Consider the following 461,373-nt stretch of genomic DNA (forward strand, 5'->3'; position numbering starts at 1 on the left):
TCAGCACGTCAGTCAAAACGTACGACGGCTGCGGCTGCTCGCACAGCTCAGTCAAAGCGCGCTGGCGGAGTCGTCCGGAGTCAGTCGCCGCATGCTGGTTGCGATAGAGGCAGGGGAAAAAAATGTCAGCCTGAGCACGCTTGATCGGGTAGCCGAAGCCCTGAATGCCGCCTTCAGTGACTTGATTCAGGCCCCCGGATCCCCGGATCCCGGACGTATTAATGAAGTGGCCTGGAGCGGCTCCGTTGCGGGTAGCAAGGCCGTGCTACTGGCCAAGGCTGCCGCTACAAAAGAGGTCGAATTGTGGGAGTGGCGTTTGGAGCCGGGAGAGGAATACGTATCAGAGGCTGATGCAGAAGGGTGGAGCGAGCAGTTGTACATTATTGAGGGCTGCTTGACCTTGGTGCTGGATGACCAGGAGCTGTACTTTAATGCCAGTGATTTTTATACCTATGCCAGTAACAGGCCGCATACCTACCGAAATGCAGGCGATGCTGTTCTGCGTTTTATACGAAATGTTGTGATTTGAGGCAGGTGGCGGGACTTACGTCCCGCCGAACCAGGCGGCTTGATAGGCAGTTGCTCGCAGCAGTGCCAGTTCATTAGGTTGTGCTGTCACAGCCGAGTATGTGCTGAATGGGGGTCAGCCCGAGCTACTGCCCACTTGATGCTGCCTGGAACATTTCGGTTTAGCGGATGTTCTTGATACTGCCTTTGTTGCCAGTCACAGTGACATTCACTTTTTTGAAAATGAAATAGTCTTCAACTGACACCGCATAGCGTGGTGCAACAATCAGATCAGAGCCTGAGCTTTTAACTGCTTTGTAAGCGGCAGCGGCTTTTGTCGCAGAAACAGGATCAGGCAGGCTAAATGCAGGCGCCTGGCCGCCGTAAGTGACGCCATCGGCGAATTCGCTGTCACCACTGATTTTCAACACGCCGAACAGAACGTTCGATGTGGATTGGCCTGTAATTTCGGCACCCACTTCAATTTTCGCTTTCAGGTCAGCTGTAACAGTACCGGCAATAGGAGCGTTGGGCTGGCTCACGTTATGGCTCATGCAACCGCTAGTGGCCAAAACTGCTGCGGCAATAGCCACGGGCATCCATATTTTTTTCATCGTAAAGCTCCAGTAAAGGTGTCGGTCCGTTCGTTAACGGCGGCGAGACTTTACGTGAGAGGCTCTTGCAATAAAGTCGGGCAAATCCTGCTAGGTTGAGGGCAGTCGTGACTCTATTGGGTAGGATTTGTGCCGTGCCCTGTAACAGCACCCTCATGGCGACAGGTGAATAGATGTATGAAAGTGCAGGTCTCGGATGTGTGATCGTAGATGCGGGGATTTACTACCTGCTCTCTATCCCCGGCGGCGTAGCTTCAGGTAGAAACAGCACCGGATTGAGGAGCTAAAAATTATTAGAATTCAGGGGGTTGCCAGCTTCTTTCTTCTAGTACATAATGCGCGCCATCAGCACGGCACACAGCCTTAACAGCTGAAGAATCATAGGTTTACAGCATTACGATTTATTTTGTACCTGACGTTTTAAATGTCATGTACAAATGGCCGAGTAGCAAAATGGTTATGCAGCGGATTGCAAATCCGCCCACGCCGGTTCGATTCCGGCCTCGGCCTCCATATTGAAAACCCCGCAGAGCACGGTCTGCGGGGTTTTTTATGCTTGCAAGAAAGAGGTAATGAGTTCCGCATTTTTGGCAGGTGTTCCGCATGTTGGTTTGAATGAGTCCCTGCAGTTGCATCGATGCAGCGCGATGCACTCGCAGCTGTTTTCTGGAAATTCCGGGTGTGTGCCAAAGTCCGCGCACTGGATCTACTGCCTGTCTGGGCTGGCGGACGGATCGACGCAGACGAACAGGAAGTAGGCGAGGTTTCACTGAAGAACCATCTGACAGAACCGGCTGGCATACAGCAAAAAAGGTAGGTGCTAAGTTCAGCGCTTTCCTTTGAGAGCATGAACGTGCGGCCTATCTATATAAAAACGTTGAGTGCATGTGTCGTCGTAGCGGGCCTTGGCCTGTTGGTCGCATTGTTTAGCTATTACCGTTTTGGCAGCAATCCCCGGTTGGCTTTCGGGGTTCTGGAGAATTGCGAAGCAGCGGTTCTGAATCTGGTGCGCGCACCTTTAGACATGAGGTTACTCAGCGCGAGGATCTTCCCGGAGGGCTTCGATACGTTGCCCAAGACGGACACGGATGCATTTGAGGTCAAGTCTCGCTACAAAACCTTGGTTCAGCGGGGCATGGCGACCTTTGTTTACCCTGCAGTCAAGCTTGCGTTCAAGGTGGGCAATAACGTGGGGGCTCCACCGATCGAAGACGTGACTTGCCAATACGCAGGTGTCAGGTACATGGATGGAACGCCCCTGAACATGCGTCTGATGTACGTTGATCTGGGCCCCATTTCCATCAAAAACCCGTTTGTGTACGCAGACAGTTTTGACGGATGGCTCAGACAAGGCCTGGAGGAGTGGGTTGAGTTGGACGACATGACCCCGACCGCCCATTGGAAGCACTTTCTGGATCAACGAATCAAAGTGCTGGAATGGGACGATAGCGCTGGCAAAGAGGTCGCAGCCTTGCGGCCTTGAACTTCGTTAAGGCGGCCAAGATGGCTGGGTGGGTTACCACGTTCTGAATCCAACCTCTGCATGAGCCTGATGAAGTGCTCTTACCGGGCGCGCCGCAATTATCCAGACCAGGTTTATAGATCATTCAGATCAACGCGCATGGCGTGCAGGTTGTAAGGATCATCGCGACTGGCAGTACCCGAAGCCTGAATTGGCTGGCTTTAGAGCCCATTTGTCATCAGACGCTGCCAGCCACGCTGTGTTTCACTGCCCACAACCTTCTACCTAAAAGCCCGACTTGCAGCGGCAAAGAGCGGAAGTCGTTTGGCGAGCTTCGTTTTTTTCTCTTGAGTGGGCCTTGTTCACTCTGGAGCAGCGGCGGTCAAGTCACTGCTGGATTCAGCGGCCATTTTCAAGCGATCCGCTTTGCAGATGTATTTAGGCTTATTTTTGGGAGCCAGTTTGGCGCTGGCTTTTTTGGCGTTAGCTTTCAAGATTTGGTTGATTTTTTTACGACGATTCATAGGTTTTGCTCAGTGTGTCAGTGTTGAATAAGTCAGTCTTAAAGGCTCAGGTACTTCCCTCTACAGGATGGATGTACCCACTGCCCAAGCAGAGGCGAGCCTTGCTGCCATGGTTTGGCCGTTACGCGTGAGGGATCTCGAACCAGGTTGCTGTGTCGCTGGTGTAAATATGCTTCTGTTTGCCGGGCTTGAAAGGTGTGTCCAGTGTGCCTAATGCCACGCTAATCCACCCGGCGCGATCCCCTTGGGAGCACGACCAGAACAACGTCGATCCGCACTGCATGCAAAACTCCCGGCTTACCGATTCTGATGACCGGTAGGCCTTGAGGTCTTCGGCGCCGCTGAGCAAGCTGAAGGCGCTGCGCGGCACGCTGCCATAGGACGCAAACGCTGCGCCATGGCCCTTGCGGCATTGGCTGCAATAGCAGTGACTGACTGCTTTAGGTTCGCTCAGCAGCTCGTAGCGGACGCAACCACACAGGCAGCTACCCAGATAGACCTTGTTCACGTGCATAGGGCCTCAAAAAACGCCAGCTTAACGACCTGCGTCGTGAGAGTCGACTGGCCCTTACGGCTGCGCAGGTTTTATCATGTGCCGCCATTTTCATCACAGGACCTGAACCCATGGATAAAGCTTTTCGCAACCCGCTCTTTCTGGTGGGGTTCGCCTTGGTCATCTGCGGCGGCACGTTTGCCCTTAATGGGCTGCTGACCGAGCGTACATTTCTCTACATGGCACCCGGACTGTTGATCCCGGGTGTCACGTTCATGCTGACGGGCTGGAAGCGGCGTAATCCGTGAGTGGGCTTGATTGTGGAGTGCCAGACGTCTTTATGATGCGCCCGCTTCTTTGATCTGCCCCCACAGCGCTGCCACCTGTTCTGCATTGGCGGCTTTGACCCGCGCCAAATCCACAGGGTAATCAACGCCAGGGTTCTCAGCGAATCGGGTGGCGGTGAACTGGCCATTACTGGCCCGCAGGATGTAACCCGTGTCCTGACACGCTGGCGACGCGAGGTAAACCACGCCGGGTGCCACCCACTCGGGTTTCAGGTTTTCCGGTGTTTGGGTCACACCCCACATTCTGGTTTTGGCCACGAGCGATACCGCGTTGACCAAAATGCCGTCCGGTGCGCCTTCCATGCTCAGGGCATTCATGATGCCCAATTGCGCCATTTTGCCTGCGGCGTACGCCACCAGACCGGTCTGCGCATAGCACTGATACATGGCGCGGTCCGACGTTGTCAGCACTATACGTGCAGCCGATGAGTGTTTGAGGTGAGGCCAGGCGTATTTACAGAGCCAGACCGGCGTATAGAGGTTGATGTCCAGTGCGCGGGCAATGAATGCCGCATCGGCCTGTTCAATGGGTTGGTAACCCACCCAACCGGCGTTGTGAATCACGATATCCAGTTGCCCAAACGCGTCGACAGCGGCGTCAATCAAGCCTCGGCAACCTTGCTCGCTGGAGAGGTCACTGGAATCACCGATCACGTGATATCCCTCAGCTTGAAGGGCTTGAGCTGCCTCTCGTGCGATGCTGGCGTCAGCCCCGTCACCCACATTGTCGGCGCCGATATCACTGATCACGACATTTGCGCCCAATTTCGCCAGTTCCCGGGCATAGACCCAGCCCAAACCACGGCCGGCACCTGTGACAATTGCGGTTTTCCCTGTGAAGTCCATAAACACATCCTCTTGATGACGCCTGCACCTTAACAATGCGGATGGGGCGGATCCACCCCGTCTCCGATGCTTTACCCGGCGCGACTGTGTATGCATGATGGCGCCCTTTGATAAATGCCGCGCAGGTCTGGCACTGGTTTTGGAAGGAACAACTGTTGAACCCCCACACATTGTCCATGCGCCTGGAGCGCGTCGCCGCACATGTTCCGGTAAACGCCCGGTTGGCTGATATCGGGTCGGACCATGCCTATTTGCCGGTGGCGCTGATGCGTCGGGGCGTAATCACAGGCGCAGTAGCCGGTGAGGTGGCGCTGACGCCTTTCACTGCGGCCCGGCGTACGGTTCAAGCAAATGATCTGGCCGACGCCATTACGGTGCGCAGGGCTGATGGCCTGATGGCGATTGAACCCGAAGACGCGATCACTGCCATTACCCTGTGCGGGATGGGAGGGGAGACTATCCGGGACATCCTTGAGCAGGGTAAGTCGCGCTTGAGCGGTGAGGAGCGCCTGATCCTGCAGCCCAATGGCGGTGAACACCCCCTGCGCCAATGGTTGATGGAAAATGGCTACCGCATCCTCTGTGAAGAAGTGCTACGGGAAAACCGTTTTGATTACGAAATTATCGTCGCTGCCCGTTCCGGCACGGTGAAGTACAGCGCGCAGGAGCTGTACTTTGGTCCGCTGCACATGCAAGCACGCAGCCCGGCTTTTCTTGCAAAATGGCAGCGTCAGCTGTGTCAAAAGCACAAGACTCTGCTCAGCTTGAGCCGGGCCCGTCTGACTGTCCCGGAAGAAAAAGTACAGGACACCGCACGCCAGGTGCGCTGGATCACTGACCTGCTGGCACAGGCGCAGAGCGCAGGCTAAAAAAAATCCCGCCGGTTGTTCACTACACCCGGCGGGATTTTTACGTCAGTGCCCGTTTCAGTCGTTGATACGGGGATGTTGCTGCACCAGGTTTTTGCGTTTGGCTTCCAGCTCGGCAATTTCGGCGTCGATGTCTTCGATTTTATGTTCGATGTTGTCGTGGTGCTCCTGAAGCAGCTCCTTGGCTTCTTCAATATCCGAAGCCGCCGGTGCGGCCCCGCGCAACGGTTTGTTGGCGGTTTCTTTCATGGTGACCCCGGTAACCAGCCCCACGATCGCGATCACCATCAGGTAGTAGGCAGGCATGTACAAGTTATTGGTGCTTTCCACCAGCCAGGCCACCGCCGTCGGCGTCAGGCCCGCGATCAGTACCGAGACGTTGAACGCACTGGCCAGCGCGCTGTAGCGGATGTGCGTGGGGAACATCGCCGGCAGGGTCGAGGCCATGACACCGATGAAGAAGTTCAACAACACGGCCAGCATCAATAACCCGGCGAAGATCAGCCCCAGCTTGCCGCTGTTGATCAGGTAAAACGCCGGGACGGCGAGGAAAAAAAGACCGACACTGCCGCAGATGATGAAAGGACGGCGGCCGATCTTGTCACTGACAAAACCGATCAGGGGCTGAACGAACAGCATCCCGACCATGATTGCAATGATGATCAGCACCCCATGGTTTTCACTGTAATGCAGGTTGTGCGACAGGTAACTGGGCATGTACGTGAGCAGCATGTAGTAGGTCACGTTGGTGACTGCTACCACGCCGATGCAGGTCATCAGACTGCGCCAGTGCTTGGTGGCCACTTCCTTGAAAGAAACCCGGGGGCCCCGTGCGAGACCTTCGCGATCCCCTTGTTCAAGTTTTTCCACGTGCTGCTGGAAGGCGGGTGTCTCTTCCAGAGCGTGCCGCAGATACAGCCCGATCATCCCCAGCGGCAAGGCCAGGAAAAACGGCACGCGCCATCCCCATTCCAGAAACTGCTCTTCGCCCAGAAGTGTGGAGATCAGCACCACCACACCGGCCCCCAGCACGAAACCGGCTATGGAGCCGAAGTCCAGCCAACTGCCGAGAAACCCGCGCTTGCGGTCAGGCGCGTACTCGGCCACGAAAATCGACGCGCCGGTGTACTCACCACCCACCGAAAAGCCTTGGGCCATCTTGGCCAGCAACAGCAGGATCGGCGCCCAGATACCAATCGTGGCATACGAGGGGATCAAGCCAATGGCGAACGTGCTGAGGGACATGATGACGATGGTCGCGGCCAGGACTTTCTGTCGTCCGTATTTGTCACCCAGCGCACCGAAGAACAGTCCGCCCAGGGGGCGGATCAGGAAGGGAACCGAGAACGTGGCCAGCGCTGCGATCATTTGCACGCTGGGAGACACATCGGGAAAGAACACCTTCCCGAGCACATAGGCAACAAAGCCGTACACGCCGAAGTCAAACCACTCCATTGCGTTGCCCAGTGCCGCAGCGGTAATCGCTTTACGCATCTTGGCGTCATCGACAATAGTGATGTCCTGCAATCCGATTGGATTGACCTTTTTCTTACGAGATCTCATGCAAGCCCCTTTATTAGCTGATCTATCCTTTTAAAACCGCTAAACCCCAGTCGTATGAAGGGTAGACGCGTTTTGCCAGCGCCGAATGCTATCGTTCTGCTGGCACGCGCTCTTGGGGATGAGATACATGCAGATACGAAAAAATTCACCGAGTGGCGGATTTTCTTTTGCAATCAGCGTTATGCGCAGGGGGCTGCTAAAGGAAATGAACGTGAATGGTTTTTCAGGCGTACAGAAGCGGCCTGCATCAGCGGCCGCTTCCATCACCGACAGGGACTCAGTATTAGCCTTTGGCTGCCATGGCGGTGACTTCAACACGCATGCCTTCGACGGCCAACGACGCGACCCCTACAGCAGCACGCACCGGCCATGGCTGGCTGAAGAAACGTTTGTACACCTCATTGAATGCCGCACGGTCTGCCATATCGGTCAGGTAGATGGTCAAGTGCATGACACGGTCCATAGAGCTGCCCGCACGTTCCAGGGCCACTTTCAGCGCTTGCAACGTGCATTCGCTTTGCTCAGTGATGCCGCCCAGTTCGAGGCTGCCATCGGCACGTGTAGGGATTTGCGTCGAAACCATTACGCCACCAAAGCTGGCGACGTCAGACGAAATGGATTCAGGATCAGGATCAGGGGTAAAAGTCAGTTCGTTATGGGCCATGAACACCTCTGCTTGAACGGGTAAGGGTGGCGGCATTGATCGCAGCCACGGCGAAGGCGTGCAGTGTACAGACCTGCGCGTTTCCTAAAAACCTGATCGGGCACACCTGTTAATCCTTAACTATGCTCGCCAGAGCTTGTTTAAACACACCACAGGTTATTTGCGGGAAGGGACTGAATGATTTCTGATTGGGAAATGTGCATACGGCTGCTGTCGGCGGCTTTTCTCGGCAGTTTGATTGGCGTTCAGCGCGAACACCTGTTTTGGACGGCAGGCCTGCGTACGCACATGTTGGTGTGTGCGGGGGCGTGTTTGGTGATGATTGTGTCGGCGTTTGGATTTCAACAGGCGCTGACCATGCCAGGCACGCAGCTGGACCCTTCGCGAATTGCCGCACAGGTGGTCTCGGGGATCGGCTTTCTGGGGGCCGGTTCGATTCTGATGCGCGGTGAGGTCATCAAGGGCCTGACCACGGCCGCCAGTTTGTGGGCGGTTGCTGCCATCGGCCTGGCCGTGGGCGGCGGACTGTATGTGTTGGGCACTGCGGCAACCTTTTTGATTCTGATCATCCTGATCGCCATTCGGCCCATGGAACGCGTGCTCAGGGATATCGTGCAAATCCAGGTGGTCAAGCTGGTGGCGCCGTCCAATACGCTGTCGTTAAGTCAGCTGGAGCAGCTACTGGGTGAGCGGCCCAAAAAAATCAGACAATTCATCGTTGAGCAAGGCCCGGTCAAGGACACCGAAACAGTGACCATCGAGTTCCGGGGCGTCACCCGTGTGGTCGCGGACCAAATGATCAAAGAGATCCTTGGCGTTACAGGTGTGCGCGAAGTTCTGGCGCCGCATTGAGGGTTTTCCGGCGACAGACAGGGAAGGACGGGGTAGCGCGGGCAGGGTGAGCTGCTGGAGAATGCCGGGCTTTCGCGCACCGTTGTTTTCTTTTGATCCGTACAAGGCCTCGACTTCTCATGGACAAGCTTGACAGGGCAATTCTGCACATCCTGCAGACCGATTGCACACGTGCGGTAGGAGATATCGCCGAGCAGATCGGTCTTGGCACGACGGCCTGTTGGCGGCGCATTCAAAAACTTGAAGAGGCCGGAATCATTCGCGGTCGGGTCGCGTTGCTGGATGGCAAAAAGCTGAACGTGGGGGTGATTGTTTTCGTGTCGATCAAAACCACTCAGCACAATGCCCAATGGCTCGACAGCTTTCGCGCTGCCGTGGCTTCGATCGAAGAGGTGGTCGAGGTTTACCGCATGGCCGGGGACACGGACTATTTGTTGCGCGTTGCAGTGCCTGATGTGGCCGCCTATGACGCCGTCTACAAACAGCTTATTAAGGTCCCCGGACTGTCGGATATCAGTTCCAGTTTCTCCATGGAGCAAATCAAGTATTCAACCAGCCTGCCTCTGCGCTACGCGCCATGAGCGCCTAAAACCCATAGCTCAGTCCCGGTTTACGCCACAGCGACACACGGTTTTTGCACGGCAATGTCCAGCGCTCGCTGGAAGTCCAGCACCAGGTCGTCCACATGCTCAAGCCCGGCATGCACACGGATCAGATACCCCAGCGGTGCGGGGGTGTGCTGACGGACCGGGTGCCCGACGGGCACAACAAGACTTTCGAAACCGCCCCACGACAGGCCAATCCCGAACAGCTTGAGGTTATCGAACAGGCGCGCCAATACCGTCGGGTCTTGCGTGTTGACCTCTATCCCGAACAAGCCGCTGGCCCCCAGAAAATCGCGCGTCCACAGATCATGGCCGGGATCGTTGGGCAGTGCGGGGTGCATGACGCGGGTGACGAGCGGGTGCTGTTCAAGGCTGCGCGCCAGCGTGACTCCATTGCTCCAGTGGCGTTGCAGGCGCACGGGCAATGTGCGCAGCCCGCGCAACGCGAGGAACAGATCATCAGGACTGGCGGTCTGGCCAAAATCATGCGCCCCGGCTTTCAAGAGTGGCCAGGCCCGTTCATTGGCGGTGGCCACGCCGAGCAAGGCGTCCGAATGCCCCACGATGTATTTGGTCGCCGCCTGTATGGACACATCCACGCCATGCTCAAAGGGCTTGAAGTACAGCGGCGAGGCCCACGTGTTATCCAGCAGTACGAAGGCACCCACGCTATGGGCCGCCTGGCAAATGGCCGGCAGGTCGCAGACTTCAAACGTCAGTGACCCCGGCGACTCTGTAAACACGACGCGGGTAGTGGGGCGCAGTTGGCGGGCAATACCCGCTCCGGCAGCGGGGGCGAAGAACTCCACCTCTACGCCAAGACGGGTCAGTACCGTGCTGACAAACGTGCGCGTCGGGCCGTAAATGTTGTCGGTGATCAGCACATGGTCACCGGCGCTGACAAACGCCAACAGGGCATGAACGCAGGCTGCCAGGCCTGAGGGGAATACCAGGCTGGCATGACCGCCTTCCAGCCCGGCCATTGCATCTTCAAAGGCGCGGGTGGTCGGTGTGCCAAAACGGCCATAGTTGGCGTACGGATTACCGTCCTTCTTGCTCGCCTCCCAACTGTTGAAGTCTTTGGCCAGAACGGTAGACCCCCGAAACACCGGCGTATTGATGAGTCCGCCGTACGCTTCGGAATCTCGACCGCAATGCAGGTAGTGGGTGGCGTCATGCATGGGCGTCTCTCCTCAATGAACGTAGAGGAATGATACGGACGCTCAGTGTGTTTCATTTTGCTTTTATTTCTGTTTTTTGGGCGGTTATTAGATTTTATTTCTATCAGTTGGTGGATTAAAGGATTTTATTTTGATGGATTATTTTCCAGGCGAAATATTGCCCGCTTACGCTCGCAGGAGCAGTAAACGGGCGATCCCTTACGAGGTGTGAGCGAGCGCTTGTCTTAATCGGTTGGCTCTGCCTGGTAATGCAGCAAGCCTCCCGGCTGGCAATTCAACGCGCAGCAAATGGCTTCCAGCGTCCCGAGCCGAATACCTTTGACCTTGCCTTGCTTGAGCAGTGAGAGGTTCTGTTCGGTGATGCCGATGATCTGCGCCAAATCCTTGGACTTGACCTTGCGCGTCGCCAGCATCACATCGAGTTTGATTTCTATGGGCATCTTGACCTCTTAAACAAACGGCTGATTTTCACGTGCCAACATGCACGCACGATGCAGGCTACGGGCCACAATCCTGACACTTGCCCAACACGTCTGCTGATTGGTGTTCGAAGTATTCCCCGTTGGCGTAAAACTTGAACAATGCACTCAACGCCACCAGCCCCTTGGCCAGAATCAAAAGCGGAATACTGGACAGGACAATGTCGCCTGTAATCTGCCACCAGGGCATCTGATGGATATTGGCGTCCAGCGTTTCGGTCAGGGCCGTGAGATTGAAACCAGGTCCATACAGATTCATCACGTCCGGAAACAGCCAGTAGGCAATATTGGAAAGCAACATGAGGGCGACCAGGCCCAGCGTCGCCGTTGCAAGGACTTTGCTGTATTTCGCCAAACGAACTGTGTTCATTCAGCAATCCTTCTTGTGTGGGAAATCTTGTCGGGGGAGTAGAGGTGTATCGGGTAGCGGCCAGTGGGCGACGGCGGCATCATGAACGGAGAAAAAACCTGTTATTTCAGGGCGGATTTACATGGCCTCTCGTCGTAATTTCCTACAGATAAATTGACCTTCGGCCCGCGGCGCAGTTAACTGTATGAACATACAGCTAACAGAAAGGCGAGCGTCATGGGTTTCACGGTTTTGGGTCCTCTGGCTGAAGGTGGTGTTCGCCGTCCGTGGTGTTCGTTCAAGGTGCCGGCCGGTTTTCCCTCGCCTGCGGCTGACCATGTCGAGAAACATATCTCGCTCGATCAGGCACTTAATATTCGAGCGGCACACGTGTACCTGGTCACCATTGACGGCGACAGCATGCAGGACGCGGGGATTTTTTCCGGGGATCTGGCCGTGGTGGATCGTGCCATTGAAGCGGCCCACGGCCATGTGGTGGTGGCGCTGCTAAATAATGATCCGATTTGTAAACGCCTGTGGTTGAAAGGCAGCACGGTCATGCTGGTCTCTGACAACCCCAAATACCCCAATCGCTACATCATGGAAGGTGATGAGCTGTCGATTTGGGGCGTGATCACCCACACGGTGCGCAACCATGGCCACTGAACCCCGGCCGGTCTTTGCCCTGATTGACTGCAACAGCTTTTATGCAAGCTGTGAGCGCGTGTTTCGGCCGGACCTGGCAAAGGTGCCGATCGTGGTGCTGAGCAACAATGACGGTTGCGTCATTGCCCGCAGTTATGACGCCAAACCGTATATCAAAATGGGCGCGCCTTATTTCCAGATCAAACAGCAACTGGAGCAGCAGGGGATCATGGCGTTCTCTTCGAACTACGCGTTGTACGGCGACATGAGTGAGCGGGTGATGAGCCTGATCGAAGCTCAAGTCCCTGCCGTCGAGGTGTACAGCATCGATGAAGCCTTTGCTGACATGACCGGCATTGCGGATGTCACGCAGGTCAGTCGCCAGTTGCGAAAGCGCATCCTGCAATGCACCGGTATCCCGGTGGGGGTCGGTATTGGTCCTACCAAGACCTTGGCCAAACTGGCCAACCACACGGCCAAACGCTTGCAGGCGCACACCGGAGGCGTGGTCAATCTGTGCCCGGATCACGAACGGGCCTGGACGCTGCGCAATACCTCAGTGTCGGATGTCTGGGGGATCGGACGGCGCATGACGGCGCATCTGGAGGGCATGGGCATTGTGTCGGCGATGGACCTGGCGCGGGCCGACCCGTGGACGTTGCGTAAAAAATTTAGCGTGGTCATCGAAAAAACGGCCCGCGAGCTGGCGGGCACCCCGTGCCTGGAGCTGGACGAACCCGATCCGCCGAAGCAGGAAATCTGCTGCAGCCGAATGTTCGGCCGGCGTCTGACAGCCATCGAGCCGATCAAAGAAGCGGTCGCGACCTACATGATGCGCGCCTCGGAAAAACTGCGGGCGCAACAGTCTTACTGCCACAAGGTGCGGGTCAGTATCCGTACCGGCATGTTCAACCCGCACGAAGCCAAATACGCCAAAGGCATCGTCGTGACGTTACCCTATCCCTCCGATGACGTGCGTCTGCTGACAAAAACCGCCGTCGACGCCGTGGAGCATGTTTTTCAACCCGGATTCAACTACAGCAAGGCTGAAGTCATGCTGTTGGACTTGCGTCAGCCCGGCGAGTTTTCCGATGACCTGTTTGCCCTCAATCAGCCCGCCGAAGCCTCACGGGTGATGGCCGTGCTGGACCAGATCAACAACCGCTGGGGCCGGGGAACACTGCGTGCGGCAAGCGTACCGGCCCATCCTGACTGGGGCATGCGCCGGGATTTGATGAGCCAGAGTTACACCACGCGGCTGGATCAGTTGTGGAGAATCTCCTGTCACTGAGCCCATAGCCAGCCCGTTACATACAATCCAATGCCGAACGAGAGGTGCGTGGCCAGGCTCCTGAGTCGCGCCAGTCGTGGGTGCGGCGTGTTTGAGGCGGCAACCCCCATCCCCAGCGCCGGCTGCATGATCAGCCACGGTGCTGCAACACTGAGTACGCCCACCAGCAGTGCCGGCACCAGCGTTGGCTGATAAAGCCAGCGCTCGCCTGCGCCCGCCAGCAGCACCGCCGCGAAGGCGACGCCCGTCAGGTAATGAAACAGCCAGCCGGTCAGTCGCTCATGCCGTACCGGTTGAGCGCGGCTTATTGAATCATGGCGAAATCGGCCCGAAGGCATATGCCCCAGCCAGCGGCCAACGAACCGATAGTCAAGCGATGGCACGTTGAATAAGCGCCGGCGAAGCAGGGCGACGAGATCCATGAAAAGCGTGGCCCCCAGGCCAAGCCCCGTGGCGTTTGCAATCCACTGCGCAGTGTCCATGTCACGTTCCCCTTGTCGGCCAGGTAGCGAGTTGTTTGAATGGCCAGTGTGCAAGTTCAAGTCGACTTGAGGTCAAGCATGAAAGAGTTCGGCATTAGGGAAGTCGCGAGGCGTTCGGGGGTTCCGGCTTCGACGTTGCGCTACTACGAAGAAAAAGGGCTGATCCGTTCCGCGGGACGACGGGGGTTGAGCCGGGTATTCAAGGCAGATGTACTGGATCAGCTCGCGTTAATCACCTTCGCGCAGTCGCTGACGTTTTCATTGGAAGAAATTGCCCCCATGCTGGCAGCCAATGGCCATGTCACCCTTGACCGGCAGTTACTCACCCGCAAAGCCGATGAGCTGGACCGTCTAATGGCCAAGCTCGCCGCAGTACGCGATGAGCTGCGCAGTGCAGCGGCCTGCCCAGCGGGCAGTCACGGGCAATGCCCCAGCTTTCAGCAGCGGTTAAAAGACGTTTCCCGTGAAGATGTATGGCAGGTCCCGTTTGGCTTTTGAAGGCAATGAAGCTATCTGGCAAGGAGCGCAACCTTATGAACCCACGCGTCACCCCCTGTGCAGTGCCGCCGGGTACGCTGATCAGCGCCCACGTTGAAGGCGCGCAATTCGTTAACAGTCAGCGCACGTTCACCCGGGAGGCAGAACGCGCAGCGTTAAGCCACCTGTTGCATCTTATGGCGGCCACGCCGGGCTGGATCGACGCACTGATGACGACGCGCAATCGTGTGGTCAAGCTGTTGGGGCTCAAAGACCTCGGCCGATTGGGGCATATCGATTTGAACCGGGAAGAAAGCACCTATCAGGTGCATGACCGGCTTGGCATCTTCACCTTGCTGGCCAACACCCCCAATGAGGTGTTGGTCGCAGACAAAGACAAACATCTTGATGTGTACGTGTCATTGAGCCGCTCTGACGTTCAAGTCGACGGCACGCGAGAAATCGTAGTGGCCACCGTGGTGCATACCCATAACCGTCTTGGCCGCCTGTACATGCTGCCGGTCGCTCCGGTTCACCGGTATATCGCACCTTTGATGCTGGCGCGTATACCGGGTTGATCCGGGGGTGGGGCTGTTCAGGCGGGTGTCGGGTTGAAGGCAGGCAATTCGCGCCACGGCAGAGCAGCCCATGCGCCAGTACGGGGCGCGAGCAGTTGATTTAATAAGGTTTCATTGAAGCGCTGACCCAGCGGATCGGCCCGGAAAGCGGCTATCCATTGCTGACGACCGTCAATGAAGGCCTTGCCCAAGTCTTCCCAGCCCGAAAAACACTCCTGGGCGCGTTGCGCATTGAGCAACAACACACGCCAGGCCGTGTCCTGCGGTACCCAGTTCAACAGCATGATGCAACGCATTAAAAACGCCGTGCGGATACAGGCAAATGCCATGGCCGCGCGAGGATCGTCAGTGGGTGATAAGTGCTCAAGATCCAGGCCAAACCAATGGCGCTCCAAGGTTGCATCCAAATGGGCACGCACTTCGTCATCCGTTGCGTGGCTGCGAAAACCCAGTTGATGCAAAAGTGGCGCTCTGAGCGCAGCCTGAATCTGTTCGACAAAGCCGGTAGTGCCAGCGTCATAAAACCTTGTCAAGCCCACCGCATCCACCATGGGCTGTGACAGCATCAGCGCCCAGTGTTTGCGTTGAGTGAAAGCCTTTTCAGGCAAGGCTGGCGGGCGTCTTATACGCCACACGATCAGGCACACGCACGCAATAATCAAAAGAGTAGTCATGTGAAATTTCTCACCTTATGGATGCCTGCCAGTCAATGATGGCCGCTGCGTGCCCGGAGGACAGGCCGACCCAAGGTACTCCTTCGGTGGTGAAGTGCCGGTTATCCGACAGATCGGGTGGGCTGAGGGGATCGAGTACGTGGCGTGCGGCGTACCTGACCGACGGAGCACCGGGCGCGGCTCGCTGCAACATCTCGACCTGTCGGGCAGCGACCAGCCATTGCGTCATGGCCGATGGCGATTCGAGCCGAGAGAACAACTGCGGGTAGCGCGCCACCAGTTGCGTTTGGGCGGTCGGGTCGTTTACCTGTTCGAGGCGTAACCAGCCCGCCTGGGTGCGTACCACACCGATGGCAATACAGTCTGGTGGTGACTGTTGATCAGTGCCCAGCGCGTTCAGACACATTAACAAGGGTTGCAGGTAGCGCTCCACGGGCGGGCGATTCTGTTTCCCCTTGACTTGATCAACCGTCAAATCGCCATTGGCCTGTACCGTCAAACTGACGGTGATGTGCGGCTGGCCTTGAGCATCACGCAAACTGAACAGGCGCATATGACCTTGTTCGACAGCATCGGCGTAATGCCCGCCATAGCCGCCAGTCAGCGCTTTACGATCGGCGAACTGCCCGAGGCAATGGCGCATGACATAGCTTTCAAACGCCATTTCGGTGCGAAGTGCATGGCTGTCGGGCAGCAGCTCAACCCAGGCATGGTCTGTACACGTCACGATACGACCCAGCGCATCGAGCTGACTGGTGCGCCAACCTTGTGCCGTGCGGGTTGTCATTTGCGCGTGCTCTTTTTCCCATAGCATCAGCGCTTGAGGGCAGTTGATACGCTCCAGTTTTCCTTCAAGGGGTGTTCCTTTGCGTGCCGTCAGAAACTCGACCAGCAGGGCTTCCTGTTGCAGCAGTAACGGATCTGCAGGGGCAACCCAGACCAGTGGAACGTTATTGCCGGACGCATTGAAAAACCGGCTCAGCCAGGGCGGAGCAGGGGTTGAGCCCAATACTGCCATGCTCTCTTCCAAAGAGTGGAGGCGACGCGCCGGCTCAAAATTACTCACTAAATGGCGATAAAAGTGGTTCTGCAGCCAGGCGCGAATCGAAGCGGTGTCCCCCCGTTCGCCACTTCGTTGAGTAATACCCTGTTTGAGTTGATCTGCATTAAGGGCGTTACGTGCAGCGTACGGCCCGCGAGAGCCAGGTGGCACTATTTCCATACTTGCCACCACCGTTTGTGTGAGGCTTTTTCTGCGCGTTGCAAGCTGGCGAGGGTGTTTTCAATCGCTGGCCAGTCCGGATCTACCCAGTCTGCCTCGGTGGGTGGCGTGACTTGAATGCGCAAGTAATACTCAATGGCCTCGGCATTGCGACCCAAGTATTCAAACATTTTGGCCACTTCGAGCATCAGCGTGATCATGTTCGCGGCCTCGACGCAGCGCGCATAACGCAACCACAAGCCATAGGCGTTGTCGGGGTAGGTCTGGGCCAGGAAACGAGCCAATGCGACGCGGGTATGCAATTGGGACACAGACAGTTGTTGATCACTAATGCCCTGTTCTTGCTGGCATTTAAGCAGGCGTTCTACCCAGATCAGAATTTCGCCACTGCGATTCAACATAAGCAGGGCGTAGGCAACGTCACAACTATAATCGTCGAGGTCGTGGCGGCTGTAGCCGTAGTCCTGGGCGTAATGCCAAAGCTGTTCGGCAGCGTCTATGAGGGCCAGGTAGTCATCCTGTGCGCGGTAAACATTCAGAACTCCCTGGTAGTGCTCCGCGAACGGGCTGGACTGAATACCGCGCCGGTGCAGGTCGAGGCACAGGTCATGCGTGGCTGGGTTGCGCGTGCATCTGTATAGAATCGCCAGGTTGTTGCAGAGCATGGAGTACAGGTGCGCGCAAGCATCGTACGGGTGCCCGGTGCCGCAGGCGAAGTACTGCTCCATGCGCGTACGCCCTTGTTCATAAGCGTTGATCTGAGCGCTGGCCAACAAATCTGACGCTTCTTGACGCTCTGTTGAAGTCAACGTTTCAGCCTTTTCTTCGACCAGGCGATCGATGGTCAAGGCGTAGTTATAGGCATGCCAACCACTGGCCAGAACAGGCGTCGGCTGACGCAGTGCTGCAATGACGCCTTCAACCTGCACGTGGGCGCTAAAAAGGCTGAAGGCGGTGCGGTTGTCTTGCAACGAGCCATCGCGTACAGCCTCCTGCAACAGCCTGACTTGTGTGGATGCTTCAATAACCCCCGCGGCGTAATCATGCACAGAGGCCAGCCGCTTGATCCAGTGATGATCGGGTGCGCGACGCTGTGCCTCAGCCCGGGCATGCGCAAACACGTCGCTCAGCAAGTCTGGCTCGCGAGCGGCCCGGTACAACAGGGCGAGGAGGGTAGAGGGCTCGACGGTGCAGTGTTCAACAGAGGGCAACGCGGCCGAAAAAGCCTGCAATGTTTCGGGGCTATCACAAGCCCGCATCACACACAAAGGCCACCACACGCGTTGGTCGTCCGGATCTTGAAGGCGATCGTGAACCAAGCGCACCGTACCGGGCCATACCTCGGTGCGCTGGTCATACACATCGATAAATGCGCGATACCCTGCGGCATCGATTTGCCCGCTCTCCACCAACCAAGGCAAGTGACACTCGATAAAATTATTGCTGGCGTCAGAGTTCAGGCTTAATGACGCAGTGGCGCAAAGGCGCAGGGCTTGATCCAGCTCGCCCTGGGCGTATTTCGAACGCGCGGCCAGGCGCGCCATGCGTACTTCCCATTCGCGTTGTTGAGGCGCAGGCAAATGTGCAATCAGGCGGCTGATGGGCTGTTCGAACATGGCCAGTCGTAAAGGGATGATGGAAATCAGCGCATTGCCCAGCCACAGCCAGTCAGTGGCATCCACGCTCTGTTCGGGGCCGGCCGTGCGCAGCGCAGCAACCGCTTCCAGTGCGGCCTCACGGGCTGGCTCATCGTCATTAAAGGAAGCCAGCACCCGCGCTCGGCGTTGCAGACGATCCGCCATATCCCAGGCCTGTACGGTAGCGCGATCGGGATTGGACGTGGCCAGGCTGTAACGCACCTCGATAGCTTTGAGCGCCACTTCAAGGCTGCCGCATTCAAGTGCTTCAAACATGTGATGGTGACGATAGTGTTCCACATCGAAATTCAGAGAGCGTTCAGCCATTGCCGCCAGTGTTTCAAGCTGCTCAAGAATAGCGCTGTCGTCATTCAGATAATTGGCCAGCCGCAAGCGCAGCATGATCAGGTTCATCGCCAACTCAGGCTGTTGTGAATCCGGCACGCTGCTCAATAGCGCGGCAGCGTCATGTTCCAACACGGCTTTAGCGGCATTCGAGTCCCCGGCGTTAACCCAAAGCACATGCAGACGCTCTATCGCGTCCAATGAGTCTGCTTTTAGCGGCTGAGCCCGCAATGAGGTCAAAAGGGAACAGCTATCGCAATCTTGATATTGCGTGTCCAGCCGGTCCATGAATTGATCCAGCTCGATACCGCTCAGTGCATTTAAATTGGTCACACTCAACTCCATTTGAAAGTTACGGGTGCACTTGGCGCCCCTTGGCGCACTCCAAGGGGCGCAGGGGGCAATAGTTTCAGCCCTGCTGTTGGGTCTCGGTTGCGTCGTCTGACTCGCCGCACAGGTGTTCTGGATCGGTAGGCCATAACACCTTGCCGCTGCCATCGATCACTTGTTGCACGTCGCATCCTACCGTTCGGGTTTCAAAACCGGGGGTCCCGTCCAGGCTGTACAGGGCGCGTAAGCTGCGGGTCTCATCAGATGGCGTACCCTCCAGCTCATAGGCGAAGAGGGCGCCACGCTGTTCATCGATAACCACTTCTTGCCAGTGGGCGGGTACCAACAATTTGCCATTGAGGTCATACAACGCGGTCGTTGCCAGGCGGGATGTATCAGTCCATGCACGGATGAAACGGCCACTTTTATCCAGCGTAAGCGCGACGTATTGCCCGGGTTCAATCAGCACTTTGCCTTTGGCGTCCATGAGCCCCAGCGTTGCCAATTGATTGGCCGAACCCAGGAAAGTAATGGTCTTTTTCGGCGAATCAGGTTTTGCGAAAACAAACCGATCAGGGGTCAAAACACCGATCTGTGCATATTCAGGCTTGAACAGCTCAACCCCTTTATCGGTGTCGAACAGGCCGAAGTAGACGGTGAACATGTTCTGTAAGTTACCGGTCTGGGTAAAGCCCGGAACAGACGTGAGCATCCCCAACGGTGAGTGCACTGCCGGTTCTGCCGAATCGAAGCTTGGCTGAATGAGCCACTCTCCTGAACGTGCGAGAAAGCCATATTTGCCCTTGTTTCCATCGTCGCCCACGGCCTTGACCAGTGCGCCTTTGTGACCAAACACCTCGCAAGCGTCGTAGCTCGGCGCGATGGCAACCTGACCTTTGAAGTCCAGATAGCCGCAGAGGCTGTCGAAGTTCTCCTTGAAGGCCACCAAACCGTCGCCAGGTACGCCCATCCAGTCATACTTGAGCTCGGTCAGTAGCGTATTCGACGCGTCTGCCAAGCCTTTTTTTCTGCCCTGTGAAACGACGAAATGCTCATTGGCGTATTCAACGAACTTGTCGAAGCCGACAGACTTGAGCTCGCGTGTTTGCAGGTTGATTGCCCAGTTCTGGCCGTCACGTTCAGCACTCACCCAACCGCCCGCCAGGGCACTGTCTTTATGGGTCAAGAGCGAGTCGAAGAGCGGGGCTGTGATCACATGCCCCTCAGCGCTGAGCAGACCGTATTTATCGTCCAGCCCGTAGACGATGTACTGGCCTTGCGCAGTCCCGCCGCCGGGATAGATATCATCATAAGCTGGCGGTTGCACTTCATTGCCTTGCTGGTCCATGACACCCCACTTGCCGTCACGCTCAAATCCGAAAAAACCGGGTGTCAGCAAGCGCAGCCCCTCGGTGAACGCGGGTTTTATAACCTGTGTACCGTCGGCATTGGCCACGTTCCATTGACCGTCTTCGGCATAAATGAACGTGCTATTCAACGGCACTGAGAGGGCGACGGCATAGGTGTTGTCGCCGTTGACTAACACGGAGCCCTTTTGGTCCAGCACCAGACACTCACCGTTCACACACACGGGGATCACCATGGCAGCCAAAGGGACAGCTAAGGGCGGGGCAGTGGAGTGGGGCGCAGCGTCTTCATGACAACCCGCCAGAAATAACGCCGATAACGAAAGCGCCACAGGCATAAGGCGAGCAATGAATAGTTTTTCCATGACAACACAAGTCCTTGTGAGGGTAAATCAGATGCCTACTGACTGATAAATAAGAAAGTGCGCATCTATTCGCATTGAATCCAACTGACATTCATCGCGTCGACAGCCCAACAATCAATAGGCTGTCGAAACGATTAACCACTTTTAAACAGCGTGGTTAAAGGATCAGGTTCATTTATTGCTGAATGGATTTCAGACCTAGACGCAGGCCTTCATCGGCACTTTTGCACCACGCCTCGAGACCTTGAGGGGCATCGCTGATATTCACCAGTTGGCCATCACTGCCCGGAATCTTGCCTTGGCGCCCGGCTTTCTCTATCGCGTCACCTGAGCTTTTATCGAAAGTAGCAGGCATGTTGCTGACGTAATCCACCATCTTCTCGGCTTGCACAAGACTGTCTTTCTTCAAGTGGCTCTGATCGACACAGTAGGCGATCAATCCCGACATGGAACGACTGGTGTCATAAATTTGTTTGAGGGTTGCGGCATCAGGCATAGCCGGGGCAGGGGCCGCTTGAATCACAGAGCAGAACGAAGCGGAGGCAGCCAATAACACGGTCGAAAGTTTGATGTGCATGTTTAGTCCATTAATGTTGATGCAAGTTTAAACTTGCAGGGGTTAAGTCTGCCCAGTTCCAGAAAAGCCCGGGCAGATAAAAAGCACCACAGCGTCAAACTGGTTCAATGCTGAAGTGCCGTGTCACTATCGTGAGATGAACAGGCTGTTCAACGGCTTACAGCACCTTTCGGGCCGCTGGCAATGAGCGCGGCCCCACAGGCCGTCTTCATCCCGTCGAGCGCAACTGCGATGCCGTCTACGGAGTCAGTTGCGCTGCCCTCGACAATCGGAAAAATCCCTTTGCATAAAGGGCAACTAACCTTATGCCCGACCCCCGCAATCGGCTTGCCGTTGAGATCAGTCCGGGAAAATGCTTCAAGAACGACGCCCCCATGGGTGGTGGTATCGCCTAGGCGAATGATGTCTTTCATTACACTCAATTCCTTCTGGTTTTTACACATCGAAAATACAAAATACTCAATGCATCCTCTGGATAACGTTACGGTGCTCCCATTTTTCTGCACTGTCACGCCAGGTATTTACGCCATTCATTTTAGGCGTGCCGTTTTCCAGATTTAACACGTATTGGTAACGCTGTTTAATACCATGAAATTTAATTGCTTCAACCGTCCCCTCTGTGCCGGAGCAAGTCTCGGTATCGACTAAAACAGCCTGATCATACTCAGGATGCCGCCCAATACCTAAGGTTTTGAGTCGAGCAGCGCCAGGAATATTCAAGCTTTCTGCACTGGTTTCTTCAGAAAAACATTAATCAACTGTGCCTTCGTACCAGCGTTAGCATGACGGCTGTATTTAGTATTGTGTGTGTAATGTAAGATTTTTCTTTCGGCATGAAAGGCTGCTTCCCGCACGATTATCTGATTTTTAAATGTTTTAACCCTCTCTGCAGGTGACATTGTTTTTATCTCAGTTTCAGCAGCTACTAGAGCGTGGGTTGAGACACATTACAGACGCCAATCTGGCTTGATACAGAGCCGAGTGGGGAGGGGTAGAGTTCTCATCATTGATCGGGGCCTTACTGACAAACCGCCTGTTCCGTGGATCATAGTACCTATACCGGTTGTAGTGCAGTCGTGTTTCGTGCCTCTAGTACTCTCCTATTTACAAAGTCGAGCGATAGAATTTGTGGGTTAGCATATATCAGCAAGAAAGGCTAACGCATGAATTCAGATATTGCTTTCTCAATGTCCGATAATAAACTTTCTTTTTGAATCAGCTCTCCCAGTTTTTCTGATTTTTCAATCATTAGATCAAGGCAGTTCAGTACGCCTATCACAATATTTTTTTTGATCTCATCCAAGTCCGTACTCGACCATTGCGACTCAGAAAACACAAGATCAACTGTCAATGCATTAGTTTTTTTCAAATACCTCAAGCGCTCCGCTCCTTGAGACTTAAAGTTGCACAATTTACCGGACACTCGAAATCCTATTGCGAATTTTGAAATGGTTTTAAGATGCCCTTCCTGAATATTTCTATCAAAGCACTCATTCAGTTTTTTTTGCATGGGCCAAAAAATATCACTCGCCCTAGGTTCCCCATACTGCCCACTTATTAGAATCTTCATGCCTACTTAATTCCTTGATGTTTTTGAACTAGCCCATGGTTCTTTATTAAGTGGACCGGGAAAACGCTCTACTAGCCGTCGCTCTTGTTTGAGTATTTCAGAACGAGCACCAGTCCGGTATATTTTGAGCCGACCACCATCTAAGACTGTAGTGGAGTACCTAATATTTGGATTTTGGGATATCCCCCATTTTTCAAAATTCCCATCCGCATCAAATCGACCATAAAGTGCTGCTGTCGCCTCGCTGTCTTTACTATTGCCATGCAATTTTTTAGTCGGATCTGGCGCTTCCGGGCAGCGTCTGGCTGGATTGGCTCCCGGCGTATTCGCGCAGCAGGTTGTCCATCAGGGTGTTGCGCTTGGGGTCGTGGTCGAGTGGACGTTGGACCTGTTGGTTTTTTTCATCCAGCAGGTTGCTGGCCGGGTAGAAGGCGAAGGTTTCAACGCCCAGGCGGCTGGTGGCGTTGAGCAGTCGGCCGACCGGGTCCCATTGTTGGGTCTGCAGCAGGTGGTTGCCTTGGTGGCGGGCGACTTCGCGGTGCAGGTCGTCGCATACGGTGTTCATGCAGCAGGTCGCCAGCCGGATCATGGAACCATGCAGGCGGCTGTCGACGTTGGTGACCATGATCAGGTGGACGTTGCCGTCGCCGGCACAGGTTTCGCGTTGTGAGGCGGCGCACACCCGCGATGCTATTGCTATACAACAAATACTTCACCTTAGATGACAACCCACGGATCCTATATCTCATTTTTTAGCCAGCAACAACTCAAGGCCACGAGACAAATTATGCACTACATGAAACACTACCCTCCTGAAATCAACAGTTTTTCACGCACCTTACTCACAACACCTCTTAGTGTTTCTTGATCATGCTTAGTAATTTTATACTTAGCCATCATTTCGATTGAGCGCTCGATAGCATCTAGTATCATTGCGATCTGCCCGCTTTCATTCGCGCATTTAAACCTCTCATGTTCAATGCGCAACCTACAATCAAATTCTTTATCCTTCTTATTGAATTTTATTAGTTCTGGAGACCACCCGGCAAACTTGTCAGACAGTATTATAGATATAAAGCTCCAGGTTTTTAATTCAGAATCCAGTATAACCCCACTCAAAAAATCTATCAGTAATGGTTCAATTTTTTTTCTCGCCGAACGCTCATGCTGACCTACATCTGCTTCTATTTCAGCTGACATAAAAAATTCCACAAATAACTCCTCAATAGTCACTTTTATTAAGGCGCGGGCGCTGACCGTCGTGATGAGCCTTATGCTCTACAATTTTTTCGTGCTGCCACCGATGCATTTCGCGTTTAGTGCCTGTTTCTTCATAATGCATTGTCACCCCTTCAGACTTCAAATATTTAGTGGGATAACGTTTTTTCGCCATAGTAGTTTCGCCATACTTCATAACTTCAAGAGTATCTTCATCTCTCAAGGTATATCCAATAGCTGGCGCATCACTATCCAAATCATTCCCATGAACCTTTTTAGTCGGATCTGGCGCATCCGGGCAGCGTCTGGCTGGATTGGCTCCCGGCCCGAAGGTTCCGTTAGGCTTTCTCGGCTGCCCTTTCCAAAGCCCCAGCGGATCAACCCACTCCACCGGATTCGGCGCATACGCATAAAGATTCAACCCACCCGCATAGCTGATCGGGTCTTTGCTAACAAACCGTCCGGCCCGTGGATCATAGTACCTGTACCGATTGTAGTGCAGCCCTGTTTCGTGATCGTGGTACTGCCCCTGAAACCTGATTGGGTTGGTCAGGCCTTTCTGCTGTGCTCATTCCGAGCGTTGTTCTTTGACTTCTCCCCACGCCCTGTACTGGGCGCTTCAGGCGATTTGGCCGGTGTGGTCGGCTATGGGTCCATAGCGGGTCCTGGTCGATGTCATAGGCGCCGGTGTAACTTCGCTGAGCCAATAACTAACTCGTCAGCAAATTTCGTCCACTGCCTAACTCTCCAATCAAAGCCAACTTAAATTATCTTTACCGCTGACCAAACTACATTTTCCGAAGGGCAAAATTCCACGCCCTTAAATCACTCTTCTGATGCCTAAAATACCTCAGAACAAATAAGCGTATCGCTACCAGACAATATCTTTTTATGTTTAAAAAGATCTAGAACCCACTCACCAAGAAGAACAAATCTCTTAAACCTAAAAGGCCTACCACTATCTTCCACAAAAAAATACAATAGATCCGCACTCCCTCTTTAATCCAACTTTTAAAATAAAACGGCATTGTACTTTTTCGAAGACATGCATTCACCCCACCTGAAACAACTTTAACTCTTGAGGTATCAATAATCAATACACCAAGCTTACAACACAAAGCAAAAAAATAATGACTTACAATATAGAAACACCTTAAAATACCACGCATATCGAATTCATAATTTCTATCTTTAAAAATAAGCACCCTCCCACCAAAAAAAGGAATGCGCGAACTGACTCTACCTCTTTCTACATACCATGGAAAAACCCATACTCGACATTATCAGCCGCGCAATAGTATTTATCATACAAAGCGGAATTTAAAACTCCAAGCGAACAGCCTGAATCTTCGTTTTGTGAAAGCCAGTGAAAATTTATACAAACCTCAAAAGATCAACCATCTAACTCGACGCGAAGTCATACTTTTCGCCAATAGAGCCTCTTTTTGATCAAGATTGAATAATTGATATTTTAACCCACGCCAAAGCCTCATCAAGGTCCGCTTTCCAAGGTAACTCTAAAAGGGAGTTGCAGGTACTAAAAAGAGGCACATGAAATCACTATTGAAGTGACAGCCATCTTGCTCATCTCGGATTTCGATATTTAATTTCTAAGCAAGGCATCCGTAAAATAGAGGAATATTATTTTTGGCACCGACCGGATTGTAGCGACTCAATAGTTACATCGACCCGGTCAACTGCTCTGCATGGACAGGAGCTACGTTGAGCTCCTTGTAGCGCCATCAGCCATCAGGGTACGTATTTTAATCAGTTCTTTTTCAAGAATTTTCATGTCGGGAGGTATTTTTTTTGCTGCTTTAGATCTCAACCATGCGGCTTCTTTATGCTTGAGAAGCTCTATCCCCTCAACAGTAAAATCATTTCTATAGTAATGGCGATCGATTAAATTACCATCATTATCAAAAGCTGTTACTGTAAGCAATCCATTGTCGAAAAAAAAACGTCTAAGAGCCGTAAGCATGCGCCTCACAATAACTTGCGACTCAAGATCAGGAACTATATTTCCGTTCTCATCCATTATTTTATAAGCCGCCACTATGGACTCTACAGTCCCCCATACTGAATAATTGTGGTTCATTTCAAGGTATCCTCACGATTTCAGAAACGCCATTAACTGGAATTAAATCTCGAGTTGTTCTATCACGTATAAATACCCCGCCCTCTGTGTGAATGTTGATTTCCTTCTCTATTTGTTTCGTTTTATCGGCGGTCGGACTGGTCACCTCAAAGGTCTGCGCCTTACCATCCTCGATAACGACTGTATCAACACGACGCCTTTCTTCTGAAATAGGATCCTTAACAGACTTCCCAGATGCGTCACGTAGATAACACTCACATTGGATCGTCGCGTCAGGGTATTTCTCCTTGATCTTTGCATTAAATTCTTGGTGGCGACGATCCCCCTCAACTGCGTTTTTGATTCGCGCCAACCCCAGCGGATCAACCCACTCCACCGGATTCGGCGCATACGCATACAGGTTCAACCCACCCGCATAGCTGATCGGGTCTTTGCTAACAAACCGTCCGACCCGTGGATCATAGTACCTATACCGATTGTAGTGCAGCCCTGTTTCGTGATCGTGGTATTGCCCCTGAAACCTGATTGGGTTGGTCAGGCTTTTCTGCTGTGCCCATTCCGAGCGTTGTTCTTTGACTTCTCCCCACGCGCTGTACTGCGCGCTCCAGGCGATTTGGCCGGTGGGGTCGGTCAGTTCTTGTGGCGTGCCCAGGTGGTCGCACTGGTACCACGCCAGTACGTCAATCGGTAGCGCTTGCGGGGTGTGGGTCCATAGCGGGTCTTGGTCGATGTCGTAGGCGCCGGTGTAACTCGGTTGGGCCAGCAGGCGCATCGGTTGGTGGCGCAGGGCCTGGGCCACGGGGACGAAGGTGCCGGGTTCGTAGAGGTAGTGGACGGTTTTGCCACTGGCGCCGTCGGCCTGCGCGGGGCTGCTTTCCCAGGCGAGGGTGTCGCCGTCCCAGCCGAATAAGGTGAAGCCGCACCCCAGTTCGCGCTGTTTGCGCGCCTGTTCGTTGCGGTTCCACTGCGAGCCGGCTTCGCTTCGGTTTAGGTGGTGGGCGTTGGAGTGTTTGTAGAGACGTCTTCCCAGCGGGTCGTAGGCGTAGTCGACGCGCAGTTGGCTGTTTTCAAAGCGTACCAGGCGGTCAAACAGGTCCCAGTGCAGGCGGCTTTGCTGGCCGTTGTGCCAGCGGCGGATCTGGTTGCCGCGTTCGTCGTAGTCGTAGTGGCTGCCGGCGTATTCGCGCAGCAGGTTGTCCATCAGTTTGTTGCGCTTGGGGTTTTGCTCCAGCGGTCGTTGCACCTGTTGATTTTGTTCGTCCAGCAGGTTGCTGGCCGGGTCGAAGGCGAAGGTTTCGACGCCCAGGCGGCTAGTGGCGTTGAGCAGTCGGCCAACCGGGTCGTAGCGGTAGGACAGCGGCCCACGGCGGCTGTCGTGGATGTCGGTCAGTTGGCTGGCTGCGTCGTACTGATAGGTGCGTTTGAGCAGGGTGGTTTTGTCGTCGCTGCGGCCTAAAAGCTGTTCTTGCAGGCGCCCGGCCGGGTCCCATTGTTGGGTTTGTAGAAGACAGTTGCCCTGATGACGGGCGACTTCGCGGTGCAGGTCGTCGCGTTCGTAGCCGATCAGTTCGTGTTCGTCGAGGCGCAGGCCCAGCAGGTGGCCGCTGCCGTAGGTCAGCCAGCTCACTCTGTGGCCGTCCGGGCGGGTGGTGGCGATGCGTTGGTTGAGCACGTCGTATTCGTGCTGCCACACGGCAACTACCGGGGTTTGCAAACTCAGGTAGTGCTGGTGTTCGCGCAGCAGGTTGCCCGCCGGGTCGTGGAACCATTGCAGGCGGCTGTCGGCGTTGCTGGCCATGACCAAATTGCCGTTGCCGTCGTAGGCGAAGGTTTCGGTTTGGGTGGTGCCGCCCAGGCGTGCGGTGCGTTCGATGAGGCGGCCGGTGGGGTCGAACTCGACCTGGGTGGTGCGCTGGCCGTCGACGGTGCTGGCCAGGCGCCCGGTTGATTCGTCGTACGCGTACAGGGTGCTGCGTCCGTCAAAACCGGTCTCTTTGAGCAAGCGACCAACCGGGTCGTAATGAAAAGTCGCCTGTTGCCGGTTTTCGTTTTCCAGCGCGAGCAGTTGCCCGAGGCGGTCCCAGCGGTAGCGCAGGGTCTGTTCGGCGGCGTCGATACGTTCGTCGATCAAACCGGCGGCGGTGTAGCTCCAGGTGGTGCAGCGGTTGAGGCCATCGGTGTGGGCCAGCAGTCGGCCTTCGGCGTCGCGGCTGAAGCGTTCTTCGGTGTTATCGGGATGCTTGATATGGATCAGTTGACCGGCTTTATAGAGGTACTCGGTTGTGTTGCCCGCGGCATCGGTGAAGCGGACCATCTGGCCGAGGTCGTTGTACTCCCAAACGCTGGTTTTGCCGGAGCAGTCGGTGTACTCGATAAGTTGCCCGGCATCGTTGTAAGCAAGGGTCTTTTCGTTGCCGTTGGCGTCTTTGATGGCGCTCGGCAAGCCCGCTGCGGTGTAGGTGTACTCGGTTTTGTTGCCCAGCGGGTCGATGGTTTCGATCAGGTTGCCCTGATCGTCGTAGTCACGCAGCCACAGGCCACCTTCGGCGTCGCTGATTTTGATCAGCTGGTCGTGATCGTCGTAGGCGTAGTGCATGACGCTGTGGTCGGCGCGGGTATGTTCGAGCAGGTTGCTGCGATCGTCGTAGGCGTAGCGGTCGGTGCTGCCGTCGGGATGCACGTGGCGCACGATGTTTTTCGCGTCGTCGCGGAACAGCCATTCCGAGCGCCCGTCGGCATGGCGGATGCGGTAGGTGTAGCCGAGGATGTCGTAGTAGTGCCAGGTCTCGTGGCCGTGGGCGTCGGTGACGTAGGTCAGGCGGATGTTTTCGTCCCACTCCAGGCGCGTGTCGAAGCTTCCGTCGTCGGCCCATTCACGGACTGCTTTCGCGTCGGGGCCGGTGCCTTGCCATTGCAAGTTCATGCCGCGATTCGTGCGGTCGGTGTAGCGGGTGATCAGGTGGTGCTGGTATTGGTACGTCCAGGCGGCGCCGTTTTCGTCCTGGGCGTTGATCAGGTCGCCGTGGGCATCGTAGTAGTAGGCCGCCAGTTGGCGCACCGGCGCGCTGTCGCGGATTTCCCACAGGCCTGTGAGGCGCCCGTGGTCGTCGATCATCGTACCCAGATGTAAATGGACGTTGTCGAGGTCGCCCTGATAGGTGATGAGGTCGGACAACACCGGTTGGTCGTTGTGGCGGTATTCGTGGTGCAGCATGACGCCTGCGCCGTTGCGCAGTTCGATTTGCGCGAGCAGGAAGCGGTCGCCGTGACGCACATAGGTTTCCCTGCGTTCGAAACCGCGGCAGAGGAGTAAGGAATTTTCAGTGACGCGCACCAGCGTCAGGTTTTCAATGGCGTCGTAGTGCGCCTGGCCGACGGGTTTGAGTGCGTATTTATGCTCACGGCCGTCAGAATCGTGGAACACCAGCCCCTTGTCGTGCAGGTCAAAGCGGGTGGTGAATTCGGTGATCCAGCGCGCGCCCAGGGCGCCTTGATCGTAGGCACTCAGGCGTGAGTAATAGGTGCGTGTCCAGTCAATCGGGAACGGGCCGGGCAAGCTGAAGTCGGTGTGGCTCAGGGATTCGGAGCCCAGCGCGAAATTTATGCTGCGCGGTGTACGGTCACAGGCGCAGTTTTTTGCGGGATTGGCCATCCCTGTTGCAGACGCTTGTTTACCGGTGGAGTCGATCTGTCCCTCAGCCGCCGTTTGCTTGGCCTTGTTGGTTTCCGTGGGTTTGACGTTGGTGCTTTGCCCATGGACATTGCGCTTGCGCCACAAGGCCGTGGCGCTGGACAGGATCAACAACAACCAGCCAATCGAGTACTCAACGTCTTCGGCGGTGAGCGCGCTCAGTTGCGTGCGCAGCTCTGGCCCCATCGCCCGCAGTTGAGCCGCGTGGGCGGTGACGGAACGTTTGATATCGTCGGGCAGCAGGTGCTGCGTGGCGCTGTTGGCCATGCCTTTGCCAGCGGCTTTGTAGGCGCTGAACAAGCCGCCGAAGATGTTGCTGATGGCCGCTTTGGGGTCATGCAGCAACTGATCGCCCGCCGCACTGATCTGCGCACTTGCTGCCTCCAGATCCCCACCGGCATCGAGGGTGCCGTTGACGGCGGCTTCCAGCCCCTTGGCGATTTCGTTGAGCATGTCTTCGCCGAGCTTGCCGGCGTCGGCGAGGATCTGCGGCAGCTTGGCCCGGGCTTGCTCGACGAAGTCATCGAGACTGCCGACGATGGACGCGTTCAGGTGGCCCACCAGAATCTCGATGACCGAGGCACTGAGCATCAGTTTGGTGGTAGAGCGCATCTCCTGACGCACCAGGTGCAAGGTCGGGCGCAGGGTCATGCGCGCAGCGGCCATGGTCGGTGGCAAGGGCAAGACGCCGATCAGGTTAATCGCCAGGCTCGCCCACAGCAGCAGGTCGCGTTTTTCAGTCTTGCTCAGCGTGACGACGTCGCCCAACGCGTCTACCAGCGCCATGATGTTACCGACCACGGGCAAAGCCCCGGCCACCCCCTGGATCCGTTCGAGGGTGACGATCCCGCCACTCATCTCCTGCAACCAGGCATCGAACACGGCGGCGCCACTGGCCACGTCTTTGACGTCGATGGCACTGAGCGGAACGATGGCGACCTGTGGGCCGCGTTTTTCTACAGCCGTATTTTCAGGGGTCATGAAAGCATCTCACCCGCCAACAGGCCGGGGGTCTTGAAGGAAAGCGAAGGGGGGGTGAAGGTCGGCAGCGCCGGCAGGCTCGGCATTGCGCCGCTGTTATTGGCCAGACTCAGCAAACTTGACGCGCTGGGCAGCGCGGCACTGGCCAGTTGCGGGATACCCGCTACGCCTGCTTGCAGCGCGGTTTTAACGGTCTGCGCCGATTGCATCGCGCCTTGGGCGGTCTGGATCACGCTCATGCCGCGCTGCACTGTGGCCATACCGGTCTTGGCCATGTCCCTGCCGCTTTTGCCCAGGCTTTTTCCTTGCTCTAGCAGGTCGGCACTTTTGCCCTGACGCGGCAACAGGTCGGCGACCATGCTCTGGATTGGCCCGGGAAGGCTGTCTGCCGCGGATGCGCCGGGTGTTTGAAGGGGCCATTCGGGCTTGCCGATGTAACTGCCGTCGCTCCAGGTGTCTGCCGGGTCAGGCCCAAACGTGACCCGCGCAGGGCCGGGTGCCGCACCGGCCACGGCCGCAAAACCTTTGGGGTCGAGTGCGCCCTTGATGCGCTTGCCCAGCGCGTCGATCACTTCGTAATCACCCCCCTTGATGCCCTGGCGGTTGGCGTACTGGTTGAACAGTTCGAGATTGCCTTTGCCGGGCTTGAGCGGTTCGGGGAATACACCGGCCAGGCTTTTGGCGCCGGTGTACGCAAAGTTGGACGCGTGAGCGGTATACGGGCCGGTGGTGACGTGGGTGATGCCACCAGCGTTATAGGTGGTGGCACTGCCGCCGCCCTGAATCACCAGCTCGGTTTTGGCCGTCAGGGTGATGCGGTCGGCGTTGGCGGTGATGTTCAGTTTGGCCAGCAGGTTGATGCTGTCCTTGAGCGCTCGCACATCAATGTCGCCGGACGCGGCCACCAGTCGCCAGCCCAGGTTTTGCACAAACAGGCGCATACCCTGACTGGCACTGGCGAGCAATTTCTTGCCGATGGACAAACTCGTGTGCCCGGTGCTGCTCAAGCCCAAGTGCTCGCCCGTGGCGATGTGGGTCGATTGCGGCGTGCTCAGCGCGATCCCCGCCGGGCTCGCCAATACCAGATGCGGTTCGCTGAACTCCGGAAATTCATTGGCACTGGCGTTGGCCGGGCCGCTGCCGATAATCCCTTGATGCTGGGCGTGCAGGGCCTTGGCCACGGCATCCTGGTCACCGGCTTCCTGCGCCTTGTTTTCCATGGCCTGCATCGACAAGCCGTCCTGCTGGTCACTGGCGGTGGCCAACCGCTCGGCGGTTTCGGGCAGGTCTTTGTGATGCCTGGACTCATTGGGGCGCGGTTCGGTGGTAATCAGCAAACCGGCGGCGGCGCGCACGGCCCCGTGCCGGTCTGTGCGCAATTCAAACCCTTCACCGCGAGGCTGCCCGCCCGAAGGCCGGGGATGGGTCAAATAGCCCAGGTTGATCGCACTGGCGCCGTGATCACTGCGCAGCGCGATGCTGATTTCGCTGGTGGTGTCGTCAATGCGCAGTTCGTTGGCGCGGCTGCCTTTGTATTCCTTGCTTTTGACAGTGGCGAGGGTTTTGAGCTCGGGCAATTTGTACGGCGGCAAATTCACACCGTGGTACAGGCAACCCGTGATCAGTGGCTGGTCGGGGTCGCCCTCAAGGAAGGTAATCAGCACTTCCATGCCGATGCGCGGCAGGTTGATTGACCCGAAACTCTGGCTCGCCCAGTTCGAGGCCACACGCATCCAGCAACTGGTTTTATCGTCGAACGCGCCTTCGCGGTCCCAATAAAACTGCACTTTGACCCGCCCGTACTCGTCGCAGTAAATCTCTTCGCCGGCCGGGCCGGTGACGATGGCGCTCTGGCTGCCGAGCACTTTGGGTTTGGGGTTTTTCAGCGGGGGACGGTAGGGCACGTCCCACGGGATGGCGCTAAAGGTGTTGCGATAGCCCTGATGAAAGTCGTCTTTTGAATCGGTGACATCACTGGTCACGGACTCTTCCAGCACCTGCGGCTGTTTGCCGTGGTGGGTGATTTCAGTCAGCAGCCACAGGTCGTTCCACGTTGCATTGGCGTGACCGGTCAGCGGCAGAAAATGCCCGCTGACTAGCAGCGGCTGGTCGCTTTTGCCCTTGGCCAGTTGATAGTCAGTGCGATGGCGTTCCAGATTGCGGTTGGCCAAGTGAGTGCCGCGCTCGCGATCGACAAACCGTCCAGGGTAGTCGTAGTCCTCCAGGTCCGGCAACGCCTTGCTCTTGGCGTCACTTTGCAGCTCGATGCGTGGTTTGGTGAAGTCGTAATCGCGGCGCGTGACACGGGTGGTGCGGGTGGCCAGGCGCATACCAAACCGTTTGACCACGGGGGTGTCCGCCACCAGCCCGGTGTCCTGCTGATAGGGCACCGGCGCCAGTTTCGGGAAGATCGTCTGGTCGTCGCCGAACACCAGCAAGTGCGCATCCGGGCGGTGCTCAAAGTGAAAGTGGATGCCTTCTTCTTCGCACAAGCGCTGGATAAACGTCAGGTCCGACTCGTCGTACTGCACGCAATACACGCGTTCGGGGTAGGTCGCGCTGAGCTGGAATTTATAATCGCAGGCCAGAATGCCGTGCTCTTCCAGCACCTGCGAGATGATCTGGCGGACTGTTTTTTGTTGGAAAATTCGTTGATTGACCCGGTGCGCCAAGTACGACAAATGCGGGCGCAACGACAGGTGGTAGCGGGTCAGGCGTCTGCCGGCTTCGCCTCGGGAGATGCTGTACACCTGCCCGTGAATACCCGTCCCTGACGCAGAAATGCGCAGGAACGCTTGCGTGTGTAGCAGTTTTTCGAGGTCAAGGAAGGCCCGTTCACTGACCAGCTCCAGATCAAAAACAAACGGCATGTTCAAGGCCTCGCGGCCCTTGAAGGCCAATACCTGAAAGTCCGCTCCCGCAAGGGTTAGCGTGAAATGGGGTTGATCCGCCGGTGAAAACATCCTTGACTCCTCATGCAGTGCTGCAGGCGTGCGTCGCGAAAAAAGAGGCGACGAAAACACATCATTCCGGGGTTAAACCTGCGCACCGACCCTCAAGGCGCCCGTGCGCAGAAACACTCAGCCAGCCTTAGCCAGCCACCGGCGAGCGCCAGTCATCGGAACCGGAAGTGCCCGACACTTCGTGGGTCCAGGTGATTTTTCGGTAGGTGAACTCCACGTCTTCAAGGTGCGTGAAGTGCGAATTCGACGGGTCCTGGCAGTTGTGCATGTAGTCCTTGATGTCGACGATGATGGCGTCTTCAAGTTTGGTGGTGAAGTAATGCTCTTGCGTGCCGGCAGCCGAGGTGCGGAACCACTGGATTTCGATTTCGGTCAGGCGCTCGCCCGAGGTCAGTGCGGCCAGCAGCAGCGGCGAGGACTTGTCGAACACCTTGGTGATCTTCACCGGCTTGTGAACACGCTGGCCGGTCGGTTGGCCCGATTGCGGGTCGCGAGGGATGATCACTTCGTGGCTAAAACCCTGGACCATGACCTGATCTTCATGACCTTCCTGATACGTGTTGCCCACCGAATCTGCGGTGAATGCACCGGCTGTAATCAGACCCTGTTTGGTGCCGGTGATGGACATGTAAGCTGGCGTCGCCATTGAGGCTCTCCTTGCTGAAAAATGAGACTTGAAAGGCCCAAATGCCGCTCAAGTGCTGAACTGGGTAATCAAAGTTCGTGCCAGCTTTTATCAAGTCATTTAAAAACAAGGAGTTACGCGAAGTAAGGAATTTTGCTGGTTATTTTTTAAACAAAAACCTCTCAAAAGTGCGCAAGAAGTTGCGCAGTACTGTGCAACTTCTTGCGCACTCGTCTGTAGGCCACGGTTTATATGCAGCGTGGCCATGTATCCACACAGTTATCCACATTTGAGTGCGCAACTTCTTGCGCAGTTGGTGTTTTTTGCCGGAAGAGTGTCGAGGGGATTTCAGGGTGTCAATTGAAGTGAAAAGAGCCCTTGCCGGAAGGGTATTCGCAGAGCAAAAAAATGACGACTGCGGAGGGGGTTTGGTTGTATGTCGCCTGCCATTCTTCTCTGGTTAATACACAGTGTGTTAATGCCGGTGATGAGTGAGTTTTAGGAGCGCTTGAATTATTTTCGAATTATCAGAATTTTCTGATAGATATCCTGTTTGAGTGCAACGAATATTGTCAGACAAATTTTGCCACATTGATTAATGGATTCAGGTCTTCATATTAAGAGCGCAACCTATTGATTTATAAGTGATAAAGCAAAAAATAGGCGCTATTCCTTCAGCGTCTGTAGGCTTGATTTCAAGTCTTGTCAAGCAAGTCGGCGTAACCGGTTCTGATATGCAAAAGTGTCGGTCAGTTGTTTTGAAAATATGAAAGGCATAATCCCTTGTGATGAGTCGGTGGCGATTTTTTGGTAACGACTCGTTAATTTTTTGTGTATCCTCTCGGCCCGCATCAAATGTCAAAGTGCCATAAAGGTGTTGACGACGCTTGATATAAAGCCAGTTTGGCCCCGTGTTCAGAGCATGGGGCGAAAGTTGCTTAAGGGATGTGCCAGGAGGCACGAACGCTGTGGCGTTCAATCATCAAGGAGGTATAGATGACGTATTCAAATACGCTAATGGTCCGCTATGCCGACTTGGTCCGGCAGCCCATTTCCAGTGACAGTTTTGCCGGTGATGAAGTTCGCTACTCCAGTGAGTTTGAAGCGCTGGAAGCGGAGCTGGAAAAGGCCCAATCACTGCACGCCAGCGGCCCGATCGACTGGCTGAAAATTCAGGAAAACAGCGAGCACATTCTTCGACATTCTTCCAAGGATTTGCGTGTTGCAGCGTGGCTGACGTGGGCGTTGCATCTGCGTGAATCGTTTGCCGGCTTGCACGCCGGATTGGGCCTGCTGGTGTACCTGTGTGAGCACCACTGGGAACAATTCCACCCGGCCAAGGCGCGCACTCGCGCGGCTGCCATTGCATGGTTGGTGCCACGCCTTGAAGGTGCGTTAAAAGACGACGTGCCGATCAAGGAGCAACTGCCGCTCTTTCGCAGTCTGGTCAAACAGTTGCAAGCGCTGGACGCGGTGCTGACCCGGCACCTGGATGATGCCGCACCGTTGCTGCTGCCCATTCACCGGCGACTGGCCAATATGGTCCAGCGCGCTGCCAATAATGAGCCCGAACCTGGCGTCGTCGGGGCGGTGGTCGCTCAGGTCAAGCAGGCCGCCAACCAGCTGTTTACGCCTGGCACTCCCATCGATAACGAAAAAGATGCGCAAAAAGCCCTGCGTGGCCAGCAGGACAGTGCGCGTGCGCTGTGCGGCTGGTGGCTCAAACACAAAGCCACGGATGTGCGGGCGTTGCGCCTCAATCGAACGTTGATGTGGATGGCTATCGATGCCGTGCCTGAGCGCAACGCGGAGCACATTACCGCGCTGCGCGGGCTGCCTGCCGACAAGCTCAAGGCCTATGAAGATCGTTTCGCCCAGGGGCAGTACGCCGACTTGTTGGTCGAGGTAGAAGCAAGCCTGGGCAAGGCCCCGTTCTGGTTCGATGGTCACCGGATTGTGTGGGAATGCTTGCAGGCCCTGAACGCCGACCTCGCCATGCGCGAAGTGGAGATTCACTTCAGCCTGCTGGTTCAGCGACTGCCGGGCATCATTGAATTGCGCTTCCATGACGGTGCGCCGTTTGCTGACCCCGCGACGCGCGCATGGATCAGTGCCAGCGTCATGCCGCACCTGCAAAGCGCCAGTGCGCCGCGCAAGGTCGAAGTGGCCGCAACTCAGCCTGCCTGGGAGCTTGCCCTTGAAGAGGTGCTGCCGATCTTGCGCAAGGACGGCCTCAAACCCGCCGTGCAGATCCTCAAGCAAGGTTTGCAAAACGCTCAGGGCGGGCGCGTGCGATTTTTTTGGCAGTTCGCCCTCGCGCGACTGTGTTTCATGGCCAAGAAGTACGAGCTGGCCAAGACCCAGCTTGAAACCCTGGACCAAACCTTACAGGACTCAGGCCTGAATGCCTGGGAACCCGATCTTGCGCTGCAAGTGCTGCATTTATTGCATAGCTGCTGCGAGTTATTGCCGCAGAACCATGCCGTACGCGAACGCAGGGATGAGATATATCGCAGGTTGTGCCACCTCGATCTTGAAGTGGTACTCGAATAGGCCCCAGGGTCACACAAGCAAGGAAAAAAACCATGGCCAAAGAAGGCTCGGTAGCCCCCAAGGAACGCATCAACGTCACCTTCAAACCCGCCACCGGTGGCGCGCAGGAGGAAATCGAACTGCCGTTGAAGCTGCTTTCGATCGGTGATTACACCCACCGCAAGGATGAACGCAAAGTCGAAGATCGCAAGCCGATCAGCATCGACAAAATGACGTTCGATGAAGTGCTGGCCAAACAAGAGCTGAGCCTGACCTTGAGCGTTCCCAACCGTCTTCAGGAACAAAGCGACACTGAAGAGTTGGCCGTCGAACTGCGCGTTAACTCGATGAAAGACTTCAACCCGGCCAGCCTTGTTGAGCAAGTCCCCGAGTTGAAAAAGCTGATGGAGCTGCGCGACGCATTGATGGCCCTAAAAGGACCACTGGGCAATGCGCCGGCCTTTCGCAAAGCCATTGAAGGCGTTTTGGCCGACGATGAATCCCGTGGTCGCGTATTGGGTGAGCTGGGCTTGAACGCCGCCGCCCAGGACGCTTGAGCCCCCATCAGCCAAGGAAGACAACGCTATGAGCACCCATGCAGCGCAGCAAAGCAGTACGGAAAACGGCGAATACAGCATTCTCGACACTATCATCGCGCAGACGCGACTGACGCCGGACGATGAGGCCTATGACATTGCCAAGCGAGGCGTGTCGGCCTTTATCGAGGAGTTGCTCAAGCCGCAGAACAATGGCGAGCCGGTCAAGAAGGCCATGGTTGACCGCATGATCGCCGAGATCGATGCCAAGCTCAGCCGTCAGATGGACGAAATCCTGCACCACCCTGATTTCCAGTCGCTGGAGTCGTCGTGGCGTGGCCTGCAATTGCTGGTTGATCGCACGGACTTCCGTGAAAACATCAAGATCGAAATCCTCAATGTGTCCAAGGAAGACTTGCTGGACGATTTCGAGGATTCGCCGGAAGTCATGCAGGCCGGCCTCTATAAGCACATCTACACCGCTGAGTACGGCCAGTTCGGTGGGCAGCCGGTGGGCGCGATCATCGCCAACTATTACCTGTCGCCCAGCTCGCCCGACGTGAAGCTGATGCAGTACGTGTCCAGTGTCGCGTGCATGTCCCATGCGCCGTTCATTGCGGCGGCCGGTCCCAAATTCTTTGGCCTGGAAAGCTTCACCGGCTTGCCGGACCTCAAGGACCTGAAAGATCACTTTGAAGGCCCGCAGTTCGCCAAGTGGCAGAGCTTCCGCCAATCGGAAGACTCGCGTTACGTTGGCCTGACGGTGCCGCGCTTCTTGCTGCGCAACCCGTATGACCCGGAAGAAAACCCGGTCAAATCGTTCGTCTACAAAGAAACCGTTGCCAACAGCCACGAGCACTACCTGTGGGGCAACACGGCCTACGCCTTCGGCACCAAACTGACGGACAGCTTCGCCAAATTCCGCTGGTGCCCGAACATCATCGGCCCGCAAAGCGGTGGGGCAGTCGAAGACTTGCCGTTGCACCATTTCGAAAGCATGGGCGAGATCGAGACCAAGATTCCGACCGAAGTGCTGGTGTCCGACCGCCGTGAGTACGAATTGGCCGAAGAAGGTTTCATTTCCCTGACCATGCGTAAAGGCAGCGACAACGCTGCCTTCTTCTCGGCCAGCTCGGTGCAGAAGCCCAAATTCTTTGGCATCAGTGCCGAAGGCAAAGCCGCCGAATTGAACTACAAGCTGGGCACCCAGCTGCCGTACATGATGATCGTCAACCGCCTTGCCCACTACTTGAAAGTGCTGCAGCGCGAGCAACTTGGATCGTGGAAAGAGCGTACCGACCTTGAGTTGGAACTGAACAAGTGGATCCGTCAATACGTGGCCGATCAGGAGAACCCGAGCGCGGAAGTACGGGGTCGTCGTCCGCTGCGTGCGGCGCAAATCATCGTCAGTGACGTTGAAGGGGAGCCGGGCTGGTACCGCGTCAGCCTCAATGTGCGCCCGCACTTCAAGTACATGGGCGCTGATTTCACGTTGTCCCTGGTGGGCAAGCTGGACAAAGAGTAAGCGGAGCGACTCATGACGGGATACGGCAGCCTTTTCGAACGCCTGAACGGCGATGCGGATAAACGCATCGGCTGGAGCCGGGAAGTCTCGGCCATGGCGTCAGTGGCTGCCCATCTCGGCAAGATGCTCAGCACCCGGGCGGGCAGCGTGCAAACGTTGTCCGATTACGGGTTGCCCGATCTCAATGACATGCGCTTGAGCCTGCATGACGCGTTGAGTCAGGCCCGCGAGGCGATCGAAGGTTTCATTGAAGCCTACGAGCCACGCTTGAGCCGTGTGTGTGTCGTTTCCTTGCCCCGTGATCACGATCAACTGCGCCTGACCTTCAGTATCGAAGGGCTGCTGGAAGTTGAAGGCATCAAGCGGCACGTGGCTTTTTCCGCCTGCCTGGACGGCAGCGGCCAAGTCAAGGTGACCTGACGCTACATCACGCGGGTCTAGCGACCGCAAGCAAGCAGTTCCTTACTCGCCGCACAGGGCACTCTGACGCGGCGGGCAAGGCAGATTTTTCATGAGTTTTAATGCCAGGAAGGTATTTCGTGTCCTTTAACCACTACTACCAAAGCGAGCTCACCGCACTTCGCCAGTTAGGTCGACGATTCGCCGAGCGCAGCCCGGCATTGGCACCTTTTCTGGGGCAAGCCGGGCGGGATCCAGATGTGGAGCGGTTGCTGGAGGGGTTTGCCTTTCTAACCGGCCGTTTGCGCCAAAAGCTGGATGACGAGTTGCCCGAACTGAGCCACTCGTTGATGCAGCTGCTGTGGCCCAATTACATGCGCCCGTTGCCAGCCTTCAGCATTTTGCAGTTTGACCCGCTCAGCGTGCCGGGCCCCGGCCTTAAGGTGAAGCGCGATACGCCGGTCGAAAGCGAGCCGATTGATGAGGTGCAGTGCCGTTTTCGCACCTGTTACCCGACCGACGTAATGGCACTCGATCTGAAGGCTTTGAATTATTCGGTCAAGGGCGACGGATCGCTGCTTAGCCTGCGTCTGGAAATGAGCGCCGACGGGCATCTGGGGGAGCTGGAACTGAGCCGTTTGCGTTTGCACTTTGCCGGCGAGCGTTACATCAGCCAGATGTTGTACCTGAGCGTGCTGCGCAATCTGGAAAGCATCGAGCTGGTCCCGCTGGACGCCTCGGGCAATCCGCTGGAAGGGGCGGGCGGGCGCACGATGGCATTCAAGATGCCCGGCGACCGGGTGAAACCGGTAGGTTTTGCCGAAGAGGAAGCCCTGATTCCGTACCCGCTTAATACGTTTCGCGGTTATCGCTATTTGCAGGAATATTTCGCGTTTCAGGACAAATTTCTGTTTGTCGATGTCAACGGCCTGGACATCCTCAAATCCCTGCCCCAAGACACCCTCAAGCAAATGCGCGGTCTGGAGCTGCGCTTTGAGATCCGCAAGAGTGGCATTCAGCGGTTACGCCCGACGCTGGAAAACGTGAAGCTCCATTGCACACCGATTGTGAACCTGTTCAAGCACGACGCGTCGCCGATCCGTCTTGACGGCAAGCAGGACGAGTACCTGCTGCTGCCCGCCAGGTACGATCAGGCGCACTGCGGCGTGTTTTCAGTCGAAAGCGTCATCGGCTGGAAGCCCGGAGGCCTGGGTTATCAGGACTATGTGCCGTTCGAGTCGTTCGAGCACGACCCCAGCTTTGACGTGCCCACGGCCCGTTCCCATTACAGTCTTCGTCAGCGCTCCTCGCTGTTGCACGATGGCCTCGACACCTACCTGAGCTTCAGCCTGCGTGACATCGAGGCCCACGAAACCCTGTCGATTGAGCTGACCTGCACCAATCAAAACCTGCCGCGCAGGCTCAAACTCGGGGACATCTGTCGCTCCTGTGAAAAAACCCCGGAGTTCCTGACCTTTCGCAACATTACCCCGGCGACCTCCAGTTATGCGCCGCCGATCAACCGTGACTTTCTGTGGAAGCTGATCAGCAACATGTCGCTGAACTACCTGTCGCTGGCCGATGTGAATGCCTTGAAGGTCATCCTCGAAACCTACGACCTACCGCGCTACTACGACCAACACGCAGAGAAAGTCAGCCAGCGGCTGCTGGGCGGACTCAAGTCGATCCGCCACGAACACGTTGACCGCTTGCACCGCGGCCTGCCCGTGCGCGGGCTACGCACCGAACTGACCGTCGACACCCAGGGGTATATCGGTGAAGGCGACCTGTTCGTTTTTGCGTCGGTGCTCAATGAGTTTTTCGCCCTTTACGCCAGCCTTAACTCGTACCACGAGTTGCGCGTAAAGAGCACACAGGGAGAGGTGTACCAATGGACACCACGTATGGGCCTACAGCCACTTCTTTGAATGGGCTGAGCCAGGTGATACGCGAGTACTCGCTGTTTCAGGCGGTATTGCTGGTGATAGAGCGGTTGCGTGACGCGCACCCGCTGCTGAGTGAAGACGACCTTTACGACCACGTGGAGTTTCAGGCCAACCCGAGCCTGGGCTTCCCGGGTAGCGATGTGGACCGCGTGGAGTTTTTTAATGAGCACGGGCAACTGCGGGCACGTTTGCGCTTCAACCTGATCGGGTTGGTCGGGGCCAGTTCGCCCTTGCCGGCGTTCTATGGCGAGCAGGCGCTGGGTGACGGTGAAGACGGCAATCCGACGCGTCACTTTCTGGATGTGTTCCACCACCGCCTGCAACGGCTGATGTTGCCAATCTGGAAAAAGTACCGTTATCGCGCGAGTTTCCAGAGCGGTGCGCTGGACCCGTTTTCAGCGCAACTGTTTGCGTTGATCGGTCTGGGGGGCGAAGACATTCGTCAGGCCAAAGAGCTGAACTGGAAGCGCTTGTTGCCGTATCTGGGGTTGCTCAGCTTGAGGGCGCACTCGGCGGCCCTGATTGAAGCGGTGTTGCGTTACTACTTCAAGCACGCCGAGCTGACCATCGAGCAGTGCATTGAACGGCGGGTCGAGATTCTTGAGGAACAGCGAAATCGCCTCGGCCGGGCCAACAGCTTGCTGGGGGAAGACCTGGTGCTGGGGGAACGGGTGCGGGACCGCAGCGGCAAGTTCCGCATTTATATCCGTCAACTGAACTGGGAGCGCTTTCACGAGTTTTTGCCGATCGGTTTTGGCTATCAGCCGCTGTGTGCACTGGTGCGTTTTACCTTGCGCGACCCGCTGGACTACGACATCCGGCTGGTGTTGCGTCAGGAAGAAATCCGCGAACTGCGCATTGGCGAACAGAACGCCTGCCGATTGGGCTGGACCAGTTGGCTGGGCCGCGAGCGGGCTGATGGTGTGGTGACGCTGGGCAGCAAAATTCATTAAGGGCTGATGACTCATGATCAATGTAGACCTGCAACAACTGATTCAGGCGTTGGACGCCGAGACCCGGCGCGACCTCGAAGGCTCGGCTGAGCGCTGCGTGGCCCGTGGCGGTCATAAAGTGCTGGTAGAAGACTTGCTGCTGGGCCTGCTCGAACGCCCGCAAGGCTTACTGACCCGCGCGCTGCAAGACGCCGACGTGGAGCCCGGCGAGCTGAGCGCGGCACTGCAACCGCGGGCTGAGCACAACGCTTCACGCAATCCGGTGTTTGCCCCGGAACTGGTGCAATGGCTACAAGACGCGCTGTTGGTGGCCAACCTTGAGTTGGGTCAAAGCCAGGTTGAGCAGGCGGCATTGATTCTTGCGCTGCTACGCAATCCGATGCGTTACGCCGGCAGCCATTATTTACCTTTGCTCAGCCAGTTGAACATCGAACGCCTCAAAGGGTTTGCGCTGTCGCATACCCCGCAGGATGACGCCGCCAAGCCCACGGTGCAGGGCGAGTCGCTGCTGGCGCGCTTCACTCACAACTTGACCCAGCAGGCCCGCGACGGCCAGCTGGATCCCGTGTTGTGCCGCGATGACGCGATTCGCCAGATGGTCGACATTCTGGCCCGTCGCCGTAAAAACAACCCGATCGTGGTGGGCGAAGCAGGCGTGGGCAAAACCGCGATTGTGGAGGGGCTGGCGTCGCGCATCGCCGCCGGTGAGGTTCCGCAGGCGCTCAAAGGCGTCGAGTTGCTGGTTCTGGACATGGGGTTGTTGCAAGCCGGAGCCAGCGTCAAGGGTGAGTTCGAGCGCCGCCTCAAAGGGGTGATTGATGAGGTCAAGGCATCGCCCCGGCCGATCATCCTGTTCATTGACGAGGCCCACACCCTGATCGGCGCTGGGGGCACGGCGGGCGGTTCGGATGCCGCCAACTTGCTCAAGCCTGCATTGGCTCGCGGAGAGCTGCGTACCATCGCGGCCACCACTTGGTCCGAATACAAGAAGTACTTTGAAAAAGACCCGGCGCTGGCCCGGCGTTTCCAGCCTGTTCAGTTACACGAGCCCACGGTCAGCGAAGCCGTGACCATTCTGCGTGGCCTGGCGCACGTCTATGAAAAAAGCCACGGCATCTACCTGCGTGATGACGCGGTCGTGGCAGCCGCCGAACTGTCGGCCCGTTACCTGGCCGGGCGTCAGCTTCCAGACAAAGCCGTGGATGTGTTGGACACCGCGTGTGCGCGGGTGCGCATCAGCCTGGCGGCGGCCCCGCAGCGTCTGGAACAACTGCGCGGCGAGCTGGCGCAAGGCGAGCGGCAACGCCGGGCCTTGCGTCGCGATGCCGAAGCCGGCCTGATGATCGATCTTGACGCCTTGACGTTGCTGGAAACTCGTTTGACCGCCGCCGAGCGCGAACGCGAAGCGCTTGAAACATCATGGACTGAACAAAAGGCCCTGGCCGAAACGGTGCTCGAACAACGCAAGCAGTTGGCCACGGCGCGGACGATGGCGGCCGCTGCGCCGGACACTGCCATGGTCGAAGATCCGCAGGCGGGCATCGAAACGCTCGAAGCGGCCCTGGGTGAAACTCACCGCGCATTGACCCAGGCCCAAGCGACTGAGCGTCTGGTCAGTTTTGAGGTGTGCCCGCGGCTGGTGGCAGAGGTCATCAGTGCCTGGACGGGCGTTCCTCTGGCGCAATTGGCGCAGGAGCACAATGCCAAGGTCGCACGCTTTGCCACCGACTTACGCACCCGTATTCGTGGTCAGGAGCAGGCCGTGCATGCCCTCGACCGCTCCATGCGTGCCACTGCTGCGGGCCTGAACAAACCGGACGCACCGGTGGGCGTGTTTTTGCTGGTGGGGCCCAGTGGTGTCGGCAAGACCGAAACCGCTCTGGCACTGGCCGATCTGCTGTATGGCGGCGAGCGCTTTATGACCACCATCAACATGTCCGAATTCCAGGAGAAGCACACCGTTTCGCGACTGATCGGCGCACCGCCCGGCTATGTCGGGTATGGCGAGGGCGGCATGCTCACCGAAGCCGTGCGGCAAAAGCCGTACTCGGTGCTGCTGCTCGATGAAGTCGAAAAAGCTGACCCGGACGTGCTGAACCTGTTCTATCAAATCTTCGACAAAGGCGTGGCCAATGACGGGGAAGGGCGCGAAATCGATTTTCGCAACACCCTGATCCTGATGACGTCCAACTTGGGCAGCGAGCGCATTTCGCAACTCTGCGAACACGGCGCACGTCCAACGGCCGAGGTGCTGGAAGCGACCATCCGCCCGGTGCTCAGCCAACACTTCAAACCGGCACTGCTGGCCCGTATGCGCGTCGTGCCTTACTACCCGGTCGGCGGCCCGGTACTGCGCGAGCTGATTGAAATCAAGCTGGGCCGATTGGGCGAGCGCCTGGCGCGTCGTCAGTTGGCGTTCAGCTTCTGCCAGGCCCTGGTAGACGAGTTGGCCGAGCGCTGCACCCAGAGTGACAGTGGCGCGCGCCTGATCGACCACTTGCTGGAGCAACATGTGTTGCCGCTGGTGGCCGACCGTTTGCTGGACGCCATGGCGCAGGGAGAGAGTCTGCAGCGGGTGCACGCCACGCTTGACGCCCATGCCGGTGTCATCTGTGAGTTCGCTTGAGGTGGGCGTGATGTTTACCCATGTCGATCAGCCATTGGTGTATGCGCAGACCTTGCTCACCCACTTCATGCACCTGGCCCAGGCCCCGGACCACGAGGCATTGGTCGGCGGTTTTGTGCAGGGTGTGGCCGGGCTCAGTGGCTGCGAGCTGGTGCAACTCTACGTACTGGACGCCACCCACACCCGTTTGGGCCTGAGCGCGCAATACCTGAACGGGCATGCACACACCCGCGAAGGGCAGAGTGTTTCGGCCGACTACAACGGCGAACAGTTGTTGCAGTTTGCGTTATGCCAAAACCGCGTGGTGTGCCTCAGCGACCTGAATACCCGTTTGCATGAGCTGAGTTTTCTGCCCGCCGGGGTGGTGTGGAACGCGCTGCTGTGCGTGCCGCTGCTCAATCAGAAACAGGCTGTGGAAGGGGTATTGCTGTGCGCCAGTCAACGCCAGCAAGACCTGAACGGTTTTGCCGAATCGTTGGCCCAGCTCGGTTCGTTCGTACTCGGGCAATTGCATGTGCAGCACGCCTTGCGCCTCTCGTCGGGTGACGTGCCCGCGCCCTTGGTGAGTGAGCCAAGGGTCAGCGGTTACGGGCTGATCGGTGAAAGCCCGGTCATGCGTGAGACCTACTCGTTGATCAGCAAAGTGCTGCACAGCCCGTACACGGTCTTGCTGTTGGGTGAAACCGGCAGCGGAAAAGAAGTGGTGGCGCGGGCCATTCACGATTACGGCCCACGCCGCTCGAAGCCGTTTATTGTGCAGAACTGTGCGGCGTTCCCGGAAAACCTGCTCGAAAGTGAATTGTTTGGCTTTCGCAAAGGCGCCTTCACCGGGGCAGACTGCGACCGTCGCGGCCTGTTCGATGCCGCCAATGGTGGCACTTTGTTGCTCGATGAAATCGGCGACATGCCGCTTTCGTTGCAAGCCAAGTTGCTGCGGGTGTTGCAGGAAGGCGAGATCCGCCCGTTGGGCAGCAACGACACCCACACCATTGATGTGAGAATTATTGCAGCCACCCACCGTGACCTCGCGGTGCTGGTCAGTGAAGGCAAGTTCCGCGAGGACTTGTACTACCGGCTGGCGCAATTCCCGATTGAATTGCCGCCCCTGCGGCTGCGTGAGGGCGACATCCTGGTGCTGGCCCGGCATTTCGCCAAAAAGGCCTGCGCCTTCCTGCGCCGCGACGTCCTGCACTGGTCGCAGGCAGCGCTGGACCATCTGGCGGCTTATCCCTTCCCGGGCAACGTGCGCGAACTCAAAGGGCTGGTCGAACGCGCGGTGCTGCTGTGCGAAGGCCGTGAGCTGATGCCCGAACATTTTGCCCGACGTGCCGACTTGGCCCTGGAAGGCAGCAGCTTGAGCCTGCGTGAGCGTCTGGAGCAAGTGGAGCGCAGTTGGGTGCTCGACTGCCTGCGCAAAAATGATGGCAACCAGACGCTGGCCGCACGGGAACTGGGATTGCCACGCCGCACGTTGCTGTACCGCATGGAGCGCCTAAATGTTCAGGTCGGTGAGCGTGATGGTTAGCGTGTGCCGTTACCACCCGTGATGCGTGTTTATGAATGGCCACTGTGCCTGCGCAGGCCATTGAATGTTGTTTACGTCTGGAGACACCCCTGATGCCTGTTCGTCACTGGCAAGCCGTGCTGTTGGCCCTCGTCGTTGTATGCGGCGTGAGCGGTTGCAACAGCAATTACAAATTCAACGACAACGTCTATCGCCCCTTGGGTGATCGGCAGGCGGTCAATCGCGGCAAGTGACCGCAAGGAGCAAGATCATGGAACTGGTTTTCGAAATGCTGAACACCAAGCAGTTCGTGCCTGCGCAGTTGTGCCAGAAAACATTCACCCGTGCGGGCGGCGTGATCGGCCGCGCAGCGGACTGTGACTGGGTGATCCCGGATGAAAAGCGGCATCTGTCCAATCACCATGCATTGATCACGTACCGCGACGGTGTGTTTTACCTGACCGACACCAGCACTAACGGCATGCAGGACCGTGAGACCGGCGCACGCCTGCCCAGGGGCGAACCCCTGCGCATTGAAAGCGGCTCCGGCTATGTGCTGGGCGACTTTGAGATTCGTGCGCGGTTGATCCGTGACCCGGCAGGCCCGGACATTGAATTCGGGCTGCCCCAGCCCGCGGGCAGTGTGATACCGGACGATGCCTTCTTTGATCTTGATCCGCTCAAGGCCCTGACTCAGCTCGACCCGGATGAGGCCAGGATCAACGAACTGCTCAACCCGAAAACGGCCGAGGCGCCACCCCGTCAACGGGCTGATTACGCCCAAATCGATCAGGAACGGCTGATCGTGCCGCACTTGGTCAAAGCCCCTGAACACGTTGAACCGGTTGCCCCCGCGCCTGCTGTTGAGGAGCAAAGTGATGGCTTTTGGGCGCATTTCGGGGCAGCCCTGGGGGTTGATCTTACGGGCATGGACCACGAGGCCCGCGAAGCCCTCGCACTGAATGCCGCGCGCTTGCTCAAACAAAGCGTCAGCGGGTTGCAGCAGAGTCTGCGCACCCGCAGCGAGTTGAAAAACGAATTGCGTCTGGCGCAAACCACGGTGCAAACCACGCAAAAAAACCCGTTGAAAGTGGCCATCGATCCGGGTGAAGCCCTTTCGATCCTGCTTCAGCCTGGGCGCCCGGGGCAGCTCACGGCCGAACAGGCGGTTGCCCGTGCCTTTCGTGATGTGCAAGCCCATCAGGTGGCGTTGCTGACCGCCAGCCGGGCGGCACTGCGGGGCACCCTGGAACATTTTTCGCCAGAGCGCATGACCCTGCGTTTCGAGCGGGACAACAAACCGTTGCTGGCCACTTCGGGCAGCCGCTGGAGAGCCTTTACCCGTTATCACCAGGCCTTGCAGCAAGACGATGACTGGAGCGAACGCCTGCTGGCCCGCGATTTCGCCCAAGCCTACGAAGAACAGGTGCGCCTGATCGGCTCCCTACACCACGACTACCAAGGATGAAGCGTATGTCTTGCAGCCCGACCCGTGTATTGAAATCGCTGTGTGTAGTTGCCGCGTGGGGACTGATGGCAGGGTGCTCGACCCTGTCGCCGTATTCGACCCTGACCAAGGTCAACCTCACGCTGCAAGCCAGCGACCAGGTGAACCCGGACCTCAATGGCCGCCCGTCGCCGGTGGTGGTGAGCCTGTTCGAGCTCAAGCACCCGGTGGCGTTCGAGAACGCAGACTTTTTCAGCCTGTATGAACACCCTAAAGAGGCGCTGAGCCCGGACATGGTGACCAGCGAGCAATTGGAGCTGCGTCCCGGTGAAACCCTGGAGCTCAAACTCAGTGTCGAGGAGGGCAGCCGCTTCATCGGCGTGCTGGCCGCTTATCGCGACCTGCCAGATACGCAGTGGCGCTACACGGTGCATGTCACGCCGCAGGAGATGACGGACGTTTCGCTGATTCTGGACAAGACCGGCATCCTCAATGCCCAAAAAATGCTCGCCAAGGCGGATGACTGATCATGAATGCACACAAAGTCATTTGGCAGGAAGGCATGCTGCTGCGCCCGCAGCACTTTCAACACAACGACCGCTATTACGATCACCAGATGAAAACCCGCACCCAGTTGCTGGGCAGTTACATCTGGGGCTTTCTGAGCCTGGAAATCGATTTGCAGTTCCTCAGCATGGGCAAAGTGGTCGTCAGCCAGGCGTCAGGAATTCTCCCCGACGGCAGCCTGTTCGAGCTGGGGGGCAACACCGATCCACTGGCCCTCGACGTGCCGCCCAACACCGGCAATACCCCGGTTTATCTGGCGTTGCCGCTGGTCACGGGGAACCACATCGAAGCGCGTCGCCCGGAGCAGTCCGACGTTCTGGCGCGCTACACCGCGTACGAAGCCGAAGTCACTGACTCCAACGCGGGGGATGACTCGGCCAGTCAGGTCAGTTGTGCGCGCCCGGATTTCCGCCTGCTGCTGGGCGAACAGCAGAGCGATCAGGCGTACGTCAAACTGAAACTCTGCGATGTGCTCGACACCACCCCGGACGGGGTTATCAGCCTCAACCAGGACTTTGTGCCCACGTTTATTCAGGCTCATTCCTCCAGTTACCTGCTGTCGTGCCTCAAAGAAATCATCAGCATGCTCGGTCACCGCGGCGACACCATCGCTGAGCGCATTCGCTCCAATGGCAAGGTGGGCGGGGCGGAGGTGGGTGATTTCATGATGTTGCAATTGATTAACCGCACCGAGCTGCTGTTGCGCCACTACTTGGGGCTTAAACAGGTACACCCGGAAGAGTTGTACCGCACGCTGTTGACCATGCTGGGCGAGTTGGCGACCTTCTCCAGTGACACCAAACGTCCGCGGATGGAAACCGGTTATCAGCACAGCGACCAGGGCGGGAGCTTTCGCAGGCTGATGGACGCGATCCGCCAAGTGTTGTCGATGGTCCTTGAACAACACGCCATCGAGCTGATCCTGCAAGCGCGCCAGTACGGCATTCTGGTGTCGCCGCTGCACGACCACAAATTGCTGACCTCGGCCTCGTTTGTACTGGCGGCCAGCGCCCATTGCGACAACGAAGAGTTGCGCCATCGCTTGCCTGCGCACTTGAAAGTAGGCCCCGTGGAGCAGATCCGCCAATTGGTGAACCTGCACTTGCCGGGCATCAAGGTCAAACCGTTACCGGTGGCGCCTCGCCAGATTGCCTTTCACGCCAACAAAACCTATTTCATCCTCGAACTCAGTCCTGATGACGTGGCACAACTGGAGCGTTCCGGAGGCTTTGCATTCCACGTTTCCGGGGAGTTCTCCGAGCTTGAACTGAAATTCTGGGCCATCAGGAACTGACCGACATGATCAAGGACATGGAACACAGCCAGGACGAGAAAACTGTCCTGCTTGACCGCAAGGGCAAAGGCCCGGTTGCGGGGCCGCTGACTGACTTTTCTTCGCCGCCGCGTTTTGAGCAACTGGAGCAGCGCATGATTTACGCCGCCCGCATGCGCCCGGCGCAGACCTTCAGCATCAGCCTCAATTCGCTGGTGGCAGCGGCCTCTGAAGTGTTGAGTGAAGTGGTACGGCTCAAACACGCCAAAACCCGTGAGGACCTGGCGCCATTGAACAGGCGCCTGACCAATGCCGTGCGGGAGTTTGAAGTGCGCGCCGCGCAAAACGGCGCAGAAAGCAGCGAGGTCATGACGGCCCGTTACGTGCTGTGCACGGTGGTTGACGAAGCGGTGGTCACCACCGTGTGGGGCAGCGAAAGCGAATGGTCGAAGATCAGCCTGTTGAGCAGTTTTCACAGCGAAACCTTTGGCGGCGAAAAAGTCTTCAGCTTGCTTGAGCAACTGTCCAAAAACCCGGTCAGGCACTTGCCGATGCTGGAGTTGTTGTACCTCTGCCTGGCGCTGGGTTTTGAAGGGAAATACCGGGTGCAACCGCGCGGCATGCTGGAACTTGAAGGCATCCGCGATGCACTGTATCGCCAGATCCGCCAATTGCGCGGCGACGTGCCACGCGAACTGTCGCCGCAGTGGCAGGGCTTGAGCCAACAGCGCCGTCACCTGGTGCGCATCGTGCCCGCCTGGATGGTGGTGCTGTTTACCCTGGTGTGCCTGGGGGTGATGTATTCCGGTTTTGCCTGGGTGCTAGGCGAGCAACGCCAGACAGTTCTGCAACCTTACCAGCAGCTTGATCCGGCCCCGGTTCAGCCCAAGCCGCAGCCGTAAACAAGGACGTGTGATGAAAATTTTTTTCAAAAATATCGGCGCATTCTTGTGCAAGACCTGGGTCTGGACCCTGCTCCTGCTGCTGTTCGCCGCGCTGTTGGTGTGGTTTGTCGGGCCGCTGTTGGCCGTCAACGATTACAAGTTCTGGGAAAGCCCGATTTCGCGTTTGCTGACCATCAGCGGGCTGATCCTGATGTGGGGCCTGTTCATGGTCTATGCCAACTGGCGGGCCGGGGTGCGCAAGCAGGCCTTAGAGGACAGTACCGACGGTCAGGAACGGCTGCGTCAGACCGAGAAGGCCGAGCAAGAGCGCAAGGCGCTCAGAGAGCGCTTCAAGGACGCCCTTAACACGCTTAAAACCTCCAGCGTCTATCGTGGGCGCAGCGAACGTTGGCGCAATGATTTGCCGTGGTACTTGCTGATCGGCCCCCAGGGCAGCGGTAAAACCAGTTTGCTGGCGTACTCGGGGCTGGAATTTCCGATCAACACGCTGGAGCGCAAACTGACCCGTGACACCCAGGGCACCCCACTGTGCGACTGGTACTTTGCCGATCACGGCGTCCTGATCGACACCGCCGGGCGCTACATGGCCCAGCCGGATGCCGAAGTGGATGGCGGCGGCTGGAAGACCTTGCTCGGCCTGCTGCGGCAACGTCGTCGCAACCGCCCCCTGAACGGTGTGTTGGTCACTATTGAGGTGCAGGACCTGATGGAGGGCACCGCTGAGACGGTGGAAGCACTGGCACGCCTGGTGCGTGCGCGGTTGCAGGACATCCATCAACAGTTGCACGCGAATGTGCCGGTGTATCTGGTGCTGAGCAAGGCCGATCAATTGCTCGGTTTCGACGCCTTTTTCGACCAGTTGAGCCGTGAAGAAAGCGATCAGGTGCTTGGCACCACGCTGCGTAAAGACCAGAGCGGGACCGACGCGACGGTCCTGCGCGCCGAGTTCGAAGAACTCCTGCGTCGCCTGAACAGCCAGGTCATCATGCGCATGCATCAGGAGCGTGACCCTCAGCGTCGGGCGCGAATCCTCGACTTCCCGCACCAACTGGGGCAAATCGGCACTAACCTGTGCGCGTTTGTGGACATCGCCTTCAACGGCAACCGTTATCACCGGGTCAGCCAACTGCGCGGGTTCTACCTGACCAGCGCCCCGCACGCGTCCCCGGTTCAGACCCCGGCCGAGACTGCCGATCATGCCGAACATCTCGACAGCCTGGGCGTTGATGGGTTGCCCGGTATGCACCGCGGGCGCGCCTCCTTTATCCACCACCTGTTCAGCCGGGTGATTTTCCCGGAAGCGGATCTGGCGGGGCTCGACAAGCGCGAGCGGCGTCGCATTCATTGGGGCCAGCGGGCATTGTATGTGGGTGCGCTGGCGGCACTGGCGTTGTTTGGCGTGCTCTGGGCAGGCGGTTTTTCGGCCAACTCTGAGCGTCTTGAGCGGGTGCGTGCCCTGGCTCAGGAGTGGGTGCAGCAACGCACGGCCCTGACGGCCAACCTGGATGCGCGGGCGGTGCTCAAGCCGCTGGACACGTTATACGCGGCCACCCAGGTATTCCCGACACCCGGCGAGGCGTCGTACCTGGAGCGCGGCGGCCTGTATCAGGGCGAAGCCACTAACCCGGTGGTCACCACGGCGTATGATCAGCAGCTTGAAAAGCAGCTGTTGCCGCACGTGGCCACACTGCTTGAAGGGCAGATCCGGAGCAATCTGAAAAACCGTGAACGCCTGCTCAATAGCCTGCGCGCTTACCTGATGCTGAACATGCAAGAGCGTCGGGACACCGCTTGGCTTAAAGAGTGGGTGGCCGCCGACTGGTCGGTGCGTTATGCCGGCAATGCCGAGGTGCAGAACGGCCTGAACACACACTTTGAACGTTTGCTCAAGCAGCCGTTCGCGTACTCGCTCGACGATCAGTTGGTGGCGCAGGCGCGTCAGGTGCTGCGCAGCGAATCGCTGGCCAACGTGGTGTATCGGATGTTACGCGAGCAGGCGCGCAGCTTGCCCGAGTACCGCCTGAGCCAACACATGGGGCCTCAAGGCAATCTGTTTCTCGGCACGGAGTATGTGATCCCGGGTTTCTACACCCAAAGCGGCTATCAGCAGTATTTCTCGGTGCAAAGCACCACGCTGGTGACCGATATCCTGGAAGACAACTGGGTGCTGGGCGAAGGCCCCGGTATGAGCGGGATGGACTTGCGTCGTCTGATGGTGGAACTGGAGCAGCTGTATTTCCGCGACTACGCCAACTATTGGGGAGAAGCGGTCGGTCGGGTGGCCTTGCAGCCCATCAATGATGCCGCTGGAGGGGCTGAACTACTGGCCGGTTTGACCTCAGCCAACTCGCCCATGCTGCAACTGTTGGTCGAAGTGCGGGATAACACCCGCTTCCAGGCCATCGCCGACGGTCTGGAGGCGGCGGGAGAAGCCACGCAAGCGCTGGCGCAAAAAACCGGCAAGGCAGGCAAGGCGCTCCAGGCGGTGGCCGGTAAAGCGTCGCAGGCTGTGGCGGCCAAACTGCCCGACACCGCCAAAAAGTCACTGCAGCGCCGCTTTGAACCGTTGCACCGCTTGCTTGATGACAATAACGGCCCTGCGGCTGATTTGACCCCAGCCCTTCAGGCGCTCAATGACGTGCAGTTGCAACTGACCAGCCTGGCCCGGGCCAGTGCGCCGCAACAAGCCGCCTACGAGATGACCAAAGTGCGCATGGGTGGCCAGCGCGATGCGTTGAGCAGCTTGCGCACGGCCTCGACACGCTTGCCGCGCCCGGTGGGTGCATGGTTGAACGTGCTGGCTGAAGACACCTGGCGGTTGTTGCTCGACGATACGTATGACTACCTGAACCAGCGTTATCAAAGCGAGTTGTACAGCTATTACGGCAAAGCCATCAGCAAGCGCTACCCGTTCTATGCCCACAGCACCAGCGATGTGGCCTTGAGCGATTTCCGTGATTTTTTCAAGGCCCAGGGGATTGCCGACAAGTTTTTCGACAACTACCTGCGCGCCTTCGTCAGTGGCGATCCGGGCAATTACCGGCTGCGCAGTGTGGAGGGTCACAGCGTGCCGATTTCGAAGGCCTATCTGGACCAAATGGGCTCGGCACAGGTGATTCGCCAGAGTTTCTTCGCTGAGAACCCGGCCGAGCCGCGTGTGCAGTTCAAGCTGGAGCCTTACACGCTGGACGCCGCCGTCAGCCGCTCGGCGTTTACCTTTGGCGACAAGGTGATTGAATACCGCCACGGCCCGATTGTGCCGGTGGCCTTCACATGGCCCACCGATACAGCCGACGGCAGGACCAGCCTGGTGCTGGACAAAATGGTCGGGCGCCCGGTGGGCATCGAAAAAAATACCGGAGCGTGGTCGCTGTTCCGCCTGTTTGACTTGATGCAAACCGAGTCACTGAGCGGGCGTGACGTGTTGGTGCTCAAAGCTGATCTCGGCGGGTTGCGGGCCAACTACCTGTTGACCACTGCGCGTGCGCCGAACCCGTTCGACATGGGGGTTATGCGCACCTTCCGTCTGCCGGTGCAGCTCTGATGCGCCCGACCGGGCTCTGGCACAGCGCTGCGCGCACTGACCCCGGCAAGGTCCGGGCGCGCAACGAGGATGCGTTTCTGGAGTGTCCGCAACACGGCTTATGGGTAGTGGCCGATGGCATGGGCGGGCATCAGGGCGGCGATATCGCCAGCCAGTTGATCGTTGCCAGCCTGGCGGATTTGCCGGTGGAGGTGGATTTCGACGCACGTCTGAAAAACGTTCGTCAGTGCCTGCACTGGCTCAACCGTCGACTGGGCCAGGAACTGACCGTGACCGCCGGGCGTTCCGACAGCATCATGGGCAGCACGGTGGTGGCGGTGTTGATGGAGGGCAACCGCGCCGCGTGTGTCTGGGCGGGGGACAGTCGGTGCTACTTATGGCGAGGCCAACGCTTGTACCAACTGTCGAGGGACCATTCCCTGCAGCAGCAATTGATTGACGAGCAGCAAATGAGTGCCGAGCAGGCCAAGGCGCATCCGTCTGCCCATGCACTGACCCGTGCAGTGGGCGCCAGTGAGCAGTTGACGCTGGATGTCCTGGAGCTGGAAACCTGTCCGGGTGATGCCTTTCTGTTGTGCAGCGACGGTTTGTATCAAAGTTTGAGCACCGATGCCCTTGGCCATGCGCTGAATCTGCCCGCGCCGCAATTGGCGCTGGAGCGTTTGTTTGCCGGGGCGCTGCGCGGCGAGGCGCGGGACAACCTGACCGCCGTGGTGATTCGCCAATGAGCGAGCCCGATGCCTCAACCGATGATCTGCTGGAAATGGCCGAGCAGGCCCCTAACCTGACGTACTTCGCCTTTGCCAAGGACGCGGTGCGCCAACCCGCACCGGCCCCCACGCAGGCCAGTGTCGGGCAACTGCCGCAGGTACTTGCCGGACGCTATCAACTCGAAGGCTTGCTGGGCGCTGGCGGCATGGGGACGGTGTACCGGGCGCGGGATCTGCTGCATGAACAGTACGGCGAACCGTCGCCGTATCTGGCCATCAAGGTGTTGGGTGAAAACATTGCCGGCGCCCCGGATGCCAGCGCGTTGCTGTACAGCGAATTTGCACTGACGCGGCATGTGCGCCATGACAACGTGCTTCGGCTGTACACCTTCGAGGTCGACCAGGACAGTCAGCTGGCCTTTATCAGCATGGAGCTGATGCGCGGGCTGACGCTGGACAAATTGCTGTGCGAACGACCCGGTGGGTTGCCGTGGGACCAATTGCGTGAGATCGCCTTGCCGCTGCTGGACGCGCTGGTCTGTGCCCATGACTGCGGGGTTCTGCACGGTGACATCAAGCCCAGCAACGTGATGCTCTGTGACGAGGGGGTACGCCTGTTCGATTTTGGCCTCGGACAGAGCGAGGAGGGCGTGCTCGACGGTTTGCCGCAGTTGAGCCGCAGCCGCTTCAATGCCTGGACGCCGGGTTATGCGGCGCCCGAGTTGCTGGACGGGCAGCCGCTGACCTCGCGCGCCGATCTCTTTGCCTTGGCCTGCGTGCTGTATGAACTGGCCGAAGGCAAGCACCCGTTTCAGCGTGTGCCGTCAAATCTGGCGCAGGCGCAAGGCTTGCACTTAAGGTTGCGTGCACCTCGTCATCTGCCTTGGTATTGCTGGCCTGCCTTGCGGGCTGCGCTCAGCCTCGACCCGCAGGCGCGCAGCATCACGGCGCACCAGTTGCGCCAGGCGTGGCATTCCCGGTGGGCCGGGGCGCGGCACTGGCTGGGGCATGTTCAGGTGCGCCGGGGTTGAGTGTCGTCAGCCACGTCGTCCGGGTCGCCAACCGGGTCGGTTGCTGAAGGCATGTGCGCAGCGTGTTCCAGCTCAATGCAGGCACGCTGCAGGTAGCGGCGAATGCGGCTGTCACGGGTTTGTGTGACGCGAAAACCGTCGAGCCCCAAGGAGAGCACGAAGGTCAAACCCAGCGCGGTGGCGATGTATTCCAGCGCTTGAGTCGACCAGCCCGGTGTTTTTTGCAGGTAGGCGCTGAGCAGGCTGACCAGAATCGACACCATGATCACCGTCGTAAAGTGCTGGTTGATCAAAAACGGTTTGGGCGGCGGGCCAAGGGTTTGCGAATAGTCACTGATCGCTTGCAGGGTACGCGGGCTATGGCCCATGGCGATGACCCGTTGAAAAAACAGCGCATACGCCAGGTAATCGCAGCGCTCAGACATCCGTTGCCGGGCAATGCCGTACTGTTCGTACTCCTGCGGGTAGAGCCGCCCCAACAGCCGGTCCAGCGTCCTGAAAAACACCATCATGCAGAGTGCGACACCTGTGACGCAGGCAATGGGCCACAGCGGGTTTGCCCACACAAACAGCGTGCCGGACAAGGCAATGAGTAAGCCGGCGGCGACCAGGGTCGGCCACACCGCACGCCACCGGCCCTGTAACCGCAGTTGGGCATAGTTGAAGATCCGATTGCTTTGAATGTAGGCCTGCTCAATCTGCAACCACTGTTTGTGCATGCTGAGTCTCCTTATCGGTCCAGACCATGGTTTGCACCTGAATGTGCGGGTGGCTGGCCAACGGTTCCCACTGAAACAGGGTGGGCATCCAGAGGTTGATCCCAAAAAAACGGGGTGGGGCTGAAGGTGCTGCCCGCCTCGGCATAGGCTTCGGACATGACGTTCCAGGTATGCGCATCGGCCGGTATCAGGTGTTCGATCCGCAGTGAAGTCACCGTGATATCCAGGGGCATGCCAAAGGTTGTAAACGTGGACATGAAATTCAGCAGCCCCCGGTGTGAGTTCACCCGCGTCATGATCAAGGGCGGCGGTTCACTGTTCAACGGCTGAGCAGCGGGCGGTGCAGGCCATTGCGCGAGTAAGCGCGCCAGTGCCGGATTCTCCAACGCCTCGCGCGCGGCCCTTTGCCAGGCCACATGCCGGATCTCTTCGGCGTTAGCCAGGCAATCACCCAGGCCGCCGGGTTGCAAGAGCGTGCTGAGCAGGTTCAACCCCTGCGCCGCGCCAGGGTCCAGTCCCGCCAGGCCAAACAACACGAAGGTACTGGTATTGGAGGCCAGTACGTCCCATTGGCTGCCCAATACGATTGCCGGCGCAGGGTTGTTGACCTGCAGCACATGGCTGATCGCTTCCCGAATGGCCGTCATCGAAGGGGATGCCAGGGGCGTCGCTTCATAGCGCGGCGCATAACCGGCCGCTAAAAATAAAGCGTTGCAGCGTTCCAGAGGCACCTGCAAGGCCATCAGTAAATGGTGCAACGTGGCGGGGCCGGGGCGGGCGCGTCCCGTTTCAATGCAACTCAGATGACGTTGAGATATCCCGGTGATCAGGGCCAGTTCCATTTGACTCAGGCGCGCCTGTTTGCGCAGCTGGCGCAGTTGGTTGCCTGCCTGTTCGCAGGTTGATCGAGGAAACGGATGCTGGCTCATGCAGGCACTCTGGCAGGGCAAACGGGGGGCGTCCATGACCTCAGAGGTCATTGCCCGAGGGCAGACGTTATCACTAACGTCAGTCCGGTAGACACCCTCTAACGTCTCACGGACCGACATCATGAAAAAGCCCTGTTTCGCCTTGATCGTGCTGGTGCTGTTCACGCTGTACACGGCATTTACCCTATGGCATGCAGACCAGTCCCTGCTGGAGTTTGGCCTGCAACTGATGTCCAGCCCTGACACCGCCCAGGTTGTCATCGACTTGTACGTGATGGCTGGCCTGGCCTGCGTCTGGATGTACCGGGATGCACGTACCCGGGGTCAATCGATGGCGTCCGTGTGGCCGTATTTTTTGCTGACGGCGCTATTCGTGTCCGCCGGGCCGCTGCTGTACCTGGTGGTCAAGGGTTTTTCACGGTCTTCACCTAAACCCACAGCGCGTTGAAGGGGAAGGGGGGTAGCCCATGGCATCGACACGCGCAGTGGGGTATATAAGCCAGCTCCCCCCACGATCGAGCCTGCTTGATGCAAAGACGTCAGTTCAGCGGTGGCATGAAAAAAAACAATCTGCACGCCTCTGCGGGCTCCACAGATACCCCGGTTCGTGCCGGTTTCTTGTTGCTGGAGCACTTTTCGCTGCCCGCCTTTACCCAGGCCCTGGATGCGCTGGTGACCGCCAACTTGCTGCGCGCCGGGTTGTTTTCCTCGCGCACCTTTGGTTTGGACGACGCTCAGGTGCAGAGCGATCTGGGGCTGGTGATTCGTCCGGATGCGGTGTTTGAAAAGAGTTGCCTTGACGGTCTGGACATACTGTTTGTGTGCGGGGGCTACAGAACCGAACTGAAGGCCGGTGAACCACTGGTTGAATTGCTGCGTGCCGCAGGCCAGACCGGCATGACCTTGGCGGGACTGTGGAACGGGGCCTGGTTTCTGGGCAGCGCCGGCTTGCTGCAAGGCTATCGCTGCGCCATCCACCCCGAGCATCGACCCGCGTTGGCGGAGATGGCCCGCTCAGCACAGGTCACCAGCGAGCCCTTTGTCATTGATCGCGACCGGTTGACCGCTTCAAGCCCAGCGGGGGCGTTTCAGATGGCGCTGGAGTGGATCAAAGCACTGCACGACAAGGCGCTGGTCGAAGGCATCGAGGACATTCTGGCGTTTGAAGCCTCGCGCTATCGGCGTATCAAGCCGGCCGAAAACATCTGCGTCAGCGCACCTTTGCGTGAAGTGATCACGTTGATGGATGCCAACCTGGAAGAGCCGCTGGCGCTTGAGCAGTTGGCGACCTACGCCGCCAGATCGCGCCGCCAGTTGGAACGCCTGTTCAAGGAGCAATTGGGCACCACCCCGCAGCGTTATTACCTGGAGTTGCGCCTCACAGAGGCACGGCGTCTGCTGCAACACACCGAGCTGTCACACGTGGAAGTCCTGGTGGCATGCGGCTTTGTGTCACCCAGCCATTTCAGCAAATGCTACAGCGCCTTTTTTGGTTACAGACCTTCCAGGGAAGTCCGGCGGGTTAAATGAGGTTTGACAGGCTGCTGCGCCGGGCAGGGCGGCGGCATTCGTTGTACCGGTCAGGTGGTTTTGGTATCTTCCGCGACCTTTCTGCGCGTAAGCCCTGACACAGGGCAGGTCTGCAGAGCGCCGTCTTTCTTCACACGCACACATTCCCGGCAACACGCTTTGAGCGTTGCAAGGGCCTGTGCCTGCTGTGTAGTACAGGCGCGCACGGCATGCCCATGAAGCGTTCGATTGCATGTAACACCCCGTTTTCCTTAAAGGAGTATTCAGTGAAAACAGTCGTTAAAACCCTGTTGGCCAGCACCGTCGTGGTGGGTTTCTTCGCATTGGCCGGTTGCGCCACGGAAAGCTCGCGCGCGCTACCGATTGAAAAAGTGGCCAGCGCTAACGTGGCCTATCAAGGCGTACGTGTCCCCATTGCTGTTGGCAAGTTCGATAACCGTTCCAGCTACATGCGCGGCATCTTTTCCGATGGGGTTGACCGTTTGGGCGGCCAGGCCAAGACCATCCTGATCACCCATTTGCAACAGACCAACCGCTTCAGCGTGCTGGACCGCGACAACATGGGCGAAATCTCCCAGGAAGCGGCGATCAAGGGCCAGGCGCAAAAACTCAAAGGCGCTGATTACGTGGTCACCGGTGACGTCACCGAATTCGGCCGTAAAGAGACGGGTGACCGTCAACTGTTCGGTCTGTTGGGCCGCGGCAAAACACAGGTGGCCTACGCCAAGGTCAACCTGAACATCGTCAACATCAACACCTCGGAAGTCGTGTATTCCACGCAGGGTGCGGGTGAATACGCACTGTCCAACCGCGAAATCATCGGGTTCGGTGGCACTGCCAGCTACGACTCGACGCTGAATGGCAAGGTGCTGGATCTGGCGATGCGCGAAGCGATCAATCACCTGGTAGACGGTATCAATGCCGGTGCCTGGAATCCGCGCAACCACTGATCACGGCACTCAAGGAGCAGTACAAGGATGAGCAAGGCAGTCAAGTTGTCGCTGGTGCTGGCAGGACTCGGGCTACTGACCGGGTGTCAACCGGCCCCCAAGCCTCTCTATCAGTGGGAGAGCTATCAGCCGCAGGTGTACGAGTATTTCAAAGGTGAGCCCAAGGAGGCGCAAATCGAGGCACTGGAGCGCGATCTGCAAAAGATCAATGCCAGCGGCCGTTCTGCGCCACCGGGGTACCACGCCCATTTGGGCATGCTTTACCTGTCGATGGGCAAGGATGATCAGATGGTTCAGCAGTTTCGCACCGAGAAAGCCCTGTTCCCGGAGTCGGGGCCTTACATGGACTTTTTATTGAAGAACGCTAAAGCCGGAGATGCCAAATGATGCCGCGTTTTATGGCGCTGTCGGCGGCTTTTCTGAGCCTGGCCTTGCTCGGTGGGTGCGCCGCGCCCAAGACCATCGACTACGCCGCGTTCAAGCAAAGCCGTCCTAAAAGCATTCTGGTGCTGCCGCCCATCAATGAGTCGCCGGAAGTCCAGGCCTCGTACAGCCTGGTGTCCCAAGTGACTTACCCGCTGGCCGAAGCCGGTTACTACGTGTTGCCCATTGCGCTGGTGGATGAAACCTTCCGCCAGAACGGCCTGACCACTGCCAATGATATTCAGGCTGTGGCTCCGGCCAAGTTGCAGCAAATCTTTGGCGCGGACGCCGGTTTGTACATCACCATCACCGAATACGGCACGCAGTACATGCTGATCTCCAGTGATACAGCTGTGACAGCCACAGCCAAGCTGGTGGATCTGAAAACGGGCACCACCCTGTGGACCGGTGTGGCACGCGCTTCCAGCGAGGAGGGCAACAGCAACGCGGGCGGGATTGTGGGTATGTTGATCACCGCGGCGGTCAAGCAGGTCATCAACAGCTCCACCGATGCAGCGCATCCGATTGCCGGGGTAGCCAGTGCCCGCTTGCTCTCGGCCGGCCAGCGCACCGGCATCCTCTACGGGCCACGTTCGCCCAAGTACGGTTCGGACTGACCCGCACCGCGTCGGTGGCAGGCTTGGGTGCCACCGACGCGGGAGCGGCCAGCACCTCAACCGGGGTTCAGTGGGCCACCGCCGACATCAGTAACGTGCGAATCTCCCCGGTCATCGCACTTTGGTGCCTTGTACCAATATCCCCACGCCCCTGCACAGGCAGCTCTTGGAACATGGGTTCCCTGCACGTGCCGTGACGGCTAACAAAAAGTGCGGTTGATTGTTTTAGGTCATCACAATGATCTTGTATGTCTATATGATTTTTCCTACGCGTTGCATCAACTAACAGGCGTATTACTTGTGTGGCTTCGAGACGGGTTTAAACAACTTTATAAAAGTAATGGAGCGCTGATAAAAACCCCTGTTTCAGATCGTGTTTTTTGGTCAGCTGCGCAACTTCTTGCGCAGTGAAATGTGAATAAACCTGTGGACACATCGCTGTATGTATCGATTTAAAGAGCGTGCTGACCAGTGCGCAACTTCTTGCACAGCACTGCGCAAGAAGTTGCGCACTTTTTGGCTGTTTTTTACGCTTATTGCCCTTGTATTTATTAAGTGATTTAGCTAACTGATTGATATCTATAAGTTAGAAAAAAGTTGGCATGAAGATTGATTGCCTACTTGTTGCCCGGCAAGCGATTTTGCCTGTCGGCATTCATTTTTTAAACAAGGAAAGTATCAATGGCTACTCCAGCGTATATGTCCGTGACGGGCACTAAACAAGGTCTTATCACTGCCGGTGCATTCACCGCGGATTCAGTCGGCAACACCTACCAGGAAGGTCATGAAGACCAAGTCATGGTTCAAGGCTTCAACCACGAAGTGATCATCCCTCGCGACCCGCAATCGGGCCAACCGACCGGCCAGCGCGTTCACAAACCGGTGAAGATCACCAAGGTGTTCGACAAGTCGTCGCCGTTGCTGCTGGCCGCACTGACCTCGGGTGAGCGTCTGACCGAGATCACGATCCAGTGGTACCGCACTTCGGCTGCGGGCACGCAAGAGCATTACTTCACCACCAAACTTGAAGACGCCATCATCGTCGACATCAAGGACTACATGCACAACTGCCAGGACCCGTCGAACTCGCACTTCACGCACTTGGAAGACGTGGAATTCACCTACCGAAAAATCACTTGGACCCATGAAGTATCGGGCACTTCCGGTTCCGATGACTGGCGTACGCCAGTCGCTGGTTAACGCTGGCCGATGAATGAAATACCCCGGTCACTGAGTGGCCGGGGTGTTGCATAACCTCCATGTCCAAACGTAAGGAAAACCATATGTTCGCGCCCGCCAACACTGCGCATTTCACGTTGTTGATCCCCTATGTTCCCAATGACTTCAAGGTGCTTGCCTTTGATGGAGTTGAAGCGATCAGTGTGTTGTATGCGATCCAGGTGGAGTTGGTCAGTGAGCGCTCTGATTTTGATGTGGAGCGTTTGCTCAGCCAGCCTGCCTTTCTTCAGTTCGGCCTCAAAGGTGAGGGTATTCATGGCCGTATTGAAGAAGTGCGAGTGGGTGAATCCGGTAAGCGATTGACGCGTTACTCCCTGACGTTGGTGCCTGCGCTGCATTACTTGCAGTACAGCTTTAACCAACGCATCTTCCAGCACCTTACGGTGCCGCAGATTATCGAACAGGTGCTCAAAGGGAATGGCATTCAAGCCCATGCTTATACATTTCATGTGAGCAAAAGCCCTGAACGCGACTATTGCACGCAATACGGTGAAAGCGATTTCGATTTCATCCAGCGATTGTGCAGTGAAGACGGGATTGCCTGGCATCACCAACACAGTGCGCAAGACCACTTGTTGGTGTTCACCGAGGACCAGACCTTTTTTCCAACACTCGGGACGACTCCCTACCAGCAAACCAGCGGACAAGTGGCCGATTATCCGGTTGTCAGCCACTTTTCCCTGCGTTTGAGCACCCGGGCTAGCACCGTCACCCGCCGAAGTTACGACTTTAAACGGCCCAGTGCATTGCTGCAGAGCCACTTCACGGCCGAGTTCACCCCTGCGCTGGAGGACTACAGCTCACCTGCACCTCTGGACAATGAGCAGCAGGGGCGGCAGATCGCCCGGCACGCGTTAGAGCGTCATCGTGCCGATTACAAATTGGCACAGGGGCAGAGTGACCAACCGACCTTGCGCAGCGGTCACTTTTTCAACCTGAGCGACCATCCCCGCAAGCGTTACAACGATTTGTGGTTATTGCTGAAGGTTCATCACGTTGGCAAACAGCCACAAGTGCTGGAAGAGGCGATGAACAGCGACGTGACGTCGGACGATGCGTTCACCCAAGGCTATTGCAATACCTTTAGCGCGATACCGTGGGATGTGTTTTACCGACCTGCACTGGTGAAGCGTCCAACGGTCGTGGCGAGCCAGACCGCCCGTGTCACCGGGCCTGCTGGCGAAGAAATATTTTGCGACGAATATGGGCGCGTCAAGGTGGAGTTCCATTGGGACCGTGCCGAACGGGGAAACGACAAGAGCAGTTGCTGGCTCCGGGTGTCGTCGAGCTGGGCAGGGCAAGGATACGGCGCGGTGACCGTCCCGCGGGTCGGCATGGAAGTGGTCGTGACCTACCTGGAAGGCAACCCCGACAACCCCCTGATTACCGGCTGCGTACCCAACAAGGTCACCCGTGTGCCTTACCCGTTGCCTGCGCATAACACTAAAACCGTGATGCGCAGTGCCAGCTCGCCGGCCAGTGGCGGCTTCAACGAGCTGTCGATTGAAGATCGAAGCGGACAGGAGCTGATTTATGTTCGCGCACAGCGCGACATGGAGCAGCGGGTCGAGAACGACAGCCGACTGGAGGTCGGCAACGAGCGCCGCGAAACCATCAAGGGCAATAGCGTTGCCGTGCTCGAAGCGCAAGAGCAGCGCACGGTCACGGACGACCGCAAGGTCCAGCTCAAGGCCAACGATTATTTACAGGTTGCGAGCAGCAGCCATACCCGTGTCGGGCAAACGGTCGTGATTGAGGCCGGTCAACAAGTCCACCTCAAGGCCGGGGCCCACCTGATTCTGGATGCAGGGGCCAGCATCACGTTGAAAGGTGGCGGGCAACACCTCGTGATTGGCCCGGGAGGGATTTTCAGCAGCACCGACATTCAGCTCGGCGGCACACCTGTGAGCGGGACTGCTGCGGCACCGGTGCTGCCAGGGATGCTTGAAGGCGTGTCGGTACCTTCGGCACTGGCGCTGCCGGACCTGGCCTTTTACCAACTGCAAGCCTTCGCGGGCGCGCTGTTGCCTTTGCCGGGCTGTGCGCTCGACGCATCGGGCAACTGCCCCATCCACCAACAGGGGCAGACAGCATGATCACTTCGATTGCCTCGCCTTTTCAGGCGACTGTGGCGCCGGGAATGGTGTGCGTGATTCTGGATGCCAGTTTCGACCCGGCCCTGCCAGAACAGCTCGAACAGCGCATGGGCCATGGCCTGGAGCGCTGTGTGCCGTTGTTTGACACAACGCCCTATGTCGGCCTGCAATCCGCCGGGCCGTTCGCCGTGCTGTGCGCGCTGAACGGGGCATTGTTGGCCTATGCCAGTGCGTTACTGGCGCGGGTCGATGCCGGGTGTGTGTTCTATCTGAAGCATGAGCAACAGGTCGATCTGGCGGTAGAGCATTGGCGCAGTCTGTTGACCGTCAGCAGCGAAGACACCCCGGCCCGGCTGATGCGTTTTTATGATCCGCGCTGGTTGGAACCGTTGCTGCGAAGCCTCAACGACGTTGAGCGTGCGCAGTTTATGGGGCCGCTCACCGATATCGCCTGGCGCAACGAGCTGGGCTGGCGTCACCTGTCCCTTCCCCAGCCTGAGGCCGACGTTCACAGGCTCCCACCTGGCTGGCTGCACCTGAGTGCTGAGCGTCAGCGCCTGATGCAACAGCGCCGGCTGCACCTGTTCGCCGTTCGATTGGCCCGCGATTATCAGACCGTACTCACGATGCCTGAGCCAGAGACGTTCGTGTATCGGCAACTGCACGGCGCCCGACATGCCGGCTACCTGCAACTGGCCGACCTGGAGCGTTGGTTGAGGCTGGCTCTGCGTCAGGGTGATGGCTTCTGGAGTCGCGTCCCTTTTAGCGAATTACTGGCGCGTGAAGACCTGAGCCTTGGCGACACACTCAATGCGCTAGAGCGCCTCTGACATACAAGGACAACCACAGATGAGCACGACGTACATCGTTAAATACGGCGATACATTGAGCGAGATTGCCCAGCAGCTCGGGGTCAAGATGGCAGACCTGCAAGCCCTTAACCCGTTTATTGCGGACCCGGACTTTCTCAGGGAAGGGTGGGCGTTGAGGCTCCCGGATACGCCTTCTCAACCGTCACTGCCGCCACCCGCGCATGACGAGAGCGCCACCTGCATCGCACTCATGGGGCAAACCGAGTGCGATGAAGAGCTGGTGGAAGTGGTGCACATCACTGGGGATCCTTACTTTTATGTACTGACTGAAACACAGTGCAAAGCGTTGAAACAAGAAACCACCAAGGTTCAGGCCCTGATGGATGAACTGCATCAGAACCTGGCGAACAGCCTGCCCGTGACGCAGTGTAAAAAGCCGCAGGCACCGAGTGCCGAATGCACCTGCACGCGCTGCGTGAAAGACGTGTGGAGCGCCAAGGCACAATTGGCCGGTTTGCTGATGCGTGAGCCCGCCCCTCAGGCAAACAACGCCGCACCGCTGACCTCCGAGAACGATCTCGAAGGCGAACTGGCGACGTTACAGAAGGCCCGTGACTGGTATCAGCACTATTGGCCAACCAGGGCCTTGCAGACGCGGGTTGAAAGCAACTGGGAGACATTGCGGGCGAAAAAAACCCAGGCGCTCGACCAGCAGATCAGCAAACTGCAAGCCCAACGGGCAACGCAGCCAACGGCCGTACCGGCTTCAGGCGCGTTCAATTCCGGCAGCTCAGACAGCGAGACGAATGCGAACGACGCGGCCCCTGACTTGAAGCATGGCAAGGGCCGCAGCAGCAGGCGTGAAGGTGGCATACAGAGCAGATCGGGGATACTCGTCCTGGAAATCAGTGTGTTTGGCGATCCTGCCCGGCGTTACTACATCCCTTATCGGCTGATCACCGCATGGCATGTTCGAGTGTCGACCCGTGTCATGGCAGGAAAACCGTTCAACAAGCAGTTGGCCAAAGACTTGATAAAAGACATCAAAGAAGCCATCAGCGATGGCCGCAAGGCAGGGCCGCTGGGCAACCTGGAACTCAAGATCGGACTGTGGAACAGCCAGACCGACAACTTGCTCAACGCCTTGCACAAAGAGGTGGCATGGACAACCGATCAGAGCGGTGCCATGCCCTATGCCGTCTCTGCGCAGGCCCACGCCCTGCGATTTGCCGCCAGTGCGAGCGCTGGCGTCAATAGCTGGGAGCCCGAGGAAGGCAATATTGATGTCGGCGTCAAAGGCAGCGCCGCGTTCTCGCTGGGAGAAGGGTCTGTGTCGTTCGACAGGTATTTCCCTGATAAAGGTGGCTACGTTGCCACCATGGCCTACCGCAATGCGCTGGGCGAAGAAGTCCTTCACCCGATGGGCGTGTTTCGCCTGGGCGGCAAGTTGGAACTGTCGTGTTTTGTCGGCGCCAAGTCACAGGTCGAAACGGGGGTCAACATCCAGTACAAACCGAGCGAAACACCGGCAGGTGCTACCGCGCTGTTAGGGCCTCCGACCATGGAGGTCGGGCGCAGTGGTTACGTCGGGGTCAAATGCGATGCCTTTGCCGGTGCTCAGACCGGAGGTGCCTTGAGTGGGTTTTTTGAATGGATTGAACCTGACGAAGGGGGCAAAGCGATTAGAGATCCGGCGAGAGGCAATTGGGTCAAATTGGCCGAGGTGAAGGGGGAAGGGAATATTGCGGTGGGTGCGGGCATCGCCGGTGAATTTGGTATCAGTATCTCGAATGATCGGTTGGCGTTTAATTGCAAGGGTTCACTGGTTTTTGGACCCGGTGCCGGAGGCGGGTTTGGCACCGTGGTGGAACTTGATCAAGTCGGCAAGTTGGCATTGCTGTTTTGTAATGCGTTGGCAGATATGGATTACAGGTATCTTATTGGGGTGACAGAGGAGGCTTTCAGTTATATAGCTTCAGGGCTTTATCAGGCTGCCACTTTTCGGGCAAAGGAGTTCAGACAGGGGTTTGAACAGCCGGTTTTAGCCATGTCCACTTGGTGGAAAAAGAGAAAGGCAACGAAGATAGAGGCGGATAATTTGGCTAGTTTTTTAATTTCGCATAAAAACGATAGAATCCTGCGCATTCGTCAACAGGATATTCCTTTAAGCATGCTACCTCCGGAAACTCTTGGTCCCATGGTTTATCTATTAACCGAAGGGGTCATTGCCGCTGGCATTGGTAGTTTTAATGAAAAACAGGAACAGGCCTTGGTCATTCTTCTCTCCGAGGTGCGTCGCTGGCGGCAATTCATCAAAGTGCTGGAGCATTGCTCCCGCGACGCGTCAAAGGTCAATGCCATGAACAGTCTAGAACGAATCAACGCTTTACTTGATGGATACGAGCAAAATGAGTTTAACCGTTTTATTGATAGCCTAGCGATGAACCAGAATTCAGACAACGCTGTTCGGATGGTTTGGACTCCAAGCAATGCATGGCGTAAAGAGAAAGTATTGGTTGCTGCCCAGCGGAGTGGTCGATTTGAAGGGTTGGCTTGAGATGTGAAGCCAATCATGAGGGCGCTCTAAATGCGCCCCTCACTAAGTACATGCTAGAGCGGTTTATCAGATTGCACTGCGCAACGAAAGCTATGGCCTTGTAGATGTTGTTTTCCGACGGGCTCCTTTGCCCATCGTCGTACGGTACTAGCGCTGAGCAACGGGTTTTCTGGGTAGCTTGAGCCTCTTAAAATCCGAAGTTTGCCGATAGCAGGACCGGTAGGATTTATCAGCGGCGATACCTTGTAATAATCTTTATCGTACCAGTCATTGACCCAGTCAGTGGCATTGCCTGCGAGATTGTAAATTCCCAGCGGGTTAGGAACCAAACTATCGACTGCAAAGGTCAGACGTTTCTTTTCATCTGCTATAGGGAAATTACGGCCATAGTCCAAACTGCCGTTATCAGTGGGAAATACGACATGCTGGCCCCGATTGCGGGCGGCGTATTCCCACTGGGCTTCCGTTGGAAGGTCTACAGGATAGCCACTTAATTGTCCCAGCCAACCGCAATAGTTTTTAGCTTCTTGCCAGCTTTTTACCGGTGCAGGAAGTTTGGGCGCGTAAAACATTTCTTGTAAATCTTCCCGCTTTCGGTCTTCTGCATCAAATAACGGTTTGCCCTGCGCGATAAAGAACAGATCGAAATCGGCCAAAGTTGTCTGGTATTTGGAGAAGGAGTAACTGCTCAGTTTGACGGGGTGAACAAAATCATCATCGCCATGCATGCTGATATTACCCATGCGCTCGGGGTCAACGCCGCAAGGCCAGTCACAAAGATTTTTAGGGTCATCGTCATATGGCCAACCGAAATCTCCCATCTGAAATTCACCACCTTCGACAAACACCATATTGTCCAGAGATTTCACCACGGTATTCAACAGTTGACCGCGAATTTCAGTGGACAGCTTTGGGTAAGTCCGCTCGATAGTTGCTGCTATTTCAGCGACTTTGTCGGCTGACAGTTTCTGGCTTTTTGGTAGAACGGAAGTCTGTGCCTGGCAACCCATCAGCATGAGCGATGTAAACAGAGGTAATAACGTTTTGTTTATCACGGGCATGTCCCATATGCGCCTGGAAATGGGGGCGATCTTAGCACTTATAATGCGAGGAAGTTATCGTCAAGAGCAGTTTCTTGTCATGTGTGCGACGAGGTAATGTGTAGGCTATTGATGTACTTGAATAAAAAGTTTGGCCACTTTTTAGATGATGCGTGGGTGTTCAAGGTAAGAGTAAGTAATTGTCTGATTCCACTGTAAGAATTACCTTATATAGTAATTGCCATTCAAACAATGGGGTATGCTTAATGCCTTCCTGTGTTTGTTTAAAGAACTGATCTGTTAAGTGTGATTTGGGGTCTTGGTTGCACGTGTCACGATGATTTGTAGCGCTCGTTTACCGTGTGTAGCCACCGAGACACGATTTCTAACTCGCTGTCAGTAAACCCTTGGGTCAGTTTGACATTCAACGGGGCCAATTCGGCCATCGCTTGTTGGGCCGCTTCTCGTCCGGCTTCGGTTAACCAGAGCCGGTAGCTGCGTTTATCTTGTTCATCCACCCGGCGAAGAATGAGCCCCGATCTGACCATGCGATCTGCCAGTCCGGTCATGGCCGAGGGCGCGATATCCAGGGCGCAAGCGACTTCTCCACTCAACGCTCCGTCCTGCGCACGGATCGCAAACAACGCGCCAGCTTGGGTGGCGCTGATGCCGGCTGAGTTCGATACATGCCGTTTTATGTACCTGGACAGGTTTTTTTGAGCAGCATTAAGTAAATAGAGGTAACGACGGTCATGTTCCATGGGGTGCGCTCGGTAATTGATGAGTCATCCAACTGACCACGGTCGGCCATAACGTATTGGCATGCCTGGGGCGGAAAAACCCCATGTGGCCAATCGGTGAGCCGTCACTGTCGGCCGGGCTTAACTGGCGTCGCTCAACCGCACACGACGTTAAATGCCCCATCATCAAGTCGATGGCGGGTGCCGGCGCCCACGGATCATCCTCGAAACCTATCGCCAGCACGGGCAGTGAAGGGCGGGCAAAACGCTCGCTCGCATGGACGGCGGGGTCATCAAAAAAGTAATGGGTAAGACTCGTCCAGCGTGACCATTGCAGCATGACATTTGCCGGTAAATTTTCGCCGATGCCTAAGCTGCGTCCCGGCACGTAACCGAGCACCTTTGCGCAGAGGGGGCCAATGACCTTCAGCAAGAGGGTCACTTTCCAGCGTTCAACACCCGGTTTTATAAATCTCAGGCACCCGGCCTGCGAGCAGAGGGTCACTGCCGCCGTCAATGTGCTGCTGCTGGCGCACAGTCCGATGGCATGACCTCCAAAACTGTGGCCTACGGCCATATGGGCAAGCCCCGGATAGTGCGTGCTGACCCAGCGAATGACGGCCTCCACATCGTTATCGGCCCATGAGGTAAAACCCGATGTGACATCCCTGGGGTGAGGCCCATGTCGGCTGACGCCGCGGTAGTTGTAAGTGATGACCTCAAAGCCCTGTTCGGTCAGGAACCTAGCAAACGGAAAGTACAGTCGTTCGGTGACAGCCGTCGCCGGATTGATTTGAATCACGGCTTTCGCAGGGCCTATTGCGTGATGGACAGTCAGCTCTACAGGCTGCCCATCGGGGCAAATGGCGACGTGGGTAGTCAGGTTCATAAAATTTAGTTCGTATGTGAAGCAATAGACTTAACATGCGAAATAACCTGCCTTCAAGCGTCATGATGTGTAGAAGGTCAGGTCTGGAAGCGGTATGCCGTTAAAGGGCAAGTCGAGGTGCAGTGACATCACGTAAAACCACCCCCTGGGTCAGGGCATTGCTGACCTCCCTGTGACTGGCTTGCCGCACGAGTTCAACCTGCGTTCTGTGCCAGGGTTTCGCACAATTCCACCAGTGCTTGTTTCAACAGATTGCCCGCGTGGCTGAGGCCATTTTGGCCGTAGAGCGCCAGAAATACGCCTTGTATATCCGGCAAGCCACTGTGGGCGTCCAACACTTTATGCTCGGCACTGATGACCCGCACAGGCAGCAGACTGATGCCCACCCCCGCAGCCACGGCCGCGCAAACACTGGCCAGGCTTGCACTGGAGTAGTGGATGCGCCAGCGCCACCCGGTGACTTCCAGGTGATGCAGCATCTCGTTGCGGTACAAACCGCCGACCGGAAATGCCACCAGCGGCAAGGGATCGCGCCCGAGGGCGGGCATGGCGCGGCTGTCGACCCAGCACATGGGTTCAGGCCAGCACGCCAGGCAATCGACCCCTTGCCCCATCTGCTTGACCAAAAGCAGGTCGAACTCCCCCTCACGATAAAGGCGCATCAGCTCCGGGCCCAGGCCACTGGTGACTTCCAGGCGAACGCCAGAATGCTCTCGGCCGAACCGCGAAAGAATCGGCATCAGGCGTTCAGCCGCAAAATCTTCCGGCACCCCTAGGCGCAAAACGCCTTCGCTTTTCAGGTTGCACAGCACGTCGCGTGCTTCTTCCTGTAGCGCGAGGATGCGGCGGGCATAGGCCAACAGGCGTTCACCTTCAGGGGTGGCCCTCACGTGGCGCTGTTCGCGGTCCAGCAACGGGCAGCCGAGGGTGTTTTCAAGGCGACGGATTTGCTGGCTGACCGTGGACTGGGTCAGGTGCAGACGTTGGGCGGCCCGGGTGAAATTGGCGCAGTCCACGACCGCCACAAAGCTGCGTAACAGAATCGGATCGAACATCACTACCGCCATTCACATCGCCACTGGAAGGCATGCTTATATTTAATTTCAGAATGCCAAGTGCGCTGACCATACTGGTTTTCCCTGCGATTGATAAGAGGGGGTGAGCATGCGTGTGCAGGCATGTAAATCCGGTTTGTGGGCTGTGGGATTGCTGATGATGCGGGTGGTGATGGCAAATGAGAATGAGCTGTTGGATGCCGTGCGGGACGGTGAGCTGGGCAGGGTGCAGCAACTGATCACGGCGGGGGTTGACCTTCAGGCGGCTACAGAGGATGGCAGCAGCGCGCTCCTGCTGGCCACTCACTCAAACCGGATCGAGATCGCCAGGGCGTTAATCGATGCCGGGGCCAGCGTTAATCAGAAGAACCTGAGCCAGGACAGCCCCTACCTGTTGGCGGGTGCAAGCGGGCATAACGAGATCCTGCAATTGGCGTTGGAGCACGGAGCGGATTTGAAAAGCACCAACCGCTATGGTGGCACCGCATTGATCCCGGCGTGTGAGCGCGGGCATGTCGAAACGGTGGGCCTGCTGATTGCGGCGGGTGTCGACCTCAACCATGTCAACCGTTTGGGCTGGACCTGTTTGCTCGAAGCCATTGTGCTGTCTGACGGCGGGCCGGCGCATCAGCACATTGTCAGTCAACTGATCGATGCCGGCGCCGACTTGAACCTCCCGGACAAACAAGGCGTCACCCCGTTACACCATGCCCAACAACGCGGCCAGCGCGTTATTGCCCAATTACTGCGTGCCGCGGGCGCGCACTGACTCAGGTCGAGGTGTTTTCATGTGTGACGATGATGTGTACCTGCAACGCGCCGTGCAATTAGCCGCTCATAACGTTGCCGCCGGGGGCAGACCGTTTGGCGCCGTGTTGGTTAAAGACGGTCACGTGATTGCCGAAGCGGCCAATGCCATCCACCTCAGTCAGGACCCCACCGCGCACGCTGAATTGCTGGCAATACGCGCCGCCAGTCAACAACTGGGGCCACACCTTCACGGGTGTGTGGTCTACGCCAGTGGCCAGCCTTGCCCTATGTGTTTGAGCGCGATGCATCTGTGTGGCGTCTCAAGGGTGGTGTATGCCGCGAGCAATGCGCAGGCGCAGCCTTTTGGTTTGTCCACTGCCGGTGTCTATGCGCAGATGGCGTTGCCTTTGTCGGCGCAGGTATTACCGGTTGAGCACCTGGAGCAGCCGGCCATGATCGGCCTTTACCGTGACTGGCAGGCGCGCCATGCAGCGGGATAAAACCGCGTTGCGGGTGTTTGCCCAGTGGGCTTTGTTGATTGTGCTGGGCCTCAATCTGCGCCCGATCCTCAGTTCCGTCAGCCCGCTGTTGATGGAGATTCGCGCTGCCACCGGCATGAGTTTTCAAAGCAGTGCCTGGTTGACCAGTCTGCCAGTGGTTTGCATGGGCCTGGTGGCCCTGCTCGGAACGCGTCTGCACGCCGGTTTGGGCGAGCGCCATGGCGTTGCCCTGGGGCTGGCGATGATCCTCGGGGCTTGCGGCTGGCGTTTCTATGGCCAGCACGCTGAGGTCTTGATCGCCACCGCCTTATTGGGCGGGTTGGGTGTGGCGCTGATTCAAGTACTGGTGCCAGCACTGATCAAACGCCAATTCCAGCACCGCGTCTCGCTGGCGTTGGGCGTGTACAGCGCATCGCTGATGGCCGGTGGCGGGTTGGCCGCACTGGTCAGTCCGCTGGTGGCGGGCCACTTCGCGCATTGGCAGAGCGGTCTGGGCATCTGGCTGATTCCGGCAGCGGTGGCGTTGACCTTGTGGTGGCGGCTGCCCTTTGCGCAGACCGACCAGCCCGCAGTCTCGGCGCCAACACGCGTATGGCATAAGCGCCGGGCGTGGTGGCTGGCGTTGTATTTCGGTCTGGTGAACTGCGGTTACATGAGCATGGTCGCCTGGCTGCCCGCGTACTACCTGGAAATGGACTGGAGCGCGACCCGCAGCGGCTCGTTGCTGGCGTTCATGACCATATTCCAGGTCATTGCTGCCTTGGTGATGCCCGCCCTGGCGCACCGCAGCCTTGACCGGCGGCCGTTGTTGATGATCAGCCTCGCGGCCCAATTGGCGGGTTATGCCGGGCTGGTGTTGTGGCCGCTGGGGGCACCGCACCTTTGGGTGGCCTTGATCGGGTTCGGCTTGGGTGCCTGTTTTGCATTGAGCCTGATTTTGACCCTTGATCATTGCCGCAAACCGCGCGAAGCCGGGCAACTCGGAGGCTTTGTTCAAGGCGTTGGTTTTCTGATCAATGCGCTATCGCCCTGGATGACGGGCTGGCTTCGGCAGCTTACGGGGGAATTTGCCAGTGCCTGGTGGGTGCTGGTGATGGCTGTGCTTTCGATGATGCTGCTGACACGCCTTTTCAGGCCGACCAACATCAATCAAACGGTGTTTCCTGCAGCGCAAGCCCTCGAACAGCCCACGTGAGGCCGCAAACGAAAGGGGCGAGCACTGACACGGTGCGCGAGGCGGCAATCGATGCCGCCCCGGCGTGTCCCTTAGAGTTTTTGCAATTGCCCGATACGGCCCATCATTTCGGTCACGATTTGCAGGTCCAGCATGAACTGCTCGACCGTCTTGAACTCGTTGTCGGTGTGACCGGTGTATTTCACATTGGGCATGGCCAGGCCGAACTGCACGCCGTTTGGTAGCTCATGCACCGACGTGGCGCCTGCGGAGGATTCAAATGCATGCGCCATGCCCAGGTTCTCTGTGGCCACTGCCAGCAACGCTTGCACCCACTCACCCTTAGGGTTTCGGTACATCGGCTCGGCAATGGCGTAGTCGAATGCCACAGGGGTGTGCGTGCTTTTGCTCCAGGCACTGAGTTTGCCCGCGATTTCGTCCTGCAGCACCTCGGGGGATTTACCTTTCGGTACACGCAAGTTCACGGCCAGTTTCAAGCCCTTGTCGTCCAGGCCGACGTAAGTCGGTGACGTGGTCAGCGGGCCCATGAACGCATCCGAGAAGCCGACGCCGAGCTTTTTGCCTGTGTAATCGAGCCCCCAGTTATCAGCGCCATAGCGCGCAGCATCGGTGATAGCGTTGGACTTCAGCGCAACGGTGCCATGCAGCCCATTAATGAATTCGAGCATTCGGGCCACCGGGTTAACCCCGGTTTCAGGCTCCGAGGAGTGGGCTGACACGCCTGTCACTGTCAGTTGTACATCGTTGCCCACCACAGCGCTGTTGATTGCAAAATCGCCACCGTTGCGCTTGGCATACTCGGCTCCGGCCTTGTTCAACGCCGCCGCCAACTGCTCAGGCTGATCGGTGACCAGTGTGGCCACCGAGGTGGACGGGATCTGGTTGGTGGCCATGCCGCCCGTGAGCGACACAATCTCTGCACCATTGCCCTGCGCAGCGCGCCGAGCAAAGTTGGCCATCACCGTGCCGTAGCCTTTTTCGGCAATGACGACCGGATAACCGCCGTCCAGTGCCAGGTTGTACTGAGGCGTCGGGTTGTGCTCGAAGTAATATGGAATGGCATCGCCCGAGGTTTCTTCGGTGGTATCGACCAGCAGTTTGAAATTGCGGGCCAAGGGCAGCTTTTCTTCCTTGATGACTTTCATCGCATACAGCGTGACCACGATGCCGTTTTTGTCATCTTCGGTACCGCGCCCATACATGCGGTCGCCGATCAGCGTGACCTTGAAGGGGTCCAGTCGCGTACCGTCCTTGAGTACCCAGTTTTCAGGCGTGACCGGCACCACGTCGGCGTGCGCATGGATACCGACCACTTCGTCGCCCTGACCGTCGAGGGTAATTTCATACACGCGGTTATCGATGTTGCGAAATGTCAGGCCGAACCCTTGCGCCAGGGTTTTGATTTTGTCGGCGATCTTCAGAAATTCAGGGTTCTCATGCTGGGGAACGCCTTCGACCGTCACGGTCGGTATGGCCACCAGTTCACGCAAGGTTTGAGTGGCGGCCTCCCCGTACTTGACGCGTGTATACACGCCAAGCAGGCGATGGATCTCATTCTGCTGCTCAGCAGTGAGCGGTCTGTTATTGAGAAACGTGTCGAGGGTTGCGTTCAGGTTGTCTGTTTTGGCCAGATCAGTTTTGCCCAAGCGGGTGAGGAACGCCCTGAAATCAGTGACTGTGCTGTCACTGAAGTGTTTCACAATGGCAGCACTTTGCTGCGGGGTGATGTTGGCCTGAGCGAGGGGGGCGACGGTGCACAGGCTGGCAAGCACGCAGGTGGCCGCAGCCATTTTTTTCAGCGGGAAATCCATTGCAGGGGCATTCCTTTGCAAGTAAGGCGAGAGTAGGCGGTTGAGTCGCGACACAACTTTTCCAAACTACCACTGCATCACCCGTTCAGGGAGCCCCTCACGTGCGATCTGTCGCACAGAAACGTTAAATAATGCCTGCACCTCTTAACGTCAGGAGGCTATGGAGCACGGCCATGAACGCCCCCTGACACTGTTCTTGCCTAAGTTTCATCCTGGGCATCGAGTGTTATGGAATTTGCCATGAATGCTCGCTTCCCGTGTCGATTTCAAATTTATGGGCGAATGGAAAGTAATGATCGAAGGCTGCTTGAAGACTTTGCGCATAAGGCATGTCAGCAATGCTTGACGTTTCAAGCACTGTCTGACCTTTCACCACTTGAAATACCGTGTTGTAGCAGTCAGGGCGTTCCATGAGGAGCACATCATTGAGTAGCGTGGGCCCTGTCAGTCGAAAGTATTCTTTGTAATAGGCTTTGTGGCGCTCACGCGCTTGGGCTAACGCTACGGGAGGGAGTTGCTCGTCAACCACCGGTCGTGGCTGGAGGTAATAATCTTTGTTGGCGAGGTAACGTTTATGCATTTCTGTTGAAATGGCGCTCAACACTGGATTGTTGGGCTGGCTGGCGTAATGACTGCTGTTGTACCCATAGAAATCGATGTCTTCTTTTTTCACCAGGCTACCCAACAATAAGTCGTTAGCGGCTGCTTTTAGATCAGCGCTTTTTAAGGCCACCTTCAGAACATCATCCAGATCCAGATAGAGGCCCCCGTAGTAATGGGTCAAGGGGAACCGGATGACATCGCACGCCGCAGCATACATTTTATGCGGTGCATTTTTGATGGCCGAATATTGTTCGGCATTCTGGCTTTTCAGGAACGTGTCAAAAAAAGGTTCGTTGGACAGTTTGGAGACAACCAGTTGCGGAACTTTTTCGCGGCAGAGCGACTTAATGGTGTTAAAGAGCTCGTCGCTGACATCCAGGTGCAAGGTTGATATGAATTCGGTCGAACGATTAATGTTAGTGGCCATGTTATTAATCAAGTGCAGGGGCGGGGCTTGAGTGCCGATCCAGATGTAATGAATGTGGTTGGGTATTGCTAACGCATTCTCTGGCACTTGAGGTAACGCCGGGAAGTCAAAGGTTTTCAGGCGCGTCGGGGTCGGCGTCAACGATTTATTGGCATTGAACTGATCGATTGAACCTTTTTGCCATTGGCCCTTTGAATCTCGCCAAACAGGCGAACCCAGCTCGGTGCCAATGAGTTGGCGCCATGTGCCCAACTGCGTGTCATAACCGATAAATTCGACGTAATTGCCGATCTTGGCCATGTAGGTGCCTGCCTCCCCCAAGACGTCGTCCATGGGCAGGCTTATCTGCCGGGTCAAGCGTGTGGGGCGCGGCGGAGCTCCTCCCGTGAGGCCTGCGATGTCGAGTTCCCAGTGCTGCGCTTTTGTGTTGAATCGCACCGCAGGGCCTTGTATGTCTGCGGTATGAAGATGAAAAGCTCTGGTGTTCGGGGGATGATGAATGGCGAAAATATTGTTTTGCATTTTTATGTAGTTTTTATCGCCCACGGTATAGATGTTATTGCGCAACGTGGCCGTTGAGAGATCCACATCAGGTTGATGGAACAGTTGTTGCTGACGTATATCGAGTTTTCTGTTGCCCCACGAAAAGTCAGGTTGGAAAAGGTTAAGGGGCGTGTGCGCAGTGCCAAATTTTTTTGGCTCGATGGAGGCTTCAGGGACTGCAACCTTTGAGGCAGACTGCGGATCCATGCGGGTTTGCAGTTGGGTGAGCGGGGTAACGTGCTTGAGCTTCTGGCGCAAAAAGTGTGTACGTTGCAGGTAGGCGAACCCTTTAATTGCTCCCCGAAAGAGCAAACCCACCAGAGCAAATGGATTCGCGGCACTCGTCCACCCTTTTGCCAGAGAAACAGTAAATGCCCTGGAGGCGTACGCTGTCCGCATGGCCAGCACTGCAGCCTTGGAGGCGCCGAATGTCGTGCTTCTGACGACGATGTTGCCCAGTAATATCGAGGCTTTGTAACCGCTGTAAACGGCTTTAGCAAACGGCAATATAAAGGTCCACGCTTCCAGCAGCGTAGTGAGAACGGTGCCGGCGGTCACATCATCCTCTTCAATATCTCGATAGAGAGCATAAAACGGGATGAATATTTTAAAAATCGCCTGGGTTTTGGCGACCAGTGCATCCCTGTACTCTTCGTAAGGTGTCGGGTGGGCATACTGCGGCCGAAGAGTTTTCATGGCTTGGCTAAACCAGTGGTCCACCATTAATTGACTGAGTTGTTCGACGCGAAGCGCTTCGGGAACATCGACAGGGTTACTCCACGAAAAACTGAAGGCCAGGCTTGCATGGCTTCTGTCCGAACCGGGTGTTGCGCGTGTATAGGCGTGCGTGTCAAACGCTGGAAGGCCCTTGATGTAGTGATCAGAGCGGAATAACCCAGAGGCGTCCCACGTTGCATAATGCGATATGAGTTCGCCTTCATGCGCCAGTTTTTTGATTGTTCCCGAGGGGCAAAAGATTTCATAGGCGTCTGCCAGTGAAAAGGCTGCTGAAGGCGCATTCCTCATCGCCAACAAGCCAAAATATCCGGGCACTGAAGTGCCTTCAATGTCAAAGCTCAGCTTTAAGAAATGGTGGGTATTTAAAAGTTGATGGCGCTGGGCCACGGGTAAATCATTGATTGCATAAACCAGTCGCGCCACCAAGGCTTTATTGTAGCGAGCCTCAAAGTTGTCGTAGGCGGTGTTGAATGCGCTGTTGAGTGTGCACCCGGCGAGCCCTTTGCTATCGAACCCCAGTGTCTGATCATCAAAGGATCTGTCATGACCGCAGGTCATGTACATCTCCAATAACGAGAGCGACATGTTTCTACCGCGGCTTTTGAATCGTGAGACAAAATACTGATTTATTTCGCTGTCGGTAAAACGCCTTTTTTTATGGATGGCGATGTCAGGGTGTTGCGCTGCGAGTTGTTTGCGGGCCATTTTTTTTCGATCAGGCGGATCTTGCAACAAAACAGTCAGTGTCTTGGCGTACTCTTCTTCACGTTCTGTCGTGTAGGTGAAGGCCTTTAAAGCGTCTTCATGGGAGACGTCTCCAATGTCCGTAAAGGGGATGATCTGTCTGCACATTGCGAAATGCAGTACGGGTATTTTTCTCAGTACGCTGACAGCAAGCTCTTGATCCGGTGTCAGCGTTTGCGAAAGGGTGGACTCCAGCAACGCCATTAAAGGTTGATAGCCCAGTCGTGGCGCGGCACCGGGCAGTGTGATTTCGGCCAGTGCAACAGCGTGTCTGAAATCCATCGCTCGTTTGCTATTGCCATAACGCAGGTCTTGCGGAGCATCGAAGATGAGCAATTCGGGGCAATACCGCTGAGCCAATATGCCAAATGCCAGGTCGCGTTCTTGACGTGACGTGCATTTAAGTGAGCGGCTCAAATGCTCCATTGCCTGCTCGCGGACCTGATGAACAGGCGAGTCACCCCGCAGTGGCGTGTTCAGGTTGAAACCGCCCACATAGCCTTGCCGATGGTTGGCGGGCGCTAAGAGGTAGTCCGTGATGACTGATACAGCGAGAGCTTTGATCTGACCGGGGCTTGCCTTTTTTTGCTCTTCGACAGTCCAGGGACTGGCGCTCAACAGCGCTTTTTCTAATTGATGAAACTCGGTTGAGTCCATCATTAGCGCTAATCGTGTGTTGATCGATGCGTCCTTAAGGCCCGCGTCAGCAATGCTCGGATCCGCAAACAGCAGGTTGATATTCAGGTAGCCTGCCAGCGCGAACATATCGGGTGAGAGAGCCGTACCGCCAATCAAACGATGCAGAACCGGCGACAAGACCGCCGAAATTTGCCTCGCTTTATGAAAGTCATCGTGGGTGACGACGAGTTCGGGTTGCTCGCTGGCTGTGGGGTTGGCGCCTAACGTGAGGAGGCTGGACGTCAGGTAGTGGTAGTCACTGGAAAAAAATCGATAGTTGCGCAAGGCGTGCTGGATGGCGAAAAACGCGCTGTATTGGTGGCTGTCTACATCAGGCGCCGTCCGGTTATGGCTGATGTATTTGTGGGTGAGCCTCAAGGCTGTTTCGGTCGTAACTTTCAAATGCGCTGGAATAAACTCTATGAGCTCTTCAAGGACTGTCTTGAGTACAGACTGCGCTGCCTCTGAGGCGAACATCTCGACGGCCAGGGCGCGAAATTCGCTGTCCTTGGTCAGTGTCTTCAGACGGGCAGGTGCGTGGAAAACTGCCGATACGTCCGTAATGGGCAAAGCAGTATTTAAAGGGAGTGCCTGATCAGGGTGTTGCTGGATATAAAACGCCCGGGCGACCTCTTCGGGTGTCATGCGCGTGATCAATTTACGGGCGCGTGCGGCCAACAGTTGGCTGGCAGGGGCCTTTATGCTGCGGCGCGTCGCTTCATCGAGGCGCTGGCTCAGCGCTCCCGGGAGGGTGTAAAGGCCGAGCGTCGTGGCATGTTCAAACACGTACTGGACATCGCTGTAGTGTTTTTGGAGTTGATCGGCAACGCTCTCCATGAACACGTCAATGTCAATCCCTTTGGTTCGGCATCGCTTTCTAACGTCGTTGCTGAAGAAAGCGGTCTCGGCGTAGTGGTCATCTGGCACATACGTCAGCCAGTCATTAAGGTCGGTACGCTGATTGAATCGTCGGTTCATTTCCTCTTTCAGCGCCCGGGTTGTTTCGAATACCTCAAGGCCATTGGCGGGCGAATACAAAATGGCAGTCATTGATTCGGGGCCAGATGATTCAGTCATGAACGCCATGACCGAAGACAGCCTGCGTGGCTCTTTAGAACGGTCATTCTGGATACCGACGCGCACCACTTTAGCGGGCGTCAGGGTCCCTGTTGCCTCACGGTTAGCTGCCACAGGGTTACTGATGACTTGACGAAGCAGCTCAGCGCTTTGGGGAGGCAGCGTGCCATCGACCGATAACAGGCGGATTTCGGTTTCCAGCTGTAGTTTGAACTGCTGCACCCAGCTTTGTTCTTTTGAGGGTGCAGCCTCATCGTTGCCGTGAGCAGGACTGGCCCAAAACGTTTTCAGGGCCTGGGTATAAACCTGCGCCAACTGCTTGAGTTGCCCGGTAAATTGATGATATTGGCCGGCACTGATCGTTATTTGTGCATAAAGCGCAGTTGGGTCATTGACTGCGTATCGCAGGTGAAGGTTTTGATTCAGGGCATCGGCTTGATGTGGCCCCGACAATGACTGCTTAATCAGCGAGGCAAGGGTTTGTTGGGGCAGTGAAGGATCTGAAGGGTCGAAAAACCAGACACTCTCCAGGTTATGCAGGGTGAAGGTGGGCGGTAAGGCGGGAAAGGCGGCGCTAAGTTCCTGCTGTATGCAGTCATTGAGCGAGGGCTGAGCCGCCAGCAATGTCTCGATAGCATTGAAAGTGCCCAAGGAATCAATCAGCTGTTTCTGGGTGCTGCGGGTGCAGTGCCTGTCCAGCAGGTTGGCAATGAAACTGAGCGTGTGTGAAAGGGTTCGTGGCAAGGCTGTCAGTCGGGTGATCAGTGCCTGTTTGAATGCCAGACGTGACGCGGGGTCGGGGTGGGCGCCGGGGTAGTGGATATCCCCAGCATGGGTTGCCCACACCAGGTTGGCCAGTTTCAGCACCAATGTGTTGACGTCACGGTGTTTAACAGCCTGAGGCGAGACGTCCAGTAGCGTGGCCACGTTTTCCCTGATGACATCTTGAGTGGCAAACGTCATCGGAAACAGCGGGGCGGCACATTGCTCGTTTGTCAGTGGGTTGGACTGCAACCGGTCCAACATGGCGTTGAGAAGGTCCATGGCCAGGCTGGCGGCCACCGTTTCGCTGCGCTGGACATAAATAAAACCATTGTTATCGGCGAGTGCATAAACGCTCATGCTCTCTATTTTTTCCTGGACCTGATTCTTCACAGTTGGCCTCTTACCGTCGATTTTAAAAGTTCGAACGTAAGAGATTCAGGGCCAGAACAAGCGGTAGTTAATTATTTAAACAGAGTGCTTTCACCCACCTCTCCTCACACCGGTGACGGGGGGGAGAGGAAATCGGTGCAAGCCTCAAAAATGAAGGGAGGCGCTCAACCGGGCCGTTAGCGGTGCGCCCTGAAACACGTAGTTATCGCCCATGTAATCGCCGACGTCGCGCCAGTAACGTTTGTCGAACAGGTTGTCGACGGTCAGGCGCCACACGGTGTCATAACCCTCGATACGCGTGCTGTAGCGGCTACCGATGTTAAACACCGCATAGCTGGCGGCCTCGACGTTACCCTGTGGGTCGGCGTATTTCTTAGCGCTGTACTGCACACCGCCGAGCAGCGCCAGGCCATCGAGCCAAGGCAGGGCGTAGTCACCATAGAGGCTGGCACGCAGGGTGGGGACGTTAAGGGTTTGATGCCCTTCGTAGGCCGACGTGCCGCTGCCTGATACCCGCGCGCGGATCGCCGCGACACTGGCAGACACCTGTAAACGCGGGGTCACGTGGCCATTGGCTGCCAGCTCCAGCCCGGTGTTTTTTTGCTCGCCCCGTTGCACGTAAGTGAACTGCCCGGCGCCGTCCGGTTGCGCGTACTGGTACGCCTGGCGCAACTGAAACAGCGTCGCGCTGAGGCTCAGGCGTTGCCAGTCGTACTTGATCCCGGCTTCGATTTGCCGCGACACGCTGGGGGGCAGGATGTCGTAAGCATTGGTGGCAAACCAGGGCGCCGTGCCGCCCAGCGACAAGCCTTTGCTGTAACGGGTGTACAGCGACAGGTTATTCAGCGGTTTATAGATCAACGCTGCCTGTGGCAAGAACGCATAGCGTTGGGTGTGGCGGGTGGTGACGCCGGTGCTGTCGAAGGATTTTTCGTCCAGACGCACTTCGCGCGCGCCCAGCACGGTGTGCCACTGTTCGTTGAAGCGGATGCGGTCGTTGAAAAACACCCCGTACTGGCGGCTGTCGAGGCGACGGTGGCTGTCGTTCAGGGCGCCGGTGTAGCGGGGAAACTGCTCAGGTTCGACCTCGATGTTGCCGCTGCCGATCCATTCCATGATTTGCTCGCGATTATTAACGACGCGCCGCAATGCGCTGCTGCCCACTGTCAGCTCATGGCCTAATGCCCCGGTGTTGAAGGCGCCGCTCAGGGTGGCTTGGGCTTCGTCATTGCGCCGGGTGTCGTCGGGGCTGCGGAAGTCGTAAATGTCGTACCCGCCTTGCGGGGTGAAATAGTTGCCTTGCGAGCACACTGCGCCTTGGGTACAGCCACCCCAAGCAAAGGCGCTGTAGTCATCGATCACCACCTTGCTGCGCGACGCACTGAGGTTGCCTTTCCAGTTGTCACTGAAGCGGTACTCAAAACGGCCATTGAGGTTCAGCGAGTCGAGGGTGACGGGCTTGGAGCCGCTTTGATGGCCCAGCAGTTTTTTGGGGGACGCGCCGTGGGGCAGTTGTGTGCCGCCCAGCAGTTGGTAGCCGGGCACCGAGCGCTGTTCCTGGGCCTGGTACTCGGCATCCAGTTGTAACAGCGCATCGGGGCTGATGTCCCAATCGAACGCCAAGGACATGAAGTCACGCTGGCCGTTGGCGTGTTCAACGTGAGAATGAATGTCTTCATGGGCCACATTGGCCCGCAAGCCAAATTGTTGTTCGCTGCCGAACCAGCCGCCGACGTCGGTGGCGATGTATCCGCTGCCCCGGTCATCGGTGGACACCGTCACCGAGCGCACATCGGCGGCCCGCTTGGTCACGTAGTTGACCAGTCCGCCGGGCTCCGACACCCCGCTTTGCAGGCCGGACAGGCCTTTGAGCAATTCCACTTGCTGCTTGTTTTCAAGGCCGACGTTTTGCTCGCCGGTAATGGTGCGCCCATTGATCGTGTAGCTGCTGGCCGCGTTCAGGGAGAAACCGCGTACCACGAAGTTCTGGTAATAGCCGACGGGAGCGTAGCTTTCGCCCACGGAGGCGTCATTTTTCAACACATCGCTGAGCAGGCGAGCCTGCTGATCCTGGATCAGCGCGTCAGTGAAGACGGAAACAGCCGCCGGGGTGTCGAGCAAGGGCGCCGCGTCGAACCCGGCCACCGACGCCGTTTCTGCCTGATACCCGAGGCTGTCTTCGCCGGTCACTGATATGGCGGGCAGCTCGGTTTCGTTGGCCTGCGCCGTCTGAAAAGCGCTGGCAAGCAGCAGGCTGACACTCAAGGTCGTGAACGCAAAACGCGGCAAAGGCTTACCCATGAAAACTCCTGAACGTCCCGCCCTGGCACACAAATACGCAGGCTCGGGAAGACGCCAGCCTGCGTGTGTGTGCACAGGTCGATAGGTGTCTGGCTGATGGCCAGATCTTTGAGGCGCGCAGGGTAGCACCTCCGGGGCGCTGAATCCGGCACTTCCTGCGCCAGCTGGGTGGCGCCGTAATCTGCTGAAACGATGCAACTGCAGCAGGTGTAGTGTGACAAAATGCCTCGCCGCCCGGATCCAAGTGCACGAACGGCGCTGTAAGGAGCCTATAGAATGCCGCCCTGTTTTGCTTCGGGCCGCAATCGCGTGCATGGCACGTGTTGTGTATGCAAAACGTGCGTGCCGGGGCGCCCGAGTCAGGGCCTTGTCAGACCTTCGATAGCGAGTCATACATCCTTTAAATGAACACTCCCAACGTTACACCCTCTGCCAATTGGCAACCGGTCATCGCACTGGCGCTGGCCGCATTTGTGTTCAACACCACGGAATTCGTGCCTGTGGGGCTGTTGAGCGCCATTGGCGCCAGTTTTGACATGACCACGGCCAGTGTCGGGCTGATGCTGACGATCTACGCCTGGATTGTCTCGTTGACGTCACTGCCGATCATGCTGCTGACACGCAACGTCGAGCGCCGCAAGTTGCTGTTGATCCTGTTTGCCATGTTCATCGCCAGTCACGTGCTGTCCAGTGTGGCGTCCAACTTTGGCATTCTGTTGCTCAGCCGGATCGGGGTAGCCTTGTCCCATGCGCTGTTCTGGTCGATCACGGCCTCGCTGGCGGTACGCCTGGCGCCAGAAGGCAAGCAAGTGCAGGCGCTGGGGTTGTTGGCCACGGGAACGTCGCTGGCCATGGTCTTGGGGATTCCCCTTGGTCGGTTGCTGGGCGAGGCGATGGGCTGGCGCACGACCTTTCTGGTGATTGCCGGTCTGGCGGTGGCGCTGGTGTTTTGGCTGGCCCGCAGTCTGCCATTGCTGCCCAGCCAGAACTCCGGTTCGCTGCGCAGTTTGCCAGTGTTGTTCAAACGTCCGGCGTTGGTGGCGGTGTACATCCTGACCGCGCTGGTGGTCACGGCGCAATTCACTGCGTACAGCTACATCGAGCCGTTTATTCAGACCGTGGCCGGGCTGAGTGGCAATGTGGTGACCCTCATCCTGCTGTTGTTCGGGGGTGCCGGGATCATCGGTTCGCTGCTGTTCAGCGTGCTGCATCGCCACAGCCCGCAGCGCTTCCTGATCGTGGCGGTGTCGGTGCTGGCGGTGTGCCTGGCACTGCTGTTGCCGCTGAGCGGCAACGAGGCGTATTTGGCAACCCTCAGCCTGTTTTGGGGCATGGCCATCATGTGTTTCGGCCTGGCCTTGCAGTCACGGGTGCTGTCGCTGGCGCCGGACGCCACGGACGTGGCCATGGCCATGTTCTCCGGCATCTACAACATCGGCATCGGCGGTGGCGCACTGTTGGGTAGCTGGGTGGGCGTGCACGCGGGCTTTTCTTACATCGGCGTCACGGGCGGCGGATTGGCAGGCGTGGCCTTGCTCATTTATTGCGTGAGCATGTACCGCATCAGCCGTTCGCCCGAGCATACCCCGCCAGCCGAGTAACCGTGCGAGCCGCAGAAGCCCCTGTATCGGGGCTTCACGCCTGACGCTCGCCAACCATGGGCGTGGGGGAGCGGCGCGGTTCGGCCCGGCCGGGCTCCGCACGCCGGGGCCGGGCGGGCAAAACCGCAGCTTGCAGCTGGGCCGCCGCCGGGTGTTCAAAATACAGGTGCGGCGTCACTTCGCGGTCTTCCACTAACGTGCCTTCTGCCAGCACCACCACGCGTTGGCAGAAATGCTTGATCAGGCTCAAGTCATGGGTAATCAGCAAAAAGCCGGTGCCCGATTCGCGGCGGATGTCCGCCAGCAGTTCCAGGATTTGCACCTGTAAGACGCGGTCGAGATTGGACAGGGCTTCGTCAAGGATGATCAGTTTGGGCGCCACTGACAGCGCCCGGGCAATCCCGGCGCGCTGCAACTGGCCACCACTGAGTTGCGCGGGGATTTTGTCGCTGTCACAAGGCAGCAGTTTGACCTGAAGCAGCAACTGTTCTACCCGTGCCTTGCACGCCGCTTCACCCATGCCCGCCAAATGCCGCAATGGCTCGGCAATGCTCCAGCCGATGCTGCGCTGCGGGTTGAAGGCACTGAGGGCGTCCTGAAACACCATTTGCACCTGTTGCAGAAACGCTTTGCCGGGGCCGGTGAGCGGCGCTGAACGGAATGTGACAGTGCCCTGGTCAGGGCTTTCCAGCCCCATGAGCAGGCGGGCGAGGGTGCTTTTGCCGCTGCCACTGCTGCCCAACAAACCGAGGTTCTGCCCTTCAATCAACTCAAGGTTCAGCCCGCGTAACACGTCGACCCGATGCCGTTTGCTGAACAGGCCGCCCGCGGTATAGCCGTGGCTGACGTCGCGTATCTGGAGAAAACTCATGGCGCGTAGGCCTCCTGGGTTAAGGTGCGGTGCGCGGCCAGCAACGTCTGCGCTTCAGGGCTGTGGGGGGACTCGAACAAGCGGTGCACATCGACCTGTTCGACGATTCGTCCGTGAGCCATGACGCTGACCTGATCGCAGCTGCGCGCCACCACGCCCATGTCGTGGGTGACCAGCAACACGCCGAGGTTGCGATCGACTACCAGCCGCTCCAGCAGGTCGAGAAAACGTGCCTGCGCCACCACGTCCAGATCGCTGGTGGGCTCGTCGGCCAGCAAGAAACGGCTGTCGGCCAGCAGCGCCAGGGCAATCATCATGCGTTGCAACATGCCGCCGCTGAGCTGAAAGGCAAACGAATCGAGCACACGATCCGCGTCTTCGAGCCCCACTTCGCGCACGGTGTCGAGGATCAGGCGGTGCGCTTCGCTGCCGCGTATATGGCGGGTGTCGAGGGTCTCCAGAGCATGGTGGCGTAATGAACGCACCGGGTTGAACGCACTGCGCGGGTTCTGCACCACCAGCGCCACGTCCCGCCCGCGCAGTCGGGCCGGTTCTACGCGGTGGCCGTCCAGGTGCAATATGCCCGCGCTGCGCTGCACGCCGGGTGGCAGCAGGTCGAGGATACCGGCACAGGTCAGCGACTTGCCCGAGCCGCTGCCTCCTACCAGCCCATGAATACTGCCTGCGCTGAGGGTCAGGTCGATCCCGTCCACCAGCGTGCGCTGCTGATGACGGAGGGTCAGCCCTTGCAGTGTCAATGTGTCCTTCATTCCTTGATCTCCGCCAGCACGCCGGGGTCGAGGCGATCGCGCAAGGCATCGCCCAACAGGTTGAACGCCATCACCGCGAGAAAAATCATCAGCCCCGGCCACAGCAGCAGTTGTGGGTGAGTCCAGATGAACTCCTTGGAATCATTGATCATGACGCCCCATTCAGGGGTCGGCGGGCTCACCCCCAGGCCAAGGAAGGACAATCCGGACACGTGCAGCATCATGTGCCCGATGTCCATTGAGGCCAGTACCAGCAATTGCCCGACCACGTTGGGCATGATGTGCTGGCGCAAGCGGGTCAGGCGCGAGGCACCGGCCAGCCGCGAGGCCAGGACGTAGTCGCGATTGCGCTGAGCGATCACCATGCCGCGCACCATTCGCGCATACCACGCCCAGTGCGACAGGGCGATAGCAATGATGACGTTGGTCAGCCCGGTGCCAAGTACAGCGATCAGAAAGAACGCCAGCACCAGTGTCGGAAAGGTCAGGAACATGTCGCACAGGCGCATGAGGAACATGTCCAGCTTGCCGCCGATCACCCCCGCAATGCCACCGATCACCACCCCTAGAATCAACACCAGCCCGAGGGTCAGCACCACGCTGCCCAACGACAGCCGGGTGCCGACGATCAAGCGCGACAACACATCGCGACCCAGATGATCGGTGCCCAGCCAGTGAGCCGAGCTGGCAGGCAGCAGGCGGTCGTCGAGGTTGACCAGCGTCGGGTCGTAAGGCGACAGCCAGGGACCGAGCAGCGCCATGAGCAACAGCAGCGCGACCAGTGCCAGCCCCACGTGCAGCCCGCGCCGGGGGCGGGGCAGGGTTGTTGCCGCTATCGCCGTCATGCCATCACCCCCGCTAAGCGTGTGCGCGGGTCGAGCCACGCATAACAGATATCCACCACCAGATTGCACAGCACCAACAACGTGGTCAGCAGCAAGGTGAAGCACTGCATCACCGGGAAGTCGCGGTTAAGCAAGGCGCTCACGGCGAAGCGGCCGACGCCGGGCCAGGCAAAGATCGTTTCAATCACCAGTGCGCCACCCAGCAGTTCGCCGATGTGCATACCGGTGGCGGTGACCAGCGGCATCCACGCGTTGCGCAGTATGTGATCGCGCCACACCCGGCGCTCATTCAGGCCGCGGGCACGGGCATAAAACACATGGCGGTGTTGCCGCACGTCCAGCAGGCTGGCGCGCAACAGACGGGCGTTGATTGACATCGACATCAGCGCAATCGCCAGTACCGGCATGACAAGGTGCGCCGGGCCGCCGCGGCCCATGGGCGGTAGCCAGCCGAGCCACAGCGAGAGCAGGGCAATCAGCAAGAATGCCAGCCAGAAATTGGGCATCGACACGCCGATAAAGGTCACGAAGCGCACCACGTGATCGGGCCATTTGCCCTGCCAGCGGGCGGCGGCCAGACCCAAAGGGATGCTCAGCGCCAGTGTGACCAGCAGCGCCAGAGCGCCCAATTGCAGAGTGGCGGGCAGGTAGTAGAGCACGTCATCCAGCACCGGGCGGCCGGTGATATACGACACGCCGAAGTCCAGATGCAGCGCGTTCCATACCCAGCTCAGGTATTGCTCAGGCAACGGGCGATCCAGCCCGAGCGCCTGCCGCGCTTCGGCCAGTGCGCTATCCGTGGGCGGGATTTGTGACAGGCGCAGGTAGTCCAGCGCCGGATCGCCGTTGCCCATGTGCAAGAGGAGGAACACAATCAGCGACACCCCCAGCAGCACCGGAACCAGCAAGATCAGACGTAACGCGATATATCGCAACATGGCTCAAGGCTTCCCGCTGGCTGGACGCATGACATCGAACGGCACATCAAACAGCGTGCTGCCAAACTGCACATTGTCGACCGTGGGGCGGCTCACACTGATGGCCGTGAGGTAGGAAATCGGCAAATACACCGCCTGCTCGTGGAGCGTGGTGAGGATGTCGCGATAACCTTCGGCACGTTGTTTTTCGCGGGTCTCACCCAGTACCTGAGCAATTTTTCGGTCGATGGCGTCTTTCATCGGCAAGCCGCGCTGGGCCATGTAATCGGCATGGCCGGCATAGCGCATCGAACTGACAAACGAATGCGGGTCATACGGCGCGCCCCAGGTGTCGGCGAAGATCATGCCGAAGCGGCCTTCACGTTGCCGCTGCACCAATGCGCCGTCTTCTTCGGCGCGTAATTGCACCTGCATCCCGACCTTGGCCAGTTCACCCTGAATGATCTCGGCCAGGCTTTTTTGCAACGCGCTGGTGCCCAGAAATACCAACTCCACGCTCAGCGGCTGGCCGGCTTTTTCCCGGATGGTTTTGCCTGGCGGTAGCGTCCAGCCTGCGGTTTGCAAACGCTCGCGGGCTTGTTGCCGGTCGAAACCCAGCGCTTTAAGGCCCAGGTCGGTGTACGGCAGGTTGTTGGAAAACAGCGCATCGGCACGCGGTTCAAGCCCGTACAGCACCTTGGCGATCAGGGTGTCCTTGTCCACGGCCTGGTTGATCGCCTGGCGCACGGCCAACTCGTTGGTCGGCACGCGCGCGGTGTTCATCGCGACCAGCCGGGTTGCCAAAGGCGCCGAGAGCGCTGTCTTGAACCCGGCGTCTCGCAAACGCACGAAGGTGCCGGACGAAATCTCGCCATCGGCGCCTTGGATCAGGTCGATGACACCGGTTTGCAGGGCGATGCCGCGGCTGTCGGGGTCAGAAATGACGTTCACCAACACCGAGCCGTACGCAGGTTTATCACCCCAATACTGGTCATTACGGGCAAACCGGTCGTATTCGCCGCGTCGGGTCTCGACCAGTTTCCACGGGCCGGTGCCCACAGGAGCCCCTTTTTGGGCGTTGGGCGCACCAAAACGAAGCGGACGCACCTGGGCCAGTTCCATCAAGGTCGGGTAATAAGGGTGCTTGAGGACCAGCACCAACGTGCGCGCGTCCGGGGCCTCGACGCGATCAAGGGTGCTCACCAGTTCCATCCACTGATGGCGTTTGGCGTTGGCCAGCACTGCGTCGACGTTGGCTTTGGCGGCCGCGGCAGTGAACGGGCTGCCATCACTGAAGGTCACGCCTTCGCGCAGGGTAAAGGTGTACGTCTTGCCGTCGGCAGACACCGTCCAGTGCGTGGCAAGCCACGGTTCCAGCTGCCCCGACCGGGTGTAACGCACCAGCGGCTCATAGACCATGGCCTGAGCGTACATCTGATTGGGCGAGTACCCTCGTGGGTCAAGCGGCCCTGCATTGGTGGGCCAGGAGTAAGTCAGCGTCGGCGCATCGTCCGCAGCGTAGCTGGGTGCGATGCTGCTTGAGAGGCAGCATCCGAGTAGCCACAGGCCAAGCTTCTTTTTCATCGACGGCTGCTTCAAACTGGCGCTCCCTCTAATGATGGCATTTTGGATTTCATGCAATGGGTATGAAGTCTATGTGAAAAGTTCATAAACGCGAGGCAAGATCCATGCAAAGAGTCACCATCTCCCTGGACGACGCCTTGTTGGCGGTCATTGATGAGCGCGTCACCACCCATGGTTATCAAGGGCGATCGGAGGCGATTAGGGATTTATTGCGCGCCGGACTGCTGGAGCCGGAGGCGGCAAACCCCGACGACACCTGCGTGGCGACCCTGAGTTACGTGTACGACCATGGCACCCGCGAGCTGTCCAAACGATTGAACAGTGCCTTTCACGAACATCACGACCTGACCTTGTCGACCCTGCACGTGCACCTCGATCAGGGCAAATGCATGGAAGTGTCGGTACTCAAGGGCTCGATCAAACACGTCACCGCACTGACGCGCCAGGTGATGGCCGAGCGCGGTGTGCGGCATGGCGCTGCACAGATCATCCCGTTGCCCACGGACGAAGGCGGGCATTCGCATTAAAACTTCGGGTTGATTGGAGGTAGGTACACCTCTACAAGGTCGGAGATACCTGAGCTCGTCCAAAAACCTGCGTTTCACAGGCAAGTGGCGGTGCACTTAAAAATAAACAACCGAGGTAGACCATGAGTCAGCAGGAGGGTTTCGTGTCCGACTGCGCTTGCGCTCCCATTCCGTGGGAAGCGTAAGGGTATAGACAAATACCATCACAAGGGATAGCCAGCCCATAACGTCGTTATCGGTGTGGCCTATGAAAGGCAGTGTGCTGTAGTTCACAAAAAATACGTGAATAGCGCCGCAGAGCAAGTTGTAAAGACCGACTGCAAAGAGTTTTAAGGGAGAAAAACGACGCCCTGAAAATGCTTGAGACGCCCGATAAGATGGCCAGTAGAGAAGCACTGTTATCAGTACAAATAAAAGATAAAAGACAGTGTCATTCATGAGGAGGGTGACACGCTTCATATATGTTTTTGGCTGTTACAGTGTCCATCAGCCTGTCGAAGAAAAAACCTCCTCGTGTGGCTGTTTTATAACCTCTCACTTTCCGATATTGAGCATGTTGTGGGTGTAAGACAGCACCATGATTTCGTCGATATGTGCAGTCTGACATTTATTGCCAATTGATTGTTGGGTAGAACACCCCGCAGCTATCAGGCCTTGAATATTCCCTGTCATCCTCATGTCACCATGGTTAGCCATCTCTGCCCCTCTTGTCAGGTGTAGTCAATACCGTAGTTCAAGTGATTTCAGGCTGGCTGTAGGGTTTTCTGAAAAATTTAAAAATGGAACATCTGCAGCGCTGTGGCTTTCAAACAGGTCTATTGACAGGCGCACGGTCTTTTGTGGACTGAGCTTAAAGGGATGGGAGCGCCTGCTCTGTAAACCGCGGCGGCCATGAGCGCCAAAGCGGGGGTGGTCTAAAGTATCGCGATCGCACACTGAAATTTGACAAGGAATAACGCATGTTTCATGGGGTTACGGCACTGATCGCGTTGTATGTCATCGCACGTTTCATCGGGCCAATGCGGGTCAGCACGCCAAGCAAATGCGTGTTGGGCGTGTTGCTGTTACTGGTGGCCGAGCATCATCTGATCACCCGAATCAGGTTTGGCAGCATGGCGTCGCCTGAGATACCCGGCGAGGTGCTGATGGCATTGGGTTGGGCCTTTGGCAGCCTGATCGTGCTGGCGCTGCTGCTCTTGGTGCGCGACGGGATTGGCCTGTTGATGTGGCTGGTGTCACGTGCGCAGGGGCGCGCGCTGTGGCGCAATCGACGCCTGAATGCCGCGTTGGGCATCGTTAGCGTCGGCTTGGCACTGCTGGGCGTGTGGCAAGCGATCCGCGTGCCGGATGTGAAAACGATGGACATCACCCTGGCGCATCTGCCCCCGGAAATGGATGGCTTGCGCCTGGTGCAATTGACCGACCTGCACGCCAGCCGACTGTTGCAAGCGCCCTGGATGCAGGCAGTGGTCGATAAAACCAATGCCTTGCAACCGGATGTGACCCTGATCACCGGCGACCTGGTGGACGGCACCCCGTATGCCCGCGCCGATGATGTGAAACCGCTGCAACAGTTGCATGCCCGCTATGGGGTGTTCGCCATCCCGGGCAACCACGAGTATTACGTCGACTATGTGCACTGGTTGCCGGTGTTCGAGCAGTTGGGGGTGCAGATGTTGCTCAACCGTCACGTGCTGGTGAGCCATAACGGTCGCCAACTGGTGCTTGCCGGTATCACTGACAAGGCGGCTTCACCGCTGCGCCTGCCGCTGCCCGACGTGGCTGGGGCGTTGCGCGATGCTCCCGAGCAGGCGCCGGTGATACTGCTGAGCCATCGCCCGATTGGTGCCGTGGCCAACGCCCGGCAGGGCGTTGACCTGCAACTGTCGGGTCACACCCATGGGGGGCAAATCTGGGGACCGCACCTGCTGGCGCAATGGGCCAATCAGGGGTTTGTCTCGGGGCTTTATGACGTGGAAGGCATGCAGCTTTATGTCAGTAATGGCACCGGGTTGTGGAACGGCTTCCCGATTCGCCTGGGTCGCCCGGCCGAAATCACGCTGATTACCTTGCGTTCGCCTCACGTCAAGCGTTGATCCACCCCAGCGTGAAGGCGGTTAACAGTGCATAGCGCGCCCCTTTGGCCAGCGTCACAATCAGCACAAAGCGCCACAACGGTTCGCGCATCACCCCGGCGATCAGCGTCAAGGGATCGCCAATGACCGGCACCCAGCTCAACAACAGCGACCAGTGCCCATAGCGCAAGTAAAACCGCTGCGCTCGCTCCAGTTTGGCCGCGCTCACAGGAAACCAGCGTTTGTCACGAAAGCGCTCGACCGAGCGCCCCAACAGCCAATTCAAGACCGAGCCCAATACATTGCCAGCGGTGGCCACGAGCAACAGCAACGTCACACTGTACGGGGCAGACAGCAGCATCCCCACCAGCACCGCTTCAGATTGCAGGGGCAATAACGATGCCGCGCCCAATGCGGCGAGGAACAGCCCGATGTAACTGGTGATTTCAAACACGTGAGCGTGGCTCTGGACGCTATGCACGGGATAGCGGAGGGCGGCTTTTTAGCATCAATCGCCACGCGGTGCCTACAAAAAAGGCGCTGCCTGCGCAGCGCCCCGGTCTCGCCACACTCAGCGAAACTCGAACAGTTCCACGTGCAGGTTCTGCGCAGGCACACCGTGTTCGCGCATCAGTTCACGCACCCGTTGCAGCAGCCCCTTAGGTCCGCAGAAGCTGATGTGCACAGACTCAGGTGCGGTATGGGTCAACAGCTGACGCAAGTGATCTGCCAATTGCGCAGTCCCGCCGCTATTGGCCATGAACTGCACACCCCGTTGTTCGGCCACGCCCTGCAATTGCTCGGCCGGCGGGAAGGCACGGGCGGGGTTGAAGCAGTAGATCAGGGTCGCTTTGTCGAACCGCTCGCCCAAGGGGTCTTGCAGCCAGGCGATAAAAGGCGAAATGCCGACCCCAGCGCCAATCCAGATCTCTTTTGCCGCGCCGCTCGGGCGTTTGAAGTGGCCGTAGGGCGCGTAGATGTCGGCCACCATGCCGACCTTGACGCGCTCACGCAGTGTTTTGGTGTAGTCCCCCAAGGCCCGGATCACAAATTCAAGCTGTCCGTTTTCGCGGTGGGCGCAGGCAATGGTGAACGGGTGGGGCTCACGCAGGCCCTTTTCCTTGAAGGACAAAAACGCAAACTGACCGGCCTTGAAGTCAAAGCCTTTGCCTATCGGAGCGAAGGTCAGGTGCAACGCCGCTTTCTCGCTGCTCACCTCGATGACCCGGTATTCACCGGCACGGGCGACAAAGGGGTAGAGCAGTAGTTTGTAGAGCGCCGCCACCACGCCAAGGGCGCAGAGTACGCTGAGCCAGATGCCTGCCGGGCTGAACAGGGTAATGGGGGATTTGAAGCTCAGCCAGTGCAGGATGACAATCAGAAACAGCGGGCCGGACAACTTGTGCCACCAGCGCCAAACGCTGTAGGGGATGTTGCGGTTCAGGGCGAGCAGCACAATCATGCCCAGTGCCACGTAGCTCAACTGGCGCACCATGCGTGTCCAGTATTTGGACAACTCCATGATGGGCACGCTGTTCCACACATCGAGGTTGGCCTTGAACACCAAGTGGTAGGAGGCGAACACCAGCGCCCAGATCCCCAGCCATTTGTGGGTGTCATAGACGCGGTCGAGGCCGCCGAACAGGCGTTCAACGACTCGCCAGCGGCTGGCTAACAGGCAGGAAACAGCCATGTAGGCCAGCGCCGTGGTGCCGAGAATCAAGCTCAGGGTGGCGGAAGTGAGCCAGGTGTCAGCGGGGATTTCAAGCAGCAGTGTCAGTGTTGTAATCAGCAAGATACCGACGAGGCAGTGCCAGTTCTTCACGGGTTTACTCCATTCATCAATCCGTTGAGGGTGAGACTGAAGACCGGCCCTCCTTGGGGTTTCAGGGGGGCCGGAGTTTATCGGGAATCGCGAAAACACCCTGTGATCCCGGTCAGGTCGCCAGCGATTACTCGATATACAACCGGTGCATCACATAGCGCAGCGAGGCTGGCAGGGTCTGGCCGTGGCTCATGCCGGTGAACGGGTGATAGTCCACACTCAGCCCTGCAACGCCCTGCATATCCGTGGTCAACTGCTGCATCAGCCGGTCCGGCGGGCCAACGACCGGCCCTCGCGGATTGCCGGGTTCATCCGTGCCGCGCATCAACAGCAACCGGGTTTTAGGGTCCGTTTTGCGGGTTTTCAAGTCGTTCAGTTGTTTGGCCACGATGCCGTCCCCCCACCAGAGTGAAGGGCTGGCCGCCGCATAGTCAGCAAACTCGCCAGGGCGGGTGCGCAGGGCGTGCAACACCAGCAAGCCGCCGTAGGAGTGGCCCCATAAGGCTTGTTGTTCACGGTTGATCAGCGCCTTGGCAGCCACCGCAGGCAGTAGACGATCACGTAACAGATCGAGGAATACATCGGCACCGCCACTGGGCTGTCCGGTCAGCGGGTCGGTCTGGTCTGTGAGCCCTGGGCGCGGCGGTGTGTAGTCATAGGTACGGGCGGTGCGCTCGATGCGCAACGGCGTGTCGTAACCCACGGCCACCAGCAGTGGCGCTTTGCCATGAGCCAATTGGCTCAGCAGTTCGGCATCCAGCGCACCGACCGCAGCGTTACCGTCGAGCATCCACAGCACCGGGAAACCGCCCTTGGGCGCCGGTCTCACAGGGCGACCGATCCACAACTGGTAATGCCGCTGACCGTCCGCCGAGTCGATCAGCAAGCGACTGAAGCGATATGCCAGGTCCGTGCGTTGCAGCAGTCGGGTGTCCATGGGCTGGTCAGGCGCTGGCCGTGCGTGCGCCGCGTACCCCGGCAAGACGAGGGCAAGCAGCAGCACCAGAGGGCGTATGAGGTGTTTCATCGTGCTGTCTCGTCAGGGTCAGAACGAAGCGGTCAGGCTGGTGTAGAGCGTGCGCCCCGGCTCGTTGTAGGTGGCTGCGCCTGCGCCTTCGATGTTGTTGACGCCCTGGGCGTTGCCTTCGCGGTACAGGCGCTTGTCAAACAGGTTCTCCACGCCCGCGGTCACACTCAGGTTGCGCGTAATCGCGTAGGTGCCACTTAAACCGGCGATGGCGTAGGGCGAGAGCTGGTTGTTGGCGGTGCCGGTGAGGCGGTCGCCGTGATAATCATATTTTTTCGGCGTTTGTTTGCCGTACCAGGCCACGCTCAGTTGCAGCGACAGGTCCTCAGTGGTTTGCCAGTCCAGCATCGAATTCAAGGTGTAGCGGGGGGTGACGGACAGGTAGTCACCGGTCTGTTTGTTCTTCGATTGCAGCATGTAGGTGAAGTTATTGGTCCACGTCAGTTGTTCGGCCAGTGGCAGCGTCAGCGTGCCTTCGAGGCCTTCGACCAGTGCCTTGGGCACGTTTTCCCACTGGTAGATGGCGGCATTGGCGTACGAACCGGTGCCGCCTGTGGCCTGGCCAATAGGGCTCAGGCCTGACTCGATCTTGTTTTTGTAGTCATTGCGAAAATACGTCAGCCCCGCGACCACACCGTTGTCGGTGTACTCGATGCCCAGTTCCTTGTTGACGCTGGTTTCGGCCTTGAGGTCGGCGTTGCCCTGCAAGTAGCAACTGGTGCTTTGGCCGTAGCAACCCTGGCCACGGCTGTACAGCAAGTAATCGGGATTGAGCTGGTACAGGTTCGGTGCTTTGTAGGCGCGGGCGATACCGGCCTTGAGCGTCAGGGTGTCGGTCAGCGCGTGGGACAGGTTCAGCGACGGGCTCCAGTTGTCCCCCACGACGTTATGGTGATCCAGCCGCAGCCCAGGGGTGAGCATGGTGCCGGGGAACAGCTCGATATTGTCTTCGGCAAACAGCGAGAAAATCCGCGCCGACGACGCGGTACTGCGGTTGCTGCTGCTCAGGCCGCCCACCGAACCGCCTTCATTGGTGGTTTGAGTCGTGGCACTCGGGTCATCGAGCTTTTGTTCGGTCCACTCCGTGCCCAGGGTCAGGGTCTGGTCCAGCCCGGCCTGCAACGGCAGGTTGACCTCGGCGTGAGCCGTCAGGTCACGCAGCACCGCAGTGTAGAAATGGGTGTCGCTGAAAATCCCTTCAGTCCCCCCGGCCAGCCCTTCATTGAGGCGCGAGTTTCGGGTTTTTTCGTACTGGATGAACGCCATGCTGCTGCCAAAATCCCACTCGCCGCGATGGGTCAAGGCATAGGTTTCGCGGTAGGTGCGATTGGTCTCATGACCGAGCATCTTCTTCACCGTGGCGTTGCTGTTGGTGTTCTGCGTATCGCCGGTGTAGAGGTTGCCCTGGCGGCTGAAGCCCGCTTCGACATCGAGGGTCTGCTCGGGGGTCATGCGCCAACTCAACAGACCGTTGACGTCTTTGTTGCGCACGCCTTCGCGGCCTGCGGGCAACGTGCCGACCTGATTGCCAGTACGCACAGATTCGTGGCCGGCGTTGATGTCCCAGTCATCCGGATCGGTCTTGGCGATGTTGCCGTACACGCGGTAACTGAGGTTCTCGGTCAGCGGGCCATTGAGGCCGAAGTTCATGCGCTTTGTGGCGCCTTCATCCTTGTGTTGGGGGAAGCTGCTGTACACCGTCACATCACCATGGGTTTGGGCCCCGGCTTGTTTGGTGATGATATTCACCACGCCACCGGCAGCGCCGTTGCCATACCGGGCCGCCGCCGGGCCGCGCAACACCTCGATGCGTTCCACTTGATCGGCAGGCACCCAGTTAGTATCGCCACGACTGTCCCGCTCACCACGCCAGCCATAGCGAACGGAATTGCGGCTGTTGACTGGCTTGCCGTCCACCAGAATCAGCGTGTTCTCCGGGCCCATGCCGCGAATGTCGATCTGCCGGTTATTGCCGCGCTGGCCGCTGGTTGAATTCCCCGTGAGGTTGACGCCGGGCATCGTGCGGATGATCTGCGACAGGTCGTTGGCCGGGGGCCGCTTCTTGATGTCTTCAGCCGTGATCACTGACACGCCGGGGGCCTGCCTGGTTTCTTCCTGCGCTGTGGCCACCACATGGGTATTGCCCAGCTCCAGCGCGGGCGCGGAGGTGACTTCATCCTCATTGGCAGCCTGCACCGCGGCGCTCAACAACCAGCAACCGGACAACACAAAAGGGGCGATAGGGCGCAACACACGTAACGACATCAGCGATCTCCGAGACGGCCTGATACAAGAAGATCACGAATGATAATGACTGCTAATTGATAGTAAAGCGCATTAACTTTCTAAACACTTGCGCGCCATGGGGGCAGGCTGCTGCTCTTGCACCCTGCGTACCATCCGATGTCCGAGGCATTTGACTGATGAGTCCACTCTGACAACGGGTCACTCATTCAGCGCAGCCGGCAGCAACAGGTGCATGCACAAACCGGGATGGCCATTGGTGGCCCACAACCGGCCTTGTTGCAGTTCGATGGCCCGCTGGGCAATGGCCAGCCCCAGCCCGAACCCTTCGCCTATGCTGCCGGGCAGGCGCTGATAGGGCACGAACAGGGTGTCGAGGTCTTCAGGGGCCACGCCGGGGCCTTCGTCTTTCAGGCACAAATGCCACGCATCGCCTTCACGCCAACCGCTCAGCGTCACCGTGCCTTGCAACGGTGAATAGCGAATGGCGTTGCGCAGCAGGTTTTCCAGCGCTTGGGCCAAGCTGTCGAGGTTAACGTTGACGCAACAGTCAGTGCCCAGCAGGCAGGGCAGGCGTTCAGCGGGCCACTGGCTTTCAAAACAGGCGTCTTCGCGCAGGGCTTCCCACACCGACAGCACCAACACGGGTTCTCGGGCCAGCTGCGGGCGTTCGGTGTCGAGCCAGGCGAGGTTGAGGGTGTCTTCGAGCAACCGCTGCATGTCGTCGATTTCGCGGTCCAGCCGTTGGCGCAATTGCAGGGGCGGCAGTTGGCTGTCATGGGCGATGCGCAAGCGTGCCAGCGGGGTACGCAGTTCGTGCGACAAGGTGCGCAGCAACAAGCGTTGCTGGTTGAGGCTGTTGCGCAAGCGGCTGGCCATGTGTTCAAAGGCGTGTGCCAATTCGCCCAGTTCGTCGCGGCGGTGGATCAGGGGCAGCGGCGCTTCGCTGTCCAGGTCGTCGGCGCGCAATGCGTCGGCGCGATCACGCAGTCGATTGAGTGGCACCACTAAATGTCGATACAGCACCAGGCCAAGCAGGGCCGCGAGCAGGGTCGGCATGACGCCGTGGCTGAAGACGTGGGTCCAGGCGGTCAAGCCGTTGGGCAACAGACGCTCGGGCAATTGAAGCACCAGTTGCCCCTGTTCCGGATGGTCCGGGAACGGGATGCTCACGTAAGGCAACTCGTCCATCAGGCGTCGACTCATGGGCCAGTCGAGTTTGCGCATGAACGTCAGTTGCTGGTAATGCGCGGGCGTGATGGGCGTGCGGCCGAGGCTTTCGAGCTGCGGACCGAGCACCGCGACCCACGTCTGTTCACGGGCGGACAAGCGTTCGGTGAAGCGTTCGAGTCCCTCGCTGCCGTGCTCGCGCCAAGTGTCCTGCGCCTGCCGGGCATACGCCTGCAAATACGCGCGCTCTTGGGGCGACAGGAAATACGTGCTGCGTTCGGCCGACAGACCCCAGATCCAGATGAACCAGGTCAACAACAGGCAAAAGCTGACTTGTAACAGCGCCAACTTCCACAGCAGCGGGTGACGACGCATCAGGCGGGGTCCGACTCGACCAGAATGTAGCCCTGGCTGCGCACCGATTGTATCTGCACATGGTGCACGCCAATGGCCGCCAGTTTGCGCCGCAGGTTGCACACATGAACATCCAGACCGCGGTCCAGTCGCGTGTAGATGCGGTGCAATACGTGCTGGTACAAAAAGGCTTTGCTCAAAGCCTGCCCGCCCTGTTCGCGCAAGGTCACCAGCAGGCGGAACTCCGACCCCGTGAGCCCGGCCCGGAGACCGTCGTGCAGTACATCTTGCGCGGCGTCATCGTAGGTCAGGGCACTGTGGCGAGTCGGCACGGGCGCTTGCGCCAGCATGGACATGCGCCGCAGCAGGGCGTCGGTGCGTGCATCAAGCTCTGCCAGGCTGAAAGGCTTGGGCAGGTAATCATCGGCCCCCCGGGTAAACCCGCTGATGCGGTCTTGCTCGTTGCCCAGCGCCGACATCAGCATCACCGGCACCGTTTGTTGCAGGCGCAGGGCTTCGAGCAGGCTCAGGCCATCCATGCCGGGCAACAAGATGTCCAGCAGCACCAGATCAAATGATTGAGCGCACAGGGCCTCAAGCCCTTGGGTGCCATCGACACAGGTGGTGACGGTAAATCCTCGTTGCACCAAGTGCCGTTCAAGGTCGTGGCGTAAGCGGAAATCGTCTTCGACAAGCAACAGGTGAGGGGAGGTTCGCATAAGGCACTGATTGAGAACGTTTAACATTCGCGACTATCCCACCAACGGGGATGCTGTGCAATTGCTATCTGGTTCGAGCGCCTGCGACACGGCACCGCGTTACAGCGGATCTGGCCAAGTACAGGTCGGATTCGCGCAAAAACAACGCGGCGGCTTCTGTTCGAATGATCCTCAACGACCCGCCCGCTGGCGGCTTCTGATCATCGACGCAGACACAGGTAAATGCCATGCACATGCCCAAGACCCTTCAGATCAAGAACGGCGAAAAAGTCACACCGACTTTCTCCGCTCAGGAGTATGCCAACCGTCAGGTCAAGCTGCGGGCCTACATGGCTAGCCACGGCATCGATGCGGCGGTGTTTACCTCGTACCACAACATCAATTACTACAGCGACTTTCTGTATTGCGCTTTCGGCCGTCATTATGGGCTGGTGGTAACCCAGGACAAGGTGGTGACCATCAGCGCCAACATTGACGGTGGCCAGCCATGGCGGCGTACCGTGGGCACCGAAAACATCGTGTACACCGATTGGCAGCGCGACAACTTCTTCGTTGCGATCCAGCAGGCGCTGCCACGGGCGGCGCGCGTCGGCATCGAGTTCGATCACCTCAATGTGCTTAGCCGCGACAAGCTGGCGAGCCGCTACCCGGACGCCGAACTGGTGGACATTGCCGCGCCCTGCATGCGGATGCGCATGATCAAGTCGGCCGAAGAACACGCGATCATCCGTCAGGGCGCACGCATTGCCGACATCGGTGGCGCCGCGGTGGTCGAAGCGCTACGCGATCAGGTACCGGAGTACGAAGTGGCGTTGCACGCGACCCAGGCCATGGTGCGCGAAATCGCCCGCACGTTCCCGGACGCCGAGCTGATGGACACCTGGACCTGGTTCCAGTCCGGCCTCAACACCGACGGCGCACACAACCCGGTCACTGCTCGCAAGGTCAATCGGGGCGACATCCTGAGCCTCAATTGCTTTCCGATGATTGCCGGGTATTACACGGCGCTGGAGCGCACGTTGTTGCTCCTGGGCACTGCGGGCCCGATCACACAGCAGCAACTCTGCGGCGTGGGCGGCAATCTCACGGCCGCCGGGTTCGCGGGCGATCAATTGCAGGGTCATGTCCATCGACGCGACACCCCCCGAGCAGGTGTAGCGGTCGCGATCCAGTTCGAACAATTGATGGGAGATGATGATCCCCGGGAAGTGGTCCTTGAGGGTTTCAATGTCTTCCCAATGAATGGTGCAGCGAAACCCCTTGAGCAACCCCGCGCGGGCCAGCCAGTAACTGCCCGTGCAAATGCCGCCCAACGCCACCCGCTCATGCGCCAGTTTGCGCAGCCAGTTGAGCAGCGGGCGGCTGCTGAGGTGCGAGACGATCGGGTTGGCGCCCACCACCAGCAGGATGTCCAGCTTGGGGGCGTCTTGCATGGCGCAGTCCGGCAGAATGCGCATGCCATTGCTGGCGGTCACCGGCTCCAGACTGGGGCCAATGATGAGGGTTCGAAACATCTCCCGGCGCGCGGCCATGTTGGCCATGCGCAGGGTTTCGATCGTGGACGCAAAACCAATGGTGGTGAAGTTTGGTATCACCAGTAAACCCACGGTTTTGACGGGCGCATGACTGACCGCCGGAGCTGCTGCAGACCTTGCCATCTGGCGTTTCCTCTTCACGATCCAGGACGCGTCTAGCGTCGGGGTTAACGCGCGCCGGGCAGCACATTGGCCAGGGTCGGGGGCCAGATGACGCTGCAAGCAGGGCGCAGTGACCAGCAACGAAGCAATGCTCATGCCAGGGCGCCTGCATGATCCGGGTCAAGGGCGCCAGGGGCAAAAGCGGTTACAAGATCAGTGTGAGGAGTTCATAACAAAAAACGAGCACGGCCCGCGCCGAGGGGACCACCCCAGGCCGGTGCCTTAAAGGAATATCGCCATGACTTTCAAGTTTGCGCGTCTGGCCACTGTCGGCCTGACGTTTCTTTACGCCTGTCACACCTGGGCCAGCGAGCCGGAAACGGCAACTGATCCTGGTCAGCAACCCGACGCCGATGTGGTGCAGCGCGGCCTGTACGTGGCGCAGCTCGGTGACTGTATTGCCTGCCACACCGCCAAGGGCGGGGCCGTCATGGCTGGCGGGCTGGAATTGAACACGCCTATGGGCACGATCTATTCCAGCAACATCACGCCGGACCCCGAGACCGGAATCGGTCAGTACAGCTTTGAACAGTTCGACAAAGTGATGCGTGAAGGCGTGACCCCGGCAGGCGAGAATCTCTACCCGGCCATGCCGTACCCGTCCTACGCCAAGATGACTGATGACGACATGCGCGCGCTGTACGCGTACCTGATGCAGGGCGTGACACCGGTCAAGCACGTGAATCTGGAGGCTGAAATGAGCTTCCCGTTCAACCAGCGCTGGGGCCTGACGCTGTGGAACTGGATGTTCGTCGACAGCCAACCATTCACGCCTGACTCGTCCAGAAGCGAGGTTCTCAATCGCGGTGCCTACCTGGTGCAAGGGTTGGGGCATTGCGGTTCGTGTCACACGCCGCGCGGGCTGGCCTTTCAGGAAAAAGCCCTCAGCGATGCGGGCAGCAGTGGCAAGCATTACCTGGCGGGAGAGACGGTTGAAGCGTGGCGAGCCTTGAGCTTGCGTAATCTGTGGACCGTGGAAGACACCGTTCAACTGCTCAAGACCGGGCAAAACCGTTTTGCCACGGTGTCGGGCAACATGGCCGACGTGATCCACCACAGCACCCAGCATTTCACCGATGCGGACCTGACAGCGATCGCCAGTTACTTCAAGTCGTTGCCCGCCGGCAAGGATGATCTGCCCATGCCGGCCGTGGCCATCGAGCCCGCCAAAGCACCCGATACGTTGTTCACCACCCGTGGCGGCCTCGGTTACACGCAGTTTTGCGCGGACTGCCATCGCCCGGACGGCGGCGGGGTCAAAGGCATGTTCCCGCCCCTCAACGGCAACCCCGGCATCACCGCCGCCAACCCGACCACCTTGTTGCACATCACCCTGACCGGCTGGCAAACCGCAGAGACCGCAACGCATCCAAGGGTCTGGACCATGCCCGGTTTTGCCCGGCTGGCCGATGATGAAATCGCCGAGATCCTGAGTTTTGTTCGCAGCAGCTGGGGCAACGACGCACTGCCGATCAATCCGGCGCAAGTGGCCAGCCTGCGCAAGCAGCTGAACCCTGACACCACGGACTCCTCGGCCTTCGTCACGCCGCGTCTGGCCAATCTGCTGAAGGCCTCGAATGCCGATCAGGTGGTGCGCGGCATGCGCCTGCACCTGCAAACCAAAGCCTTGCTGCCGGACAACGTGGGCAATGCGCTGAACTGCACCAGCTGCCATTTGAACGCGGGCACGGTGGCAGACGGCTCACCGTTTATTGGCGTTTCAGCGTTCTTCCCCAGTTATGCGCCCCGGGCGGGGAAACAGATCACCCTTGAAGACCGCATCAATGGCTGTTTCCGTCGCTCCATGGACGGCAAGCCGCTGCCCGTGGCATCGCCCGACATGCAGGCGATGGTGGCGTACTTTGACTGGATGAAAATGAACACGGTGCCCGGCGATAAAGTGGCAGGGCGAGGGGTGGGCAAGGTGGATCCGGCCATCAAGCCTGATTCAGCCAACGGCCAGGCGGTCTACGCCCAACAATGCGCGGTGTGCCACGGCGATCAGGGGCAAGGTTTGAAACACGCTGACGGTCACTTCATCTTCCCGCCGTTGTGGGGCGAAGAATCGTTCAACATCGGCGCAGGCATGGCGCGCACGTACACCGCCGCGGCGTTCGTCAAACGCAACATGCCGATCGGGTTCCATGAGCGCTTCCCGTTGGGGCAAGGCGGGTTGTCGGATCAAGATGCGGTGGATGTGGCTGAGTACTTCTCGCACCAGCCGCGGCCGGATTTTCCGGACAAGGTCAAAGATTGGCCGAACGGTGGCAAGCCGGCGGATGCGCGGTATTAAACCCTTAGACCCCTCTCCCGAAAGGAGTGGGGCCTCTGCGTGACATAGGTAATCGCTCATTCAAACAGCACGGCGGGTTTATCCCTTGAACCCGCCGTTCGCTAACCACGTTGTCAGCGCTTTATCCTCCAGCGGCCGGGCAATCAGAAAGCCCTGCGCCTGCGAACAGCCCCATTCGGTGATCAAACGCAGGATTTCGTTGTTTTCCACACCTTCGGCGACCACGTGATAGTTCAAGCCTTTGGCTAACTCGATCAGGGTTTTCACCAGCCGTCGGTCTTGCGCGCTGGTTTCCAGGGTGCGCACCAGCGATTGATCCAGTTTGACGGTCTGGGCGGGCATTTTTCGCAGATAAGCCCAATTACTGTAGCCCGTCCCAAAGTCATCAATGGCGATGTGCAGGCCTAAACGCCGGGCGCGTTCCAGTTCTTGCAGAACGGACACGGGCTTGGACATCAAGATGCTTTCAGTCAGTTCCAGTTCGAGCATTTGAGGATCAAGGCGCCGGGCCTGGATGTGGGCCTCAATCGCGTCGACCAACCGCGAATCCTGTAAGTCGTTGACCGTCACGTTCATGGCGATGCGCAGGTGCAGGCCTTGCGCAGCCCATGCCCGGGCCTGTTCGATCAGGGCATCCAGAACCCAAAACGTTATGGACTGCATCAGTGCGGTTTTTTCGGCCAGAGGAATGAACTCCGCAGGGCTGACGACGCCCAGGGTCGGGTGATTCCAGCGAATCAGTGCTTCGACGCTTTCACAGGTCAATTCCGGCAGTTGGATTTTCGGTTGATACACCAGGCTCAGTTGATTCCCGCGGGTGAGGGCGTCATGGAGCGCGCTCAGGAGCATGAAGGCCCGCTGTTGGGCTGCGTCGAGTTGAGGCTCATAGCGGGCCCAGCCCACATTCTGGTCCCGGGCAGCGTCAGCGGCACTGACCACCAGGCGCAACCAGTCCTGATCTTTCTGCGAAGCCTCTAGCACGGGCAGTACGCCCACGCCGATTTGCATCGGGATGGGGATGTGCTGGCATTCCACAGGGGTTTTGAAGTCGTCGATTATTTTTTGACACACGCAGTCAATCGCATCATGTTCGTCAAGGATAAAACCGAATCGCGTCGGACTGACTTTGTACAGCAAGCGGCCGCTGGGAATCAGGGTCTGCAGCCGGGCCTTGATGGCGAGAATCAGGTCTTGGGCAAAGCTATAACCCAGCGCTTTGACCACATCATTCAGGGCTTGAGGCGCAATGACATCGACGCAGTAAACCAGGCTCTTTTTGCCATTGAGCAGGATGATTCGAATGTCCTCTTCAAAACGCAGCCTGTTGAAGAGCCCTGTGGGTTGGTCCACGAAGTTGCGTGAGCGAACGCCCGAGATGCGCATCATGGCGAGTTCAGCAAAATTCACCAGCATCGCACCGTCACGCGCGCTCATGCGGGGGCGGGGGTGGGTATCAATAATGCAAAGGCTGCCCAGGTTGAACCCGTCAGCGGTTCTCAATGGCGCACTGGCGTAATAACGGATGTAAGGGCTGTCACGCACAAGCTCACTGTCTTTGAAGCGCGGATCCTGAGCGGCGTCGAGTACTTCGAACAGGCCATTCTCTGTCAGCGTGTGGGCGCAGAACGACAGGTCGCGCGGGGTTTCACGGGTGTCGAGCCCGACCTGTGCTCGGAACCATTGCCGTTGCGCTTCGACAATTGAGATTAAGGCGATGGGCGCCTCGAAATACGCGGCAGTCATGGCGACTATTTTTTCGAACGCTTCATCGCCCTCCTGGTCAGGGGGACAGAATTCAGCGACCCGTTCGAGCCGCTTGGTTTCATACGCCTGCGGGGCCGCATTCTCATCCATTTTTTCACCCTGTCCTACGTTCTCCTGACACAGCTCACAAATTACCGCCCACGCTGAGAAAATGCGATGGCTTTGCGTGCGAAGCCGATGCGCTAAAAACGAGGGGTGGCTGTTTTTTATCCAGGGATGTATACAGGCCACACAGTCAACCCTGTCCAATGATGGCCAGAGATAAGGCCCCGGGCCATTTCAAGGAGTGAATATGCAGGTCAAACATCGCATCGCCCTTTTTAGCTGTGCTGTAGTGGCGGCCGCCTTAACCGGCTGCGCCCATCACCCTCAATTTGCCGGGCAATCGGTCACCGATCCGCTGTTGCGACAGGACGTGATGAAAAACGTCCAGATGTTGTTCGCCGCGATGACCCAATGCCGCACCATCGATTCCGTGAGTACGTCAATTGCCGGAATCAGTCAGCTGCCCTCCGGGGCAGTGGAGCGCGCCAATGAAATCTGGAACGTGACCGGTTGCGGCGTCTCCAAGGCCTTCACCGTCGACCTGCGCGCCGATGCCAAGGGCGAAACAGACTTCTCGGTTTCGGCCAAACCCTGATCCTGGGCTCGCCACACGGTTATTTGACCTGTGGCAAGGGCATTTACGCCAAACACTGCTTTACTGGACCGCATGACATGTGAGTGGCCGGTCAGGGTATCAGCCATGACCGGCCCGGCAGATTTCAATCCGGATAAAGGAAAGCCACCATGAAAGCGCTCACCTACCAAGGGCCCGGCGAAAAAGCATGGGCCGACATCCCCAAGCCCGTCATCGATAAACCCACCGACGCCATCGTGCGAATCCTGCACACCACCATTTGCGGCACCGACCTGCACATCCTCAAAGGCGATGTGCCGGCCGTCACGCCCGGTCGCGTGCTCGGGCATGAAGGGGTCGGGGTGGTAGAAGCCGTCGGCCCGGCGATCCGTAATTTCAAACCCGGCGACCATGTGTTGATTTCCTGTGTGACGTCCTGCGGCAGTTGCCCCAACTGCCGGCGCCAGATGTATTCCCACTGCGCCGACGGTGGCTGGATCCTCGGGCACCTGATCGACGGCACGCAGGCTGAATACGTGCGAATCCCCCATGCCGATAACAGCCTGTATCCCGTACCCGCGGGCGCGGATGAACAAGCGCTGGTGATGTTGAGTGACATCCTGCCGACCGGCTTTGAAATCGGCGTGCTCGCTGGCAAGGTCAAACCGGGCGACAGTGTGGTGATTGTCGGGGCGGGCCCAGTGGGCATGGCAGCGTTATTAACGGCTCAGTTCTACTCCCCAGGGCAACTGATCATGGTCGACGGCGACAGCAACCGCCTGGAAGTGGCCAAGCGGTTCGGTGCGACGCATATCATCGACATCAAGACCGAAAATGCCGTTGAGCGGATTTTTGAATTGACCGGCGGGGTGGGGGTGGATGTCGCCATTGAGGCGGTGGGCATCCCGGCCTCGTTCGACACATGCCAGTCAGTGATCGCACCAGGCGGCAATATCGCCAACGTCGGTGTGCATGGCAAGAGTGTCGAGTTGCACCTTGAGAAATTGTGGATTCAGAACATCAATATTTCAACGGGGCTGGTCAATACCAACACCACGCCGATGCTGATGAAGACCGTGCAATCGGGAAAAGTGGACGCGGGGAAATTGATTACGCACCGCTTTGCACTTAATGACATTCTTCAGGCCTATGAAGTGTTCGGCAACGCCGCCAAGGAAAAAGCCATGAAAGTGATCCTTTCGCAATAAAAGATCTGTTAAACATCTGCAACCGTTATAGAGCCGTACGGTTGATTTGCAGGCGACAAGGGTGTGAGTGTGTATAAAGCAGGCTCACACCCGGGGTTGTGCGCGTATATAAAAAATAAGTGTTCTCGGGGCGGGCGCCTGATGAAGGCTGTAAATTTTATTTACGCAAGCCATTGATTTGATTGGGTTATATTTTTCTTTCTAGCGTTATTTCTTATTCGTCATGTCTTGGCTGTTTTGACAGGTTCGCCAACCGCAACTATGTTCCTTGCGGCGGAACTCACGTCATTGCCATTTTTGATAATAGGGAAATCTTCATATGAAAAAGCACCTTCTGATTCTGGGTACTGCAAGTTTGGTTGCACTTTCTACACTCGCGCAGGCTGCGGATACCAAGCAACCTGTATCTCAGTGGACATGTGAAAGTTTCCTGGCCGTTGATGATAGCTTCCGACCTACAGCCGTGGGGTTGGGCGAAGCGGTCAACAAGTCGGGCAAAGTTGAAGATGCTGTACTGGACGTCGCAGGGGTGGAGAAAATTACACCGCTGATCGTCACCGCCTGCGAGAAGGATAAAAAGGCCAGCTTCGTGCAAAAACTGAAGCAAGAATGGGACAAAGTTAAAAAAGACGTCTGACCCTCTGGCCTGTACTTGCTGCGAGTACAGGCCTTCCCTGACCCCATGTCCACGTGCAAGCGCTCCCTCGCGCTAAATCTTCTTTGAATTTCTCTGACTGCGTACGCTCTACATCCTTGCAGCCGGTCTTCAGCGCTTCAGGCCGTAGTAAACTGCCCGCGTTGTGTCTTTATTTGTCAGGGGAATCTTATGTTAATCAGGTCATTGGCCGAGCTTGATCGCATTCGAGACGAGTGCAAATCCATGGTGACCAAACGGTCAGCGGTCTCTGCGGGTGCGGCGGCCGTACCGATCCCCGGACTCGACATCGGCACCGATGTGGCCTTGCTGGTGGAGATGCTACCTGCCATCAACAGTAAGTTCGGGCTCACCCCGCAGCAGATCGAACAACTGGACACACGCTCCAAACGCCTGATCGTGGTGGCGGCGTCTGGGATCGGCAGCGAGATCATCGGCAAGTTTGTCAGCCGCACGCTGGTCATGTCATTGCTGCGCAAGATGGGCGTTAAAGTGGCCACCAAGTCCATCACCCGTTTCATTCCGCTGGTCGGGCAAGCCGTGGCGGCCACCATCAGCTTTGGCGTCATGAAAATGGTCGGCAACGATCACATCGAGGACTGCTACCAAGTCTGCCGTCAGGCGTTGCTGGATGAAGCCAAGCAGTCCACGGTCATCGAGATCGGCCCCGAAGATTACCGCCACGTTGACTCACCAACTCACCCGTAAACCCAGGGTGCCGCTGAGTCCTTCCTGGTTACGGCTGTCAATGTTGCTGCTGTAATCCGTACTCGCATAGACACTGACTGCAGGGTGAAGGCGGGCGACAAGGCCCGCGCCGATGTCCACGGTGCTGGCGGTGTGGTCCGTGCGGGTTACGGGCTGGCCGTCATAAAGGGTGGCGTCACGGCCGTCGAAGCTGTGCCACAGGTTACTGCGCAGATAAGGCTCAACCGGGATGTTGGCGACTTCATAAGCGCCTGTCAGGCGTGCACCCACACGACCTTTCAGGTAGTCCTGGGTGTCGAAACCCACCCGCGAAATGCCATCATTGGCGCTGTCCATCGACACCCGCTGGCCAATGAGTTGCGCTTGCGGCTCGATTTGCCAGCGGTCTGACAAGGCAAGCGGGTAGCCCGCTTCAACGGACAGGCTGACACCATGCCCGTCAAGATCCAGCCTGGCCCCGCGTTCTGAACGGCTGCGACCATCAAACCGGGTGCCCATCGCCACAACGTCAAGGTAGGCCGATTGCGGGGTGATCAAGGTCCAGTAAGCCCCCAGGCTATCGCCATCGAGCCGAATATCACCGGCCTTGTTGTCCTTGAACCCCAGATTGAAGCCGCGCACGTCACCGTCCAGGCGCGCGTGGCTGACGAACACCCCGACGCGTTGCCGATAACCTTTGGCCTGCTCATGCCCATACAGGTCGTGACCGACTTGATAGCCGTTGATCGAGCCATCGAAACTCGGTGCAACCGTGCCCGACCAGCTCTGGCGCACCGCATTGCCGAAGGCACGGACCCAGCCTGCGGGCACCGCGCCTTTTTCTGTCAGCAGATGCTGATTGCCCTGACGCTCATGAAACGTTCCCAAGGTGGTCTGTGCCAGAAGCGCTGCGGCAGGTGGCACCACGGCATACAGCGGCACCTCCTGGCGGTACAGCACAATGCTTTCACCCGGCGCCGCCACCGGCAGCGGCGGGGTGCCTGCCGCCGGTGTTGGCGCCACAGGCGGTAAAGGGGGTTGTGGGGTCGGTTGACCAGGCACCGGTTGCTCCGGCACGGCGGCCACAGCAGGCGGAGTGACCACTGAAGAACGCAAGAACCAGCTGTTTTCACTGCCCGCCGTAACCCCACCCTTGAACAGGTAGTACTGATAGGCGCCTGCCGACAGGGGTTGGCCCAAGGTGAACGCCCCCGCACTGCTCACAGCGCCTTGATTAGCTTCTACAACCTGAATGCCATTGGCTGCCGTCAACGCGCCCGTACCGCCCACATTGGTCACGTTGATCGAGGTGGTGCCGCTAAGGGTGCCTGAGGAGACGACCAGTGCGTCCGAGGCTGCGTTGTCGCCGGCCAACACGCTGTGCAGATTGAGTCGCGCGCCGTTGCCGGTGTAGTTGCCTACAATCGTCAAACGGTCCGATGTCGATGTGCCATTGGTTGTCAGGTCAATCAGTCCGGCGTTGTTCACCGTGACGTTTTGCCCGCTGGCAAACGCTTTTATCACGCCCTGGCTGGACTCCACCCGGCTGGAGGCATCAAGGTTGAACACGCCCGTGCCACTCGTGCTGTCGCCCAGCGTCAGGGTGTCGTTGAGTGTCAGGCGCGAAGCGCCGGTGAGGTTGATGGTTTCCCAGTTGATATAACGGGCGCCGGTCTCAGGGGCGCTGTTCTCGAAACTCAGGCTGTCGGTGCCGAGCCCGCCATCAAGGGCGGGGGTGGAAGACAGGAGCGTTTCGCTGAGGTTAGCCAGTAACGCCGTGTCGTTATCCTCGCCCATCAAGACGGCGCCCTTGATCAGGCCTGCGTCACGCCAGACGAAGCGGTCATTGCCGAAGCTCAGGCGAATTTCCCCGCCGACTGTGCCGCCCGTCACGGTGACGTCATCGTCGCCACCGCTGACGCTGATATTGCCCCCGATGCTGCCCCCCGACAGGATGATCGAATCCCGGCCAAACCCGGTGACCAGGTTGCCGATGATTTGACCACCTGACATGTCGAAAATGTTGTTGTCGAGCTTCATGTCGACCCGGCCGATACTGCCGCCGGTCATTTTGGCCACATCCCCATCTTCAAACGCCCCCACGATGGTGCCGCCGGTCATCAGGAAGGTATCCCGGCCGTCGCCCTGGGCAAGCGACTGGATCTGTCCGCCGCTCATCACAAAGTCATCAATACCATCGCCTTGATTGACGACGCCGGTGATCAGCCCGCCATGCACCGTGATGCTGTCAGCCCCCGGCCCGAAGGTCACCGGGCCATTGATGCTGCCCGTGCTGTTGACGGGCAGCACCAGCGCGTTGTTACCCGACAAATCGATCAGCGAAGGCGCCGTGCCACTGTCACAGACGAAGCTGTCGTCACCGGCCGTGGGGCTGAACGTGCAGGCGGCATGGGCGTCATGCACAGCAAGGCTGAGCAGTGAGAGGGTGAAAAGCTGGCATTTTAGGCTGCGGGTCATGGGCACCGTCCTGAAGCGATTCAAGGTTCCATCGAAACGCACCCTCTCTGCGGAGGGTCGATTTGAATGAGGTTATAAACCCAATGAAATGCCTGGATAAGCTGTCAAAAGTGACAGCTTGTGGTGCTCATGTTTGCGCTGTTTACTGGCAGGCTCGATCAACCTGCTCAACCATTAGCGATAGCAGGCCAGATTGACGGGGCTATCGGGCTGCGTTAAAGCGTTTAAAACGAACCCTATTGCTCGGGGATGATCCAAGTGTCATCGGTTCACGGCTAAAGGAGCGCATCATGAAACCCCTCGTCTACGGTCTTTTGCTGTTGTTGACCAGCTGTGGCGTCACCGCACAGGCCGACTCTGGCAGCCACGCCCCTGTATTGGCGCAGAATACGGTCCAGACCACTCCGGCGCCCCCTGACAACACCTTGCGGCGTATCAACCCCAATAGCCGCCAGGGCAGCACCTCCAGCGCTCCCCCCGTGCGCGGAGCCACTACCTTGCCAACGCCCCCTGTGCCAAGCCTCGAAAATGGCCAGATCCGCAACGGTTATCCGCGCCCCACAACACCGCCCGCGACACTCAAGCCCACGGCGCCGTCACTGCAACGGCAAAACGCACGTTAATCACACAAGGATTGGCAGATGCTGAAGAAAACCCTGCTGGCAACGCTGTGCGCCACGTCATTGTTTACGGCAGCCCTCACGGCCCATGCGCAGAACTTTTCGTCTGAACAGGGCGCACTGACGGTGGATACGGTCATCGGTGGCCTCAACCATCCTTGGGCACTGGCCTTTTTGCCGCAAAGGCAAGGCATTCTGGTGACCGAGCGGCCGGGCAATCTGCGGGTTGTCAGCCCCGACGGCAAACTTTCAGCCCCCCTCGGTGGCGTGCCGCAGGTCTGGGCCAAGGGCCAGGGCGGGTTGTTGGACGTCGTGCTATCGCCCAACTTCCCTAGCGATCGATGGGTGTATTTATCCTGGGCCGAAGGTGGCAAACAAGGTAGCGAAGAAGAGGGTAAGGCGGGCACCGTGGTAGGACGTGGGCGGCTGTCAGACGACCTCACCAAGCTGAGCAATTTTGAAGTCATTTTTACGCAGGCGCCCAAGCTCTCTACCGGCAACCACTTCGGCTCACGCCTGGTGTTTGACCGTGACGGATATTTGTTTATTGCGCTGGGTGAAAACAACCAACGCCCGACCGCGCAGGCTCTCGACACACTTCAAGGCAAAGTCGTGCGGATTTTCCCTGACCGGCGCGTGCCGAATGACAACCCCTTTGTCGGTCAAGCCAAGGTGCGCCCCGAGATCTGGTCCTACGGCCATCGCAACCCGCAGGGGGCAGCTCTCAACCCCTGGACCGGGGCTTTGTGGGCCAGTGAGCATGGGCCAAAAGGTGGGGACGAAATCAACCTGATCGAACGCGGCAGCAACTATGGCTGGCCCATCGCAACCCATGGCATGGATTACTCCTCCACACCTATTCAGGAAGCCCAGGGTTCAGCGGTCGAAGGCATGAAAGGCCCGATTCATGTTTGGGAAAAGTCACCCGGCATCAGTGGCATGGCGTTTTATGACGCCACGCGTTTCAAACCCTGGCAGCACAATGTGTTCATTGGCGCATTGGCTGACCGAACCCTGATCCGCCTGCAACTGGACGGGAGCAAAGTCGTGCATGAAGAGCGTCTGCTGGGCGAATTGAAGTCACGGATTCGCGACGTCCGGCAAGGTCCGGACGGTTATCTGTATGTGCTGACGGATGAAAAAGACGGTGCGCTTTATCGCGTGGGTCTGCAGTAGCGTGAATACAGCTGCGGGCGCCACCCCGTATGGCCGTGGCGCCTCATAAGCCGTTACTCGGCAACGGCCTGCTTGATTTGCTTGGAGGCCGACCAAATGCGATAGCGCACTTCAATGTCCTTGGGCACGTACAGCACGATCGGTAACTTGCTGTTGTAACGCAGCATGAAACCATCCCCCACGACCGGCACGAACTCAGCGTGGGTTTTGCCTTCAGGGCAGGCCATCAGCGTTGTTGCCGGGCCGCTGACCTTGTTCAGGCGATACATAGGGTAGCCCCAGCCTTTGAGCGTCTTCTCTTCCAGCTTGCCGCCCAGGCGTTGCTTGTTGCAGTCCACTTGCAGGGTCTTGCCGGCAATGATCTGGACTTTGTAATCGTCTTCATTTTTCTGCGTCGGCAAATGAATGACTTGTCGGCTAAAGCCCTTATCGGCTTTAGGGTAGGGCGCCACGTCTTCCAGTTTGGCGGCGTTGGCAACGCCGCTCAGCGTACTCAACGAAAACAACAGTGCCGCGCTGATGACCAGTGGTTTCATGATGTGTCCTTAAATTCAGTGCAGAAAGAAAGCGTCCGGTTGGATCACGAAAACACCGGAAAGTGCCATAGTTTTGCCATGAGCCCGGTTTTGTTGCAAACCGGGTCATCGTCACGTGCCGCCATCGGGCCTGCGATCATCAAAAACGCAGGCAATTGCGCAGGCCCGGGATAGATCGCTTCTCGCCAGTGTCGAAGTGCCAGTAAACTGCGTTTTTTCCTCCGAATCATTTATTTCCCGAGGTTTTGCATGACACTCAGTCCTCTTGCGGGCAAACCGGCTCCAGCCCACTTGCTGGTCGATATTGCGCGACTGGTGACCGCTTATTACACCGGTCAGCCCGATGCCAGCATTGCGACCCAGCGCGTGGCATTCGGAACGTCCGGTCATCGCGGCAGCTCGTTTGAGTTGAGTTTCAATGAGTGGCATGTATTGGCCATCAGCCAGGCCATTTGCCTGTACCGTCAAGCGAAGGGCATCAATGGCCCGCTGTTCGTCGGCATCGACACCCACGCACTGTCCACTCCGGCCGGGGCGAGCGCGCTGGAGGTTTTTGCCGCCAATGGTGTCGAGACCATGATTGCCGCCGCAGACGAATACACCCCGACCCCCGCCATTTCCCACGCCATCCTTTGCTATAACCGCGGGCGGACGTCTGGCCTGGCGGATGGCGTGGTGATTACGCCTTCGCATAACCCGCCTGAAAGTGGCGGCTTCAAATACAACCCGCCCAACGGCGGCCCGGCGGACACTGACGTCACTAAGTGGATCGAAGCAAAAGCCAATGAATTACTGGCTGCCAGGCTGTCGGGGGTCAAACGGATCAGCTATGAGCAAGCGCTCAAAGCCAGTACCACGCACCGTCACGATTACGTGAACACCTATGTGGCTGACCTGAAAAACGTCATCGACATGGATACCCTGCGCAACGCCAACCTGCGCCTGGGGGTTGACCCGCTGGGCGGCGCAGGCGTGCGCTACTGGTCAGCAATCGGCGAGCATTACGGCTTGAACCTGGAGGTCGTGAACACCGCCGTCGACCCGACGTTCCGATTTATGTGCGTCGACTGGGACGGGCGAATCCGCATGGACCCGTCCTCCAGCTATGCCATGCAAGGCCTGATCGGCCTGAAAGAGCGCTTTGATGTGGCCTTTGCCTGTGACCCGGATCATGACCGCCATGGCATCGTGACCCCGTCGGGTGGGCTGTTGGCGCCGAACAATTACCTTGCCGTCTCCATCGACTACCTGTTCCGCAATCGCCCGCAATGGCGCGCCGATGCGGCAGTGGGCAAAACCGTGGTCAGCAGTGGCTTGATTGATCGGGTGGCCGCGCGCCTTGGGCGTCGTCTGTACGAAGTCCCCGTGGGCTTCAAGTGGTTTGCCGATGGCCTGTTTGAAGGCTCGCTCGGCTTTGGTGGCGAAGAAAGTGCCGGGGCATCGTTCTTGCGGCGCGATGGCAGCGTCTGGTCGACCGACAAGGACGGCTTGATTCCGTCTTTGCTGGCTGCAGAAATGACGGCGCGCACAGGCCGTGATCCGTCGCAGTTGTACCAGCAGATGACTGACGATCTGGGCCAGCCGTTCTCAACCCGCGTAGACGCCAAGGCGACGCCCGCGCAAAAGGCGCTGTTGGGCAAGTTGTCCCCGGAACAGGTCAAGTCGACGACCTTAGCCGGAGAAGCCATTACCCAAATCCTCAGCCATGCCCCCGGCAATCAGCAGGCCATTGGTGGCTTGAAGGTCATGACCGAAAACGGCTGGTTCGCGGCGCGTCCTTCGGGCACTGAAGACATCTACAAGATTTACGCTGAAAGCTTTATCGGCGACGCACATCTGAGCCGGTTGGTTGAAGAAGCTCAACTGCTGGTCGATGCCGCTATCGCCTGACCTCACTGCAAAAAAAGCCTGATCCCTTTGCGCGGACCAGGCTTTTTAGAAGGACAGGTATCAGCCCTTGGGGTTGAGTTGCACCACTTGCTGCATCTGCTCGTTGCACGCACGTGCTTGTTTAAGCATCGCCTCGAAGGGCGCGCTTATGATTGCGTCATGGCTCAACCAACTGTGTTTTTGCGTCACTGAATACAGGTAACGGTACTCACCTTTATTGCGCTGGCTGCTCAGCTCCAAATCAAACCAGGGGGAGTTGACCTTGCACGTGTCGATGACCTTGGCCACCTTGGCACCTGACAGGGTGACGTCGTAGGTCATCTTTTCCGGATCGGCCATATACAAATCTGCCAATTGCCCCGTGCGGCGATAGTTCATCAGGCTGTCCCAGCGCTCGGTCATAAATGCAGGCCGATAGATGAGTTGCCCGGAGAGGTTTTCGAGCGGGCGCAGGTTGGTCAGGCTGGCGTGTATGGTGTAACGCTCAGGGACCACAAAGCCGGTTTTTTCACGGGTGATGTTGCAATCACTGACCTCTTTGCCAATCCTGTTACACAGATTAAGGTCTGTGGCCGATACCCCGGAGTCGGTGTCGGCATAGCTGAGTTGCATCAGCATCATTTGCCCCATCTGTACCTGCGCCGTGGTGCGCGCCTGCCCATCGTGATTGAAGTGTTCAAACTTCTTGACGTCCATGCTCAGTGTGGCCGGCGCTTCGGGGATGTGCTCCTGACGCACCGTGCCCTGATCATCGATGACCAGGGCCCAGCGATCCTGAATGTCCGGCATGCTGCGGCCCGGCATGAACACCGGATTGGTCGGATCCAGCCACCAGACCTGATCGTTGATCTCGGCCCGCACGATGGCATGGTTGGCCGCGCCGGTGCCAGGCAGCAACAGACCGAGCGGGTTTGTGCCCCGGCTGACCCAGGTCGTGTTCGCGTTGATACCGCTGGCTTTCAACATGGCCGTCAGCAGTACCGACAAATCCTTGCAGTCGCCGTAGCCACGCGCCTCGATCTCACTCAGGCTGAAGGGCACATACCCACGGTCGGTGGCGCGCCAGTCGCCCATGTAACGGTATTGATCATGGATGTATTGCATCAAGCCCGAGACTTGCTGTTCAGGCGCCAACCCCTTGAGTCCGGAGACGGTTTTGGCTGCCTCGGCAGGCAGGCGTGCCGCGAGGATTTCGTTGTAGCGTTTGGCGAAACTGCCGAAGTAATCCTGTAATTGGCTGGAGCTGCCGATTTCAACCCGTGGCACCTGGCGGATGTAGCCATTGCCTGCTTCGTTGATGTAGTTCACAAAGCGCGGTTTCTTTTGCTCAATCACCAGCGTTTTGTTGTCGGCCGAGGGGGTGAAATTGAAGTCTTCCATCAGCTCGCTGCGCCAGACAATGGGCTGCTCGGCCGTGAACGTGCCTTTAAACACATCCGTGCGAACCGGGTTGGGGCCGAAGATCAACTGGTAATGAAAGTGCTCCATCAGCGGTTTGGCTGAGGTGTGCTCGCGCACGGTGTAGGTGATCTGAGTGCCGACGCGCAGGTTTGGAAACGCAATGGACGTTTGTTTGGCCCGCAAAAAGCCTTGATCCGGATTGGGTGCCATGCGCGTGTCGATTTGTGATTCGGCCAATGGCTGCGGTTTGCCACCGGGCTGGGTTGAGTGAGCGTCGATGATGTCCAGCCGGTCCGTTTCAGGGAAGCTGAAATCAATACGCGACAGCATCTCTCGCCCATTGTTGGTCAGGATGGTGTAGCGGTAGGTGGTGCTGCAGTCGCTGCTGGTGTCTTTGTTGAAATGGCAAGCGCGTTGTATTTCACCGGCCAGTGCTGCGTCTGACTCGGGTTGCAATGCCGCGATAGACGGCAGGCTGACGATCCCCAATGTTGCGCAAATCAATGATTTGCTAAAAGTAAAGCGGTGCATGAGCGCCTCAGGTTATTCCCTTAAAACAGCACCCTGCGACGTTTTATAGATAGTGGAATGACGATAGAGGGTGCTGCGCGAGCGGCGGATGATAATCGATCTCAACTGTTATTTCTATATTGTCGGACAATTAAATTCGCTGAGAGGCCCGAGATAGAGCCTTCGCTCTATTTTTAGGCCGCGGGTAGGGGTTGGCACACGTCGACCCACTGCGCGTTAACCAGCGCCGCGAGCCGGGTGGGGCATATCTTCACGGCCGTGTGCGTGGCCCCGGCGGCGGGCATGACTTCGGTATAGCTTTTCAGGGAAATGTCGCAGTACACAGGCAGCGCTGTCGCCAGCCCGAAAGGGCACACACCACCGACGGGATGACTGGTGAGTGCCACCACGGTTTCGGCATCCAGCATTTTGGCTTTACTGCCCAGTGCCTCTTTGATTTTTTTGTTATCGATCCGCGCATCACCCCGGGCGACCAGCAGCACATTGCGCTCACCGACGCGAAAGGCCAGGGTCTTGGCGATCTGACCAGGCTCGACCCCGTGGGCTTCGGCGGCCAATGCGACCGTCGCCGTACTGGTGGCCAATTCGATGATGTGCAGGTCGGGGGCGTTGGTGCTGAAGAATGCACGGACGGATTCAAGGCTCATCGGGCTTCGCTCTTTAAGATAAAAGCCTGAATCTAGGGTCTGTTCCCGTTTCATTGCAAGCGATGAAACGGAAACAGACCCTTGTGAGGCCGCAAGCGCACGGTCAATGCGCCTTGCGGCGGTGTCGCGTTTAGATGTCCAGGCAGATTTTGCCGAAATGTTGGTTGGTTTCCTGATATTTAAAGGCTTCGACGATATCGGTCAGCGGGAAGTGACGGTCAATGACCGGGCGCATGCCGTTGGCATTGATGGCGCGGATCATGTCTTGCTGCTGGCTGCGGCTACCGACCAGCACGCCTTGCAGACGCACTTGTTTGACCAGCGCAGGCACGAAGTCCATGGCGCCGCTGACGCCGCTCAAAATACCAATGATCGAGATGTGACCGGCAACGCGCACGGCAATCATCGACTGTTCGAGGGTCGCGGGGCCGCCCACTTCAATGATGTGATCGACGCCACGGCCACCGGTCAGTGCCCGGGCTGTCTCACCCCAACGGGTGTCTTTGCGGTAGTTGATGACGTGGTCGGCGCCCAGCGCTTTGAGGCGCTCCAGCTTCTCGTCGCTGGAGGAGGTGGCAATCACCGTGGCACCGGCCATTTTCGCGAATTGCAAGGCAAAGATTGAAACCCCGCCCGTGCCCTGTACCAGCACAGTATCGCCAGGCTTGAGCGAATCGTCGGCCATCAGCGCGCGCCAGGCCGTGAGGCCAGCGGTGGTCAGGGTCGAGGCTTCAGCGTGGCTATAACCGGTCGGTGCCAGCGTGAACGCGGTAGCTTTGGCTGTCACTTGCTCACGGGCGTAGCCGTCAATGCCATCCCCCGGCACGCTGACGAACCCCTCCACCTGCGGCGTGCCGTCAATCCACTCGGGGAAGAAGGTGCTGACCACCGAATCGCCGACCTTGAACTCGGTCACGTCCGGGCCAACCGCGATCACTTCACCGGCGCCATCGGCCATCGGGATACGCTTTTCAGTCGGCCCCCACATGCCGCTGACCACGGCGAAATCGTGGTAGTTCAGGGAGTTGGCATGCAGGCGCACCGTGATTTCGCCGCCTGCGGGCGCGCGCACTTCGCTGCTGCCGACCACCACGTTGTCATAGCCACCACCGGGTTGGACGAAAATGGTTTTAGTGCTCATGGACAGTCCTCATATTTTTACATTACGCAAAACGACGAAATGTATAGGTAAAAATTACAACTCGATTTTCAGCCTAGCTGCAAAGTCATCAATCGCCTGCTCGTTGCGCCGGTAATAGGTCCACTTGCCGATGCGCGTGGTCAACACAAAGCCGGCACGCTGCAAGATGGCCAGATGCGCCGAGGCGGTAGAAGGTGAAAGCCCTGCCTTGTGCTGCAAGTGCGTCACGCACACACCGATCGCAGGATCGCCGTGATCCTGGGGCGGAAAATGGGTCAGTGGGTCTTTGAGCCACTCCATCATTTGCATGCGAGTGTCATTGCCCAGCGCTTTGAGCTGTTCGAGAATCATGGGCGGCAATATTACGCCTTTTAACGAAATGTTCAACCCGTTGTCCTGATCGGCGGGGCGCGGCAATGGCGCGCAGGCGGGCCGGATGTTTTGCAATTCAAAGGTCAATCCTGTATTTGTTGCGCCATTGAGCCTTGGCCAAGGCTCGCCTGTCTTATGAACCTGCCCCTCAGGAACCATGATGCCTAACCAGTTCCCCGCTGTTCGCCCGCGTCGTTTGCGGCGCTCCCAAACCCTTCGCGACATGTTCCAGGAAACCGAATTCAGCCTTAATGACCTGGTGTTGCCGATTTTCGTCGAAGAAGAGATTGACGACTTCGTGCCGATCACCAGCATGCCGGGCGTCATGCGCATCCCTGAGTCGAAACTGGCGGGTGAGATCGAGCGGTACGCGCGGGCCGGTATCAAGTCGGTGATGCTGTTTGGCGTTTCACACCATCTGGACGCCACCGGCAGCGATGCCATGCGTGAAGACGGGCTGGTGTCGCGCATGGTGCGCATCAGCAAAGACGCGGCGCCGGACATGGTGGTCATGAGCGACACCTGCTTCTGCGAATACACCTCCCATGGCCATTGCGGTGTGATGCACGACCATGGCGTGGACAACGACGCCACCCTGATCAATCTCGGCAAGCAAGCCGTGGCCGCGGCGGCGGCGGGCGCTGACTTCATCTCGCCTTCGGCCGCGATGGATGGCCAGGTGCAAGCGATCCGCCGTGCGCTGGACGGCGCCGGTTTCCTGGACACCTCGATCATGGCGTATTCCACCAAGTTCGCCTCGGCCCTGTACGGCCCGTTCCGCGAAGCCGGCGGCAGCGCGTTGAAAGGCGACCGCAAGTCATACCAGATGAACCCGATGAACCGCCGTGAGGCGATTCGCGAATCCTTGCTGGACGAGCAGGAGGGCGCTGACGTGTTGATGGTCAAGCCGGCCGGGGCGTACCTGGACATTATTCGCGACATCCGTGAAGCCTCGCGTTTGCCTCTGGCGGCGTATCAGGTCAGCGGCGAGTACGCGATGATCAAGTTCGGCGCCCAGGCGGGGGCCATCGATGAAGCCCGTGTGGTGCGTGAAAGCCTGGGCTCGATCAAGCGCGCCGGCGCCGACATGATCCTCACCTACTTTGCGATGGACCTTGCCCTGCAGGGCATTTAAATCGCCAGCGGCAAACCGCGCACCCGCGCAGTTTGCCGCTATTTACACCTTTCTTGACGTCCATCAATAACGTTGCGGCGCTTTTTGTCATATTCCTTAGGGTTGATTTTTCCTCGCGTGCGAGCGGAAGTTGGCTATGGTCATTAGATAAAAAAGCCTGAGCGTATCCTGTCACCGTGAGGCGGGAACGACTCTGTATCCGGCATAGCGCACGGATGTTGAGGAGATTTATGGACGTCGGCAGAAGACAGTTCGTCAAACTTTGTACGGCCGGTGTAGCCACGGCCACCGTTGCATCACTCGGGTTTTCCCCCGGACTTGCTCAAGCAGATCCCTCCCGCCAATACAAACTGCTACGCGCCAAAGAAACCCGTAACAACTGCACCTATTGCTCAGTGGGTTGCGGGATTTTGATGTACAGCCTGGGCGACGGTGCCAAGAACGCCAAAGCACGTATTTTCCATATTGAAGGCGACCCGGATCACCCGGTCAGCCGTGGCTCACTGTGCCCCAAAGGCGCAGGCCTGATTGACTTCATCTACAGCGAACAGCGTCTTAAATACCCGGAATATCGCGCCCCCGGCTCCAACGAGTGGCAGCGCATCAGTTGGGACGACGCCATTACCCGCATCACCCGGTTGATGAAAGACGACCGGGACGCCAACTTCATTGAAAAGAACGCTGACGGTGTGACGGTTAACCGCTGGTTGACCACAGGCATGTTGTGCTCGTCGGCGGCCAGTAATGAAACCGGCTTTCTCGATCAGCGTTTCACCCGTGCGCTGGGCATGCTCGGTATCGATTGCCAGGCGCGGCTGTGTCACGCACCGACTGTATCGGCCCTGGCGCCGACGTTGGGCCGTGGCGCGATGACCAACAACTGGGTCGATATCAAAAACGCCAACGTGGTGCTGATCATGGGCGGCAACCCCGCCGAAGCGCACCCGGTGGGGTTCAAGTGGGTGGTCGAAGCCAAGATCCGCAATGGCGCCAAAGTCATCGTGGTCGATCCGCGCTTTAACCGCAGCGCTGCGGTGGCGGATCTCTATTCGCCGATCCGCGCCGGGTCTGACATTGCCTTTCTGATGGGCATGATCAATTACCTGATCACTCATGACCGTATCCACCACGAGTACGTGCGGGCCTACACCAACGCGCCGTTGATCGTGCGGGACAGTTACACCTTCGAGGAAGGTCTGTTCAGCGGTTTTGATCCGGCCAAAAAGCAATACGACCGCAGCCAATGGATGTATGAAGTCGATGAAAACGGCTTCGCCCGCCGTGACGAAACGTACAGCCACCCGCGTTGTGTGTGGAATCTGCTTAAAGCGCACGTCAGCCGTTACACGCCAGAGGTCGTGACCGATATTTGCGGCACCCCTAAAGAAGACTTTCTGGAAATTTGCCGCATCATCGGTGAAACCAGTGTCCCGAACCGCACCACCACCTTCCTCTATGCGTTGGGCTGGACTCACCACTCCAGTGGCGTGCAGATGATTCGCGGCGCCGGGATGATTCAATTGCTGCTGGGTAACATCGGCATGGCGGGCGGCGGGGTCAACGCCTTGCGCGGCCACTCCAACATTCAGGGCTACACCGACATCGGCCTGCTGTCATTGCGGTTGCCGGGCTACATGAACCTGCCCAGTGACCAACAAACCGACCTGGCCACCTACCTCAAGCAAACCACCCCCAAAACCCTGTTGCCCGAGCAGGTCAACTACTACCAGAACACGCCCAAGTTTTTCACCAGCATGATGAAAACCTTCTGGGGCGATAACGCCACGGCGGCCAACGACTGGGGGTTTGACTGGCTGCCCAAATGGGACAAAAGTTACGACGTGTTGCGCTATCTGGAGATGATGTACGACGGGCAGGTCAACGGGTACATCGCCCAAGGCTTTAACCCGATCGCGGCCTTCCCGGACAAAAACAAGGCCAGCGCTGCGCTGTCCAGGCTCAAGTACTTGGTGATCATTGACCCGCTGGTCACTGAAACGTCCAGTTTCTGGAAGAACTACGGCGACGAGAACGACGTCGACACCGCCAGCATCCAGACCGAAGTCTTCCGCTTGCCGTCCTCCTGTTTTGCGGAAGAAAACGGCTCCATCGTCAACTCGGGCCGATGGCTGCAATGGCACTGGGCAGGCGCGGCACCGCCCAATGAAGCGTGGCATGACGGCAAGATTCTGGGGCATCTGTTCGTCAAGCTGCGTCAGATGTATGAGCAGGAAGGCGGCGCCAACCCTGCGCCGCTGTTGAACATGGCATGGAATTACCGTGACCCGCTGGACCCTGCGCCCGAAGAAGTGGCGCAAGAGGCCAACGGTTTTGCGCTGGAAGATCTCAAAGACGCGCAAGGCAATGTCACCGTGCGCAAAGGCGAATTGCTCAGCGACTTCTCGCAATTGCGCGACGACGGCACCACCGCCAGTTTCAACTGGATTTTTGCCGGGTCCTGGACCCCGCAAGGCAACCAGATGGCACGCCGCGACAACGCCGACCCCTCTGGCTTGGGCAGCACGCTGGGCTGGGCCTGGGCGTGGCCACAAAACCGCCGCATTCTGTACAACCGCGCGTCGGCCGATCCGCAAGGCAAGGCCTGGGACCCTGAGCGCAAAATCATCGAATGGAACGGCCAGCGCTGGACCGGTATCGATGTCCCGGACTTCCCGGCCACTTTGCCACCGAGCAGCAAGGCCAGCCCCTTCATCATGCTGCCCGAGGGGGTAGGGCGCTTGTACGCCATTGACGCACTGGTAGACGGGCCATTCCCGGAACATTACGAGCCGACAGAATCCCCGACCGGGCGCAATCCGTTGCACCCGAGCACGGTGTACAACCCGACCGTCCGTATTTTTCCTTACGACCAGACACGACTGGGGACGGCCGAGCAATTCCCTTACGTTGCCACCACGTACTCGATCACAGAACTGTTCCGCCACTGGACCAAACACTCGCGTATCAACGCTGTGTTGCAGCCGGAACAGTTCATTGAGATCGGCGAAAACCTGGCGAAGAAAAAAGGCATTGTCCAGGGTGACTGGGTCAAGGTCAGCACCAAGCGCGGCTACATCAAAGCCAAAGCCGTGGTGACCAAACGTATCCGCACCCTGCAGGTGGGCGGGCAGGAGGTCGACACCATCGGCATCCCGTGCCATTGGGGGTACGAAGGGGAGACCCGCAAGGGCTACCTGGCCAACACCCTGACCCCGGCCGTGGGCGATGCGAATGCGCAGACGCCTGAGTACAAGGCTTTCCTTGTCAACGTGGAAAAGGCGTAAGGGAGAAAGCTCATGTCCATGCAATCCCAAGACATTATCAAGCGCTCTGCCACCAACAGCCTGACGCCAGCCCCGCAGGTGCGTGACAGTGAAGTGCAAGTGGCCAAGCTGATCGACGTCACCATCTGCATCGGCTGCAAGGCCTGCCAGGTGGCGTGCGGTGAGTGGAACGACCTGCGCGACGAGGTGGGCCATAACGTGGGGGTTTATGACAACCCGGCGGACTTGTCGGCCGAAACCTGGACCCTCATGCGTTTCGACGAAGTGGAAGACGAAAGCGGCAAACTCGAATGGCTGATCCGCAAGGACGGCTGCATGCACTGTGCGGATCCCGGCTGCCTCAAGGCGTGTCCTGCGCCGGGGGCGATCGTGCAATACGCCAACGGCATCGTCGATTTTCGCTCCGATCACTGCATCGGTTGTGGCTATTGCATCGCAGGCTGCCCGTTCGATGTGCCGCGCATCAGCAAGAAAGACAACAAGGCCTACAAGTGCACGTTGTGCATTGACCGCGTGAGCGTCGGGCAGGAGCCAGCCTGCGTTAAGACGTGCCCGACCGGTGCCATCAACTTCGGCAGCAAAGCCGACATGAAACACCTGGGCAATGAACGGGTGGCCGAACTCAACACCCGCGGCTTCGCGCATGCCGGGGTCTATGACCCGCAAGGCGTGGGCGGCACCCACGTGATGTACGTGTTGCAACATGCCGATAAGCCGCAGCTGTACCACAACCTGCCGGCCGATCCACGGATCAGCAATGTGGTCGAAGGCTGGAAAGGCTGGCTCAAACCTGTCGCCGCCGTGGCGTTTTTTGCCACCCTGGCGGGCACGCTGTTCCACTACGTTGGCGTAGGACCGTTGACCACCGATGAGTCGGACGACGAGCTGGACGCTGACAAAAAAGCGCCCGCGTCCACGGAACAGGAGAAGCACCCATGAATCCGAAAAACATGATCCTGCGTACCCCGTTTGCCGAGCGCCTGTGCCATTGGCTCATGGTCATTTGTTTCATGCTGGTGGCGCTGTCGGGGTTGTCGTGGTTTTTCCCGTCGATGAGCTGGCTGAGTCATGTGTTGGGCACCCCGCAACTGGCGCGCATCCTGCACCCGTTCCTGGGGGTGGTGGTTTTTTTGGCGCTCATGTTCCTGTTCGTACGGCTGGTGAAGTACAACCTGCCAGAACCGCAAGACCGGCTGTGGTTCGCCAACGTTAAGGATGTGCTCAAGGGACGCCACATCAAGTCGTTGCAGGTGGGCAAATACAACGCGGGGCAAAAGCTGTTGTTCTGGGGAATCATGAGCCTGATCACGCTGCTGTTGATCAGCGGCGTGTTGATCTGGCGTCCTTACTTTGCGCCGTTCTTCCCGATTCCGGTGATCCGCGTCGGGGCGCTCCTGCATTCGTTGACCGGCATTTGCCTGATTCTGCTGATTATTGGCCACGCCTACATGGGGTTCTGGGTCAAAGGCTCGATTGGCGGCATGGTCACCGGTTACGTCTCGCGCAAGTGGGCTAAAACCCACCACGACCGCTGGTTTAAACAGATTGATTCCAAGAAGGACCACCCATGAGCAGCATCAAGCTGACGCCGATAGAAACCCCCACCGGTGGCATCGGCCGGATTACGCCCTTGTTGCTGCCCACGCTCAAACAGCACTATCAGCGACGCGCCGCGCGTTTGCAAGTGCTGGCCATTGACCATCCAATGGCCGATTACCTGACATTTGTGGCGCGCCTGGTTCAGGCTCAGCAACAGGTGTTGGAACAGCACCCGTTGCCCAAGTCGCTGGTCGAGGCAGCCACGGCGCGCATGGGGCAACTGTTGGCACCGCTGGATTACGTCAGCCTGCCGCGCGACCACTACTGGCAACAGGCATTGCGGGCATTGCTCGATCAGTTGCCTCAGGCCACTGATGCCGTGCAAGAGGTGATTGCGGGCTTACGCGATACCTCGGCCGAGCAACTGGAGCGACACGCCAGCGCACTGCTAAGTGGCCATCACAGCGAAGTTGGCAGTGGCCGGGCCCTGTTTATCTGGGCGGCACTGTCCTTGTATTGGACGCAGTTGGCCGCGCGATTGCCCGCCAGCGGCCATGCAGACTATGGTGAACATCGTCAGTTTTGCCCGGTCTGTAACAGCGAGCCCTCGACCAGCGTGGTGTTAGGCGGCGCGCAAAATGGGTTGCGGTATTTGCATTGCCGATTGTGCGAGAGCCGCTGGCACATGGTCAGGGCCAAGTGCAGCAATTGCGAACAGACCGGCCAGCTCGACTATTGGTCGCTGGACAGTAAAGAAGCCAGCATCAAGGCTGAAAGCTGCCTGGACTGTCACAGTTACCTCAAGGTCCTGTATCTGGACCGGGACTCTACCCTCGAAACCTTCGCTGACGACCTGGCCTCACTGATGCTCGATGCCAAAATTGAAGAGCAAGGGTTTTCCCGCAGCGGGTTGAACCCATTTTTGTTCCCCGGTTAACCAATGACACTGGAGGCATTGATGCCGTGTGTACGCTTGCAACGCATCCTGATCACCAACGACGACGGGATTGACGCTCCCGGCCTTGCGGCACTGGAAGCCGTGGCGCATCAATTGGCTGACGAGGTCTGGGTGGTCGCCCCCGATCACGACCAGAGCGGCATATCGACAGCCATCAGCATTCACCATCCATTGCGGATCACGCCGCGCGGGGAGCGACGGTTTTCGGTCTCCGGCACCCCCGCAGATTGTGTCGCTGTGGCTTTGCGCCAGTTAATGGCGAACCCGCCACAGCTCATGCTTTCGGGGATCAACAAAGGCGCGAACCTGGGGGTTGAAACGCTCTATTCCGGCACAGTGGGTGCGGTTATGACCGGCCTGTTGATGGGCGTGCCTTCTATTGCCTTGAGCCAGTATTTCACCCGTCGGGATTCGGTGCGCTGGGACACTGCCCGCACCCTGGCGCCCGCGGTCATACGTCAGTTGCTGGGCAAAGGCTGGGAACAGTCCGCGTGCTTGAACATTAACTTCCCGGATGTCCCGGCAGATGAGGCGGGCCCGGTGTGCATCACCCGGCAGGGGGCAGGGCGGATGGAAGGCATCGCCGTCCACGAGCGCACGGATTTTCGTGAGGCCACTTACTATTGGCTCAACATCACGCGGCATGCCCAAGCCGAAGCGGCTGACACCGAGACTCAAGTGGTCACCCAAGGCGGTATATCGGTGACACCGCTGGCGTTTGACCGTACGGCGCTGGCATTGCGTGATCAGTTACAACGTGCCGTGGACGCTTAAGCCCAATTCGCCGGGTCATTCACCGTGGCCTGGTGTGCTTGCAGCATGCCGGGGATTTCCTGCTTGAGAAATTCGACCCAGGTTTTGACTTTGGCATCCAGAAAACGGCGAGAAGGGTAAAGCGCGTAGATGCTTTTCTCGTGCAGCCGGTAATGCGGCAACAGGCGCACCAGGCCTTTGCGTTTGTAGGAGTCCACCGCGACGTAATCGGGCAACAGGCAGACGCCGAGGCCCGCTTCAGCCGCCTGGGCCATGGCTTCTGCGACATTCACCTGAAACACCTCCCCGGGCCGCACCGACTGCTCGCCCTGTTCGTCGCGAAATACCCAGCTATCGGTAAACATCGGATCGACCAAGTGCAGGCAACGGTGCTCTGCAAGGTCGTCCGGTTTTTGCGGAATGCCATATTGAGCGAGGTAGGAGGGCGCTGCGCTGATGACGCTGGAGATGGTGCCCAAAGCCTGGCCCACCAGCTCGGAATCCGGCAGGTGTGAAGACAGGGTGATGACCACGTCATGCCCTTCTTCGAGCAAGTCGGGCTGACGTTGCGAAAGGGTTAAATCCACATTGACCAGTGGATACAGCTGCGCGTAGCGCGCCACCAGCGGAGCCAGCAATTGAATGCCTATGCCGGTGGTTGATTGCACACGCAAATGACCACGAGGCGTTAAATGCGCGCCTCCGGCTTCAGCATTGGCGTCTTCAACTTCGCTCAAAATCAGGCGGCACCGTTCCAGGTAGCGGGTTCCGACTTCAGTCAGCGCCAGACGACGTGTGCTGCGTTGCAGCAGTCGGGCTTGCAGTGAGGCTTCAAGCTCAGACAGCAGGCGAGAGGTCTGCGCGGTGGAATAGCCCAACGCCTGAGCGGCAGCCGTGAAGCTGCCGGTATCGACCACTCGCACGAAAACACGCATCGCCTGAAAAATGTCCATCCTGATGATTACTCCACACGTCAGCGTGTTTTTTTGTGGCGCAGATGATTACACAGGCTGGGGAAATATGCCGCTTTGACATCACGGGCCGTGTTTATTCACGCGCCGGACCGGAGGCCCTCATGCAGGCCTCACGGATTTACGGGTGAGGAAGTGACTGAAGAACTTGCCTGTTCAGCCATTGTTTTGGATCCATTGTTTATATAAAGGGGAGGCCCGCCTTTTTTCGTTGATTGAAAGCAATCGTAGGAAGTTTCTGTGATTCGGGTAATAACTGTTCTTTCTGAATGAGAACTGATCTTTGCTTGTAAGAAAAATACTAGATATCACTTTGGCATCACTTGCTTTTGTCACGGTATGTGCTTGATTCTAAATGCAGGGATCTTTTTCTAAGATGATCTGTCAGACATAGCCTAAGAAAGACCTAGCCAATAGGTGCTTAAACAGTCAAGCGGTGAACTTGCCAAGAAGTTCTACTCACAAGGTGCATTTTTTTGAAAACTATTCAGCATCCGCTAGCAGAAACTTCGACTGACGAAATCGATCTATTTGCGCTGATTCAATCGCTTTGGCAACAAAAAAAGCTCATTGCAGGCACCACGCTTGTCGTGGGTGCCATGGCCTTGACCTATGCCATGCTTGCGCCTCGGGTGTACCAGGCCAGTACAGTGCTCAGGCCAGCGGCGATCAATGAGCTCGATGCCCTGAACCGCTCGGAGGTCTACAAGTTGCCCCCGACCGAGGCCTTGCTTAAGGTAGGCGCTGCGCTGGATTCCTACGAAACACGCTTCAGATTTTTTCAATCGAATCAGGACCTGTTCAAGCCATTGCAAAAAAAAGGCGTATCGCTGGAGCAGAGTTTTGAAATCTTTAACCGCGATGCCATTAACCTCATACAACCGGATCCAAAAAAGCAGGATTCCCTCAGTCCTTTCCTCAAACTGGAGATGACCTATCCAGAGGATGTTGATGGGGTAAAAATTCTCAACGGTTTTGTTGACTACGCGATCAATAATCAGCGCGCCCAAATTGGCGCCGATCTCAAAGTCATCATTAATAACCGACTCAGAGAGCTGGAAGAAAAGATTGATGCCGCGCGCTCCGGTTACAAGTCGGACAAAGAAGGCAAGATTGCGACACTGGTCGAATCCGATACGCTTGAGCGGGCAAAACTCAAAGACGAACTTCAGGCCCTGCGCCTGCAACTCAAGACCGAACGCGAATCGCGGATCGCTCAGCTCTCGGAGGCGATCTCCATTGCGCGCTCGCTGGGCATTACCCGTCCCACTACGCCTTCGGCCATGTCTGATGCGGCCAAAGGCTCGTCGCAAGTGATGCGCACTGAAATCACCTCGCAAAGTATTCCGCTGTACTTCATGGGGACGCAGGCCCTTGAAGCCGAGCGTGCCGCCTTGCTCAAACGCACCTCGGACGATTTCACCGACAAGCGCATCTCAACTATTGGCAAAAAGTTGCAGTTGCTGGAAGTCAACCGTCAGGTGGAGCAACTCGGCAAGCGTTCGAATGAAGATTTGTTCCTGAAAAACATCGAACCGCTGCGGGCTGAAGTCGTGCGCCTGGGCAATTTGAATACCGACATGAGCACGCTGGGAATCGTCAGTATTGACCGCAAGGCGCAGACGCCGATCAGCCCGATCAAGCCTAAAAAAGCGCTGATTGTCGGGCTTGGACTGATTTTCGGGTGTTTACTCGGGATCGGCATTGCCACCGGGCGTTTCTTGATCGCGCGGCGCCGGGAAGCCTTGTAAGGACGTCAGACCAGAACCGCGACAGACTTGATTTGCGCCCAGATGACCTGGCCTGGCACGAGCTGTAGTTGATCTCGCGAGTACCGCGTGATCCGTGCCAGCAGTGCGGTCCCTCCCGCATCCAGGCGTATGAGCATATGCGCCTGGTTATCGGCCGGCATTTCACTGACAACCGTGGCCTGCAAGCCGTTAAGAATGCTGCTGTGTGTGCCCGGATCACGGTTCAGGCTGATATCACGGGCCTGCACCTTGATCCGCAGTGACTGCCCGACTGCCAGAGGCCCGTGAGCGACCTTCAGACTCTGGTTGCTGCCCGGCAGTTGCAGGGTCAGCAATTGGTACTGCGCATCGTAATGCGTGACGACGCCTTCAATCAGCACCCCTGCATCATCCCCTTGAGCCAACGGCAGATCGAGCCTTGCCAGTGTGTCTGCAATCGGTCCGCTGGCCAGTACCTTGCCCTCACTGAGCAACACGAGATGATCAGCCAGCCGGGCGACTTCCTCTTGTGAGTGGCTGACATACAGCACCGCAATGTTCAGTTGCGCATGCAGGCGCTCTAGGTAGGGCAGGATTTCGCGCTTGCGCTGGCTGTCCAGCGCGGCCAGCGGTTCATCCATCAATAAGAGTTTGGGGCTGGTGAGCAAGGCACGCGCAATCCCCACGCGCTGACGTTCGCCCCCCGACAAATGAGCGGGCATGCGTTCTAGCAGGTGGCTGATGCCCAACAGGTGCGTGGCCTGTACCAACTCCACACGCCGCTCGCTGCGCGGAATGCGCCGCAACCCGAACTCAAGGTTGGCGCGCACCGAAAGGTGAGGGAACAGGCTGGCTTCCTGGAAGATATAGCCCAGCGAACGCTGATGGACCGGCACAAACACCTTGCGCACGCTGTCCTGCCAGACTTGGCCGTTGACCTCGACATATGCCTCGTGAGCGCGCTCAAGGCCCGCGATACAGCGCAAGCAGGTGGTTTTACCCGAGCCCGAGTGACCAAACAGCGCAGTGACGCCTTGCCCCGGCAGTTGCAGGTCAACGTCCAGGGAGAAGTCGCTGTAACTCAGCTTGAGTCGCACATTAAGCTGCGCGCGCATGTTCAGCTCCATTGGGTGGGGCTTCTGCGACTGGAGTACAACGCCAGCAGCACGAGGAAGGAAAACACCAACATGGCCCCGGCCAGCCAATGCGCTTGGGCATACTCCAACGCTTCGACGTGATCGTAGATTTGCACAGACACCACCCGGGTTTTTTCGGGGATGTTGCCACCGATCATCAGCACCACGCCAAACTCGCCTACTGTGTGGGCAAACCCGAGGATCGCCGCGGTCACAAACCCCGGCCGGGCCAGCGGCAGCATCACGCAGAAAAAGGTGTCCAGGGGATTGGCGCGCAGTGTGGCAGCCACCTCAAGCGGTCGTTTCCCGATCGCAGTGAAGGCATTCTGCAAAGGCTGCACAACAAAGGGCATGGAGTAGATCACGGAGCCGATCACCAGACCGGAAAAGCTGAAGGTCAAGGTGCCAAGCCCCAGAGACTGGGTGAACTGCCCCAAAAAACCATGGGGGCCCATGGCCAGTAGCAAGTAAAAACCGATCACCGTGGGCGGCAATACCAGTGGCAAAGCCACCACTGCGCCCACGGGGCCACGCCACTTCGACGGTGTATGCGCCAGCCACAGCGCGATTGGAGTCCCCACCACCAACAAAATGGCGGTGGTCAGTGACGCCAGTTTCAGGGTCAGCCAAATGGCGGCGAAATCGGCACTTGAAAGCGGCATTTAACGTTGGTAGCCATAGGATTTGATGATGGCCGCCGCTTTGGGACCTTTCAGGTAGTCGACCAGGGCGTGTGCAGCGCGATTGTGTTCACCGGTTTTAAGGATCACGGCATCTTGTTTGATGGGGGCGTGCATCGCGTCCGGCACGATCCAGGCTGAACCGCTGGTGACGTTGCCGTCTTTGTAGATCTGCGACAGAGCGACAAAACCCAGTTCGGCATTGCCCGTCGAAACGAATTGGTAGGCCTGGGTGATGTTCTGCCCTTCTACAATTTTGTCTTTGACCTTGTCCGTCAGGCCCAGCCCGGCCAGCACTTGCGTAGCGGCCAGCCCGTAGGGTGCAGCCTTGGGGTTGGCGATGGCCAGATGCCGGTACTGGTTGGCAAGCAAAGCCTTGTCGGTGCCGTCAATGAACGCTTTATCGGCTGACCACAGCGCCAGCGTGCCAACGGCATAGGTAAACCGGGAGCCCGGCACGATGTCGCCTTCTGTTTCGAGCTTCTCGGGTGTCGTGTCGTCGGCCGCCAGAAACACTTCAAACGGCGCGCCATTTTTGATTTGGGTATAGAACTGCCCTGTCGCCCCGTAGGCTGCGATCACGGTATGGCCCGTGTCCTTTTCAAAATCTTTGGCAATGGCCTGAATAGGGGCGGTGAAGTTGGCGGCAACGGCGACTTGAACTTCGTCAGCCTGCACACCCATCGTCAGGCCGCCGCCCAGAAAGGCAACGATTGCCAAGGGGGCAAAACGCACTGCATGCGCAGTCATCGGGAAACTCCATTTATTGGCGAGGGTCATCCGAACCTGTCGAGTAAGGCCGGGCAACGTGAAGATAATCGCTATAACAAAAAGTTTATAGCGCTTTATTTTCAAATGGCCATCATGGCTCCCCGCAGGGACCGTTTCAGCCTGCTTTGCGCAGGGTGATATTGATGCGCTGTTCGCCCAGCAATGAATGGGTTCCGGGTTTGATAGGCAAAATGCCGTGGTAACGCAACCGATCCACGCCGCCCCAGACCACGACATCACCATGAAACAGCGACAGACGTTGCACAGGGTCGCTGCGTTCAAACCCGCCAAACTGGAACATAGCCGGCAAGCCGAGGGAGATCGACACAATAGGCGCGGTGTAGGCGCGTTCGTTTTTGTCCTGATGCAGTGACATCTTGGCGCCAGGCGCATACGCATTGATCAGGCAGGCATCGGGCACAAAATGCTCGAAGCCTGCTGTCGCCGCAGCGGAGTGTGCGAGTTCAAGCAACGCTTGGGGAATCGCTGGCCAAGGCATGCCGCTTAATGGGTCGACGGGGCTGTAACGGTAGCCGTGAGCACTGGACGTCCATCCCAGCGCGCCGCAACTACTCAAGCGCGCTGACATGGTGAAACCGCCGGGGGTTTGCATATGACGAAACGGCGATTCATGCAACACGCGCTCAAGCGCTGTCAACAACGCCTCGACCCAGGGCAGGGCATATCCGCGCAAGACAAACGCCTGCGTACTGAATTGCTGAATGCGGGCGGGCTGTTGCAGGTCGTCTTCGTCGAACAGGTCCAGAGACATGGCGGATCAGAGCGCCTTGCTCACTTTGATGTCGGTAATGGTTTGTTCTTTGCCGTTAATTTTTTCAAGCGCTGCGCGGGCTTCTTCCTCTGACCCGGACGTGAGCTGTGCGAATTCAAAACGGCGCTCGCCGTCGAGCTTGTACTTGATGACGTATTTAGTGGTTGGCACGGGAATTCCTGTCGCTAAGAGACGGTGTCAGGTTTAACGGAGCTTGGAGCTGGAGCGGCGAACGATCTTGATCGAATGCTTCAAGGTCGGCTTGCGCGTCACGCTGATCGCCCGGCTGCTGACCGTATCGATGGTGATGTTCCAGAAGCCGGTGCTTGGCGCGGTGATTCTGGCCGGAAATTTGTCGAATGCCCCGCCGTGGTACGAGTGTCGGCCACCATTTTTGAAGCTGCGAAAGTGCGCATCGCTCATCAGGCGAATGTTGCAGGGATGGGAGCACTCGATGACGACGATGTCATCTTCGTTGAGGTGCTCACGCTGGTGAATGAATTTCATGGGGGCTCCGAAGGGCGCTTTTGCTAAAAAAACAGGACGATAACATGTGCTTTAGTCCAAGTTGGAGGCTAAACCAGCTTATTATGCTGCCGCGCAGACGAATCTGACGCTTGGCAAATTTAAATTGCTACTTTTTGAGTATTAATTCCCTGCCCGCAGGGAGAAATTTTAAAGATCGATGGTCGTAGGATCTTTAACGGAGGATTTGTATGAAGTGGGGCGTATTGGTGGCAATGCTAGCTTTGGGAGGCTGTGCATCGGTCACGGACATTGAGCAGACATTGCCGACGATGAGTGTGATTTCTGGCAAGAAGCCGGAGGCTTACGCTCAGTGCCTGGTGCAACAGCTATCACGCACACGCAAAGCCCCGCAAATTGAGCCGCACAAGGATGGTTTGCGGGTAATCGTTCCGCAAAAGCTGACCTCGGGGCCCACGGCGGTGATTGATATCGAAGAGCGTTCGGCGGGTAGCAGCATCAAGGTGTACGAAAGCATGTCTAACGTGCCGATTCGCCCAGGAGACATTCGCGCGGCAGCGACGCACTGCATTTCCGGTCAATAACGCGACCGTTCGTTCTTCCTGCGGCCTACACAAAAACCTGACAGTTGCTTCTTGCAGCGGTCGGGTTTTTTTCTTACAGGCGCTTATCGGTGAGGACTACGCGTTGCAGGCAAATAGCCATTAGCTTACTATTTTTGTGCTTATAGGTTTTTCGCCTATGCATATAACAAAAATGGAGCGGCCCAAGATGCCTCTTAAGCGAACACTGGCCAGTGGTTTGGCGTTGCTTGCCATAAGCAGCGTTCAGGCCGGGGAACCTCGCGACGTCTTCCTGCAAGGTGGCAGCCAGCCCGGCGCGACAGCCTGCATGGCGTGCCACGGCATGGATGGCCTGGGCGTAGCCCCGGCAGGTTTTCCACGACTGGCCGGGCTTTCGGCCCAATACCTGAGCAAACAACTGAGCGACTTTAAAGAAGGCAAGCGGGTGAGTCCGGTGATGCAGCCTTTGGCCAGCGCATTGACGCCGGACGAGATCACCTCAGTGACCACAGCATTGGCCGCGATGCCTGCGCCATCCGCCCCGTCCATCAATCGCAGCCACGCGGCCAAAGGTGTGGGGCAGACGCTGGCCCTGCGCGGCGCCTGGGAGCGCAACATTCCTGAGTGTGTGAGCTGCCATGGCCCAGGCGGCGCAGGGGTGGGCAGCGCGTTTCCGCCACTGGCCAATCAACCCGCCCTTTACCTTGCCGGACAGCTAAATGCATGGCGTGCGGGCCTGCGCCGCAATGACCCGAGTGACCTGATGGGGCACATCGCCAAGGCCATGACGGAAGAAGAAGTGACGGCGGTCGCCGAATATTTCGCCACTGTGGCGCCTCAGGAGGCTGCGCAATGACACGTCTGTTAGCCGGTTATGCGCTTTGTGTGCTGGTTGCACCGATGGCGAGTGCAGCCCCCATTGCCATGGAAGATCAGTCGCAACTGAAAATCCCGCCTGCGGCTCAGCACGCGAAAGCCTATTTTCGTCCTCCGCAGCAAAGCGAACTTCCCGACAATGCCTATGGAAAGATGGTCATGGACGGGTACGCACTGTTTGTGGACACCAAACGTCAAGCGCCACAGTTTGTCGGCAATGGCCTCAATTGCACCAATTGCCACCTGGATCAGGGCAGGCTGGCCAACTCCGCTCCCCTGTGGGGCGCATACACGATGTATCCCGCCTATCGCCAGAAGAATGACAAGGTCAATACCTTTGCCGAACGCCTGCAGGGCTGTTTTCAGTTCAGCATGAATGGCGGCACGCCACCGGCCGCCGACAGTCGAGAAATCACCGCGCTGTCGGTGTATGCCTATTGGTTGTCGACAACAGCGCCGGTTGGGGTCGAGTTGCCAGGGCGCGGCTATCCGCAAGTGCCGCAGCCCGCAGGTGGCTACGATCTTGAGCGCGGCGCGGCTGTTTATGAGGCGCAGTGTGCGTTATGCCATGGCAATCAGGGGCAAGGTCAGAAAGTCGGGACCGATTACGTAATGCCACCTTTGTGGGGTAAAGACTCCTACAACTGGGGGGCAGGCATGCACCGCATCAACACAGCGGCGTCGTTCATCAAACACAATATGCCGTTGGGTAAACCCGGCAGCTTGAGCGACCAGCAAGCATGGGATGTGGCGGCGTTCATCAATACGCACGAACGACCACAGGACCCACGCCTGGTGGAAGGTTCGATTGAGAAAACCCGCGTGAAATTTCACGCCAATGACGGGGTCAATGCGTACGGGCAAATCATTAATGGCATTTTGATCGGGCAGGGGATCCAGTAAACTTCGCGCCTTGAACCTCGCTGCCGTTAAAGGCGTGTACAGCCACGGCAGTTTTTCAGGAGAACGCGATGAAACGAGCGCTCGTGCAGCAGCGTCATGCCGACGGCAGCATTACCGCCACCCATGCCATCCCTAACCCGGCAGCGACCGAGGAGTGGATTGTATTTTTCAAGAAGAGTGCAGGGCGCAGCTTCTTTTTAGTGGATGACAACGACGAAGTTGAATCCTTTGAGCGTCTGGATGCGCTGGTAGAAACCTTGCGTTCCCTGGGTATCAAATTCGTCGAAGTCCACCTGTGAAGAGTGTGCTATTTGCACATCACCACGATGGTGCGGCTAGTGAAATTTCCTACATCAACACCCATGGTTTTTTCACTATCCTTCACGGCTGAGGAGCCATCGGTGCCGACAATGGTGTAGCCGGTGCCCGCGCAAGAGGCGTCTGCCTTTTCATAGCATTTGCCCCAGGACATGGCCTCGCCCGAGCAGTCGATGCTCAGCCCCTGTTGTCCGTCGGGCAAATAGGTGTTGGACGCCGTGGCGCAGCCTCCAAGGGACAGCAGTACACATATCAGGATCTTTTTCATTGAGTGCCAATTATCGCGAAGGAGAGGATCAGGAATTGTTCTTGCGCTTGCGCACGGGTGCCGATGGCTGATCCTGGAGCACGTTAGCCACTTCAATCGCAGCGGCCTCACTTCCAAAAGGGCCTGCAATCGGCTCATCGGTGCTCTCCAGAACCCACCAGGCATCGGTCTGAAGTTGTTTGATCAGATACCCGTTAACTTTTTTTACATCCGACATGACACGCTGAACTCACTGAGTGGAAAAGAGCGCCATGTTACCGCCATTCGGGGCTTTAGCGCTGTCAAGGATGCGTAAGTGCCACTCGCCACAAAGAGACCCTGGTGCGGTTTCAGAGGTTCCATGAAAGGCATCCGCACATGAAAAAAAAGTTAAAAAGGAACTAAGTGGCACATATTTTCTCTATGTTGGTATCAGTATGCTATCGGGGGCATTGTAAGCTAGCTGCCGCCTGATTAGACTGCGCCAAATCCGTACGCACAGCCCTTTTAAGGACTCATATGATCAAGAAATGCTTGTTCCCAGCAGCCGGCTACGGCACTCGCTTTTTGCCAGCGACCAAAGCCATGCCTAAAGAAATGCTGCCGGTGGTGAACAAGCCACTGATCCAGTACGGCGTTGAAGAAGCACTCGACGCAGGACTGAACGAAATCTCCATCGTGACGGGTCGTGGCAAGCGCGCCCTTGAAGACCATTTCGACATCAGCTATGAGCTGGAAAACCAGATCAAGGGCACTGATAAAGAGAAATACCTGGTAGGTATCCGTCGCCTGCTGAGCGAATGCTCGTTCTCTTACACCCGTCAGACCGAAATGAAAGGGCTGGGTCACGCTATCCTGACCGGCCGCCCACTGATCGGCGACGAACCTTTTGCCGTGGTGCTGGCGGACGACCTGTGCGTCAACCTGGAAGGTGACGGCGTCTTGACCCAGATGGTCAAACTGTACAACCAGTACCGCTGCACCATCATTGCCATCCAGGAAGTTGACCCGCAGGAAACCAACAAGTACGGCGTCATCGCCGGTGACCTGATTGGTGATGACCTGTACCGCGTACGCAACATGGTTGAGAAACCAGCCCCTGAAGATGCACCTTCGAACCTGGCGATTATCGGTCGTTACATCCTGACCCCGGACATCTTTGATCTGATCAAGCAAACCGAGCCAGGCAAAGGTGGCGAAATTCAGATTACCGATGCGCTGATGAAGCAGGCGCAAAACGGCTGCGTGATTGCGTACAAATTCAAAGGCAAGCGTTTCGATTGCGGCGGTGCGGAAGGCTACATTGAAGCGACCAATTTCTGCTTCGAAAACTTCTACAAAACCGGCAAGGCTTACTAAGAAATACGAGCGTGCTGACTGCTTCAAGGGAAAGCCACCTACGGGTGGCTTTCTCGTTTTCCCATTTCAGTCATCCTCGGCGCTGGTCAATCGCGCCGCAGGGATTATGCTGATGGACTGCTCAGGAGATAGTGATGTCCTACGAATTTGATTTGTTTGTGATTGGGGCCGGTTCAGGCGGTGTACGCGCTGCCCGTTTTGCAGCCGGGTTTGGTGCCAAGGTGGCCGTGGCGGAAAGCCGCTATTTGGGCGGTACGTGCGTCAATGTGGGGTGTGTGCCTAAAAAGCTGCTGGTCTACGGCGCCCACTTTGCCGAAGAGTTCGAGCAGGCGTCAGGCTTTGGCTGGACGCTGGGTGCTTCCAGCTTCGACTGGTCCACGCTGATTGCCAACAAAGACCGTGAAATCAATCGTCTCAATGGTATCTACCGCAACTTGCTGGTTAACAGTGGTGTTACGTTGCTGGAGGGGCACGCCACCTTGACCGGGCCAAACGAGGTGCTGGTCAATGGTCGGCGGCACACGGCAAAACACATCCTCATCGCCACCGGTGGCTGGCCGCAGATCCCCGAGATCCCGGGGCATGAACACGCCATCAGTTCGAACGAAGCGTTCTTTCTCAAGGCGCTGCCAAAGCGCGTGCTGGTTGTGGGCGGAGGCTACATTGCCGTCGAGTTCGCGGGGATTTTCCAGGGGTTGGGCGCCGAGACCTCTCTGCTGTATCGCGGTGAGATGTTCCTGCGAGGTTTTGATGGCTCCGTGCGCAAACATTTGCATGAAGAGCTCCTCAAGCGCGGCATGGACGTGCAGTTCAACGCCGATATTGCGCGAATCGACAAGCAGCCCGATGGCAGCCTGAAAGCCACGCTAAAAGACGGTCGTGTGCTTGAAGCTGATTGCGTGTTCTATGCGACGGGTCGCCGGCCGATGCTTGACAACCTTGGTCTGGAAACCACGGGCGTCAAACTCGACAAGCGCGGCTTCATTAACGTCAATGACCTGTACCAGACCGATGAACCTTCGATTCTGGCCATTGGCGACGTCATTGGCCGTGTGCAATTGACGCCTGTTGCACTCGCAGAAGGCATGGCCGTGGCGCGCCGTTTGTTCAAGCCTGAGCAATACCGCCCGGTGGATTACAACATGATCCCGACGGCCGTATTCAGCCAGCCCGCTATCGGGACCGTCGGCTTGAGTGAGGAGCAAGCCCTCGAGGATGGACATCAGGTGCAGATCTTCGAAAGCAGTTTCAGGCCGATGAAACTGACGATGACCGATTGCCAGGAACGCACGCTCATGAAGCTGGTGGTTGATGCCGAAACGGACAAAGTGTTGGGTTGCCATACGGTCGGCCCCGAAGCGGGGGAAATTGTGCAGGGCTTAGCCATTGCCATGAAGGCTGGCGCAACCAAACAGCACTTTGACGAAACCATTGGCGTCCATCCCACGGCGGCCGAAGAATTTGTCACCATGCGCACGCCCGTCAAGCGCTAATCGAATGCGTGGAGAGACTGCTGCGGGCGTCGCGCCATGCTTGCCGCAGTCACTCAACACGATGCGCATCCCGCGCGCCGTACATATCAACCACCGCTGCGTGCATGCACTCATGAACTATCCGTCAGCTACTGAGGCAAAACTCAATCATTGACGGAAACTCCCATGAAACCCTTACCCAATCGAGTGCTGCGCCAACGACTGACCCTGCCGGCCCCGGGAGTTCTGTGCCAGCGATACCTGAATAACCGGGCTCAATCAACTCAGCCCTCTTAAAAAGAGCGCTGAGCGTCTTCGGCAGGGCTTTGCCGGGTGATTACTCGTCGGTCGGGGCTGGCGTCTCGGCGTCTTTGAGTGCCTTGAGCGTCTCCAGTGTCGCCTCTGCTTTCATTGCGCGCATGGTCAATGTTGTCACGGCCAGTTGAGTGTCGGTCTGGGCTTTTTTGAGCGCTTCACCTTCATGGGTCGCCACGCGCAGCCGTTCCTGGAGCAGGGTGCGTTCGCCCTCCAGTTGGCTCACCTGATGACTCAGTTGTTGGTTGTGCGCCCCCAGCTTTTTCTGTTGTTCGTTGACCTGATGGATTTCCTTGGCCAGTGCACGGTTCTCACTGAGCACGCGTTCGTTATCGCGGTGCAGTTGTGTGATTTCATCCTGTCGTACAAGGGCGCTTTGCTGTGCCTGACGCAGTTCCATTTGCACCTGTTGCAATTGGCCTTCATGACGCCGCTGGTCTTGCTCGCGCTGCTCTTTGGCAGCGCTGCGGTAATGCTCAAGCGCATCGCGCGCATGGAGGTGTTTTTCTTCCAGCGAACGGATCTGCTCGTCACGGTCTTTGAGGCGCAATTCAAAATCGCTGCAGGCTTGATTGAGGGCTGCATTGCGCGTCTGTTCGGTCTGCAGCATAGAGCGTGTGGACTCAAGGTTGGCGCTTTCCTGTTGCAAGGCCGTCGTTTGAATCTCCAGATCCTGCTGTAGTCCGGACAGCGCCTGCTGAGCTTCAGACAATTGGGCCTGCAGCTGTGTTTTTAGCTGTTCGTACTGCGCCTGGGCGCGATCAATCGGTTCCTGAGCTTGCTCTTGCAGCCGATGAGCGAGGCGGGTGACCAGTTCTGCAAGCTCATCGCCCAGCGCTTCATGGGATACCCCGCGACGGTTATCACTGTCATCCAGCTCCTTTAAATACCGGTGAATGGTGGTTTTGGAACCGGTATTACCCATCTCGATTCGTACGGCATCAATGCTCGGGTGTTCACCACGGGCCAGGATTGCCGCGCGTGCAATTTGCACCACTGCTTTGTTTACGCCGCCGCGAGCCATGACTCTCTCCTACGATTATGTACTGTGGTATGTATCATGTAATTACATACTATATAAGTTCTGTTTTTCTGTCATTTTTTATGATTTATCAGGCGGGATATACTGGTATTATCCCGTGCTAGAGGCTGTTTTGTGATATTTGGGCCTGTTTCCAGTACGCCAACGTGAGAGATACCCCCCATGAGCGATCTGGATCGCTATCTGAACGCGGCCACCCGCGACAACACCCGACGCAGTTACCGCGCCGCCATCGAGCACTTTGAAGTGACCTGGGGCGGTTTCCTGCCAGCCACCAGCGACAGCGTGGCGCGCTACCTGGTCGCGCATGCCGGTCAGCTCTCGATCAACACTTTGAAACTACGCCTGTCGGCCATCGCTCAGTGGCACAACAGCCAGGGCTTTGCCGACCCGACCAAAGCGCCAGTGGTGCGTAAAGTGTTCAAAGGCATACGCGCACTACACCCGGCGCAGGAAAAACAGGCAGAACCCCTGCAATTGCAGCACTTGGAGACAGTGATTGATTGGCTCGAAAGCGAGGCGCAAACCGCACAGGCCAATGCTGACCAGCCCGGTTGGCTGCGGGCGCGACGCGATACCGCGCTGATATTGCTAGGGTTTTGGCGGGGCTTTCGCAGTGACGAACTATGCCGCTTACAGGTTGAGCACGTGCAAGCGGTAGCAGGTTCGGGGATCACCCTGTATCTGCCGCGCAGTAAAGGAGACCGGGACAACCTCGGCAAAACCTTCCAGACCCCGGCATTGCTGCGACTGTGCCCGGTGCGGGCCTACATCGAGTGGCTCAACGCTTCGGCGCTGGTGCGCGGCCCGGTCTTCAGGGGCATTGATCGCTGGGGCAATCTGGGCGAAGCGGGCTTGCACGCCAACAGTGTGATTCCCTTGCTGCGCCAAGCCTTGGAGCGTGCGGGGATTCCCGCCGAGCAGTACACCAGCCATTCATTGCGTCGCGGTTTTGCAACCTGGGCGCATCACAGTGGCTGGGACCTTAAGTCCCTGATGAATTACGTCGGATGGAAGGACGTTAAGTCAGCGATGCGCTATGTTGAAGCGACCCCGTTTACCGGGATGAGCATTGCGGCAGAAAAACGTATCGGGCCTTGATCGGGATCAAGGTGCGGGTGAGCGGGCTGGCAGAGAGTGGTATTCGGGTTTCTTCTATTAATAGAGCAACCTGATAGCCAAAACTAATCACCAGCATCAGCTTTCCCAATGAGCCAGATACAAAATGTGTTGTTAGGATTCACCCCATCAACTTTTCAACCCTGACGGAGAGTCAACGATGCCTATCATCAATAGCCAAGTAAAACCGTTCAAAGCCACCGCTTACAAAAACGGCAGCTTCGTAGAAGTGTCGGACGCCGACCTGAAAGGCAAATGGTCCGTTGTGTTCTTCTACCCGGCTGACTTCACCTTCGTTTGCCCAACCGAGCTGGAAGACCTGGCTGACAACTACGAAGAGTTCAAGAAACTCGGCGTGGAAATCTACAGCGTGTCTACTGACACCCATTTCGCTCACGCGGCATGGCACAACACCTCGCCAGCCATCGGTAAAATCCAGTACACCATGATCGGCGACCCGACGCTGACCATCTCTCGCAACTTCGACGTACTGATCGAAGAAGCGGGCCTGGCGGATCGCGGCACGTTCGTGATCAACCCTGAAGGTCAGATCAAGATCGTTGAACTGAACGACGGCGGCGTTGGCCGTGATGCTTCCGAACTGCTGCGCAAAATCAAAGCGGCTCAGTACGTGGCTGCCCACCCGGGTGAAGTGTGCCCGGCCAAATGGAAAGAAGGTGAGTCCACCCTCGCGCCATCGCTCGACCTGGTCGGCAAGATCTAAGCCTGTGAGCCAGCCAAGGGCGGTGATCCGCACCTGAGTTGTCAGCAGCATCGCCCTCAAAACGCCCGGGCGAGATTCGCTCGGGCGTTTTTTTTACACAGTCTTAAACCGTTAAGGAGATCGCCCGTATGTTGGACGCCAATTTAAAAGCTCAGTTGAAGTCATACCTGGAGCGGGTCACCCAGCCGATCGAGATCGTTGCTTCCCTCGACGACGGTGCGAAATCCCGTGAAATGCATGACTTGTTGAAAGAAATCGCCAGCCTTTCCAGCCAGATCACCTTGCTGGACAACGGCACCGATGCGCGCAAACCATCGTTCTCGTTGAATCGCCCGGGCGGTGATATCAGCCTGCGTTTTGCAGGCATCCCCATGGGCCACGAATTTACATCGCTGGTGCTGGCATTGCTGCAAGTAGGCGGCCACCCATCGAAAGCCAGTCCCGAAGTGATCGAACAAATCCGCTCATTGAAAGGTGAGTTCAACTTCGAGACGTACTTCTCGCTGTCGTGCCAGAACTGCCCGGACGTGGTCCAGGCGCTGAACCTGATGGCCGTGCTCAACCCTAATATTCGCCACGTGGCGATTGACGGCGCCCTGTTTCAGGACGAGGTCAATGACCGTCAGGTCATGGCGGTTCCCAGCGTCTACCTGAACGGTGTCAACTTTGGTCAGGGCCGCATGGGCCTGGAAGAGATTCTCGGCAAGCTGGACACCGGCGCCATAGAACGCCAGGCCGAGAAAATCAGCGCCAAAGACGCCTTTGATGTGCTGGTGATCGGTGGCGGCCCGGCCGGTGCGGCAGCGGCCATTTATGCCGCCCGTAAAGGCATTCGTACCGGCGTGGCAGCAGAGCGTTTCGGCGGCCAGGTGCTCGACACCATGGCCATCGAAAACTTTATCTCGGTGCAGGAAACCGAAGGGCCGAAACTGGCCATGGCGCTTGAAGAGCACGTCAAGCAATACGACGTGGACATCATGAACCTGCAACGCGCCGATCAATTGATTCCCGGCAAAGCTGGCGAGCTGCACGAAGTGAAATTCACCAGTGGAGCGTCTTTGAAGGCCAAGACACTGATTCTGGCGACCGGTGCGCGCTGGCGTGAAATGAACGTGCCCGGCGAGCAGGAATACCGCAGCCGTGGCGTCGCCTACTGCCCGCACTGCGACGGGCCGCTGTTCAAGGGCAAGCGCGTGGCCGTCATTGGTGGCGGTAACTCAGGGGTTGAAGCCGCCATCGACCTGGCCGGTATCGTTGCCCACGTCACGTTGCTTGAGTTTGACACCAAGCTGCGTGCTGATGCCGTCTTGCAACGCAAGCTCAACAGCTTGCCGAACGTCACAGTGATAACTAGCGCGCAAACCACAGAAGTGACCGGCGACGGGCAGAAAGTGAATGGCCTGCGTTACAAAGATCGTCAATCCGGCGAGATCCACAACGTCGAGCTGGAAGGCATTTTTGTACAGATTGGTTTGCTGCCCAACACGGATTGGCTCAAAGGCACTGTCGAATTGACACCGCGGGGCGAAATCGTAGTGGATGCTCGCGGCGAGACGTCAATTCCAGGTATTTTTGCAGCCGGTGACGTGACCACCGTGCCGTACAAGCAGATCGTGATCGCGGTAGGAGAGGGCGCCAAGGCGTCGCTGAGTGCCTTCGATCATTTGATCCGCACGTCTGCCCCTGATTAAAGGCCCGGACAGAAAAAAACCCATGAGCGATCATGGGTTTTTTTTGCGTTGCTTGTTACAGCGGTGTGGGCTGAATGATCTCGACCCAGTAGCCATCAGGGTCTTTGATGAAGGCCAGGGACTTCATGCGGCCGTCGCTCAAACGCTTCTGGAAGTCGACATTTAGTGTCTCGAAACGCTCGCAGGCGGCAACGATGTCTGGCACTGAAACGCAGATGTGACCAAACCCGCGCGGGTCGGTATTGCCGTTGTGGTACACAACGCTGTCGTCTGTTTCCGAACCGTGGTTGTGGGTCAGTTCCAGAATGCCGGGGATCGACTTCATCCACACCGTACGCGCGGCGTCATCGGCCGGGATCTGTGCTTTGTCAACCAGCGCCAGGAAGTACAGGCTGAACGCTGCTTCAGGGAAATCACGTTTTTCCACCAAGGAGAAACCGAGGACGCGGGTGTAAAAATCCAGGGACTTCTCGATGTCCTTGACGCGCAACATGGTGTGGTTGAACACAAAATTTTGGGTAGCGCTGTCTGGCGTAGCGGTAACGCCGGGCATGCTGTTCAGTTCTTGCAGGCTCATGAACCCTCCGAAGGTGATGCTTGGATGATTGGTCGCTACGGTGAGCGTGATGAGGGGAATGATACGGAATGTGACGCCATGCGCCAAACCGGATTCAGGGTCGGGAGGCAGATAGCCGTGATGATTGATAGCGCGCACTCGATAAATCCGAGGCAAAAAGAAGCCCGCCGAAGCGGGCATGGGGCGCTAGTCCTTTAGCAGCCTTCATCCTGAAACCTGCGGTGTGAAAAAAATGTGAATATTGAGGCGCCTGCGACTATCGGACCGTTCTGCCGGCTGAACGGTCTGCGCACGATCGGCTCTCGGTCGAATACGCTGTGTAGAAGCAGGCGCTGAATAAATCGCCAAAAAAGCCCTGACGAACAGGGCTTTTTGGATGCAAGGTCAGGTTCTCACCCAGCTTTCTACCGTTGATGCGCCGTACTGTTCTTTCCAGGCTTTCAGCCCGCGATGGTTACCGCCTTTGGTTTCAATCAGTTCACCGGTATGCGGGTTGTGATAGACCTTTACGACACGGGCTTTGCGCTGTTTAGGGGCCGTCGAAACCTTTGATGTCACCGGGTGAGGATCAAGAATCGCAATGATGTCGCGCAAATTCTTATTGTAGGACTTCATCAATCCTTGAAGTTTTTGCTCAAATTCAATCTCCTTTTTTAAACCGGCATCATTTTTCAAGGCCTCCAACTGCGCCATTTGTTCTTGCAGCGCCTTTTCAGCGGCGCGAAACTCGGCAAGTCTGCTCAAAGTCATTACTCCGATCGTGGGTTCGGTATGTACCTAACCGATAGGTAGAAAGAAAGACGGGCAACATAAGGTAGACAGGGCAGTACTTCAGCCGTTCATTGAAAATGACTGCCCAGTAACACAACTATTCGGACGACCTGGATTCGGTCAAAAAAATTGTAGTTGTTAATCTGCAAACTGCCACACACCAAACGCAGATAGCACAAGGGTTCAATGAAGGCTGATGAACGATCGCCCCTCTAAGTTTTTCGGGCTGGTCGTTTGCGTAAAGACACGATGAACTGGTCTGCCGGTAACGGACGTGCAAACAAATAACCCTGTAAAAACTCGACCCCCCGGGCCGCCAGATACTGGCTTTGCTCTTCAGTTTCAACCCCTTCTGCGACTACGGCCAAGCCCAGTTTTGCGCTGAGTTCAATAATGGCGTCAAGAATATGGATGGACAGCGCATCGGCACCAATCATGGCGACGAAACTTTGATCTATCTTCAGGTAATCGACATTGAATTCGTGCAGGTAGCCCAGACTGGAATGTCCGGTACCAAAATCATCAATGGCAATCATCACCCCTAATTCATGAAGTTGGGCGAATAAGCGGTGCGTCAATTCGCTGGGCACGATTAATTCGCGCTCCGTTAACTCCAGTACCAGTTTGATATGCCCTGGCGCAAACGCTTTAAGGAACGTCCTGCAATCTTCAACCAGTTCCAGATCCTGGCAGTGACGCGCCGTGATATTGAACCCGATATGAAACCCCGGCTCCATGCTAGTGGCCTGTGGCGCCAGTAACTTTGCTGTTTGCTGCATCAAAGATCGCGTCATGGGCACGATAAGCCCGGAGTGTTCGGCAAACGGTATAAACAAATCAGGGCGCACCAGACCTTCACGGGGGTGTTGCCAGCGCATCAATACTTCCGCGCCCGCCCACTGTCGGTCATCAGCCCGCACGATGGGCTGAAAGAAGGGAATGAATTCTCCGGCCTCCAGTCCACGCTGAAGTTCATGGCTGGGAGACGACGCGCGCTTTTGCAACCAGCGAACGGTGCCCGCCGAGACCACGCCCAAAAAGATCATTAAGGCGATCAGTCCGGGGGATTCCATAAACGCAAAACGCCACACCTCGCCGTCGCTGAAACCGGCCACGACGCGGTAGGGGTATTGCGCAGAGGGCAAGCTGACCTGCGCCACCGGATAGTCAGGCACAGGCGTGTTGCGAGCGACCCCATAGCGATCTATCCAGGCGTCTCCCACTTGCAGCAATAACAGGGTTTTATGATTGATCAGCCCCAGCACATTGACCAGGTGAAAACCATAAAGGCTGACCAGCACGCCTTGATGGTCTTTCTGTTTGCGCAAGATCAACAGCGGTTCATGCGGGGTGACCGGGTTGCCCGACATCAACCACAATCGACCTGCCACGTAATTTTCCGGGTTGACGGTTTCTTTGAAATTGCCAAACAAGGAAGAGCAATACAGCTGGTTGTCCCACACCAGATTGACTGAGCGCACAAAGGGACGACGAGTGACTTGATCGCGCAGGGCCAGTTCGACCTGCGTGCATTCCTGGCCGGATAAGGGCAACACCACGTCGGTGGCCAGTGCCGCATTATCGAGCATCTGGTCGAATTGCCTGACCGATTCGGTGACGGTCTGCTTAGCCACCAGCTTGAGTGAGCGGTCAGCCTGCCAGGCGATGATGAACAAGCCCAGCACCACGGGCAGTAAACCACTGAGCACAACCAACGCGTAACGCTCTGTCCATCTGCGGGTCAACTTCAGCGTCAAAGGCATTCAGGTTCCTGCACAGACAAAGGGCTATAAATAGAAAGAAGGTGGGCCGTAATAGGAAAAGGCTAGCATTGGTACGCCACAAATTCACGCGTGGCGGGGACAAACCTGATTACGCCATGTAGAATCCGCTTACGCATACAAGAATAATGACTTCTGCAAGCAGAAGCCCCGCCCGCACGAGATGGGTCGACATGAAGATATTCGGGTTCCAACTGATTCACGGTGATTTCCTTGCGCGCAGTGTGCGTGGCATCTCCTGTGCGCCGCCTGACAGCCTCTGCATTCTTAGCAAATAACCCTACGTTAATTCTAAAAATGACCATGATGAGGCGCCAAAATGGCTGATCTATACGAAAACCCAATGGGTCTGATGGGCTTTGAATTCATCGAGTTCGCATCCCCTGTACCGAATACCCTCGAACCCATTTTTGAAATCATGGGTTTTACCAAAGTCGCTACCCATCGCTCCAAAGCTGTGCACCTGTACCGTCAGGGCGACATCAACCTGATCCTCAATAATGAGCCTCACAGCGTAGCCTCCTACTTTGCTGCCGAACACGGCCCATCCGTGTGCGGCATGGCCTTTCGCGTGCGCAATGCGCAGCAGGCGTATGCCCGTGCCCTTGAGCTGGGCGCACAACCGATTGAAATCCCGACCGGCCCAATGGAGCTGAACCTGCCCGCGATCAAGGGCATCGGCGGTGCGCCGCTGTACCTGATCGACCGCTATGGCGAAGGCAGCTCGATCTATGACATCGACTTCGTGTTCATTGAAGGCGTGGACCGTCATCCAGTGGGGGCGGGCCTGAAAATCATCGATCACCTGACCCACAACGTGTACCGCGGCCGCATGGCGTACTGGGCCAACTTCTACGAAAAACTGTTCAACTTCCGTGAGATTCGTTACTTCGACATCAAGGGTGAGTACACCGGCCTGACTTCCAAGGCCATGACCGCCCCGGACGGCATGATCCGCATCCCGTTGAACGAAGAGTCGTCCAAGGGCGCAGGGCAGATCGAAGAGTTCCTGATGCAGTTCAACGGCGAAGGCATTCAGCACGTGGCATTCCTCAGTGATGACCTGGTCAAGACCTGGGACGCACTGAAGAAAATCGGCATGCGTTTCATGACCGCGCCACCGGACACCTACTACGAAATGCTAGAGGGCCGCTTGCCCAACCATGGCGAGTCGGTAGAGGCCCTGCAATCTCGCGGGATCTTGCTCGATGGCTCCTCCGACAAGGGCGACAAGCGCTTGCTGCTGCAAATCTTCTCCGAAACCCTGATGGGCCCGGTGTTCTTCGAGTTCATCCAGCGCAAGGGCGACGACGGTTTTGGCGAAGGCAACTTCAAAGCCCTGTTCGAATCCATCGAACGAGATCAGGTGCGTCGCGGTGTTTTGACCGCAGACTGATCCTGACACCTAAAGAAACGCCCGCCCGATCATTCGGCCGGGCGTTTTTTTTGAGACTAAAACAATCCGGCAGCGATGTTGATCGAGAACCCCAACACAGCGGTATTGAACAAAAAACCCAGCAGCGAATGCCCCAGCACGGCTTTACGCATCTCGCGCGTGGCAATCGCAACGTCGGCGGTTTGTACCGCCACGCTCAGCGTGAAAGAAAAGTACAAAAAGTCCCAGTAGTCGGGGTCCAATTCACCCTCAGGAAAGCGCAGGGCAGGCTCCGGTCCTTCGTTGTTATAGAACAGCCGGGCGTAGTGCAAGCTGAAAATAACCCCGATCATCAACCACGAACCAACGATGGTCATGCCGGTGAAGGCGTAGTGCATCACCTGGTCGGCGTTGCTGAGTTTGCTATTGCCGGAGAGCTCAAGGGTGATCGCCGCCAGGCTGGCCAATGCCGCCACACAGACCGTGAACAGCACCATGCTGGCATTTTCGTCTTCGACCTCTGCCGTACGTTTGACATCGCAGGCTTTAGCGCGAATGACCAGCCAAAACGTCAACGCCAGGTACAGCCAGACACAGGCATTCCAGCCCAGTAGAAATTTTGTGGTCAGGGTCGCGGCGGGAGCGAAAATCCCGACCGCCACCCCCAGAACAGTGGCAGCGGTCAGGCGAGGGTGAGTGCGTGCAAGGTGCGGCATAAACAATCCCTGTAACGAGGTATTGCTGAACCTTAGCACGTGCCGTCGACGCTTAATGCGTTCGCGGTTTTCTACTCACCCATTTCATCACCACCACAAAGAACACCGGCACGAAAACCACGGCCAATGTGGCCACGATCATGCCGCCAATGACGCCCGTACCAATGGCCTGTTGACTGGCGGAACTCGCACCGGTGGCGATGGCCAGCGGTACGACGCCGAGAATGAAGGCCAGCGAGGTCATCACAATCGGGCGCAGACGCAAGCGCGCGGCCTGAACAGTTGCATCCACCAGATCGTGGCCTTCGTCATACAAGGTCTTGGCGAACTCGATGATCAAGATCGCGTTCTTGGCTGACAGGCCAATGATCGTGATCAACCCTACCTTGAAGAACACGTCATTGGGCATCCCCCGCAACGTCACTGCCAGCACCGCGCCCAATACGCCCAGGGGCACAACCAGCAGGACTGCCGTGGGAATCGACCAGCTTTCATACAGGGCTGCCAGACACAAGAACACCACCAGCAAGGACAGCCCCAGCAGGATCGGCGCCTGTGCGCCGGAGATTTTTTCTTCCAGCGACAGACCGGTCCATTCCATGCCCATGCCAGCAGGCAGCTGTGCGACCAGGCGCTGGATCTCGATCATCGCTTCGCCGGTGCTGTAGCCAGGGGCCGCTTCGCCGGAAATGCTGATGGCCGGGTAGCCGTTGTAGCGCGTCAACTGCGAGGCACCCTGAATCCAGCGGGCTTGGACAAAGGCCGACAACGGCACCATCTTGTCGAGGTTGTTGCGCACATTGATCTTGAGCAGGTCTTCAACCTGACTGCGTTGATCACCCTCGGCCTGCACCACAACGCGCTGCATGCGCCCCTGATTCGGGAAGTCATTGACATAAGCCGAGCCCACTGCCGTGGACAGCACGTTCCCGATGTCGGCAAAGGATACGCCCAATGCATTGGCGCGCTTGCGGTCCACCTCCAATTGCACCTGGGGGCTTTCGGCCAGCGCGCTTTCACGCACATTGGTCAGCACAGGGCTTTTCTCGGCCAAGGCCAGCAGTTCAGTGCGCGCTTGCATCAGCACGTCGTATCCGACGCCACCACGGTCTTGCAGACGGAACTCAAAACCGCTCGAGGTGCCCAGCCCGCTGACGGGCGGCGGCAGGATGGCAAATGCCACGGCATCCTTGAGGTCACTGAACGCCGCATTGGCACGGTCCGCGATCGCTGATGCCGAATCTTTGGCGCCGCGCTCGGACCAATCTTTCATGGTCGTGAATGCCAGCGCGGCGTTCTGGCCGTTACCGGAGAAGCTGAAGCCCAGAATCATCGTGGTGTTGCCCACGCCCGGTTCACGGGCGTTATGTGCCTCGATCTGTTCGGCCACCTTGATCGTGCGCATCTGGCTGGCACCCGGCGGCAATTGGATGTCGGTGATGGTGTAGCCCTGATCCTCGACCGGCAAAAACGAAGAGGGCAGACGCGCAAAGCACACCACCAAGATCACCAGCAGTACACCGTACACCAGCAAGTAGCGCCCGCTGCGCTTGATCACGTGCACCACCCAGTGCTCATAACCTTGGGACATCCGCTCAAAGCGCGCGTTGAACCAGCCAAAGAAGCCGCCCTTGGCATGGTGCTCGCCCTTGGCGATGGGCTTGAGCAGGGTTGCGCACAACGCTGGGGTCAGCGACAGCGCCAGGAACGCCGAGAACAGGATCGAGGTGGCCATCGACAGCGAGAACTGTTGGTAAATCACCCCCACAGAGCCCGGCATGAACGCCATCGGGATAAACACCGCCACCAACACCAGAGTGATACCGATGATTGCACCGCTGATCTGGGTCATGGCCTTGCGTGTGGCTTCGCGCGGGGACAGCCCCTCGGTCACCATGATCCGCTCGACGTTTTCCACCACCACAATAGCGTCGTCCACCAGAATCCCGATGGCCAGCACCATGCCAAACATGGTCAGGACGTTGATCGAGAAACCAAGCACCAACATCGTGGCAAACGTGCCCATCAGGGCGACCGGTACCACGAGTGTCGGGATCAGCGTGTATCGGATGTTCTGCAAAAACAGGAACATCACGGCAAACACCAGCACCATCGCCTCGACCAGGGTGTACATCACCTTGGTAATCGAGACTTTGACGAAGGGCGACGTGTCGTACGGGATGGTGTATTCAACGCCTGCCGGGAAGTAGCGACTCAATTCGTCCATCTTGGCGCGAATCAGGGTGGCAGTGCTCAGGGCGTTGGCTTCGGGCGCCAGTTGCACGCTGAAGGCGGTGGCGGTCTTGCCATTGAGGCGAGTGCCGTACTGGTATTCCTGACTGCCGATTTCAACCCGCGCCACGTCGCGCACACGCACGGTAGACCCGTCCGGGTTCGCCCGCAGCACGATGTCGCCAAACTCTTCAGGGGTCGAGAGTTGGCCTTTGACCAGCACTGTGGCAGTGATCTCCTGGGTCGGACGGCCCGGCAAATCACCGATGCTGCCCGCCGAGACCTGCGCGTTCTGATTGGCAATCGCCTGATTGACGTCTGCCGGGGTCAGGTGAAAGCCGATCAGCTTCTGCGGATCGATCCAGATGCGCATGGCCCGTTCGGCGCCATAGAGCTGGGCCTTGCCCACGCCTTCTATGCGCTTGATTTCGTTCATCACGTTGCGGGCGAGGTAATCACTGAGCGCGACCTCGTCCAGCGGACTGTTATTGGCCGTGAGCGTCACCAACATCAAAAAGCCGGACGACACTTTCTCGACCTGTAACCCTTGCTGCATCACCGCTTGGGGCAAGCGTGACTCGACGGCCTTAAGGCGGTTTTGCACGTCGACCTGCGCCATCTCCGGATCGATGCCGGGTTTGAACGTGGCGGTGATGGTGGCACTGCCCAGGCTGCTCTGGGATTCGAAATACATCAGGCCATCCGTGCCGTTGAGCTCTTGCTCAATCAGGCTGACCACGCTTTCGTCCAGCGTCTGGGCAGACGTGCCGGGGTAAACCGCATAGACCTCAACCTTGGGCGGTGCGACGTTGGGGTATTTCGCGACAGGCAATTGCGGGATGGCCAACGCCCCCGCCAGCAGAATGAACAACGCGACGACCCACGCAAAAATGGGCCGATCGATAAAGAACTGCGGCATGCTCACCGATCCGTGGACTGTACGAGGGGAAGTGCGGGGTCATCGATTTGCACCTGTTCGCCCGCTCGGGCATGTTGCAGGCCTTCGATGACAATGCGGTCGCCGGCTTTCAGGCCACCGTTGACGATCCAGCGATCGTTCTGTGCGTTACCCAACTGAACGGGTTGTTGCTTGATGCGATTGTCCGCTTCCACCAGCAGCACCTGCGCCACTCCGGCGCTGTCACGCAAGATGGCGCGCTGCGGCACGCTGATGCCTTGTTGGTTAAAGGCCTGCTCCAGGCGCACGCGCACAAAGCTGCCGGGCAACAGGTCGTTATCCGGGTTCGGAAACTCGCTGCGCAAAATCACCTGCCCCGTGCTGGGATCAACATTGACGTCGGTGAACAGCAATTTGCCCGGCAACGGGTACAGGCTGCCGTTATCGCGGATCAGGGTTGCGCGGGCCTGATTGCTGCCGACCTGCTGCAGTTCGCCAGCGCGGAAAGACGCACGCAGGTTGTCCAGGTCACGGGTGGATTGGGTCAGGTCAACGTGCACCGGATTGAGTTGCTGAATGCGTGCCAAAGGCGTGACTTCACCCTGACCGACCAACGCCCCTTCCGTGACCAGTGCACGGCCGATGCGGCCGGAAATCGGCGCGGTCACGGTGGCATAGCCCAGGTTCAAGCGGGCACGCTGCACCGCTGCCTTATTGGCCGCGACATCGGCTTGCGCCTGCTGCGCCTGCGCGCGGGCGTTGTCGTATTCCTGAGCGCTGATGGCGTTGCTGTCGATCAGCGCGGCGTATCGCTCGCTTTGCAGCCTGGCTTGCAAGGCCAGCGCTTCGGATTTGCGCAGGGCGGCCAGTGCGCTGTCCAGATCGGCTTTGAAAGGCGCGGGGTCAATCAGGAACAAGACATCGCCCTGTTTGACCTCGCTGCCTTCTTCATACACACGCTTGAGAACAACGCCGGCCACCCGGGCGCGCACCTCGGCCACGCGCGGGGCCACGATGCGTCCGCTCAATTCGTTATTGATCGACAGCGGGGCGGTGGCGATGACTTCGGTTCGCACCTTGACCAGGGGCGTTTTCTCTTCAGCGTCGGGGGGCTTGCCACACCCCGCGAGGGCCAGTGCCAGCGCTGAAAGGCATAGCGGGGCAAAGAGCTTTTTCAATGAGCGTGCCTTCTTATAAATGCAGGATAGTTCTGTAAGTGCTTGCGCATGCTAAGTGCAGCACGCAAGAGGCGTTGTGAAGCTGTGTAGGAGGTGTGTGAAAAAGTGTGAAGGTTATGCTCCTATCCGTGTGAGGTTGTATATCCTTTGGCTTTCCCCGAGTTGTAAGCATTTATTATGCCCACTATTTTGCTGGTCGAAGACGACGCCGCGCTCTCGGAGCTGATAGCCAGTTACCTGGAACGCAATGGCTACGAGGTCAGCGTGATTGCCCGTGGCGACCTGGTGCGTGACCGAGCCAAAAGCAATCCCCCGGACCTGGTGATTCTTGACCTGATGTTGCCAGGCCTTGATGGCTTGCAAGTCTGCCGCTTGTTGCGCGCTGATTCGGCCAGCCTGCCGATCCTGATGTTGACGGCCCGCGACGATAGTCATGATCAGGTGCTAGGGCTAGAGATGGGCGCCGACGATTATGTGACAAAACCTTGCGAGCCGCGGGTATTACTGGCTCGCGTGCGCACGTTACTACGGCGCAGCAGCCTGATCGAGCCGCACGTGGCCAATGACCGGATCGTCATTGGCAACTTGTGCATTGACCTGTCAGAACGCAGCGTCACCTGGCGCGAGCAAGACATTGAGCTGTCCAGCGGTGAATACAACCTGTTGGTGGTCCTGGCCCGGCATGCCGGAGAAGTGCTCAGCCGCGACCAGATCCTCCAGCGTTTGCGCGGCATCGAGTTCAACGGCACCGACCGCTCGGTGGACGTGGCCATTTCCAAGTTGCGGCGCAAATTCGACGACTGTGCGGGGGAAGCGCGCAAGATCAAAACCGTGTGGGGCAAGGGCTACCTGTTCAGCCGTTCCGAGTGGGAATGTTGAAACCATGTTCAAGGTCCTGCTCAGGCTGTATCTGGTCACCATGGTCACGTTCGGCGCCGCCATTTACCTGGTGCCCGAGTTGATCGTCACGCTGTTTCATGATCGGTTCATGAGTTACAACGTCGACATGTCGCGCGGTATGCAAACCCTGCTGGTCAAACAATTTCATCAATTACCCGCCGAACAATGGCCCGCGCTGGCCAAAGAGCTGGACAGCCAGTTCGCGCCACTGCGGGTCAATCTGTTGTCGGTCAACGACCCCGCCTTCGATGCCGATGAACAGCGCCAATTGCAGCAAGGGCAGGGCGTGTTGCGCATTGGCGAATGGGGCTGGCGTACGCGGGTGGTGTCGCCTCTGGGCCGACAACAGGCGATTGAATTGGTGATGCCCCCCGATCCCTTCGACATGAACGTGTTGTACTGGAGCATCAACGTGCTGATCGGCGCGGCGTTGCTCGGCTGTTTACTGCTGTGGCTGCGTCCTCACTGGCGCGACCTGGAACGCCTCAAGCGCACGGCGGCCCTGATTGGTCAGGGGCAATTGGGCGAGCGCACCCAGATCTCCCCCCGGTCTAACATTCACGGGCTGGCCAGCGCGTTTGACACCATGGCCCAGGACATCGAAAGCCTGCTCAACCAGCAACGCGACCTGCTCAACGCGGTGTCCCACGAACTGCGCACACCCTTGACACGGCTGGATTTCGGTCTGGCGCTGGTGTTGTGCGACGACCTGCCGCCCGCCAGCCGCGAGCGCTTGCAGCTGTTGGTCGGGCATATTCGCGAGCTGGATGAGCTGGTGCTGGAGTTGCTGTCGTTCAGCCGCCTGCAAAACCCGGCGCTGGTGCCGGAACGCGTCGAGGTGTCGCTCGATGAGTTTGTGGACAGCATTCTCGGCAGCTTCGACGAAGAACTGGAAACCCCCGACATCGTACTGGACGTGCTGCTGCACGGCTCGCAGGAGCGCTTTGCGCTGGACCCGCGGCTGACCGCACGCGCGTTGCAGAACTTGCTACGCAACGCCATGCGCTACTGCGACCGGCGTATTCAGGTGGGGGTGAATGTCACTGCGCAAGGCTGTGAATTGTGGGTGGACGATGATGGCATCGGCATTCCTGAAGCGGACCGCGAGCGCGTGTTTGAGCCGTTTTATCGACTGGACCGCAGCCGCGATCGCGCCACAGGAGGCTTCGGTCTGGGGCTGGCGATCAGTCGCCGTGCCCTTGAAGCCCAAGGCGGAACACTGAGCAGCGAAGCGTCCCCCTTGGGCGGTGCGCGTTTTCGGTTGTGGTTGCCGGTGTAAGTCAGATCAAGCGTCGCTGTCGGCTCACGTGCTTGACACCCTCAAGCACCAGCACGGCCACCGCCAGCCAGATCGGGCCGTAAGTCAGCCATTGACCCGCCTCAAGGCTGTCGCCGAGCAGCAGGGCGACAGCCACCAGCAACACCGGTTCGACATAGCTGAGCAACCCGAACAGGCTGAAGGGCAGCAACCGGCTGGCCACTATGTAAGCGAAGCCCGCCGCTGCACTGATAATGCCCATCAGCGGCACAAGCGCGTAGAGCGCTGGCCGTTGCGCGTCCAGATCGACATGCTCGCCGGCCAGCACAAACCACAGCGCCACGGGCACCATCAACAGCATGTCCCATGTCCAGCCATAAGCCGCCCAAGTTGTCGATGCCAATTTTCTTACGCAACACGAAGTACATCGGGTAGCCGATGGCCACTACCAGTGTGGTCCAGGAGAACCCGCCGGTGCGGTAAAGCTCATTAGCCACCCCCAGCACTGCCAATCCGGTGGCGATTTTTTGGAGGTGGGAGAGGTGTTCGCCGTAGACGATGCGCCCTGTCAGGATCATGGTCAGCGGCAGCAAGAAATACCCCAGCGATACATCCAGCCCATGGCCATTCAACGGCCCCCACATGAACATCCAGAGCTGAACCCCCACCAGAAAACTGGTGAGCGCAACGCAGGGAATCAAAGCGGGTCGGGCGCGCAAACGCTCAAAGATGAGCGGGACCCATTTCCAGTCGCCGCTCAGGCAAATCAACACGGTCATGAAGGGCAGCGAGATCAGGATCCGCCAGCCGAAGATTTCTTGACCGTCCAGCGGTCGCAGAAGGGATGTGAAGTAGTACAGAACGCCAAACAAACATGAAGCCAGAATCGATAAAACAATACCTTTGGACACAACGACGTCGATGAATCTACTGCGTGACTCGTGTGAGTGAGCGCGTAGCTTGAGGCCGTGCAACACCCGGGGCAGATACCTTTTAAACCAACCAGTTGGCTCGCAAAGTTAGCCAACTGGTTGATTCGTGTAACAAGTAAGCAAATACTGGGCCAAAACCGTTTAAAGCACACGTTCGTGTTGTCGATAAAAAAGATTAACGGTAGGCGCCGGTGACCCTCCGATGGGGCCTGAAAGCTGTCATGAGCTGAAAATTCAGCTCATGAGCTGCGCTTTATACGGATTTACGCTGACGCACCATATGCTTGAACCCTTCAAAAACCAGCACCATCACGGCCAGCCAGATCGGCAAATAAGTCAGCCATTGCCCGGCGCTGATGCTCTCGCCCAGCAGCAACGCCACGCACACCAACAACACCGGCTCAACGTAGCTAAGCAGGCCGAACAGGCTGAAGGCCAGCATCCGGCTGGCCATGATGTAGCTGATCAAGGCCAGGGCGCTGATCAAACCCAGTAGCGGGATCAGCGTGTACAGAGCCTCGCGCTGGCTGGCCACATCGAAGCCGTGCTCGCCTGTTTGCACGAACAAAAACGCCGCTGGCATCAACAACAGCATGTCCATCCACAGGCCGCCCAGGTTGTCGGTGCCGATCCGCTTGCGCAGCACGAAATACAACGGGTAGCCGATGGCAACCACCAGGGTGGTCCAGGAAAACCCGCCCACCCGGTACACCTCGTTGGCGACCCCGAACGTCGCGAGCGCGGCGGCAATTTTTTGCAGATGAGAAAGGTGTTCGCCGTACACCACACGGCCGGTGAGGATCATGGTCAGCGGCAGCAAAAAGTACCCCAGAGACACGTCCAGGCTGTGCCCGTTGAGGGGCGCCCACAAAAACAGCCACAGTTGCAGGCCCACCAGCGCACTGGAGGCCAACAGTGCAATCCACAGCCGGGGATGTTGCCGCAGGCGGGTGACGATCGTCGGCACCAGCCGCCAATCCCCCGAAAAACACATGAACACGGTCATGCAGGGCAGGGTCAGGAGCATCCGCCAGCCGAAGATTTCGGCGCCGCTCAATGGGTAGAGCAAGGATGTGTAGTAATACATGACACCGAACAGGCTCGATGCCAGAACCGATAAAACAATACCTTTAGACACAACAGCCTCGTTGAAACGCGCATTTTGATTATTAGAAGCGCGTAGCTTGAGGCTCCAAGGGCTGTAGGGCAAATCTTGCTGAGCCGATAGCCTGCGCAGGGGGCAGCAAAACGCCCCCTGCGCAGCAAAACCGATGGCGTCAGGCGTGACGCATGCCGCGGGTCATGCGCAAGGCCAGCACACTGCCCCCGACAATCACCGCCGCCAACAGGTACAGCGCAGCGTCTGTCGAGCCCGTGGCGTCTTTGACAAAACCCACCAAATACGGGCTCAGGAACCCCGCCATTTGCCCCATGGAGTTGATCAAGGCCAGGCCGCCAGCGGCCGCGCCTGCACTGAGCATGGCAGTGGGCACAGGCCAAAACATCGGCAGGCCGGTGAGGGCACCCATGGTGGCGATGGTCAGCCCCAAGATGGCAATGGCCGGTTGAGTGGCGAAGTTGACTGCAATCACCAACCCCAGTGCGCCCATCAGCATGGGCACCACCAAATGCCAGCGCCGTTCTTTGCGCAAGTCGGCCGAACGGCCCACCAGCAACATGAACACGGCGGCCAGCAAGTAAGGAATCGCACTCAGCCAGCCAATCACCAGGGTGTCGCTGAAGCCCAGGTTTTTGATGATCGACGGCAGCCAGAAGTTGATCGCATACACGCCACTCTGGATGCAGAAGTAGATCAGGCCAAAGGCCCAGATCGCCGGATTCTTGAACACCGCCAGCAGCGAGTCTGAGGCCGTGGACGGCTTGTTGGCGGCGTCCAGCTGGTGGTCAGCGTCGAGCACGGCGCGCTCGTGAGGCGTGAGCCACTTGGCATTGGCAAAACTGTCGCTGAGCAGGAAGATCGCCAGCCCACCCAACACGACAGTGGGGATACCTTGCAACAGGAACATCCACTGCCAACCGGCCAGCCCGCCCTGACCCGCAGCAAAATGGCTGAGGATCCAGCCCGAGAATGGCCCGCCGATCAAGCCGGAAACCGGAATGGCGGACATGAACAGCGCCATGATCCGGCCACGACGGAACGTCGGGAACCATTGCGAGAGGTACAGCACAACGCCCGGGAAGAACCCGGCTTCGGCGGCACCGGTGAACAGGCGCAGGGTATAGAACTGGGTAGGTGTGGTGACAAACATCAGGCAGGTCGACAACATGCCCCAAGTCATCATCATCACCGCGATCCAGCGCCGCGGGCCGAACCGGGTCAATGCCAGATTGCTGGGTACGCCACACAACACGTAACCAATGAAGAAAATCCCGGCACCCAGGCCGTACACAGTTTCGCTGAACTTCAGCGCGTCGAGCATTTGTAATTTGGCGAAGCCAACGTTTACCCGGTCGAGGTAATTGAACAGATAGCAGATAAAAATGAAGGGGATCAAACGCAGGGTGATGCGTTTGTAGATGGCGTTTTTATCGTCATCGCCGGTCAGCGAAGCGGGGGCGCTCTGTGACATCTCTTGTCTCTCTTTATTATGTTTTTTCGCGATCCGAGGTTAACGTTGGTCGCTGCGTGAGTCTCGGTCACCCAAACGTTGCTGTCTTTGTGCTGCCGCACAGCGTTTTCTCGCTGGGGCTGTGCGCACGAACAAATGTTTCCAAGGATTGTCACCCTATGTTCGAACTGGATCATGATTTGGCGCAGGACATCGTGGATCGCGCGATGGCCATCTTGCCGTACAACGTTAACGTGATGGACAGCCAGGGGCTGATCCTTGGCAGCGGCGAACCCGAGCGTATCAACACCCGTCATGAGGGCGCGCAACTGGTGCTGGCCAACGGACGGGTGGTGGAAATCGATGCGCAAACCGCCAAATGCCTGAAAGGCGTGCAGCCGGGCATCAATCTGCCCCTGTTGCTCGATCAGCGCCTGATCGGGGTGCTGGGGCTTACCGGGGAACCCGAGCAGTTGCGCACCTACGCCGAACTGGTGCGCATGACGGCCGAAATGCTGGTAGGCCAACGCCATCAGCAGGCCGAACAGCAATGGCGGCGTCAACGCTGCGACGACCTGGTGGCGCTGTTGTTGAGTGAAAGCGGCGACTCACCGCGCCTGATCGACGAGGCTCAGCAACTGGGGCTCAAGCCGCAGCTGTCGCGCATTCCTTATTTGTTTGAACTGGGCAAGGGCCAGAGTGCCGAGGCCCTGAGCGTATGGTTGCAATCGCGCTACCCGGACAGTTGGTGTGTGTGCCCGGCCGACGCCTCGCTGCTGTGGTGCCGTCCGGCCACCACCACGCTGGACGACATGCGTCTGCTGGAGCGCCTCGATGGCCACGGCTGGAATGTGTTACGCATCGCCGCCGGCGGGCAAGCGGATGCGCTCAAAGGGCTGCGCCGGTGTTATCGCCGCGTGGGGGATTTACTGGCCTATGGCCGTGATGTGTTGCCCGACACCCGTCTACTGAGTCTCGACCGCTACCGGTTGCCGGTGATGCTGTGGCGACATCGCAATGACGATGCACTGGAAGAGCTGCTCAATCCGCTGCACAAGGTGGTGGCCAAGGACAGCAACGGCCAGTTGATCGCGACCCTGCGCAGTTGGTGCGAGCATGACGGTCAGAGCCAGGCGTGCGCCGATGCGCTGGGCATCCACCGCAACAGCTTGCGCTACCGGATGGAACGGATTGCCGAGCTGAGCGGAGTGGACCCCCTGAGCCTCAACGGGATGCTGGCGTTGTACCTCGGGGTGCAACTGTTGCCCCACGCGCCTCTTGTGCACGCACGGCCAACCGCCTGAACTGCAGGCAAAAAAAGCCCCGCGACCGAATGAACGCGGGGCTAAACGGTTGGATGCGACCAACCAAAGGAGCCGTTAAATCAGGTCAACATCAGTGCGCGCTGGCCACCGTTTCAGCTTGCCAGCCGCCGCCCAGCGCTTTGTAAATCGCCACCACGCCGCGGTACAACTCGACTTCGGCTTGCGCCTGGCTGTCTTCAGCCGCCAATCGTTCGCGCTGGGCATCGAGCAACACCAGAAAGTCCACCGTGCCTTCGCGGTAACGGATCGCCGCCAGGTCGGCAGCGGTGCGGCTTGACTCGCTCTGACGAATCAGCGACACCAACCGTTGCTGACGCTTGCCGTAATCACTGAACGCGTTTTGCGATTCTTCCAGTGCCAACAACACCTGTTGCTCGTAGCTGGCCAGTGCGCCCTCGGCTTGAGCATCCGCGCCACGCAAACGGGCGCGCACACTGCCCAAATCAAAGGCTGGCCAGGTGATGCTAGGGCCCAGTGCCCAGGCATTGGCGGCCGCTGAGCCGATCTGCGAACCACGGCCTGCGGTAAACCCCAGGAAGCCGCTGAGACTGACCCGTGGGAACAGATCGGCCTTGGCCACGCCAATGCGCGCCGTCGCCGCTGCCAGCTTGCGTTCCGCACTGAGGATGTCCGGCCGACGCTGCAACAAATCGCCGGGGTTGCCGATGTTCAGGGCCTTGGCAATGGCCGGCAGTTTGGCCGGGCTTAAATCCACGCTCAGTTGCTCCGGGCGTTCGCCCAGCAAGGTGGCAATCCGATTGCGTTCACGCACCTGTTGCGCCTGCAACTGCGGCACGCTGGCTTCAACGGCGGCCAGACGTGCGTCAGCGCGCATCACGTCCAGCTGATCGCCCACCCCCGCATCACGCAGGCTTTCAGTGATGGTTTTGGATTCCTGCTGGTTTTTCAGGTTGTCCAGAGCAATGCGCTCACGCAGTTGCGAACCGCGCAGCTCACCATAGGCATCCACCAGTTCTGCGATCAGGGTCACTTGCAACTGATACAAATCCGCAGCGGCGACTTGTTCGTCTGCGTCGCTGGCTTCCAGTTGACGCTGGATACGGCCAAACAGGTCGAGTTCCCACGCCATGTCCAGCCCCAGGTCGTAGCGCTCGCTGTTGACGCGTTGATCGGTCTGCCCCGGAATCTGACCCTTGCCCAGATCGCTGCTGGCGCGGCTGGTAATGGTCGGCATCGCGTCATTGCTGACGTCATCGCGGATGGCCCGTGCAGCCCGCAGACGGGCAAACGCCACCCGCAGCTCCCGGTTGCCCGCCAGCGACTGCGTCACCAACTGGTTGAGGGTCGGGTCGTCGAACTGTTGCCACCAGATCCCTTCAAAATGCGCACGGTCGAAGCCCTTGAGGTACTCGGCACTGATCTGCGCAGGCTCGGTCTTGGGCGTGTGATAGTCCGGCCCCACGGCGCACGCGCTTAACGCCAGCAGCAACAGGCTCGGAAGAAATAGGTTGCGGCTCATTGTTGGGACTCCAGCTTCATGTGCCGGGCGGCTTTGCGCGCTTGACTGCGCTCCACGTAGCGGCGGATCAACACGTAGAACACCGGGGTCAGGAGCAAGCCGAAGAAGGTCACGCCCAGCATCCCGGAGAACACCGCGACGCCCATGGCATGGCGCATTTCCGCACCCGCGCCGCTCGACAGCACCAAGGGCACCACGCCCATGATGAACGCGAACGAGGTCATCAGAATCGGCCGCAGACGCAGGCGGCAGGCTTCCAGTACCGCCGCCAGCGGGTCGAGGCCTTCTTCCTGTTTGTCCTTGGCGAACTCGACAATCAGAATCGCGTTTTTGCACGCCAGTCCGACCAGTACGATCAAGCCGATCTGGGTAAAGATGTTGTTGTCACCGCCGGACATAATCACCCCGGTAATCGCCGACAGCAGGGTCATGGGCACGATCAGGATCACCGCCAGCGGCAGGCTCCAGCTTTCGTACTGCGCGGCGAGTACCAAAAACGCCAGCAGTACGCAGAGCGGGAATACAAACAACGCAGTATTGCCTGACAGAATTTGCTGATAAGTCAGCTCGGTCCACTCGTAGGTCATGCCATTAGGCAGTTCTTCCTTGAGCAATTTTTCAATCGCGGCTTCAGCCTGACCCGAGCTGTAGCCCGGTGCTGCTGCTCCGTTGATCTCGGCGGTGACAAAACCGTTGTAGTGCATGACACGGTCGGGACCGGCGGTGTCGCTGACCTTGATAAAGGTCGCCAGCGGGATCATGTCGCCCTTGTTATTACGCACTTTCAACTGACCGATCTGCTCAGGTGCCAGGCGGAACTGCTGCTCAGCCTGCACGTTGACTTGATAAGTACGGCCAAAGCGGTTGAAGTCGTTGGCATACAGCGAACCCAGATAGATCTGTAGCGTGTCGAAGATGTCACTGATGGCCACACCGTGAGTCTTGGCTTTTTCGCGGTCGATGGCGGCGTCCACTTGCGGCACGTTCACTTGATAACTGGTGAACAAACCCGCCAGTTCAGGCACGTTCTGGCTCTTGGTGATGATGTTCTGCACTTCTTTGTACAGCTCGTCATAGCCCAGGTTGCCGCGGTCTTCGACTTGCAGGCGGAAACCGCCAATGGTGCCCAACCCCTGTACTGGCGGCGGCGGGAAGATTGCGATGTAGGCATCCTGAATGTCAGCGAATTGCGCATTCAAGGCTGCGGCAATCGCTGCTGCCGACTGGCTCGGGTCCTTGCGCTCATCAAAGGGCTTGAGCGGGGTGAACACGATGCCGCTGTTGGGGCTGTTGGTGAAGCCGTTGATCGACAGGCCCGGGAATGCCACGGAGTTCGCCACGCCGGGTTGCTTGAGGGCGATTTCGGACATGCGCTTGATCACCGCTTCCGTGCGATCCAGGCTTGCAGCATCCGGCAGTTGCGCAAAGGCCACCAGGTACTGTTTGTCTTGCGGGGGAACGAAACCGGTCGGCGTGTGAGCAAAACCGACCCACGTCAGAACCATCAAGCCTGCATACAGCAACATCGCGATACCGCTGCCACGGATGATCCGGCGTACCGCCCCGACATAGCCATGACTGGCTTTGACGAAGAAACGGTTGAATGGACCAAACAGCCAGCCGCCGAACAGGCGATCGAGCAGGCGGGTAAAACGGTCTTTCGGCGCATGATGACCTTTGAGAAGCACGGCGGCCAGCGCCGGAGACAGGGTCAGCGAGTTGAACGCCGAGATCACCGTGGAGATGGCGATGGTCAGCGCGAACTGTTTATAGAACTGGCCGGTCAGGCCAGAAATAAAGGCGGCGGGCACAAACACGGCGCACAGCACCAACGCCGTGGCGATGATCGGGCCGGTCACTTCGCGCATGGCACGCTTGGTGGCGTCGACCGGATTAAGCCCCAGCTCGATGTTACGTTCGACGTTTTCCACCACCACGATCGCGTCGTCGACCACGATACCGATGGCCAACACCAACCCGAACAGCGACAACGCGTTGAGCGAGAAGCCGAACAGGTGCATCACGGCAAAGGTGCCGATCAACGAAACAGGCACGGCCACCAGCGGGATGATCGAGGCGCGCCAGGTCTGCAGGAACAGAATGACCACCAGCACCACGAGGATCAGGGCTTCGAACAGGGTGTGAACCACGGCCTCGATGGAGCCGCGAACAAAGATGGTCGGGTCGTAGACGATGTCGAAGTCCATGCCTTCGGGGAAGCTCTGCTTGAGCTCGGCCATCTTCGCCCGCACGTCGTTCGAGATATCAATGGCGTTGGAGCCCGGCCGCTGGAAGATCGGCAGCGCCACTGCGGGCTGGTTGTTGAGCAACGAACGCAAGGCGTATTGACTGGAGCCCAGCTCCACCCGGGCGATGTCTTTGAGGCGAGTGATCTGACCATCGTCACCGGAGCGAATGATGATGTTCTGGAATTCTTCTTCAGTGACCAGCCGTCCCTGGGTGTTGACCGACAACTGAAAGCTGGTGGCATTCGGGGCAGGGGGCGCGCCCAGGGCACCGGCCGCGACCTGACGGTTCTGTTCGCGAATGGCGGTGACCACATCGGTCGCGGTCAGATTGCGTGACGCGGTTTTGTTCGGGTCCAGCCAGACACGCAGCGAGTAATCGCCCATGCCGAACATTTGCACGTCGCCAATACCATTGAGGCGCGCCAGTTCGTCCTTGATGTTAAGGATGGCGTAATTGGACAAGTACAGCATGTCGTAGCGCTGATCCGGCGAGGTCAAATGCACCACCATCGTCAAGTCAGGCGAGGCCTTGTCGACAGTAATACCAATGCGCGTGACTTCTTCGGGCAACTTGGGCTGGGTGCGGGTCACACGGTTTTGCACCTGCACCTGCGCGTTGTCCAGGTCAGTGCCCAGAGCGAAGGTAATGGTCAGCGTGATTTTGCCGTCGGCCGTGGACTGGGAAGACATGTACAACATGTTTTCCACGCCGGTGATGGCCTGTTCCAGCGGCGCAGCCACGGTTTCACCGATCACTTTCGGGTTGGCACCCGGAAAGTTGGCGTGCACGACAACCGTAGGCGGCACGACTTCGGGGTATTCACTGATCGGCAACTGGAACAGCGAAATGCCGCCTGCAATCAGGATCAGCAGGGAAAGCACAGCGGCGAAAATCGGCCGCTGAATGAAAAACTGGGAAAAATTCATCGGAGTTATCGTCCCTTAACCACGAGGAGTCGCGACACCGGCCAGCTTTGGCGCGCCGTTGGCGGGCTTGACTGGGGGCAGGTTGCTGGCTTCCAGGGCTTGTCGTTGAAGTGCCAGTGCGGCGAGGGTTTGTTCGGTGGCCATCGGGATCATTTCAGGGGTGACCGGCGAGCCGGGACGCACCCGCTGTAAACCTTTGACGACGATAGTGTCGTCCTTGTGCAGGCCGTTACGCACGATGCGCAACCCTTCGATTTTCGGGCCCAACTCCACAGCGCGGTAGATCGACTTGTTGTCGCCATCCACGACCAGCACGAACTTCTTGCCCAAGTCAGTGCCGACCGCTTCGTCGTTGATCAGCACGGCCGAGTAGGTGCCGCTGCCCACCAGCTTCAGGCGCGCGTACAGCCCCGGCGTGAAGCTGCCGTCGGCGTTGTCAAACACCGCACGGCCACGGATGGTGCCGGTTTTGGGGTTGACCTGATTATCGACGAAGTTCATGTGGCCCAAGTGCGGGTTGCCGTCCTCATTGGACAGGCCCAGGTACACCGGCGTGGTCTGGCCGCGCTGGCCTTCGCGGGCCAGTTGTGTGTACTTGAGGAATACGCGCTCATCGGCATCAAAGTAGGCGTACACCTTGTCGGTTGAAACCACGCTGGTCAGCGGCGTGACATCCGCCGTCACGATATTGCCCGCCGTGATTTGCGCGCGGCTCGCACGCCCGCTTATCGGGGAGGTGACGCGGGTAAAGCTCAGGTTCAGCTTGGCCAGGTCCAGCTCGGCCTGCACAGCCGCGACGGCGGCGCGCGCTTGCTGTGACGCGGTGCTGCGCGAATCTGCCAGCTCTGCCGAAATGGCATTGCTTTGGCGCAGGCGTTCGCCGCGCTGGGCTTCATTTTCGCTGCGGGTGGCGTTGGCGCGGGCTTGTTGGAGCTGGGCTTCGAGGCGGCGAACATGTGCCTGAAACGGACGCGGGTCGATCTGGAAGAGAACGTCGCCTTTCTTCACCAACGCACCTTCTGTGAAGGCGACCTGATCGATCTGACCTGACACGCGAGGGCGAATCTCGACCGTTTCCGGCGCCTCAAGACGCCCGGTGAACTCGTCCCATTCATTAACGGGTTGCTCAAGCACCTTGGCCACACTGACTTTCGCAGCGGGCGCGGGGGCAGTCGCTTGAGGGGTTTTGCCGCATGCACTCATCACCACGATGGCCAAAGCGGCCAGTGGGAAGCGCAAATGTTTAAGTGACCGTTCCATGAGGGGGAGTCCGCCAATCTGTTGAGATGGGGCGGATAATGCTGGCGCATGTGCTGGCGCACGAATCGAACCCAGCGAAGGTCATTATCATCCGGAATGATATAAACCCGAGCCAAGCCCTCTAGCCTGCGCTTTTTGTTAGGGGGCTATCAATTAAATTTTCTGTCATGGCTGGGGTTGGCGGAGCATTGCAACCGAACACCCCTGCTAGCACCTTCTTGAGCCAGGGAACCGCAGAGCCATGCCCGACTCTGCGGGTTTTATCGAAATCCGCGCGCCAACCGAGGTGTTTGACGTAAAGACCTATCAGAAGAAGACGTCGCCCTGGCACTCTTTCTTGAAAGCGCCAATAAAAGTCCAGGACTCAATACACTTCAAATAATAAGGGTGTGAGTACGGAAACTGTAACAATTTGAGTTCATTCATTCGATTTAACGTGCGCAGGCATTGTTCACCTGACATTGAAACAGTCGGGATCAATCCACAATAGCCACTAATCTGACAGCAACTTGAAACATACAGCACTATTTTGAATTACCCCGTAAATCTTGGGCGAATGAAATTTCATATCCCTCGACTGCACACTGTCGCCGCTTTGGGTTGCACCGACATCACTCGAATTCACTATGAATAACTCGCGCACGTCGTGACTGACTGCGTATTTCACTGGCAATGCCGTAAGGTTTTAATGATTTATGAAAGCACTGAGCTTGGTGGGCGCGAACACAATAGGGCTGATTGAATATTCGTTGACGCATAGCTTACCCGCCGAGGGTGTTGAAATCGACATCGTCATGTCCGGTATTTGCGGAACAGATCTGGCCGTTTTAGCAGGCAGAGAAGAAGGGCAAACAGGTATTGTTCGCGGTCATGAAGCGGTCGGAATCATTGTCAGGGTAGGTGAGGGTGTTAAAACACTGCGTCCAGGCATGCGCGTAGTGATAGATCCCAATGAATATTGCGGCAGTTGCTCCCCTTGTATCAGCGCTCAAACCCATTTGTGCACCGGTGGCGCTCAGCAGGGGCTCGATATTGCCGGGGTGAATAAGCACGGTACGTTTGCCAATCGCTTTATCACCCGCGAACGGTTTGTCCATTGCCTGCCCGATGACATGACGTGGGAGACAGGTGTATTGATTGAACCGGTCGCCTGTATTTTGAACAACATCGATCAGGCCGCGATCAAGCCGGGGGAGCGCGTTTTATTACTGGGTTCTGGCCCTATGAGCCTGGTGGCGCAGTTGCTGCTTCGTGCCATGGGGGTTGAGACAGTTGCGACAGACCTGAACACTTTCCGTGTCGCGTTTGGCAGCGCATTGGGACTAACCGTCATTCACCCTGAGTCCCTTGAATTAAATAGGCCAGAGCACGAAAAATTTGATGCCGTGATAGACACGGTCGGCAATCAGCTTGACGCTGCCGCTCAGGTTGTCCGCCGCGCAGGCAGAATCCTGTTGTTTGGGTTTAACGGTAATTATCAATTCTCGCTGCCGGTTAAGCACTTTCTTGTGAATGCCATCAGCGTTATTGCTGCTGGCGAGTACAACCAGCATTTTCCCCGAGCGATTCGGTTAGCTCATAAACTTCCAGAGCTGGGGAAGCTGGTCACCCATCGCTATTCACTGGAGGCGTATTCAATAGCGTTTGACGCGCTGTTAAATGACCCTTCTGCACCCATGGTGAAATGCGTATTCACCCCGAATCCAGACGACTTGTAATACTCAGCCGTCATTCACGTAAAGGACTTATGATGAAAGTTACTGTATTTAGCCAAATTTCAATTGATGGAAAACTCACGCTGGGCAGTCAAGCATCAAGTAAACCCTTGTTTAAGCACTTCGACGATGAAGACATGCGCTTCATTCATAAGTTTCGAGGCGAGGTGGATGCCATCATGGTGGGGCGCAACACCATTGTGACGGATGACCCTCAGTTAAATAATCGCTTTGGGAGTGGTCGTCATCCGATCCGAATCATTCCCACCGCCTCACTGGATTTCTCTTTATCGTCTAAAGTCTTAAGCTCTCCTGAGCACACGATTATTGTGACGACTGAACAGGCGCGTGATCACGCGATGGTTGATCAGATCCGCGCGCAAGGGAAAGAAGTCATATTTTCCGGTGTTGACCGCGTTGATTTCAAACAGCTCTTCCCTCTGTTGGAAGCGCGCGGCATCAAACACATCATGGTTGAAGGCGGCGGCCATCTGAATTGGCAAGTGTTCAATCTAGATTTGGTCGATGAAATCATGCTTATGCAACTGCCCATTATTATTGGTGGTTCAGAGACAACCACCCTCACTGACGGCGAGGGCTATCAAGATATTGACATGACCAATGCGTTCAAACTTCACGCATTTGAAGCGCGTACGCACTATAACTTCCTGCATTTCAAGCGTGAAAATGAACGGTGCAGTGCGCACTGATGCTGAACGTTCAAGCCGTTATTTTTGATATGGACGGGGTACTGATCGACAGTGAACCGTTGTACATGGAACAGGAACAGCGCTCTTATGCGCGTTATGGCGTTACGCTCGATCCAACCGAACTCTCAAAGTTTGTCGGTACCACGCAACGTTATATGTGGAGTGTCATCAAGCAGGACTACGCACTGACAGAATCTCTTGAGGTGTTGATGGCTCAACATCAGGCGCAACTGTTGAGCCGTCTGGCCAAGGAGCCGTTGTCGGCAATGCCGGGGGTCTCAGCACTTCTGACCCTGTTAAACAATGCCGGCATACCGTGCGCTGTGGCGTCTTCTTCACCCCGTGAACTGGTTGACATTATTTTGCGTAAAACGCAATTGCTGACGTTCTTCAAGACGGTGGTGTGTGGCGATGATGTCACGCACAGCAAACCTGATCCCGACATATTCCTGCTGGCCGCAAAGCGGCTTGGCATAGCGCCTGAGCAATGCCTGGTGATTGAAGACTCGCATCACGGTGTGACCGCTGCCAAGGCAGCGGCAATGCGGTGTGTGGGTTATCAGAATGCCAACTCAGGGCAGCAAAACCTAAGCGCGGCAGACATTCGTGTTGAACACCATGATCAAATTAAACAATGGCTGTGTGGGCAATAATTAATGAAGCATTTTGATATTTCAGCATTGAAATGGATAAACAAACCGGCTCAATTTTCACTTTCCGACAGTGAAATAGTCATTCACACCTCACCGGACACCGATTTTTGGCGAGGTACGTATTACGGTTTGGAATACAACAATGCACCCGGCATTGTACTGGCCAGTGATGAGCAGTTCTGGACGTTAAAAGCCAAGGTGGCCTTTACCTCGACAACCTACTTTGATCAGTGCGGCCTGTTTATCTATCAGGACGAAAACAACTGGATGAAAAGTGGCATTGAGTACCAGAGTAATGGCTACCAGCAGCTGTTCTCTGTGGTGACGAATAACGGCTTCTCGGATTGGTCCATGGCCAACTTTGATCGTGTGACGCAAACCATGCACTACCGTTTAAGCCGACGTGACAGTGACTTTCTTCTCGAATATTCAGTTGACGGTGTCGACTTTATGATGATGCGTATGTTTCATCTGTTTCATGCGCAGGAGAGTGTTCAATTCGGCTTTTTTGCCAGCAGCCCGGGGGACTCGTCGTTTGCTGCACATTTCTCTCAGATCGAGTGGTCAGAGTGCTCGTGGAACGCGCACGGCTCCTCACGTTTTTAAACTCTAGAGTTCCTTTCTTCATGATGTCTTTATGCAGACCTGAGCGTCGCGCGCTGTATGCGTGTTATGCCGCCATGATGTGTTTGGCGATGGCGCTCAACTTCTTACCGGTCTTCCTGACTACGTTCAGTCATACGTTCGGAGCCGCATCAGGGCTGACAACCGAGCAGCTTGGGCGCATCCCGGCGGTGATGTTTCTCAGTTTCATCGTTGCCATCCTGATCACGGGGCCGTTGGCGGACAGAGTACGTATTGCGCTGATCATCAGGTTTGCCTTGGGCACCACCTTGGTGGGGCTAGGGTGGGTGGCGATGGCTCCGTCCTATACGTTGCTGTTGTGTGCCGTTGCCGTCATGGGGTTTGGTGCCGGGATGCTGGACATGATACTCAGCCCCATCGTCGCCGCGTTGCAACCGGAACGGCGCAGCGCGGCGATGAACTGGCTGCACGCGTATTTCTGTATTGGGGCTGTAGCGGCTGTGCTGATTGCCAGCGTTGCGCTGCAATGGGACATTTCGTGGCGAACGGTTGCGCTGATTCTGATGGTTGCTCCCCTGGCTACACTGCTCTTGTTCTTGGGCTTAACCTTACCCCCTTTGATTGAAGACGGCGGCCAACGTGAATCGATGCCCACGCTGATCAAACAGCCTTATTTCATCGCGTGCCTGCTTGCGATTTTTCTTGGGGGGGCCACCGAAGTGGGGTTGTCCCAATGGCTGCCGGCTTTTGCCGAACAAAGTTTGGGGTACTCAAGAGAAGTGGGCGGTTATACGCTCGCCGCTTTTTCTGTCGGCATGGCGCTGGGTCGCATAGGCGCCGCATTGTTGCAAGAGCGCGTACCGGCCATTTCACTGATGTTGGGGTGCTGTGCCGTCACCGTGGTGCTGTTCTTCGTGATCAGCTTTTCATCCAGTCCGGCCCTCGCTTTGGCCGCTGCCATTGCTGCAGGATTCTCGGGAAGTTGCCTATGGCCGACAATGCTCGCCATCACGTCAGAGGCTTACCCACAAGGCGGGGCTACGATGTTTTCTGTACTGACCGCTTCCGGCAATGCTGGGTGTAGCCTGGTGCCGTGGATCGTCGGGATTATTGCTGCGTACTCTGATTTGCACATCGGGCTATTGGCCGTCACGTTTTGCCCGGCGGCCATGATGGTGTTGCTGGTGTGGATGTCTCGTTGTTCACCCCCCAAAAAAACCACCGTCCTCAACGCTTGATAGATCACGCAATCCTCCATCAAAAAGGGTGTCCGGTTCAGCCTTACTCCTGAACCGGACGCAGGCAGTGCGCGCTTGCTGCTACTGCCAGGTGTAATCCTTAGGGCCCCGTAGCGCGGTGTCATGTCGGTGGTTGGCGTATGCCCTCACGTTATGGCTGAGGCGTTGAGCGAAGGGGCAATCACGTTCAACGGCACGTGTTCAATCTCCCCGAACGGCAGTCAAACCCCACCCGGCAACGTGCAGGACGCTCTCGACTTTGCGTAACGGCCTGCAATGCCCGCAGATGGGCGCGATTAAAGTCAGCAATGATCTGAATTTTTGCGGAGCAAAAACAAAGGGCCTGCATGAAGAATCTCATGCAAGCCCTTGATTTGTTTGGTGCCCGAAGCCGGAATCGAACCGGCACGTCCTTTCGAACGGGGGATTTTAAGTCCGAGAATAAATCTATAAATATCAGTAGGTTAGTAGAAAATGCGTTGCGCAGGCCGACAGCTATAACTGGCCTGAAAGCCTTTGTTTTCAAGGGGTATTTTTGTTGCGGAACGAAATTTCTACTTGGTCGGCATCACTTTCAGGCCCTTGCGGCGCCGAATGTACTGCTCTGTCATGCCAACAGTTGTGTGCCCAAGTTGATCCCTGGCATCGCCGAACAACTGGAGTCCATCGAGGACAGCGAAGAAGTCCCAGGCACTGAGCGCGAATGGCGTGACTATCGCATTCAGGTGCGGGCCTGGAAACAGGGCGCGGAAGGCTTTCCCGATTCAGATAAAAGACCTGAACGGCCAGGCTGATAACCAACATTTCTGAGAAGGCCCTTATCATGCGGGGGGGGCAGTATTTTGTGTGTTTTGTGCTCGAGGGAAAGCTCAAGGAAAGACGTCTAGTGCAGAACTGCTTGCTTTTTACGAGCTGTGATTGGTTGAATGCCCGACTTTTAGGTATGGATGTGGCGAGCATGAAAGTAAAAAATTTGAAAGTCCGGTGAAACGACTTGGATTCGTCATTTTTTGTTTGTCTTCGGCCCTTTGCCTAGTCGCCTTCCTGATTACCTATAAAACCTATTACGACATCGGGTTTTATTGGCTTGCGCATTTGATTTTCGATGGCTCCGATCAGTGGCAGCAGACAGCTTTCAAGCTTGGTCTGGTGGGTGCGATCGTGGGCGCGGCGTTGGCTTGGGATTATGCGTCAGTCGTTAAACGCCTTTACAAGTGGGTCAGCAATGGCTGATGAGGTCGAGCCAGTATTTCCCGCTTCACCCGGTGCACCTTTAGAAAATCAACGGCGTTGACACGTTGTGATAAAGGCTTCATCTAAAGAGAACCCGCCCTGTGCGGGTTTTTTCATATCTGGAGATTGAGAATGCCCATCACCACGCAGCAACTGCTGCAGATCCTCCCGAACGCCGGCCACGTTGCCGGCGTTCTTGCACCTGTACTGAACACCGCCATGCACCGCTATCAGATCGTCGGCGCCAAGCGCGTTGCGGCGTTTATGGCACAGATCGGTCATGAGTCCGGCCAACTCAAATACGCGAAAGAGATTTGGGGGCCGACTAAAGCGCAGCTCGTTACGAAGGCCGCGCTGAGCTCGGCAACACCTACCCGGGCGACGGCTCCAAGTTTCGCGGCCGTGGCCTGATCCAGATCACGGGCCGCGCCAACTACAAAAGCGTGCGGCGAAGCACTGGGCCTCGACCTGATAAATCAACCTCAGCTGCTGGAGAAGCGGCAGCATGCGTGCATGTCGGCAGCGTGGTTTGGGGCAAGCAGGGGGCTCAACACCATGGCCGATGCTGGCCAGTTCGACAAGATCACGCAACGCATCAACGGTGGCCAAAACGACGCGGCAGATCGTCAGGCGCTGTACGCCCGTGCCCTCAAGGTGTTGGCGTGAAGCTCGATGCGGTGAAGTGGGGCGGGGCACTGCTCTTGATGCTCTGCCTCATGGCTGGCAGCGCTTGGGCCGCATGGGAGCGCTTGTCCGGCACTTACGTTGAAAACCTGCCGTGGCTCGAGTGTGCGGAGCGATACGACCGAGCGCACACCTTCCACTACATGGACCCGCCTTACTGGCAGACCGCAGGCTACGGCGTGGACTTCTCGTTTGATAACTACGAGCGCATGGCCGATTTCATGCGCCGCTGCAAAGGCAAGGTGATGGTCAGCATCAATGACCACCCGGACATTCGACGGGTATTTGAAGGGTTTCACTTTGAGACGACTGAAATTCGCTACACGACCACCAATCAGCGACAGGGGAAGGCTGAAGTCACTGGCGAGCTAATCATTATGAATTGGGAGCCCGAGGCTTTGGGTGGATTGTTTTAGGTTTCATCCCTTCGCATGTCTGAGGTGTTATGAGGTTTTGAATCCAGTCAGCCCATTGACTTGGCGCCAGGCCTTAACTGTTTTCAAAATGCCTTCGGGGCTATCGTCAGCCCCGTGTTCAGGGTAGTAAATGAGGTCTGAGCCTTCAGGGTGGCCAGTAACTTCGATGAAGTTTTCAAGCAGGTCGTCCTGATAGGCTTCAGTCCCCTGAGCTGTACAGATATCTTTTAGAATGGCTAAGAATTCATCTTCGGTGTATTCAGCGAGTTGTTTCTTCAGAATGATCATTCTTACTTCCTGTGCGAATCAATATGCTTTTTGGGGGTCATAGCACATAGATTGTCAACATCATAGACCTCGCCACCTTCGGCGATTGGGTGCTTATGATGAAGCTCGAAAGAGCGGCGCTTACCCACGGTATTGACATAAGGGGCTCTGGGCGCAAGGCCGTCGAGCATTCGAGCCTTATTGCTGTTGTTAAACTGTGCTTTCAGCTCAGCATCATTACCAACAGTGATCCAAAATGCTTTTCGAAAGTCATCAAACGAGTTGAAGCGCTTTCCTCTGAGTTGGTCAGCAATTCTTGAGGGGATTGGGGAGCCAAGGTCATTGTTTGCTGAGGAAAGCCAGATTCCAGTAGCATCCTGACCACTACCGGTTACCACGCCTGGCTTATCTCGCAGACTAAATACAATGTATAGAGGCGGTACTCCCGAATCTGCCGGAAACACTAAGATGAAGTCTTTGTAATCCGGAGGGTAGATCGGGTCGACGATGATGCTATCTGCCATCGGGGTAGGTGGATAGATCCAGATTTTCGGCGCTTGTGGCGCACCCTGTAATGCAGGGATACCTAATGTGTCTTTAGGGTCAACGGCAGGTGTCCAGATTAGTTCTACTCCACCGCCAAAGTCAGCCACTTGCTGGGAGCCACGCTGGTTAAACTGAACGACATCAATCATTTCCCATTCAGGATTTTTACCTGTGTGGAAGCCGTATCCTTTAAGTGAGCCATCCGCTTGGGGCTCGATATGTAGGCGTAGTCGCGTGCGTGCCTTTGTAAGTGAGCGCAGCTGGTCTTCGGTATACAGCGCACCGTCTGCAATATCTGACGGCCAGAGCATGGCGACAAATCCCAGAATCGTGCTGAGCCCTAGGGTAGTACCGCCCCCCACGGCAGCAGATGAGGCAGCACGGCTAGCAACGCCCCTCAAAGCCAAAGATCCGACCCCGGCAGGCACGGATCCGCTGATCTTCTTTAGAGGAACCAGCCCCGAGCTATCAACCTCGCGGGCGCCTAAAATTCCCCAATTGCCATAATCGTCCAGCCTATCAACCGGAACAAACCCATTTGGTTCGTTGTAGTTGATTACCTGGTCAGGCAATTTGGAGCATTTGGCAAATACACAGCCTTTACGCTCTGTTTGAAGTCGGTTCTGTTGGGCCGTCAAATCAGCCAAACGCTTTTCCATGTGGACAGATTGGCGTTCCAGCATGGCGTTGTAATTATTTATACGTTCCTGATACGCCTTCAGCTCAGTGGAGTCCATGTCCTCGTAGTAGGTGTGACTATGCCAAGCGTCACCTCTTGATTTTCGCTGTACTTGAGGTAATCCCTTGGTACTGGCCATAAGACGCTTCCTTATCGAGAGCGCCGAAAATTAGCGAGATAAGGCTTGCAGATAAATCAGGCTAATCCCTGTTGTTTGTAGGTAAAGTCGCTAATTTCAAATGTTTTTTATAGGTTTGTGCTTTGTACTGCATCGAGGTTTCAAGTCTGAAAATTCAAAGTATCCGACCGGCATATCGTGGAAGGGAATGAGTTCCCAGTCTGGGGTGTGACCACGTACACAGTACGAAGTCATATTCGATAGGATTGGTTTGGTGGTTCGGCAGGACGCCAAGGGAGGGAAAATAGCCTGCGTGACTTTTGCGTGACTCTCTCACGCACCTATGGGCATCTATGGCTATTCGATTGCAGCGAGCACCAGAGATAGCGGCCATGTTTAAGGGGTTTGCAATGCCATTGCGGGCATGGGGTGCTAGAGGTTTGGCTGTGGCTGGGATGTCTTGAATTTTAGTGCTTTGGCAGTACGCAAGGGGAGGGGCAAAAATGAAAAATTGCGGAACAAAAAACAAAGGGCCTGCATGAAGAATCTCATGCAGGCCCTTGATTTGTTTGGTGCCCGAAGCCGGAATCGAACCGGCACGTCCTTTCGAACGGGGGATTTTAAGTCCCATGCGTCTACCAATTTCGCCATTCGGGCGGTAGCGCGGTGTAGCGCGTCAAACCGGCGGGTCTTGCTGAATCGAAGTACCCAGGCCTGCGTGACAGGTGGATGAATATATAGAGGCTTACGGGATGAAGCAAGTTGGAGAGGGCAGATTTTTTATCCTCAGACTCAACAAAACCTTCGAAAAATCAGGTGCCTAGGGTTTCGGGGAGTTTGTTCGAAGGGGATTATCCTGATCGATGCATGAAAGTTTCAGGTTGATGCGTAAGTTTTTTGGGAGGTCTAGGCTAGGGTGTCTGTAGGTCTGAGACAGAAGTGGGTGAAATGAATTCAAGTGTGCTCTATGCGCTCTCGGCGGCAGCCTTGTTCGGCGCCAGCACGCCGCTGGCCAAGTTGCTGGGGGCCGACATGTCGCCCGTGCTGCTGGCAGGCTTGTTGTATTTGGGCAGCGGGGCGGGCGTGCTGTGTGTGCGCTGCCTGCGGGATCGCGGGTGGAAGGCTTCAGGCCTGAGTGCAGGTGAATGGCCATGGCTGGCGGGAGCGATTGCCTTCGGTGGCGTATTAGGCCCTGTGGCGCTCATGTACGGGTTGACACTGACTTCAGGCGCCACGGCATCGCTCATGCTGAATCTGGAGCCCGTACTGACCGCACTGTTGGCGTGGGTGGTGTTCAGGGAGAACGCCGATCGCCGTATCGTGGCGGGAATGCTGGCCATTATTGCGGGGGGCGTGGTGTTGTCCTTGCCGTCAGGGCAGGGGGCCAGCGGCACGGGCTCGTGGCTGGGCCCGCTGGCGGTGGCGTTTGCCTGTTTGTGCTGGGCGGTGGACAACAACCTTACGCGCAAAGTGTCAGCGTCTGATGCGCTCTACATTGCCGGGGCAAAAGGTGGGGTTGCCGGGCTGGTGAACTGCGCACTGGCCACATCACTGGGCGCCCGATGGCCCTCGGTGGAGGTGCTGTTCCCGACGCTATTGATTGGCTTTTTGGGCTATGGCGTGAGCCTGGTGTTATTCGTGTTGGCCTTGCGCGGGCTGGGGGCGGCGCGAACGGGGGCGTATTTTTCGACCGCGCCGTTTTTGGGGGCTGTGATTTCAATCGTGATACTGGGTGAATCGGTCTCGTGGTTGTTTTGGCTTGCGGCAGCGTTCATGGGCCTGGGTGTATGGCTGCACCTGACTGAGGTGCATGCACATGACCACCAGCATGCGCGTCTGGAGCACACTCATCGCCATCGCCATGATGAGCACCACCAACACGTTCATGACGCCGATGATCCGGCTCTGGAACCCCATACCCATGCACATGTCCATTTGCCTGTACGCCACAGTCATCCTCACTTCCCGGACATTCATCACAGGCACCGGCACTGACCCTGAAGTACCCGGCCTTAAACGGAGCACATGAGCGCGCATGTTTGAACACGTCGACGTTAACTACCTGCTGGCCACCTACGGTTACTGGGCCATCTTTATCGGCTGCCTGCTCGAAGGCGAGACCATCCTGATCTTAGGCGGCATGGCGGCCCATCAGCATGTCCTGAAGCTGCTGCCCGTCATCGGCTACGCCAGTCTGGCGGGGATGTTGGGTGATCAACTGTTGTTCTGGGCGGGTCGCTACTTTGGCGAGCGCCTGCTGCCGCGCTTGCATAAACAACAGGCGGCCATCGACAAGGTCACGTCATTGATTCAACACCATCCCACGGTATCGATTTTTTCGGTGCGCTTTCTGTACGGCATGCGCCTGGTAGGCCCCATGGTGATCGGCGCGAGCAAGGTGTCCCCCCTCAAGTTTGCGTGCATCAACCTGGTCGGCGCGGTGGTGTGGGCCACGCTGTTTGCCAGCGCAGGGTATTGGGCAGGGGAGTTCTTGCAACGAGTACTGGGTGATTTGAAACCTTATCGTCTGCCGATTGCGCTGGGCGTGGTCGCCTTGGTGGTGGCCGTGGGGTTGATCCGTCATTTCAGAGCAAAGCGCAAAGCTGCTTAGTCAAATGCGATGCACAGTGTGCAGCGCCCATGGCGGGTACGCGGTTGCAAAAAATAATCCTGAAAGGCAAAGTCCGGCTACCCGGTTGCGTGACGCCCCCCTTGACCTAGACTCTTGTTCAGCAGGTCGAAGGGCAGGTTTCATGTGGTGTTGGCGAGGGTTGCGCGCCGGTCCGATGACAAGAAAGGAGGTCCGCATGTTGATACGCTCAATGATCCTCGCCAGTGTGCTGGTCACGGGAATAGCACACGCCGTTGAAGTTCCTAACCCCCTTGATCAGGAGCGCGCAAAGGCAAGGCCACTGGTAATTGTGGCGCGCACAGAGCGTGACCCCACCTTATCCACCCTGAAAAAATCCCTTGAAGACCCGGCTCAAAAAAAGGCCTTCGATGAACGCAACATGGTGCTCTACACCATTGTTGGCATCACCGGTCAGCGTGACGGCAAAGACCTTGAGCCGCAGTCCACCATGTCGCTGATCCGGGGGCTCAAACCGGGCATGATCATTGATAAAGCCAAGGTGTTTCTGATCGGGAAGGACGGCGAGATCAAATATAAGTCAGAGGGGGAAGCGGACCTCAGCACGCTGTTCAAAACAGTCGATGCCTTGCCGCCTGCTGAAAAGACCCTACAAGCGCAAGCTCAGCCCGAGCCAGCAGGCACACCGGGCACCCCGAACAAATCCGGCAAGCCCGCAAAACCTGCAAAACCGGTCAAAGCCCTGGAGGATTAAATCCGCGACAAAAAAAGGCCCGCTGGGGGAAGCGGGCCAAGAGGGATTCACTAAAGGAGTGAGTTCAATCTAGCCCCCTGAATGTGAATGCCATGTGAAATGCATGTATTCAAAACAGTAAAGGCCCGCAAAGTGTTCGGTTGAAATACAGCTCAGCTGTAGCGCAAGGTGCAGCAGGCAATCCGTTAGGGTGTAGATCATCAACCCTTGCCAGCCGGATGTCGTTATGCCGCTTTCCCCCGAATTGATCTCTGCTTTCATGTTGTTTGCTTTTGTGTCGTCCATCACCCCCGGCCCCAATAACACCATGCTGTTGGCCTCAGGGGTCAACTTCGGCTTTCGCCGCACCATTCCCCATGCACTGGGGATCAGTGCCGGTTTCATGGTTTTGGTTCTGGCCGTGGGGCTCGGGCTGGGGGGCGTCTTCAAGGCGGTGCCCATGGCCTACACGGTCTTGCGTTACCTCGGCGCTGCCTACTTGCTGTACTTGGCCTGGAAAGTCGCCACGTCGGGGCCACTGTCCACTGCAGACAACGATCACCGTCAGCCATTAGGCTTTTGGGGAGCCGCCGCCTTTCAGTGGGTCAACCCCAAGGCTTGGGTGATGGCCGTTGGCGCAATCACCACGTACACCCCGTCTCAGGGCTACCTCACCAATGTGTGCGTGATTGCGCTGGTGTTCGCCCTCATCAACTTGCCGAGCGTCTGCCTCTGGGCCGGTTGTGGCAGCGCATTACGCAACGTATTGACTCAACCGAAGTGGTTGCTGGTGTTTAACGTGACGATGGCGCTTTTGCTGGTGGTGTCGCTGTACCCGATTCTGTTCGATCAGTGATCCTGTTCATCCGGGTCATTGAGCCATTCCTGACTCAGCGTGTCGGTATCCCCCAGGTACTCCAGTAGCCAGCTCATGGCGGGCGAGTGATTGTTCTGGACCCAGGCAATACAGGACGGGCTGGCCGGGAAGGGCCGCTGCAAGTGCAAGGCCACCAGCCGGCCTTGCTCAATAAGCGGGCGCGCCAGATGGGCGGGCACCATGCCGACACACAGGCCCTCACTCAAGCAGGCCAGGGCCGATGACCAGTCGGGCACCATCATTCGCCGCTGGTTGTCGAGCGTCCAGGTGTCTCGCTTGGGCAAGCTGCGCGAGGTATCGTCCATACACAGGGATGGATAAGGCCGTAACTGCTCATCACTGAGCAACCCCTCGAAGTCCGTCAACGGGTGATCCGGACTTGCCACGCACAACCAGTGCAGCAACCCCATGTCCCGGAACGCAAAACTGCCCGCCACCGGTATGGCGCGCGTGGCACCGATGACCATGTCGGTACGGCCGTCCACCAGTGCGTCCCACACACCGTTATACACCTCGTAGTGGACGATCAATTCGACGTCGGGAAAGTGCCGGTAAAAGTCGATGACCATTTGCTGGCAACGCGGCTGTTTGGTGATGCAGTCCACCGCCACCCGCAACTGACCGCTCCAACCATTGGCCACCTGCTGGCACAGACGCCGGGTGCCGAGCATTTTTTTCATCACATCGCGGGCCTCTTTGACAAACAGCTGCCCGGCGGCAGTCAGCTCCACATCGCGATGGCGACGCACGAACAACGGCACCGCCAGCCACATTTCCAGTTGGCGCACGGTATAGCTCACGGCCGAAGGTACGCGATGCAGTTCTTGAGCCGCGCCGCTGAAGCTGCCATGGCGGGCCACGGCATCGATGACATCCAGGGAGTATTCAGACCACACAATGCTGCCTTCAAATTAATTGATATCACACAGAAAATATTATCGCTTCACAAGCCAATGCTCAGCCGGATAATGCGCGCCAGTCAACAAATTGTTTGATGGGAAGCTATAGGTGCACATGAAAAACTCGTTTGGATTCACGCTGTATCTGGCTGGGCTCAGCATGCTGGGTTATCTGGCCATGGACATGTACCTGCCGGCATTCGGCACATTGCGCACAGACTTGCAGTTGTCGGCAGGCGCTGTGGGCGCCAGCTTGAGTATCTTTCTCGCCGGTTTTGCGGTGGGTCAATTGCTGTGGGGACCTTTGTCGGACCGCCTGGGCCGAAAGCCGGTGCTGCTGGCCGGGCTGTCGATGTTTGCTCTGGGGTGCCTGGGCATGCTGTGGGTCGACAGCGCACTGTGGCTATTAAGCCTGCGCTTCATTCAAGCCATCGGCATTTGCGCCGCGGCCGTGACCTGGCAAGCTCTGGTGATCGACCGTTACCCGGCAGACAAAGCCAATCGCGTATTCGCCGGCATCATGCCGTTGATGGGCCTGTCTCCCGCCTTAGCGCCGTTGCTGGGCGCGGTGGTGCTCAATCACCTGGGGTGGCAAGCCATCTTCACGGTGCTGTTTGGCATTGCCGTGCTGCTGCTGCTGCCCACACTGTTGCTTAAAGAAAAAGCCCGGCCGCGCATTCAACAGCACGTGGCACGCGTGAGTTATTGGCAACTGCTGCGTTCGGCGACGTTCAGTGGCAACGTCATGATCTTTGCCGCGTGCTCGGCGAGTTTCTTTGCCTGGCTGACGGCATCGCCCTTCATATTGGGCGACATGGGGTACAGCCCGAATGACATCGGCTTGAGCTACGCCTTTCCGACGCTGGCGTTTTTGATCGGCGGTTACAGCTGTCGCAGTGCGTTGCAGCACATCAAAGGTCACACATTACTGCCCTGGTTGCTGCTGGCGTACTGCATCAGCATGGTGGCTCTGTATGCAGTGGCGACACAGACCGAGCCGACGCTGACCACGTTGCTGATTCCGTTTTGCCTGATGGCACTGGTGAACGGTGCGAGTTATCCGATCGTGGTCGCTCACGCGCTGCTGCCGTTTTCAGAGAATTCCGGCAAAGCCGCTGCCTTGCAAAACACGCTGCAGTTGGGCCTGTGCTTTCTCGGTAGCCTGGTGGTGTCAGCTTATATCTCGCATCCGCTGGAGATCACGGTGGACGTCATGCTGGCTTCGGCACCCGTGGCTGTACTTGGTTATTTGATCCAACGTCGCACGGCCACCGCCGAACGTCTTGCAACGCGCTGAACTTTGTCGTGAACGGGTGCATCCAAGGTTCATCGAGTCACACTGTGAGCCTGTTGGATGACCCAGATCATTACCCCCCAGAGCCCTGAACAGGTGCATTCCGAACATGATGCAAAAATGTTCGGATCACCCAAGGACCGCCTGGACTTTTACCGGCGCGAAATTCAGTACGAGACCAGCATTCTGTCCCACCGCACTGACGCCTACCTGGCGGCCCAGTCGTTTCTGGTGATTGCCTTCGCCTCGTGCATGGCCAACCTGAACCCGGAGTGGGGTAAGTTTTTCACCCTGACCGTGCCGCCGATGCTGGCCGTGCTGGGGCTGATGATTTCATTGAATGCCTGGCCGGGCATTCGCGCGGCGTACGACATCATTGACCACTGGCACTTCAAGCAAAGTGAGTTGCTGAGCAGCGAACCTCAAATGGGCATGGCGTACGACGAGTCGCCGTTGTTCTGCGAGATGGAGTCCACCCACAAGGGGTACAAGAAGTCGTTAATGTTTTCAGTGCGCTCCCCGTGGTTGTTTGCCATTTTCTGGATGGTGCTGGGAGCATTCTCGTTGTATATCCAGATCGACAACCCTTTGTCGTGATACGCGGCGCAGCCCAAAGGCCGGACTTCCTCAGGGGAGTCCGGCCTTTGGCTGACGGCCTTCAGGCGACCTCTACCAGCACGATTTCGCTGTCTTGCAGCGCCGTTACACGCAGCACCTGTTCATCGACAATCGCCACGCCATCCCGCGCGTTGGCGCGCACACCGTTGACCTCGATCGCTCCGCTGGCGGGCACCAGATAAGCGCGGCGTCTCTCACCCAGCCGATAATCGGCGGTTTCACCGGCTTTCAGCGTGGCCGCCATCACCCGGGCGTCGGCGCGGATGCGCAAACTGCCGTGATCTTCCTCCTTACCGCTGGCCAGCGTCACAAAGCCTTCGCGTTGGCCCTTCGGAAACGGCTTGGCACCCCAAGAAGGCGGATCCCCGGCCTGATTTGGCAAAATCCAGATCTGGAAAATCTTCGTTGCCGTGGATTCCAGGTTGTATTCGCTGTGGGCAATGCCGGTGCCAGCACTCATCACCTGCACGTCGCCCGCTTCGGTACGGCCTTTATTGCCCAAGTTGTCTTCGTGGCTAATAGCCCCTTCACGCACGTAAGTGATGATTTCCATGTCGCGATGGGGGTGCTTCGGGAAGCCGGTGCCAGGCGCGATGATGTCGTCATTCCACACCCGCAGATTGCCCCAGCCCATGCGCTGCGGGTCGTAGTACTCGGCGAACGAAAAGTGGTGATGGGCATCCAACCAACCGTGATGGGCGCCGCCCAAGGTGTTGAAGGGTCTGAGTTCAAGCATGATGCATCTCCTGTTCTGGTCAGTCGGGGGCAATGAACAGTGACCCGAATGAGAATGGAGCCAGTGTGCCCGTGGCAATCATCTATAAAAAGGTTAAAAAACGCTTAAAAACGATCGATTAAATCGATCTTTCAGCCGATATTTTGTTAACCATCAGGTTCTACATCCATTGCTAAACCTCTGACGTTAAAGCAATAACTAGAACTCCCGACGCAATGGAGCGACCATAGCCCATCCGCCCGGACAGCCTCACACCCTGGAGTCAGCGTGCCGCAACACAAAAACGATTTGCCCGAAACCCTATCCCCGGTCACTCAACTGCCGTTGCTCAAGCGTCTGGCAGCCCGTCTGTTTGGCAGCGGCTTAAGTCGCTTGCGCGCGCAACACGCTGCGTCCTGGTTGCAGGGGCAGGCGGACGGTTTTCGCAGCGGGCACAGCGCGGGGGTGGATTACGGCTATGAAGAGGGGCATGCGGACGGGATGGAAGAGGGCCGTCAAGTGCTGTTTATCAATGACACCCGCTCACAGGAGCTGCGTGCGCCGGGCATTGACGACAACCTGTTCGATGACTGGCGCCTGCCGTTGACCGCCGAACTGAAAAAGCAGATCAAGGCGGATGTCGCCGCTTTGCTGCCGGCAACGGCGCAGCCCAGCGCGGCACAGTGGAAGATGATCTTCAGCGACACGCCGTCCACCTCCGTGGTGGCGGGCGCCGGCGCGGGCAAGTCGACGTCGCTGGTGCTACGGATCTTACTGCTCAGTCACTACCTCGGTTTTGAGTTGAGCTCGATGACGGTCGTGACCTTCACCCGCGAGTCGCGGAAGGATTTCATCGCCAAGCTGCAGGAAATCTTCGCTTTATGGGGGCACATGCTGAGCCTCAAGGAAGCCCGGGAAGTGGTGCGCACCTTCCACTCGCGGATTTTGCCGATGGTGCGCAGCCTGCCGGGTTACGCGCAACTGCAAGCCTTCGAAACCCTCAGCCATCGGGGCGCTAGCGACGATGACGCTGACAGCAACCCGTTTGACTTGCGCATCAACGATGCGCAACGCCAGCAACTGAATGCCTGTTATCACCGCCTATACAGCGACACCCCGCGTTTTCGCGAGGCGATCGGCGTGTTGTGCCGGCATGCCTTGCAACTCAAGGCGCTGGAACACGATCACCCGGACGTGCAAAAACGCATGGCCGTGACCGAATTGGCCGCCAAGCGTGACGAAGAGTTGTGCGACACCCTCGAAGACTTGTGGTTTGCCGCCGGTGCCTGGCCGATTCAAGGCATTGAGCCGAGCCGGGAAACAGTGAACATCAACGGCTCGACCTTTCATTGCCACGGCTACATTGAACAACTGGATGCGTGGGTGGTGCTCGGCTTCGACCCCCGCGAAAACCCGCAGATCTGCAGGCCCAACGCCAAATTAAGCGTGCGGGCGGAGTGTGCGGTCAAGCGCACGCTGTTTCGAGCCTTCTGTGATAAGCCATTGATATGGCTAGAGTCTTACGAGCAATCCGAGCGTGTTCTGACCACCCTGGCCGGTGATGCGAGTGCCGGGCCGGGCTTCGATTACAAACTCAAGGGTGAGCTCAGCTCCGCGCCACTGCTGGACTGTTTCGTGGCCGCGGCCAGCTTTATCGAGAACCTGGGACTGGATGTCGGGTCTGCGGTAGGCGACCTACGTTTCGCCAGCGACGACCCGGACCGATTCTTCTTCGAGGCACTGAGCCTGTTCTGGCGCGCGCTCGAAAGCCATCTGCTGGCGCAAACGCCTCCCGTCATGACCTACAACCGCATGTTTTCCCTGTTCGGGGAGCACACCGCACAGAACTTCAAACTGCTCAGCGACGCGCAATTGCGCCCGCTCTCGCACCTGATGATCGACGAGTTTCAAGACGTCTCGCCCCAGATTGTTTCGTGGCTACGCGCCAGCCTGCGCGAGATTCGCAGCCGAGGCCCGGCCATGCACGTGGGACGAGGCGCGCAACGCTCTTCCTTGCTGTGTGTCGGCGATGACTGGCAATCGATCTACGGCTGGCGGGGCAGTTCACCCAAATATTTCATGGCGTTCAACAAAGAATTTGTCTCGCCGTCCACCACGCGGGTGATGCTCAGCGACAATTTCCGCAGCCAGCAGCATGTCATTGACGCAGCGGAACACATCGTACGCGCCGCGCCTTCCATCCCGGGCAAACGGGCCAAGGCCTGCGGCGAGCCCAAACCGCTGGTGCCGGTCCAGGTACTGGATCGGGACGATACCGGGCTGGTCGCAAAACTGACCGAGCATTACAACGCAGGCGATCGCGTATTAATGCTGTTTCGAAAAGGTAGCGATAAGGCGCTGATTGAAAAAGAAATACAGGCCGTTGTTAATGTGGATTCTAGCTTGCCACCCGCCTTGCGTCGGCTCAAACAACTCACCTTTCACAGTGCCAAAGGCTTACAGGCAGACGCTGTATTTCTGCTCGGGGACTGTCAGCACCTGACCTCATCGCCCTATAAGAACCAGGTCTACCGCATGGCTGGCCTGGGCAATGAAGGCGACCCGGAGCCCTACGACAGCGCACAAAAAGATGAAGTACTACGGCTGGCCTACGTCGGCATCACCCGGGCGATCACGCATTGCTATTGGTACGTGGAACGTCAAGACGCCCAAGGCCCGAATATCCCCAAAGCCTCGGACCGGGTGCCCAAAGGCAAGCCGTTTTTTGAGGATGTGCGCGGGGGAGCAGTCGACGGTTCGGATAAGCGCTGAACAGCGATCGGTTCACGGGTGCCGCCTGGCGGCACATGCCAGAGCGTTTCGGCCCGTGGTCAACGGTGTATCAACGATTTCGTGACTGGCGCAATTGCGGCGCTTTCGATCAGATGCTCAAGCGCCTGCACATCCGTTTGAACGAACAAGGCTTGATCGATCTGGAAACTTGGATGATTGATTTCACTGCTGTTCGCGCAACCCGAGCCTCATCAGGCGCCGGGGAAAAGGGGATCTAACGAACCGCAAAACCCTGCGCTCGGGCGCAGCCGGGGCGGCCTGACGACTAAGATCCACATGCTGTGTGACGCCAATGGAGCGCCTTTACGTTTCCTGCTTTCGGGCGGGCAAGCTAGCGATATGGCTTATGCTCAACCGCTGCTGGATGAGGCTTACATCCCGATTCTGCGTGGCCGTCCACGCAAACGCTGCCGATGGTTGTTGGCCGACAAGGGGTATGACGCTGAAGCTTTGCGCCGCTACTGTGATCGCTATCGGATGCAGCCAGTAATTGCGTTGCTCGACATGAAACGCAAACCCAAGCCCGGCTTGGCCAGACTGTTTGATCGTCCCAAATACCGACAGCGCAACATCATCGAGCGCATGTTCGGCTGGCTGAAGGAAAGTCGCCGCATCGTTACGCGCTCCGACAAGCTCGCAACACGTTTTGCGGCGATGGTCTCATTGGCCTGTGCCATGAGGCGTTTGCGACAATACTTTTCGTACAGAACCTAAGACTTCCTAATGGGGAGAGCGCCACCGTAAACGTGGGCTGCTCGCGACCTCAACGTTTACCTGCTGCCATACCTGCATTGCATCGGCGTAGCCCTGCGATGAATCACTGTCGTGCCGTTTCTGACTGCTGGAACGATCAGTATCCATAAGCAGTGCCAACTGCAACATTGATTAGCGATAGAAATTTTCAGTCATCGTTCTGAACAGGGTTTGACGTTATATCGCATAGGCCAAGGGAATAAGAGAATTGTTTAGTCATATTTTTCAGCAAAAGGGCAGGGCTTGGAGTGCGGGTTTAAATATTTCAAGCTTTTTTCTGGCGCGCGTTATTGATATTGCTAAGTTGTGGAAAATGACTACGGTAATTATATTTATTTCATGGAGTGATTGTCAGTTCTTCTGATTGACATGGGTATTCTCTAGGGATTTCTGCCTTGTGATCCAGGAGGGGTGAAAGTTTCAGATTTTTTCAGGTGAACTATCCTTCTTCATGCAAAACATTAAAGAGTTTAATGGGCAGTGGTTGTGCCGTTCTATTCTGGCACTGGCATAGGATGCTTTAATCTTGATTTAATTAAATGACAGAGAAACCAATATGGATTTTGAGAACGAATTTGAGAAGGTTCTTGCTTCTCAGGATGTGCAAGAGTCGGATGTAGCCCCTACCGTTCAAGAACCGACGTGGACCCGAATAAAAGATTTTAAAATTTACTCCGTTGAAGGTGGAACTACGCTGTATGCCAATGGTAGGCAACAAGTACAAATACGGGTGTCCATTCGCGTCAGTGATGACTTTGCGAAGAGTATGGAACTGGAGGGTAGAGCTCAATGGTCTCTACATTTAGTGAAGGCTGATGGCCTTGAGCCCCTACCCTACGGCCTCTTTGACTCGAATACTCCCCAGGGATGGAGGTATACGACTCACCGGGATGAGCTCTTTAAGCCCTTGCCATATCAAGGTATAGTCAAAGGAGGGCTGGAAGGAGATAAAGTTTATAGTCGAGACTTCTATGTCACAACAACGGCATCATCTTCTATTTCTTTAATGGCAGCTGTCGTAAGGTCTGACGGCACCATTTTCTATACGGACATGAAAACGGCAGATGGAATCCTGACGCTCAATACTCTGCCTCCGGCAGTGTATGGGAACAATCATTTTCGTCTCAAGATGATGGACAGACTTTATTATAAAAACGAAAAAGCTTCCCATTCCGATATTTTTAAGCTTGAGTTAGTGGTGGATAATCATCAGATTGAGTTTGTGAAGTTTGTGGATGTCTCTCCGGGTACGTTTGTCGTTTGGTATGTGCTTGAAAAAAATAATTTAGGCTTTCTCTCAAGCGCCTACATAAATGGAAAACTCAATTATTTTGAACAAAGCTATAACCTGGAGGCTCCGCAGCGGGAGGCCACGCGTCGTACTTACCCGGGTGCGGTCACTATTTTTATGAGCACCGTGGAAGTGGACAGCAGACTCACTATTCGTGAGTCTCAGCTGAAATGGAGAGTGTGGAAGTTAGCGCTGCTTGATATGTACGGTAATGAACACGTTGTCACGCTCACGTATTCGCGTGAATGGCCTATAGCGTTGAGATTGTACTAAATAACTAAGGAAGGTGGTGCATGAGTGAGTCTGCCCAAGCAGGAAGTCAGTTACGTTCAGGCGCGTTTAATTTTTCAAGTTTTATTCAGTCTGGGGTGGATCCGCGTACAGGATCTTATAGTTGCAGTCTGTCGCTGAGTGAGTTGCTCGCTAATTATTTGTGTGGTCCTTCTTTACCCTTGATTCTGAGTTTCAATTCTTTTGAAAATCGCAACATTGGTTTTGGGGCTGGCTGGTCCATGCGAATGAGTTCATACACGAGCACGACTCACACGCTCTCCTTATCATCCGGTGTGACGTATCGAGCCTATACCAATGGTAGCGAAGTCACTCTGGCTGACAAGAAGCTAGAAACGATAAATGTTTACGTTGATAACGATGTGTGGGTTATTCAACATAAAGACGGTACGGTAGAAGAACTGTCGCGCTCAGACAGCGATGATAATGAATGGCTTCCCTCACGTATTTATTCTACAGAGGGGCGTTACATTTCTTTCTTGTACAGCAGGATTCAGGGGCGACGCGTAGTGCGTGAAGTACGCGATGCGCATCATTGCCTAATCAAGTTTGAGTACGAAAGTGATAACAATTGGAGCAGTCAGCCAGGTTTTACTTTATGGCCGGACAGTGCTCATCATAAGCGAAAATTTATCTTTATCATCCGAGATAGTTGGTTGCGACAGATTCGCATGCTGTCACGTGATGGGTTTGAAGATGCTCATTGGATGTTCGATTATCAGCCCAGTGAAAACGGGGGCCCACTGATCACTCACATGCAAACGCCATTGGGTGCAGTCGAAACGCTACGGTATGCCGTGAATGGCCATGCGTTACCCATTGGAGCACCGGTTGACTTCGTGCCTGTCGTATTGTCTTTGACGGTGGCCCCTGGTCTCGGCCTGCGGCCAACCACTCGGGTTTACGATTTCTCCTCCACTAATTATTTTGGCTACGGGGCGGGTTATATTTGGAGTGAGGGTGGAGATCCTCTTAATAAAAGCTCCAGTGATTATACGTACTCCTCCAGAGAAACAAGTACAAAGGAGGGGCAGTCAAGATCCACAGAGAGGGTTTACAATCGCTTCCATTTGATGATTTCCGAAACAACGGTTGTGGGGACCAAGGTTCAGCGTAAGAAAATTAAATATCACGATGTAGATGGTCTTAACTTTTATGCTCAGCCCGCTATATTTCAACAGCCGAAACAAGTGGTTATCTCTTATTTTGACAGTGAGACACCTGACACCCTCTACTCAGAGATAACCACGACGACTTACGACAATTTTGGAAATGTACTGGAGTTGCATAGCCCGGCAGGAGGGCGCGAGGTGAATGTCTATTACTCGGCTTCTGGAGAAGACGGCTGCCCGGCAAGTCCTTCTGGGTTGGTAAGTTATTTGAAAAGTAAACGTATTCTACCTGCGCCTGATTTTTTAGAAGCCAGTACGACGGAATTCAAATACCGTTATGTGGGTTTACCGTCTCTTCGTGATCATCAAAAAACCTTTCTTGTCTTGCTCAGTGATGAGTTGTATGAAGGGGGCGTTACAGAGCCTGTTTTGCGCACAACCTACAGTTATGTGACTGACCCTAGGGATGATTGCTACGGTAAAGTCAGTGCTAAAACGGATTACATGGGCGGCGCCTCCACCTGTTATAAGCATCATTATTCGGTTGATCAAAGGGTGGTTAGATCAACGCAGTCGATAGCCGTTGGAGAACAGTTATTTAGCCAGTTTGTAGAGTGCGATAGATTCACAGGACAAGAAGTAAGAGTCTGTGATCATTCGGGCCACGTGGTCGAGTCACTCTACGATGGCGTAGGTCGTTTGCAATGTGAAACGGTCGCAGTGGGTGCGCTACCGGTTAGCCAGCGTCATACCTATCAATTGCCTACAGAAGGTGAGGGTCAAGTACGGCATGTTCTTATAGATTCGCGAGGCGCTCAGCACGTGACTCTGTTTGATGGTTTGGGAAGAAAAGTGCAAGCGTTTGTTGAAGACCTTGATCATTCTGAAGCTGAAAAACCACTGCGTGAGGTTTACCTAGCGTCCTATGATGCGTGGGGACAGTTGAGTGAGGAAATCACCACTGATTGGTTCGAGGGTGTAGCCAAGTCGCTGGCAGTTACCTACATCTATGACGACTGGGGAAATGCGACTCAGGTCAAACGTTCTGACGGTAGCGTGACACACGAAATATCTGATCCTGTGAGTCGAACCCAGATTCAATGGCTCAACGAAGGCGGGCAGACTGTAACCGTCAATAATATTTTCGGTAAGCCGAGCAGTATTGAGCGTATTGACACTGAAGGTCTGTCGCTTGGAAAAACGTTGTTTCTATATGACGGGTTAGGTCGCTGTCGTCAAAGGGTCACCCCAGAGGGGGCAATCACTCAATACCGATACGATTTATTCGGAAGAGTCATTGAAACTGTATTGCCGGACAGCACGGTCATTTCAAAACAGTACGATCCTCGAAGCATAGGGGATTACCCTGTTCTCATAAAGGCCAATGATTATGTTGTGGGAACCCGTGATTATGACCCTCTTATGCGAATCAGCAGAACGACGGTTGGAGGTAGAACCGAACATTTCAGGTATGAACAAGCACAAACAGTACCTTCGAGTAAGGTCACGCCCAGTGGGGTTGCTGTCAATTTTACGCTCGATCCGTTATTTCAGAGTGAGGTGGCAGAGCGTCATGTCACCCGTAACGGCAATCTTAGGACCCGTTTCTCAAGGGATACGTTGAGTGGGCAACTTCTACAAGCCTCCAGCCCCTTAAGCCATGAAGGTTTTCATTACTCCGATTCAGGCAAGCTCAAGCGTAAAGAATATCTCATCGGTGACCAGAAATTTGAGTCGACGTATACCTATTCATTAATGGGTATTCCTATAAAAATAATCGATGTCATGGGCAATGAACGTCGGTACTATTATAATTCTATTGGGCGGATTGAACGTATCGAGCAAGGTGCCATATTAACGGTTTATAGTTATGATTCTGAGGGCGTACTAAAGACTGTTCGCGTTAGCGATACCAAGGTTGGTCGCTCATTATTGACAACGCTGAGTTACGACGCCTTCGGGAGAGAAGTTCAGCGTGTGTTTAAGTTAAATGATGATCCCGAGCAGGTGCTAGAACAAACGTTTACCGCAGAGGACAAACTTCAGCGCAGACGCTTGTTATTAGAGTCTGTTATTTTACGTGATGAAAAATTTCAGTATGACGTGCGGGGGCGTTTGAGCCGTTATCAATGCAGTGGGTCGCAATCGCCGGTCGATGCTTGGGGGAAAGCCATACTCTCACAAGACTATGAGCATGATTATCTAGACAACATCCTTACGCTGAAGACACGCTTCAGTGACGGAGAAAATATTGCTACGTACACCTATGCCTATGCGGACCGTACTCAATTAAGCTCGTTAACCCACAGCCATGCAGATTACCACCCAAGCGCCCGCTCATTTGAGTACGATGCTGACGGCTGTCAATTGACCGATGAGGTGGGTCGATTACTGAAATACGATGAGCTTGGAAGTTTGTGTTCGGTGGCAGTTGATGCATCCCCCCTCTCGCCAACACTGGTCGAATATACTTATAACGCAATGGACGAGCTACAGAGCAGTCGTTCAGATAAAGGTGCACCCAGAGCGTTTTTTTATCATGAAGGCGTACTGGTTAATCAGCGTCAAGGTCTGCAAAATCAAAGTTATCTTCAGCACGGCACGCAGGCGTTAGCACAAACAGACGGTACAGAGATTTCATTACTAAGCACTGATCAGCAAGGTAGTATTTTGCATGTGGTGTCGCCGCAAGGAGAAAGTCGATGTGCCTATACACCTTACGGCAGCCGCCCCTTTGACGATGGTTTGAACTCATTGCTGGGGTTTAATGGAGAGCTGTTGGATCCCCATACCGGATGTTATCTCTTGGGTAACGGATACCGAGCTTACAACCCCATATTGATGCGCTTTCACTCCCCTGACAGTTTGAGTGTTTTTGATGGCGGAGGGTTAAATGCGTACGGCTACTGTTTGGGCGACCCTATAAATTACCGTGATCCTACTGGGCACATTACGGTTTTCCAAGGTGTGAGGATGGCGCTGAGCATTGGATTCGTAGTGGCCTCTTTGGCGCTTACTATTTTTACCTTTGGTGCGGCGGCTCCTTCTGTAGGATTGTCACTGACTTCAGTTATTACTTTAGCTTATGAAATAGTCTCTGCGGTCGTTTCAATTACATCGGCGATACTGGACGAGTTGGCACCCGACTGTATAGTCACCCACGTATTTTCTTATACAAGTATTGCGTTGGGAGGGGTTGGAGCTGTTAATTATGTCACCGGAAAAATGGCTAAAAAAGGGCTTAGTTTAGCGTTGCAAAAAACAGTTGGCAGGGTAGGTAAAGCGGCTGTTGCACAATCGACGTTCACAGGCAATATAGCCCAAACTGCTTCAAGACCACTTTCCAATAGCAGTGCGCTTATGCGCGGCAATGATGGCTATAACAGCTTGAGCAAGCTGCACAAAAGACTGCTGACCACTTCTAAAATTAGAGACAGGGTTGATTACGTAAAGTATGCATTTACAGGATTAAAGTTGGGTGAAAAGCACTACGATAAGATGATTGACTTTGTTAACAGTGAGGGGTTTCAGAATACGACAAGCCATTTTCGTTATTGGCAGCCTGGCATGGATACCAGCCCTTATTTTGAAACGGGCTCAAGGACGATGGAAAAACTACCGATGCAAACGTTTTTCGATGGAGTAGAAGACCGAGAAATGCAAATCAGGAATGGGTAGGCGCATCAATCAACATTCCATTTATAGGACTGAGCTTGATCATAGACGGATGCCAGCGAAGTGCGGCTGTATCCGTCTGCTTAAATTACAAAGCGATTGGCACGCACGCTTTGGGCGTATCCGGGCTAAGGCCGATCAGGCTGATTAAGCCACACGCCAGTGAGCCTCGCCATTGCAGGTAGTCATGGCCACTGGCGTATTCGACGTGTTCTACCGGGTAGCCTTTGGCCTGCAAGACGTTGCGCAGTTGGCGGTTGCTGTCCAAAATTCCGGCGCTCGAGGCACCGAGCTTGCCTTCGTATAACCCGGCTTGCAGATAGAAGCGTAAGGGCAGGCGTGGGCTGCTCACGTATTGTCGGGTGAGCCACTGATCTTCAGTACCGGGCGGACTCCACCCATACGAACCGGACAAACTCAGCACATTGCCAAATAGCTCAGGATGTTTAAGCCCCAGCCAGGCAGACGCCAAACCGCCATAACTGGAACCCGCCGCCACCGGGGGGGGGCAGGCGGGGTCTAAGATCGATTCTATGCACGTCGCCGCCGTTTAAATGACCAACGTAACGTGCCCCAACGCGCTGAGAGTGGTAAATTCTGCCCCCATGAAATGCGTCACACCGTTAACGATCCTCTGTTGTAACGCCAAAACGCCGAATGTCACCGGTTCGTGGTTTGAATCGGTGATCTGTCGTGCGCCAAAGGAACTTTCACATGAATGATTTACTGACTCGCCGCCGTGTCGTTCAGGGCCTGGGCCTGCTCAGTCTGGGCGTGCTTGCCGGATGCGACCCCGGCAGTGGCCTGTCGTACAAGTACGGTAAAGATTTGAGCAACGAGATTCTGGGGCGCAAGTTCAAGCTCCACGACGCTCAAGGCAATGACGTCATGCTGGGCAGCTTTCGCGGCATGATGCCAATGATTTTCTTCGGCTTCACCCAGTGCCCGGCGGTATGCCCCACGGCGCTGGCACGGGCTGCGCAAATCAAGAAGATGATGGGCCCGGACGGCGACCGGCTGCAGGTGGTGTTCATCACCCTGGACCCCGAGCGCGATACGCCGGCAATGCTCGACGCCTACGTCAAGGCCTTCGACCCTACGTTCATGGCGTTGTCCGGCACGCTTGAAGAAACAGCGGCCACGGCCAAAGAGTTCAAGGTGTTCTACGAGAAGATCCCGAGTGGCTCCACGTATACGCTGTCGCACACCGCCACCAGTTTTGTCTTTGACTCACGGGGCGTGCTGCGCCTGGGGCTTTCACCTTCGTTGTCGGCCAAGCAGTGCACCGAAGATTTGCTCACCGTGATGTCCGTCTGCTGATTTAACGCCTCTTTGAGAGCCACACTATGAAACCCGTCAAATACCTGATGTTGTCGTTGCTGGGCATGAGCCTGCATGTTTCGGCCCAAACCACCGTGGATGACGCGTGGGTTCGCGCCACCGTACCGGAACAGCCCTCCAGCGGTGCCTTCATGCGCATCACCTCGACCACCGACAGCAAGCTGCTGAGCGTCACGTCGCCGGTGGCCAAAAACGTGCAGATCCACCAGATGAAGATGGAAAACGACGTGATGAGCATGGGTCCGGTGCAAGCCGTTACCTTACCAGCGGGCAAGACCGTGGTGCTCCAGCCCGAGGGCTATCACGTCATGCTGATTGACCTGAACGGCCAGATAAAAGAAGGCGACACCGTGCCACTCACCCTGACGGTTGAAGACGCCACGGGCACAAAAGAGACCCTTGATGTGCAGGCCACAGCCCGGTCTTTGAACGGCATGCCGATGCACCACAAGGATAAGCACGGCAATGACGCCATGCACGACCATGGCGTCATGCACGACCATGGCGTCATGCACTGAACGACACCCTGACCGGACGTTTTATAGTACGGTCAGGGCCTGAGGGGACACCCAGCGCTGGAGGGCGTTAAAACCGCCCGCTGAGCGGGTATTCGACCGCCAGGCGCAGTTGATCGGTATCCAGTTCGGCTTGAGCGGTGTTACCCCTGTGTACGTTGTGGCGCAGTGACAGCACTGCGCCTTTGGCGACGCCGCTCTGCACCACATAGCGCGCCTCAAGATCCCGCTCCCAGTGTTTCCCGCCTTTGCCATACCCCAGATAGGCATAACCGCCTTGTGGATCGACGTGGGTGCCATCAATGTCATTGCCCCGTACATACGCGGCGCTGAACATCAGGCCCGGCAGGTGCCAGGGCGACATGTCCAGGTCGTAGCGCAGTTGCCAGGACTGTTCGTTCGGCGCGTTGAAATCTGACAGTTGCACGGCATTGGTGATGAAAATTGCGCCGCGGGTCACGTAGTCAAACGGCGTATCGCCATGCACTTTTTGATACCCGAGGCTGAAACTGTGTGGCCCCTGCGCGTAGGTGGACAACACGCTCCAGGTGGTGTTGTTGATGCTGCCGGACAGGGCTTGGCCTTCGTCGGTGGTGCGATAGAGGTTGAAGTTGAACGCCAGCGAGCGAGTTTCATCGATCGGCTGGCTAAACATCGCCCCCAGATACTGCTGGTTCCAGGTGTCCTCATACCGAGAGGTATACAGGCTGGCGCTCAACTGCTTGCCTGGGCTATAGACAAGGCCCGCCAGGTCGAAGGTATTGCCCTTGATCGCGTTGGCGTAATTGACCACGAAGCCCTGGTCGTGGCTGCTGGCATTGCGGTCGGTGCTTTCGGTGAAGTGCCCGCCGACCACGCGCAGGTTTTCGAGCTCATGGCTGGTGACAAACACACCGGTGGCCGTTTCAGGCAGCAGGCGACTGTCGGATGAGCTGAACACCGGGGTTTTGACCCGCTGTTCGCCGTATGACAGCACCGTGTTGGACAGGCGCAGCTTCAAGGCAGCCCCTGCGCGACTGAAGTCGTTTTTCGGATAACCGTCATTGTCCAGGCCCAGTAAGCGGGCTTTACCTGCACGTCCGCCGCCACTGTCCAGCTTGACCCCGAGGTAGGCATGGGCATCGACACCGACACCGATCAGCCCTTGGGTGAAGCCCGATTGCAGCGAGCCCATCAGCCCATAGGCCCATTCCTCGGCAGCCCCGTTCCGCTCGTTCTTTGGCTTGTAGGCATTACGCGCACCGCTGTTGCGTGCGCCATGCCGATACTCACGACTGTCATAAACCGTACGGTTAAGCACGCTCCAGGTACTGTCTTCGATGAATCCATGACTCTGGGACTGAGCGGAGTCGGCCACCGCCATCGGGCTGACCAGTGCCATCAGCAAGGCCGACCAGCTACGCAGTGTGCTAATGGGGTGGCCTGCTGGAGAAGTGCGGTGCTCATTCGTACACCATCGCATGTCATTTATCCATCAACGGTTCAAGGGGGTATGCACGCGCAAAATCTGCGCGCCATCAAACGGGCCGCTTGGCCATTAACGCGGGCTCAGAAGTACTTGAGCCAGCGGATGTCCCGGCGCCGGCCTTTGAGCGCGGCAAACCAGCGCACGGGGTTGTACAGCGCGACGGCCAGAGCGATAGCGGTCACCCAGACGGCGCTGATGTGATCGAACCCAAAATAGGCGCCGTGGTTAAGCCCGAACAGGGCAACGCCCATCAGGTACAGCAGTTTCAGCACATAAAGGTGCAGCAGATACACGAACATCGGTGCGGCACCAAAGACAGCCAGCGCGCTGATCCAGCGGCGTTGTTGCGCACGTTCGAAGGCCAGTAACAGCAACAGTCCGATCCCCAGCGTCAGCATCAGGAACAACAACGAAGGCGGGTATTTGGTGATATTGAAAAAGCTCATCAGCGTCTGCTGCACGTGTTCGTGCGATGTCCAGGGGGCTTCGCCGTAGCCATTGAACACGCGCAAGACCACAAACCCCAGCAATGCCCCGACGCCCGCGTAGCACAGATTGCGTTGACGCACGCGGGGCGAGGCGCCACGCCCAAACCACGGCCCTATGCCGTAACCCAGCGCAATCACACCGATCCACGGCAACACGGGATACGAGGTGCGCAGGCGCAGGTTGTCAGACAACTCGATCCAGCCGCGATCATGCAGGATCGCCCACGGCACGTGCAGAAACGCTTGCGGGGCGAAGTGAAGGCCGTCCAGCAGGTTGTGTCCGGCCACGATGGCCACCCCGACGATCAACAGCGCAGCGCGAGGCAGCCAGACCAGCGCCGCGAGCGCAATCATGCTCAGGCCAATGGCCCAGATCACTTGCAGGTAAATCACGCTCGGCGGGAACTGGAAGGTCCAGGCGAGGTTGACCAGCGTCAATTCCAGCACCACCAGAAACAGGCCGCGCGTGAACAGGAACGACGACACAGCGGCCTTGCCCTGATATTTCTCGCCGTACAGGTACGCGGACAGCCCGGTCAGCAATACAAACACCGGGGCGCAGAGGTGGGCGAGGGTGCGACTGACAAAGAGGGCAGGCTCTGTGCTGTCAATCGACATCGGATCTGTCACCTGCCGGTGCAGGAAAAACGTTTCCCGCACGTGGTCCAGCAACATGAACAGAATGACCAGACCCCGCAGGGCGTCGATGGACAACAAACGTTGATGAAGCGGCGGTGCAGCAGTCAAGGAAGGGGGCATTGGCAAGGTCACACACAAGGGTTAATCGCAGACACGGGCGAGAGGGCACGCTCAAGAATGGTTATCTTATAACATCCCTATTTAGTTCCACCACCCTCGCGTCGCCTGCATTCCATCGGCACGTCTGCCAGCGCCTGCGGTCAATGGCTATAACGGCCCATTTCTCCAGGATCGCTGCCATGCCAGACACCTCGTTACCCGATGTGTTGCCCCCTGACCTGCATTACGTCGATGACACGCTACCGGGCATTACCCGCAAGCGGTTGCGCGGCACGTTTCGTTACTTCGCCCCGGACGGCAAACGCATCGTCGATCAGGATGAAATCCAGCGCATCAATGCCCTCGCTGTGCCGCCGGCGTATGTGGATGTGTGGATTTGCGCTGACCCGCGCGGGCATTTGCAAGCCACCGGCCGCGATGCGCGGGGCCGCAAGCAATACCGTTATCACGCACGCTGGCGCGAAGTGCGCGATGCCAGTAAATACTCGCGCCTGCGGGCGTTCGGGCTGGCGCTGCCCAAATTGCGCAAACAGCTAGAAACCCGCCTCGCAGCACCGGGTTTCAGCCGGGACAAAGTGATGGCCACGGTCATCACGCTGCTGGATGCCACCCTGATCCGCGTCGGCAACACTCAGTACGCCAAGGACAACCGCTCCTATGGGCTGACCACGCTGCGCAGCCGTCATGTCGACGTCAGCGGCACCACCATCACGTTTCAGTTCCGCGGCAAAAGCGGGGTCGAACATCAAATCTCAGTCAAGGATCGACGGCTGGCGCGCATCATCAAACGTTGCCTGGAGATCCCGGGGCAGAATTTGTTCCAGTACCTGGATGAAGACGGCGTGCGTCACAGCATCACGTCGTCCGACGTCAATGCCTACCTCAAAACCCTCACGGGCGCAGATTTCACCGCCAAGGACTACCGCACCTGGGCTGGTAGCGCATTAGCACTGGCGGTATTGCGTGAGTTGCACTGGGAGCCGGAATCAGACGCCAAACGCCACGTAGTGGACATGGTTAAAAATGTGGCCAAGCAGTTGGGCAATACCCCAGCCGTTTGCCGCAAGTGCTACATCCACCCGGCGGTGCTCGAAGGCTTCATGCTCGGCGCCTTGGCCCAGCTGCCCAAACCCCGAGTACGCAAAGGCCTGAAAGCGGAAGAGGTGGGGTTGGCGATGTTCCTCGACAGCATGACCCGGGCCCGGCAAGCCATAAGCGAATGCTGAATCGCAGCACGTCGATGGCACTCTTGGACGAACACAAGGTCTATCCACACAGCCCGGGTGCTCAATTGAGCGCTCAGGTTTCAAAATCGGTCCATTGCGTCTTAAAGAGGTCAATCATGCGAAACATCATTTCTGCATCACTCATTGCCGGCGTTCTGTGCGCAATGCCCTATGCAGCGCAGGCCGCAGATGACAATGCCAGTGATTGCAAGCACAACGCGATACTGGCCAAGTCCATGGATCACCACACCTGCTACACCAGCGGTGACAAAGCACCGGATCAGTACACCCGTGAAGAAAGCGCCATCAAGAACTGGAAAGCCAAAGGCTTGCCGCAGCCAAGCGCCGATTCGCAATGGGTGCAATTCAGTGGCCATTACGTGCTGGTTAACCGCACCAACGCCGTGATCGAGCAGATCCGCACACTAAAAGGCACTGTTGTCAGTCAGTAATCCCTCTCTCGAACGCGGGCCGCTGCAACAGCGGCCCAGCCAATACACGGGAATGATGGCTTTGCCTGCACCTTGGTAGGGGAAGTCGTTGATACGCCAAGGAACTGGCTGAAAACGTCGTGAATCCGTATTTTGCATCCCGCGCGAGACCCGGCTATGGCATGCGGTTGAGGCCTGCTTCATAGACTGCTTTTTCAATGTGCAGTCAGGACGTGAACCATGCCTCAACGCTTGCATCACCACACACCAACACTTGGCGCTCAAGATCCACGGGGGTTGACGGTACGCGAAGTGGCTTACCATCGGCGCACCGCCGAACAGGCCCTTGAGCCGCGCATCACCCGACACGTCTACGGCTCCTGCGGTCATTTACGGGAGCAATGGGACCCGCGCCTGGGCGCATTGCGAAAAACCGAACCCGCCACAGCCCCCAATCAACGCACCCGCTACTCCCTTAGCGGGCGGGTGGTGCAGAGTGACAACGTCGATAGCGGGCGCTGCATCACTTGGCGAGGCCCGGCCGATCAGGTACTGGACACGTGGGACGCCGCACAAACACGCCACACCCATGAATATGACCCCTTGCTGCGCCTGACTGCCGTCTACGAACAGCAGACGGGTGAGCCGGGCCGCCGGTGTACGGAGCGCTTCAGTTATGCCGGTGCCCACAACCGTCAGGCCCTGCTCAATCGCTGCGGACGTTTGCGACGACACGACGATGCGGCCGGGACGGTGCTGTTCGAGCGCTACGACCTGTGCGCAAACAGCACCGTTCAGACACGCCGGTTTGTGCAGGATCTGGCAGAGGCTCCAATGCTGACAGCGCTGCCCCATGTCGCTGTCGATACGCACAGCTACACCACCCACTGGCAATACGGGCCGTTGGGGCAACTGGTTGCGCAGAAGGATGCGGTGGGCAACCAGCAACAGCCTCGTTATGGTGTCGATGGGCTGCTGGGATCACTGGCCATCCTCTTTAATAACGGTCAGCAACGCATTCTGGTGCAAGAACGTCGCTACAGCGCTGGCGGCAAGGTCGAGACTGAACATGCCGGCAATGGCGTACGAAGTACGTGGACCTATGACCCGGTCGACGAGCGTTTGCAACGGCTCTTGACCCAACGCACCCGTCAGCCGCGTACGATCCTGCAAAACCTGACGTATACCTACGACCCTACAGGCCAGGTGCTCAACGTGCAGGACACGGCACAACCCGTCCAGTGGTCGGATAACACACGCATTGCGGCCTTGAGCACCTACACCTACGACACACTTAACCAACTGATTGAGGCCACTGGCCGGGAACACGCCCATCAGGCGGGCGGGGCGGCCTTGCCACCGAGGGTCGATTTTGCAACTCGTGGTGCACCGCGCTGCCGGGGCTGGCGGCAACACTACGCGTACGACGCGTCCGGCAACTTAATGACATTGCGCCATGTGCCGACCCAAGGCAGTGGCTATACACGCCAGCTGACGGTATCGGGCACCAGCAATCATGGGTGGGCGGCGACTTCTAACATGACCTCGATGCCCGGTCGGGTCAGCGGCTTTGATCCCAACGGCAATCAACGGGTCTTGGGGCCGGGGCAGTCATTGCGCTGGAATGCCCGCGACCAATTGCAGGGCGTCACACATATCGAGCGCGATGATGCCGCCAGCGATGAAGAACTCTACCGGTACGACGGTGATGGCCAGCGGGTGTACAAGGCCCGTCGTTCAAGCGCACACACGCGCACCCACTTGAGTGACACGCGGTATTTGCCGGGGCTGGAAATCCGCCGCAATACGGCCACTGGCGAACAACTGAATGTGTCGGTCATTAACAGTGCGTTTGCCAATGTGCGCATCCTGCAATGGGCGCAAGGTCGCCCGACGGGCATACCGGACGGGCAAGTGCGGTACGCCCTGTCGGACTATCAGGGCAACCATTCGCTGGAACTGGATCAGGATGAGCGCTTGCTCAGCCAGGAGCATTACTACCCCTACGGCGGGACGGCCTGGTGGGCGACCGCCAGCGCCATCGAGGCGGACTACAAAACCCTGCGTTTTTCGGGCAAGGAGCGCGATGCCAGCGGCCTTTACTATTTTGGTTACCGTTACTACGCCCCCTGGCTGATGCGCTGGCTCAGTGCCGACCCGGCCGGCAACGTGGAGGGCTTGAACCTGTATGGGCTGGCACGGGGCAACCCGATCAATCGCGTGGACGATCAGGGCTTGCAAAGCCGCGAACTGGACCTGCCTGCAAGCCGGCTCGCGACGTTGCGCGGCGTGGCGACTCATGTCGCCAACAGAGTGAGGTCGCGCCTGCAATTGGCGGCCTCGGCGGCGATTCGGGATGCATTGGCGACCTACGTCAGCAATGCCTTGAGCGCAGGGCTGGACGTCGCGCTTTTTGAAGGGCGTCAACCGACCGTGGCTCTGAACAACGCCTTGAGAAATACGGTGGCGGCGCTGGACGCATTGGCCATGATGCACATGAGCAGTGGCCTGGTAGGCACGGTCATGCGCTGGAGTCCATTCATCGGCTTTGCCGTTGCGGTAGCCGCCGACAGAGGTTTCATGATGCGTGCCATCGCTGAAGGTGGTGATACGGAACTGGAGTGGGACCCGGTCGCCCGTCAACGCCTGGGCGGGCATATCCGCGCTTTTACCAGGGAGATCGTGCAGCAGGCGCTGCGGGGGCTGGGGGACACGGCTTCCTGGGGAGCAACCCCGCTGATGGACCGGGTGCCCAGAACCTTGCTGGCCTCGGCGGCCTATAGTGTGGCAACCATTCCCAATGCGGTGTATGGCCAGTCAGTGCCGGGCCCGCTTTTGCCCAACGTGACGCCGCTGATTGAAGCCTACGATGCCGCCATGGGGACGGTGCTGCGCAGCGGTCATCGCACGGCTCGCCATGAAGTGCATCAACACACGCTGCAACTGCCCCCGCTGACGGACACGCTGCATGGCGGCATGAGCCGCATGTTTAACCAGGCCTGGACGTATTGGGCCGGGGTCGGGATTGAAGCGCTAGCCGCAGCAATCACCGGGGCGCCGGCCGCAGCGCAAAGTGCCAGCGCCCGCACTTGGGTGGGGGTCGTGCGCGGCGTGGTGTCGGCGCTCACGGAAGTGCGGGGGTTGTTGCTGCAAACCGCACGGGTCGGTTTCAGGCACATCTCAACGCTTTGGCGCGCCTCAACCGGTTGAAAGGCGCGAGCCTGTTGCACCGCGTCACTACTATGTGACCACCTTTACCCCCGACCTGAGTCATAGGCTCTTGGCTTTATGGCGTTTTACAGGTCGGTAACCATGACTTCACTGCATCACTACACACCGTCACTGACGGCGATTGACCCCCGGGGCTTGAGCGTGCGCAGGGTCAACTATCATCGACTTAGCGTGCACGAGCCCCCGCAGGCACGCATTCATCAATCGCGCTATGACACTCGCGGGTCTCTGGTCCAGCAATGGGACCCGCGCTTGCTGGCCCGGCAAGCCATCACGCCTGAGGTGCAACCCAATCTGCGCTACCTCAGCAGTTTGTCAGGCCAGATCGTCAAGACCGACAGTGTCGACAGCGGGTGGCACGTCACCCTCTGCGGCACAGGGCTGCAAACACTCGCCACCTGGGATGCCCGTGGCAACCATCAGCGCTTTGAATACGATACCCACGCCCGGCTGATGGCCATTCACGAACAACTCAGCAACGATCCGCAACCGCGCTGTATCGAGCGCTTTACGTATGGCAAGCCCCAACCCCGGATAAACAGCACAAACCAGTGCGGCCGTCTGATTCGCCATGACGACCCGGCAGGCGCTGTGCTGTTTGAAGCTTACGCGCTGTCGGGGGCCTCGCAGCGTCAGGCGCGCCGCTTTGCACGCCAACCCGAAGCGCTTAATTGGCCGTCAGCGCAGGAACAACGGGACGCGCTGCTGGAAAGCCAGTCTTACACCACGCAATGGCACTACAACGCCGTGGGCGATCTGCTCGAACTGCACGACGCCAAGGGCAACCGCCAGCGTTTTCAGTACGGCATCACCGGGCAACAGGCGCAGGTCGACATGGTGATGGCCAGTGGTAAACGCGCGGTCTTGATGGATCAACGCACCTACAACGCGGCGGGGCAAGTCACCTCCGAACGCTCCGGCAATGGCGTACTGACGGTCGCGTCTTACGCGCAAGCGGATGGCTATTTGCAGCGCTTGACGGCGCACCGTGTGGGGTCGCATCGGACCCCGATACAGGACCTGGCGTATACCCATGACCGAGTGGGTAACGTCGTGAGTATCCTGGACAGCGCCCAACCGACCACCTGGGGCCACAATTCAAGCAGCGAGGCCTTTAACACGTACACCTACGACACCCTGTACCAACTGATCAAAGCCACCGGCCGGGAAAACGCTCGCCACCGTGGCGGGCGTCTGTTATCTGCGCCCATGCTCATGGGCACGGATACCCATCGCTGGCGCAATTACACCCGGCACTATCAATACGATGCGGGCGCCAACCTGGTGCAGATGCAACACGTCCCAGCATCCGGGCAGGGTTATACCCAACGCATGGCGGTGTCTGAGACTGGCAACCGCAGCCAATTGCCCGGCCCCGCAAACACGGAAGACGGGTTTGACCCCTGCGGAAACCTCATAATGCTGGCGCGCGGGCAAGTGATGGCGTGGAATGGGCGCAATCAGTTGCAGAAGGTCACGCATGTCAAGCGGGGCGCCGGGGAGGACGACGGCGAATTTTACGTCTACGACGGTCAGGGTGTGCGCGTGCTCAAGCGCCGAACGTATCGCACCAAAGGACTGACCCGCCGCTATGAGGTGCGCTATCTGCCGGGACTGGAACTTCGCGTGAATGAAGCCTCCGGGGTGAATGTGTCGCTGATGACCTTGCAAGCCGGGCACATGAATGTCAGGACGCTCACCTGGGAGCAGGGTTTGCCCGATGGGGTGCAGAACGCGCAAATCCGGTTCACGTTGTCAGATCATCTGGAGAGCGGGGTCATTGAGCTGGACGAACAGGGCGCACTGCTGAGTCAGGAAGGGTTCTACCCCTTTGGCGCGACAGCCTGGTGGGCGGCCAAAAGTGCGGTGCAAGCGCGCTTCAAAACCGTGCGCTACAGCGGCAAGGAACGCGATGCCACGGGTTTGTACTATTACGGCCTGCGCTATTACGCACCCTGGATGCAACGCTGGATCAGCCCTGACCCGGCAGGGGTGATCGATGGCCTGAATGTGTATGCCATGGTGGGCAACAACCCCATGAGCCGTGTTGATCAGCGCGGTCTGCAGGCGGGCGATTACCCGGCCAATCGATTCGTTGCGTTCACCTTTTGGATTTTTGTCGCAACCTTGTTGGGCGCCGCGTTGGGCGCGCTGCTGGAGGCGCCATTTATAGGGGCAAGCATCGGGGCCGCGCTGATGACAGGCCTGGCGTTCGAGGCCGAGCGACGCTCAAAACTCCCGCCCACCGAACAAGACAATTACGCGTTCATGCAAGCGATTACAGCCAAGGTGCTGGAGTTTTCATCCCTGCAAAAACTGAGTCCTGCAGAAAGCGTCAAGATGTTCAACTTTGTCTTTGACAACCTTGCCGCTATCCATGAGGAAGTCGGCGTTTCTCTGGGGATTATTACCACCAAAAGTGGCGAAATCTATGGCCTGGCGGGACCTTCTCACCTGCACAACGTGCTCGGTGATCTCTCGAGCAACCCCAGACCCCCGACGCGTGAAGCAAGAAAGCAGGGCGTGCTGAGCGTCTTGCTTCGCGCTCGCCCCCACACTTCAGCCCCAACACCCAGGCAGCAAGGCGAGTCGACGGTGCATGAAGTCGCAACCACCAGCGCCGTGGCACGACAACGCACAGCCCGAGCCTCTTCATCGGCCCCTCAGCCACAACGGTCGGTTATCAGCGCACCTGCCCAGCCAGTTCAGGCCATCAGCATCGATGAAAGCGCAGTAGCCGACCAACTGCTGGGCCCAGAAGGTCACAGCATTGCGTTGACCATCAGCCATGTGCAACAGGGACGGTTCCGGGCCGTGCATTGGCATCAGCACGCTGACTTGTTGTGGTCTGCCGACTTGCATGGCTACCAGGGCAGCCGCCGCCGCGGGGCATACCGCCTGATGTTTGAACACCTGGGCGATCGTCGTTATCGGGTTGTCGGTATCAGAGACCCCCACTAATCGCCGCTGCTACCGAGCCTAAGCACACCTCGCAGTCCCCTGCGAGGTGTGCCCTGACGCCTATCAAAGAGTGGGAATGTCAGGGTCCAGCCCGTGGGTATCGTTTTCATCCTCGCTGATGGTGTACCAGGTGCAATAGGTGTGGCGGCTCAGATCCCCCCGCGCATTGAGGGTGTGGGTGGGCCGCCCCAGTGCGTCATAGAACACCTGATCGCTGTAGGCACTTAAACGCAGGGACGCATCATTGATGTAACGATGATGATTGGCGAAATAAGGACGGTAGTTGCGAATGGCCAGCCCCTGGTTGTTGTACTCGACCCGGCTACTGACACGCCAACGGGTTTCGCTGTAGTGGCTGATCGGCTTGCCGTCCGGGTCCAGGTTCAGCGTGCCGTCGCTCCCAATCGTGTAGGCCATCCCGCCTGGCGCCAGTTGTTTGCTCTGCAACGTGCGTCCAAACCCGTCACTGCACGTCAGGCTGATGCGGATCAGGGGTTGGTATTCATCGGTGGGGGAAGGGTAGCGGTCAGCTTGTAACACCACGGCGTGTACAGGCTCACGGTGCGCTGCCTGCATCAACTGGCTCAATTGCAATTGGTGCGGGTCTTCAAGGTCCAGCGTGGCCGCCTGTGCGCTGGCGCGAATATACCCGTTGGGCAGGACGTAACCTTGAGCGATCCACTCGGGGCGAAGTGCGGCCTGTGCAATCTGCCCCATCCAGCTGAAGGGTGTGTAGAAGCTGGCGCTGGCGGCCTGTTGCAGTGCCTGTTGAGGATGCCCGATGGCGTACGCCGGGCTGTCGTCAGCCGGTCGGCGGTAGTCCGACAATGGGTTAAACCCCACGGGTTGGCCCAACTCCCGGCCAAAATAGCTGTTGACCTGCAACTGCCCGAACGCATCGTACCGGGCTTGCTGTTGAGTGCCTTGCGGGTCGGTAATCAGGACAGGCAGTTGCAGTCGGTAATCGTACTGGGCTGTGGTGCGGCAGCCATCGGGCGACTTGACCGAGACAATCTGGCAAGCGTACCGATCATGCTCAAGTGTGGTGACCCCGTGACTCTCGGTCGGACGTACCCCGTAGGCACGGTAAAAGCCGTGGGCCGGGTGGTACACCGTGAAATTTTTTTTGATCGACCACAGCGTTACCGCGCTGTTGCTGTCCGGCAAGAACAGTTCGGCGCGATGGTAGTGCGCCTCGGTGAGCGCTTGTGTCAGATCAAAAGCACCGGCACCCGGCAACTGCGCAAGCTGCTCGTACGCCTTGAGTGCCTCGTCGTCCAACTCGGCGGTTTCAACATGATCCATCAGGGCCAGATAATCAGCCGTGCCCTCAGGGTACGGCAAGTCCGTGTGCACGTTGTGGTAATGCTGAACCGACAAACCGCCCAGTGTTCGTTGCGCCTGCGGGTTCAAAGGCCCGTCACTGCCTTGATCGATAAACGTCTCGTAACTGATTCGGTCCGAAGACAGCCTGTTCGAGGCACGGCCTTTGGCCAACACCAGGGCGTTGGTGCGCTGGCGATAAGGCAGGCGCAGGCGCAACCGTTGGGGTAGATCGTCAAGGTGTATGAACTGCGCCAGTGACTCTGTCAGGTAATACGACTGCTGCGATGCATCATGGGTGTCTTGCCACCACTGGGCCTGATACGGATCAGCGTACGGGGAGGGATCGCCCGGGTTTTTTCGGCGCGCGTAATAAACCGTCACGCCATGGGTCAGGCTGCCATACGCGTCCCAACGTAAATGGATGCTGTGTTGGCAGGCCGGATCGTCCCGTTCGCGCTCATAACGATAACTGATGGACTCCACGGGCAAGGGCAACATGGAGGCCTGCCCGTTAACCTGGCGTACCAGATAACGTTGCTGGCTGACTGAATAAGGCACCGCGCTGGCCGCCGTATCCCGTGCCGCGTAGACCTCCTGGCGCACCTGCGTACCCGTCAGCGCATGGTTGAGATCCTTGAGCATATCCGCAATTTCGGTAGCGACCAGCAGCGTGTCATCTGTCTGGCCGGGCAGCAGGCGGCTGACAAGCGTATAGCCCAGAGGCTGAGCGAGCGGATCGCGGTCGAAGTAGTCGCGGCGCACCATGTCGGTGGCCTTACCGGTGTGGAACCATGTTTTGCGCAGCACGTTTTGAGTGTGGGACGTAGTGGCCGTGTCACTGCCTGAAATCTGCGAGTCTGTTTCAAGCAAGAACCCGAACCCCTGAAATTTACGCTCATGACCGTTGTAGAACCCTTCGCGGTACTTAAAGCGGCGTGTCAGACGATTGCCAGTGATGGCGTCAATGTGCTGTTGCTCAGTCACAAGATGCAGGGGGATCGGCACACCGCAAATGGCCGGCCTGCCCTCACTGGCGCGCTGTTGTTTCTCATCCAGCCATTGCTGGGCACTGCTGCGGTATGTCAGCGTCCCCTTGGCGCCCATATTGTTGTCCGTACCGATGAGCAGATACGGCTTGGCACTGACAAAGTCATAACGCCAATGCTGAGGCGTGGCATGGGGCATCGACACGATTAGGCTGGTACAACCCAACCCCTGAAGGTCCGCAATACTGACCGTGCAAGCATTGTCGTACTTCAGGTGCTGTGGCCAGGGCAAGCGAACGGGTGAAGCCACTAGCCCCGTACCGAACAGATTCATGAAAATCAGCGCATGGGCAGCCTCCAGGTACACCAGGTCGGTGGCCCCGGACCCGTCAATGTCCGCGAGCAGTACCCGTGCAGCATCGAACTCGGCATAACTGAAGGGCAGGGCCGCAAAGACAAACCCTTTGCCGAAGCGTCCATGGCCCAGATTCGGCCAGCATTTGATTTCATTGTGGCGAATGCGGACCAGATGCTGCTGACCACTGCCCAGCATATCGCTGAAGGCCACCAGTTCTGTGCGGCTGGAACTGCTCAATAATGGCAAGGCATCATCATCTTGCGCATGCGCAACATCGCGTCCGGATTCAAAGCCATCTTCGGCCTGATTCATGTAGAGCCGGACACTGCGCGGGCCGATCAATGCCAGATCCGGAACGCCATTGCCGATCAAATCGGCCAGTTGCCCCTGAGGATGGAAAAACTCAGTGGGCAGAGCTGCAAATGTGGCGAAGCTGGACCAGCGTCGCCGTGCGTTCAGGGTGAAAAAACCGCTCATGGCGGGCTGGGCGATGATCCATTCCAGCTGCCCGTCTCCATTGAGATCCGCCAATGTCTGGCGCAATGACTCGCGGTCCGTGGCAATCGGCATCTGCGGCAACATGCGCAAGGGGCCGTACTGAACCCCGTTCGGCTGAGTACTTTCGGGGTCTCTGACAGGCTCCCGGTAATGCCATGAGCGGTTCTGGCTATACAACACCCCGGGCATACCGTCGCTGTAGAGGTCCACCAACTGATAATCCTTGCCATCGCCGGGGCCTTGCAACGCGGCAAACGGCGCGTACTGAGACGTTTGCGGGGCAAGGGTGAACGCGCTGTAGGTGAACTCGACCGGTGGCCAGTAACGGGCGCTGCCTGACGGCTCGAAAGCCTGACTGTGGACAGCATTGAGGAAACGCCCACGGTGCTCAGTGGTGGCATATTCGAGGAGCAATCGACGAACCGCTACCGGCTCAGGCCCCAAGGCCGCCTCATCAGGGAAGTAATGAAACATCAGGATCTGCTGGCACAGGCGTTGACTGCCCCATTCAAAACCATAGGCATAGGTAAAAAACGGATCGGGCCGCGCGTCCCATTCCTGCTGGGGCGTATAAGACGGGGCCTGACTGAAATCAAGAGGGCGTTCGCCATAATCAAATACCAGCTCGAAATGCCATTGCTTAACCGGTGGCGATGTCGTTGTCCATAAGGCCAACTGGGGCTGATGCTGGCGATTGCCATAACAAACACGTTGCAGATAACGTTGCGCACGGCAGTCGCGAGCGGGCGAAACGGGTGGTTCTGGCCGCTCTTGCGTGTACTGGTAGTAAATCTGCTCGCCCAGCGGGGCGAGGCTTTCCTCCAGCAGCCACTGCGCGACATGCTGTTCAACCTCAGGGTCCGTGCAACGTGCTGCCTGTGTTTTACCGTAGACATGCAAGGTGCCGTCTGCGCCCTGGATCAACCAGAAACCACCCGGATCATGACTCGACGTCCAGTGCTCATAACGGTCAAAGGATGACTCAACTCGCGCAACGTAACGGGTCACCGTGTACGTCGTGTCGAGTTGAACGTCATTGAACCGAGCCGTGGTCGTGGTCTCGATCAACCCTTGTGGGTTTCTGCGGGGCCGCAGCTCCACACCCGACGGGCCGATAAACCCGTCTGCGTCGGTGTAGAGGGGAACGCCATTTTGGGTGTCGCGCCGGATACTGCCGGGGGCAGCTGTCCAGCCGATGCCGAAAGGTCCGTTACCCAGCGTGCTGCTGTAATTCAGACTCAACGAGGGTGTGAAACCGCGTCCCGCTGAAATCGGCAGTGGAATGCTAAAAGAAGCCTCACCCGTCATCCCGATGGCCCCCCATCCGGTGCCAATGCTGTGGATGGCACCGCCGCCTTTGGGCAGGGACGGCGTGAAGACTTCAGCAGCGTTTTGTTGGGGCTGCGTCATCCTGCATGCCCCCCTAACTGTTTAGCGGTATAGCGCACATGAATGATGATGTCAGACAGGCTGCTCAGCATGGCCGACTGCGCAGCGGGGTTGGGGAATGACAACTTCCAGCCAGACACTGCGCCTGTGTACTCAAAGGGCAAGTAGCGATCATCCCCTTCGAAATTCAACGTAAATAACCCATTGTCATTGAGTCCGGTTGAGAGCGCGATATGCTCGTTGACACGGTGGCTCGAATAGTCGAACTCCCCCTTATCTGCGGTATGGGTGGTGTGATTGGTTTGCGTCAGGGTGGCGCGAATGTCTTCATAAGGGCCGAGCGTAGCTGGCAAGGTGACACTAATGCTTTTAATCCGGCGCAAATAATGGTCGGGGTAGTCAGCGTCAAACAGGGCTTTGGTGAGTTCAAACTCAACAGAACCTGTGCGCTGGAGTGTGGCGCTCATCTCGTCCCATGACGTGTTTCGAGTGGCATCCGGGTCTTTAGCCTTGAGGTTTCTGAGCGACACCGTTTTGGTGATTTCCATAGGCCGCCCATTGTGTTGCAGGTAAGACACTTGCATGTTCATCAGGCTGAGCTTGAGACCTTCACCGGCTGTCAGGCCCTGGCGATAACTGCTCCATTGGCTGGCGTGGACAAAGGTGCGATCGGAGTCTGCGCGCTCATAGTGCCAACACGCCTGTGCGTCGAGGCACAACGCAAGGGCCATGTCATAGGCTTGCAGATAAAACGCAGAAAGCTGGGTACTTAACCATTGGTACAGCTGGGGCGTGGTGAAGCGCTTCTCCAGCAAATCAAACATCAATCTGGCCTGACTGAGCGCGGTTTCGGCGGACTGATGTTGCAAGCGCGTGTTATTGGCCTGTTCGCGCAAGGCCAGAACTTGCGTCTTGACCTGCTCCAGTTCTAGGCGCGATTGCCTCAGTGCATGCTCCCACTCCTGATTGCGTCGATTGAACGCCTCGTTGCGGTCCAGATGATTGGCATTGGAGCGCTTTTCATTGGCAAGCATCTGAATGCCCGCCTGGGTGGCATAGAACCCTCCCTCAAGTCTCCAGCCGCCGGTGGACGTGCCGAAAATATTGGGAACCAGCATGGCCAACCCGGCAGCGGCTTGCAGCCCATAAGCCACGGTATCCAGGGCGGTACTGCGCTGAAGCTCCTGGCTGGCCTGTTGCTCATTGGCGTTTACGCCCTCTTTGATCAAATGCTCCAGGTGTGCGATACGGCCCTCGACAATACGCTGACCTGCCTTCAAGGCCTCCTGGTTTTTCTCATCGATAATCCGACTCTGGGCCTGTTGCTCAAGCGACAACCCCGCGAGTTGCCACACCTGTTGCTGCTGCAATTGCAGGTGCTCACTCTGATCCTGACGCTCAATGATCGACAACAAGACGTTACCGAACTGCACAACGTTTTCGACCGCCACCATTGCTAGCGAGTGAACCGTCTGGAACCGGTAATGCCCTACATGAACAGGTTGACGCCGCACCGAGGAAGCGTCTCCTGCCATGCGCGGGCTGGCATAGAGGTTAAGCAATTGGCGAGGGGAGGCGGGTGGGGCATATAACGGGATACGCAGGGGTTTACCGGTGATGTCCAAATGATTTCGCAGATTAAATAACCTTGATTGTACTTTTTCCCAACGGGCCAACATGCCCTTGTCCTGGGGGACACAGAGCAACGGCGAGTCGCTGACCCGATGGATGGCCCGCGCCAGTTTTGAATGATCAGCCGATAACAGTTTTTCAAAATCAGATCGCCCCATTTTGCGTTCGGTGGCGCGCAGTGAGTCGTCGATTTGACGGCTCAGGTCTCCCAGTGTGGTAGAAGCCCACGGATCAACGACCTGAACAGAAGGTTCAGGGCCCAATAATGACTGAGCACGCACGTACCACAACTTGGCTTGATTAAGGCTCTCTGAGGTGGTTTGACGGTAAGCAGCATCCCCTCGATTGAGCAAAATATCGACATACAGGGCATAGAGCGCACGCTTGAAATGCACCGGGGCACTGAGTGCAATCTGATTGGGATCATCAGGGTTATCGTGCAGGTAGCCCATATGCACACTGTCTGAGTTCAGTGCACTGAGCCCCCAATAGGGTTGATCGAGAGATACGTGCGATTGTTTTCGGGCAGGGTCGAACACATACTTGAGCCAAGCTTCGGCATCGCCGTAGCGTTGCTCCAGATTGAACCGATGGGCAATCAGCCACGGCATGTACAAAAACAACTCCCACAGGTATTTCCCGTACGCCCCCTGAAAGTCGATGGGGTCAGACCCGGCATTTGACGTCAGTGGCGGTTCACGGTGGGTGTGAGATAACGCAAAGAGCGCGGACATATCGGTGGATGCCGCTTGGGTCAGTTTCTCACCCAGTGTCGTATTGAGTCGTATCGGCGCGCGCAGTGTGAGAGGGGAGGATTTTAATTGAGCAATGGATGAGTCGCTAAAATCAATGAACTCCACCGTACCGGCAGGCGCTGTTGAGAGGCGCGTAATGCAAGGCCCCTTGGGGATGTCAGCAATATTGTTTTCGTTAAATACAATCTCAAAAGCCTTGAGTGCATAACCGAGTATATTGAACTTCATGTCATCAATATTTTGTTCTCGAATCAGCACACCATGAATAATGGGAAGCTTCTTTTTCTGACTGATGTAATCTGGAAGTTGTTCGGCGGTGATACCGAGTGATGTGACGAACGTTCGGCCTGCGGGAAGTTCGAATTTGCCGCCCACCAGATTTCGACGCATGACATGGCTTTCGCCAATCAAGTGGGTATTTGTGATATGAACATGCAAGGGGTATTTGACATCTTCGTTCTTGTCCGGCGGTAGCAGGGTCATCACCACCTGTTTGTAGATACGCTGAAAACGGGTGGCCTTTATATTTTCCAGTTGAAGTTCATCTCTACGGACTGACGGATCAGCCGTATGGCTATCATCCACCACCTTGAGTTTCGCGGAATAGGTCGTGTTTTGCGTATGAAACAAATAATTGAACAGCTCTGTAGACACTGAGGCACCGTCAAGGACGTAATTTTCAGAATATTGAGTCTGTCCAAAATTCTGGAACACCACTGGCTGCTCTTGATTCTGAACGGCCGTGACGGTCTTTAAAAAATCCTTAAACACCGTGTTCGTTTTATTGCAGGTCAACTCAATACTTGAGTAGTCCTTGAGCAGGCGTGTGGCGCGCGGGTGTTTCATATTCAAGTAGGAGTCACTCTTGAGTACGATACTCTCACTGCGGGTATTCTCAGGCGCTTCAACCGTCAATCGCATGAACAACCAAAAACCGTTTTGCTGAACAACCAGTTCTACACTTTTGAATGATGGGAAGTTCAGCGCAGTGGTCGTTGAAAGCTCAAGGCTGGAAGTTGTTTTATTAAACTTGGCACTGCCTGGCTTAGCCTCTTCAATATAACCTTGGGTGCCCTGATAATCCCACCGGTCAGACCCTGCATGTAGCGTATCCATATTGGATATTTCAACATCCACTGCATTGATACTGGGCGCTACAAAGTTAAACTTGTACCGGTTGTGACCTGCAAAGATATTCAGGTGGCGACTGGCTTGAGTGGGGGCATTACCCTGAACAATTGAGAAAAAGCTGTTCAAGGAATCTTTTGACAGGAGCAACGTGACATTGAGCTTACTGTCAAGACGCACGGCGTGAGAAAAATCAAAGGTTTTCCCTTTCATCAAAGGAAAGGTGTGCGTGTAAGGTTCGATATTTGCCACCAGGCCAAAGAACAGCGAAGGCGGAGAGGTATGAGGGTCCACCATTGCGACTGTACTTACCGTGGACTTTATGTCTTCCGTCGACAGTTTCTGCAACCATCGGCTGGTCGCGTACTCATCGATACAGATCTGCGGGCAACTCCAGCTGCCGTCCAGTTTCAAGAACGAATAATACAAGCGAAGACGCGGGTAGCGTTTAATGAGGTGCTGCATATGCTCGGGATTAAAAATATCCAGTCCTTCGGCGGGTGTGCCGGCCCCATCAAGAGCAGACAGGGGTTGACTGCATTGCGCCCAGACCACGAACAAACGATCGTGGAAATACACCGGACGAATGCTCTGGTCCGGAATGTCATAGGAGGCGGGGATGGGGAGTTTTCGCCAATCTGACCACGCGGTGGGCGAAGAGGCGTCCATCGTGGAATCGCTAGAGCCGGCTCCGTACTGTTTAGCCAGGTCCAGAACGCGCCAATAAAAAGCGTTTTCTCCATTGGATTTTCCAACCAGATAATAGCGACTCTTAGCCATACTGCTGGCGTCACCGTCCACATAACCATTGACCGTACGAATCTGTGCCAACTCCTCAAATCGACCCAGATAGCGGTTGAGCGCAGCATCAATATGCCCGGGTTGCAAATTGGTTTGGCTAATATCACTTTCTAACTGTTGAAAGCTGTCGGTCTTGTCAATACGCAGGTGAGGGCTGATGTAATTAGCAGGATAGTGTCGTAACTGCTGATGCGCGTGCCAAAGGGAGTAGGAATGAAGACTGTTATCCCAGAGGGACGTCTGCGCATCGTTCATTCCGACGTGTTCGTACCCTGGTTCGAAGCCCAATGCGATGTTGTTGATGTATTGCTGCAAGCTGCTGATTGCACTGGAAACGCGACTGGTCATAACAGCCTGACTGACTTGTACATCCAGTAACCAATAGCTGTATAAGTCGTCTGGGGTGGAACGTGGCGCCGACTCGATGCCGACCTTATCTGTTTTAAGAGGGTTGAAAGTGTACAAATAAAATGCCAAAAGCGCATCGCGTAACTTTTCGTTTAAATGCTGACTGAGTAATGACGACATGATAATTCCTTGTACAAAATACAGTTAAACACGACTGCCTGGAGAAGCCGCTATCAGGGCTTCACCGACCTGTTTCCATTGAGGCCCCGAGATATCAGAATTCAGGTTGGTTGCCGCCAATATCAGCGATGCCGAAAAACCTGTCTGCTGTGCTGTTTGATGGCAGCGTATAACCCATTCAAGTTGAGCCATGGACCTCACACGCGTGAAAGGTACATTGTCCAGCAGCACTTTTATTTCAACGCAATCCCAGCCCAATAATCGCCCAAGCAGCTGGGTCGTGTGTTCATCAGTGACGGGCTCGACACCATTAACCTGCGCCAAGTAACTAAAAAGACTGGCTTCACTTACACGGTAAGCGACAAGCACCTGCTGAAACTGACTCATTAAATAAAGCGTGTTCAGCGATAATTTTATAAAGCTATCAGGCTGGCTGCGTGAGTCGAGCCAGTGCGGATTGCTTATAAAGGTCTGCAGTGCAGACTGGCTAATGGGCAGTTTCAACGATGCGGCGGCATTGGGCGCAATCAGGATATTATTTTTTAATAAACGCTTGCTGTCGTGATTCCCTAGCGCAACTGTTATGCCGTGAACAATATGCTTGATTCTCTTTTCCTGGATCGCGACAGGTTCAGCCGCTGTGCCACCTTGGGGAAAAACATCCAGCAAGGCTGCTTTCCAAGGCAACAGTCGTTTATAAGCGGTATCCAAATAGGGTTCCAGTAACGACGCCATCTCAGAAACCGTCGCCTCTTGAATTTTTTCAAGCGCAGAAGGGCTGATGTAGGACTTGACCAACTTCTTGAGCGTGCTGTTCAGCTTGGGTAAATCAGGTGTTTCGGGAAGTAGCGGATGCACCTTTAAAATTGTTTTAATCAGTACGTGACCTTTGGTAAATTTCAAAAAATCCAGCTGATTTACATCTTCCGCTTTCAGTTGAGAAAAATCAGAGCCCACCAGAACATAACGTTCAACATCAGCGAGCAGCTTTTCAAACGTGCTCAACATCTCTTGCAACTCGCCATTCGGATCCGTGTCATCCAGCATGAGCTGACGTCGAACGGTGGAAAGTTGAGTGGCGGCGCTGCTAAACCAATGGACAGCCCACTCCATTTGCATCAACACATCCAGAAAGTCAGGCGGTGTGTTACTGCCGTTCAATCTTAATGAAGGGAGAATCAACTGCTTGCAGTAATCCTTGCCCCCCAACAACTCTGCAAGTTGGTACATCTCTGACAACGATAGATTGAACAGACGGGCAATACGTACTTGCCGATAAAAAGTGCTAAAGGTGGCCACGTCCCTTTTCGTTTCTTGCCCGTATTTTTTTAGCTGAGCAACCATGACCCCAAAAGAATCATGCGTGTTAGACACCCCCAAACTCACACATAATTGATAGACCACCGCCAACGTTGCATCATCTTTCGCATCAGGAGTGAAAGGGCTTCCATCCAGTTTAAATGAAGCGCTTAATGCCTCTTCACGATTATAAACCCGGTCATACAATGAGCGCGTTGTGCCCGATTGATGAACGGGGAGGTGATGCAGGAGTGCCGAAAACTCTTCAATCGACAGTGTGTAATGTTGCTCAAGGTAGCGATATACGCCCAAGGCTCGCATTGTGTTGTCATTGAATACAACCTTGTTATTATCCTGACCTGCCTTTTTGACGCTGTAGACAAAATGCTTGGTGTCGTTGAATGTGTATTTCATCCAGCGCTGCAATCGGATGAGGCGCTGCACCCGGTCGAGTTGTTCAGGGTCGACAAAGTTTACAGTGACTGTTTTCCCTTCTGTTTTAATCGTGGGCAGGTTCAACGCCATGTGAACGTCTCGCTGCTTTACCGGTAATTGCGTTGATTGAACCGGAAGGTATCTACCCAGCGAGAAAAGCGCTTGCATGTGATCTTCATCAAGCTCGGTCCTCTCCATAAACCGCGAGGGTGTTTTTAAAGACTCATACGAACCCCCAAGGATTTTTTTTGCGAACGCATCTTTTTCTGTGGCTGTCGATCCGAGCGTTTTATTCTCCGTAATCAATATCTGTTGATCAGGTCCGAGGTGAGCCAGCAACCGCTGCGCTTCATAACTTTCCTGTTGAACCTTGCCATAGGCCGTACTGGGTTGTTGAGTGATCGGCAGCGTCAGACTGATTTTATAATTCAACTCCCCAAGCTTTAGTTGCTGAGCAGCGAGCCCTAAAACACATTGTTCATAAGGGAGATAGAAGGGTAGTTGTAAAGGGAAGCAGTGCGTTTTTAGTACATGTTCAATATTCGCGTTGGCGTACACGTCTTTATGTTCAGCCAAACCCTGTGTGATGCCCTCATGCAACAATTCATTAATGATATTTAGCAGGGGGATTTGCTCATGCACAGCATTCGCATCGATATGCATACTTGCTAAAGAGGCACGACGTGTAGAAAGTTTTTTTTGGGGTTGATTTCCTGCACCGGTCTTTTCCAATTGCAGAGCAAACAGGTACAAGGCTCGTAGATAAGCCACGGGCGAATCCATGGCTGCCAAAGAATCCGGGGCACATACCTGGTTCGAATCCTGAGGAAACAGTGCGCGGTAAGTAGCACCATTGGCGGATTGGGCAGACATTTGGCGTTTGACACGCTGATCTTCAGACAGCGAATCGTTTTGCTGGCGGTGAAGAAATTCAAGTTGCACCGCATAACTCAGCGCTTGATCGTGGATATTTCCAGCAATTTCCTCAGTCGTGAACTCGGTCAGAATATTGCAAAACTCTTTTTTGGAAAGTCGAGCAATGTCGAAGACAGAGATCAGATGGGCATCGACCATCTTTTTATTGAAGCTCTCCATACCAGTCGCAGATGAATCTGCAATAGCCGCCAGTGAGAGCACTAAATCAGTTGGCGGGTTGTTTAGCGCAGGAGCAAGTACGTGCGACATATCAATAAATTCCAGAACGCCACGCAGGGAATCTGCAGGGCGTTCCGAAGCTAACATCAGCAATTGCTGGCATCGGTCAGACCGTACCGTTTAAACGGTTAGGACCGATCGTTGATTGAGTAAGGGAATAGGCAGGATAAACAGAGCCGTGTAAGGCCGCGCAGAAGGACATTGACACGCGAAGCACGCATACCAGCAGGAAATGGTAAGTCGACCTTGATACCACTCTACGTGATTTAACATAATATACATTATGCGAACCTAGGTGTTGGGGCGTCAGGGTCAGTGGAGACAGCTTTTCACCAGGCAGACAGGCATGATGAGTCGTTGGCCATCGAGGGGTAAAAAGAATGAACGCAACACCTGGTACTGCTGTGACCCACCCGTAAAAATGGCGCTTTAGGTGGCGGATACCGTCCCAAGGCTGAAAGCTTTACATACCGGGGCTTTGCGAGTCGTCAGGCCCTCACGGAACGCCATACCAGCGCTTTTTAATTTTGGCGGCATCGGTCAAGAACCCATGGTGAGGCCATTTTCTATCGGAGCGCGACGCCCAACGCTGCGTAAAATGGCCGACATGCGCCCTTATATGCGTACATTCAGACAAGGTTCATCCAACGCGATAGACCTTTAAGATGTCAGACCTTTTTAAAAAATGACCGAACCCTTTGAAAGTGACCACGCCCGCGGCCCAATGAATATGGCGGTTTCGGATTTCCGGAGGGCTCAGTTGCATCGGAGTTCTTCGTCAAACCTAGAAGGCACAGCTGAACCCCTCCGATACGCGGTAGGTTATTTGAAGCTTATCCTGCGCCGTGCAAGCAGAACCTGGTTGAGGGGCACCGCTCCTATTGTAGGTAGCGTGGATAAGCGTTGGGCTGGCGATTTATTGGACGATTTAGAAGAGATTGAGTCGCTATGATATGAGTAGCGCTAAATATGAGGAGTGAAGCTTCAAAGAAGCTTCATTATAAACCACCAATGATTCTTAATTTCAAGAGCCTTTTTTATGAGCTGATGCCTGGTTATGGCGAATATATTTGCGCCAAACAAATTTTTAAAAATGGTTGAAACTTTTAAAGGTGGCCGCTCCCGTTAATTCTGGCCTTTTACTGCCGTGCGCCGTATTTGCAGGGCGGTACGGGTCATGACTTTCAAAAACGATTGAATCTTTTAAAAATGACCTTGAGTCGCGCGTCTGCGGCACACGCAGCCACTGAATCTAAACAGCTGAGGGTTCTGCCGAAATCAGAGCAATTAACGCCTTAATCCACGCAGTACGGGGGGGCAGCCATTCGACTGCCATTTCCTGAGTCGGTGAAAAGGACAACTAGCAATATATAAATAATTCGTCGTTAGTTGCGTAGGTAGTGGTAATAGTTTGCTTGGCGGCACTTGCAAACCCAAGCTTGCTGTGTATAACCTAGATGGCATCGATCTAATGGTTAGGGCTAGGTGATGAGTGATTCATCCAAGCAGACGGGCGCGCTCGCCTCGAAGAAACAGAAGGGTAAGTCCCCTACTTCCGATAACTCCCAGAATCGGAAGTCTGCAATGAAGATTACGGCGAATGATAACGGCGCGCAGATCCCACATCCGCTGTTCAACACCTATAAGGAATTCATCAACCACACTAACGATGAACCCGACCCTTGCCTGCCGCTTGTGATGAACTATCTGGCTAACTTCGATACTCAGCTGAAACCCTTGGAGGGCTTCGAAGCTGTCAGCGGATTTCTGCGTTCGTACTCCAATGTAGAGGCGACATTCGTTTCGTATCGCACCCATGCCGAGCGCCTGCTGCTATGGGCATTGTTGATCAGACGGAAGCCTCTCATGGAGCTACGTCGCGCAGACGCCGAAGCGTACTTGGCATTCTGCATGAGTCCACCGACGGATTGGTTTGGCCCTGTGACACGCAGCAGGTTTCTGATCGTGGCGCCCGACAAAGACTTGCAGTTGTGTCCGAATCCTCACTGGCACCCATTCTCTGTAAAGACAGGGAGTCGCGAGCCGGATACCGCTGCCGGCGATGCTTCGTACCAACCATCTCGAGGAAGCATTTCTCAGGCGTTCTCGGTGTGCAGCAGCTTGTACGAGTACGCTCTCGATGAGTGCTTGAGCTCTGTGAATCCCTTCAGGGCGATCAAACAAAAATCGCGGTTCAAAGCGTCGCGCGTTATGGAGCAAACCGGACGCGCACTTACGCCTCTTCAGTGGGACTACGCGCTGACTACCGCTGAAAAAATGGCCGAAACTAATCCCGAGCGCCATGAACGCACGCTGTTCATCGCCGCAACGTTGTTCTCAATGTACCTACGGGTTTCAGATGTCTGTGGGCGGATCAATTGGCAACCCACGATGGGGTCATTCAAGGCGGATCACGATGGCAACTGGTGGTTTCACCTCGTTGGTAAAGGCGACAAGGCCGCCAAGGTCGCAGTCAGGCCGGAATACATTGATAGGTATCTGAAGCGCTATCGGCGGTTCATGGGGTTGTCCGAACTGCCACGCCCTAATGAGCAGACTCCTCTGATTGCGACCCTGAATGGTCGACCAGGCTTGTCCACTCGAATGGTTCAGTCGATCGTTCAGGAGCTGTTCGACCGAGCGGTTGATGAGATGAAGAGCGAGGGTCGCCAGCCGGGTGAAATCGAATCACTGCAACTGGCCTCCACGCACTGGTTAAGGCATACGGCCGCAACGCTTGATGCCCCTTGGCGAGACCCCAAGGACTTGCAGATGGATCTACGTCACAACAATTTGGCCACTACGCAGGATATCTACTACAGCAGCTACGAAGAGAAACGCTCCTACTCGCTCAAGAAACTGGGATTGAAAAACCGCGACTAACGTTCAGAGACTACCGGTAGATAAATTATGGAATTAATACCCCGTCCTTGCTTTGGGACGCTGCAAGAGTTCGCGTTTCTAAAGCCAGAAACGCTTGATGGTGAGCTACCTATCGTCATGGATTTCCTTAACCGATGCCCCGTCAGCAGCCTGCCAATCAAAAGCTACATCTTAGTCAAGCAGTTTTTGACTCGGCATGCCGAACCTACTCGCTATGCCAACTATCGGGTTTATGTAGAGCGTCTATTACTATGGTGTATTTTGGAGGCAAAAAAACCTTTGACGGACTTGAGCGAGGCTGATGTTCAAGGATTTATGGGGTTCTGCGCAGCTCCTCCGGATTCATGGGTGGCAAATAGTTCTGGCCGAAGATTCACTCCCGCCAAATTAAGAAGTGCGGTGAGGTTTAATCCTAATTGGCGCCCGTTCTGCCATAACAAGGCCTCTGGCGATGAGGTTAGCATGGCGTATGTCGCCGGTAGAGGCGGGCTTGGGATGCAGATGTCGGTAGTTGCGTCTTTCTTTCAAGAACTATATTGCGATGACTTGATAACAATAAATCCTGCACAAAGGCTTCACGCTGCGGGCTTTTATGCTCAGAGTCTTCCTGCACACACTGGTGCAAACATTTTCAATGATGAAGAATTTGCTGCGTTGATGTTGACCCTTCAGGATATGGCTGATCAGAACATTAAGTATGAACGTACCCTGCTCATGCTCGCGACAGTTTATTACCTGAGGCTGCAATCATCGGAGATTGACAGTCTAGGGGGCGATCTCACGATCAGTGCGCTAGGTCTCATGAGAGATGGAACTTATGACTTGGTGGAGGATAAATTCCCTGGCCGATGGGCGTGGAAAATCCATCCTGAATTTGTGACTACCTACGTAAATCGTTATCGCCAAAGGCTTGGGCGGCAATTCATTCCGTACGAGCGGGATCAAACATTGTTGCTAGGGAAAGTTCGTGGGAATGGATCGATTTGCTCAGGGCAAGCGAGGCTGATATTTAGGGCCGTATGCAGGACTGTAATTGAAAGGCTTACCTCGAGTGGGTACGTAGTCTCGCCTAACTCAGCTCTTCGCACGGCCAGTCTTTTATGGCTGCGCGAAACAAGCCTGCACCATGCTGCGAGGACAATGGGAATGGATGAGGTCATAAGGCTTGTACGGAAATCGAATGCTGAAACCGCGTTTCAACGCTACTTTGCTTGGCGCGACTAAGGGTTAGTATACTCGCCCTGCACTTTCACAGATCTATCTCAGCGTGGACATTTAACTCAACTAAATGACTATTTAGTTGAGTTAAGTTTAAATGTCAGGTAGCATATCCTGAATGTGCGTCTGACAGTTAAATCGGCACCCGCAGTAGACAACTATACCTGAGCACCCCTACCCGCACGCAAAACCCAAATTCCGGGCCTTAACGCTCAGTGGCTGGTTTTCATCAGACCTGGAAACTTGGTGCAAGATGTGTTCGGCAAGCTTGATGACGAACTGATGCCTGCACCACGGATTTCGGTGTCCAGACCCTCGGTTTAGACCCCAGCATGTCTATTAATGACTCCCCGAGATATTCTGGAATGCAGATCCAATGCCCTCCTCGCCCCATGAGGGGCATACAGTTGCCCCTGCCGCGGTTACCGCTAATCCACGCCAACAGCCGCCCTATGGTCGAGCAATAGCATCGCGTTCTGATCAGGCTCGACATCTGACACGCCTCTAGAGCGCTGTTCGCGGACAATCAGGCTACAAACCCATGCTCCAAGCATCTTATAAACTCGATGACCGTGTCCGTCTCCAGCCTGGTCGTGACCATAGCGGCAGGAGCTTTGCCGCTAAATGCTTTTACCGGACGTGACATCCAATTCATCGCTGCGTCGATATCGCCGCCATACAAGCGCTTCGCGGCGTCGAGCACTTCCAAATAACGGGCCTGTTGATCGGGGGGCAAAGTGCTCATGAGTACGCTCCTTCTGCGGTCTGATCCTAGACTACACCATCGCCAACCGCTCACTGCCTCCCCCTTATAGGCGCGCCCGGTGCCAGTTTCAGGCGTGCCTATTACTACGATCCCGGCGGGTGGTTACGTTGGCCTGAGGCTGGCGTCTCAGGGAAGGTGTAAACCAGTTTTTTGACGTGTAAAGCTCAGTGGTTTACACATCAAGAAATTGGTTAACACACCGGGTCGAGGGCTGTTTGAAGCTAAATCTTCACTTCTCTCCCGGATTCCCTCCCCGTACCCCACTGCGTATGAGCACGCATTGACTCAAGCCCACAGCACCATGGTTCTGTCATTCGCACGCTCGCTGCAATTGCTCAGCTAACAGAGGCAGATAAAGCTCAGACTCGGCTCTTTGCCACCAAACCTTGTTCTCATCCTTGTCGGTGAAGGCCAGCAGATCGTGCGCCAGAAAGGCCTCAAAGCCCGCCCTCGCGACCTTATCTTCGGCGGTGAACTCGTAAAGACCGGATTGGGCAAGTAGCTTTTTGACGATCAGCGGCAGCAACCAGGCGGAGAAAATGAGGTGGTTATGGCGAGGCCAGATGCTTCCCCTCTCACCATTTGCGGGGCCATGAGCTGCGGCGTTACGAGCGGCACAGAAATCGTGAACCCAGGCATCGAGCGGGCGATTTACATGCTTGTCCCAGTGCTTGCACCACCACTGTTCGTCCAGGCTCCCTTTATGCCAGATGGGCGGGTTCGGTAGCTCGTCGAAGTGTTCGTTGATGGCTCTGCGGAAGGCAGCTTTGTCATGAGGAACGTCAAGCAGCGTGTCTATGGCGACCCGCATCAGGATCAGTTCGGATCGTTCATCTATGGATGACGCATCGGTATTGGCTCTGAGAAAGGAAACGACCGCCTCGTCGATACGTTCCTTAAGTTCCCCAGCAGGTAGCTTGAGTAGTGCTTCAAGCAGTGGGATGTCGAGCGTAATCCGCGAGCTGTTGTCGACGTGGTACGGCCGAATGAACTTGAGCCCTGCCCTGCCCGCCAGCATGTTTTGTGTTCCACCGTCACGCCGGCGCGTGGTCACACAGGAATGAGCCGGTGACGCGACATCAAACCGCTGCGCAACGACCTGGAGTGTGTCGGCGTTGCAATAGTCGGAAGTTGAGCACAACGACCGACCTACCAGGGCAGAGAATGCGAGATACGAACACTGAACCAGTCGCTGCTGGATCTGGGCATCCGAGGCTTCAAGGCCCGGTGTGTCTTCGTCCCAAATGATGACCGCGGCTTGCTGGATCGGCTGTGAAGGCTGAGCGCCGAAACCTCTGTCGCCGTAGTTGCCTAGTACGCCGTCGAAAGCTTCCTGCGGTATGCCCAGCAACTCACCCGGAAGTCGACCTCGCTCATAAGGGATCAAGCGTAGGTCTGCGATCCGCAGCTCTTTGGCAGCAGATACCCACGGTAGAAAGAACACAACTGCCATAGCCCCTCGCTTCACTTGGTCATAAGAATGAAGAATCTTAGCTCAGTGATGAGTGATCAAATGGGACTGATTTCTTCCGCAGGGCTGAGTGACTAATCCCATGTCGAAGGCGAAAAATTCTAAAACGAAAAAAGCCCCGAAAGGGGCTTTTCTGTGCGTGCAAAAATCATCCTGATAGTTACACGAGTCCGAGAAGGCACGTCAGAGAGTCAGTACCACACCTATTAGATTGGAGCACTCCCCGGACTTTTATACTGTATGTAAATACAGTATAAAAGTCAACCCCTGTTACAAGCCACGACCGACCCTACTGTCGAGGCGGATCAATTCACGTGGCAGCCTCGTTCTGCACACTCTCCAGCTTTCGCGTGAACGTAATGAGGGGAGCGAAACACAACCAGGGCGGCACCTTGAGATACCAGGACGCCAGCTTTACCGCGGGAAACCGTGATACAAGGTGTGCTGCCAACCCTACTAGGATTCGCTAATCATGAAAGAGCTACGGACAGCCGCTGAAGTCCTTGAGCGCCTCAGCCATAACCAGGATGCATTACGCGCCGCCGTCGAAGAGCTAGCCAAATGGGTTGGTGATCGAGGAGCAAGCAGTGTGGTGGGAAATGTGAATGGAGCTCTGACGACTCTCGACGACAACATCGATGCTGTACGGCAAGGCATCGCCGAACTAGTAGCGGCGAGCGTCAAGCAATAGGTGGGCTCAAAATCTGTGTCTCTGCGCGCATGATCGCTACGGCTCGGGCAGTGAGCGGTACCACTCAGCATAGGGCGTGTTAACAGCCTTGTGGCGGTTGTAGTCCGGGCTGCCGTAGCTCCACCATACCGGGCCCCTCTCCCCTAGTGCCCTCTTCGCCTGATCTACTTCTGCTCGAGCTGTGCGCAACTGATCTGCATGATTTGTTGCCTTCGCTACTTTGACGGCTCTCCGCGCCTCCATCAGCATCTGCACCAACTGCTGTCGCTGGTCATCAGATAGTGCGGGATTGCTGCAGCGCCATAACTGACCCTTGACTACGAAGTAGCGACCGTCTGGTGTCGTATGGCGCATCAAGCAGATCTCGTGAGCTGATACTTCAAAGACATCACAGACGACTCACAAGCTGCACCGGCGAGATACACGGATCGCTACATGGCGTTAATCGTCAATCGATAAAGTGCTTGAAGTCACGTTGACTCAGTGAACAAGACGGGGGTGGTGAGTCCTCATCCGTCCTTTGGAGCACATTTGTACTCCATCACTATTCCGGTCACTAAGTCCCGAACAACCTCCACTCGTGACTGGGGCGAGCATGCACGTGGGCGCTTTGTTCGCGATCACGTATCGCGGTGAAGCCAGACCCAGGAACACCTGAGGGCTGGACACGGCCTGCAGCACGGCTGTTGTGAACCATGCCCTGACTGCGTCTAGGTCTTGGCCCTCCGGGCTTACATCCTCGTGCTGGCGCACTCCGTTTGGCTCATGGCTTCGATTCATGAGTGCCCGAGCAGACATCATGCGACGTGTTGCGGCGACACTTGCTCCATGGGCATCATGAAATAAAACAACAACAATAAAGGCAGCACCTATGACCTCCCCGATCGCCACCGTATTCGCCTTCATCCCGCAGCAGACTCTTGCCTCGAAAGCTCCCCAATGTAGCGACAAGCTGGACAGCCAAGTGGTATCGATCTTCCAGGCGATTGGTATTTCCTATTCGATCCTGGACAGGATGATCGCCCACGACGCCGGCTGTGCAAATGCGGCTGCAGAATTCTTCGTTACAACGCTTATGAATGATGGCTGGTCATCGAACACATCGCACCAGTTGGTGACAGAGACCGACTGGCAGCACCGGATGTATCGAGCATGGAGCGTTTTGAACGCCGAGAACCGCGGGATCGCAACGGCGCTCGACTATGAGGTGTACCAGAACTATTGGCCAAATCTGGACTTTTGCGCGGATGGATTTGAAGGGAAGATGGAGCGTTGGATCGCCTGGGCTTGAAGGCGACGCACTGTAGATCGCTTGCTCGGTCATCTGTCACTGACAAGGCACTTTGAAAAATACGAGCCTTCTACTCTCCTGAGCGCTCAAGCCTCGGTCGAGCAAGCTCATGACCGGGGGCGTGCTCGATCCAGGTGATCCCCCCGGTTTGAAATGATCGGATAGCAGTCACGGAAAGCCTGCACGCACGATCACATTCAACACTAGGCAGGCCACCTGGGAAATTGCACCTGACTTGACCAAGCGTTTTCATCCCACTTGACCACCTGGTTGCATTCGACTTGACCAGCCATTTGCATCGGGCATGAACAGCGCACGGGTACGCCTGGCAGGTATCGACCCGCTGCGGACGCTCATTCCCGGTCGCTAGCTGGCGGCGCGCGCCTTCATCAATCGCGCCGGTTAGCCCCACACGACCGTAGCTGGAACTCAGGGTCTAAAGGCATAAACCTCGCAAACGATCCTCGCTCACTCTCCAGACATTTCAATGAACGCCTGGACGAGCGGCTTAGAAATCGTGAACCCAGGCGACGCTGTATGGTGGTTGCTAAGCTGCTACCTTCAACGGTCAGGCTAGAGCCATCCGTTCTCAGATGTCATGGATGAAGGCCTGGTGGTCGCGATGATGACGCCGTCCTCTGAGGTCACCGTTGCCAAGTACCCCTCAGACTTCATAGCGTTGACCAACCTCCGGTTTGAATCGGTGTTTCTTACCTTGATCTTCTTGACCTTCGCGCTCACGGTTTTGAAGTCCTCGTCATCGAGCAACGCCAGAGCTGCTGAAACGTCCGGCCACTTCATCCCTGGAAGACATTGTGTCAGCATTTCAGAGCGTTGCTCCGGGGTGAGGCTTGCATTGCGAACCAGATGTCGCAGCACAGGCATCAGCGAGTCAGCAAACCTTTCGCCAGCTTGGTTGGCAAGCATAGATACACGGCCGAGCTCTGAAACCGCGTCCGGCTTGCTTTCAATCGTCTCCAGGCTAAGCCCTGACCACATCTGAATTTTCTGTGTGAGTGGCAACGCTTTGCTTTTGCTCAGCGTGAGCATCGAGTCGAGTTGGAGCGAGCCGATATCGATCTCGGCTTTTGCTAGATCCCACCGTTCAACCAGGTACTGGCCTTCGAGGTGTGGGCAAGTACTCAATACGATTTCCCTGACCTCCGCGCTGTATGGAAGGAATGTTGAGGCCACCAGCATGACCCAGCGCCCCGCAGGTAAGACCGCTTTGATCATTGATAGATCTTGGAGCACGACTCCATCGAGCAGTACCTTGAGCACGTCATTACTGATGCTGGGTGAGCTCAGAAGATACTGTTGCAGCGCCCAGTCTGCGCTCGTTGACTGCCACAGCGTTCCCTTGAGAGCCGATGCATTCCGAGCGATGAAGGCGGTGAACACCGTTGTGGGTTCCGATCCGACTTCTTCGCCCGAAACGTGGCCGTCTGGCGCAATGAGTTTCTCAAAAAAGATCCACACAGCGTCGGCTTTGGCCACCAGGCGATCACTTTCAAGTGCCTTTGCCCAAAGATGTCTCGGGGCGTCATTGAGTGTGTGCAGGTCACAGGTCGTGTGATCGAAGAGTCGATTTGTCAGGTCGTCATCTGTGTCCAGTTCTGCAAGTAAACTGGCCAAGGAATCGCTTGATTCATCCAAGACAGCAGACTGACCTAGCAATGCGCTACCGAGCTCATCGGCGTGTGATAGCAGATAATCACCGAGCCCATTGATGCCCAAAGCCTGCAGTCTACGCAGAGACACGATGCCCACATCTGCAGGTTCGGATTTGGCGCCTGTGGAATGCTGTCCAGCTTCCGACTTCGCGCAGATCAGCGATAGCATTGGCAGGTTGATCTTGATGCAGCGCCAGTCGATCAGTCTTTCGAGGTCTGCGAGACTCATCATATGGCCCAGTGAGGCAAACTGGACTGGGTAAGCCCTGAGCCACGCCCAAGCTCCCACATTGCTCTCTAATCCTGGCATCAGTCGTGATACATCTTCCAGCGAATCGATCGTAGGAACCAGATCCGTTGATGCGCCATCGGCAAGGGTCTTGAAGTCGGATTCTGACAGGTTGTCGGCGATGACTTTGACGAGGGACTGGCGAGCCTCGCTTCCTTCAAACACCCCGCCAGCGTCCCCCGTGTCCCTGGCGTCGAAAAGGCTCTGAAACAGTTTGGGTTCTAGGCGGTACACGGCGCGGATAAATTCAGCCGCTTCTGTTCGGTTCAAAAGATCGCCTACAGCGACGGCCATTCGTTCGGGGTGTTCGTTGAGGCCGCTCTTAAGTATGTGGCTTAGCTGGGCATCTGCTGAGTTAGTTGCGAACGAGGTTGGTCGGGCGCTGAGACAGGCGATCAAGTCGACGATGATCCCCCTGCCTTCGTCGAGCTCGTCGCTCTTAAGCTTCTCCAGCACGGTACTCGGGCTATCGACAGGCGTGGATACGTCAGGCAGCACACCACGTCTCAGCGAAAGGATCAGATCTTTGTCACCAGGTGTCAGCGAACCTTGATAGAAATAACCAAGGTAGTCCGTGTAGTCGGCGTCGAGGAAACCGTGCAGCATCAGATAGCTCACGACGTTCAAGCCTGGAAGTTTGTTTCTTGCGACCTCCCCATAGCCTTTTTTGACGGCAGTACTGAAGGACATCCGGATGACCTGATCCGATTCCCTCTGCACCGCTGCAATTTCGTCCGCGATTGTGCCAAGTCGCCGCCCAAGCAAAGCATGGCGCCGTTCATAGGATGTGGCGGTGAGCAGCTCAGCCTTCGAGACATTTCCAGATTGGTTTCTGGCCCGCCCGTATTGATCCAAGACAACCATTGAGAGGGGCCCGGCGTGATTCATGAATACGTCGAACACCTCGTCGGTCACGAACTGCTTTGGCGTGTACTGGGTGCCAGTGATTAGGACATGGGTCGCCGTGTCCATTTCGGTCAGTCGAAGAAGCGTGAACCACACGTAGGCCCTCAACTCACTGACATTGTTGGCCAGTTCGAAGACCCGGTCGTCTCGCTCACGCCGCAATTCATCAAGTCGCTTGGCATTGGCACTGTTTTGTTGAGTTTTCCAGGCAGCCAGTCCCTTGATGACGCCATAAATCGTCCCTCGGCGTTTGACCAGGTCGGCGAACGCGCCGGGATGCAGATTTCGAATGGCGACAATCGCAAACAGCTTGTCTGGCTCTAGGCGTAGGCCGCTGGCAAGGATATTTGAAAACATATCGAATTCATTGACGATATTTTTCACCAGCCGGAGGTCATCGATGTAGTAGCAGACCGTCTCCACCAGTCGACGGTCAAGATGTTCGCCCAAGGGTTTCGATTTGAAGGTTCGATGGTTCAGCAGCTCCATCATCTTTTCTTGGGAGTTTTCCGAGTTGATGACGGGGATCACTGGGACGATGAGGTCAAAAAACTTGGTCTTCTCGCCGACGACGAACATTTCATCGCGCAGCGCATAGACGAAATAGACGGGGCGTTTCACCTGAGGTGATTGCTTGATGATGAAATTGATTTCTCGCAATCGAGTGAACACGTCATGGATGCCGAACCGGTCGAGATCCTCAATGATCACCACGTCAATGCTGCTGCGCTCAAAGCAGTAAATGATCTCATCGATATTTTTGTGCAGGACGGAGCCATGGTGGGTGGTCTCCAGTTTGCCGCCTTTGAGCGTCAACCCATCGATACTGAAGAGCGAGCCCAGCTTCAGGCATGTGTGCAGCAGGTGTATGCACCCCAGCGCGACAACTCCGACGGCGAATGAACTTGGGATCCACAGAAGCCAGTCCAGAAGCCAAGTCGGCTCGATCTTAGGTAGCTTTTCTGCAACGGGAACGTACAGTCTCAGCGCTGCCAGAATGAGGGCGCCATAGCAGAGCGTTTTCCACCAGATCTTCAGGCCGGAAGCCTGATCGATTCTCTTAAGGCGGGTCTTGGGAAGCGTCTTTGCTGGGACGGCGTACAGGAGCTGCTGGACGATCGTCTCTTCGATCCGAGCAACTAGATCGGACTCTGCCTTGTTTGCCTCGGATTTAGATTCCTGCCCTGCCTTGGTGGAGGATTCGGAGGGCCGCGGAGAATCCGAGGCCGCATCGGTATCGCTAACAAGCTCAGACGCCCCGGAGATTTCGTTATCCTTGCCGAAGGTAGCCAACGAAACAAACGCGTAGACAAACTCTGGGTGGCGGTGGACGAAGGTGCGAAGCACGCTGCTCTTCCCTGCCCCGTACTCCCCCGTAATAGCGATGTTCCTGACTTGATCGTTCCTCAGACCGTTCAATAACTCACGCTCATACCGCTTTATCTTCCCAGGCTCAATGAGCACAGGGGTTAGCGGCTGGAACAGATTTTCATGAGTAGGTGTGGCCAAGAACGCATATGCGGCCTTACAAGCAGCGACGACCGCGCAAGGGTATCGCTTCAGGGAGGCCAGCTTGCGGCGAGTCTCGTTGTTCCAGACGATATAGGCATGTAATGCCCGGTGATAAATGGCGCGCAAGCAAATGAACATCCGTGTCTCCAAGCAGGCTGGCGGCTACCAGGCATTCATCTGCCGAAGACTGAATGATCGATCTTGGGTCTGAGCGGGAAGGTGAACTTCCGGTGAGCCTGATACGAGGATTGGGATGATAGCTCACGGCCATCTTCGCCTGCGAACCCTTTGTTCACTAGGCAAGAGCTAGGCGCGAGCTTACCTCTACACGATCCGCACGCATGACCAGGCGGGGAAAGGATTAATCAGGCTGAGAAGAACGTTATTTGGGCCGGCCTAGGTGGTGCTGCCGGATCGAGAATCTTGGGAGCTTGGACGTTGTGCGCATATGGAGTGCCGGTGAGCAGCTAGTCGTCAACAGAATATTCCCATAAGCATGCGCGGTGAATGACTTATTGCCCGCGCATACCCTCGCCTGCAAAATATCCGAGCTCATGGTGGAGACTTACGACTGACGTCCTTACATGCGTTTTTTCGGCGGCTTGTATTTGCACCTGGGAAAGGTTGAGCAGGATTGGAATTCTCCGTACGGCCCTCGTCGCCATATCAGCTCCCCTACCTTACAGCCTGGACAGACAGGCCCCATGGCCTTGTCGGGAGCTTGCGCAGCGGCCGCCACGGCAGAGGGCCTATCGGACTTGAGCTCAGCGGATGCCGGCTGTGTTATCGCTCGTCCGCTGTCATCACAGGGAGCTACGACACCTTCGTCGATCAACTCTTGCAGGAAAGATGAGCGACGCCCTGCGACTGTGAACATCGCAACGCTGCGTCTTGCCCTTGTGAGTGCGACGTAGAACAGCCGGCGTTCCTCACTGGATGGAAAGGTGTCGCCCTGCGGCATAACCAGGGAGAACAGTGGATCGTCAACTTTAACGTTTGGAAACCCACGCATGACCATGCCTGGGAGAATCACATAGTCGGCCTCGTCACCCTTCGAGGTATGCACGGTCTTGAACCTGAACGCCATACGATCGCCAAAACGTTGCTGCCAATCGTGACTCAGGAATTTGGCATCAAGCTTGTAGCGCCCCAATACGAAGACATTCACTTTGCCGCCACGTCCCAATGGCACGCTCCCATCGCAGATTTGCTGGTAAAGGCGCTCGACATATTTATCAACCGCTTGGGCTACCTTGTTCCGGTGCTCGACTTGTATAGCCTGGAAGGCCGGCCCGATGGCCGCCGTCACAGAGTTCACGTTCTTCTTGAATTGCGCTGGGTTCTTCGACACGAATCGGCTGGAGACGTCACAAATGGCCTGAGGACATCTAAATGTCGTTTCTAGCCGAAGCACCTGGCCATGGCCGTACCAGGGTTTGAAACCTGTCATTACGGAAACGTCGGCACCCGCGAATCGGTTGATCGACTGCCAGTCGTCCCCCACGGCGAACAGAAACCGATTAGGCTGCCGAACGAGGGCCTTGCAAAGTCGGGCTCGTGCTCGCGATGCGTCCTGATACTCATCGGCCATAACCAGGTCGTACGGTGACCGGTGCCCTGCCTCCAAATAACCTGCAGCCTTGTTAATCATGTCCTCGAAGTCGATTCCGTTCTCTGCGGCCAAGGCTCCGTTCCATTTCTTGACTACAGGAATCAACAGGTCAACGAACATCTCGAACCGGTACTTGAAGGCCCCACTGTCCATCTCAGCCACGCGAGCTTTCAAGTCCTGTTCCGTATAGCAGTTGCTTTTGAAATGGTTGATGAACGTACGGATCAGTCCAAGCAGGTCGGCATGTTTGATGGGTTCCAAACCATTAAATGGGATTGGCCGATCAGGGTTGGGATCGAGCTTGATGCCCCTGTCGGTGAGCTCTTTAGCCAGATGGGTGAACGCTTCCCCACTGCGGACTTGGTGAGAAAGCGTCTCGATCAGGTGCGTTCCCTTGTGCTTGTGGATCTGACGTTTCCAAGCCACCCCTTCCAGGTATTTCTTGAACTGCTCAGGGGGCTGGCCCTCTGCGTCCAGAGCAAAATGCTCATGGTAGAGATTTAGACCTGGGTAGAAAAAATCCGGGAAGTACTGGCGATGCTCCGCCGTTGCGGTCGGGTGCTCGTACTCACGTTCGTACTGGTACTCGACCCCGTTGTAAAAAAGCCAGTTGGCAATAATGCACTCCTCCTGGCTGGCCACCTCCTCGCCTTTTAGAGTGACCAACTTCCCCTCGCCGTCCGAGCTTGTCGTATCGAAGAGCTTGTCATTGCGTGAAAGAGGTAGGTGTCGACCAAACACCAAGCGGAAAATATCCCAGCGCGTACGGAACGCTGGAGACTTATCTTTGAGGTCATCAACAATGTCGGCTAGCTTGGCCAACGCGAGACGCTCTTTGCGTGCCCAAGCAGGTACATGCGGTGTGCTTCCGGTAGCCAAACCTATGATCTTCAGCCCTAATGAATGGAACGTCATGGCTGCGATCTCGATGCTAGGCATGCCCAGCCGTTCAAGAGAGGCTTTGGCCCGCGCTTGAAGCTCTGCAGCCGCATCCTTGTTGTAAGCCAGCATGACGATAGATTTGGGGCTGACAATCTCCCGATGCATGGCATAGATAGCCTTTGCGATCATCGTGGAGGTCTTACCAGAGCCCGCGGATGCGACAACCTGAACCCGGTTGTCAAAGCACACTACCGCCTTTGCCTGCTCGTCAGTCAAAGGCTTACTTTCTACCTTGTCGAAAATCTGCCGGCAGTGACGAAGCTCTCGCTTAGTGTGCAGCTTGTTTCGCTCTTCCCATGTGCCCGTCCAATCAGACGTCCACCGTTCGATATCGAGCTCAGCTTGGGCATAACCATCATTCAGATGGGCCCTCACCTCTGGGGTGTCAAGTAGCTCTCTTAGGGCCGCTACGCTCAACTCCAGGCTTGGTTTGCTACCCAGTAACGCTTGCTGGTTTTCATGGGTAAGCCAGCGGTGCTTTTGATCAGCGGTTGCTAAGGCATGGTCAACTTCTGAGAGCCACTGGGACAGCTTGGCATAGTAGGAATCGAAGCGTTGGCATCGGGATCGTTTGAGGAGATCGCTCACTGCGCGGTGCAGAGACGGAGCTCGTAGGTTCGAGAGTCCACCAAAGCGCACGCCCGTGCGTGCGGGCCACACGAGCTCCGACCAGAGCATGCGGCGTTTGATTTCAAAGCTTGGGAGCGTTTCAGGTGCTATGTGGTATTGCTGCCCACCTACGGCCACAACAAGACGATCGCTCTCGACGAGGAGACGCCAGTTGGCTGATCTAGTCAGTAAGCGCCCTAACCTGGATGGCGTCCATTCCAAAAACATACACGATTCCTACACCAAAATAGGCGCAATTCTATCCCAATCTTCATGGCCTTCGGACGTGTGCATCGATTGGTTCAGATCACGGGTCTACGGGCATTAGGAATGCGGATCCTTTGAAGGACTAACTAGCGTCGCGCGACCCTACGGGAGCGGCTGTCGTGAATCAACGACTTTGCGGTGTCGTGACCCTGTGGAACGCCTCCCCATCGCGATTAACGCTAGGGTCGCCCCTACCTAAACATCTACGGGATCTCGAATCCCAGGCCCTCAAGCACCAGCCGATCTTCAGCCTTCAATTTTTTCACTGCCCAAATAAGCACATGCTTCGGTCGTGAGCTCGCCACGTAGGCAAATCTCGCAGGTTCGGAAGCCCGGTCACGCAGCCAGTCCTTCCAGTGCGACTGATGCACGCCTGGCTTCTGTGACGATACAACCACGGTCACGTCGTGTGTTTCACCTTTGACCCCGTGAATCGTCTCGAAACGCAGGCAGTCACGTTGGGCGGCTACATCGGGTACCCCGGTCAACCTTTCGGAGATCAGCATCTTCCCCTGCCCAGAACGGGCTCGCAAATTAAGGCCTCTCAGCCCGTCTAAATGCTCACGCACCTCTACCGGTACGAATTTTTGATCTGGCAGCTTTCCAAGCGTAATTTTTGCTGCCCGGGCCCAGTCCGACCAGGTCTGATTACCATCTCCTACGCCGTGCTCTAACAAGAACTGGAGACCGTCGTGAAGGAATATGCGCCAGGCCAGTTTTGATTCAATATCCATAGGGCAGTAAGGGCCTGCTTTCGTCACCTGCAGTTTTAGCCGGGCCGCCAGCCACTTACCGAATGTTTCCAGGCATTGCGCAATGTCCGTCAACCTGCCTGCTTTGAGGTTTATGCAGGCCAGCGCCAGCAGCTCGATGCCCTCGAAAGCTCTACCAGTACTTAAGCGCTGGAGTGTTGTATGTCCGCGCGCGACCACCACCACCTTGTCATGTATCAGGCTCATTTCTCGAATGGCTGGAAGCACCTCCGACGGGCAGTTCTGATACTCGACGACCCTTGGCTTTACTGAAGCAATATTAGGATTTCCCACTACACGGTCGGATTGAAGAATGTTGGAACACACATCTACGATGGCTTGGCCGCTTCGCCAATTCTCGTTGAGGACGTACTCCTCAAAGCCAAGCTCCTCCATGCGCCGACGCACGTTTGCGGGATTCGATTTCCTGAAACCATAAATTGACTGGTTAAGGTCACCTACAAAATGGAATTTCACGCCTAGTAGGATCAGCCTTTTGACGATCAAAAGCTGCTCTGCCGACAAGTCTTGGCACTCATCGACGATCACCAACGGGAATCGGCGTGCAATACGCGAGAAGTAATCTTTGAATTTTTCTTCCTGCATGCCTACCAAAGCGAGAATATCGACGTCACCGTAGGTCGCAAAGCCAGCGGCCCAAAGCCGCTTTTTGTTCGACAGCAGTGCCTTTTGGTCGGCCTCGTCCTGTTGGGCGAGGTTGGCTTCGTTATCCCACTTTCGATCGTTGGTGGAAAAGACGTAGCGTTTGGATGTTTTATCGTAGTTGTATCGACAGGCTGATACGGTGCGTCCACAGATCTTGATGCGCGTGTGGTAGATATCAGCTGACTTGTCGATGATCCGAATGCGGAAGTCGCCGTCCCGGCCTTGAAAGCCCGTGATCTCGCTGGCGATACTCGATAGCAGGTGTGTGAGCACGAAACTGTCGAAGGTGGAGATGTAGTGCGGCAAGCCCAATGGCTCACGCAGGTACTTATAAACCCTGCTCTGGAGCTCTTCGGTGGCGCTATTGAGAAAGGTGAGCAAAGCGATCCCAGAAGGGTGGTGGTTCCACTCCTGGATAATCTTGCATACCTTGGCAGCCACTACCTCGGTTTTGCCGCTACCGGGGCAGGCTCTTAAGTAGACATGCCGATCCAAAGGTGCATCAATGTATCTCTGCTGCTGGTCGGTGAACTTGATGTCGGCTGCACCCGCTTGGGCTGGTTCATCCTGTGCCGCCATCAGGCTGTACCCTCTTCCAGACCGCATGCCCAGAGGATGGCCTGGCGGATGTATACCGGCACCACGAAGCCGGCCCCATTTGCCTCTAATACATCTGCGAAGGCTTGGGCGTAAACACCCTTGCCAATGTCATCGGAGTCAATACGATCCAGTAGTGCGCAGGCATAGGGCGCCCGCTGGGCGGAGGTCATAGAGGCAAAATCGAGTTCCGCGTCTGCTTTCAGACCCTTTACCACCGGCCCATCTTGGGCCTGCCAGAGTCCAGCAGCGACGATCAGCATTATCTTGAGGTTGTCGCCTTCCATTGCGATGTCGTACTCGAACGTTTTGTATTTTCCCGCGAATAGGCGACCGAACTCAGACAGGCCGATGTGCTTCTGCAATCCCAGCGCCGGGTTGTTGCCGACGATGCAGTTGTCTGCATGGGGCAGAAATGCAGCGCTCTTTTGACCGCCCTCTCCATCGTCCTCCATCGCTGACTTTGGAGGATCGTTGTCGGTCAGTCCTGAGCACCTGACAGGTATATTTTCACCTTGAAGCTCAACTTTGACGTCGCAGAACAGCTGCATGAAGTGGTTGAAATAGATTCCACCCAGATTGATGACCGACACACCGTAGTCGTCCAGGGAATCTCGCCCATCGCCGAAGCGCTGCAGTACGATCTTGGCGAGCGCCGGCAAGACCATGGCCTCCGCTATGCCCTCGACTAGGATTGTGCCCTTGGCGAACAGCAGGTTCGACTTCGTCGCATCAAGCCATCTGTCCACAAATTGTCGGCTCTGCGTGGGCAGGCCGCAGTTCCTGAGGGGCACTGCCTTGGGGTGGCTCAGGTTGGACAGGTGGATAACGTGATCAACCGATACGGCAGCGGTGATCACAGTCGAGTGGGTGGTTATGATCACCTGCATTCCGCGAGCCTCAGCAGCCTTCTTTAGGTGCCGAAGGAGCCGGAGCTGAAGCTGGGGGTGAAGGTGCGCCTCCGGCTCCTCGATCAACAGCAGGCGCAGGTACGTTTTCTCGCCCTGCCCTGCATCAGCCTCATAGGCAAGCTCTGCCAGAATGGAAGCGATGTACAGCAGGTTGTTGTAGCCCAGGCTGTTTTCTTCCAACGCCCGAAATTGTGCTGCGTCAGCGTTGCTCAAGTCTGGAAAGTACAGGAGCCTCAGGCCTTCCACGATTCGGGAGAAGCTCACTTCCGAAAACTGGATCATCGTGCCCTGAGAGAGATGAGCACCCAGGGCAGCTTTTAGGCTGTCGCCAATTCGCTGGTTGGCCGCTTTGATAGCAAATTGGTCGCTCTCTGATAGCTGGCGATTGAAGTCCCCAACATGCTGCTCCAAGGGATGCAGCACACGAGCCTTTCTGGCGGCTTCTATGTCCTTGCGGCAGAGCGCTTTGAGTAGGCGCGCGAGGCGGGACTGGCGCCCCTCTCTCAGCTTAGTTTCAGCGTCGCGTAACGGCGGTAGGTAGACACAGTGGACATAGTCCAATTTCTCGGTTTCAAACGCTTTGTTGTACTCGTGACCACCGTAAGTATGATGTTTGAACCTGCCACGAGATTCCTGGTTTAGGGCCGTGAAGGTGAGTTTCGCCTCAGCATGGTTGCCGCACCAGGTGTCAAATGCAATGACATCGTTCTCGTCGAGACCCGAGAAGGTCGCCTGAATTTTGATCTCTTCAGCCGCGACATCATCCTTGCCAAACCCCCTATGGAAATCGCGCTCGCTGATAATCCGCTTGCCCGACTCAGAGTCGTTGAACAGCTGACGTATCGCACTGACGACTCCAGTCTTACCGGCCCCGTTTTCGCCGACCAGGACGTTTAGGCCGTCATGGAGCTCGATCGAGAACGGCTCCCCAAAACACTTGAAGCCCTGAACGTCCAGCGTACGTAAATACATGAGCATCCCTTCTTCATAAATTGTCTGCGCAAACAAGATTGCTAGGTGCGCTCGTTTTCGTCCCGGCCAGCTACGTCGTGCAGACAACACTGCGCCTATGGTGGCAATACGTTACCACCCCTTCCGAACATGATGCCACGGAGGGTGCACCAGTCCCTATCACGATGGCGCTGAAGCGCTTAAGAATGGACTTAAACTTTAGGCGCAGTCATCCAAACCATAGAAAGGGCCAATACCGTAAGCTTGGTAAGGACTCTCGTTGGCCGGTCTAGTAGAGACTGCGCGTGATGATTATTTACTGCTGTAATTTGTGTGTTTTGACGTCCGCTGAGGCCTGTTATGCTACAGGCGAAGATCAGCCCTTTGTTAATAAATCGCTGAGCTAGCTGTGGTTAAAGTTTCCGGATTCGGTGCGAAAACATCCTTTGTTAAGCGAAGCGAGGTAGTACCTCAAGCACTCGGCGTGATTGAAGTCCGGGGGCACATGAGAATATCTCAATGAGGCCTGGGGAATCTAAAGGCCTGCTATCAAAGGGAATAGTCAAACCATGTTGATTGTTGGCACGGCGCTATTGGACTGTTCCCAATCTTTGCAAACGTAGAAAATACGAAACTTGCTCGAAATCGGAGATGCCATCAACAAAAAATGTACCATAACCTCAATCACTGTGGAGCCAATGGTAACCGTATGAAAGATGAGATATACGCTTGTGCTAATGAGGCCCTGGAAGGCGGAGTAATGGATGAGGATATTTATAGTGGAGAGACAATTGCCGCGTTTGCGACTCAAAACGTCGTTTACGGCCCTTTTTATGTCGATCTTCCCATCGGGGATCTTGTGGCACTTCAATCTAGGGAATTTTATCCTCAGGGATCGACTTGGCGCGAGGCCGCTAAGCGATTGAAATGTGAAGGGTGGGATGAGCAGCGAAAAGCTATCGTAAAATATTTTGAGTCCGACTTAGAGCAGAATAAATTTCCAGCGCCGGGAGCTCGTGATCATCTGAAAATTAACTTCACCGGAGGGGCTGCTTACTGCACTATAGGGAATCATCGTGTGGTCGCAATGAAAGCTTGGCTGGCACGATTTCATGGTGAACTCTCTGTTTTCAAGAGGGTCAGCTGCCAGTACCAAGATGTTTATCCTCCGCTTAAACAGCTTATGATGATCTGCCAGGAAAAGGGATATATCATGGAGCATGCTTTTGTATCGAATGACCGCGATGATATCAGGATGAAGACAAGTGCGCACGACTTGATTTTAGTTAGGAGAAGCTGGTGGCGAAGAGAGATTTATGCCTTGGACAGCCAGCGAGATGTTTTTTACCGAATGTCTCCAAGCGGCAACTTAATCCTTCGGTTGCTAAGGCAAGATAATCGCTCGAAATGTTTACGATTTAAGTTTGAAAGATTGTCGCCGTTACTTGTCGATAGGATACTCGACAAGTCTAAGGCTAAAGCACTTATGCCTGGTATCCCATAGGCCCATATTCAAATCATCACGAGACATGCTGTGGGCAAGATAATCCTGCCCTTAATTGTGTCTTCTAGGGCAGGACTTTTGATTAACGGCACACTCCAATACGGCCCATATTAACGGTGGGCACACTTTGTTCTGCTCGGTAGGTGTAATGGGTCACGAAAGGCACATCATTAGCGGTCGTCTCACCTCGGGTGCCATGAGCTTGAAAATCTCTTCTACCACCCATGTCGCGCAAGGCCACAGCGCCTGTACAGCCAACAGCACGGTGAAAACGAAAAACGCCCGCAAGAGGTAGTCATGCGCCAGCTTGATATAGCTCACCTTGGCGTTGTTGCCCGGGTAGTTTTCGATGACTTTGATGGCGATTGACTTGGCCAAGCTCGCGGCGGGCTGTTGCGTGCTCCAGCAGCGTGAAATGTCTCCGGCCCCCACCATGTGGGCATTGCTCACGCGCAGTACGCAAAACGCGCTGTACCCTGCTCGAAGGACATACGCCACTGCAAGCGCAAACACCGCTAGCGACAGGGCGCCAAGGGCTTTATTGGACTTGTCGCTCCAAAGGGTCGGCAGTAACGACACCAACACCGGGATGAGTGCGGTTACTGCCGCAAGATAGACCCCTGCTTTCGTGTCAGCACCTTTACGACGCTCCTGCTCGGCGTCGTACATCCGGCGCGCCTCTTCCAACGCTATCTCACTCTGCAGATCCCAATTGCCGTCGTTGACTGAGGCCTTCCACCCGGCACGCATTTGGTCATTTGCCGCAACCTGTTCAGGCGTAGGTGGAACCAGGGTCGGCCAAAACAACTGCCTATCAAACCGGGCCATTTTGGATCATCTCCAGCTCATCAACGATTGCCGCGGCAATTGGGTATCCGGTTTGATTTTCGATCCAGGCCCACTGACCGTTTGGATTGATCTCCAAAAACCACAGCTTTTCATCCCGGTCGCACACGAGATCAATAGCGCCATACCGTAAATTCAGGCAGCGCACCAGTTCACGACATTGAGCAACTACTTCATCGGGCAAGCTAATGACCTCGTGTCGCAAGTCAGGGCGACTACCGCGTCGCCAGTCAACCTCGGTTTCTTCGTTATCCTGAGACCAGATGGCGGTAGCGAACACCTGCGCGCCAACGACAGTGACGCGGACATCATATTTTTTCGGCACCTCCGCTTGGATGATCAACGGCGCAAGGCCCAGGGCAGGCGCGTCTGCTTCGGTCAATGGTTGCAGCCGTGAGGTGAACATCACCTTCTCCAGCGCGCCCGGCAATACTGCTTGCCGCAGAGGCTTCCCAATAGCCCTTCCGTGTGCCGTCAGTAACTCGGCGGCCTTCAGCTGGTTCGTGATGGCGGTATCCGGGATATTGAAACCGAGCTGGCGCGCAATCAGGAGCTGTCGCGGTTTATCTTCAGCCAGAAAGATCTGAGTTGGGTCACTGAACCAGCAACCGTCCAATCTGAAATAGAGACTCTTCAGGAAGCTGCTCCATTCCGCCTCAATGTAGGCACGCTCACCCGCATCTAGGACTGCCTCAGGTGCTTGTGGCGCGCCAGGCCTTCGAAAATAGGCAGCGGTCACGTCATGCCCCGTGATTCGTTTCCCTTCCAGCTCAATTGTCCAATCGTTCATGGCGCTGACGCCCAGCGTGCTTTGGGACAGAGGGAGCAGTTCAGTGTTCAGCCTGAAGTAAGGCAAGCCTCGGCGTTGGAGCTCTGCGACGACGAAGTCCATCGTTATGTCGCGGCGATTAGTGACCAGCAGAAACATAGTGGAAAGCCTCAATCCAGGTAAAAGCGCTCATCGAGGCCGAATTGCATATCCCCTGGATCATCATGCTCAAGCTCCGCCTCGGTTTTGGTCATTAGTTCCAGCATGGCGTAGCTGTCACCCGGGTCATCCTCTTCGATCACCGTATCGGTCTTGGTCATCAGTTGGAGCAGATGAGAGGCCTGTCCCTTGGAAGTGAGATCGTCGTCACTTTCGGGCTTGGAGTATGTTTTTGTGAGCGTTTCGAGCGTCACGAACGAGTCGTCATCCTCTTCACTATTGACCTTCGTCTTGGTGAGAAGCTCGTCTAGCGCTCCACGAGCAATGACTGGCTGAATACCACTAGGTGTCTCAACAACCCACATATCGTGCTGACTCGAGTAGTAGCCTGGCAGATTGTCGGTACCTGTTCTCGGCACAGCGTTTCTTGCGAGCAGTGGTGAAAGTGCCTTGTATGCGGGGAGAGAGACCGTAGGCATTACGCTGAAACTCCTGTATGGCGATATGCCAACATATTACGGAGAACTGAGTGATTCGTCATGTTCGTTGCTGAGCCCCCCCTAGGCCAGTGTGTTGCGCTCCTTCGCAGCCCCAATACTCCATAAAACCCTACATGCCCCGTGCTTTATGTCATTGCGGCGCTGAGGATCGTGCACAGGTCTTTCCACGGCAGTTGCGCTTCAGGCACCTCCGCTTCGCGTACGGCGAGTTGTTCAAATGCATTCCGCGCCTTGCCGAGAGGTACGCTCCCAATTTAACGGGGGCCTATCAGCTCGTTTGATAGCGATGCTCAACGCTTACTCAGCCTGATCGTCAAAGCCGCGCAGCTCAGGCTCATGAGCATGCCGCGCGGCACGAACTCTTGCGCAAGGTCAGCGCGCTGCTCAAGGGAAACCTGGCCCCCTCTCTCCATGATCGCAAGCTTAATGACGTACCTACCCTCTAGCTTGGCCTCACGCTGCGGCTTGAGTCTGAGCATTGATGGCCTGCAACCCCACGCCTATACTCGACGCACTACATATAGGGGTAACAAATGTCCAGACTCGCAGAATTCCGTGCGTTGGAGCAACAACTTGCAGCACAGTTGGCCGAACTCGAGGCCCTCAAAAACCATGATGGCCTGAAGCGCGAAATCGAGTTTGAAAAAAAGCTCCGCGCCCTTCTTTCTGAGTACGGATATAGCTTGCGTAATGTTGTGGCCATTCTTGACCCGCAATCTGCTACTCGACGCGCGCCAGCCGTTGTGGCTGAAAAAAGTACCCGCAAACCTCGCCAGGCTAAGGTTTACAAGAACCCCCACTCAGGTGAGCTCGTGGAGACCAAGGGTGGTAACCACAAGACCCTTAAAGAGTGGAAAAGCCAGTACGGTGCTGACGAGGTCGAAAGCTGGTTAGCTAAGTAAATCTTCCCGCGCAAAAATAAGGGGCCTTGCAAGGGCTCCTTTTTTCTTACCAAGAAAATTGGATGTCTCTCCAAGCTGCTCCCGACTACCCCGCGTCCCCGCCCTGCCCTCCCTAAGGCCACCGCACCAACTCCAGCTCCTTGAGCCGGATGGCCATCGCCGAATCCGAGACACCAAATTGCTGGGCCAGCGAAACTAGGTGCTGGTTGTTGAACCGGGTGCATCGCGCCAGCGCCAGCTCACGTTCTCCCGACTCTTTCGGGGAGTAGAGAAGCCGATCCGGATTGTTGGGGTCGAGGTGATAGGCAATCACGTCGCTGAAGCGCAATTGGCCCTTACAGCAGAACATGAACTCGAACCGTTCCCTCACCAGTTTTTGAGGCATGAGGAAGCAGGCGGCGAAGCGATCGGCTTGTCGTTCTGCAGGTGCACGTGGTGCCTGCAGAATACTGCCGTCAAAAGCGCGGTCGCGGTGCATGACAGTGTCTTCGTGGAGCACAAGATGGCCGATCTCATGCGCGCCGGTGAAGAGCTGGACTTTGTCACCAAACTCAGTCGCGACGGCGATCTTGTTCGATTGACGGTCAATCAGGCCCGCGATACGAGTACCGGTGTTGTGCCGATTGAAATGGGTGTCTCCCAGGGTGGGATGCTCATGGTAGTCGTAGCCGCAGACCATGGCAGCGATCCGGGGGCTGCGCATCATCATCGGCGGAACATCTTGATCTGGCCACAGGTAACGGCGATCACGGTAAATCTGCATGAGAAGATCGGTCGCTGCTTTCTCGATATGGGCTTCGTTCATGGCAAAACACCAGATGTAGGCTCTCAAGCACAATTTAGCCCAATATGTAGTGCTTTCAATATGTGCCTAACCCAATATATAGGTTTTGCCGATGAACGGTACGGCTGGTACTGGCCCGCTAAACTCCGATGGGTTCCGAGATCCCTTATAAGATCCGAGCTCTCGTTAGGAACCAGCCACGCTATCGAAACCCATGGTATTTCCTGTCCTGCGACCAAGGAACATAGTGGACTGGGTCGATCTCGGTGCTGAAGCGGACTCCCTGGATTTTGTGAATCACAATGCCGTCTCGAGCTAGACGTAGGCTTGGCTCCGGCGGAGGTACCAGAGGGACGTACCGGGAGGATTGATCTGAGTCTTTAGGTTCCGCTTCCCAGTACTCTGGGTAATACACCAACCTATCTTCATCCGGTTCCCAGAGACTCACATACTCAGCCTTTTGTGTGTCCTCGAGCCTTTCTACCCCACTGGCCTTGTTGAAAAGAATGACGTTCTGCCCCGGTGACGTATCCTGTTGCACCTGCACAGAGGGAAATAAGATACCGTCGAGATTCAGCTTTTCATGGGTTGCAAGGAAATCGGCAATAGCTTGCGTGATCAGATACCCGCTTTCCGCCGAGTCCGGCATAACTGGCATCGTCAGCTGGCGCTGTAAGTCTTTCAGAAACGCGCAGCGTTCGGTGAGGCTCCTGCGAATTGGATTGAAGTAGCTCAACCCCCGATGCGGACGCATTGAAGCCAGGTCGTTCAGGTTGAGAAGCCTCAGAGGCCGGATTACGTCGAACCGCGCGGTAACTACCATGCTGCCAACCGGAGGGCGCACCTCCGCAATTGCCGTGTGGTCATCTGTTGCGCCGTAAAAAACCGAAATTCCCTTGGCGTTCATTCGGCCAGGAGATCCCTTGCCTCCTGGTACCGGGCCGAGATGCTTTTCAGGGTGAGTCAGCGCTTCCTCCATGCTCTACTCATCCTGAAACACCCTACCCCGTTGGAATGACGAGATTGGATAACCTTGGCCTGCGATCACAATGGCTGACCGGTCGTCCACCGAGCGCAGATCTTCTATGCCGTCGAAGACCATTGTCAGGATTGACCCCACCAAGGGATTTGCCAGCCGCGATTCGAACTTCAAGCTGTGCTCCATTTTCCGCCAACCGATAGTCAACTCGGACGAAGCCTCTGTTTCCTCTTCGAAACAAGGATCGTCATCATCTGGACAACTCCAAGAGTCGAGCAAGCGCTCATGGATGTCAGAAAGCAGGGTCTCATCGGAACCCAGCATGCGCTCCAGCACGTCATACAGACTTTCACCGATCGGTGGGTAACCATGATGAATCACTGAATTCGGTTGCTGAACCTCACGGAACGAGGCGTGGATTGCCGTTTCGCAGAGTTCCACCAGCTCATCCATGTCCATGACTGGGAGCTCTCGGTCGCAGTAGTCACACTCGCTGATATCGTTCTCCGAAGCATGATCCTGCAGGAAGGTTTCGGTAAGGCAATCGGTACACACCACTTGACGCATCACTTGCTCCTTTGCTGCATTACACGGCGCCTATCTACGTCTAGGCGAAGGCCTCTCGCTGATTTAAGCATTTACCCATCGGGTGCCGCCCTTGCCAATGGTTAGGAGCTGCCATCTCTACTGAAGCTCAGTTCCTCAACGGCCCCAAGTCAATCGCCAGGCAGCGAAGGTCAGTAACCTGTGCAACCATGGTGTCGCTGGCCTCGTGATAGGTGAAGGTGCCGAGGAAATAGAACGTGAAGTACCTTACCAGCCGTGCCTGATCGAGAATTTCATTCACATAGCGCCTTGATCGGTGCTGAGTCATGACCTCATCAGAGATCTGGAGAGAGGCATCTTTGTCCGTAACCTTGTCATAGAAGTTGAATACGAAGCCGGCCCCTTCACGCGGCTCAATCCGGCCACCGCCGTTGTAGACGTATCCTGCAGTGTCAGGTCTGGCCCAAGCCACCTTCTTGAAGTACGAACGCAACGGTATTTCACCACGCCCTGTCACGTTGATCGTTACCTCGGGAAAGAGGTCTTTCAAGGCTTCGCGTGTGTCGTGGTAGTAATCCACTAGCTCACGCAGGTCACCGCTTCGGTGCTTCCGATCGGATCGGGTGCCTTCTGCGCCGCCACCGCCCCGTCGACGAATAGCTCCTGCCTCGTCCTCGTCGCCTGGTGCGGCTCGAGGTGGACGTACCACGGGTTGTTCTGGCTGTGTCGGGGGAACAAAGATATCGATTACCGAAGTGAGTTGGCGTTTTGCCAAGCGTGTGCGGGTCTGTAACTCAGTCTCTCCGGGCAACGGCGCATCGCTACCTTCGTCCTCATCTGGCAGCATCCACTCGCAGTCCGCATGATGGTCATAGTGCTCGTTGTCTTTGTAATGCGGAGATTTGACGCGCGCTTTTTCGGTCGGGTGGATGTAGTAATTGACGGCTGTGATTTTTGGCACCACCTTGAGCGCCCTGCATTCCGGTGATGAGCACTGGAACAGAAAACGGCTACGTGGCTGGTTTTGGTTGAAATAGGCCTGATGAGCACCGCCAATGGTTAATTCTTTGGCCAAATCCACACAGTATGCCCGGGTGATCCTTCGCTTCGTTCGCATCTGCAGCCTCAACGCAAAAGCTTGAGACTAACGCGCGGTGTTTGGAGCGCCAAGGCCTGACCTAGAGCTGTTAGCTAATACCTTGGTCGAACATGGTGTCATCGGAAAGGTGAAGTTGGTAGAGGGTTTGGTCTGTTTCCTGACCAAACCCTCGCCTGGGGTTCGCAGATATTAAGAAGCATCTGTCTCAGGTTCGCCAGTAACTGCCGGCGCGCCTTCTACCGTAGAGAGTAGATCCTCGGCAACGGCTTGACGGTTTGACGCAGACTGGGCCCAGTACGCCATGGCTACCCATCTCAACATGAACCACCAAGCGTAAACGGCGTCCGCCGAGTAAAAATCGTCATCATCCATCAGGCCGTGAGCGAACGCGTTTCGCAGGTTCGGCCCGAACGCGCTGCAGAACAAAGCTTTCATCTCGAACACGATGTCGCCACCGAATACTGCATCGACGCCATCTACGTCTAGAAGCGTGCTCAGGCCGTTCTCGTTCTCGATACCCTCCAAGTCAGTGTTGGAGGTTTTCAGCCTCGCTCCTTTCATATGAAACCGGACGATATTCTCCAGTTGGGGGATTAGGAAGTGCACTGCCATGCCGAAATCACCCGTCATTCCCCAATACAGCCCCTTGCCGACCATGTGCGCCCGATCAGGCGGTACTAAGGCCGACGCTTTGGCAAGTTCAACCAGATCCTGCTCTTTATAGCAGTGTTCCCGCTGTATAACGCCCAGTGCTGGAATCACGCCGCCTTGCACGGTTAGGTTGCGTGTGAGCGCGTGGTTTTTGACCATTTCTGCCCAAACGCGCTCCTCATTATCCTGCGAGGGCTCAGCGCCTAATGACATAGGTTTGGTCTTAGCGATCACACGCCCACCCTTGTCGAGATATGTCGCTTCACTTAGCGCACCGATCAACCCTACGCGCAGCGTGTTCAAGGCTGCTTGGCGAGCGGCCTCTTTCTGGGCAAATGGATAAAGCGCAGCTAATGCACGGAGAGCTTCAACCGGGGACTTGCCCGAAACCTTCTCCAACGCATCACTAACCAAGCCTGAGATATCTGTAGGCGGCGTCGAGATCACGCGCATCATCCCCACCGCACGATTGCCTGCATCTGCGATGCGTTGAGGCAATCGAATCAATAGCTCGGTGATGCCAAGCTGACCCCTGAATCGCTGCGGTACCTTTCTGTAGATCTGTAATGCCTTCTCGAGGTTGTTCAGCGCGATCAGCGGCTGCGCGCCCTCTCCATCACCAAGCACCTCCGCTTCTGCCACCCACGTATTGGCCAGGGCTGCTGTCATGCGTGCCGATGAAACAGGGTCTTTAGCTGCGCGGTACGCGTCCATGCTCAACTCATAGCAACGTCGAGCCCGTAGGATATGGCCACTGCGCTCTGAATCCCGGCCGACTTTTTCCAATCTGGACGGCAGATCTGCTGCTTGGCTGTGCACCACGCGATGCTCAAGTATCAAGGTAGCGATTGGCGCCAGCATGGGGGACGGGGCGTCAAATTCTTGGTCGAGTGCCTCGAACAAACGATTCGACAGTTGTTCTGCGATTTCCTTGCCGGCCTTCCCCAGCCTTGGCGCCAGCATTAGTGCACGACCCCAGCAATCTTCGCCGCCGCGCCACCAAGTGTCGTCATCCAGCGGCACTGTCTGGTATCCCGCAAGCGCCGCCTGGGCATGCTTGATGTGACGCCGTCCCGGTATGATCCAGAGGACTTCTGCAACGCGAGTTTTCACGAGGCCAGTACTGAGCTCATCGGTCACGGCTTCGAGGAAGTCGAGCTCATCGCCCGTTACATCGGTAATGTCCAGTGACCGCTTGTCCTTCAGGATCGCGAAGGGACTGAGGGGCTCATTCGGATTTGAGGGGTTTAGCATCATGGAGCAGAGGTCAGACAGGAGCCAAAGCACCCGGGCCTGGGCGAACTCCTCGCTAGCCAACTTTGCTCTCGCGGCGTCAGCTAGTGCACGCCATATATCCTCGTAACGAGCTGCCACACCCTCGAGTGCGGTGGCGAGGTCGACTGCGTGTAGTGCCTCTAGGGTCAGTGGCGTGCTTTCAGGATAACGATAGAACTCTAGCGACACAGCTAATCCTCATGAGGGGGGCGACTTAGAGCGGCACACGCGCTCGGAGCGTGATCATATCCGCTATCCATGGCTGTTGATTACGAGTAGCTCATTCGGCGGTTAAGCCAATAATTGCCATTTGCCATTACGCAGATCAGAATAGCCCAGCGAAAAACTTCGACGATCACGAACGATCTGGGATGGGAATGACAGTTTCAGGAAGAAACAGCGGCGAAGCACGGCGGGCACTCCCCTCGCGTACCGTAGTCCAGTGCCCGCGAATCTACCTACCTAAGAGTTCGCCCGGCATCACTTGCCGTCACCTCGTCAGTTACGACGTTCGGCGCCACCACGCTCCCCGCCAGCACCTCTCACTGATGGCATGTTTCTGCACACCATTCGATTCGAAACGGCTGATCGATGACTCGTCAGCACGTCGTTCTACGCTGGCGGACTTTCCAGCGCATTTTCCCGAGATTGTGGGGTTCACGGTGACCCGCATGGAGGGACGGACGCTGCTCCACCCTCTCCTTCCCATTACTGCTCACCAACCATGGGCCGCATCATGAGTTCTGCGATACCTGATCCTCAGCAAGGCCAGAAGGCTGCCGCTGACCGCTACAGTGCTCGAGAACAAGGCGTGGGCTACATTTTTCAGCCCCGCTTTGCGTTATATCAAGCGCTGGATCTGCTAGAAGACACTGCGATTCTCATCGAAAAAGAAGATGACCTGGATTTCGAAGACGCCTCGGGCATAAAAACCCTAGCATCCCTGAAACATAAGGCAGTAGGTGACCGGCTGAATGACCTGTCCATCGACTTCTGGAAGTCCGTCAATATCTGGCTTACTCGATACAACGCCAATGGGCGCATCGAGTCGAACTTCCAGTTTTTTCTTTTCACCACCTCAACTGTGGCACCCGGATCGTTCCTGGAATTTTTTCTCCATGGCGCCTACACGACCAACGCTCTACCCAGCTTATGGGAAGTGACTGATGCCACGCTGCACACCAGTGAATCCAAAACACTTGGGAATGTGAAGGTGCTGTTCTCGAGCCTGTCCGACGCCGAGAAAGAAGACTTTGTCTCCAGGATCTCCATCGTCGACGACGTTCCGCGGATTCAAGACCTTCCGGCGCTAATCAAAGGCCAAAAAATGCGCGCAATCCGCCCTGAGCATCGAGACGCGGTTTTCGAGCGCCTGGAGGGATGGTGGAACGACTTGATCATCCAAATGCTGTGTGACCCTGACTTTAATCCGATCTGCGGTTCTGACGTATCAGAGAGGCTCCATGCGTTCAGCGAGGAGTATCGCGCCGATAACCTGCCCATCACCTTTGAAGACGCTGAGCCCGAAGCGCCAATTGAAGTGGCAGCCGATAACCGCCTGTTTGTCGTCCAGCTACGGCACCTGCAGCTCAGTCAAGGCCGGGTTAGGAGCGCAATACTCGATTACTACCAGGCTTTCGAACAGCGATCGGTTTGGGCGCGCCAGCGCTTAACAGGGGCCGGAGAAATCGAAGCCTACGAGGAGCGGCTAACCAAGGAGTGGAAGCGACACCGGGACATCATCTTTGATGACGCATTGGAAGTGGTTGAAGAAGACCGATCTGAGTCCGGTCTCGTGGCTGCTGGGAAGAAGCTATACACTTGGGCAGAGGTCGAGGCTCAAAAACTGGAGCACCTTAAGATTCGAGCCCGTGTTACGGCCCCTTACGTGGTGCGAGGTAGCTACCAAATCCTCGCCAATAAACGCCCGACGCCTCCCGTGTACTGGCATCCACAACTCTTGGATCGCCTTACTGACGGCTCAGGAGAGTCGGAATGAATCGATGGGATCAGCGTCCGTTTGAAACCAAAAACCTTTTCAACCCGGCCTTCTGCGCGGTGGTTCTGATGCGCTCGATCAAGGCGTACACAACTATAGATCCGCGGGGTATGCCGTTTTCACTGTCACTTCTGATACTGCCACTGGCGCTTCATGAAGAATCGCGAACGGTAATTCTTGAATATGCCAGAAGCTACTTGCTCAAGGCGGTCTCGGTACACCCGCAATTGCTAATTGGTTTCCCAGAGCGTGTCACAGAGATGATGCCCTACGCATTCGAGGCCTTTGGGGTTGCGCACCAATCGGACTGTTTTGAAGCCACTGCAGAGGGACGTCTGCTGCCCAAGGCCCGCCGGCTTAAGGCAACCGTCGACGGCACAAAAGAATCAATGGAATGTCAGCAGACGGCCATTTTGCTCGGCAAAGAGTTTGCCCGAATCGCGGACAGAGTAACGGTCTACACGGCATTTGGAATACGACCATGAAAATAAGCTCCATCCACATCTACAGCCATGATGGCCAACGCCGCGACGTGAATTTCGAGATCGATGGTCTCAATGTGATCACTGGGCGCTCTTCGACTGGTAAATCGGCGCTGTCCGACATCATCGAATATTGCATGGGCCGCTCTGAATTTAACGTGGCCGAAGGTGTGATTCGGGACAAGGTGTCCTGGTTCGCGGTGATCTACCAATTCGAAGATGTACAAGTGCTGGTGGCAAAGCCTGCGCCTCCGAGGGGCGGTGACAGCTGCCGGATGGCAATGACGCGCACGGGAGAATTTGTTGCCCCGCCCGATTTTGCCGAATTGATCGCCAATACCGATGACATCGCAGTCACCTCTCTGCTTTCCCGCCAGCTAGGTATCCCAGAGAACCGCACAGAGGTGGCTGAGCAACACACCCGGGTCAGCTACGAAGCGTCTATCAAGCATTCTTATTACTACCTCTTCCAAAAGCAGGGCCTGGTCACCAGTAAAGATCAGCTTTTTTACCGTCAGAGCGAGGCGTTTCAACCTCAGGCCATCAAGGACACGTTGCCTATATTACTGGGTGCTTCAACCAATGAGCGGTATGAGCTGCAGACGAAACTGCGAACCGCACAGCGTGACCTGAGAGCCCATGCGAAGCTAGTCGATCAGTCTAAGCAGGTGATCGGCAACAGCCGCAATATGGCCGTTGGCTTGTTGGCCGAAGCCAAAGCCGTCGGTATTCTGCCAGCCGATCATGATGCCGGTGAGATTGAAGAGATTCTAGTGGCGCTCCGCATGGCTGGACAGTGGGTGCCTGCCGCGATGCAGCCTCAAGCCGAAGATAAAGCACCGAAGTTAGAGCTGGAGTTGGCGAAACTTCGCAAGGGTCGGCGCGAGATCAAGTCGAAGATCGAAGCAGCGCAAAACTTTGAGCGCAGAGCAGGTGGGTTCGAGCGCGAGGCTGTTGAGCAAATTGACCGCTTGGCATCTATCAAAGCCTTGCCCAAGAACACTGCAACCGGTGAATGGCAGTGGCCTTTCGCAGAAAAAAACCTGGGTATGGACACACCCATTGCCAAGGCTTTGATCAGTGAGCTCAAATCCCTTGAAGTAGAAATGCAGACGGTGCTGGGCCAGCGTCCTCACCTACAGGATTACCTCGCAGAGGAAACGCAACGGCTGCGAGACACGAACCAGCTCATCACGGAACGAGAAGCTGAGTTAGCAGCTGTGATCGCTGCGAATACGCTGCTGGCTCAAGCCCAGAAGCAAAGCGACGCGGCCAAATACGTGGTCGGCCGCGTTAGCCTCTTCTTGGAAGGCTACGTTCCGGATAACTCCTTGAAGCAGCAACAAGCTGAACATCGGCGTAAAGAACTTCGGGTCAAGGAGCTCGAGAAAGCATTGGGAGGCATCGATGTCGATGATCGCCTGGCCTCGATCCTGAACAGCATTTCTGCCCAGATGGGCGTCTACAACAAACGTTTCAAGTCCGAATTTTGCAATCTTCCCGCGCGACTTGATTTGAAGCGTCTCACGGTAGTGTTTGACCGGCCCGAGCGACAGGTGCCGATGTCCAAAACGGGAGGTGCTGAAAACCATCTCGCCTACCATCTATCTGCGCTGCTGGCCCTTCACTGGTACTGCGCCGAGAGCAAGAGCCCCATGCCTCGGTTCCTTATGATCGACCAGCCCACACAAGTGTACTTTCCATCTGAGGAGGTCTACAAAGCCGTGGATGGGTCAGTCGAAACGACTGAACAGTCGGATGCCGACATGGACTCGGTGCGCAAGCTCTTCAACCTGCTCTACAAGTTCGCGGTTGAGGACGTGCCTGGGTTCCAGATTATCGTGACTGAGCACGCCAACCTGCGCGACGACTGGTTCCAGAAGTCGCTCGTGGAAGAACCCTGGAGCAAGCCACCAGCACTGGTACCTGAGGACTGGACGCTCAAGAGCCCAGCGGGCGAGTGAGCCCCGGCTGTCTCTCTTGGCCAATAAAGGGAGGCAGGTTTCACCAATCAACCCCTTCATTTTTCGATAATGGATTAATCATGACCCTTTCAGCAGAACAGTTGTTTGATGAGTTGAAGCAAGCGATTGACCGCTCAGTCGCGGGAGAGTCTTTCGCGATAGTCAAATCTGCAGCGGAAGCTGGCGGGATGGTTGGAGGCGAAAAGGACGGAAACGTCACGACGCTGGAGTACCAATACGGGTACACCGACTCCACCCGGGCCCAAGTCACCCTCGCGATAAAATCCTGGGATACCAGTTCCCCTGGCCAGATGAAGCCTGACCGCAACAAGATGACCATAGAACTGATCCGCGATGGTCGGATTGAGCAGAGTCATACGGATTCGTACGAAGACTGATCGAGGTTTGCTTATGCGCCGATGCCTGACCTCGTAGTACATGGCTAGCTGAGGATCAGGCATCATGAATGAGTGTGTTCGGACTCCACGTGCTGGAAACTCTGGAGCCGCTCAGTTTTTTTAAAAAAACAGCGCGTTTGTTTGTATTCAAAGCATAAGCGCAGCCAAAGGCTGCGAAGAAGGCGATCTCCCCTCAGCCCCTACGGGGCAATGCAGATGCGAGCCTGGCAACCGAGACCAAATCTGGAAACCGTCAAAAGCAAAAACCGAACCGGCAAAACCGCGTGTGAACCTTGCAGATCACCTGCGGCTGCACACCACTCGCTTTTTTCTTGTCCTCAAATATAGAACTCCGTCTCGCGAAAAAAATTTCAAGGGGGCATGCAGGGAAATAGTTGAAATACAGAGAAAGTCACTGATTCCATAAGGTTAATCAGTGAAAACAACTAGATTGCGGTGCGCGATGGTCACGGGCACTCCGCGCCGGGAAAGCTGCAGGCTTATCCCGATGCCGGCCTGAACAGGTTCTTCGTTGAGACTGGCGGGAAGGTCTCTGTGGTACTGTCAGATGCTCTACGTCGGGTACTTCCGCTGAAAATAGTTTGCGGGCCTTTCTCGCCTGACATTGGCCAGGAGAATCTATGTCGCTGAAAGCAGCTTTCGCCACTGTACTGAAAGCGATGCGCATTAGCCGCGGGTTGACGCATAAAGATATGGCCTTAGCGAGCAGCCGTGGCTACATGCTGAAGCTGGAACACGGCCGATCAAGCCCTACGGTAGAGAAGCTGACTGCGATAGGTGATGCGATGGGGCTCAGCCCTTTGACCCTTCTCACACTGACGTTGAGCGTAGAGAGCGGTCAATCAATTGATACCCTGGTACAGCAGCTGAAAGCTGAAGTTGCAGATCTGGAGACCAATGGCGCGTTCAGCGGCCTGGTAGTCTCATCAGCGACTCCGATCTGCATAACAAAGCCCTCATCGGCACGCCGGCACAAGGCTATTTACCCGTCATCGCAAGCTGAACTGTGCTTTGCCGAGTAGCAGAGGTTGCGATCGCCGAGTGTCAGAGTCCAAGGTCAATCGAAAACAGGATATCCGTAAGCTCAACTGGAACGGCCTTCTCTTCTACAAGGCGTTTTAGCACCTGATAAATCACATGTGACCGTAACTGTTCCCGGGCAGGGACGTAGCTGCTGTCGGTGCGCGGCAAATCCGCGCTGGGCAGGACGCGCTCAAGCACTGCAAACGCTACGGCGCCAACGTCTTGCTTGTAGATGCGAGTCAAACTGTCCAGGCCCGGTTTACGGCGGTAGCTGGCGACTGCATCAACCACTATCGCCATGAGAGAATCACGATAGTGCTCAGCGGCGCACAACCACACCTGCGCTTCCTGCTCAACCTTCAATGCCCTGTCCTCCTCGCTTCCAATCGGCGCGCAATATTCGACCAAAGCGCGCTTGAGCGCTAGGGGTCGGGTGCAGTTCTACCATCTAGGGATTTCCGAACATGCACATTCAGCTTGATCTGAACCGTAACGACCGCGACGCACTGCTACGACACTGCCAAGAGTTTGTTCCTGACAGCGGAGATACCCGTGAAGACGCCCGCCTGGCTGAGGCTTTGGAGGCGCTAATCGCTGCATTGGAAGACGCTATTTGAAGTGCAGAAGAGACGTCGTCGAAAGCCGCCTTAATCGACCAGTTGAGGCGCCCGAGATGCGAAGGAGTACATATGTACTCTTGGGTTTAATCACCCATCGCGAGACGCTACCAAGATTATGGTCTCACTGAGAATTAGGCGTATGAAGAGCAGCGCCACGATCCATTCACCTCCGCAACACAGCCCTGACATAGCCTTGTAAGCAGATGGCTTTGTTGGGGATCCGTTTAAGTAATCTCGCCCCAGCGCTCCCTTCGTCTGTTCCGCTTGGCCCGCCTCGTGAAATCCGTAAGAATGTCATCTGGCCATTACCAACTGTACGGAATACTCATATGCCACGGAAGCGCAAAGGGAGCGGCGGCGGGCCGATCGCTCTGTACGCCTTGTTATTCGTTGTTGCCCTTTTGGCGCAAGTTCCAAAGCAAGCGTGGATCGCCCTTGGAGTTATCTTGGGCGTAAGTGCGTTGGTATGGGCCGTCAGACGCGCCACCCAGGCAAAGCGTTACGCGCCTGAAGATGACATTGTTGCGGAGATCGCCGCTGAATCTCGACAGGCAACCTCCCCCAGTCTCACCGTCCAGTTCGGCACCAGTACCCTCGAGCGAGACTTCCATACTGTCCAAGTCGGTTCGTCCAGCGATAGTCAGAACTACGCCATCCCAAAGCCAAGTGCAAAGCCCATGGGCGTTCGCTGGCTTGCAGAAGGTGAGTCCATCACCGTGGCCGGATTGGCTATCCCGGGTGGAATGCTCTACATCACCGAGCGGGCAACCCAGTTCGGTCAGACTGAACCGTCCCTGATTGATGCAACGCTTCGAGTCGCACGCTCACCCATAAGCCTTACCGAGCGGCAGATGCCCTATTGGCCAAGTTACCGAAGCATCACGCCTGAGGCGCGGCGAGCGTATCTGCAATGGTTGGCAGGAGGTCGCCGCCAGCCTGCGGATGCGGGATACGTGTTCCTGTTTTTTTTCGGGCTGGAACGCCGCGCGCTGATCGATGCACCGAGCGATCCTCAGGCTAAGGTAGAGATTGCTGCCATCAAGGCCGAGGTCGAACGCTTGCTTGGTCTCTACGGCGACAACCATTCTTTCCGCGGCTACGCTACCCGCTTTCTCGCCCATATCGACGCGGGTTCTGTTCAGCCTCAGAGCTATATGAGTGAACCGATTGCCAGTGCCGCAGATGGGTACGAGCTGCCCATGTCACTGAGAGTCGCGCTGGGTCAGATGGCCGTGGATAAATACCCTCTCAATCCGAGCTGGGCATTGGCCTGGGCGCTCGCAGAGCCCAACATTTCCAGACGCACACCTGTGACCCGTTGTCCTGAGCAATTCGCAGCGCTCTTCAAAAACCAATTCGCAAAACGTTATCCCAACGGCATTGTGCTTCCTCAGAACAAGACCAAGCTGAAGATTGCCTATCGCCCCGCTTCTTCCGGATTGAGCATCCCGGCAGCAGCCGTGGACGACCTCCCCGATGTCGCCGCAACCTCAGGAACGCGCAACAAGCTGCAGGTTATAGTGGAAGAATGCACCACCGTTCTAGACGCTTACAGTCGATATCTGGGGCGCAACCCAGACGCTGGATATAGTCTGGAAGCCATCCTGCAGTTGCCAACAGAACTCTGGCCTGCTGAAGCAAAAGCCGAACTCGAACAGTTGGCACAACGCGTCGGCGGCGAAACTATCTGCATGAGTTTCGCTGAGCTGGCAGGCCGTTTCAAATCCGCCGGCGCGCTTTCCCGCGACAAAGTCGTGGCACTCGCACGGGCCTTGGAAAGCAAGCGGATCGGATTAGAGCCCGATGTGCTTTCTGGCAGCCGTACGCCCAAGGCAGAAGACACCATCGCACTGTTCGCAGCGGACTCTGATGAAGGTACTCTTCGTTCGACCGATGCTTACAGCGCTGCAGCAGTTACTTTAGACCTGGCCAGTGCAGTGGCTGCGGCAGACGGTGACACCTCGCTAGAAGAGGTGAGTCTGCTGTCCGGCCACATTGACTCATGGGATCACCTCTGCGTCGCGCATCGAAAACGCTTGAAGGCGCACCTCCAGATTCAACTGAAGCAACCGCCGACACTGGCAAGCCTCAAGAAGAAGCTTGAGCCGCTGACGATCGAGGCCAAGCGGAAAATTGCCAGCTTCCTGGCCCACCTGGCACAAGCGGATGGCGAGGTGACGCCACAGGAAGTTAAGCTCCTTGAGCGCGTATACAAGTCGCTCGCCCTCGATCCGCAGTTCGTCTACAGCGACCTCCACAGTGCAGCTGTTCGTCCCTCCCATGGAGTGGAGGCACTGACTGCGAATGCCGCGCTGGCCACTGCGACACAGACATCAGAAAGCACTGGCTCTGGCTTTGCACTGGACATGGACAAGGTCGCTCGCTTGCAACAAGAAACGGCAGAAGTGTCGGCGCTCCTGGCCAGCGTCTTCAATGAAGAATCGCTGACTGAGACGCCTAGCGCCTTGGAGCCCGAGGCGCCCCAACGGCAGGAAGAAAGTACCGCCGAACAGCTTGCTACCGTACATGGCCTGGACGTCGAGCATTCAGCGTTCCTTCGGCTTCTGGTGTCACGGGCTGAGTGGAATCGTGCCGAGCTGGAAGACGCAGCCAGTGATATGGAACTGATGCTGGATGGCGCCTTGGAGCGGATCAACGAGACAGCGTTCGAGCTGTTCGACATGCCCGTGACCGAAGGTGATGATCCCATCGAAATCAACCCCGACATTCTGGATGAGCTAGCCCTATGAGTAAGATACGAGCCAAGGATCGCGACGCGGTCATTCAATCGCTGCGTGCGGGCGTAGTGCCCCGTGTTGGGCAGCATCTCATCCAGGTAGGTCGAGCGGGTGAACTCGATTCGCTGCTCAAAGATGTGGATCGTCTCGCGGATGGCGGCTCGGCTTTTCGCGTCGTCGTTGGCGAGTACGGCGCGGGCAAAACCTTCTTCCTGAACCTAGTACGCGGCATCGCCATGGAGCGCAAGCTTGTCACCATGCACGCCGATTTGAATCCAGACCGCCGGCTTCACGCTTCAGGTGGCCAAGCGCGCTCACTTTACTCGGAGCTGGCCAAAAACATGGCCACCCGCACCAAGCCAGAAGGCGGCGCTCTGCAGGGTATCGTTGAGAAGTTCATCTCCCAAGCTAAAACGGAAGCCAAGACCAAAGGTGTCGAGAGTGAGGCGGTCATTCGTGAGTACCTGGCAGAGCTCACCGAGATGGTCAATGGGTATGATTTTGCCGACGTCATTGCCGCCTACTGCCGCGGCTTCGAGGAAGGTAACGAGCAGCTCAAGGCTGACGCCATTCGTTGGCTACGCGGGGAATTCTCCACCAAGACTGACGCCCGCGCTGCTCTGGGCGTGCGGACGATCGTCGATGATGCTTCTGTCTACGACCAGCTGAAATTGCTGTCACGATTCGTACGCCTGGCTGGTTTCGGCGGCTTGATGGTATGCCTGGATGAACTGGTCAACCTGTACAAACTGGCAAACACCCAGGCCCGTAACGCCAATTACGAACAGATTCTGCGCATCCTCAACGATTCGTTGCAGGGTTCCGCTGAAGGCCTGGGTTTTGTATTGGGCGGCACACCAGAGTTTCTGATGGACACTCGTCGGGGGCTCTACAGCTACCCTGCCCTGCAATCCCGCCTCGCTGAAAACAGCTTTGCTAAGTCTGGCCTGGTCGACCTTTCTGGGCCTGTCATTCGACTCAGCAGCCTGACACCTGAAGACTTCTACGTGCTTTTGCAGAAGCTGCGCAATGTTTACGCCTACGGTGAGCCTGAGAAGTTTTTGCTGCCGGATGAAGCCATCCCCGCTTTCATGGCGCACTGTAATCAGCGCTTGGGCGAGGCATATTTCCGGACGCCGCGCACGACCATTACGGCTTTCATCAACTTGCTCGCGGTGATCGAGCAAAACCCTACCGCGGATTGGCGAACCTTATTGGGCGCCGTGGAGCTGACCAAGGATGAGGCCGGGCAGCAAGATCTAGAAGTTGAGGCCGACGATGAGCTCGCCAGCTTCAAGCTCTGACTCTTCTTCGTTCGAGCGTTTACACCCGGAGGTTCAGCAATGGATCTGGTCACAGGGGTGGACGTCCCTGCGTGATGCGCAGGAGTGGGCGGTACCGGCATTGGTGGGCGCCGATCGCGATGTGATCATTGCAGCGTCCACTGCCGCAGGTAAAACAGAGGCCGCATTCCTGCCGATCCTGACCAACCTGCTCAACAACAGTGATCCAGCCGGCGCGGTGCTGTATATCAGCCCGCTCAAGGCGCTGATCAACGACCAGTGGGACAGGCTTAGCCGGTTATGTGAGAGGCTCGAACTGCCCGTCGTTGCTTGGCATGGCGATGTGGCAGCAAGCAAGAAACAACGGTTTTTGAAATCGCCTGAGGGCATCTTGCTGATCACTCCGGAGTCCCTAGAAGCCCTGTTCGTAAACAGAGGCTCAGGCTTACCAGGGGCTTTTCAGAACCTTCGCTACATCGTCGTCGATGAGCTTCATGCCTTCATCGGAAGTGAGCGTGGAAAGCAGCTGCAATCGCTAATGCAACGGGTTGAAATCGTCGTGGGTAGAACGCTGCCCCGTGTAGGGCTTTCGGCGACGCTTGGGGAGATGTCGCTGGCCCGCAAGTTCCTGAGGCCGGCGTGCCCGGATGGCATCACGGTTATTGAGTCAAAGTCCTCTGGCCAAGAGCTCCAGGTACAGGTGCGTGGCTACATTGAGCAGCCCATGCAGCAGCTGGTGGTGGAACACCCGGGGAATGCGTCAACAGATGAAGGCGCAGAGAAGGAAGACACCTCAGGTACCAAAGTGGCTATCGCAGGTCACCTGTACAAGGTGCTGAGGGGGCATAACAACCTGATCTTCCCCAACAGGCGCCAAGAGGTTGAATGGTTTGCCGACCGTCTGCGCTCACTGTGCGAGAACGATGGTGTTCCGAACGAGTTCTGGCCGCATCACGGTAGCTTGTCCAAGGAGCTACGCCAGGATGCCGAGCGGGCGTTGAAAGCGGGAGATCCTCCAGCTTCTGCCGTATGCACTACCACCCTGGAACTGGGTATAGACATCGGTAGCATCAGGACGGTCGCACAGATCGGCTGTCCTCCCTCTGTGGCAAGTCTCAGGCAAAGGCTTGGCCGCTCGGGTCGCCGCGCCGGTGAGCCTGCGATGCTCAGGACGTACTGCCGGGAGCGCCCTTTAACAGATAAGTCGGATCTCTCCGATCAGTTACGTGAGGGCCTTGTCCAAACAGTCGCCATGATCCGATTGCTGATCAGTGGATGGTTTGAGCCGCCTCGATCGGGAGGCCTACACGCTTCGACACTGGTGCAACAGTGCCTATCCTCAATTGCTCAGCTCGGCGGTGCTTCTGCGGCGCAATTATGGGGAAATCTCATCGCAAGCGGCAGTTTTGCGAGCGTCACCAAGCCTGATTTCCTGGGTTTGCTCAAGGGTATGGGTGAGAAGGAATTGATCGTCCAGGACAGCTCAGGACTTCTGCTACCAGGCGAACTCGGGGAGCGGTTGATCAACCACTATGAGTTCTACACCGCCTTCACAAGCGATGAAGAGTTTCGTTTGCTCCGGGATGGGAAGCCACTTGGCTCGCTGCCCGTCAGCAAACCCCTGACCAAGGGACAACGCATCATCTTCGGCGGAAGGCGTTGGCAGGTTCAGGATGTCGACCTCGAAGCAAAGGTGATCGTGGTCACACCGGCGCGGGGCGGCGAGCCCCCTCAGTTTGATGGGCTTGGTGCCCAGGTGGATGATCGTGTCAGGCTTGAAATGCGAAACGTGTTGATGGAGACCACATCCTGCCCCTTCCTGGACAAACACGCTCAAGCGCTCCTAGACGAGGCTCGGAATAACTTCCGCGCTCTCGGGTTGGGTGACGCGGCGATAATTGGCTCTGCCAGCGTAAGCCATGTGGCAACCTGGCGAGGGGATTACACCAACGATGCGCTGGCCTTGTTGCTCAGGCATGTGGGTATTCAGTGTGAAAACACCGGGCTATTCCTGGAAGTTGCATTCGGCGCGGAGGACACATTGCGAGCGTTGCGCGTGGTCGGTCAAATGGACATCTCGAACGTAGAACCGATCTTGGAAAATGTCGAAAACATGATCCGAGAGAAATGGGATTGGGCCCTTCCCCGCCCGCTTCTTATGAAGTCGTTCGCCTCAAGCCATCTTGATCTCCAAGCCGCGGTCACCACAGCTCGACTCCTTACACTGGAGTCGCAGGTTGGCAACGAATAGTACTTCGCTCTTCTCCACGCCCATGATTTCGGCCGCTTATGTGTAGGTGGCTGCATGGGCTTTGAGCGAGCTGGCTTCGGCTATACAGATACTGGTAAGCCTGAAGTTAGAGGGTATGGCAGGCGCTGGTTCGCATGGGGACTACCTGGCTCGGATCGCGAGCTGCGAATTCTGGCAGGAGTACAAATATACTCAGCGATGTGCTAATGGGTTCAAGGTTCTCTGGACTACGCCTGGCGTTGCGCGTGATCTCAGTCTGCAGTGTGGACTGAGTGGTCTTAAGCTCTTCAGTTTGAGCAGCCAAGACATCTCCTTGCGCCCTGAAATGGAGCTTGACTTCATCTAGCTCGCTCTCAAGTGCCTCGGCTCGTGAGACCAATAGCTTACGTTCGTGCTCGAACTCTGCTCGTGCCTCAAGAAAGGCCTGGCTGCCCTCTTCCTGGACTTGATCCAACAAGCTTTCGACGACCCCGCGCAGCGCGCCGCTCATGCGTTCACGAGGGTTCGCTTCTGATCCTGGTGATTCCAGCTGCTTTAGATACCGAGCGATCGTGGTCTTTGAGCCCGTATTTCCAATCTCCACTCGGACTGCATCAATGCTGGGATAAACACCACGCATTAGCAGGCTGTTCCGCGCCTTTTGCACCACCGCTAGGTTAACGCCGCCTCGCGCCATACCCCCTCCAGACGATTTCGTGTCATGTCACATGTCATGCAATTACATAATACGAAAATGCCAAACCTTGCTGTGAACTTGCCGACAACTGGCAAGATATAATCGAGGTTTATGGCTTGCCAGGCGAATGGTCGGGCGTAAAATGGCTTGTCAAGGTAACAAACGGCAGAGACGGGCCACCAAGGGCTCGAGTGGGGAATGTGTGTGGTCGAGGTGCCCAGCAAAGCCGATCGCTATCTAGAAGCGAGCGTGCGAGAGAACACATCGAAGAGCTATGCCGCTGCCCTCACCCACTTCGAGGTGGCGTGGGGCGGCTATATCCCCACCACCACTGAGTCGGTGGTACGGTACATCGCTGAGTACGCAGACCAGCTAGCGCTCAGCACTCTTAAGCAACGCTTAGCCGCGCTTGCCAACTGGCACCAAAGCAACGGCTTCCCCGACCCCACCAAAGCCCCTAAGGTCAGGCAGTTGCTGAAGGGCATTCGGGCGGTACACCCCGTGCAACAGAAGCAAGCAGCTCCTCTGGCGCTACTGCACCTCGAAAAAGCGGTAGCGCACTTGGAGAATGAAGTTGCTCAGGCCAGAGCCGTCGGCAACATGGCCGCACTTCTGAAGGGGACGCGGGACATCGCCCTGCTGACTATTGGTTTTTGGAGGGGCTTTCGCGGGGATGAGCTAGCCAGACTCACGATCGAGAATACCCATGCCGAGCGCTACGTCGGGATTCGGTTTTACCTGGGATCGACTAAAGGAGACCGGCAGAACATCGGTAGTGAGTACAAGACACCATCGTTGAGCAAGCTGTGCCCGGTCGAGGCCTATCTGACCTGGATTGAAGCAGCCGGCTTAACCCGCGGCGGTGTCTTCAGGGCGATTAATCGCTGGGGCAACATCAGTGATCGCCCGATTGCGGCCCATAGTCTTATTCCCCTGCTTCGCGACACACTGGACAGGTGCGGCTTACCGTCGGAAATCTACAGTGCTCATTCAATCCGACGTGGATTTGCCACTTGGGCCGCGAGCTCAGGCTGGGACATCAAAACGCTTATGGAGTACGTTGGCTGGAGCGATATGAAGTCCGCGCTACGCTATGTTGAGCCTGCGCACCAATTTGGTGGGCTTATCAGAAAGCTCGAAGGCTGATCACGATAGAGCAACCATGTGGTCGTGATCGCCCTAGCGCCACTAAACTCTTTTGCCTCGAGCAATTGGTTGCCTGAGGAGGTTGCATGGTGAGGCTCGCGACTGAAAACCGTAAAATGCTTCGTGAATTGTTGAAAGCTTACGATCAAAGGATGTGGTTTCTCGTTTCGTATGCTCGAGAAGCTGAACTACTGAAATATGATCCAGAGTATGCGACCACCAACGAAAGCATTCGGCACCTTGGTGCCACAGCTCTGAGAGAGCTTCAAGCTCAGATACTGGCCAACGATCTTGAGATCCCAGCCCTTGCAAAAGCAATTGAGGCAGGCGAGTTGAATCTTAAAAAGATAATAGCCCACCAACCCAGGGGTGATGTCCGGTGGCATCTCAACAACGCGCGCCACGAAGTGCTGAATGAGATGAGGAAGGATTGGGCGAATGTACGTATCACCATCCGATACATCCACCCCGATGCATGATTAAGCGTTCGCATGCTGGTATGCGAGATGGTCAGTGGCGATGGCGGTCATTGGATTAGAGAAAATCAGGCTTCTCTTGGAGATCCGAGTGTCAGCCCCCCTGCTTGGGGTCATGACGAGAGAGTTTGCGATGAGAGAGGTAGGCTCGGGTTGGTGAGGATCGCTCTGGCAGTCATCCTCAGGTGAAAGGCATGCCTGTCGCCCTTGACCTGTCACAGGCATACCGTGCGAAAGCTAGAGCCCCAGGACGGGGTGATGCCTGCGACCTATGAAAGCGTCGGAAAGAGCTGTTCACTCACTCTCATCGCCCCCTTCATCTCGATCAAGCTCAACATTGTTGGTGTAGAGAAAGTGCTTTGCGCGTCCGCGTTCGAGCCACTTGTTCACCGCGCGTTCGACGAGATTGTGCAGCTGATCCAGTTTCAACGTGAGATCACTGATGCGAACATAAGTCGCCTGATGCCAAGGGCTGCCATCGATCGATATCTCGAATTCGAACAGTTGGAGATCTCCACTGCGGGCTTTGTCGAGCCCAAGGCGCGAGTTAGCTAGCCTCCAGATCTCTCGCCCCTGAACGCACATGAACGAATTCAACACCACGATTCGGTGTGCTCGGATAAAGCCAAGAAGTTGGTCTACCTCCACAGAGGTGTCATCGCTGATGAAAACGCTGTGCATGGCTGTCCATCCGTGGCTGTGGAAAAAGATCTGAAACTTACTCAACGACCATCGATATGTCATTCCCGAGACGCTTGGGCGCAGGGGCTGCCGGGAGTTGCAGATAGCTTGGCGGTCATCTGGGTCGTGTATGATTCTACTCCGTTAGCGGGTCTGTCCACCCTGAGGGGGAAACCTGGTCTAGCGAGCGGTGCTTACAACTTGGCGAACCTCAGAAAGCCTGGACTCTTATTCCAGCGAACGTATGCGCGGTGCTTGCAACGCTGGACGAGCATTCGAATTCCACCACCCATTTCTTACAGGAAGTAACGATGAAAATCAGCCCGTCATATCTAGCTGACTTCATGCTGATAAAGCTGCCGCCGAATCTGTCTCATATGGTCAGCATTGATGATGGATTAGACCTAAGCAACTCCTTTGAAACAAGTCTATTTTTACATGAGTGGGCTCATTATATTCACAATATCTCAACGCTTAATGGAATGTATCTATTTAGTAGTATGCTGACTCTTTGGAGTGATTTTCGCTGGAAGCTGGATCAAAGTGGTTATGCATCCGCCGATGAAAAGCTTAATAGAGGACGGATATTCAACGTGCTTCGAGCGCACGGTCACATCAAGAAAAGCCGATTAACTCACCCGACGTCGGCTCTCTTGGACGCGCGGAGATTTGACGCAAAAGTACTAAGTATCGAAGTTTTTACAGCGCCTCTGATACCCAGACTTCCTCGCTTCCAAGAGCGCAGCACTACAATCAAGCTGGAACTTGATGTTGGTGGCGAGAAAGTCAATGCCGCAATCGGCGTTGTTGAAATATTAGAGTGTTTAGCATACTCACTGGAGGAAAGATATCTGCGTGATCAGGGAGAGCTCCCTACTGCACCTAAGATCGCGCCATACCAATTGGTGAGTAAGTTGGCACAGTATATAGCACCGAACATACTGCCTGACGATATTATCAGAGTATGCATTTGTAGTCTTCAGACTGCGGATCCGGCTCTATACTTGTATCAGTTTCTGCTTGCATGCAAGACAAAGCCGTTATCTGAAATTCGGGTATATCTGGAAGAGCAATCTCACTCGGTACTAGAAGCAAATACTAAAAATATAGAAACCATGCTTGAGATGGTTCAGGATCTGTTCCCGCTAGCTGAGCCGATGGCGATCAGTGTTTGGCGACTTACCTTGCTTATGCAAGCATACCTAAAGCGACGGCAAATTCATCCATTTTTTGAGTTGGAACTTCTGGATGACGCGAAAGCATTTGATGAGGAGGTTCGATCGAAGGCCTTAGGTGTGATGCTCGCCAAGTCCTCTGTTTGCAGGATGTATCTCACTCGGAACGGGGATCCTGATCAGGTGTTGAGGGATGACATCGTCAGCTTCAAATACCACAAAGATTTATTTCGCGAGCTAGAATTTGGCTATAATAAGCTACACGCATCATTTCACTATACCATGCTACATCTAGATGGGAAGGCGTTTCGAAATGAAGACTCATTGGCCAAATTAAAACCCGATGCAAGAGTTTGCCCGTTCTATTCGGCCTGCCCTTACGACTTGCGAAAGAATGAGCCATCGATTTGCAAGAGCACTCCTTGGAAGTCGTTATCCCGAACTGTGTCTGTTGGTGACTCATGCTGGTATAGGGAGGGAGTGCGAGCGACTAGACGGCCTGATGATGAGGGATAATTCAAAAAATGGCCTCTGAAACAGCATTTGTGAATTCCATCAGATTGCGAAACTGCCCTGTCCCATGGCGATCCAGATGATGCCCCAGAATCCCATAAGAGCGCGGCCCCAGCTGGTCGCACCTTTTGGAGTCGCCGATCATCAGCACTTTTGAGCCTTCAGATCCTGGGGCCTTTCCAGGATGAGCGTTGAGCATGCTGCAAATGATCCGGTACATTTCCGGGTCTGGCTTGAGCACACCAGTTTCAGCGCTCAGCGCATAAGCATTCATCCCAGGAAGCAGGCTCCTGACTTTTGAGCAATAAGGCCCGGCCAGGTTGGAGCACACCCCTACTTTGATCCCATGCTCTTGGAGACGCTCAATGGCAGGCAGAGCGTCATCAAAGCACTTGATCGACTCAAGCTCACGATCGAGCGTGCTCTGCAGCTCGATCAACTGGGTCGGCTCGAGTTTGATTCCAAATGCCGATGCTGTCTCCTCGAGCCCATGGGAGTGCGCCATAATCCAGCGTATGTCATCGGGTGACGCGGTGCGCCCCTGCTGAGAGCCTAACCGGAGAAGCCGTCGGAAGGGATTCTGCCGGTTCCGAATCTCAAGAAGCGTACCGAAGGCATCGAAAATCACCCCATCTACCATCTGGCTCTCCTCATTGATATACATTAGCCGAGGCCGCCAGGGGCTCTACCCCGCTAACGAACCACAATACCATGGCTTGCAAGATCGTTTACCAGAGTTTTGCGTCGAAGCATTCCAGGAATTTTAAACATACTTCTATATCCGTAAAACAGGCCTACGGGGATAACTAGAAGGCCGAGACCGTATGTGGCTGTTGCGATGATTAGCCCAGCAGGAACTGCCGCCAAAGTGAATACAATCCCTTTCAGCACACTGGATTTTGCCACGAGTTTCATATGATCAAGATCATACTCAATCTTTCCGTTACTCTTCTCACAAGCTACAAGAACGATTGATTTCTTACCAAGATGCTTGTAATACCAGACTCTGGGGCTGTCAGTCGTAATAGCACCATGTCTTTGCAGGTAGTTCAGCATAACAACTTCTTTGAATTGGAATGTATTACCCTCGCTGTCTTCACACCTTACCTGAGTATAAAGGGCATCTAGGTCTCCACTGGCTTGGAGATGATAATTCTTTACAGTGAGTGTAATTTTCTTCAGATCAGACATGCATTTTCCTTAGTGCATTCAATCTTGGGGCCGGCGGTAGCCTGAGGCCGCCTGAACACACGCACACGAACAGCCCAGCAGGTGATGTTAACGGGACACATAAAACTCGCCCCGCCTGTGTAGAGAAGCTTGAAAACGCGTTCATAATGGATGGCGAGTCAACCAAGCGCAGACGCTCACCGCGGTTCACTTAGCTCGCTAGTAATCACAAAGTGGTCTTGACCACTTAGGCTGCGCATTAGCTTGAAGCCCTCCCTCACCTCGACCAGCACTAACGGAGGGGTGGCCACAGTCATTCCGTTCGAGCTCAGGCTTGACTGATCGTTGTAAACGAGCGCCGCGTAGGTCAGCCCTACCCTGGCAGCTTTGATCAGGTAGGCATCGACCATAACCCCCCAATCAATGCGCTGTGCCTGGATAACCTCTGTAGGAACATTCTGCTCAAGCGATCCGGAGGCGACGGCTAGCTCGAAAAAGGATTTCATCAACGAATTGGCCATCAGATTTGAATCTCGAAGTAAGGGTCGAACCCGGTGTTCTCGTTGGGGTAGCCGCGAGGGTTGGAGATAACCCGGCAGCCGGCCAAGTCCATATCAACGGCTTCATGTGTGTGACCAAAGACCCATGCGTCCGCCAGCGGTACCAAGCTGTGCCAGTTGTTCGTGTAGGCTGCTGTTAGGTGCCCCACATGATCGCTCCCAATCGCAAGCGGAGATGGAGAGTGGTGGGTTACTACGACCGTTTTTCCGCCAAACGGTCGAGCAAGTTCTTGGGTGAGCCAGTCCCTGGCTATGTGGTTCCGGGCAACCAGGTCGTCCGGTCTCAACCGTCTATAGTTCGAGTCCGCCCTGATGTATTTGAAGTCGTTCATGCCGTGCCTCGCAGCGCTGCTAGCTGCGACCTGATTCCCTGTTGAAGTGAAGTCAGTCCATGCTGTGCTACCGAGGACTCTGACATCTCCCAGTATCAACGATTCGTTTTCCAGAACATGCACGTGGCCGGCCGCGGCGCCCTTCATCTTCTGCAAGGTGCGACTAAAGTGCCCGTCGTAATATTCGTGGTTCCCTGCGACGTACGCGACCTGGCAGGTAAAGGTCTCGTTAGCCCACTGGACGCCCCTGGCCTTTTTGTTGATGTCGCCGGCAAGGATCACTAGCTCAACCCCGGCATCGAGGGTCGGCGGGTCGAAACGATGGAACTCGGCGTGTAGGTCTGAGTAAATTCTGATTCGCAAACGCTGGCTCTTGAGGATTTAGCAGTAAATTGACGCGCACCGGATCTGTCAGCGCGGCGAGCGCATGGGTATGCCGATGCGATGGATTGAGGCTTCCCAGCGCGCCATAAAAACTCAGAAACGGCGCCTTAATATTCACTGCGCGCACTATATTGCATGGAGCGGAAGCTTGCAATATGGCTTTATCCTCAGCTTTGGATGCTCCAAATGTCGCTGAGAGAACCACTCGCTGCTGTCCTGAGGCTGTCGCGCGCAGCCCAGAATCTCTCCCAGGAAGACTTCCATGGTCGGGTAGAGCCTCGTCAGCTCAGCAATATCGAACACGGTAAAAGCAGTCCTACCCTCTCCACCCTCGAGGACATATCTGCAGTGCTCGACATCAATCTAGTCGCCCTCCTCGCAGCGGCCTCCTCCCATGCGCGCCGTCAGACACCCAAGGAGTTTTTAAAAGACTTGGCCAGCGAGCTTGGCACGCTGGAAAAGCTAGGTGTCCTGGACAACCTCGACGGCGAGTTCAGGAATGGGAAGCTTCACTCGGTGCATCCCCGTATTCGATCAAAAGAGGTGAACAGAGCGGCAGTACTCAAGTGCAAGGCTGAGGGGAAGACGCAGGTTGAGACTGCCGGGCTGCTGGGACTAGGGCAGTCGACGGTTAGCAGACTGTGGAAAGATGACCATTGAGCGTCTACATACTCTTGGTTTACGCACACACGATCACTTCAGCAAAAGTAGCACCCGAATTTTAGAGCCCGTTTAGCCTCGGCTACACTGCCAGCTAACTGGTTCAGCACGATCCGCCCGCGATCGGGTGCAAGGAGATTGGTGATGTGCCCTATCACTTTTTGCGGCGGTACGAACACTGAGCACCTTGAGTCTTACGACCCTGTCCAGAGCAGACGGACAAAATCCGACCGAAGGCGCGCTTGTGCCTCGTAGCTAAGTAACATTCCGACCAGAATCGAAACCAATCTCTCCGGCCTAACTCGACCTCTCTAGCCGACGCTCGAACCAGCGCAATCTCTTTTTCCACTCGAACGACGTATCGAATCAAATTCAACGCGTTGGCCGCCGTGTGCGCAGCGAGCGCAGCACTGCTCCATCGAGCGCGTCCAAAAAACTCGACATTGAGGTGGAAGATACCATCTCGAGCTTGGCCAATTTCTTTCGAAGAAAATCCATTTCCTCTGCGGTAAGCAGCATGGTCATCAAGTGCGCCAACTGCTGTGGTGAGGATGGTAGGGTTCTGCGGACGCAATGGTCGTATTGCCCCAAGTAGGCTATTTCAGCCTGGGATACAATACCGCTCAACCATCCGACCACGAGCAACGCACCCATTCGCTGGTAGGGATGACTGTCATTCAATCCGTACCCAATACGCTCACACAGATCCAGCTTGAATCTGCACAGAACCTGTTGGGAGCGAGAAAATCCTGCCGAAGCGACACCACCTGGTGCGAATGCCGTTCGCTTCGCAAGCAACAACCCATACAGCGTTTCCACTCCTTCGGCGAGTGCATGCCCAGGTACCAGGGACTCCATCCATTGCTGCACGCGGATTGTGACTCCTGCAATCCGACGGTCGAACAAAGAGTCCCTCGTTGGTCGCACACCAGTTGAGTAGAGATAGGCATCCCAGATTCGTCTCTCAGGTGCAAACGTATCACGGGGCCTCATCAGCGCGCGTTTGTGAGCGACACAATATGCGCTGGTCGTGTAGCACCAAGATTGGTGCCATATGGGAAATCCAATGCTTACCATGCTTTCGATCAGACACTCGTAGCAGTATGCGTGCCGGAAGTGGATGTGAAGCAATGCGGACTGCCGTGGCGCAAATATTCTCGTTAGGGAATCTATATCAGTACCGTAGGTGGCACTCATAACCTTGAATAGCTCACAGTTACAATCAAATTCAATGTCCTCGAATGCAGGAAAGGGCCACGAATTTACGACGCCGGGCACCACCTGCTTGGCGTTGGAAAACCCCCGATTGATGGCCTGTCGGAATAGATGAGGACTCTGGAGTCTGTTTCGAGCGAGACCCCGCATCACCCAGGAAAATAACGTTTCTCCCAGAATGAAACGGGGGGCTGACCCCGAAGAAAATTCGTCAAACAAATTAGAAATTCCACAGATTACGCAGGCATTCAGCAGGCAAATAAGGGTAACTCTTATAACGGGAGTGTCGCGCTAATGCCTGAAAAATTTTAATGATCGCGCCACTGGCGCCATCCGATTTCTCCAGAAGACGGTCGATAAAGTAATCGTCCGTCAATTGGGAAGATTTGAAGCCACATGCTTCACCAATTTGAGTTATGAAGGCCCGCGACGCTTGACCAGATTGCCACGCATCTATGGTGACATAGCGTGGCTGATTGGGAACGACCTCTTTAAGTCCGCCATTGAAAATATCGATCCTGCCCACAAATAATATCTTTACACTCGGAAAGCTTCTGACCAAAGCTCGCATTAGACTTATGGAAGCATTGCGTTGCTCCGCACCGCCACCAAAGTGCACACTGGCATCGTCAAAAACCAGCCAAAACTCTCGACCACCAATCAAATCTTTAAGCGTACGCTCGATATTATGAAAGGACATAAAATCACTGGTCACAGGCAATCCCAAAGCTGCCGAGAATGCCAATTCGACGTTGCCATATGCTTTGGTAAAGCTCCCAGACACATAGGCCGTATAGATGCGTGTCCGATCTGCATTTTTGATTAGTCTTTTCGCAACTGTGGTCTTCCCCGCTTGTGAGTTACCACCTAGGATTGCAGATACGTTATCGGAAAAGCTATTTTCAATGCAACGTTCAGCCCGATACTGTTTTGGACATAATAGATACCTCATTCGATAATACTTGGCCGCGATACGCGGGTATTCCATTTGGATTTAGTAGCGGCCTGCAGAGATTCAAGAGTAATTTTCTCGTCCCCCCATGTGACAGCCAAGCATCCAGCCGCGCGAAGCAGTGAGCAAATATTACCAATCACGCCGGAGGTTTTACCATAAATGTAATCCGCAATGGCCTTGGAGGACAGCTGTGATTTTTTAGCTAAGGGAGCGATTTCCTCCCATGTGTCTAGGAAGTTAAGATACTCCGCATCTGCCCTAGCCCATGGAGAAAGCTCGTAAAGCTCAAACCGGCGAACATATTGAGGATCGATTGCGAGAGCGTTGTAAGCTTCATCAATGCCGAATACGAAAAAGCTCAGATACGCAGGGGCCCCACACAAACCACGCAGCAAAGAAAGAAAAGTATCCTGTTCTCCCTTGGAAAGCCCCTTGAGAGCGTCGTGGAACTCATCCATAAACACAGCGCGAATATCATTGGCGATACAATACTCCGCCACCATACTAATAGGAATTCCTGCCCTACCAGCCTCCATCCCCAAAGCCGCCAAAAGCTTCATCATAGGTTTTGTTTTTTCAGTGTCCTTTACGAAGCTCACATACCTGATTTTATGGCTCCAAGATTCATCCATACCCCTTATCGCATTACAAATTGTTGTTTTTCCGTGATTGGAACCAGCTGATACCAATAGGCACGGTGCTTCCGTACTACCGCGGACGATACTAAGCATGTTGTGAACAATATTTGAAACGGTCAGGAGATGTTCCGTGTTGATTTTTATGTCCTGCCGAATGATCTGGCAACGCTCCTCGTCTGACAAAGCCAATGCATAACGTCGGCTCTCATGCAAATGTTCACCTACCATGGTCAACCCTCCCAGTTCAATTTTTTGCGCGTTTGGTCGGCGCTTGGTTCTTTGGTGGATAGCTGAAGCGAACTGCCTTCCCCGCTGTAGGTCAGAAAAGACATAGTTTCAGCGGCCGTAATTTTTTTGGCGACATTCTGCCGAAGCCGCTTCGTCGCTGCTTTGGAACTCTCAACTAGCTCATAGTTGTCTAGGCGAACCTGGTGCAATTCTTCGTCCACCAGCATGCCGGGGCGACGGTCGCGCGGTCGCGCAAAAGCCCAGTACTCGCTGTAGGAGATAGGTGTTTTCGTAAGATCTGAATAGGGAACTTCATGATACCGACCATCTTGGCGCAACCATATCTTTGACAGATTCAGCGGATTGTATTTAAACGAGAGACGTTGACCAACAAGCCTTTTCAATATTGCCGAAGAGTAGAAAGACCGGCTGAACTCGACCCCTTTTGGTTGAACTGTTCGAATCACGCTAGGGAAGAAATCGAGAGCAAAGGTTCTGAAATTCCCCGGCATAGGCTGGATATAATCCTTGCCCTTCTTGGCCATCTCTGCATCCCAGACTTCAAACGGCGCAAGCCTGTTCAGTCCCTCATGGGAACGGCCATGATAGATGGCGACTTCGCCTGCGAACCACTCACAAAATGCTGAGAACGTCATGGCTGAATGTTTGGCGGCGTCATAATCCGCCTTTTTAAGCACATTCGAATAGGTGGTACCTGGCAGAAGATGCACCTTTCCCATGAGCGTGCCGATAATCCGTTCAACGTGCCCCCCATAATGTTTTTTACCAATGGGACGTAGCAAAGGCTCTATGTTGTAATACTGCAAATTCGCTTCTAGCTCTGGGCTAGTGAATTCTGCAGCGTTATCCATGCCCAATGCTCTTGGAACACCCCAGAACCTATGGCGGGTATTCAGACCGCCACCGAGCGCGATCGGAAAATCTTGCTTTGGGAAACAAGCTGAAAGCATGGCCATGGCAACGCTAACTGCACTGGGGGGATGAAGAGCAAGATAGTAACCAAGAATGACCCGACTCTTAAGATCGATTACTACAGTCAGCCAAGGCCGCATAAGGGGTCGACCATGCTCATCGCGGATAATGACATCCACCCGCGTGTGGTCGATTTGCACCATGGTAAGAATGGTATCTACATCGATCATTCCTGGTTTGAGATCAAACTTCTGAAGCATCGCCTCCCTGCCATTCCGAAGGGAGTAGATCGCTTTCTCTCCGAACGAATCAAGCCTTTTCTTCAGCGCATTGATACTTGGGGTTTTGACTCCCATGGTGTGGCAAAGGGAATCGACATATTCCCAAAGGGATGTGAACGCCTCTAGTTTTTTCGTCTTGTCCTTGAGTCGTTTCGAAATTGCTTTCTCCATGATTTTTTCTTGGATGTCAGAGAGCAATCGCGAATTCTTCTTGCGCCCTCTAATACTCCTAACAAGAGAAACGGCTCCGAGCTCCGGATCAAATCGCTTCAATAGACGTCGAGTCGTTGTTTCCGAGGCGCCGATCTTTTCGACCAGTTGCTGTCTGGAAATCGTACCCTGCAGGTATTCGTTAATATTTTTCGATCTCTCCGAAGCAATTGCCAGTTCTTTGGGATTTACATCGGTTTGCTCCATCCAGATCAACCGGCGATCATTGTGTATCCGATACTTGTCTTCATCAATCTCGACCAAAGTCACCTGAGTGAAGGGCACATCGAACGAGTGTTCGGTCTCCAAGCTTTTCAGGGTGACAGTGCCGTCAGCTCCACAAGCTGATACGCGATACACCTTCTCTTCAAAGCTAACTAAATTCCCTTCAACGATGAGTTGCAGCATAAGGCCTCAGCACCTGGCAAATTTCCGAAAAGTGCAAAAGCATAACGGCGATACCGGTGAGCTTGTCAACGGTCATATAATTGGCGCTACATTTAGCCTAATATTGAATTATTGATTTATCAGTATAGTGAGATATCGCATATATTGATGGCATTCCCTAAAGCAATAAGCGCGCCATCAACTTGAAAGCACCACAGTTTCTAGCCTGTGAATTTTCTTCAAAATTGTTTGTTGTTGACTGTGCAGCAAATCAATTATTGATAAAAGTCAATCACATTCAGATAAGCTCAAGTTTGCGCACTGATGCATGAATCGCGCTCAATTTGAGAGGATGTGATTTTGCGCGACAGTTCCACGGTTTTTTACCATTCATTTATCGTTAGCCCGCCAATACGAACGACTGCCAAAAAAATGACTCAGCACTACGATTGGGGCTCGCAGGCCCCATATTTTCCGTTACATCAGGCGACTGTAATGCGGAAAAACTACCTAAACGAAATATTGATGCGTGCAGTTTTGCCTAGGCTCTGTATGAAAAGCCTTGAGACGAAGGTCAGGCAAGGCTGTTTTCAACGCAGCATCACCGAGTATCAAGGCTTTTCATACAGAGCCTAGTGTGGTGTTTCGCAAATAACACTCATATTCTGATCTAGACTTTTGAGCATCCAAAAGCACTGGGGCAACGATATGAAAACTGGCCGACCTGCTGCTCCCATCGAGTTGAGTGACGAAGAGCGCTCTGAGCTGCTTCGTCGCTCTCGGCAACGCAAGGGGTCTGCCGAATCACGAATTCGAGCCGAAATCATTTTGGCGTGCGCAAGCGGTGAGTCAGGTACTTCTATAGCCAACAGATTCGGTATTGGCGTGCACACGGTTTCGCGCTGGCGAGTGCGATTCAGTCGGCTGCGGCTCGATGGCCTGAATGACGAACAGCGCTCAGGCCGACCTCGCAGCATCACTGATGAGCAAGTGCAGGCTGTCGTCAATCAAGTGCTGAAGTCCAAACCGGAAGATGCCAGCCATTGGAGCACTCGCTCGATGAGTCAGGCGACGGGCATCTCTCCTGCCAGCGTGATGCGGATATGGCACGCTTTCGGGCTCAAACCTCATCTGGAAAAGACCTTCAAACTCTCGACCGACCCGTTGTTCGTGGATAAGGCCCACGACATCGTGGGGCTCTACCTAAATCCGCCCGACAAGGCTCTGGTGCTGTGTATAGGCGAGAAAAGCCAGATTCAGGCGTTAAACCGCACCCAGCCAGGGTTGCCTCTGGCGCCGGGGAAACCCGTAACTCGCACTCATGATTACAAGCGGCACGGAACTACATCTCTATTCGCAGCGCTGGACATTGCCACGGGTGAAGTTATTGGGCGATTGAAGCGCCGCCATCGAAGCACAGAGTTTCTCGCTTTCCTCAAGGAGGTAGACGCCAACGTACCGGGCGACATCCCCGTTCATTTGGTGATGGACAACTATGCGACACACAAGACCGACAAGATAAAAGCTTGGCTTGCAGCACACCCGCGCTACCAGGTCCATTTCACACCGACGTCGGCGTCTTGGTTGAATATGGTTGAGCGCTTTTTCTCGACGTTGAGTGAGAAGTGGATCAAGCGCCAGGCACACACCAGCGTGAAAGATCTGGAAGAGTCTATCGAGTACTACCTGACCACCCACAATGCCAACCCTCGACCCTTCCGCTGGTATCGAAAGGCCGAGGACATATTGGCGAGTGTTGGCCGGGCGGCCGAGGTATTGAATAGAAAAATATGAGCGTTATTTCTGAAACAACACACTAGGAGAGCAATGTGCGTGTTCTTGAACCCATCGTTAAGAATGGATTTTTCTTTTCGCCCGCCGACTCCGACAAGCGCTACCCCGGGATACTGAAAATACTTGACGGAGGGCGGATTGAGCTTCATCTCACTGCCGACGAAAGCGCATTCGTCTCCATGGACGAAATGTATGTCGGCCGGCTGATTGGGAAGATCGAGGGCGGGTTTATGACCCTTGAGGATTGCTCTTACGAGAAAATGAGTCTTTCCCCGGGCGGCGGTGCTTCCACATCGCTGATTTCTGCACGGATCGCTTTCATCGGGGTGGGTATGCCTGAGGAATGCCATTTTGATGAGCTTGAATTTGCCATGGATGAGCTCAGTGAGTGGTATGGAAAATCGGTGTTCAAGCCCCGGATTAGCACCGACTTTTCCGACTGGGCTATAGATTTCAGCCCAGCTCAGCCTGTCAATTACAGACTGGATGACGACACATCCCTTGAAATAGGGATGAAATCTACTTTTCCTGGCAGAATAAACTATCCGGTGACCGAGCTGCGACAGCAGGCTTTCCTGACTATCAAGGTTAGTTCGCCCAAACCGCTAAAGTTCTTTACTGGCCTTTCCCATAAAATCACTCGATTCCTATCTCTGTGCATTGGCAACCCTGTCGCTATCCACTCGTTGCGTGTCAGCTCACTGGAGGATGACGGCACAAGGGAGTGGCAAGAGGTCTACTTTCAGAGCCTGAACAATGGGCGGGCCAAGAAACGACCTGGTCAGCTCATGCTTCTCCCGTATGCAGGAATCGCCGACCGCTTCTCCACCATGCTGCAGGCATGGCTGATGGGCTACGACACGCTAACGCCGGCGCTTCACCATTTTTTCGCTGTGCAAGACGAAACCCTGGCGTACAGCGATACGAAATTTTTAGCGATAGCCCAAGCTTTGGAGGCATTTCACCGCAGAACCAGACCTGGCAATCGCTGGCCAAAGAATGAGTTTCGCAGCAAGCTGGACGCCATTGTGGCTAGAGCTCCCGAAGCTGATCAGGAGTGGGTCAAGCAGCGACTGTGCTTCGCTAATGAGCTGACTCTAGGTGATCGCCTAAGCAGCCTGCTGGAGCCTTTCGTTGATGTCTTCGGTGGAGTCGCGGCTGTCGAGCAAATGGTGAAAGACACCAGAAACACTCGTAATTATCACGCTCACTATGATGAGAAAGGTGAGAAAAAGGCGTTGAGGGGGGCTCCGCTGGTGGCTCTGACACTTCAGCTACGAGTGCTGTTCACACTCTGTTTGCTGACACGCTTGAGCATGTCAACTGAGGAGGCAACCCGTTTAGTGAGTAAATCCAGCCTGGCTCGGCTTTTACGCACCGCGAAGCACTTGATTGATAATAACTAATCACATGCAGCTTCGTTAGAACGCATAAAGGCCGGGGCCCGAAGGGGCTCTGGCCTTTGCTTGCCCCTCCCTGGACATACGCCTGAACGGCCCTGCCCTCGCCAACACTGCGCCAAACGAGGGGCTGACCCTGTGACGTGACAGCTATCAAGAAGAGAACCCACATGAGGATCCTCTTGTCCTTGTGGCTTGGCATAAGGCCGTAATGGAGCGCGTTAATCGCCCGGTTGACTGAGCTCCCTTGAGATCGCCCAAGCATTTCCACAGGCGCAAGGCGGCATATCCAACAGACTCAGCTGGAGATACAGGATCTTCAGAATTGGCTTTGCACTTGCAGTCCCAGTATCCAGGCGTCGTCCACCTCGCGAACGCCGTCCGGATTCTTGATGTACTGGAGGTTAGGCATCACGCTCAGCCAGCCGGTGACATGAACCCGATAATTCAACTCTGCCTGATACTGCGAGGTTAGCTGGGTAACGACAGCTTCAACTCCAGCTACGAGCATGCCAAAGAGCGCTCCTGGCAGTTGCGACACGATTTCGATTTCGCCGCCCTGGGAGTGCCCGGATTGCGGATGATGAATCGCTACCTCAACGGTAAACACATTCAGGAAGAAGGAATTGTCGATGGCAAGGAATGGGAACGCGAGTCGGAACTCGCCTATGTGATACAGACCGGAACCTTCCGGGATCTTGATGTCCGGCTTCGCAATTCAAGCATTCGTCGCAGCTTTGGTAGTGGCTCGTTCGATGAGAATGCGCTGGTAATAAACTATCCGCTGGACTTGCTGTGAGTATGAAAGCGGCGAGTGTTCTCATTTAAAGCAGTAGCCGCTCCGGCGCAATGCCTGGGGCGGCTTCATTTCCACAGGCTGCAGTTCAATGTACCGCGCCACGAATCGCGTCGAGCGTGGTGAGAAAGGCCGGGTTGTCGTTGTCATCTCGCCAGATCAGTTTGGCACCAAATGGGTGATGAAATCCTCAACCCAAAATACTGCAGTGGTCACTCATCATTTTCTTAATGCCGAATCACGTGGAGCGGCTGACATTTGCGCTGTGCGAAGATAATCTCCCGCTATCCAAGCAGGCCACCTCACACCTTACGGAAATCTACGTGGGTGGCCGCTTTCCCGAATCCAACCTCAGCTCAGCGCTAAACGATGTCACTGGCACCGTAGATTTTTTGGTAAGACGATGAAACGCATACGATTGGTTCGTCACGGTGAGAGTGCGGCAAATGCTGGGGCCGCTTCTCATGACCATGCAAGCATTCCTCTGACAGAGAAAGGGCTACTGCAGGCTCAGCGGGTCGCGAATTCCATCACGCAGCAGCCGAGCTTGATCGTCGCGTCGCCCTTTTCGCGGGCGCAAGCAACCGCGGCTAAAAGCGCATCGTTGTTCCCTTCAGTTCCCGTCGAGATTTGGCCCATCGAAGAATTCACCTACCTGGAGCCTTCTAAGTGCGCAAATACCACTGTGATAGAACGCAAGGCCTGGGTCGACCGATACTGGGCTAACGCGGATCCGGGCTATGTCGACGGATTTGGTGCAGAGTCGTTTCTGGAGTTTGTCGGTCGCGCTCGATCGTTCCTGGATCAGCTAGCTGTGAACCCAGCAGCGGACATTCTGATTTTCTCTCACGGGCAATTTCTCAACCTGGTGGCGTGGCTCATAGAGCGAGAGCCAGTCCCGATAGATGGCCAAGCGATGGCCGAGTGGCGCAGGTACGAGATCGATCACCATGTCCCAAATGGCTGTGGGTACATGATTTCGCGCGGTCATGGTAACTCACCCTGGGTGCTGGGTGATTCAATCGACTTGGACGGTTCCGTTAGGCCCAGTGGTCTCGCCAGCTCCATCTCACCAGCCCGGGTAACAATATGACCCTGTCGCATGCAGTCCTGGTGCTCCTGCTAGCGGAGCGCATCCACGGAACCGACGCGGCCATCCGTAAAGCCGCGAAAAACATCGTCAAAAAGCTGCCCCGCAGCAAGCGTGATGTCATCTGGGACACCATTGATAGCCAGAGCCCTCGAGAAATCGTGCGGCACATCGCCGAGAATCTCGACAGCTAACTGTCCTGCAGGCACATACCAGCAGAACTGGCTCTTAGCCTTTGCTTTACCTGCACATAAGGAAGCGATGATTTGTCCACGCCTCCCCTTACACCACGCGAGGTTTACCAGGTGCTCCGAGATCTCGCCATTGGTGTTCGCACAATGCGCCGGATTGGCGAACACCCCTGGGTAAAGATTTATTGCGGCCTCATGACCGTGGAGACGGACGGCTGGGTACTCACCTTCTACAACGACTGCGACACCCTCGATTACTGCAATAGCTGCTATGCGCCGGATGGCCGGGCTTACATCTTCGACTCAAGCCAACTCTACGGCACCGATCCTGTCGAGCTAATGAGCACATGGGAACTTCAGAAGCTGGAAAAACTGCTCGCCGAGACTTGATTGCCAGCGCCCGATGGTGATTCCTGAAGCGAGCCTCCCGCTTGCCTCGCGGTGCTTTGCACGATCATCATGGAGCGTCCACTAGCCATGGTATTGATGGAGGGCCTATGAGAGCGAACGATGTCTGCGAATGCAGCCCCGACTACGTGGCTAATGGTCAATGTTTAGCGTGCGCCAACACGAAGGTGAGAGATCTCAATAGAGAGAGGGCCTTGAAGAGCAATCTCAGTCGACGAATTCCGACGTGGGAAGAATATCTCGCGTTCGATGGGGCACACTGCAGGCAGCTGTACGCCAAGGTTGGTGCTCTCTGGCGGTGCCCGAGTTGCAATCGCTCAAGATTCGAGTTGCTTCGCTGGACGATGCTCTACCCGAAAAGGCCAACCAGACACGAAGGGTGGGCAGTAGGCCTTCATACCCACCACGATCATGGACGAGATGTGCGCCCAAGGCAGATCGGCCTCGGTGCTATTCGACGCATCAGCAGCTTTGAACCAGTCGTGATATGTGAGCAGTGCAACAGCGCCGACGGCACTGCGAAGAAACGCCTATGCCTGCCGGCCAATTTCACGTTTTCTCCGTCCGAAATTCGTGAATTTGTGTATGCCACACCACATGGCAAGCACCTGATCCGCTATGACGTAGCCCAATCGATTTTTGTACGGGGCACGACCCGCGCGCCACTGTTTTTCGGCTGACCTAGCTCGTTCAACGCCGAAGACCTCAAGCAGAAAAGACCCATACATTCTGATACGATTTTTCGCTCCGACGGCCCTACGAAGCCATTTTTAGCCTGGTACAGACTCCATATAATTAGCGAGCCGGTGCTCCCACGAGGGAAGCGTCTGACGGCGCAATCCAGCAGTTAGCCGAGGTGTTTATGGGTAGTGACGTTCATTTGCAGGATCAGATGGATGAGTTCGAAGAGCAACAGCGGCAGAGAATGGCGCTTGAAGCAGCAGTATTGGTTCTAGGTGGCGAGAGTCGTGACTCTGCAGTGCACGCCATCAAAAATGCCTACATGGCTCAAGCCGATGCGACGGAAAACGAGATCATTCGCGACGAACATGGTTTCCCAGAATATCTCCTGGAAGAGGCTCAGACACCCGAGCTGCCCAAAGACCCCAAAACCCTCAGGCAGGCCCAAGCGATCGCGAATGAGCTTGTTGAGAAATTTGAATGAGTGAGCAGGCCGGCAGAGTCTATAACCTATCGCTGCCGGCCTCCCTTCCTCCAAGGTTACCTCTGTAGGGTGAGACTCAAAGCCGCGTTTCGTGGAAGCGCATCGCTCACAGCTTCAGTGACCGTTTTACTTTGCTAGTGCATAGAATTTTCAATGTGACAAACCCTGTACGTCGTTGCTGGGCAGGCCGTAAAATCGGACATACATCTTCACTTAAAGGAAAACATCAGTGAAACGACAGGCAATAGTCATAGGGATTAACAATTACGACTTCAGCCCGTTAGACAACGCAATCAACGACGCACAGGTAGTAAGTGAATCTTTAGACGCACGGGGCTTTGCAGTCAATCACTTAAGTGATCCCACATATCAAGAGATTGACGACCTAGTTACACAGGTTGCCCAGAACCTTTCTGAAAACGATTTGCTCATGTTTTTCTTTGCGGGACATGCCGTTGAACATTTGGGATATGGATATATCTTTCCTATCGACATACCATCAGATTCACCTAGCGCCGTCAGACAGTATGCGTACCCGATTAGCAAATTATTGCACGCCACATCTGGCAGTAGAGCGGCGCGGATATTCATCATAGATGCGTGCCGCACATCATTTGACATGAGTAGCCTTGAGTCGCAAATTTTAACTGAGCATATACACTTCAAAAAATCTGGAACCGAGCACCATCAAGATAATCTATTGCTCGCTTACTCCACAAGTTATGGGATGAAAGCAAAAGATGGAGGTGGTGCTAATAGCCACTATTCCGCAGCACTGTCAAGTCTTTTAATTCGCCATGACATGACTGTAGAACACATGCTCAAGGAAATCGCTCAAGAAGTACTAATAAAGTCCAACCTTTCGCAGCGACCTTGGTTCTACTCCAGCCTGGAGTCAAATGTATCAGTCTCGGACTTACCCCACTACAGCCTCTATCATAGCTTTGTCTCCCCCACTCATGACAGCATGCACGCGCTATGCGCCTCCCCTCACGATGGCACTCTTCTTCTCCTGGGAAACAGCAGCACCATCTATAATTTGAATGCCTCTGGTTGCGCACGTGCTTACCATTTAAAAGGCGGGACTATTGCCGCAGCATTCCATGAGGGCGACTTATATCTCCTAGGTCGCGATGGCACCCTGCACGGCCCCTCAACAAATATAGACTTGAGTCATATCGAGCCAACATACATTTGCGCTCGCGAAGGCTACTTGATAGTACTAGGGCCTAATACATACAAGATATTTTCAGTATCAGATAACACAGTAACGCTACTGCGATCAAGCCCCATCAAAACCAATCAGTTTTACTATTCTGCTGAGATTATAGATGGAGAGCTTTGGGTTGGTGGCTCATATGGTAGCTTTGAAGTAACAAAACTAAGTGATAAAAAATCGAAGACGAAGAAACTGAATTTACCAAGACAAGAGCACGTCTACTCGATATCCGATCTAAATTCCGACGAGGTAATATTTACCTGCTCATCGGGCAAGGTCTACACAATCGACAAGCTAACAAAGAGCCCTATGCTGCGAGTTAGCCTCGGAAACACCGTAAGGAAGCCGACTAGCAGAAGGTCAAGCATCTTAGACATTACTGCCTGTGACGACCTAATAAATGATTTTCTATTCAACCCAGAAAAATTGCCTGCCGATGTAATAGAGACTCTCTCACAGCATTTGATTTCGAATGATCTTATGTACTCCGCAAAGCCCGGCAGCCACCCTCTCGTCGCTATTGGCAGCGCAGAGGGGTATATTTATATAATTGACACAAGAAATTGGGACTGCTATCAGATAGTTGATACAAGCGGAGGAAGGAGTACCGAACTTATCGGAATGAAGTTCACACATTCTGAAACACTCGCCTGTGTAACGAAGGACAATAACGTTATGTACTATAGCCCTGCGCGCATAGACTTTGGGCGTTCTCTAAATAAAGTTGACTCCATTACTAACTAGGGCCAATTTTCTAAGCACCTCTGAAACATTTTCGTCCAGACGATTTATACCCCAAAAAACTTTACCGAGCCCGAAATATGTCAACACCGACAAATACCGAATACCTCTTCCTGCCAGGGCTTGCCCGGAGCACAGCCAGAATGCAGATGAGAGATATGAAATCTTACCTTAGACGAGTCGAACGTTTTTTCGAACGCGATGACTTTAAACTGCAATCTGAAGAAGACAAACATTATTGGGAAACCTTGGACAGCCCTAACAATGACGGCGAAGACTGGCTATTAAAAATGCGAAGACTCAAGCATGAGTCTGACTACAACTTATTTCTAAAGTCTTCGCTTGGCATGCTCTACTCCTCATTAGATATCGCGCTATTCAACATAGCGCGTTTAGTTTCAGAGATTACCAAGATTGATTTAAACCCCAAAAATTACGACCCCAAAAGAACAAAGTCTGCGTTTTCAGGTGATATTGGTACGTATGCAAAATACCTGATTGATTTTCACAACATAGATTGGGACGACTTGCGCGTCGATTGGATGCGCATCGATGGGTTTCGAATCACAAGAAACTACGTCATCCATCAAGGGGGCGAGCTGGAATCAGAGCAACTCAAACGATTTGATAAAATTGCCATGACTGAGGAAGGCTTGAGCAGGGAAAGCTCCTCAATCACTATTAGCGCTTTCTACCTAAATGAAATGTCTGATCTTATCAATGTTTTCTTTGATAAACTCTGCAAAAAGCTCGACCAGCGCGTGATCCCAAACCCGCTAATAAAGATAAAAAATAAAACAAAATCTCAAAAATTCATACTCTGTTACGCCGATAAAGGTAAGCACTAATAGTGCTTTAGAAGCCCATAACAGGTGATATCACCAAGCATACACGCGGGCTCCTGCTATGGTCTGTACGAAAATTGAACATAGCAGACACTGCATCTTAAAATCCGGCGAGACGGTTGCGGCCTAACATTTCACAAGATCGTTGAAGCGGGTCACGATCCGGCGGTATTGCTTTACCGTGAGAGAATACTCAGAGCGGTCAAGCTGTCTTCATGCGCGGCTGCACCTCAGCGTCAGCAAGAATCCTAGACGGCGGTGTAAATTTCAGGCGCGAGGTTGGTGGTCAAGCTTCTCCAACCGGAGAACTCCAGGACATCCAAGTTTATCTGCATACCGATTCAACAAGGCAGGACTTAGCACTAGATCCCTCAATATGCAGCGATTGGCCAAGGACGCCCTGGCGACTGCTGATTGAGCACACCTAGCAGGGAGACAATCATTAAACTCAAGGGAACGTGGACAAATGTTATGAAAGACATCATGCGCGAGAGGCTGGAGCCTACCCATCTTCAGCAGCCTCTATGGCGCTTAAGATGTAGGGGTAGCCGCTGCGTGGAAATCCTTGACAATACAATCTAGTATTTCATCTGTGAGTCGACGGATTTCGTCGCTGGCCAAGGAGTCAGGGGCGATATCAAGAAGTGAGTCGAAATAACCGTAACCTTCTTTCGCATCTCGACCCCTGTTATACTTTTCAGTTTCCATCGCGTGCGCCTTCGTCATGAACGTTCTCAGCATTGGAACCGCTAACTGCCTGGCGTCAGAATATACTCTAGACTGGTGTTTATAGCCCTCAATGATATATTTTCTCGCCGCCGCCCCCTCATCATCCTCGTCTATGTACTCCAAAAATTCAGTGCCATCTCCCCCAGGAGCATGATTGGTAACGAGGGTGTAAAGGTTTGCAACGGGCTCGTTACCATTCAACTTCACTATATCCTCACAAAAATGCTCAGCAGCCCACACGGACATCATGCAGCTATTATCCACTACCAGCACAATAATATTTGATAACAGCAACGTCTTATAGAGCTCCTTGTTGATATCTAACAAAATGTAATCGTACTCCGCAACCAGACACATCATTGAATACGGCGCTGACTTTTTATTAGCTATCTTTTTGATCAAATAGCGGAACCTTGATTCAATTTCCTCGGAGTCCGTCAATGCTGACTCAGATATTTTCTCCGAAAGCTCGTGTTTCAGATCGTTGACTTCTGCTTTATAGAGCTCTACCTCTTCCTCTGCATAGTAATGCACGGCTCGGCCTTTAGGGTCAAAAAAACCGGACTTCTTGACATCAAACCCTACAAAGAGATCGAACATCATATCACTACTTATTACTGCTACCCTTTTGCCGCGCCTGGTTAACTCCGTCGCCACATTTACTGTAATCGGTGATTTCCCTACCCCGCCTTTAAGGGTCGTTATACTGATAACCTTACAGTTATTGAGCAAGAGCCTTCCATCATTCGAGTAGGGAGGAAAAGGAACACAGTGCTGCTGACAGAAGCGCTGGAGTGTAATGACCTTCATGCTGCGATGCGATGGGTTACCTATCGGTGCTTCATAGCTCTGCCAGGTTCTCTCTTTGAGCCCAATAGAGGCAGCGGCTTGTTCAGCCGTTAGACGCAATGCATTTCTGAGACTTCTAAGATCATCTGGACTAATCAATGACATGGTTCACCTCGGTCGAGGTGCAGAGGATATCTACCGCCGACGGATGCTCGCAATACGCACGCTGTGCGTGCGGCCAGGAGCCCACCCACCTCCCTGCGATCGTCGACTCTAAACGGAGGCTTGATTCCCGGAACGAATCTGTGCCATGCCGTAAATTATCAATCGCCAACCAAACATTCCGCCCCCTTACCTGCGCACACTTGAATGCGATGATTCGGAACCGGAATCAGCACGACGTTCCTTCATATGAATACCCCTGACAACGAAATCACCAACCATTCTTGAAAGCCCTTTAGTACTGGTCTAGTCACGTATCAGGCGCAAAAAACCCACGCGCAGGAGATTTATAGTGAGTATCAAGCCAGGCCCTAAAAGAACCAATGAAGATGGCACGCCAGACCAGAGATAAAGAGTTACACCAGCAGAGCAAAAATAACACCCAGACTTGAACCCCCCAAGCATAAAAAGGGGGAGTGAATTTCAAAGCAGTTCCCAGAGGTGCTTTTTTTCATTTACAGAGCTGCATGGGTTATGCGCCACGACTGCGATTAGATCTGTCCCAACGCCCAAAGGCAGCATCAATCTCGGTCAGCCTTCGCCGCTACGTAAGCGTGGTAGGAACATAGGCCTTCGTTATCCTGGTCATCCTGTCCAAGCCCCGCCTCACAGCTCGCACACTGAGTGAAATCTAGCTCCGCTTCACACCACTGACACGACTGCCTAAATGTTAGCTAGGCTCTGTACGAAAAGAGATGTCGCAAACACCGCATAGAACAAGCCAGTGAGACCATGGCGGCATAACTTTTTGCGAGCTTGTCGAAGCGTGTCACGATCCGGCGGTTCTCTTTCAGTCAGCCAAACATGCGCTCGATAATGTTGCGCTGTCGGTACTTGGGCCGGTCAAACAGTCTGGGTAAGCCAGGCTTGGGTTTGCGCTTCATTGAGCGCAATGGGATCACGGGTTGCATTCGGTACTGGTCGCAGTAGCGGCGCAGCGCTTCGGCGTCGTAGCCCTTGTCAGCGAGCAGCCATTTGCAGCGCTTGCGCGGGCGGCCACGTTGGCTCGATGGAATGCTGACTTCGTCCAGCAGTGGTTGGGCGTAGCTGATATCACTGGCTTGACCGCCAGAGAGGAGGAGGCGCAACGGTATCCCGTTAGCGTCGCAGAGCATGTGGATCTTGGTTGTCAGGCCACCACGACTGCGGCCTAGAGCGTGTTCGGCAGGCTCGTCAGGCCCCCTTTTTTCCGAGCGCCGGATGAGGCTCGGGTTGCACGTACCGCGGTTGAGTCGATCATCCAGGTTATGAGGTGCGCTCGACATTCGAGGGTATGGAAAATCACGCCTTTTGCCCCTCCCTACCATCTCATTCAGGCAGGCCTATAACGCATGTGCGACCACGGTTTTTCATCGAATTGGGGCGCGGAGCGTACCTACTCTTTGGCCGATTTCGAATTCCCTTCACTACTCTGTTGTCAACAGATACCCATAGAGCAGTGGATTATTAGAGCGATAAGGGCCTCTGTTTCCTACTTTTAGAACTGGCCGATTCCTTTAGCCCTGAAGGATCTCAACTTTTAAAAAAAGCTTATGGTTATCAGTAGGTTACTGATCTCCTGATAATCTGCAATACCAGAAAAATTTCGCTACCCCTGCATTTACCGGGGTAGCCTGATTTCCTTTTGAAGTGGCCAAATCCCCCGCTACGCTTTAGTTTTCAGCCACTTTCAAAAGTCATAATCGCTGAAAGCCCCGTACTGCAAGGGCTGGAGCGTTTGACCAATTTTAAAGGACGACCACAACTGCAAATCAACGCTGGACTGTGACCTGCCAAGACGCTGGCGATGGCTCTGGTGACCTTATTGTGCCGCTTCCTGCAGATTTGAAATCAGATATGGGATTGGCCGTCGGCGACACCTTGAACATCATTAAGCCCTATGCGGACACTCACAAAAACATTGTCTTATCAGACACTGCAACGATCCCTGACTGTGTTGATGAACGGGTTAAGCCTGTCAATTCGCAAGCGTTGGAGGACATTCGTATGACTGAGCAACGACTGTCAAAGAACAATACTGGCAGCACCAAGACGTCCGAATTCGAAGGCATATCCAAAAATTACCAGCCAGATACCGGCACCCCCGATGCCCCTGAGAGCCAGCAAAACCACCATGATGTAGACACATTGCTAGGTGTATTGGTTGATCTCTACCACGTCTGCGGAATGCTTGACGCCAAGGTTGAGGTTTTGGATCAAATCATTGCTGCACTGTACGGTGATCCGTTGCCCCATGAGTCCTTGTCCGCATACGCCGACCGCGATCCTGATGGATGGGTGCCCGTTGAGGATGCCGGCCGCTGAAGACATGCCGGTTTTCTATGGTTTGAAACGTAAATACCCCCGGCTACACAGAAAAAGCGTGTGTTTCGCAGCACTTATAGCGCTTTGTATTTGAGTGTGTGTCAGCACTGAAGGCTTGAAACAGTCATATTTTTGAACAACCTACTCTTTTTTTTATACGATAAGGATATAACTAAACTAAATGGTTGTTTAGTTTAGTTATATTAATAAATTCACATTAGGCGATCGCTACCGCCCTTACCTACTTCCTGAATCTGGTGTCGCATTCGTTCCCGAACGGTCGCTACAACCTTTCGCAAGAACGCTGTCGATGTACCCCGCTCATGAACGTGTTGAACCGTCGCTCGTCAATTGCTTGGGCCCGGCAATCAACCAGGCCACAAGTCCCAGCAGTGGCACGAAGATCAATACCGCAACCCACATGCAGCGGCTGTTCACGTTAGCCCCGCTCTTGAGGACGCTTTTGATGGCCCACAACTCCAGCAGCAGGACAACGATTGCAAGTGCGACCCAAATGTATTCGATTTGCATGTTCAACCTCCCAAGTAGTCCTGCTTTAGGGGGCTGATGCGCATGAGGGTTCACTAAATTTCATCCCCGATGCTTGCTCAGAGGATGAATCGGTCTGTTGCGTTGCGGCGCTCGTTATCGTCACGCATGTCGTAACTGACCGTGGTTGCGATGTTGGCGTGGTGTGCCAGTTTTTGGGCAATGGAGACGTCGTATTCTTCAATCACCCGCGTAATAAAGGAGCGACGGAAGTCGTGGGGCATGATGTTGACCCCTACTTGCTTACCGCGCTGTTTGGCAATGTAGTAGATCGCGTGCTTGGTTATTCGCTCGCGGGTGATGTGGTTGCCCCGGCGAATGCGATTGAACAAAAAGTCGTCGTCATCCACACCTTCCGGCAGGTGTGCGCGACGAAACGCCAGCCATGCTTCGAGTTTTTCAAACGCCCACGCCGGCGCGAATTTGATCAACTCCTTGTTACCCTTGCCCATCACTTGCAAGCTGCGCTCGGCCACATTGATCTGGCTCAGTTCAAGGTTCACGGACTCCGATTTGCGCATCCCTGAGCCGTACAAAATGGCAATGATCGCTGCGTCACGTAACCCTTGCGGTCGCGGATCGGCGGCGCAAACGTCCATCAGTTCCCGAATCAACGTGCGGCGCAAGTTACGCCCTTTGCTCAGGCGTGTGCCCCCGCCCGCCTTCACTGCCCGGATTTTCAGCAGATGATCCTGCGTGATCAGGCTCTGTTGCCACGCCTGATTCATCACCCCGCGGATGGCATTCACGTACAGCGAAGAGGTGTTCGGCGCGTAGCCATCGGCGCGCAACGCAGCGACCAGTGCGGTGATATGCCCAGGCTGCAATTGGTGCCAGGGAAACTCGTCGATGGTGACGTCTTCAACGCCCAAACGGTCCGCCGCATCTTGCAGCACATAGCGCATGGTTTGCCGGCTGGACGGGGCAAGACGTTCAAGGTAGAGCACCACGGGCGCTTGAACATCATTCAGGGGGCTGACGTTAACCAACGGTGTTACGGGTTCGGAAGTCGACAAAACCAATCTCGATACGGTTTGAAACAAGCCCGCAATATACCGCATCGACAGCGTTTTTCTGACACCGTGTCTCGTCGCTTAAAATCCTCGCGCCAACAGGAGTGCCACACCCAACAACATAAAGGCGGTCGCTCTTTGCAGCAGACGTTGCCGCGCCGGGCTTTGCAGGACCCGGCGAATGCGCTGTCCGAAGTAGCAATACAGGCACCCGCTGGCAAACTGCAGCAACAAAAAGGCTAACCCGAGGGCGGCCACGTCCAGCATTCGGGTCTCGCCCCCCTGCCCCGCAAATTGCGGAAACACTGCACTGAACATGACGATGGTTTTCGGGTTCGAGAAGCCTGTCAGCAGGCCCTTGCCGAAACGGTCCGCAAACCCGCTGGCCAAGGGTGTACGAGTGTCCTGTAAAGAAATGCCGGTACTGGTCCACTGCCGATAGGCCAGATACAGCAAATAGGCGACGCCGATGTATTGAATCGCGCGACTGATTAGCACATTGCCTTTAACCAGTTCTGCAAAGCCCACAGCAAAAATCAGTATCGATACCAGATACGCGGCACTGGCGCCCAACTGCACCGGCATCGAGCGCTTGAGCCCCTCCTGCATGCCAAAGCCCATCAACAACAGGGTCATGGGGCCGGGGCTGAAGGTCATGGTCGCGCAAAATACCAAAAAGTAAGCGAATGAAGCGTAGGTCAACTGAGTAGCCATAAAACGTCTTACCCCCTGATCACATCGCCCGAACGTGCGCGGGCGGCCAGGCAGTGTGTGCAATCGCCCTCACTGCGGACAGGTAAAGACAGGTCAAACTTTACCGGGCTTTACTGGTAGCATGACCGGCAAAGTTTGAGGTGGTCATGCCTATTTCCCCTATCGCGTTTCAACCCGGCACCCCCAAGGTGCAGCAAATCGTTAACGCACTGACCCAAGCCATGGATGAGGGATTGCTAAGCCCCGGCAGCAGGTTACCCTCGGTGCGCGAAATGACACTGGTGTTGGGCGTCAGCAAATTCACCCTGATCGAGGCGCTGGACCGCCTGCGCGGCCAAGCCCGCATCACGTCCAGTCAGGGCCTCGGGTACTTTGTGGCGCCTGCGCCAATCACTGCGACTGCCGAGCCGGTTGACCTGTTACCCAAAGACCTGACCAGCGTGCTGCGGCGGTCCCTGATCGGCGCCAGCGCGGCCTTGCGACCCGGCGGCGGGCACTTGCCCGAACACTGGCTCGACTCCAGCACGCTGCGTGCCAGTGTGCGCGCGGTCAGCCGCTCCCCACTGCTGCGGTTAACCGGCTACGGCGACCCGGCGGGTTACCTGCCGCTGCGTCAGGCTTTGCAGCGAAAGCTGGCGGCGCAGGGGCTGGACGTGGCGCTGGAACAGATCATTACCACCAGCAATACGGTACAGGCGCTGGACATGGTGTTGCGCCTGCGCTTGCGGCCGGGGGCCACGGTGTTGCTGGACACGCCCTGCTATTTCAACTTCCGCGCTAACCTGGCGTTGCATGGGGCGCGTGTCGTAACGCTAGAGCGCACCGCCCAAGGGCTGGACTTGCAGGCGCTGGAGACACTGCTAAAAGAGCAACGCCCCAGCGTTTACCTGACGACCAGCGTGCTGCAAAACCCCACAGGGCATTCGTTTACACCCGCACAGGCCCACGGGTTGCTGGAGCTGACCAAACGCTACAACTGCCACATCATAGAAGATGACCTGTATGGCGATCTGCATCCCGAACCGCCGCCGCGCTTGTCGACATTGGCGGGGCTGGAACATGTGACGTACCTTGGCGGCTTCTCCAAAATCCTCAGTGCCAATTTGCGGGTCAGCTTCGTGGTGACCTCACCGCAAATGGCCGCCAACCTCTCGCACATGAAATTAATGTGCGGCGGCATTACCTGCGAAATGCTGGAGCAGACGCTGTGTTCGATGCTCACCGATGGCAGTTACCACAAACACCGCAAACGTATGCTGCAAAGGCTAATGAGCGCCGGTGCACGGGTGACGGCAGGGTTGCAGCAAGCGGGGATGAGCATGAGCGTTCCGTATGCGGGCGGGCTGTTTATCTGGGCCACGTTGCCGCCCGGTCAGGATGCCGAAATGCTGGCTCAGGCCGGGCTCAAGCAAGACCTGGTGCTCGCCCCCGGAACGTTGTTCGGCTATGGGCCGCAACTGGCACGCTGCCTGCGCTTCAACGTGGCCCATACCGACGATTCGCGGGTCATGGCCGTCATGAACGCCCTGCTGCTCAACGCAGGTTAAGCGGGTCCACCAACCCTGCGGCGATCACCATGCCCACCAGGTCAGGCAAATGGTCAGCCCGCATGCGCTTCATCACCCGTGATCGATACAGATCGATGGTCTTGACGCTCACCGCCAGCAACTCGGCGATTTCACGGGTTGTGTAGCCCTTGACCAATGGCATCAGCACATCCCGTTCCCTGGGGGTCAGGCTGTTCAGGCGCGCGTGCACATCGTTCAGTGCTTGACCGGCGACCTGTTGCGGGACGCGGCCACTCAACGCTTGCTGCACGCTGTCGAGCAGCAACTGCTGGTTGTACGGTTTCTCGATGAAATCATGGGCGCCCGCCTTGAAGGCCCGCACCACAATCGGTACGTCAGCATGACCGCTGACAAAAATCACGGGCATCGTGATGCCACGCTCCTGAAGGGCTTGTTGCACATGCAGTCCGCCCATGGACGGCATGCGCACATCCAGCAACACGCATGCGTTCAGATGCGGGTCGCAGGCCTGCAAAAACGCGTGCCCGCTGGTGAACGGCAGCGCGTGCAGGCCGACCGATTCCAGCAGCCAGACGGTGGAGTCGAGCATGCCCTGATCGTCATCGACCACATACACCATGGGCTGCATTGAAGTTGTCATTGCTCAGTCACTCTCTTGTTGTTGTTCGGGTGGATGGGCTGCCCCCATCAACGGCAAGGTGCAACACATCAGCAGGCCGTGAGGTTGCGGGTGGGCTTCAAGCTCCCCGCCCAAGCCTTCGATGATGCTGCGACTCATGGACAAACCCAGCCCGAGGCCGTCGGCCTTGCTGGTGTAAAACGGGGTAAACAGTTGATGTAACTGCGCCTGACTGACCCCCGGCCCCTCATCGAGCACGCTGATCTGCAAACGCGAGTTGCCCAGGGGCTGAGCCTGCAAGCGGATACACGACGGCTCAGCCGGGCGCTTTTCGCCATTGGCTTCGATCGCGTTACGCAACAGGTTGAGCAACACCTGCTCCAACAGCACCTGGTCGGCGAATACACGCGGCAAATGAGCCGGGATCTCTTGTTCAATCGTCACTCGCCGGGCATTGGCCTCCCAAGCACACAGACTGACGGCCCGACGCATCACTTCACTGACGTCCAGTGCCTGCACGTTGCGGCGCCCTTTGCGCAGAAAGCTGCGCAACCGCGTGATGACTTCCGCTGCATGGTTGGCATGCAGGGTGATGCGCTCCAACCCCTGCGCGACCCGATCCACCGCTTGGGGGTTGCTGCTCAGGCTGTGCAAATACCGTTGACTGGCATTCGCGTAATTGACCACGGCGGCCAAGGGCTGGTTGATTTCGTGAGCGATCCCGGACGCCAGCTCGCCCAATGTCACCAAGCGTGCCGTATGCGCCATCTCGTCTTGATGCTGACGCTGCTGGGCTTCGCGCAACTCACGCTCGCGCATGTCACGGGCCACCAATGAAAAGAAGCGCTCCCCGGCCGTTGAACGGTGCGCCAGCAACAGCAGCGATACCGGCACCGAAGGCTGGTCATTCAAGGGCAGCAAACGCGTTTCCGTGCTCCACAGACCCTGCTGCTCAGCGCGACCCCAACCGATTGCATCGAGTTGCGCCACGTCCTCACGGCTCAGGAAGGCGCTCAGTGCAGGCATCCCGGCCGAAGGCGCCAGCCCCAAAATACGGCGCGCCGCCGGGTTGAGGTAGGACACCCCGCCCTGCGGGTCGATGAACAGCACCGGGTCCGGGTTGGCCTCCACCACCTCCGCCAGCCGGCGCTTGTTCTCTTCGGCCTGCACCCTGGCGGTAATGTCACGGGACACACTGACGACTTCCACTACCGCGCCTGTATAGGTTTCACGAATGGCCCGGCTCGCGGTTTCAAACCACAGGTAATGCCCGCCCTGATGGCGAATGCGGTAAGTCATGGTGTAGTAACCGTCAACGTGCAGGGCATCCCGCGCCCGATGAATCACCTCGGATAAATCGTCAGGATGAAACAGACGCTGCGCCCGTGTCCCGCGCAGGCTTTGCGGCCAGTAACCCAGCAGCGTCCACGAAGCTGGCGAGGCATCCAGAAAGCGCCCGTCGGGGGTATGACGTGAAATCAGGTCGGTGGTGTTTTCGGTAATCAACCGGTACAGACGCCTCGCTTTGGCGGCCTCACGTTCGGCCATCCATTCCTGGCTGGCTTCACGGCCTCGGGCCAGTACCCACTGGCTGTCCACGTCCGGAATCAACGTCCACAGCCACACCTGATCCTGGTATTGCGCTTCCACGTGTTCAATGGCCCGCTGTTGTTGCAGGCAAGCACGCACCAGTTCCGGCAGATTGCCAGGTAGCCAGTCACGCACCTGCTCGCGGGACGCACCGGCCAGCACAGCTTCCAAAGCCGGGTTAACCGTCAGCGGCGCGCCCTCGGCATCAAGGATCACAGAAGGGTGCGGATCGTGGTGCATCAGCGTCGCTGGCATGGGATTCCCTGAAAAACGTCTATATAGAACAACTACTATATTGCTTAGGTATTACTTCCATATCAAACCCGGAGTGGGCTATAAATCGTGCCGGACATCAACTGACCTACTCGCCACCGGCAGAGCGGGCAGCCATAGAGCTAACAATCAGCCACCGGAATGACCATCATGTCGATTTTTGAGCAAGGCCTCGGGCCTGCCGCTGTCAATCATACTGCCCTCTCCCCGCTCGGCTTCATCGAACGCACCGCCAGCGTCTATCCCCACTACCCGGCCGTGATCCACGGTTCGATTCGGCGCACCTGGTCACAAACGTACAACCGTTGCCGACGCCTGGCGTGTGCCCTGGCCGGGCGCGGTATCGGCAAGAACGATACCGTGGCCGTGATGCTGCCCAATATTCCCGCGATGCTCGAAGCCCACTTCGCCGTGCCCATGATCGGTGCCGTGCTCAATGCGCTGAATGTGCGCCTCGACGCGGAGGCCATCGCCTTCATGCTGGCCCATGGCGAAGCCAAGGTACTGATCGCCGACCGGGAATTCCATGACGTGGTGCATGCTGCGCTGGCCATGCTCGATCACCCGCCATTGGTCATTGACGTGGATGACCCGGAATACGGCGAAGGCCAGCCAGTCAGCGCGCTGGATTACGAAGCGCTGCTGGCCGAGGGCGATCCGGATTACGCCTGGCAATGGCCCGATAACGAATGGGACGCCATCGCCCTCAACTACACCTCCGGCACCACAGGCAACCCCAAGGGCGTGGTGTATCACCATCGCGGCGCGTATTTGAGCTCGCTGGGCAACCAGATGATCTGGGCCATGGGCAATCACCCGGTGTACTTGTGGACGTTGCCGATGTTCCACTGCAACGGTTGGTGTTACCCATGGGTCATTACGGCACTGGCGGGCGTGCACGTGTTCCTGCGCCGGGTGGACCCGCAAAAAATCCTCACCCTGATCCGCGAGCACCAAGTGACCCACCTGAGCGGCGCGCCCATCGTGCTCAACGCACTGGTGAACATGCCGGAATCGGCCAAGGCCGCCATCGATCATCCCGTGCACGCGCTGGTGGCCGGTGCGGCGCCGCCCGCCAAAGTGATTGGCGCCGTGGAAGAAATGGGCATCAAAGTCACCCATGTCTACGGGCTGACGGAAGTCTATGGGCCGGTGACCATCTGCGCCTGGCATGACACCTGGGATGAGCAGCCACTGGCCGAGCGGGCCCAGATCAAATCGCGTCAGGGCGTGCGCTACCCGACCTTAGAAGGGCTGATGGTGGCGGACCCGAAAACCCTCAAACCGACGCCGCGCGATGGCGAAACCATGGGTGAGATCTTCATGCGCGGCAACACCGTCATGAAGGGCTACCTGAAAAACCCCAGTGCCACGGCCGAAGCCTTTGAAGGTGGCTGGTTTCATACCGGTGACCTGGCGGTGTGCCACCCGGACGGCTATGTTGAGATCCGCGACCGCCTGAAGGACATCATCATTTCCGGGGGTGAAAACATCTCCACCATCGAAGTCGAAGGCGTGCTGTATCGCCATCCCGGTGTCATGGAAGCCGCCGTCGTGGCCCGCCCGGATGAAAAATGGGGCGAAACCCCGTGTGCATTTATCACCCTCAAGGCCGATCATGGCCATGTGCGCGAAGCGGACATCATGGGCTTTTGCCGTGAACATCTGGCGGGGTTCAAGGTGCCGCGTACCGTCATCTTCACCCTGTTGCCGAAGACGTCCACGGGTAAAGTCCAGAAGTACGTGCTGCGTGACATGGCCAAAGCCCTTTAATCCGGCGCAGATCGCTTCCCATCCATGAGCTGCAATGAGGTTTTGTGATGCCTGAATTCAATGCTCCACTGCGCGACATGCGCTTTGTTCTGCACGAAGTGTTCGAAGCCCCCGCGCTGTGGGCGCGCCTGCCCGCGCTGGCCGACCATGTCGATGCCGAGACCGCTGACGCCATTCTTGAAGAAGCCGCCAAAGTGACTGGCCAACTGATTGCGCCGCTCAACCGCAGCGGCGACGAAGAAGGCGCTCAATGGCAAGCCACCACCGTCACCACCCCAAGCGGGTTCAAGGCGGCCTACACCACGTACATTGAAGGCGGCTGGGTGGGATTGTCCGGCAACCCTGAGTTCGGCGGCATGGGCATGCCCAAAATGCTCGCCGTGCAATTTGAAGAAATGCTCTATGCGGCCAACTCCAGCTTTGCGCTGTATTCGGCGCTCAGCTCCGGCGCCTGCCTGGCGATTGATGCCCACGCGACTCACGCGCTGAAAAGCACCTACCTGCCGCCGATGTATGAAGGCCGCTGGGCGGGCTCCATGTGCCTGACCGAAGCCCATGCGGGAACCGACCTGGGCATTATCCGCACCCGCGCCGAGCCGCAGGCCGATGGCAGCTTCCTCATCACTGGCAGCAAGATCTTCATCACCGGCGGCGAGCAGGACCTGACCGAGAACATCATTCATCTGGTGCTGGCCAAGTTGCCGGATGCACCGCCGGGGCCCAAGGGTATTTCGCTGTTTCTGGTGCCCAAGCGCCGGGTCAATGCGGACGGCAGTCTGGGCGCTGCCAACGCCGTGACCTGCGGTTCTATCGAACACAAAATGGGCATCAAGGCCTCGGCCACCTGCGTGATGAATTTCGACGGCGCCTGCGGCTGGTTGATCGGGGAAGCCAACAAAGGCCTGGCCGCGATGTTCACCATGATGAATTACGAGCGCCTGTCGATTGGCATTCAGGGCATCGGCTGTGCCGAAACGTCTTATCAGAATGCCCGTACCTACGCCCGCGAGCGCCTGCAAAGTCGCGCCCCCACGGGCAAAGTGGCGCCTGACAAAGTGGCCGACCCGATCATCGTCCACCCGGACGTGCGGCGCATGCTGCTAAGCATGAAGGCCATGACCGAGGGCGGTCGGGCATTCGCCAGCTATGTCGGTCAACAACTGGACCTGTCGAAGTTTTCGGACGACCCGCAGGAACAGGAGCAAGCCAGCGCATTGGTGGCGTTGCTCACCCCGGTTGCCAAAGCCTTCTTCACGGACACCGGGCTCGACAGCTGCGTACTTGGCCAGCAAGTGTTCGGGGGGCATGGGTATATCCGTGAATGGGGGCAGGAACAATTAGTGCGCGACGTGCGGATTGCACAAATTTATGAGGGCACCAACGGCATTCAGGCGCTGGACTTGCTCGGGCGCAAAGTGGTTGCCAATGGCGGCGCAGCCTTGCGGTTGTTTACGCGTCAGATTCGGCAATTCGCCAGCCTGCCCGGTAAGCCTTATGCCCGCGAACTGCTCGACGCCGTTCAGCGCCTTGAAGACGTGACTGATTGGCTGTTGACCCGGGCCACGAGTAACCCTAATGAAATCGGCGCAGCATCGGTGGAGTATCTGCACCTGTTCGGTTATGTGGCCTACGCCTGGCTGTGGGCGCGTATGGCGGACGTGGCCCAAACGTCCATGGACGCCGATCCGCCGTTCTACACCGCCAAGCTGGCAACGGCGTTGTTTTACTTTACCCGCTTGCTGCCACGCATCCTGAGCCTGGAGCAATCGATTCGCGCGGGCAGCGAACCGTTGTTTGAGCTGGACGCGGCCAGTTTTTAAGCAAAAAAACGGCGGCCTGTTCAGGGCCGCCGACAGCGCATCACTGACTCAACTCATCCAGATACAGCACCTCACGGTGCTCAACCAAATCGGCCGCAGCAGCGACCATTTTCTGGTAGTGATCGGTTGTTTGGTGAAAATCAATTGCAGCCTGATCCGTCCAGCCCTCCATGAACACAAACCGTTGCGGATCTGCGCGGTCGACGTGCAAGTGATAGAACAGACAGCCTGGCTCCTGGCGTGACGTCGGTACGCAAGCCAGCAGCGCTTTTTTCAGGGCGTCACCCTTGCCTGGCTTGGCACGCAGGATGGCAACCACTTTGATGGCGTTGGACATATCGGCTCCGTGGGCACTCATTGCGCGTGCTGAGCGGTGCTCAACCTCTTCAGTTCGATGACGATTTTATCTTTGACCTTCAACCGTTTGTCCTTGAGCAGGATTAACGTGTCATCGGAAGTGCCGATGGCCTCGTTTTTTTCGGCTTCAACCACGTGTTGATCCGCTTCAATGTACTTATGGATCAGCGCTGCAAGGTGAGGATCCTCGGCACTCAACTTGTTCAATTCTTGCTGGGTGATGCCCAAGTCCAAAGCCAAATCATGTTTTACCGGCATATCTGCACCTCATTAACGTTGCGGTGGCGAACGCAGAGTCACGGCGTGACCCTGCACCTCAGCTGTCATGCCCCCTAAGCAATAGCACGCTCTGGCCCACTCAGAAAGCCGCGCGTACACATTCTTGCGCGGGATCAATGCTGTTGACCCGTGGCAAACAGGCGTCAGGGCGCGGTATCAGGCCAGATCACACCCTTTTTGGACGTTGCGAACCGGCCAGCCGCACCCGTCGACCAAAAACGTCATTCGGTCAGGGCGATTGCCACTATGCGACCATGCACTTAACCGATTCTTCCTGCATCCCACTCAGGTGTTTCTCCGCGCAGCAATGGGCCCTATACCCAGGACAATCAGAGATATTTCCGAGGTCAAGCCTGACTATTCTTGTCGTGTTACTTCAAAAACAACCTTCAAGAGAATCAGACATGCACGCAATAAAAGGACAAGGATTGTCCACACTGAAAGTTTCGCTGGTTTTAGCGTTAAGTTTGCTGAGTCATCCCTACGCACTTGCCACTACTGCTCACTCAACATCCAACCCAATCAATAGCGAACCCATTGAGCCGGCACAACTGCATCTGCTTGAGGGTGTTGAATACGCGAGTGTTAGCGAATTGAATGAAAAGTACACACTCCAGGGGCTTACATCTGTATCTGTGGTGAACTACCTGCTTAATCGTATTGATCAGTTGGATAAAAACGGCCCCACGATCAACTCAATTATTGAACTCAACCCCGATGCCCTGACAATTGCCGCTCAAAGGGATCAGGAACGCAGCCTGGGTCATGTGCGTGGCCCACTGCACGGCGTACCCGTTCTGCTCAAAGACAATATCCAGACGGCCGACTCCATGCAGACCAGCGCAGGTTCGCTGGCACTGGTGGGGCAACCCGCCGCTGACGATGCCTTCATCGTCCAGCGCTTGCGTGACGCCGGCGCTATTGTTTTGGGCAAGACCAACCTCAGCGAGTGGGCCGGCTTTCGCGACCCGGCGATACCCAGCGGCTGGAGCGCACGGGGCGGACAAACCAAAAATCCGCATCAGCTGACGGCCGACCCGTGCGGCTCAAGCACCGGCTCAGCGGCCGCAGCCGCGGCGGGCTTCGCTCCGCTGACCGTAGGGACCGAGACCAACGGCTCGATTCATTGCCCCTCGTTCATGAATGGCGTGGTTGGCCTGAAACCGAGCCTGGGCCTCTTAAGCCGAAGCGGAATCATCACCGTCTCGAAAAACCAGGACACCCCCGGCCCCATCACCCGCACGGTGCGTGACGCTGCGCTGTTACTCAATGCGATGACCGGGAACGACCCAACCGATAACGTGCAACACGCGCGTGTACCTGAGTCCGTGGATTACACCGCCCAACTCAGTGCCGACGCGTTACGCGGCAAGCGGATCGGCTTTCCCGCCAGTTACGATCAAGTGAGCGCAGACCAATCCCAGGACCCCAACTTTGCACACGCCCTGCAAGTGCTCAGAGAGGCGGGAGCCGAACTGGTACCGGTGGCAGAGCCCAGCTACGAAACGTCGACCTACATGGAGCACTATCAGGCGTTACTGTTCATGGACTTGAACCGTGAAGCCCCCAACTGGTTCAGTTCCCGTCAAGGCATGCCCGTTCATTCACTAGAAGAACTGGTCACGTTCAATCAAACGACACCCGGCAACCCCGCCTACGGGCAGGACACCATCACCGCATTCCTCAACACACCGTATAACGAGGATGACTACAACACCCTGTGGTCAGACCTGCACAGCCGCAGCCAGGCGCAGATAGATCAATTGCTGACTGAGCATTCACTGGATGCGTTGGTGGACAGTGCTGACGGTTTTGTACCCTCCATCGTGCCGGTCGCGGGCTACCCCGGTATCACGGTGCCCTCAGGCGCTGATGCTCAGGGCACGCTCAAAGGGCTGTACTTTTACGGCCCGCGCTGGAGCGAAGCGCTCCTGCTGGGCCTTGCTTACAGCTACGAACAGGCAGCCCAAGCGCGCCTGACGCCTGCTTTCTCATCCTGAAGCAGCGCAAACCCGCATCCTGTGAATGCGCAGGCGGTTCATGACGCTCACGATTGAATCACCTGACACGCTGAAGAAACACAGCGCCAGCCTCCACCTATCGGCTGGCGCTTCCCCCCCCTGCTTTGAACCCTTGCGCGACACAACCCGGCGCGCTAGACGCCTCAATACAGCGCATAAATGTCAATTTAATGACTGAAATGCATTGCGCAGCATTTTATTGACGAAAGTTGTTTTAAATCATGAGCAAAGCAGAATTCTCGGTGATAGGATGCAAACTTTTCCGGCGTGCCTGAAAGGTCTTCAGAACCTTAGTGCACGAATTAATTACAGGGATGTGTACGAATAATCGTCTACGCTAAATACAACAGCTACGCCATTTGTTTGACGCCAAAGTGTGTTCACGCATTTCAATCCTCCGTAAGAGGGGTAGGCCGTTGTTTTAACGAAAGTGCGCACTTTGAATTCGTACGTATACATGGGGGACGTTTCGCTTGGCTCTAATTACGTTGGCCATCCGGGGCTTACTGGATCAACAAATAGCGTTGCGTACAGGCGGGCTTTATTGGGCCACTGTCGATCAGGCACCTGACGCTAAAATTCTGACACGCCAATTCATCGAGGCACTCCCGCTTCAAAGCCCTGCGACGTTAATTTCCTGCGCCAATACCCCGCAAAGCATCATCAGCGATCTCGCGCCTGACCGCGGCCCGACCAAACTCAAGTTATTCGAGATTGCGCAAAACGAGGTCGAGCAGGCCCTGGCCACCTTGACCCGCGATTTGAACCGCGCCGCAATCAGCCCGGCGTGCCAGATTGTGTTGGTCGCGCCCGCCAGCAGTTGGGGCAACAAAATCTCTGCTCATCGCCTGGGTCAATGGCTCAAGCGCCTGCGTGCCTGGCTAATGGAGCGTCAGGCCACGTTATTGGTCGTCACCCATGGCGACGCGCTGGCGCTGCACACTGAACTGTTGCAGTTCAACGAAACCCTGTCCGGCCTTAGCCGCCTGTATCGGCACAACGGAGAGATCCGTTATCAACTGCATTTTTGGCATAACCCGTTAGGGGTCAGTGCCGGGCAAGAATTCAAGCTGTCCGTGGACAGTCAGTGCTTCACGCTGATTCCGCAGACCACGGTCGATACCCAGCCTCGCGTGGCGGACGATCAGCATGTCTACCTGGCAGAGCGCGCTGTGCTCGAAGGTTCACCCTCGCTGTCCAGGCACTGGTACTTGTTTGAAAGCCGCCAGGCTTTACTGGAAGAAGCGCAATCCGCGCGTGCCGCCACCGTTATCGTGGCGATCGACAACAGCCACCAACTGCTGGAGCTGGCGCAACAACTGCACGACCTGCGGGAAAAGTGCGGCCCTGAGCTCAAGATCGTGGTGCGCGAAATGGAACCGGCTGTGCGTTATCGCGACGAGCGCCTGCTACTGGCCTGCGGCGCCAACCTGATTGTGCCGGAAGGCACCGTGTTGTCGCGTTTTTTGAGCATGATCGAAAGTGTTCAGGGTCAGCGCTGGCAATACAGCCAAAACAGTGACTTCGAAACGTTGCTGGAGCGCCAGCGTCCGCCACAGGTCCGCGGCTTGGTCAGCCCCCGCGTGTTCTATGAAACCGTGGAGCAGATCTACACCGACAGCTCGGGGGAAGTCACCCATCAACTGATCAAGTTTGTGCCGGTGCCAGGCCTGGCCCCCGAACTCTTTTTGAATCAAATGTGCCTGCGCCGATTCGGTGACATTGCCTGCCTGCTCAACGGTGAACTGTACCTGTTCCTGTTCGCCTGCCGCGCCGATGGGCTGGACCCGGCGCTGGGCAATATTTGCCGGTTGCCCTGGCGAGACCTGTTCAATCAGCGGCACGTGCTGTCCGGCATGACCGACTTGCCTGAAGAACCCTTCCTTCACAGCACCGAGTTACCCGAGGGCTTATCGATCCCCACTGAGCATGCCGTGGTGGCGGCGCCGGTGGCACTCAGTCATCCCCCGTTGGTTGCCCAACGCATCACGTTGCCCCTGAGCGAGCCTGCGCCATGACCTTTCTTGAGTTATTGGAAGTCATTCTTCTGACCAGTGTGGTCACGGTGGTACTGACCCTGTTGTCGCGGCGCTTTCGGCTGCGTCTGAAAATCTACTTTGAGCAGTACCTTCGTCCCCGCTACCTGAAATCGCGCGGCGTACGACGCCGTGAACCTGCCCGTTCGTCATCGAGAGCGCCTGATGAGTCTGTTTAAGTCATCCCCTGCCCCCGCCAGTATTTCCGGAAAGTGGAAAGGACTTGGGCTCTGGAACCTCTATTTCCTGGCCAAGTTTCTGTTGGCCTGGACGGGCCACCTTAACCTGCAGGTGATGCCTAACCTGATCTTCGCGCTGGTGTTACTGATACCCCTCGCGCACCCGCTGCTGCATCGGGTGCGTACGCTGATCGCCATTCCGGTGGCGGTGGCGTTGCTGTATCAGGACACCTGGTTTCCGCCCTTTAGCCGCTTGCTGGCGCAACCCGGCGTGCTCGATTTCTCGGTGGACTACATCGTTGAACTGCTTGGGCGTTTCATCGACTGGCAAGTCTGCGCCCTGCTGCTGTTGATCATCGGCTACGCGTTCCTCAACCAGTGGCTGCGCCTGACCACCTTCACCCTGCTCGGGTTGTGCTGGTTGAGTGTTGGCAACGTACAAGCGTTGTTGCCGCAAACCCAGCAAACCACTGACACACCGGTGGCCAGCGCTTCGCCGGGCGTAGCCGCGCCTGCGGTGGTCAGCAGCGAGCCGGACGACGCCACGCTTAACGCTTACCTGGAAAAGTTCTACCAGACCGAAGCTCAGCGCAAAGTCGAATTCACCAAGCCTGCTGTCGAGCCGCCACCGTTTGACCTGCTGGTGCTGAACATTTGCTCGCTGGCGTGGGACGACCTGGATGAGGTGGGCATGCGCAACAACCCGCTGCTCAACCAGATGGACGTGATTTTCGACAACTTCAACTCGGCCACCGCCTACAGCGGCCCTGCGGCGATTCGTTTGCTGCGCGCCAGCTGCGGCCAGGTGTCCCATACCCAGCTGTATAAAGCCACACCCGACCAGTGCCTGCTCTTCGAGGACCTGCGCAAGCTGGGTTTCACCAATGAGCTGATGCTCAACCACACCGGGGAGTTCGACGGCTTCTTGCAAGAAGTCCGCGATCAGGGTCATTTACCGGCGCCTGCCTTGGGTGCCTCGCCGGGCGTGCCCCGCGCTTACGTGAGCTTCGATGGCTCGCCGATCTGGCGCGACCGCGATGTGCTGAGCAAATGGTGGAAACACCGACTGGAGCAAAACACGCCCCACGCCGCGCTGTTTTACAACACCACCACCTTGCACTACGGCAACCGTCTGGTCACCGCGGATGGTGGCACCCAGCGCGCGGATTACAGCAGCCGCGCACAAGTACTGCTTGATGACCTGGACGCCTTTATTAACGAGCTGAAGAAAAGCGGGCGCCGCGTGGTGGTCATGGTCGTGCCCGAACACGGCGCCGCCCTGCATGGCGACCGCATGCAGATCTCCGGCATGCGTGAAATCCCCAGTGATTCGATCACCCACGTGCCGGTGGGCATCAAGCTGATCAACATGGGCGACGATAACCAGACCTCGCCGGTGCACGTCACCCAGCCGAGCAGTTATCTGGCGATTGCCGAGATCATTGCCCGCCTGTACGCCGACCCTGCCCTGAGCGAAGGCCAGCGCATCGATTGGTCCAAGGTACTGGCCGATTTGCCGCAAACCGCAAAAGTGTCTGAAAACTCGGGGACAGTTGTACTCGATTACAACGGCAAGCCCTATGTGCGTATCAAGGAGAACGGCGGATGGCTGCCCTACCCACAGCGTTTCAAATAAGTGCCGATGTCCTCGCGCGCAACGAGCGTGCCGATGACATTGCCCGGCTCAAATCGATGATGGACTTGCCTGATCTGCGCTATGTGGACGTCTCTGCACACATGGAATTAATGCAGTCGCTGGAGCGCTGGCCATTGCTGGCCCATCTGGAAACGCAACGCAAGGCACAACCTGGCGTTGCGCCGCTCGATCTGCACAAGCGCGTGGAGCAAACACCATGATCGCCGCCAGCTTGCGCGGGATACGCGGCGGCGTAGGCACCAGCGCCACCCTCGCAGCCCTGGCCTATGCGCTGCATGCCATGGAGCAAAAGGTGCTGGTGGTGGACATGTGCCCGGAAAACACCCTCGGGCTGCATTTCAATCTGGACCTGACGCCCCCTGAAGGCTGGGCGCGCGCCACACTCGACCAGCAACCCTGGAACGCGTCTGCCTGGCAAGTCAGCGAAGGGCTGTGCGTGCTGCCCTACGGGCACGTGACAGCCACCGAACAGGTTGAGCTGGAGGCCTGGCTGCTGCAACACCCGCAGGCGTGGCGCCAGCGTCAAGCCGCGTTGGGTAACGCCTTCGACTGGGTGCTCTTCGACTTGCCGCAACGATTGCCGGGGCACGCCAGCAATCCGCAATGCGATTTTGCATTCAGCGTCCTCAACCCGGATGCCGCCTGTCATGTGCTGCTGCACACCCACCCCAAGGACAGCACGTGGTTGCTGGTCAACCACTTTGACCCCGGCAGTCAATTACAGCGCGACCTGACCCTGATCTGGCAAAACCATCACCCCGCTTCATTGGTGCCCATCAACCTGCACAGCGATGAAGCCATGGCCGAAGCGTTGGCCTGCCGTGAACCGGTGGGCCGCTACGCGCCCGGCAGCTTGATCGCGCAAGACATCATCAGCTTCGCCAGTTGGTGTCTGGTGCGCGGGCGGAGGCTGGAATGATCGGTCAATGGTTTCCCTACACACGCCTGCGCCGTGATGAGAACTGCACGCGTGTGACCGCGTTGCTCTTGGCCGTGCTGCAAGCGCTGGGCTGGATATTCCTGCGCCTGGAATCACCCAACTGGCAAACCTTGCAGGCTCAGCACAAACGCTTGTACCCGCACCTGGCCAATAAGCGCCCGTCCATCGGCGATCCGTTGCGGTATGCGATTCAAACCGTGTGGCTGCTGTTCGTGCGCCCGATTGACGAAAGCCATGTGCGCCGTCAGCGCGCGCGACGTCGCTTCAGGACGCGCCTTTTCAACCTGCTCAGGATTGTGCAACGGCCGTGGAACGCTCTGTCCGATGCGTTTGCGCGCCTGCCCACGACTTTCAGCCCCCAACTGGATGAAGGGTCGCGCAAATGGGGCGCCATTCGCTGGAATACCCGCAAGGTGCTGTACATCGCTATCGGTATCGTGGCCTCGGTGCTGATTCTGATCTGCGTGACCGAGCCGTTCGATTACCTGGCCCAACTGGTGTTCGTGATCCTGCTGTGGGGCATCGCCATGCTGGTGCGGCGGATGCCGGGGCGCTTTCCGACCCTGCTGCTGATCGTGCTGTCGATCATCGTTTCCTGCCGTTACCTGTGGTGGCGTTACACCTCCACCCTGAACTGGAACGATGGACTGGACTTGACCTGCGGCCTGATCTTGCTGGCGGCTGAAACCTACACGTGGCTGATTTTGATCCTGGGCTATGTGCAAACGTCCTGGCCGCTCAACCGCAAGCCCGCGCCGCTGCCAGCGGACACCCGCGAGTGGCCGGTAGTGGATCTGATGATCCCGACCTACAACGAAGAATTGTCGATCACCCGAGGCACGGTGTACGCAGCCATGGGCATCGACTGGCCCCGGGACAAACTGCGCATTCATCTGCTCGACGACGGCAATCGGCCCGAATTCAAAGCGTTTGCTGAAGAAGTGGGCATCCACTACATCGCCCGCGCCGACAATCGCCACGCCAAAGCCGGTAACTTGAACCATGCGCTGACGCTGACCGATGGCGAACTGGTAGCGATTTTTGACTGCGACCACATGCCTGCGCGCTCCTTCATGCAATTGACGGTCGGTTGGTTTCTGGCCGACCCCAAACTGGCGCTGGTCCAGACCCCGCACCACTTCCTGTCGCCAGACCCGTTCGAGCGCAACCTCGGCACCTTCCGCAACCGTCCCAATGAAGGGGAGTTGTTTTACGGGTTGATTCAGGACGGCAACGACATGTGGAACGCAGCGTTCTTCTGCGGCTCCTGTGCGATTTTGCGGCGTTCGGCGCTCGAAGAAATCGGCGGTTTTGCCGTCGAAACCGTGACCGAAGACGCCCACACGGCGCTGCGCCTGCACCGCAGGGGCTGGAACTCGGCCTACTTGCGCATCCCGCAAGCGGCCGGTCTGGCCACAGAAAGCCTGTCGGCGCATATCGGCCAGCGCATTCGCTGGGCGCGTGGCATGGTGCAGATCTTCCGCACCGACAACCCGCTGCTGGGCAAGGGCTTAAGCCTGTTCCAGCGCATCTGCTATGCCAACGCCATGATGCACTTTTTGTTGGGGCTGCCACGGCTGGTGTTCCTGACCGCGCCGCTGGCGTTTCTGTTGCTGCACGCCTACATCATCTATGCCCCGGCGTTGATGATCTTGCTGTACGTGTTGCCGCACATGATTCACGCCAGCCTGACCAACTCGCGGATGCAAGGCGCCTATCGCCAGACCTTCTGGGGCGAGGTCTACGAAACGGTATTGGCCTGGTACATCGCACGCCCGACCACCGTCGCCCTGTTCAGCCCGTCACGGGGCAAGTTCAACGTCACGGCCAAGGGCGGGATCATGGAAGAAAACCAGTTCGACTGGCACACCGCGCGGCCTTATCTGGTGCTCTCGGCGCTGAACATCCTGGGCCTGGGGTTTGCGGTGTGGCGGCTGTTCACCGGGCCCACGGACGAAATCCTCACCATCATCGTCAGTGTGCTGTGGGTGATTTACAACCTGCTGATTATCGGGGCCGCCGTGGCCGTGGCCGCTGAAGTGCGCCAGGTTCGCCAGACCCACCGGGTACAGACCCGTTTGCCGGGCGCTATCCAGTTGAACGACGGTCACAGCTACCCCTGCCAATTGGTGGATTACTCCGATGGCGGCGCCGGGTTGCAACTCAACGGCCCGCTGCAATTGCCGGTGGGCACGCCGGTGTCGCTGATCGTGCAGCGTGGCAACCGGGAATTCATGTTCCCCGCCACCCTGACCCGCTCCAGCGGACTGTTCATGGGCGTGAGCCTTGCCACCCTGACGCCCCAGCAACGGGTGGAATTTGTGCAATGCACCTTTGGCCGGGCAGACGCCTGGCTTGATCACAACAGCGAATTCGAAGCTGACCGGCCGGTGCAGAGCCTGCGAGAGATTCTGACCCTCGGCGTGAAAGGCTATTACCGCCTTTACCAATACCTGCCGGCGTGGGTACGTCACATTGCACGACCGTTCATGCGAATTCTTCAGTGGCTGGGCAGCTTTTTGCCGCGCATGCCCAAAGCAACCACCCCTCTTAACTCCCGGCCAGTGAGTACATCATGAGTCGTCTATCCAAAAAGAATCTGTTGGCCAGCCTCGCGCTGATGACATTCACTTCACAGCTGGTCGCCGCCCAATTGGCCTTGCCCACGCCCCCTACCGCCGCTTCGGCCGTGGTGCAAACCAGCGACCCGGCAACGCAGACCCTGCCGAGCTGGACGGTCACGCGCACGTTCGAGCAACTGGGGCGCACCAGTGACACGTTGCTGCTGGGGATCAACAGCTCCGAGCAGGTGGAGTTCAGCCTGCGCCGCGACCGGATCGCCACGGATGCGCGCCTGCAACTGCAATACACGCCTTCACCGTCGTTGATCCCGACCATTTCCCATTTGCGGATCTACCTCAACGATGTGCTGGCGGGCGTTGTGCCCATCGAAAAAGACCAGCTGGGGCGTCAAACCACCCAGCAAGTCGCCCTGGACCCGCGCCTGATTGCCGACTTTAACCGCCTGCGCCTGGAGTTCGTGGGGCACTACACCGACATCTGCGAAGACCCGGCCAACAACACGCTGTGGATCAACATCAGCCGGGCCAGCGAGATCACGCTGCAAGAGCAGGCGCTGAGCCTGAAAAACGACCTGGCGTTCTTCCCGCTGCCGTTTTTTGACCCGCGCAACTCCAACAAACTGGTGTTGCCGTTCGTGTTCGCCGACAACCCGACCCTCGGTGAGCAAAAGGCCGCCGCCATTCTGGCCTCGTACTTCGGCAGTCAGTCCAACTGGCGCGGCGCCGAATTCCCGGTGTTGTTCAACACCCTGCCCAGCGTGCAGAGCAAGGAAGCCACTCAACCGTCCATCGTGTTCGCCACCAACGATCACCGCCCTGCGTTCCTCAGCGATCTGGAGAAATACCCGGCGGTGCAAGCACCCGTGGTGCAATTGATCGACCACCCGGACGCGCCTTACAGCAAAGTCCTGCTGGTCATGGGCCGCAACGAAGAAGACCTCGCCACCGCGGCCAAGGCCTTGGCACTGGGCGGGCAACTGCTGCGCGGGCAACGGGCAACCATCGACAAGGTCCAGACGCTGCAACCGCGCAAACCGTACGATGCCCCGGCCTGGATGCGCACCGACCGCCCGGTGCGTTTCGCCGAACTGATTACCTACCCGCAACAGCTGCAAGTCAGTGGCCTGCAACCGCGCCCCATCACCCTGGACGTGAACCTGCCGCCTGACCTGTTCGTGTGGCGTAACCAGGGCATTCCGCTGCGCACGCAATACCGCTACACCGCACCGTCGGCCAACGATGATTCGCGCCTGAACATCAGCCTCAATGATCAGTTCATCACCAGCCTGCCGTTGCTGGCCAAAGGCACCAGCAGCCTGGAAGAACTGCGCCTGGCGGTGCTGGCCAACGATTCGGCCAACGCCACTGACAAGCTGATTGTGCCTTCATTGAAAATCGGTGACCGCAACCGCCTGCGTTTCGATTTCAACTTCGCCAGCACCGTCGGCAGCGCCCAGCGTGACCGTTGCCAGACGATCTTGCCCGCCGACACCCAGGCGATCATTGACGAAGACTCCACCATCGACCTGTCCGGCTACCACCACTACATCAACATGCCGGACCTCCAGGCATTCGCGCGCAGCGGCTTCCCGTTCAGCCGCATGGCCGACATGTCCGAGTCGATCGTCGTGGTGCCCAAGCAAACCACCCCGACCCTGGTCAGCACGCTGCTTGAATCGGTGGCAAGCATTTCGGCGCGCACGGGCTACCCGGCGTTTGCCCTGCGCTTGAGTGATGACTGGAACAGCGCCTCCAAAGAAGACGCCGACCTGTTGCTGCTGGGCCAATTGGCCCCTGAGCTGCGCGACAACCCTGATATGAACCTGCTGTTGCAACGCCAGCACGACATGCTGGTGCAGCCTTACAACAACAGCGGCATCAAGGAAAGCAACCGCCGTGGCCCCAACGATGTCGACAACAACCAACCGGCCAATCGCGTTGAAGTCAGCGCCCAGGCGCCGATTGCCGCCATCATGGGCATGCAGTCACCGCACCATAACCAGCGCAGCATCGTGGCGCTGCTGGGCAATGACGACGCCGATTACAGCCTGATCCGTGAAACCCTGGGCGATTCAGGCAAGCTCAACGCGGTCGCTGGTTCTGTCGCGCTGATCCGCAACAGCGGCGTTTACAGCCAGTTGGTGGGTGACACCTATTACGTCGGCAGCCTGCCGTGGTGGCTGTTGCTGTGGTATCAGCTGTCCGAACACCCCGTGTTGCTGGCCGCGCTGGCCGTCATCAGCATCCTGCTGACCGCGTTCCTGCTGTGGCGTGCCTTGCGCTGGGCATCGGATCGTCGCCTGCACAAGGATGAATAAGGCATGAAAGCACTGGCGGCTGTGGTCATGACCTTGTCCCTCGGATTGCCCGCTGCAGCGAGCGCGGCCAGCTGTGCCTGGCCCGCCTGGGACAGTTACAAGGCGGCGATGATGAGTGCTGACGGGCGCATCATCGATCGCTCGTCCAAGAAACTGATCACCACCTCGGAGGGGCAAAGTTACGGGTTGTTTTTCGCCCTGTTGGCCAACGACAAACCCTCCTTTGAGCGCATCCTCGACTGGACCCGCAACAACCTGGCCGCAGGCGACCTGCAAGCCAACCTGCCCGCCTGGTTATGGGGGCGTTCGAAGGCGGGCAAGTGGCAAGTGCTGGACAGCAACAACGCCACCGACTCGGACCTGTGGATCGCCTACACCCTGCTTGAAGCCGGTCGCCTGTGGAATGAACCGGCCTACAGCGCGCTGGGGCAAAACATGCTCTGGCGCAGTGCCGCGCAAACCGTACGCAAGCTGCCCAAGCTGGGGCTGATGATGTTGCCCGGCGACGTGGGGTTCGATACCCCTGATGGCTGGCGGCTCAACCCCAGTTACACGCCGCCGCAGTTGATGGCGCGGTTTGCCCAGCTGTCGCCGGTGTGGGCCGAGTTGGCCACCAATCAGCAGCGTTTACTGGTTGAGGGCTCCCCCAAGGGGTTCGCCCCTGACTGGCTGGTCTGGAAGGCCGCCAGTGGCTGGGCACCGGACCCACAAAACGGCAGCGCCGGTGACTACGACGCGATACGGGTGTACCTATGGGTCGGCATGCTGGCCGACGATGCCCCCGGGCGCCAGACCTTGCAGCAACATTTCGCGCCCATGGTCACGCTCACCCAAACCCAGGGCTATCCTCCCGAAACAGTGGATGCCGTGACCGGCAAATACAGCGGTAAAGGGCCTGCGGGGTTTTCCGCTGCACTGCTGCCGTTGCTGGCCAGCGCTGATTCTCCTGCCTACGCCGTACAAAAACAGCGTTTGCAGCAGGAGCCCCTTGCCGCCGATGCGTATTACAACCAGTCACTGGCCTTGTTTGGCCAGGGTTGGGATGAACAGCGCTACCGCTTCGACAAACACGGACAGTTATTACCGGCCTGGACTGACGCATGCGAACAATAAAAACATGGGCATTTTTGCTCAGTGGCCTGTCCACCGCCGTCATGGCACAACCCACCAGCGTTCAGGACCAGCAGCAATGGTTGCTGGAACAAGTGCGCATCGGCGAAGCCATGTACCGCGAAGACCTGGTACGTGATTCTTTGGCGCGTCTGGAGCTGATTGCCCCGGATAACCCGCAGGCATTGGTGGCGTCGATTCGTCAGGCGCTGCTGGAGAAAAAACCGGACGTGGCGCGTGAGCGGCTCGCGCACCTGCAACAGGTCGCGCCCGACTCCGCCGCCCTGCGACAAGCGCAAAGCCTGATGAAGCTGCAAGACCCGCAGAACCAGAAGGCGCTGCAAGAAGCGCGCTTGCTGGCCGCTGCCGGACGTCCTGAAGAGTCCAGCGCGGTATTTGAACGCCTGTTTGGCGATGCGCCCCCGGATTTCGCCACCGCGCTCGAATACCTGCGCATTCGCAGCAATATCCCCGGCCAGCGGCCCAAGGTGATTGACCAACTGCGCACCCTGGACAGCCAGTACCCCGGTAACGCCGGTCTGCGCCAGACCCTGGTTGATCTGCTGTTCAGGGAAAACCGTCCCGCTGAAGCCCTGGCGGTGCTCAATCAACTCGCCAGCGACCCGCAAGCCAGCAATGCGGCAGCGGACCGCGAGTTCGAGTACCTGAAAAGCTTGCCGGTCGAAAGCAAAACCGTGCAGGCCTGGCAGGCATTTTTGAAGCGCTACCCGGCTTCACCGAATGCCGTGGCAGCCAACAACCTCTTGCTCACGCAACAACGTCTGTTGGCCGACCCGGCCTGGGTGGCGGGTGCGCAAGGCAAGCAGATGATCGAACAACAGCGTTCACCGGTGGTGGCAGAAGGCTTGTTGCGCAGGGCCATCAGCCGTTACCCCGAAGATCCGAGCCTGTATGGCGCGCTGGGCTTGGCGCTGCTGCGCCAGAGCCGTTATGAAGAGGCCAATGCCACCTTTGTCAAAGCGCGCAGCAAAGAGCAAGACACGTCATACATGAGCCAGTGGCAAGACCTGATGGACGCCAGCCACTATTTGATGCTGCTCAGTCAGGGCGACAAGGCGCTGGATCGCAAAGACTACCCCACCGCGCGCCGCGCATTTGAACAAGCGCGTAAAGCCAGACCCCGGGATGCCGATGCCTTGATCGGGCTGGCCGCGGTCGCCCGTGGTGAGCTCAATGACATTCAGGCTGAAGCGCTGCTGCTCCAAGCGCGCAAACTTGAACCCGGTAACGGCAGCGCCATTCGGGCGCTGGTGCGGTTGTACAGCGCGCAATCCCCGGACAAGGCCAAGGCTTTTCTCAACAGCCTGCCCGCCTCCAGCCAGCAGGAATTCGCCGGGTTGCGTCGCGGCTTTGAGCTCGATGAGCTGAACCAAAAAGCCGATGCGGCCACTGCCCGCCAAGACTGGCCAAGCGTGGTGGCCCTCTTAAGCAAAATCCGTACCCTGACCCCGGACGAGCCGTGGCTCACCTACCGGCTGGCCAACGCGCAACGGGAGATCAACCAGCCCGGTGCGGCGGACGACAGCTTCAAGCAACTGATGCGCCGCCAGGGGCAAAACCCCGAAGCGTTGTATGCCTATGGGTTGTACCTGTCGAGCACAGACCGTGATGCCAGCGCACTGAAGGTGCTGGAACAGCTGCCGCGCGAGCGCTGGAGTGATCCGATGCGCGAACTGGGCACCCGGCTGCAACGCAACCTATTGGTGGCCCGCGCGCAGAGCCTGCGCGACGCAGGTCAGGAACCTGAAGCCATCGCGCTGCTGATGCAACAGCCTGATACCGACGACCTGCTGACCGTGGCGCGTTGGGCCAGCGAGCGTGGCGACTACCACCAGGCCGGCACCCTCTACAACCAGGTGCTGCAACAAGATCCGAACAATGCAAGCGCACGCTTGGGCCAAATCGAATCACTGATCAGTGCCGGTCAGCTGCCTGCGGCACGCCAGCAACTGACCCAATTCAAACCGGTCGCGGGTACCGAGTTGAGTGCGTCCGAACAGCGGCGCCTGGCCAATGCCTGGTCGCAAGTGGGCGAGCCGGAAAAAGCCAGCGCCCTGTTCACCGAGCTGCTCAAAAATCCGCAGGCAGAGCCCGTGGTCTACCGCGACGCGGCGCGCCTGATCTCGACGAAAGAGCCACAACAGGCCCTGGACTACTACGCCAAAGGCATGGCGGGCGCCGGGTTAATAACCCCCGAGCAAGCCAGCCCCCGCGACGACCGCGCCATGACCCTGGCCAGTCGGGCCAAGGACAATGACGAATGGCTGCCCAGCAGCCTGCGCAGTGACGTCGATGAGCTTTACCAACGTCAGAACCCGACCGTGCACCTGTACACCGACTACGGCTGGCGCTCCGACGATGCCTCCAAAGGCACGTCCGATACCGACACCCAAACCACCATCCTGCAACTCGATTTGCCGGTGGTGGATGGCACGGGTTGGCTGCGGGCCGAACAACTGGACATGGATGCAGGCAAGTTCACGACCGATGATGACGGTCTGGTGCGTGAAGACTACGGCACCTGCTCCGTCGGCGTGGTCGCCAAAGGCACTTCTGAACCTGTGTTCTCGGGTTGCGAAAACCACTCGCAATCGGCGCGCGGGACGACGCTGGCCACCGGCTGGAAAAATGAAACTTGGGAAATTGACGTGGGCCGCACGCCGGACACCTTCAAAGTGCCCAACTGGCTGGGCGGCGTGTCGTACAGCAACAAGATTGGACAGGTGGGCTATACGCTGACCGGTTCGCGTCGGCCCCTGAGCAACTCGATTCTGTCCTACAGCGGCGCGACCGACCGCAACACCGGCGTGACCTGGGGTGGCGTGACCTCCAACGGCGTAACACTGGGGCTCAGCCACGATGAAGGCGGCGTGGACGGGGTCTGGGCCAGCCTGGGGCAACACTGGCTGCGCGGCAAAAACGTGGCCGACAATCACAAAAGCACCGCCATGGCCGGTTATTACTACCGGTTGCGTGACAGCGCCGATGAACGCATGCGCACCGGCCTGACCCTGATGTACTGGAGTTACGATCAGGATTTGAGCGAATACACCCTGGGTCAGGGTGGGTATTACAGCCCGCAGCAGTACTACTCGATTGGCGTGCCGCTCAACTATGCCTTCCGCACCGCCAACTGGTCGGTGTCGCTGGAAACCTCGGTCAGTTGGTCGCACTCCAAGACCGACGGCAATGACCTCTACCCGCTCCACGGTTTGAACTCCAAACTGTTGAGTGCGCTGGATCAGGCGGGCTATGAACTGGCCGAGCCACTGGGCAAGACCTCTTCCAGTACCAGCAACGGGATTGGCTACAAGGTGCAGGGGCTGGTGGAGCGCCGGTTGAGTGACAACCTGGTGTTGGGGGCAGGCGTGCTTTACCAGCACAGCGACGATTACGCGCCGAGCCGCGCGTTGATGTACCTGCGTTATACCTTCGACCCGTGGCAAGGCAACCTGCCTCTTCCGGTGGAACCGCTGATTCCTTACGCGGACTTCAGGTAAAAAAACGCGCCGCCTGCCCCGGCGATGCCCTGTAACAGGGGCATCATCGGGGCAGGCGGCGCGTCGTTGTGCAGCGGTTTATTAACGGCCCATGGCCCGCGCCGCATCAGCGGTGTACTGATCGGCGGTGAATTTGCCTTCGTTCAGAACCGCCCCTTTTTTGGTCTCGTTCGTCATGCCGTAACCGGTGTACTGACCCGAGTTCAAGTCCATGAAGAACTGCGAACCTGCCTGCCACGCGCTCATGTCCGGGTGGTAGTAGTAATTGATCATGGCGTGCTTCCACAGCTGCCCGCGGGCATCGTAGTTATCGGCCATCACCGAATGCCAGGTGTCCTCGTCAATGAACAGCACGCGCTTGCCATAGACGTGACGGTAGCCTTCCTTCAAATCGGCTTCGAGCACCCACACACGCCGCAGCTCATAGCGCATGTAATCCGGGTTCGGGTGATTGACGGTCAGCAAGTCGGCGTATTTGGCCGTGCCCGCGTTGGCCTTGTAGGCATTGGCCGGGATGTACATCTCACGCTTGCCGACCAGTTTCCAGGTGAAACGCTCCGGCGAGCCGTTGTACAGGCGATCTTCGTCCACCGTCATGGTGCCATTGGTGCCAATCATCGGCTGGTCATAGCCATACCCCGGCAACTGGCGCACGCGGCGGGTCGAGGGGCTGTAGGTCCAGGCCTGACGCGGGTCGGTCTTGAAGTTGTAGGGCTCGTGGGCAATGTTGATCACCCCATTGTCCCGTGCAGGCTTGAGGGTGGTGTTGTTGGTGTAGGACTGTAGCTTGTCTTCGGTGCGCGGTTCCACGGTCGGTGAGTTGGCGGGCGACAGCCCCTTGCCGTAGGCCCGGCCCCAGCCAATGCTGCCGTTGGGCAACACCGAGGCCAGGTCACTGGTTTTGTCTTCTGTCCAGGCGCGAGCCGGCAATTGGTGATTCCACAACAGCTCCATGCCGCTCTTGGGAATCGGGAACGGGACTTGACCCAGCCCTTCGATGCCCATGCCGTCATCCACCAGCTTGGCATTCAAGGCGTTGCTCATGGCGCGTCGGCACACGTAGTCGGGGTAACGGAAATCGCGGTGGCCGGGGTAGATGTTCATCTTGTAGGTGGTCGGGTAGCGCTTGAGCAGCGCTTTCTGGCCTTCGGACAGTTGGTCGGCGTACTGCGCCATGTTCTGCGCGGTGATCACCAGAATCGGTTTTTCATCAACGTAAGGGTCGACCGGGTGGTCGCCGGAGAATTTGACGTGGTTCCAACCGGGCACCTCCCCCAGGTACTTGCCGGTGTAGGGCGGGATGGTCCCCGCGGCGTTACCGGCCTTTTCGGCGCCGACACAGGTCAGCTCCTTGCCCAGTTTGGCCGCTTCTTCGGGGGACACCTGGGCCAGTGCGGCACTGATCGCCAGTCCGTTGACGGTCAGGGTGGCTGCGAGCATGACGCCTGTTCTTGTTATTTTCATGTATTGCCTCCTACGCGAGTAAAGCTTGCTGGGGGTGTGGTGCCATTCTTCGCCATCTGCAGCCGGACACATCGTCCACTAAGACTAATCAGGCGCTGAGCAGCTGCGTCTTGAGCACGCCCTTGAGGGTTTTGCCCGACGCGTTGCGTTCAAACGGGGTGTGCTGCACGTGAACCCGCGCCGGCACTTTGTAACTGGCCAGCCGCGCTGCCATGAAGGCCTTGAGTGCCTCGCTGTCCGGGGCTCTGCCCGCCTCGGCGCGCACAACCAGCAGCACCACTTCACCCAGGTCGTCATCGGGCATGGCCAACGCCGCCGCCTCGATCACGCCGGGCATTTCGCAGGCGCATGACTCCACTTCCGCCGCTGAAATTTTTTCGCCGCCGCGATTGATCAGGTCTTTGGCGCGGTCGGTGATGTAGAGGAAGCCTTCCTCATCCAGCCTGCCGATGTCACCGGTGTCCAGCCAGCCGTTTTGCAAGGTCAGCGCGCTGGCCTCGGGCTGGTTCCAGTAGCCACTCATCAACGTCGGCGAGCGCAGCCAGATCACCCCGCTGACGCCCGTCGGCACGGGTTGGTCGGGGCTGTCGCCGATGCGCACATCCACGATGGGCAGCGGCCAACCGGCGGCGGCCGGTTTATAGACGAACTGATCGCCCCCAATCGCCGCGCCGATGCCATTGCTTTCCGTCAGGCCATAGCCGCTGCCGCCCACGGCCTCGGGTTTACGCTGGGTCAAATGCGCCAGCAGGCTGCTGGACGGGGCCGCCCCGCCCAGACCGAGGCCGAACAGGCTGCGGGTATCGGCGGTGCCGAAGCGCGGTGATGTCAGCAGTTGCTGCATCATCACCGGGGCACCGTTGAACTGGGTGCATTGCTCATCGCGAATCAGATCGAGGGCGGTTTCCACGTCCCACTTGTACATCAGCAACAGCCGCCGACCGCTGCGCAAGGCCAAGAGGAATTGCGCATGCAACCCGCTGACATGAAACAGCGGCACCGCCATCAACGTGGTGGGCGCATAGCCACTGTTGATGACCACGCTGATGCGCTCGGGTGAACTCACCGCGCAAAACGCGCCCTGAAACTCCAGCGCCACCAGCGCCTGACACACTGCGCGGTGGGTCGAGAGCACGCCTTTGGCCAGACTGGTGGTGCCCGAGGTGTAGAGAATCAGCGCCGGATCATCGGCCCCGACCCTTGCTGGTGGGACGCTCACGAGCGGTTCAGCGAGCAGGTCATCGAAGCGGTGGCAATGCGCTTGCAGTGGCGAGCCCGCAGGCATGCCCACCACCAACGTTGCGAGCCTCTGTGCGCTCAGGTCGGCGGCCAGCAACTGCAACCGTGGCGCATCACACACCCACACCTGAGCGTTGCTGTCTTGCAGGCCATGAAACAACTCATCGCGCAGGCCCCAGCTATTGAGCGGCACACACACCGCACCGCAACGCTGGATAGCGGCAAACGCCACCAGCCAGGCCGGTTGATTGCGCATGGCGATGGCCACCCGATCGCCTTGGCGCACACCAAAACGCTGCACCAGTTGCCCGGCCAGACGGTCCACCTGATCGAAAAACTGGCTGAAGCTCAGCCGCTGCTGTTCCCACACCAAAAATTCGCGGTCCCCGTGCACCCGCCCGCTGTCGATGGCCGCCCACACGTTGGCGGCGGTGTGGCGAAAATACTTGTGACCGCTGCCCGGGGTTTGCAGCACCTCATAGGGCGAGCCCGGGCCGATCAATTGCTGCCAGGCGCCCTGCCATTGCTCAAGTTTCATCTTGTTATTCTCCAGACGTTAACCGCCTATGGCTGACTCAGGCGGGCGCGGATTCCAGCGCGGCGTAGCGCTCGCAGTGGAAGTCGGCATCCCCCAGACAGGCCTGGGCCACGCGGATGCGTTTCAGAAACAGCCCCACATCCAGCTCATCGGTCACCCCGATGCCACCGTGCATCTGCACCGCTTCATTGGCCACGCGAACGGCCATGGAGCCGGCTTTCCATTTGGCCAGGCTTGCCAGCCGCTGACGCTCCACCCCCGTCATGGACGCATCGTCCAGCGCGGCGAGCCCGGCCATGACCGCGCTGCGCGCCAGTGACAGTTCGACATATAACTGCGCCGCGCGATGTTGCAGCGACTGGAACGAACCGATCGCCACATCGAACTGGACACGGGTCTTGAGGTAGTCGAGGGTCATCTCGAAGAGCTTTTCCGCCATGCCCAGCAGTTCCGCCGCCAGGCACACCCGGCCACGGTCGAGCACGCGGGTGAGCACGGGGCCGGCAGCGCCAGCCTCGCCCAGCAACGCTTGCGCGCCCAGGCGCACCTGGTCCAGACGCACTTGCGCATGGTTGCGCGAGTCAATCAGCGGCAAGGCGCTGACCGTCACGCCCGGCGCATCGGCGGGCACCAGAAACAGGCTGATGCCCTGTTCGGCGGTGGCCTCTTCAGCGGTACGCGCCACCACCAGATAGGCATCAGCCCCCACTCCGTCGATGACGAAGTACTTGTGGCCGTTGAGCACGTAACCGTCGCCCTCGGGGCGCGCGCTCACATTCACGCTCTGCGGGCTGTGCCGCGGGCGCTCGTCGAGGGCCAGAGCCAGACGACGCTCGCCACTGATGACCGACGACAGCCAGCCGTCCTGCTGCTGCGGGCTGCCCAGCAGGTGCAGCAATGAGCCGCTGAGCACTACGCTGGACAACAAGGGCGAGGCACTGAGGTTGTGGCCGATGGATTCGAAAATCGGCCCCAGCCCCATGCAGCCAAAATCCAGCCCGCCGAGGTTTTCCGGAAACGGAATCGCACTCCAGCCCAGCGCCACCGCGTCTTGCCACAACTGAGTATCGAACCCGCAGGCACGGTGCTCATCACGCAGGGCGCGTTGCAGTGACACCGGGCTGCGCGCCGCCAGAAACTCGCGGGCGCTGTCGGCCAGTAGCCGTTGTTCTTCGCTATAAAGCAGAGTCATGGTGGGTTCCTTACTTCACGTCAGGCAGGCCGAGGACCCGCTTGGCGATGACATTGAGCTGGATTTCCGAGGCGCCGCCCGAGATGGTCAGGGCGAAACTGTTCAACCAGCCGCGAGTGATGGCCTGTTGCTGCGCACTGAACGCCGTCGCGTCCCAACCCAGCGCCTGATAGCCCATCACATCCAGCAGCACCTCGAACTTGTCGCGCTCCTGTTCGGTGTGCACCAGCTTCATGATCGACATCAAACCGCTGACGTCTTGCCCGGCCCGGGCTTCTTCGCCCATGCGCTGCACGGTCAGGGTGTAGGCCTGCTCATTCATGGCGCACGCGACCGCGCGCGCCACCAGCGCCTGTTCACCCAGGCCCTGGGCGTCGGGCAGGTATTCGTGCACCAGCGGCAACAGATGAACATGCGTCGGCAAGCTGAACTCGCCGAACTTGGACATGGCTTTGCGTTCGTGTTGCAACAGGCGCTTGGCCAGATTCCAGCCGCCATTAAGCGGGCCGATCAGTTGGCTTTTCGGCACTTTTACGCCGTCGAAAAACACTTGGCAGAAGGCGGATTTGCCGCTGATCAAATCAATCGGTGCGACGCTCACGCCGGGGCTTTGCATGTCGAGCACGATCAGGCTGATGCCCGTGTGTTTGCTCGCCGCAGGATCGGTGCGCACCAACGCGTACATCCAGTCCGACTTGTCGCCGTAGGAAGTCCAGATTTTGCTGCCGTCCACCACAAAATGGTCGCCCGCGTCCCGCGCCGAGGTTTTCAGGCTGGCCAGGTCCGACCCCGCATTGGGTTCGGAAAACCCCTGACACCAACGCACTTCGCCCCGGGTCATGGGGGTCAACAGCGCTTTTTTCTGTTCTTCAGTGCCGAATTCCAACAGCACCGGGCCCAGCATCCAGATGCCGAGGTTGATCTGTGGCGGGCGGCATTTGAGGCGGCGCAGTTCGCTCTCCAGCACTGCGTTGTATTCCGGGCTCAAGCCACCGCCGCCGTATTCAACCGGCCAGTCGGGGCAAAACCAGCCTTTGTCGCGCATGCGCTCAAACCAGACCCGGGCGTCATCACCGGCAAACGCCACCTCCCGGCCGCCCCATACCAGTTCCCCTTCCGGGATCGCCTTACGCTGGGAGGGCGGGCAATTGGCCTCAAGCCACCTTCGGGTTTGTTCTCTGAACTGCTCAATCGCGCTCATGTGATTCACCTGTTGATCCTGGGAAACGAACAGCCCTTGCACAGCCTGGCCCCCTGACAGCGCGTCGCGGCTGGCGCGAAGGCAGGCTGTGAAACGGGTTAACGCTGCGTGCGTGGCATGCCCAGGCCGAACTGGGCAATCAGCTCGCGCTGGATTTCATTGGTGCCGCCGCCAAAGGTCAGGGTCACTGAGGCGCGCACTTCGTACTCCAGGTCGCCGTGCAACACGGCAGCCGCCGAACCGCTGCGCACCAGCCCACTGGCACCGACGATGGTGCTCAGCACGCGCAGAATCTCGATCCCCGACTCCGAGCCGTACACCTTGGTGGTGGACGCCAGCGCCACATCCATGCGCTCACGCTCCAGATCGGCAGCGATGCGCAGGTTAATCAGGCGCATGGCTTCCAGCCGTGCATAGCACTCGGCCAGCCCGGCCCGCACCCACGCGGTATCGACGGCCCGCACGCCGTTTTCATCGGGCTGGCGCGCCCACGCCCAGACACGCCGGAACAGGCCGACGACCTTGTCCGACCACGCCCCAAGGCCGAGCCGTTCGTGGTTGAGTTGGGCCGTGATGAGCTTCCAGCCGCCGTGCAACTCGCCCACCAACATGTCCTGCGGCACGCGCACGTTGTCGTAGTAGGTAGCGGCCGTCGGGTTGCTGGTGGTCGGGATGACCGTGGTCGAAAAACCCTCGGCGCGGGTGTCGAGAATCAGGATCGACACGCCCTTGTGCCGTGGCCGCTCAGGGTCGGTACGCGCGGCCAGCCAGATGTAATCCGCCGACTCCGCGCCCGAGGTCCAGAGCTTGTTGCCATTGACCACGAAGTGATCGTCCTCCCGGCGCGCCGAGGTTTTGAGCATCGCCAGGTCGCTGCCGGCCTCAGGCTCGGAATAACCGATGGCAAAGATGATTTCCCCGGCCGCGATACCCGGCAAAAATTTGGCCTTCTGCGCCTCAGTGCCGTACGCCATTAACGCCGGCCCCACGGTGCTGATGGTCACGAAAGGCAGCGGCGCCCCGGCGATGTTGGCTTCTTCGAAAAAGATGAACTGCTCGGTCGGGCCATACCCCTGACCGCCGTGTTCCTTGGGCCAGCCCACCGCCAGCCAGCCATCGCGCCCCATCTGGCGGATGGTGTCGCGGTACAGCTCACCCCCTTCCTTGCCGCGCAATTGTTCGCGCAAGGCCGGGGTCATCAGCTGTTGAAAGTAGTCGCGCACGGTATGGCGCAGGGCATGTTGTTCGGGCGTGAGGTCGACGAACATAAATAACTCCTTAGGCTGCGCCGAGAATCAAACCGCTGGTGGGCACGCCCGTACCGGCGGTGACCAGCACGTTGTGCACGTCATCCACCTGGTTGACCGCGCTGCCCCGCACTTGCCGTACCGCTTCGGCCACGCCGTTCATGCCGTGGATATAGGCTTCGCCCAATTGCCCGCCATGGGTGTTGATCGGGAACTTGCCGCCACGGGCATGGTGCCCGGCGCGGATGAACTCCTTGGCCTGGCCCCGCTCGCACAGCCCGAACTCTTCGAGTTGCGGCAGTACAAACGGCGTGAAGTGGTCGTAAATAATGGCGGTTTGCAGCGCCTCCGGGCCCAGCCCTGACTGGCGATACAGTTCTTTGGCAACCACGCCCATTTCCGGCAGCCCGGTGATGTCGTCGCGGTAAAACGACGTCATGATCTGCTGGCCCGACGTGATGCCCTGGGAGCCGGCCTTGATCATCACCGGTTTCTGGCGCAGGTCTTTGGCGTACTCGGCCGAGGTGATGACCATGGCCACGGCGCCATCGGACTCCTGACAGCAATCGAGCAAATGCAACGGCTCGCAGATCCAACGCGAGGCCTGATGCTCCTCCAGGGTGATCGGCTTGCCGTAAAAAAACGCCGCCGGGTTGGTGGCGGCAAAGTCACGCACGGCCACGGCCACGCGACCGAAATCTTGCGAGGTGGCGCCATAGGTGTGCATGTAGCGCTGGGCGAACATCCCGACCCAGGACGCTGGCGTGTGCAGGCCGTGGGGCATGTACCAGCCGTAATTGACGTTCTCGAAAATCGGCGTGGACGCAAAGCCATAGCTGCCGCTGCCAAAGCGGTACCACGAACGCTCGTTCATGGCGCGGTACACCACGACTACCTTGGCGACCCCGGTGGCCACGGCCATTGCCGCGTGCATGATCGGTGCGCAGGCTGCGCCACCGCCGTGGGGCACCTGGGAGAAAAACTTGACGTCTTTGCAGCCCAGCAAGCGGGCGATTTCATACTCGGGCACTTTGTCCACCGAGTACGAACTGAACCCCTCCACGTCGGCGGGGTTAATGCCTGCGTCTTTGAGGGCCGCCAACGTGGCTTCCAGCGCCAGGCGCAGTTCGGTGCGCCCGGAGTTTTTCGAGAATTCGGTGGCGCCCAGACCGACAATGGCGGCGCGCCCGGAGAGTGACGATTGCGACATGTGAACTGCCTCCCGCTGTCAGGGCAAAACCAGCGCGACCGTGCCGGTCACGTGGTTGCCCATGGAATTTTTGCCGCTGAGGGTGATTTCAACCGTGCGCGTGGCCGCGTCTTGATGGCTGACTGCGCCGTTGAAGGTCATGCAGTCGCCGGGGTAATTCGGTGCCCCCAGCTTGATTTTCAGCGACGTAAAACGTGCCTGCGGGCCTGCCCATGCTTCGACATAACGCTGCACCAGACCGTTGGTGGTGAGGATATTCATGAAGATGTGCGGCGACCCCAGCGCCTGCGCCGCTTGCAGGTCGTGATGGCCGGGGAAGTAATCACGCGTGGCAATCGCCCCTCCGGTAATCAGGCCCACGGTGATAGGAATCGCCAGTTCCGGCAGGGTCTCGCCAGGGCGCACGTCGTCAAAGCGCTTGGTGTTCTTCGAGGTCATATTTCCATCCCAGCGTGTCGTGGTGGCTCAGCCAATGGCCGAGGCGTTCAAGGCTGGCGGCCGAACCGCCCAGCGCATTGCCCAGGGCCCGGCTCCAGTAGAGAAAACGGTGCATCGGGTACGTCAGGTCGACGCCAATGCCGCCATGTACGTGTTGCGCGTTATGCCCGATCAGGTGCCCGGCTTCGCACGCCTGCCAGGCCGTGGCCAGGGCTTCGGACGGCGCCGGCAGGCCCGCATCGAGGCGGTAACACAACTGCCAGAGGCAACTGCGCAGGGCTTCGAGGGCAATGTGGGCATCGGCCATGCTCATTTGCACCGCCTGAAAACTGCCGATGGCGCGGTCGAACTGACGCCGCTCGGACACGTATGCCACGGTGCGCCGCAACTGTTCGGCACTGACCCCCAGTTGCAAGGCGGCCAGCGCTGCCGTGGCTCGGGGTTCGAGCCATTGCAGGGCCGCGACCGGCAGCAACTGCGCGGCACTGAGGCTCACCCCCTCAAGGTGCAGGTCAGCGATGGCCTCGCCGTGGGTCATGCGCCCCGGCACGTGCTTGATGCCCTTGGACGCCAGTTCGATCCAGGCCAGTCGCGGTTGCCCTTGCGCCATGACCGGCAACAGCGCCGCCTGCGACTGTTCGGCCAATGCCAGTGCCGACACCCGGCCATTGACCCGCCAGCCCCCGGCTTGTGGGGTCGCGTGCAACTGCACCCCGAGGGCGCTGTGCAACCCGCCCAGGTCCAGCGTCAGCAACGCCCGTCCGGCCGCCGCCTCCGCGGCCCAGGCCTGTAATGAGTCATCACCGAAGCGCGCCAGCGTGGCCGCCGCCAATTGGTGGCGCCACAAGGGCACTTGCCCCAACGCCTGGCCTTGCGCCTGCAGCACCTGCATCAGGTCGGTCATGCCCAACCCGCTGCCGCCCTGCGCTTCGGGGATGGCCAAGGCTTGCAGGCCAGTCTCTATACACAGTTCCCACAACGGCTCCATGTAGGCCTGGTGACCGGTATCGAACTGGCGCAAGCGGTCGTCGGTGCAATAGTCGGCAAACACACTGCCGGCCATGTCCGCGATCGCGTGCTGATCGTCTGTGAATTCGAAATCCATACGCGCCCCCTTACTCGGCCACAGGCCGGAACAGCGGCAAGGTCAGCTCGCCGTCAAAGGTCTGGAACTCCAGCTGCACGGGCTGGCCGATGCGCAAGTCCTCGCGCGCGACCCCGGTCAGCCCGGCCACCATGCGCACGCCCTCTTGCAGCTCGATCAGGCCAATGGGATTGGGATGATCGAACGGCGCGACTTCGGGGTAATGCATGATCACGAACGAGTACAGCTGCCCGCGGCCGCTGGCCTGCACGCTGTCCCAGTCAAAGGAATGGCATTCGATGCACACCGGCGCTGGCGGATGGCGCAAGGTCTGGCACTGGGTGCACCGCTGAATCAGCAACGTGCCCGCGTCGCAGCCTTCCCAGAAAAACCGCGTGTCGTCGCTCATGCCCGGCTTGGGGCGTTTGGCCACCGGTGCAGCGTTCGCGTCAGCCGGAGCTTGGGGCGCGGTTTGCGGGTGCGCCGGGCGGAACTTGAAGACGCGGAACAACAGCTCCCCGACGGCTTCATCACCGCTTTTATGCTCGACGAAATACTGCATCACCAGCGTGACGAAAAACCCGGTACCCAACCCTGTGGTTTTCTCGTCGCCCACTGAATCCAGGCGCGTGGTGTAATAGAGCTTTTCGCCGGGACGCAGGTTGCGGTTGAAGGTCAGTTCCGAGTTCACCGCCACCACGGACGGGTACCCGTAGGACTCGATCAGCTTGAGCACTTCGTAAGGGTTTTCGGTGGTTGAGCCCGGCGGGTAATGGTTGGCGTGAAAGCCTTCCATGCACCACACCTGCAACATCGAGGGCGGTGCTACCAGCCCGTCCTGATCACTGTTGGCCGCAAAGGCAGGGTCGGTGTACAGCGGGTTGTCGATGCCCATGATTTCGCACCACTGGCGAATCATTGGGGCGTTGACGTCGTCCCAGGCGTACACGCGACCATATTCGCGCCCCACCAGGGCGCGCACGTCGGTTAGCAATTGAGAATCAGCCAAGTTCGTCTCCTGCGGAATGAGCGCGGCAACCGGCGGGTTGCCGCAAAGGGTCGATCAATGCCCGGCGTTCTGCGCGGCACCCAGAAAGGCCGGGCGTTCGCCACCGCCGTGCAACAACAGGTTGCAGCCGCTGGCATACCCGGCCATGGGCGAGGCGATAAACAGGCAGGCGTTACCAATGTCTTCGGGCACCGCCATGCGCCCGGCCGGGATCCCGGCGCTGACAGCGGCCACGCCCTGTTCATCGCCGTAATGCAAATGCGATTGCTCGGTGCGCACCAGCCCCGGACTGACGGCCACCACGCGCACCTTGGGCGCCCACTCCACCGCCAGCGATTGCACCAGCGCCAGCACCCCGGCCTTGGCCGCGCCATAGGCCGCCGTACCCGGTGACGCCCGCAAGGCGCTGATGCTGCCGATAAACACGATGCAGCCGCCGTTGGCCTGCTGCTGCATCAAAACGTTGGCCTGTTGCGCCACATTCAGGGGCGCAATCAGGTTCAGGCGAATGATGCCCTCATGAAAACGCGGCGAAACGCTGGCCGCCTCGGCCGCAGGGCTGCCACCGGCGTTGTTGACCAGCACATCCAGATGCCCGAAGTCGGCACGGATGCCCTCGAACAGGGCCTTGAGCGAGTCCGGGTCACGCACATCGCAGGCCATGAAGATCGCCTGCGCCCCGCCCGCTTGCGGCAGTGCTTGAGGCGCGCTGCGGCCACACACAATCACCCGCGCGCCAGCCTGCAAAAAGCTGCACGCAATACCGGCGCCGATGCCTTTGGTGCCGCCGGTGATCAGCACCACCTTGTCGGTGTAATCGAGTCCTGAGCAGTGGCCCATGAGGTGCTCCTTTTCTTCTGATGGAGCCACTCTAGGGGCTTATTCGCGGGGGCTCGTCGTCTGAACGGACGATGAAGCCGCGCCCCGCCGACGCAACACTTCAGCGCACGCTGCACTGCCAGCCACCGTTTATGAGGACCGCCATGTCAGCCCCCTCCACCGACCCGGTTTTGCTCCAATTCCCGAGCCCGGGCGTCGCCCTGTTACGGCTCAACCGGCCCCAGGCCACCAATGCCCTGAGCCTTGAATTACAGGCCTTGCTGTCGCGCTATTTCGTGGCACTGGCCGACAATCCTCAGGTGCGCTGCATCCTGCTCACGGGCGGCGAGAAGGTGTTTGCTGCCGGCGGTGACATCAACAGCATGGCCGGGGTCGGCCCGATCGAGATTTATCAGCGCCACACCGAACGGCTATGGGCGCCCATCCAGCACTGCCCCAAGCCGGTGATCGCTGCGGTGTGCGGCTACGCCTATGGCGGCGGCTGTGAGCTGGCGATGCTGGCAGACATCATCGTCGCCGGGCGCGGGGCAAAATTTTGCCAGCCGGAAATCCGCATCGGCATCATGCCGGGCATCGGCGGCACCCAGCGGCTGGTGCGGGCCGTGGGCAAGGTCAAAGCCATGCGCATGGCCTTGACCGGACAGCCCATCAGCGCCGAAGAAGCCTGGACGGCCGGGCTGGTCAGTGATCTGGTGGACGATGATCAGGTACAGGCCCATGCACTGGAGATTGCCCGGCAGATTGCCGCGATGCCCCCGCTGGCCGCCGAGCAAATCAAAGAAGTGATCCTGGCCGGGATGGACGGGCCGCTGGAGACCGGCTTGGCACTGGAGCGCAAAGCCAATGCGTTACTGTTTGCGTCGCGGGATCAGAAGGAGGGCATGCAGGCGTTCATCGAAAAACGCGCCGCGCAGTTCGAAGGCAAGTAACGCCGAGCCTGCGCCCACCTCCAGGAGGTGGCGCAGGCTGGCGGTGCAATCACTCAAGCACTCACAGCACTGCGCAGCTCATTCTTCGCCACTTTGTTCGACGCATTAACCGGCAGCGCCTCAAAGAACCGCACCTGCCGTGGCACTTTGTAGTTGGCCATGTGCGTACGCGCCCATTGAATCAGCTGCGTTTCATCCAGCGACTGGCCGTGGCGCAGCACCACACAGGCGCAGCCCACCTCCCCCATGCGCTCATCGGGAATACCGATCACCGCAACCTGTGCAACTGCCGGGTGCTCCAGCAGCCCGGCCTCGATTTCGGCCGGGTAGCAGTTGAAGCCGCCCACAATGAACATGTCTTTGAGGCGGTCGGTGATGCGCAAGTTTCCCGCGTCATCCAGCACGCCAATGTCGCCGGTGTGCAGCCAGCCTTCGCGGTCAATGGTCTGCGCGGTGGCCTCGGGGTCTTCGAAGTAGCCTTGCATCACATGAAAACCGCGCAGGCAGATCTCGCCCGTGCTACCCGCTGGCAACGCGTGGTTTTGCGGGTCGCGAATGCTCACCTCGGTGCCGGGAATCGTCCGCCCGCTGGTCCCGGCGATGGTTTCGGCCGCGTCGTGCGGGTCACAGAGGGTCGCCAGGCCGCCGCACTCGGTCAGCCCATAGGCCGTGGTGACGACAGCAAACCCCAGCTCATGGCGCATGCGCTCAATCAGGATCGGCGGAATCGTGGCCGCGCCCGTCACCGCAATTCGCAGGCTGGATAAATCGGTCTCAGCCAGTTTGGGGTGGGCGAGCATCGACAAATACAGCGTGGGCGGCCCCGGCAGCACGTTGATGCGCTCGGCGCCAATGCGCTGAAACACCGCTTCGGCGTCAAACACCGCGTGCGGCAAGATGGTCGCCCCGGCCAGCAGGCAGGTCAGCCAGCCCGCCTTGTAGCCAAAGGCATGGAAAAACGGATTGATCACCAGATAACGGTCACCCGCCTGCAAGCCAATCACCTTCACGTACTCGCTGAAGGCGCGCAGGTTTTGCCCGTGGGCGCTCATCACGCCTTTGGGTTTACCCGTGGTCCCGGAGGTGAACAGCAAGTCGCTCAGGTCGGTGCTCTGCACACTGGTCGCTCGCGCCTGCGCGAGGCTTTCACTGACCGTCGCGCCCTGGCTCAGGAACACGGGCCAGCCCAGGTCGCGCTCACTGGCAACCGGTGGTTGACCCAGCAGGATCAGTTGCTCAAGGCTGGCCGGACGATGCGGGGCAAGCATGGCCGGGTAATCAATGCCCAGAAAGCTCGGCTGCACAAACAGCACGCGACTGCCGCTGCGCTGCAGGATGTCGGCCGCTTCGTTGCCTTTCATGCGGGTGTTGATCGGCACCATGACCGCTCCCGCGCAATGGATGCCGAGTGCGGCGAGGATCCAGTCCCGGCCATTGGGTGCCCAGATTGCCACCCGGTCGCCCTTCTCGATGCCCAGCGCCATCAGGCTGCGGGTTACGGCCAGGGCCAGTCGGGGCAAGTCCCGATAGTCCGTGCACTGCCCATCTTCTTCAATGGCCGTGCGCCCGGCATGCTGTTGCGCCGCTTGCTGCAACAAGTGTGGGATGGAGCGCGGCAGGTTTGGCGTGGCGTCCCGCAGGGGGTCATGGCTGGAATTCATCGGTCACTCGTCTGGCGAATTATTCGGGGAAACACACGCGTAACTGTTCACTGCGCGGGATGGACTGGCAGGCCAGCACCCAGCCTTCGCTGAGTTCCTGCTGATCGAGGGCCTCGTTGCGCAGCATCTCGACCGCGCCGCGCTCGACCGTACACATGCAGGTGGCACACGACCCCACCAGGCACGAACTGGGAGGGCTCAACCCGGCGCGCTGCATGGCGCTGAGCAGGGTTTCGCCTTCGCCACACGGCAGCTCGAACTCTTCGCCGTCGAGGCGTACCGACAATTGGCTGCTGACGCCCTCGGGGTTCACGGCGGGCAACGCGGGCACGCTGCCTTCTTCGGGCAGCGAGACAAAGCGCTCCACGTGAATGCGCCCGTGTGGCATGCCCAGCCCTTGCAGGGCACTGACGGCGGCGTCCATGAAGGGGCCGGGGCCACAGATAAACGCCTGGGCATGGGCCCAGGGACGGGCGATTTCGGCCAGTTGCGCCACCGCCGGAATGCCTTGCACCGAATCCAGCCAATGAATGACCTGCAGCCGCTGCGGGTGGGCGCTGGCCAGGGCCTTCAACTCGGCGGCGAAGATCACCGAGGCTTCATCGCGATTGGCGTAGATCAGCAAAATCCGCCCGCTGCCGGTAATCAGCGCCGTGCGCAGGATCGACAGCACGGGCGTCACCCCGCTGCCGCCGCCAAACAGCACAAAGTCATCGTCAAAGTGGCGTGGCACGAAGGCCCCTGCTGGCGCGAGCACGTCCAGGTGATCGCCCTCGCGCAGGTGCTGGCACAACCAGTTGGAGGCGCGGCCGTCACGCACCTGCTTGATGGTCACGCGCAGCGGCTCATCGTGCAGCGGCGTGCTGGACAACGAATAACAGCGCGGCAACCAACGGCCTTCGAACGGCACGCGCAGGGTCAGAAACTGGCCGGGTTTGTAGGTGAACTGCTCGCGCAGCGCGGGCGGCACGTCAAACACCACAGAGCGGGCGTCCGGGGTTTCGGTGATGATGCGCGCAACGCGCAGGGCATGGTAAGCGGGTGTGGTCATGTCAAATACTCATCCCAGGCTGGCAACGTCGTGCGCGAAAGACCGCGTTTGCGTGCCGATCGCCACGGCCTTGCCGGCGCGGCGACCGGAAAACACGCAATCGGCCAGCGACAGGCCGCTGATGTACAAGTGCGAGGCGATGCCGATGGCGGTTCGCCCGGCGCTGTACAGCCCGGCAATGGGTTGGCCGTGGCCGTCCAGTACTGCGCCGGTGTGCTCGTCCACTTTGAGACCGCCCAAGGTCAGCGCGCCCAACGGAAACACCGGGTTGCTGACGCTGATGTCACAGGCATAGAACGGGCCTTGATCCAGCACCTGACGGCTGCCCGGCGATTTGCCAAACGCATCGGGCGCCGTGCCGCGCGCCCCTGCGTTGTAGGCTTGCAAGGCAGATTCCAGCGTGGCGCCGTGCATGCCGCAGGCGGCAGCCAGTTGCGACGCATCGCGACCCTTGCGCACCTTGAGCAGCATCAACGCCAGCGCTGGCAACGCCTGAAACCACCAGTAACCGTCAAACAGCGCCTGACGAATCGCCTGCTTGCGCAAGCGTGCATCCAGCACCAGCCAGGCTTTACCGCCCTGCTCTTCGCACAGCGGCTGGCCGAGGGTGGCGCCGTAGACTTCTTCGTTGCAAAAACGGCGGCCTTCGGTGTTGACCACAATGCCTTTGGGCCAGCAAAACGGCGGGTTGATAAAGCGCCAGGCCGACACCCGGCTCAGGCGGTCACTCTGCGCGCCCACCGATTGGCCCAGACGCAGGCCGCTGCCATCGCAGCCGGTGGCGCCGACCTTGAAGTTGCGGCGAAATGTAGGAGCATGTTCGCGGATCAGGTCGCGATTGAAGATGAACCCGCCCGTGCTCAGAATCACGCCCTTGCGCGCCCGTATCAGCACCGGCCGGGCATGCTCGCGTTCCAGTTGACTGACGGTCTGGCGCAAACGGTCGCAATACCCGGGGGCGAAGTTCTGCAGGCGCTCAGCCCGTGCCGCCAGGCGGGCATGTTGCCGGGCCTCGCGCGAGCCGGTCGGCAGGCGCCACAGTTCGGCACCGACCACGCTGCCCGCGTCGTCGATCACCAGACGCCGGGCGGCCGCTTGCAGCAACGGCTGGACCCCGGCGCGCAGGCAAGCGTCTTGCAGGTGGCCATACAACACTGCTCCGCACTGGCCCTTGCCCACCGTGCGATGGCCGCGAGGCGCTGGCGCTTGCGGGCCGCTGTGGGACGGCACCAGCTCGTTGCCGGAGTAATACAGGAAGTAGCCATCGGACGGGTATGAGGTCTTGCCGCCCGGAGGCACGCTGTGGGCGTACGTTGCGCCGTGGCTTTCGAGCCAGTTCAGGTTGCTGACGCTGTCGGCGCAGAATTGGCGCAGGGTGTCGTCGCGGATGACGCCCCCGGTTTCGTGTTTCAGGTAATCGAACATCGCTTGCGGGCTGTCATCAAAACCGGCCGCCCGCTGTTGCCGGGTGCCGCCGCCTGCGTAGACCACGCCGCCGCTCTTGGCGCTGGCCCCGCCGCCGGTAAAACGGTCGGCAACGATCACCTGGGCGCCGTGGGCACGAGCTTCGAGCGCGGCACACGCGCCCGCTGCGCCCCAGCCAATCACCAGCACGTCACAGCTGTCGTGCCAGGCATCCTCGGCCACGTCGCCCGCGCGCAGGGGCGCGAGGATGTCGGTGTTGCTGGTGTGTTGCGCGGCCGGGCGGCTCATACCGCCGCCTCGGCTTTGGCCGCCGACGCCACCGGCGCGTGGCGGGCGATGTGATGGGCGGCGATGTAGCCGAAGGTCATGGCCGGACCGAGGGTGCCACCGGCCCCCGGATAGCTGGTGCCCATCACCGACGCCGAACAGTTGCCAATGGCGTACAGCCCGGCAATCGGCTGGCCATCGGCACGCACCACTTGGGCGTGTTGATTGGTCAGCAGGCCGCCTTTGGTGCCGATGTCGCCCGCGTCCAGGCGCATGGCGTAAAACGGGCCTTTACGAATCGGGGCCAGGCACGGGTTGGGGGTGATATTGCTGTCGCCGTAATAGCGGTCAAAAACGTTGCCGCCCCGGGCGAAGTCCAGGTCTTCACCGGTCTGGGCGTAGTGATTGATCTTTTGCACGGTATCGCCCAAGCCCTGGGCATCGACGCCGATTTGCGCGGCCAAGGCCTCCAGGCTGTCGGCTTTCCAGTACACGGTGTTGAGCCACTCTTTGCGCAAGCGGCTGTCAGGCGCCACTTGGGCGGGCATCAACGGGCCCATCGCGTAATGGAAACGGAAGTGCCCGTCAAAAATGACCCACGCGGGCACCGAACGCCCGCCGGTCTTGAGGTTGTCTTTGTACATGGCATCGACAAATTCAAGGTACGGGGCCGCTTCGTTGACAAACCGGTGGCCGAGGCTGTTAACCACGATGGCGCCCGGAAACGCCCGTTCGGCAAACACCCCACGGGGTTTTTCTTCACCGGGCACGGCAATGGTCGGCGCCCACCAGGCCCAGTCCATCAAGGCCGTGGCAGCCCCGGCCTTCAGCCCCGCTTGCAACGCAGCCCCGGTGTTGTTGCCCGGTGGCGTGGCGCTCCAGATGGCACGGGTCGGTTGCGGCAAGAATTGCTCGCGCAAGGCCTGATTCTGCTCAAAGCCGCCCGAACCAAAAATCACCCCGCGCCGCGCCTTGAGCGTCAGCACGTTGCCCGCGCTGCGGACTTTAATCCCGGTCACGCGCTGATCGTCGACCAGCAGCTCTTCAAAATCGGTGTTCAACCACAGCGGCACGTTGCGGTCCATCAGCGAGCGGCGCAGTGACGCCACCAGCGAGCTGCCCAGCGCCGCGCGGCGATCAAATTTGCTTTTACGGCGCCATTTGAAATCCAGTTTGTAGCGCGCCATCAATTTGAAGATCAGCCATTGCCAGCCAAAACTGCGGGCCATGGCGGTGTGCGCGTCCCGTGCGGTCCAGGCGATGCGCCCCATCAGCAAGGTGGAGGGCGACGGCTTACGCAGGTTCGCCAGCTCGTCACCCAGCAGGCTGGTGTCGAACAGCTCCGGGTCCAGCGTGCGCCCACCCGGCAAGGCGCCGGGCAGGTGCGGGTAATAATCGGGGTATTTTTCCGCCACCGCATACCGCACACGACTCGTGTGCGTCAGTGCTTTGATCATCGGCGCGGCATTGTCCAGATAGGCCTGCAGACGCGCCTCATCGCCGTGTTCACCGGTCGCCGCCTTGAGGTATTGCATCGACAGCTCGGGGCTGTCGTGCCCGCCTTTGGCTTTGAAGTAATGGTTGTTGGGGATCCAGATGCCGCCGCCGGAGATGGCCGACGTCCCGCCATACTGGTTACTTTTTTCGACAATCAGCACCGAAAGGCCCTGATCGGCGGCGAACAGGGCCGAGGTCATAGCGCCGGCACCGGAGCCGACCACGATCACGTCATAGCTGGACTGAGACTGAACTTGAGCCGTCATTGTTGTTGTGCCATCCGCTGAGGTCTGAAATTCATGCTGACGTCACGCCCGCCACTGCCGTGAGCATTCACGGGCAGCGACGGGCGCGGTGCGGTCAACGCGTGGGGGCCGATTAGACAAACGGGTCGGCGTTGGGCAGGCCCAGTTGCACCAGCCCGTAACTGCGCCGGTAAGCCGCCTCGTTGTTGGCGATGTGCCCACGCGCTTGATGCAGGTCGCGGAAATACCGCGCCACCGGGTTGCCGCTGTACAGCCCCGAAGCCGCCATGCACCGCAGCAGGTCGCTGGCGCGATCGGCGCACACGTTGGTCACGTGGGACGACTGATAGCGGTACAACAGGCGCGTTTCGACATCCGGGTACTGGCCCGCTTCGGCCAGCGCCAACAAGTGCCCGTAGTTGCGCGCCAACACCAGTTTCAGGGCGTCCACGGTGATGATCGCTTCTGCCACGGCGGCTTGCGCGGCCGGGTCTTCGGCGGTTTTGGCGCCATGCTTGCCGATGTGCCCGGCAGCGTTGTCGCGAAACGCGTTGATCGCCCCTTGCAAGGCACCCATGGCCGAGGTCGAGACCGCCCGGGCAAACACCTGGGCGAACGGGATCGAGTACATCGGGTTGGTGTTGATCAAGCGGCCGGGGGTGGCTTCGACGCTGTAGTTGTTGGTGCGTTGTACGCGGTGGGCGGGCACGAAAACGTCTTCGACCACAATGTCGTGACTGCCGCTGCCGCGCAGGCCCAACACGTCCCAGTTCTGTTCAATCCGGTAATCGCTGGCCGGAAGCAGGAAGGTCCCATGCTCAGTGGGGCCGGTTTCGTCTTGCGGCACGATGCCGCCGAGGAAACACCACTGCGCGTGTTGACTGCCACTGGAAAACCCCCAGCGGCCGCTGATCTGATACCCGCCTTTGACCGGCGTCACCTTGGCCACCGGCATGTAGGTGGAGGCCACCAGCGCCGCGCTGTCTTCGCCCCACACGTCGCGCTGGGCCTGTTCCGGGTAGCGGGCCAGTTGCCAGGGGTGGACGCCCATCACGCCAAACACCCAGGCCGTGGACATGCAGCCTTCGGCCAGGATCATCTGGATTTCAAAGAACGTGCGAATGTCCACTTCGTGACCACCCCACGCCTTGGGCTGCAAGGCGCGCAGCAAACCGGTTTCCTGCAAGTCGCGCACCGTGGCATCCGGCAGCTTGCAGTCTTTGTCGGCCTGGACCGAACGGCTTTGCAGGGCCGGGATCAGGGTGCGTGCGCGTTCCAGCAGCTCAAGCTCTATCGGACTTTTCACTCGGGTCGGGTCCATCTTTGGTTCTCCGTCAGTCTCTCGCTGCGCGAATGCGCGGGCGGTCTGTGACGAATAATCCGGCCTGTGACGGTGGCCATCATCGTCAAAGCGGACTAGCCCTAACCCCGTTGTGGTTTAATTGCCGCCTTTTTTCAGCCTCCGTGTTTCAAGGAACTGCCCCATGCCGTCGACTGCCCCCACCCGCGTCCTGATCATCGGTTACGTGTGGCCGGAACCGCGCTCGTCAGCGGCCGGTGGGCACATGATGCAAATCATCGAGAGTTTTTTGCAGCAGGGCTGGCACATCACGTTCAGCAGCCCCGCAGGCGTGGGCGAGCACAAGGCGGATCTGGCGGCGCTGGGGATCGACGAGGTCAGCATCGCGCTGAACAACAGCAGTTTCGATACCTTTATCCGGGAACTGGCGCCGGACATCGTGCTATTTGACCGTTTCATGATGGAGGAACAATTCGGCTGGCGGGTCGAGAAACACTGCCCCCAGGCCCTGCGGGTGCTGGAAACCTCAGACCTGCAAAGCCTGCGCGACGCCCGCCATCAGCAGCTCAAGGCGCGCCTCAAGCACGACAGCGACCCGGACGATTTCAGCGCGCTGTTCGCCCCTGCCCCGCATGCGATCTTCGAGCACATGGCCGACACCGACCTCGCGCAGCGCGAGCTGGCCGCGATTTACCGCAGCGACCTGAACCTGATGATTTCCGACTACGAGATCGACTTGCTGGTGGAGCAGTTTCACGTCCCCAACGCCTTGCTGCACCTGTGCCCGCTTATGGTCGAGGGCGTGCCCGAAACGTTTGTGCCCTACGCGCAGCGCCAGCACTTCTTGAGCATCGGCAACTTTCGCCATGCGCCAAACTGGGACGCGGTGCTGTGGATGAAGACCACGGTCTGGCCGCTGATCCGTCAGCAACTGCCGGATGCCCAGTTACACATTTATGGCGCTTATACCCCGCCCAAGGCCACCGCCTTGCATAACCCGGCCCAGGGGTTCCATGTCCTCAACTGGGCCGAGGATGCCCTGGCAGTGATGCGCCAGGCGCGGGTCTGCCTGGCGCCGTTGCGCTTTGGGGCAGGCATCAAGGGCAAAATCGCTGACGCCATGCTGTGCGGCACCCCCAACGTCACCACGCCGGTGGGTGCCGAGGGCATGCACGGTGACTTGCCATGGGCCGGGGCCATTGCCACTTCGGCAACCGCGCTTGCCGCCGCGGCCATCGAGTTGTACCGCAACGAGGCCGCGTGGCAGCAGGCTCAAGCGCATGGCCGGGCATTGCTGGCTGCGCGCTATCAGCAGAGCATTCATGGCCCGGCGCTGGTGCAGCGTATCGAGGCCTGTCGTGTCGACCTTCAACGTCATCGTCGCAACAATTTCACCGGGGCCATGTTGCGCCATCACCATCACAAAAGTACGCAATACATGGCGCAGTGGATTGAGGCCAAAAACCGCTCACTCTAACGGCGTGATCCCCCACAGGGCTTGTAGTGCGGCACTGAAGGATGGCGCCAGCACGCGATTGCCGTGGCCACTGAGGTGGTTGGAGTCAAAGAACAGCGGTTTGCCGTTTTTGGGGTCATAGGCCGAACACATGGCCGTCGGGCACAGCACCGGGAACGGATCCCACACGGCCAGCGCGGGATACCGCTGTCGCAGACGTACCAGCAATGCCCTTTGTGGCGCGCTCAACTTTTGCAATGTGCTGCGAACCATTGTCAGCCCCGGCGCGCACACCGGATTCATCTGATTGAACCAGTCAGAACAGCGGCTGGGTGCGGCCTTGAACAGCGGTTTGGGTGCTTCGACCAACACCTGCACGTCAAGCGCGTACAGCCTGCTCAGCGTCGCTAGCGCCGACGCCTCTGCCGCTGGCTGATCACGCTCAATACGGGCTAGCAGCTCACTGACGACCGCTTCTTGGCCTCTGGCCCAGCCGATCCCCTGAAGTTCAGGCATCCGCAACGAGGGGAGAAACACGATGTCACCCGGCCGGGCACGCGCCTCAATGTCCTTGAAATCAGCTTCGCGAGGTGGCGCACATTTGGCCGAGTCGCTCGCGAGCAAGGTCAGTACGCCACACCCCCCACGCTCATACTCGATGACCTTGACCCCCAATTGTTGGGAAATCAACGTGAACAAGGTACGGTAAGCGGCTGCGTGAGAATCGCCCATGACGAACAACTGTCGACCTTGCAAACGCGGATCGTCGACCGTTGCCAAGGGATCTCTTGGCCAATGGCGATAGGCGTACCAGGTATAAGTGTCTCGGGTCTGACTCAGTGATAGCTGTTCTGTGTTACGGGTGATGGCAACTGAGGTCAATACGAAAAAAACCACTGCCGCGCCGCTCATGGCGAGCGTCAGCACCGGTGACCGCTGGCGCAGCGAGATGCTTGAGCGGACGGGTCTTTCAATCCAGTGATACGACATCGCGGCCAGCGAAAAAACCAGTACGGGATACACCCACTGCACCCAAAGCAACTCCAATCCCGTCGTCCACTTAAAAAACACCCTGACGGGCCAGTGCCACAGGTACAGCGAATAGGACAATAAACCGATATACGTCAGTGTCCGGCATTGCAGCACCCTTAGCAGCGGCGAGGCAACGTGGGGCGCGGGTAATAGGATGGCCGACAGCATCAACAACGTACCCAGCACCGTGACCAACGCCCACGGAAACGGAAACTGCTCAGGCCGGGCGAACCAAAAACTGACAATCAAAAAAGCCGCGCCAGACACTAACGCAGCGTTGGCCAGTGGCGCTGAGGCTAAAGAGCCTCGTCGGGCACCAATGACCTGAAACAGCATGGCCCCGGCGGCCAATTCCCAAAAACGACCGGGCAAAAGGTAAAACGCCGACAATGGCGCGGTCGTTGTCTGCAGCGCACACGTGACCAGTGATACAAACGCCAACATTGGCAGCAGCATCCGCGCAACAAAAGAGCGTTCGCGATACCGTAGCCACACCCAAAACAACGCGGGAAACAGCACATAAAACTGTTCTTCAACCCCTAATGACCACGTATGAAGAAAAGGATTGAGGTCGCTACCGGGGGAAAAATAGGTGTCGGTGTGCAATGCCAGCACCCCATTGCTCAGCCCCAAGAAAGCAGCGAGCCCGGTGCGATTGATATGGTCACTGAGCCAAAACTGCGGCATGAACATCGCAGACAGCACAAAGCTGACCAGCAGTACACACAACAATGCAGGAAGAATGCGCGCACAACGACGTCGATAAAAATCCCCCAGAGACCCAATCAAACCGCCAGACGATCGTTCACTCAGCGATTGGCTGATGACATACCCCGAAATGACAAAGAACATGTCCACCCCGACAAACCCGCCGGGCAGAATGTTCAGGTAATCGGTGTGGAAGATGATGACAGAAAGCACGGCAATGGCCCGCAGGCCATCAATGCCGGGGATATAGGAACGAGAGTGTCTGGACATTGAGGAACCTGCGCACGCGGATAATTGACCGCTTTGACACTAACTTGGCGTCGGGTTAACGGCAGTAGGCTGTGTCCCAAGTTCACGTAGTACGCTGCTCGGCTTTGACGTTCAGTCTGTTCGCCGACGCAACACATAGGTGTCCATAATCCACCCTTTACGCAGCCTCGCCTGCGTCCTGGCGTGTTTGATCTGTGCGCACACGTCGCGCAACTTGCCGGCAATCAGGATTTCATCGGCGGTGCCGAGGTAAGCGCCCCAATAAATGTCGAGGTCTTCGTCGACAAAGGCTTCGAACGCACACTGGGCGTCGAGCATGACCACGACGTTGTCCAGGTCATCGGCGCACAGTTGTCGCCCGGTGGTGATGCGGATCGGCTGGCCGATGCCGTTGAGGGGAATGCGATGCCGGGCCGCGAGGGCCTGCACACTGCTGATGCCGGGGATCACGTGATAGTCAAACGCGCTGCTGCCCTGCTCACGAACCCGCTCAAGAATACGCAGCGTGCTGTCGTATAACCCAGGCTCGCCCCACAACAGAAAAGCCCCGCAGGCTCCGTCGCCCAGTTCGCTGTCGATCAGGCGTGCGTAGACCTCGGCGCGTTGCGCGTGCCAGTGCTCGACCCCGGCGGTGTAAGACGCGGTTGCGCTGTCACGCTTGGGATCGTTGACCTGAACCACGCGATACGCCGGGTTACGGATGTAACGCTGGCAGATGTCCAGCCGAAGCCGGACCAGATCCTGGGTAATGGGGCCTTTATCCAGTACAAAAAACACGGACGCACGATTGAGCGCTTCGATCGCCTGCACCGTGATGTGTTCAGGATCGCCAGCGCCCATGCCAATCAGCAGAAGGGTTTTCATGCACAGAAGGCTCCGCAGTCGTCGTGCCGCTGACTATAGAGGGTCAAGCCGACGTCCGCACCGCGAATCAGCCGGTCAATACTGGGCTGACTCGCGCAGAATGTGCGTTACCAGATGTTGAGGTTGTAGCTGACGATCAGGCGGGTTTCGTCCACGTCGCGGGCGAATTTTGAGTAGTTGGTGCGGTAGGTCGCATTGCGAAAACGCAGGCTCAGGTCTTTGAACGTGCCGCTTTGCACGATGTATTTGACCTCGGTGTCGCGTTCCCACTCTTTGCCTTCTTCGGCGCGGCCCACCACCTTGATGTTGTCGCCGTTCACGTAGCGGGTCATGAACGACCAGCCGTTGTAGCCCATAGCCTTGAAGTCATAGTCGTACCGCACTTGCCAGGAGCGTTCCTGAGCGTTGGCGAAATCGTTGACTTGCAGGTAGTTGACCAGGTACGGGTTGCTGCCATCCAGATACGGCATGGACGTGTCGCCGTTCATGCGCTGCCAGCCCGCGCTGACTTTATGCCCGCCCAGCGAGTAACCCAGCATGGCCCCCAGTGCGCGGTTGTCGATGGTCGATGCCTTGGCGGAACCGGTATCGTCACTTTTGAGCAGGCGCACGTCGGCCGACAGCACGCCCGGCCCGATCGGCTGGTTGGCCAGCAGACCGACGAATTGCTGGCGATAGATGTCTTGCAGTTCGGCGTAGTGGTACTGCGCGGTCAGACGCTCGTTAACCTTGTAGTCCAGGCCGTACATGTTGAAGTGATCGGCCGTGATGTTGCAGCCATAACGCTTGTTCTTGCAGTTGAGGCGCAAATCCTGCGGGTCGGTGGAATCACGCGCGGTGTAGCGATTGAGGCGCGATGCCATGATGGTCAGGTCGTTGACATCTTTGGACACCAGCATCGCGCCGTTGAACATGTTCGGCAGCAAACGGCCGTCGTTGTACTTGAGCAACGGCAGGTCCGGGAGCAAGGCACCGTACTTGAGCACCGTGTCAGATATGCGCATTTTGGCGGTGACGCCGATTTTCGCGTATTGGTCCTTGGAACGACGCGGGTCGCTGCCGGTCGAAGGCAACAGCCCGCTGTTGCTGTCGGCGGGACTGGAATCCAGTTTCAGGCCCAGCATGCCCAGCGCGTCCAGACCAAAGCCCACGGTGCCTTCGGTGTAGCCAGATTGCACGTTGAGGATAAACCCCTGGGCGGTTTCTTCGCGCTTGGAGGCGCCTTGCGGGCTGGAAGTGCTGCCGTCCCGGAAATCGCGATTGAAGTACACGGTTCGGGCTTCGAGCTTGGCGGTGCTGTCTTCAATAAAACCGCCGGCCTGGGTATGTGCGGCAAAACCGGCGCACACGGCCAGCGCGCTCAGGCGTGCAACCCGGCACGGTGGCAACAACGAAAAAGGGACAACCATGTACAAGCTCCAGCAGCGAATCATTCGCAAGACGAAAACCATTGAGCCTGCACCTTCGGTCAAAAACCGGGGCGAAAGCGCTCAATGCAAAAGGGGGCGCAATTGTACGAAAGGCTAAGCCGCTGCCTCATACGACCTTAGTCGCAAATGATGGCCTTTTGCCCAAATTTAACCCTATTCACGTCGTTAATAGCGTTTCACCCATATCCGGCCTTAAATAGACGCACCCACGATTGACACCCTCAGGATTTTTCATGAGCGCCGTATTTTCCCTCAGCCAACTCGCGCCCCTGTCGCAACGCCTGGACTGGCAACGAAACCCGCTGGGTGATGTGGCTGACTGGCCGCAAAGCCTGCGCACCTGCGCGCAGCTGTTAATGAACTCGCCCATGCCCATGCTATTGCTGTGGGGCCAGCAGTTGACGCAGATCTACAACGACAGCTTTGCCGTGCTGGCCGGTGACAAACACCCGAACGCCTTCGGCCAGCCGGTGCACCAGAGCTGGCCCGAGTACCGGGAGTTCACCCAGCCGATCATTGACGCCGTGCTGGCAGGCGAAAGCCGCACCCACGTCGACCAGTATTTTTTGATCCCTGATCGCCAGCACGCCAATGAAATGTGGCTCGACCTGACCTTCAGCCCGGTGTGCGACGAGTCCGGCGCGGTGGCCGGGATCCTGATGATGGCGGTCAAGGCTTCGCGCCGCCGTCGCACGGCCATCAAGCTACGCCAGCGCTCAAAAGCCACGCGCCAGGCCCAGCATGACACCGAGGAACGTCTGCGACTGGCGCAGACCGTCACCAACGGCGTGGGCACCTGGGACTGGAACATCGACCAGGACCTGTTCGTGACCGACAGCCGATTCGCGCAGATGCATGGCATCGAGCCGCAGTTGTCGGGGCAATTACCGATTACCGCGTATTTACAAGGCGTCCACCCCGAAGACCGGGGCCTGCTGACGCGCTCGATCAAAGCCTGTCTGGCCAGCAATGGCGAGTACGCCGAGGAATACCGCCTGCTGGACGCCGATGGCACCATCCGCTGGGTGTTCGCCCGCGGCCGTTGCTTCAGTGCGGACCCAGGCCGCGCCCAGCGGTTCATGGGCGCAGCGCTGGACATCACCGAACGCAAGAAAACCGAACAAGCCCTGCTCCACCTCAATGAAACCCTGGAAGAACGGGTGGCCGAACGCACGCAGGCGCTGGCTGAAGCCAACGTTCAGCTGCAACGCGAAATGCAGGAGCGCGAACGGGCCGAAGACGCGCTGCGCCATGCTCAGAAGATGGAAGCCGTGGGCCAATTGACCGGCGGCATCGCCCATGACTTCAACAACATGCTCACCGGCATCATCGGCAGTCTCGATCTGATGAAACGCTACATTGCGGCGGGCCGTAGCGCCGAGATCGGCCGTTTTACCGATGCGGCGGTTTCCTCGGCACAGCGGGCGGCAGCCCTCACCCACCGGCTGCTGGCGTTTTCACGGCGCCAGTCGCTGGACCGCAAGCCGCTGGACCCCAATCATCTGGTGACCTCACTGGAAGAGCTGTTCAGGCGCACCAAAGGCGCCCATATCACCCTTGATGTGCAACTGGGCGACAACATCTGGGCCGTCAACACCGATGCGGGCCAGCTGGAAAGTGCCTTGCTGAATCTGATTATCAACGCCCGCGATGCCATGCCCCAAGGCGGCACCTTGCGCGTGCGCACCCGCAACAGCTACCTCGACGGCACGGACATCAGCACCCTGGAGCCGGTCAAGGCCGGGGACTATGTGATGCTCGAAGTCAGCGACAACGGCTCGGGCATGACGCCACAGGTGCTGGCCAAAGCGTTCGATCCATTTTTCACCACCAAGCCCATCGGCCAGGGCACGGGGCTGGGCCTGTCGATGATTTATGGCTTTGCCCAGCAGTCGGGCGGGCACGTGACCATCACCAGTGAAAGCGGCAACGGCACGTGTGTGCGCCTGTACTTGCCCCGCCATTACAACCTGCAGGTGCAACCCCGTCCGCCAGTCACCCACCCCGATGCGCCCTGCGCCATCGAAGGTGAAAGCGTGCTGGTGGTGGAGGATGACCCGGCCGTGCGCACGCTGGTGCTCAATGTGCTGGATGAGTTGGGCTACACCGCCCATCAGGCGCCGGATGCCAAAACCGCGCTGGCATTGCTGGAGTCGTCGCTGCGCATCGACTTGCTGGTGACCGACGTGGGGCTGCCCGGCATGAACGGCCGCCAGTTGGCGGAAATCGCCCGTCAACAGCGATCCGGCCTGAGCGTACTGTTCATGACCGGCTACGCGGAAAGTGCGATCCAGCGCGAAGGCTTTTTGGACACAGGCATGGACATGATCGGCAAGCCGTTCTCGGTGGATAAGCTGGCGACCCTGATTCGGGCAATGATCCCGGCGAAAACTCAGGCATAATCCGCGCCCTCGAATTTGCCCTACAGCTGCAAGGTATACGCCCCATGAAAGCTCAAGCCCGCCACATTCTGGTGAAAACCGCAGAAGAAGCCGAGTCCCTCAAGCAACGCATTGCCAAGGGCGAAGCCTTCGACGTGCTGGCCAAGAAGTTCTCGACCTGCCCTTCGGGCAAGCGCGGCGGCGATCTGGGCGAAGTGCGGCCGGGGCAAATGGTTGGCGTGATCGACCAGATCATCTTCAAAAAACCGCTGCGCGTGGTGCATGGCCCGGTCAAAAGCAAATTTGGCTACCACCTGGTGCAGGTGTTTTTCCGCGACTGAGGGGCGCGGTCACCTAAGCGCAACCGCGTGCCTCAACCGCCAAAGGCTTAAAAAAAGATCTCGAAAGGCTCAACCACCGTGAGCTGTTCGTCCACTAGGCAGCCCGTACGCCATTTATCAAACGTCAGGCACGGGTGGGACGTCCCGAAGCTGATGATGTCGCCCACGCGCAGTTCAAGGCCGGGAGCGACCGTCATGAACCCGTGTTGGTCCATCAGCGCCGTTACGGTGCACGCGCTCACGTCATCGCCCACGTCAGCAGCATCCCCTTCGCGGTAACGCTTCAACGGGACGGGCAGCCCTGCGTCATACGCCACATCGCGCTTGCCCAGCGCCACCACGGCCAATCCGGGTTCGGGCAGCGATTGCACCTGAGCCCACACTTCCAGCGCCGGGCGCAGGCCCTCGTGCAAGTCGATGCGCCGATCCAGCACGCAGCATTGCGCTGTTTTGTAGATCCCGTGATCGTGGGCCACATAACTGCCGGGGCGTAAAACACTCAGGAAGCGTCCACTGGCTGCCTCGGCGGCGAAGGCTTCGGCAATCAGGTCATACCAGGCCGAGCCCGACGCGGTGATGATCGGCGTGTCTCGCGCAAACGCGCCGTCACGCTGCAAGGTGAGCGCCAGGCGCACCAAGGAGGCGGCAAAGGCGCGGATGTCGGTGACGGCCTGTGCGCCGTGAATCACCCCTTCGTAGCCTTCGATCCCGGTCAGTGCCAACGCCGGTTGCGCGCGGATGGCAGCGGCCAGGGCCATGACCTGGGCTTCGGTCCGGCAACCGCATCGCCCGCCTGCGACGCCATATTCGATCATCACGTTCAAACGCTGGCCGCGTTCAGCGAAGAACGCGCCGAGGGCGGCAACGTTGTCCGGGTGATCGACCAGGCAGTGAAATTCAAAACCGGGGTCGTCCAACAGGTCAGCGATAAGGGCCATGTTCGGGCGACCCACCAACTGGTTGGCCATCAACACCCGGCGCACCCCGGCCGCATACGCTGTGCGGGTCTGCACCGCGGTGGCCAGGGTCATCGCCCAGGCGCCCTGCGCCATTTGCCGACGAAACAAGGCCGGGGCCATGCTGGTTTTGCCATGGGGGGCCAGCTCGCCGCCGCTGCCCGTGACGAACGCCTGCATCCAGCGAATGTTGTGCTCCAGCGCCTGGCGATGAATCACCAGGGCCGGGAGGCTGACATCACACAGCAGGTGGTCTGCGACACGCGCCGCGCCCTTTTCCACTTCGCTCCGGCTCATGGCTCACCCCTTGGCTTTGTAGGCAATGCAGTCGATTTCGACCTTGCAGTCCACCATCATCATTGCCTGTACGCAGGCGCGGGCCGGGGCGTGTTCAGCCTTGAAATAGCTGGCGAACACCTTGTTGAAACTCCAGAAGTCCCGCGGATCGGCCAGCCACACGCCTGCACGCACCACATCTTCGAGGCCGTAACCGGCTTCTTCAAGGATCGCGATCAGGTTTTGCATGGTTTTATGCGTTTGCTCGACGATGCCGCCGGCAATGATTTCGCCCTGCTCCATGGCCACCTGCCCCGAGACGTGAAGCCAGCCATCGGCTTCCACGGCGCGGGCAAAGGGCAACGGCTGACCACCGGCGCCAATGGCGCCTGTTCCGAAACGCGTGATGCTCATGACACTCTCCTCGACAAGAACGGGCGACGAAGGCGCCCAGGTCTGGGAGTTTGCCATACACGCGCAGGCGTGGAGTTAGCGGTAGAGGGTGATGAAGATCCAGGCGAACCCGGCCAGGACGAGGGTCATGCAGACCACATACAGCAAAAACGCACGTTTCACGTTCAGTACTCAACGGCAAGGGCACCAATCTGCTCGGACGACTGGCAGATTTTCAGCGGCGCGCAGTCTATCAGCCGGTGATGTCGCTGTGATATTGCAGCGAATAATGTTTCAGGCTGTTTCCGATCAGTGGAGTCGTTATTGCAACACCCACCACGCGGGCAACAGCTGTTGCACGTTAGGCTCGGCAAAACGGTCATCAATCAAGAACACTGCGCCCTGATCGCTCTGGGTACGAATCACGCGACCGGCCGCCTGCACGACCTTTTGCAAGCCCGGATACAGATAGGTGTAGTCATACCCTGCTCCGAACAACGCGGCCATGCGCTGTTTGATCTGTTCATTGACCGGGTTGAACTGGCTCAGCCCCAAGGTGGCGATAAAGGCGCCAATCAGGCGTGCGCCAGGCAGGTCGATGCCTTCTCCAAATGCCCCGCCCAGCACCGCAAAACCGATGCCCTGCCCGGTCAGGGTGAAACGGTCGAGAAACCCCTGACGCGCTGTTTCATCCATGCGCCGGGCCTGTTGCCATTGGGGGATGTGCGGGTAGCGTTCAGCCAGCAGCGCGGCCACTTGCTGCAAGTAGTCAAAACTGCTGAAGAACGCCAGGTAGTTGCCCGCCCGCTGTTCAAACTGCTCGGCCATCAGCTCGACAATCGGCGCCAGTGAGGTTGCCCGGTGGCTGAAGCGGGTGGAGATGTGGCTCATGACGCACACCGACAGCTGTTCGGCCTTGAACGGCGACTCGACGTCGACCCATACCGTGTCTGGCGCTAGCCCGAGCAGATTGGCGTAATACGCGCGGGGGTTGAGGGTGGCTGAAAACAGCACATTACTGTGCGCACTGGCCAGGCGCGGTCCGATAAAAGCCGCGGGCACCACATTGCGCAGCGTGAGCTGTGACAGGCGACGCTTGCCGGTGTCACGCAGGGTGACGTCGAAAATGAAAGGCGTGCCGAACAGCTCCGCCACCCGGCTAAATTGCAGCGCCTCGAAGTAAAAACCCTGCAGCTCGCCGGTCATGCCGTGCGGGTGATCGTTGAGGTAATCGCCTATCGCGGTGATGCAGGTCGTCAACGCGTTCAGCCACTTGCCCGGCAGTTGCGGATGAACCTGATACGGGCCGATTTGCGCTTTGTGCAGTGCGTTCCACTCGCGATTGAGGCGTTTGAACGCCTTGTCGAGGGGCGCCGGCGCATTCAGGCGCACGGCGTTCAGGCTGTACTGGTCGAGGCTTGCGCTGTACATCTGGCGGGCGCGCTCCACGAGGTTGTGGGCTTCGTCGATCAGGGTGGCGACTTTCCATTGGTTGGCCTGTGCCAGGCCATACAACAAGGCACTGAAGTCGAAGTAATAGTTGTAATCGGCGATCACCAGATCGGCCCAGCGGGCCATTTCCTGGCTCAAGTAATACGGGCATACCTGATGCGCCAGGGCCACTTCGCGCAACGTGGCCTGATCGAGAAGCGAGTGCTCAACGGCGGCCTGACGCGCGGCCGGCAAACGGTCATAAAAACCGTTGGCCAATGGGCAGGCCTCGCCATTGCAGGCGTTTTGCGGGTATTCGCAGGCTTTGTCCCGTGCCACCAGCTCAAGTACGCGCAGCGCTGTCGGGCCTGCGGCGGGGTACAGCCGTTGCGCCGCGTCCAGCGCTAACTGTCGGCCAGGGGTTTTGGCGGTGAGGAACAACAGTTTGTCCAGTTGTTGCGCAGGCATGGCCTTGAGCAGCGGGAACAGCGTGCCTACCGTTTTACCAATCCCTGTTGGCGCCTGGGCCATCAGGCAGCGGCCGGTGCTGACGGTTTTGTACACGGCCTCGGCCAGCGGGCGTTGCCCGGTGCGAAATACCGGGTGGGGAAATGCCAGCCCGCGGGCGGCCTCGTCGCGAAGGGCGCGGTGCGCCACCTCCTGTTCCGCCCACGCCAGAAACTGCTCACATTGGCGGGTGAAAAACTGTTGCAGGTCGGCGGCGCTCCATTGTTCCTGCAGCCGGGTCTCCTTTTCACTGACGATGTCGAAATACACCAGCGCCAGATTGACCGCGGGCAACTCCAATTGTTGACACAACAACCAGCCATACACCTTGGCCTGGGCCCAGTGCAGGTGACGATGATTCGCTGGCAGGGCCGCGAAGTCCCCGCGAAAGGTTTTGACCTCTTCCAGCACGTTGTTAAGCAGGTCGTAGCCATCGGCCCTGCCCCGTACACAGAGCGTGCGGTAATGGCCCTCAAGGCTCAGTTCAGCTTGATAGCTGGCAGCGCGCCGGGATGCCACGGTGCGATGCCCGGCCATGCCTTGTTGCGCACTCGGCGACGGCGTGAAGCGCAGGTCAAGGTCGCCGATTTTGGCCGTGAACTCGCACAAGGCCCTGACTGCAATGCGATAACTCACGTGGTGCATTCCTGCCATTGCACGTAACACACCGTGACCGGCATCTGGTGCTGCTCGCAAAAGGCCAGCCAACGCAACTGGTTGTCTTGCAGGCGATCCCCTGGCCCTTTGACTTCGATCATGCGGTAGGTTTTTTGCGCGGGCCAAAACTGGATCAGGTCGGGCATGCCGGTGCGGTTGGCTTTTATGTCCAGTAACAGCCGGCTGAACCACAGCTGCAAATGCGCGGGCGGCAGGCAGTTCAGCGCCTCCTCCAGCAGGTGTTCACTCAGGTGGCCCCAGGCCACGAATGGCGACTGCACGCCGTATTTTCGGGTGTACGTGTCGCGAATGGTGTGCCGGTATCGTCCGTCGTGCAATTGCGCGAAACAGGCGTCGAACAGCTCGGCCCGCCGTGCGTGGAAGTCGTCCTCCAGCAAATCGGCGGGGCCGCTTTGATACGGATGAAAAAATGCACCCGGCAACGGCGCGAAAATGGCAGGCCAGCACAACAACCCGAACAATGCGTTGATCAGGGTGTTTTCCACGTAATGCACCGGTGCATCTTCGGTGTGCAAATGGGCCACCACGCTGAACTCCACTGAACGCTGCGCATGGCGCTCCAGGCACAGGTCAAGGCGTAGCGGAGCGCGAGGTTTGGCGCGAGGCTCGGCGGGCAGGCCGAGTTTGCGTCGCAGGCGCGGGATCATGCGCTGCACTTGCTGGAGCTCCGCGTCAGTCAACGGTGCCTGCTCGGCTGTTTGTGCCAGCGCATACGCCTGCTCGTACGCTTGCAAGTGCTCCATGACCCGCACCGTGCGCACTCGGGCTTGCGGGTGCTGGCTGTGAGGGTAAATGTGCAAGGCTCGCAGATGATCGCCGGCACGCTCGTGGTAGTACCCCAATTGAAACAACAAACGCGCGCGGCGGCGTGCTAGCCAGCGGTTATCGGCCGTGTAGTCCAGCACGTGCTGCAAAACGAGTTCGACGTCTTGCGCGGCTTCGAACTGTTCGCGGCACGCATGCAGGTGTAAATAGCCGTCAATATCAGCCCGACACCGCAGGGCACGGGACGCCGGGCTCAATGGCACGGCCTCATAGGTAAACAGACCCAAGTCAGCCAATACCAGGTCGGACCAGCTCAGGTTGAGAGTGCCGAAGAACATCAAGCGCAGACGATCACCCAGGGTCCGGTTGGTCAGGGTCAACAGCCGGTCTTCAAGGCCCGGGCACCAGTTGCCCAAGGTTTGCTCATGGGTCAGCTCAAGGCTCAACCGGGCTTCCCAGTCGGACTTTCGGCCTTTGGGATCAGCAATATGCGCCGCGAAAAAGCGCAACAACTCTGCCTTTTGCAACACCTCGAACACGTCTGCCAGGTTGATCCTTGCCTGGTCATTCACCCACCCCTGTTCCAGCAAGGGCGCCGCTGCACGGGCGATATCCCCGATTTCTGCGTAATTGAGCTTGCTGGCGCGAAAATGCGTGCCCTTGCGCATGACCAGCCTCACCCACAGCGCCTGTGAGGCGCCCGGCAATTGGAGGAAGGTGTCGATGAAGCACTGCTCTTCGAGGTTCAGCAGGTCGTCGTAACGGGATTTGATCCAGTGCAAGACGTGCTGGAAGTTCTTCAGGTAGTACAACGGGTCTTCAAGGGGATTGGAAATCACAGGCGGAACAAACCACTGATGTTTAATACTGGATAAGCGTACAGATATCAGGTCGTCCGGCGGGTTGGCAATGGCTAATGGATGAATGGTTCAACTGCGTCGCTTACCGGGGTCGTGGGACGCCAGGATGTCGATCAGGGTCGTGCCTTCGGCCAGATCAATCTTGCGCAAGGTATAAAGCGCCTGCAGGGATTTGATAGGCAGCCCGCTGATGGTTTCAAGCCAGCCTGCGTGTCGCGCGCAGGCATCAGGTTGTGCTTGCAAGGCGTGATGGAGTTCGTTTAACAACGGTACGTTGTCGGGGTAGTTACGCTGCACGAACGATTCCAACTGGCCGCCCTGTTCGACAAAGGGCGATTGAATAAAACAACGGATATGCTCGTCGCTCAAGTTATACAGATCATTCAAATACTGCGTTATCTGAATTCGCAACTTCTGAATTCGCTTGGGTGTATTAAATGCACTTGCGATGACACCCGTAAGTTGCCCCTTGTATCGAGGGTTACATTCATTTTGCTTGGCCAGACTTTGCAGATATAAACTGACGCCACTGCAATAATCGCCTGCTTCGGTGTAACGGTGACGCAACCCCTGCATATGGGCTTCAACCAGCACCACTGCCGTTTGAGGCTCTTCAATATTGACACCCGGGGCATTCAATTGGCCTTCGGTAAAATGAAGGGCCTCAGAGTTGAGGATTTCCATCTCGCAGGACAAACAATCAAACACGTTAATCACCGCCAACTCCCCGCGGGTCGCGGCACTGACAGGACGCTGGTCGGGTATGGAGTGCGGGTGCATCATCAAGCGTGATGCCTGATCAAGTTGCAGGCACATATCAAGCGCGGCCGACAGTACATCGTCCGGCGGGCTGGCCGTACAGTGCCCCAGGCGCTGTGCCACCTTGATCATCCAATGCGCATATTCGCCCAGATGCGGCGGCGGGCGTCTGTCAATCAGTGCATTGACCACCCCACCCCACCTGTAGGCGGTTTGAAAGAGCGCGGCCCGTGACAACAGGTCGCCATACAAAAAAGTCGCCCTTGCGTCCCCTTCTGACACATGCCCCCACATCAAGACATCCTGCCGACTGGCCACCGGGCTCAGCTCATTGAACGGGGTATGGCGTGTGATGGGATGTGCGCCCGTGTCATCGACCTGTAGCAGTTCAACGCGATCGTCGTCATACAGGAATAACTCATTGCACTGGTGATGAAACCTTGTCATGACGGACGCCGTAAGCCGCGGCTGGCGTAGCACGGCCAGGCGCAACATGAACGACACAGGTGATCGGGCGGCAATACTCAACTGTGCTGCGCGCAAAAACGCCAAGGTATACGCGCTTTCCTTGCCGCCCTCATGCACCACCATCACCCGGAACTGCCCGATGCGCTCGACACCGCCCGCAGCCACCAGTAACCGCTGAATCAACAATTGCAACGCAATGCGCTCATGTCGACTGAAGAACCCTGTCAGGCGATGCAGAACTTGTTGATATACAAAGCTCATGGCCTGCTCATGAAAAGTACTCATGGGTTAACCCTCCGCAACGTCTTATTAGTATTCGCAGGCACACTCAAAGCGGCCAGGCAAACCCTGCTCCCCCATAGAAACAAGGACAGGTATTACTTAAATGTAAGAATTAGACTACGCGACTAGCACTCATCCAGATGCGCCCTATACCAACCAACTTCCATATGAGTGGCCATCAGTAAGCTATCAGTATTCACACCCAAATGAAAAGCCATTTGAGCATTTAAATAATTAGACTGACCGGTCACACTTTAATGTTTAATAAGACTCCAAAGTTATCCGCATACATATTAAACATATCGAATAGGCTTTAAACATCAAACCAAGAAGTTTCAACCTGAATGATGAATCCAAACAAAAACGTCACCCACCCTCATCAAGGGTGGGTGACGTTATCATCTGCCCGTTAACAGGATGCGAACTCACACTTGTAGGGCGACTCGCCCTCTGCAGGGGCATTCATCCATATAACGATGCGCTTGCACAAACTCCTCGAAAGGAAACACTTTGACCACCAGCGGGCGCAGAATCCTGTCGGCCGTCCATTCATTGATGGCTTGCAACGCACGGGCCATGGCTTCTTGGTCCTGAGCGATACCCAATTCCGGCTTGCCGGTGAAATTACCGATGCAATGCACAAAGAACTGAATGTTTTTCTGGAACGCCGCGCAGGCCGGAAATGGCGTTTGATTACCGCCTTGCAAACCGTAAAGTACCAGGCTGCCACGCGGGGCAAGCACATCGCCCAGCACTGACATTTGCGGCCCGCCCAACCCGTCGAACACAGTGTCTACGCCTCGACCGTCCGTGATCTTGTTGATTTGCATCAGCAAGTCCTGTTCTTCGGTAACGATCACCTTGTCGGCACCCAGTTCGCACAAGTAATCGCGCTCGGCGGCATCTTTGGTGGCCGCGATCACCTTGGCGCCCAACGCTTTGCCCATCTGCACGAACGAAGGCCCTGCGCAATGGCTGGCGTCGGTGATCAGCACGGTCTGCCCCGGCTTGACCCGCGCCAAGTCCACGTAGGCGAAATAGGCAATCAACAAGGGCGTGTAATGCACGCTGGCCTCGACCGGGCTCAGCACCTGCGGATAAAGGGTCAGGGCAGAACGCGGCATCAGGACCTGCTCGCCATAGCTCGGGTAGTCATTGGCACTGTGCGCAGGGAAGCTGGCCACCTTGTCGCCCGGCTTCAAGTCACTCACGCCCTCACCGACTGCGGTCACGACCCCCGCCATCTCCTGACCGATACCGGCGGGCAGACGAGCGTGTGACGGCGCCAGATTTTGCCGCCACAGCACGTCGTACCAACTGATACCAATGGCTTCGACGCGCACCTGCACTTCTCCGGGCGCGGGCGCAGCGACCTCGTGCTCTTCGCACTTGAGCACCTCGGCCGAGCCAAACTTGTGAAAACGGATCGTGCGCGACATCGCAAACCTCGCCAAATTAATCGCTAATACCCCAGGACTTTATCGGGGCTTTGGGCGCAAGACTAACAGACAGCATTAATAGTCGACATGTCTGACATTGATCGGCGGCCGCGGTGCTTGCGACACCGAGGCCGTCAAAAAAGCTGCGCAAAGCGCAAAGTTAATCCGATCAGGCAATCAGAAAGCAAATCTAGGCAGTGACGGTTTGGCCTGTATGCCCGTAAGATCCGTCACCTAAGTCCCTCTAGACCCGCCTGTGAAGCCAGCGAGATGAACCGTAACGACTTGCGTCGCGTCGATCTTAACCTGCTGATCGTCTTTGAAACCTTGATGCATGAACGCAGTGTGACCCGTGCCGCAGAGAAATTGTTCCTCGGCCAACCGGCGATCAGTGCGGCGTTATCGCGCCTGCGCAACCTGTTCGATGATCCGCTGTTTGTGCGGACCGGGCGCAGCATGGAACCTACGGCGCGGGCCATTGAGATTTTTGCGCTGCTGTCCCCGGCGCTGGATTCAATTTCCACGGCGGTCAGCCGCGCATCCGAGTTCGACCCGGCCACCAGCACCTCGGTGTTCCGCATCGGGTTATCCGACGACGTAGAATTTGCCCTCCTCCCCATGCTGCTCAAACGCCTGCGCGCCGAAGCGCCTGGCATCGTGCTGGTGGTGCGGCGGGTGAACTACATCTTGATGCCGCCGTTGTTGGCGTCCGGGGAAATTTCGGTCGGCGTCAGCTACACCAGCGACCTCCCCGCCAATGCCAAACGCAAAGTGTTACGTCGCAGCAAGCCTAAACTCTTGCGCGCCGACACCGTGCCGGGGTCGTTGTCACTGGATGATTTCTGCGCCCGCCCCCACGCCCTGGTGTCATTCGCTGGCGACCTGAGTGGTTTTATCGATACCGAGCTGGAAAAACTTGGCCGCAAACGCCACGTCGTGCTGGCTGTTCCACAGTTCAACGGCCTGAGTACCCTGCTGGCCGGCACCGATATCATCGCCACCGTGCCCGACTACACCGCTGAAGCGCTCACAGCCGCTGGCGGCATACGCGCCGAAGACCCGCCGCTGGACACGCAAACCTTCGAATTGCACATGGCCTGGCGCGGGGCACAGGACAACGATCCGGGAGAACGCTGGCTGCGCTCGCGGATCCAGATGTTTTTTGGGGATCCCGAAAGTTTGTAAACCAATTCTACTGAGTTCAGAAATAGCTGGAACATCATGAGATTACCGAGTCTAGAGCCTATGGGCGCCTGTCCGATCCCAAAGGATACTGACGCTTTTGGGGGCAAGTTTTTCATTTTTTCAAAAACCATGCCCCTCAATATGCCAGCCCATGAAGGCCCTCTCTTCAAGCGAAAACTGACCCTAAGAGCACTGACTGAAGTGCGTCCGATAGATCGTCTCGTGTGAGACCTGATAACTCCTATCGTCCGGGTAAGTAAGCGTCAACCACCGGCAATGTGTTCGGGTGACCACTGCAATCGGCTTTCCTAATTCAGAATTTGGAATGTCAGGTCGCTCAACCGTTGTTTTGTTGTAGGCATGAGAGCCCGATTGCTGGCTGATCAACCCCAGTATCCGAATCAAGCCACGCACCTTGAAACGCCCGATTTGCTCGCCATCTTCCTGCATCATCGACAGGATACTGCGGCTGTCAGCGGCGCTTCGACTTTGGGTGAACAGTTCGTTGACGCGACTGCGCAACCGCAATCATTGAACGTCCGGAGTTCGCATTCTATGGCGATGTGCGTAGTAACTTGAGCGCGTGACTTCGAACACTTCGCACAAACAATCAACGGGCTCATGGACGCTGAGCTGGCGGATCAGCGCGTACGCTCGAGATCTTCCGACATCAAGAGCCCGGTAGCTTTTTTAGTATCGATTTCTCCAGTTCAAGGCGCGTGATCCGGGCTTCCAACTCTTGGTTTTTTTGCTGCTCTGACGTCAACGCTTTGCTGGCCGGCGTGATGCCGCCGCGCTCCTGCTGAAGCTGATTAACCCACCGGCGCAGGGCCGACACCACCAAGGAGAGCGGACGGGCCGCTTCGGCATGACTGTAGCCTTGATCGACCACCAGGCAGGCAGCTTCGCGCTTGAACTCAGGGGTAAAGGTACGACGTTGCTTGGTCATCAGACACCTCAATATGGCGAGCATTCTCGCCTAAATGGGTGTCCGGAATCATTAGACCACTACCCATGCAACTCAATGCTATACGCGCAGGTGTACTCATGTTCATCCTCCATATCGTACCTTGGGGTTTCCCACTCCCTATCCTCCCAAGCTCTCAGGACTTCCTCCCGACTCTGGTGCCCTTCCCAAACCCAACACTCGCAAAGGTAAAGCAAGACATCAGGATCTATCGCTAACGCGTCAATACCAAGAATCGACAAAATGCCGGCTTTGGCCTCTTCAAAATCCCGCTGTATAGCTGGATCGCGTTCCTTGATACCCGCAGCCAGAGCTTCGCGGAGTTTGCATCCACGGTCATTCACGACCATTTGATTTAGACGGGCTTGCTTGACAGTCTGCGTTACATCAGGAGGCTCATGGCCAACGCCTTTTGGATCGAGGTCCTGATTGGTCAAGGTCGATAACGACTGGTTATGCTCAGGCACCTTGTCCATAGCCGGTGAGCGTGTCGAAACGTTCTTATTCCCAGCTTTAGGGCCGCACTTCAGATGGCCACTGTTTGGTCGGTCAAAGAGGTAACGTTTATTCGAAGCACGGTCACGAGCTTTTTTCCGCTCACTCTCTAAACTCGCCGCGTACTTCATAAGCCACATATGGATAAATCGTTGTCGTTCGGGGGCCATGCCTAGCGAGATTTTTTTATAGCGCAGGTTGAACGCCTCATCGTCCCCACAACCAAAGCTGTCACCCTGATGGGCCACTTCGTGCTCCACCAACCCAAATAGGTAGGCCACTGTTTTTAATGCGTCAGCCTTCAAACGCTTAACGATCTGGTAATCAATGGCCAAGTACGTCTTACCATCCGTCCAAGCTTCATAAGTGTTGGACTCCCCCAATAGTACTTGGAGGGGGTGGTGGTCATAGCCAAAACTGTCATTAGAATAAGCGGCACCGATGCAAGCACAGGCATAGTGCTGTAGACAGCAGCGTAAATCGATCCAAGCGCGGCGAATCTCCTTGTCGAGTACGTTCTTTTCGTCAACTAACCAAGTCCGTTCCTGAAAGGTATCTTGCAACGCCGAGAATGACACCAGACGCGGTAACAAAGGATTTTCGTCCTTCCAAAAGGCAGGTAAGTGCGAATTCCTGCTGAGGGTGTCTTGGGCTACGTTATGAAGTACCCGTTCAAGAATCTCCACAAAGTCCATGCAGCTGGTGCATCCGAACCGCTCCAGCGTTATAGGATGAACTACCTGAATATGCCCTTCGCGGGCGATAGCCTCACCCTTTGAAACATCACGCCTAAATTCAACTACCGAGATGGTGTTGCCATGCGAGCAATGGGCTTTTTGCAAAAAAGCATGCAGAGAGATGTGCCGCTTTCCAGGCATTAGCGTGATCACTTCTTCATGCGAGTAGATACTCCCAATGTTCGGATTACCACTTAGTAATGAATGGGCGGCCATCTCTCGCCGGGCTTCGGATTTGCGATCCTCGTACAATCGCCCGGATACACCTTTAATCAAGTGGCTGAAGGTTTTGGCGATCGCTTTCCAAACGGGACATGTATTACGCAAAATTTCGGTTCTGGACACGTTGAGTCTGATTGCCTGCTTAGAAACGATCAGCCCACCGCCTCCCCAAACATGGGATGAGTCATGCCGGACCAAAATACCTTGGTTATAAACCGAAACCGGACCTTCTTCCTTGAGTCGGTAGTAAGCCAATCCGTCCTCAAAATCCCATTCTTCTTGAGCTGGATTGCACGTTATATGATGCCCATTGAGTTCAACGCTGATAGATGCATAGCGCACCCCCTCATAGACTTCCTGAATAGCTGACATGACATCAGGATCTTTTAGGGGCTTGTACCACGTTCCTTTAATTGTGCACCCTGGAAGAGCTTTAGGCAGATCCTCAAGTTCGTAGTTGTACCCCATCAAACGAGTGTCGACTGTCATGCTCCATCGATTGGAAACCCAAGTGGTCGATGCATGCGCCAGGATCTTTCCATGGCCTAGTCTTAAGCGACGATAGGTCGCTTCACCCTCTGATTGAGGAATGCTTATTCGTCCGAAATAGCGTAATACATCGTCAAAACTGGCAAAGCCATGTCCATTATCCGAATAACTGAAGTGCTCCTTGGTCATGGTCAAACAAACTGATGTAGCGTTGGCCTCCACAGCGTTTATAAGCAACTCAATGATGGCCTGGGCGATAGAGCCCGTTTGTTTCAAAGTGATGGGGTGAATTATTTTCGGATCGTGTTCAAAAGGCATACGCATGCCGCACCTCGTGCAAACGAAGAAAAATAGATAAGGAGAAATATCAGGTGCGCAATGGCACCGGCATATCTAGAGGAAGACCTGAGCAGACGTGACTCAATAATACCCGGCAGTGCTGGGCATCTCACAGATGCGTGTCACATCAATACTAATAAGCTCCCGACTGTACGGCTCCGACGACTTATAAAACAACAACAAATTTTTACTAGCATACATATCAATACAAATAGGGAAATTTAGCTTAAACAAGCCACTGACCTCGATTTAGTATTCGAAAACTCCACTCATAGGTTGATGCACCTTGTTGATGCAACCGGCTTCCATTTATGTAAAGCACTGCGGATTGACTTGCCATAAGCGAAAACGCTGACCGTTAACATATCAACACGCTCCCAGCGACAACATGGAATATTCAGTTTCGAAAGCGGGCAATAAATTTTGCGAACAGCGCACTCAAGCAGCTACGGATCGGATATAAATCCAAACCTCCGAATATAATCACTTTAATCTATATGACTTACAACAAACGCGAAGGATAACTTGACTCAACATCTAGATCCTCCAACGCGACATAATTACTGACTGGAATAAGTGCAGCCTTCTACTTTTAAACCCTCTGATATACCTTAAAGATGAAACAACAGCTAAAACATCTACATTCAGCGCACTGACGATGAGAAAGGAACGACGTTGGATTTACAGGGTTAGCTAGCTACAGTGGAGAGGTAACGGTACTGAATAAGTACGAGGGGTCGTACAATTGGCCAGCCTGTCAGCTGCGGTGCTAAGTTGCAGAATCACTAAAAAAGCACTATCACCCGCTGCTATAAAAAATTCCATGACCAATCGCAAGGACATTGTTAACTTGAAAGTCGAACGCTGAAACTCAGAGCAAATGAGCGAGCGATCTTGACGAGCCGATACCCTCTTCATTTTCATAACGCTTTCACTTCTCTCGCGTCCCGCTAAACCTGTGGAAAGTACGGATCGACATGCACGCGTCAATGTCGACTTTTTTAAAGAGTGGGTATTACCTAAAAATTCATTGAGGCTGAGGTGGCGATACTTGTGAGGAAACTGCGTATCACGACACAGAAATATCGGTCGAACACTGGGGTTATGAAGCGTAATTTTGCAACGTAAATAACACTCAACGCCTGACACATTAAGCCCCTCGATAAACAATTGACAAACAGGAGAGTTGTGAGTAAGTACTAACCAATTTCGCGTACAGCATTATCCTTAAAAATGCTCTTTCAAACTCCATAACCGTGGAGCTGTTGGGGCATTCATTAGATGAAGGTGTCAGCTTGACCTGCAACCAAAATGCAAAGTTCAAAGGACAACTGTTCACCCCTGTGTGAAAAATAAAACAATCCAGAACAAAAGTAAATACTTTAGTATCTATTAAGTATTTCTGTATCTTTTTAAATCTGCAACCTCATGGAAAAATCACGCATTTGGAGTCTTTATGACAAATCTGCGCACTGTAATTGGAAGCAAAATCAAAATACTCAGAAAAGGAAGACAAATGAGCCAAGCTGACTTGGCCCATTTAATTGGATGTGAGCCACCATTAATTGGTCGCTATGAAAGAGGTTTAACTCTACCTAATATCGAACAACTGATCAGAATTGCTACTGTCTTTGACGTAGCGCCTGGCGAGTTGCTCCCCGGTGGGCAGGACGAGATCAGGACGCGCCTGATCTCTCTTAGACAGGAACTATCTGAAAAAATAATTCACGTGGACTCGCCTGAAAACCTGGAAGAAATAATCCGCCTCACCGACTCATTTATTTCATACAAGCACAATCCAAAAAAAAGATTACTTTAACGCCACCGTTCAAAGCAATCCGTATTTATTAGATATTTCATAAATACGTGATATACGCTGAGAATGGCACTCGCTTGATAACGGATCGACGGGCAAAACCCCATCCAAAATGACCGCCGTATATTTCTCATCCATTCTTACTAGCGCTATCAACTCTTTAAGCTCAGCACGCACCTCAGGATTTTCAAAATCCATTATCAACCCCTCACTACGCTAACGACTTCGCCACTTAAATGATTAGGGCAAGTTAATTAAACAGTGCTGTTAGACACTCACTAATTTTTGAAATTAGAGTGCTTGTTTCCCTGATCAAAACTAGCGGCTACAACTAATACAACTGCTGCGATTACTAAGATCACGACGACGCCAGTTGTGGAATGAGTAGGAGAGTTAGATACCATAGCCAAAGCACCTAAAGGGGCCAAGCCACCAGCAATGGCCGTACCAATTTCACGACCTGTGCCTACACCCGACGAGCGTGTATGAGTGGGAAACTGCCTACTCAGAAATGAGCCTTGCGGTGCAAACATCATGGGCGCAAGAACGCCAGTTCCCAACCCAATCGCAACATAGATCCATATGTCCACCCCTGACTCCAAGAGAGCCATAAACGGATAAGCGAATATCCCTGACAGCACGCCACCGACTAATAATACTTTCTTGCTACTCCAACGATCACAAATGTATCCATAAAAGGGTATGGCGAATATCGCTATCAGACTGGCTATCGTTACAGATAACGACGTAACATTTGCAGCAACCCCTTTGTACTGGGTGAGATAAGCCAGCGAGAAGGTTTTGTAAATATAACTGAGTGCGTTATAGCCAATCGCCAAAAACAGCACGACAAATAAACCTTTTAAGTCGCTTTTAAATAACGTCAGCAAAGGATTGCCAGCAACCTTACTACTTACCTCAGATTTATCCTCAATTGCACTGAGTTTTTGGTACTCAATCGTCTCAGGCAGGCTACTCCTTACCCACAACCCAACAGCCACCAAAACAATGCTGCAAATAAACGGAATACGCCACCCGCCTGCCAGCAGAAATTCATCCCCTTGCATGGTGAGTAAATAGACTGTTAAAGATGATAGAAGCAATCCTAGATTCAGACCCAGCGCAGGCCAAGCTCCTTGGCTGCCACGCTTGTTTTCATCAGCATGTTCATAAGCGGTAACCGCAGCTGCAGCGAGTTCAGCACCTGCTCCAAGGCCTTGAAATATCCTAATCAGCACCAGCATTATCGGAGCCCAAATCCCCAGCGTTGCGTAACCCGGAATAAAACCAATTGCGGTAGTGCAAATCCCCATTAAGCAAAACGTAACTACAAGCATTCGTTTACGGCCAAATCTATCCCCGCAGTATCCAAATAACATGCCGCCAAAAGGTCGTGCTATAAACCCAATTGCAAAAGTTGAGAGCGCCAACAAAGTGGCAACTTTAGAGTCAGATGGATCAAAGAAAACTTTGGAAAACACTATGGCTGCCATCATTGCATACAGATAAAAATCGTACCACTCCAACATGGAGCCAACAATGGTTGCAGCTGCGACCTTCCGCAATCGTTTTTTACGCTGAAACTCACTTTCACCGCCATGCCTAACTAGGTTATCAATCATGCCAACCTCCTTATTTTTGTTATATAGCCTCTCTCAGAGACTTTTTAATAGTTTGTCGGCAATCATTTCACCTATAGGAATTGCCGCCGTTGCTGCGGGAGAAGGCGCATTACACACGTGTAACATCCTTGGAGTTTGCATAAACAGAAAATCTTCAATACAGTCACCACTGCGCATTACCGCTTGAGCTCGGATACCCGCTTTACAGGGTTGAAGATCTTGAAGTTCCAAGGAAGGGTAATATTTTTTGCACTGTTCTAAATAGCCTGCCTTGAACAGTGTATTTTTAATCTCTTGAACACCTGAAACAAAATGCTTTCTTATAAACCTCCAAAAACCTGGATATAAACTGTATTCCAAAATATCGCGAGCGTTGAACGATAATTTTCGATACCCCTCACGCGAAAGGCTCAGTACAGCATTTGGCCCAACCTTAATACTACCGTCGATCATTCGCGTGAGGTGAATACCAAGAAATGGAAGATTTGGATCTGGGACCGGATAGATCAGGTGTTTAATACTTTCATTTCGTGACGGGGGGAGTCGATAATATTCACCCCTGAAAGGTATGATTTGAAAATCAACCTTCAAACCCGCCATCACAGCCAAGCGATCAGATTGTAACCCTGCACAAACCACGAGTTTCTTCGTTTTCCAGGATGTACTATCCGATGTAACCGTCACATGATTTCCACACTCTTTTATTGATATGACGTTGTGTCCACACACGACTTCTCCACCCGCTCTTGCAATCATTTTAAACATAGTGCTGGCTACAGCCTTATAGTCGACGATCCCAGTGCTCTCAACAAATAATGCGCCTGCTCCTATAATGTTCGACTCGCGCCGATGTAACTCCTGAGCGTCAAGCCGATCAATCGTTAAACCATTTTGCCTCGCTCGCTCTGCAATTTTATCCATGAGAACAAGTTTGGCTGTACTTGAGGCGACGAGAAGCTTGCCGCACACCTCGTATTCAATATTGTGCTGCTCACAAAAGTCTTTTGTCGCTTGAGCTCCCCGAGCGCACAATTTTGCTTTAAAACTACCCGGGGTGTAGTACACCCCGGCATGAATGACACCGCTGTTATGGTCTGTTTGATGCTTGGCAAATGAATCCTCTTTCTCAACTAATAACAGTGAAGCTCCTGGCTTAGCTTCAAGCAGTCGCATTGCCGTTGCCAGCCCTACAATTCCACCGCCAATCACACAAAAATCATAGGTCATTAAGAATCCTCAGCCAAGATCAGGTTGTCAGACAACTAAATGCATTTAAATCTGCACTCTAGAAATAGCCTAGGTCACTAAATATATATCCAATCGTTGCGCTGCCGCCTCTAAATGATTTCTGGCACAATTACCTGCCTCACTCGAATTACGGCTTGATACAGCATTAAACATTTCCTGATGCTCACGAAGTGCACCACGCGGGCCAACAGTTAATGTTGCAGAGTTTTCCCAAGCAAATAAGCGAGCCTGAACCAATTGACCATGTAGAAAATCATGGAACGCACTTAAATAATCATTTTTGCACGCCGCCACGATTGACCTATGAAACTCAACATCTGCGGCAGACGATAATTTTGAATTGTGGGAATTATTTTCCATCAACTCAATTGCATCACTCATACGAGTCAAATCTTCTTTTGTATGCCGCTGAGCCGCAATGGATGCCGCTTGTATTTCTATCCACAGACGCAACTCAAAAAGCTGGTCCAACCTGGGCAAAAGACCGTTTTTATTGGGCAGTCTAAAAACAACTCCGCTTGGTGTCTGAGAAACAAATGAGCCACTACCTGGACGGATGATTAAAACGCCGTCCGCTTTTAATTGAGAAATGGCCTCGCGAACAACTGAGCGACTCACGTTGAGCTGCTCTGCCAATTGATGCTCTGTTGGCATCTTGGACTCCGCAGGAAGCCGCCCGTCAATTATTTCTCTTCGAATTGCAGAGACAACGGTATCAACAAGGGACTGGGGACGCGTTAGATTAATCATGGGTATCTATCAGGCTGTCTGACATCCAGAATACCCAAAGGTTAAAACCCAGGTATTAGGTATACCGCTCCATAGTTGTAGGCAACTTCCTGCATTAAAGTAAGTTTGTGATATTACACCCCAACAACAACATATCGTATTAATTCCGTATGTTAATCAACACCCCATAAGTGAGGTAAATACAGCCTGAGAGGTCTAAGCTGCCGCGGTCAGTCCCACCAAGGTATAAAGACGTCTATAAAGCCTGTAGCAATACAATCCCACTTCTCCGCAAGCACAGGCACTACCTCATTCATGGCACCTTCTCGAAACCCCATTCCAAGCCCCCCCTTATGCCTAGCGGATGCAGTAGGTCTGATCAAGGATGTTGTAGCGGTGCCAGGTCCCGTGGCCGTCGATAGCTTAGGTCAGTCTGATATTTTCGTTCCATTCCATCCGTAACGCTCGCAAAAAATTCAACCGCCGGCGGGCGGTTGAATTTGATTATTCGTGACAGGCTCAACGCTTTAGGGCTCTGCGCTACCGCTAACTCGGGCCATCACACTTTGAAGCGCGCGACCAAGTGATTCAGTTCAATCGCCAGATTGGCCAGTTCGCCGCACGCGCTCGCGGTCTGACTGGCGCCTGCCGAGCTCTGGATGGACAGTTCGCGGATACTGGTCAAGTTTTGGTCTGCCTCGCGGGCTACTTGCGCCTGTTCTTGCGAAGCGGTGGCAATCAACAGGTTGCGTTCGTTTATCTGGGTAATGGCCTCAGCGAAAGGTTCATTGTCCTGACGTTCATTTTTTATCACTCTTAAAAGGTCGGTACGTCGCAGGTGTCATGCCAAGCTATCGACCAAGAGACCAAAAGCTGCAAGCCACTCGGCGGATTTATAAACGCAGACTCTTCATTACGGCTCGTGATCTTTTACATAGGCGGACGGCCGTCTCATCAACGTGAAATAACCCCCCTTTAGAGGCTTCGCTTTCTCCAGAGCCGTGCAGCCTGGTCCCCATGGACTGGATCAACTTAAAGGCAAAATGACATCATTGCGCCGTGATCCTAGTTCACGCCGTGTCATAAAGTCGTGCATTCGACGTGTATTTTTTGTCAGTAGGCCAAGAGAGCAAGCATCGCAAAAGCACGAGAGCGCCCAAGGTGATTCCTATAGGCTCAGGAATTCTTTGTTCCACAACTCCAGCAGATAACAACGCGGACGGGGTAAATCATGACGCGGGAATCAACCAGCCCATGTGTTGAAGTGTGTGACAGAGCGCGGTGGAGCGTCATGAGCGTCATTAAAGTGGTGCGACAGAGGAATGGATGATGAGTGAGAAACATGACCAAAGCGCCGCGGTAACGGCGGCAGACATTGAGCGATCCATTCAGGCGCTGAACAAAATGGCTGAACGCCTTTGGGGGGATGGTCGTGAAGCGGAGGCCAAAGCACTTCTCGATGCACTAGACGCATTAAACCGAGCGCTGGACAGGATCCGGATTGGCGAAAGCCGGCGGGTGAAGACCCTGCACTGAGTGTTGGCTGGCGATCTGCATCATCTGAAAAGGCGTCTCGTGCAAGTTGCATGAACACAACGGAGCAGATAATTAGCAAACCCTGATATGGCGAGTCTATTTCTTAAATAACAATTGGCACGACAAATGCCCTACCTACATTGAGGAAAAAATGCAGCGCTGGCACTGATCAGCCGCACCCTACCCGTGATAGTGAGGCCTAACCATGAACGCCATCGATCTTCTGAAAGCAGACCATGAGAAAGTGAAAGCCATTCTGAACCAACTGAGTGAATCAACGGATCGCGCAGTCAAAACACGCACGGATCTTCTGACTAAACTTGAGCTGGAGATCACTATTCACACTCAACTTGAAGAAGAAATCCTGTATCCCGCGTTCAAGTCGGCTGGCGGGAAAGACGAAGCCGAGATGTATTACGAAGCCAAAGAGGAGCACCGCACCGTGGACGCGCTGGTGCTGCCCGATCTGAAGGCCACCGATCCCACGTCACCCGAATTTGCAGGGCGGGTGAAAGTGATTAAAGAGTTGCTCGAACATCACATCGAAGAAGAAGAAACAGACATGTTCCCCCAGGCCAAAAAACTGCTCGGCAAGGCCAAGCTTGAAGAACTGGGCGAACAGATGCTGGCATTGAAAGCCTCTATGAAAAAGAGCCTTGCCGCTGCGTAAACAGTGGGTGCGTCCCCGCAAAAGCAGAGCCCGGCCCAGTGCCGGGTTTTTTGTTTCTACCCTGCTCACTTCAGCACTACAACGGCCAGCACCATGAGGCAATATCTTCCCTGCCTGGGACACATCCCACGCCGGTGGTTAGAGAAGAAGATAGCCACCAATTGGCGGCGTCGAGTCAGCGATGTCAATCGCGGCACTGATGATTGCTCCGCCCCAGCATCGGCGACAGTAGCGCCATGATTCGGCCACACGACCCGAACACCCATCGGATTGCGCGGAGCCGCCCACGTCTGCCCCTCCTGTTTCACTCGACTTATGACGCTGTTTGCCTAAGGCGGCGTAACACTGGCTATCGACGAGGGCCGGTGGACGCCATCGCAATAATTAGACAAAATAATTAAGTTAGAAATTTAGTCTAAAGCCGTTAGCCTCAACACAGCCTCACACAAGCTGTATTGACACTTACCGGTCGTGCAGTCGTTTTTCATCCCGTATCAGGCCCAATGACTATGACGATGTTGAAAGGCAAGCTGTCAGCAACAGGCTTATGCATGTGGCAGCGCCAAAAGCTCTGCGTTCTTTGCCCCTGGAGCTGTGGCCAATGAATACGCCACTCTATGGTCTGAACAGTCTGCGCGAAGTGTTGACGCGTCACGACATACTGCGGGTTGTGCGCAATGCCTGCGTTCAGCACGCGCACGATAAGGTGATCAGCGCCAAATCCGGAGAGCTACTGTTTCAGAATCCTCCCGGCGATTGCCACATACGTTTCGGGTATTTTCGAGGTGCGCCCACTTTTGTGATCAAAGTGGCCATGGGGTTTTACGAAAATCCGACACGGGGGCTGGAGACCAACAACGGACTGATGATGGTTTTCAGCTCGCTGACCGGCAATCTGATCGCCATTCTCAACGATGAAGGCTGGCTGACCAGTTGGCGTACGGCGGCGGCTGGAGCACTGGCCGCAAAAGCGGGGGCTCCATCGCGTGTTACGGCGCTGGGCATTCTTGGCAGCGGCCATCAGGCCGAACTGCAAGCGCTGTGGGCTGCGCACCTCCTTGGGACACAGCGGGTGGTCATCTGGGGCCGGGCCAAGGAGAAAGCCGAGCGACTGGCCGAATCTTTACAGCTTCACGCCTTGACTGCCCATGCCGTGTTGACCGTTGAGGACGTGTTCAAGCAGTGCAATGTGGTTATTACCTGCACGCCCTCCACCCAGCCGGTTGTCCTCGCACACCTCGTTAAACCCGGAACCCACATTGTCGCCCTTGGCGCAGACAGCTTGGGTAAACAGGAGCTGGACCCGCACATTCTGGCTCAAGCCAGCGTCATCATGACTGACGACCATCAACAATGTGCCGAACGCGGCGAGTTGGCTCATGCGTTACATGCAGGGCTGATCCGAGAGGAAGTGTGCGTGGCGCTGGGGCACGTACTGGCAGGCAATCGCCCGGGCCGTATCAGTGATCACGATATAACCGTTGCAGACCTCACCGGGCTTGCTGCCCAAGACATTGCCATCGCAACCCTCGCGGTGGAGATGTCACAACTTTCACCCTCAAACAGTGCACTCCCCCCACCCTGACCCCGCCTCCTGAATGAAAAGCGCCTGAATCAACAAAAACAATAAAGAAGGTACTCCCATGAACACACTGATCCGCGTTACAGCCATTGTCACCTCTTGCTGGATGTTCGCCGCCGCCATTACGGCTCAGGCAGAAACACTTCGCATCGCCAGTGAAGGGGCTTACCCGCCATTCAATTACATTGATCCGGACAATACGCTGCACGGGTTCGATATTGATATTGCTAACGCGCTATGCGAGCGGATGCAAGTGACGTGCACATTTGTCACTCAGGACTGGGAAGGCATGATTCCAGCCTTGCTGGCAAAAAAATTCGACGCCATTGTGGCGTCGATGAATGTCACCGAAGAGCGCAAAAAGAAGGTGGCCTTCACCGATCGCTACTACCGCACACCCTTATCCCTTGCAGTGCCCAAAGACTCAAGCAGCCGCGATGCCCAGACCGATTTCAAGGGATTAACGGTGGGAACCCAATCGTTTTCGACACAATCGATCTACGCCGAAGAACATTACGCCGCGGCGGGTGCCACCGTGAAGCTCTATCCCTCCCAGGATGAAGCGGTGAGCGATCTGGCCGCCGGGCGCCTGGATGCGGTCATCGCTGATAAATACCCGTTGTTGGCATGGCTCAACACCACCGAAAAAGGCAAAGCGTGTTGCACGTTTCTGGGTGACGTAGAGGGCACCAAAGCCGATGCGGCTATCGTCGTGCGCCTGGAAGATAACGCCTTGCGCGAAAGATTTAACACTGCCCTGGCTGAAATAATCGCTGATGGCACTTACAAGACAATCGTCAGTCGTTACTTTGACTTCGACATCTATTGACGCTCAGAGAGAGTGCGCCACGCGGTCCCCGGCGCACGTGCTCCTCATCATGACCTCGCCTCGCGCTGCCATTTAGCGCGACGACGTCATGCTCCTCATGTTTCACGCAAGAGGGTTCGGGCATGCCTGAGCAGTTGACCTTGTTATCCTTTGCCAGCGGTGGTTGGGGGGCGGCCTTGTTGGTGGGTGCTCTGGTTACACTCGCACTGGCCTTGAGTTGTGTGCCGTTGGGCTTGCCCCTGGGCCTGGGCGTGGCGTTTGCCGCTCGTTCCCGGCGACGCTGGCTACGCCTGTGCGCCACAGCATTTTCCACCGTATTTCGCGGATTGCCGGAGCTACTGACCTTACTGATCATTTACTACGGCTGTCAGATCGGGGCACAGAAGCTCCTTGCCACTTTGGGCTACCCAGCCGACGTAAAAATCAATGCATTCGTCGCGGCGATGATTGCCTTCAGCCTGGTATTTGCTGCGTTTTCGAGCGAAGTCTGGTTAAGCGCCTTCAAGGCCATACCAAAAGGCCAGTTTGAAGCGGCGAGGATGCTGGGTTTGAGCAAAAGCACGACGTTTCGCAACGTGCTGCTCCCGCAACTGGCGCGCGTGGCCTTGCCGGGCTTGTCAAACAATTGGCTGGCGCTGCTCAAGGAGACCTCATTGGTGTCGACGATATCGCTGGTCGACCTGATGCGTCAGACCAGTCTGGCCGTTAGCGTTACCAAGGAGCCCATGCTGTTTTACACCGTGGCCTGCTTTGGCTACCTGTTTTTCTCGGCGCTGTCCGGGCGTCTGTTCCACTTTCTCGAACAGTACTTCAACCGTCACCAACGGAGTGCACAGCCATGACTCCCGATGAATGGCTGAACCTGTTTTTCAACCCTCAGCTCCTTGAACGCTTTGGTCCGCGCTTTATCGACGGCCTGCTGGTAACCGGCAAACTTGTGGTGATGTCGTTCACCCTCGGGATGCTGCTAGGTCTGGTGATTGCCCTTGGGCGGTTATCTGACCATCGCCTGCTACGCGGCTTGAGCGGCGTCTATGTGTATTTTTTCCGTGGTTCGCCGCTGCTCGCTCAACTGTTCATGCTGTATTACGGCCTTGGCTCCTTCAAACATTTCTGGGAGTCGGCAGGGCTGTGGTGGTTTTTCCGGGATGCCTGGTATTGCACCTTGCTGGCATTCACCTTGAACACGGCAGCCTATCAGGCCGAAATCCTGCGCGGAGCCTTGATGGCCGTGGCACAGGGCCAACGCGAAGCCGCCAAAGTCCTCAGCCTGCCCCGTCGAATCACGCTCTTCAAAGTCATCATGCCGCAGTCGTTGCTGGTCGCTGTCAGGCCGTTGGGTAACGAGCTGATCCTGATGATCAAAGCCAGCGCGCTCGCTTCGCTGGTCACCCTTTATGACCTGATGGGTGTGGCCAAACTGGCCTTCTCGCGCAGTTTCGATTTCCAGGTCTATCTGTGGGCGGCGCTGCTGTACCTGCTGATCGTCGAAGTGGTCAGGCGTGCGCTCAAATGGCTTGAACAGTCGCTGAGCAAACATGCCGGATGACTCGAACGCCACTCAACAACCTGCACACTTATTGAGGGCCTATGCCATGCAATCCGTCATTACAGCGTCAGAGCATCAGTCGATTTCAGCGTTGACCGCCCGAGAAACCGTGGTACACATCAGCGGGCTGAACAAATGGTATGGCCCTTTTCAAGTGCTACACGGCATCGACCTGACGGTGCAGCAAGGCGAGCGTATTGTGCTGTGCGGACCGTCCGGCTCGGGTAAATCGACCCTCATTCGCTGCATCAGTCACCTGGAGGTTGCCGAAGAGGGTGTCATCCGTACATTGGGTGCCGATCTGACTAAACCTTCGCCAGCCAGACGCCTGGCGCTGCGCGAAGTCGGCATGGTGTTTCAGAGCTTCAACCTCTTCCCCCACATGACTGTTCTGCAAAACTGCACCCTCGCCCCGATCTCGGTACGCGGCTTGTCCCATCAGAAGGCCGCAGAACAGGCGCGGCATTATTTGAGCAAAGTCGGGGTCGAGAATCAGGCCAACAAATACCCAAGCCAGCTTTCTGGCGGCCAGCAACAACGGGTGGCGATTGCCCGGGCGCTGTGCATGGAGCCAAAAATCATGTTATTCGACGAACCCACCTCGGCGCTCGATCCGGAAATGGTCAACGAAGTGCTGGAGGTTATCGTCAAGCTGGCTGAAACAGGCATGACACTGCTTTGTGTCACACACGAAATGGGCTTCGCGCGTCAAGTTGCTGACCGGATACTGTTTCTCGACGCGGGCCGCATTGTCGAAGACATGCCTCCCGAACGTTTTTTTACCGCGCCTGAAAGCGATCGGGCGCGAGCGTTTCTGGCGCAAATCCACCGTTGAGTTCATCGATGAAAAGCATGCGCCGTTCAAGCCTGCGGGTCACCTGTCAATCACAGGTCGATTGCGTACAATTCCCCCTCTCAACTTTCACGTACTGTCTGCCTCCTATGATCAATATCGCTTTCATGAACGCTACAGCAGACGGCATTGCCGCCCTGCTTTTCCCAGACCTGGAAGCTGTGGTCCACGATCTTCGCAGCGGACAGATCGCGCACATAGCGAACGGCTTTTCCAGGCGCAAGGTCGGCGACGCCTCATTGATTACAGACCTGCCCGAGTTGGATAAAGGGCTGGACGTCATCGGCCCCTATGAGAAAGCCGCCCCGAACAACCGCGTCTTGCGCTCAATTTCGATTGCTGCTCGCGGCCCGGACGGGCAGGTTGCAGCGTTGCTGTGCCTGAACTTCGATGTGACGGTGTTAACCCAAGTGCAAAAGCTGCTGAGCGGCTATGTGGTGGGCGTACAGCCTCAGGCACGTCCAGCGCCCTTGTTCAGGACCGACTGGCGAGAACAGCTCAATGCCATCGTCCAGGCGATATCCGTTAAGCAAAACGTGCGGCAAAGCGAATTCGGCCGTACCGAAATCATGTTGACCCTGGCGCACGCCCGCGCCGCCGGACTGCTTGATATTCGTAATTTCATCGATTATTTCAGTGAGTATTTCGATATCTCCCGTGCAACGGTTTACAACTATTTGAAAGCCACACCTAAAGAATAGGCCGCTGTCCCGGCCCCCACACTCAATCCCTCCTGCATGCTCCAGAAGTCAGAGGGCGGGGCCAACGCGGATCGAGCGGGCCAAATCACTGAACGACGCAACGGCGGCTTAAACCGATGAACAGCTCGATATCTCGCACCTGACTAAGAGCATCAGGCTAATCAAAAGCTCAGGGATAAGTGCGCAGCGAGTTGAGCCACCCTCGCCCGTTATGAAACCTGAGCGATTGTATTGGCCTCACGAACAGCGATCGCCCCCTGAAAACCGGGTCTGCACGACCGGCCGCAGTGCATCTGTCATCGCACCTATGCGACAATGCGCGGCATGTCTGGCATGAAACACCCCGCATTCATTTCTCAGCAGCTTGGCCACAGCGTCCAAATGTTGCTGTCGACTTATGCGCGATGGATCAACTCAAGCTCCGACTGGAGTGAGCTTGAGAAACTCCAAAGGGGTCCCAAATTGATCCCAGCCCAAATACGCGCTCTCTAAGCTATTGATAGGTAAAGTAATTGATCTCCACAGCTAACATCACGATGCAATTCGGCGCCAAGCCGCTTTTCGAGAACGTTTCAGTCAAGTTCGGCGCAGGCAACCGTTATGGTTTGATCGGTGCCAATGGTTGCGGCAAGTCCACTTTCATGAAAATCCTGGGTGGCGATCTTGAGCCGTCGGGTGGCCAGGTGATGCTTGAGCCGAATGTGCGCTTGGGCAAGTTGCGCCAGGATCAGTTCGCGTACGAAGAATTCACCGTGATCGACACCGTGATCATGGGTCACGAAGAGCTGTGGAAGGTCAAGGCTGAGCGCGACCGCATCTACTCCCTGCCCGAGATGACCGAAGAAGACGGCATGGCCGTGGCAGAGCTGGAAACCGAATTTGCCGAGATGGACGGCTACACCGCCGAGTCGCGCGCCGGCGAGCTGCTGTTGGGCCTGGGTATCGGCATTGAACAGCACAACGGTCCGATGAGCGAAGTGTCACCGGGCTGGAAACTGCGTGTTCTGCTGGCTCAGGCACTGTTTTCCGATCCTGAAGTGCTGTTGCTCGACGAACCGACCAACCACCTGGACATCAACACCATCCGCTGGCTGGAAAACGTGCTGACCCAGCGTAACAGCCTGATGATCATCATTTCCCACGATAGGCACTTCCTGAACAGCGTCTGCACCCACATGGCCGACCTGGACTACGGCGAGTTGCGCCTGTTCCCGGGCAACTACGATGAGTACATGACGGTTGCCACTCAGTCCCGTGAGCAACTGCTGTCGGACAACGCCAAGAAGAAAGCCCAGATAAACGAACTGCAATCGTTCGTGAGCCGCTTCTCGGCCAACGCCTCCAAAGCCAAGCAAGCGACGTCGCGTGCCAAGCAGATCGACAAGATCCAGTTGGCCGAGGTCAAGCCGTCGAGCCGCGTCAGCCCGTTCATCCGCTTCGAGCAGACCAAAAAGCTGCACCGCCAGGCGGTCATCGTTGAGCACATGGCCAAAGGCTTTGACGGCAAAACGCTGTTCAAAGACTTCAGCTTCACCATTGAAGCCGGTGAGCGCGTCGCGATCATTGGGCCGAACGGTATCGGTAAAACCACCTTGCTGCGCACGCTGGTCAACGAACTGACCCCGGATGCGGGCACTGTGAAGTGGACCGAAGCCGCTGAGCTGGGTTACTACGCCCAGGACCACGCCCACGATTTTGAAGAGGACATGACCCTCTTCGACTGGATGGGTCAGTGGACGCAGGGCGAGCAAATGGTACGTGGCACATTGGGCCGCATGCTGTTCTCCAACGATGAAATCCTGAAGTCGGTCAAAGTGATTTCCGGTGGTGAGCAAGGCCGCATGCTGTTCGGCAAGCTGATCCTGCAAAAACCGAACGTACTGGTGATGGACGAACCGACCAACCACTTGGACATGGAATCCATCGAAGCCTTGAACCTGGCGCTGGAAAACTACCCCGGTACGCTGGTGTTCGTCAGCCATGACCGCGAGTTCGTTTCCTCGCTGGCCACGCGCATTATCGAGCTGAGCCCAAGTGGCGTGATCGATTTCAGCGGCACCTACGATGACTACCTGCGCAGCCAGGGTGTGGTGTTCTGATTTCACACCCCCCCTGATTACAGCCCGTCATCTTGAAAACCCGTCCCCGTGACGGGTTTTTCATGTTGTGCGCGGACGATCCTGCGCCTCATCTGTGGTCAGCCGTACGTAGCCCATTGTGAGCACTGTTTATCAATGACTGACGGAAGAATCGCCCTGCTTCGTCAATAAGATCACGGTGAATGTCCTCCCGATCCACACCCTCGGCGTCGGTACACAAACCGGGCATTGTCGCCATCTGCTCATCGGTGCAGGGCGCCATGAACACAAAGTGCCCAGCGCCCGGTATGACTTTGAACTCAGGCGCTGTAGGCAGTTTGCGAGCCAGCGCATCCGAGTTTTTGTCCGGAAACACCAACTTATCGCCATCCCCACTGTAAAGCAGGACAGGTACATGCACGTCGGCAAGGGTTTGCCGACCAAACATAAGGCTCAGCGGCGCCAGCAATAACAGCGCCTGAACGCGAACATCCGCCACGGGGGCAAGGTCGTCCCGGTCTGCAATCAATTCACCCTGGGTCGTACACGCATCACGATCCCCTGGCCGCTCCTGACAATAGCGCCTCAGCCGCTCCAGATCAGGCTGCGCACCGGCCAGGATCAGCGCCGTCTCACCGCCGGCCGAATAGCCAATCACCCCGAGTGCATCGGGCAAGACGTAGGGCGACAAGCGACTGTCCTGTAACGTCGCGTCGATGGCGGCTGATATTTGCATCGGCCTGCCGTATAGATTGCTCAGCGTGCCCAACCGGCTGTGGTCCTTATCGTTGTCCCCCGGGTGCAGCACCGCAACCACGACAAACCCTTTGCGCGCCAACGCGGTGGCCAGGTCATGCAAGGCCAGCGGTGTGCCAGTGTTGCCATGGGAGAGCATCAACAACGGATAGCGGCCCTTCGCTATGCGGGCGTTTTGCGTGGCATCCATTTGATAAGCGCCAATCGTGCTGCGCCCTTCTTTACCGGTGGATGGATAGAAGGCAATGGCATGCATCGGTCGGTCATCGAGCGGATCGAGAAACGTGAGCCGATGAAACCCGACACTCCAGTGCAGGGACGGTTCGGCCTGCACCGCCCAAGGGCTGCAAGCCAAAAAAAGCATGAGAAGCGCACACGCACGCACCATGATCGCTCACCGCTGAAGGCGTTTAACCGGTATTTGTCACACCTGAACTTAAGTACGGGTGCCAAGCATGGTTCAGGCCAGGGCCTTGGCTCAAGATGCAAAAAACTCCGTACCCGGGCCATTTGCTGACAGCCAGAATACAGAGTTTAGCGGGTGACACTGTGCCGCAAGCTTACGCTGCGCTGAACAACGTTCCAGTTATGTGCGCATGAGCATCGTTCATGGCTTTGCTGCGAACGTCATCGCCATAAGCCAGACCGTGGGCACGAACGAACGTCACATCGGTGATGCCCATAAAACCGAGCATGACCTTCAAGTAGTCTTCATGGGCCAGCCCGGTCGGCTGACCGACGTGCAAACCGCCCGACGTCGACACCACAATCACTTTTTTATTGCCGCACAGGCCTTCAGGACCGGCGTCGGTGTAGCGAAATGTCTGACCGGCAACAGCGATGCGGTCAATCCACGCCTTGAGCTGAGTCGCAATGGTGAAGTTGTACATCGGCGCCCCAATCACGACAGCATCGGCGGCCAGGAACTGTGCCAGGGTGTCGGCGCTCAATTGCGCTTCGTGTTGTTGGGCCGCATCGCGCAGTTCAGCGGCGGTACCGGCAGCCACCAGCGTAGCGGCCGAAAAGTGGTCGATGGCTTCGGCCGCCAGGTCGCGATAGCTCACGTTAAGATCAGGATCAGCCGCTTGCCAGGCGTTGACCACGGCACGACTCAACTGACGGGATGCCGAGTTGTCGCCCAGGATGCTCGAATCGATGTGCAAAACGTTCATGGTGATCTCCAGAGGTGAGGACCGCCGCCCGGCGATCAAGTGGGGAGGATGCTACCCATGAAAGCAATCGACGATAAGTCGCCACTCATGCGATAGTTCGTCCCACCTGTAGGACAGTGAGCGCGTCATGCAAGACCTGAACGATCTGTATTACTTCGCCAAAGTGGTGGAAGCCGGTGGATTTGCCGCCGCTGGACGCGTGTTGGGGATTCCGAAATCCCGGTTGTCCAGGCGCGTGGCCGAACTTGAAGATCGCCTCGGCGCTCGCTTGTTACAACGCACAACCCGCCAACTCAAGCTGACGGCCGTAGGCGAACGTTACCTGCGCCACTGTCAGGCGATGCTGCTGGAAGCGGAAATGGCAGACGAAGCCGTGGCCAGTATGTCCAGCGAGCCGCGTGGCCCGTTGCGGGTGTCATGCCCCGTGGGGCTGGCCCATGAATTCATGCCTGACGTCATCAGCGCCTTTTTACGCACCTACCCTCATGTGCAGCTTGAAATGCTGCTGCTCAACCGCCGTGTCGACCTGATTACCGAGGGCATTGACGTGGCCCTGCGCGTGCGTGAGCTGGGGGACGAAGACCCGCTGCTGGCTACCCGTCGATTGCGGCAGGCGCAAACCGTCATGGTCGCCAGCCCGGCATTTGCCAGCCAATGGTCCATCGAACATCCGGACGATTTGAAGCACGTGCCCGTGCTGGGCGCGCTTGAAGCCGACCGCATGGTTCACTTGCGCATGCTCGATGAGTTGGGCAGCCCCTGTGACCTGGTACTGGAAGCGCGCTTGGGCATCGATGATTTCATCGTGCGCAAAGCCTGCACCCTGTCGGGCTTGGGGTTTACCGTACTGCCCATGATGTACTGCGAACAGGAATTGCAAACAGGCCAGCTTGTACAGTTGCTGCCCAACTGGTCATTGCCGGGGGGGTGGCTACATGCCGTTTACCCGCATCGGCGCGGGGTGATGCCCGCCGTACGCGCCTGGATGGAACATTTGGTTGAATCATTCGAACGCTGTGGAGACAAGCTGCTATGAGCACCAACAGGATGAACAAGGACGAGATTGCTGATTTTTGCCGTCAGTTGCCCGGTGTCAAAGAAGACATCAAATGGGGAGGCGTGCAGGTGTTTTACGTCGACCAGAGCAAGATGTTTGCGCTGTTCAACCTGAATAAGGACGGGTTGTCGTTCAAGGTGGAGAAAGAGCTGTTTCTGGGGTATGTCGATCGGCCCGGTATACGCCCCTCCCCGTATTTGGCACGGGCGCACTGGATCAATATGCAGCCGCCCTACCCCATGAGCGCCGAAGAGCTGCAAGACTTGTTGCGCCGCGCCCACCAGTTGGTGGTAGCCAAACTGCCAAAAAAGCGTCAGATCGGGTTACTGCTCTGACGCGCTTTGGCTCAGAGCTACAAGTCCAGCAGGGTCATTTTCAAAAACAGCACATCGATCCAGATCGCCTGGTGCAAGGCCACAATCAGCCAGAACCAGATTTGAAACGAGACCTTGCGCGTCTTGTGGCGCAACAGTTGCTGGGCCACACACGCGCCGGGCCAGCCCCCCAACAGCTCAACGCCGTGCAAGACCTTCTCCGGGATGCGCCACTGGCCGGTTTTGGCCCGCTGCTTGTCATACCCGTACAGACCAAATGCCAGCACGCTGGTGACCAGATAGATCAGTAACGGTACGCGGCTGACCCCGGTAATCAACAATGTCGCCGCGCCGCCCAGAGGCAACGCGCACAGCGCTGCAAAAATAACGAGCTTGAACTTCAACCCGCGGATCGGGCCGTTGCCACGCTCAGGCATGCCCACGTATTCGCGACGTTCTCGGACTGATTTGTTCACGCAGCCGCCGCCGTCCAGTTAATCCAGCCAAACTGCCAGGTCGCGAGAATCAACAACCCGAACGCGATGCGGTACCAGGCAAACGCCGCGTAACTGTGGTTGGAAATGAACTTGAGCAACGCACGCACTGCAAACATGGCGAAAACAAACGAGGTCACAAAGCCAATCGCGAAGACGGGCAAATCGTCAGGCTGAAACAAGTGACGGTATTTGTAACCGGAGTACACCGCCGCCCCGACCATGGTCGGCATGGCCAGAAAGAATGAAAACTCAGTGGCCGCCTTGCGCGATAACCCGAACAGCAAGCCGCCAATAATCGTCGAGCCCGACCGCGAGGTGCCGGGGATCATGGCCAGGCACTGTGCAAAACCGATTTTTACCGCGTCTTTCCAGGTCATGTCATCGACGGTTTCGGCGTGAATCACGTGCTCACGGCGTTCCGCCCAGAGCATGATCACCCCGCCAATCACCAACGCAGCAGCCACGGTGATCGGGTTGAACAGGTAGTGGTGAATGGTGTCGGCAAAGATAATGCCCAGCACCACGGCGGGCAGCACGGCGATCATCAGGTTGACCGTAAAACGACGCGCCTTGGGCTGTGTGGGCAACCCGGTGACAACGTCCAGAATTTTGCGCCGGAACTCCCAGACCACGGCCAGGATGGCACCGAGCTGAATGATGATGTTGAACGCCATGGCTCGCTCACCACCGAAATTGAGCAAGTCTGCGACGATGATCTGGTGGCCTGTACTGGAGATGGGCAAAAATTCCGTCAGGCCTTCTACCACGCCGAGTATCAACGCCTGTGCGGCAGTCCAAAGATCCATTGTTCCCCCATGAAGCCCCGCATCGTGCCGGACTGATTATTGAAATGTGAGTGTGTGCAACCGCTGCCGCAGGTGGGTCACACGCGTGGATTTTCGCCAGTGCGATGTGAAAAAAGTGTCAGAAATCAAGAAACTTACAGGTTTTCCCGTTTCGGCCGAGATCCTATCAGACACATTCACTTTTCGCTGCTATGACATTAGACGCAAGTCGCATGGGCCACGCCCGCAAAGCATGCTTGGATGCCCATGAGTGTCGACGACAAGAAGAAAAACAAGGAGTGACCGTTCTATGAATACCTTACGCAGGTTGTCTATCAGTCGTCGTTTGTGGCTGATTTTACTCGTGGCCATGGCCATGCTGCTGGCGTTGGGTTTGTTGATGCTTAAACAGATCCATGAAGACCTCTATCAGGGCAAAGTGCAGAAGACCCAACACGTGGTGCAGACGGCCAGCGGCATCCTGAACCACTACCACGGGCTTGAAACGGCCGGCACCTTGAGCCGTGAAGCCGCGCAACAGCAGGCGCTGGCTGTGGTAAGGCAGTTACGTTACGACCACGACGACTACTTCTGGATCAATGACCTGCGCCCCTACATGGTCATGCACCCCACCAACCCCAAGCTCGATGGCAAAGACCTCTCTGCGATCAAAGACCCTGACGGCTTTGCGCTCTTCAACGAGATGGCGACGCTGGCCAAAACCAAGGGCGCGGGCATGGTCGATTACCGCTGGCCGAAACCGGGCTCTGACGCCCCGGTGCAGAAAACGTCCTACGTGCAACTATTTGAGCCCTGGGGGTGGGTCATCGGCTCCGGCGTGTACATCGACGACATGCAGGCCGAGTTCTGGGGCCAGGTCTGGAGAGCCTGCTGGGTCGGGCTGGGCATTGCGTTGATCATGGCCGCGCTGGTGACGCTGATAGCCCGCAGCATCGTGCGGCCCCTGCAAGAAGCCGTGCAGGCCATGGCCAACATTGCCAGCGGCGAGAGCGACCTGACCCGCAGCCTGGACACCCACGGCCAGGATGAACTGACCTCAATGGCGCAACACTTCAATGGCTTTGTTGCCAAATTGCGCAATGTGGTGGGTCATTTGCAGTCCACGGCCACGGCGCTGGATCAGTCGTCCACGCAAATGGGCCACGATGCCAGCGAGGCCCAGCAGCGTTGTCAGCAACAGGCGCTGCAAATGGATCAAGTGGCCACGGCGATCAACGAGGTCAGTTACGCCGTGCAGGACGTGGCCAAAAACGCCGAACACGCGGCCAGCGAAATGCGCGGCGCGCAGGACCAGGCGCAACAGGGCCAGCACAACATCGACAGCAGCTTGCAGCAGATAGACGACCTGTCCGGCACGATCAGTCAGGCGGTGGAGGTGATTCGCACGCTGGCCTCGCAAACCACAGACATCAGCACGGTGCTGGAAGTGATCCGCTCAATTGCCGAACAAACCAACTTGCTGGCCCTGAACGCGGCCATTGAAGCGGCGCGCGCGGGTGAGCAGGGTCGCGGCTTCGCGGTGGTGGCGGACGAAGTGCGTTTGCTGGCCCAACGTACGCAAAAGTCGACCGCGGACATCCAGGCCATGATTGAGGGGCTGCAAAAACACTCTGAAGCGGCCGTCAACGTCATTGCCAGCAGCAGCCGTGCTTCCCAGCTGACGATCGAGCAAGCCACGCAGGCCGGGCAAAGTTTGAGCAGTATCGGTCAGGCGCTCACCAACCTGAACGGCCTCAACGCGTCGATTGCCAGTGCAACGCTGCAACAGTCGCATGTCGTAGAAGACATCAACCAGAACGTGACGCAAGCCGCCGGCTTGTCGCAAAGCACCGCTCAGGCGGCCGAGCAATCCAGTGTGGCCAGCCTGCACCTCAAAGAACTAAGCGTGCAACTCAACCAGTTACTGCGCCAGTTCAAGGTGTAAACACTACAGCGGCGTAGGGTTTTCCTGCGCCGCTGTTCTCCCCGCGTTCACGCAATCACGATCTCTGCGCCGTTCAGCGTGGCTAGCCCGACGCCCACCAACGTCACCGAACTGTCAGCAAAACTGAGCACCGTGTCAGCTCCCGCGGCACGGGCATGGGCCCGGTAATCCGCATCGTAGCCACCTTCCACGCCCAGGAACACGAGCCTGTCGGTGGGCTGATAACCGAGCAGCGAGTCGTGACCGAAATGGCCGCTAAACACAAACGTGTTGTTGCCGCCCGCTGACTCCAGCCGATCATCGCCGCCGCCTGCGATAAACACATGCTGGCCCAGCGTGCCAATCAACCGGTCATCGGCACCCTGCCCGATCAGCCAGTCACCTGGTGTTGTGGCCTTGAGCGTACTGCTCTGCAGGCCGCCGTTCACCGAATGGGCATAGTCGCTGCGCTGAGTGCCCGCCCACAGCCCATCATCGGCGATCCGGTGCGTAACCGGCTGACGAATGCCCAGCCACCCGGCTTCATCGCTCACCAACTGGCTGAGGTCACGGGTCAGGCTGAGACCGCCGTCGGTGTCGCGCACGTACAACGTTCCATGCCCGTCGTTCACCACCTCAACCGTGTGCAGTGCGCGTTGCAACTCCAGCGTATTGACGCCCTGGCCACCCAGAATGATGTTGTAGCCGCCACTGTCACGAAAGGTGTCATTGCCGTCGCGGCCCTCCAGAAAATCATTGCCGCGCCCACCCTGAATCAAGTCATCGCTGTCGCTGCCGATGATGAACGTGCTGCCGGTGTGCGCTTGCGCATGGCGGTTGAGGTCCTGCACCCAAGTCGTTTCCCGCGCCGGGCCGGACAAATTGGCCACCACGAGGGTCGCGTCTTTATGGGTCAGGTGATAAAACGCCGAATCAAGGAGGCGGTTCAGGCCGTGGCCATAGCCGCTGGGCAGATGGCTGATCCAGGTCGAGACATTGACGATGGAGAACGGCAGCACATTCCACGCCGTGGACGCGTAATGGTCGTTGAAGCTCACGATATTGTTGGTCGCCGACGGCTGGGGCGCGTCGTGTACGCCCAATGACGAGAAGGTGAAGTCCGATCCGTCCAGCGCCCGGAACACCGGGTCGTTTTCGTACCCGATGTTCAGCACGTTTTGCGTGCTTTCGCTTTGCGTGGGCGAGGCGAAGGCAATGTAGTTCGCCTCGCGATAAAACCCGGCCCAGCGTTCGTTGCTCAGGTCGGCCAGACTGTTGACCGCCAGCCCGCCAAGGCTATGGCCGGTGACCAGTACATCGTTGCCGCTCAGTCCATGTGCCCGGGCAAACGTGGCGACGCTGCCCAGCAACCCGTCAAACGCCTGGCCGGTGTACTGGCGCGCGTAATCGTCGGGGCCGAAGGCAGCCAGCAGATCGCTGATGACATCGCCAAGGGCATCGGTAATCAACGACTCGCGCGGGCCACTGGTGCCGCGAAACCCGATGCCGATGGACGTCAACTGCCCATCGGCAGCATATTTGCCCATGATTTCGACTTGTGCCGTGTCATAGCCTTTTTGCTCGCCATAAAAGGTACCGCGATGATCCACTTTGCCGGCATACCCCAACTGCCCGGCACTGATGGGCGTCCATCCGGCCTTCTCAACGGCCTCGCGAGCCAGTTTTTCCGAGTCAGGGTTCCACGGGATGCCCGGCACCACGCCTTGCGAATCCACCCCGCCCAACACGGCCGTGACCAGCGTCAGCGGTAAACCGACGCCCATCCCGTGCTTCTGATACCCCGCGTCAAACCCGTGATCGAGGTTGTGATAGCTGTACAACGTGAGGGCCAGTGCGTCTTGAACGAGTGCCGTTGAAGCGCTGTTGCCCACGTGTTTGTAGTCAAACACTGCCATGTTCTTGCCCTCCTCACGGATGAATCGGCTGCGCCCCAGCGCGCGGCACAAAGGCCTCATCGACCTTCGCCAGGTCCTGCTCACGCAGGGTGCCTGCGTAAAAATGCAATTTGGTCCATGCCAACAAGTAGTCGTAGCGCGTTTGTGCCAGATCGCGGCGCGTGCTGTAGAGCTGCTGCTCAGCGTTCAGGGCATCGAGGTTGACCCGCTCTCCGCCCAGAATGCTTTGCCGGGTCGAGACCACCAGCGCCTCGGCTGAGGTCAGGGCTTTCTGATACGCCCGTAGTTTGCTGACCCCCGACTGGCACGCGTTGAATTGGCGACGCAACTCAATCAGGGTTTCCCGGGTTTTACCTTCCAGTTCGTATTCGACCTGCGACAGGTTGCTGCGGGCTTGGCGCACGGACGCCGATACGCCACCGCCCGAATACAGGGGCAGACTGATTTCAATGCCAATGGTGTTGGTGTCATAACGCTGGTTGTAGGTATTACCGCTTTCGGACTCCATCTTGCGCACGCTGGCGTAAGCATTGAGTTTGGGCAGATGCCCGGCCCGGTTGCGCTCAACCTCGTAGCGCGCCACGTCCAGGGCTTCGCGCTGGGAGGCCAGCACCGGGTTATTGGCCAGGGCGATTTCGTGCCATGTCGAAAAGTTACCGGGCTCCAGCGCGAAGGGGTTGAAGCCGGGTGCCAAGGGGATCAACTGATCGATATCGACCGTCGGCTGGCCTATCAGGGCGCCCAACTCGCGCAACGCCGCGTCCTGCTCATCCTGGGCCTGAATTTCTTCGGCGGTGGCCAGTTCGTAGCGCGATTCGGCTTCAAGAATGTCGGTACGGGTGCCTTCACCCTGACGAAACATGTGCTCGTTTTGTCGGAACTGTTGCTCGTAGGCTTTTTTCTTCGCCCGTGCGTTATCGATTTGATCCTGCGCAAACAAGGCCTGGGTGTAATGGGTCAGGACGCGTACCAACAGTTCCTGACTCTTGCTGCGAAATGTCTCGTTCGCGAACAGCGTTTGCGCCACGCCCTTGCGGTAATTGGCGTACGCCTCGTAGTCAATCAGTGGCTGCTGGAGCAAGAACGTCGACCCATAACTGTTGTAGTTGCGGTCTTCGTGGCGGTTGCCCTGGTCATTCAGGTAAGTGGCTTTGGAATGGTTACGCCCCTTGTTGTAGCTGTAAGACAACTTGGGCAGCAAACCCGCCCGGCCGATGAGGCGGTTCTCTTGACCGGCGTTTCTCTCTTCAATCGCCCCGAGAAACTCGGGATCGTTGCGCAACGCCTGTTCGTACACTTGAAACGGTCCCATCGCCTGCGCGCCGGCAGTCATTGCCGCCCATAACGCCCACCCCAGGCACACTCTTGAAGCTGCTTTCATACGTCGCAATTTCCTATCGCTCAGTCAACGCAGAACCTGCGCGATCCAACAGTGGTTTGAACAGGTAATTGAGCAGTGAACGCTCGCCCGTGCGCACGAACATCTCCGCCGGCATACCGGGTTTGATCACCAGGCCGTTGAGCGTTTCGAGCGCCTGGTCGCTCACTGAGCTGCGCAGCACGTAATACGGCATGCCGGTTTTCTCATCCAGCAGCTGGTCGGCCGAGACCAGGCTGACTTCGCCCGACACCCGGGGCGTACTGCTCTGATTGAATGCCGTGAACAGAATGTCCACCGGCAACTCGCTGCCCACCCGATCCACCAGGTTCACCGGCAGGCGCCCTTCGACTTCCAGTCGCGTCCCTTGGGGCACGATTTCCAGCAGGGTTTCACCGGCGCGGACCACTGCGCCTTCGGTGTGTACCCCCAAATTCACCGCAATTCCGTCTGCCGGCGCGGTAATTTCGCTGTGCTGCAAGTCAAACCCGGCGGACGCCAGTTGTTGCTCAAGGGTCAGGCTTTTGAGTTGCGCGTCAGCCAGTTGAGTGCGGACTTCCTTTTGATATTCGTCGATGTGCTGCGCCAGCTTGAGGCGCGACTCAAGAATGCCCTGCTCGATACGCCCGCTTTCCCCGGTGTTTTGCGCCACGTCCTGTTGCACTTGGGACAACTGGCGCTCGTACTCCATCAGGCGGTTGCGCGGGATGTAGCCGTTTTCCGCCAGCGGCCGCAGGTTGTTCAACTGCTGACGCAGGGAATCGGCCTGAGCGGTGAGGTCTCCCCGCGCGCGGCGCATGCCGGCCAATTGCCGGGTCGCGCCTTCGATGCTGGCCTTGAGCGCGGATTGCTCGCGGGCAAAGGCTTCACGACGGCTGCTGAACAGCTGCTGCTGACCTTCAAGCACCAGCGCCAGCCGCGGGTCGGGGTTATTGCTCAATTCGGGCGGGAAACTCACCTGCTGCAAGTTGTCGCGCTCACTCTGCCAGCGCGCCGTGCTGGCCCACGCCATGCGGTACTGCGCGCGTAACGATTGCACATCCGCCTGGACCTGGGTCTGGTCCAGGCGAAACAGCGGTTCACCCTGATGCACCGCCTGGCCCTCGCGCACCAGAATCTGGCTGACCACCCCCGCGCCCAGGGACTGGACGGCCTTGCGTTTACCCGACACCACCACGGTGCCCTGCACCGGAATGCCTTCGTCCAGCGGCGCGAGGCTGGCCCAGGCAAAGAAACTGCCTGCGCCGATCAGGGTCAGGATCCAGCCCATGCGCACGTAAAACCCGGCGCCACGTTCCATGGCTTGCGACTGTTGTTGATTGTTCATGATGCGTGCGTCCTTGCTCATGCGCCGCTGCTGCGCGTCTGTGCCTGATGGGTGCGAGGGATGCCAGTGGCGGCCGCCTGTTGTTGCTGGGCGCCGGTCAGCGCCTTGAGCACCTCGGCGCTCGGCCCGAACACCTGGGTGCGGCCCTCGTTGAGCACCAGCAGTTTGTCGGCCTGCGCCAACGACGCAGAACGGTGCGTCACCAGCACCACAGTGCAGCCTTGTGCCTTAAGCTGGGCAATGGCACGGGTGAGTGCCGCGTCGCCCACGGCATCCAGATTGGAGTTGGGTTCATCGAGCACCACCAGGCTCGGGCTGCCGTACAGCGCGCGGGCAAGCGCCACGCGCTGTTTCTGGCCGCCGGACAAGCCGCTGCCATCATCCCCCAGCAGCGTGTCGTACCCGTTTGGTAAGCGCAGGATCATCTCGTGGACCCCGGCCTGCCGGGCCGCCGCCACCACCTGTTGCGGGTCAGCGTCGCGGAACCGCGCGATGTTGTCGGCGATGGAGCCACTGAACAGTTCAATGTCTTGCGGCAAATAGCCGATATAAGGCCCAAGTTGGTCGCGGTCCCATTGGTGGATATCGGCCCCGTCCAGACGCACCGTGCCCGCCAGGGTCGGCCAGACGCCGACCAGTACCCGGGCCAGAGTCGATTTGCCGGAGCCCGAAGCCCCGAGCACCCCCAACACCTCGCCCGCCACCAGGCTGAAACTGACGTGATGCAGGGTCGGCAGACGAATGCCCGGAGGCGCCGCACTGACGTCTTCGAAACTCAGGTGGCCCTTGGGCGCAGGCAACGCCATGTTCTCTTCCACCGCCGGGTGCTCACGCAACAAACCGTCCAGCCGCTGGTAGGCCAGCTTGGCGGAACTCCACTGTTTCCAGACGGCTATCAGCTGGTCGATGGGGCTGAGCACACGGCCCATGAGAATCGAACCGGCGATCATCATGCCCGCGCTCATGTCGCCTTGAATCACCAACAACGCCCCCAGCCCCAACACCAGCGATTGCAGGCACAGGCGCAGGGTTTTACTCACCGAGCCGATGACCGCGCCGGTGTCGCTGGCCTTGTTCTGCTCGGTCAGAAAGCGCGAATGGACGTTGAACCAGCGCTTACGTAACACGCCCAGCATGCCCATGGCCTGAATGGTCTCGGCATTGTGCAAATGGCTGGTGGCCAACTGACTGGATTGTTGCGAAAACACACTGGCCTGGCTCAGGGATTTGCGGGTCATGACTTCATTGACACAGGCCAGGGCGATCAACACGGCGGCACCCGCCGTGGCAAAAACCCCCAGCCAGGTGTTGAACATGAAAATCACAAACAGGTACACCGGAAACCACGGCGCATCGAAAAAAGCGAATAACGCCGGGCCGGTGACAAATTGACGAATCAGGGTCAGGTCGCCCAGCGCCTGACCGGCATGGGCCTGGCCGCTGAACAGGTTGCGCTCGAACGCGGCACGGTACACCTGCTGATTGAAACGGCGCTCCAACTGGCTGCCGATGCGTATCACGATAAAACTGCGAACGGTTTCCAGCGTGCCGATAAAGATAAAGAACCCCACCACCATCAAGGACAACATCGCCAGCGTGGTGGTGTTCTGTGATGACAGCACCCGGTCATACACCTGGAGCATATAAATAGAAGGCACGAGCATCAGGATGTTAATCAGGGCCGTAAAACACCCGACACTGATGAGAATCTTTTTATAGTCGGCCAATATCTGTATGAGGGGCGCGACGGGACTGCTTTTCAGCCGCTTCATGAACCTTCCTTGATCAATAAACCACGTCCACAGGCACTGGCGAGTGCCTGCCAGTCGCCTTGTTGCCGTTCAATGTTGTTATGTGTGCAGGCCTGATCCGGCGTTTACGGGCACAACTGATCCGGCCTGAATAACGGCGCTGGTATGATTGCGCTAATCCACACTTTGTAAGTGCGTGCGTTTCATCACCAGGGTTTTAGTGCCATCGACTGAGCCTTCATAGCAACCCGGTTCTCGCAACTCCAAAAAGATTGGCTGCGACCCATCTTTTCCAATGAGCAAGAGGCCATCCGGCGTGGGCGACCACCGGGTCGGGGTTCGGCCCAACCACGCCTGTAAACAGCGAGCCTGCGCACTGAAGGTCCGGTCTTTTTTCAACGTGACTGTGCACGCGTCCTGTTCGCCTCCTTTCACATAAAACGTCCACCTGCCCGCCACTTGTGCGGGGTTTAATAACATCAGCGAACTGGCCATGGCGCTCTCTGTGGTAGTCAACAGCAATGCGGCTACACAGCCCATTGCTCGTATAAAACGGTATGCAGTGTTCATGAGACCTCGGCGTAGTGCCAGAGGGCAGCGCTTGCGCGCTGCCCGTTTACCGACAGCCCTACGCGACGATGTCGTAAGTTGCCATTTGCCCGACGGTGGTGATCAGGAAATCGGCGACGCCGTGTCCGCTGAAGTCCACTTGCAGCGAGCCAGCATTGCTGGCCTGGTTGTAGCTGACGACCGCATCACCCGCCTGACCGGTGAACGCATTGACGAAATTCAACCCGCTGAGATGAGTAATCCCGGTGAGGTCGATTTTGTCGAGCCCTGTCTGGAAATCCATGAGGGTATCGGCCGCCTTGGGGGTCGAATCAGACACTTCACGGTAAACAAACGTGTCCGAACCGCTCCCGCCCCACAGCTTGTCTGCCCCGCCACCGCCGTAGAGGATGTCGTTGCCGGCACCGCCCTTGAGGAGGTTGGAGGCCGCGTTGCCCAGCAACAGGTCGTTACCCGAACCCCCAATGGCGTTTTCGATGGTCACGCCTTGAGCGATCGACACGTTACCGGTCATCCCGCCCACGTCAGAGAACGAACCGGCGGCCAGGTTGATTTTCTGGTTCTGGCTGAAACCCGAGAAGTCCAGCGTGTCATTGCCGCCGCCATCCCACACCGAAAAAATCAGCTTGTCGGTGGCCGAAGTGGCGCTGTAGTAGTCGCGGTCAGCCGTGGAGTTGAACCCATAAACGGTGTCACCGGCGCGGGTTTCCATGTTCGCGCCATACAGCTTCTGCACCGCAGCAATGTCATCGAGCAGTGGCGCCGACGCATAAGCGCCTTCCCCGGTCTTGGTGAACACTTGGCCGGTGTTCTTCTCACTCCAGTAGCTCATGACACTGTAAGCACGGGTGTCTTCGCCATACACGGCATCACGGTAGCTCGGGTTGCCATTACCGGCGTTGTAGTCGCCGGGGTGTGACAGGCCCAGGGTGTGACCGATCTCGTGGGTCAGGGTCTGACGCCCGTAGTTGCCTTCCCCCGGGGTTTTGTTGACGTCGTAGTCCTTGTTGATCAGGTACCACGACTCGCCTTTGCGCGAGCTGTTCGGCAGGTAGGCAAACGCAGCCCCGCCGTTGCTGGCGCTGAAGTTGGCGAAGGTCATGTGACCATCGTCAGCGCGTGCCGCCGGGCCTTCAGTGAAGGTCACTTTGGCCACATCGGCCCATGACTCCAGCGACAGCTTGGCCTGTTCCTTTTGCAGCCCGGAGAACGAGCTGAAAGTGCCCAGACCACGGGAGGCATAGCCCGGCGGTGGAGACGTGAGGAAGGTGTAGGACAAATTGATCACACCGTCGCCATTGAGGTCGTACCAACTGGCGCCACTGCGGGTCAGTTGGTCAGCGGCCTGATCGACCGTAAACGATGGCTTGCCGTTGACCAGGTGATTACCGCGGTCATAGAAATGACTGAAGTTATCCACTTGGGTGAAGGCAGAACTGGTGCCGTTGGCCGCAAACGTCGGGTTGACGGACAGCGCTGCTTTCTCTTTAAGTTTCGACATGTAAACAGTTCCTTGTTTAGCAGTAGAAAAGTTTTTGACAGATATAGACGATCCCATGGCGAGATCGTCCTATCACTCGCCGTTTATTGGCCGGGCGAAGTTGACACACTTCGAAATATTCAGTCCAGCACTTTTTTGACGTCAATAAACGACTTTTCCGTAAGTAGCCGTAAACATTGGAACTTCTACTGAAAGCATTTTCCTTAAAGTTTTAAGGATGCTGGCTATATTCGCCGTAGGAATATCGCCACAAACAAATACAGCGCTTAAGGTTCATGGTGTGACCGATTGGTCAGTTCATTTTTGTTTAAACTTCCAGCCTGCTCACTCGTATTACAGAGTTGGCCAGCTGCAAACCCATCGCCATGTAAGCGTTTGCCGATCAAAAGCCGCTTGTCATATCACCACCACCTTCCAAACTTCATAAACGACACAATGAACAACTCCCCCCCCCGCAGGCCACGTATAAAAAACGTCGCTTATGTGTAAGTTTCAGGCGCATCAACTTTTAACCATCGTCCACACTTCTGGCCAACTACACGCCTGTATGACAGTGTGCCTTCTTAAAGCAATTGTTTAAGTGCGATAAGCCACAACCGTTCACCTTTAAGTCGAATCCGACACTGGGCGGTTTGATTAAGAGCACGTTGAGGGTGGATGGCCCGCCGTGCCACCAGCCCCCTGTGTCACAGGCTGGGCGAGCCCCATGCACATGTTGTCCTACAAACGGCACTTGACGATCAGAGGTGATTTGAGTTTTCCTGAAACCGGTTTCAGACCCTGTGCCGAGACCGCCTGCGATAACAACCCATACAAGGTTCAGGCCGTGAACAGTTTTTCAGCCGCTCAACGCTCCCGCGTCACCATGCTCGATGTTGCCCTGCACGCCGGTGTGTCCAAGGCCAGTGTTTCGCGCTTTATCGGCGAGGATCGGGCGTTGCTCTCCGAAGCCACCGCGCAACGCATCGAGCGTTCAATCGAAGCGCTGGGCTACCGCCCCAATCAAATGGCGCGCGGTCTGAAGCGCGGGCGTACCCGCCTGATCGGCATGTTGGTCGCAGACATTCGTAACCCCTATTCCATCGCCGTCATGCACGGCGTCGAAACCGCCTGCCGGGAGCACGGCTACAACCTGGTGGTGTGCAACACCGACCGCAGTGATGAGCAGGAAAGCCAGCACTTGGCTGCTCTGCGAGCCTACAACATCGAAGGGCTGATTCTTAACACGCTGGGCCATCAACCTGACGTCCTGCAGGCGCTGCATCAAGAAATGCCCATCGTATTGATCGACCGTAACGTTGAGCAGTTGTATGCGGATCTGGTGGGGCTGGATAACGCCGGGGCGGTGCGCACCGCGCTGCAACACCTGCAAGCACAGGGTTTTCGCGACCTGCTGATGGTCAGCGAACCCGCTGATGGCACCAGCTCGCGCCTGGAGCGCATCGCCAGTTTTAACGCGCAACTCAACGACTGCCCCTCACTGCAAGGCACGGTGATTGAAACCGGCCCTGAACTGCGGTCTCGCATCCAACAGTTTCTGGACACCCCCGGCACCGGCCCCAAGGCGCTGTTCTGCGCCAACGGCGTGGCCGCGCTGGCCGCCACTCAGGTGCTGCGCGACCTGAACCGCCACCTGTTTGAAGACATCGGCCTGATTGCGCTGGATGACCTTGACTGGTTCCCGCTGGTGGGCTCGGGGATTACCGCTCTGGCGCAACCGACCCAAGCCATCGGCGCCAGCGCCTTCGAATGCCTGCTCAAGCGCTTGCGCGGCGATACCGCAGCACCTCAAGCCCTGGATTTTCCTGCGCAACTGATCGTGCGCGGCTCGACCCTACGCCCCCACTCCTGACAGCGCTGCCAAGACGCAACCCGCCTGGCAGTCCTTGACGCATAAAAATGAAACCGGTTTCAGAGATTAATAACAATGACTACATTCCCCGTTTCCATCAGTTTGTCGAGCTACGGAGCCGATCTGGTTCGCCAACGCGGCCAAGGCAGTTTTATTGAATTACTGGCCAATGCCGGTGCCCGGCGCATCGAACTGCGTGAAGAGCTGCTGACGGACGAAGACCCGTCGTCCTTCGCTGAAGCAGTGGCCGCTCAAGGGCTGGAGTGTGTGTATTCATCGCCTCTGGAACTGTGGCAAGCGGGACAGACACGGCCCAATCCTCTGCTGCTGGCGACCCTGCACAAGGCCCATGCTTTTGGTGCGGCCTGGCTCAAGGTGTCGCTTGGCTACTACACCGAGCAGTGCGATTTACACACCCTGGCCGCCTGCCTCAAGCAACAACCGGTCAACCTGCTGGTGGAAAATGACCAGACCTCCCAGGGCGGACGCATCGAACCCCTGCAGCGGTTCTTCGATGCAGTGGATCAACGGCAAGCCCCCATCAGCATGACCTTCGACATCGGCAACTGGCAGTGGCAAGACCAATCGGCCAGCACCGCCGCCCGCTTGCTGGGCCGTCATGTCACCTACTTGCACTGCAAAGGTGTCGCCCGGCGCCCGGATGGCAAATTGATTGCGACGCCGCCAACGGCCACCGACCTGCAGATGTGGGAGCAGTTTCTGCCGCATATGCGGCCCGGTCTGACCCGCGCAGTGGAATACCCCCTGCAAGGCAATGACCTGCAATGGCTAACAAAAGTGCATGTCGACACCCTGGCGACGCTCGGCGCAGCGCAACGGGAGTTGAGCCATGTCTAAGGTCGATGTGTTGTCGTTTGGCGAAACCATGGCCATGTGGGTGGCCGAACAGACCGGCGATCTGGCGCAGGTCGAGCGCTTTCACAAGCGCATTGCTGGGGCCGACAGTAACGTCGCCATCGGGCTGGCGCGGCTGGGCTTCAATGTCGCGTGGCTCAGCCGTGTGGGCGCTGACTCCCTTGGGCGGTTTGTGCGCGCCACGTTGCAAGCCGAAGGCCTCAATTGCCAGCACGTTGAAACCGACCCGCAGCACCCCACGGGCTTGCAGTTGAAGTCCCGGGTTGACGATGGCAGTGACCCGCAAGTGGAATACTTTCGCCGCGGTTCGGCGGCCAGTCACTTGAACCGCAGCGCCATCACCCCGCAATTGCTCGGCGCTGGCCACTTGCATGCCACGGGCATCCCCCCTGCGCTGTCGGCCAGTTGCCGCGAATTGTCTTTCGAGCTCATGCAAGGCATGCGCGCGGCCGGGCGCACGGTGTCGTTCGACCCCAACCTGCGCCCGTCTCTGTGGGCCAGCGAACAGCAGATGATCCGCGACATCAACGCCCTCGCCGCCCACGCCGATTGGGTATTGCCGGGCCTGAGTGAAGGCCGCTTGCTGACCGGGCGCGATGACCCGGCAGACATTGCGCGCTTCTATCTGGATCAGGGCGCAGAAGCGGTCATCATCAAACTGGGCCCAAAAGGGGCTTATTACCGCACCACCGACACCGAGGGCTTCGTGCCAGCGGTGCCTGTGGAGGTGGTGATCGATACCGTCGGCGCCGGCGACGGCTTTGCGGTGGGCGTGATCAGTGCCCTGCTGGAAAACCTTGGCTTCGAACAGGCAGTGCAGCGCGGCAACTGGATTGGCAGCCGCGCCGTGCAAAGCCGTGGCGACATGGAAGGACTGCCGACCCGCGCCGAGCTGGAGGGGCGCGACCTCACTGCAACCGCTTTACCTGCGTAACGTGCTGCACCCGTGACCTGCTGCGACAAAAACAACAAGCTCAGGAGCTACGCCATGCAATCGCTAACACTCGCTGCCCGCCGGTGGTGGTACATCATGCCGATCGTATTCATCACCTATAGCCTGGCCTATCTGGACCGGGCCAATTACGGCTTTGCCGCCGCCTCCGGGATGGCCGAAGACCTGCACATCACCCCCGGCCTGTCGTCGTTGCTGGGGGCGCTGTTTTTCCTCGGTTACTTCTTTTTTCAGGTGCCGGGGGCCATTTATGCGCAGAAGAACAGCGTCAAAAAGTTGATTTTTGTCAGCCTGATTCTCTGGGGCGGTCTGGCCACGCTCACGGGCGTGGTGTCCAACGCCTACAGCCTGATCGCCATTCGCTTCATGCTCGGCGTGGTGGAAGCCGCCGTCATGCCCGCTATGCTGGTCTACCTGTGCCATTGGTTCACCCGCGCCGAACGCTCCCGGGCCAATACCTTCCTGATCCTCGGCAACCCGGTGACCATGCTCTGGATGTCCGTGGTCTCGGGCTACCTGGTGCAGCATTACAGCTGGCGCTGGATGTTCATCGTCGAAGGGCTGCCCGCAGTGATCTGGGCGTTCATCTGGTGGCGACTGGCCGATGACCGCCCTGCCGAAGCCACGTGGCTCAGCACCCAGGAAAAACAGGACCTGCAACGCGCGCTCGATGCCGAGCAAGTCGGCATGGCCCCGGTCAAGAACTACGCCGCGGCCTTCCGCTCCCCCAAAGTCATCCTGCTGGCCTTGCAGTTCTTCTGCTGGAGCATCGGCGTCTACGGGTTTGTCCTGTGGCTGCCGTCGATTCTCAAACAAGGCGCGCACATGGACATGATCGAGGCCGGCTGGCTGTCGGCCCTGCCCTACCTGGCCGCCGTCATCGCCATGCTCGGCGTGTCGTGGGGCTCAGACAAACTGCAAAAGCGTAAGCGTTTCGTCTGGCCGCCGCTGCTGATTGCCTCGGTTGCGTTCTACGGTTCCTACGCATTAGGTGCAGAGCACTTCTGGTTGTCCTACACGTTGCTGGTGATTGCCGGGGCCTGCATGTACGCACCGTATGGCCCGTTCTTCGCGATCATCCCGGAAATCCTGCCGTCCAACGTGGCAGGCGGGGCCATGGCGTTGATCAACAGCATGGGCGCGCTTGGGTCATTTTCCGGTTCCTATCTGGTGGGCTACCTGAACAGCGAAACCGGCTCCCCGGGGGCGTCCTACCTGTTGATGAGCGGTGCGTTGCTGATCTCGGTATTGCTCACGGTCATGCTCAAACCCGCGTCCAAAGACCCGGCCGCGTCGACAGTCAGCGCCACGGCGCGTCTGGCTCACTCTTGAATTGAAGGTTGGTGATTGCGTTGAAAAAACATGTCGTGCTTTACAAAACACTCTCCGCGCCCTTGATGCAGCGCTTGCAAGATCGCGCCGACGTCACGCTGATCGAGCGGCTGGATGCCCAAGGGCTGGATCAATTGCGTGCGGCGTTACCCCAGGCGCAGGGCTTATTGGGGGCCAGCCTGAAACTGGACGCGCAGTGGCTGGATCTGGCGCCCAGGCTCGAAGCCATTGCCAGCGTGTCCGTGGGCATCGATAACTACGACCTGGACTACCTCACTGCGCGCCACATTCTTTTGACCAACACTCCGGACGTGCTGACCGAAACCACGGCCGATACCGGGTTTGCCTTGATATTGGCCAGCGCCCGCCGCGTGGTGGAGCTGGCGATTCGCGTGCGCAACGGGCAATGGCAAAAAAACATCGGGCCGGAACATTTCGGCACCGATGTGCATGGCAAAACCTTGGGCATCATTGGCATGGGCCGCATTGGCGAGGCGTTGGCGCAACGGGGGCACTTTGGCTTCGGCATGCCGGTGATCTATCACAGTCACTCGCCAAAACCGGCGGTCGAGGCCCGATTTGGCGCCCGCTACCGCAGCCTCAAGGCGTTGCTGCAAGAGGCGGACTTCATTTGCCTGACACTGCCATTGACCGCCGAAACCCAAGGTCTGATCGGCGCAGAGCAATTCGCACTGATGCGTACCGACAGTATTTTCATCAACATTTCACGGGGCAAAGTGGTCGATGAAGCCGCGTTGATCCACGCCTTGCAGCAGGGGCAGATTCGCGGCGCGGGGCTGGATGTGTTTGAACGCGAACCGCTGGACCCGGCCTCGCCCTTACTGACGCTGGATAACGTGGTGGCCACCCCGCATATCGGCTCGGCCACCATTGAAACCCGCGAAGCCATGGCCCGCTGCGCCGTGGACAACCTGCTGGCCGCTCTGGACGGGCAGCGCCCGCCCAATCTGGTCAACCCAAGCGCATTTGACCAGGGCCGCTGATCATTCCCCGGCCTTGATTCGGGTCCACAGGCGCGTGCGCACACGGTCGATGTTGAGCGGCATGGCTTGGAGGGCGAACAGCGTCTGCAGCATTTGCGGCGTCGGGTAGACCTTGGTGTCTGCCTTTATTTCGGGGTTGACCAGCGCATCGGCCTGCGCGTTGCCGTTGGCGTAGTGCACGTAGTTGCTGATCCCTGCCATCACGTCCGCCCGCAGCAAGTAATTCATGAAGCGGTAGGCGGCTTTTTCATCCGGCGCATCGGCGGGCATGGCCACCATGTCAAACCAGATGGCGGCGCCTTCTTTAGGGATCGAATAGCCGATATCGATGCCATTCCCGGCTTCTTTGGCACGGGTTTCGGCTTGCAGGATGTCCCCGGAAAACCCCACGGCGACGCAAATATTGCCGTTAGCCAGATCGCTGGTGTACTTCGAGGAGTGAAAGTAACTGATATAAGGACGCACCTTCATCAGCATGGCTTCGGCCTTTTTATAGTCTTCGGGGCTTTTGCTGTGGTGGGGCAGCCCCAGGTAGTTGAGCGCGGCCGGCAAGACTTCAGGGCCATTGTCGAGAATCGCCACCCCGCACTTGCTGAGTTTCTCCATATTTTCGGGCTTGAAAATCAAGTCCCAGGAGTCCACAGGCGCGTTCTCCCCCAACACGGCCTTGACCTTGGCAACGTTGTAGCCAATCCCGGTGCTGCCCCATAAGTAAGGGAAACCGTGCTCATTGCCGGGGTCATTGACTTGCAAGGCCTTGAGCAACGCCGGGTTGAGGTTCTTCCAGTTCGGCAATTGGTCCTTGTCGAGTTTTTTCAGCGCCCCGCCCTGTATCTGCCGCGCCATGAAATGGTTGGACGGAAACACCACGTCATAACCGGATTGGCCGGTCATCAATTTGCCATCCAGCGTTTCATTGCTGTCGTACACGTCGTAGCTGAACGCAATGCCCGTGTCACGCGTGAAGTTTTTCAGCGTGTCGGGGGCGATGTAGTCGGACCAGTTGTAAATTTTCACGGTCTCGGCCGCCTGGCACAACGTGCCAGCCAGCATCAGGGGCAACAGGGCGATGCGGATCATGATTCGATTCCTTGCGTATTGTGTGTCGCTGTTTTTATGGGCAGGGTTCGGTGATCAAAGGATCAAAACATAGGTCTTGCGCACGGTTTGCTGGATGTCCCAGACCCCGGTGCTGTTGGCCGGCAACATCAGTGCATCGCCCGCTTCTATGTGAAGGATTTCCCCGTCATCGGGGGTAAATGTGCAGCGCCCTTCAATGAAATGACAGAATTCTTGCGCCACGATCTGCCGCCGCCAGCGGCCCGGCGTGCACGCCCATATCCCGGTTTCAACGCCGTCAGTGCGCTCGACACAGGTCACTGAGGTCTCGGCCACCAGGGTGCCGAGGGGCACCGCCACGGGTGAGGAGGTTTGCAGCGCCACGTGGGCGGTGTTTTTGAAGTGAGTGATGCTCATGGAGCGTTCCTTGTGGGTGCCAAAGGGGGGGGTTACTGCATAAAACCTTCCATCACATTGGCCAGCCCCCGGGCGAACCCCCGCCGCCAAGGGGCGGCATGCGGGTTGGCCAGGGTCTGGTCTTCGTAGACAAAACTGCGGATAACGGCGTTGTAACCCAACCAGCGGCACGGCTCCGGCTCCCACGCTTTGAGCGCGTTGAGACCACCGGCGGTCAGCACCCAAGGCTGCTGCACCTCAAGGGTGTCGCGCTGCAAGATCAGGTCCGCGAGGGTGCGCCCGCCCAAATGGCTCGCGCCTACGCCCTCCCCGCCATAACCGCCGGACAAGGCAATACCGTGTGGACGGTCACAGAGCATGTGCGGCTGAAAACGCCGCGCCATGCCCAGATTGCCGCCCCACACGTGGCTGATGTGCACATCCTTGAGCGCCGGAAAAAGCTCGGTGAAGAGGTAGCGGCGCACCTCGATTTCAGCCTGAGTCAGGTTGAAGTCGTGCCGCAAACGCCCCCCAAACTGATAGCCGCCACGCGCGCCAAACACCAGGCGGTTGTCGTGGGTACGCTGCCCGTACGTCACCTGGCGGCTGTTTTCGCTGAACGCCTGACCGGCCGACAGCCCGATTTCATCCCACACGGCTTCAGGCAGCGGCGCCGTGGCGACGATCAGGCTCTGCACCGGCAATTGATAACGCCCCAACGGCGCCAGGGTGTTGGCATAGCCTTCAACCGCGGGCACGACCCAGCGCGCCCTGACGTGTGCATGGGCGGTGCGCACATGGCCGGGTTGCCACGCCGTGACCGGGCTTTGCTCGAAGATCCTCACGCCCATGCGCTCAACCGCCCGGGCCAGCCCACGTACCAGTTTGGCGGGCTGAATCGTGGCAACGTGCGGGGTGAAAATCGCACCGTACGGCGTGGCAATGCGCAACTGCTGCGCCAGTTCAGCAGGCTCTAACCAGCGGTAATCCGCGTCGTTGAGACCTTGAGCGTGAAGTGCCGTCAAATACTGACGCAAGGTGGAGGCCTGCTCGGGGTAGCGCGCGGCACAGAACAAGGCACCGCCTTTACGGTAATCGCAGTCGATGCCTTCGCGATCAATGACCTGTTTGACTTCATCGGGAATCCCATGCAGCAAGCGGTAGGACTGACGCCGTTGCTCCACCGACAGACCGGCGAGCATGCGGTACTCGCCCAGCAAGTTGCCCATCAGCCAACCACCATTCCGCCCAGATGCGCCAAAACCCGCCGTTTGCGCTTCGAGGATGGCAATGCTCAGTTCGGGCGCATGGCGCTTAAGGTAATAGGCGGTCCATAACCCGGTGTACCCGGCCCCCACAATCACCACGTCTATGTCCAGATCGTGCTCAAGCGATGGGCGCGCTGTGAGGTCGTCCGCGAGTTGGTCCATCCATAAGCTGATTGAGCGCCAGGCTGGCATTGCGGTCTCCACACTGTTTTCAGGAATGGAGCGATCCTAGCGCCTGTTCTCAAGGTACGTCTTGCGCGCGTGCCCGCAAAGAAATGTGCCGCGCATAAGCCTTGGGTGATTGCCCGGTGTGCCGACGAAAACAGCTGTAGAACGCCGACAGCGAGTTAAAGCCCGCGGCAAAGGCCACCTCGTCTACTTTAAGAGGCGACACGGCGGCGTCCATGGCGGCCAATACATGGCGCAGACGTGCCTGATTCACGTAGCGATAGAAGCTTTGTCCCAGCACTTGATTGAGCAAATACGACATCTGGTTACGCGTATAGCCACAGGCGTTGGCGACGTGTTGCAGGTCCAGCGCGGGGTCGAGGTAAGGTTGCTGGCGCTCGAAATAGGTTTGCAGGTCCCGAGCCATAAAGCTCAGCTGCCGGGCTGACAGGCCCAGGCGACTGACCGCAGGCCGTATCGGGGTTTGCCCGGCGGGGTTTTCAGGGGTTTCGTGCACCAGCGATGCGTATTCATTGACGTGCCAGATCAGACCGTCGCGCACCGTGATGGCTTCGCTGGCCCTGAATGACACCAGCCCGTGGCTACCTCGCAGGGTGATGCGGTACTGAATGAATGCCGTGTTGCCGTCCAGGCGAATGCGGTCACTGTGCTCCAGGGCCTCATCCGCTGCACGGGGCATGGACGCTTGAACGTAGTCACGCAATTGGGTAAAACCCATCACCCGATTCTGGAAGAAGTCGTGGTACACGACACCGGGGTGGTAAAGTGCCATCACCCCGTCAAGATCGCGGTGTTTCCAGCACAAGTGGTAACGCATGACCGTATCACCGGTGGCGCGGGTCTGCTCGGGGCCGTCTTCAGGGGCAAACATGGCAAGGCTCGGTGAAATAAAACACAGAGTGCCGAGTTTATGAGCGCGCTTCAATGGTCAAGCACGGGTACACCCCGCACCGCTAAAACGCTTCAGTGCATGATTTGCATCAAAGCCTGGCGAATCAATGGGCCCGTTGGGCACAAAACCCTTATCGTGCCGGGAGCACAATGCTAGGTTTGAACACGAAACGCTCGCACATACACGCGGCCGGGGCGACCCGAGACCGCACACCCACTGAGCAAAAGGAAGCGCTCGATGAAACCGGTGAGCAATACCACGAAAGTGACATTTCCCAATGCCTGCCAATTAATGCGCTGGCATTTCCATCCGATGGGCTTCGAAGCCACCATGGACGCCCCGCGCAGCATGATTGCCCGGCTGTTTGACCGGGCCAGCGGCGAGACCGTGATCGCCATCGCCGGTATCCCGTGCGCCACCGTCATGACCACCACCGAAGTGGCGCGCATCATCCAGTCCGTGGAAGACGAGCTTGAGAGCTTTGTCCCGCCACAAGCATGGCAAGAACTGGCGTGAGCCAAACCGTTTGCTGACACGCTTTCGCGAACATTTCTGACCCCGGCGTAACCTTTGCTACCTCCCCCTCACCCCACCTTTGTCGCCCCCCTGTCGGCAGGGGGCGTGCGCGGGCGGGTCAGAGTATCCGGTACAACAGGCGCTCGATCCGCACGCGGCTGACGCGGCGCAGGAACTTGGCGACGGCAGGCGGGTAATCGGTCAGGGTTTCGAGCTGCCTGAACGTGTCAATGCGCGTGGTGTGGGCAAAGATCACGTCCAGTTCTTTGCGGCGCGGTTCCAGTAACTCGCGGCGCGGGTCATCGATCAGCAAGCCGTTTTCCAGGTCCAGCCTGAACGCGCGCGGGTTCAAGTTGTTGCCTGTCAGCAAGGTGTAACGATCGTCCACCCACATGCCCTTGAGGTGGTACGTGTTGTCGCCATCGCGCCACAGGTGCAGGTTCAGCAGGCCACTGTCGATCATCGCCTGGTGGCTCTTGGCAAAGCGGCGCAAGCTCAGCTCATACAAGTACGGCAACGCCGCAATCACCTTGAAGGGTTCGCTAGGCGGGATGTAAAAGTCATTGGCCGTTTTGTCGCCCACCACGATGTCGATGCGCACCCCACGCTCCAGCGCGCGATTGATTTCGCGGGTCACCGGCAACGGCAAGTTGAAATACGGTGTGCAAATGGTCAGTTGCTGCTGGCTGCTGGCGATCAATTCGCAAATAACCCGGCTCAACGGGTTGTTTTTGCCCACGCCCAACAACGGGCTGACCGACAGACCAAAGTGGCCGACCGTGCCTTGGCGGGTGTCGTAACTGGCTTTTTTCAGGCGACTGCGTAAATCCCCGATGGCCGACCGCAGGCTGCGCGTGCTCGGTAGCGTCGGCAGGTCCAGACGGTGCACGGCCTTGGTCTGGATCAGGTCATGCTCGATGAAGTGCTGCATGGAATCGGCCAGCGGCTTGTTATTGAGCACGTGGTAGCGGTCGAACCGGTACTTGTCGAACTTGTGCAGGTACACATTGTTGAGACTGGCGCCGCTGTAGATCACGCAGTCATCAATGATGAAGCCCTTGAGGTGCAGCACGCCGAACAACTCGCGGGTTTGCACAGGCACACCGTAAATCGGCACGTGGGTGTCATGGGCTTGCGTCTGGGCCTGATACCAGGCGGCATTGCCCGGCTGCTTGCCCGCACCGATCAGTCCGCGCTGGGCTCGCAGCCAATCCACCATGACCACGATTTCAAGCTCAGGTCGGGCCGCTTTCGCGGCGTGCAGGGCATCAAGGATTTCCTGACCGGCTTCATCCTGTTGCAGGTACAACGCCACCAGCGTGATGCGCTGGCGGGCATTGGCGATGTGCTCCAGCAGGCAACGCCGAAAATCGGCCGCACCGGGCAGAATGCTGAACGCGTCGGCGGACAACGGAAAGCTGCGCAACTTGGGCAGCAGAGAGCGTTTGAAGAGCGACGGCATAGGGCTCGCTAAGGTCGAATACAAATAACCGCGAAGCTTACACGATTCTGTGTTTCAAGCAGTAACCTCGCTTCGACCCCACGCCTTATTGGCGACCCAGGCTCCACAGTCGCGCAATGTCCCGCGCCCGATCGGTCAGTAACTGCGACGCATGGGCGCAGGCGTAGTCCAGCGTCATCGGGCCACTGGCCACAGCAAACGCGGCATGGATGCCGTGCTCGTACAACGCTTGATACCCCTCCCCCAAGGTGCCGGCCAACACCACCACCGGTACGCCATTGCTGCGGGCGATGCGCGCCACCCCGAACGGCGTTTTACCGCGCAGGGTCTGCGCGTCAAAACGGCCTTCGCCGGTGATCACCAGCGCAGCGCCTTGTACGGCCTCGTTGAGGTTGACCAGCTCGGCCACCACGTCCACGCCGGCCCGAAACTGCGCGCCGAAAAACGCTTTGGCAGCAAACCCCAGACCGCCCGCAGCCCCTGAACCCGGCTCGTCACGCACGTCCTTGGGCAGCACCTTGGCGCAGTGATCGGCAAAATGCCCCAACGCGTGGTCCAATTGCTGCACCTGTGCCGGTGAGGCGCCTTTTTGCGGACCGAAAATAGCCGAAGCCCCATGTTCGCCACACAGCGGATTGTTGACGTCTGCGGCGATTTCAAAGCGCACGTCGACCAGGCGCGGGTCCAGCCCTTGCAGGTCAATGCGCGCCAGTTGTGCCAGCGCCAGACCGCCATGCGGCAGCGCGCGGTCCTGCGCATCAAACAGCCCAAGCCCCAGCGCCTGCAAGGCACCCGCCCCGGCATCATTGGTGGCACTGCCGCCAATGGCCAGGATGATGCGTTGGGCGCCCGCCTCTAGCGCGGCCTTGATCAGCTCACCGGTGCCATAGGTGCTGCTGACACACGCATCGCGCTGCTCCAGGGCCACCAATTGCAAACCGCTGGCCTCCGCCATTTCGATGATCGCGGTGCGGGTTTCCGGCAACCAGCCCCAGTTGGCGTAAACCGGCTCACCCAACGGCCCTTGCACCTGCTCTCGGCGCAGTTGGCCATTACCGGCCGCCACGATGGCGTCAACCGTGCCTTCGCCTCCATCGGCCATGGGGCATTTAATCAACTGCGCATGGGGCAACACGTCGGCCAGGCCGGCCGCAATGGCATCAGCGACTTTTTCCGCACTCAGGCTGTCTTTGAACGAGTCAGGGGCAATGACGATTTTCATCAGACGAATCTCCAGTTCTTATGCCATTCATGCTGCCAGTATCGGCGCGCAAACACGCCAGGCCGCTGCACAAGGGATTACGACCTTTGTTGTACATTTTCACAAGCCTGGCGCCTTCAGCCGGACAAGGGTTTGACTCGCACGCCACACTGGCCGAAGCTGGCGCTCATTACGCACGCCTGCTTCTGGAATTTGCATGCTAAAGCCCCATCGCTACCTGTTGCTCAGCCTGGCGTCCGCCGTCGTTGCCACCTGCCTGTGGTTCTGGATGCGCCCTGCGGCCACTGTCACCCCGACCAACCTCAATCACAGTTACGCTCAGGCCCTGGAGCAAGCACATAATGGCCAGCCCGGCGCTGCCCGTGTGCTGTACCAACAATTGGCCCGCACGGACTTGTCCGACATACGCCGCGCCAGCCTGCACGCCGAACTGCCCAACTACCCCAGCCCGCACGCCCTGAAACTGGCCGATGCCGACTTGCATCACCCGTCTGCGCTGGTACGCGAAGCCGCCATCCAGAGCATTGTCGGGCTGGTGCCAGGGGCGCAACGCACGTTGCTGCTCGGCCCGATCCTCGACGACCCGGAGCAAAGCGTGCGGTTTGCCGCGGCCAACGCCTTGCTGGGTTTGTCCCCCGATGAACAAGGGGTGTACTTCGGCCCACTGCAGCACGTGATTGACGAATATGAGCGCACGCTCAAGACCCAGCCCGACAGCGCCCAGGCCCAGGGCCAGCTCGCACGCTTGTACCTGCACGAAGGTCAGTTGGACGAGGCACAAGCGGCGCTGGAAAAAGTCACCCACCTTGAGCCGGACAACCTCAAGGCCGTGGTCGCACGCGTGGAGCTGCTCGATAAACGCGGCCAAAGCGACCGCGCCCGCGAGTTGCTGGCGCAGCAGTTGGAGGCGCACCCTGATTCGGCCTATTTACAGCATGCATTGGGCATCTGGCTGCACAATCACGGGCAAACCGAATATGCCCTGCTCGGGCTGGCCAAGGCCGTCGAGCTGGAACCTGACAACAGCGACTATCGCTACACACTGGCCATCGCCCTGCACGACTTGGACCAACTCGAAGCGGCGCAGCGCCAGCTCGAAGAGTTACTGCAACGCCAACCCGCCAATCGCAAGGCTCGGGTACTGTTGATCCGGTACTGGAAGGAGTCGGGGCAACTGCAAAACGTGCAGGTGCTGCTGGCCCAACTGGAACAACAAAACCCCGACGACCCCGCGCTGCAGCAAGGGCTATAGGCTCTTTTTTGGGTGATTCCAGGGCCTTCGAATAGATGCATTTGAATATATATTTCAAAACGTTGAACCGCCACGATGGCTCAAGGTCAAGACCATATAGCCGCATACATGCGGGTAATTTTTGAGTCGAGTATCAATAGGCGGGAAATTCTGTGATTGCACTGGGACCCACCGAGGAGCGCGCCCTGATTCTCACGTGCCCCGGGCTAGAAAAGTCGGTTGATCTGCACCAACTGGCTTCAGGCGGCGTGAACGGTTTTGAACTGGCCTGCATGGACCACCTGCACCCGGCCCTGCAACAAGGTGCCGGATTGTTGATAGTCGAAGCCGACTCGCGACAGTCTGAGGCCTTCGAGCAACTGAGCGATGTGCTGTTGCAACAACCCGACTGGTCGGATCTGGCCGTCATCGTGCTGACCGCTGAACCTCACTGGTCGGACCTTCAGTTGAGCCACCTGAGCGAACAATTGGGTAACGCTTTTTTCGTGGCCTCACCCTGGTCGCATGCGCAGTTGCTGTGCCTGTCAAAAAACGCGTTGCGCACGCGCAAACAGCAATACGCCGCCAGGGATTGCACCCACCGCCTCAGCGAACGTGACAACTTTATTAAGAACACGCTGCAAGCCATTGATTTGGAAGTAGATCGTCGCGTCAAGAAAGCCCTGCAACATAACGACGACGTGCGCCACGCGCAAAAAATGGAAGCCGTCGGACAACTCACCGGGGGCATTGCCCACGACTTGAATAACATGCTGGCCGGGATTATCGGCAGCATGGAATTGCTGCGGCGCAAGGTGGCCCGGGGCAAGCTCGATGAGCTGGACCGCCTTATCGACATGGGCGTGACCTCCGCCAACCGTGCGGCGGGGCTCACCCATCGACTGCTGGCGTTCTCGCGGCGCCAGTCACTGGACTCCAAACCCACCATGATCAGCGAGTGGCTGCTGGCGCAGCGGGCGTTGCTGGAACAAAACCTCGCCCCGTCCACCCAACTCACCCTGGAAGCCGATAACAACCTGTGGATCGCCGACGTTGACCCGCAGCAGTTGGAAAACGCGTTGCTGCATTTGGTGTCCAACGCCCGCGATGCCATGCCCGAAGACGGTCACCTCACCGTCAAGACATACAACGTGCAGGTTGATACCGCCTTCAGCGAAGCCAACGGGCACTTCACCCCCGGCGACTACATCGTGCTCAGCGCTAGCGACAATGGCTGCGGCATGCAAGAAAGCACGCTCAAACGCGCCTTCGACCCGTTTTTCACCACCAAACCCATCGGTCAGGGCACCGGCCTCGGGTTGTCGATGATTTATGGGTTCTGCAAACAGTCACGCGGCCATGTGCGCATCATCAGCCAGGAACGCAGCGGCACCACGGTGCAATTGTTTTTACCGCGCTGTAACGGCAGCAGCGGCGAGCTTAGCGCGCAAGGCCTGTCACAGGCAGAAACGGCCGCCAACGCCGAAAAAACGCTGCTGGTGGTTGAAGATGACAACGCAGTGCGCAGCCTGGTGATCGAAGTGCTGCGAGAACACGGCTACACGGTGCTCAGCGCCGAAGATGCGAATGCTGCACTGCCCATTATCGAGTCGGCGCAAACCATTGATTTATTGATCAGCGATGTGGGACTGCCGGGCATGAACGGCCGCCAGTTGGCCGAGATCAGTCGTCAGGCGCGCCCGGACCTCAAGGTGCTGTTCATCACCGGATACGCACAGCATGCGACTGCGCGTGGCGGTTTTCTGGATGAAGGCATGCAGTTGATTACCAAGCCCTTCACCTTTGACCTGCTGACGGCCAAGGTGAATGAGATGCTGCTGGCCTGAATCCTCTTTATCAAGCGGATGTCAGACCAGCTGGTTCTGGATGATTTCTTTGAGCTTATCCAGATCGAACGGCTTGCCCATAATGGGCGCCTTGCGCGTGATGGGGCTGTCCGTCTCGCGTATTTCCTGCGGGTAACCGCTGATAAAAATCACTTTCAGGTCCGGCCGCAGTTTGACCGCAGGCTCGGCGATCTGTACCCCGGAAATACCGCCCGGCAGCCGAAAGTCCGTGACCATCAGGTCCAGATGCGGCTTGCTGGCCAGGATCTCAAAGGCCTGCTCACCGTTTTCGGCCTGCAACACGCGATAGCCTTCGCCTGACAAATAGGCGGACAAGACCATCAGGATCGAAGGGTCGTCTTCGACAATCAGAACCACATCTTGTGCATCTTCACTCATGGGGGAAACCTTAATTGCTGCAAATGCTGCCAATACGACCATGGGGTCGGCCATAGGTTGCGGCTAATTTACGCGTTTTGCGCCAATGGCAGGCTGACCCGGAATACAGCGCCCTCACCCAGGGCACTTTGTACGGTGATTTTGCCGCCGTGGGCCGCCACAATCTGCTCGGAAATGAACAACCCAAGCCCCAGCCCGGCCACGGCATGCTTGGCTGATACCCGCTCAAACTGCTGGAAAATGCGTTGCTGGTTTTCTTCGCTGATGCCAATGCCCTGATCGCGGACTTCCACGATGGCGTTCTCGCCTTCGACATACACTGAAACATCAATCGGGCTTTTGGCCCCATAGCGCAACGCATTGGTCAGCAGGTTCGACACCACCTGTTCGATGCGAAACTCATCCCACAGCCCGACGACCGGACTGTCAGCACTCAGATTGACACTCGACTGAGCCGCGCTGATCTGTGGCGCAAAGGTTTCCACCAGCGTGTTCACCAAACGCGACAAATCGAACTGCCCCGGCCTGATTGACAGTTTGCCGGTGCGAATGCGCGACACGTCGAGCATGTCTTCGATCAGGCGAATCAGGCTTTGGATCTGGCGCTCATCGCGTTCCACCATGGCCTTCATTTTGTCCAGGGTAAAGGCTGCGGCGTTGTCCCGGGCCAGGTGCATTTTGCGCAGCTGGGTTTCCAGGATCAGCCCGTTGAGCGGCGTACGCACTTCATGGGAGACGATGGACATGAAATCGTCGCGCATGCGCACGGCGTGCTCCAGCTCGCCTTGAGTGACCTGCAACTGCGCCAGCAGCACTTCCTGCTCGCGGCGACTTTGCTCCAGGGCTTCGACTTGCTGCTTGACTGCTTTTCGCTGGCGGTACAGGTCAACGAACACATTGACCTTGCTTTTGACCGCGTGAATATCCAGCGGCTTGTGCAGGAAATCCACCGCGCCGCTTTCGTAGCCCTTGAAGGCGTAATTCATTTCGCGCCCTGCGGCGCTGACAAACACGATGGGAATATTTTTGGTTTTTTCGGTGCCGCGCATCATTTCGGCCAGCTCGAAGCCGTTCATGCCCGGCATCTGCACGTCCAGAATGGCCAACGCAAATTCATGTTGCAGCAGCAACGACAGCGCCTCGTCGGCTGACAGGGCCTTGTAGACGGCGCGGTCTTCGCGCTTGATCAACGCTTCCAGTGCCAGCAGGTTTTCTGGCAGATCATCGACGATCAGCAGCTTGGCTTGAATATCACTTACTAGCATTCGATTCGTTCCAGCTCGACAAGCAGACGGCCGATGCCGCGCAAAGGGAGGATGTAGTCCGGTTCCATACGGTCCAGTGCCGCTTGCGGCATGGTGGAAACCAAGGCTTCTTCAGGGTCTTGAACGATGGTCAAACCGCCCGATTGCTTGACTGTGGCAATCCCCTGAGCACCGTCCTGATTGGCGCCAGTCAGTAAAATCGCAGCCAGACGCGCTTCGTACGTGTCTGCCGCGGACTCAAATAAGTAATCAATCGAGGGCCGCGAATAATGCACCCGCGCCTCCTGACTCAATGAAAAACTGCCATCGCGTTCCACCGACAGGTGATAGCCTGGCGACGCAAAATAGAGCGTTCCCGGTTCAATCATGTCCTTGTCGGCGGCTTCTTTGACCTTGATCGACAAGCGTCGTGCAAACACTTGCGCCAACTGACTGCGGCGCTCATCGGGCAGGTGCAGCACCACAATCAGCGGCAAGCGAAAGCCTTGCCGCAGGTCCGCAAAAATCGTCAACAAGGCTTCAACACCCCCGGCGGACGCACCGACCACGACGGCGTCGACCTGCCGCAGGCCAATGAACGTTTCAGGCTCGTTCATCATAGCTTGCGGTAAATCCGCTCTTGCTTGAGCACAGGCGTGAATTGCTTGCTGTAGTCCGAGAAGTCCAGCGTCTCTTTACTGCCCAGCATCAAGAAGCCACGGTGGCACAAGGAGTCGTGAAACAATCCAAACGCCCGATTCTGCAAACTTTTATTGAAATAAATCAGTACGTTACGGCATGAAATTAAATGTGTTTCTGAGAACACGCTGTCGGTCGCCAGGCTGTGGTCGGCGAACGTCACGTTCTCGCGCAAGCTTTTGTCGAAAATTGCGTAGTCATAGGCCGCTGTGTAGTACTCCGAGAACTCGCGCTGGCCGCCAGCCTTCAGGTAGTTCTGGGTGTAGCCGCGGATGTTTTCGAGGGAGAAGATCCCCTGCTTGGCCTTTTCCAGCGAACGCGGATTGATGTCGGTGGCATAAATGATTGTGCGGTCCAGCAGCCCCTCTTCGCGCAACAGGATGGCCATGGAGTAGACCTCTTCGCCCGTGCTGCACCCTGCGATCCAGATTTTCAGCGACGGGTAGGTTCTGAGGATCGGCACCACTTCCTGACGCAGCGCCAAAAAATGCTCGGGATCGCGAAACATCTCACTGACCGGGATCGTCAAGTACTGCAATAACTGCATGAACGCGGTCGGGTCGTGCAGCACCCGCTCCTGCAACGCCGAGATGGTATTGCAGTCGAATTGGCGCATGGCGTGATGCACCCGGCGCTTGACCGAAGCACCGGAGTAATCACGAAAGTCATAGCTGTATTTGAGATAGATCGCTTCAATCAGCAGACGTAGTTCAATATCGGTGTTTCGCGGCACTTAAATACGTTCCATTTTGGGCAACCAGACCCGGATCAGCGAAAACAGGCGATCCAGGTCAATCGGTTTGGCCAGGTAGTCATTGGACCCGGCTTGCAGGCAGCGCTCCTGATCGTCTTTCATGGCCTTGGCCGTGACAGCAATGATCGGCAGCTTGCGCCAGCGCGGGTTTTTGCGAATTTCAACAGTGGCTTCGTAACCGTCCATCTCGGGCATCATGACGTCCATGAGCACCAGATCGATATCATCCTCTTCGTTCAAGCGCTCGATCGCCTCATGGCCATTTCGGCCAATGACCACAATGGCGCCCTTATGCTCCAGCGCGCTGGTCAGGGCGAAGATGTTTCGTACATCGTCATCGACCAGCAAAATTTTGCGCCCTTCAAACACTTTGTCCCGACTACGCGCGGTCTTAAGCATGGTTTGACGTTCATGGGACAACTGGGATTCGACTTTGTGCAGAAATAAAGTCACCTCATCGAGCAGGCGCTCCGGGGAGCGGGCGCCTTTGATGATGATCGAACGCGAGTACTTGCGCAGCTCGGCCTCTTCATCGCGGGTCAGGTTACGACCGGTGTACACAATCACTGGCGGGAACGAGCAGATGTCTTCGGTGGACATGCGCTTGAGCAAGTCGCCGCCCAGCATGTCCGGCAGTTTGAGGTCGATGACCATGCAGTCGTAGATGTGGGTGCGCAACAGGTCCAGGGCTTCCTGCGCGTAACCAACGGCGGTGATTTCGATGTCATCGTCGCCGATCAGGCGGGCAATGCTGTCACGTTGCAGGTCATCATCTTCGACCAGCAATACGCGTTTGACCTTCTGCGTGAGCTTGGCTTCAAGGCGTGCGAACACGTCCTTGAGCTCTTCGCGGGTGGTGGGTTTGACCGCATACCCTACGGCGCCCATGTGCATGGCCGCTTCAACGCGGTCTTCAACAGAAATCACGTGCACCGGAATGTGCCGGGTCGGCGCCAGCTCCTTGAGACGCTGCAACACCGTCAGGCCGGAATGGTCGGGCAGGCGCATGTCCAGCAAGATTGCATCCGGGATGAACTCGGCCGCCAGGCTGAAGCCTTCATCGGCACCGTGGGCCACCAGGCAGTGATAGCCCAGCTCATGGGCCAGGTCGAAGAGGATGCGGGCAAAGTTGGGCTCGTCCTCAATCACCAGAATGCAGCGCGTGGTAAACGGTGCTTTCTCGCGATCATCCATGAACCGCGGAATCTCGACGTTCGGCACATTCATCACCGGTTGCGGGGCTGGCGGCGCAGCAGCGAACACGGCTTTGGCCGGCTCCGCCACTGGGGCCTGGGCGTACGGCTCATCCTGTTCGACGAACTGTTCAGGCAGGAGCAGCGTGAAAATACTGCCCTGACCCGGTTCGCTGGTGACGCTGATCGAACCACCCAGCAAGTTGGCCAGATCGCGGGAAATCGACAGCCCCAGACCCGTACCGCCATAACGGCGGTTGGTGGTGCCGTCTGCCTGACGGAACGCCTCGAAGATGCTTTCTTGCTGCTCGGCTGCGATACCGATTCCCGAATCGCGCACGGTGAAGGCAATGCCCTCGTTCGGTTGGCGCGACACGGTGAGGCTGACCTGGCCTTTTTCGGTGAACTTGATGGCGTTGGATAACAGGTTTTTCAAAATCTGCTCCAGGCGCTGACGATCCGTGAAGATCATCGGCGGCGTACCCGGTTGCAGCTCGACCTGGAAATCCAGTGCCTTTTCGCCGGCCAGCGGCTGGAACATGCTTCGCAGACCGTCCACCAGACGCGGAACGCTGGTGTTTTCCGGGCGCACTTCAAGCTTGCCGGCTTCGACTTTGGAGATATCCAGAATGTCGTTGATCAGATTGAGCAAGTCATTGCCCGCCGAGTAGATCGACTCGGCAAACTTCACTTGTTCGGCAGTCAGGTTCTCGTGCGGGTTTTCCGACAGCAATTTGGCCAGGATCAACGAGCTGTTCAGCGGCGTACGCAGCTCGTGAGACATGTTGGCCAGGAACTCGGACTTGTATTTGCTGGAACGCTGCAACTCTTCAGCGCGCTCCTCCAGTTGCACTTGAGCCTGATTTAGCTCCGTGTTCTTCTGATCCATCGCATCGCGCTGGGCCGCCAATGCCAATGCCTGATCGGCCAACTGCTCGTTGGTCTGTTCGAGTTCAGCCTGCTGGGTTTCCAGATGGGTCTGGGACTCTTTAAGAATGCGCGACTGCTCTTCCAGCTCTTCGTTGGCGGTCTTGAGTTCTTCCTGCTGCACCTGCAACTCTTCGTTGAGCTGCTGGGTTTCGGCCAGCACTTCCTGCAAACGCTGACGGTAGCGGGCCGCTTCAATCGAGGTGCCAATGTTGTCGGCAATCAACTCGAACAACTCAATGTCACGCTCGGTCAAGGGGCGCAAGAAGCCCAGTTCGATCACGCCGTTGACCCGGTCGTCGTCACTGGTGGGCACCACCAGCACGCTGCGCGGGCTGCCTTCGCCCAGCCCTGAGCTGACCTTGAAGTAACCGGCGGGCACATTGTCCAGGCGAATCAAGGTATCTTGCTGCGCCGCCTGCCCGACAATCCCCTCGTCGTTGTGAATCAGTTGGTCTTGTAGCTCCTGCTCGCGGGAAAAACCGTAACTGGCCACCCGCTTGAGGCCGCCGTGGTCTTCACGCACATAAACGGCCGCGACCACCGAACCCAAGTACTGCGCGCAGAACTGCAGAATATTGCGGCCCAGCATGTTCAGGGTCAGACGCCCCAGCACCTGTTCAGCCAGTTCGGTCTGACCGTTGCGCAGCCAGGCCTGCTGTTCAAGACGTTGCGCACTTTTAACCTGTGCGTCGAGGGTGTCGCTGTAACTCTTTGAAAGATTGACCAGATCGCGGCGTCCGACATAGGCCAGAAAACCGCTGAGTCCCAGCACAAACAGCAGGTAAAGGCCGATCACCAGGAACGTGGTGCGGCTCACGTCATCGTTACGCTCAACACGCAACTGTTGCTCCATGGCAATGAATTCGTCGAAGGCCTTGCGCACTTGATCGGTCAACCGCTTACCGCGCCCCGATAGCACGGCGCCACGGTAATCGCCATTGCTGCGACGCAGCTCAATCATGTCCTGAGCGTACCGGCTCCAGTCGTTTTGCAATGCCTGCAGACGTTTGAGGCGGTCCACCTGCTGCGGATTGTCGCTGACCAGTTCTTCCAGGCCACGCAGTTGCGCAGCGATCTGCGGTTTGGCCACTTCGTACGGGTCCAGAAAATGCTCGTCGCCGGTAATCAAATAACCGCGCATCCCGGTTTCAAGATCAACCGTGAGCTTGATCGCCTCGTTAGCGTTATTGATGACGCGGTCAGTGTGTTGCAGCCACTGAATGACCGACAGCAAATAGCTGATCATCACCACAAACAAAACGGCGCTGAGCACGCCCACACCCAAGGGCAAACCGACGTTGCGACTCAGGAGTTTGCGAAAGCTACGCTCATCAACCGATGCTGGTGCATTCATTTTTCTGGCCCGTGAACAGTGTTAAAAAACAGCAAGTTTGCCGGATTATCGAGCAATTAACCTATTTTCTTACGATAAACAGTACAAATTCGTACTCAAGTACGGACTCAAAGACTACATACAGCTATCCTTGCAGACCTTGTTCGAAGATATTTTTCGTACAGCAGCGGGAACTTGTCCGGGGATGCGGCTTACTCATAAGGCAAGTCGATACGTTTTGGCTTCACCGCGCTCACCACTTTTCGGGATACCCACTATGCCTGCAACACCCTCCACCATCCTCGTTGTAGAAGACGATGCCATTGTTCGCATGCTGATCGTGGATGTGCTGGAAGAATTGGAATTCACTGTGCTGGAGGCAGATGGCGGCGAAGAAGCACTGACGTTCATCAAGAACACCGAACTGGTCATTGATCTGCTCATGACCGATGTCGGTCTCCCGATCATGGACGGCCGTGAACTGGCTGAGCAGGCACTGCTCTTGCGGCCCACGTTACCGGTGCTGTTTGCCAGCGGGTATGCCGAAAGCCTGGCTAAGCCTGACAACGCCTTCGTTATCGGCAAGCCCTTTTCAATTGATCAGTTACGCGACAAGGTCAAGAGCATACTTTCCTGACACGTGAATTGACGCCTCCCCCGCTGCCATGCTCTCCTACACATCTTGTATCAGGTGCCCTTCACAGGGTGAAACGGGAAACCGGTGCGTCAGGCGCTCATCGCCTTGATCAGTCCGGTGCTGCCCCCGCAACGGTAAGCGAGCGGAACATCACAACCACTGTGCCCAGGCATGGGAAGGCGATGTTCAGCGGTTCAATGATTTGAACCCCTCGTGAGCCCGGAGACCGGCCTGTTCACATCCAATGACAAACCTGCGGTGGGCGGGCGCTGTTGAACCCTGCGATCTTCTTCGCGGGGTTTTCTTGCGCCTCTCCCCCGCTGTCTGACCCGAGGGAAGCGCCATGTCCATCAGCACCAGCCGTACGCAGTCTGCAACGTCCACGTCCACCCAAAGCCAGCGCATCGTTGCGGCTGTCGGCGCTGCCGTGCTGGGAGCGTTTCTGGTTTACTTCGCGGGCTTTTCTCACATTGACGCGGTACACAATGCCGCGCACGACACCCGTCACAGTTCAGCCTTCCCCTGCCATTGAGACCCCGGCCATGATTAAGCGCATTGCTCAAACTGCCGGTTTTACGGGCTTGCTGGCCGCCCTGTTGCTGACCGTGCTGCAAAGCCTGTGGGTGACGCCGCTGATTCTCGAAGCTGAAACCTTCGAAAAGCCCGCCGAGACGCCCGCGCATACACACACTGACACCCACATGGCTGCCCATACCCATGACGCTGAGGCCTGGGAGCCGGAGGATGGCTGGCAGCGCGTGTTGTCCACCACCGGCGGCAACCTGGTGGTCGCTGTGGGGTTTGCCTTGATGCTCGCAGGCCTGTACACACTGCGCAGCCCGACCCGCACCTCTCAGGGTGTGCTCTGGGGATTGGCGGGGTATGCCACGTTTTGCCTGGCGCCGACGCTGGGCCTGCCGCCCGAGCTGCCGGGCACCGCTGCGGCAGATTTGCTGCAACGTCAGGTCTGGTGGGTGAGCACCGCAGCGTCCACTGCCGTGGCCATTGCCTTGGTGGTGTTTGGCAAGCATTGGGCACTGAAAGTACTCGGGGTGGTGATTCTGGTGATCCCCCATGTCCTGGGCGCCCCCCAGCCGGAGGTTCACTCAAGCCTGGCCCCGCAAGCCCTCGAAACCCAGTTCAAAATGGCTTCGCAATTGACCAATGTGGTGTTTTGGCTGGCGCTGGGGGTGATCAGCGCGTGGTTGTTCCGACGCAAAGCTGATGGCCAGTACGCTGCATGACCGCCGCGCCCACCGCCCCCACCTTCGTGGTGGGGCTGGGCTGTCGACGCGGCTGCAGCGCTGAAGAACTGTTGACGCTGATCCAGGCGTCTCTGAGCCATGCCGGGATCACGCTCAGCGAAGTCCGGGCCTTGGCCAGTATTGATGGCAAACGGGACGAACCCGGTCTGATCCGGCTGGCGCAACAGTTGAAACGGCCTTTGCACGTCTTCAGCGCGCAACAGCTTGCCGCGTTTGCCCCCCGGCTCAGTCACCGGTCCCCCGTCTCGTTCACCCACACCGGCTGTTTCGGGGTGGCTGAAAGCGCGGCACTGGCGCTCTGCGAGTGCTTGAGCGGGGACCGCGCGACGCTGCGGGTCACGCGCCAGACCTCTGATAACGCGACGTTTGCGTTAGCGACCCGGCAATAATCAGGCGATACTTCGCCGCCTCACTATGAGCGTTGTTCAAGCGGCGCTCTATTTCGCATCGTTCAAGAGACTGCCATGACTGTGTATTTCATCGGTGCCGGCCCCGGCGATCCAGAGCTGATTACGGTCAAAGGCCAGCGTCTGATCCGCAGCTGCCCCGTCATCATCTACGCCGGCTCACTGGTGCCCGCCGCCGTGCTGGAGGGTCATCAGGCCGAGCAGGTGATTAACAGCGCCCAATTACATCTGGAACAAATCATCGAGCTGATCCAGTCGGCTGACGCTCAAGGTCAAGACGTGGCCCGTGTCCATTCCGGCGACCCTAGCCTGTATGGCGCCATCGGTGAGCAAATCCGCTGCCTGCGGGCGCTGGGCATTGCGTTTGAGATCATCCCCGGGGTCACGGCGACCGCCGCGTGCGCCGCCCTGCTCGAAGCGGAGCTGACCCTGCCTGATATTTCGCAAACGGTGATCCTGACCCGCTACGCGGAAAAGACCGTGATGCCCGCGGGCGAAGAACTGGCGAGTCTGGCCCGTCATCAAGCGACCATGGCCATTCATTTGGGGGTCAAGAACCTTGCCTCGATCGTCGACGAACTGACACCCCATTACGGCAGCGATTGCCCGATTGCCGTCATCCACCGTGCCAGTTGGCCGGATCAAGACGCCGCCACCGGCACCCTGGCTGACATTGTCGAGAAGGTTCAGGCCAAAGGGTTCAGGCGCACGGCGTTGATCCTGGTCGGTCGCGTGCTGGCCAACGACAGCTTCAGCGAATCGTCGCTGTACCGCGCTGGTCACGCACATCTGTATCGCCCGTAGCGGTCTTGCGCTCAATCGGCAGGCATAAAAAAACGGTGCTCACGGGGCACCGTTTTTTTATAGAGCGCGCAGCGAACACCTTGGGACTGATGAATCAGTAGTAGGCGTTTTCTTTCTGCGAGTGGTCAGTCACGTCACGCACGCCTTTGAGCTCGGGAATACGCTCCAGCAGGGTGCGCTCGATCCCTTCACGCAAGGTCACATCGGCCTGACCGCAACCCTGGCAGCCACCGCCGAACTTGAGGACCGCAATGCCGTCTTCTACCACTTCGATCAGGCTGACCTGACCGCCGTGGCTGGCCAGACCGGGATTGATCTCGGTTTGCAGGTAGTAATTGATGCGCTCGTTGATCGGGCTGTCGGCGTTGACCATGGGCACTTTGGCGTTAGGCGCCTTGATGGTCAGTTGCCCGCCCATGCGATCGGTCGCGTAATCCACAACGGCGTCTTCAAGAAACGGCTCGCTGACCGCGTCGATCCAGGCGGTGAAGCTTTTCAGGCCCAGCGCGGTATCTTCTGGTTTGATTTCATCGCGCTTGCAATACGCAATGCAGGTTTCAGCGTACTGGGTGCCGGGTTGGGTGATAAACACGCGGATGCCGATACCCGGGGAGTTCTGCTTGGACAGCAGATCAGCCAGGTAATCGTGTGCGGCGTCGGTAATCGTTATGGCGCTCATGGAATCTCCTCGCAGACATGGGGCGCAGTTTACGCCAATCGGCGCGCCTGACAAAGTCCTAGTATTTTTGTCAGGAAAGCCGCACCCCACGTGGGTGAAACAAATGACCTTTACAGGTTCTCGTAGCGGTTCATGTCCAGCACGCCCGCCTCTACAGGATCGGTTTGGTTAATGTATTCGCCAATGTCATGGAAGTACTGCCAGAACTGCGGGTGGCTGCGGCGAATCCCCCAGCGCTGGACGATGGCCTCAAACGCGGTTTGATCCTGGCTCGCCTCCATCGCCTCGACAAAAGCCTCTACCTCATCGGCCGGAATGTTGAACATAAAGTTCGGGTAACTGCTGAGCACGCCCGGGTAAATGGTCAGCGTGTCCAGCCCCGGCTGCAGGCGGTATTCCTCGCCCAGCATAAAGGCCACGTTGGTATGCGCGCGGTTGCGCAACAGGCTGTACATCTCACGTTTACCGTCGGCACTCTCGATACGCAGCATGGTGGCTTCGGGCAATTGGTTGATGACCGGTAAGCCGGCGGCAGGACGCGAGGTCAGACGGCTCAGCGATTGCTCGGCGTACTGGAAGGCACGCGGGATGTTCGGCCGCGAACAATAAGCGCCCGTACAGCGGTTGATCGGGTCCGGCCGCGCATTCAGGGTGCCGGTGCGCTCAATCAACTTGAGGGCAAAATCGCGTTTCGGGTCGGTCGGGTCCAGCTTCATACCGGTTGGGGTGTCCGTGTCGATCTTCTGATAGTCCATCCACATCTTCAGCTTGCCGCTGTTTTGATACCAGTCGCCCAGAATGGCGGCCCGCGCGTCGGCAGGCATCAAACGCAGAAAGTTGACCTCGGCGCCGTTGCGGATCAGGTCGAAGTAAAGACGCGTCTGGGCCTGATGCGAGACGTTGCCGAACACATCGAAGTTAACGGCCAATTGGTAGTAGGTGCGCTCCAGCAGCGGGTAATCGAACAGCCACAAGGTCTGCGGGATTTCACCCACCAGCCCCTTGCTGACACTGGCACTGTCGAAATGCCGGAAGATGGTCAGCAGCGCGTTGTCATTACCTGCCCACAGGGTCGACCAGCTCGGCGGCGGCATGTCGGCGTACGCTGCCTGGCGCAGGTCTTCATACTCGTTGCGCTTGTCCCGGTAGTTGTGCCACAGCGAAATAATGCTGCCCACATCGTCGATCTGCCCCGGCATCGCTAGTAACGGCGTGGCTTTGCCGCGGTACGCCGCATCGGTCACGTAACGGTCGCGGGCGGGCTCCTGGAACACCGCCCAGAAGTTGTCGCGGATCACGTCAGTCGCAATTTGCCCGCGGCACACAGGGCCGCGAATAAAGGTGCGCACGAAATATTCCGCGTTATCCAGCATGAACTGATAACGGGCCACCGCCGGGATCGCTTCAAAGGTTTCAAACGGATTGGCGCGCCCTCGTGGTCCATACCCCGGTAGCTTGGCGGCATGCCAGTCGCCGCTATAAAACAGTTGCTTGACCCGTTCCAGCTTGCGCTGACCCATCGGGTATGTGATGTGGGTTTTATGAACGATCACCCCCTGCACCGGCATGATCCGGTAATAGAAGGTGGTGCCCGGATCGTCGTTGGGACGCCGGGTAGCGATCAGGTCAATCGGTTGCCCACTGGGCGTGCGCGAGCGCACCCACTGGAAATAGTGACCCGGCACGCCATTGTCGAAATAGGCGTGGGCCAGGAACAAATGCTCATACAGCCAACGGGCCACTAACGCCTCAGTCGACCCCGGGCGATTGAGCAACTCTTCCCATTCGGCAATCTGACTCGCCTCGATGGCGGTCGGCTTAATGGCGTTTTGATCGACCGGGGCGCCCTGCGCCAGCCAGGTTTGCACCGTGATGTATTGCTGATCCGTCAGGCCGGTCACGGCCAACGGCATGCCTTCGTTGGGGTGTTTTTGCGCATAGTCGTTAAATTCGCCGGGGGCCGGGCAACTGTTTTCACGGTTGAGGCCCAGCACAATGCCTTCAGGCAATTTGGCATTCGGGGTCAAGGGGGCGCTGTGTCCCAGTTCGAGCATGCGCGCCATGAGCGCCGCTTGTGCCCCTTGTGCCCCTTGTGCATCCAGCACCGAATAGAAACCTTTATTGCGCCACTCTTGTTGACCTTTGGCGTCATAGAAAATCCGCGTCGGCGCAACCGCCGTGGTTCGATCGCCCTGATACACGGGCACCTTGCTGGCACCCCGGGTCGCGCCCTCCGCGCTCCCGAGATTGAGCTGGCAGGCCGCATCGTTGCAGGCGTGGCAGGCAACGCACTTTTCGGTAAGGATCGGCTGGATATCCCGGGTGTACGAAATAGCCGGGCTCACCAGCGGGGTTTGGCCCAACGCTGTACTGCACACCACCAGCGTCACGGCGCCGGTGAGGAGGCGAAAAAACATGTGCCATTGTCCTGATATTAAAAATGTCGCGATTCTACCCGTCGAAGGCTCGCCTCAACATGAATGAAATTCATGAAAAACGGCGAACGATCAAATCCCACGCAGGTTTGTTATGATTTGCCCTCTTTTGCATGGCCCTAACAGGTAGTCCTATGTCTGACCGCAGCGCTCGTCTCCAAGCACTTCAGCACGCCCTCAAAGAGCGCATTCTGATTCTCGATGGCGGCATGGGCACTATGATCCAAAGCTACCGTCTTGAGGAACACGACTATCGTGGCACACGCTTTGCCGACTGGCCGAGCGACGTCAAGGGTAACAACGACCTGTTGGTCATCACCCGCCCGGATGTCATTGGTTCGATTGAGAAAGCGTACCTGGATGCCGGTGCCGACATTCTCGAAACCAACACCTTCAACGCCACTCAAGTTTCCCAGGCCGATTACGGCATGCAGGCGCTGGCCTACGAGCTAAACGTAGAAGGCGCCCGACTGGCGCGCAAGGTGGCCGATGCCAAGACCCTTGAGACCCCCGACAAACCGCGCTTTGTGGCAGGGGTTTTGGGCCCGACCAGCCGCACCTGCTCGCTGTCACCGGACGTCAACAACCCCGGTTACCGCAACGTCACATTCGATGAACTGGTGGACAACTACACCGAGGCCACCCGGGGCCTGATCGAAGGTGGCGCAGACCTGATCCTGATCGAGACCATTTTCGACACCCTGAACGCCAAGGCTGCGATTTTTGCCGTACAAGGCGTATTTGAAGCCTTGGGCATCGAGTTGCCGATCATGATCTCCGGCACCATCACCGACGCCTCCGGCCGCACCCTGTCCGGCCAGACCACTGAAGCGTTCTGGAACTCGGTGAGCCATGCCAAGCCGATTTCGGTGGGCTTGAACTGCGCGCTGGGTGCCAGCGAGTTGCGCCCCTACCTCGAAGAACTGTCGAACAAAGCCAGTACCTACGTCTCGGCACACCCGAACGCCGGTCTGCCGAATGAGTTCGGGGAATACGACGAGTTGCCTGCACAAACGGCCAAGGTGATTGAAGAGTTCGCCCAAAGCGGCTTTTTGAACATCGTCGGCGGCTGCTGCGGCACCACGCCGGGCCATATCGAGGCCATCGCCAACGCCGTTGCCGGTTATGCGCCACGCCAGATCCCGGACATCCCCAAGGCCTGCCGCCTGTCAGGGCTTGAGCCGTTCACCATCGACCGCAACTCGCTGTTCGTCAACGTGGGCGAACGCACCAACATCACTGGCTCGGCGCGTTTTGCCCGCCTGATTCGTGAAGACAACTACACCGAAGCCCTGGAAGTGGCCCTGCAACAAGTTGAAGCCGGTGCGCAAATCATCGACATCAACATGGACGAAGGCATGCTGGACTCCAAAAAGGCCATGGTGACCTTCCTCAACCTGATCGCGGGCGAGCCGGACATTTCCCGGGTGCCGATCATGATCGACTCCTCCAAATGGGAAGTGATCGAGGCGGGCCTCAAGTGCATCCAGGGCAAGGGCATCGTCAACTCGATCAGCATGAAAGAAGGCGTTGAGCAGTTCATCCATCACGCCAAACTGTGCAAACGCTATGGCGCGGCTGTGGTGGTGATGGCGTTCGATGAAGCCGGTCAGGCCGACACCGAAGCCCGCAAAAAAGAAATCTGCAAACGCTCCTACGACATTTTGGTCAATGAAGTCGGCTTCCCGCCGGAAGACATCATCTTTGACCCGAACATCTTCGCCGTGGCCACCGGTATTGAAGAGCACAACAACTACGCAGTGGACTTCATCAACGCCTGCGCCTATATCCGCGACGAACTGCCGTACGCCCTGACGTCGGGTGGCGTGTCCAACGTGTCCTTCTCGTTCCGTGGCAACAACCCGGTGCGCGAGGCGATCCACTCAGTGTTCCTGCTGTATGCGATCCGCGCGGGCCTGACCATGGGCATCGTCAACGCCGGGCAACTGGAGATCTACGACCAGATCCCGACCGAACTGCGTGACGCGGTGGAAGACGTGGTGCTCAATCGCACGCCCGACGCGACCGATAACCTGTTGGCGATTGCCGACAAGTACAAAGGCGACGGCAGCGTCAAAGAAGCCGAAACCGAAGAATGGCGCGGCTGGGACGTCAACAAGCGGCTGGAGCACGCGCTGGTCAAAGGCATCACCACTCACATTGTTGAGGACACCGAAGAGTCGCGCCTGTCGTTCAAGCGTCCGATTGAAGTCATCGAAGGCCCGTTGATGTCGGGCATGAACATCGTGGGTGACCTGTTCGGAGCGGGCAAAATGTTCCTGCCGCAGGTGGTCAAATCGGCCCGCGTCATGAAACAGGCCGTGGCGCACCTGATTCCGTTCATTGAACTGGAAAAAGGCGACAAGCCCGAAGCCAAGGGCAAGATCCTGATGGCCACGGTCAAGGGCGACGTACACGACATCGGCAAGAACATTGTCGGCGTGGTGCTCGGCTGCAACGGCTACGACATCGTTGACCTGGGCGTCATGGTGCCTGCGGAGAAGATCCTGCAAGTGGCCAAGGAGCAGAAGTGCGACATCATCGGCTTGTCCGGCCTGATCACCCCGTCGCTGGACGAAATGGTCCACGTGGCCCGTGAAATGCAGCGCCAGGACTTTCACCTGCCGCTGATGATCGGCGGCGCGACCACGTCCAAGGCGCACACGGCGGTCAAGATTGAACCCAAGTACCAGAACGACGCCGTGATTTACGTGACTGACGCCTCCCGTGCCGTGGGCGTGGCCACGCAGTTGCTGTCCAAAGAACTGAAAGCCGGCTTCGTCAACAAGACCCGTGACGAGTACATCGAGGTCCGCGAGCGCACCGCCAACCGCAGTGCGCGCACCGAGCGCCTGAGCTACGCCGCGTCCATTGCCAAAAAACCGCAGTTCGACTGGGCCCATTATCAGCCGGTAAAACCGACGTTCACCGGGGCCAAGGTGCTGGACAACATCGACCTCAACGTACTGGCCGAGTACATAGACTGGACCCCGTTCTTTATTTCCTGGGACCTGGCAGGCAAATTCCCGCGCATTCTGACCGACGAAGTGGTGGGCGAAGCCGCCACCGCGCTGTACGCCGACGCACAGGAAATGCTCAAGAAACTGATCGACGAGAAGCTCATCAGCGCCCGCGCCGTCTTCGGCTTCTGGCCTGCCAATCAGGTGAACGATGACGACCTCGAGCTGTATGACGAGAGCGGCCAACCGTTGGCCAGGTTGCACCACTTGCGCCAGCAAATCATCAAGACCGATGGCAAGCCCAACTTCTCGCTGGCCGATTTCGTTGCGCCTAAAGACAGTGGCGTGACCGACTACGTGGGCGGATTCATTACCACAGCCGGGATTGGCGCAGAAGAAGTGGCCAAGGCCTATCAGGACGCGGGCGACGATTACAACTCGATCATGGTCAAGGCCCTGGCCGATCGCCTGGCCGAAGCCTGCGCCGAATGGCTGCACCAACAGGTGCGGACCCATTACTGGGGTTACGCCAAGGACGAGCAACTGAGCAACGACGCGCTGATCAAAGAGCAATACAGCGGCATCCGCCCTGCCCCTGGCTACCCGGCGTGCCCGGATCACACTGAAAAGGCCACGCTGTTCACCCTGCTCGACCCTGAAGCCGAAGAAATGCGGGCGGGCAAAAGCGGCGTCTTCCTGACCGAGCACTACGCCATGTTCCCGGCTGCCGCCGTCAGCGGCTGGTACTTTGCGCACCCGCAGGCCCAGTACTTTGCCGTCGGTAAAGTCGACAAGGACCAGATCGACAGCTACACCGCCCGCAAAGGCCAGGACTTGGCCGTGACCGAGCGCTGGCTGGCGCCGAACCTGGGTTACGACAACTAAGGCCCCGGCACCCGTGCGGCCTGTGTCCTGTCGCTGAACAAGCGGCAGCACACAGGCTTTTTTTGCCCGATTACGGTGAAAACCGTTGTGTTACTGACCGTTCAGTTTGGCGCGTTCAAGATGAGACAAGCGTTCGTAAAGCGTTTCAAACTCTCTTTTTTTCTTGCTGCCTAACGCTTTTATTGCCGCGTTGTAAGACTCATTTATAACCGGGTAGCGATCTTCTAACTGGTCTGCTTCTGTTTTTAGCTGCAACTCCAGCGCCTGGCACTCATCAGGGTATTGCGCCTTTAAATAACTGATCCATTTCTCCGAGGACAATAAATAGTGGCTGAACTCGGGAGAATTATCGGTCGCAATGACTCGCTCGTAGGCTTTTTGAAGTGTCACGTTAAACGGTTCATCCAGTTCCACTGAAGGGTGTTCAACCAGATTGCGGTAAATCATGTCTTTGGGCTGTTTGGGCAATTGCAGGCGCTCGGCCAGACTGATGCGAAAATCCAGTCGCACTTCAGCAGGGTCTATCGTCGGGTACTGAACCATGAATTCCCGGGCAATTTCTTCCACCCGCTCCAAACGATACAAACTTTTGTACAAGCCCAGCAGAACTGAACCGGCTTCACTGGAAATGACGCCCTTAAGTACGTTGAACTCATGGACCTTCACTTCCAGATCACTGAATAACAGAATGCGTCCGTCACCACAGGTATAGGGTGAGCGTGCCTGAACGAAAAGCTCGCTGCCCAAAGCCTCATTGTTATAAGCAGCCTCAAGCACGTCCCATACCCTCGCCGTCAGGAGTGCCTTGCCTTCAATGAAGTCCCGGGTATTTTTTAACTCGGTGAGCAGATGAAACAACCCGTCACTGCCCTGGCGGCCAGACACCACGTCCCATATACGATGCTTCGGCGAATCGGCTGGCACCTCGTTAAACCAGCGCGCTTTTTGAACCGACGGCGACTCGTGGATGCCTGCATCCAGATCCTCATCGGCTTCTGGTTCGGAATCACTTGCAGAGTCATCAGAGTGATGCAATCCCGTTTCCAGTTCTTCGGCCGTGAAGCCCAGTCCGTTGCCGGTTGAATGCTGATAGTCATACAGCGCTTCAAGGTCGTCATACTCCAATGGATTATCAGTTACATCCGTACCGGCCATCAGGTTGTTGTAGGTGCGGTCATAGAGTTGGTCGGGTATGTGATGGATTCGATTATTACTGAGGTCCAGTTCCGACAGCTCAGAGAGATTCATTACACTCCCAGGCCAGCGTGTCAGGGCATTACCACTGAGATTGAGCGTACGCAAAGCAGGCAACTCACCCGCATTAAAGCTTTCCAGGGCGTTGGTGCTTAAATCCAGCCATTCCAGATGGGCCAAAGAACGCAACTGGCTCTGCAGCATTTCGGTGTTCACCAGGCGGTTATGAGCGGCCTCCAGGCGGGTGAGATTATCAAGCCCCTCTACAGCACCAGGCAGTTCTACCAGGGCATTGTTGTTGATACGCAACGTACGCAATTGAGGCAAAGAACGCAGGAAATCATTTGAACCGTGCGCCGTTAACCTCACACCGCTCAAATCAATAGAGGTGATGTGTTCTAACACAACAGGCAATTGAGGCAGGTCCCCCACACACAAGTCCGAAAAATCGATGACTCTTGCATGACTCGCGCCCTCAGGTGTCTCGGCGGTAAGCATTTGACGCCAGGCACGCATGAGCCGATCCGAGGCTCTTCTGCGATCCAGAGCACTTACCCACTGGGCTTCGACTCTGTAGCTCTGCCTATCAATCCAGCGGTTGAGCTGCCGGGTCATCGCGTTGTACTGACGATGCCAACTGTCGAGTCGGGCGTGAATGTCTAATGCACCCTCACCGCTGCTCATCCAGCGGTCAATGCAGTTAACCGCATCGCGCAAACTTAACTCAGGATCAATGCTTTGCAGCCTGGCGGCAGGCGTAAGTGAGGTATCGCTCTCAGCGAGATCAGGAACAGAAGGCAATAGCATGTCCGGATTTTGCGAGACCTCTAGGGGGAAATACTCAGGCTCACCGCCTGTTTTACCTTCCATCAACAAGCCTCGGGGTATCCACCCGGCACTCACGCTGTTTGTTCGGTGTGCATACCCCAGCAAGTCCAGACAACTGTCGCGGCTCAGCGCACATCCCTCAAGCCGGGTGTTGCTCATTAACCTGTCATGCCCGTTAAGTGCAGCCTGCGGCACATCGGTAACCCCACTGCGGGACAAATCAAGCTTGCGCATGCGAGGCAAATCGAACACACCCTGAGGCCACGCCCTGATCGCCGTCTGGCTCAAGTCAAGCTCTTCGAGCTGCTCCATCATGCTGACATTCAACGTATCCACCCGATTGCCGCGCAAACGTAATACGCGTAGTTGGCGCAATCGATCCAGACGTGACTGCGCGTAAGGCGTGACCGTCAGCTCGTTATGCGATAAATCGAGGTGTTCAAGCTGGCTAAACTCGGTGAGGGAAGACGGTATACGGTGGATCTGGTTGTGGCTCAGGTTTAACGTTTTGACATGAGTGAACGACTCAAGCAGGTGATCCAGTGACTCGCCGGGGGCAACGTGACCTGTAATTGTCAGGTGCTGAATATGCTCAAACCCGCTGCTCGGTATACGTGCAAGACTGCTTATTTCATGACCGCCATTAAGACTTAAGTGCGGGTTAACCCTACCAATCCCGGCCTGCCCCTCGCCTGCAAAGCGATGGAAAACGCCATCTTTCCAGGCTCGTCGCAGGTTTGCGGCGACGCCTGAATCCGCAGGAATCTGATTTCCAATCGTCCAGGTATCAAGGCCCTGCGTTAAGACCGCAAATTCCTTATTAACGCCCAACACCGTTATAAATTGTTCGTGCAGAGGAACTTGCCGCCTCCGGAATTGGGACAACAGGTTGTTAAGAAAAGAACCGTTGTACTCCGGCATCATGCGTTTGAAACAATCCAGCGTATAAAGATCGACCCACTGTCGCATATCAGCCAAATGAAAAGCATTGCCTTGCAAGTACCCATAGGTTTTAAGAACGGATTGTTCTTCAATCCGTGACCAGTTCAAACGCAGGCCGCGCCACAACCGTTCGTGACCAGAATATAACTCCACCGGTACGTCACGCAGTGTGCAAGCATGCATGTCCAGCTGTTCAAGATGCGGTAAGTCCAACACACCCTGGGGCCAACTTGAATACTGTTGACTTGCAACCTGCAATTCACGCAGTTCATGCAGACTGCTGACGTCCAGAGATTCCAGGCTACCCCGCACCGTCAGGCGTTGAAGTTGATTCATGGAGGTCAGTTGACGCATAAACTCCGGCGAGAATGCACTTTCCAAACTTGAGACGGATAGCGCTTTGAGTTGGGGTAATGCCGCAATTTTATGGATGACCGACATCATGTCGCGCTCTTCGAGCTCCAGGCCCAGTTCGAGGCCCTTGATACCGGGAAATATCCTGATAATTGTTTCACCCGAATTGGCCAGCAACAGTGATCCTGTGCCTTTGAGGGTGCGTACATGTGAAAAGTCCGCCGTCAGTTCCGGTAACGCGTCCACATCACCTAAATCAAGGGTCGCGTAGGGTTCTTGAGCACGGAAAAAACCTTGGCGCCAGCAATGGATGACCTTTTCCATGACTGATCTTCGCGCCAACGCTTGCCCGGAATTGCCGGGCACCTCCGCCCAACGTGCCAATGTCGCCGCTAATGCATCCGATTCACGCGCTCGAGTGTTCAGAAAGTGAAATACCTGCTGATCGGTGTGGCCTCCTCGCAATCGTTCCTGAATGAAATCAAGGGCCAACTCATCGTCAACATTCGGATAGACCTCCCGCAGCCTGACCACCAACGAGTTCTCGACACTCAAATGCCCTCCTCTGCCGGATAAGCTGTATCCAAAACCGCTACGCCCACTTGTTTTCGAGGGTTGTCTCCGGGGAGAAACGGTCTGCAGGACATCCTCCATCTCAGCTCGATGCGACGTCGCATATCGGCCTATGGCGTTGGTCTGTTCGACACCTTCCATACCCGCACTTTCCGGCACCTTCGTCAGGACATAGTTCTTTATTCGGGCAGTGTCTGCACTGATCGGCCCGGCCTGATATATACCTGCCAGCGCCCGATTCAGGCGGCCTGTCTGGGCGTAACGTCGACACTGGTCATCGATACGCGATGTAGAGCGCCCCTTGCGAAGACTGGACAGGTCGCGCGCGCCTGCGGACATGACGATTTCACGGGCCGATGACTCGGACAGGTTCAGGCTTTTGAATCGTTGAAGCAGTAACTTCACTTCGGGGGACGACGGCGCACCGGGTTCAACGACGGGACCCACCGTGAACAGGTCAAGCACATCAGCCAATGCTGCCGGAACGGGTAAGTCGTCAAGGTACATTTTGCGCAGGGCGTCGTCACTCACACCGCTGATTTCACCTGAACGGGCAAGGGTCTCGTCATCAAACAGACGAACTTTGTAGCCCAGTCGCCGCAATAAGCTCTGGCGGTCCCACGTTAAAGGGCGCTCATGCGCAAAACGCCAGGCACCGTCATGGTTGTGCTTGAGTACAGGTTGATAGGCCTCACTGTCAGAGGGATGTTTGACCCGCCATGTGTTGAGTTCCTGATCGAAAACTTGCTCATACAAATGCTGATCAATCTGGACCCAGGTGTTGCCGTTGATCGTGTATTGACCCAATGCATTGGGTTGCTCCACACCCAGCGTCAACTCGGCCTGATAAGAGGCCAGGTCCGGCTTCCACAAACGGGTTTTACCTTGCGGCGAGACAATGGCGGTGACACTTTCAGCCCACCTGCTCAACGCGCCGGACGGGATCTTGCTGACGCCATACCCGGCTCCGGCAATGGCGACGCCAACCCCAACGTTGATGGCCACGGATTCCAGATGCGCCCATGCGCCGTCCATATCCCCGACGCTGAACGCCTCCAAGCCGTGATAGACCTCCAGGCCGATCTGCAAAGCCATCACGGCCATCATGACCTCGCCCACGCCCGGAATAAAAAACGCCGCCGCATTGAGCACGTCCATCCCCAAGCCGGCGTAATACTCCAGGCGTTCGCGCAGTAATTTGCTGTCAGCATCCGCGGTGGGCACCGCCAGCACCCGCGCGTTGGCTTTGATGCGTGCCACATGCAGCGCGTTTAACGCAAAGAACAGATTGGCCGGGGTGCTGCTTATATAGGTTTGGCCCATACGAAGACTGACGTCATCACTGTAAACCGGCGGTTCTTTTCCTTTGGGATCTGGCGCTTTGCTATACAGCTGGTAGTTAAGCCGTTTGAGAAAACCCTGGGCATCACCTTGCGGCACCAAATTCGCAAACAACTGCTGATAGGCCGGGGTTCGCAGATGAACCGCCAGGGCATGTTCAAAGGCTTCAAGGGACGCATACTCCATGAGTTGATCCGTCGCAGCGCCCGAAATGTATACCACCAGCGGTTCGATTTTCGACGTTGTAAACACGGGTAAGTCTACCCCTATGGGCGTGTTCACTATTTGCGTCTCGGGCAGCCAGGACCGATAGGGCCCTATCAGCAGCACATCGGCGATGGTGAAGCCATACAGACTCAGTTGGCTAAACACCACAGGCTTGCCACCGAGCAGGGGGACAGGCAGCCCCTTCACGACATCCGACACGCATCGATACGCGTCTTCACTGATGTGTTTCTGGATCAAGGCCGCGTGCAACCGTACTTCAAGCAGTTCTTTTTGCGCCTGCACCATTTGCGCGCGCAGTTTTGATCCGTTCTGCGGGCTGTCAAACACTTCGCTCAAGTGATCCTGGTATTGCTGCCCGAGGTCCAGCGCCCTGCAAATACTCGAGAAGGTTTGCGGTTTCATAGGCAGCGTTTCGCGATAGCTGAAACCGTCGGGGGCATGAAGGTTATTCAGCTCATCTTCCATCTTGGCCACACCAAAACCACTTCCCTTGACCAGCGCGTCGGCGAGCATCGAATAAGGAATGCCGCTCCCATTTTTTTCGGGCATGGCCGGCAACGACCCTGAAGGCGCTATCGCGCTGGTTCGACCACGCACCAGGCGCACGTAGTCCTCGTTACCTTCAAAGTTGAGCAGCGCGGCTTGTAACAAGCTCTGCACCTGCACGGGTTGGTCACGCTGCAGGTAAAACAAACAGTCTGTGTTGACATCCAGCGCCCGGCCCGTTGTGTGGTGACTCTGCAGGGCCAATTGAAGGCGTGGCTCGGCAAACTCTGTGATGCCTTTAAGCACTTTCAGGTGCTGAGCCAAACGCAGCGTTGCCTGCCGGCTACGCGCCTGACTGCTGTGCAAAGCCTCACGCAGCCAGGGTGGCGCGTCGGCCAAATGAGTGTCGGGTAAAGGTTCGTGCCCCAGCACAGCACCCGCACGCAGACGAACTAAATCCTTGCGGTGGCTGTGTTTTATCCAGGCCGGCAGTTTTTCTTCAATAAAGGCTGCGTGAGGACCTAGTCCATTAGCCGTTGAAATGTCTGTCACGGCGTTTCTCCTGATAGCTCATCAAATAGAGCATCAGTAGATACAACGCCTCAGTGCTGACGGTGGTAACGGGCTACCCCTTTTGCGGGGTTGACTATCATCTAGGGAGACACTCCACTCAGGCCTGCGAGGTCCTTATGGAAAGCCCCGAAAAACCGCCCACCTTTTGGCAAGTGCTGCACAGCGTGATGGCCGCTGCGTTCGGCGTGCAAAGTGGCAAAAACAGAACACGCGACTTCACTCACGGTAAACCCGGTCAGTTCTTGCTGCTGGGCTTGCTGTTTACCGGGGTATTTGCGTTGACGCTGTTCGCAATCGTCAAACTGGTGCTTCACTTTGCCGGGGTCTGAGGCCTGTGCAGCAGGCTATCGAGCGTGAACGGGTAGCGGTAATTCCCGGGTTTACCCTGCGCGGAGAGCGACGTGAAGGGCAGGTTGAACGCCTGGCTGCGTATGACTTTGAGTAAAGTGGCCGCCTGTTCGGCATTGAGCAACTGCAACACCGGAACCTGCCGGTCTCGCCCACCGAGGCGCTTGAAATCAACGCCTTTGCTGTGGTCGTTCAACAACACCATCGCCCAGCCACCGAGGGTGAAATGCCCTGCCACCAGCGCACTGAGTCGCCCGCTGATCCGAGATTCAAGGGCAGGAATGGAGCTGTTGACCGCGCTGAACAGGACATCGCTGCCCGGTGTGTGCCCGGCTTCCTGCGCCGCGCGCATGGCGCCGAAGGCCATTTCATCATTGGCCGACCACACCAGCGCTGTGTCAGGGTAACGCTTGAACAACAGCCGGGCCTGTTCGTACGCCCGCTGCTGGTTCCATTCGCCATAGACCATCTGCCGCAAACGCACCTGAGGATGTTCGCTCAAGGCCCGCTTCATGCCTTTTTCGCGCCAGCGTGAAGCCGGGGTGTTTTTTACCCCTGAGAAGGCCAAGAGGTCCAGGGTGTGCCCCGGCTCAATCGGCCCGCGCTGACGAATCAACTCCTTGAGCATCAGGTAACCGCCCTCTTCATCATTGGTCACCATACTCCCGAGCCAGCCGGCGTACTGGGCATCATCCGGACCGATCAACTGCGCCTGCTCACGGGTCAAGCCATTGTTGACCATGAACAGCTTCACGCCGCTGCCTTGAGACAGGCGCAAAATTTGCGGGGCAATGTACTGTTCGTTGACGAAGATCAAATAGTCAGGGCGGTGCTGGCCCTGCAAGGCCGTGCGCGCCTGTTCGATCGCGCGCTCGGGGGAGCGTTGCGAATATTGCACCTCAAGCTGCATGCCTAAATCGCGAGCAGCCGCCTGCATGAACGTCGAATAACTGACCCAGAAGGTCTCATCCGTGTAGCCGGGGTTCAGGAAAAGCACCGTGGCGCCCTGCACCGCCATCGAAAACGGCAAGCACAGCAACACCAGGCAATGGTTGAAAACCTTTCGCATTGAAACCCGCCCCCGGAAATTGAGCCACATAATAACTGGCACAATACCATCAGACACGCGGGTGACCATCGTATGGCGCGACAGTCAGCAGCGCCGGGGGGCTACCGGAGAATACGCGGGGGGACGATTTATTGGTGGCTGACCCAAAACACCGCCGTTGCCACCACCAGAATAATCATGAACAGAATGGCCCACGCATCGACCTTGCTGTCACTTTTACGTGCCTTGACTGGAGTGCTCATCGCATCGCCTTTTTGGAATGTTATGGGTGAATGCTTGAAGACGTCCTGTCAGTTAAGTCCAGCAATCCCCACAAGACAAGTAAGTGATTGAGAATCAGCCTCTTATAGTCTTTTTGGTTCTTTCCATATGCTTAAACATCACTTTTGCGCATAACTGCAAACTGGTATCGTGCCTCGCTCCGTGGGGAGTGCGCGGCCGTGCGCGCAGATAAGCTGTTAGCAGCCTGAGAACAGGACCTATATGTACGTATATGACGAGTACGATCAGCGGATCATCGAGGACCGCGTCAAGCAGTTCCGTGATCAGACCCGACGCTACCTGGCAGGTGAGCTGAGCGAAGAAGAATTCCGCCCTCTGCGCCTGCAAAATGGCCTGTATGTTCAGCGTTTTGCACCCATGTTGCGGGTCGCTGTGCCCTATGGCCAACTGACCTCGCGCCAGGCGCGGATGATGGCCAAGATTGCCCGCGACTACGACAAGGGCTACGCCCACATCAGTACTCGCCAGAATGTGCAGTTCAACTGGCCTGCGCTGGAAGACGTGCCGGACATTCTGGAAGAACTGGCCACTGTGCAGATGCACGCCATTCAGACCAGCGGCAACTGCCTGCGCAACGTCACCACCGACCAGTTTGCCGGTGTTGCCGCCGACGAACTGATCGACTCCCGCCCGTGGTGTGAAATCGTGCGTCAGTGGACGACGTTCCACCCCGAATTCGCCTATTTGCCACGCAAATTCAAGATCGCCATCAATGGCTCGGCCTCTGACCGCGCCGCCATTGAAGTGCACGACATCGGCTTGGAACCGGTGTTCAATGAGGCCGGTGAATTGGGCTTCCGTGTGCTGGTAGGCGGCGGTTTGGGCCGTACGCCGGTGGTCGGTGCGTTCATCAATGAATTCTTGCCGTGGCAAGACTTGCTGAGCTACCTCGAGTCCATCCTGCGGGTTTACAACCGCTACGGTCGCCGCGACAACAAGTACAAGGCGCGTATCAAGATTCTGGTCAAGGCGCTGACCCCTGAAGTCTTCGCGCAACGCGTTGAAGCCGAAATGGTGCACTTGCGCGGGGGGTCAACCACCCTGACCGAAGCCGAAGTTCAACGGATCGCCAAGCATTTTGTGGATCCGGAGTACAAAGACTTGCCCGATTTCAGCGCCGAGCTGGCTGAACTCGACAAACAACACCCCGGTTTCGCCCGCTGGCGCACCCGCAATACCCTGGCGCACAAGAAGCCCGGCTATGTGGCCGTGACGCTGTCGCTCAAGCCCACCGGCGTTGCGCCGGGTGATGTGACCGACAAGCAGTGGGACGCGATTGCCGACATGGCCGACCGCTACAGCTTCGGCCAACTGCGCACCTCTCACGAACAGAACATCATCTTGGCCGATGTCGAAGAAAGCCAGTTGTTCACCATGTGGGGCGAGTTGCGCGAACACGGTTTCGCCACGCCGAACATCGGCCTGCTGACCGACATGATTTGCTGCCCTGGCGGCGATTTCTGCTCGCTGGCCAACGCCAAATCCATCCCGATTGCCGAATCCATCCAGCGCCGCTTTGAAGACCTGGACTACCTGTTCGACATCGGTGAGCTGGACCTGAATATTTCCGGTTGCATGAACGCCTGTGGCCACCACCACGTCGGTCATATCGGCATCTTGGGCGTCGATAAAAAAGGCGCCGAGTTCTATCAGGTCTCGCTGGGCGGCAGTGCCAGCCGTGATGCCAGCCTGGGGAAAATCCTCGGCCCCTCGTTCGCCCAGGACGACATGCCGGATGTGATTGAAAAGCTGATCGACGTCTATGTTGAAAAACGTACCGAAGACGAGCGCTTCATCGACACCTACCAACGTATTGGCATCGATCCCTTCAAGGAGCGCGTCTATGCAGCGAATCATTAAGAACAACGAAGTGATCGATGAAACCTGGCACTTGCTGCCCAAGGACGCGAGCTTCGACGCCATTCCCAATTGCGATGATCTGATCGTACCGCTGGCCCTGTGGCGCGAGCATGCTCACGCACTCAAAGCCCGCGATGGCGGTTTGGGCGTATGGCTGGACAGCGATGAAGAAGCCGAAGAAATCGGCGAAGACGTGAACAGTTTTCAGGTCATTGCCCTGAACTTCCCCGCCTTCACCGATGGCCGCAGCTATTCGAATGCACGCTTGCTGCGTGATCGCTACCGCTATAAAGGCGAATTGCGCGCCATTGGTGATGTACTGCGTGATCAGCTTTTCTACCTGCATCGCTGTGGCTTTGATGCGTTTGCCATTCGCGCCGACAAGGACCCCTACGAAGCGCTCGAAGGCCTTAAAGACTTCAGCGTGACCTATCAGGCGTCAACGGATGAGCCTCAACCGCTGTTCCGGCGTCGTTAATCCCTGAATAAACGCTGGCCCCGGGCATTGAACGCCTTGGCGCCAGCGTCACACGCTCAACGGCCCGGTGGTTGCAACATTGCCATCAGGCGCGGGTTTTCCGCAATTTCCTGCTCAGTCAATCGCGTCACCAACGCCAACCGTGCGTCTTCCCTCTCCCCCACGATTTCCTGTGATTGCGTAACGTAGTCGCTGCTGGACATGCCTTCGCGCGTTGCGAAAAGCGCCGCCATCCGCTCATCTTGAGCCTCGTCCGAGCGAAAGAACGTTTCCTGGTATTTAAGCCTGAGAAAGTTTTGCCAGTAATCGCGAGCAATGAGCGAGGCTTTCAAGGCCTCAGGGGATTCCTTGCTCATGACATAGGCCTTGGCCTCTTGCAACTCGGCCGGTGTCACGCTCGCCACATTTTCAAAGAACATGCTTCGCGGCCTGGCGGGCAAGCCCAGCTCTTGCGCCAGATGCACCTGGTAATACATCTGTACTTCCAGCGGATCAATGTGCGCAATGCGCTCTTGCAGCCAGCGCGGGCTCAGAATCTCGGCCAATTGCAGCGCTTCTGGCGTACCCAGCCGATACGCCACGCCTTGACACTCTTGCGCCGACATTTCACTCAAGGGCTGCTCGGCAAAGTCAGGGCTGATCTCATCAATCAACTGCTGCAAACGTTGGACTGCGTTAATCGGTCGCGCACTGATTTGAGCAATCCGCTGAGCAATGACCGTGTCCACATGCTGATTAAGCGACTCAATGCGCAATAAGCCCCGGGTCAAATCCAGCAATTGTTCTTCGGTATTAAGGCCGTGCTCAGCCAAATAGATTTGAAGTTGCAGTTCAAGATCAGCAAACACCATGGCAATGCCGTCAACGCAGGTTCGGGGCTGACTGCTTATATCAAACAACCATGTACGAAGCCCCGTGTTCTGATGCATCGCGTCTAGCAGTGACCATACGCGCTGACTTAAATCCCCGTAATTACGGGAAAATTGGGCGGACGCGCTTAAGTCCTCAAGTATCCGAAAAAAATCATGACCATTGTTCTCAGCCCATAAGGCATTCCACACCGCCAACTGCTCATCGCTTGGCGGCTGCGCCCAGCGCTGAAGACCCCGAGGGGCCGACACATGCTGGCGAGATATCCAGATACCGAAGTTGATCTGTTCCTCCAGCCGATACACATAGAGACGGCGTAAAGAGTCGGCGCTCAAAGGGTTGTCGTGTAAAAAAGTCACGCGATTGACCGCGTTGCGCGCAGGCGACAGCACCTCGGAAGGCACATGGCTGATCGCGTTATCGCGCAAATCAACCACTTGCAGGTGTTGAAGCCTTTCAATGCCTTCGGGCCATTGATCAATTCCGGTATAACGCAACTGCAGGTGTTCAAGGCCGGACAACCGCCCCACCGACAACCGCATGCCCAATCCGTTGCCGGTCAGGTTGAGAGACTTTAGCCGGGTCAGGCTGGCCAGTGTCTGATGGGCGGACGCGGTCAACGTAATGTGGTTGCCCTGAAGGTTCAACACTGTCAGCTCACTCATGTCTGCAATGGCAGCGGGTAGCTCGATCAATTCGCTGTTCTTCAAGGTCAACGCGCGAAGTTGTTTGAACTTGCCCAAAAATGACGCAGGAAAGTGGCCTGAGGGTGAGTGACGCACATTCAGGGTATTGATGTGAGAAAAGTCCGCGGATAACTCAGGCAGACAATCAACGGGCCAGCCATCCAGATCCAGTTCGTAGCCAAAGTGGCCCCCAATCTGGTTGTGCGGCGTCTGGCGCCGCCAAGCTTGTATCAGGGCCCGGCGCATCGACTTCTTGACCTGAGTCGACACTTTGAACCGCGGCGCGTTGTGGGGCGCGCTCCACACCTCGGACGCCACCCAACTGTCGAGATCGACGCGCAGGCTTTGTAACTCACCCCTGAGGCTGACCAGCCTGCGGGTAATTTGAGCGGGACTGAGGTTCAAGCGATACATAAAATGACCGGCCTGCGCCTCGCTCATTGAGGGGTAAAGCTCAAGTAACTGATCTTTGAGTAATGGCGGCCGTTCTTGAGGCAGTAAACGCCCTGAGCGGCCACCCAGAGGGTAGCCCAGGCGCCCATCGGCCAATCGCAAAGGCGACTTGATCCACGGTTTTATCGTGTGTAAGCCCAAGGCTTGGGCGCTTAGGGAGCGATGCCGGTTCGCGACCGTCGCCACCTTGAGGGTGAACGCCTCATAGGGGGCAGCCGCAGGCAGCATCAACCCCGTGCGTTCTTCGTTTGATAGCGTTTCAAAAATGCACCTGAGCAAGGACGCATGCCTGAATGTCTCGCCCTCGGCAAACCCAAAATATTCATAGTGATCACCGCTCTTGAACACCTCACGCGCAGACGTCACTAACGGGTTTCCAAACGTTTCAATCACGTGCCCGGTGCTTTTGTCTCGTACAACAAGGCGTAAGTTCCTGGGCCAACCCGGGACAGAAGGCAGAATTTTACGGGCCACTTTTAAACTGTCGTCGCTGCTGAGCGAGTCAAACAGCAACCCTTCAATCGCACGGCTCATGCGCACGGATTGAACGTAGTGCCGCGCCTCCTCCAGCACCACGAGCGGGAGCCGCCCTTCGCTGCGAATCAGCGCCACCTGCTCAGGTGACAAGTGCTCTACCAACTCCTCGACCACGGCAGCGGGCAAACTGGAAAATTGTTGTTGTATCAGGGCGCCGATCGAAGACGTTGCCTGTGTTTCGGTGTACAGACTCAAGAACAGGGCTTTCTCTGTGGCTTGCGCAAAGGCCCCCAAGCGTTGCGCCAGCGCCTGAACCTGCTGCTCGCCAGCGACTTCACGCCCCAGTAACTGGGTGATCTGTGTCTGGGACAAACAGTCGAGGGTCACTTTCAACAAGTCGCTGTGTGCGATCTGCGCTTCGGTCACTTGCAGCCTAGGGATCCTGGAGACCAGGTCATTGCCATACTCGCGAAAGAGCACGCCATCATTTTCAACCACCCGCAGTACCCGATCTGCGGGCCACTCTGGCAACTGAGTCATCAGGCGTAACTGAAGATCAGCGTCGGCTGCCAGACGGCCTGCGCCGTTTTTCATCCGGGTGACGAAGGTCTTGATTTTCTCGACCAGCGCGGCACGTTTCAGACTGTCCACCCACAAAGCGGGGGCCGGCAGTTGTTCAAGCACCACATGCCTTAAGGTTGCATCAGACAGATTCGAGATCATCATCACCTTATCAAGCGTGGTGGTTGATAAGGCTTGGGCGTTCCCCCCCATGCGCCGGAATAATTGCGTGCGGTCCCAATACAGGGGATCGTCCAGTTCATGCGTCCAGATGCCTTGATGGTTATGACGTAACTTGACCTTGTACGCACGCCCATCAGAAGGATGTTTCAAGTAGAAACGGTCTGTGCCGGGCTCCATTGCAACCCTATATACCTGGTCATCCAACTTGATATACGTGCGTTGATTAACCGTGAAAATACCGCGCTCATCCGCTGTTATGCCCTCCAGGGAAATCTTTTTAACTTCGTAGCCGGCAAGGTCAGGTTTCCATAACTTACTGACTCCCCGTTCAATCCTGACGGGCACCAACGCATCTACAGGCGCAGGGGCCTGCAAGGCTTTGGCGACCCCTACCGTTCCCGCCAGTAACGCCACGTTTTGGGCAACATCGAAGAGGTAAGTGATCGCTGTGTACTTGTCATTTCTTTCCCATGCATGAATACCCGCAAAGACTTCTTCCCCCAGCTCAATCACGCTGATGGCCAGGAGCACCTGGCCCAGTACCGGCACAAACCCCAGTGCCAATCCAAACAAACTGATCCCGATATTCAAATACATCGCCTGACGCTCAACGCGCGCCCGCTGGTCTTCGTCTTCGGTCGGCACGACCAATACACTGGCGTCGTCTTTGATTTGAGCCAGTTGCTGCTGCCATGCCACTTCAAAGGGGTTTTCGCTTTTAAGGTTGTAGTGGGAGTTTGTAAATAAAGCCGGTTCGTAAATGATGGGTGGGCGTCGTAGCAACAACGAATCCCACGTGGCATGCCTGATATGCGTACGGCGCACAAACTCGGCACGATGGCGTAAGGGAACGCGCGTTATGAAATATTCGGCAAATTGAGGATTTTTTAACCATTCGCGTAAGTGAATCTGGAAGGCATTAAACGTTTCAAACTCGTAGAAACAACGCTCGGGCGCTTGTGGCAGATAGACCACACACGGCTGGACGACGTGACTGGCTTTGCGCAACGGCAATACGATAATGACCCCCGTCACTTCGAAATCGAGTATCTGGAAGGTTCCACACATGGCCGGCCCGGTCGTAAACACCGAGGGCTGTGCGGCCAGCAAATTATCCATGAAGCGGTAAATGCCGGGGCTCACAAACCCCTTCATGAACTCCATATGCAACGCACATGAAAACTCATGGCGTACATCGTCACTGAAGGCCTGCATGTTTTTAAAGGCCTGGGAACGAGGGTCTGACATGGGCCATTGGTTTTCTACAGGCCTGAACTGGCGGTCCAGATGCAGTTGGTATTGAAACCCCAAATTCAGATCACGGCTGATTTGTGCAAATTTCTCCGGTGTCAGATCGGGGTTAATCACCTCCGACTTATTGCTTGCAATGCCGTAGATATAAGAGCCCGGGTCAAAGCCACCGGCACGTGTTTCCGACTCGTCAAAGTTCTGCATGGCGGCCTGCAACAGACTGTGGCGCGAAATACTGGACACCAGATTCAGTTCCAGCGACTCAGGAATCAGTGCGTCCGGCATTAAGGAACGAGCAGCCGTATCGACCAACTTGACCTGATAACGCGCAATAAAGACCAATAAGTTGTTGACCAGGTGCACTTGTTTTAACGCATGGGTCTTTACATCCAGATCACTCCACCCATACACCGATAGCGCCAGTTTCAGCAGGGGTTCGCAGAACTGTTCGATGGGCTTGATGGCGGCCAGAATCCCGGATGTTATCTGCTGCGTCTCATGCCTGAGCTGCAAGCTCTTTTTCAAGGACTGGCGAACGGACTCCGGCGCGTTGACGAACCAGCCGGGTAACAAGGTTGAGACAAGGGTTTCGTATTTATTTTCGGCGGCTGCCTGCAACAGACGTTTTGACGTTTGCGTCATCTGCCTGACTGCATTGGAAGGGGTAGAGCCATTGATCGTTGCCATTACCAAAGCCTGTCTTCTAATAAGACGTTCAGCTTAAGCACAGGCTTTTGCGGCAATGAGTTAGATAGTTAGTGGTCCCCCACTCGCGCTCTGACGCCTCAGCGCCGACCACTGAGGTTGACATGGCCCGCTGTACCCACAGGCACGGCAGGCCACAGTGGGTTACCAGAAACGGTTCTGGGTCACACGCGCCCAGAGCGAATCCACGACACGCTCGACGGAAGAACTGGCGGCCAGCCCCACACGCTCTTGCAGGCTTTTACGCTGGGCAAAGTGCAAATGATAAAGCTGCGCAGTCTTGGCACGCTCCGACAAATACTCATCGCTGGTTTTCAATTCATCCACCAAGCGCTTTTCAACCGCCGCCACCCCCAGCCATACCTCGCCCGTGGCAACTTCATCGATGGCCAATTGTGGGCGGTATTGCGCGACGAAGTTCTTGAACAGTTGATGCGTGATGTCCAGGTCCTGCTGAAACTTCTCACGCCCCTTTTCAGTGTTTTCGCCAAACACGGTCAACGTGCGCTTGTACTCGCCAGCGGTCAGTACTTCGTAATCAATGTCGTGCTTTTTCAACAGTCGATTGACGTTAGGCAACTGCGCGACCACACCGATCGAACCGAGGATGGCGAAAGGCGCGCTGATGATTTTGGCCCCAATACAAGCCATCATGTAGCCACCACTGGCGGCCACTTTATCGATACACACCGTCAGCGGAATGCCCGCCTGACGAATCCGCGCCAACTGCGACGAGGCCAGACCATAGCTGTGTACCATGCCGCCGCCGCTTTCCAGCCGCAGTACCACTTCATCGGCCGGGGTGGCCAGGGTCAGCAAGGCGGTGATCTCGTGACGCAGGCTTTCAGTGGCAGAGGCCTTGATATCGCCATCGAAATCGAGGACGAACACTCGTGGCTTTTCATCAGGCTGTTTCTTCAGCTTCTTTTCAGCCTTGCTGCTGTCTTTGCGCAAGGTCTTCAACTGATCCTTGGTCAACAGTGACTGTTGCAAACGCTCGCGCAAACCTTTGTAAAAGTCATTCAATTTGGTGACGTGCAGTTGCCCCGTCGAACGCCGACGCCCTTTGCCGCGCACGACAGCCAGCGTGACCAGCACCACCAGGATCGCAACCACTATCGTCACTGTTTTCGCCAAAAAACTGGCGTAATCGGCAAGAAATTCCACAGACACTCCTTCAAACGAGGCCACCCCGGACGTCCGGGTGGCGTAATGGGGCTCAGCATACCGGCGCCAATCGGCGGCTGCCAGCCGCGAAATGCTGCGTCGACACGTGCCGGGCGCAATTCAAACAAGCGTATGTTTTTTCATTGACAGCTCCCCGCCTTGCTCCTAACCTCGCCTGACTTTCAACGTACCGGGGCAAAGCGGACGTGGGCAGCATCTATCTAATAAGACATGGCCAAGCCTCTTTCGGCGCTGAGGACTACGACGTGCTGTCGCCACTGGGTGTGCGCCAGGCGCAAATCGTCGGCCAGCATCTGGTTGACCTCGGCCTGCGCTTTGACCGTTGCCTGTCCGGCGATCTTTCCCGTCAGCAAGACACCGCCCGCCACGCCCTGCAGCAATTCAGCGTAGCCGGGCTCGCCACCCCCGCACTGGAAGTTGACCCGGCCTTTAATGAATTCGATGCGTTCGGCGTGCTCAGCGCGCTGCTGCCCGGTTTGTTGCCAGATGAGCCCCATGCCGTGGCAGCCTTGACCCATGCAGCCCATGACCCGGCCGAATTCCAGCGGATATTTGACCTGATTGTGGCGCGCTGGGTCAGCGGTACGTGGGACACCCCTGAACTCGAAAGCTGGCTGGCCTTTGTCGAACGCGTACAAGGCGGGCTCAACCGGTTGCTGGATCACGCCCAGGCCAGCCAGCACACCATCGCCGTGTTCACCTCCGGCGGCACCATCACCGCCCTGCTCCACCTGTTGACCCAAATTCCCGCCAGCGAAGCCTTCAAGCTCACCTGGCACATTGCGAACACCTCGCTCAGCCGCCTCTCGTTTCAAGGCCGCGAGGTCACACTGGCTTCCTTTAACAGTCACCTGCATTTGCAACTGTTGAAGACGCCGTCACTCATCACCTATCGTTGAGCGCCGGCAACCGCGACCCACGGGTCGCCGTACCCCACCACAAAAGGATCGAACCATGACGTCTGTAGCTGATGCCGTTCAAGCAATGAAAGCCAAATTCAACCCAGCCGCTGCTGCCGGCCTGGACCTGGTATTCGGCTTTCGCATTGATGACACCAAGAACTTTTCGCTGATCGTCAAAGACAGCACCTGCGAACTGAAGGAAGGCGAAAACCCGGACGCACAAGTCACTCTGGTGATGGACGGCGAAACCCTGGAAGGCATCGTCAGCGGTGAAACCGACGGCATGCAAGCGTTCATGGGCGGCAAACTGCGCGCTGAAGGCGACATGATGCTGGCGATGAAACTGAGCGAACTGTTCCCAAGCTAAGTTTCGCGCACGACAAAAAAACCGAAGCCCACGCAGCTTCGGTTTTTTTTTGCGCTTCACAGTGGGCGCCTTGCTATCAGACACGCTGATCGGCCACTAACACCCGCGTCTATTAAGGCCGCCCGCGGCTTGTTGTCGACGGGACGGCCCATTAGATTAGCGAATGTTGTCCGGCCTCAAAAATAAGCAGAAGAGATAGCCATGGCGCTCACCGACTCGTCTACCCGTATCCGCTCTGGCGAAGAACTCGACGCCAGCCAGATTGACCCGTACCTGAAGGCCCACATCCCGGGGCTTGGCGGTGAGCCCCGCATCAGCCAGTTCCCCGGTGGCGCATCCAACCTCACGTACCTGATCGAGTACCCCGGCCACGAACTGGTGCTGCGCCGCCCACCGTTTGGCCATAAAGCCAAGTCTGCCCATGACATGGGCCGTGAGTACCGCATTCTCAATCACCTTAAGGACGCCTTCCCCTACTGCCCCAAGGCCTATGCCCATTGCACCGACACGTCGCTGATCGGCAGCGAGTTCTATGTCATGCAACGGGTCAAAGGGATCATCTTGCGCTCGGAATTGCCCGCGGAACTCACCCTCACGGCCGACAACACCGGCGCCCTGTGCCGCAGCTTTATCGACACCCTGGTCGAGCTGCACAAGGTGGATTACACCGCGTGCGGCCTGGCCGACCTGGGCAAGCCTGAAGGTTATGTGCAACGCCAGATCAGCGGCTGGTGCGACCGTTACGAAAAGGCGCTGACCCCGGATGCGCCGCACTGGGAAACCGTCAAGGCGTGGCTCAATGCGCACCTGCCGCCCGATCACCCGACGCCTGCCATCGTTCACAACGATTACCGCTTCGACAACGTCATCCTCGACCCACACAACCCCAGGCAGATCATTGGCGTACTGGACTGGGAGCTCACCACACTCGGCGACCCGCTGATGGACCTGGGCAACACCCTCGCCTACTGGATTGAGGCCAATGACCCGCCGGAGGTGCAGCGGATGCGGCGCCAACCGAGCCATGCGCCGGGGATGTTGACCCGCCGCGAATTCGTCGATTACTACGCAGAACGCGCCGGAATTCAGATCGATAACTACGATTTCTACTACACCTATGGGCTATTCCGTCTGGCAGGCATCGTGCAGCAGATCTACTACCGCTTCTACCACGGCCAAACGCAGGACAAACGCTTCGCCCAGTTCGTCCACATGAACGCCTTGTTGGAGCACATGAGCCTCAAGGTCATCGAGCGCTCCAGCCTCTAAGCCCCCGAACACGAAGGATTCCGCATGACCCGCACTCACTTGTTTGACCTTGATGGCAAAATCGCTTTCGTGTCCGGCGCCAGCCGCGGTATCGGTGAGGCCATTGCCCACTTGCTGGCCCGCCAGGGGGCGCATGTCATCGTCTCCAGCCGCACGCGGGAGAACTGTCAACCCGTGGCCGACGCGATCATCGCCGCCGGGGGCAAAGCCACCGCCATGGCCTGCCACATCGGTGAGCTGGAGCAGATACAACAGGCCTTCGCGCGCATCCGTGACGATTTCGGCCGCCTCGACATTCTGGTCAACAACGCGGCCACCAATCCGCAGTTTTGCCATGTGCTGGACACCGACCCGAGTGCCTTCCAGAAAACCGTCGACGTGAACATTCGCGGCTATTTCTTCATGTCGGCCGAAGCCGGCAAACTGATGCGCGAACACGGCGGCGGCAGCATCATCAATGTCGCCTCCATCAATGGCGTCTCGCCGGGCGCCTTTCAGGGCGTGTACTCGATGACCAAAGCCGCGGTCATCAACATGACCAAAGTGTTTGCCAAGGAATGCGCGCCTTTGGGCATTCGTTGCAACGCCTTGCTGCCCGGCCTGACGGACACCAAATTCGCCTCGGCGCTGGTCAAGAACGACGCGATTCTCAAGGGCGTCTTGCAACAGATCCCGCTCAACCGCGTGGCCAATCCTGAAGAAATGGCAGGCGCCGTGCTGTACCTGGCCAGCGATGCCTCCACCTACACCACGGGCGTTTCGTTGAATGTGGACGGTGGGTTCTTGTCCTGAACAATCCGATAATTTAATTCCACCGATTGCATTTTCGGAAATTTAATTCCATAAAGGTACTTCCTTACAATAAAACATCCAAAGGAAGTTGCCATGCGTTCACTGGGAATAGGTCTGATCGGCACCGGCTTTATGGGGCGCGCCCATGCGCTGGCGTTCCGCAATGTCTGCGCAGCATTCGAACTGCCGGTGCACCTGCGCCTGGCTGCCGTGGCCGATGCAGACGCCGAACGGGCGCAACAGTGCGCTTCGGCCTGGGGGTTTGAACGCGCCCACAGCGACTGGCAGCAGTTAATCAGCGATCCCAAGGTCGACCTGGTGGCCATCACCACCCCCAACCACTTGCATTTCCCCATGGCGATGGCTGCCATCGCGGCGGGCAAGGCCGTGTACTGCGAGAAGCCCCTGGCGGTCAGCCTGCAACAGGCCGATGACATGCATCAGGCCGCCCGGGCTGCAGGCGTGGTCACGCGGGTCGGTTACAACTACCAGCACAATCCGGTGTTGGTGCAGGCACGCGAAATGATCGCGCGAGGCGAGCTAGGGCGGCTCATCAGCTTTGCAGGGGAGTTCAGCGAAGACTTCATGGCCGACCCGGCCTTGCCCTGGTCATGGCGCTGCGAAGCCGGACATGCCGGGGGAGCGTTGGCAGATCTGGGCAGTCACGTGCTGGCCCTCGCCCGCTACCTGATGGGCGACGTCGAGGCGGTGTGCGCCGACAGCCAGACCGTCCACCCGCTGCGACCCGCCAGTCATACCGACCCGCGGCACACACCGATCCACGTGGACGACCAGACTCACGCGTTGTTGCGCTTTCGCAATGGCGCCCGCGGCAGCGTCAGCAGCAGTTGGCTCAAACACGGCTACAAAAACCACCTGAGCGTCGAAATCAGCGGCACCCTGGGCACGCTCAGGTTCGATCAGGAACGCCTGAACGAACTGCACGTGTGCCTGCAAGGACAATCAGGTTTCGAGCGCCGGCTGTCCGGCCCCAACTTGCCGGGCTATGCCGCCTTCAGCCCGGCGGCGGGGCATCAACTGGGTTACAACGAGCTGAAAACCCTCGAAGTCCACGCCGTGATTCAAGCCTGCGCCGGCGTGCCCGCCCCCGGCCCGGATTTCGAAGAAGCCTGGCAAGTGGAGCGCCTGGCCGCCGCCATCCGCCGCGCAGCACAGGAGCAGCGCTGGGTCAGCCTCGATTAACGGGGATACGGCGTGCTGACGGCCCGCAAACAGCGCTCAGCCTCCTGCGCCATCTCCTCAATCACCTGCTGGCAGCTTTTCAGCTCGCCAATCGCCGCCGCCACCTGTCCGCTGGGCAATATGCCTTCATCCGGCACGCCGTCGACCATCGAGCGCTGTAAGAGCACCGGCTGGTTGGCGGCCATCACGGTTTGCGACAGCGCGCCGGGGTCTTCTTTGACCGACTGGGCAAACACCCCGAGCATGTGCCGCAGGCTCATGCCGGTCTGTTGCTTCCATTGCCAGGCACTGCCCAGCGCAATGCGTAAACGGCCAAACGCACTGGCACGCTCCAGCCGGTTGATAAAGGCATTTTCAATCATCCGGTGACGCATGCCGTCCACGGCAGTGGTGACCCGAATCTGCTGCGGGTCGTTGACCTTGAGGTAACGCTCCAGGGTCTGCACCGGCGTGGGGGATTCACGGGTCATGAGAAACCGCGTGCCCATGGCAACCCCCGCGGCACCGCACGCCAGCGCACTGGCCAGGCCGCGCCCGGTGGAGTAGCCGCCCGCGGCAATCACCGGCACCTGCACCGCATCCAGCACCTGTGGCAGCAAGATGGTGCCCGGTACGCCGCCGGTGTGGCCGCCGCCCTCGCCGCCCTGCACGGTGACCATGTCAGCGCCCAGTTCCACGGCCTTGATCGCATGCTTGAGGGCGCCCACCGTGGGAATGCACAACACCCCGGCGCGTTTGAAACGGTCAATGGTCTGCCGGTCAGGCCCGCGCCCATAACTCACCGCACGCAGGCGGTATTCAATGGCCAGGTCCACGCACTGCGCGGCATTGTCCTGAAACATATGAAAGTTAAGACCGAAGTTGCTACCGCCCGTGGCCTCGATCACCCGTTGAATTTCACCCTTCAGTTGATCGGCAGCGATCGTCGCTCCGGCCAAAAAACCAAAGGCTCCCGCCTGGGTGCTGGCGATCACCAGATTAGCGTCCGCCACCCAGCCCATGGCGGTTTGCACAATCGGATAACGGCAGCCCAGCGCCTGGGTCAACGCCGTGTTCAGGTAGTCACTCATCGGCGTTCACCCGCAGCAGCCTTGTTGGCGTCGGCCATGGCCTTGGCATCGAAACCGCCCAGTTTGTCACCGGACAGCAGTTCGTTGTGGCTATGGGCAAAGTGATGCCACGCGAACACTGCGTCCATCGCCGTGCGCTTGCCCTGCAAGTCCTCGACGTGGTTGATCGCTTGCTTGGTCAGGGCCAGCCCCATGCGCGGCTGCCGGGCGATGGCTGCGGCCAGCGCGTAGGTCCCGGCCTCCAGCTCCTCCCGGCTGAACAGGCGATTGACCATGCCCATTTGATAAGCACGCTCGGCGCTCATCCGGTCTCCGGTGAACAGAAATTCCTTGGCAATGCGCGGGTTGAGTTCGTACGGATGAGCGAAATACTCCACCCCCGGAATCCCCATGCGGACCACCGGGTCCTGGAAAAAAGCATCGTCACTGGCCACGATCAAATCGCACACCCAGGCCAGCATCAGCCCACCCGCAATACACGCGCCCTGCACCATGGCGATGGTCGGTTTGGGCACCTCGCGCCAGCGCCGGCACATGCCCAGGTAAACCTCCTGCTCGCGGGCATACAAATACTCCCCGCCGGGCTTGTTGGTGTGATCCCACCACAGGTGGGCACGCTCGAATGGCTTGTTGATGTCGCGCCCCGGCGTGCCGATGTCGTGCCCGGCCGAAAAGTGCTTGCCATTGGCCCGCAGCACGATGACCTTGACCGCGTCATCGTTGACCGCACGCCTGAACGCATCGTCCAGTGCATAGGTCATTTGCGAGTTCTGCGCGTTGTTCACCGTCGGCCGGTTCAGCGTCACACTGGCCACGCCCTCGACCACCGCGTACAACACCGGCTCATCGGTTTCATACACAGCGCTGTCAACGCGCTGCACAAATTCACTGTCGATGCTCATAAGAGTGATCCTTGGCGTCAGGCCTGACGGATGCCGGGCGGATTGCCCTTGAGCGCAGCAGCGCGGTAGTCATGGGGGTCGAGCCGGCGGATCAACGCCAACTGCTCGGCGGTCGGGGCCACGGTGGGGTGCAGGTCGGCCGCCTTGAGCAGCGGGAAGCCGGTGTTTTCCTGCACCTGTTCGAAACGCACGCCCGGGTGCAGCGAACGCACCTGCGCGGCCCGCTGTGGCCCGCCGAAATCCATGACGCACAGGTCGCTCACGATCAGGCGGATGTCCATCAGGTCGCGGCGCATGCCCGGTTCCCAACGCGCGTCGTTAAACCCCACGCCCGACACCATGTCCACCTCGCCCCCGACAAACGCCCGGGTGTTGTGGGCGGGGATGAAGAATGAGTTGAGGTGATTGATGCTGTTGCCGGGCAAGCCGCGCACGCCCAGCATCGCCACTTTGGGTGTGTGGTAATCACCGATGCACGACAGGTTGGTCTGACCCCAGCGGTCCACTTGCGTCGGGCCGATCATGGCATGGCGACGACCGCCCCAGACGCATTCGAACACCCGCTCAAATGACAGGTAACCCGAATAGCGCGGCTCAACGTCACCGCGAGGGCCCAACGGGATCGGTTCTTCCACCAGAAACGCTTCACTGTCGGTCATCAACAGTTCAGGGCTGTGGGTCATTTTGGCCAGGCTGGCCGCCAGACGCGGGATCACCCCGAGCCCCGAGGCAATCACTTCGCCGTTGCCGCGCCAGGCTTCAGAGGCGGCCACAATCAGCAGTTCAGCCAGGGAAAATTCGCAATCAGCAGACATATTCATGCTCCTTAAAACACGGGCAGCGGCAATGCGCTCAGCCGATCGACACCGCCATTGCTGGCCTGATAAGCGCTTTCGCCGGGGGTCACGAACTCGGCCACATAGGCGGCCCAGCCACCGTCTTGGGCCGCGCTGGCGCTGTAGCGCTTCAAGTGACTCAAGTCCCAGCCGTAATCGGACGGGCACGAGGTCGGGTGCGCACCAAAGGGCGCGTGCACCACACCCGTCACCAAATAACGTTCAAACGTGTTGAACCGCGCCTGCTGCGCGTCCAGGCTCAGGCGCTCTTCGAGCCGTTCGCACGAGACAAAACACTGTTTGGCGGCACGGGCATACAAGTGGTCGAAGTACGGGTCAGGCCCGGTCACCAGGGTGTTGCCCAGGCGGTCGGCCACGTTGACGTGCAAGAACGCGATGTCGAGGTTCAGGGCGGGCATGGCCAGCATCACTTCGCCATCGTCATAGGGCGATTGCACCTGTTTGATCTCGGGGTTGAGCCGCGTGACATCGGTGGCCAGGCCGCAGCGGGTTGGCAAGAACGGCAGGCGCATGCCCGCTGCCCGCAGTCCCCATTGCAACATGCCCTCGTCAAGTTCCATCAGTTGCAACCCGCCCGCTTCGCGCGCCTTGCGAAAGTGGGCTTCCAGCGGGATGGCGTCCAGGGTGGCAAAGCCAAACACCAGTTTCTTGACCTTGCCCGCGGCGCAGAGCATCCCGACTTCGGGGCCACCATAGGCGACCACGGTCAGGTCCTTGACGTCCGAGCGCAGGATTTCACGCACGATGGCCATCGGCTTGCGCCGTGGGCCCCAACCGCCGAACCCGATGGTCATGCCATCGCGTAATTGGCCGACCACATCGGCCGCTGTCATTTGCTTGTTCATCTCACGCTCCTTACTGCTGGCCGACTGAAAAGTCGTGCCCCCAGAGGCTGACCCGGGTGAATTCGAAGGCGCTGTGCGCCTGCCAGTCCACCAGCAGGCCGCCATAGCCGTACTCAAGGTCAAAACCCGACGGGGTTTTCATGTAAAAAGAGGTCATCCGGTCATTCAGGTGCTGGCCCAGCGTGGCCGACAACGGCACGTCATGGGCCAGGCGCCGGTCGTGGGCGCGGCCGACTTCGGTCATGTTGTCGACCTCGACCATGACGTGCACACAGCCCGAGGGCACCGGGTACTCCGCCAGCGCCAAACTGTGATGGCGGCTGTTTTTGCAATGCAGAAAGTGAATCCGGATCGGCGGCGCCGAAGGGTCGGGCCGGAAGTTGAAGATGTCCGACAGCTCAAACCCGAGCACGTCCTTGGCAAAGGCCAGGGTCGCATCGAAGTTCGGCGCGGGCAGCACCGTGTGGCCTAGGCCCATGTCACCGGTGATAAAGCGCGGCACGCCTTGAGGCGACACAAAAGGCTGGCAATCGGAACGATGGCCCCAGCTCAACTCGTGGCGATTGCCTGACGGGTCGGTGACGTGGACCAGCGCTTGCACGCCCCGTTGTTCGCACTGCTCGGCACTGCCCTGACGCCAGCTGACATCGGCCTGATTGAGGGTGGCGATGGCGGCGTTGAACGCCGCTTCGTTGCCCAGCTCCCAGCCGGACGCCACATAACGCGCCTCGTCACCGGGCACGATCAGCATGCGAAACGGACGCTCGTCCATCTTCACGTACAGCCCGCCCGAGGGGGCTGGCGTCACCATCATGCCCAGCACATCCTCGGCATAACGCTGCCACGCAACGGGATCGGGGGACTGTGCAACGAAGTAGCTCAAACCGCGAATGTCGATCATGCCTGCTCCTCAACGCCTGTCTGTAGTGGCTGAGGGGAGTATGGGAAGGAAGGGAGCGGGGATCATCGTCCGTTGAGACTAACGGGCGCCGAGGGGGGCGTCGTTGCCCGGCACACAGGCTGCGCGCCGGGCAATGACGACGGTGCAAGAGGTTTACATGTACAGGATCACCAGCTCGTTGATGACCGAGGGCCGCTCGTTGCCCAGTACATGGGTATTGAGTTCAAGGGTGAGTTGGGTGCCACTTTTGACCTTCTCCACCTTCTTGACCCGCGCCCGCGCATGAATGGTGGCCCCGGCGGGCACCGGCGACGGGAAGCGCAAGCGGTCCGATCCGTAATTGACCATATTGCTGAACCCGGTGATCTCGTAACCCAGGTTCAGGTGCATCCGCGATTGCAGGATCTGCACCAGCGCGCCGTGGGCAATGGTGCCGCCGAACGGGCTCTGTTTGCGCGCCCGCTCCGGGTCGGTGTGAATCCAGTAATCATCGCCGGACAACTGCGCAAAGGCGTCAATCAGCGCCTGATCGACAATCACCTGATTGCTCCACGGGCTGAACGTTTCGCTGACCAACCCCTGCAAGGCTGCGTCATCGCTCAGCGCGATCTGGCGCACCGCGGCACGGGCCGGTTCCACAGGCGCAGGCTGCTCGACGCCAGGCCGTGGCCTGAGCCCGGCCGCGTCCTTGTCCACGCCGGTAAAGCGCAGCAGGCGATTGCCCTGGGCGTCCACTTCTGCAAACACCGGCCGCAGGCGCATGCCGATGCTGACTTCAGACGCCTCCAGCCCCACCAGGTTGGTGTTCATGCGTACGCCCTGATCCAGCTCGACCACGGCCAGCATCTGCGGCATTTCGTCAGCGAAATCCGGCAGCGTCGGGATGCGGGTCACGGTAAAGCTGTACAGGGTGGCCTCGCCGCTGACTTCCCGCCAGCTCAGGTCGTGGGCCAGGCACGCCGGGCAATGCCGACGCGGGTAAAACACCCACTGGCCGCACGGGTTGCACTGTTGTATCAGCACGCGCTCGGCTTTGAGACCTTCCCAAAACGGCGCGGAGATTTCGGTCGGCACGGGCATTGGTTTGTTATTGGACATTGGATTCATGCTCCCTGAAGTATCAGCGCGCCCTGCTCGCTCATCACACCGCCGGTGCCTGAGACGTAGACGGTGTCACAGCGTTTGAGTTGTCGCTCGCCCGCCGCCCCGGCGATTTGCGTGACGGCCTCGATCACCTGGCTCATGCCGCCCGCCGACCCGGCCTGGCCGAAACTCAACTGGCCGCCATGGGTGTTCATGGGGAAGTCGCCGCGCCAGGTCAAATCATGTTCGCGCACAAAATTCATGCCCTCGCCCTTGCCGCAGAAACCGGCATCTTCGAGGGTCAACAGCGCGGTGATGGTGTAGCAGTCGTAGATTTGCGCGGCGTCCACGTCCCCGGGTTTAAGCCCGGCCATGTTGAACGCCCGCTGCGACGCCGGGCCGATCGGGGTATGGACCATGTCTTGGGCGTAGGACGGCGACTTGAATGCCAAGTGTTCACCGAACCCGGTGATAAACGAGGGCCGCTTGCGAGCCCGGGCCGCGACTTCTTTGGACGCAATAATCATCGCGGCGCCACCGGCCACCGGCATGACGATCTCCAGCACGTGCAGCGGATCGGCAACCTTTTTGCTCGCCAGCACCTGCTCGATGGTCAGCGGCTGGCCATAAAACATCGCCTGCGGGTTGTATTGCGCATTGGTGCGTTGGTCTACCGCGATCTTGGCCAACGCCCGCGGGTCGTACCCGTATTGCGCGCCATAGCGCTGGGCGATCATGGCGTAACCGGTGTTTTGACCCATGTGGCCATAGGGCAAATCGAACTCTGCTTCGGGCGCCCCAAATGCCGTGCTGTGGCCGCCAAAGCGCATGGCCCGGGCCATCCAGCTTGGGTCTTCGTCCGGGCCCATGGGCGCCATGCGCGCCGGCAGCACGCACAACACCGCCTGACACAACCCCAACTCAATGGCCGCGGCGGCGCGCCAGACCATGCCCACCGAGGTGCAGCCGCCCAAGTCCACCACTTCAGCGAAGTTCAGTTTGAGCCCCAGGTATTCGGCCGCCATGGCGGGCACGAACACCGACGCCTCATGAAACTGCGGGCCGTTGATCACCAGCCCGTCAAGGTCACTGGCCTGTAGCCCTGCGTCCCGCAAGGCCTGGGCCGCCAGGTCCGCCACTTGCTCCAGGTGGAACATGCGTGGGGCCGTGGCGTATTTTTCCGGTTTGTACTGCGCGCTGCCGACAATGGCCGCATGACCTTTAAGACCCATGGGTTTCTCTCTTTATGTCGAATGCTGGGCCCTGCCCACGCTGCGCGATGCAGCGAGGACAGGGACGAAGGGCTCAGAACGTGTATTTCATCGAGAACGTCGCGTAATCGCGGTCGGCCAGCGGCCGCTTGATCGGGTCCGGCTCACCCAAGTACGCGATGTATTTGAAGGCCACTTCCAGATTGCTCAAGTATTTGAACGTGGTGCCCGCGCTCAGGCGTCGATCCCCTGCCACCCCGGCGATGGTGCCGGACATCGGCGCCGCGCCGCTGAACACATCGGAGTAGGTGAACGGCACTTCCAGGTCCCAACCATTGAACACGCCCGGGTAGCTGAACGAGGCGCCCACGGTGTATGCGCTGGAGGAGCGTGTGCGCCAGGCCGAACCGGTTTTGTAGGTGTAGTCATTGGACGGCTGCACGGCCCCGGCATAGCGCGGGTCCAGCGGTAAACCCAACAGGTTCGGCGCACCGGACACATCGTCCACGTCATCCACACGCACGGTGACGATTTCGCCGGTCAGGGTGGTCTGGCTGGCCCACGGCCGGTCTCCGAGAATGCGCATGGCCGACACTTGCAGTTGCTGGCCCTTGCCACGGGTCGGCACCGGCCCCAGCCCGGTGTTGACCATCACCGGCGCGCCGTCGCGGTACGACCACTCGGCGCCGACCTGGGTATCGCCGATTTTGGTGGTGGCGCTGATCCCGGTCAGTTTGATGTCTTCAAAGTATTTGATCCGGTAGCCGTTGCTGGTGTACGCGTACTGGCCGTTGTTGATCGGCAGCGGGTCATAGCCGATCAGCGCCGTGGCCGGGTTTTTATCGTGGTACACCACATGGAACAGCGACATTTCCAGCTCGGGCAGCGGCCGGAAACGGATCTGCGCGCCCCACTGGCCGCTGTCGCGCGGATCGTCGGTGCCGTTGTAAGGCACCTTGGCGCCCCCGGCGCCGTACAAAAACTCACGGCCCGGCCCGATCACGTCGGAGGTCGACAGGTAGCTGCCCACCGGTGGCAGTTCGGTGCCTTTCCACTCGTACTGCACATAGCCGCCGAGGGTCAGCACGGGGTTGATCCGGTACGAGGCCGACACCTGCCCGACCGGCAGCAGCACTTCCTTGACCTCCACCCCCGGTTGCGCGGCCTTGACCGCGTCGGACGGGTTCTGCACGCCATTCACACCGGGGTAATACAGGCTCTCGCCCCAGGATTCGATATGCCGCCCGGCCTTGACGTCGAGCATGGTGTCGTTCTCAAACCGCCAGCCGCCAAACACATAGGCGTCCAGCAGCCGCGTGCGCCCGCCACTGTAAGTGCGGGTGTCGCTGGTGAACGTGTCATTGCTGCCATATTTGTTGACGGTACTCGGGGAGTCGTTGTCGTTGTGGCGGTGGTACACATCGTCATAGAAAGTACTGGCCCGCACCACGGCACCGTAGTTGTCTTTGCGCAGGATCATCTCGCCCAGCGCGCCGATCCGGTTGGTGGTCAGGCTGTGCTGGTCGAAGTTGCGGTTCGGGTCATCCGCGTTAATGCCCATCAAGCGATCGCTGGGGGCGCCCAGGCGCATGCCGATGCCATAACTGGTGGTCACCGACCAATCCAGGGTCGCGCCATTGTCAAACTCGATGGTCTCACCGGCCCACAACGGGCTGGCGAACAACGCGACGGCGGCGGCCAGGCCTGTGACCTGAACCGTGTGCGGGCGCAGCCCCGGACATTTATTGTTGTTTTTATTAATCACACTGCCTCTCCTGATTCGCGACACGCGGCCGCATCGATGGGTTCAAGCGTCATTGCGTGGGTTGGCGCATACGGCCCCGCTCAGTGCAGCGCGAGCGGGTTGAACGTCGAATCTCCTGTCCGGGCACGCCGGTAACGGTGCAATCCTCCTTGTTCTTCACGTACAAGCTTGCCCTGGGCCATCAGGTAGTTGGCGTGCGCCAGCGTCTCGCCCAGGGCCATCAACTCGTCAAAACGGCCCGACAGTTTTTTGAACAGAACGCCCATCATCTCCAGCCCCGAACACGGCTGAGCGCAGGCATCGAGCAGCTGTTGCAAATGGTTGTGGTGGTGGTCGCGCAACTGATCGAGCCGCGCATGCAGGTTGAAAAACGGTCGCTCATGGGCTGGCAGCACCAGCACGCTGTCGGGAATCACCCGCAGCCGCTCGATGGAGTCGAGCCAGTCCTGCAACGGGTTGGCACCCGGCTCGGTGACGTGCACCGCCACGGTCGAGGTAATGCGCGGCAACACCTGATCGCCGGAAATCAGCAACCCGTCCTCGGCGCTGTACAGGCAGGCATGCTCAGGTGAATGGCCGTTGCCCATCACCACTTGCCAGTTGCGCCCGCCAATGCGCAGTTCGCTGCCGTGCTGCAACCGGACGAAACCGGCCGCGAGCTGCGGGCGAAAATGCTCGCTCTGAATCAACGGCAGCAGCGCGGCCGTTTGCTCGGCACTGAAACCGGCCTTTTGGTAGAAATCGAGAAACGCCCAGTCCGGGGTCGTGCCCCTGGGCGGGCCGTGGTGCAACGCGTCGAACTCCCCCAGGGTCATCAACACCGGGCAGCGGAAGCGCTCGGCCAGCCACCCCACCACGCCCGTGTGATCGCTGTGAAAATGCGTGCAGATCACCGCCTTGAGCGGCAGGCCCGCCATCGCTCCGGCAAACACCTGCGCCCACACCTCACGGCATTGCGGGGTGTTGAGCCCGGTGTCCACCGCCACCCAGCCCTCGCCATGGCGCAGCAAATACAGGTTGATATGGTCCAGCCCGAACGGCAGCGGCATGCGCAGCCACAGCACGCCTTCGGCCACCGTCTGCACCTGACCGTTGGCAGGCGGGTGCGGCCACGGGTAGCGCAGCCCGTCGCGCCATTCATGCCCCCGGGCGTCGACGTCATTCATGGTCGCTGCTCACGAACGGCGGCAATCCCGCGCGCGCCAGCACCTGCAATGAATACGGCTGGTAGGTGCCGCTGCTGTCGTCACGCACAAACAAAGGGTCGGCAAACAGGCACGGCGCATAGCCCTGGCGCTGCAAATCCACCTTGCGCAATTTGAAGGTGCTGGTCAGGTCGGCCGCTGCCGAAACCCGCACAAAGACGGGCGCCGCATAGCGCGGCAAACGTGCTTCGGTCAGGTCGTAAAACGCCTGCGGATCAAAACAATGCCCGTCTTGCATCAGAATGGCGGCCATCCCGGCCCGCCCTTCGTGCTCGGGCACTTGCACGCCGTAGACGTTGATCAACTCAAGCCCCGGCAAATCGCTCAGGGTGTCGGCCACTTCCAGCGTGGACACGTTTTCACTCTTCCAGCGGAACGTGTCGCCGATGCGGTCAACGAAATAGAAGTAACCGTCGTCGTCATAACGCAACAGATCGCCCGAGCTCCAGTACGCGTCCCCCGGCTCAAACACATCGCGACGGATCTTGCTTTCGGTGGCGTGCGCGCAGGTGTAGCCCTCAAAGCGTCCACCGCCGATCTGCGGATGGTTGACGATAAACCCCATCGCCTCACCCACTTCGCCCGGCTGGCACAGTTGGTAAAACCCTTGTGCGTCACGCGGGTGGATGTCGTTTTCGATGTCATAGCGCACCAGTCGCAGATTGGTGCGGCTCCAGTCCGGCACCCGGCCGCACGAGCCGACGTAGTTGTCGACGTTGATCAGATTGGCGTTGGCTTCGGTGGAGCCCCAGCCCTCGAACACCTGAATCGGCCCGAAGCGCTCGATCCAGCGTTGCCAGGAATCAGGCGTCAGCCCCGCGCCGAGCATGTAGCGCAAGCTGTGCTCACGCTCGCCTGCGACCACCGGCCGGTTAAGCAAGTAACGGCAGATTTCTCCGATGTACTGAAAGGTGGTGATGCCGTGCTGACGCACGTCGTGCCAGAACTCACGGACGCTGAATCTGCGCCGCACCACAATGCTCGCGCCGGCCCGCAAAGCCGTGGACGTGACCGAGGTGGCCGCGGCGCCGTGGTACAGCGGTAGGCAGCAATAGAACACGTCCTCACAGGTGGCGCCGAGGGTCACTTCCATCACATCCCCCGACGACAGCCAGCGCATATGGCTGTAACGCGCCGCCTTCGGCAGCCCGGTGGTGCCCGACGTAAAAATCAGCAAGGTGGTACTTTCGGCCGGGATACTGGCGCGCCCGTCACGGGGGAACGCCGTGGCCGGTGCGCGCTCCAGTTGCACGGCCAGGCTCTCGTCAACACAGGCCGGTAATGCCGCGTCGCTGGGGTTTTCCGGGTCGCGGATCAACCACCACGGCACGTCAGGCAAGCCGTCGGTGCTCAAGACATTGCCCAGGCATTCTTCACCCACGACCACGGCCTTGGCGGCGGTGGATTCCAGGGCGTGCACCAACGGTTTGCCGCTGACCTGGGTGTTGATGAACGCGGCCACTGCGCCGAGCTTGACCAGCCCGAACCAGCTGAAGAAAAACGCCGGACGGTTTTCCATGGCAATCGCACACACATCGCCGGGGCGCAAACCGTTGTCATAAAACACGTGGGCCATGCGATTGGCCTGGGCGTCGACCTGGGCATAGGTGTAGGTCTGGCCCCCGTAAATCAAAAACGGGCGCTCTGCAAAACGCAGCGCCTGCGCTTCAAGGCGGTCGGCCAGGGTGTAGAGGTCCGATGGCTTGATCTGCGCGCTGGCGGCCGCACGCCGGTCCAGCAGGGCCTGGGTGTGTTCGCGCGGCACCGGCTGTTGCAAGGTGGCCAGGGGCGTATGGATATGGGTCATGTCGTTCATGGCGCCACCGCCTCTGCACACGGGTAATCGCTATAGCCTTCGGGGCCTGGGGAATACAGGGTCTTGCGCTCGAAAGGCGCCAGCGCCAAGCCGTGGCGCAAGCGATGCACCAAGTCCGGGTTGGCGATAAAGTGCCGCGCAAACGACACCGCTTCGCCCTGCCCGGCGTGCAAGGCAGCTTCTGCACCGGGGCCGTCAAAGCCGTCATTGAGGATCAGTCCGCTGCTGCAATAGCGTTGCGCCAGGGCAAAGGCATCCAGGGTCGGCAAGGGCGAACGCATGATGTGCACATAGGCCAGGTCCAGCGGCTCGGCGGCGCTGCACAAGGCCTCAGCCGTGGCCAGGGGGTCGTCATCGCTGATGTCGTTGAACGGGTTGCCCGGGCACAAGCGCAGCCCGACGCGCCCGGCACCGATCGCCGACGCCATGACCGCCAGCACCTCGGCCGGGAACCGCACGCGGTTTTCCACACAGCCGCCGTAGCGGTCTTCACGCCGGTTGCTGCCCGATGCCATGAACTGCATCGGCAGGTAACCACTGGTGCAATGCAACTCAACGCCGTCAAACCCGGCTTCGCGGGCATTCAGGGCGGCCTGCCGGTATTCCTCGATCACCTGGGCGATGTCCTGCAACGACAACGCTTGCGGTTCGTCGGTATCGACCAGCCCCGCCACGTCGGTGAACAACTGGGTGCGGGCCCGCAACGCCGAAGGCGCGACGGTGGACGCCCCGGCGGGTTTGTTGTGCGCGCTCGCGGCCCGGCCCACGTGCATCAGTTGCAACACGATCAGGCCGCCCTCGGCGTGCACGGCCTCGGTCACGGCTTTCCAGGCGGCAATCTGTTGCGGGGTGTAAATCGCCGGGGTGCGGCAATAGCCCAGGCCACTGGCCGACGGCGCGGTGCCTTCGGCAATGATCAGTCCGGCAGACGCGCGCTGGCGGTAATACTCGACCATCTCAGGCGTTGGCACCGCGTTGGCATCGGCGCGGCTGCGGGTCATCGGCGCCATCACGATGCGGTTGGCCAACTGCAACTCACCCAAACGCACAGGCTCAAACAAAATGCTCATGGCAGCTCCTCAGCGCACGCGAATCGACGGTGCGCCAGCCCCACGGCGCAGGGTGGCAAGAAAGTGTTCCAGGGGCGCGGCAGCGGCCACTTCGGGCAACTGATCCTTGTCGGGGCGGTTGGCCCAAAAGTCGTTCCAGGACGGAAACAAATCATGGAAGGTGCCGGCGTAGGGTTCGCGCCCCGGCCAGCGCATTTTTTGCGAGCCTATCGGCGGCTTGTTCAAATCGCTGGCGTACCAGTAGCACGGCAGGCGACGGCGGAAATACCAGCGCCCCTGCATGCGTTCGTAGTCATCCCAATACAGCATTTGCATGGTCACCCACTCGGGGCCGGTTTCATGCTCGTTCTTGGAATACACCACGCCAATGGCATGATCGGCGTCGGTGAATTCAATCAGGTGCTGGCCCAGATGGTGGGAGGTGCCCTGAAACTGATGGCGCAGCGTGTCATCGACCCACGCTTTGAGGTGCGCCCGCCCGGTTTTCTCGCGCCCGACGCGAATGTCTTCGGCAAACAGATTGACGTGCGCATCAAGGTCGCGCATGTCCAGCGACAACGAATATTTGCCGGCCAACTGGCGAATTTCTTCGATCGACTCCAGCCGGTCGAGACGGGCGAGCAAGGCGTTCTGTTCCATAAGCGGTGTCCTTCAAACGATCTTTAAAAACGGTTGCCCGGTGGGGCTATTCCAGAACCGTGTACAGCTCGCTGCTGCGCCCGCCATCAACCGGCAGACTCGCGCCGGTGATGTACGACGCCTCGTCGCTGGCCAGGAACAAAATGGCGTTGGCCACCTCGCGGGGTTGGCCGACACGTTTGAGCGGAATGAGTTTTTCGGTGTTGTGGCGGGTCTTGTCGTCGGTGAGCATGCCGCCGGTGGCTGGTGTTTGCACCACGCCCGGAATCACCACGTTGCAGCGAATGTTGTGGCTGGCGCCTTCACTGGCCGCCGCGCGGCTGAAGTTAATCACCGCCGCCTTGGCCGCTGAATAACCGGCCATCCACGGCGTGCCAAACACCCCGCAGATCGACGCAATATTGATGATCGAACCGCTGCCCTGCGCACGCATCAGGCCCATGGCGGTGCGTGTACCCCAGAACGTACCGTCCACGGTGGTGGAAAAGTTGGAGTGCCAGTCAGCGGTCGAGGTGCTGTCAATCGCGCCCCAGCTATAGGCCATCGCGTTGTTGACCAGAATGTCCAACCGCCCGTTGCGCGCGGCCGCGGCCTCAATGGCCGCCACAAAGGCGGCTTCCTGACTCACGTCCGCCACGGCGCATTCGGCGCGACCACCGGCATCGCGCACCTGTGCGGCGACGGCTTCAAGCGGTTCGATCCGGCGCCCGCAAAGCACGACCAGCGCGCCCTCCTCGGCAAACCGCAACGCGGTGGCCGCGCCAATGCCTGAACCGGCGCCAGTGATCAATGCAACTTTGCCTTGTAAACGACTGCCCATGACCTGCTCCTCAATCCGCTGTTAGATGAACGCCATGCCGCCGTTGACCGCGAGGTTTTGCCCGGTGATGAAACTGGCGTCATCGCTGGCCAAAAATGCGGCGACCCGGGCAATTTCTTCGGTTTCACCCATGCGCCCCAGCGGGATGGCCTTGAGCATGCTGTGCATCCAGTCGTCCGGGATGTCCGCCATCATTGGCGTGTTGGTCGGGCCGGGGACGATGGTGTTCACGCGAATACCCTGGCCTGCCAGTTCACGGGCCATGCTGCGGGTCAGGCCCATTACCCCGGCCTTGGCCGCGCAGTAATGGCTAGGCCCTTCGCCGGTGATGGCGGCGGTGCTGGAAATGTTGATCACCACGCCCGGCGTTGCGGCCTTGAGCATCAGCTTCACCGCCTCGCGGCTGCAAAAAAACGGGCCGGTCAGGTTGACGCCGATGACGCGCTGCCAATGTTCGTCAGGGGTGTCGGCGAAGGCATCGATGGAGCCGATACCGGCGTTGTTCACCAGCACATCAAAACGGCCGAAGCGGGCATACACCGCCGCCATGGCGGTGGCGACCGAGTCGCTGTCTGCCACGTTGCAGTCCACGGCCATGGCGTTGTCGCCCAGCCCTTCGATGGTCTGGCGCGCTGCCTCAAGGTTGATGTCGGCGGCCACCACATGGGCGCCCTGTTCGGCAAAGTGGCGCACGATGGCGCGCCCCATGCCTTGGCCTGCGCCGGTTACAAATGCCACTTTATTGATCAGCTTCATACGTTTCTCCCGCTTGCCAGAGTGCTGCCCGACTGCAGCGCGGAACGGCTGACGGCGGGATTGGGGAGCAATCATTGACTGCAGGCCAGCGCGCAACATCGTCCGATGGGACTAACCCCGAGTTCGGCGGGTTCACAACGACGTGACGGGGTTCGCAGCCTTGGGCATCGACTCCGGGCAAGCTGGCATGGCAGGCCGCACAGACACGCAAACAGCCTGCGCGCCGAAGGTGGTCTGAACGGACGATGCTGTTTTCGACCTGCCTGTGAAATAACCCTTCCCACTAGAACAAAAACCGGGAGAACCCGCCGTGAGCACACCCTTGCGCCCCACCTGGCGAACGCATTACGCATTAGGCGTACTGGCCGCCATTTACGTCTTCAACTACATCGACCGCTTGCTGATGGCGATTCTGATCGAACCGGTGAAAGCCGAATTCGGCATTTCCGACACCGGCATCGGCCTGCTGTCGGGCGTCACATTCGCGGTGTTCTATACCCTGTTCGGCTTCCCCCTTGGGCGCCTGTCCGACCGGGTCGGGCGTAAATCGGTGATTGCCTTCAGCTGCATCGCCTGGAGCGTGATGACGATGTTCTGCGGCCTGGCGGCCAGCTTCAGCATGCTGGTAGTCGCGCGTATCGGCGTGGCGATCGGTGAGGCCGGGGGCACGGCGCCGTCGATGGCCATGGTGTCGGACTTGTACCCCCCGGAGCGTCGTTCAACCGCCCTCTCGGTGCTGATGCTCGGTTCCAGCCTCGGGGCGATTTTCGGCCTCGGGCTCGGCGGCTGGATCGCTCAGCATTACGGGTGGCGCAATGCCTTTGTGATCATCGGCGCACCGGGGGTGTTTCTCGGCCTGCTGCTGTTGCTCACCGTGCGGGCGCCTAAACCCGCACAGTTGGTCAAACCGGCCGATGTGGTTCAGGACCATTGGGCCGTGACCCTGCGTCAGTTGTTTGAAATGCCCTCGTTTGTGTGGATTGTGCTCACGGGTGGCTCGGCGGCCATCGCGGGTTACGCCATCGGCACCTGGAGCCCAAGCTTTTTGATTCGCTCCCATGGCCTGAGCCTGCAAGACGCCGGTTTGCTGGCCGGGGTGGCGGGCGGTGCGGGCGCCACGCTCGGCACCCTGACCTGCGGCGTCTTGTGCGACCGCCTGGCACGCCGCGACAAGGGCTGGCAAATCGGGGTGCCGCTGCTGGGCACGCTCATCAGCATTCCCTTCGCACTGGCGTATTTCCTGTGGCCCACCGGCACGGCGTTTTATGTCGGCAACACCCCCGTGCCCACCGCGTTTTTGTTTTATTCGGTGTTCAGCTTCTTCGGCACATGGTGGGCAACCCCGTGCCTGGGCGCCATTTCGCACTTGTTCCCGGCCACGCGACTGGCACAGGCGACGTCGATTTTTGTGATGGCCATGACCCTGTTGGGGGTCGGTGTCGGGCCGTTGCTGATCGGCATGCTCAGTGACGGTTTTGCACACCGTCTGGGCAACGAAGGGCTGCGTTATGCCCTCGCCTCATGCGTGTCGTTGCTGGTCCTGGCGTCGGTGTTCCTGGCCCTGGCCTTGCCCCGCTACCGCAATCAATTGATCCATCCGACCCCTGCCGCCGCGCCTTTGGCCAAAGCGGTCACAGCCTGATTTTTGGAGATTGAGTCATGACCGAACAAGACCTGCCCCTGCCGACTGGGCATTTCGTCACGCTGGACAGTGGCCTGCGCCTGCACTTTCTGGATGAAGGCAGCGGCCCGGTGGTGCTGTGGTTGCATGGCAGCGGCCCGGGAGCCAGCGGTTTCAGCAACTTCAAAGGCAATTACCCGGCGTTCGCAGCCGCTGGCTTTCGCAATCTGGTGGTGGACTTGCCGGGCTTCGGCCGCTCCGACAAGCCAGAAGACGTGCAGTACAACCTGGATTTTTTCGTCACCGCCCTGTCGGGGTTTCTCAAGGCGGTCGGGGTTACCCGCGCCACCGTGCTCGGCAACTCGTTAGGCGGCGCGATTGCCCTGGGCCTGGCGCTGGCTGAACCGCAGCGCGTTGAAAAGCTGATCCTGATGGCACCCGGCGGCGTTGAAGAGCGGGAAACCTACTTCGAGATGATCGGCATCCAGCGCATGGTCGAGCTGTACAACGCAGGCCCGCTGGACATCGAGCACATGCGCCGGATCATGAGCCTGCAACTGTTTGACAGCTCGCAGCTGGACGACAAGCTGCTGGCCGAACGCGTGGCCGTGGCCGCGCACCAGCCGCGCAACTTGTTCAGCACGATGATGGTGCCGAACATGACCCAGCAACTTGAAGCCATACAGGCCCCGATTCTGGGGTTCTGGGGCACCGACGATAACTTCAACCCGGCGAGCGGGGCCTTGAAGGTGCTGCAACATGCGCCGAATGCGCGCTTCACCCTGCTCAATCGCTGTGGCCATTGGGTGCAGGTTGAACACCGGGAACTGTTCAATAAAACGTGCCTGGCGTTTTTGAACGAATAAACCCACCTGCTTGGACTGACCTGACAATGACAACATTCCCTCAGTTGCTGGCACCCGGTCGCATCGGTTCACTGACGTTGCGCAACCGCATCATCATGGCGCCCATGGGCTCCAATTTCGCAGAAGCCGATGGCCATTGCGGCGAACGCATTCAGGCCTATTACGAAGCGCGTGCCCGTGGCGGCGCCGGGCTGCTGATCATGGGCGTGTGTTCGGTGGCCTTCCCTGCTGGCACCGCCGAGCCTTATCAGGTGGGCGTGTCCAGCGATGCGTTCTTGCCGGGGCTGAGCCGGCTGGCCGAACGGGTCCACCAACACGGCGCCAAGATCGCCATGCAGTTGCAACACGCGGGCAAGACCTCGGTGCGGGACATGGCCGAAGGTCGCCAGCTGTGGGTGCCCTCGGTGCCGCCGGTGTTGCACAGCGACATGATGGCCGCCCTGACCCCCGAAGAACTGGCCAACTTTGTCAGCTCGATGAAGCGTCGCGCTGAAGGCTCCCCGATCCGGGTCATGGACCGCGCCGACATCGCACAAATGACCGAATGGTTCGCCAGCGCCGCCGAGCGCGCCAAACGGGCGGGTTTTGACGGCGTGGAACTGCATGCCGCCCATGGCTACATCATTGCCGGGTTCCTGTCGGGGTATTACAACCAACGCGACGACGAGTACGGCGGCCCGCTGGAAAACCGCGCCCGCTTGCTGCTGGAGATCATCGCAGCGGTGCGCGCCAGGGTCGGTGCCGAATTCGCGCTGTGGCTGCGGCTCGATGCCCAGGAGCTGCACACCCCCGGCGGTATTGATCTGGAGGACGCCAAAGCGGTGGCGCGCATGGCCCAAGCGGCAGGCGTGGACGCGGTGAGTGTGTCGGCCAGCGCCCGCATCACCAGCGGCGAAGTGTTCACCGAAGCGCCGCTGGTGCATCAGCCAAGCGGCTTTATGGAATGGACCGCGGCCCTTAAGCGCAGCGTGGACGTGCCGGTGATTGCCGTCGGGCGCATCGAACCCGAGGCCGCAGAGGCCGCCTTGAAGCGTGGTGACTGCGATTTCATCGCCATGGCCCGCAAACTGCTGGCCGACCCCGACTTGCCTAACAAGCTGCTCAACAACCAACAAAACACCATCCGCCCGTGCATTTATTGCTACGTGTGCGTGAGCCAGATTTTCGTCAACGAGCGGGTCAAATGCGCGGTCAACCCCATGACCGGGCACGAGTTCGAGTACGTCATCACGCCGTGCGAGCAGCCCAAACATATCGTGGTGGTCGGCGCTGGCCCGGCCGGTATGGAGGCGGCGCGGGTGGCCAGTGCCCGGGGGCACCGCGTGACCTTGCTGGAACGCAGCGACCGCCTCGGTGGCACGCTGTTTTTTGCGGGTCTGGCGTATGCCGAAAACGCCCGTTTGTTGGACAACCTGCGTGCGCAGCTCGAACGTTCGGCGGTGGATATTCGCCTCAATACCCAAGCGTCCCCGGCGCTGTTGCGGGATCTGGCAGCCGATCAGGTGCTGGTGGCCGTGGGGGCCGAGCGGGCCGCACCGTCGATTCCCGGCGCCGATCAGGACCACGTATGGAGCGGTGATGAATTGCGTCGGCTGATGACCGGCGACCGGGCTGAGGAGATTGCCCGGCGCAAACTGTCGTTCGCCCAACGCACCCTGATGAAAGCCGGCAGCCTGGCGGGCGTGACCGACAGCAGCGAGGCGATGCAGAAACTGTCCAGGGTCTGGATGCCGCTGGGCAAGCGCGTGACCATCATCGGCGGCGGGCTGGTGGGGCTGGAGCTGGCAGAGTTCCTGATCGCCCGCGGCCGTCAGGTCTGCGTACTCGAAAGCGGCAGCCACTTGGGCCGGGAACTGGCCATTGTGCGGCGCTGGCGTGTGCTGCATGAAATCCGCGCCCATGGCGGTGAGCTGATCACCGGGGCCAGCGTGACGTCGATCGACGGGGGCGCGGTCCACTATCAATTGGCGGATGGCCAACCTGGCACAAGCCCCGCAGACTCGGTGGTCCTGGCCATTGGCGCGCAACCCGACACCCGCCTGCTCGACGCATTGACCCATGCCGGGTTGCCGGCGCGCAGCATCGGCGACTGCCAGAATATGGGTTATATCGAAGGGGCCATCCGTGCCGGGCATCAAGCCGGGCGGGATGCCTGAAACTGACACGGGCGCTTTTTTCGCAGCGCCATGGGCTGACCTGCCCATCAAGCAGCGGCCCCTGAGCACGGATGCTCGCCACCACGCCCCCGACAGCGCTCAGTGGCGCTTTCCAAGGCCCACAGCTGGAGGGGTTTGAACTAACCCCTGCCCACAGCGTCCATCCATGTGATCCGATTCACATACCCGCAGGTGGACGCTATTTTTTAAAACCGTTAATGCCGTCTTAAACGTTGTTAACTGACTTAGCGTGCCGGGCATTTAAATCCCTCATGAACACGCCCGGCATTTAAACGCCTAAAACTCAAACACCCCACGCTAACTTCGCACGCGGTAATTACTTTCCTGAATAGCACCTGTCTGCCTGATGGAAACAGGTTCTGTTGATCTGTCTTTCATAGGTTTTTCACAAAAGTGCGTTTACCGTATGCGCTACCCGAACCCAACCGCGCCAAGAGTTCGTAGGAAAATCATGTAGATAACGCCGTTGAGGGCTTTACCTTTGTCCGCAATAGGCTTTAATCCCTGTGGGTGTTATGTGCAGTGCCCGTGTGTGCGTGTTGAGTTAAGACTTGCCGTCTTGTGCCATTGAAACTGACTGGAACGAATACTTTGAAACCCTACCCCATCCAGTGTGTGTCTATCGTCATTCCGGTCTACAACGAAGAACAAAGTTTGCCTGAGTTGTTGCGTCGTACTGAAGCGGCGTGTGCGCAACTGTCGCAACCCTATGAAATTGTGCTGGTGGATGACGGCAGCCGCGATGAATCGGCCAGCATTCTCCAGGAAGCGGCCGAGCGCGAAGGCAGCCCCGTGGTGGCGGTGATTTTGAACCGCAACTATGGCCAGCACGCCGCAATCATGGCCGGTTTCGAACATTCCAGAGGTGATGTCGTTATCACGCTGGACGCCGACCTGCAAAACCCGCCCGAAGAAATCCCGCGCCTGGTGGCTCAGGCCGCGCTGGGCTACGACGTGGTCGGCACCGTGCGCAACAACCGTCAGGACTCAGCCTGGCGCCGCTGGCCGTCACGCCTGATCAACCTGGCCGTGCAGCGCTCCACC

363 protein-coding genes, 2 tRNA genes, 16 pseudogenes and 1 riboswitch (2 of these 382 running past the window's edge) are annotated in these 461,373 nt (G+C 57.4%); of the genes and pseudogenes, 183 read left to right on the top strand and 198 right to left on the bottom strand.

The features are described from left to right. On the top strand, window positions 1-529 hold the 3' portion of the coding sequence (locus V6F78_RS03015; protein ID WP_047294070.1) for a helix-turn-helix domain-containing protein. 35 nt of this gene lie to the left of the window's left edge; only the last 529 of its 564 coding nucleotides appear in the window; its start codon lies off the left edge, out of view; it ends in the stop codon at window positions 527-529. 160 nt (window positions 530-689) lie between these two features. On the opposite strand, the gene V6F78_RS03020 is transcribed toward V6F78_RS03015, so the two are convergent. Then, a complete protein-coding gene (locus V6F78_RS03020) occupies window positions 690-1,121 on the bottom strand; it encodes a hypothetical protein (protein WP_332726592.1) in 432 nt (143 codons plus the stop codon). Between the two features lie 439 nt (window positions 1,122-1,560). Here V6F78_RS03020 and V6F78_RS03025 point away from each other — a divergent pair. Both V6F78_RS03025 and V6F78_RS03030 read left to right on the top strand, forming a co-directional pair. Beyond that, window positions 1,561-1,634 (top strand) — tRNA-Cys (locus V6F78_RS03025). A gap of 511 nt (window positions 1,635-2,145) precedes the next feature. After that, a complete protein-coding gene (locus tag V6F78_RS03030) occupies window positions 2,146-2,604 on the top strand; it encodes a hypothetical protein (RefSeq protein WP_169840244.1) in 459 nt (152 codons plus the stop codon). A gap of 341 nt (window positions 2,605-2,945) precedes the next feature. Here the strand turns inward: V6F78_RS03030 and V6F78_RS03035 are convergent, their stop codons facing one another. Beyond that, window positions 2,946-3,107: a DUF2986 domain-containing protein gene (locus tag V6F78_RS03035; protein ID WP_070411743.1), complete on the bottom strand. Its 162-nt coding sequence runs from the start codon at window positions 3,105-3,107 to the stop codon at window positions 2,946-2,948. A 121-nt stretch (window positions 3,108-3,228) separates the two neighbouring features. After that, window positions 3,229-3,615 (bottom strand): GFA family protein, encoded by a 387-nt coding sequence (locus V6F78_RS03040; protein ID WP_169840250.1) that lies wholly within the window; start codon window positions 3,613-3,615, stop codon window positions 3,229-3,231. Window positions 3,616-3,731: 116 nt separating this feature from the next. Here V6F78_RS03040 and V6F78_RS03045 point away from each other — a divergent pair, with 116 nt between their 5' ends. Next, on the top strand, window positions 3,732-3,908 hold the full coding sequence (locus V6F78_RS03045) for a hypothetical protein (RefSeq protein ID WP_169840245.1): 177 nt from the start codon (window positions 3,732-3,734) through the stop codon (window positions 3,906-3,908). A gap of 30 nt (window positions 3,909-3,938) precedes the next feature. On the opposite strand, the gene V6F78_RS03050 is transcribed toward V6F78_RS03045, so the two are convergent. Continuing rightward, window positions 3,939-4,793: an SDR family NAD(P)-dependent oxidoreductase gene (locus tag V6F78_RS03050; RefSeq protein ID WP_332726593.1), complete on the bottom strand. Its 855-nt coding sequence runs from the start codon at window positions 4,791-4,793 to the stop codon at window positions 3,939-3,941. A 155-nt stretch (window positions 4,794-4,948) separates the two neighbouring features. Here V6F78_RS03050 and V6F78_RS03055 point away from each other — a divergent pair, with 155 nt between their 5' ends. Next, window positions 4,949-5,662, top strand: coding sequence for a tRNA (adenine(22)-N(1))-methyltransferase (locus V6F78_RS03055; RefSeq protein WP_047293954.1), 714 nt, complete (start codon window positions 4,949-4,951; stop codon window positions 5,660-5,662). A gap of 57 nt (window positions 5,663-5,719) precedes the next feature. Here V6F78_RS03055 and proP read toward each other — a convergent pair whose 3' ends face one another. Continuing rightward, complete coding sequence (gene proP, locus V6F78_RS03060) at window positions 5,720-7,225, bottom strand: glycine betaine/L-proline transporter ProP (RefSeq protein ID WP_047274506.1); 1,506 nt, start codon at window positions 7,223-7,225, stop codon at window positions 5,720-5,722. A 283-nt stretch (window positions 7,226-7,508) separates the two neighbouring features. Beyond that, a complete protein-coding gene (locus tag V6F78_RS03065; protein WP_047274820.1) occupies window positions 7,509-7,889 on the bottom strand; it encodes a RidA family protein in 381 nt (126 codons plus the stop codon). 177 nt (window positions 7,890-8,066) lie between these two features. On the opposite strand from V6F78_RS03065, the gene V6F78_RS03070 reads away from it, so the two are divergent. Beyond that, the gene (locus V6F78_RS03070; protein ID WP_332726594.1) at window positions 8,067-8,741 is read left to right on the top strand and encodes an MgtC/SapB family protein; all 675 of its coding nucleotides are present in this window, start codon (window positions 8,067-8,069) and stop codon (window positions 8,739-8,741) included. Window positions 8,742-8,860: 119 nt separating this feature from the next. Then, window positions 8,861-9,322: an Lrp/AsnC family transcriptional regulator gene (locus V6F78_RS03075; RefSeq protein ID WP_047274512.1), complete on the top strand. Its 462-nt coding sequence runs from the start codon at window positions 8,861-8,863 to the stop codon at window positions 9,320-9,322. Window positions 9,323-9,351: 29 nt separating this feature from the next. Here the strand turns inward: V6F78_RS03075 and metC are convergent, their stop codons facing one another. The 3 genes from metC to V6F78_RS03090 all read right to left on the bottom strand — a co-directional run bounded on the left by metC (window position 9,352) and on the right by V6F78_RS03090 (window position 11,376). Then, window positions 9,352-10,527: a cystathionine beta-lyase gene (metC, locus tag V6F78_RS03080; protein WP_047293849.1), complete on the bottom strand. Its 1,176-nt coding sequence runs from the start codon at window positions 10,525-10,527 to the stop codon at window positions 9,352-9,354. Between the two features lie 224 nt (window positions 10,528-10,751). Continuing rightward, entirely contained in the window at window positions 10,752-10,967 is a 216-nt protein-coding gene (locus V6F78_RS03085; protein WP_095008815.1) for a helix-turn-helix domain-containing protein, read from the bottom strand. A gap of 58 nt (window positions 10,968-11,025) precedes the next feature. Next, window positions 11,026-11,376 carry a hypothetical protein gene (locus tag V6F78_RS03090; RefSeq protein WP_052959396.1) on the bottom strand — a complete coding sequence of 117 codons (351 nt, stop codon included), beginning with the start codon at window positions 11,374-11,376 and terminating at the stop codon, window positions 11,026-11,028. Window positions 11,377-11,592: 216 nt separating this feature from the next. On the opposite strand from V6F78_RS03090, the gene V6F78_RS03095 reads away from it, so the two are divergent. Beyond that, on the top strand, window positions 11,593-12,021 hold the full coding sequence (locus V6F78_RS03095) for a LexA family protein (RefSeq protein WP_047274521.1): 429 nt from the start codon (window positions 11,593-11,595) through the stop codon (window positions 12,019-12,021). Continuing rightward, complete coding sequence (gene umuC, locus V6F78_RS03100) at window positions 12,011-13,291, top strand: translesion error-prone DNA polymerase V subunit UmuC (RefSeq protein WP_094991098.1); 1,281 nt, start codon at window positions 12,011-12,013, stop codon at window positions 13,289-13,291. The genes V6F78_RS03095 and umuC overlap by 11 nt, the downstream gene beginning before the upstream one ends. Here the strand turns inward: umuC and V6F78_RS03105 are convergent. Further along, window positions 13,285-13,773 (bottom strand): DUF2938 domain-containing protein, encoded by a 489-nt coding sequence (locus V6F78_RS03105; protein ID WP_047293846.1) that lies wholly within the window; start codon window positions 13,771-13,773, stop codon window positions 13,285-13,287. The genes umuC and V6F78_RS03105 overlap by 7 nt on opposite strands. A gap of 78 nt (window positions 13,774-13,851) precedes the next feature. Between V6F78_RS03105 and V6F78_RS03110 the strand changes: the two genes are divergently transcribed. Both V6F78_RS03110 and V6F78_RS03115 read left to right on the top strand, forming a co-directional pair. After that, complete coding sequence (locus V6F78_RS03110; RefSeq protein WP_047293844.1) at window positions 13,852-14,271, top strand: helix-turn-helix domain-containing protein; 420 nt, start codon at window positions 13,852-13,854, stop codon at window positions 14,269-14,271. Between the two features lie 35 nt (window positions 14,272-14,306). Further along, a complete protein-coding gene (locus tag V6F78_RS03115) occupies window positions 14,307-14,828 on the top strand; it encodes a DUF2867 domain-containing protein (protein ID WP_332726596.1) in 522 nt (173 codons plus the stop codon). Window positions 14,829-14,845: 17 nt separating this feature from the next. Here V6F78_RS03115 and V6F78_RS03120 read toward each other — a convergent pair whose 3' ends face one another. The 16 genes and pseudogenes from V6F78_RS03120 to V6F78_RS03195 form a co-directional block, all read right to left on the bottom strand. Next, the gene (locus V6F78_RS03120; protein ID WP_047274532.1) at window positions 14,846-15,502 is read right to left on the bottom strand and encodes a DUF1266 domain-containing protein; all 657 of its coding nucleotides are present in this window, start codon (window positions 15,500-15,502) and stop codon (window positions 14,846-14,848) included. Window positions 15,503-15,512: 10 nt separating this feature from the next. Next, window positions 15,513-16,520 (bottom strand): hypothetical protein, encoded by a 1,008-nt coding sequence (locus V6F78_RS03125; protein ID WP_332726597.1) that lies wholly within the window; start codon window positions 16,518-16,520, stop codon window positions 15,513-15,515. A 194-nt stretch (window positions 16,521-16,714) separates the two neighbouring features. Further along, the gene (locus V6F78_RS03130; protein WP_332726598.1) at window positions 16,715-19,039 is read right to left on the bottom strand and encodes a hypothetical protein; all 2,325 of its coding nucleotides are present in this window, start codon (window positions 19,037-19,039) and stop codon (window positions 16,715-16,717) included. Between the two features lie 76 nt (window positions 19,040-19,115). Continuing rightward, window positions 19,116-20,768, bottom strand: a complete 1,653-nt coding sequence (locus V6F78_RS03135) for a WG repeat-containing protein (protein WP_332726599.1) — start codon at window positions 20,766-20,768, stop codon at window positions 19,116-19,118. A 175-nt stretch (window positions 20,769-20,943) separates the two neighbouring features. Next, a complete protein-coding gene (locus tag V6F78_RS03140) occupies window positions 20,944-21,345 on the bottom strand; it encodes a hypothetical protein (RefSeq protein ID WP_052893255.1) in 402 nt (133 codons plus the stop codon). A 149-nt stretch (window positions 21,346-21,494) separates the two neighbouring features. Further along, the gene (locus V6F78_RS03145; protein ID WP_047296758.1) at window positions 21,495-21,758 is read right to left on the bottom strand and encodes a PAAR domain-containing protein; all 264 of its coding nucleotides are present in this window, start codon (window positions 21,756-21,758) and stop codon (window positions 21,495-21,497) included. Window positions 21,759-21,804: 46 nt separating this feature from the next. After that, on the bottom strand, window positions 21,805-22,065 hold the full coding sequence (locus V6F78_RS03150; RefSeq protein ID WP_332726601.1) for a hypothetical protein: 261 nt from the start codon (window positions 22,063-22,065) through the stop codon (window positions 21,805-21,807). A gap of 195 nt (window positions 22,066-22,260) precedes the next feature. Continuing rightward, window positions 22,261-22,419, bottom strand: a complete 159-nt coding sequence (locus tag V6F78_RS03155; protein WP_306453101.1) for a hypothetical protein — start codon at window positions 22,417-22,419, stop codon at window positions 22,261-22,263. An 82-nt stretch (window positions 22,420-22,501) separates the two neighbouring features. Beyond that, window positions 22,502-22,915, bottom strand: a complete 414-nt coding sequence (locus V6F78_RS03160) for a hypothetical protein (protein WP_169859299.1) — start codon at window positions 22,913-22,915, stop codon at window positions 22,502-22,504. A 313-nt stretch (window positions 22,916-23,228) separates the two neighbouring features. Then, window positions 23,229-23,465, bottom strand: a pseudogene (locus V6F78_RS03165) (hypothetical protein); the annotation flags it as partial. A gap of 254 nt (window positions 23,466-23,719) precedes the next feature. Continuing rightward, window positions 23,720-24,127, bottom strand: a complete 408-nt coding sequence (locus V6F78_RS03170; protein ID WP_047282176.1) for an Imm44 family immunity protein — start codon at window positions 24,125-24,127, stop codon at window positions 23,720-23,722. A gap of 366 nt (window positions 24,128-24,493) precedes the next feature. Next, window positions 24,494-24,686: pseudogene (locus V6F78_RS22385) on the bottom strand (RHS repeat-associated core domain-containing protein); the annotation flags it as partial. 1,164 nt (window positions 24,687-25,850) lie between these two features. Next, the gene (locus tag V6F78_RS03180; protein WP_332726603.1) at window positions 25,851-26,231 is read right to left on the bottom strand and encodes a hypothetical protein; all 381 of its coding nucleotides are present in this window, start codon (window positions 26,229-26,231) and stop codon (window positions 25,851-25,853) included. Between the two features lies 1 nt (window position 26,232). Then, window positions 26,233-30,903: an RHS repeat-associated core domain-containing protein gene (locus V6F78_RS03185; protein WP_332726604.1), complete on the bottom strand. Its 4,671-nt coding sequence runs from the start codon at window positions 30,901-30,903 to the stop codon at window positions 26,233-26,235. After that, window positions 30,900-33,866: a type VI secretion system Vgr family protein gene (locus tag V6F78_RS03190; RefSeq protein ID WP_332726605.1), complete on the bottom strand. Its 2,967-nt coding sequence runs from the start codon at window positions 33,864-33,866 to the stop codon at window positions 30,900-30,902. Before V6F78_RS03190 ends, V6F78_RS03185 begins: the two co-directional genes overlap by 4 nt. Before the next feature lie 127 nt (window positions 33,867-33,993). Beyond that, the gene (locus V6F78_RS03195; RefSeq protein WP_047274249.1) at window positions 33,994-34,512 is read right to left on the bottom strand and encodes an Hcp family type VI secretion system effector; all 519 of its coding nucleotides are present in this window, start codon (window positions 34,510-34,512) and stop codon (window positions 33,994-33,996) included. 996 nt (window positions 34,513-35,508) lie between these two features. Between V6F78_RS03195 and tssA the strand changes: the two genes are divergently transcribed. From tssA to V6F78_RS03275, 16 genes are all read left to right on the top strand, one after another. Continuing rightward, entirely contained in the window at window positions 35,509-37,044 is a 1,536-nt protein-coding gene (gene tssA / locus V6F78_RS03200; RefSeq protein WP_169862424.1) for a type VI secretion system protein TssA, read from the top strand. Window positions 37,045-37,076: 32 nt separating this feature from the next. After that, window positions 37,077-37,580, top strand: coding sequence for a type VI secretion system contractile sheath small subunit (tssB, locus tag V6F78_RS03205; RefSeq protein WP_047274748.1), 504 nt, complete (start codon window positions 37,077-37,079; stop codon window positions 37,578-37,580). A gap of 28 nt (window positions 37,581-37,608) precedes the next feature. Then, the gene (gene tssC, locus V6F78_RS03210) at window positions 37,609-39,084 is read left to right on the top strand and encodes a type VI secretion system contractile sheath large subunit (RefSeq protein ID WP_047277004.1); all 1,476 of its coding nucleotides are present in this window, start codon (window positions 37,609-37,611) and stop codon (window positions 39,082-39,084) included. Between the two features lie 12 nt (window positions 39,085-39,096). After that, on the top strand, window positions 39,097-39,504 hold the full coding sequence (tssE, locus tag V6F78_RS03215) for a type VI secretion system baseplate subunit TssE (RefSeq protein WP_047277003.1): 408 nt from the start codon (window positions 39,097-39,099) through the stop codon (window positions 39,502-39,504). A 119-nt stretch (window positions 39,505-39,623) separates the two neighbouring features. After that, window positions 39,624-41,411 carry a type VI secretion system baseplate subunit TssF gene (gene tssF / locus V6F78_RS03220; RefSeq protein WP_047293198.1) on the top strand — a complete coding sequence of 596 codons (1,788 nt, stop codon included), beginning with the start codon at window positions 39,624-39,626 and terminating at the stop codon, window positions 41,409-41,411. Continuing rightward, on the top strand, window positions 41,375-42,382 hold the full coding sequence (gene tssG, locus V6F78_RS03225; RefSeq protein ID WP_047274744.1) for a type VI secretion system baseplate subunit TssG: 1,008 nt from the start codon (window positions 41,375-41,377) through the stop codon (window positions 42,380-42,382). Before tssF ends, tssG begins: the two co-directional genes overlap by 37 nt. Before the next feature lie 13 nt (window positions 42,383-42,395). Beyond that, complete coding sequence (gene tssH, locus V6F78_RS03230; RefSeq protein ID WP_332726609.1) at window positions 42,396-45,008, top strand: type VI secretion system ATPase TssH; 2,613 nt, start codon at window positions 42,396-42,398, stop codon at window positions 45,006-45,008. 10 nt (window positions 45,009-45,018) lie between these two features. Beyond that, complete coding sequence (locus tag V6F78_RS03235) at window positions 45,019-46,533, top strand: sigma-54 interaction domain-containing protein (RefSeq protein WP_332726845.1); 1,515 nt, start codon at window positions 45,019-45,021, stop codon at window positions 46,531-46,533. A gap of 92 nt (window positions 46,534-46,625) precedes the next feature. Beyond that, a complete protein-coding gene (locus V6F78_RS03240; RefSeq protein ID WP_332726611.1) occupies window positions 46,626-46,766 on the top strand; it encodes a type VI secretion protein in 141 nt (46 codons plus the stop codon). 17 nt (window positions 46,767-46,783) lie between these two features. Next, on the top strand, window positions 46,784-47,980 hold the full coding sequence (gene tagH / locus V6F78_RS03245; protein WP_047293204.1) for a type VI secretion system-associated FHA domain protein TagH: 1,197 nt from the start codon (window positions 46,784-46,786) through the stop codon (window positions 47,978-47,980). Between the two features lie 5 nt (window positions 47,981-47,985). Then, window positions 47,986-48,486 carry a type VI secretion system lipoprotein TssJ gene (gene tssJ / locus V6F78_RS03250; RefSeq protein ID WP_332726613.1) on the top strand — a complete coding sequence of 167 codons (501 nt, stop codon included), beginning with the start codon at window positions 47,986-47,988 and terminating at the stop codon, window positions 48,484-48,486. A 2-nt stretch (window positions 48,487-48,488) separates the two neighbouring features. Beyond that, window positions 48,489-49,820, top strand: a complete 1,332-nt coding sequence (gene tssK / locus V6F78_RS03255) for a type VI secretion system baseplate subunit TssK (protein ID WP_047274738.1) — start codon at window positions 48,489-48,491, stop codon at window positions 49,818-49,820. Between the two features lie 5 nt (window positions 49,821-49,825). Continuing rightward, entirely contained in the window at window positions 49,826-50,701 is an 876-nt protein-coding gene (gene icmH, locus V6F78_RS03260; RefSeq protein ID WP_047276989.1) for a type IVB secretion system protein IcmH/DotU, read from the top strand. Window positions 50,702-50,714: 13 nt separating this feature from the next. Then, a complete protein-coding gene (tssM, locus tag V6F78_RS03265) occupies window positions 50,715-54,248 on the top strand; it encodes a type VI secretion system membrane subunit TssM (RefSeq protein ID WP_332726614.1) in 3,534 nt (1,177 codons plus the stop codon). After that, entirely contained in the window at window positions 54,248-54,976 is a 729-nt protein-coding gene (locus V6F78_RS03270) for a PP2C family protein-serine/threonine phosphatase (RefSeq protein WP_047276986.1), read from the top strand. Before tssM ends, V6F78_RS03270 begins: the two co-directional genes overlap by 1 nt. After that, window positions 54,973-55,989, top strand: coding sequence for a serine/threonine-protein kinase (locus V6F78_RS03275; protein ID WP_332726615.1), 1,017 nt, complete (start codon window positions 54,973-54,975; stop codon window positions 55,987-55,989). The genes V6F78_RS03270 and V6F78_RS03275 overlap by 4 nt, the downstream gene beginning before the upstream one ends. Here the strand turns inward: V6F78_RS03275 and V6F78_RS03280 are convergent. Both V6F78_RS03280 and V6F78_RS03285 read right to left on the bottom strand, forming a co-directional pair. Continuing rightward, entirely contained in the window at window positions 55,971-56,708 is a 738-nt protein-coding gene (locus V6F78_RS03280) for a hypothetical protein (RefSeq protein WP_047293212.1), read from the bottom strand. The two genes, V6F78_RS03275 and V6F78_RS03280, sit on opposite strands and share 19 nt — an antisense overlap. A gap of 11 nt (window positions 56,709-56,719) precedes the next feature. Then, window positions 56,720-57,637, bottom strand: coding sequence for a helix-turn-helix domain-containing protein (locus V6F78_RS03285; protein WP_332726616.1), 918 nt, complete (start codon window positions 57,635-57,637; stop codon window positions 56,720-56,722). 121 nt (window positions 57,638-57,758) lie between these two features. Here V6F78_RS03285 and V6F78_RS03290 point away from each other — a divergent pair, with 121 nt between their 5' ends. The 9 genes from V6F78_RS03290 to V6F78_RS03330 all read left to right on the top strand — a co-directional run bounded on the left by V6F78_RS03290 (window position 57,759) and on the right by V6F78_RS03330 (window position 67,861). Further along, on the top strand, window positions 57,759-58,085 hold the full coding sequence (locus tag V6F78_RS03290; protein WP_169858549.1) for a DUF2834 domain-containing protein: 327 nt from the start codon (window positions 57,759-57,761) through the stop codon (window positions 58,083-58,085). An 80-nt stretch (window positions 58,086-58,165) separates the two neighbouring features. Then, a complete protein-coding gene (locus V6F78_RS03295; protein WP_442965104.1) occupies window positions 58,166-59,167 on the top strand; it encodes a GlxA family transcriptional regulator in 1,002 nt (333 codons plus the stop codon). Between the two features lie 266 nt (window positions 59,168-59,433). Further along, window positions 59,434-60,117 (top strand): CsgG/HfaB family protein, encoded by a 684-nt coding sequence (locus V6F78_RS03300; protein WP_047274729.1) that lies wholly within the window; start codon window positions 59,434-59,436, stop codon window positions 60,115-60,117. Window positions 60,118-60,144: 27 nt separating this feature from the next. Next, complete coding sequence (locus V6F78_RS03305; RefSeq protein WP_332726618.1) at window positions 60,145-60,504, top strand: DUF4810 domain-containing protein; 360 nt, start codon at window positions 60,145-60,147, stop codon at window positions 60,502-60,504. Then, window positions 60,501-61,157, top strand: a complete 657-nt coding sequence (locus V6F78_RS03310; protein ID WP_047274727.1) for a DUF799 domain-containing protein — start codon at window positions 60,501-60,503, stop codon at window positions 61,155-61,157. The genes V6F78_RS03305 and V6F78_RS03310 overlap by 4 nt, the downstream gene beginning before the upstream one ends. Window positions 61,158-61,838: 681 nt before the next feature. Beyond that, a complete protein-coding gene (locus tag V6F78_RS03315) occupies window positions 61,839-62,357 on the top strand; it encodes an Hcp family type VI secretion system effector (protein ID WP_047274726.1) in 519 nt (172 codons plus the stop codon). 83 nt (window positions 62,358-62,440) lie between these two features. Further along, the gene (locus V6F78_RS03320; protein ID WP_332726619.1) at window positions 62,441-64,492 is read left to right on the top strand and encodes a type VI secretion system Vgr family protein; all 2,052 of its coding nucleotides are present in this window, start codon (window positions 62,441-62,443) and stop codon (window positions 64,490-64,492) included. Then, window positions 64,489-65,322, top strand: coding sequence for a DUF4123 domain-containing protein (locus tag V6F78_RS03325; RefSeq protein WP_094990957.1), 834 nt, complete (start codon window positions 64,489-64,491; stop codon window positions 65,320-65,322). Before V6F78_RS03320 ends, V6F78_RS03325 begins: the two co-directional genes overlap by 4 nt. Window positions 65,323-65,341: 19 nt before the next feature. Next, window positions 65,342-67,861 (top strand): LysM peptidoglycan-binding domain-containing protein, encoded by a 2,520-nt coding sequence (locus V6F78_RS03330; RefSeq protein ID WP_332726620.1) that lies wholly within the window; start codon window positions 65,342-65,344, stop codon window positions 67,859-67,861. Window positions 67,862-67,914: 53 nt separating this feature from the next. Here V6F78_RS03330 and V6F78_RS03335 read toward each other — a convergent pair whose 3' ends face one another. The 4 genes from V6F78_RS03335 to V6F78_RS03350 form a co-directional block, all read right to left on the bottom strand. Further along, entirely contained in the window at window positions 67,915-68,922 is a 1,008-nt protein-coding gene (locus tag V6F78_RS03335) for a formylglycine-generating enzyme family protein (RefSeq protein ID WP_332726621.1), read from the bottom strand. A 311-nt stretch (window positions 68,923-69,233) separates the two neighbouring features. Further along, window positions 69,234-69,662, bottom strand: a complete 429-nt coding sequence (locus tag V6F78_RS03340; RefSeq protein WP_047293796.1) for a MarR family winged helix-turn-helix transcriptional regulator — start codon at window positions 69,660-69,662, stop codon at window positions 69,234-69,236. Then, the gene (locus tag V6F78_RS03345; RefSeq protein WP_094990954.1) at window positions 69,652-70,530 is read right to left on the bottom strand and encodes an alpha/beta hydrolase family protein; all 879 of its coding nucleotides are present in this window, start codon (window positions 70,528-70,530) and stop codon (window positions 69,652-69,654) included. The genes V6F78_RS03340 and V6F78_RS03345 overlap by 11 nt, the downstream gene beginning before the upstream one ends. A 194-nt stretch (window positions 70,531-70,724) precedes the next feature. Then, on the bottom strand, window positions 70,725-71,585 hold the full coding sequence (locus tag V6F78_RS03350) for a LysR family transcriptional regulator (RefSeq protein WP_332726622.1): 861 nt from the start codon (window positions 71,583-71,585) through the stop codon (window positions 70,725-70,727). A 109-nt stretch (window positions 71,586-71,694) separates the two neighbouring features. Between V6F78_RS03350 and V6F78_RS03355 the strand changes: the two genes are divergently transcribed. From V6F78_RS03355 to V6F78_RS03365, 3 genes are read left to right on the top strand one after another with little or no spacing between them, the layout of a single operon-like run. Then, window positions 71,695-72,354, top strand: a complete 660-nt coding sequence (locus V6F78_RS03355) for an ankyrin repeat domain-containing protein (protein WP_047293792.1) — start codon at window positions 71,695-71,697, stop codon at window positions 72,352-72,354. A gap of 19 nt (window positions 72,355-72,373) precedes the next feature. Further along, complete coding sequence (locus tag V6F78_RS03360) at window positions 72,374-72,835, top strand: nucleoside deaminase (RefSeq protein ID WP_332726623.1); 462 nt, start codon at window positions 72,374-72,376, stop codon at window positions 72,833-72,835. Next, on the top strand, window positions 72,822-74,030 hold the full coding sequence (locus tag V6F78_RS03365; RefSeq protein ID WP_332726624.1) for a CynX/NimT family MFS transporter: 1,209 nt from the start codon (window positions 72,822-72,824) through the stop codon (window positions 74,028-74,030). The genes V6F78_RS03360 and V6F78_RS03365 overlap by 14 nt, the downstream gene beginning before the upstream one ends. A 71-nt stretch (window positions 74,031-74,101) precedes the next feature. On the opposite strand, the gene V6F78_RS03370 is transcribed toward V6F78_RS03365, so the two are convergent. The 3 genes from V6F78_RS03370 to V6F78_RS03380 form a co-directional block, all read right to left on the bottom strand. Continuing rightward, window positions 74,102-75,841, bottom strand: coding sequence for a dipeptidase (locus tag V6F78_RS03370; RefSeq protein ID WP_332726625.1), 1,740 nt, complete (start codon window positions 75,839-75,841; stop codon window positions 74,102-74,104). A gap of 226 nt (window positions 75,842-76,067) precedes the next feature. Continuing rightward, window positions 76,068-81,806, bottom strand: coding sequence for a hypothetical protein (locus V6F78_RS03375; protein WP_332726626.1), 5,739 nt, complete (start codon window positions 81,804-81,806; stop codon window positions 76,068-76,070). Between the two features lie 144 nt (window positions 81,807-81,950). Then, complete coding sequence (locus tag V6F78_RS03380) at window positions 81,951-84,107, bottom strand: TonB-dependent siderophore receptor (RefSeq protein ID WP_332726627.1); 2,157 nt, start codon at window positions 84,105-84,107, stop codon at window positions 81,951-81,953. A 404-nt stretch (window positions 84,108-84,511) separates the two neighbouring features. Between V6F78_RS03380 and V6F78_RS03385 the strand changes: the two genes are divergently transcribed. Further along, window positions 84,512-85,708, top strand: a complete 1,197-nt coding sequence (locus V6F78_RS03385) for a sugar transporter (protein WP_095008280.1) — start codon at window positions 84,512-84,514, stop codon at window positions 85,706-85,708. A gap of 34 nt (window positions 85,709-85,742) precedes the next feature. Here the strand turns inward: V6F78_RS03385 and V6F78_RS03390 are convergent, their stop codons facing one another. The 5 genes from V6F78_RS03390 to nikA are packed head-to-tail and all read right to left on the bottom strand — an operon-like array spanning window position 85,743 to window position 90,710. After that, entirely contained in the window at window positions 85,743-86,579 is an 837-nt protein-coding gene (locus tag V6F78_RS03390) for an ATP-binding cassette domain-containing protein (RefSeq protein ID WP_169839684.1), read from the bottom strand. Then, window positions 86,576-87,349 carry an ATP-binding cassette domain-containing protein gene (locus V6F78_RS03395; protein WP_094990947.1) on the bottom strand — a complete coding sequence of 258 codons (774 nt, stop codon included), beginning with the start codon at window positions 87,347-87,349 and terminating at the stop codon, window positions 86,576-86,578. Before V6F78_RS03395 ends, V6F78_RS03390 begins: the two co-directional genes overlap by 4 nt. Then, a complete protein-coding gene (nikC, locus tag V6F78_RS03400; RefSeq protein ID WP_047274713.1) occupies window positions 87,346-88,194 on the bottom strand; it encodes a nickel ABC transporter permease subunit NikC in 849 nt (282 codons plus the stop codon). Before nikC ends, V6F78_RS03395 begins: the two co-directional genes overlap by 4 nt. Then, window positions 88,191-89,132 carry a nickel ABC transporter permease subunit NikB gene (nikB, locus tag V6F78_RS03405; protein WP_332726628.1) on the bottom strand — a complete coding sequence of 314 codons (942 nt, stop codon included), beginning with the start codon at window positions 89,130-89,132 and terminating at the stop codon, window positions 88,191-88,193. Before nikB ends, nikC begins: the two co-directional genes overlap by 4 nt. Before the next feature lie 3 nt (window positions 89,133-89,135). Then, window positions 89,136-90,710, bottom strand: a complete 1,575-nt coding sequence (gene nikA / locus V6F78_RS03410; protein ID WP_047293771.1) for a nickel ABC transporter substrate-binding protein — start codon at window positions 90,708-90,710, stop codon at window positions 89,136-89,138. Window positions 90,711-90,799: 89 nt separating this feature from the next. Between nikA and nikR the strand changes: the two genes are divergently transcribed. After that, entirely contained in the window at window positions 90,800-91,222 is a 423-nt protein-coding gene (gene nikR / locus V6F78_RS03415) for a nickel-responsive transcriptional regulator NikR (protein ID WP_047274710.1), read from the top strand. A gap of 540 nt (window positions 91,223-91,762) precedes the next feature. Here the strand turns inward: nikR and V6F78_RS03420 are convergent. Next, window positions 91,763-91,918, bottom strand: a pseudogene (locus tag V6F78_RS03420) (type VI secretion system tube protein Hcp); the annotation flags it as partial. A gap of 263 nt (window positions 91,919-92,181) precedes the next feature. On the opposite strand from V6F78_RS03420, the gene V6F78_RS03425 reads away from it, so the two are divergent. Beyond that, window positions 92,182-93,318: a metallophosphoesterase gene (locus tag V6F78_RS03425; RefSeq protein WP_047282436.1), complete on the top strand. Its 1,137-nt coding sequence runs from the start codon at window positions 92,182-92,184 to the stop codon at window positions 93,316-93,318. Here V6F78_RS03425 and V6F78_RS03430 read toward each other — a convergent pair. From V6F78_RS03430 to V6F78_RS03455, 6 genes are all read right to left on the bottom strand, one after another. Beyond that, window positions 93,308-93,751, bottom strand: coding sequence for a YqaA family protein (locus V6F78_RS03430; protein WP_047293766.1), 444 nt, complete (start codon window positions 93,749-93,751; stop codon window positions 93,308-93,310). The two genes, V6F78_RS03425 and V6F78_RS03430, sit on opposite strands and share 11 nt — an antisense overlap. Before the next feature lie 117 nt (window positions 93,752-93,868). Next, entirely contained in the window at window positions 93,869-95,122 is a 1,254-nt protein-coding gene (locus V6F78_RS03435; RefSeq protein WP_169858539.1) for a ferredoxin reductase family protein, read from the bottom strand. 127 nt (window positions 95,123-95,249) lie between these two features. Then, window positions 95,250-96,149, bottom strand: coding sequence for an alpha/beta hydrolase (locus V6F78_RS03440; RefSeq protein ID WP_094990942.1), 900 nt, complete (start codon window positions 96,147-96,149; stop codon window positions 95,250-95,252). A gap of 18 nt (window positions 96,150-96,167) precedes the next feature. Continuing rightward, complete coding sequence (locus tag V6F78_RS03445; RefSeq protein ID WP_332726629.1) at window positions 96,168-98,414, bottom strand: TonB-dependent siderophore receptor; 2,247 nt, start codon at window positions 98,412-98,414, stop codon at window positions 96,168-96,170. Window positions 98,415-98,594: 180 nt separating this feature from the next. Beyond that, window positions 98,595-99,938 (bottom strand): HAMP domain-containing sensor histidine kinase, encoded by a 1,344-nt coding sequence (locus tag V6F78_RS03450; protein ID WP_047293759.1) that lies wholly within the window; start codon window positions 99,936-99,938, stop codon window positions 98,595-98,597. Continuing rightward, complete coding sequence (locus V6F78_RS03455; RefSeq protein WP_047293757.1) at window positions 99,938-100,636, bottom strand: response regulator transcription factor; 699 nt, start codon at window positions 100,634-100,636, stop codon at window positions 99,938-99,940. The genes V6F78_RS03450 and V6F78_RS03455 overlap by 1 nt, the downstream gene beginning before the upstream one ends. 227 nt (window positions 100,637-100,863) lie before the next feature. Here V6F78_RS03455 and V6F78_RS03460 point away from each other — a divergent pair. Beyond that, window positions 100,864-101,687: pseudogene (locus V6F78_RS03460) on the top strand (aminopeptidase P family protein); the annotation flags it as partial. Between the two features lie 112 nt (window positions 101,688-101,799). Here V6F78_RS03460 and V6F78_RS03465 read toward each other — a convergent pair. Next, a pseudogene (locus V6F78_RS03465) lies at window positions 101,800-102,429 on the bottom strand (AraC family transcriptional regulator); the annotation flags it as partial. Window positions 102,430-102,571: 142 nt separating this feature from the next. Here V6F78_RS03465 and V6F78_RS03470 point away from each other — a divergent pair. Then, a complete protein-coding gene (locus tag V6F78_RS03470; RefSeq protein WP_332726630.1) occupies window positions 102,572-104,626 on the top strand; it encodes a c-type cytochrome in 2,055 nt (684 codons plus the stop codon). Between the two features lie 78 nt (window positions 104,627-104,704). Here V6F78_RS03470 and V6F78_RS03475 read toward each other — a convergent pair whose 3' ends face one another. Then, window positions 104,705-106,480, bottom strand: coding sequence for a sensor domain-containing phosphodiesterase (locus V6F78_RS03475; RefSeq protein WP_332726631.1), 1,776 nt, complete (start codon window positions 106,478-106,480; stop codon window positions 104,705-104,707). Between the two features lie 202 nt (window positions 106,481-106,682). Between V6F78_RS03475 and V6F78_RS03480 the strand changes: the two genes are divergently transcribed. The 4 genes from V6F78_RS03480 (at window position 106,683) to V6F78_RS03495 (ending at window position 109,580) form a co-directional block, all read left to right on the top strand. Continuing rightward, window positions 106,683-107,030: a hypothetical protein gene (locus tag V6F78_RS03480; RefSeq protein WP_047293745.1), complete on the top strand. Its 348-nt coding sequence runs from the start codon at window positions 106,683-106,685 to the stop codon at window positions 107,028-107,030. Between the two features lie 149 nt (window positions 107,031-107,179). Further along, window positions 107,180-108,217, top strand: a complete 1,038-nt coding sequence (locus V6F78_RS03485; RefSeq protein WP_332726632.1) for a zinc-dependent alcohol dehydrogenase family protein — start codon at window positions 107,180-107,182, stop codon at window positions 108,215-108,217. A gap of 319 nt (window positions 108,218-108,536) precedes the next feature. After that, window positions 108,537-108,854: an acid-activated periplasmic chaperone HdeA gene (hdeA, locus tag V6F78_RS03490; protein WP_047293743.1), complete on the top strand. Its 318-nt coding sequence runs from the start codon at window positions 108,537-108,539 to the stop codon at window positions 108,852-108,854. 189 nt (window positions 108,855-109,043) lie between these two features. Continuing rightward, window positions 109,044-109,580, top strand: a complete 537-nt coding sequence (locus tag V6F78_RS03495; RefSeq protein WP_047274694.1) for a hypothetical protein — start codon at window positions 109,044-109,046, stop codon at window positions 109,578-109,580. Here V6F78_RS03495 and V6F78_RS03500 read toward each other — a convergent pair. After that, window positions 109,563-112,037: an autotransporter family protein gene (locus tag V6F78_RS03500; protein WP_332726633.1), complete on the bottom strand. Its 2,475-nt coding sequence runs from the start codon at window positions 112,035-112,037 to the stop codon at window positions 109,563-109,565. The two genes, V6F78_RS03495 and V6F78_RS03500, sit on opposite strands and share 18 nt — an antisense overlap. Before the next feature lie 290 nt (window positions 112,038-112,327). Between V6F78_RS03500 and V6F78_RS03505 the strand changes: the two genes are divergently transcribed. Next, window positions 112,328-112,660: a hypothetical protein gene (locus V6F78_RS03505; protein ID WP_169858534.1), complete on the top strand. Its 333-nt coding sequence runs from the start codon at window positions 112,328-112,330 to the stop codon at window positions 112,658-112,660. Window positions 112,661-112,678: 18 nt separating this feature from the next. Next, window positions 112,679-113,833, top strand: a complete 1,155-nt coding sequence (locus tag V6F78_RS03510) for a PQQ-dependent sugar dehydrogenase (protein ID WP_332726634.1) — start codon at window positions 112,679-112,681, stop codon at window positions 113,831-113,833. 53 nt (window positions 113,834-113,886) lie between these two features. Here the strand turns inward: V6F78_RS03510 and eco are convergent, their stop codons facing one another. Further along, window positions 113,887-114,369, bottom strand: a complete 483-nt coding sequence (eco, locus tag V6F78_RS03515) for a serine protease inhibitor ecotin (protein ID WP_047274691.1) — start codon at window positions 114,367-114,369, stop codon at window positions 113,887-113,889. A gap of 249 nt (window positions 114,370-114,618) precedes the next feature. Here eco and pgm point away from each other — a divergent pair, with 249 nt between their 5' ends. Beyond that, window positions 114,619-116,259 (top strand): phosphoglucomutase (alpha-D-glucose-1,6-bisphosphate-dependent), encoded by a 1,641-nt coding sequence (pgm, locus tag V6F78_RS03520; protein ID WP_094990936.1) that lies wholly within the window; start codon window positions 114,619-114,621, stop codon window positions 116,257-116,259. A gap of 60 nt (window positions 116,260-116,319) precedes the next feature. Here the strand turns inward: pgm and V6F78_RS03525 are convergent, their stop codons facing one another. The 4 genes from V6F78_RS03525 to V6F78_RS03540 form a co-directional block, all read right to left on the bottom strand. Further along, window positions 116,320-118,191, bottom strand: a complete 1,872-nt coding sequence (locus V6F78_RS03525; RefSeq protein WP_047293732.1) for a DUF3857 domain-containing transglutaminase family protein — start codon at window positions 118,189-118,191, stop codon at window positions 116,320-116,322. A gap of 173 nt (window positions 118,192-118,364) precedes the next feature. Next, on the bottom strand, window positions 118,365-118,838 hold the full coding sequence (locus V6F78_RS03530; protein WP_332726635.1) for a YbaK/EbsC family protein: 474 nt from the start codon (window positions 118,836-118,838) through the stop codon (window positions 118,365-118,367). Between the two features lie 130 nt (window positions 118,839-118,968). After that, a complete protein-coding gene (locus V6F78_RS03535; RefSeq protein WP_047293729.1) occupies window positions 118,969-119,979 on the bottom strand; it encodes a zinc-dependent alcohol dehydrogenase family protein in 1,011 nt (336 codons plus the stop codon). 54 nt (window positions 119,980-120,033) lie between these two features. Further along, complete coding sequence (locus V6F78_RS03540) at window positions 120,034-120,330, bottom strand: ArsR/SmtB family transcription factor (protein WP_047274754.1); 297 nt, start codon at window positions 120,328-120,330, stop codon at window positions 120,034-120,036. A gap of 181 nt (window positions 120,331-120,511) precedes the next feature. Here V6F78_RS03540 and hemB point away from each other — a divergent pair, with 181 nt between their 5' ends. From hemB to surE, 6 genes are all read left to right on the top strand, one after another. After that, window positions 120,512-121,486 (top strand): porphobilinogen synthase, encoded by a 975-nt coding sequence (hemB, locus tag V6F78_RS03545; protein WP_047293727.1) that lies wholly within the window; start codon window positions 120,512-120,514, stop codon window positions 121,484-121,486. A gap of 230 nt (window positions 121,487-121,716) precedes the next feature. Next, window positions 121,717-124,770 (top strand): formate dehydrogenase-N subunit alpha, encoded by a 3,054-nt coding sequence (gene fdnG / locus V6F78_RS03550; protein WP_094990934.1) that lies wholly within the window; start codon window positions 121,717-121,719, stop codon window positions 124,768-124,770. An 18-nt stretch (window positions 124,771-124,788) separates the two neighbouring features. After that, complete coding sequence (gene fdxH / locus V6F78_RS03555) at window positions 124,789-125,709, top strand: formate dehydrogenase subunit beta (protein WP_269453586.1); 921 nt, start codon at window positions 124,789-124,791, stop codon at window positions 125,707-125,709. Beyond that, entirely contained in the window at window positions 125,706-126,341 is a 636-nt protein-coding gene (locus tag V6F78_RS03560) for a formate dehydrogenase subunit gamma (protein ID WP_047274684.1), read from the top strand. The genes fdxH and V6F78_RS03560 overlap by 4 nt, the downstream gene beginning before the upstream one ends. Continuing rightward, window positions 126,338-127,246 carry a formate dehydrogenase accessory protein FdhE gene (gene fdhE / locus V6F78_RS03565; protein ID WP_332726636.1) on the top strand — a complete coding sequence of 303 codons (909 nt, stop codon included), beginning with the start codon at window positions 126,338-126,340 and terminating at the stop codon, window positions 127,244-127,246. Before V6F78_RS03560 ends, fdhE begins: the two co-directional genes overlap by 4 nt. Window positions 127,247-127,267: 21 nt before the next feature. Then, entirely contained in the window at window positions 127,268-128,041 is a 774-nt protein-coding gene (gene surE / locus V6F78_RS03570; protein WP_332726637.1) for a 5'/3'-nucleotidase SurE, read from the top strand. On the opposite strand, the gene V6F78_RS03575 is transcribed toward surE, so the two are convergent. Then, window positions 128,038-128,973: a LysR family transcriptional regulator gene (locus V6F78_RS03575; RefSeq protein WP_314400522.1), complete on the bottom strand. Its 936-nt coding sequence runs from the start codon at window positions 128,971-128,973 to the stop codon at window positions 128,038-128,040. The two genes, surE and V6F78_RS03575, sit on opposite strands and share 4 nt — an antisense overlap. Before the next feature lie 494 nt (window positions 128,974-129,467). Between V6F78_RS03575 and V6F78_RS03580 the strand changes: the two genes are divergently transcribed. Beyond that, window positions 129,468-130,742, top strand: coding sequence for a Wzz/FepE/Etk N-terminal domain-containing protein (locus tag V6F78_RS03580; RefSeq protein WP_314400521.1), 1,275 nt, complete (start codon window positions 129,468-129,470; stop codon window positions 130,740-130,742). 5 nt (window positions 130,743-130,747) lie between these two features. Here the strand turns inward: V6F78_RS03580 and modC are convergent, their stop codons facing one another. The 6 genes from modC to V6F78_RS03610 all read right to left on the bottom strand — a co-directional run bounded on the left by modC (window position 130,748) and on the right by V6F78_RS03610 (window position 134,587). Next, entirely contained in the window at window positions 130,748-131,836 is a 1,089-nt protein-coding gene (gene modC, locus V6F78_RS03585; protein ID WP_047293718.1) for a molybdenum ABC transporter ATP-binding protein, read from the bottom strand. A 2-nt stretch (window positions 131,837-131,838) separates the two neighbouring features. After that, window positions 131,839-132,519 (bottom strand): molybdate ABC transporter permease subunit, encoded by a 681-nt coding sequence (gene modB / locus V6F78_RS03590; protein WP_047293717.1) that lies wholly within the window; start codon window positions 132,517-132,519, stop codon window positions 131,839-131,841. After that, window positions 132,520-133,287 (bottom strand): molybdate ABC transporter substrate-binding protein, encoded by a 768-nt coding sequence (gene modA / locus V6F78_RS03595; protein WP_070414328.1) that lies wholly within the window; start codon window positions 133,285-133,287, stop codon window positions 132,520-132,522. It lies immediately after the preceding gene. Between the two features lie 136 nt (window positions 133,288-133,423). Continuing rightward, window positions 133,424-134,080, bottom strand: a complete 657-nt coding sequence (gene alkB / locus V6F78_RS03600) for a DNA oxidative demethylase AlkB (protein ID WP_332726638.1) — start codon at window positions 134,078-134,080, stop codon at window positions 133,424-133,426. A gap of 6 nt (window positions 134,081-134,086) precedes the next feature. Next, on the bottom strand, window positions 134,087-134,251 hold the full coding sequence (locus V6F78_RS03605) for a hypothetical protein (protein WP_094990927.1): 165 nt from the start codon (window positions 134,249-134,251) through the stop codon (window positions 134,087-134,089). Window positions 134,252-134,284: 33 nt separating this feature from the next. Beyond that, the gene (locus V6F78_RS03610) at window positions 134,285-134,587 is read right to left on the bottom strand and encodes a DUF1883 domain-containing protein (RefSeq protein ID WP_047274675.1); all 303 of its coding nucleotides are present in this window, start codon (window positions 134,585-134,587) and stop codon (window positions 134,285-134,287) included. 209 nt (window positions 134,588-134,796) lie between these two features. On the opposite strand from V6F78_RS03610, the gene V6F78_RS03615 reads away from it, so the two are divergent. The 4 genes from V6F78_RS03615 to V6F78_RS03630 all read left to right on the top strand — a co-directional run bounded on the left by V6F78_RS03615 (window position 134,797) and on the right by V6F78_RS03630 (window position 137,207). Beyond that, entirely contained in the window at window positions 134,797-135,150 is a 354-nt protein-coding gene (locus V6F78_RS03615) for a hypothetical protein (RefSeq protein WP_047274674.1), read from the top strand. A gap of 187 nt (window positions 135,151-135,337) precedes the next feature. After that, window positions 135,338-135,985, top strand: coding sequence for a c-type cytochrome (locus V6F78_RS03620; RefSeq protein ID WP_047293712.1), 648 nt, complete (start codon window positions 135,338-135,340; stop codon window positions 135,983-135,985). Then, entirely contained in the window at window positions 135,982-136,908 is a 927-nt protein-coding gene (locus V6F78_RS03625; protein ID WP_047293710.1) for a c-type cytochrome, read from the top strand. The genes V6F78_RS03620 and V6F78_RS03625 overlap by 4 nt, the downstream gene beginning before the upstream one ends. A 68-nt stretch (window positions 136,909-136,976) precedes the next feature. After that, window positions 136,977-137,207 carry a hypothetical protein gene (locus tag V6F78_RS03630; protein ID WP_047274671.1) on the top strand — a complete coding sequence of 77 codons (231 nt, stop codon included), beginning with the start codon at window positions 136,977-136,979 and terminating at the stop codon, window positions 137,205-137,207. A gap of 8 nt (window positions 137,208-137,215) precedes the next feature. Here V6F78_RS03630 and V6F78_RS03635 read toward each other — a convergent pair whose 3' ends face one another. Both V6F78_RS03635 and V6F78_RS03640 read right to left on the bottom strand, forming a co-directional pair. After that, window positions 137,216-137,494: a hypothetical protein gene (locus V6F78_RS03635; protein WP_094990926.1), complete on the bottom strand. Its 279-nt coding sequence runs from the start codon at window positions 137,492-137,494 to the stop codon at window positions 137,216-137,218. A gap of 28 nt (window positions 137,495-137,522) precedes the next feature. Next, window positions 137,523-137,711: a hypothetical protein gene (locus V6F78_RS03640; RefSeq protein ID WP_047293709.1), complete on the bottom strand. Its 189-nt coding sequence runs from the start codon at window positions 137,709-137,711 to the stop codon at window positions 137,523-137,525. A gap of 281 nt (window positions 137,712-137,992) precedes the next feature. Between V6F78_RS03640 and galU the strand changes: the two genes are divergently transcribed. Then, on the top strand, window positions 137,993-138,832 hold the full coding sequence (gene galU / locus V6F78_RS03645) for a UTP--glucose-1-phosphate uridylyltransferase GalU (protein WP_047274668.1): 840 nt from the start codon (window positions 137,993-137,995) through the stop codon (window positions 138,830-138,832). Between the two features lie 134 nt (window positions 138,833-138,966). Then, a complete protein-coding gene (gene gorA, locus V6F78_RS03650; protein ID WP_332726639.1) occupies window positions 138,967-140,325 on the top strand; it encodes a glutathione-disulfide reductase in 1,359 nt (452 codons plus the stop codon). A 316-nt stretch (window positions 140,326-140,641) separates the two neighbouring features. Here the strand turns inward: gorA and V6F78_RS03655 are convergent, their stop codons facing one another. Beyond that, window positions 140,642-141,643 (bottom strand): DNA-binding protein, encoded by a 1,002-nt coding sequence (locus tag V6F78_RS03655; protein ID WP_047293701.1) that lies wholly within the window; start codon window positions 141,641-141,643, stop codon window positions 140,642-140,644. Window positions 141,644-141,823: 180 nt separating this feature from the next. Here V6F78_RS03655 and V6F78_RS03660 point away from each other — a divergent pair, with 180 nt between their 5' ends. The 3 genes from V6F78_RS03660 (at window position 141,824) to ahpF (ending at window position 145,195) form a co-directional block, all read left to right on the top strand. Then, window positions 141,824-142,762, top strand: coding sequence for a site-specific integrase (locus tag V6F78_RS03660; protein ID WP_095009311.1), 939 nt, complete (start codon window positions 141,824-141,826; stop codon window positions 142,760-142,762). Window positions 142,763-142,940: 178 nt separating this feature from the next. Beyond that, window positions 142,941-143,504: an alkyl hydroperoxide reductase subunit C gene (gene ahpC / locus V6F78_RS03665; protein ID WP_016780891.1), complete on the top strand. Its 564-nt coding sequence runs from the start codon at window positions 142,941-142,943 to the stop codon at window positions 143,502-143,504. A 128-nt stretch (window positions 143,505-143,632) separates the two neighbouring features. Next, complete coding sequence (ahpF, locus tag V6F78_RS03670; protein ID WP_047293697.1) at window positions 143,633-145,195, top strand: alkyl hydroperoxide reductase subunit F; 1,563 nt, start codon at window positions 143,633-143,635, stop codon at window positions 145,193-145,195. A 55-nt stretch (window positions 145,196-145,250) separates the two neighbouring features. Here ahpF and gloA read toward each other — a convergent pair whose 3' ends face one another. From gloA to V6F78_RS03685, 3 genes are all read right to left on the bottom strand, one after another. Further along, the gene (gloA, locus tag V6F78_RS03675) at window positions 145,251-145,772 is read right to left on the bottom strand and encodes a lactoylglutathione lyase (RefSeq protein ID WP_047293812.1); all 522 of its coding nucleotides are present in this window, start codon (window positions 145,770-145,772) and stop codon (window positions 145,251-145,253) included. 384 nt (window positions 145,773-146,156) lie between these two features. Further along, complete coding sequence (locus V6F78_RS03680) at window positions 146,157-146,516, bottom strand: histone-like nucleoid-structuring protein, MvaT/MvaU family (RefSeq protein WP_047274751.1); 360 nt, start codon at window positions 146,514-146,516, stop codon at window positions 146,157-146,159. Window positions 146,517-146,755: 239 nt separating this feature from the next. Continuing rightward, window positions 146,756-148,306: an EAL domain-containing protein gene (locus V6F78_RS03685; RefSeq protein WP_332726640.1), complete on the bottom strand. Its 1,551-nt coding sequence runs from the start codon at window positions 148,304-148,306 to the stop codon at window positions 146,756-146,758. A gap of 337 nt (window positions 148,307-148,643) precedes the next feature. Here V6F78_RS03685 and hppD point away from each other — a divergent pair, with 337 nt between their 5' ends. After that, window positions 148,644-149,720 carry a 4-hydroxyphenylpyruvate dioxygenase gene (gene hppD / locus V6F78_RS03690; protein ID WP_047274661.1) on the top strand — a complete coding sequence of 359 codons (1,077 nt, stop codon included), beginning with the start codon at window positions 148,644-148,646 and terminating at the stop codon, window positions 149,718-149,720. A 56-nt stretch (window positions 149,721-149,776) separates the two neighbouring features. Here hppD and V6F78_RS03695 read toward each other — a convergent pair whose 3' ends face one another. The 3 genes from V6F78_RS03695 to V6F78_RS03705 are packed head-to-tail and all read right to left on the bottom strand — an operon-like array spanning window position 149,777 to window position 154,723. Then, entirely contained in the window at window positions 149,777-150,415 is a 639-nt protein-coding gene (locus V6F78_RS03695; protein ID WP_047293693.1) for a DUF1345 domain-containing protein, read from the bottom strand. A gap of 52 nt (window positions 150,416-150,467) precedes the next feature. Beyond that, on the bottom strand, window positions 150,468-153,566 hold the full coding sequence (locus V6F78_RS03700; protein WP_332726641.1) for an efflux RND transporter permease subunit: 3,099 nt from the start codon (window positions 153,564-153,566) through the stop codon (window positions 150,468-150,470). A gap of 2 nt (window positions 153,567-153,568) precedes the next feature. After that, entirely contained in the window at window positions 153,569-154,723 is a 1,155-nt protein-coding gene (locus V6F78_RS03705) for an efflux RND transporter periplasmic adaptor subunit (RefSeq protein ID WP_332726642.1), read from the bottom strand. Between the two features lie 177 nt (window positions 154,724-154,900). Between V6F78_RS03705 and V6F78_RS03710 the strand changes: the two genes are divergently transcribed. Both V6F78_RS03710 and V6F78_RS03715 read left to right on the top strand, forming a co-directional pair. Then, complete coding sequence (locus tag V6F78_RS03710) at window positions 154,901-155,602, top strand: response regulator transcription factor (RefSeq protein ID WP_047276855.1); 702 nt, start codon at window positions 154,901-154,903, stop codon at window positions 155,600-155,602. A 4-nt stretch (window positions 155,603-155,606) separates the two neighbouring features. Beyond that, window positions 155,607-156,902, top strand: a complete 1,296-nt coding sequence (locus V6F78_RS03715; protein ID WP_332726643.1) for an ATP-binding protein — start codon at window positions 155,607-155,609, stop codon at window positions 156,900-156,902. Window position 156,903: 1 nt separating this feature from the next. Here the strand turns inward: V6F78_RS03715 and rarD (V6F78_RS03720) are convergent. From rarD (V6F78_RS03720) to V6F78_RS03730, 3 genes and pseudogenes are all read right to left on the bottom strand, one after another. Further along, window positions 156,904-157,792, bottom strand: a pseudogene (rarD, locus tag V6F78_RS03720) (EamA family transporter RarD). A gap of 274 nt (window positions 157,793-158,066) precedes the next feature. Continuing rightward, window positions 158,067-158,951, bottom strand: coding sequence for an EamA family transporter RarD (gene rarD / locus V6F78_RS03725; RefSeq protein WP_047293685.1), 885 nt, complete (start codon window positions 158,949-158,951; stop codon window positions 158,067-158,069). Window positions 158,952-159,090: 139 nt separating this feature from the next. Continuing rightward, window positions 159,091-160,404, bottom strand: a complete 1,314-nt coding sequence (locus tag V6F78_RS03730; RefSeq protein WP_047293683.1) for an MFS transporter — start codon at window positions 160,402-160,404, stop codon at window positions 159,091-159,093. A 158-nt stretch (window positions 160,405-160,562) separates the two neighbouring features. On the opposite strand from V6F78_RS03730, the gene V6F78_RS03735 reads away from it, so the two are divergent. Then, window positions 160,563-161,687 (top strand): sugar diacid recognition domain-containing protein, encoded by a 1,125-nt coding sequence (locus tag V6F78_RS03735; RefSeq protein ID WP_047293681.1) that lies wholly within the window; start codon window positions 160,563-160,565, stop codon window positions 161,685-161,687. Between the two features lie 91 nt (window positions 161,688-161,778). Here V6F78_RS03735 and V6F78_RS03740 read toward each other — a convergent pair whose 3' ends face one another. The 3 genes from V6F78_RS03740 to mexE are packed head-to-tail and all read right to left on the bottom strand — an operon-like array spanning window position 161,779 to window position 167,624. Continuing rightward, on the bottom strand, window positions 161,779-163,188 hold the full coding sequence (locus V6F78_RS03740) for an efflux transporter outer membrane subunit (RefSeq protein ID WP_047293680.1): 1,410 nt from the start codon (window positions 163,186-163,188) through the stop codon (window positions 161,779-161,781). Further along, window positions 163,185-166,364 (bottom strand): efflux RND transporter permease subunit, encoded by a 3,180-nt coding sequence (locus tag V6F78_RS03745; protein WP_047274650.1) that lies wholly within the window; start codon window positions 166,362-166,364, stop codon window positions 163,185-163,187. Before V6F78_RS03745 ends, V6F78_RS03740 begins: the two co-directional genes overlap by 4 nt. A gap of 15 nt (window positions 166,365-166,379) precedes the next feature. Further along, on the bottom strand, window positions 166,380-167,624 hold the full coding sequence (gene mexE / locus V6F78_RS03750) for a multidrug efflux RND transporter periplasmic adaptor subunit MexE (RefSeq protein ID WP_169839657.1): 1,245 nt from the start codon (window positions 167,622-167,624) through the stop codon (window positions 166,380-166,382). Between the two features lie 695 nt (window positions 167,625-168,319). On the opposite strand from mexE, the gene V6F78_RS03755 reads away from it, so the two are divergent. The 9 genes and pseudogenes from V6F78_RS03755 to V6F78_RS03795 all read left to right on the top strand — a co-directional run. After that, window positions 168,320-169,342, top strand: a complete 1,023-nt coding sequence (locus V6F78_RS03755) for a zinc-dependent alcohol dehydrogenase (protein ID WP_052959393.1) — start codon at window positions 168,320-168,322, stop codon at window positions 169,340-169,342. A 32-nt stretch (window positions 169,343-169,374) separates the two neighbouring features. Then, window positions 169,375-170,049 carry a dihydrofolate reductase family protein gene (locus V6F78_RS03760; RefSeq protein ID WP_047293675.1) on the top strand — a complete coding sequence of 225 codons (675 nt, stop codon included), beginning with the start codon at window positions 169,375-169,377 and terminating at the stop codon, window positions 170,047-170,049. Then, a complete protein-coding gene (locus tag V6F78_RS03765; RefSeq protein WP_169858521.1) occupies window positions 170,049-170,702 on the top strand; it encodes an HAD family hydrolase in 654 nt (217 codons plus the stop codon). Before V6F78_RS03760 ends, V6F78_RS03765 begins: the two co-directional genes overlap by 1 nt. 3 nt (window positions 170,703-170,705) lie before the next feature. After that, window positions 170,706-171,308, top strand: coding sequence for a DUF1349 domain-containing protein (locus tag V6F78_RS03770; protein WP_070414346.1), 603 nt, complete (start codon window positions 170,706-170,708; stop codon window positions 171,306-171,308). After that, window positions 171,272-172,525: an MFS transporter gene (locus tag V6F78_RS03775; protein WP_332726644.1), complete on the top strand. Its 1,254-nt coding sequence runs from the start codon at window positions 171,272-171,274 to the stop codon at window positions 172,523-172,525. Before V6F78_RS03770 ends, V6F78_RS03775 begins: the two co-directional genes overlap by 37 nt. Window positions 172,526-172,872: 347 nt before the next feature. Continuing rightward, complete coding sequence (locus tag V6F78_RS03780) at window positions 172,873-173,319, top strand: hypothetical protein (protein ID WP_169858520.1); 447 nt, start codon at window positions 172,873-172,875, stop codon at window positions 173,317-173,319. A 190-nt stretch (window positions 173,320-173,509) separates the two neighbouring features. Then, on the top strand, window positions 173,510-173,758 hold the full coding sequence (locus V6F78_RS03785; protein WP_047293665.1) for a hypothetical protein: 249 nt from the start codon (window positions 173,510-173,512) through the stop codon (window positions 173,756-173,758). A gap of 132 nt (window positions 173,759-173,890) precedes the next feature. Further along, window positions 173,891-174,424, top strand: a pseudogene (locus tag V6F78_RS03790) (glycoside hydrolase family 19 protein). Window positions 174,425-174,492: 68 nt separating this feature from the next. Then, window positions 174,493-174,858, top strand: a pseudogene (locus tag V6F78_RS03795) (DNA adenine methylase); the annotation flags it as partial. A 27-nt stretch (window positions 174,859-174,885) separates the two neighbouring features. Here V6F78_RS03795 and V6F78_RS03800 read toward each other — a convergent pair. The 3 genes from V6F78_RS03800 to V6F78_RS03810 all read right to left on the bottom strand — a co-directional run bounded on the left by V6F78_RS03800 (window position 174,886) and on the right by V6F78_RS03810 (window position 177,125). After that, window positions 174,886-175,146, bottom strand: a complete 261-nt coding sequence (locus tag V6F78_RS03800) for a bacteriocin immunity protein (protein ID WP_047293664.1) — start codon at window positions 175,144-175,146, stop codon at window positions 174,886-174,888. A 2-nt stretch (window positions 175,147-175,148) separates the two neighbouring features. Then, complete coding sequence (locus V6F78_RS03805; protein ID WP_169858518.1) at window positions 175,149-176,489, bottom strand: S-type pyocin domain-containing protein; 1,341 nt, start codon at window positions 176,487-176,489, stop codon at window positions 175,149-175,151. Window positions 176,490-177,038: 549 nt separating this feature from the next. Then, window positions 177,039-177,125 (bottom strand) — tRNA-Leu (locus V6F78_RS03810). Window positions 177,126-177,416: 291 nt separating this feature from the next. On the opposite strand from V6F78_RS03810, the gene V6F78_RS03815 reads away from it, so the two are divergent. The 4 genes from V6F78_RS03815 to V6F78_RS03830 all read left to right on the top strand — a co-directional run bounded on the left by V6F78_RS03815 (window position 177,417) and on the right by V6F78_RS03830 (window position 180,647). Further along, window positions 177,417-178,463, top strand: coding sequence for a DMT family transporter (locus V6F78_RS03815; RefSeq protein ID WP_332726645.1), 1,047 nt, complete (start codon window positions 177,417-177,419; stop codon window positions 178,461-178,463). Between the two features lie 40 nt (window positions 178,464-178,503). After that, window positions 178,504-179,079, top strand: coding sequence for a DedA family protein (locus V6F78_RS03820; protein WP_047280631.1), 576 nt, complete (start codon window positions 178,504-178,506; stop codon window positions 179,077-179,079). 196 nt (window positions 179,080-179,275) lie between these two features. Further along, complete coding sequence (locus tag V6F78_RS03825) at window positions 179,276-179,812, top strand: DUF4174 domain-containing protein (protein ID WP_047293660.1); 537 nt, start codon at window positions 179,276-179,278, stop codon at window positions 179,810-179,812. A 226-nt stretch (window positions 179,813-180,038) separates the two neighbouring features. Beyond that, window positions 180,039-180,647 (top strand): LysE family translocator, encoded by a 609-nt coding sequence (locus V6F78_RS03830; RefSeq protein ID WP_047274568.1) that lies wholly within the window; start codon window positions 180,039-180,041, stop codon window positions 180,645-180,647. Here V6F78_RS03830 and punR read toward each other — a convergent pair. Then, window positions 180,641-181,564 carry a DNA-binding transcriptional activator PunR gene (punR, locus tag V6F78_RS03835; protein WP_047293659.1) on the bottom strand — a complete coding sequence of 308 codons (924 nt, stop codon included), beginning with the start codon at window positions 181,562-181,564 and terminating at the stop codon, window positions 180,641-180,643. The two genes, V6F78_RS03830 and punR, sit on opposite strands and share 7 nt — an antisense overlap. Window positions 181,565-181,682: 118 nt before the next feature. On the opposite strand from punR, the gene punC reads away from it, so the two are divergent. Together punC and V6F78_RS03845 are read left to right on the top strand one after the other, a co-directional pair. Further along, window positions 181,683-182,864, top strand: a complete 1,182-nt coding sequence (punC, locus tag V6F78_RS03840) for a purine nucleoside transporter PunC (protein ID WP_047293657.1) — start codon at window positions 181,683-181,685, stop codon at window positions 182,862-182,864. A gap of 57 nt (window positions 182,865-182,921) precedes the next feature. Beyond that, window positions 182,922-183,458, top strand: coding sequence for a hypothetical protein (locus V6F78_RS03845; RefSeq protein WP_047293655.1), 537 nt, complete (start codon window positions 182,922-182,924; stop codon window positions 183,456-183,458). Window positions 183,459-183,519: 61 nt separating this feature from the next. Here the strand turns inward: V6F78_RS03845 and V6F78_RS03850 are convergent, their stop codons facing one another. Beyond that, window positions 183,520-184,215: a pirin family protein gene (locus tag V6F78_RS03850; protein ID WP_169840265.1), complete on the bottom strand. Its 696-nt coding sequence runs from the start codon at window positions 184,213-184,215 to the stop codon at window positions 183,520-183,522. 267 nt (window positions 184,216-184,482) lie between these two features. On the opposite strand from V6F78_RS03850, the gene V6F78_RS03855 reads away from it, so the two are divergent. From V6F78_RS03855 to V6F78_RS03870, 4 genes and pseudogenes are all read left to right on the top strand, one after another. Then, a complete protein-coding gene (locus V6F78_RS03855) occupies window positions 184,483-186,966 on the top strand; it encodes a UvrD-helicase domain-containing protein (protein WP_094991365.1) in 2,484 nt (827 codons plus the stop codon). A 14-nt stretch (window positions 186,967-186,980) separates the two neighbouring features. Further along, window positions 186,981-187,701, top strand: a pseudogene (locus tag V6F78_RS03860) (IS5 family transposase); the annotation flags it as partial. A 595-nt stretch (window positions 187,702-188,296) separates the two neighbouring features. Beyond that, window positions 188,297-189,304 carry a hypothetical protein gene (locus tag V6F78_RS03865; protein ID WP_094991366.1) on the top strand — a complete coding sequence of 336 codons (1,008 nt, stop codon included), beginning with the start codon at window positions 188,297-188,299 and terminating at the stop codon, window positions 189,302-189,304. Window positions 189,305-189,324: 20 nt separating this feature from the next. Further along, window positions 189,325-194,112, top strand: a complete 4,788-nt coding sequence (locus V6F78_RS03870) for an RHS repeat-associated core domain-containing protein (RefSeq protein WP_332726646.1) — start codon at window positions 189,325-189,327, stop codon at window positions 194,110-194,112. An 85-nt stretch (window positions 194,113-194,197) separates the two neighbouring features. Here V6F78_RS03870 and V6F78_RS03875 read toward each other — a convergent pair whose 3' ends face one another. Beyond that, window positions 194,198-194,608: an alpha/beta hydrolase gene (locus V6F78_RS03875; protein WP_047293645.1), complete on the bottom strand. Its 411-nt coding sequence runs from the start codon at window positions 194,606-194,608 to the stop codon at window positions 194,198-194,200. A gap of 215 nt (window positions 194,609-194,823) precedes the next feature. Here V6F78_RS03875 and V6F78_RS03880 point away from each other — a divergent pair, with 215 nt between their 5' ends. Together V6F78_RS03880 and V6F78_RS03885 are read left to right on the top strand one after the other, a co-directional pair. After that, window positions 194,824-195,429 (top strand): SCO family protein, encoded by a 606-nt coding sequence (locus V6F78_RS03880; RefSeq protein ID WP_047274576.1) that lies wholly within the window; start codon window positions 194,824-194,826, stop codon window positions 195,427-195,429. A gap of 26 nt (window positions 195,430-195,455) precedes the next feature. After that, on the top strand, window positions 195,456-195,968 hold the full coding sequence (locus V6F78_RS03885) for a copper chaperone PCu(A)C (protein ID WP_332726647.1): 513 nt from the start codon (window positions 195,456-195,458) through the stop codon (window positions 195,966-195,968). Between the two features lie 67 nt (window positions 195,969-196,035). Here the strand turns inward: V6F78_RS03885 and V6F78_RS03890 are convergent, their stop codons facing one another. Next, the gene (locus V6F78_RS03890) at window positions 196,036-197,346 is read right to left on the bottom strand and encodes an OprD family porin (RefSeq protein ID WP_332726846.1); all 1,311 of its coding nucleotides are present in this window, start codon (window positions 197,344-197,346) and stop codon (window positions 196,036-196,038) included. 167 nt (window positions 197,347-197,513) lie between these two features. Further along, entirely contained in the window at window positions 197,514-198,680 is a 1,167-nt protein-coding gene (locus V6F78_RS03895) for a DUF1624 domain-containing protein (protein ID WP_169858508.1), read from the bottom strand. Window positions 198,681-198,859: 179 nt separating this feature from the next. Here V6F78_RS03895 and V6F78_RS03900 point away from each other — a divergent pair, with 179 nt between their 5' ends. From V6F78_RS03900 to V6F78_RS03915, 4 genes are all read left to right on the top strand, one after another. Beyond that, entirely contained in the window at window positions 198,860-199,906 is a 1,047-nt protein-coding gene (locus tag V6F78_RS03900) for a DNA topoisomerase IB (protein WP_332726648.1), read from the top strand. Between the two features lie 116 nt (window positions 199,907-200,022). After that, entirely contained in the window at window positions 200,023-200,358 is a 336-nt protein-coding gene (locus tag V6F78_RS03905; RefSeq protein WP_094991372.1) for an RcnB family protein, read from the top strand. Window positions 200,359-200,577: 219 nt separating this feature from the next. Then, on the top strand, window positions 200,578-203,547 hold the full coding sequence (locus V6F78_RS03910) for an RHS repeat-associated core domain-containing protein (RefSeq protein ID WP_332726649.1): 2,970 nt from the start codon (window positions 200,578-200,580) through the stop codon (window positions 203,545-203,547). Between the two features lie 102 nt (window positions 203,548-203,649). Further along, window positions 203,650-206,529, top strand: a complete 2,880-nt coding sequence (locus V6F78_RS03915; protein WP_332726650.1) for an RHS repeat-associated core domain-containing protein — start codon at window positions 203,650-203,652, stop codon at window positions 206,527-206,529. Window positions 206,530-206,592: 63 nt separating this feature from the next. On the opposite strand, the gene V6F78_RS03920 is transcribed toward V6F78_RS03915, so the two are convergent. Genes V6F78_RS03920 through V6F78_RS03930 form a run of 3 tightly spaced genes read right to left on the bottom strand, consistent with a single transcriptional unit; the run spans window position 206,593 to window position 218,906 of the window. Then, the gene (locus V6F78_RS03920; RefSeq protein ID WP_332726651.1) at window positions 206,593-211,107 is read right to left on the bottom strand and encodes a SpvB/TcaC N-terminal domain-containing protein; all 4,515 of its coding nucleotides are present in this window, start codon (window positions 211,105-211,107) and stop codon (window positions 206,593-206,595) included. After that, window positions 211,104-215,930 (bottom strand): neuraminidase-like domain-containing protein, encoded by a 4,827-nt coding sequence (locus V6F78_RS03925; protein ID WP_332726652.1) that lies wholly within the window; start codon window positions 215,928-215,930, stop codon window positions 211,104-211,106. Before V6F78_RS03925 ends, V6F78_RS03920 begins: the two co-directional genes overlap by 4 nt. Window positions 215,931-215,954: 24 nt before the next feature. Next, on the bottom strand, window positions 215,955-218,906 hold the full coding sequence (locus V6F78_RS03930) for a Tc toxin subunit A (RefSeq protein ID WP_332726653.1): 2,952 nt from the start codon (window positions 218,904-218,906) through the stop codon (window positions 215,955-215,957). 1,401 nt (window positions 218,907-220,307) lie between these two features. On the opposite strand from V6F78_RS03930, the gene V6F78_RS03935 reads away from it, so the two are divergent. Together V6F78_RS03935 and V6F78_RS03940 are read left to right on the top strand one after the other, a co-directional pair. Further along, entirely contained in the window at window positions 220,308-221,702 is a 1,395-nt protein-coding gene (locus V6F78_RS03935) for a tyrosine-type recombinase/integrase (RefSeq protein WP_313043787.1), read from the top strand. Window positions 221,703-221,729: 27 nt separating this feature from the next. Beyond that, window positions 221,730-222,926 (top strand): hypothetical protein, encoded by a 1,197-nt coding sequence (locus tag V6F78_RS03940; protein WP_332726655.1) that lies wholly within the window; start codon window positions 221,730-221,732, stop codon window positions 222,924-222,926. A 520-nt stretch (window positions 222,927-223,446) separates the two neighbouring features. Here V6F78_RS03940 and V6F78_RS03945 read toward each other — a convergent pair. Then, entirely contained in the window at window positions 223,447-223,665 is a 219-nt protein-coding gene (locus tag V6F78_RS03945; protein ID WP_153356888.1) for an antitoxin Xre/MbcA/ParS toxin-binding domain-containing protein, read from the bottom strand. Between the two features lie 331 nt (window positions 223,666-223,996). After that, complete coding sequence (locus tag V6F78_RS03950) at window positions 223,997-225,139, bottom strand: hypothetical protein (RefSeq protein ID WP_153356891.1); 1,143 nt, start codon at window positions 225,137-225,139, stop codon at window positions 223,997-223,999. A 490-nt stretch (window positions 225,140-225,629) separates the two neighbouring features. Here V6F78_RS03950 and V6F78_RS03955 point away from each other — a divergent pair, with 490 nt between their 5' ends. Beyond that, window positions 225,630-225,848: a hypothetical protein gene (locus tag V6F78_RS03955; protein ID WP_123728177.1), complete on the top strand. Its 219-nt coding sequence runs from the start codon at window positions 225,630-225,632 to the stop codon at window positions 225,846-225,848. A 36-nt stretch (window positions 225,849-225,884) separates the two neighbouring features. On the opposite strand, the gene V6F78_RS03960 is transcribed toward V6F78_RS03955, so the two are convergent. Next, window positions 225,885-226,202, bottom strand: coding sequence for a hypothetical protein (locus V6F78_RS03960; RefSeq protein WP_332726656.1), 318 nt, complete (start codon window positions 226,200-226,202; stop codon window positions 225,885-225,887). A gap of 517 nt (window positions 226,203-226,719) precedes the next feature. Here V6F78_RS03960 and V6F78_RS03965 point away from each other — a divergent pair. Next, window positions 226,720-227,139, top strand: coding sequence for a hypothetical protein (locus V6F78_RS03965; protein WP_153356893.1), 420 nt, complete (start codon window positions 226,720-226,722; stop codon window positions 227,137-227,139). A 573-nt stretch (window positions 227,140-227,712) separates the two neighbouring features. Here the strand turns inward: V6F78_RS03965 and V6F78_RS03970 are convergent. The 4 genes from V6F78_RS03970 to V6F78_RS03985 all read right to left on the bottom strand — a co-directional run bounded on the left by V6F78_RS03970 (window position 227,713) and on the right by V6F78_RS03985 (window position 238,847). Further along, on the bottom strand, window positions 227,713-231,657 hold the full coding sequence (locus V6F78_RS03970) for a YobI family P-loop NTPase (protein ID WP_332726657.1): 3,945 nt from the start codon (window positions 231,655-231,657) through the stop codon (window positions 227,713-227,715). A gap of 442 nt (window positions 231,658-232,099) precedes the next feature. Next, window positions 232,100-234,910: a UvrD-helicase domain-containing protein gene (locus V6F78_RS03975; protein ID WP_332726658.1), complete on the bottom strand. Its 2,811-nt coding sequence runs from the start codon at window positions 234,908-234,910 to the stop codon at window positions 232,100-232,102. A 242-nt stretch (window positions 234,911-235,152) separates the two neighbouring features. Next, window positions 235,153-236,946: an ATP-dependent helicase gene (locus tag V6F78_RS03980; RefSeq protein ID WP_332726659.1), complete on the bottom strand. Its 1,794-nt coding sequence runs from the start codon at window positions 236,944-236,946 to the stop codon at window positions 235,153-235,155. Next, window positions 236,946-238,847, bottom strand: coding sequence for an ATP-dependent nuclease (locus V6F78_RS03985; protein WP_332726660.1), 1,902 nt, complete (start codon window positions 238,845-238,847; stop codon window positions 236,946-236,948). The genes V6F78_RS03980 and V6F78_RS03985 overlap by 1 nt, the downstream gene beginning before the upstream one ends. Before the next feature lie 688 nt (window positions 238,848-239,535). On the opposite strand from V6F78_RS03985, the gene V6F78_RS03990 reads away from it, so the two are divergent. After that, window positions 239,536-240,330 carry a hypothetical protein gene (locus tag V6F78_RS03990; protein WP_181127185.1) on the top strand — a complete coding sequence of 265 codons (795 nt, stop codon included), beginning with the start codon at window positions 239,536-239,538 and terminating at the stop codon, window positions 240,328-240,330. A gap of 153 nt (window positions 240,331-240,483) precedes the next feature. Here the strand turns inward: V6F78_RS03990 and V6F78_RS03995 are convergent, their stop codons facing one another. From V6F78_RS03995 to V6F78_RS04005, 3 genes are read right to left on the bottom strand one after another with little or no spacing between them, the layout of a single operon-like run. Then, on the bottom strand, window positions 240,484-241,158 hold the full coding sequence (locus tag V6F78_RS03995) for a hypothetical protein (protein ID WP_332726661.1): 675 nt from the start codon (window positions 241,156-241,158) through the stop codon (window positions 240,484-240,486). Continuing rightward, window positions 241,145-242,104: an MvdC/MvdD family ATP grasp protein gene (locus tag V6F78_RS04000; RefSeq protein WP_181127187.1), complete on the bottom strand. Its 960-nt coding sequence runs from the start codon at window positions 242,102-242,104 to the stop codon at window positions 241,145-241,147. Before V6F78_RS04000 ends, V6F78_RS03995 begins: the two co-directional genes overlap by 14 nt. 11 nt (window positions 242,105-242,115) lie before the next feature. Continuing rightward, on the bottom strand, window positions 242,116-242,583 hold the full coding sequence (locus V6F78_RS04005) for a hypothetical protein (protein ID WP_258198680.1): 468 nt from the start codon (window positions 242,581-242,583) through the stop codon (window positions 242,116-242,118). A gap of 554 nt (window positions 242,584-243,137) precedes the next feature. Here V6F78_RS04005 and V6F78_RS04010 point away from each other — a divergent pair. Beyond that, window positions 243,138-243,506 (top strand): histone-like nucleoid-structuring protein, MvaT/MvaU family, encoded by a 369-nt coding sequence (locus tag V6F78_RS04010; protein ID WP_181127188.1) that lies wholly within the window; start codon window positions 243,138-243,140, stop codon window positions 243,504-243,506. A 112-nt stretch (window positions 243,507-243,618) separates the two neighbouring features. On the opposite strand, the gene V6F78_RS04015 is transcribed toward V6F78_RS04010, so the two are convergent. The 5 genes from V6F78_RS04015 to V6F78_RS04035 all read right to left on the bottom strand — a co-directional run bounded on the left by V6F78_RS04015 (window position 243,619) and on the right by V6F78_RS04035 (window position 249,029). Beyond that, window positions 243,619-244,311: an ImmA/IrrE family metallo-endopeptidase gene (locus V6F78_RS04015; RefSeq protein ID WP_207239198.1), complete on the bottom strand. Its 693-nt coding sequence runs from the start codon at window positions 244,309-244,311 to the stop codon at window positions 243,619-243,621. A 181-nt stretch (window positions 244,312-244,492) separates the two neighbouring features. Next, window positions 244,493-245,269, bottom strand: coding sequence for an RES family NAD+ phosphorylase (locus tag V6F78_RS04020; protein WP_332726662.1), 777 nt, complete (start codon window positions 245,267-245,269; stop codon window positions 244,493-244,495). A gap of 3 nt (window positions 245,270-245,272) precedes the next feature. Further along, a complete protein-coding gene (locus V6F78_RS04025; protein ID WP_332726663.1) occupies window positions 245,273-245,836 on the bottom strand; it encodes a HEPN-associated N-terminal domain-containing protein in 564 nt (187 codons plus the stop codon). 127 nt (window positions 245,837-245,963) lie between these two features. Continuing rightward, window positions 245,964-246,896: a hypothetical protein gene (locus V6F78_RS04030; RefSeq protein ID WP_332726664.1), complete on the bottom strand. Its 933-nt coding sequence runs from the start codon at window positions 246,894-246,896 to the stop codon at window positions 245,964-245,966. 207 nt (window positions 246,897-247,103) lie between these two features. Beyond that, window positions 247,104-249,029, bottom strand: coding sequence for a DUF4209 domain-containing protein (locus tag V6F78_RS04035; RefSeq protein ID WP_017135680.1), 1,926 nt, complete (start codon window positions 249,027-249,029; stop codon window positions 247,104-247,106). 547 nt (window positions 249,030-249,576) lie between these two features. On the opposite strand from V6F78_RS04035, the gene V6F78_RS04040 reads away from it, so the two are divergent. The 5 genes from V6F78_RS04040 (at window position 249,577) to V6F78_RS04060 (ending at window position 254,726) form a co-directional block, all read left to right on the top strand. After that, window positions 249,577-250,839, top strand: coding sequence for an ABC-three component system protein (locus V6F78_RS04040; protein ID WP_332726665.1), 1,263 nt, complete (start codon window positions 249,577-249,579; stop codon window positions 250,837-250,839). Beyond that, window positions 250,836-251,324, top strand: a complete 489-nt coding sequence (locus V6F78_RS04045; RefSeq protein ID WP_017135679.1) for a three component ABC system middle component — start codon at window positions 250,836-250,838, stop codon at window positions 251,322-251,324. The genes V6F78_RS04040 and V6F78_RS04045 overlap by 4 nt, the downstream gene beginning before the upstream one ends. Beyond that, window positions 251,321-253,285 carry a DUF3732 domain-containing protein gene (locus V6F78_RS04050; protein WP_332726666.1) on the top strand — a complete coding sequence of 655 codons (1,965 nt, stop codon included), beginning with the start codon at window positions 251,321-251,323 and terminating at the stop codon, window positions 253,283-253,285. The genes V6F78_RS04045 and V6F78_RS04050 overlap by 4 nt, the downstream gene beginning before the upstream one ends. Window positions 253,286-253,365: 80 nt before the next feature. Then, window positions 253,366-253,683, top strand: a complete 318-nt coding sequence (locus tag V6F78_RS04055; protein WP_017135678.1) for a hypothetical protein — start codon at window positions 253,366-253,368, stop codon at window positions 253,681-253,683. 641 nt (window positions 253,684-254,324) lie between these two features. Further along, window positions 254,325-254,726 (top strand): helix-turn-helix domain-containing protein, encoded by a 402-nt coding sequence (locus V6F78_RS04060; protein ID WP_017135676.1) that lies wholly within the window; start codon window positions 254,325-254,327, stop codon window positions 254,724-254,726. Window positions 254,727-254,748: 22 nt separating this feature from the next. Here V6F78_RS04060 and V6F78_RS04065 read toward each other — a convergent pair whose 3' ends face one another. Further along, a complete protein-coding gene (locus tag V6F78_RS04065; protein WP_017135675.1) occupies window positions 254,749-255,090 on the bottom strand; it encodes a hypothetical protein in 342 nt (113 codons plus the stop codon). 101 nt (window positions 255,091-255,191) lie between these two features. On the opposite strand from V6F78_RS04065, the gene V6F78_RS04070 reads away from it, so the two are divergent. The 4 genes from V6F78_RS04070 to V6F78_RS04085 all read left to right on the top strand — a co-directional run bounded on the left by V6F78_RS04070 (window position 255,192) and on the right by V6F78_RS04085 (window position 261,619). Beyond that, on the top strand, window positions 255,192-255,344 hold the full coding sequence (locus V6F78_RS04070; protein WP_017135674.1) for a hypothetical protein: 153 nt from the start codon (window positions 255,192-255,194) through the stop codon (window positions 255,342-255,344). Window positions 255,345-255,676: 332 nt separating this feature from the next. Further along, a complete protein-coding gene (locus tag V6F78_RS04075; RefSeq protein WP_332726667.1) occupies window positions 255,677-258,097 on the top strand; it encodes a tellurite resistance TerB family protein in 2,421 nt (806 codons plus the stop codon). Further along, on the top strand, window positions 258,094-259,389 hold the full coding sequence (locus tag V6F78_RS04080; RefSeq protein WP_017135672.1) for an ATP-binding protein: 1,296 nt from the start codon (window positions 258,094-258,096) through the stop codon (window positions 259,387-259,389). The genes V6F78_RS04075 and V6F78_RS04080 overlap by 4 nt, the downstream gene beginning before the upstream one ends. 43 nt (window positions 259,390-259,432) lie before the next feature. Further along, complete coding sequence (locus V6F78_RS04085; RefSeq protein ID WP_026013578.1) at window positions 259,433-261,619, top strand: DEAD/DEAH box helicase; 2,187 nt, start codon at window positions 259,433-259,435, stop codon at window positions 261,617-261,619. A 106-nt stretch (window positions 261,620-261,725) separates the two neighbouring features. On the opposite strand, the gene V6F78_RS04090 is transcribed toward V6F78_RS04085, so the two are convergent. Next, window positions 261,726-262,295 carry a DNA-binding protein gene (locus V6F78_RS04090; RefSeq protein WP_332726669.1) on the bottom strand — a complete coding sequence of 190 codons (570 nt, stop codon included), beginning with the start codon at window positions 262,293-262,295 and terminating at the stop codon, window positions 261,726-261,728. A 198-nt stretch (window positions 262,296-262,493) separates the two neighbouring features. Between V6F78_RS04090 and V6F78_RS04095 the strand changes: the two genes are divergently transcribed. Together V6F78_RS04095 and V6F78_RS04100 are read left to right on the top strand one after the other, a co-directional pair. Next, window positions 262,494-263,441, top strand: a complete 948-nt coding sequence (locus V6F78_RS04095; protein WP_332726670.1) for a tyrosine-type recombinase/integrase — start codon at window positions 262,494-262,496, stop codon at window positions 263,439-263,441. Between the two features lie 86 nt (window positions 263,442-263,527). Continuing rightward, complete coding sequence (locus tag V6F78_RS04100; protein ID WP_169840151.1) at window positions 263,528-263,920, top strand: hypothetical protein; 393 nt, start codon at window positions 263,528-263,530, stop codon at window positions 263,918-263,920. A 291-nt stretch (window positions 263,921-264,211) separates the two neighbouring features. Here V6F78_RS04100 and V6F78_RS04105 read toward each other — a convergent pair whose 3' ends face one another. Then, on the bottom strand, window positions 264,212-264,598 hold the full coding sequence (locus V6F78_RS04105) for a hypothetical protein (protein WP_332726671.1): 387 nt from the start codon (window positions 264,596-264,598) through the stop codon (window positions 264,212-264,214). Window positions 264,599-264,909: 311 nt separating this feature from the next. Between V6F78_RS04105 and V6F78_RS04110 the strand changes: the two genes are divergently transcribed. Then, window positions 264,910-266,289, top strand: coding sequence for a hypothetical protein (locus V6F78_RS04110; protein WP_332726672.1), 1,380 nt, complete (start codon window positions 264,910-264,912; stop codon window positions 266,287-266,289). 1 nt (window position 266,290) lies between these two features. Here V6F78_RS04110 and V6F78_RS04115 read toward each other — a convergent pair whose 3' ends face one another. The 4 genes from V6F78_RS04115 to V6F78_RS04130 all read right to left on the bottom strand — a co-directional run bounded on the left by V6F78_RS04115 (window position 266,291) and on the right by V6F78_RS04130 (window position 268,711). Continuing rightward, window positions 266,291-266,950 carry an HAD family hydrolase gene (locus V6F78_RS04115; RefSeq protein ID WP_332726673.1) on the bottom strand — a complete coding sequence of 220 codons (660 nt, stop codon included), beginning with the start codon at window positions 266,948-266,950 and terminating at the stop codon, window positions 266,291-266,293. A gap of 29 nt (window positions 266,951-266,979) precedes the next feature. Further along, complete coding sequence (locus V6F78_RS04120) at window positions 266,980-267,477, bottom strand: hypothetical protein (RefSeq protein WP_332726674.1); 498 nt, start codon at window positions 267,475-267,477, stop codon at window positions 266,980-266,982. A 176-nt stretch (window positions 267,478-267,653) separates the two neighbouring features. Further along, window positions 267,654-267,977 (bottom strand): hypothetical protein, encoded by a 324-nt coding sequence (locus V6F78_RS04125; RefSeq protein WP_332726675.1) that lies wholly within the window; start codon window positions 267,975-267,977, stop codon window positions 267,654-267,656. Beyond that, window positions 267,977-268,711 (bottom strand): metallophosphoesterase family protein, encoded by a 735-nt coding sequence (locus V6F78_RS04130; protein WP_332726676.1) that lies wholly within the window; start codon window positions 268,709-268,711, stop codon window positions 267,977-267,979. The genes V6F78_RS04125 and V6F78_RS04130 overlap by 1 nt, the downstream gene beginning before the upstream one ends. A 207-nt stretch (window positions 268,712-268,918) precedes the next feature. Here V6F78_RS04130 and V6F78_RS04135 point away from each other — a divergent pair, with 207 nt between their 5' ends. Continuing rightward, complete coding sequence (locus V6F78_RS04135) at window positions 268,919-269,392, top strand: helix-turn-helix domain-containing protein (protein WP_230957548.1); 474 nt, start codon at window positions 268,919-268,921, stop codon at window positions 269,390-269,392. A 372-nt stretch (window positions 269,393-269,764) separates the two neighbouring features. Here the strand turns inward: V6F78_RS04135 and V6F78_RS04140 are convergent, their stop codons facing one another. The 5 genes and pseudogenes from V6F78_RS04140 to V6F78_RS04155 all read right to left on the bottom strand — a co-directional run bounded on the left by V6F78_RS04140 (window position 269,765) and on the right by V6F78_RS04155 (window position 274,260). Beyond that, window positions 269,765-270,262 (bottom strand): hypothetical protein, encoded by a 498-nt coding sequence (locus V6F78_RS04140; RefSeq protein WP_332726677.1) that lies wholly within the window; start codon window positions 270,260-270,262, stop codon window positions 269,765-269,767. A 135-nt stretch (window positions 270,263-270,397) separates the two neighbouring features. Continuing rightward, window positions 270,398-270,826: pseudogene (locus V6F78_RS22390) on the bottom strand (TniQ family protein); the annotation flags it as partial. Window position 270,827: 1 nt separating this feature from the next. Then, window positions 270,828-271,559 carry a hypothetical protein gene (locus tag V6F78_RS04145; RefSeq protein ID WP_122744421.1) on the bottom strand — a complete coding sequence of 244 codons (732 nt, stop codon included), beginning with the start codon at window positions 271,557-271,559 and terminating at the stop codon, window positions 270,828-270,830. Beyond that, window positions 271,556-272,428, bottom strand: coding sequence for a TniB family NTP-binding protein (locus V6F78_RS04150; protein WP_054896484.1), 873 nt, complete (start codon window positions 272,426-272,428; stop codon window positions 271,556-271,558). Before V6F78_RS04150 ends, V6F78_RS04145 begins: the two co-directional genes overlap by 4 nt. A 2-nt stretch (window positions 272,429-272,430) precedes the next feature. Further along, the gene (locus V6F78_RS04155) at window positions 272,431-274,260 is read right to left on the bottom strand and encodes a Mu transposase C-terminal domain-containing protein (RefSeq protein WP_332726678.1); all 1,830 of its coding nucleotides are present in this window, start codon (window positions 274,258-274,260) and stop codon (window positions 272,431-272,433) included. Window positions 274,261-274,947: 687 nt separating this feature from the next. Here V6F78_RS04155 and V6F78_RS04160 point away from each other — a divergent pair. Together V6F78_RS04160 and V6F78_RS04165 are read left to right on the top strand one after the other, a co-directional pair. Next, window positions 274,948-276,033, top strand: a complete 1,086-nt coding sequence (locus tag V6F78_RS04160; RefSeq protein WP_060767300.1) for an IS630 family transposase — start codon at window positions 274,948-274,950, stop codon at window positions 276,031-276,033. Window positions 276,034-276,068: 35 nt separating this feature from the next. Next, window positions 276,069-277,439 (top strand): HEPN domain-containing protein, encoded by a 1,371-nt coding sequence (locus V6F78_RS04165; RefSeq protein ID WP_060767299.1) that lies wholly within the window; start codon window positions 276,069-276,071, stop codon window positions 277,437-277,439. A gap of 313 nt (window positions 277,440-277,752) precedes the next feature. On the opposite strand, the gene V6F78_RS04170 is transcribed toward V6F78_RS04165, so the two are convergent. Further along, window positions 277,753-277,944: a carbohydrate porin gene (locus V6F78_RS04170; protein ID WP_054896488.1), complete on the bottom strand. Its 192-nt coding sequence runs from the start codon at window positions 277,942-277,944 to the stop codon at window positions 277,753-277,755. Between V6F78_RS04170 and V6F78_RS04175 the strand changes: the two are divergent. From V6F78_RS04175 to V6F78_RS04205, 7 genes and pseudogenes are all read left to right on the top strand, one after another. Continuing rightward, window positions 277,909-278,232 (top strand): annotated as a pseudogene (locus V6F78_RS04175) (OprD family outer membrane porin); the annotation flags it as partial. The gene V6F78_RS04170 and the pseudogene V6F78_RS04175 sit on opposite strands and share 36 nt — an antisense overlap. A 400-nt stretch (window positions 278,233-278,632) precedes the next feature. After that, entirely contained in the window at window positions 278,633-279,322 is a 690-nt protein-coding gene (locus tag V6F78_RS04180; protein ID WP_081088302.1) for a histidine phosphatase family protein, read from the top strand. Further along, a complete protein-coding gene (locus V6F78_RS04185; protein WP_054896490.1) occupies window positions 279,319-279,513 on the top strand; it encodes a DUF7740 domain-containing protein in 195 nt (64 codons plus the stop codon). Before V6F78_RS04180 ends, V6F78_RS04185 begins: the two co-directional genes overlap by 4 nt. A 72-nt stretch (window positions 279,514-279,585) precedes the next feature. Beyond that, complete coding sequence (locus V6F78_RS04190) at window positions 279,586-279,900, top strand: DUF7693 family protein (protein ID WP_054896491.1); 315 nt, start codon at window positions 279,586-279,588, stop codon at window positions 279,898-279,900. A 910-nt stretch (window positions 279,901-280,810) separates the two neighbouring features. Further along, a complete protein-coding gene (locus tag V6F78_RS04195; protein ID WP_054896492.1) occupies window positions 280,811-281,083 on the top strand; it encodes a hypothetical protein in 273 nt (90 codons plus the stop codon). A gap of 229 nt (window positions 281,084-281,312) precedes the next feature. Beyond that, the gene (locus V6F78_RS04200) at window positions 281,313-283,046 is read left to right on the top strand and encodes a caspase family protein (protein WP_332726681.1); all 1,734 of its coding nucleotides are present in this window, start codon (window positions 281,313-281,315) and stop codon (window positions 283,044-283,046) included. Between the two features lie 77 nt (window positions 283,047-283,123). Further along, a complete protein-coding gene (locus tag V6F78_RS04205; protein WP_332726682.1) occupies window positions 283,124-283,891 on the top strand; it encodes a hypothetical protein in 768 nt (255 codons plus the stop codon). Between the two features lie 528 nt (window positions 283,892-284,419). On the opposite strand, the gene V6F78_RS04210 is transcribed toward V6F78_RS04205, so the two are convergent. Both V6F78_RS04210 and V6F78_RS04215 read right to left on the bottom strand, forming a co-directional pair. Then, on the bottom strand, window positions 284,420-285,571 hold the full coding sequence (locus tag V6F78_RS04210; protein WP_081088301.1) for a ParA family protein: 1,152 nt from the start codon (window positions 285,569-285,571) through the stop codon (window positions 284,420-284,422). Window positions 285,572-286,302: 731 nt separating this feature from the next. Beyond that, window positions 286,303-286,880: pseudogene (locus V6F78_RS04215) on the bottom strand (IS5 family transposase); the annotation flags it as partial. Window positions 286,881-287,434: 554 nt separating this feature from the next. Between V6F78_RS04215 and V6F78_RS04220 the strand changes: the two are divergent. Continuing rightward, window positions 287,435-287,932 (top strand): hypothetical protein, encoded by a 498-nt coding sequence (locus tag V6F78_RS04220; protein WP_332726683.1) that lies wholly within the window; start codon window positions 287,435-287,437, stop codon window positions 287,930-287,932. A 321-nt stretch (window positions 287,933-288,253) separates the two neighbouring features. Here the strand turns inward: V6F78_RS04220 and V6F78_RS04225 are convergent, their stop codons facing one another. The 3 genes from V6F78_RS04225 to V6F78_RS04235 all read right to left on the bottom strand — a co-directional run bounded on the left by V6F78_RS04225 (window position 288,254) and on the right by V6F78_RS04235 (window position 290,208). Then, window positions 288,254-288,463, bottom strand: a complete 210-nt coding sequence (locus V6F78_RS04225) for a PLDc N-terminal domain-containing protein (RefSeq protein WP_047274598.1) — start codon at window positions 288,461-288,463, stop codon at window positions 288,254-288,256. 77 nt (window positions 288,464-288,540) lie between these two features. After that, on the bottom strand, window positions 288,541-289,386 hold the full coding sequence (locus V6F78_RS04230; protein ID WP_047276792.1) for a site-specific integrase: 846 nt from the start codon (window positions 289,384-289,386) through the stop codon (window positions 288,541-288,543). 189 nt (window positions 289,387-289,575) lie between these two features. Beyond that, complete coding sequence (locus V6F78_RS04235; RefSeq protein WP_047293333.1) at window positions 289,576-290,208, bottom strand: LysE family translocator; 633 nt, start codon at window positions 290,206-290,208, stop codon at window positions 289,576-289,578. A 146-nt stretch (window positions 290,209-290,354) separates the two neighbouring features. Here V6F78_RS04235 and V6F78_RS04240 point away from each other — a divergent pair, with 146 nt between their 5' ends. Then, on the top strand, window positions 290,355-291,755 hold the full coding sequence (locus V6F78_RS04240; RefSeq protein ID WP_332726685.1) for an aminotransferase-like domain-containing protein: 1,401 nt from the start codon (window positions 290,355-290,357) through the stop codon (window positions 291,753-291,755). On the opposite strand, the gene V6F78_RS04245 is transcribed toward V6F78_RS04240, so the two are convergent. Further along, complete coding sequence (locus V6F78_RS04245; RefSeq protein WP_169839050.1) at window positions 291,742-292,377, bottom strand: response regulator transcription factor; 636 nt, start codon at window positions 292,375-292,377, stop codon at window positions 291,742-291,744. The two genes, V6F78_RS04240 and V6F78_RS04245, sit on opposite strands and share 14 nt — an antisense overlap. 3 nt (window positions 292,378-292,380) lie before the next feature. Then, the gene (locus V6F78_RS04250) at window positions 292,381-294,201 is read right to left on the bottom strand and encodes a PAS domain S-box protein (protein ID WP_332726686.1); all 1,821 of its coding nucleotides are present in this window, start codon (window positions 294,199-294,201) and stop codon (window positions 292,381-292,383) included. 168 nt (window positions 294,202-294,369) lie between these two features. Here V6F78_RS04250 and V6F78_RS04255 point away from each other — a divergent pair, with 168 nt between their 5' ends. Both V6F78_RS04255 and V6F78_RS04260 read left to right on the top strand, forming a co-directional pair. Further along, window positions 294,370-295,992, top strand: coding sequence for an acyl-CoA synthetase (locus tag V6F78_RS04255; RefSeq protein ID WP_047274639.1), 1,623 nt, complete (start codon window positions 294,370-294,372; stop codon window positions 295,990-295,992). Window positions 295,993-296,039: 47 nt separating this feature from the next. Further along, window positions 296,040-297,812: an acyl-CoA dehydrogenase C-terminal domain-containing protein gene (locus V6F78_RS04260; RefSeq protein ID WP_314399624.1), complete on the top strand. Its 1,773-nt coding sequence runs from the start codon at window positions 296,040-296,042 to the stop codon at window positions 297,810-297,812. Window positions 297,813-297,852: 40 nt separating this feature from the next. On the opposite strand, the gene V6F78_RS04265 is transcribed toward V6F78_RS04260, so the two are convergent. Further along, window positions 297,853-298,149: a putative quinol monooxygenase gene (locus V6F78_RS04265; protein ID WP_332726687.1), complete on the bottom strand. Its 297-nt coding sequence runs from the start codon at window positions 298,147-298,149 to the stop codon at window positions 297,853-297,855. 17 nt (window positions 298,150-298,166) lie between these two features. Then, window positions 298,167-298,427, bottom strand: a complete 261-nt coding sequence (locus V6F78_RS04270) for a hypothetical protein (protein ID WP_095007629.1) — start codon at window positions 298,425-298,427, stop codon at window positions 298,167-298,169. A 449-nt stretch (window positions 298,428-298,876) separates the two neighbouring features. Here V6F78_RS04270 and V6F78_RS04275 point away from each other — a divergent pair, with 449 nt between their 5' ends. The 10 genes from V6F78_RS04275 (at window position 298,877) to bcsC (ending at window position 314,812) form a co-directional block, all read left to right on the top strand. Next, window positions 298,877-300,448, top strand: a complete 1,572-nt coding sequence (locus V6F78_RS04275) for an amidase family protein (RefSeq protein ID WP_262377806.1) — start codon at window positions 298,877-298,879, stop codon at window positions 300,446-300,448. Window positions 300,449-300,942: 494 nt separating this feature from the next. Beyond that, a complete protein-coding gene (gene bcsE, locus V6F78_RS04280) occupies window positions 300,943-302,487 on the top strand; it encodes a cellulose biosynthesis protein BcsE (RefSeq protein ID WP_332726688.1) in 1,545 nt (514 codons plus the stop codon). Further along, entirely contained in the window at window positions 302,484-302,684 is a 201-nt protein-coding gene (gene bcsF / locus V6F78_RS04285; protein WP_047276774.1) for a cellulose biosynthesis protein BcsF, read from the top strand. The genes bcsE and bcsF overlap by 4 nt, the downstream gene beginning before the upstream one ends. Continuing rightward, window positions 302,671-304,320, top strand: a complete 1,650-nt coding sequence (gene bcsG / locus V6F78_RS04290) for a cellulose biosynthesis protein BcsG (protein ID WP_047293312.1) — start codon at window positions 302,671-302,673, stop codon at window positions 304,318-304,320. The genes bcsF and bcsG overlap by 14 nt, the downstream gene beginning before the upstream one ends. After that, window positions 304,290-304,541 carry a cellulose biosynthesis protein BcsR gene (gene bcsR / locus V6F78_RS04295; protein WP_047293308.1) on the top strand — a complete coding sequence of 84 codons (252 nt, stop codon included), beginning with the start codon at window positions 304,290-304,292 and terminating at the stop codon, window positions 304,539-304,541. Before bcsG ends, bcsR begins: the two co-directional genes overlap by 31 nt. Next, on the top strand, window positions 304,538-305,260 hold the full coding sequence (bcsQ, locus tag V6F78_RS04300) for a cellulose biosynthesis protein BcsQ (protein ID WP_047293306.1): 723 nt from the start codon (window positions 304,538-304,540) through the stop codon (window positions 305,258-305,260). Before bcsR ends, bcsQ begins: the two co-directional genes overlap by 4 nt. Continuing rightward, window positions 305,257-307,860, top strand: a complete 2,604-nt coding sequence (gene bcsA, locus V6F78_RS04305; protein ID WP_332726689.1) for a UDP-forming cellulose synthase catalytic subunit — start codon at window positions 305,257-305,259, stop codon at window positions 307,858-307,860. Before bcsQ ends, bcsA begins: the two co-directional genes overlap by 4 nt. Then, window positions 307,857-310,181: a cellulose biosynthesis cyclic di-GMP-binding regulatory protein BcsB gene (gene bcsB / locus V6F78_RS04310; RefSeq protein ID WP_332726690.1), complete on the top strand. Its 2,325-nt coding sequence runs from the start codon at window positions 307,857-307,859 to the stop codon at window positions 310,179-310,181. The genes bcsA and bcsB overlap by 4 nt, the downstream gene beginning before the upstream one ends. A 3-nt stretch (window positions 310,182-310,184) precedes the next feature. Further along, complete coding sequence (gene bcsZ, locus V6F78_RS04315; RefSeq protein ID WP_314399639.1) at window positions 310,185-311,294, top strand: cellulose synthase complex periplasmic endoglucanase BcsZ; 1,110 nt, start codon at window positions 310,185-310,187, stop codon at window positions 311,292-311,294. Further along, the gene (bcsC, locus tag V6F78_RS04320) at window positions 311,282-314,812 is read left to right on the top strand and encodes a cellulose synthase complex outer membrane protein BcsC (protein ID WP_332726691.1); all 3,531 of its coding nucleotides are present in this window, start codon (window positions 311,282-311,284) and stop codon (window positions 314,810-314,812) included. The genes bcsZ and bcsC overlap by 13 nt, the downstream gene beginning before the upstream one ends. An 81-nt stretch (window positions 314,813-314,893) precedes the next feature. Here the strand turns inward: bcsC and V6F78_RS04325 are convergent, their stop codons facing one another. The 10 genes from V6F78_RS04325 to V6F78_RS04370 all read right to left on the bottom strand — a co-directional run bounded on the left by V6F78_RS04325 (window position 314,894) and on the right by V6F78_RS04370 (window position 326,274). Then, on the bottom strand, window positions 314,894-316,276 hold the full coding sequence (locus tag V6F78_RS04325) for a DUF1329 domain-containing protein (protein WP_390898196.1): 1,383 nt from the start codon (window positions 316,274-316,276) through the stop codon (window positions 314,894-314,896). 88 nt (window positions 316,277-316,364) lie between these two features. Further along, complete coding sequence (locus V6F78_RS04330) at window positions 316,365-318,053, bottom strand: class I adenylate-forming enzyme family protein (protein ID WP_332726692.1); 1,689 nt, start codon at window positions 318,051-318,053, stop codon at window positions 316,365-316,367. A gap of 37 nt (window positions 318,054-318,090) precedes the next feature. Continuing rightward, on the bottom strand, window positions 318,091-319,245 hold the full coding sequence (locus tag V6F78_RS04335) for an acyl-CoA dehydrogenase family protein (protein ID WP_047280604.1): 1,155 nt from the start codon (window positions 319,243-319,245) through the stop codon (window positions 318,091-318,093). Window positions 319,246-319,255: 10 nt separating this feature from the next. Further along, window positions 319,256-320,446 (bottom strand): acyl-CoA dehydrogenase family protein, encoded by a 1,191-nt coding sequence (locus V6F78_RS04340; protein ID WP_332726695.1) that lies wholly within the window; start codon window positions 320,444-320,446, stop codon window positions 319,256-319,258. A 98-nt stretch (window positions 320,447-320,544) separates the two neighbouring features. Further along, entirely contained in the window at window positions 320,545-321,714 is a 1,170-nt protein-coding gene (locus V6F78_RS04345; RefSeq protein WP_047282380.1) for an acyl-CoA dehydrogenase family protein, read from the bottom strand. Window positions 321,715-321,724: 10 nt separating this feature from the next. After that, on the bottom strand, window positions 321,725-322,903 hold the full coding sequence (locus V6F78_RS04350; RefSeq protein ID WP_048377236.1) for a lipid-transfer protein: 1,179 nt from the start codon (window positions 322,901-322,903) through the stop codon (window positions 321,725-321,727). A gap of 18 nt (window positions 322,904-322,921) precedes the next feature. Further along, the gene (locus tag V6F78_RS04355) at window positions 322,922-323,341 is read right to left on the bottom strand and encodes a MaoC family dehydratase (protein ID WP_047276748.1); all 420 of its coding nucleotides are present in this window, start codon (window positions 323,339-323,341) and stop codon (window positions 322,922-322,924) included. Further along, entirely contained in the window at window positions 323,313-324,446 is a 1,134-nt protein-coding gene (locus V6F78_RS04360; protein WP_047293283.1) for an acyl-CoA dehydrogenase family protein, read from the bottom strand. Before V6F78_RS04360 ends, V6F78_RS04355 begins: the two co-directional genes overlap by 29 nt. A 10-nt stretch (window positions 324,447-324,456) precedes the next feature. Further along, window positions 324,457-325,434: a bifunctional MaoC family dehydratase N-terminal/OB-fold nucleic acid binding domain-containing protein gene (locus V6F78_RS04365; RefSeq protein ID WP_048377238.1), complete on the bottom strand. Its 978-nt coding sequence runs from the start codon at window positions 325,432-325,434 to the stop codon at window positions 324,457-324,459. A gap of 54 nt (window positions 325,435-325,488) precedes the next feature. Further along, entirely contained in the window at window positions 325,489-326,274 is a 786-nt protein-coding gene (locus tag V6F78_RS04370) for an SDR family oxidoreductase (RefSeq protein ID WP_048377239.1), read from the bottom strand. Window positions 326,275-326,417: 143 nt separating this feature from the next. On the opposite strand from V6F78_RS04370, the gene V6F78_RS04375 reads away from it, so the two are divergent. After that, window positions 326,418-327,203, top strand: a complete 786-nt coding sequence (locus tag V6F78_RS04375) for an enoyl-CoA hydratase (protein ID WP_169835776.1) — start codon at window positions 326,418-326,420, stop codon at window positions 327,201-327,203. A 53-nt stretch (window positions 327,204-327,256) separates the two neighbouring features. On the opposite strand, the gene V6F78_RS04380 is transcribed toward V6F78_RS04375, so the two are convergent. From V6F78_RS04380 to V6F78_RS04400, 5 genes are all read right to left on the bottom strand, one after another. Next, window positions 327,257-328,864: a FadD3 family acyl-CoA ligase gene (locus V6F78_RS04380; protein WP_332726698.1), complete on the bottom strand. Its 1,608-nt coding sequence runs from the start codon at window positions 328,862-328,864 to the stop codon at window positions 327,257-327,259. Window positions 328,865-328,883: 19 nt separating this feature from the next. Beyond that, window positions 328,884-329,915 carry a ferredoxin--NADP reductase gene (locus tag V6F78_RS04385; protein WP_047293279.1) on the bottom strand — a complete coding sequence of 344 codons (1,032 nt, stop codon included), beginning with the start codon at window positions 329,913-329,915 and terminating at the stop codon, window positions 328,884-328,886. 9 nt (window positions 329,916-329,924) lie between these two features. Further along, complete coding sequence (locus V6F78_RS04390) at window positions 329,925-331,628, bottom strand: FAD-binding protein (protein WP_332726701.1); 1,704 nt, start codon at window positions 331,626-331,628, stop codon at window positions 329,925-329,927. Beyond that, the gene (locus V6F78_RS04395) at window positions 331,625-333,370 is read right to left on the bottom strand and encodes an FAD-binding protein (RefSeq protein WP_169892703.1); all 1,746 of its coding nucleotides are present in this window, start codon (window positions 333,368-333,370) and stop codon (window positions 331,625-331,627) included. The genes V6F78_RS04390 and V6F78_RS04395 overlap by 4 nt, the downstream gene beginning before the upstream one ends. 112 nt (window positions 333,371-333,482) lie before the next feature. After that, window positions 333,483-334,670: an acyl-CoA dehydrogenase family protein gene (locus V6F78_RS04400; protein WP_314399662.1), complete on the bottom strand. Its 1,188-nt coding sequence runs from the start codon at window positions 334,668-334,670 to the stop codon at window positions 333,483-333,485. 163 nt (window positions 334,671-334,833) lie between these two features. Between V6F78_RS04400 and V6F78_RS04405 the strand changes: the two genes are divergently transcribed. Continuing rightward, window positions 334,834-336,126 (top strand): glycosyltransferase, encoded by a 1,293-nt coding sequence (locus V6F78_RS04405; protein WP_314399664.1) that lies wholly within the window; start codon window positions 334,834-334,836, stop codon window positions 336,124-336,126. On the opposite strand, the gene V6F78_RS04410 is transcribed toward V6F78_RS04405, so the two are convergent. The 3 genes from V6F78_RS04410 to V6F78_RS04420 all read right to left on the bottom strand — a co-directional run bounded on the left by V6F78_RS04410 (window position 336,118) and on the right by V6F78_RS04420 (window position 340,388). Continuing rightward, window positions 336,118-338,115 (bottom strand): acyltransferase family protein, encoded by a 1,998-nt coding sequence (locus tag V6F78_RS04410; protein WP_332726702.1) that lies wholly within the window; start codon window positions 338,113-338,115, stop codon window positions 336,118-336,120. The two genes, V6F78_RS04405 and V6F78_RS04410, sit on opposite strands and share 9 nt — an antisense overlap. 111 nt (window positions 338,116-338,226) lie before the next feature. Next, the gene (gene cobF, locus V6F78_RS04415; RefSeq protein WP_094990778.1) at window positions 338,227-338,979 is read right to left on the bottom strand and encodes a precorrin-6A synthase (deacetylating); all 753 of its coding nucleotides are present in this window, start codon (window positions 338,977-338,979) and stop codon (window positions 338,227-338,229) included. Between the two features lie 107 nt (window positions 338,980-339,086). Further along, the gene (locus V6F78_RS04420) at window positions 339,087-340,388 is read right to left on the bottom strand and encodes an OprD family porin (RefSeq protein WP_047293262.1); all 1,302 of its coding nucleotides are present in this window, start codon (window positions 340,386-340,388) and stop codon (window positions 339,087-339,089) included. A 254-nt stretch (window positions 340,389-340,642) separates the two neighbouring features. Between V6F78_RS04420 and V6F78_RS04425 the strand changes: the two genes are divergently transcribed. Together V6F78_RS04425 and V6F78_RS04430 are read left to right on the top strand one after the other, a co-directional pair. Continuing rightward, on the top strand, window positions 340,643-342,811 hold the full coding sequence (locus tag V6F78_RS04425; RefSeq protein WP_332726703.1) for an ATP-binding protein: 2,169 nt from the start codon (window positions 340,643-340,645) through the stop codon (window positions 342,809-342,811). A 44-nt stretch (window positions 342,812-342,855) separates the two neighbouring features. Beyond that, complete coding sequence (locus V6F78_RS04430) at window positions 342,856-343,131, top strand: peptidylprolyl isomerase (RefSeq protein WP_047274612.1); 276 nt, start codon at window positions 342,856-342,858, stop codon at window positions 343,129-343,131. A 47-nt stretch (window positions 343,132-343,178) separates the two neighbouring features. On the opposite strand, the gene V6F78_RS04435 is transcribed toward V6F78_RS04430, so the two are convergent. The 6 genes from V6F78_RS04435 to V6F78_RS04460 all read right to left on the bottom strand — a co-directional run bounded on the left by V6F78_RS04435 (window position 343,179) and on the right by V6F78_RS04460 (window position 351,945). Further along, on the bottom strand, window positions 343,179-344,384 hold the full coding sequence (locus V6F78_RS04435; RefSeq protein WP_332726704.1) for an amino acid deaminase: 1,206 nt from the start codon (window positions 344,382-344,384) through the stop codon (window positions 343,179-343,181). 3 nt (window positions 344,385-344,387) lie between these two features. After that, window positions 344,388-344,777 carry a RidA family protein gene (locus V6F78_RS04440; RefSeq protein WP_048377251.1) on the bottom strand — a complete coding sequence of 130 codons (390 nt, stop codon included), beginning with the start codon at window positions 344,775-344,777 and terminating at the stop codon, window positions 344,388-344,390. Between the two features lie 300 nt (window positions 344,778-345,077). Continuing rightward, window positions 345,078-347,330, bottom strand: coding sequence for an ATP-dependent DNA helicase (locus V6F78_RS04445; protein WP_332726705.1), 2,253 nt, complete (start codon window positions 347,328-347,330; stop codon window positions 345,078-345,080). After that, window positions 347,327-348,976 carry a VRR-NUC domain-containing protein gene (locus V6F78_RS04450; protein WP_332726706.1) on the bottom strand — a complete coding sequence of 550 codons (1,650 nt, stop codon included), beginning with the start codon at window positions 348,974-348,976 and terminating at the stop codon, window positions 347,327-347,329. Before V6F78_RS04450 ends, V6F78_RS04445 begins: the two co-directional genes overlap by 4 nt. A gap of 90 nt (window positions 348,977-349,066) precedes the next feature. Further along, on the bottom strand, window positions 349,067-350,509 hold the full coding sequence (locus V6F78_RS04455) for a hypothetical protein (protein WP_332726707.1): 1,443 nt from the start codon (window positions 350,507-350,509) through the stop codon (window positions 349,067-349,069). Window positions 350,510-350,931: 422 nt separating this feature from the next. Next, window positions 350,932-351,945 carry a zinc-dependent alcohol dehydrogenase family protein gene (locus V6F78_RS04460; protein ID WP_047280584.1) on the bottom strand — a complete coding sequence of 338 codons (1,014 nt, stop codon included), beginning with the start codon at window positions 351,943-351,945 and terminating at the stop codon, window positions 350,932-350,934. Window positions 351,946-352,215: 270 nt separating this feature from the next. On the opposite strand from V6F78_RS04460, the gene V6F78_RS04465 reads away from it, so the two are divergent. Further along, entirely contained in the window at window positions 352,216-353,130 is a 915-nt protein-coding gene (locus V6F78_RS04465; RefSeq protein ID WP_047293251.1) for a LysR family transcriptional regulator, read from the top strand. Between the two features lie 192 nt (window positions 353,131-353,322). Here V6F78_RS04465 and V6F78_RS22395 read toward each other — a convergent pair. From V6F78_RS22395 to V6F78_RS04475, 3 genes and pseudogenes are all read right to left on the bottom strand, one after another. Continuing rightward, window positions 353,323-353,432 (bottom strand): annotated as a pseudogene (locus V6F78_RS22395) (IS30 family transposase); the annotation flags it as partial. 16 nt (window positions 353,433-353,448) lie between these two features. Then, window positions 353,449-354,079 (bottom strand): annotated as a pseudogene (locus V6F78_RS04470) (transposase); the annotation flags it as partial. A 59-nt stretch (window positions 354,080-354,138) separates the two neighbouring features. Next, window positions 354,139-356,364 (bottom strand): hypothetical protein, encoded by a 2,226-nt coding sequence (locus V6F78_RS04475; RefSeq protein WP_052959389.1) that lies wholly within the window; start codon window positions 356,362-356,364, stop codon window positions 354,139-354,141. A 1,471-nt stretch (window positions 356,365-357,835) separates the two neighbouring features. Between V6F78_RS04475 and V6F78_RS04480 the strand changes: the two genes are divergently transcribed. Next, complete coding sequence (locus V6F78_RS04480) at window positions 357,836-358,198, top strand: helix-turn-helix domain-containing protein (protein WP_047293386.1); 363 nt, start codon at window positions 357,836-357,838, stop codon at window positions 358,196-358,198. Between the two features lie 9 nt (window positions 358,199-358,207). Here V6F78_RS04480 and V6F78_RS04485 read toward each other — a convergent pair whose 3' ends face one another. From V6F78_RS04485 to V6F78_RS04505, 5 genes and pseudogenes are all read right to left on the bottom strand, one after another. After that, a complete protein-coding gene (locus tag V6F78_RS04485; RefSeq protein WP_080963786.1) occupies window positions 358,208-358,393 on the bottom strand; it encodes a hypothetical protein in 186 nt (61 codons plus the stop codon). Between the two features lie 80 nt (window positions 358,394-358,473). Next, window positions 358,474-359,817, bottom strand: coding sequence for an MFS transporter (locus V6F78_RS04490; protein WP_047293388.1), 1,344 nt, complete (start codon window positions 359,815-359,817; stop codon window positions 358,474-358,476). A 33-nt stretch (window positions 359,818-359,850) separates the two neighbouring features. Further along, window positions 359,851-361,044 (bottom strand): L-2-hydroxyglutarate oxidase, encoded by a 1,194-nt coding sequence (gene lhgO, locus V6F78_RS04495; RefSeq protein WP_094990769.1) that lies wholly within the window; start codon window positions 361,042-361,044, stop codon window positions 359,851-359,853. A 69-nt stretch (window positions 361,045-361,113) separates the two neighbouring features. Beyond that, window positions 361,114-361,815, bottom strand: coding sequence for a FadR/GntR family transcriptional regulator (locus V6F78_RS04500; RefSeq protein WP_080963787.1), 702 nt, complete (start codon window positions 361,813-361,815; stop codon window positions 361,114-361,116). Between the two features lie 538 nt (window positions 361,816-362,353). After that, window positions 362,354-362,572 (bottom strand): annotated as a pseudogene (locus V6F78_RS04505) (methyl-accepting chemotaxis protein); the annotation flags it as partial. Between the two features lie 551 nt (window positions 362,573-363,123). Here V6F78_RS04505 and V6F78_RS04510 point away from each other — a divergent pair. From V6F78_RS04510 to V6F78_RS04555, 10 genes and pseudogenes are all read left to right on the top strand, one after another. Continuing rightward, on the top strand, window positions 363,124-363,330 hold the full coding sequence (locus V6F78_RS04510; protein ID WP_047293394.1) for a hypothetical protein: 207 nt from the start codon (window positions 363,124-363,126) through the stop codon (window positions 363,328-363,330). Between the two features lie 205 nt (window positions 363,331-363,535). Next, entirely contained in the window at window positions 363,536-364,000 is a 465-nt protein-coding gene (locus V6F78_RS04515; protein ID WP_047293396.1) for a hemerythrin domain-containing protein, read from the top strand. 601 nt (window positions 364,001-364,601) lie between these two features. Further along, entirely contained in the window at window positions 364,602-365,585 is a 984-nt protein-coding gene (locus V6F78_RS04520; protein WP_332726709.1) for an ornithine cyclodeaminase, read from the top strand. 103 nt (window positions 365,586-365,688) lie between these two features. Beyond that, window positions 365,689-366,411 (top strand): transporter substrate-binding domain-containing protein, encoded by a 723-nt coding sequence (locus tag V6F78_RS04525; protein WP_371264459.1) that lies wholly within the window; start codon window positions 365,689-365,691, stop codon window positions 366,409-366,411. Window positions 366,412-366,533: 122 nt separating this feature from the next. Then, window positions 366,534-367,253, top strand: a complete 720-nt coding sequence (locus V6F78_RS04530) for an ABC transporter permease (protein ID WP_048377635.1) — start codon at window positions 366,534-366,536, stop codon at window positions 367,251-367,253. Continuing rightward, window positions 367,250-367,960 (top strand): ABC transporter permease, encoded by a 711-nt coding sequence (locus V6F78_RS04535; protein ID WP_047293403.1) that lies wholly within the window; start codon window positions 367,250-367,252, stop codon window positions 367,958-367,960. The genes V6F78_RS04530 and V6F78_RS04535 overlap by 4 nt, the downstream gene beginning before the upstream one ends. A gap of 109 nt (window positions 367,961-368,069) precedes the next feature. Then, window positions 368,070-368,795, top strand: a complete 726-nt coding sequence (locus V6F78_RS04540) for an amino acid ABC transporter ATP-binding protein (RefSeq protein ID WP_203305115.1) — start codon at window positions 368,070-368,072, stop codon at window positions 368,793-368,795. An 8-nt stretch (window positions 368,796-368,803) separates the two neighbouring features. Next, on the top strand, window positions 368,804-369,514 hold the full coding sequence (locus V6F78_RS04545; RefSeq protein WP_238933906.1) for a helix-turn-helix transcriptional regulator: 711 nt from the start codon (window positions 368,804-368,806) through the stop codon (window positions 369,512-369,514). A 294-nt stretch (window positions 369,515-369,808) separates the two neighbouring features. Beyond that, window positions 369,809-370,006, top strand: a pseudogene (locus tag V6F78_RS04550) (site-specific integrase); the annotation flags it as partial. 20 nt (window positions 370,007-370,026) lie between these two features. Then, the gene (locus V6F78_RS04555) at window positions 370,027-371,613 is read left to right on the top strand and encodes an ABC-F family ATPase (RefSeq protein ID WP_080960212.1); all 1,587 of its coding nucleotides are present in this window, start codon (window positions 370,027-370,029) and stop codon (window positions 371,611-371,613) included. Between the two features lie 88 nt (window positions 371,614-371,701). Here the strand turns inward: V6F78_RS04555 and V6F78_RS04560 are convergent, their stop codons facing one another. After that, window positions 371,702-372,736 (bottom strand): alpha/beta hydrolase family protein, encoded by a 1,035-nt coding sequence (locus tag V6F78_RS04560; RefSeq protein ID WP_047293410.1) that lies wholly within the window; start codon window positions 372,734-372,736, stop codon window positions 371,702-371,704. 172 nt (window positions 372,737-372,908) lie between these two features. Then, the gene (locus V6F78_RS04565; RefSeq protein WP_332726711.1) at window positions 372,909-373,520 is read right to left on the bottom strand and encodes an FMN-dependent NADH-azoreductase; all 612 of its coding nucleotides are present in this window, start codon (window positions 373,518-373,520) and stop codon (window positions 372,909-372,911) included. A 127-nt stretch (window positions 373,521-373,647) separates the two neighbouring features. Here V6F78_RS04565 and V6F78_RS04570 point away from each other — a divergent pair, with 127 nt between their 5' ends. Then, on the top strand, window positions 373,648-374,556 hold the full coding sequence (locus V6F78_RS04570) for a LysR substrate-binding domain-containing protein (protein WP_047274514.1): 909 nt from the start codon (window positions 373,648-373,650) through the stop codon (window positions 374,554-374,556). A gap of 11 nt (window positions 374,557-374,567) precedes the next feature. After that, window positions 374,568-374,912, top strand: a complete 345-nt coding sequence (locus V6F78_RS04575; protein ID WP_047293580.1) for an MmcQ/YjbR family DNA-binding protein — start codon at window positions 374,568-374,570, stop codon at window positions 374,910-374,912. A 17-nt stretch (window positions 374,913-374,929) separates the two neighbouring features. Here the strand turns inward: V6F78_RS04575 and V6F78_RS04580 are convergent, their stop codons facing one another. Then, window positions 374,930-375,328 carry a DUF1294 domain-containing protein gene (locus tag V6F78_RS04580; RefSeq protein ID WP_047293582.1) on the bottom strand — a complete coding sequence of 133 codons (399 nt, stop codon included), beginning with the start codon at window positions 375,326-375,328 and terminating at the stop codon, window positions 374,930-374,932. 35 nt (window positions 375,329-375,363) lie between these two features. After that, window positions 375,364-376,194: an undecaprenyl-diphosphate phosphatase gene (locus V6F78_RS04585; RefSeq protein ID WP_332726712.1), complete on the bottom strand. Its 831-nt coding sequence runs from the start codon at window positions 376,192-376,194 to the stop codon at window positions 375,364-375,366. A 289-nt stretch (window positions 376,195-376,483) separates the two neighbouring features. Between V6F78_RS04585 and V6F78_RS04590 the strand changes: the two genes are divergently transcribed. After that, window positions 376,484-378,118, top strand: a complete 1,635-nt coding sequence (locus V6F78_RS04590) for a methyl-accepting chemotaxis protein (RefSeq protein WP_047274510.1) — start codon at window positions 376,484-376,486, stop codon at window positions 378,116-378,118. 47 nt (window positions 378,119-378,165) lie between these two features. On the opposite strand, the gene V6F78_RS04595 is transcribed toward V6F78_RS04590, so the two are convergent. From V6F78_RS04595 to V6F78_RS04615, 6 genes are all read right to left on the bottom strand, one after another. Further along, complete coding sequence (locus V6F78_RS04595) at window positions 378,166-380,013, bottom strand: polyurethane esterase (RefSeq protein WP_332726713.1); 1,848 nt, start codon at window positions 380,011-380,013, stop codon at window positions 378,166-378,168. Window positions 380,014-380,026: 13 nt separating this feature from the next. After that, window positions 380,027-381,346, bottom strand: coding sequence for a TolC family outer membrane protein (locus V6F78_RS04600; protein ID WP_254658317.1), 1,320 nt, complete (start codon window positions 381,344-381,346; stop codon window positions 380,027-380,029). A gap of 61 nt (window positions 381,347-381,407) precedes the next feature. Further along, window positions 381,408-382,739 carry an HlyD family type I secretion periplasmic adaptor subunit gene (locus tag V6F78_RS04605; protein ID WP_047274505.1) on the bottom strand — a complete coding sequence of 444 codons (1,332 nt, stop codon included), beginning with the start codon at window positions 382,737-382,739 and terminating at the stop codon, window positions 381,408-381,410. After that, entirely contained in the window at window positions 382,736-384,490 is a 1,755-nt protein-coding gene (locus tag V6F78_RS04610; protein ID WP_332726714.1) for a type I secretion system permease/ATPase, read from the bottom strand. The genes V6F78_RS04605 and V6F78_RS04610 overlap by 4 nt, the downstream gene beginning before the upstream one ends. A 153-nt stretch (window positions 384,491-384,643) precedes the next feature. Next, window positions 384,644-385,039, bottom strand: a complete 396-nt coding sequence (locus V6F78_RS22400) for an AprI/Inh family metalloprotease inhibitor (protein ID WP_047293420.1) — start codon at window positions 385,037-385,039, stop codon at window positions 384,644-384,646. A gap of 58 nt (window positions 385,040-385,097) precedes the next feature. Beyond that, the gene (locus V6F78_RS04615; RefSeq protein ID WP_047293422.1) at window positions 385,098-386,540 is read right to left on the bottom strand and encodes a serralysin family metalloprotease; all 1,443 of its coding nucleotides are present in this window, start codon (window positions 386,538-386,540) and stop codon (window positions 385,098-385,100) included. A gap of 826 nt (window positions 386,541-387,366) precedes the next feature. On the opposite strand from V6F78_RS04615, the gene V6F78_RS04620 reads away from it, so the two are divergent. The 5 genes from V6F78_RS04620 (at window position 387,367) to V6F78_RS04640 (ending at window position 392,556) form a co-directional block, all read left to right on the top strand. Continuing rightward, window positions 387,367-388,392, top strand: a complete 1,026-nt coding sequence (locus V6F78_RS04620) for a LacI family DNA-binding transcriptional regulator (RefSeq protein WP_047293584.1) — start codon at window positions 387,367-387,369, stop codon at window positions 388,390-388,392. 75 nt (window positions 388,393-388,467) lie between these two features. After that, window positions 388,468-389,250, top strand: a complete 783-nt coding sequence (locus V6F78_RS04625; RefSeq protein ID WP_047274490.1) for a sugar phosphate isomerase/epimerase family protein — start codon at window positions 388,468-388,470, stop codon at window positions 389,248-389,250. Then, complete coding sequence (locus V6F78_RS04630) at window positions 389,243-390,202, top strand: sugar kinase (protein WP_048377573.1); 960 nt, start codon at window positions 389,243-389,245, stop codon at window positions 390,200-390,202. The genes V6F78_RS04625 and V6F78_RS04630 overlap by 8 nt, the downstream gene beginning before the upstream one ends. 54 nt (window positions 390,203-390,256) lie before the next feature. Next, window positions 390,257-391,552 (top strand): MFS transporter, encoded by a 1,296-nt coding sequence (locus tag V6F78_RS04635; protein WP_094990761.1) that lies wholly within the window; start codon window positions 390,257-390,259, stop codon window positions 391,550-391,552. A 20-nt stretch (window positions 391,553-391,572) separates the two neighbouring features. Then, window positions 391,573-392,556, top strand: coding sequence for a 2-hydroxyacid dehydrogenase (locus V6F78_RS04640; protein ID WP_047293586.1), 984 nt, complete (start codon window positions 391,573-391,575; stop codon window positions 392,554-392,556). Here the strand turns inward: V6F78_RS04640 and V6F78_RS04645 are convergent, their stop codons facing one another. The 4 genes from V6F78_RS04645 to V6F78_RS04660 are packed head-to-tail and all read right to left on the bottom strand — an operon-like array spanning window position 392,557 to window position 396,339. Then, the gene (locus V6F78_RS04645; RefSeq protein ID WP_047293430.1) at window positions 392,557-393,636 is read right to left on the bottom strand and encodes a polyamine ABC transporter substrate-binding protein; all 1,080 of its coding nucleotides are present in this window, start codon (window positions 393,634-393,636) and stop codon (window positions 392,557-392,559) included. A 54-nt stretch (window positions 393,637-393,690) separates the two neighbouring features. Then, window positions 393,691-394,032, bottom strand: a complete 342-nt coding sequence (locus V6F78_RS04650) for a cupin domain-containing protein (protein WP_047293432.1) — start codon at window positions 394,030-394,032, stop codon at window positions 393,691-393,693. A 32-nt stretch (window positions 394,033-394,064) separates the two neighbouring features. After that, window positions 394,065-395,471 (bottom strand): NAD(P)/FAD-dependent oxidoreductase, encoded by a 1,407-nt coding sequence (locus V6F78_RS04655; protein ID WP_332726715.1) that lies wholly within the window; start codon window positions 395,469-395,471, stop codon window positions 394,065-394,067. Window positions 395,472-395,520: 49 nt separating this feature from the next. Then, window positions 395,521-396,339 (bottom strand): helix-turn-helix domain-containing protein, encoded by an 819-nt coding sequence (locus V6F78_RS04660; protein WP_047282642.1) that lies wholly within the window; start codon window positions 396,337-396,339, stop codon window positions 395,521-395,523. A 258-nt stretch (window positions 396,340-396,597) separates the two neighbouring features. Between V6F78_RS04660 and V6F78_RS04665 the strand changes: the two genes are divergently transcribed. Continuing rightward, window positions 396,598-396,876, top strand: a complete 279-nt coding sequence (locus tag V6F78_RS04665) for a DUF1652 domain-containing protein (RefSeq protein WP_047274476.1) — start codon at window positions 396,598-396,600, stop codon at window positions 396,874-396,876. Window positions 396,877-396,994: 118 nt separating this feature from the next. Here V6F78_RS04665 and pssA read toward each other — a convergent pair whose 3' ends face one another. Both pssA and V6F78_RS04675 read right to left on the bottom strand, forming a co-directional pair. After that, complete coding sequence (pssA, locus tag V6F78_RS04670) at window positions 396,995-398,338, bottom strand: CDP-diacylglycerol--serine O-phosphatidyltransferase (protein ID WP_047293436.1); 1,344 nt, start codon at window positions 398,336-398,338, stop codon at window positions 396,995-396,997. An 85-nt stretch (window positions 398,339-398,423) separates the two neighbouring features. After that, window positions 398,424-399,560 (bottom strand): glycerate kinase, encoded by a 1,137-nt coding sequence (locus tag V6F78_RS04675; protein WP_047293438.1) that lies wholly within the window; start codon window positions 399,558-399,560, stop codon window positions 398,424-398,426. Window positions 399,561-399,756: 196 nt separating this feature from the next. On the opposite strand from V6F78_RS04675, the gene V6F78_RS04680 reads away from it, so the two are divergent. Then, window positions 399,757-400,812 (top strand): tetratricopeptide repeat protein, encoded by a 1,056-nt coding sequence (locus V6F78_RS04680; RefSeq protein WP_047293442.1) that lies wholly within the window; start codon window positions 399,757-399,759, stop codon window positions 400,810-400,812. A gap of 152 nt (window positions 400,813-400,964) precedes the next feature. Next, window positions 400,965-402,638: a response regulator gene (locus V6F78_RS04685; RefSeq protein WP_332726719.1), complete on the top strand. Its 1,674-nt coding sequence runs from the start codon at window positions 400,965-400,967 to the stop codon at window positions 402,636-402,638. Between the two features lie 21 nt (window positions 402,639-402,659). On the opposite strand, the gene V6F78_RS04690 is transcribed toward V6F78_RS04685, so the two are convergent. The 5 genes from V6F78_RS04690 to V6F78_RS04710 form a co-directional block, all read right to left on the bottom strand. After that, window positions 402,660-403,037: a response regulator gene (locus V6F78_RS04690; protein WP_047276657.1), complete on the bottom strand. Its 378-nt coding sequence runs from the start codon at window positions 403,035-403,037 to the stop codon at window positions 402,660-402,662. Window positions 403,038-403,105: 68 nt separating this feature from the next. Then, entirely contained in the window at window positions 403,106-404,302 is a 1,197-nt protein-coding gene (locus tag V6F78_RS04695) for a hybrid sensor histidine kinase/response regulator (RefSeq protein ID WP_314400426.1), read from the bottom strand. Further along, window positions 404,296-404,898 carry a chemotaxis protein CheB gene (locus tag V6F78_RS04700; RefSeq protein ID WP_048377581.1) on the bottom strand — a complete coding sequence of 201 codons (603 nt, stop codon included), beginning with the start codon at window positions 404,896-404,898 and terminating at the stop codon, window positions 404,296-404,298. Before V6F78_RS04700 ends, V6F78_RS04695 begins: the two co-directional genes overlap by 7 nt. Further along, on the bottom strand, window positions 404,898-405,713 hold the full coding sequence (locus V6F78_RS04705) for a CheR family methyltransferase (protein WP_047293448.1): 816 nt from the start codon (window positions 405,711-405,713) through the stop codon (window positions 404,898-404,900). The genes V6F78_RS04700 and V6F78_RS04705 overlap by 1 nt, the downstream gene beginning before the upstream one ends. Continuing rightward, window positions 405,714-409,211, bottom strand: a complete 3,498-nt coding sequence (locus V6F78_RS04710) for a response regulator (protein WP_047293450.1) — start codon at window positions 409,209-409,211, stop codon at window positions 405,714-405,716. Between the two features lie 256 nt (window positions 409,212-409,467). On the opposite strand from V6F78_RS04710, the gene V6F78_RS04715 reads away from it, so the two are divergent. The 5 genes from V6F78_RS04715 to cobM all read left to right on the top strand — a co-directional run bounded on the left by V6F78_RS04715 (window position 409,468) and on the right by cobM (window position 412,303). After that, complete coding sequence (locus V6F78_RS04715; protein ID WP_047276650.1) at window positions 409,468-409,827, top strand: response regulator; 360 nt, start codon at window positions 409,468-409,470, stop codon at window positions 409,825-409,827. Between the two features lie 35 nt (window positions 409,828-409,862). Then, window positions 409,863-410,076: riboswitch (cobalamin riboswitch) on the top strand. 94 nt (window positions 410,077-410,170) lie between these two features. Beyond that, a complete protein-coding gene (locus V6F78_RS04720; RefSeq protein ID WP_047274450.1) occupies window positions 410,171-410,359 on the top strand; it encodes a CbtB domain-containing protein in 189 nt (62 codons plus the stop codon). 10 nt (window positions 410,360-410,369) lie between these two features. Next, window positions 410,370-411,071, top strand: coding sequence for a CbtA family protein (locus tag V6F78_RS04725; protein ID WP_047276648.1), 702 nt, complete (start codon window positions 410,370-410,372; stop codon window positions 411,069-411,071). Further along, window positions 411,068-411,481 (top strand): cobalamin biosynthesis protein, encoded by a 414-nt coding sequence (locus tag V6F78_RS04730; RefSeq protein WP_047293455.1) that lies wholly within the window; start codon window positions 411,068-411,070, stop codon window positions 411,479-411,481. The genes V6F78_RS04725 and V6F78_RS04730 overlap by 4 nt, the downstream gene beginning before the upstream one ends. A 75-nt stretch (window positions 411,482-411,556) precedes the next feature. After that, the gene (cobM, locus tag V6F78_RS04735) at window positions 411,557-412,303 is read left to right on the top strand and encodes a precorrin-4 C(11)-methyltransferase (RefSeq protein ID WP_047293457.1); all 747 of its coding nucleotides are present in this window, start codon (window positions 411,557-411,559) and stop codon (window positions 412,301-412,303) included. A gap of 94 nt (window positions 412,304-412,397) precedes the next feature. On the opposite strand, the gene nfuA is transcribed toward cobM, so the two are convergent. Further along, window positions 412,398-412,982, bottom strand: a complete 585-nt coding sequence (gene nfuA, locus V6F78_RS04740; protein ID WP_047276641.1) for a Fe-S biogenesis protein NfuA — start codon at window positions 412,980-412,982, stop codon at window positions 412,398-412,400. A gap of 110 nt (window positions 412,983-413,092) precedes the next feature. Then, the gene (locus tag V6F78_RS04745) at window positions 413,093-415,399 is read right to left on the bottom strand and encodes a fatty acid cis/trans isomerase (protein ID WP_047293459.1); all 2,307 of its coding nucleotides are present in this window, start codon (window positions 415,397-415,399) and stop codon (window positions 413,093-413,095) included. 152 nt (window positions 415,400-415,551) lie between these two features. Between V6F78_RS04745 and metH the strand changes: the two genes are divergently transcribed. Further along, complete coding sequence (gene metH / locus V6F78_RS04750) at window positions 415,552-419,262, top strand: methionine synthase (protein ID WP_094990755.1); 3,711 nt, start codon at window positions 415,552-415,554, stop codon at window positions 419,260-419,262. Between the two features lie 90 nt (window positions 419,263-419,352). Here metH and V6F78_RS04755 read toward each other — a convergent pair whose 3' ends face one another. Then, entirely contained in the window at window positions 419,353-425,760 is a 6,408-nt protein-coding gene (locus V6F78_RS04755; RefSeq protein WP_332726721.1) for a dermonecrotic toxin domain-containing protein, read from the bottom strand. 137 nt (window positions 425,761-425,897) lie between these two features. On the opposite strand from V6F78_RS04755, the gene V6F78_RS04760 reads away from it, so the two are divergent. Then, window positions 425,898-426,110 (top strand): DUF2970 domain-containing protein, encoded by a 213-nt coding sequence (locus tag V6F78_RS04760; RefSeq protein ID WP_047274435.1) that lies wholly within the window; start codon window positions 425,898-425,900, stop codon window positions 426,108-426,110. Here the strand turns inward: V6F78_RS04760 and V6F78_RS04765 are convergent. Beyond that, entirely contained in the window at window positions 426,092-427,198 is a 1,107-nt protein-coding gene (locus V6F78_RS04765; protein ID WP_314400191.1) for an ABC transporter substrate-binding protein, read from the bottom strand. The genes V6F78_RS04760 and V6F78_RS04765 overlap by 19 nt on opposite strands. Window positions 427,199-427,681: 483 nt before the next feature. On the opposite strand from V6F78_RS04765, the gene V6F78_RS04770 reads away from it, so the two are divergent. After that, on the top strand, window positions 427,682-429,340 hold the full coding sequence (locus tag V6F78_RS04770) for a nitrite/sulfite reductase (protein WP_047274431.1): 1,659 nt from the start codon (window positions 427,682-427,684) through the stop codon (window positions 429,338-429,340). Next, complete coding sequence (locus V6F78_RS04775) at window positions 429,324-429,818, top strand: DUF934 domain-containing protein (protein WP_047293470.1); 495 nt, start codon at window positions 429,324-429,326, stop codon at window positions 429,816-429,818. Before V6F78_RS04770 ends, V6F78_RS04775 begins: the two co-directional genes overlap by 17 nt. Window positions 429,819-429,874: 56 nt before the next feature. On the opposite strand, the gene V6F78_RS04780 is transcribed toward V6F78_RS04775, so the two are convergent. Together V6F78_RS04780 and sohB are read right to left on the bottom strand one after the other, a co-directional pair. After that, a complete protein-coding gene (locus V6F78_RS04780; RefSeq protein ID WP_332726722.1) occupies window positions 429,875-434,986 on the bottom strand; it encodes an NEL-type E3 ubiquitin ligase domain-containing protein in 5,112 nt (1,703 codons plus the stop codon). A gap of 162 nt (window positions 434,987-435,148) precedes the next feature. Continuing rightward, window positions 435,149-436,171: a protease SohB gene (sohB, locus tag V6F78_RS04785; RefSeq protein WP_048374764.1), complete on the bottom strand. Its 1,023-nt coding sequence runs from the start codon at window positions 436,169-436,171 to the stop codon at window positions 435,149-435,151. Window positions 436,172-436,377: 206 nt separating this feature from the next. Between sohB and V6F78_RS04790 the strand changes: the two genes are divergently transcribed. The 5 genes from V6F78_RS04790 (at window position 436,378) to V6F78_RS04810 (ending at window position 440,725) form a co-directional block, all read left to right on the top strand. Then, window positions 436,378-437,091, top strand: a complete 714-nt coding sequence (locus tag V6F78_RS04790; RefSeq protein ID WP_094991179.1) for a histidine phosphatase family protein — start codon at window positions 436,378-436,380, stop codon at window positions 437,089-437,091. A gap of 55 nt (window positions 437,092-437,146) precedes the next feature. Then, window positions 437,147-437,461 (top strand): SCP2 sterol-binding domain-containing protein, encoded by a 315-nt coding sequence (locus V6F78_RS04795; protein ID WP_047274420.1) that lies wholly within the window; start codon window positions 437,147-437,149, stop codon window positions 437,459-437,461. 201 nt (window positions 437,462-437,662) lie between these two features. Continuing rightward, window positions 437,663-438,730, top strand: a complete 1,068-nt coding sequence (locus V6F78_RS04800; protein ID WP_047276619.1) for a phosphotransferase family protein — start codon at window positions 437,663-437,665, stop codon at window positions 438,728-438,730. A 24-nt stretch (window positions 438,731-438,754) separates the two neighbouring features. Further along, complete coding sequence (locus tag V6F78_RS04805; protein ID WP_169858449.1) at window positions 438,755-439,522, top strand: SDR family oxidoreductase; 768 nt, start codon at window positions 438,755-438,757, stop codon at window positions 439,520-439,522. A 93-nt stretch (window positions 439,523-439,615) separates the two neighbouring features. Then, a complete protein-coding gene (locus V6F78_RS04810) occupies window positions 439,616-440,725 on the top strand; it encodes a Gfo/Idh/MocA family protein (RefSeq protein ID WP_332726728.1) in 1,110 nt (369 codons plus the stop codon). On the opposite strand, the gene V6F78_RS04815 is transcribed toward V6F78_RS04810, so the two are convergent. The 14 genes from V6F78_RS04815 to V6F78_RS04880 all read right to left on the bottom strand — a co-directional run bounded on the left by V6F78_RS04815 (window position 440,722) and on the right by V6F78_RS04880 (window position 455,665). Further along, entirely contained in the window at window positions 440,722-441,795 is a 1,074-nt protein-coding gene (locus V6F78_RS04815; RefSeq protein WP_332726730.1) for an NAD(P)H-dependent flavin oxidoreductase, read from the bottom strand. The genes V6F78_RS04810 and V6F78_RS04815 overlap by 4 nt on opposite strands. Beyond that, on the bottom strand, window positions 441,792-442,697 hold the full coding sequence (locus tag V6F78_RS04820; protein ID WP_047293485.1) for an enoyl-CoA hydratase: 906 nt from the start codon (window positions 442,695-442,697) through the stop codon (window positions 441,792-441,794). Before V6F78_RS04820 ends, V6F78_RS04815 begins: the two co-directional genes overlap by 4 nt. 17 nt (window positions 442,698-442,714) lie before the next feature. Then, entirely contained in the window at window positions 442,715-443,512 is a 798-nt protein-coding gene (locus V6F78_RS04825) for a CoA-transferase subunit beta (RefSeq protein WP_047293488.1), read from the bottom strand. 11 nt (window positions 443,513-443,523) lie between these two features. Next, window positions 443,524-444,399, bottom strand: a complete 876-nt coding sequence (locus V6F78_RS04830) for a CoA transferase subunit A (protein ID WP_047274406.1) — start codon at window positions 444,397-444,399, stop codon at window positions 443,524-443,526. A gap of 10 nt (window positions 444,400-444,409) precedes the next feature. Continuing rightward, window positions 444,410-445,300: a VOC family protein gene (locus V6F78_RS04835; RefSeq protein WP_047293491.1), complete on the bottom strand. Its 891-nt coding sequence runs from the start codon at window positions 445,298-445,300 to the stop codon at window positions 444,410-444,412. Between the two features lie 153 nt (window positions 445,301-445,453). Further along, complete coding sequence (locus tag V6F78_RS04840; RefSeq protein WP_047293493.1) at window positions 445,454-446,398, bottom strand: bifunctional OB-fold nucleic acid binding domain-containing protein/MaoC family dehydratase; 945 nt, start codon at window positions 446,396-446,398, stop codon at window positions 445,454-445,456. A 5-nt stretch (window positions 446,399-446,403) separates the two neighbouring features. After that, on the bottom strand, window positions 446,404-447,615 hold the full coding sequence (locus V6F78_RS04845) for a thiolase family protein (RefSeq protein ID WP_047274400.1): 1,212 nt from the start codon (window positions 447,613-447,615) through the stop codon (window positions 446,404-446,406). 73 nt (window positions 447,616-447,688) lie between these two features. Further along, window positions 447,689-449,359 (bottom strand): DUF1302 domain-containing protein, encoded by a 1,671-nt coding sequence (locus V6F78_RS04850; RefSeq protein ID WP_095007676.1) that lies wholly within the window; start codon window positions 449,357-449,359, stop codon window positions 447,689-447,691. A gap of 80 nt (window positions 449,360-449,439) precedes the next feature. Beyond that, complete coding sequence (locus V6F78_RS04855; protein WP_047293496.1) at window positions 449,440-450,525, bottom strand: MBL fold metallo-hydrolase; 1,086 nt, start codon at window positions 450,523-450,525, stop codon at window positions 449,440-449,442. Beyond that, window positions 450,518-452,380, bottom strand: a complete 1,863-nt coding sequence (locus V6F78_RS04860; protein WP_047282662.1) for a long-chain-acyl-CoA synthetase — start codon at window positions 452,378-452,380, stop codon at window positions 450,518-450,520. Before V6F78_RS04860 ends, V6F78_RS04855 begins: the two co-directional genes overlap by 8 nt. Continuing rightward, a complete protein-coding gene (locus V6F78_RS04865) occupies window positions 452,377-453,450 on the bottom strand; it encodes an alkene reductase (protein WP_332726734.1) in 1,074 nt (357 codons plus the stop codon). The genes V6F78_RS04860 and V6F78_RS04865 overlap by 4 nt, the downstream gene beginning before the upstream one ends. 9 nt (window positions 453,451-453,459) lie before the next feature. Continuing rightward, window positions 453,460-454,089, bottom strand: coding sequence for a nuclear transport factor 2 family protein (locus V6F78_RS04870; protein ID WP_047274388.1), 630 nt, complete (start codon window positions 454,087-454,089; stop codon window positions 453,460-453,462). Between the two features lie 46 nt (window positions 454,090-454,135). Further along, window positions 454,136-454,909, bottom strand: coding sequence for an SDR family NAD(P)-dependent oxidoreductase (locus V6F78_RS04875; RefSeq protein ID WP_048374787.1), 774 nt, complete (start codon window positions 454,907-454,909; stop codon window positions 454,136-454,138). A 21-nt stretch (window positions 454,910-454,930) separates the two neighbouring features. Continuing rightward, the gene (locus V6F78_RS04880) at window positions 454,931-455,665 is read right to left on the bottom strand and encodes an SDR family NAD(P)-dependent oxidoreductase (protein WP_047274384.1); all 735 of its coding nucleotides are present in this window, start codon (window positions 455,663-455,665) and stop codon (window positions 454,931-454,933) included. Between the two features lie 310 nt (window positions 455,666-455,975). On the opposite strand from V6F78_RS04880, the gene V6F78_RS04885 reads away from it, so the two are divergent. The 4 genes from V6F78_RS04885 to arnC form a co-directional block, all read left to right on the top strand. Continuing rightward, window positions 455,976-457,307, top strand: coding sequence for a spinster family MFS transporter (locus V6F78_RS04885; protein WP_047276596.1), 1,332 nt, complete (start codon window positions 455,976-455,978; stop codon window positions 457,305-457,307). A 17-nt stretch (window positions 457,308-457,324) separates the two neighbouring features. Further along, window positions 457,325-458,152: an alpha/beta fold hydrolase gene (locus tag V6F78_RS04890; RefSeq protein ID WP_070414510.1), complete on the top strand. Its 828-nt coding sequence runs from the start codon at window positions 457,325-457,327 to the stop codon at window positions 458,150-458,152. A gap of 26 nt (window positions 458,153-458,178) precedes the next feature. After that, a complete protein-coding gene (locus V6F78_RS04895; protein WP_332726740.1) occupies window positions 458,179-460,308 on the top strand; it encodes an oxidoreductase in 2,130 nt (709 codons plus the stop codon). 612 nt (window positions 460,309-460,920) lie between these two features. Then, on the top strand, window positions 460,921-461,373 hold the start of the coding sequence (gene arnC / locus V6F78_RS04900; RefSeq protein WP_047274376.1) for an undecaprenyl-phosphate 4-deoxy-4-formamido-L-arabinose transferase. 561 nt of this gene lie beyond the right edge of the window; 453 of the gene's 1,014 nt are visible here — the first part of the coding sequence; its start codon is at window positions 460,921-460,923; its stop codon lies off the right edge, out of view.

It is taken from the genome of Pseudomonas sp. ESBL9 (genome assembly GCF_036668715.1).
Classification (GTDB): domain Bacteria; phylum Pseudomonadota; class Gammaproteobacteria; order Pseudomonadales; family Pseudomonadaceae; genus Aquipseudomonas; species Aquipseudomonas lundensis.

Excerpts from the sequence above, each read along its gene's own strand:
- V6F78_RS03020 (WP_332726592.1), bottom strand. The coding sequence starts at position 1,121 with ATGAAAAAAATATGGATGCCCGTGGCTATTGCCGCAGCAGTTTTGGCC.
- V6F78_RS03030 (WP_169840244.1), top strand. The coding sequence starts at position 2,146 with ATGAGGTTACTCAGCGCGAGGATCTTCCCGGAGGGCTTCGATACGTTG.
- V6F78_RS03035 (WP_070411743.1), bottom strand. The coding sequence starts at position 3,107 with ATGAATCGTCGTAAAAAAATCAACCAAATCTTGAAAGCTAACGCCAAA.
- V6F78_RS03045 (WP_169840245.1), top strand. The coding sequence starts at position 3,732 with ATGGATAAAGCTTTTCGCAACCCGCTCTTTCTGGTGGGGTTCGCCTTG.
- V6F78_RS03050 (WP_332726593.1), bottom strand. The coding sequence starts at position 4,793 with ATGGACTTCACAGGGAAAACCGCAATTGTCACAGGTGCCGGCCGTGGT.
- proP (WP_047274506.1), bottom strand. The coding sequence starts at position 7,225 with ATGAGATCTCGTAAGAAAAAGGTCAATCCAATCGGATTGCAGGACATC.
- V6F78_RS03065 (WP_047274820.1), bottom strand. The coding sequence starts at position 7,889 with ATGGCCCATAACGAACTGACTTTTACCCCTGATCCTGATCCTGAATCC.
- V6F78_RS03070 (WP_332726594.1), top strand. The coding sequence starts at position 8,067 with ATGATTTCTGATTGGGAAATGTGCATACGGCTGCTGTCGGCGGCTTTT.
- V6F78_RS03075 (WP_047274512.1), top strand. The coding sequence starts at position 8,861 with ATGGACAAGCTTGACAGGGCAATTCTGCACATCCTGCAGACCGATTGC.
- metC (WP_047293849.1), bottom strand. The coding sequence starts at position 10,527 with ATGCATGACGCCACCCACTACCTGCATTGCGGTCGAGATTCCGAAGCG.
- V6F78_RS03085 (WP_095008815.1), bottom strand. The coding sequence starts at position 10,967 with ATGCCCATAGAAATCAAACTCGATGTGATGCTGGCGACGCGCAAGGTC.
- V6F78_RS03090 (WP_052959396.1), bottom strand. The coding sequence starts at position 11,376 with ATGAACACAGTTCGTTTGGCGAAATACAGCAAAGTCCTTGCAACGGCG.
- V6F78_RS03095 (WP_047274521.1), top strand. The coding sequence starts at position 11,593 with ATGGGTTTCACGGTTTTGGGTCCTCTGGCTGAAGGTGGTGTTCGCCGT.
- umuC (WP_094991098.1), top strand. The coding sequence starts at position 12,011 with ATGGCCACTGAACCCCGGCCGGTCTTTGCCCTGATTGACTGCAACAGC.
- V6F78_RS03105 (WP_047293846.1), bottom strand. The coding sequence starts at position 13,773 with ATGGACACTGCGCAGTGGATTGCAAACGCCACGGGGCTTGGCCTGGGG.
- V6F78_RS03110 (WP_047293844.1), top strand. The coding sequence starts at position 13,852 with ATGAAAGAGTTCGGCATTAGGGAAGTCGCGAGGCGTTCGGGGGTTCCG.
- V6F78_RS03115 (WP_332726596.1), top strand. The coding sequence starts at position 14,307 with ATGAACCCACGCGTCACCCCCTGTGCAGTGCCGCCGGGTACGCTGATC.
- V6F78_RS03120 (WP_047274532.1), bottom strand. The coding sequence starts at position 15,502 with ATGACTACTCTTTTGATTATTGCGTGCGTGTGCCTGATCGTGTGGCGT.
- V6F78_RS03125 (WP_332726597.1), bottom strand. The coding sequence starts at position 16,520 with ATGGCAGTATTGGGCTCAACCCCTGCTCCGCCCTGGCTGAGCCGGTTT.
- V6F78_RS03135 (WP_332726599.1), bottom strand. The coding sequence starts at position 20,768 with ATGGAAAAACTATTCATTGCTCGCCTTATGCCTGTGGCGCTTTCGTTA.
- V6F78_RS03140 (WP_052893255.1), bottom strand. The coding sequence starts at position 21,345 with ATGCACATCAAACTTTCGACCGTGTTATTGGCTGCCTCCGCTTCGTTC.
- V6F78_RS03145 (WP_047296758.1), bottom strand. The coding sequence starts at position 21,758 with ATGAAAGACATCATTCGCCTAGGCGATACCACCACCCATGGGGGCGTC.
- V6F78_RS03160 (WP_169859299.1), bottom strand. The coding sequence starts at position 22,915 with ATGAAGATTCTAATAAGTGGGCAGTATGGGGAACCTAGGGCGAGTGAT.
- V6F78_RS03180 (WP_332726603.1), bottom strand. The coding sequence starts at position 26,231 with ATGAACCACAATTATTCAGTATGGGGGACTGTAGAGTCCATAGTGGCG.
- V6F78_RS03185 (WP_332726604.1), bottom strand. The coding sequence starts at position 30,903 with ATGACCCCTGAAAATACGGCTGTAGAAAAACGCGGCCCACAGGTCGCC.
- V6F78_RS03190 (WP_332726605.1), bottom strand. The coding sequence starts at position 33,866 with ATGTTTTCACCGGCGGATCAACCCCATTTCACGCTAACCCTTGCGGGA.
- V6F78_RS03195 (WP_047274249.1), bottom strand. The coding sequence starts at position 34,512 with ATGGCGACGCCAGCTTACATGTCCATCACCGGCACCAAACAGGGTCTG.
- tssA (WP_169862424.1), top strand. The coding sequence starts at position 35,509 with ATGGTCCGCTATGCCGACTTGGTCCGGCAGCCCATTTCCAGTGACAGT.
- tssB (WP_047274748.1), top strand. The coding sequence starts at position 37,077 with ATGGCCAAAGAAGGCTCGGTAGCCCCCAAGGAACGCATCAACGTCACC.
- tssC (WP_047277004.1), top strand. The coding sequence starts at position 37,609 with ATGAGCACCCATGCAGCGCAGCAAAGCAGTACGGAAAACGGCGAATAC.
- tssE (WP_047277003.1), top strand. The coding sequence starts at position 39,097 with ATGACGGGATACGGCAGCCTTTTCGAACGCCTGAACGGCGATGCGGAT.
- tssG (WP_047274744.1), top strand. The coding sequence starts at position 41,375 with ATGGACACCACGTATGGGCCTACAGCCACTTCTTTGAATGGGCTGAGC.
- tssH (WP_332726609.1), top strand. The coding sequence starts at position 42,396 with ATGATCAATGTAGACCTGCAACAACTGATTCAGGCGTTGGACGCCGAG.
- V6F78_RS03235 (WP_332726845.1), top strand. The coding sequence starts at position 45,019 with ATGTTTACCCATGTCGATCAGCCATTGGTGTATGCGCAGACCTTGCTC.
- V6F78_RS03240 (WP_332726611.1), top strand. The coding sequence starts at position 46,626 with ATGCCTGTTCGTCACTGGCAAGCCGTGCTGTTGGCCCTCGTCGTTGTA.
- tagH (WP_047293204.1), top strand. The coding sequence starts at position 46,784 with ATGGAACTGGTTTTCGAAATGCTGAACACCAAGCAGTTCGTGCCTGCG.
- tssJ (WP_332726613.1), top strand. The coding sequence starts at position 47,986 with ATGTCTTGCAGCCCGACCCGTGTATTGAAATCGCTGTGTGTAGTTGCC.
- tssK (WP_047274738.1), top strand. The coding sequence starts at position 48,489 with ATGAATGCACACAAAGTCATTTGGCAGGAAGGCATGCTGCTGCGCCCG.
- icmH (WP_047276989.1), top strand. The coding sequence starts at position 49,826 with ATGATCAAGGACATGGAACACAGCCAGGACGAGAAAACTGTCCTGCTT.
- tssM (WP_332726614.1), top strand. The coding sequence starts at position 50,715 with ATGAAAATTTTTTTCAAAAATATCGGCGCATTCTTGTGCAAGACCTGG.
- V6F78_RS03270 (WP_047276986.1), top strand. The coding sequence starts at position 54,248 with ATGCGCCCGACCGGGCTCTGGCACAGCGCTGCGCGCACTGACCCCGGC.
- V6F78_RS03275 (WP_332726615.1), top strand. The coding sequence starts at position 54,973 with ATGAGCGAGCCCGATGCCTCAACCGATGATCTGCTGGAAATGGCCGAG.
- V6F78_RS03280 (WP_047293212.1), bottom strand. The coding sequence starts at position 56,708 with ATGCACAAACAGTGGTTGCAGATTGAGCAGGCCTACATTCAAAGCAAT.
- V6F78_RS03285 (WP_332726616.1), bottom strand. The coding sequence starts at position 57,637 with ATGAGCCAGCATCCGTTTCCTCGATCAACCTGCGAACAGGCAGGCAAC.
- V6F78_RS03290 (WP_169858549.1), top strand. The coding sequence starts at position 57,759 with ATGAAAAAGCCCTGTTTCGCCTTGATCGTGCTGGTGCTGTTCACGCTG.
- V6F78_RS03295 (WP_442965104.1), top strand. The coding sequence starts at position 58,166 with ATGCAAAGACGTCAGTTCAGCGGTGGCATGAAAAAAAACAATCTGCAC.
- V6F78_RS03305 (WP_332726618.1), top strand. The coding sequence starts at position 60,145 with ATGAGCAAGGCAGTCAAGTTGTCGCTGGTGCTGGCAGGACTCGGGCTA.
- V6F78_RS03310 (WP_047274727.1), top strand. The coding sequence starts at position 60,501 with ATGATGCCGCGTTTTATGGCGCTGTCGGCGGCTTTTCTGAGCCTGGCC.
- V6F78_RS03315 (WP_047274726.1), top strand. The coding sequence starts at position 61,839 with ATGGCTACTCCAGCGTATATGTCCGTGACGGGCACTAAACAAGGTCTT.
- V6F78_RS03320 (WP_332726619.1), top strand. The coding sequence starts at position 62,441 with ATGTTCGCGCCCGCCAACACTGCGCATTTCACGTTGTTGATCCCCTAT.
- V6F78_RS03325 (WP_094990957.1), top strand. The coding sequence starts at position 64,489 with ATGATCACTTCGATTGCCTCGCCTTTTCAGGCGACTGTGGCGCCGGGA.
- V6F78_RS03330 (WP_332726620.1), top strand. The coding sequence starts at position 65,342 with ATGAGCACGACGTACATCGTTAAATACGGCGATACATTGAGCGAGATT.
- V6F78_RS03335 (WP_332726621.1), bottom strand. The coding sequence starts at position 68,922 with ATGCCCGTGATAAACAAAACGTTATTACCTCTGTTTACATCGCTCATG.
- V6F78_RS03340 (WP_047293796.1), bottom strand. The coding sequence starts at position 69,662 with ATGGAACATGACCGTCGTTACCTCTATTTACTTAATGCTGCTCAAAAA.
- V6F78_RS03345 (WP_094990954.1), bottom strand. The coding sequence starts at position 70,530 with ATGAACCTGACTACCCACGTCGCCATTTGCCCCGATGGGCAGCCTGTA.
- V6F78_RS03350 (WP_332726622.1), bottom strand. The coding sequence starts at position 71,585 with ATGTTCGATCCGATTCTGTTACGCAGCTTTGTGGCGGTCGTGGACTGC.
- V6F78_RS03355 (WP_047293792.1), top strand. The coding sequence starts at position 71,695 with ATGCGTGTGCAGGCATGTAAATCCGGTTTGTGGGCTGTGGGATTGCTG.
- V6F78_RS03360 (WP_332726623.1), top strand. The coding sequence starts at position 72,374 with ATGTGTGACGATGATGTGTACCTGCAACGCGCCGTGCAATTAGCCGCT.
- V6F78_RS03365 (WP_332726624.1), top strand. The coding sequence starts at position 72,822 with ATGCAGCGGGATAAAACCGCGTTGCGGGTGTTTGCCCAGTGGGCTTTG.
- V6F78_RS03370 (WP_332726625.1), bottom strand. The coding sequence starts at position 75,841 with ATGGATTTCCCGCTGAAAAAAATGGCTGCGGCCACCTGCGTGCTTGCC.
- V6F78_RS03380 (WP_332726627.1), bottom strand. The coding sequence starts at position 84,107 with ATGGGTAAGCCTTTGCCGCGTTTTGCGTTCACGACCTTGAGTGTCAGC.
- V6F78_RS03385 (WP_095008280.1), top strand. The coding sequence starts at position 84,512 with ATGAACACTCCCAACGTTACACCCTCTGCCAATTGGCAACCGGTCATC.
- V6F78_RS03390 (WP_169839684.1), bottom strand. The coding sequence starts at position 86,579 with ATGAGTTTTCTCCAGATACGCGACGTCAGCCACGGCTATACCGCGGGC.
- V6F78_RS03395 (WP_094990947.1), bottom strand. The coding sequence starts at position 87,349 with ATGAAGGACACATTGACACTGCAAGGGCTGACCCTCCGTCATCAGCAG.
- nikC (WP_047274713.1), bottom strand. The coding sequence starts at position 88,194 with ATGACGGCGATAGCGGCAACAACCCTGCCCCGCCCCCGGCGCGGGCTG.
- nikB (WP_332726628.1), bottom strand. The coding sequence starts at position 89,132 with ATGTTGCGATATATCGCGTTACGTCTGATCTTGCTGGTTCCGGTGCTG.
- nikR (WP_047274710.1), top strand. The coding sequence starts at position 90,800 with ATGCAAAGAGTCACCATCTCCCTGGACGACGCCTTGTTGGCGGTCATT.
- V6F78_RS03425 (WP_047282436.1), top strand. The coding sequence starts at position 92,182 with ATGTTTCATGGGGTTACGGCACTGATCGCGTTGTATGTCATCGCACGT.
- V6F78_RS03440 (WP_094990942.1), bottom strand. The coding sequence starts at position 96,149 with ATGAAACACCTCATACGCCCTCTGGTGCTGCTGCTTGCCCTCGTCTTG.
- V6F78_RS03445 (WP_332726629.1), bottom strand. The coding sequence starts at position 98,414 with ATGTCGTTACGTGTGTTGCGCCCTATCGCCCCTTTTGTGTTGTCCGGT.
- V6F78_RS03450 (WP_047293759.1), bottom strand. The coding sequence starts at position 99,938 with ATGCGTCGTCACCCGCTGCTGTGGAAGTTGGCGCTGTTACAAGTCAGC.
- V6F78_RS03455 (WP_047293757.1), bottom strand. The coding sequence starts at position 100,636 with ATGCGAACCTCCCCTCACCTGTTGCTTGTCGAAGACGATTTCCGCTTA.
- V6F78_RS03470 (WP_332726630.1), top strand. The coding sequence starts at position 102,572 with ATGACTTTCAAGTTTGCGCGTCTGGCCACTGTCGGCCTGACGTTTCTT.
- V6F78_RS03475 (WP_332726631.1), bottom strand. The coding sequence starts at position 106,480 with ATGGATGAGAATGCGGCCCCGCAGGCGTATGAAACCAAGCGGCTCGAA.
- V6F78_RS03480 (WP_047293745.1), top strand. The coding sequence starts at position 106,683 with ATGCAGGTCAAACATCGCATCGCCCTTTTTAGCTGTGCTGTAGTGGCG.
- V6F78_RS03485 (WP_332726632.1), top strand. The coding sequence starts at position 107,180 with ATGAAAGCGCTCACCTACCAAGGGCCCGGCGAAAAAGCATGGGCCGAC.
- hdeA (WP_047293743.1), top strand. The coding sequence starts at position 108,537 with ATGAAAAAGCACCTTCTGATTCTGGGTACTGCAAGTTTGGTTGCACTT.
- V6F78_RS03495 (WP_047274694.1), top strand. The coding sequence starts at position 109,044 with ATGTTAATCAGGTCATTGGCCGAGCTTGATCGCATTCGAGACGAGTGC.
- V6F78_RS03500 (WP_332726633.1), bottom strand. The coding sequence starts at position 112,037 with ATGACCCGCAGCCTAAAATGCCAGCTTTTCACCCTCTCACTGCTCAGC.
- V6F78_RS03505 (WP_169858534.1), top strand. The coding sequence starts at position 112,328 with ATGAAACCCCTCGTCTACGGTCTTTTGCTGTTGTTGACCAGCTGTGGC.
- V6F78_RS03510 (WP_332726634.1), top strand. The coding sequence starts at position 112,679 with ATGCTGAAGAAAACCCTGCTGGCAACGCTGTGCGCCACGTCATTGTTT.
- eco (WP_047274691.1), bottom strand. The coding sequence starts at position 114,369 with ATGAAACCACTGGTCATCAGCGCGGCACTGTTGTTTTCGTTGAGTACG.
- pgm (WP_094990936.1), top strand. The coding sequence starts at position 114,619 with ATGACACTCAGTCCTCTTGCGGGCAAACCGGCTCCAGCCCACTTGCTG.
- V6F78_RS03525 (WP_047293732.1), bottom strand. The coding sequence starts at position 118,191 with ATGCACCGCTTTACTTTTAGCAAATCATTGATTTGCGCAACATTGGGG.
- V6F78_RS03530 (WP_332726635.1), bottom strand. The coding sequence starts at position 118,838 with ATGAGCCTTGAATCCGTCCGTGCATTCTTCAGCACCAACGCCCCCGAC.
- V6F78_RS03535 (WP_047293729.1), bottom strand. The coding sequence starts at position 119,979 with ATGAGCACTAAAACCATTTTCGTCCAACCCGGTGGTGGCTATGACAAC.
- V6F78_RS03540 (WP_047274754.1), bottom strand. The coding sequence starts at position 120,330 with ATGATTCTCGAACAGCTCAAAGCGCTGGGCAATGACACTCGCATGCAA.
- hemB (WP_047293727.1), top strand. The coding sequence starts at position 120,512 with ATGCCTAACCAGTTCCCCGCTGTTCGCCCGCGTCGTTTGCGGCGCTCC.
- fdnG (WP_094990934.1), top strand. The coding sequence starts at position 121,717 with ATGGACGTCGGCAGAAGACAGTTCGTCAAACTTTGTACGGCCGGTGTA.
- fdxH (WP_269453586.1), top strand. The coding sequence starts at position 124,789 with ATGCAATCCCAAGACATTATCAAGCGCTCTGCCACCAACAGCCTGACG.
- V6F78_RS03560 (WP_047274684.1), top strand. The coding sequence starts at position 125,706 with ATGAATCCGAAAAACATGATCCTGCGTACCCCGTTTGCCGAGCGCCTG.
- fdhE (WP_332726636.1), top strand. The coding sequence starts at position 126,338 with ATGAGCAGCATCAAGCTGACGCCGATAGAAACCCCCACCGGTGGCATC.
- surE (WP_332726637.1), top strand. The coding sequence starts at position 127,268 with ATGCCGTGTGTACGCTTGCAACGCATCCTGATCACCAACGACGACGGG.
- V6F78_RS03575 (WP_314400522.1), bottom strand. The coding sequence starts at position 128,973 with ATGGACATTTTTCAGGCGATGCGTGTTTTCGTGCGAGTGGTCGATACC.
- modC (WP_047293718.1), bottom strand. The coding sequence starts at position 131,836 with ATGCGCGCGCAGCTTAATGTGCGACTCAAGCTGAGTTACAGCGACTTC.
- modB (WP_047293717.1), bottom strand. The coding sequence starts at position 132,519 with ATGCCGCTTTCAAGTGCCGATTTCGCCGCCATTTGGCTGACCCTGAAA.
- modA (WP_070414328.1), bottom strand. The coding sequence starts at position 133,287 with ATGACTGCGCATGCAGTGCGTTTTGCCCCCTTGGCAATCGTTGCCTTT.
- alkB (WP_332726638.1), bottom strand. The coding sequence starts at position 134,080 with ATGTCTCTGGACCTGTTCGACGAAGACGACCTGCAACAGCCCGCCCGC.
- V6F78_RS03610 (WP_047274675.1), bottom strand. The coding sequence starts at position 134,587 with ATGAAATTCATTCACCAGCGTGAGCACCTCAACGAAGATGACATCGTC.
- V6F78_RS03615 (WP_047274674.1), top strand. The coding sequence starts at position 134,797 with ATGAAGTGGGGCGTATTGGTGGCAATGCTAGCTTTGGGAGGCTGTGCA.
- V6F78_RS03620 (WP_047293712.1), top strand. The coding sequence starts at position 135,338 with ATGCCTCTTAAGCGAACACTGGCCAGTGGTTTGGCGTTGCTTGCCATA.
- V6F78_RS03625 (WP_047293710.1), top strand. The coding sequence starts at position 135,982 with ATGACACGTCTGTTAGCCGGTTATGCGCTTTGTGTGCTGGTTGCACCG.
- V6F78_RS03630 (WP_047274671.1), top strand. The coding sequence starts at position 136,977 with ATGAAACGAGCGCTCGTGCAGCAGCGTCATGCCGACGGCAGCATTACC.
- V6F78_RS03635 (WP_094990926.1), bottom strand. The coding sequence starts at position 137,494 with ATGAAAAAGATCCTGATATGTGTACTGCTGTCCCTTGGAGGCTGCGCC.
- V6F78_RS03640 (WP_047293709.1), bottom strand. The coding sequence starts at position 137,711 with ATGTCGGATGTAAAAAAAGTTAACGGGTATCTGATCAAACAACTTCAG.
- galU (WP_047274668.1), top strand. The coding sequence starts at position 137,993 with ATGATCAAGAAATGCTTGTTCCCAGCAGCCGGCTACGGCACTCGCTTT.
- gorA (WP_332726639.1), top strand. The coding sequence starts at position 138,967 with ATGTCCTACGAATTTGATTTGTTTGTGATTGGGGCCGGTTCAGGCGGT.
- V6F78_RS03655 (WP_047293701.1), bottom strand. The coding sequence starts at position 141,643 with ATGGCTCGCGGCGGCGTAAACAAAGCAGTGGTGCAAATTGCACGCGCG.
- V6F78_RS03660 (WP_095009311.1), top strand. The coding sequence starts at position 141,824 with ATGAGCGATCTGGATCGCTATCTGAACGCGGCCACCCGCGACAACACC.
- ahpC (WP_016780891.1), top strand. The coding sequence starts at position 142,941 with ATGCCTATCATCAATAGCCAAGTAAAACCGTTCAAAGCCACCGCTTAC.
- ahpF (WP_047293697.1), top strand. The coding sequence starts at position 143,633 with ATGTTGGACGCCAATTTAAAAGCTCAGTTGAAGTCATACCTGGAGCGG.
- gloA (WP_047293812.1), bottom strand. The coding sequence starts at position 145,772 with ATGAGCCTGCAAGAACTGAACAGCATGCCCGGCGTTACCGCTACGCCA.
- V6F78_RS03685 (WP_332726640.1), bottom strand. The coding sequence starts at position 148,306 with ATGCCTTTGACGCTGAAGTTGACCCGCAGATGGACAGAGCGTTACGCG.
- hppD (WP_047274661.1), top strand. The coding sequence starts at position 148,644 with ATGGCTGATCTATACGAAAACCCAATGGGTCTGATGGGCTTTGAATTC.
- V6F78_RS03695 (WP_047293693.1), bottom strand. The coding sequence starts at position 150,415 with ATGCCGCACCTTGCACGCACTCACCCTCGCCTGACCGCTGCCACTGTT.
- V6F78_RS03700 (WP_332726641.1), bottom strand. The coding sequence starts at position 153,566 with ATGCCGCAGTTCTTTATCGATCGGCCCATTTTTGCGTGGGTCGTCGCG.
- V6F78_RS03710 (WP_047276855.1), top strand. The coding sequence starts at position 154,901 with ATGCCCACTATTTTGCTGGTCGAAGACGACGCCGCGCTCTCGGAGCTG.
- V6F78_RS03715 (WP_332726643.1), top strand. The coding sequence starts at position 155,607 with ATGTTCAAGGTCCTGCTCAGGCTGTATCTGGTCACCATGGTCACGTTC.
- V6F78_RS03730 (WP_047293683.1), bottom strand. The coding sequence starts at position 160,404 with ATGTCACAGAGCGCCCCCGCTTCGCTGACCGGCGATGACGATAAAAAC.
- V6F78_RS03735 (WP_047293681.1), top strand. The coding sequence starts at position 160,563 with ATGTTCGAACTGGATCATGATTTGGCGCAGGACATCGTGGATCGCGCG.
- V6F78_RS03740 (WP_047293680.1), bottom strand. The coding sequence starts at position 163,188 with ATGAGCCGCAACCTATTTCTTCCGAGCCTGTTGCTGCTGGCGTTAAGC.
- V6F78_RS03745 (WP_047274650.1), bottom strand. The coding sequence starts at position 166,364 with ATGAATTTTTCCCAGTTTTTCATTCAGCGGCCGATTTTCGCCGCTGTG.
- mexE (WP_169839657.1), bottom strand. The coding sequence starts at position 167,624 with ATGGAACGGTCACTTAAACATTTGCGCTTCCCACTGGCCGCTTTGGCC.
- V6F78_RS03755 (WP_052959393.1), top strand. The coding sequence starts at position 168,320 with ATGAAAGCACTGAGCTTGGTGGGCGCGAACACAATAGGGCTGATTGAA.
- V6F78_RS03760 (WP_047293675.1), top strand. The coding sequence starts at position 169,375 with ATGAAAGTTACTGTATTTAGCCAAATTTCAATTGATGGAAAACTCACG.
- V6F78_RS03765 (WP_169858521.1), top strand. The coding sequence starts at position 170,049 with ATGCTGAACGTTCAAGCCGTTATTTTTGATATGGACGGGGTACTGATC.
- V6F78_RS03770 (WP_070414346.1), top strand. The coding sequence starts at position 170,706 with ATGAAGCATTTTGATATTTCAGCATTGAAATGGATAAACAAACCGGCT.
- V6F78_RS03780 (WP_169858520.1), top strand. The coding sequence starts at position 172,873 with ATGAAGAATCTCATGCAAGCCCTTGATTTGTTTGGTGCCCGAAGCCGG.
- V6F78_RS03800 (WP_047293664.1), bottom strand. The coding sequence starts at position 175,146 with ATGATCATTCTGAAGAAACAACTCGCTGAATACACCGAAGATGAATTC.
- V6F78_RS03805 (WP_169858518.1), bottom strand. The coding sequence starts at position 176,489 with ATGGCCAGTACCAAGGGATTACCTCAAGTACAGCGAAAATCAAGAGGT.
- V6F78_RS03815 (WP_332726645.1), top strand. The coding sequence starts at position 177,417 with ATGAATTCAAGTGTGCTCTATGCGCTCTCGGCGGCAGCCTTGTTCGGC.
- V6F78_RS03820 (WP_047280631.1), top strand. The coding sequence starts at position 178,504 with ATGTTTGAACACGTCGACGTTAACTACCTGCTGGCCACCTACGGTTAC.
- V6F78_RS03825 (WP_047293660.1), top strand. The coding sequence starts at position 179,276 with ATGTTGATACGCTCAATGATCCTCGCCAGTGTGCTGGTCACGGGAATA.
- V6F78_RS03830 (WP_047274568.1), top strand. The coding sequence starts at position 180,039 with ATGCCGCTTTCCCCCGAATTGATCTCTGCTTTCATGTTGTTTGCTTTT.
- punC (WP_047293657.1), top strand. The coding sequence starts at position 181,683 with ATGAAAAACTCGTTTGGATTCACGCTGTATCTGGCTGGGCTCAGCATG.
- V6F78_RS03845 (WP_047293655.1), top strand. The coding sequence starts at position 182,922 with ATGACCCAGATCATTACCCCCCAGAGCCCTGAACAGGTGCATTCCGAA.
- V6F78_RS03850 (WP_169840265.1), bottom strand. The coding sequence starts at position 184,215 with ATGCTTGAACTCAGACCCTTCAACACCTTGGGCGGCGCCCATCACGGT.
- V6F78_RS03865 (WP_094991366.1), top strand. The coding sequence starts at position 188,297 with ATGGATTTTGAGAACGAATTTGAGAAGGTTCTTGCTTCTCAGGATGTG.
- V6F78_RS03870 (WP_332726646.1), top strand. The coding sequence starts at position 189,325 with ATGAGTGAGTCTGCCCAAGCAGGAAGTCAGTTACGTTCAGGCGCGTTT.
- V6F78_RS03880 (WP_047274576.1), top strand. The coding sequence starts at position 194,824 with ATGAATGATTTACTGACTCGCCGCCGTGTCGTTCAGGGCCTGGGCCTG.
- V6F78_RS03885 (WP_332726647.1), top strand. The coding sequence starts at position 195,456 with ATGAAACCCGTCAAATACCTGATGTTGTCGTTGCTGGGCATGAGCCTG.
- V6F78_RS03890 (WP_332726846.1), bottom strand. The coding sequence starts at position 197,346 with ATGGCACTGGTCAGCCCGATGGCGGTGGCCGACTCCGCTCAGTCCCAG.
- V6F78_RS03895 (WP_169858508.1), bottom strand. The coding sequence starts at position 198,680 with ATGCCCCCTTCCTTGACTGCTGCACCGCCGCTTCATCAACGTTTGTTG.
- V6F78_RS03900 (WP_332726648.1), top strand. The coding sequence starts at position 198,860 with ATGCCAGACACCTCGTTACCCGATGTGTTGCCCCCTGACCTGCATTAC.
- V6F78_RS03905 (WP_094991372.1), top strand. The coding sequence starts at position 200,023 with ATGCGAAACATCATTTCTGCATCACTCATTGCCGGCGTTCTGTGCGCA.
- V6F78_RS03910 (WP_332726649.1), top strand. The coding sequence starts at position 200,578 with ATGCCTCAACGCTTGCATCACCACACACCAACACTTGGCGCTCAAGAT.
- V6F78_RS03915 (WP_332726650.1), top strand. The coding sequence starts at position 203,650 with ATGACTTCACTGCATCACTACACACCGTCACTGACGGCGATTGACCCC.
- V6F78_RS03920 (WP_332726651.1), bottom strand. The coding sequence starts at position 211,107 with ATGACGCAGCCCCAACAAAACGCTGCTGAAGTCTTCACGCCGTCCCTG.
- V6F78_RS03925 (WP_332726652.1), bottom strand. The coding sequence starts at position 215,930 with ATGTCGTCATTACTCAGTCAGCATTTAAACGAAAAGTTACGCGATGCG.
- V6F78_RS03930 (WP_332726653.1), bottom strand. The coding sequence starts at position 218,906 with ATGTTAGCTTCGGAACGCCCTGCAGATTCCCTGCGTGGCGTTCTGGAA.
- V6F78_RS03935 (WP_313043787.1), top strand. The coding sequence starts at position 220,308 with ATGAGTGATTCATCCAAGCAGACGGGCGCGCTCGCCTCGAAGAAACAG.
- V6F78_RS03940 (WP_332726655.1), top strand. The coding sequence starts at position 221,730 with ATGGAATTAATACCCCGTCCTTGCTTTGGGACGCTGCAAGAGTTCGCG.
- V6F78_RS03945 (WP_153356888.1), bottom strand. The coding sequence starts at position 223,665 with ATGAGCACTTTGCCCCCCGATCAACAGGCCCGTTATTTGGAAGTGCTC.
- V6F78_RS03950 (WP_153356891.1), bottom strand. The coding sequence starts at position 225,139 with ATGGCAGTTGTGTTCTTTCTACCGTGGGTATCTGCTGCCAAAGAGCTG.
- V6F78_RS03955 (WP_123728177.1), top strand. The coding sequence starts at position 225,630 with ATGAAAGAGCTACGGACAGCCGCTGAAGTCCTTGAGCGCCTCAGCCAT.
- V6F78_RS03960 (WP_332726656.1), bottom strand. The coding sequence starts at position 226,202 with ATGCGCCATACGACACCAGACGGTCGCTACTTCGTAGTCAAGGGTCAG.
- V6F78_RS03965 (WP_153356893.1), top strand. The coding sequence starts at position 226,720 with ATGACCTCCCCGATCGCCACCGTATTCGCCTTCATCCCGCAGCAGACT.
- V6F78_RS03970 (WP_332726657.1), bottom strand. The coding sequence starts at position 231,657 with ATGTTCATTTGCTTGCGCGCCATTTATCACCGGGCATTACATGCCTAT.
- V6F78_RS03975 (WP_332726658.1), bottom strand. The coding sequence starts at position 234,910 with ATGTTTTTGGAATGGACGCCATCCAGGTTAGGGCGCTTACTGACTAGA.
- V6F78_RS03980 (WP_332726659.1), bottom strand. The coding sequence starts at position 236,946 with ATGGCGGCACAGGATGAACCAGCCCAAGCGGGTGCAGCCGACATCAAG.
- V6F78_RS03985 (WP_332726660.1), bottom strand. The coding sequence starts at position 238,847 with ATGTATTTACGTACGCTGGACGTTCAGGGCTTCAAGTGTTTTGGGGAG.
- V6F78_RS03990 (WP_181127185.1), top strand. The coding sequence starts at position 239,536 with ATGAAAGATGAGATATACGCTTGTGCTAATGAGGCCCTGGAAGGCGGA.
- V6F78_RS03995 (WP_332726661.1), bottom strand. The coding sequence starts at position 241,158 with ATGGCCCGGTTTGATAGGCAGTTGTTTTGGCCGACCCTGGTTCCACCT.
- V6F78_RS04000 (WP_181127187.1), bottom strand. The coding sequence starts at position 242,104 with ATGTTTCTGCTGGTCACTAATCGCCGCGACATAACGATGGACTTCGTC.
- V6F78_RS04005 (WP_258198680.1), bottom strand. The coding sequence starts at position 242,583 with ATGCCTACGGTCTCTCTCCCCGCATACAAGGCACTTTCACCACTGCTC.
- V6F78_RS04010 (WP_181127188.1), top strand. The coding sequence starts at position 243,138 with ATGTCCAGACTCGCAGAATTCCGTGCGTTGGAGCAACAACTTGCAGCA.
- V6F78_RS04015 (WP_207239198.1), bottom strand. The coding sequence starts at position 244,311 with ATGAACGAAGCCCATATCGAGAAAGCAGCGACCGATCTTCTCATGCAG.
- V6F78_RS04020 (WP_332726662.1), bottom strand. The coding sequence starts at position 245,269 with ATGGAGGAAGCGCTGACTCACCCTGAAAAGCATCTCGGCCCGGTACCA.
- V6F78_RS04025 (WP_332726663.1), bottom strand. The coding sequence starts at position 245,836 with ATGCGTCAAGTGGTGTGTACCGATTGCCTTACCGAAACCTTCCTGCAG.
- V6F78_RS04040 (WP_332726665.1), top strand. The coding sequence starts at position 249,577 with ATGAGTTCTGCGATACCTGATCCTCAGCAAGGCCAGAAGGCTGCCGCT.
- V6F78_RS04045 (WP_017135679.1), top strand. The coding sequence starts at position 250,836 with ATGAATCGATGGGATCAGCGTCCGTTTGAAACCAAAAACCTTTTCAAC.
- V6F78_RS04050 (WP_332726666.1), top strand. The coding sequence starts at position 251,321 with ATGAAAATAAGCTCCATCCACATCTACAGCCATGATGGCCAACGCCGC.
- V6F78_RS04055 (WP_017135678.1), top strand. The coding sequence starts at position 253,366 with ATGACCCTTTCAGCAGAACAGTTGTTTGATGAGTTGAAGCAAGCGATT.
- V6F78_RS04060 (WP_017135676.1), top strand. The coding sequence starts at position 254,325 with ATGTCGCTGAAAGCAGCTTTCGCCACTGTACTGAAAGCGATGCGCATT.
- V6F78_RS04070 (WP_017135674.1), top strand. The coding sequence starts at position 255,192 with ATGCACATTCAGCTTGATCTGAACCGTAACGACCGCGACGCACTGCTA.
- V6F78_RS04075 (WP_332726667.1), top strand. The coding sequence starts at position 255,677 with ATGCCACGGAAGCGCAAAGGGAGCGGCGGCGGGCCGATCGCTCTGTAC.
- V6F78_RS04080 (WP_017135672.1), top strand. The coding sequence starts at position 258,094 with ATGAGTAAGATACGAGCCAAGGATCGCGACGCGGTCATTCAATCGCTG.
- V6F78_RS04090 (WP_332726669.1), bottom strand. The coding sequence starts at position 262,295 with ATGGCGCGAGGCGGCGTTAACCTAGCGGTGGTGCAAAAGGCGCGGAAC.
- V6F78_RS04095 (WP_332726670.1), top strand. The coding sequence starts at position 262,494 with ATGTGTGTGGTCGAGGTGCCCAGCAAAGCCGATCGCTATCTAGAAGCG.
- V6F78_RS04100 (WP_169840151.1), top strand. The coding sequence starts at position 263,528 with ATGGTGAGGCTCGCGACTGAAAACCGTAAAATGCTTCGTGAATTGTTG.
- V6F78_RS04105 (WP_332726671.1), bottom strand. The coding sequence starts at position 264,598 with ATGCACAGCGTTTTCATCAGCGATGACACCTCTGTGGAGGTAGACCAA.
- V6F78_RS04110 (WP_332726672.1), top strand. The coding sequence starts at position 264,910 with ATGAAAATCAGCCCGTCATATCTAGCTGACTTCATGCTGATAAAGCTG.
- V6F78_RS04115 (WP_332726673.1), bottom strand. The coding sequence starts at position 266,950 with ATGTATATCAATGAGGAGAGCCAGATGGTAGATGGGGTGATTTTCGAT.
- V6F78_RS04120 (WP_332726674.1), bottom strand. The coding sequence starts at position 267,477 with ATGTCTGATCTGAAGAAAATTACACTCACTGTAAAGAATTATCATCTC.
- V6F78_RS04125 (WP_332726675.1), bottom strand. The coding sequence starts at position 267,977 with ATGGCCAATTCGTTGATGAAATCCTTTTTCGAGCTAGCCGTCGCCTCC.
- V6F78_RS04135 (WP_230957548.1), top strand. The coding sequence starts at position 268,919 with ATGTCGCTGAGAGAACCACTCGCTGCTGTCCTGAGGCTGTCGCGCGCA.
- V6F78_RS04145 (WP_122744421.1), bottom strand. The coding sequence starts at position 271,559 with ATGAGGTATCTATTATGTCCAAAACAGTATCGGGCTGAACGTTGCATT.
- V6F78_RS04150 (WP_054896484.1), bottom strand. The coding sequence starts at position 272,428 with ATGGTAGGTGAACATTTGCATGAGAGCCGACGTTATGCATTGGCTTTG.
- V6F78_RS04155 (WP_332726678.1), bottom strand. The coding sequence starts at position 274,260 with ATGCTGCAACTCATCGTTGAAGGGAATTTAGTTAGCTTTGAAGAGAAG.
- V6F78_RS04160 (WP_060767300.1), top strand. The coding sequence starts at position 274,948 with ATGAAAACTGGCCGACCTGCTGCTCCCATCGAGTTGAGTGACGAAGAG.
- V6F78_RS04170 (WP_054896488.1), bottom strand. The coding sequence starts at position 277,944 with ATGCTCGTAGCTGGAGTTGAAGCTGTCGTTACCCAGCTAACCTCGCAG.
- V6F78_RS04180 (WP_081088302.1), top strand. The coding sequence starts at position 278,633 with ATGAAACGCATACGATTGGTTCGTCACGGTGAGAGTGCGGCAAATGCT.
- V6F78_RS04185 (WP_054896490.1), top strand. The coding sequence starts at position 279,319 with ATGACCCTGTCGCATGCAGTCCTGGTGCTCCTGCTAGCGGAGCGCATC.
- V6F78_RS04195 (WP_054896492.1), top strand. The coding sequence starts at position 280,811 with ATGGATGAGTTCGAAGAGCAACAGCGGCAGAGAATGGCGCTTGAAGCA.
- V6F78_RS04205 (WP_332726682.1), top strand. The coding sequence starts at position 283,124 with ATGTCAACACCGACAAATACCGAATACCTCTTCCTGCCAGGGCTTGCC.
- V6F78_RS04210 (WP_081088301.1), bottom strand. The coding sequence starts at position 285,571 with ATGTCATTGATTAGTCCAGATGATCTTAGAAGTCTCAGAAATGCATTG.
- V6F78_RS04225 (WP_047274598.1), bottom strand. The coding sequence starts at position 288,463 with ATGCAAATCGAATACATTTGGGTCGCACTTGCAATCGTTGTCCTGCTG.
- V6F78_RS04230 (WP_047276792.1), bottom strand. The coding sequence starts at position 289,386 with ATGCGCTATGTGCTGCAAGATGCGGCGGACCGTTTGGGCGTTGAAGAC.
- V6F78_RS04235 (WP_047293333.1), bottom strand. The coding sequence starts at position 290,208 with ATGGCTACTCAGTTGACCTACGCTTCATTCGCTTACTTTTTGGTATTT.
- V6F78_RS04240 (WP_332726685.1), top strand. The coding sequence starts at position 290,355 with ATGCCTATTTCCCCTATCGCGTTTCAACCCGGCACCCCCAAGGTGCAG.
- V6F78_RS04245 (WP_169839050.1), bottom strand. The coding sequence starts at position 292,377 with ATGACAACTTCAATGCAGCCCATGGTGTATGTGGTCGATGACGATCAG.
- V6F78_RS04250 (WP_332726686.1), bottom strand. The coding sequence starts at position 294,201 with ATGCCAGCGACGCTGATGCACCACGATCCGCACCCTTCTGTGATCCTT.
- V6F78_RS04255 (WP_047274639.1), top strand. The coding sequence starts at position 294,370 with ATGTCGATTTTTGAGCAAGGCCTCGGGCCTGCCGCTGTCAATCATACT.
- V6F78_RS04260 (WP_314399624.1), top strand. The coding sequence starts at position 296,040 with ATGCCTGAATTCAATGCTCCACTGCGCGACATGCGCTTTGTTCTGCAC.
- V6F78_RS04265 (WP_332726687.1), bottom strand. The coding sequence starts at position 298,149 with ATGTCCAACGCCATCAAAGTGGTTGCCATCCTGCGTGCCAAGCCAGGC.
- V6F78_RS04270 (WP_095007629.1), bottom strand. The coding sequence starts at position 298,427 with ATGCCGGTAAAACATGATTTGGCTTTGGACTTGGGCATCACCCAGCAA.
- bcsF (WP_047276774.1), top strand. The coding sequence starts at position 302,484 with ATGACCTTTCTTGAGTTATTGGAAGTCATTCTTCTGACCAGTGTGGTC.
- bcsG (WP_047293312.1), top strand. The coding sequence starts at position 302,671 with ATGAGTCTGTTTAAGTCATCCCCTGCCCCCGCCAGTATTTCCGGAAAG.
- bcsR (WP_047293308.1), top strand. The coding sequence starts at position 304,290 with ATGGCTGCCCTACCCACAGCGTTTCAAATAAGTGCCGATGTCCTCGCG.
- bcsQ (WP_047293306.1), top strand. The coding sequence starts at position 304,538 with ATGATCGCCGCCAGCTTGCGCGGGATACGCGGCGGCGTAGGCACCAGC.
- bcsA (WP_332726689.1), top strand. The coding sequence starts at position 305,257 with ATGATCGGTCAATGGTTTCCCTACACACGCCTGCGCCGTGATGAGAAC.
- bcsB (WP_332726690.1), top strand. The coding sequence starts at position 307,857 with ATGAGTCGTCTATCCAAAAAGAATCTGTTGGCCAGCCTCGCGCTGATG.
- bcsZ (WP_314399639.1), top strand. The coding sequence starts at position 310,185 with ATGAAAGCACTGGCGGCTGTGGTCATGACCTTGTCCCTCGGATTGCCC.
- bcsC (WP_332726691.1), top strand. The coding sequence starts at position 311,282 with ATGCGAACAATAAAAACATGGGCATTTTTGCTCAGTGGCCTGTCCACC.
- V6F78_RS04325 (WP_390898196.1), bottom strand. The coding sequence starts at position 316,276 with ATGAAAATAACAAGAACAGGCGTCATGCTCGCAGCCACCCTGACCGTC.
- V6F78_RS04330 (WP_332726692.1), bottom strand. The coding sequence starts at position 318,053 with ATGAAACTTGAGCAATGGCAGGGCGCCTGGCAGCAATTGATCGGCCCG.
- V6F78_RS04335 (WP_047280604.1), bottom strand. The coding sequence starts at position 319,245 with ATGACTCTGCTTTATAGCGAAGAACAACGGCTACTGGCCGACAGCGCC.
- V6F78_RS04340 (WP_332726695.1), bottom strand. The coding sequence starts at position 320,446 with ATGAGCGCGATTGAGCAGTTCAGAGAACAAACCCGAAGGTGGCTTGAG.
- V6F78_RS04345 (WP_047282380.1), bottom strand. The coding sequence starts at position 321,714 with ATGTTCGTCGACCTCACGCCCGAACAACATGCCCTGCGCCATACCGTG.
- V6F78_RS04350 (WP_048377236.1), bottom strand. The coding sequence starts at position 322,903 with ATGTCGCAATCGTCACTCTCCGGGCGCGCCGCCATTGTCGGTCTGGGC.
- V6F78_RS04355 (WP_047276748.1), bottom strand. The coding sequence starts at position 323,341 with ATGACCTCGAAGAACACCAAGCGCTTTGACGACGTGCGCCCTGGCGAG.
- V6F78_RS04360 (WP_047293283.1), bottom strand. The coding sequence starts at position 324,446 with ATGGATTTCGAATTCACAGACGATCAGCACGCGATCGCGGACATGGCC.
- V6F78_RS04370 (WP_048377239.1), bottom strand. The coding sequence starts at position 326,274 with ATGGGCCACTGCTCAGGACTCGATTACACCGACAAGGTGGTGCTGATC.
- V6F78_RS04375 (WP_169835776.1), top strand. The coding sequence starts at position 326,418 with ATGTCAGCCCCCTCCACCGACCCGGTTTTGCTCCAATTCCCGAGCCCG.
- V6F78_RS04380 (WP_332726698.1), bottom strand. The coding sequence starts at position 328,864 with ATGAATTCCAGCCATGACCCCCTGCGGGACGCCACGCCAAACCTGCCG.
- V6F78_RS04385 (WP_047293279.1), bottom strand. The coding sequence starts at position 329,915 with ATGACCACACCCGCTTACCATGCCCTGCGCGTTGCGCGCATCATCACC.
- V6F78_RS04390 (WP_332726701.1), bottom strand. The coding sequence starts at position 331,628 with ATGAGCCGCCCGGCCGCGCAACACACCAGCAACACCGACATCCTCGCG.
- V6F78_RS04395 (WP_169892703.1), bottom strand. The coding sequence starts at position 333,370 with ATGACGGCTCAAGTTCAGTCTCAGTCCAGCTATGACGTGATCGTGGTC.
- V6F78_RS04400 (WP_314399662.1), bottom strand. The coding sequence starts at position 334,670 with ATGGACCCGACCCGAGTGAAAAGTCCGATAGAGCTTGAGCTGCTGGAA.
- V6F78_RS04405 (WP_314399664.1), top strand. The coding sequence starts at position 334,834 with ATGCCGTCGACTGCCCCCACCCGCGTCCTGATCATCGGTTACGTGTGG.
- V6F78_RS04410 (WP_332726702.1), bottom strand. The coding sequence starts at position 338,115 with ATGTCCAGACACTCTCGTTCCTATATCCCCGGCATTGATGGCCTGCGG.
- cobF (WP_094990778.1), bottom strand. The coding sequence starts at position 338,979 with ATGAAAACCCTTCTGCTGATTGGCATGGGCGCTGGCGATCCTGAACAC.
- V6F78_RS04420 (WP_047293262.1), bottom strand. The coding sequence starts at position 340,388 with ATGGTTGTCCCTTTTTCGTTGTTGCCACCGTGCCGGGTTGCACGCCTG.
- V6F78_RS04425 (WP_332726703.1), top strand. The coding sequence starts at position 340,643 with ATGAGCGCCGTATTTTCCCTCAGCCAACTCGCGCCCCTGTCGCAACGC.
- V6F78_RS04430 (WP_047274612.1), top strand. The coding sequence starts at position 342,856 with ATGAAAGCTCAAGCCCGCCACATTCTGGTGAAAACCGCAGAAGAAGCC.
- V6F78_RS04435 (WP_332726704.1), bottom strand. The coding sequence starts at position 344,384 with ATGAGCCGGAGCGAAGTGGAAAAGGGCGCGGCGCGTGTCGCAGACCAC.
- V6F78_RS04440 (WP_048377251.1), bottom strand. The coding sequence starts at position 344,777 with ATGAGCATCACGCGTTTCGGAACAGGCGCCATTGGCGCCGGTGGTCAG.
- V6F78_RS04455 (WP_332726707.1), bottom strand. The coding sequence starts at position 350,509 with ATGAGTACTTTTCATGAGCAGGCCATGAGCTTTGTATATCAACAAGTT.
- V6F78_RS04460 (WP_047280584.1), bottom strand. The coding sequence starts at position 351,945 with ATGTCGCGCACGATCCGTTTTCACAAGTTTGGCTCGGCCGAGGTGCTC.
- V6F78_RS04465 (WP_047293251.1), top strand. The coding sequence starts at position 352,216 with ATGAACCGTAACGACTTGCGTCGCGTCGATCTTAACCTGCTGATCGTC.
- V6F78_RS04475 (WP_052959389.1), bottom strand. The coding sequence starts at position 356,364 with ATGCGTATGCCTTTTGAACACGATCCGAAAATAATTCACCCCATCACT.
- V6F78_RS04480 (WP_047293386.1), top strand. The coding sequence starts at position 357,836 with ATGACAAATCTGCGCACTGTAATTGGAAGCAAAATCAAAATACTCAGA.
- V6F78_RS04485 (WP_080963786.1), bottom strand. The coding sequence starts at position 358,393 with ATGGATTTTGAAAATCCTGAGGTGCGTGCTGAGCTTAAAGAGTTGATA.
- V6F78_RS04490 (WP_047293388.1), bottom strand. The coding sequence starts at position 359,817 with ATGATTGATAACCTAGTTAGGCATGGCGGTGAAAGTGAGTTTCAGCGT.
- lhgO (WP_094990769.1), bottom strand. The coding sequence starts at position 361,044 with ATGACCTATGATTTTTGTGTGATTGGCGGTGGAATTGTAGGGCTGGCA.
- V6F78_RS04500 (WP_080963787.1), bottom strand. The coding sequence starts at position 361,815 with ATGATTAATCTAACGCGTCCCCAGTCCCTTGTTGATACCGTTGTCTCT.
- V6F78_RS04510 (WP_047293394.1), top strand. The coding sequence starts at position 363,124 with ATGAGTGAGAAACATGACCAAAGCGCCGCGGTAACGGCGGCAGACATT.
- V6F78_RS04515 (WP_047293396.1), top strand. The coding sequence starts at position 363,536 with ATGAACGCCATCGATCTTCTGAAAGCAGACCATGAGAAAGTGAAAGCC.
- V6F78_RS04520 (WP_332726709.1), top strand. The coding sequence starts at position 364,602 with ATGAATACGCCACTCTATGGTCTGAACAGTCTGCGCGAAGTGTTGACG.
- V6F78_RS04525 (WP_371264459.1), top strand. The coding sequence starts at position 365,689 with ATGTTCGCCGCCGCCATTACGGCTCAGGCAGAAACACTTCGCATCGCC.
- V6F78_RS04530 (WP_048377635.1), top strand. The coding sequence starts at position 366,534 with ATGCCTGAGCAGTTGACCTTGTTATCCTTTGCCAGCGGTGGTTGGGGG.
- V6F78_RS04535 (WP_047293403.1), top strand. The coding sequence starts at position 367,250 with ATGACTCCCGATGAATGGCTGAACCTGTTTTTCAACCCTCAGCTCCTT.
- V6F78_RS04545 (WP_238933906.1), top strand. The coding sequence starts at position 368,804 with ATGAAAAGCATGCGCCGTTCAAGCCTGCGGGTCACCTGTCAATCACAG.
- V6F78_RS04560 (WP_047293410.1), bottom strand. The coding sequence starts at position 372,736 with ATGGTGCGTGCGTGTGCGCTTCTCATGCTTTTTTTGGCTTGCAGCCCT.
- V6F78_RS04565 (WP_332726711.1), bottom strand. The coding sequence starts at position 373,520 with ATGAACGTTTTGCACATCGATTCGAGCATCCTGGGCGACAACTCGGCA.
- V6F78_RS04570 (WP_047274514.1), top strand. The coding sequence starts at position 373,648 with ATGCAAGACCTGAACGATCTGTATTACTTCGCCAAAGTGGTGGAAGCC.
- V6F78_RS04575 (WP_047293580.1), top strand. The coding sequence starts at position 374,568 with ATGAACAAGGACGAGATTGCTGATTTTTGCCGTCAGTTGCCCGGTGTC.
- V6F78_RS04580 (WP_047293582.1), bottom strand. The coding sequence starts at position 375,328 with ATGCCTGAGCGTGGCAACGGCCCGATCCGCGGGTTGAAGTTCAAGCTC.
- V6F78_RS04585 (WP_332726712.1), bottom strand. The coding sequence starts at position 376,194 with ATGGATCTTTGGACTGCCGCACAGGCGTTGATACTCGGCGTGGTAGAA.
- V6F78_RS04590 (WP_047274510.1), top strand. The coding sequence starts at position 376,484 with ATGAATACCTTACGCAGGTTGTCTATCAGTCGTCGTTTGTGGCTGATT.
- V6F78_RS04595 (WP_332726713.1), bottom strand. The coding sequence starts at position 380,013 with ATGGCAGTGTTTGACTACAAACACGTGGGCAACAGCGCTTCAACGGCA.
- V6F78_RS04600 (WP_254658317.1), bottom strand. The coding sequence starts at position 381,346 with ATGACTGCCGGCGCGCAGGCGATGGGACCGTTTCAAGTGTACGAACAG.
- V6F78_RS04605 (WP_047274505.1), bottom strand. The coding sequence starts at position 382,739 with ATGAGCAAGGACGCACGCATCATGAACAATCAACAACAGTCGCAAGCC.
- V6F78_RS04610 (WP_332726714.1), bottom strand. The coding sequence starts at position 384,490 with ATGAAGCGGCTGAAAAGCAGTCCCGTCGCGCCCCTCATACAGATATTG.
- V6F78_RS22400 (WP_047293420.1), bottom strand. The coding sequence starts at position 385,039 with ATGAACACTGCATACCGTTTTATACGAGCAATGGGCTGTGTAGCCGCA.
- V6F78_RS04615 (WP_047293422.1), bottom strand. The coding sequence starts at position 386,540 with ATGTCGAAACTTAAAGAGAAAGCAGCGCTGTCCGTCAACCCGACGTTT.
- V6F78_RS04625 (WP_047274490.1), top strand. The coding sequence starts at position 388,468 with ATGACTACATTCCCCGTTTCCATCAGTTTGTCGAGCTACGGAGCCGAT.
- V6F78_RS04630 (WP_048377573.1), top strand. The coding sequence starts at position 389,243 with ATGTCTAAGGTCGATGTGTTGTCGTTTGGCGAAACCATGGCCATGTGG.
- V6F78_RS04635 (WP_094990761.1), top strand. The coding sequence starts at position 390,257 with ATGCAATCGCTAACACTCGCTGCCCGCCGGTGGTGGTACATCATGCCG.
- V6F78_RS04645 (WP_047293430.1), bottom strand. The coding sequence starts at position 393,636 with ATGATCCGCATCGCCCTGTTGCCCCTGATGCTGGCTGGCACGTTGTGC.
- V6F78_RS04650 (WP_047293432.1), bottom strand. The coding sequence starts at position 394,032 with ATGAGCATCACTCACTTCAAAAACACCGCCCACGTGGCGCTGCAAACC.
- V6F78_RS04655 (WP_332726715.1), bottom strand. The coding sequence starts at position 395,471 with ATGCCAGCCTGGCGCTCAATCAGCTTATGGATGGACCAACTCGCGGAC.
- V6F78_RS04660 (WP_047282642.1), bottom strand. The coding sequence starts at position 396,339 with ATGTTTGCCCCTGAAGACGGCCCCGAGCAGACCCGCGCCACCGGTGAT.
- V6F78_RS04665 (WP_047274476.1), top strand. The coding sequence starts at position 396,598 with ATGAAACCGGTGAGCAATACCACGAAAGTGACATTTCCCAATGCCTGC.
- pssA (WP_047293436.1), bottom strand. The coding sequence starts at position 398,338 with ATGCCGTCGCTCTTCAAACGCTCTCTGCTGCCCAAGTTGCGCAGCTTT.
- V6F78_RS04675 (WP_047293438.1), bottom strand. The coding sequence starts at position 399,560 with ATGAAAATCGTCATTGCCCCTGACTCGTTCAAAGACAGCCTGAGTGCG.
- V6F78_RS04680 (WP_047293442.1), top strand. The coding sequence starts at position 399,757 with ATGCTAAAGCCCCATCGCTACCTGTTGCTCAGCCTGGCGTCCGCCGTC.
- V6F78_RS04690 (WP_047276657.1), bottom strand. The coding sequence starts at position 403,037 with ATGAGTGAAGATGCACAAGATGTGGTTCTGATTGTCGAAGACGACCCT.
- V6F78_RS04695 (WP_314400426.1), bottom strand. The coding sequence starts at position 404,302 with ATGCTAGTAAGTGATATTCAAGCCAAGCTGCTGATCGTCGATGATCTG.
- V6F78_RS04700 (WP_048377581.1), bottom strand. The coding sequence starts at position 404,898 with ATGAACGAGCCTGAAACGTTCATTGGCCTGCGGCAGGTCGACGCCGTC.
- V6F78_RS04710 (WP_047293450.1), bottom strand. The coding sequence starts at position 409,211 with ATGAATGCACCAGCATCGGTTGATGAGCGTAGCTTTCGCAAACTCCTG.
- V6F78_RS04715 (WP_047276650.1), top strand. The coding sequence starts at position 409,468 with ATGCCTGCAACACCCTCCACCATCCTCGTTGTAGAAGACGATGCCATT.
- V6F78_RS04720 (WP_047274450.1), top strand. The coding sequence starts at position 410,171 with ATGTCCATCAGCACCAGCCGTACGCAGTCTGCAACGTCCACGTCCACC.
- V6F78_RS04725 (WP_047276648.1), top strand. The coding sequence starts at position 410,370 with ATGATTAAGCGCATTGCTCAAACTGCCGGTTTTACGGGCTTGCTGGCC.
- V6F78_RS04730 (WP_047293455.1), top strand. The coding sequence starts at position 411,068 with ATGACCGCCGCGCCCACCGCCCCCACCTTCGTGGTGGGGCTGGGCTGT.
- cobM (WP_047293457.1), top strand. The coding sequence starts at position 411,557 with ATGACTGTGTATTTCATCGGTGCCGGCCCCGGCGATCCAGAGCTGATT.
- nfuA (WP_047276641.1), bottom strand. The coding sequence starts at position 412,982 with ATGAGCGCCATAACGATTACCGACGCCGCACACGATTACCTGGCTGAT.
- V6F78_RS04745 (WP_047293459.1), bottom strand. The coding sequence starts at position 415,399 with ATGTTTTTTCGCCTCCTCACCGGCGCCGTGACGCTGGTGGTGTGCAGT.
- metH (WP_094990755.1), top strand. The coding sequence starts at position 415,552 with ATGTCTGACCGCAGCGCTCGTCTCCAAGCACTTCAGCACGCCCTCAAA.
- V6F78_RS04760 (WP_047274435.1), top strand. The coding sequence starts at position 425,898 with ATGGAAAGCCCCGAAAAACCGCCCACCTTTTGGCAAGTGCTGCACAGC.
- V6F78_RS04765 (WP_314400191.1), bottom strand. The coding sequence starts at position 427,198 with ATGCGAAAGGTTTTCAACCATTGCCTGGTGTTGCTGTGCTTGCCGTTT.
- V6F78_RS04770 (WP_047274431.1), top strand. The coding sequence starts at position 427,682 with ATGTACGTATATGACGAGTACGATCAGCGGATCATCGAGGACCGCGTC.
- V6F78_RS04775 (WP_047293470.1), top strand. The coding sequence starts at position 429,324 with ATGCAGCGAATCATTAAGAACAACGAAGTGATCGATGAAACCTGGCAC.
- V6F78_RS04780 (WP_332726722.1), bottom strand. The coding sequence starts at position 434,986 with ATGGCAACGATCAATGGCTCTACCCCTTCCAATGCAGTCAGGCAGATG.
- V6F78_RS04795 (WP_047274420.1), top strand. The coding sequence starts at position 437,147 with ATGACGTCTGTAGCTGATGCCGTTCAAGCAATGAAAGCCAAATTCAAC.
- V6F78_RS04800 (WP_047276619.1), top strand. The coding sequence starts at position 437,663 with ATGGCGCTCACCGACTCGTCTACCCGTATCCGCTCTGGCGAAGAACTC.
- V6F78_RS04805 (WP_169858449.1), top strand. The coding sequence starts at position 438,755 with ATGACCCGCACTCACTTGTTTGACCTTGATGGCAAAATCGCTTTCGTG.
- V6F78_RS04810 (WP_332726728.1), top strand. The coding sequence starts at position 439,616 with ATGCGTTCACTGGGAATAGGTCTGATCGGCACCGGCTTTATGGGGCGC.
- V6F78_RS04815 (WP_332726730.1), bottom strand. The coding sequence starts at position 441,795 with ATGAGTGACTACCTGAACACGGCGTTGACCCAGGCGCTGGGCTGCCGT.
- V6F78_RS04820 (WP_047293485.1), bottom strand. The coding sequence starts at position 442,697 with ATGAGCATCGACAGTGAATTTGTGCAGCGCGTTGACAGCGCTGTGTAT.
- V6F78_RS04825 (WP_047293488.1), bottom strand. The coding sequence starts at position 443,512 with ATGTCTGCTGATTGCGAATTTTCCCTGGCTGAACTGCTGATTGTGGCC.
- V6F78_RS04830 (WP_047274406.1), bottom strand. The coding sequence starts at position 444,399 with ATGAACAAGCAAATGACAGCGGCCGATGTGGTCGGCCAATTACGCGAT.
- V6F78_RS04835 (WP_047293491.1), bottom strand. The coding sequence starts at position 445,300 with ATGATCGACATTCGCGGTTTGAGCTACTTCGTTGCACAGTCCCCCGAT.
- V6F78_RS04840 (WP_047293493.1), bottom strand. The coding sequence starts at position 446,398 with ATGTCCAATAACAAACCAATGCCCGTGCCGACCGAAATCTCCGCGCCG.
- V6F78_RS04845 (WP_047274400.1), bottom strand. The coding sequence starts at position 447,615 with ATGGGTCTTAAAGGTCATGCGGCCATTGTCGGCAGCGCGCAGTACAAA.
- V6F78_RS04855 (WP_047293496.1), bottom strand. The coding sequence starts at position 450,525 with ATGAATGACGTCGACGCCCGGGGGCATGAATGGCGCGACGGGCTGCGC.
- V6F78_RS04860 (WP_047282662.1), bottom strand. The coding sequence starts at position 452,380 with ATGAACGACATGACCCATATCCATACGCCCCTGGCCACCTTGCAACAG.
- V6F78_RS04865 (WP_332726734.1), bottom strand. The coding sequence starts at position 453,450 with ATGAGCATTTTGTTTGAGCCTGTGCGTTTGGGTGAGTTGCAGTTGGCC.
- V6F78_RS04870 (WP_047274388.1), bottom strand. The coding sequence starts at position 454,089 with ATGGAACAGAACGCCTTGCTCGCCCGTCTCGACCGGCTGGAGTCGATC.
- V6F78_RS04875 (WP_048374787.1), bottom strand. The coding sequence starts at position 454,909 with ATGGGCAGTCGTTTACAAGGCAAAGTTGCATTGATCACTGGCGCCGGT.
- V6F78_RS04880 (WP_047274384.1), bottom strand. The coding sequence starts at position 455,665 with ATGAAGCTGATCAATAAAGTGGCATTTGTAACCGGCGCAGGCCAAGGC.
- V6F78_RS04890 (WP_070414510.1), top strand. The coding sequence starts at position 457,325 with ATGACCGAACAAGACCTGCCCCTGCCGACTGGGCATTTCGTCACGCTG.
- V6F78_RS04895 (WP_332726740.1), top strand. The coding sequence starts at position 458,179 with ATGACAACATTCCCTCAGTTGCTGGCACCCGGTCGCATCGGTTCACTG.